417 protein-coding genes and 6 pseudogenes (2 of these 423 only partly in view) are annotated in these 458,112 nt (G+C 63.6%); 190 read left to right on the forward strand and 233 right to left on the reverse strand.

Features of this window, described 5'->3' with window-relative positions:
- Together N2602_RS26785 and N2602_RS26790 are read right to left on the reverse strand one after the other, a co-directional pair.
- Positions 1 to 797: the 5' portion of an EAL domain-containing protein gene (locus N2602_RS26785; RefSeq protein ID WP_260379940.1), read on the reverse strand. 1,603 nt of this gene lie to the left of the window's left edge; only the first 797 of its 2,400 coding nucleotides appear in the window; it begins with the start codon at positions 795 to 797; its stop codon lies beyond the left edge, outside the window.
- Between the two features lie 213 nt (positions 798 to 1,010).
- Positions 1,011 to 1,517: a ferritin-like domain-containing protein gene (locus tag N2602_RS26790; RefSeq protein ID WP_260379941.1), complete on the reverse strand. Its 507-nt coding sequence runs from the start codon at positions 1,515 to 1,517 to the stop codon at positions 1,011 to 1,013.
- A gap of 427 nt (positions 1,518 to 1,944) precedes the next feature.
- Here N2602_RS26790 and N2602_RS26795 point away from each other — a divergent pair, with 427 nt between their 5' ends.
- From N2602_RS26795 to N2602_RS26830, 8 genes are all read left to right on the forward strand, one after another.
- Positions 1,945 to 3,027 carry a YbhN family protein gene (locus N2602_RS26795; protein ID WP_172785257.1) on the forward strand — a complete coding sequence of 361 codons (1,083 nt, stop codon included), beginning with the start codon at positions 1,945 to 1,947 and terminating at the stop codon, positions 3,025 to 3,027.
- Positions 3,028 to 3,150: 123 nt separating this feature from the next.
- Positions 3,151 to 5,100 carry a hypothetical protein gene (locus N2602_RS26800; RefSeq protein ID WP_260379942.1) on the forward strand — a complete coding sequence of 650 codons (1,950 nt, stop codon included), beginning with the start codon at positions 3,151 to 3,153 and terminating at the stop codon, positions 5,098 to 5,100.
- Between the two features lie 338 nt (positions 5,101 to 5,438).
- Entirely contained in the window at positions 5,439 to 6,344 is a 906-nt protein-coding gene (locus tag N2602_RS26805) for a LysR substrate-binding domain-containing protein (RefSeq protein ID WP_172785259.1), read from the forward strand.
- Between the two features lie 123 nt (positions 6,345 to 6,467).
- The gene (gene kdgD / locus N2602_RS26810; protein WP_212260268.1) at positions 6,468 to 7,412 is read left to right on the forward strand and encodes a 5-dehydro-4-deoxyglucarate dehydratase; all 945 of its coding nucleotides are present in this window, start codon (positions 6,468 to 6,470) and stop codon (positions 7,410 to 7,412) included.
- Positions 7,413 to 7,434: 22 nt separating this feature from the next.
- Positions 7,435 to 8,793, forward strand: coding sequence for a glucarate dehydratase (gene gudD, locus N2602_RS26815; protein ID WP_260379943.1), 1,359 nt, complete (start codon positions 7,435 to 7,437; stop codon positions 8,791 to 8,793).
- 23 nt (positions 8,794 to 8,816) lie between these two features.
- The gene (locus tag N2602_RS26820; protein WP_260379944.1) at positions 8,817 to 10,265 is read left to right on the forward strand and encodes an aldehyde dehydrogenase family protein; all 1,449 of its coding nucleotides are present in this window, start codon (positions 8,817 to 8,819) and stop codon (positions 10,263 to 10,265) included.
- A 113-nt stretch (positions 10,266 to 10,378) separates the two neighbouring features.
- On the forward strand, positions 10,379 to 11,920 hold the full coding sequence (gene garD, locus N2602_RS26825; RefSeq protein ID WP_260379945.1) for a galactarate dehydratase: 1,542 nt from the start codon (positions 10,379 to 10,381) through the stop codon (positions 11,918 to 11,920).
- Positions 11,921 to 12,108: 188 nt separating this feature from the next.
- The gene (locus N2602_RS26830) at positions 12,109 to 12,378 is read left to right on the forward strand and encodes a hypothetical protein (RefSeq protein WP_246572062.1); all 270 of its coding nucleotides are present in this window, start codon (positions 12,109 to 12,111) and stop codon (positions 12,376 to 12,378) included.
- A 55-nt stretch (positions 12,379 to 12,433) separates the two neighbouring features.
- On the opposite strand, the gene N2602_RS26835 is transcribed toward N2602_RS26830, so the two are convergent.
- From N2602_RS26835 to N2602_RS26845, 3 genes are all read right to left on the reverse strand, one after another.
- Positions 12,434 to 12,787: a hypothetical protein gene (locus tag N2602_RS26835; RefSeq protein ID WP_212260264.1), complete on the reverse strand. Its 354-nt coding sequence runs from the start codon at positions 12,785 to 12,787 to the stop codon at positions 12,434 to 12,436.
- 277 nt (positions 12,788 to 13,064) lie between these two features.
- On the reverse strand, positions 13,065 to 13,658 hold the full coding sequence (locus N2602_RS26840; protein ID WP_172785265.1) for a DUF2147 domain-containing protein: 594 nt from the start codon (positions 13,656 to 13,658) through the stop codon (positions 13,065 to 13,067).
- A gap of 222 nt (positions 13,659 to 13,880) precedes the next feature.
- Positions 13,881 to 14,909, reverse strand: coding sequence for an NAD(P)/FAD-dependent oxidoreductase (locus tag N2602_RS26845; protein ID WP_172785266.1), 1,029 nt, complete (start codon positions 14,907 to 14,909; stop codon positions 13,881 to 13,883).
- 182 nt (positions 14,910 to 15,091) lie between these two features.
- Between N2602_RS26845 and N2602_RS26850 the strand changes: the two genes are divergently transcribed.
- Positions 15,092 to 15,559 carry a thioesterase family protein gene (locus N2602_RS26850; RefSeq protein ID WP_172785267.1) on the forward strand — a complete coding sequence of 156 codons (468 nt, stop codon included), beginning with the start codon at positions 15,092 to 15,094 and terminating at the stop codon, positions 15,557 to 15,559.
- Between the two features lie 28 nt (positions 15,560 to 15,587).
- Here N2602_RS26850 and N2602_RS26855 read toward each other — a convergent pair whose 3' ends face one another.
- Both N2602_RS26855 and N2602_RS26860 read right to left on the reverse strand, forming a co-directional pair.
- A complete protein-coding gene (locus N2602_RS26855; protein ID WP_008143731.1) occupies positions 15,588 to 15,908 on the reverse strand; it encodes a 2Fe-2S iron-sulfur cluster-binding protein in 321 nt (106 codons plus the stop codon).
- A 165-nt stretch (positions 15,909 to 16,073) separates the two neighbouring features.
- The gene (locus N2602_RS26860; RefSeq protein ID WP_260379946.1) at positions 16,074 to 16,448 is read right to left on the reverse strand and encodes an Hpt domain-containing protein; all 375 of its coding nucleotides are present in this window, start codon (positions 16,446 to 16,448) and stop codon (positions 16,074 to 16,076) included.
- A 396-nt stretch (positions 16,449 to 16,844) separates the two neighbouring features.
- Between N2602_RS26860 and N2602_RS26865 the strand changes: the two genes are divergently transcribed.
- Entirely contained in the window at positions 16,845 to 22,553 is a 5,709-nt protein-coding gene (locus tag N2602_RS26865; RefSeq protein WP_260379947.1) for a negative regulator of septation ring formation, read from the forward strand.
- Positions 22,554 to 22,916: 363 nt separating this feature from the next.
- On the opposite strand, the gene N2602_RS26870 is transcribed toward N2602_RS26865, so the two are convergent.
- Genes N2602_RS26870 through N2602_RS26880 form a run of 3 tightly spaced genes read right to left on the reverse strand, consistent with a single transcriptional unit; the run spans position 22,917 to position 25,725 of the window.
- Complete coding sequence (locus tag N2602_RS26870; RefSeq protein ID WP_212260255.1) at positions 22,917 to 23,789, reverse strand: MlaD family protein; 873 nt, start codon at positions 23,787 to 23,789, stop codon at positions 22,917 to 22,919.
- 29 nt (positions 23,790 to 23,818) lie between these two features.
- Entirely contained in the window at positions 23,819 to 24,589 is a 771-nt protein-coding gene (locus N2602_RS26875; RefSeq protein ID WP_172785270.1) for an ABC transporter ATP-binding protein, read from the reverse strand.
- 2 nt (positions 24,590 to 24,591) lie between these two features.
- On the reverse strand, positions 24,592 to 25,725 hold the full coding sequence (locus N2602_RS26880; RefSeq protein WP_260379948.1) for an ABC transporter permease: 1,134 nt from the start codon (positions 25,723 to 25,725) through the stop codon (positions 24,592 to 24,594).
- 131 nt (positions 25,726 to 25,856) lie between these two features.
- Here N2602_RS26880 and dgcA point away from each other — a divergent pair, with 131 nt between their 5' ends.
- A complete protein-coding gene (dgcA, locus tag N2602_RS26885) occupies positions 25,857 to 26,852 on the forward strand; it encodes an N-acetyl-D-Glu racemase DgcA (protein WP_260379949.1) in 996 nt (331 codons plus the stop codon).
- Here the strand turns inward: dgcA and N2602_RS26890 are convergent.
- Positions 26,822 to 28,018 (reverse strand): MFS transporter, encoded by a 1,197-nt coding sequence (locus tag N2602_RS26890; protein WP_212260251.1) that lies wholly within the window; start codon positions 28,016 to 28,018, stop codon positions 26,822 to 26,824. The genes dgcA and N2602_RS26890 overlap by 31 nt on opposite strands.
- A 75-nt stretch (positions 28,019 to 28,093) precedes the next feature.
- On the opposite strand from N2602_RS26890, the gene N2602_RS26895 reads away from it, so the two are divergent.
- The gene (locus N2602_RS26895) at positions 28,094 to 29,521 is read left to right on the forward strand and encodes a hypothetical protein (protein WP_260379950.1); all 1,428 of its coding nucleotides are present in this window, start codon (positions 28,094 to 28,096) and stop codon (positions 29,519 to 29,521) included.
- 125 nt (positions 29,522 to 29,646) lie between these two features.
- Here N2602_RS26895 and N2602_RS26900 read toward each other — a convergent pair whose 3' ends face one another.
- Together N2602_RS26900 and N2602_RS26905 are read right to left on the reverse strand one after the other, a co-directional pair.
- Complete coding sequence (locus tag N2602_RS26900) at positions 29,647 to 30,006, reverse strand: hypothetical protein (RefSeq protein WP_246572060.1); 360 nt, start codon at positions 30,004 to 30,006, stop codon at positions 29,647 to 29,649.
- Between the two features lie 131 nt (positions 30,007 to 30,137).
- Entirely contained in the window at positions 30,138 to 30,581 is a 444-nt protein-coding gene (locus N2602_RS26905) for an RbsD/FucU family protein (RefSeq protein ID WP_172785277.1), read from the reverse strand.
- A 166-nt stretch (positions 30,582 to 30,747) separates the two neighbouring features.
- On the opposite strand from N2602_RS26905, the gene N2602_RS26910 reads away from it, so the two are divergent.
- Complete coding sequence (locus N2602_RS26910; RefSeq protein WP_260379951.1) at positions 30,748 to 32,568, forward strand: caspase family protein; 1,821 nt, start codon at positions 30,748 to 30,750, stop codon at positions 32,566 to 32,568.
- 268 nt (positions 32,569 to 32,836) lie between these two features.
- On the opposite strand, the gene N2602_RS26915 is transcribed toward N2602_RS26910, so the two are convergent.
- The 4 genes from N2602_RS26915 to thiD form a co-directional block, all read right to left on the reverse strand.
- The gene (locus N2602_RS26915; protein ID WP_260379952.1) at positions 32,837 to 33,820 is read right to left on the reverse strand and encodes a threonine/serine dehydratase; all 984 of its coding nucleotides are present in this window, start codon (positions 33,818 to 33,820) and stop codon (positions 32,837 to 32,839) included.
- Between the two features lie 158 nt (positions 33,821 to 33,978).
- On the reverse strand, positions 33,979 to 35,022 hold the full coding sequence (locus N2602_RS26920; RefSeq protein ID WP_260379953.1) for a glycosyltransferase family 1 protein: 1,044 nt from the start codon (positions 35,020 to 35,022) through the stop codon (positions 33,979 to 33,981).
- On the reverse strand, positions 35,022 to 35,834 hold the full coding sequence (locus N2602_RS26925) for a UDP-2,3-diacylglucosamine diphosphatase (RefSeq protein WP_172785281.1): 813 nt from the start codon (positions 35,832 to 35,834) through the stop codon (positions 35,022 to 35,024). Before N2602_RS26925 ends, N2602_RS26920 begins: the two co-directional genes overlap by 1 nt.
- A 244-nt stretch (positions 35,835 to 36,078) precedes the next feature.
- Positions 36,079 to 36,879: a bifunctional hydroxymethylpyrimidine kinase/phosphomethylpyrimidine kinase gene (gene thiD, locus N2602_RS26930; protein WP_260379954.1), complete on the reverse strand. Its 801-nt coding sequence runs from the start codon at positions 36,877 to 36,879 to the stop codon at positions 36,079 to 36,081.
- Between the two features lie 319 nt (positions 36,880 to 37,198).
- Here thiD and N2602_RS26935 point away from each other — a divergent pair, with 319 nt between their 5' ends.
- Together N2602_RS26935 and N2602_RS26940 are read left to right on the forward strand one after the other, a co-directional pair.
- Positions 37,199 to 39,160 carry a PAS domain-containing sensor histidine kinase gene (locus N2602_RS26935; protein WP_260379955.1) on the forward strand — a complete coding sequence of 654 codons (1,962 nt, stop codon included), beginning with the start codon at positions 37,199 to 37,201 and terminating at the stop codon, positions 39,158 to 39,160.
- Positions 39,161 to 39,256: 96 nt separating this feature from the next.
- Positions 39,257 to 39,502 carry an Lrp/AsnC family transcriptional regulator gene (locus N2602_RS26940; RefSeq protein WP_018642903.1) on the forward strand — a complete coding sequence of 82 codons (246 nt, stop codon included), beginning with the start codon at positions 39,257 to 39,259 and terminating at the stop codon, positions 39,500 to 39,502.
- A gap of 38 nt (positions 39,503 to 39,540) precedes the next feature.
- Here the strand turns inward: N2602_RS26940 and N2602_RS26945 are convergent, their stop codons facing one another.
- Entirely contained in the window at positions 39,541 to 40,464 is a 924-nt protein-coding gene (locus N2602_RS26945) for a cytochrome c (RefSeq protein ID WP_260379956.1), read from the reverse strand.
- Positions 40,465 to 40,612: 148 nt separating this feature from the next.
- Here N2602_RS26945 and N2602_RS26950 point away from each other — a divergent pair, with 148 nt between their 5' ends.
- The gene (locus N2602_RS26950) at positions 40,613 to 41,032 is read left to right on the forward strand and encodes a CHRD domain-containing protein (RefSeq protein WP_212260236.1); all 420 of its coding nucleotides are present in this window, start codon (positions 40,613 to 40,615) and stop codon (positions 41,030 to 41,032) included.
- A gap of 87 nt (positions 41,033 to 41,119) precedes the next feature.
- On the opposite strand, the gene N2602_RS26955 is transcribed toward N2602_RS26950, so the two are convergent.
- From N2602_RS26955 to N2602_RS27005, 11 genes are all read right to left on the reverse strand, one after another.
- The gene (locus N2602_RS26955; protein ID WP_172785285.1) at positions 41,120 to 42,403 is read right to left on the reverse strand and encodes a cystathionine gamma-synthase family protein; all 1,284 of its coding nucleotides are present in this window, start codon (positions 42,401 to 42,403) and stop codon (positions 41,120 to 41,122) included.
- A gap of 241 nt (positions 42,404 to 42,644) precedes the next feature.
- Positions 42,645 to 43,094: a cytochrome c gene (locus tag N2602_RS26960; RefSeq protein ID WP_172785286.1), complete on the reverse strand. Its 450-nt coding sequence runs from the start codon at positions 43,092 to 43,094 to the stop codon at positions 42,645 to 42,647.
- A 126-nt stretch (positions 43,095 to 43,220) separates the two neighbouring features.
- The gene (locus tag N2602_RS26965) at positions 43,221 to 45,530 is read right to left on the reverse strand and encodes a xanthine dehydrogenase family protein molybdopterin-binding subunit (RefSeq protein ID WP_260379957.1); all 2,310 of its coding nucleotides are present in this window, start codon (positions 45,528 to 45,530) and stop codon (positions 43,221 to 43,223) included.
- Positions 45,531 to 45,589: 59 nt separating this feature from the next.
- A complete protein-coding gene (locus N2602_RS26970; RefSeq protein WP_172785288.1) occupies positions 45,590 to 45,889 on the reverse strand; it encodes a putative quinol monooxygenase in 300 nt (99 codons plus the stop codon).
- 116 nt (positions 45,890 to 46,005) lie between these two features.
- A complete protein-coding gene (locus N2602_RS26975) occupies positions 46,006 to 46,404 on the reverse strand; it encodes a DUF1127 domain-containing protein (RefSeq protein WP_212260230.1) in 399 nt (132 codons plus the stop codon).
- 1,015 nt (positions 46,405 to 47,419) lie between these two features.
- Entirely contained in the window at positions 47,420 to 47,872 is a 453-nt protein-coding gene (locus tag N2602_RS26980) for a DoxX family protein (RefSeq protein WP_212260229.1), read from the reverse strand.
- A gap of 114 nt (positions 47,873 to 47,986) precedes the next feature.
- Positions 47,987 to 49,516, reverse strand: a complete 1,530-nt coding sequence (gene murJ / locus N2602_RS26985) for a murein biosynthesis integral membrane protein MurJ (RefSeq protein WP_260379958.1) — start codon at positions 49,514 to 49,516, stop codon at positions 47,987 to 47,989.
- A gap of 189 nt (positions 49,517 to 49,705) precedes the next feature.
- The gene (locus N2602_RS26990) at positions 49,706 to 50,857 is read right to left on the reverse strand and encodes a DegT/DnrJ/EryC1/StrS aminotransferase family protein (protein WP_260379959.1); all 1,152 of its coding nucleotides are present in this window, start codon (positions 50,855 to 50,857) and stop codon (positions 49,706 to 49,708) included.
- A 51-nt stretch (positions 50,858 to 50,908) separates the two neighbouring features.
- The gene (locus N2602_RS26995; protein WP_212260226.1) at positions 50,909 to 51,913 is read right to left on the reverse strand and encodes a Gfo/Idh/MocA family protein; all 1,005 of its coding nucleotides are present in this window, start codon (positions 51,911 to 51,913) and stop codon (positions 50,909 to 50,911) included.
- A gap of 181 nt (positions 51,914 to 52,094) precedes the next feature.
- Entirely contained in the window at positions 52,095 to 53,507 is a 1,413-nt protein-coding gene (locus tag N2602_RS27000) for a mannose-1-phosphate guanylyltransferase/mannose-6-phosphate isomerase (RefSeq protein WP_260379960.1), read from the reverse strand.
- Positions 53,508 to 53,514: 7 nt separating this feature from the next.
- On the reverse strand, positions 53,515 to 54,504 hold the full coding sequence (locus N2602_RS27005; protein ID WP_172785294.1) for an SDR family NAD(P)-dependent oxidoreductase: 990 nt from the start codon (positions 54,502 to 54,504) through the stop codon (positions 53,515 to 53,517).
- Between the two features lie 236 nt (positions 54,505 to 54,740).
- Between N2602_RS27005 and N2602_RS27010 the strand changes: the two genes are divergently transcribed.
- Both N2602_RS27010 and N2602_RS27015 read left to right on the forward strand, forming a co-directional pair.
- Positions 54,741 to 55,700 carry a lysylphosphatidylglycerol synthase transmembrane domain-containing protein gene (locus tag N2602_RS27010; RefSeq protein WP_260379961.1) on the forward strand — a complete coding sequence of 320 codons (960 nt, stop codon included), beginning with the start codon at positions 54,741 to 54,743 and terminating at the stop codon, positions 55,698 to 55,700.
- Positions 55,697 to 56,716, forward strand: coding sequence for a glycosyltransferase family 4 protein (locus N2602_RS27015; RefSeq protein WP_260379962.1), 1,020 nt, complete (start codon positions 55,697 to 55,699; stop codon positions 56,714 to 56,716). The genes N2602_RS27010 and N2602_RS27015 overlap by 4 nt, the downstream gene beginning before the upstream one ends.
- On the opposite strand, the gene N2602_RS27020 is transcribed toward N2602_RS27015, so the two are convergent.
- From N2602_RS27020 to rfaD, 6 genes are all read right to left on the reverse strand, one after another.
- Complete coding sequence (locus tag N2602_RS27020; protein WP_212260221.1) at positions 56,704 to 57,651, reverse strand: NAD-dependent epimerase/dehydratase family protein; 948 nt, start codon at positions 57,649 to 57,651, stop codon at positions 56,704 to 56,706. The genes N2602_RS27015 and N2602_RS27020 overlap by 13 nt on opposite strands.
- Positions 57,648 to 58,880, reverse strand: a complete 1,233-nt coding sequence (locus tag N2602_RS27025) for a glycosyltransferase family 4 protein (RefSeq protein WP_260379963.1) — start codon at positions 58,878 to 58,880, stop codon at positions 57,648 to 57,650. The genes N2602_RS27020 and N2602_RS27025 overlap by 4 nt, the downstream gene beginning before the upstream one ends.
- A 2-nt stretch (positions 58,881 to 58,882) precedes the next feature.
- Positions 58,883 to 60,796, reverse strand: a complete 1,914-nt coding sequence (locus N2602_RS27030; RefSeq protein WP_172785299.1) for an SDR family NAD(P)-dependent oxidoreductase — start codon at positions 60,794 to 60,796, stop codon at positions 58,883 to 58,885.
- An 84-nt stretch (positions 60,797 to 60,880) separates the two neighbouring features.
- Positions 60,881 to 62,167 (reverse strand): O-antigen ligase, encoded by a 1,287-nt coding sequence (locus N2602_RS27035; RefSeq protein ID WP_260379964.1) that lies wholly within the window; start codon positions 62,165 to 62,167, stop codon positions 60,881 to 60,883.
- Entirely contained in the window at positions 62,164 to 63,648 is a 1,485-nt protein-coding gene (gene rfaE1, locus N2602_RS27040; protein ID WP_212260218.1) for a D-glycero-beta-D-manno-heptose-7-phosphate kinase, read from the reverse strand. The genes N2602_RS27035 and rfaE1 overlap by 4 nt, the downstream gene beginning before the upstream one ends.
- A gap of 13 nt (positions 63,649 to 63,661) precedes the next feature.
- Positions 63,662 to 64,642 (reverse strand): ADP-glyceromanno-heptose 6-epimerase, encoded by a 981-nt coding sequence (rfaD, locus tag N2602_RS27045; protein WP_212260216.1) that lies wholly within the window; start codon positions 64,640 to 64,642, stop codon positions 63,662 to 63,664.
- 158 nt (positions 64,643 to 64,800) lie between these two features.
- On the opposite strand from rfaD, the gene waaF reads away from it, so the two are divergent.
- Positions 64,801 to 65,907, forward strand: coding sequence for a lipopolysaccharide heptosyltransferase II (gene waaF / locus N2602_RS27050; protein ID WP_260379965.1), 1,107 nt, complete (start codon positions 64,801 to 64,803; stop codon positions 65,905 to 65,907).
- Between the two features lie 181 nt (positions 65,908 to 66,088).
- Here waaF and N2602_RS27055 read toward each other — a convergent pair whose 3' ends face one another.
- Positions 66,089 to 67,126: a glycosyltransferase family 4 protein gene (locus N2602_RS27055; protein WP_260379966.1), complete on the reverse strand. Its 1,038-nt coding sequence runs from the start codon at positions 67,124 to 67,126 to the stop codon at positions 66,089 to 66,091.
- A 126-nt stretch (positions 67,127 to 67,252) separates the two neighbouring features.
- Between N2602_RS27055 and galE the strand changes: the two genes are divergently transcribed.
- The 4 genes from galE to N2602_RS27075 all read left to right on the forward strand — a co-directional run bounded on the left by galE (position 67,253) and on the right by N2602_RS27075 (position 72,520).
- Complete coding sequence (galE, locus tag N2602_RS27060) at positions 67,253 to 68,266, forward strand: UDP-glucose 4-epimerase GalE (protein WP_172785305.1); 1,014 nt, start codon at positions 67,253 to 67,255, stop codon at positions 68,264 to 68,266.
- Positions 68,267 to 68,384: 118 nt separating this feature from the next.
- On the forward strand, positions 68,385 to 70,187 hold the full coding sequence (locus tag N2602_RS27065; protein ID WP_260379967.1) for an ABC transporter ATP-binding protein: 1,803 nt from the start codon (positions 68,385 to 68,387) through the stop codon (positions 70,185 to 70,187).
- Between the two features lie 35 nt (positions 70,188 to 70,222).
- Complete coding sequence (locus tag N2602_RS27070) at positions 70,223 to 70,924, forward strand: fumarylacetoacetate hydrolase family protein (RefSeq protein ID WP_212260210.1); 702 nt, start codon at positions 70,223 to 70,225, stop codon at positions 70,922 to 70,924.
- A 342-nt stretch (positions 70,925 to 71,266) separates the two neighbouring features.
- Entirely contained in the window at positions 71,267 to 72,520 is a 1,254-nt protein-coding gene (locus N2602_RS27075) for an IS110 family transposase (RefSeq protein ID WP_172789764.1), read from the forward strand.
- 202 nt (positions 72,521 to 72,722) lie between these two features.
- Here N2602_RS27075 and N2602_RS27080 read toward each other — a convergent pair whose 3' ends face one another.
- From N2602_RS27080 to N2602_RS27095, 4 genes are all read right to left on the reverse strand, one after another.
- Positions 72,723 to 73,181 carry a nuclear transport factor 2 family protein gene (locus N2602_RS27080; RefSeq protein ID WP_260379968.1) on the reverse strand — a complete coding sequence of 153 codons (459 nt, stop codon included), beginning with the start codon at positions 73,179 to 73,181 and terminating at the stop codon, positions 72,723 to 72,725.
- Between the two features lie 13 nt (positions 73,182 to 73,194).
- A complete protein-coding gene (locus N2602_RS27085; protein WP_260379969.1) occupies positions 73,195 to 74,124 on the reverse strand; it encodes an aspartyl/asparaginyl beta-hydroxylase domain-containing protein in 930 nt (309 codons plus the stop codon).
- A 141-nt stretch (positions 74,125 to 74,265) separates the two neighbouring features.
- The gene (locus N2602_RS27090) at positions 74,266 to 74,421 is read right to left on the reverse strand and encodes a hypothetical protein (protein WP_260379970.1); all 156 of its coding nucleotides are present in this window, start codon (positions 74,419 to 74,421) and stop codon (positions 74,266 to 74,268) included.
- Between the two features lie 146 nt (positions 74,422 to 74,567).
- On the reverse strand, positions 74,568 to 75,491 hold the full coding sequence (locus N2602_RS27095; RefSeq protein WP_260379971.1) for a LysR family transcriptional regulator: 924 nt from the start codon (positions 75,489 to 75,491) through the stop codon (positions 74,568 to 74,570).
- A gap of 204 nt (positions 75,492 to 75,695) precedes the next feature.
- Between N2602_RS27095 and N2602_RS27100 the strand changes: the two genes are divergently transcribed.
- The 3 genes from N2602_RS27100 to N2602_RS27110 are packed head-to-tail and all read left to right on the forward strand — an operon-like array spanning position 75,696 to position 76,866.
- Positions 75,696 to 76,406, forward strand: coding sequence for an SDR family NAD(P)-dependent oxidoreductase (locus N2602_RS27100; RefSeq protein WP_172785312.1), 711 nt, complete (start codon positions 75,696 to 75,698; stop codon positions 76,404 to 76,406).
- Between the two features lie 16 nt (positions 76,407 to 76,422).
- Complete coding sequence (locus N2602_RS27105) at positions 76,423 to 76,659, forward strand: 4-oxalocrotonate tautomerase family protein (RefSeq protein WP_260379972.1); 237 nt, start codon at positions 76,423 to 76,425, stop codon at positions 76,657 to 76,659.
- Between the two features lie 60 nt (positions 76,660 to 76,719).
- On the forward strand, positions 76,720 to 76,866 hold the full coding sequence (locus N2602_RS27110; protein ID WP_409241844.1) for a YbfB/YjiJ family MFS transporter: 147 nt from the start codon (positions 76,720 to 76,722) through the stop codon (positions 76,864 to 76,866).
- Between the two features lie 45 nt (positions 76,867 to 76,911).
- On the opposite strand, the gene N2602_RS27115 is transcribed toward N2602_RS27110, so the two are convergent.
- From N2602_RS27115 to N2602_RS27145, 7 genes are all read right to left on the reverse strand, one after another.
- A complete protein-coding gene (locus N2602_RS27115; protein ID WP_260379973.1) occupies positions 76,912 to 77,484 on the reverse strand; it encodes a phasin family protein in 573 nt (190 codons plus the stop codon).
- Positions 77,485 to 77,509: 25 nt separating this feature from the next.
- Positions 77,510 to 78,172 carry a ParA family protein gene (locus tag N2602_RS27120; protein ID WP_260379974.1) on the reverse strand — a complete coding sequence of 221 codons (663 nt, stop codon included), beginning with the start codon at positions 78,170 to 78,172 and terminating at the stop codon, positions 77,510 to 77,512.
- Positions 78,173 to 78,314: 142 nt separating this feature from the next.
- Positions 78,315 to 79,781, reverse strand: coding sequence for an NAD(P)/FAD-dependent oxidoreductase (locus tag N2602_RS27125; RefSeq protein ID WP_260379975.1), 1,467 nt, complete (start codon positions 79,779 to 79,781; stop codon positions 78,315 to 78,317).
- Between the two features lie 48 nt (positions 79,782 to 79,829).
- Positions 79,830 to 80,249 (reverse strand): nuclear transport factor 2 family protein, encoded by a 420-nt coding sequence (locus tag N2602_RS27130; RefSeq protein WP_172785317.1) that lies wholly within the window; start codon positions 80,247 to 80,249, stop codon positions 79,830 to 79,832.
- Positions 80,250 to 80,417: 168 nt separating this feature from the next.
- Positions 80,418 to 81,839, reverse strand: a complete 1,422-nt coding sequence (gene ahcY / locus N2602_RS27135; RefSeq protein WP_172785318.1) for an adenosylhomocysteinase — start codon at positions 81,837 to 81,839, stop codon at positions 80,418 to 80,420.
- A 199-nt stretch (positions 81,840 to 82,038) separates the two neighbouring features.
- Positions 82,039 to 83,235 (reverse strand): methionine adenosyltransferase, encoded by a 1,197-nt coding sequence (metK, locus tag N2602_RS27140; protein WP_172785319.1) that lies wholly within the window; start codon positions 83,233 to 83,235, stop codon positions 82,039 to 82,041.
- Between the two features lie 57 nt (positions 83,236 to 83,292).
- A complete protein-coding gene (locus tag N2602_RS27145; protein ID WP_057028724.1) occupies positions 83,293 to 84,648 on the reverse strand; it encodes a hypothetical protein in 1,356 nt (451 codons plus the stop codon).
- A gap of 164 nt (positions 84,649 to 84,812) precedes the next feature.
- Here N2602_RS27145 and N2602_RS27150 point away from each other — a divergent pair, with 164 nt between their 5' ends.
- Positions 84,813 to 86,531: a caspase family protein gene (locus N2602_RS27150; protein WP_260379976.1), complete on the forward strand. Its 1,719-nt coding sequence runs from the start codon at positions 84,813 to 84,815 to the stop codon at positions 86,529 to 86,531.
- A gap of 172 nt (positions 86,532 to 86,703) precedes the next feature.
- Here N2602_RS27150 and N2602_RS27155 read toward each other — a convergent pair whose 3' ends face one another.
- The 6 genes from N2602_RS27155 to N2602_RS27180 form a co-directional block, all read right to left on the reverse strand.
- On the reverse strand, positions 86,704 to 87,822 hold the full coding sequence (locus N2602_RS27155; protein ID WP_260379977.1) for a cobalamin-independent methionine synthase II family protein: 1,119 nt from the start codon (positions 87,820 to 87,822) through the stop codon (positions 86,704 to 86,706).
- Positions 87,823 to 87,841: 19 nt separating this feature from the next.
- On the reverse strand, positions 87,842 to 88,558 hold the full coding sequence (locus tag N2602_RS27160) for an ABC transporter ATP-binding protein (RefSeq protein ID WP_260379978.1): 717 nt from the start codon (positions 88,556 to 88,558) through the stop codon (positions 87,842 to 87,844).
- Positions 88,551 to 89,306, reverse strand: a complete 756-nt coding sequence (locus N2602_RS27165) for an ABC transporter ATP-binding protein (protein ID WP_260379979.1) — start codon at positions 89,304 to 89,306, stop codon at positions 88,551 to 88,553. The genes N2602_RS27160 and N2602_RS27165 overlap by 8 nt, the downstream gene beginning before the upstream one ends.
- Positions 89,303 to 90,331 carry a branched-chain amino acid ABC transporter permease gene (locus N2602_RS27170; RefSeq protein ID WP_260379980.1) on the reverse strand — a complete coding sequence of 343 codons (1,029 nt, stop codon included), beginning with the start codon at positions 90,329 to 90,331 and terminating at the stop codon, positions 89,303 to 89,305. The genes N2602_RS27165 and N2602_RS27170 overlap by 4 nt, the downstream gene beginning before the upstream one ends.
- Before the next feature lie 8 nt (positions 90,332 to 90,339).
- Positions 90,340 to 91,209, reverse strand: a complete 870-nt coding sequence (locus N2602_RS27175) for a branched-chain amino acid ABC transporter permease (RefSeq protein ID WP_260379981.1) — start codon at positions 91,207 to 91,209, stop codon at positions 90,340 to 90,342.
- Between the two features lie 209 nt (positions 91,210 to 91,418).
- Complete coding sequence (locus tag N2602_RS27180) at positions 91,419 to 92,597, reverse strand: ABC transporter substrate-binding protein (protein ID WP_212260194.1); 1,179 nt, start codon at positions 92,595 to 92,597, stop codon at positions 91,419 to 91,421.
- Positions 92,598 to 93,042: 445 nt separating this feature from the next.
- On the opposite strand from N2602_RS27180, the gene N2602_RS27185 reads away from it, so the two are divergent.
- Positions 93,043 to 93,336, forward strand: coding sequence for a hypothetical protein (locus N2602_RS27185; protein WP_260379982.1), 294 nt, complete (start codon positions 93,043 to 93,045; stop codon positions 93,334 to 93,336).
- Here the strand turns inward: N2602_RS27185 and purU are convergent.
- Positions 93,333 to 94,196, reverse strand: coding sequence for a formyltetrahydrofolate deformylase (gene purU / locus N2602_RS27190; RefSeq protein ID WP_172785327.1), 864 nt, complete (start codon positions 94,194 to 94,196; stop codon positions 93,333 to 93,335). The two genes, N2602_RS27185 and purU, sit on opposite strands and share 4 nt — an antisense overlap.
- Positions 94,197 to 94,338: 142 nt before the next feature.
- Here purU and N2602_RS27195 point away from each other — a divergent pair, with 142 nt between their 5' ends.
- Both N2602_RS27195 and N2602_RS27200 read left to right on the forward strand, forming a co-directional pair.
- A complete protein-coding gene (locus N2602_RS27195) occupies positions 94,339 to 95,181 on the forward strand; it encodes a uroporphyrinogen-III synthase (RefSeq protein WP_212260192.1) in 843 nt (280 codons plus the stop codon).
- 125 nt (positions 95,182 to 95,306) lie between these two features.
- On the forward strand, positions 95,307 to 96,569 hold the full coding sequence (locus N2602_RS27200; protein ID WP_260379983.1) for an MFS transporter: 1,263 nt from the start codon (positions 95,307 to 95,309) through the stop codon (positions 96,567 to 96,569).
- Positions 96,570 to 96,588: 19 nt separating this feature from the next.
- On the opposite strand, the gene N2602_RS27205 is transcribed toward N2602_RS27200, so the two are convergent.
- The 4 genes from N2602_RS27205 to N2602_RS27220 all read right to left on the reverse strand — a co-directional run bounded on the left by N2602_RS27205 (position 96,589) and on the right by N2602_RS27220 (position 98,690).
- Positions 96,589 to 96,990, reverse strand: a complete 402-nt coding sequence (locus N2602_RS27205; RefSeq protein WP_409241845.1) for a DoxX family protein — start codon at positions 96,988 to 96,990, stop codon at positions 96,589 to 96,591.
- Positions 96,991 to 96,999: 9 nt separating this feature from the next.
- A complete protein-coding gene (locus tag N2602_RS27210; RefSeq protein WP_172785331.1) occupies positions 97,000 to 97,218 on the reverse strand; it encodes a DUF4287 domain-containing protein in 219 nt (72 codons plus the stop codon).
- Between the two features lie 61 nt (positions 97,219 to 97,279).
- Entirely contained in the window at positions 97,280 to 97,894 is a 615-nt protein-coding gene (locus N2602_RS27215; protein ID WP_260379985.1) for a helix-turn-helix transcriptional regulator, read from the reverse strand.
- A 115-nt stretch (positions 97,895 to 98,009) separates the two neighbouring features.
- Positions 98,010 to 98,690 carry a Crp/Fnr family transcriptional regulator gene (locus N2602_RS27220; protein ID WP_172785333.1) on the reverse strand — a complete coding sequence of 227 codons (681 nt, stop codon included), beginning with the start codon at positions 98,688 to 98,690 and terminating at the stop codon, positions 98,010 to 98,012.
- 336 nt (positions 98,691 to 99,026) lie between these two features.
- Here N2602_RS27220 and N2602_RS27225 point away from each other — a divergent pair, with 336 nt between their 5' ends.
- From N2602_RS27225 to N2602_RS27250, 6 genes are all read left to right on the forward strand, one after another.
- Positions 99,027 to 99,848, forward strand: a complete 822-nt coding sequence (locus tag N2602_RS27225; protein ID WP_172785334.1) for an ABC transporter ATP-binding protein — start codon at positions 99,027 to 99,029, stop codon at positions 99,846 to 99,848.
- The gene (locus N2602_RS27230) at positions 99,845 to 101,776 is read left to right on the forward strand and encodes a long-chain fatty acid--CoA ligase (RefSeq protein ID WP_260379986.1); all 1,932 of its coding nucleotides are present in this window, start codon (positions 99,845 to 99,847) and stop codon (positions 101,774 to 101,776) included. Before N2602_RS27225 ends, N2602_RS27230 begins: the two co-directional genes overlap by 4 nt.
- Positions 101,777 to 101,954: 178 nt before the next feature.
- Entirely contained in the window at positions 101,955 to 102,848 is an 894-nt protein-coding gene (locus tag N2602_RS27235; RefSeq protein WP_018643253.1) for a branched-chain amino acid ABC transporter permease, read from the forward strand.
- Positions 102,849 to 102,851: 3 nt separating this feature from the next.
- A complete protein-coding gene (locus N2602_RS27240; protein WP_260379987.1) occupies positions 102,852 to 103,925 on the forward strand; it encodes a branched-chain amino acid ABC transporter permease in 1,074 nt (357 codons plus the stop codon).
- Between the two features lie 44 nt (positions 103,926 to 103,969).
- Positions 103,970 to 105,253 carry an ABC transporter substrate-binding protein gene (locus tag N2602_RS27245; RefSeq protein ID WP_172785337.1) on the forward strand — a complete coding sequence of 428 codons (1,284 nt, stop codon included), beginning with the start codon at positions 103,970 to 103,972 and terminating at the stop codon, positions 105,251 to 105,253.
- A gap of 143 nt (positions 105,254 to 105,396) precedes the next feature.
- Positions 105,397 to 106,236 carry an ABC transporter ATP-binding protein gene (locus N2602_RS27250; protein ID WP_172785338.1) on the forward strand — a complete coding sequence of 280 codons (840 nt, stop codon included), beginning with the start codon at positions 105,397 to 105,399 and terminating at the stop codon, positions 106,234 to 106,236.
- On the opposite strand, the gene N2602_RS27255 is transcribed toward N2602_RS27250, so the two are convergent.
- Positions 106,233 to 107,387 (reverse strand): AGE family epimerase/isomerase, encoded by a 1,155-nt coding sequence (locus N2602_RS27255; RefSeq protein WP_260379988.1) that lies wholly within the window; start codon positions 107,385 to 107,387, stop codon positions 106,233 to 106,235. The genes N2602_RS27250 and N2602_RS27255 overlap by 4 nt on opposite strands.
- An 86-nt stretch (positions 107,388 to 107,473) precedes the next feature.
- Between N2602_RS27255 and N2602_RS27260 the strand changes: the two genes are divergently transcribed.
- Positions 107,474 to 108,697, forward strand: coding sequence for a phenylacetate--CoA ligase family protein (locus N2602_RS27260; protein WP_260379989.1), 1,224 nt, complete (start codon positions 107,474 to 107,476; stop codon positions 108,695 to 108,697).
- Positions 108,698 to 108,953: 256 nt separating this feature from the next.
- Here N2602_RS27260 and N2602_RS27265 read toward each other — a convergent pair whose 3' ends face one another.
- Together N2602_RS27265 and N2602_RS27270 are read right to left on the reverse strand one after the other, a co-directional pair.
- Entirely contained in the window at positions 108,954 to 109,535 is a 582-nt protein-coding gene (locus tag N2602_RS27265) for a hypothetical protein (protein WP_260379990.1), read from the reverse strand.
- 2 nt (positions 109,536 to 109,537) lie between these two features.
- Positions 109,538 to 110,122, reverse strand: coding sequence for a hypothetical protein (locus N2602_RS27270; RefSeq protein ID WP_260379991.1), 585 nt, complete (start codon positions 110,120 to 110,122; stop codon positions 109,538 to 109,540).
- 739 nt (positions 110,123 to 110,861) lie between these two features.
- Between N2602_RS27270 and N2602_RS27280 the strand changes: the two genes are divergently transcribed.
- The 5 genes from N2602_RS27280 to N2602_RS27300 all read left to right on the forward strand — a co-directional run bounded on the left by N2602_RS27280 (position 110,862) and on the right by N2602_RS27300 (position 117,465).
- Positions 110,862 to 111,689, forward strand: coding sequence for a YqaJ viral recombinase family protein (locus tag N2602_RS27280; protein ID WP_260379993.1), 828 nt, complete (start codon positions 110,862 to 110,864; stop codon positions 111,687 to 111,689).
- Entirely contained in the window at positions 111,673 to 112,845 is a 1,173-nt protein-coding gene (locus tag N2602_RS27285; RefSeq protein WP_260379994.1) for an ERF family protein, read from the forward strand. The genes N2602_RS27280 and N2602_RS27285 overlap by 17 nt, the downstream gene beginning before the upstream one ends.
- A 195-nt stretch (positions 112,846 to 113,040) precedes the next feature.
- The gene (locus tag N2602_RS27290) at positions 113,041 to 113,913 is read left to right on the forward strand and encodes a recombinase family protein (protein ID WP_260379995.1); all 873 of its coding nucleotides are present in this window, start codon (positions 113,041 to 113,043) and stop codon (positions 113,911 to 113,913) included.
- Between the two features lie 150 nt (positions 113,914 to 114,063).
- Positions 114,064 to 114,693, forward strand: a complete 630-nt coding sequence (locus N2602_RS27295; RefSeq protein ID WP_260379996.1) for a hypothetical protein — start codon at positions 114,064 to 114,066, stop codon at positions 114,691 to 114,693.
- Between the two features lie 2,565 nt (positions 114,694 to 117,258).
- A complete protein-coding gene (locus N2602_RS27300) occupies positions 117,259 to 117,465 on the forward strand; it encodes a hypothetical protein (protein ID WP_260379997.1) in 207 nt (68 codons plus the stop codon).
- Positions 117,466 to 117,639: 174 nt separating this feature from the next.
- Here N2602_RS27300 and N2602_RS27305 read toward each other — a convergent pair whose 3' ends face one another.
- Both N2602_RS27305 and N2602_RS27310 read right to left on the reverse strand, forming a co-directional pair.
- Positions 117,640 to 117,849: a hypothetical protein gene (locus tag N2602_RS27305; protein ID WP_260379998.1), complete on the reverse strand. Its 210-nt coding sequence runs from the start codon at positions 117,847 to 117,849 to the stop codon at positions 117,640 to 117,642.
- Between the two features lie 874 nt (positions 117,850 to 118,723).
- Complete coding sequence (locus N2602_RS27310) at positions 118,724 to 119,260, reverse strand: HAD family hydrolase (RefSeq protein WP_260379999.1); 537 nt, start codon at positions 119,258 to 119,260, stop codon at positions 118,724 to 118,726.
- Between the two features lie 516 nt (positions 119,261 to 119,776).
- On the opposite strand from N2602_RS27310, the gene N2602_RS27315 reads away from it, so the two are divergent.
- The 4 genes from N2602_RS27315 to N2602_RS27330 all read left to right on the forward strand — a co-directional run bounded on the left by N2602_RS27315 (position 119,777) and on the right by N2602_RS27330 (position 124,078).
- Positions 119,777 to 120,376, forward strand: a complete 600-nt coding sequence (locus N2602_RS27315; RefSeq protein ID WP_260380000.1) for a TVP38/TMEM64 family protein — start codon at positions 119,777 to 119,779, stop codon at positions 120,374 to 120,376.
- A gap of 429 nt (positions 120,377 to 120,805) precedes the next feature.
- Positions 120,806 to 121,891 (forward strand): GDP-mannose 4,6-dehydratase, encoded by a 1,086-nt coding sequence (gmd, locus tag N2602_RS27320; RefSeq protein ID WP_260380001.1) that lies wholly within the window; start codon positions 120,806 to 120,808, stop codon positions 121,889 to 121,891.
- Positions 121,872 to 122,843, forward strand: a complete 972-nt coding sequence (locus tag N2602_RS27325) for a GDP-L-fucose synthase (RefSeq protein WP_311738507.1) — start codon at positions 121,872 to 121,874, stop codon at positions 122,841 to 122,843. Before gmd ends, N2602_RS27325 begins: the two co-directional genes overlap by 20 nt.
- A 23-nt stretch (positions 122,844 to 122,866) precedes the next feature.
- The gene (locus N2602_RS27330; protein ID WP_260380002.1) at positions 122,867 to 124,078 is read left to right on the forward strand and encodes a glycosyltransferase family 4 protein; all 1,212 of its coding nucleotides are present in this window, start codon (positions 122,867 to 122,869) and stop codon (positions 124,076 to 124,078) included.
- Between the two features lie 438 nt (positions 124,079 to 124,516).
- Here the strand turns inward: N2602_RS27330 and N2602_RS27335 are convergent, their stop codons facing one another.
- On the reverse strand, positions 124,517 to 125,473 hold the full coding sequence (locus N2602_RS27335) for a class I SAM-dependent methyltransferase (RefSeq protein ID WP_260380003.1): 957 nt from the start codon (positions 125,471 to 125,473) through the stop codon (positions 124,517 to 124,519).
- A 412-nt stretch (positions 125,474 to 125,885) separates the two neighbouring features.
- Here N2602_RS27335 and N2602_RS27340 point away from each other — a divergent pair, with 412 nt between their 5' ends.
- The 6 genes from N2602_RS27340 (at position 125,886) to N2602_RS27365 (ending at position 133,720) form a co-directional block, all read left to right on the forward strand.
- Positions 125,886 to 127,448, forward strand: a complete 1,563-nt coding sequence (locus N2602_RS27340) for a glycosyltransferase family 39 protein (RefSeq protein ID WP_260380004.1) — start codon at positions 125,886 to 125,888, stop codon at positions 127,446 to 127,448.
- Between the two features lie 4 nt (positions 127,449 to 127,452).
- Positions 127,453 to 128,601 carry a glycosyltransferase family 4 protein gene (locus tag N2602_RS27345; protein ID WP_260380005.1) on the forward strand — a complete coding sequence of 383 codons (1,149 nt, stop codon included), beginning with the start codon at positions 127,453 to 127,455 and terminating at the stop codon, positions 128,599 to 128,601.
- A gap of 4 nt (positions 128,602 to 128,605) precedes the next feature.
- Positions 128,606 to 129,874 carry a polysaccharide pyruvyl transferase family protein gene (locus N2602_RS27350; RefSeq protein WP_260380006.1) on the forward strand — a complete coding sequence of 423 codons (1,269 nt, stop codon included), beginning with the start codon at positions 128,606 to 128,608 and terminating at the stop codon, positions 129,872 to 129,874.
- Positions 129,874 to 131,784, forward strand: a complete 1,911-nt coding sequence (asnB, locus tag N2602_RS27355; protein ID WP_260380007.1) for an asparagine synthase (glutamine-hydrolyzing) — start codon at positions 129,874 to 129,876, stop codon at positions 131,782 to 131,784. Before N2602_RS27350 ends, asnB (N2602_RS27355) begins: the two co-directional genes overlap by 1 nt.
- Before the next feature lie 5 nt (positions 131,785 to 131,789).
- Positions 131,790 to 132,710: a class I SAM-dependent methyltransferase gene (locus N2602_RS27360; RefSeq protein ID WP_260380008.1), complete on the forward strand. Its 921-nt coding sequence runs from the start codon at positions 131,790 to 131,792 to the stop codon at positions 132,708 to 132,710.
- A 74-nt stretch (positions 132,711 to 132,784) separates the two neighbouring features.
- Complete coding sequence (locus N2602_RS27365; protein WP_260380009.1) at positions 132,785 to 133,720, forward strand: lysylphosphatidylglycerol synthase transmembrane domain-containing protein; 936 nt, start codon at positions 132,785 to 132,787, stop codon at positions 133,718 to 133,720.
- Here N2602_RS27365 and N2602_RS27370 read toward each other — a convergent pair.
- Positions 133,702 to 135,564: a hypothetical protein gene (locus N2602_RS27370; RefSeq protein WP_260380010.1), complete on the reverse strand. Its 1,863-nt coding sequence runs from the start codon at positions 135,562 to 135,564 to the stop codon at positions 133,702 to 133,704. The genes N2602_RS27365 and N2602_RS27370 overlap by 19 nt on opposite strands.
- Positions 135,565 to 135,770: 206 nt before the next feature.
- Between N2602_RS27370 and N2602_RS27375 the strand changes: the two genes are divergently transcribed.
- Positions 135,771 to 137,354: a hypothetical protein gene (locus N2602_RS27375; RefSeq protein ID WP_260380011.1), complete on the forward strand. Its 1,584-nt coding sequence runs from the start codon at positions 135,771 to 135,773 to the stop codon at positions 137,352 to 137,354.
- On the opposite strand, the gene N2602_RS27380 is transcribed toward N2602_RS27375, so the two are convergent.
- From N2602_RS27380 to N2602_RS27390, 3 genes are read right to left on the reverse strand one after another with little or no spacing between them, the layout of a single operon-like run.
- Positions 137,326 to 138,033, reverse strand: a complete 708-nt coding sequence (locus tag N2602_RS27380) for a class I SAM-dependent methyltransferase (protein WP_260380012.1) — start codon at positions 138,031 to 138,033, stop codon at positions 137,326 to 137,328. The genes N2602_RS27375 and N2602_RS27380 overlap by 29 nt on opposite strands.
- Positions 138,034 to 138,044: 11 nt before the next feature.
- Positions 138,045 to 139,922 (reverse strand): asparagine synthase (glutamine-hydrolyzing), encoded by a 1,878-nt coding sequence (asnB, locus tag N2602_RS27385; RefSeq protein WP_260380013.1) that lies wholly within the window; start codon positions 139,920 to 139,922, stop codon positions 138,045 to 138,047.
- 1 nt (position 139,923) lies between these two features.
- The gene (locus N2602_RS27390) at positions 139,924 to 140,904 is read right to left on the reverse strand and encodes a glycosyltransferase family 2 protein (RefSeq protein WP_260380014.1); all 981 of its coding nucleotides are present in this window, start codon (positions 140,902 to 140,904) and stop codon (positions 139,924 to 139,926) included.
- Positions 140,905 to 141,196: 292 nt separating this feature from the next.
- Between N2602_RS27390 and N2602_RS27395 the strand changes: the two genes are divergently transcribed.
- On the forward strand, positions 141,197 to 142,510 hold the full coding sequence (locus N2602_RS27395; protein ID WP_260380015.1) for an aminotransferase class III-fold pyridoxal phosphate-dependent enzyme: 1,314 nt from the start codon (positions 141,197 to 141,199) through the stop codon (positions 142,508 to 142,510).
- Here the strand turns inward: N2602_RS27395 and N2602_RS27400 are convergent, their stop codons facing one another.
- The 8 genes from N2602_RS27400 to neuB all read right to left on the reverse strand — a co-directional run bounded on the left by N2602_RS27400 (position 142,511) and on the right by neuB (position 149,441).
- Positions 142,511 to 143,176, reverse strand: coding sequence for a hypothetical protein (locus N2602_RS27400; protein ID WP_260380016.1), 666 nt, complete (start codon positions 143,174 to 143,176; stop codon positions 142,511 to 142,513). It lies immediately after the preceding gene.
- A gap of 4 nt (positions 143,177 to 143,180) precedes the next feature.
- Positions 143,181 to 143,957 carry an imidazole glycerol phosphate synthase cyclase subunit gene (locus tag N2602_RS27405; RefSeq protein WP_260380017.1) on the reverse strand — a complete coding sequence of 259 codons (777 nt, stop codon included), beginning with the start codon at positions 143,955 to 143,957 and terminating at the stop codon, positions 143,181 to 143,183.
- 10 nt (positions 143,958 to 143,967) lie between these two features.
- Complete coding sequence (gene hisH / locus N2602_RS27410; protein WP_260380018.1) at positions 143,968 to 144,606, reverse strand: imidazole glycerol phosphate synthase subunit HisH; 639 nt, start codon at positions 144,604 to 144,606, stop codon at positions 143,968 to 143,970.
- 48 nt (positions 144,607 to 144,654) lie between these two features.
- Positions 144,655 to 145,812, reverse strand: a complete 1,158-nt coding sequence (locus N2602_RS27415) for an N-acetyl sugar amidotransferase (protein ID WP_260380019.1) — start codon at positions 145,810 to 145,812, stop codon at positions 144,655 to 144,657.
- A gap of 61 nt (positions 145,813 to 145,873) precedes the next feature.
- The gene (locus N2602_RS27420) at positions 145,874 to 146,686 is read right to left on the reverse strand and encodes an SDR family oxidoreductase (RefSeq protein WP_260380020.1); all 813 of its coding nucleotides are present in this window, start codon (positions 146,684 to 146,686) and stop codon (positions 145,874 to 145,876) included.
- Entirely contained in the window at positions 146,683 to 147,723 is a 1,041-nt protein-coding gene (locus tag N2602_RS27425; protein ID WP_260380021.1) for a nucleotidyltransferase family protein, read from the reverse strand. The genes N2602_RS27420 and N2602_RS27425 overlap by 4 nt, the downstream gene beginning before the upstream one ends.
- 12 nt (positions 147,724 to 147,735) lie before the next feature.
- Positions 147,736 to 148,362 carry a NeuD/PglB/VioB family sugar acetyltransferase gene (locus tag N2602_RS27430; protein WP_260380022.1) on the reverse strand — a complete coding sequence of 209 codons (627 nt, stop codon included), beginning with the start codon at positions 148,360 to 148,362 and terminating at the stop codon, positions 147,736 to 147,738.
- On the reverse strand, positions 148,359 to 149,441 hold the full coding sequence (neuB, locus tag N2602_RS27435) for an N-acetylneuraminate synthase (protein WP_260380023.1): 1,083 nt from the start codon (positions 149,439 to 149,441) through the stop codon (positions 148,359 to 148,361). The genes N2602_RS27430 and neuB overlap by 4 nt, the downstream gene beginning before the upstream one ends.
- 188 nt (positions 149,442 to 149,629) lie before the next feature.
- Here neuB and N2602_RS27440 point away from each other — a divergent pair, with 188 nt between their 5' ends.
- The 3 genes from N2602_RS27440 to N2602_RS27450 all read left to right on the forward strand — a co-directional run bounded on the left by N2602_RS27440 (position 149,630) and on the right by N2602_RS27450 (position 152,810).
- Positions 149,630 to 150,376, forward strand: coding sequence for an acylneuraminate cytidylyltransferase family protein (locus N2602_RS27440; RefSeq protein ID WP_260383719.1), 747 nt, complete (start codon positions 149,630 to 149,632; stop codon positions 150,374 to 150,376).
- The gene (neuC, locus tag N2602_RS27445; RefSeq protein WP_260380024.1) at positions 150,373 to 151,566 is read left to right on the forward strand and encodes a UDP-N-acetylglucosamine 2-epimerase; all 1,194 of its coding nucleotides are present in this window, start codon (positions 150,373 to 150,375) and stop codon (positions 151,564 to 151,566) included. The genes N2602_RS27440 and neuC overlap by 4 nt, the downstream gene beginning before the upstream one ends.
- A gap of 89 nt (positions 151,567 to 151,655) precedes the next feature.
- On the forward strand, positions 151,656 to 152,810 hold the full coding sequence (locus N2602_RS27450; protein ID WP_260380025.1) for a hypothetical protein: 1,155 nt from the start codon (positions 151,656 to 151,658) through the stop codon (positions 152,808 to 152,810).
- A gap of 21 nt (positions 152,811 to 152,831) precedes the next feature.
- Here N2602_RS27450 and N2602_RS27455 read toward each other — a convergent pair whose 3' ends face one another.
- Positions 152,832 to 153,629, reverse strand: coding sequence for an FkbM family methyltransferase (locus N2602_RS27455; protein WP_260380026.1), 798 nt, complete (start codon positions 153,627 to 153,629; stop codon positions 152,832 to 152,834).
- Positions 153,630 to 153,643: 14 nt separating this feature from the next.
- Between N2602_RS27455 and N2602_RS27460 the strand changes: the two genes are divergently transcribed.
- Positions 153,644 to 154,753 carry an NAD(P)-dependent oxidoreductase gene (locus N2602_RS27460; RefSeq protein ID WP_260380027.1) on the forward strand — a complete coding sequence of 370 codons (1,110 nt, stop codon included), beginning with the start codon at positions 153,644 to 153,646 and terminating at the stop codon, positions 154,751 to 154,753.
- 1 nt (position 154,754) lies between these two features.
- On the opposite strand, the gene N2602_RS27465 is transcribed toward N2602_RS27460, so the two are convergent.
- From N2602_RS27465 to N2602_RS27495, 7 genes and pseudogenes are all read right to left on the reverse strand, one after another.
- A complete protein-coding gene (locus tag N2602_RS27465) occupies positions 154,755 to 156,320 on the reverse strand; it encodes a hypothetical protein (RefSeq protein WP_260380028.1) in 1,566 nt (521 codons plus the stop codon).
- Between the two features lie 58 nt (positions 156,321 to 156,378).
- Entirely contained in the window at positions 156,379 to 157,698 is a 1,320-nt protein-coding gene (locus N2602_RS27470; protein WP_260380029.1) for a lipopolysaccharide biosynthesis protein, read from the reverse strand.
- A 92-nt stretch (positions 157,699 to 157,790) separates the two neighbouring features.
- Entirely contained in the window at positions 157,791 to 159,179 is a 1,389-nt protein-coding gene (locus N2602_RS27475; protein ID WP_260380030.1) for an alpha-2,8-polysialyltransferase family protein, read from the reverse strand.
- Positions 159,179 to 160,393, reverse strand: coding sequence for a LegC family aminotransferase (locus tag N2602_RS27480; protein WP_260380031.1), 1,215 nt, complete (start codon positions 160,391 to 160,393; stop codon positions 159,179 to 159,181). Before N2602_RS27480 ends, N2602_RS27475 begins: the two co-directional genes overlap by 1 nt.
- 11 nt (positions 160,394 to 160,404) lie before the next feature.
- A complete protein-coding gene (locus N2602_RS27485; protein ID WP_260380032.1) occupies positions 160,405 to 161,403 on the reverse strand; it encodes an NAD-dependent 4,6-dehydratase LegB in 999 nt (332 codons plus the stop codon).
- 1,383 nt (positions 161,404 to 162,786) lie between these two features.
- Positions 162,787 to 165,184, reverse strand: a pseudogene (locus tag N2602_RS27490) (CheR family methyltransferase); the annotation flags it as partial.
- A 150-nt stretch (positions 165,185 to 165,334) separates the two neighbouring features.
- Positions 165,335 to 167,908 (reverse strand): M10 family metallopeptidase C-terminal domain-containing protein, encoded by a 2,574-nt coding sequence (locus tag N2602_RS27495; protein WP_260380033.1) that lies wholly within the window; start codon positions 167,906 to 167,908, stop codon positions 165,335 to 165,337.
- Between the two features lie 198 nt (positions 167,909 to 168,106).
- On the opposite strand from N2602_RS27495, the gene N2602_RS27500 reads away from it, so the two are divergent.
- Positions 168,107 to 168,406: a hypothetical protein gene (locus N2602_RS27500; protein ID WP_260380034.1), complete on the forward strand. Its 300-nt coding sequence runs from the start codon at positions 168,107 to 168,109 to the stop codon at positions 168,404 to 168,406.
- Positions 168,407 to 168,497: 91 nt separating this feature from the next.
- Here the strand turns inward: N2602_RS27500 and N2602_RS27505 are convergent, their stop codons facing one another.
- The gene (locus N2602_RS27505) at positions 168,498 to 169,793 is read right to left on the reverse strand and encodes a hypothetical protein (RefSeq protein WP_260380035.1); all 1,296 of its coding nucleotides are present in this window, start codon (positions 169,791 to 169,793) and stop codon (positions 168,498 to 168,500) included.
- A 1,078-nt stretch (positions 169,794 to 170,871) separates the two neighbouring features.
- Between N2602_RS27505 and N2602_RS27510 the strand changes: the two genes are divergently transcribed.
- Both N2602_RS27510 and N2602_RS27515 read left to right on the forward strand, forming a co-directional pair.
- Complete coding sequence (locus N2602_RS27510) at positions 170,872 to 172,065, forward strand: CaiB/BaiF CoA-transferase family protein (RefSeq protein WP_260380036.1); 1,194 nt, start codon at positions 170,872 to 170,874, stop codon at positions 172,063 to 172,065.
- A gap of 72 nt (positions 172,066 to 172,137) precedes the next feature.
- Positions 172,138 to 173,442 carry an O-antigen ligase gene (locus tag N2602_RS27515; RefSeq protein ID WP_260380037.1) on the forward strand — a complete coding sequence of 435 codons (1,305 nt, stop codon included), beginning with the start codon at positions 172,138 to 172,140 and terminating at the stop codon, positions 173,440 to 173,442.
- Between the two features lie 631 nt (positions 173,443 to 174,073).
- Here N2602_RS27515 and N2602_RS27520 read toward each other — a convergent pair.
- From N2602_RS27520 to N2602_RS27530, 3 genes are all read right to left on the reverse strand, one after another.
- Entirely contained in the window at positions 174,074 to 175,603 is a 1,530-nt protein-coding gene (locus N2602_RS27520; RefSeq protein ID WP_260380038.1) for a tripartite tricarboxylate transporter permease, read from the reverse strand.
- Positions 175,604 to 175,615: 12 nt separating this feature from the next.
- Positions 175,616 to 176,158 (reverse strand): tripartite tricarboxylate transporter TctB family protein, encoded by a 543-nt coding sequence (locus tag N2602_RS27525; RefSeq protein WP_260380039.1) that lies wholly within the window; start codon positions 176,156 to 176,158, stop codon positions 175,616 to 175,618.
- 183 nt (positions 176,159 to 176,341) lie between these two features.
- A complete protein-coding gene (locus N2602_RS27530) occupies positions 176,342 to 177,316 on the reverse strand; it encodes a tripartite tricarboxylate transporter substrate binding protein (RefSeq protein WP_260380040.1) in 975 nt (324 codons plus the stop codon).
- 284 nt (positions 177,317 to 177,600) lie between these two features.
- Here N2602_RS27530 and N2602_RS27535 point away from each other — a divergent pair, with 284 nt between their 5' ends.
- Both N2602_RS27535 and N2602_RS27540 read left to right on the forward strand, forming a co-directional pair.
- Positions 177,601 to 177,954, forward strand: coding sequence for a hypothetical protein (locus N2602_RS27535; RefSeq protein ID WP_260380041.1), 354 nt, complete (start codon positions 177,601 to 177,603; stop codon positions 177,952 to 177,954).
- A 42-nt stretch (positions 177,955 to 177,996) separates the two neighbouring features.
- Positions 177,997 to 178,716, forward strand: a complete 720-nt coding sequence (locus N2602_RS27540) for a hypothetical protein (RefSeq protein WP_260380042.1) — start codon at positions 177,997 to 177,999, stop codon at positions 178,714 to 178,716.
- 575 nt (positions 178,717 to 179,291) lie between these two features.
- On the opposite strand, the gene N2602_RS27545 is transcribed toward N2602_RS27540, so the two are convergent.
- The 3 genes from N2602_RS27545 to N2602_RS27555 all read right to left on the reverse strand — a co-directional run bounded on the left by N2602_RS27545 (position 179,292) and on the right by N2602_RS27555 (position 182,671).
- On the reverse strand, positions 179,292 to 180,089 hold the full coding sequence (locus tag N2602_RS27545) for an enoyl-CoA hydratase/isomerase family protein (protein WP_260380043.1): 798 nt from the start codon (positions 180,087 to 180,089) through the stop codon (positions 179,292 to 179,294).
- A 41-nt stretch (positions 180,090 to 180,130) separates the two neighbouring features.
- A complete protein-coding gene (locus N2602_RS27550; RefSeq protein WP_260380044.1) occupies positions 180,131 to 181,330 on the reverse strand; it encodes an alanine--glyoxylate aminotransferase family protein in 1,200 nt (399 codons plus the stop codon).
- Positions 181,331 to 181,468: 138 nt separating this feature from the next.
- The gene (locus tag N2602_RS27555) at positions 181,469 to 182,671 is read right to left on the reverse strand and encodes an alanine--glyoxylate aminotransferase family protein (protein ID WP_260380045.1); all 1,203 of its coding nucleotides are present in this window, start codon (positions 182,669 to 182,671) and stop codon (positions 181,469 to 181,471) included.
- A 132-nt stretch (positions 182,672 to 182,803) separates the two neighbouring features.
- Here N2602_RS27555 and N2602_RS27560 point away from each other — a divergent pair, with 132 nt between their 5' ends.
- From N2602_RS27560 to N2602_RS27570, 3 genes are all read left to right on the forward strand, one after another.
- Positions 182,804 to 183,550, forward strand: coding sequence for a GntR family transcriptional regulator (locus tag N2602_RS27560; protein ID WP_260380046.1), 747 nt, complete (start codon positions 182,804 to 182,806; stop codon positions 183,548 to 183,550).
- 103 nt (positions 183,551 to 183,653) lie between these two features.
- A complete protein-coding gene (locus tag N2602_RS27565; protein WP_260380047.1) occupies positions 183,654 to 186,629 on the forward strand; it encodes an FAD-binding and (Fe-S)-binding domain-containing protein in 2,976 nt (991 codons plus the stop codon).
- Complete coding sequence (locus N2602_RS27570) at positions 186,622 to 187,050, forward strand: heme-binding protein (RefSeq protein ID WP_260380048.1); 429 nt, start codon at positions 186,622 to 186,624, stop codon at positions 187,048 to 187,050. Before N2602_RS27565 ends, N2602_RS27570 begins: the two co-directional genes overlap by 8 nt.
- Positions 187,051 to 187,225: 175 nt before the next feature.
- Here the strand turns inward: N2602_RS27570 and N2602_RS38965 are convergent, their stop codons facing one another.
- From N2602_RS38965 to N2602_RS27580, 3 genes are all read right to left on the reverse strand, one after another.
- Positions 187,226 to 187,549 carry a DNA-binding protein gene (locus N2602_RS38965; RefSeq protein WP_409241846.1) on the reverse strand — a complete coding sequence of 108 codons (324 nt, stop codon included), beginning with the start codon at positions 187,547 to 187,549 and terminating at the stop codon, positions 187,226 to 187,228.
- A 33-nt stretch (positions 187,550 to 187,582) separates the two neighbouring features.
- Positions 187,583 to 188,359 carry an outer membrane protein gene (locus N2602_RS27575; RefSeq protein ID WP_172785403.1) on the reverse strand — a complete coding sequence of 259 codons (777 nt, stop codon included), beginning with the start codon at positions 188,357 to 188,359 and terminating at the stop codon, positions 187,583 to 187,585.
- A 1,196-nt stretch (positions 188,360 to 189,555) separates the two neighbouring features.
- Positions 189,556 to 190,338, reverse strand: a complete 783-nt coding sequence (locus N2602_RS27580; protein ID WP_260380049.1) for an enoyl-CoA hydratase/isomerase family protein — start codon at positions 190,336 to 190,338, stop codon at positions 189,556 to 189,558.
- 178 nt (positions 190,339 to 190,516) lie between these two features.
- On the opposite strand from N2602_RS27580, the gene N2602_RS27585 reads away from it, so the two are divergent.
- A complete protein-coding gene (locus N2602_RS27585) occupies positions 190,517 to 191,890 on the forward strand; it encodes a caspase family protein (protein ID WP_260380050.1) in 1,374 nt (457 codons plus the stop codon).
- Here N2602_RS27585 and N2602_RS27590 read toward each other — a convergent pair.
- From N2602_RS27590 to N2602_RS27625, 8 genes are all read right to left on the reverse strand, one after another.
- Entirely contained in the window at positions 191,863 to 193,989 is a 2,127-nt protein-coding gene (locus N2602_RS27590; protein ID WP_260380051.1) for a molybdopterin oxidoreductase family protein, read from the reverse strand. The genes N2602_RS27585 and N2602_RS27590 overlap by 28 nt on opposite strands.
- A gap of 158 nt (positions 193,990 to 194,147) precedes the next feature.
- Positions 194,148 to 194,954 (reverse strand): SDR family NAD(P)-dependent oxidoreductase, encoded by an 807-nt coding sequence (locus tag N2602_RS27595; RefSeq protein WP_172785407.1) that lies wholly within the window; start codon positions 194,952 to 194,954, stop codon positions 194,148 to 194,150.
- A gap of 22 nt (positions 194,955 to 194,976) precedes the next feature.
- On the reverse strand, positions 194,977 to 196,269 hold the full coding sequence (locus N2602_RS27600; protein ID WP_172785408.1) for a TRAP transporter large permease: 1,293 nt from the start codon (positions 196,267 to 196,269) through the stop codon (positions 194,977 to 194,979).
- Complete coding sequence (locus N2602_RS27605) at positions 196,260 to 196,811, reverse strand: TRAP transporter small permease (RefSeq protein WP_260380052.1); 552 nt, start codon at positions 196,809 to 196,811, stop codon at positions 196,260 to 196,262. The genes N2602_RS27600 and N2602_RS27605 overlap by 10 nt, the downstream gene beginning before the upstream one ends.
- Before the next feature lie 67 nt (positions 196,812 to 196,878).
- On the reverse strand, positions 196,879 to 197,850 hold the full coding sequence (locus N2602_RS27610; protein ID WP_172785410.1) for a TRAP transporter substrate-binding protein: 972 nt from the start codon (positions 197,848 to 197,850) through the stop codon (positions 196,879 to 196,881).
- Positions 197,851 to 198,142: 292 nt separating this feature from the next.
- On the reverse strand, positions 198,143 to 198,871 hold the full coding sequence (locus tag N2602_RS27615; protein ID WP_172785411.1) for a Crp/Fnr family transcriptional regulator: 729 nt from the start codon (positions 198,869 to 198,871) through the stop codon (positions 198,143 to 198,145).
- Between the two features lie 275 nt (positions 198,872 to 199,146).
- Entirely contained in the window at positions 199,147 to 199,272 is a 126-nt protein-coding gene (locus N2602_RS27620; protein ID WP_260380053.1) for a hypothetical protein, read from the reverse strand.
- Between the two features lie 95 nt (positions 199,273 to 199,367).
- Positions 199,368 to 200,081 carry a helix-turn-helix domain-containing protein gene (locus tag N2602_RS27625; protein WP_260380054.1) on the reverse strand — a complete coding sequence of 238 codons (714 nt, stop codon included), beginning with the start codon at positions 200,079 to 200,081 and terminating at the stop codon, positions 199,368 to 199,370.
- A 155-nt stretch (positions 200,082 to 200,236) separates the two neighbouring features.
- Between N2602_RS27625 and N2602_RS27630 the strand changes: the two genes are divergently transcribed.
- The gene (locus N2602_RS27630) at positions 200,237 to 200,554 is read left to right on the forward strand and encodes a cytochrome c (protein WP_260380055.1); all 318 of its coding nucleotides are present in this window, start codon (positions 200,237 to 200,239) and stop codon (positions 200,552 to 200,554) included.
- Between the two features lie 6 nt (positions 200,555 to 200,560).
- Here the strand turns inward: N2602_RS27630 and N2602_RS27635 are convergent, their stop codons facing one another.
- From N2602_RS27635 to N2602_RS27645, 3 genes are read right to left on the reverse strand one after another with little or no spacing between them, the layout of a single operon-like run.
- Positions 200,561 to 201,664 (reverse strand): ABC-type transport auxiliary lipoprotein family protein, encoded by a 1,104-nt coding sequence (locus tag N2602_RS27635; RefSeq protein WP_260380056.1) that lies wholly within the window; start codon positions 201,662 to 201,664, stop codon positions 200,561 to 200,563.
- 3 nt (positions 201,665 to 201,667) lie between these two features.
- The gene (locus N2602_RS27640) at positions 201,668 to 202,435 is read right to left on the reverse strand and encodes an ABC transporter ATP-binding protein (protein WP_172785415.1); all 768 of its coding nucleotides are present in this window, start codon (positions 202,433 to 202,435) and stop codon (positions 201,668 to 201,670) included.
- 2 nt (positions 202,436 to 202,437) lie between these two features.
- Positions 202,438 to 203,574 carry an ABC transporter permease gene (locus N2602_RS27645; RefSeq protein ID WP_260380057.1) on the reverse strand — a complete coding sequence of 379 codons (1,137 nt, stop codon included), beginning with the start codon at positions 203,572 to 203,574 and terminating at the stop codon, positions 202,438 to 202,440.
- A gap of 176 nt (positions 203,575 to 203,750) precedes the next feature.
- On the opposite strand from N2602_RS27645, the gene N2602_RS27650 reads away from it, so the two are divergent.
- Both N2602_RS27650 and N2602_RS27655 read left to right on the forward strand, forming a co-directional pair.
- Complete coding sequence (locus N2602_RS27650; RefSeq protein WP_172785417.1) at positions 203,751 to 204,026, forward strand: hypothetical protein; 276 nt, start codon at positions 203,751 to 203,753, stop codon at positions 204,024 to 204,026.
- Entirely contained in the window at positions 204,027 to 204,515 is a 489-nt protein-coding gene (locus N2602_RS27655) for a phage holin family protein (protein ID WP_172785418.1), read from the forward strand.
- 9 nt (positions 204,516 to 204,524) lie between these two features.
- Here N2602_RS27655 and N2602_RS27660 read toward each other — a convergent pair whose 3' ends face one another.
- Positions 204,525 to 207,218, reverse strand: coding sequence for a bifunctional acetate--CoA ligase family protein/GNAT family N-acetyltransferase (locus tag N2602_RS27660; protein ID WP_260380058.1), 2,694 nt, complete (start codon positions 207,216 to 207,218; stop codon positions 204,525 to 204,527).
- A gap of 63 nt (positions 207,219 to 207,281) precedes the next feature.
- Complete coding sequence (locus N2602_RS27665; protein WP_260380059.1) at positions 207,282 to 208,115, reverse strand: universal stress protein; 834 nt, start codon at positions 208,113 to 208,115, stop codon at positions 207,282 to 207,284.
- A gap of 178 nt (positions 208,116 to 208,293) precedes the next feature.
- Between N2602_RS27665 and N2602_RS27670 the strand changes: the two genes are divergently transcribed.
- Genes N2602_RS27670 through N2602_RS27680 form a run of 3 tightly spaced genes read left to right on the forward strand, consistent with a single transcriptional unit; the run spans position 208,294 to position 211,822 of the window.
- Entirely contained in the window at positions 208,294 to 209,277 is a 984-nt protein-coding gene (locus N2602_RS27670) for a zinc-dependent alcohol dehydrogenase family protein (RefSeq protein WP_260380060.1), read from the forward strand.
- A gap of 23 nt (positions 209,278 to 209,300) precedes the next feature.
- Entirely contained in the window at positions 209,301 to 210,839 is a 1,539-nt protein-coding gene (locus N2602_RS27675; protein WP_260383720.1) for a bifunctional aminoglycoside phosphotransferase/ATP-binding protein, read from the forward strand.
- The gene (locus N2602_RS27680) at positions 210,839 to 211,822 is read left to right on the forward strand and encodes a CHAD domain-containing protein (protein WP_260380061.1); all 984 of its coding nucleotides are present in this window, start codon (positions 210,839 to 210,841) and stop codon (positions 211,820 to 211,822) included. Before N2602_RS27675 ends, N2602_RS27680 begins: the two co-directional genes overlap by 1 nt.
- Here N2602_RS27680 and N2602_RS27685 read toward each other — a convergent pair.
- A complete protein-coding gene (locus tag N2602_RS27685) occupies positions 211,819 to 213,645 on the reverse strand; it encodes an alpha/beta hydrolase (protein ID WP_260380062.1) in 1,827 nt (608 codons plus the stop codon). The genes N2602_RS27680 and N2602_RS27685 overlap by 4 nt on opposite strands.
- Positions 213,646 to 213,850: 205 nt before the next feature.
- Here N2602_RS27685 and N2602_RS27690 point away from each other — a divergent pair, with 205 nt between their 5' ends.
- The gene (locus N2602_RS27690; RefSeq protein ID WP_260380063.1) at positions 213,851 to 214,579 is read left to right on the forward strand and encodes a CBS domain-containing protein; all 729 of its coding nucleotides are present in this window, start codon (positions 213,851 to 213,853) and stop codon (positions 214,577 to 214,579) included.
- A 27-nt stretch (positions 214,580 to 214,606) separates the two neighbouring features.
- Here the strand turns inward: N2602_RS27690 and N2602_RS27695 are convergent, their stop codons facing one another.
- The 3 genes from N2602_RS27695 to N2602_RS27705 all read right to left on the reverse strand — a co-directional run bounded on the left by N2602_RS27695 (position 214,607) and on the right by N2602_RS27705 (position 217,444).
- Positions 214,607 to 215,065: a RidA family protein gene (locus N2602_RS27695; protein WP_409241847.1), complete on the reverse strand. Its 459-nt coding sequence runs from the start codon at positions 215,063 to 215,065 to the stop codon at positions 214,607 to 214,609.
- 21 nt (positions 215,066 to 215,086) lie between these two features.
- Positions 215,087 to 216,778, reverse strand: coding sequence for a benzoate-CoA ligase family protein (locus tag N2602_RS27700; protein WP_260380065.1), 1,692 nt, complete (start codon positions 216,776 to 216,778; stop codon positions 215,087 to 215,089).
- A 147-nt stretch (positions 216,779 to 216,925) separates the two neighbouring features.
- Positions 216,926 to 217,444, reverse strand: coding sequence for a MarR family winged helix-turn-helix transcriptional regulator (locus N2602_RS27705; RefSeq protein WP_172785427.1), 519 nt, complete (start codon positions 217,442 to 217,444; stop codon positions 216,926 to 216,928).
- Between the two features lie 251 nt (positions 217,445 to 217,695).
- On the opposite strand from N2602_RS27705, the gene N2602_RS27710 reads away from it, so the two are divergent.
- Both N2602_RS27710 and N2602_RS27715 read left to right on the forward strand, forming a co-directional pair.
- Complete coding sequence (locus N2602_RS27710; protein WP_172785428.1) at positions 217,696 to 218,871, forward strand: ABC transporter substrate-binding protein; 1,176 nt, start codon at positions 217,696 to 217,698, stop codon at positions 218,869 to 218,871.
- Positions 218,872 to 218,977: 106 nt separating this feature from the next.
- Entirely contained in the window at positions 218,978 to 219,433 is a 456-nt protein-coding gene (locus N2602_RS27715) for a cupin domain-containing protein (RefSeq protein ID WP_018643141.1), read from the forward strand.
- Positions 219,434 to 219,442: 9 nt separating this feature from the next.
- Here the strand turns inward: N2602_RS27715 and N2602_RS27720 are convergent, their stop codons facing one another.
- The 4 genes from N2602_RS27720 to N2602_RS27735 form a co-directional block, all read right to left on the reverse strand.
- Entirely contained in the window at positions 219,443 to 220,693 is a 1,251-nt protein-coding gene (locus N2602_RS27720; RefSeq protein ID WP_260380066.1) for a flavin-dependent oxidoreductase, read from the reverse strand.
- Positions 220,694 to 220,744: 51 nt separating this feature from the next.
- Positions 220,745 to 223,096 carry a bifunctional salicylyl-CoA 5-hydroxylase/oxidoreductase gene (locus N2602_RS27725; RefSeq protein WP_260380067.1) on the reverse strand — a complete coding sequence of 784 codons (2,352 nt, stop codon included), beginning with the start codon at positions 223,094 to 223,096 and terminating at the stop codon, positions 220,745 to 220,747.
- A 102-nt stretch (positions 223,097 to 223,198) separates the two neighbouring features.
- Positions 223,199 to 224,035, reverse strand: coding sequence for an enoyl-CoA hydratase family protein (locus N2602_RS27730; RefSeq protein ID WP_260380068.1), 837 nt, complete (start codon positions 224,033 to 224,035; stop codon positions 223,199 to 223,201).
- A gap of 42 nt (positions 224,036 to 224,077) precedes the next feature.
- Positions 224,078 to 224,839: an SDR family NAD(P)-dependent oxidoreductase gene (locus N2602_RS27735; RefSeq protein WP_260380069.1), complete on the reverse strand. Its 762-nt coding sequence runs from the start codon at positions 224,837 to 224,839 to the stop codon at positions 224,078 to 224,080.
- A gap of 193 nt (positions 224,840 to 225,032) precedes the next feature.
- On the opposite strand from N2602_RS27735, the gene N2602_RS27740 reads away from it, so the two are divergent.
- From N2602_RS27740 to N2602_RS27760, 5 genes are read left to right on the forward strand one after another with little or no spacing between them, the layout of a single operon-like run.
- Complete coding sequence (locus N2602_RS27740; RefSeq protein WP_260383721.1) at positions 225,033 to 225,848, forward strand: alpha/beta fold hydrolase; 816 nt, start codon at positions 225,033 to 225,035, stop codon at positions 225,846 to 225,848.
- A 12-nt stretch (positions 225,849 to 225,860) separates the two neighbouring features.
- The gene (locus N2602_RS27745) at positions 225,861 to 227,150 is read left to right on the forward strand and encodes an acyl-CoA dehydrogenase family protein (protein ID WP_260380070.1); all 1,290 of its coding nucleotides are present in this window, start codon (positions 225,861 to 225,863) and stop codon (positions 227,148 to 227,150) included.
- 2 nt (positions 227,151 to 227,152) lie between these two features.
- Positions 227,153 to 228,688 carry a class I adenylate-forming enzyme family protein gene (locus N2602_RS27750; protein WP_260380071.1) on the forward strand — a complete coding sequence of 512 codons (1,536 nt, stop codon included), beginning with the start codon at positions 227,153 to 227,155 and terminating at the stop codon, positions 228,686 to 228,688.
- Complete coding sequence (locus N2602_RS27755; RefSeq protein ID WP_260380072.1) at positions 228,685 to 229,773, forward strand: NAD/NADP-dependent octopine/nopaline dehydrogenase family protein; 1,089 nt, start codon at positions 228,685 to 228,687, stop codon at positions 229,771 to 229,773. Before N2602_RS27750 ends, N2602_RS27755 begins: the two co-directional genes overlap by 4 nt.
- 3 nt (positions 229,774 to 229,776) lie before the next feature.
- Positions 229,777 to 230,769, forward strand: coding sequence for a 3-hydroxybutyryl-CoA dehydrogenase (locus N2602_RS27760; protein WP_260380073.1), 993 nt, complete (start codon positions 229,777 to 229,779; stop codon positions 230,767 to 230,769).
- On the opposite strand, the gene N2602_RS27765 is transcribed toward N2602_RS27760, so the two are convergent.
- The 6 genes from N2602_RS27765 to N2602_RS27790 all read right to left on the reverse strand — a co-directional run bounded on the left by N2602_RS27765 (position 230,766) and on the right by N2602_RS27790 (position 237,084).
- Complete coding sequence (locus tag N2602_RS27765) at positions 230,766 to 231,812, reverse strand: peptidase M29 (RefSeq protein WP_260380074.1); 1,047 nt, start codon at positions 231,810 to 231,812, stop codon at positions 230,766 to 230,768. The genes N2602_RS27760 and N2602_RS27765 overlap by 4 nt on opposite strands.
- A 32-nt stretch (positions 231,813 to 231,844) precedes the next feature.
- Positions 231,845 to 232,612 (reverse strand): ABC transporter permease, encoded by a 768-nt coding sequence (locus N2602_RS27770; RefSeq protein ID WP_260380075.1) that lies wholly within the window; start codon positions 232,610 to 232,612, stop codon positions 231,845 to 231,847.
- Positions 232,609 to 233,394 carry an ABC transporter permease gene (locus N2602_RS27775; protein WP_260380076.1) on the reverse strand — a complete coding sequence of 262 codons (786 nt, stop codon included), beginning with the start codon at positions 233,392 to 233,394 and terminating at the stop codon, positions 232,609 to 232,611. Before N2602_RS27775 ends, N2602_RS27770 begins: the two co-directional genes overlap by 4 nt.
- Positions 233,391 to 234,236: an ABC transporter ATP-binding protein gene (locus N2602_RS27780; RefSeq protein ID WP_260380077.1), complete on the reverse strand. Its 846-nt coding sequence runs from the start codon at positions 234,234 to 234,236 to the stop codon at positions 233,391 to 233,393. Before N2602_RS27780 ends, N2602_RS27775 begins: the two co-directional genes overlap by 4 nt.
- A 94-nt stretch (positions 234,237 to 234,330) precedes the next feature.
- Positions 234,331 to 236,025, reverse strand: coding sequence for a dihydroxy-acid dehydratase (ilvD, locus tag N2602_RS27785; RefSeq protein ID WP_260380078.1), 1,695 nt, complete (start codon positions 236,023 to 236,025; stop codon positions 234,331 to 234,333).
- Positions 236,026 to 236,100: 75 nt separating this feature from the next.
- Positions 236,101 to 237,084, reverse strand: a complete 984-nt coding sequence (locus tag N2602_RS27790) for an ABC transporter substrate-binding protein (protein WP_260380079.1) — start codon at positions 237,082 to 237,084, stop codon at positions 236,101 to 236,103.
- A gap of 163 nt (positions 237,085 to 237,247) precedes the next feature.
- Between N2602_RS27790 and N2602_RS27795 the strand changes: the two genes are divergently transcribed.
- Positions 237,248 to 238,165, forward strand: a complete 918-nt coding sequence (locus N2602_RS27795) for an NAD(P)-dependent oxidoreductase (protein WP_260380080.1) — start codon at positions 237,248 to 237,250, stop codon at positions 238,163 to 238,165.
- Positions 238,166 to 238,171: 6 nt separating this feature from the next.
- Here N2602_RS27795 and N2602_RS27800 read toward each other — a convergent pair whose 3' ends face one another.
- The 5 genes and pseudogenes from N2602_RS27800 to N2602_RS38810 all read right to left on the reverse strand — a co-directional run.
- Entirely contained in the window at positions 238,172 to 238,732 is a 561-nt protein-coding gene (locus tag N2602_RS27800; protein ID WP_260380081.1) for a flavin reductase family protein, read from the reverse strand.
- 9 nt (positions 238,733 to 238,741) lie between these two features.
- Positions 238,742 to 239,947: an acyl-CoA dehydrogenase family protein gene (locus N2602_RS27805; RefSeq protein ID WP_260380082.1), complete on the reverse strand. Its 1,206-nt coding sequence runs from the start codon at positions 239,945 to 239,947 to the stop codon at positions 238,742 to 238,744.
- Between the two features lie 89 nt (positions 239,948 to 240,036).
- On the reverse strand, positions 240,037 to 241,305 hold the full coding sequence (locus tag N2602_RS27810; protein WP_212255413.1) for a CaiB/BaiF CoA-transferase family protein: 1,269 nt from the start codon (positions 241,303 to 241,305) through the stop codon (positions 240,037 to 240,039).
- Positions 241,306 to 241,519: 214 nt separating this feature from the next.
- Positions 241,520 to 241,948: a GNAT family N-acetyltransferase gene (locus N2602_RS27815; RefSeq protein ID WP_172785669.1), complete on the reverse strand. Its 429-nt coding sequence runs from the start codon at positions 241,946 to 241,948 to the stop codon at positions 241,520 to 241,522.
- A 466-nt stretch (positions 241,949 to 242,414) separates the two neighbouring features.
- Positions 242,415 to 242,975, reverse strand: a pseudogene (locus N2602_RS38810) (phage terminase large subunit); the annotation flags it as partial.
- A 582-nt stretch (positions 242,976 to 243,557) separates the two neighbouring features.
- On the opposite strand from N2602_RS38810, the gene N2602_RS27825 reads away from it, so the two are divergent.
- The gene (locus tag N2602_RS27825) at positions 243,558 to 244,418 is read left to right on the forward strand and encodes a hypothetical protein (protein WP_260380084.1); all 861 of its coding nucleotides are present in this window, start codon (positions 243,558 to 243,560) and stop codon (positions 244,416 to 244,418) included.
- Positions 244,419 to 244,508: 90 nt separating this feature from the next.
- On the opposite strand, the gene N2602_RS27830 is transcribed toward N2602_RS27825, so the two are convergent.
- Positions 244,509 to 244,847, reverse strand: a complete 339-nt coding sequence (locus N2602_RS27830; RefSeq protein ID WP_409241925.1) for a hypothetical protein — start codon at positions 244,845 to 244,847, stop codon at positions 244,509 to 244,511.
- 498 nt (positions 244,848 to 245,345) lie between these two features.
- Between N2602_RS27830 and N2602_RS27835 the strand changes: the two genes are divergently transcribed.
- Genes N2602_RS27835 through N2602_RS27845 form a run of 3 tightly spaced genes read left to right on the forward strand, consistent with a single transcriptional unit; the run spans position 245,346 to position 247,415 of the window.
- Positions 245,346 to 245,702 carry a hypothetical protein gene (locus tag N2602_RS27835; protein WP_260380086.1) on the forward strand — a complete coding sequence of 119 codons (357 nt, stop codon included), beginning with the start codon at positions 245,346 to 245,348 and terminating at the stop codon, positions 245,700 to 245,702.
- Positions 245,699 to 245,848, forward strand: coding sequence for a hypothetical protein (locus N2602_RS27840; protein ID WP_172785449.1), 150 nt, complete (start codon positions 245,699 to 245,701; stop codon positions 245,846 to 245,848). The genes N2602_RS27835 and N2602_RS27840 overlap by 4 nt, the downstream gene beginning before the upstream one ends.
- Before the next feature lie 46 nt (positions 245,849 to 245,894).
- Positions 245,895 to 247,415 (forward strand): FAD-dependent monooxygenase, encoded by a 1,521-nt coding sequence (locus N2602_RS27845; RefSeq protein ID WP_260380087.1) that lies wholly within the window; start codon positions 245,895 to 245,897, stop codon positions 247,413 to 247,415.
- A gap of 127 nt (positions 247,416 to 247,542) precedes the next feature.
- On the opposite strand, the gene N2602_RS27850 is transcribed toward N2602_RS27845, so the two are convergent.
- From N2602_RS27850 to N2602_RS27870, 7 genes are all read right to left on the reverse strand, one after another.
- Positions 247,543 to 249,156, reverse strand: coding sequence for an AHH domain-containing protein (locus tag N2602_RS27850; protein ID WP_260380088.1), 1,614 nt, complete (start codon positions 249,154 to 249,156; stop codon positions 247,543 to 247,545).
- Between the two features lie 332 nt (positions 249,157 to 249,488).
- Positions 249,489 to 250,118, reverse strand: coding sequence for a DUF1629 domain-containing protein (locus N2602_RS27855; RefSeq protein WP_260380089.1), 630 nt, complete (start codon positions 250,116 to 250,118; stop codon positions 249,489 to 249,491).
- Between the two features lie 222 nt (positions 250,119 to 250,340).
- Entirely contained in the window at positions 250,341 to 250,727 is a 387-nt protein-coding gene (locus N2602_RS27860; protein ID WP_260380090.1) for a DUF4261 domain-containing protein, read from the reverse strand.
- A gap of 550 nt (positions 250,728 to 251,277) precedes the next feature.
- Complete coding sequence (locus N2602_RS27865; RefSeq protein ID WP_260380091.1) at positions 251,278 to 252,000, reverse strand: DUF1629 domain-containing protein; 723 nt, start codon at positions 251,998 to 252,000, stop codon at positions 251,278 to 251,280.
- A gap of 15 nt (positions 252,001 to 252,015) precedes the next feature.
- The gene (locus N2602_RS38970) at positions 252,016 to 252,294 is read right to left on the reverse strand and encodes an imm11 family protein (RefSeq protein ID WP_409241926.1); all 279 of its coding nucleotides are present in this window, start codon (positions 252,292 to 252,294) and stop codon (positions 252,016 to 252,018) included.
- Positions 252,180 to 252,554, reverse strand: a complete 375-nt coding sequence (locus N2602_RS38975; RefSeq protein WP_409241927.1) for an imm11 family protein — start codon at positions 252,552 to 252,554, stop codon at positions 252,180 to 252,182. Before N2602_RS38975 ends, N2602_RS38970 begins: the two co-directional genes overlap by 115 nt.
- Before the next feature lie 296 nt (positions 252,555 to 252,850).
- Positions 252,851 to 253,627: a DUF4261 domain-containing protein gene (locus N2602_RS27870; RefSeq protein ID WP_260380092.1), complete on the reverse strand. Its 777-nt coding sequence runs from the start codon at positions 253,625 to 253,627 to the stop codon at positions 252,851 to 252,853.
- 343 nt (positions 253,628 to 253,970) lie between these two features.
- On the opposite strand from N2602_RS27870, the gene N2602_RS27875 reads away from it, so the two are divergent.
- Positions 253,971 to 254,147, forward strand: a complete 177-nt coding sequence (locus N2602_RS27875) for a hypothetical protein (RefSeq protein ID WP_260380093.1) — start codon at positions 253,971 to 253,973, stop codon at positions 254,145 to 254,147.
- Here the strand turns inward: N2602_RS27875 and N2602_RS27880 are convergent.
- Complete coding sequence (locus N2602_RS27880) at positions 254,125 to 254,298, reverse strand: hypothetical protein (protein ID WP_260380094.1); 174 nt, start codon at positions 254,296 to 254,298, stop codon at positions 254,125 to 254,127. The genes N2602_RS27875 and N2602_RS27880 overlap by 23 nt on opposite strands.
- A 147-nt stretch (positions 254,299 to 254,445) precedes the next feature.
- Here N2602_RS27880 and N2602_RS27885 point away from each other — a divergent pair, with 147 nt between their 5' ends.
- Genes N2602_RS27885 through N2602_RS27895 form a run of 3 tightly spaced genes read left to right on the forward strand, consistent with a single transcriptional unit; the run spans position 254,446 to position 255,049 of the window.
- Positions 254,446 to 254,577, forward strand: coding sequence for a hypothetical protein (locus N2602_RS27885; protein WP_260380095.1), 132 nt, complete (start codon positions 254,446 to 254,448; stop codon positions 254,575 to 254,577).
- Positions 254,578 to 254,627: 50 nt separating this feature from the next.
- The gene (locus tag N2602_RS27890; protein WP_212255394.1) at positions 254,628 to 254,828 is read left to right on the forward strand and encodes a hypothetical protein; all 201 of its coding nucleotides are present in this window, start codon (positions 254,628 to 254,630) and stop codon (positions 254,826 to 254,828) included.
- A complete protein-coding gene (locus tag N2602_RS27895) occupies positions 254,825 to 255,049 on the forward strand; it encodes a hypothetical protein (RefSeq protein WP_172785458.1) in 225 nt (74 codons plus the stop codon). The genes N2602_RS27890 and N2602_RS27895 overlap by 4 nt, the downstream gene beginning before the upstream one ends.
- Here the strand turns inward: N2602_RS27895 and N2602_RS27900 are convergent.
- From N2602_RS27900 to N2602_RS27920, 5 genes are all read right to left on the reverse strand, one after another.
- A complete protein-coding gene (locus N2602_RS27900; RefSeq protein ID WP_260380096.1) occupies positions 255,043 to 255,312 on the reverse strand; it encodes a DUF6894 family protein in 270 nt (89 codons plus the stop codon). The two genes, N2602_RS27895 and N2602_RS27900, sit on opposite strands and share 7 nt — an antisense overlap.
- Before the next feature lie 128 nt (positions 255,313 to 255,440).
- The gene (locus N2602_RS27905; protein ID WP_172785459.1) at positions 255,441 to 255,689 is read right to left on the reverse strand and encodes a hypothetical protein; all 249 of its coding nucleotides are present in this window, start codon (positions 255,687 to 255,689) and stop codon (positions 255,441 to 255,443) included.
- Between the two features lie 332 nt (positions 255,690 to 256,021).
- The gene (locus N2602_RS27910; RefSeq protein ID WP_172785460.1) at positions 256,022 to 256,297 is read right to left on the reverse strand and encodes a hypothetical protein; all 276 of its coding nucleotides are present in this window, start codon (positions 256,295 to 256,297) and stop codon (positions 256,022 to 256,024) included.
- 133 nt (positions 256,298 to 256,430) lie between these two features.
- Positions 256,431 to 256,622, reverse strand: a complete 192-nt coding sequence (locus N2602_RS27915; RefSeq protein WP_172785461.1) for a CsbD family protein — start codon at positions 256,620 to 256,622, stop codon at positions 256,431 to 256,433.
- Between the two features lie 187 nt (positions 256,623 to 256,809).
- Complete coding sequence (locus N2602_RS27920) at positions 256,810 to 257,166, reverse strand: hypothetical protein (protein WP_260380097.1); 357 nt, start codon at positions 257,164 to 257,166, stop codon at positions 256,810 to 256,812.
- Between the two features lie 259 nt (positions 257,167 to 257,425).
- On the opposite strand from N2602_RS27920, the gene N2602_RS27925 reads away from it, so the two are divergent.
- Positions 257,426 to 257,656 (forward strand): DUF3551 domain-containing protein, encoded by a 231-nt coding sequence (locus N2602_RS27925; RefSeq protein ID WP_246570827.1) that lies wholly within the window; start codon positions 257,426 to 257,428, stop codon positions 257,654 to 257,656.
- A gap of 85 nt (positions 257,657 to 257,741) precedes the next feature.
- On the opposite strand, the gene N2602_RS27930 is transcribed toward N2602_RS27925, so the two are convergent.
- Together N2602_RS27930 and N2602_RS27935 are read right to left on the reverse strand one after the other, a co-directional pair.
- Positions 257,742 to 257,933, reverse strand: a complete 192-nt coding sequence (locus tag N2602_RS27930; RefSeq protein ID WP_260380098.1) for an SANT/Myb-like DNA-binding domain-containing protein — start codon at positions 257,931 to 257,933, stop codon at positions 257,742 to 257,744.
- A 278-nt stretch (positions 257,934 to 258,211) separates the two neighbouring features.
- Entirely contained in the window at positions 258,212 to 258,439 is a 228-nt protein-coding gene (locus N2602_RS27935) for a hypothetical protein (RefSeq protein WP_172785464.1), read from the reverse strand.
- A 39-nt stretch (positions 258,440 to 258,478) separates the two neighbouring features.
- Here N2602_RS27935 and N2602_RS27940 point away from each other — a divergent pair, with 39 nt between their 5' ends.
- The 6 genes from N2602_RS27940 (at position 258,479) to N2602_RS27965 (ending at position 263,004) form a co-directional block, all read left to right on the forward strand.
- Positions 258,479 to 258,766: a hypothetical protein gene (locus tag N2602_RS27940; RefSeq protein WP_260380099.1), complete on the forward strand. Its 288-nt coding sequence runs from the start codon at positions 258,479 to 258,481 to the stop codon at positions 258,764 to 258,766.
- Between the two features lie 140 nt (positions 258,767 to 258,906).
- On the forward strand, positions 258,907 to 259,227 hold the full coding sequence (locus tag N2602_RS27945) for a hypothetical protein (RefSeq protein ID WP_172785466.1): 321 nt from the start codon (positions 258,907 to 258,909) through the stop codon (positions 259,225 to 259,227).
- A gap of 25 nt (positions 259,228 to 259,252) precedes the next feature.
- Complete coding sequence (locus tag N2602_RS27950) at positions 259,253 to 259,879, forward strand: hypothetical protein (RefSeq protein WP_260380100.1); 627 nt, start codon at positions 259,253 to 259,255, stop codon at positions 259,877 to 259,879.
- A gap of 149 nt (positions 259,880 to 260,028) precedes the next feature.
- Positions 260,029 to 260,214: a hypothetical protein gene (locus N2602_RS27955; protein ID WP_025037635.1), complete on the forward strand. Its 186-nt coding sequence runs from the start codon at positions 260,029 to 260,031 to the stop codon at positions 260,212 to 260,214.
- Positions 260,215 to 260,360: 146 nt separating this feature from the next.
- Positions 260,361 to 261,647: an NRAMP family divalent metal transporter gene (locus N2602_RS27960; RefSeq protein WP_172785468.1), complete on the forward strand. Its 1,287-nt coding sequence runs from the start codon at positions 260,361 to 260,363 to the stop codon at positions 261,645 to 261,647.
- A gap of 142 nt (positions 261,648 to 261,789) precedes the next feature.
- Complete coding sequence (locus N2602_RS27965; protein WP_260380101.1) at positions 261,790 to 263,004, forward strand: mandelate racemase/muconate lactonizing enzyme family protein; 1,215 nt, start codon at positions 261,790 to 261,792, stop codon at positions 263,002 to 263,004.
- 114 nt (positions 263,005 to 263,118) lie between these two features.
- On the opposite strand, the gene N2602_RS27970 is transcribed toward N2602_RS27965, so the two are convergent.
- The 5 genes from N2602_RS27970 to rocF form a co-directional block, all read right to left on the reverse strand.
- On the reverse strand, positions 263,119 to 263,397 hold the full coding sequence (locus tag N2602_RS27970) for a hypothetical protein (RefSeq protein ID WP_172785470.1): 279 nt from the start codon (positions 263,395 to 263,397) through the stop codon (positions 263,119 to 263,121).
- A gap of 168 nt (positions 263,398 to 263,565) precedes the next feature.
- Entirely contained in the window at positions 263,566 to 264,075 is a 510-nt protein-coding gene (locus N2602_RS27975) for a PRC-barrel domain-containing protein (RefSeq protein WP_172785471.1), read from the reverse strand.
- Positions 264,076 to 264,301: 226 nt separating this feature from the next.
- Positions 264,302 to 264,511, reverse strand: coding sequence for a hypothetical protein (locus N2602_RS27980; RefSeq protein ID WP_260380102.1), 210 nt, complete (start codon positions 264,509 to 264,511; stop codon positions 264,302 to 264,304).
- 201 nt (positions 264,512 to 264,712) lie between these two features.
- Entirely contained in the window at positions 264,713 to 265,132 is a 420-nt protein-coding gene (locus N2602_RS27985) for a hypothetical protein (protein WP_212255383.1), read from the reverse strand.
- 123 nt (positions 265,133 to 265,255) lie between these two features.
- Entirely contained in the window at positions 265,256 to 266,233 is a 978-nt protein-coding gene (gene rocF, locus N2602_RS27990; protein WP_260380103.1) for an arginase, read from the reverse strand.
- A gap of 262 nt (positions 266,234 to 266,495) precedes the next feature.
- On the opposite strand from rocF, the gene N2602_RS27995 reads away from it, so the two are divergent.
- From N2602_RS27995 to N2602_RS28005, 3 genes are all read left to right on the forward strand, one after another.
- Complete coding sequence (locus N2602_RS27995) at positions 266,496 to 266,756, forward strand: hypothetical protein (RefSeq protein ID WP_172785475.1); 261 nt, start codon at positions 266,496 to 266,498, stop codon at positions 266,754 to 266,756.
- A 155-nt stretch (positions 266,757 to 266,911) separates the two neighbouring features.
- Positions 266,912 to 267,667: a ThuA domain-containing protein gene (locus N2602_RS28000; protein ID WP_260380104.1), complete on the forward strand. Its 756-nt coding sequence runs from the start codon at positions 266,912 to 266,914 to the stop codon at positions 267,665 to 267,667.
- A 392-nt stretch (positions 267,668 to 268,059) separates the two neighbouring features.
- A complete protein-coding gene (locus N2602_RS28005) occupies positions 268,060 to 268,806 on the forward strand; it encodes a C13 family peptidase (protein WP_210268266.1) in 747 nt (248 codons plus the stop codon).
- A 919-nt stretch (positions 268,807 to 269,725) separates the two neighbouring features.
- Here the strand turns inward: N2602_RS28005 and N2602_RS28010 are convergent.
- The gene (locus tag N2602_RS28010) at positions 269,726 to 270,388 is read right to left on the reverse strand and encodes a phytochelatin synthase family protein (protein ID WP_172785477.1); all 663 of its coding nucleotides are present in this window, start codon (positions 270,386 to 270,388) and stop codon (positions 269,726 to 269,728) included.
- A 213-nt stretch (positions 270,389 to 270,601) separates the two neighbouring features.
- Complete coding sequence (locus N2602_RS28015; RefSeq protein WP_260380105.1) at positions 270,602 to 271,105, reverse strand: isoprenylcysteine carboxylmethyltransferase family protein; 504 nt, start codon at positions 271,103 to 271,105, stop codon at positions 270,602 to 270,604.
- A gap of 380 nt (positions 271,106 to 271,485) precedes the next feature.
- Between N2602_RS28015 and N2602_RS28020 the strand changes: the two genes are divergently transcribed.
- On the forward strand, positions 271,486 to 272,490 hold the full coding sequence (locus tag N2602_RS28020; protein ID WP_260380106.1) for a hypothetical protein: 1,005 nt from the start codon (positions 271,486 to 271,488) through the stop codon (positions 272,488 to 272,490).
- Between the two features lie 190 nt (positions 272,491 to 272,680).
- Here the strand turns inward: N2602_RS28020 and N2602_RS28025 are convergent, their stop codons facing one another.
- Complete coding sequence (locus N2602_RS28025; RefSeq protein ID WP_260380107.1) at positions 272,681 to 273,874, reverse strand: serine hydrolase; 1,194 nt, start codon at positions 273,872 to 273,874, stop codon at positions 272,681 to 272,683.
- A gap of 19 nt (positions 273,875 to 273,893) precedes the next feature.
- Positions 273,894 to 275,567: an NAD(P)/FAD-dependent oxidoreductase gene (locus tag N2602_RS28030; protein WP_260380108.1), complete on the reverse strand. Its 1,674-nt coding sequence runs from the start codon at positions 275,565 to 275,567 to the stop codon at positions 273,894 to 273,896.
- A gap of 363 nt (positions 275,568 to 275,930) precedes the next feature.
- Here N2602_RS28030 and N2602_RS28035 point away from each other — a divergent pair, with 363 nt between their 5' ends.
- Entirely contained in the window at positions 275,931 to 276,818 is an 888-nt protein-coding gene (locus N2602_RS28035; protein WP_172785482.1) for a helix-turn-helix domain-containing protein, read from the forward strand.
- A gap of 673 nt (positions 276,819 to 277,491) precedes the next feature.
- On the opposite strand, the gene N2602_RS28040 is transcribed toward N2602_RS28035, so the two are convergent.
- On the reverse strand, positions 277,492 to 278,607 hold the full coding sequence (locus tag N2602_RS28040) for an alpha/beta fold hydrolase (RefSeq protein WP_260380109.1): 1,116 nt from the start codon (positions 278,605 to 278,607) through the stop codon (positions 277,492 to 277,494).
- A gap of 76 nt (positions 278,608 to 278,683) precedes the next feature.
- On the opposite strand from N2602_RS28040, the gene N2602_RS28045 reads away from it, so the two are divergent.
- Entirely contained in the window at positions 278,684 to 279,280 is a 597-nt protein-coding gene (locus N2602_RS28045; RefSeq protein ID WP_212255365.1) for a phasin family protein, read from the forward strand.
- A 2,052-nt stretch (positions 279,281 to 281,332) separates the two neighbouring features.
- Here N2602_RS28045 and N2602_RS28050 read toward each other — a convergent pair.
- Both N2602_RS28050 and N2602_RS28055 read right to left on the reverse strand, forming a co-directional pair.
- Positions 281,333 to 281,512 (reverse strand): hypothetical protein, encoded by a 180-nt coding sequence (locus N2602_RS28050; protein WP_172785485.1) that lies wholly within the window; start codon positions 281,510 to 281,512, stop codon positions 281,333 to 281,335.
- A 1,415-nt stretch (positions 281,513 to 282,927) separates the two neighbouring features.
- Complete coding sequence (locus tag N2602_RS28055; protein WP_260380110.1) at positions 282,928 to 284,493, reverse strand: winged helix-turn-helix domain-containing tetratricopeptide repeat protein; 1,566 nt, start codon at positions 284,491 to 284,493, stop codon at positions 282,928 to 282,930.
- A 145-nt stretch (positions 284,494 to 284,638) separates the two neighbouring features.
- Between N2602_RS28055 and N2602_RS28060 the strand changes: the two genes are divergently transcribed.
- A complete protein-coding gene (locus tag N2602_RS28060; protein WP_260380111.1) occupies positions 284,639 to 284,878 on the forward strand; it encodes a DUF1127 domain-containing protein in 240 nt (79 codons plus the stop codon).
- Positions 284,879 to 285,187: 309 nt separating this feature from the next.
- Here the strand turns inward: N2602_RS28060 and N2602_RS28065 are convergent.
- Positions 285,188 to 285,775 (reverse strand): annotated as a pseudogene (locus N2602_RS28065) (EAL domain-containing protein); the annotation flags it as partial.
- An 866-nt stretch (positions 285,776 to 286,641) separates the two neighbouring features.
- Between N2602_RS28065 and N2602_RS28070 the strand changes: the two are divergent.
- The 3 genes from N2602_RS28070 to N2602_RS28080 all read left to right on the forward strand — a co-directional run bounded on the left by N2602_RS28070 (position 286,642) and on the right by N2602_RS28080 (position 293,476).
- Entirely contained in the window at positions 286,642 to 290,175 is a 3,534-nt protein-coding gene (locus tag N2602_RS28070) for a DUF5801 repeats-in-toxin domain-containing protein (protein WP_260380113.1), read from the forward strand.
- 77 nt (positions 290,176 to 290,252) lie between these two features.
- Positions 290,253 to 292,169: a type I secretion system permease/ATPase gene (locus tag N2602_RS28075; protein WP_260380114.1), complete on the forward strand. Its 1,917-nt coding sequence runs from the start codon at positions 290,253 to 290,255 to the stop codon at positions 292,167 to 292,169.
- A complete protein-coding gene (locus tag N2602_RS28080; protein WP_172785491.1) occupies positions 292,166 to 293,476 on the forward strand; it encodes an HlyD family type I secretion periplasmic adaptor subunit in 1,311 nt (436 codons plus the stop codon). Before N2602_RS28075 ends, N2602_RS28080 begins: the two co-directional genes overlap by 4 nt.
- Positions 293,477 to 293,593: 117 nt before the next feature.
- Here N2602_RS28080 and N2602_RS28085 read toward each other — a convergent pair.
- The 5 genes and pseudogenes from N2602_RS28085 to N2602_RS28105 form a co-directional block, all read right to left on the reverse strand.
- A pseudogene (locus N2602_RS28085) lies at positions 293,594 to 293,839 on the reverse strand (EAL domain-containing protein); the annotation flags it as partial.
- Positions 293,840 to 294,299: 460 nt separating this feature from the next.
- Complete coding sequence (locus tag N2602_RS28090) at positions 294,300 to 295,916, reverse strand: DUF1254 domain-containing protein (RefSeq protein WP_172785675.1); 1,617 nt, start codon at positions 295,914 to 295,916, stop codon at positions 294,300 to 294,302.
- 546 nt (positions 295,917 to 296,462) lie between these two features.
- A complete protein-coding gene (locus N2602_RS28095; protein WP_260379597.1) occupies positions 296,463 to 297,908 on the reverse strand; it encodes an IS1182 family transposase in 1,446 nt (481 codons plus the stop codon).
- 191 nt (positions 297,909 to 298,099) lie between these two features.
- Entirely contained in the window at positions 298,100 to 300,841 is a 2,742-nt protein-coding gene (locus N2602_RS28100) for an EAL domain-containing protein (protein WP_172785492.1), read from the reverse strand.
- Positions 300,842 to 300,902: 61 nt separating this feature from the next.
- A complete protein-coding gene (locus tag N2602_RS28105; RefSeq protein ID WP_260380115.1) occupies positions 300,903 to 302,123 on the reverse strand; it encodes a FecR family protein in 1,221 nt (406 codons plus the stop codon).
- A 132-nt stretch (positions 302,124 to 302,255) separates the two neighbouring features.
- Between N2602_RS28105 and N2602_RS28110 the strand changes: the two genes are divergently transcribed.
- The 4 genes from N2602_RS28110 to N2602_RS28125 all read left to right on the forward strand — a co-directional run bounded on the left by N2602_RS28110 (position 302,256) and on the right by N2602_RS28125 (position 305,657).
- Complete coding sequence (locus tag N2602_RS28110; RefSeq protein WP_260380116.1) at positions 302,256 to 304,052, forward strand: ShlB/FhaC/HecB family hemolysin secretion/activation protein; 1,797 nt, start codon at positions 302,256 to 302,258, stop codon at positions 304,050 to 304,052.
- A 153-nt stretch (positions 304,053 to 304,205) separates the two neighbouring features.
- A complete protein-coding gene (locus tag N2602_RS28115; RefSeq protein ID WP_212255348.1) occupies positions 304,206 to 305,036 on the forward strand; it encodes an alpha/beta fold hydrolase in 831 nt (276 codons plus the stop codon).
- 74 nt (positions 305,037 to 305,110) lie between these two features.
- The gene (locus N2602_RS28120) at positions 305,111 to 305,302 is read left to right on the forward strand and encodes a hypothetical protein (RefSeq protein WP_260380117.1); all 192 of its coding nucleotides are present in this window, start codon (positions 305,111 to 305,113) and stop codon (positions 305,300 to 305,302) included.
- Positions 305,303 to 305,339: 37 nt separating this feature from the next.
- Positions 305,340 to 305,657, forward strand: a complete 318-nt coding sequence (locus tag N2602_RS28125) for a cytochrome c (protein WP_260380118.1) — start codon at positions 305,340 to 305,342, stop codon at positions 305,655 to 305,657.
- Positions 305,658 to 305,915: 258 nt separating this feature from the next.
- Here the strand turns inward: N2602_RS28125 and N2602_RS28130 are convergent, their stop codons facing one another.
- Both N2602_RS28130 and N2602_RS28135 read right to left on the reverse strand, forming a co-directional pair.
- Positions 305,916 to 306,257, reverse strand: a complete 342-nt coding sequence (locus N2602_RS28130) for a phasin (protein WP_036007681.1) — start codon at positions 306,255 to 306,257, stop codon at positions 305,916 to 305,918.
- A gap of 146 nt (positions 306,258 to 306,403) precedes the next feature.
- On the reverse strand, positions 306,404 to 306,589 hold the full coding sequence (locus tag N2602_RS28135) for a hypothetical protein (RefSeq protein WP_025037658.1): 186 nt from the start codon (positions 306,587 to 306,589) through the stop codon (positions 306,404 to 306,406).
- A gap of 567 nt (positions 306,590 to 307,156) precedes the next feature.
- Here N2602_RS28135 and N2602_RS28140 point away from each other — a divergent pair.
- Positions 307,157 to 307,513, forward strand: a complete 357-nt coding sequence (locus N2602_RS28140; protein WP_260380119.1) for a hypothetical protein — start codon at positions 307,157 to 307,159, stop codon at positions 307,511 to 307,513.
- Between the two features lie 44 nt (positions 307,514 to 307,557).
- On the opposite strand, the gene N2602_RS28145 is transcribed toward N2602_RS28140, so the two are convergent.
- A complete protein-coding gene (locus N2602_RS28145; protein WP_036007689.1) occupies positions 307,558 to 308,133 on the reverse strand; it encodes a hypothetical protein in 576 nt (191 codons plus the stop codon).
- 47 nt (positions 308,134 to 308,180) lie between these two features.
- Positions 308,181 to 308,717: a GcrA family cell cycle regulator gene (locus N2602_RS28150; RefSeq protein ID WP_260380120.1), complete on the reverse strand. Its 537-nt coding sequence runs from the start codon at positions 308,715 to 308,717 to the stop codon at positions 308,181 to 308,183.
- A 154-nt stretch (positions 308,718 to 308,871) separates the two neighbouring features.
- On the opposite strand from N2602_RS28150, the gene N2602_RS28155 reads away from it, so the two are divergent.
- Together N2602_RS28155 and N2602_RS28160 are read left to right on the forward strand one after the other, a co-directional pair.
- Positions 308,872 to 309,480, forward strand: coding sequence for a S24 family peptidase (locus N2602_RS28155; protein ID WP_036045323.1), 609 nt, complete (start codon positions 308,872 to 308,874; stop codon positions 309,478 to 309,480).
- A gap of 105 nt (positions 309,481 to 309,585) precedes the next feature.
- Positions 309,586 to 309,861, forward strand: a complete 276-nt coding sequence (locus tag N2602_RS28160) for a hypothetical protein (RefSeq protein WP_260380121.1) — start codon at positions 309,586 to 309,588, stop codon at positions 309,859 to 309,861.
- Positions 309,862 to 309,885: 24 nt separating this feature from the next.
- Here N2602_RS28160 and N2602_RS28165 read toward each other — a convergent pair whose 3' ends face one another.
- On the reverse strand, positions 309,886 to 310,860 hold the full coding sequence (locus tag N2602_RS28165; RefSeq protein WP_260380122.1) for a quinone oxidoreductase: 975 nt from the start codon (positions 310,858 to 310,860) through the stop codon (positions 309,886 to 309,888).
- A 224-nt stretch (positions 310,861 to 311,084) separates the two neighbouring features.
- Between N2602_RS28165 and N2602_RS28170 the strand changes: the two genes are divergently transcribed.
- From N2602_RS28170 to N2602_RS28180, 3 genes are all read left to right on the forward strand, one after another.
- Positions 311,085 to 311,285 (forward strand): hypothetical protein, encoded by a 201-nt coding sequence (locus N2602_RS28170; RefSeq protein WP_027545881.1) that lies wholly within the window; start codon positions 311,085 to 311,087, stop codon positions 311,283 to 311,285.
- Between the two features lie 146 nt (positions 311,286 to 311,431).
- Entirely contained in the window at positions 311,432 to 312,379 is a 948-nt protein-coding gene (locus tag N2602_RS28175; protein WP_260380123.1) for a MoxR family ATPase, read from the forward strand.
- Between the two features lie 5 nt (positions 312,380 to 312,384).
- The gene (locus tag N2602_RS28180; RefSeq protein ID WP_212255337.1) at positions 312,385 to 313,761 is read left to right on the forward strand and encodes a VWA domain-containing protein; all 1,377 of its coding nucleotides are present in this window, start codon (positions 312,385 to 312,387) and stop codon (positions 313,759 to 313,761) included.
- Between the two features lie 19 nt (positions 313,762 to 313,780).
- Here the strand turns inward: N2602_RS28180 and N2602_RS28185 are convergent, their stop codons facing one another.
- Positions 313,781 to 313,957, reverse strand: a complete 177-nt coding sequence (locus N2602_RS28185) for a hypothetical protein (protein ID WP_172785505.1) — start codon at positions 313,955 to 313,957, stop codon at positions 313,781 to 313,783.
- 350 nt (positions 313,958 to 314,307) lie between these two features.
- Between N2602_RS28185 and N2602_RS28190 the strand changes: the two genes are divergently transcribed.
- Positions 314,308 to 314,529 (forward strand): hypothetical protein, encoded by a 222-nt coding sequence (locus tag N2602_RS28190; protein WP_172785506.1) that lies wholly within the window; start codon positions 314,308 to 314,310, stop codon positions 314,527 to 314,529.
- An 8-nt stretch (positions 314,530 to 314,537) separates the two neighbouring features.
- Here the strand turns inward: N2602_RS28190 and N2602_RS28195 are convergent, their stop codons facing one another.
- Genes N2602_RS28195 through N2602_RS28205 form a run of 3 tightly spaced genes read right to left on the reverse strand, consistent with a single transcriptional unit; the run spans position 314,538 to position 318,474 of the window.
- Complete coding sequence (locus tag N2602_RS28195) at positions 314,538 to 315,920, reverse strand: NCS2 family permease (RefSeq protein WP_172785507.1); 1,383 nt, start codon at positions 315,918 to 315,920, stop codon at positions 314,538 to 314,540.
- A gap of 13 nt (positions 315,921 to 315,933) precedes the next feature.
- Positions 315,934 to 317,799 carry an adenine deaminase gene (locus tag N2602_RS28200; protein ID WP_172785508.1) on the reverse strand — a complete coding sequence of 622 codons (1,866 nt, stop codon included), beginning with the start codon at positions 317,797 to 317,799 and terminating at the stop codon, positions 315,934 to 315,936.
- A 12-nt stretch (positions 317,800 to 317,811) separates the two neighbouring features.
- Positions 317,812 to 318,474 carry a TetR/AcrR family transcriptional regulator gene (locus tag N2602_RS28205; protein ID WP_172785509.1) on the reverse strand — a complete coding sequence of 221 codons (663 nt, stop codon included), beginning with the start codon at positions 318,472 to 318,474 and terminating at the stop codon, positions 317,812 to 317,814.
- A 220-nt stretch (positions 318,475 to 318,694) separates the two neighbouring features.
- On the opposite strand from N2602_RS28205, the gene N2602_RS28210 reads away from it, so the two are divergent.
- Positions 318,695 to 319,708, forward strand: a complete 1,014-nt coding sequence (locus tag N2602_RS28210; protein ID WP_172785510.1) for a formamidase — start codon at positions 318,695 to 318,697, stop codon at positions 319,706 to 319,708.
- 85 nt (positions 319,709 to 319,793) lie between these two features.
- A complete protein-coding gene (locus N2602_RS28215) occupies positions 319,794 to 321,113 on the forward strand; it encodes a dicarboxylate/amino acid:cation symporter (protein WP_172785511.1) in 1,320 nt (439 codons plus the stop codon).
- 12 nt (positions 321,114 to 321,125) lie between these two features.
- Here N2602_RS28215 and N2602_RS28220 read toward each other — a convergent pair whose 3' ends face one another.
- The gene (locus N2602_RS28220) at positions 321,126 to 322,499 is read right to left on the reverse strand and encodes a hypothetical protein (RefSeq protein WP_260380124.1); all 1,374 of its coding nucleotides are present in this window, start codon (positions 322,497 to 322,499) and stop codon (positions 321,126 to 321,128) included.
- 107 nt (positions 322,500 to 322,606) lie between these two features.
- Entirely contained in the window at positions 322,607 to 323,863 is a 1,257-nt protein-coding gene (locus tag N2602_RS28225) for an allantoate amidohydrolase (protein WP_260383723.1), read from the reverse strand.
- Between the two features lie 397 nt (positions 323,864 to 324,260).
- Here N2602_RS28225 and N2602_RS28230 point away from each other — a divergent pair, with 397 nt between their 5' ends.
- Genes N2602_RS28230 through N2602_RS28255 form a run of 6 tightly spaced genes read left to right on the forward strand, consistent with a single transcriptional unit; the run spans position 324,261 to position 330,138 of the window.
- Positions 324,261 to 325,373: a BMP family ABC transporter substrate-binding protein gene (locus N2602_RS28230; RefSeq protein WP_260380125.1), complete on the forward strand. Its 1,113-nt coding sequence runs from the start codon at positions 324,261 to 324,263 to the stop codon at positions 325,371 to 325,373.
- Positions 325,370 to 326,482 (forward strand): ABC transporter permease, encoded by a 1,113-nt coding sequence (locus N2602_RS28235; RefSeq protein ID WP_260380126.1) that lies wholly within the window; start codon positions 325,370 to 325,372, stop codon positions 326,480 to 326,482. The genes N2602_RS28230 and N2602_RS28235 overlap by 4 nt, the downstream gene beginning before the upstream one ends.
- Before the next feature lies 1 nt (position 326,483).
- Positions 326,484 to 327,410, forward strand: coding sequence for an ABC transporter permease (locus N2602_RS28240; protein ID WP_025037674.1), 927 nt, complete (start codon positions 326,484 to 326,486; stop codon positions 327,408 to 327,410).
- Positions 327,411 to 327,428: 18 nt separating this feature from the next.
- A complete protein-coding gene (locus N2602_RS28245; protein WP_063688390.1) occupies positions 327,429 to 328,112 on the forward strand; it encodes a cysteine hydrolase family protein in 684 nt (227 codons plus the stop codon).
- Positions 328,109 to 329,641: an ABC transporter ATP-binding protein gene (locus tag N2602_RS28250; RefSeq protein ID WP_260380127.1), complete on the forward strand. Its 1,533-nt coding sequence runs from the start codon at positions 328,109 to 328,111 to the stop codon at positions 329,639 to 329,641. Before N2602_RS28245 ends, N2602_RS28250 begins: the two co-directional genes overlap by 4 nt.
- A gap of 11 nt (positions 329,642 to 329,652) precedes the next feature.
- Entirely contained in the window at positions 329,653 to 330,138 is a 486-nt protein-coding gene (locus tag N2602_RS28255; RefSeq protein WP_260380128.1) for a nucleoside deaminase, read from the forward strand.
- Between the two features lie 86 nt (positions 330,139 to 330,224).
- Here the strand turns inward: N2602_RS28255 and N2602_RS28260 are convergent, their stop codons facing one another.
- A complete protein-coding gene (locus tag N2602_RS28260; protein ID WP_260380129.1) occupies positions 330,225 to 331,328 on the reverse strand; it encodes a hypothetical protein in 1,104 nt (367 codons plus the stop codon).
- Positions 331,329 to 331,898: 570 nt separating this feature from the next.
- On the opposite strand from N2602_RS28260, the gene N2602_RS28265 reads away from it, so the two are divergent.
- The 4 genes from N2602_RS28265 (at position 331,899) to N2602_RS28280 (ending at position 336,602) form a co-directional block, all read left to right on the forward strand.
- Positions 331,899 to 333,470 (forward strand): ABC transporter ATP-binding protein, encoded by a 1,572-nt coding sequence (locus tag N2602_RS28265; RefSeq protein WP_260380130.1) that lies wholly within the window; start codon positions 331,899 to 331,901, stop codon positions 333,468 to 333,470.
- A complete protein-coding gene (locus tag N2602_RS28270) occupies positions 333,454 to 334,545 on the forward strand; it encodes an ABC transporter permease (protein WP_260380131.1) in 1,092 nt (363 codons plus the stop codon). The genes N2602_RS28265 and N2602_RS28270 overlap by 17 nt, the downstream gene beginning before the upstream one ends.
- On the forward strand, positions 334,532 to 335,449 hold the full coding sequence (locus tag N2602_RS28275; protein WP_212255317.1) for an ABC transporter permease: 918 nt from the start codon (positions 334,532 to 334,534) through the stop codon (positions 335,447 to 335,449). Before N2602_RS28270 ends, N2602_RS28275 begins: the two co-directional genes overlap by 14 nt.
- A gap of 76 nt (positions 335,450 to 335,525) precedes the next feature.
- Positions 335,526 to 336,602, forward strand: a complete 1,077-nt coding sequence (locus tag N2602_RS28280) for a BMP family ABC transporter substrate-binding protein (RefSeq protein WP_172785522.1) — start codon at positions 335,526 to 335,528, stop codon at positions 336,600 to 336,602.
- A 109-nt stretch (positions 336,603 to 336,711) separates the two neighbouring features.
- On the opposite strand, the gene N2602_RS28285 is transcribed toward N2602_RS28280, so the two are convergent.
- Positions 336,712 to 338,061, reverse strand: coding sequence for an 8-oxoguanine deaminase (locus tag N2602_RS28285; protein ID WP_260380132.1), 1,350 nt, complete (start codon positions 338,059 to 338,061; stop codon positions 336,712 to 336,714).
- 147 nt (positions 338,062 to 338,208) lie between these two features.
- On the opposite strand from N2602_RS28285, the gene N2602_RS28290 reads away from it, so the two are divergent.
- Together N2602_RS28290 and N2602_RS28295 are read left to right on the forward strand one after the other, a co-directional pair.
- Positions 338,209 to 339,036: an FAD binding domain-containing protein gene (locus N2602_RS28290; protein ID WP_260380133.1), complete on the forward strand. Its 828-nt coding sequence runs from the start codon at positions 338,209 to 338,211 to the stop codon at positions 339,034 to 339,036.
- Positions 339,033 to 341,759, forward strand: a complete 2,727-nt coding sequence (locus N2602_RS28295; RefSeq protein WP_260380134.1) for a molybdopterin cofactor-binding domain-containing protein — start codon at positions 339,033 to 339,035, stop codon at positions 341,757 to 341,759. Before N2602_RS28290 ends, N2602_RS28295 begins: the two co-directional genes overlap by 4 nt.
- Here the strand turns inward: N2602_RS28295 and uraD are convergent.
- From uraD to N2602_RS28320, 5 genes are all read right to left on the reverse strand, one after another.
- Complete coding sequence (uraD, locus tag N2602_RS28300) at positions 341,756 to 342,643, reverse strand: 2-oxo-4-hydroxy-4-carboxy-5-ureidoimidazoline decarboxylase (RefSeq protein WP_212255536.1); 888 nt, start codon at positions 342,641 to 342,643, stop codon at positions 341,756 to 341,758. The genes N2602_RS28295 and uraD overlap by 4 nt on opposite strands.
- 4 nt (positions 342,644 to 342,647) lie before the next feature.
- A complete protein-coding gene (gene puuE / locus N2602_RS28305; protein ID WP_260380135.1) occupies positions 342,648 to 343,583 on the reverse strand; it encodes an allantoinase PuuE in 936 nt (311 codons plus the stop codon).
- The gene (locus N2602_RS28310; protein ID WP_036045261.1) at positions 343,584 to 343,997 is read right to left on the reverse strand and encodes a DUF3830 family protein; all 414 of its coding nucleotides are present in this window, start codon (positions 343,995 to 343,997) and stop codon (positions 343,584 to 343,586) included.
- 89 nt (positions 343,998 to 344,086) lie between these two features.
- Positions 344,087 to 344,362, reverse strand: a complete 276-nt coding sequence (locus tag N2602_RS28315) for a hypothetical protein (RefSeq protein ID WP_260380136.1) — start codon at positions 344,360 to 344,362, stop codon at positions 344,087 to 344,089.
- A 1,140-nt stretch (positions 344,363 to 345,502) separates the two neighbouring features.
- The gene (locus N2602_RS28320) at positions 345,503 to 345,904 is read right to left on the reverse strand and encodes a hypothetical protein (protein WP_260380137.1); all 402 of its coding nucleotides are present in this window, start codon (positions 345,902 to 345,904) and stop codon (positions 345,503 to 345,505) included.
- 289 nt (positions 345,905 to 346,193) lie between these two features.
- Here N2602_RS28320 and N2602_RS28325 point away from each other — a divergent pair, with 289 nt between their 5' ends.
- Positions 346,194 to 346,445 carry a DUF2798 domain-containing protein gene (locus N2602_RS28325; RefSeq protein WP_172785529.1) on the forward strand — a complete coding sequence of 84 codons (252 nt, stop codon included), beginning with the start codon at positions 346,194 to 346,196 and terminating at the stop codon, positions 346,443 to 346,445.
- A gap of 6 nt (positions 346,446 to 346,451) precedes the next feature.
- Here the strand turns inward: N2602_RS28325 and N2602_RS28330 are convergent, their stop codons facing one another.
- The 3 genes and pseudogenes from N2602_RS28330 to N2602_RS28340 form a co-directional block, all read right to left on the reverse strand.
- A complete protein-coding gene (locus N2602_RS28330) occupies positions 346,452 to 348,239 on the reverse strand; it encodes a chloride channel protein (protein WP_260380138.1) in 1,788 nt (595 codons plus the stop codon).
- Between the two features lie 15 nt (positions 348,240 to 348,254).
- Positions 348,255 to 348,908, reverse strand: a complete 654-nt coding sequence (locus N2602_RS28335; protein WP_260380139.1) for an L-fuculose-phosphate aldolase — start codon at positions 348,906 to 348,908, stop codon at positions 348,255 to 348,257.
- 107 nt (positions 348,909 to 349,015) lie between these two features.
- Positions 349,016 to 349,105 (reverse strand): annotated as a pseudogene (locus N2602_RS28340) (MarC family protein); the annotation flags it as partial.
- Positions 349,106 to 349,213: 108 nt separating this feature from the next.
- Here N2602_RS28340 and N2602_RS28345 point away from each other — a divergent pair.
- The 5 genes from N2602_RS28345 (at position 349,214) to N2602_RS28365 (ending at position 353,172) form a co-directional block, all read left to right on the forward strand.
- Positions 349,214 to 349,420: a hypothetical protein gene (locus N2602_RS28345; RefSeq protein WP_172785532.1), complete on the forward strand. Its 207-nt coding sequence runs from the start codon at positions 349,214 to 349,216 to the stop codon at positions 349,418 to 349,420.
- Between the two features lie 98 nt (positions 349,421 to 349,518).
- A complete protein-coding gene (locus tag N2602_RS28350) occupies positions 349,519 to 350,085 on the forward strand; it encodes a ferritin-like domain-containing protein (RefSeq protein ID WP_172785533.1) in 567 nt (188 codons plus the stop codon).
- A gap of 155 nt (positions 350,086 to 350,240) precedes the next feature.
- Positions 350,241 to 350,624 carry an Hsp20/alpha crystallin family protein gene (locus N2602_RS28355; RefSeq protein ID WP_024342525.1) on the forward strand — a complete coding sequence of 128 codons (384 nt, stop codon included), beginning with the start codon at positions 350,241 to 350,243 and terminating at the stop codon, positions 350,622 to 350,624.
- 8 nt (positions 350,625 to 350,632) lie between these two features.
- Positions 350,633 to 353,011 carry an endopeptidase La gene (gene lon / locus N2602_RS28360; RefSeq protein WP_260380140.1) on the forward strand — a complete coding sequence of 793 codons (2,379 nt, stop codon included), beginning with the start codon at positions 350,633 to 350,635 and terminating at the stop codon, positions 353,009 to 353,011.
- Positions 353,008 to 353,172, forward strand: coding sequence for a hypothetical protein (locus N2602_RS28365; protein WP_260383832.1), 165 nt, complete (start codon positions 353,008 to 353,010; stop codon positions 353,170 to 353,172). The genes lon and N2602_RS28365 overlap by 4 nt, the downstream gene beginning before the upstream one ends.
- 70 nt (positions 353,173 to 353,242) lie before the next feature.
- Here N2602_RS28365 and N2602_RS28370 read toward each other — a convergent pair whose 3' ends face one another.
- The 4 genes from N2602_RS28370 to N2602_RS28385 all read right to left on the reverse strand — a co-directional run bounded on the left by N2602_RS28370 (position 353,243) and on the right by N2602_RS28385 (position 357,848).
- Positions 353,243 to 353,545 carry an HU family DNA-binding protein gene (locus N2602_RS28370; RefSeq protein WP_018320691.1) on the reverse strand — a complete coding sequence of 101 codons (303 nt, stop codon included), beginning with the start codon at positions 353,543 to 353,545 and terminating at the stop codon, positions 353,243 to 353,245.
- Between the two features lie 344 nt (positions 353,546 to 353,889).
- On the reverse strand, positions 353,890 to 355,122 hold the full coding sequence (locus N2602_RS28375) for an acetyl-CoA C-acetyltransferase (RefSeq protein ID WP_260380141.1): 1,233 nt from the start codon (positions 355,120 to 355,122) through the stop codon (positions 353,890 to 353,892).
- Between the two features lie 233 nt (positions 355,123 to 355,355).
- On the reverse strand, positions 355,356 to 356,819 hold the full coding sequence (locus N2602_RS28380; protein WP_260380142.1) for a GH1 family beta-glucosidase: 1,464 nt from the start codon (positions 356,817 to 356,819) through the stop codon (positions 355,356 to 355,358).
- Positions 356,820 to 356,894: 75 nt separating this feature from the next.
- The gene (locus N2602_RS28385) at positions 356,895 to 357,848 is read right to left on the reverse strand and encodes a LysR family transcriptional regulator (RefSeq protein WP_260380143.1); all 954 of its coding nucleotides are present in this window, start codon (positions 357,846 to 357,848) and stop codon (positions 356,895 to 356,897) included.
- Positions 357,849 to 357,930: 82 nt separating this feature from the next.
- On the opposite strand from N2602_RS28385, the gene N2602_RS28390 reads away from it, so the two are divergent.
- Positions 357,931 to 358,503: a nuclear transport factor 2 family protein gene (locus N2602_RS28390; RefSeq protein ID WP_260380144.1), complete on the forward strand. Its 573-nt coding sequence runs from the start codon at positions 357,931 to 357,933 to the stop codon at positions 358,501 to 358,503.
- Positions 358,504 to 358,676: 173 nt separating this feature from the next.
- On the opposite strand, the gene N2602_RS28395 is transcribed toward N2602_RS28390, so the two are convergent.
- From N2602_RS28395 to N2602_RS28410, 4 genes are all read right to left on the reverse strand, one after another.
- On the reverse strand, positions 358,677 to 359,654 hold the full coding sequence (locus tag N2602_RS28395; protein ID WP_260380145.1) for a tripartite tricarboxylate transporter substrate binding protein: 978 nt from the start codon (positions 359,652 to 359,654) through the stop codon (positions 358,677 to 358,679).
- An 85-nt stretch (positions 359,655 to 359,739) separates the two neighbouring features.
- Positions 359,740 to 360,585, reverse strand: coding sequence for a fumarylacetoacetate hydrolase family protein (locus N2602_RS28400; protein ID WP_260380146.1), 846 nt, complete (start codon positions 360,583 to 360,585; stop codon positions 359,740 to 359,742).
- Positions 360,582 to 362,198, reverse strand: coding sequence for a bifunctional 3-(3-hydroxy-phenyl)propionate/3-hydroxycinnamic acid hydroxylase (locus N2602_RS28405; RefSeq protein WP_260380147.1), 1,617 nt, complete (start codon positions 362,196 to 362,198; stop codon positions 360,582 to 360,584). The genes N2602_RS28400 and N2602_RS28405 overlap by 4 nt, the downstream gene beginning before the upstream one ends.
- Positions 362,195 to 363,094 carry a VOC family protein gene (locus N2602_RS28410; RefSeq protein ID WP_260380148.1) on the reverse strand — a complete coding sequence of 300 codons (900 nt, stop codon included), beginning with the start codon at positions 363,092 to 363,094 and terminating at the stop codon, positions 362,195 to 362,197. The genes N2602_RS28405 and N2602_RS28410 overlap by 4 nt, the downstream gene beginning before the upstream one ends.
- Positions 363,095 to 363,229: 135 nt before the next feature.
- Here N2602_RS28410 and N2602_RS28415 point away from each other — a divergent pair, with 135 nt between their 5' ends.
- A complete protein-coding gene (locus N2602_RS28415; protein WP_246570757.1) occupies positions 363,230 to 363,910 on the forward strand; it encodes a GntR family transcriptional regulator in 681 nt (226 codons plus the stop codon).
- A 73-nt stretch (positions 363,911 to 363,983) separates the two neighbouring features.
- On the opposite strand, the gene N2602_RS28420 is transcribed toward N2602_RS28415, so the two are convergent.
- The 3 genes from N2602_RS28420 to N2602_RS28430 form a co-directional block, all read right to left on the reverse strand.
- Positions 363,984 to 367,415, reverse strand: a complete 3,432-nt coding sequence (locus tag N2602_RS28420; protein ID WP_260380149.1) for a patatin-like protein — start codon at positions 367,413 to 367,415, stop codon at positions 363,984 to 363,986.
- Between the two features lie 440 nt (positions 367,416 to 367,855).
- Positions 367,856 to 368,263 (reverse strand): hypothetical protein, encoded by a 408-nt coding sequence (locus N2602_RS28425; RefSeq protein ID WP_172785546.1) that lies wholly within the window; start codon positions 368,261 to 368,263, stop codon positions 367,856 to 367,858.
- A 44-nt stretch (positions 368,264 to 368,307) separates the two neighbouring features.
- Entirely contained in the window at positions 368,308 to 368,493 is a 186-nt protein-coding gene (locus N2602_RS28430) for a hypothetical protein (protein WP_260380150.1), read from the reverse strand.
- A 309-nt stretch (positions 368,494 to 368,802) separates the two neighbouring features.
- Here N2602_RS28430 and N2602_RS28435 point away from each other — a divergent pair, with 309 nt between their 5' ends.
- The 7 genes from N2602_RS28435 (at position 368,803) to N2602_RS28465 (ending at position 376,411) form a co-directional block, all read left to right on the forward strand.
- The gene (locus N2602_RS28435; protein ID WP_260380151.1) at positions 368,803 to 369,762 is read left to right on the forward strand and encodes an AraC family transcriptional regulator; all 960 of its coding nucleotides are present in this window, start codon (positions 368,803 to 368,805) and stop codon (positions 369,760 to 369,762) included.
- A gap of 97 nt (positions 369,763 to 369,859) precedes the next feature.
- The gene (locus tag N2602_RS28440; protein WP_260380152.1) at positions 369,860 to 370,132 is read left to right on the forward strand and encodes a hypothetical protein; all 273 of its coding nucleotides are present in this window, start codon (positions 369,860 to 369,862) and stop codon (positions 370,130 to 370,132) included.
- Between the two features lie 123 nt (positions 370,133 to 370,255).
- Entirely contained in the window at positions 370,256 to 371,461 is a 1,206-nt protein-coding gene (locus N2602_RS28445; RefSeq protein ID WP_260380153.1) for an NAD(P)/FAD-dependent oxidoreductase, read from the forward strand.
- 83 nt (positions 371,462 to 371,544) lie between these two features.
- On the forward strand, positions 371,545 to 372,456 hold the full coding sequence (locus tag N2602_RS28450) for an MBL fold metallo-hydrolase (protein ID WP_260380154.1): 912 nt from the start codon (positions 371,545 to 371,547) through the stop codon (positions 372,454 to 372,456).
- 428 nt (positions 372,457 to 372,884) lie between these two features.
- The gene (locus N2602_RS28455) at positions 372,885 to 373,838 is read left to right on the forward strand and encodes a sugar-binding protein (protein WP_172785552.1); all 954 of its coding nucleotides are present in this window, start codon (positions 372,885 to 372,887) and stop codon (positions 373,836 to 373,838) included.
- Between the two features lie 33 nt (positions 373,839 to 373,871).
- Complete coding sequence (locus tag N2602_RS28460) at positions 373,872 to 375,389, forward strand: sugar ABC transporter ATP-binding protein (protein ID WP_260380155.1); 1,518 nt, start codon at positions 373,872 to 373,874, stop codon at positions 375,387 to 375,389.
- Positions 375,386 to 376,411: an ABC transporter permease gene (locus tag N2602_RS28465; RefSeq protein WP_212255287.1), complete on the forward strand. Its 1,026-nt coding sequence runs from the start codon at positions 375,386 to 375,388 to the stop codon at positions 376,409 to 376,411. Before N2602_RS28460 ends, N2602_RS28465 begins: the two co-directional genes overlap by 4 nt.
- Positions 376,412 to 376,477: 66 nt before the next feature.
- Here the strand turns inward: N2602_RS28465 and N2602_RS28470 are convergent, their stop codons facing one another.
- Entirely contained in the window at positions 376,478 to 378,949 is a 2,472-nt protein-coding gene (locus N2602_RS28470; protein WP_260380156.1) for a TonB-dependent receptor, read from the reverse strand.
- A gap of 163 nt (positions 378,950 to 379,112) precedes the next feature.
- A complete protein-coding gene (locus N2602_RS28475) occupies positions 379,113 to 380,465 on the reverse strand; it encodes a histidine kinase (protein ID WP_260380157.1) in 1,353 nt (450 codons plus the stop codon).
- 204 nt (positions 380,466 to 380,669) lie between these two features.
- Between N2602_RS28475 and N2602_RS28480 the strand changes: the two genes are divergently transcribed.
- Both N2602_RS28480 and fghA read left to right on the forward strand, forming a co-directional pair.
- Positions 380,670 to 381,290: a response regulator transcription factor gene (locus tag N2602_RS28480; protein WP_036007891.1), complete on the forward strand. Its 621-nt coding sequence runs from the start codon at positions 380,670 to 380,672 to the stop codon at positions 381,288 to 381,290.
- Positions 381,291 to 381,359: 69 nt separating this feature from the next.
- Positions 381,360 to 382,205 carry an S-formylglutathione hydrolase gene (fghA, locus tag N2602_RS28485; protein ID WP_172785557.1) on the forward strand — a complete coding sequence of 282 codons (846 nt, stop codon included), beginning with the start codon at positions 381,360 to 381,362 and terminating at the stop codon, positions 382,203 to 382,205.
- Positions 382,206 to 382,256: 51 nt separating this feature from the next.
- Here fghA and N2602_RS28490 read toward each other — a convergent pair whose 3' ends face one another.
- Positions 382,257 to 382,826: a DUF3280 domain-containing protein gene (locus N2602_RS28490; protein ID WP_172785558.1), complete on the reverse strand. Its 570-nt coding sequence runs from the start codon at positions 382,824 to 382,826 to the stop codon at positions 382,257 to 382,259.
- A gap of 60 nt (positions 382,827 to 382,886) precedes the next feature.
- Here N2602_RS28490 and N2602_RS28495 point away from each other — a divergent pair, with 60 nt between their 5' ends.
- From N2602_RS28495 to N2602_RS28520, 6 genes are all read left to right on the forward strand, one after another.
- The gene (locus N2602_RS28495; RefSeq protein ID WP_172785559.1) at positions 382,887 to 384,068 is read left to right on the forward strand and encodes an ABC transporter substrate-binding protein; all 1,182 of its coding nucleotides are present in this window, start codon (positions 382,887 to 382,889) and stop codon (positions 384,066 to 384,068) included.
- Between the two features lie 8 nt (positions 384,069 to 384,076).
- Positions 384,077 to 385,045: a YVTN family beta-propeller repeat protein gene (locus tag N2602_RS28500; protein ID WP_172785678.1), complete on the forward strand. Its 969-nt coding sequence runs from the start codon at positions 384,077 to 384,079 to the stop codon at positions 385,043 to 385,045.
- Positions 385,042 to 385,848 (forward strand): ABC transporter ATP-binding protein, encoded by an 807-nt coding sequence (locus N2602_RS28505; RefSeq protein ID WP_172785560.1) that lies wholly within the window; start codon positions 385,042 to 385,044, stop codon positions 385,846 to 385,848. The genes N2602_RS28500 and N2602_RS28505 overlap by 4 nt, the downstream gene beginning before the upstream one ends.
- Positions 385,845 to 386,693 carry an ABC transporter permease gene (locus tag N2602_RS28510; RefSeq protein ID WP_260380158.1) on the forward strand — a complete coding sequence of 283 codons (849 nt, stop codon included), beginning with the start codon at positions 385,845 to 385,847 and terminating at the stop codon, positions 386,691 to 386,693. The genes N2602_RS28505 and N2602_RS28510 overlap by 4 nt, the downstream gene beginning before the upstream one ends.
- Positions 386,690 to 387,304, forward strand: a complete 615-nt coding sequence (locus N2602_RS28515; RefSeq protein WP_172785562.1) for a hypothetical protein — start codon at positions 386,690 to 386,692, stop codon at positions 387,302 to 387,304. Before N2602_RS28510 ends, N2602_RS28515 begins: the two co-directional genes overlap by 4 nt.
- Positions 387,305 to 387,440: 136 nt before the next feature.
- The gene (locus N2602_RS28520) at positions 387,441 to 387,746 is read left to right on the forward strand and encodes a copper-binding protein (RefSeq protein ID WP_172785563.1); all 306 of its coding nucleotides are present in this window, start codon (positions 387,441 to 387,443) and stop codon (positions 387,744 to 387,746) included.
- Positions 387,747 to 387,799: 53 nt separating this feature from the next.
- Here the strand turns inward: N2602_RS28520 and N2602_RS28525 are convergent, their stop codons facing one another.
- Positions 387,800 to 388,357, reverse strand: a complete 558-nt coding sequence (locus N2602_RS28525; RefSeq protein WP_260380159.1) for a PQQ-dependent catabolism-associated CXXCW motif protein — start codon at positions 388,355 to 388,357, stop codon at positions 387,800 to 387,802.
- A complete protein-coding gene (locus N2602_RS28530; protein WP_260380160.1) occupies positions 388,354 to 389,238 on the reverse strand; it encodes a substrate-binding domain-containing protein in 885 nt (294 codons plus the stop codon). The genes N2602_RS28525 and N2602_RS28530 overlap by 4 nt, the downstream gene beginning before the upstream one ends.
- Before the next feature lie 126 nt (positions 389,239 to 389,364).
- On the opposite strand from N2602_RS28530, the gene N2602_RS28535 reads away from it, so the two are divergent.
- Entirely contained in the window at positions 389,365 to 390,288 is a 924-nt protein-coding gene (locus N2602_RS28535; RefSeq protein WP_212255277.1) for a quinoprotein relay system zinc metallohydrolase 2, read from the forward strand.
- A gap of 53 nt (positions 390,289 to 390,341) precedes the next feature.
- A complete protein-coding gene (locus N2602_RS28540) occupies positions 390,342 to 391,160 on the forward strand; it encodes a quinoprotein dehydrogenase-associated SoxYZ-like carrier (protein ID WP_260380161.1) in 819 nt (272 codons plus the stop codon).
- Between the two features lie 174 nt (positions 391,161 to 391,334).
- Here N2602_RS28540 and N2602_RS28545 read toward each other — a convergent pair whose 3' ends face one another.
- A complete protein-coding gene (locus N2602_RS28545) occupies positions 391,335 to 391,694 on the reverse strand; it encodes a hypothetical protein (protein ID WP_260380162.1) in 360 nt (119 codons plus the stop codon).
- Positions 391,695 to 391,781: 87 nt separating this feature from the next.
- Between N2602_RS28545 and N2602_RS28550 the strand changes: the two genes are divergently transcribed.
- Genes N2602_RS28550 through N2602_RS28570 form a run of 5 tightly spaced genes read left to right on the forward strand, consistent with a single transcriptional unit; the run spans position 391,782 to position 395,450 of the window.
- Positions 391,782 to 392,762, forward strand: a complete 981-nt coding sequence (locus tag N2602_RS28550) for an ABC transporter substrate-binding protein (protein ID WP_172785679.1) — start codon at positions 391,782 to 391,784, stop codon at positions 392,760 to 392,762.
- A gap of 1 nt (position 392,763) precedes the next feature.
- The gene (locus N2602_RS28555; RefSeq protein ID WP_172785569.1) at positions 392,764 to 393,501 is read left to right on the forward strand and encodes an ABC transporter permease; all 738 of its coding nucleotides are present in this window, start codon (positions 392,764 to 392,766) and stop codon (positions 393,499 to 393,501) included.
- Positions 393,491 to 394,219 (forward strand): ABC transporter ATP-binding protein, encoded by a 729-nt coding sequence (locus N2602_RS28560; protein ID WP_172785570.1) that lies wholly within the window; start codon positions 393,491 to 393,493, stop codon positions 394,217 to 394,219. Before N2602_RS28555 ends, N2602_RS28560 begins: the two co-directional genes overlap by 11 nt.
- Before the next feature lie 48 nt (positions 394,220 to 394,267).
- Positions 394,268 to 395,077, forward strand: coding sequence for a pentapeptide repeat-containing protein (locus N2602_RS28565; RefSeq protein ID WP_260380163.1), 810 nt, complete (start codon positions 394,268 to 394,270; stop codon positions 395,075 to 395,077).
- 25 nt (positions 395,078 to 395,102) lie between these two features.
- Complete coding sequence (locus N2602_RS28570) at positions 395,103 to 395,450, forward strand: hypothetical protein (protein WP_172785572.1); 348 nt, start codon at positions 395,103 to 395,105, stop codon at positions 395,448 to 395,450.
- Positions 395,451 to 395,472: 22 nt separating this feature from the next.
- Here the strand turns inward: N2602_RS28570 and N2602_RS28575 are convergent, their stop codons facing one another.
- The 5 genes from N2602_RS28575 to N2602_RS28595 all read right to left on the reverse strand — a co-directional run bounded on the left by N2602_RS28575 (position 395,473) and on the right by N2602_RS28595 (position 398,163).
- Positions 395,473 to 395,682: a hypothetical protein gene (locus N2602_RS28575; protein ID WP_172785573.1), complete on the reverse strand. Its 210-nt coding sequence runs from the start codon at positions 395,680 to 395,682 to the stop codon at positions 395,473 to 395,475.
- Positions 395,683 to 395,903: 221 nt separating this feature from the next.
- The gene (locus tag N2602_RS28580) at positions 395,904 to 396,773 is read right to left on the reverse strand and encodes a hypothetical protein (RefSeq protein ID WP_172785574.1); all 870 of its coding nucleotides are present in this window, start codon (positions 396,771 to 396,773) and stop codon (positions 395,904 to 395,906) included.
- A 227-nt stretch (positions 396,774 to 397,000) separates the two neighbouring features.
- Complete coding sequence (pqqA, locus tag N2602_RS28585) at positions 397,001 to 397,081, reverse strand: pyrroloquinoline quinone precursor peptide PqqA (protein WP_008562446.1); 81 nt, start codon at positions 397,079 to 397,081, stop codon at positions 397,001 to 397,003.
- Between the two features lie 218 nt (positions 397,082 to 397,299).
- Complete coding sequence (locus tag N2602_RS28590; RefSeq protein ID WP_246570752.1) at positions 397,300 to 397,629, reverse strand: hypothetical protein; 330 nt, start codon at positions 397,627 to 397,629, stop codon at positions 397,300 to 397,302.
- 141 nt (positions 397,630 to 397,770) lie between these two features.
- Entirely contained in the window at positions 397,771 to 398,163 is a 393-nt protein-coding gene (locus tag N2602_RS28595; protein ID WP_172785576.1) for a calcium-binding protein, read from the reverse strand.
- Between the two features lie 288 nt (positions 398,164 to 398,451).
- On the opposite strand from N2602_RS28595, the gene N2602_RS28600 reads away from it, so the two are divergent.
- From N2602_RS28600 to N2602_RS28625, 6 genes are all read left to right on the forward strand, one after another.
- Complete coding sequence (locus tag N2602_RS28600; protein WP_172785577.1) at positions 398,452 to 400,116, forward strand: methanol/ethanol family PQQ-dependent dehydrogenase; 1,665 nt, start codon at positions 398,452 to 398,454, stop codon at positions 400,114 to 400,116.
- Positions 400,117 to 400,126: 10 nt separating this feature from the next.
- A complete protein-coding gene (locus N2602_RS28605; RefSeq protein ID WP_172785578.1) occupies positions 400,127 to 400,483 on the forward strand; it encodes a cytochrome c in 357 nt (118 codons plus the stop codon).
- Positions 400,480 to 401,409: an ABC transporter substrate-binding protein gene (locus N2602_RS28610; RefSeq protein ID WP_172785579.1), complete on the forward strand. Its 930-nt coding sequence runs from the start codon at positions 400,480 to 400,482 to the stop codon at positions 401,407 to 401,409. The genes N2602_RS28605 and N2602_RS28610 overlap by 4 nt, the downstream gene beginning before the upstream one ends.
- A gap of 252 nt (positions 401,410 to 401,661) precedes the next feature.
- A complete protein-coding gene (locus tag N2602_RS28615) occupies positions 401,662 to 402,681 on the forward strand; it encodes an FUSC family protein (RefSeq protein ID WP_260380164.1) in 1,020 nt (339 codons plus the stop codon).
- Between the two features lie 111 nt (positions 402,682 to 402,792).
- Positions 402,793 to 403,782 (forward strand): tripartite tricarboxylate transporter substrate binding protein, encoded by a 990-nt coding sequence (locus N2602_RS28620; RefSeq protein WP_212255264.1) that lies wholly within the window; start codon positions 402,793 to 402,795, stop codon positions 403,780 to 403,782.
- A 124-nt stretch (positions 403,783 to 403,906) separates the two neighbouring features.
- Positions 403,907 to 404,332 (forward strand): hypothetical protein, encoded by a 426-nt coding sequence (locus N2602_RS28625; RefSeq protein WP_212255262.1) that lies wholly within the window; start codon positions 403,907 to 403,909, stop codon positions 404,330 to 404,332.
- Between the two features lie 50 nt (positions 404,333 to 404,382).
- Here the strand turns inward: N2602_RS28625 and N2602_RS28630 are convergent, their stop codons facing one another.
- The gene (locus N2602_RS28630; protein WP_172785583.1) at positions 404,383 to 405,351 is read right to left on the reverse strand and encodes a helix-turn-helix domain-containing protein; all 969 of its coding nucleotides are present in this window, start codon (positions 405,349 to 405,351) and stop codon (positions 404,383 to 404,385) included.
- A gap of 513 nt (positions 405,352 to 405,864) precedes the next feature.
- On the opposite strand from N2602_RS28630, the gene xoxF5 reads away from it, so the two are divergent.
- The 7 genes from xoxF5 (at position 405,865) to N2602_RS28665 (ending at position 413,731) form a co-directional block, all read left to right on the forward strand.
- A complete protein-coding gene (gene xoxF5 / locus N2602_RS28635) occupies positions 405,865 to 407,670 on the forward strand; it encodes a lanthanide-dependent methanol dehydrogenase XoxF5 (protein ID WP_212255260.1) in 1,806 nt (601 codons plus the stop codon).
- Between the two features lie 80 nt (positions 407,671 to 407,750).
- Positions 407,751 to 408,272, forward strand: a complete 522-nt coding sequence (locus N2602_RS28640; protein ID WP_172785585.1) for a c-type cytochrome, methanol metabolism-related — start codon at positions 407,751 to 407,753, stop codon at positions 408,270 to 408,272.
- A gap of 60 nt (positions 408,273 to 408,332) precedes the next feature.
- Positions 408,333 to 409,442: an S-(hydroxymethyl)glutathione dehydrogenase/class III alcohol dehydrogenase gene (locus N2602_RS28645; RefSeq protein WP_260380165.1), complete on the forward strand. Its 1,110-nt coding sequence runs from the start codon at positions 408,333 to 408,335 to the stop codon at positions 409,440 to 409,442.
- A 31-nt stretch (positions 409,443 to 409,473) separates the two neighbouring features.
- Positions 409,474 to 410,037 (forward strand): S-(hydroxymethyl)glutathione synthase, encoded by a 564-nt coding sequence (gfa, locus tag N2602_RS28650; protein ID WP_172785586.1) that lies wholly within the window; start codon positions 409,474 to 409,476, stop codon positions 410,035 to 410,037.
- A 614-nt stretch (positions 410,038 to 410,651) separates the two neighbouring features.
- Complete coding sequence (locus N2602_RS28655) at positions 410,652 to 411,104, forward strand: (2Fe-2S)-binding protein (RefSeq protein ID WP_025037743.1); 453 nt, start codon at positions 410,652 to 410,654, stop codon at positions 411,102 to 411,104.
- A 1-nt stretch (position 411,105) separates the two neighbouring features.
- Positions 411,106 to 413,418 carry a molybdopterin cofactor-binding domain-containing protein gene (locus tag N2602_RS28660; protein WP_260380166.1) on the forward strand — a complete coding sequence of 771 codons (2,313 nt, stop codon included), beginning with the start codon at positions 411,106 to 411,108 and terminating at the stop codon, positions 413,416 to 413,418.
- 55 nt (positions 413,419 to 413,473) lie between these two features.
- Complete coding sequence (locus N2602_RS28665) at positions 413,474 to 413,731, forward strand: hypothetical protein (RefSeq protein WP_260380167.1); 258 nt, start codon at positions 413,474 to 413,476, stop codon at positions 413,729 to 413,731.
- Between the two features lie 293 nt (positions 413,732 to 414,024).
- Here N2602_RS28665 and N2602_RS28670 read toward each other — a convergent pair whose 3' ends face one another.
- The 4 genes from N2602_RS28670 to N2602_RS28685 form a co-directional block, all read right to left on the reverse strand.
- Positions 414,025 to 415,752, reverse strand: a complete 1,728-nt coding sequence (locus N2602_RS28670; RefSeq protein ID WP_212255532.1) for a methanol/ethanol family PQQ-dependent dehydrogenase — start codon at positions 415,750 to 415,752, stop codon at positions 414,025 to 414,027.
- A gap of 131 nt (positions 415,753 to 415,883) precedes the next feature.
- Entirely contained in the window at positions 415,884 to 416,537 is a 654-nt protein-coding gene (locus N2602_RS28675; protein WP_260380168.1) for a ubiquinol-cytochrome c reductase iron-sulfur subunit, read from the reverse strand.
- Positions 416,538 to 416,782: 245 nt separating this feature from the next.
- Positions 416,783 to 417,247 (reverse strand): group III truncated hemoglobin, encoded by a 465-nt coding sequence (locus N2602_RS28680; protein ID WP_172785590.1) that lies wholly within the window; start codon positions 417,245 to 417,247, stop codon positions 416,783 to 416,785.
- A 138-nt stretch (positions 417,248 to 417,385) separates the two neighbouring features.
- Positions 417,386 to 418,237, reverse strand: coding sequence for a 3-hydroxybutyryl-CoA dehydrogenase (locus N2602_RS28685; protein WP_212255255.1), 852 nt, complete (start codon positions 418,235 to 418,237; stop codon positions 417,386 to 417,388).
- 325 nt (positions 418,238 to 418,562) lie between these two features.
- Here N2602_RS28685 and N2602_RS28690 point away from each other — a divergent pair, with 325 nt between their 5' ends.
- Entirely contained in the window at positions 418,563 to 419,261 is a 699-nt protein-coding gene (locus N2602_RS28690) for an ABC transporter permease (RefSeq protein ID WP_172785591.1), read from the forward strand.
- On the opposite strand, the gene N2602_RS28695 is transcribed toward N2602_RS28690, so the two are convergent.
- Positions 419,235 to 420,044: a substrate-binding domain-containing protein gene (locus tag N2602_RS28695; protein ID WP_260380169.1), complete on the reverse strand. Its 810-nt coding sequence runs from the start codon at positions 420,042 to 420,044 to the stop codon at positions 419,235 to 419,237. The genes N2602_RS28690 and N2602_RS28695 overlap by 27 nt on opposite strands.
- A gap of 158 nt (positions 420,045 to 420,202) precedes the next feature.
- Between N2602_RS28695 and N2602_RS28700 the strand changes: the two genes are divergently transcribed.
- From N2602_RS28700 to N2602_RS28715, 4 genes and pseudogenes are all read left to right on the forward strand, one after another.
- Positions 420,203 to 420,490 (forward strand): hypothetical protein, encoded by a 288-nt coding sequence (locus N2602_RS28700; RefSeq protein WP_260380170.1) that lies wholly within the window; start codon positions 420,203 to 420,205, stop codon positions 420,488 to 420,490.
- A 138-nt stretch (positions 420,491 to 420,628) separates the two neighbouring features.
- On the forward strand, positions 420,629 to 421,858 hold the full coding sequence (locus tag N2602_RS28705; protein WP_311738555.1) for a hypothetical protein: 1,230 nt from the start codon (positions 420,629 to 420,631) through the stop codon (positions 421,856 to 421,858).
- A gap of 63 nt (positions 421,859 to 421,921) precedes the next feature.
- Entirely contained in the window at positions 421,922 to 422,194 is a 273-nt protein-coding gene (locus N2602_RS28710) for a TonB-dependent receptor plug domain-containing protein (RefSeq protein WP_172785594.1), read from the forward strand.
- Between the two features lie 275 nt (positions 422,195 to 422,469).
- Positions 422,470 to 424,478: pseudogene (locus N2602_RS28715) on the forward strand (putative bifunctional diguanylate cyclase/phosphodiesterase).
- Positions 424,479 to 424,487: 9 nt separating this feature from the next.
- On the opposite strand, the gene hutU reads toward N2602_RS28715, so the two are convergent.
- Genes hutU through hutI form a run of 3 tightly spaced genes read right to left on the reverse strand, consistent with a single transcriptional unit; the run spans position 424,488 to position 428,939 of the window.
- A complete protein-coding gene (gene hutU, locus N2602_RS28720; protein ID WP_260380171.1) occupies positions 424,488 to 426,158 on the reverse strand; it encodes a urocanate hydratase in 1,671 nt (556 codons plus the stop codon).
- Between the two features lie 10 nt (positions 426,159 to 426,168).
- On the reverse strand, positions 426,169 to 427,728 hold the full coding sequence (hutH, locus tag N2602_RS28725) for a histidine ammonia-lyase (protein ID WP_260380172.1): 1,560 nt from the start codon (positions 427,726 to 427,728) through the stop codon (positions 426,169 to 426,171).
- A complete protein-coding gene (gene hutI / locus N2602_RS28730; RefSeq protein ID WP_260380173.1) occupies positions 427,725 to 428,939 on the reverse strand; it encodes an imidazolonepropionase in 1,215 nt (404 codons plus the stop codon). The genes hutH and hutI overlap by 4 nt, the downstream gene beginning before the upstream one ends.
- A gap of 87 nt (positions 428,940 to 429,026) precedes the next feature.
- On the opposite strand from hutI, the gene N2602_RS28735 reads away from it, so the two are divergent.
- From N2602_RS28735 to N2602_RS28765, 7 genes are all read left to right on the forward strand, one after another.
- On the forward strand, positions 429,027 to 430,385 hold the full coding sequence (locus N2602_RS28735; RefSeq protein WP_260380174.1) for a formimidoylglutamate deiminase: 1,359 nt from the start codon (positions 429,027 to 429,029) through the stop codon (positions 430,383 to 430,385).
- Complete coding sequence (gene hutC / locus N2602_RS28740; protein WP_212255242.1) at positions 430,382 to 431,107, forward strand: histidine utilization repressor; 726 nt, start codon at positions 430,382 to 430,384, stop codon at positions 431,105 to 431,107. Before N2602_RS28735 ends, hutC begins: the two co-directional genes overlap by 4 nt.
- A gap of 105 nt (positions 431,108 to 431,212) precedes the next feature.
- A complete protein-coding gene (locus N2602_RS28745) occupies positions 431,213 to 432,157 on the forward strand; it encodes an ABC transporter substrate-binding protein (RefSeq protein ID WP_260380175.1) in 945 nt (314 codons plus the stop codon).
- Between the two features lie 61 nt (positions 432,158 to 432,218).
- Positions 432,219 to 432,992, forward strand: coding sequence for an ABC transporter permease (locus tag N2602_RS28750; protein WP_172785602.1), 774 nt, complete (start codon positions 432,219 to 432,221; stop codon positions 432,990 to 432,992).
- Complete coding sequence (locus N2602_RS28755; protein ID WP_260380176.1) at positions 432,989 to 433,774, forward strand: ABC transporter ATP-binding protein; 786 nt, start codon at positions 432,989 to 432,991, stop codon at positions 433,772 to 433,774. Before N2602_RS28750 ends, N2602_RS28755 begins: the two co-directional genes overlap by 4 nt.
- The gene (locus N2602_RS28760; RefSeq protein WP_260380177.1) at positions 433,767 to 434,993 is read left to right on the forward strand and encodes a Zn-dependent hydrolase; all 1,227 of its coding nucleotides are present in this window, start codon (positions 433,767 to 433,769) and stop codon (positions 434,991 to 434,993) included. Before N2602_RS28755 ends, N2602_RS28760 begins: the two co-directional genes overlap by 8 nt.
- A gap of 467 nt (positions 434,994 to 435,460) precedes the next feature.
- Positions 435,461 to 436,612, forward strand: a complete 1,152-nt coding sequence (locus tag N2602_RS28765; protein ID WP_260380178.1) for an MFS transporter — start codon at positions 435,461 to 435,463, stop codon at positions 436,610 to 436,612.
- On the opposite strand, the gene msrA is transcribed toward N2602_RS28765, so the two are convergent.
- The 5 genes from msrA to N2602_RS28790 form a co-directional block, all read right to left on the reverse strand.
- Positions 436,609 to 437,124 (reverse strand): peptide-methionine (S)-S-oxide reductase MsrA, encoded by a 516-nt coding sequence (msrA, locus tag N2602_RS28770; protein WP_172785606.1) that lies wholly within the window; start codon positions 437,122 to 437,124, stop codon positions 436,609 to 436,611. The two genes, N2602_RS28765 and msrA, sit on opposite strands and share 4 nt — an antisense overlap.
- A 129-nt stretch (positions 437,125 to 437,253) precedes the next feature.
- The gene (locus N2602_RS28775; protein WP_172785607.1) at positions 437,254 to 437,676 is read right to left on the reverse strand and encodes an OsmC family protein; all 423 of its coding nucleotides are present in this window, start codon (positions 437,674 to 437,676) and stop codon (positions 437,254 to 437,256) included.
- A gap of 19 nt (positions 437,677 to 437,695) precedes the next feature.
- Positions 437,696 to 440,017, reverse strand: a complete 2,322-nt coding sequence (locus tag N2602_RS28780; protein ID WP_260380179.1) for a molybdopterin guanine dinucleotide-containing S/N-oxide reductase — start codon at positions 440,015 to 440,017, stop codon at positions 437,696 to 437,698.
- A 170-nt stretch (positions 440,018 to 440,187) separates the two neighbouring features.
- Positions 440,188 to 440,361: a hypothetical protein gene (locus tag N2602_RS28785; RefSeq protein WP_260380180.1), complete on the reverse strand. Its 174-nt coding sequence runs from the start codon at positions 440,359 to 440,361 to the stop codon at positions 440,188 to 440,190.
- Positions 440,362 to 440,495: 134 nt separating this feature from the next.
- Positions 440,496 to 440,690, reverse strand: coding sequence for a hypothetical protein (locus N2602_RS28790; RefSeq protein ID WP_172785609.1), 195 nt, complete (start codon positions 440,688 to 440,690; stop codon positions 440,496 to 440,498).
- Positions 440,691 to 440,777: 87 nt separating this feature from the next.
- Here N2602_RS28790 and N2602_RS28795 point away from each other — a divergent pair, with 87 nt between their 5' ends.
- Positions 440,778 to 441,293, forward strand: a complete 516-nt coding sequence (locus tag N2602_RS28795) for a ferritin-like domain-containing protein (RefSeq protein ID WP_212255231.1) — start codon at positions 440,778 to 440,780, stop codon at positions 441,291 to 441,293.
- 78 nt (positions 441,294 to 441,371) lie between these two features.
- On the opposite strand, the gene N2602_RS28800 is transcribed toward N2602_RS28795, so the two are convergent.
- The 4 genes from N2602_RS28800 to N2602_RS28815 all read right to left on the reverse strand — a co-directional run bounded on the left by N2602_RS28800 (position 441,372) and on the right by N2602_RS28815 (position 446,113).
- Positions 441,372 to 442,229, reverse strand: a complete 858-nt coding sequence (locus N2602_RS28800; RefSeq protein ID WP_172785611.1) for an SDR family oxidoreductase — start codon at positions 442,227 to 442,229, stop codon at positions 441,372 to 441,374.
- A 308-nt stretch (positions 442,230 to 442,537) separates the two neighbouring features.
- The gene (locus N2602_RS28805) at positions 442,538 to 443,509 is read right to left on the reverse strand and encodes an alpha/beta hydrolase (protein ID WP_172785612.1); all 972 of its coding nucleotides are present in this window, start codon (positions 443,507 to 443,509) and stop codon (positions 442,538 to 442,540) included.
- Positions 443,510 to 443,526: 17 nt separating this feature from the next.
- Positions 443,527 to 444,399 carry an MBL fold metallo-hydrolase gene (locus N2602_RS28810; RefSeq protein ID WP_260380181.1) on the reverse strand — a complete coding sequence of 291 codons (873 nt, stop codon included), beginning with the start codon at positions 444,397 to 444,399 and terminating at the stop codon, positions 443,527 to 443,529.
- A 43-nt stretch (positions 444,400 to 444,442) separates the two neighbouring features.
- On the reverse strand, positions 444,443 to 446,113 hold the full coding sequence (locus N2602_RS28815; RefSeq protein ID WP_260380182.1) for an MFS transporter: 1,671 nt from the start codon (positions 446,111 to 446,113) through the stop codon (positions 444,443 to 444,445).
- A 136-nt stretch (positions 446,114 to 446,249) separates the two neighbouring features.
- On the opposite strand from N2602_RS28815, the gene N2602_RS28820 reads away from it, so the two are divergent.
- Entirely contained in the window at positions 446,250 to 447,134 is an 885-nt protein-coding gene (locus N2602_RS28820; RefSeq protein WP_260380183.1) for a LysR family transcriptional regulator, read from the forward strand.
- 101 nt (positions 447,135 to 447,235) lie between these two features.
- Here N2602_RS28820 and aroQ read toward each other — a convergent pair whose 3' ends face one another.
- Genes aroQ through N2602_RS28875 form a run of 11 tightly spaced genes read right to left on the reverse strand, consistent with a single transcriptional unit; the run spans position 447,236 to position 455,509 of the window.
- On the reverse strand, positions 447,236 to 447,685 hold the full coding sequence (gene aroQ / locus N2602_RS28825; protein ID WP_260380184.1) for a type II 3-dehydroquinate dehydratase: 450 nt from the start codon (positions 447,683 to 447,685) through the stop codon (positions 447,236 to 447,238).
- A gap of 13 nt (positions 447,686 to 447,698) precedes the next feature.
- A complete protein-coding gene (locus tag N2602_RS28830; RefSeq protein WP_246570748.1) occupies positions 447,699 to 448,445 on the reverse strand; it encodes an amino acid ABC transporter ATP-binding protein in 747 nt (248 codons plus the stop codon).
- 57 nt (positions 448,446 to 448,502) lie between these two features.
- A complete protein-coding gene (locus N2602_RS28835; protein WP_172785618.1) occupies positions 448,503 to 449,330 on the reverse strand; it encodes a transporter substrate-binding domain-containing protein in 828 nt (275 codons plus the stop codon).
- A 51-nt stretch (positions 449,331 to 449,381) separates the two neighbouring features.
- A complete protein-coding gene (locus tag N2602_RS28840; RefSeq protein WP_172785619.1) occupies positions 449,382 to 450,038 on the reverse strand; it encodes an amino acid ABC transporter permease in 657 nt (218 codons plus the stop codon).
- An 11-nt stretch (positions 450,039 to 450,049) separates the two neighbouring features.
- Positions 450,050 to 450,718, reverse strand: coding sequence for an amino acid ABC transporter permease (locus N2602_RS28845; protein WP_172785620.1), 669 nt, complete (start codon positions 450,716 to 450,718; stop codon positions 450,050 to 450,052).
- Between the two features lie 51 nt (positions 450,719 to 450,769).
- Positions 450,770 to 451,624 carry a shikimate dehydrogenase gene (locus N2602_RS28850; RefSeq protein WP_172785621.1) on the reverse strand — a complete coding sequence of 285 codons (855 nt, stop codon included), beginning with the start codon at positions 451,622 to 451,624 and terminating at the stop codon, positions 450,770 to 450,772.
- A gap of 15 nt (positions 451,625 to 451,639) precedes the next feature.
- Entirely contained in the window at positions 451,640 to 452,467 is an 828-nt protein-coding gene (gene aroE / locus N2602_RS28855) for a shikimate dehydrogenase (RefSeq protein ID WP_172785622.1), read from the reverse strand.
- A 3-nt stretch (positions 452,468 to 452,470) separates the two neighbouring features.
- Positions 452,471 to 453,697 (reverse strand): CaiB/BaiF CoA-transferase family protein, encoded by a 1,227-nt coding sequence (locus tag N2602_RS28860; protein ID WP_260380186.1) that lies wholly within the window; start codon positions 453,695 to 453,697, stop codon positions 452,471 to 452,473.
- Positions 453,694 to 454,161, reverse strand: coding sequence for a MaoC/PaaZ C-terminal domain-containing protein (locus N2602_RS28865; RefSeq protein ID WP_260380187.1), 468 nt, complete (start codon positions 454,159 to 454,161; stop codon positions 453,694 to 453,696). Before N2602_RS28865 ends, N2602_RS28860 begins: the two co-directional genes overlap by 4 nt.
- Before the next feature lie 12 nt (positions 454,162 to 454,173).
- A complete protein-coding gene (locus N2602_RS28870; protein WP_260380188.1) occupies positions 454,174 to 454,560 on the reverse strand; it encodes a VOC family protein in 387 nt (128 codons plus the stop codon).
- A gap of 4 nt (positions 454,561 to 454,564) precedes the next feature.
- Positions 454,565 to 455,509, reverse strand: a complete 945-nt coding sequence (locus N2602_RS28875) for a ketopantoate reductase family protein (RefSeq protein WP_311738561.1) — start codon at positions 455,507 to 455,509, stop codon at positions 454,565 to 454,567.
- A 102-nt stretch (positions 455,510 to 455,611) separates the two neighbouring features.
- Between N2602_RS28875 and N2602_RS28880 the strand changes: the two genes are divergently transcribed.
- Entirely contained in the window at positions 455,612 to 456,592 is a 981-nt protein-coding gene (locus N2602_RS28880) for a LysR family transcriptional regulator (RefSeq protein WP_260380190.1), read from the forward strand.
- 178 nt (positions 456,593 to 456,770) lie between these two features.
- Here the strand turns inward: N2602_RS28880 and N2602_RS28885 are convergent, their stop codons facing one another.
- A protein-coding gene (locus N2602_RS28885) for an ABC transporter ATP-binding protein (protein WP_260380191.1) crosses the window boundary here: on the reverse strand, positions 456,771 to 458,112 show its 3' portion. 266 nt of this gene lie beyond the right edge of the window; 1,342 of the gene's 1,608 nt are visible here — the last part of the coding sequence; its start codon lies off the right edge, out of view; its stop codon occupies positions 456,771 to 456,773.

Genomic DNA, 458,112 nt, shown 5'->3' on the forward strand with positions numbered 1-458,112 from the left:
AACATGCACAGCCCCTGCGACATGTTCTCCAGCGCGCTGTCCAGCACGATCTGCTGACGGCCCAGTTCGCCCTTGGCGCGGCGGTCGAGCAGCGCGGCCACGAGCGCAATCGCGATGATCGCGACGGCGGCGCTAGCAGTGAGGAACGACAAGGAGGCGGGCGGGATCGAGAGCCCGCTGATCGCGAGCGTCGGGTCCGGCGTCAGCAGCACCGCGCCCATCGCGGTGAAATGATGCGCGACGATCGCGAGCGTCAACAGAGCAGTCGCGCTCAACGCATGCCGAATGTCGTCACCTCGCGCAGCGACGAACAGCGCCAGCGCTGCGAAGACGACGCCGAACAGCACCGAGGCGGCAACCGTGCTCCCGATCCAATCCACCCGTGCCGGCATCTCCAGCGCAGCCATGCCGGTGTAATGCATCGCCGCGACACCCAGGCCGACGATGGCGCCGCCGACGACGATCCACCCCTGGCGCGAGGACGCCACGGCGATGCTCAGGCCCACGAAGGTCAGGGAGATCGCAAGCATCAGCGAGAGAATGGTCACCGGGATGTTGTAGGCGCCGGCGCTCCCCGGGCCGTAGGCGAGCATCGCGATGAAATGCGTCGCCCAGATGCCGCATCCGCTGACGGCCGCATCCAGGGCGATCCAGGCCAGACGCCCGGCTCCGTGCGTCGCGCGTGCGCGCTGAAACAGGCTGATCGCCGCGGCGCTGGCGAGCAGGCACACTGCGCCCCCAAGGGCGACCAATCGCCAGTCATGTTCGTCGGTGAGACAGTAGAGAACTTGATACATTGCCAGCCCCTATCGACCCGCACTTGAGCCGACAGTGGTGGACGATCGGTAACCGGCTACAAACCTGCTCCGGAAGTGGTGAATGGAAGATGAGCGAGTTCGCTCACATTGTTGATCCTCGCGACGGCGCACCGAAGCAGCACCACGGCAGCGGGAGGCGAGCAGGCAAAAGCGCCGCGCGGAATATCGCGCGGCGCTCGTGGTTACCTATCCTCAGCTCGCCGCGCGCAGGTTCACCTTGCTCTCGGCAAGAATCGTCAGCTTCTTGTCGGTCGCCTTCTCCTCCTCGAGCGTCTTGGCGAGCACCGTCGCACAATCATTGCGGCCGAGCTGCTTGGCCCAGGCGATCAGGCTGCCGTAGCGGACGATCTCGTAATGCTCCGCGGCCTGCGCAGCATTGATCAAGGCCGCGTCCAGCACCGCCTTGTCGGCGACTTCGCCGGCGGTCTCGTCGGCTTCCTCGATGATGCCGTCGATGGCCGGGCAGTCGACCGCCTTCACCGCGACGCCGTGCATCTTGAAGACCTCCTCGAGCCGAGCAACGTGCTGCTTGGTTTCCTCGAGGTGCGTCAAAAAGCCCTGTTTCAGCTGCGGATCAGTGGCCTTGCTCGCCATCTTCGGCAGCGCCTTGGTGAGCTGCTGCTCGGCGTAATAGATGTCCTGGAGCTGATGCACGAACAGGTCGTTCATGGTCTTGATGTCTTTTGTGAACAGTCCCATCGTTCCGATCCTCTCGGGTCTTGGGAACACGGCGGCGCCGGCTTTGCACGAAAAGCCGCATATTCCGCCATGTTCGATTGCTGATGGAGCCTAACGACCACGCGGCATCGACGTTCCAAAAGGCCGATACCGCTTGCGCTGGAACAATGCGGACCGCGCCAGGATTTGACACCGTGTCGGCACAGTGAAGGCGCGCATGGAGCCGGGTTTCACGACTCATATGCTTAACGCGCCTCCGATATGAACTGCGTATGACAAAGTTGCCGGCCGCACGCAGAACCTATTGTTGTCAAGGGCTGCACAAGCCGCTGATTTTGCCTTAAATGAGCTGGATCATGCCTAGCGATCGATGCCTGCCTTTGGCCGTGATCGCACCCGACCGGCCAATGCCTGGCCCGGTCGCTCTTGCCCCCCGCCGGGAGGATGAATGCACGGACTGCTGCCCGCGCTGAAACGCGGCTTCAAGAGATGGATCGGCTGGCGACGGCTCGGAGTTGCCGCGAGCATCTTCATCATCGCCTTCGCGATCACCACGCTGGTGCGGACCCTCAAGGGCATCGATACCGGGGTCATCCTGACCGCGTTGACCGAGATTCCCCGCGGCAATATCGGCCTGGCGGCGATCTGCGTCTTCTTCGCGTTCTGTACGCTGACCTTCTACGATTTTTTTGCACTGCGAACGATCGGCAAGAAGCACGTGCCCTATCGCATCGCGGCGCTCTCCAGCTTCACGTCCTATTCGATCGGCCACAACATCGGAGCCACGGTCTTCACCGGCGGCGCGATCCGTTTCCGGATCTATTCGGACTATGGGCTGAACGCGATCGACGTCGCGAAGATCTGCTTCCTGTCGGGCCTGACCTTCTGGCTCGGTAACATCTTCGTGCTTTCGATCGGCATGGCCGTCCATCCGGATGCGGCCTCCTCGATGGATCAGCTGCCCTCGTCGCTCAACCGGTTGATCGCCCTCGGCGGACTCGCATCGATCGGGGCTTATCTCGTCTGGCTCTGCATGGGCGAGAAGCGCCGCGAGCTCGGCCAGAAGGGCTGGAAGGTGGTGCTGCCCTCGGCGCCGCTGACCTTGGTGCAGATCCTGATCGGCGTCGTCGATCTCGGCTTCTGCGCCACGGCGATGTACCTCTTGATGCCCTCCAACCCGCCAATCGACTTCATGTCGCTCGCGGTCGTGTTCATCCTGGCGACCCTGATCGGCTTTGCCAGCCACGCCCCCGGCTCGATCGGCGTGTTCGATGCGGCCATGCTGGTGGCGCTGCCCCAGTTCGGCCGCGAGGAGCTTCTGGCGACGCTGCTGGTGTTCCGCATTCTCTATTTCGTGATCCCGTTCGGCCTCGCCATCTCCATCATGGGCACGCGCGAGCTCTGGATGAATGTGGTCGCGCCGTGGCAGGAGCGGCGGCGGCTGGCGGAAGCCTGCGCGCAGGCCAACCTGCCCAAGGAGGTGACGCCGATGGAGCGCGAACGCCTGCTGCGGCAGGCCAGCAAGCGCTGAGCCGCCAAGAGCCGTCAAGAGCCGTCAAGCGCCCCCCCCCCGGAAATCATCGGGCAAAGGTTGCAGGCCGGGGCGCAATCCTCTCTTATTTCCGCCTCAACTTTGCCGTTGAAGACGCGGGCCATGATCACCTTATTCCTTCGCACCCTCTCGGCAGGCGCTGTGCTGCTTGCCGGTATCCTGACTGCTTTGCCCGAGCGGGCCGCCGCGCAGGACGCCGGCGCCATGCAGATCAGCTGGGAGGTGCGTAACCGCTTCCGCCTGTTCCGTGAGGAGCGCGACTTCCTGCTTCATGTCGAGAACGCGCGTAACCGCAGCATTCTGGCCGCCGAGCAGTCCCTGGAGCTCCAGAGCGAGGGCCGCGGCTGGGCCCGCAACATGGTCAACAGGCTCTGCATCGACCTGCAGGGCCGGGTCAACCAGCCCTGCACCCGCGACAACGTCAAAGAGAACTACATCACGCCGATCGACCATCCAGTCACGGTGCGCCTGACCGGCGCGGTGCCGGTCGGCGCCACCTGCGCCTGGTCGTTCGATGACGGCGACGGCCCGCAGGCCTCGACCTTCGACTGCGCCGAGCCGATCAATTTGCGCGTCCGCTACGGCAAGCAGACGGTTGCGACCGTCGATGTCTCCGCCGGCTCCGATCCGACCCAGCGGGTCCAGACCGAGATCCAGGTGCGCGACATCTTCATCGCAGGTCTAGGCGACAGCATCGCCTCCGGCGAAGGCAATCCGGACCGGCCGCTGGCACTGTCGGACGAAGGCTTTTGCTTCCGCTCCTATCTCGGCACCGCAGGTGCGCAGTACTATCGTCCGAGCCGCCACGGCTTCAAAGGCGGCCGCGCCTGCGAGGCGCCCGATACGCTCGCCAATTGGCAACGCTACAGCGCGCTCTGGTTCAATGCGCCCTGCCATCGCTCGCTCTACAGCTACCAGGCCCGCACCGCGCTGGCGCTCGCGGTGCGCTACACCCACATCGCCGTGACCTTCCTGCCGCTCGCCTGCACCGGCGCCAGCATCGGCGACGGGCTGCTCGGCTCCCAGCGCGCCCGCGAATGCCCGCCCGGCAAGACCGGCGTCTGCAACACCAGCGTGAACGCGCAAGTCGCCGAGCTGCGGGAAGCCGTCACCGCGGCGAAGAAGCGCCAGCCCGAGCGCACGCTCGATCTCGTGCTGCTCTCGGTCGGCGCCAACGACGTCTATTTCTCCGGCCTCGTCGCCGACGTCATCGTCGACACCGCGACCGAGCGCGCGCTGTTCCGCCGCTCCGGCGTGATGGCGAGCGTCGACGATTCCCGCGATGCGCTCCAACGCGAGCTGCCGCAGAACTTCGTCAAGCTGCGCGAGGCGCTGAAGCCGCTGGTCGGCGGCGATCTCTCGCACGTGGTCTATGTCTCCTACGCCAATCCTGCGCTCGCCGACGGCGGCGCGCCTTGCCGCGGCGGCCGAGCCGGCTTCGACATCCACCCGTCCTTCAACACCGATCCGCAGCGCCTCGCCCGCGTCTCCGCCTTCGTCGACAGCGAATTCCTGCCGCAGCTGAAGGGGCTCGCCACCTGCACCCGCGGTGCGCTGTGCCGCGATCCCGAAGCCGACCGCATGACCTTCGTCGACGCGCACCAGGCCGCGTTCGCCGAGCACGGCTTCTGCGCCCGTTCCGCCAACGATCCCGAATTCGACCGCAGCTGCTTTGCCGAGAACGGCCAGAGCTTCAATCCCGATATCGTGAGCGCGGCGAGCCAGCCGATGCTGTGCGGCCGCGGCGCCTCGGAATACCGCGCCTACCTGCCCCGCGCGCGCTGGGTCCGCGACGCCAACGACAGCTATTTCGCCGCGATGACCTATCCGCAGGGCCTGCCGGCGGCGAGCCAGCCGACCGACATCCACGACGCGACCTGGGGCGTGCTCTCCGCCGTCTACGGCGGCGCGGTGCATCCGAGCGCCGAAGGTCACGCCGCGATGGCCGATGCGGCGCTGCCGGCGGCGAGCGCCGCGCTCGGGCTCGATGCGGTGCCGCCGAACGTGACGCGCGGACTATTGCCGCAGCTGCTTCCGAGCGCGCGGCAGTAGAGCACGGCCGTCGCCAGCACCGTCCTCCTCACCTGCCGTTCCATCAATCCAAAAACGGCATCGATCGATACTGCCTTGAACTTGGACACTTCGCCGCGCGCGCCTCTAGGACTCGTGTCGGGGAAAACGGGCCGAGACTTAAGGGAAGCGCGTGATGAGCGCAGTGGTGTCCGCAGCGGACGTGAGGCGGTCTCGCATCAGGCTGTTCCTCCTGAGGGCTCCCATGGGAGCTTGACCAGGCAACTCAACGGCGGCCCACAAAGCCGCCGTCTTTGTTTTGGGGGTGATCGATGCTAGAAGTGCCGGGGAAACGCCTTATCCATCTAAGGCATGTATCGATGTTCGACCTCAACCAGCTCCGCTGTTTCGTCACGGTGGCGGAGGAATTGCATTTCGGCCGCGCCGCCGCACGGCTGAACATGACCCAGCCGCCGCTGTCCCGGCAGATCCAGGTGCTCGAGCACATCATCGATGCGCCGCTGCTGGAGCGCACCAGCCGTTCGGTGCGCCTGACGCCCGCGGGGCGCAGCTTCCTGCCGGAGGCGCGGCGCATCCTCAAGCTTGCCGAGAGCGCCTCGCAGGTCGCCCGTCGTATCGCGCTCGGCAAGACCGGCTCGCTCAAGATCGGCTTCACCGCGGCCGCGGCCTATGGCTTCCTGCCCGAGCTCGTCGCCGCATGCCGTGCCAAGCTGCCCGAGGTGGACTTCTCGCTGAAGGAGATGGTGTCGGGCGACCAGTTCGAGGCGCTGACCTCGGGTCAGATCGACGCCGGCCTGCTGCGGCCGCCGATCGCGCGGCCCGAACTTGCCAGCCGCCGCGTCGTCGCCGAGCCCCTGCTCGCCGCGATCCCGAAAAAACATCCACTGGCGAATGCCGACGGCATCACCATCAAGGATTTCGACGACCAGCCCTTCGTGATGTACTCGCCCTATGAGAGCCGTTACTTCCACGATCTGCTGGTGGCGCTGTTCACCCGCGCCGACGTGCTGCCGCGCTACGTCCAGCATCTCAGCCAGATCCACTCCATCCTCGCGATGGTGCGCGCCGGCCTCGGCCTTGCCATCGTGCCAGCGGCGGCGGCGAACCTGAAGATCTCCGACGTGCGCCTGCGGCCGCTGAAACTGCGCACCCGTGTGCCCGTCGAGCTCTTCATGGTGTGGCGGCGCGAGGACGAGAACCCGCTGCTGTCGGCGCTGGTCAAGATCGCCGGCGAATTGTCCTCCGCGGAGCCGGCCGAGGATTGATGCTCAATCCGCATCGGTCGATATAGGCTTTGGCTTGGACGCGCATCGAACGGTCTCCTAAACCACGGCGCATGGACGCGCGGCCTCTGCTTGCGTCCTCCGCAACACGACAAGGGAGCGCCCATGAGCAAGATGACCCCGCAGGAAATGGCCCAGAAGATCGGCTCGGGCCTCCTGTCCTTCCCCGTCACGCCGTTCAGGGCGGACCATTCCTTCGACGAGGCGACCTACCGCGCCAACATGGACTGGCTGTGCGGTTATGACGTAGCAGGTCTCTTCGCCGCAGGCGGCACCGGCGAGTTCTTCTCGCTGACGCCATCAGAGGTTCCGCAGGTCGTGAAGGTCGCCGTCGACGAGACCAAGGGCCGCGTGCCCGTGCTCGCCGGCACCGGTTACGGCACCGCGATCGCCCGCGAGATCGCCATCGGTGCGGAAAAGGCCGGCGCCGACGGCCTCTTGCTGCTGCCGCCCTACCTCACCCATTCCGAACAGGAAGGCCTTGCCGCGCATGTCGAGGCGGTCTGCGCCGCCGTGAAGATCGGCGTGATCGTCTACAACCGCGACAACGCGATCCTGCAGCCCGACACGCTCGCACGCCTTGCCGAGCGCTGCCCGAACCTCGTCGGCTACAAGGACGGCATCGGCGACATCGAACTGATGACCCGCGTCTACACCAAGCTCGGCGACCGCCTCACCTATGTCGGCGGCCTGCCGACCGCCGAGACCTTCGCGCTGCCCTATCTCGACATGGGCGTGACGACCTATTCCTCGGCCGTGTTCAACTTCGTGCCGGAATTCGCCACCAACTTCTACGCCGCGGTGCGCAAGCGCGACCACGCCACGATCCAGGCCGGCCTGAAGGATTTCATCCTGCCGCTGATCGCGATCCGCAACCGCAAGAAGGGTTACGCGGTCTCGATCATCAAGGCCGGCATGAAGGTGATCGGCCGCGATTCCGGCCCGGTCCGTCCGCCGCTCACCGATCTCACCGAGCAGGAGATGGCGGAGCTGACCGCGCTGGTGCAGAAGCTGCCCGCCGCACGATCGTCACAACAGGCTGCAGAATAAGGACAACAGGGAGGTGCGTGCGATGGCCCAGACTGAGATTTCCGGCGCGTCAGTCGCCGGTGCACCTGTGGTCACGGCGATGCAGGTGATCCCGGTCGCGGGCCGCGACAGCATGCTTCTCAACCTGAGCGGCGCGCATGCACCGTTCTTCACCCGCAATATCGTCATCCTCACCGACAATGCCGGTCACACCGGCGTCGGCGAGGTGCCGGGCGGGCAGAAGATCTGGCAGACCCTACAGGACGCGCGCGACCTCGTGATCGGCAAGACCGTCGGCGCGATGAACAACATCCTCGCCGACGTCCGCACCGCCTTCGCCGACCGCGACGCCGGCGGCCGCGGCAAGCAGACCTTCGACCTCCGCGTCATGATCCACGCGGTCACCGCGATCGAATCCGCGCTGCTCGACCTGCTCGGCCAGCATCTCGGACTGCCCGTCGCCGCGCTGCTCGGCGAAGGCCAGCAGCGGAGCAGCGTCGAGACGCTCGGCTATCTGTTCTTCGTCGGCGATCGCCGCAGGTCGAAGCTCGACTATGTCACCGGCGAGACCGGCAAGGCGGAATGGTTCAACCTCCGCCACCAGGAGGCGATGACGCCCGAGACCGTGGTGCGGCTGGCGGAGGCCACCCACGATCATTACGGTTTCGCCGACTTCAAGCTCAAGGGCGGCGTGCTGCGCGGCGAGCAGGAGATCGAGGCCGTCACGGCCATCGCAAAACGTTTCCCGAACGCACGCGTGACGCTCGACCCCAACGGCGCCTGGTCGCTCGATGAGGCGATCAGCCTCTGCAAGAACATGCACGGCATCCTCGCCTACGCCGAAGACCCCTGCGGCGCCGAGGCCGGCTTCTCCGGCCGCGAGATCATGGCCGAGTTCCGCCGCGCAACGGGCCTGCCGACCGCCACCAACATGATCGCCACCGACTGGCGGCAGCTCTCCCATGCGCTGCGGCTCGGGGCGGTGGACATCCCGCTGGCCGATCCCCATTTCTGGACCATGCAAGGCTCGGTGCGCGTGGCCCAGACCTGCCGTGACAACGGCCTGACCTGGGGCTCGCACTCCAACAATCATTTCGACATCTCGCTCGCCATGTTCACCCATGTCGGCGCCGCCGCTCCAGGGAAAGTCACCGCGATCGACACCCACTGGATCTGGCAGGACGGCCAGGCCCTGACCAAAGAGCCGCTCCAGATCAAGGGCGGCAAGATCGCCGTCCCGGACCGCCCGGGCCTCGGCATCGAGATCGACCCCGCCGCCATCGAGGCCGCGCACGAGCTCTACAAGAAGCATGGACTCGGCGGCCGGGATGACGCTATGGCCATGCAGGACCTGATCCCCGGCTGGACGTTTGACGACAAGCGTCCCTGTCTCGTCCGTTAAAAACGTTCCCCTGGAGGAAAAAGATGACAGCAATCCTGAAGAACTTCATCGGCGGCGAATGGGTCGACGGCTCCGGCATCACCAGGAACATCAACCCCTCCAACACCAATGATCTCGTCGGCGAATACGCCAAGGCCGACAAGGCGCAGACCGAGAAGGCCATCGCCGCCGCGAAGGCCGCCTTCCCCGCCTGGTCGCAGTCGACCCCGCAGGCGCGCTTCGACGCGCTGAACAAGATTTCGCTCGAGATCCTCGCCCGTAAGGAAGAGCTCGGCCGCCTGCTCGCGCGCGAGGAAGGCAAGACCCTGCCTGAAGGCATCGGCGAGGTCGCCCGCGCCGGCCAGATCTTCGCGTTCTTCGCCGGCGAAGCGCTGCGCCTGATTGGCGAGAAGGGCGCTTCGGTGCGTCCCGGCCTCGACGTCGAGCTCACCCGTGAGCCGGTCGGCGTCATCGGCATGATCACGCCCTGGAATTTCCCGATCGCGATCCCCGCCTGGAAGATCGCGCCGGCGCTCTGCTACGGCAACACCGTCGTGTTCAAGCCGGCCGAGCTGGTGCCCGGCTCGGGGCACGCGCTGTCCGAGATCATCACCCGCTCCGGCATTCCCGCGGGCGTGTTCAATCTCGTCGTCGGCTCCGGCTCGGTGGTCGGCCAGACCCTGCTCGAGCATCCTGACGTCGCCGCGATCTCCTTCACCGGTTCGGTGCAGACGGGACGCAAGATCGCGCAGGCCTGCGTGCTCTCGAACCCCATGAAGAAGTTCCAGCTCGAGATGGGCGGCAAGAACCCGTTGGTGGTGCTCGATGACGCCGACCTCAAGACCGCCGTCGAGGTCGCCGTCAACGGCGCCTATTTCTCCACCGGCCAGCGCTGCACCGCCTCGTCCCGCCTGATCGTCACCGAAGGCATCCATGATCGCTTCGTCGCGGCCGTGGCCGAACGCCTGAACAGCCTGTCGGTGGACGATGCGCTCAAGGCCGGTGTGCATATCGGCCCCGTGGTCGACCAGAGCCAGCTCGACCAGGACCTGCGCTACATCAAGATCGGTCAGGACGAAGGCGCCAAGCTCGCTTTCGGCGGCGAGCTGCTGAAGCGCGAGAATCCCGGCCACTACCTGCAGCCGGCGCTGTTCACCGAGGCCAACAACAACATGCGCATCGCGCGTGAGGAGATTTTTGGTCCGGTCGCCGCCGTCATTCGTGCCAAGAACTACGAGGAGGCGCTTGCCATCTCCAACGATACCGAGTTCGGCCTCGCCTCCGGCATCTGCACCACCAGCCTGAAATACGCCTCGCACTACAAGCGCAACAGCGAGTCCGGCATGGTGATGGTCAATCTGCCGACCGCCGGCGTCGACTATCACGTGCCGTTCGGCGGCCGGAAGGGCTCGAGCTACGGCGCCCGAGAGCAGGGCTCCTACGCACGCGAGTTCTACACCACGGTGAAGACGGCTTATACGTATCCGGGTTGAGATATCGTAGGGTGGGCAAAGCGAAGCGTGCCCACCGCTTACGCTCGGTGTGAAGACGGTGGGCACGGCGCGTTGCGCCTTTGCCCACCCTACGACTTCTGAGGCAAGCGCAGATGGACCAGGACGTCGCAGCGAAAGAGCAACCCCGCTACATCAAGCTCAACGAGCGCGACAATGTCGCGATCGTGGTCAATGATTTCGGGCTCCCCGCCGGCTCGCGCTTCGCCAGCGGCCTGACGCTCCGCGCCTTCGTGCCGCAGGGACACAAGACCGCGCTGGTCGACATCGCCGAAGGCGAACCGATCATCCGTTATGGCGAGATCATCGGCTACGCGCTGTCGCCGATCCTGGCCGGTGAATGGGTGGACGAGGCGCGCATCCGCATGCCGGAGGCCCCTGCCCTCGACAAGCTCGAGATCTCCACCGCCGTCCCCGCGCCGCTGCCGCCGCTCGAAGGCTTCACTTTCGAAGGCTACCGCAACCCGGACGGCTCGGTCGGCACCAAGAACATCCTCGGCATCTCCTCCTCCGTGCAATGCGTCAAGGGCACGATGGAGTATGCTGTGAAGCGCATCCGCGCCGAGCTGTTGCCGAAGTACCCCAACGTCGACGACGTCGTGCCGCTGACGCATGCCTATGGCTGCGGCGTCGCCATCACCGCGCCCGACGCTGTCGTGCCGATCCGCACCCTGCAGAACCTCGCGCTCAACCCCAATTTCGGCGGCGAGATTCTCGTCGTCGGCCTCGGCTGCGAGAAGCTCGCGCCCGAGCGCCTGGTGCCGGAAGGCGTGAATGACGCCATCGTGCGCATGCAGGACGAGGCCTTCGACGGCTTTGGCGCCATCGTCGATGCGATCATGACCCAGGCCGAGGCACGCCTGAAAGTTCTCAACACCCGCAAGCGCGAGACCTGCCCGGCCTCAGATCTCGTCATCGGCCTGCAATGCGGCGGCAGCGATGCCTTCTCCGGCGTCACCGCCAACCCCGCCGTCGGCTTCGCCGCAGACCTGCTGGTCCGCGCCGGCGCCACCGTGATGTTCTCGGAAGTCACCGAGGTGCGCGACGCCATCCAGCTGCTCACCCGCCGCGCCATCAACGAGGACGTCGGCCGCGCGCTGGTGCGCGAGATGGCCTGGTACGATTCCTATCTTGCCCGCGGCGGCGCCGACCGCAGCGCCAACACCACGCCGGGCAACAAGAAGGGCGGCCTTGCCAACATCGTCGAGAAGTCGCTGGGCTCGATCGTCAAGTCCGGCTCGAGCGCGATCGCCGGCGTGCTCTCGCCCGGCGAGAAGGCGACGCAGAAGGGCATGCTGTTCGCGGCGACGCCCGCAAGCGACTTCATCTGCGGCACGCTGCAGCTCGCCTCCGGCATGACGCTGCAAGTCTTCACCACCGGCCGCGGCACGCCCTACGGCCTTGCGGCAGCGCCGGTGATCAAGGTCGCGACGCGCAGCGAGCTCGCACGGCGCTGGAAGGACCTGATCGACTTCGACGCCGGCAAGATCGCAACCGGCGAGAAGACCATCGAGGAGACCGGCTGGGACCTGTTCCGCCTGATCCTCGACGTCGCCTCTGGCCGCACCAAGCCGTGGTCGGATCGCTGGGGCATCCACAACGACCTTACACTGTTCAATCCCGCGCCGGTGACCTGAGACCGCAAGCGCCTTTCGCGAAACCGTCCGGAAATATTGACGCGGAAAACTTCTTCCGCGTTTCGTCCCTTCGCATCAAGCAATCAATATCTGCGCCGAAGGCAACGGGATTGTTCGCGCACGAGCGAACCTGTCGCGGCACCGCGGCGACCAAACCTCCGATTGACATTTTCCACGGAGATTTTCCAATGCGCGTTCTCTCGATGATTGCCGTTGCCGGCGCCATGATTGCGAGCTCGGCCGCCGCGTTCGCCAGCGAGCTTCCCTCTTACGAAGTGACGTCGTTTCCGATCACGGCGACGCAGGTGCAGGTGCTCGGCGGCGCCGGCGTCGAGGAGCAGTCTGCAAGCCCTGCGATGACCGTCGCCGGCATGCCGGCCTCGCCGGTGCAGGTCTCCGTGCTGTCGCCGCGGATCAAGCAGCTCGCGAGCGCGGGTTCGAACAAACAGGCGCACTAAGCTCGCCTTTGTCATTCCGGGTTCGGCGCCGCGCGCCGACCGGAATGACGCGCGTCTACGTCATGCTGCCCGGCATGAAGCAGCGCACGCGCGGATGGCCGTCGACATAGTGCTTCCACACCATGGTGCGGCCGATCTTGTTCGGCACGGTGATCACGGCGCCGTCGGGCACCACGACCCACTCCTCGTCGATGCGCACGCGGTAGCGGCCGCGATCGGACTCCCAATCGACATCGGCGATGACATAGCCGTCGGCATCCGAGCAGCATTGCCCGAATTCGCTATGCAGACTCTCGAACCAGGGCTTTAAGGGCGAGTTGGCGAAGCGGCCGTCGTCGCGCGCCAGCGCCGAATGCGTCAGTACCGTCAGCCCCAGCAGCACGGCGGCACACTGTCTTGCAGGTCTCATGTGGTCTCCGCGATCGAAGTGATCACCGCGGGGCAAACGCTGCCGTCCGCCCTCCGCATGGTGCGCGGGCGTGGAGACGGCGACTCGCTCCCCCAGCAGCTTTGCCAACAGCTATGCAAATCCAGCGCCAGCGCGCATTCCGGGGAACTACTGGCAAGGTTCCGAGGCGCATTCGCCCTTCGGCGAAGGTGGTCGCACAGGCTGGAGATCCGGTGGCGGGGAAGGCCCCTACGCCAGGGCGAGAGCTATTGAGGCCGCGCAGTGCCGGCCTGCGCCCTTATTGCTTCGCCGGCGCCATTGTGGCACCGCCCTTCTTCGCCGCGGGCGCGGGTTGCTTCGCGGCTGCGGCCTGCGCCGGCAAATATTTTGCGACGATGGCAGGATCGACCTGCGCGATGTAGGCATCCGGCAGGCGCGTCCAGGTCTCGTCCTTGCCGAGCAGCGCGATGCCGAGATAGCCGCGCAGCGTCAGGGTCTGGCCGTCGGGGCTGACCCGCATGTTGGCCTTCCAGATCTGGCCGTCGCGCGGATTGAGCACGTTGCCGCCCTCGTACTTCAACCCTTCGCGCTTCATGTTGCGGACGAAGGAGATGCCGAGCACCGGCGCGTTCTTGCGATCGTCGGTGCACTTGGAGCAGACCTCGTTCGGATCGTCGGTCGGCCGCGGGAAGGTCTTGGCGATCACGCCTTCGAACACGCCATTGCGATCAATGAAGAGAAACCATCCGACCGTCTTGCCGTCTTCGACCTTCTGCCAGAGGCCCGCCGCCGTGGGCTCGGCGGTCTGCGCCGCGCACGGCCTCACCATCGCGAGTGACAATGCGAGCGCGAGGAAGGAGAGCAGCCGAGAGCTGGAAACGAGAGTCCGCATTATCATCACCTTGCTGAGCCAATCACCTTGCTGAGCCAAGACTTCGTTGAGCCAAGACTTCGTTGGGCCAAGACTTCGTTGGGCCAAGACCTTGCTAAGCCAACACTTTGCTAAGCCAAAAACCTGGCCAAGCCCACGACCGAGATGGCCGCAGACTACGGCGATTTCGCGAACGGTTCCAGCACCAGAAACATGGGGCATCGCCGCCCCGGAACGCTTCCGTCAGTTGACACCGAGCTTCTTTTGCAGGCTGGAGGACGAGGTCGTGTACTGGAACACGAGCCGCTTCTCCGGATAGACATAACGATGGGCTTTTTGCGACATCAGCGCGCCCTCGTGGAAGCCGCACAGGATCAACTTGATCTTGCCGGGATAGGTGTTGATGTCGCCGATCGCGAAGATGCCTGATACGTTGGTCTCGAACGCGGATGTCTCGACCGGCACCAGATTGTTCTCCAGCGCAATGCCCCAGTTCGCGACCGGGCCGAGCTTCATGGTCAGCCCGAAGAACGGCAGCATGGTGTCGCAGGCGATTTCGGTGATGCTGTTGTCGTTGCCCTTGACGGTCGCGCCGGCGAGCTTGCCGTCGGCGCCGGAGAGCGCGGTGACCTGGCCGAGCCGCAGATCCATCTTGCCGCCGGCAACCAGCGCGCGCATCTGCTCGACGCTGTGGGGCGCTGCGCGAAACTCGTCGCGCCGATGCAGCAGCGTGATGCGCTTCGCAATCGGATGCAGATTGAGCGTCCAGTCGAGCGCGGAATCGCCGCCGCCGACGATCAGCACGTTCTTGTCGCGGAACGTCTCCATCTTGCGCACCGCGTAGTGCACCGAAGTACCTTCATAGGCCTCGATGCCCGGCACCGGCGGACGCTTGGGCTGGAACGAGCCGCCGCCAGCCGCGATCACCACCACCTTGCATTCGAACACCTTGCCGGCATCCGTGGTACAGCGAAACAAGGGATCGCCGATCTTCTCCACGGTCTCGATCATCTCGCCGAGATGGAAGGTCGGATGAAACGGCTTGATCTGCTCCATCAGCGCGTCGGTCAGCCCCTGCCCCGACACATGCGGAATGCCGGGAATGTCGTAGATCGGCTTTTCCGGATAGAGCTCGGCACACTGGCCGCCGACCTTGTCGAGGATGTCGACGAAGTGCGCCCTCATGTCGAGAAGGCCGAGCTCGAAGGCGGCGAACAGACCGCACGGGCCGGCGCCAATAATCAGCACATCGGTTTTGATCACGTCGCTCATGTCGTCTCTTTATCGGTCGTTATCGGTTGGACGGCGCCCGTTGGGCAGAGGTGACCCTGCCTGTCTAGCCAACGGGGATGGAACAGGGAAGGCATAAAAGCGGGTTCGCCCCACAGCCGCGCCCACTTGCCGGGCCAGAATAACTGGGCTGTAACGAGCATGGATATGACGGAGATCAACCGGTGAACGCACCAGCCCGCCTCGACACGACCCCGCACCTCGAGGACTTTCCGTTTCGCCTCAGCGACAACGTCCGGTTCGGCGACTTGGACCCGAACCAGCACGTCAACAACGCGGTCTACGCCACTTATTTCGAGACCGGCCGTGTCACGCTGATGAAGCTTCCCGAATACGGGCTGACCCCGCCGGGCCTGGCCTGGATCATGGTGCGGCTCGACATGCACTTTCGCGCCGAGCTGCACTGGCCGAGCACGATCGAGCTTGGCCTCGGCGTGGTCAAGCTCGGGCGAACGTCGGTGACATTCGAGCAGGTCGTGTTCTCGAACGGCACGTGCATTGCGTCGGCGACGTCGGTCGGCGTCCTGCTCGACGAGGCCACGCGGCGACCCGCGCCGCTGACCGCAGAGGTGATCGAGAAGCTCAGACCCTGGCACAAGCGCGGCATCGAGGTCGCGCCGCCGAGCATCTAGTCTACTTGGTTAGCCTGCTTGGAGACGATCAGGCCTGGCGCTCGGGCGTCGCCACGACGAGACCGTCGAGCTCGTCGGAGACCTTGATCTGGCAAGACAGGCGCGAATTCGGGCGCACGTCGAAACCGAAGTCGAGCATGTCCTCTTCCATCGGCGTCGGGCTGCCGACCTTCTCGCGCCAGGCTTCGTCGACATAGACATGGCAGGTCGCGCAGGCGCAGGCGCCGCCGCATTCGGCCTCGATGCCGGGAATGCTGTTGCGGATCGCAGCTTCCATCACGGTTGCGCCGTTCTCGATTTCCACCGTGCGGGTTTCGCCCTTGTGGTCGACAAAGTGAATCTTGGCCATGTGTGCTCGTGCTGCCGCGGTGCTTTGAATGAAGGAGGGTCCCGGCTGTCCTATAACGGGTCGATCAGCCCGGCGCCATAGCGTTTTGTTGCGAATTGAATCCCGCTTTGCGGGAAGAAAACGCGTCAAAACAAGCGACTAGAGCCCGGCTGCGGCCGTATCGGCTCAACGCTTCAGCATCGCCGCGATGGCGGCGCGAGCCTCGGCCACCGCCTCTTTCAGCGCGGCCAAGGCATGGGGCCGGCCATGGCCGGTCCGGATCGCAGTCTCCAGGCTGGCTGCGGCATCGGCCACCGCAAAGGCGCCGATCCCGCGCGCCGAGCCCTTGAGCTTGTGCGCGAGCGCGCCGGTCTCGGCCGGCAACGCTGTCATCGCCGCGAGCAGACGGGCCGCCTGCTCCGCGAACATGGCCAGCACTTCCTGCTCCAGCTCGGCATCGCCGAGCGTCATCCGGGAGAGGTGCTCGAGGTCGAGCGGGCTGTCGATCGGCGCAAGCGGGGGCGAGGGCATCCAGTCCATCCGTTGCAGTTCAGGCGTCATGGCGCAGGCCCCGGCATCGCGCGACGGCCGCCGGTCCGGCGGTCAGGTTCCCCTCACCCAAGCATGGAAATGGTTAACGAAATGTTTGGGGAAATTGACGCAGATCCGCCGGATTATTGACGAAAAGTTGCCGCAATCCGCCGAGTCCAGTGGAGAATTGCATTGATTGCTAAGGCGTTACGGCCCGATGCTGTTAACGATGATTAAGAATGTCTTAATCGCGGGCATTTCATTCGCGACGCTCTGCCAATAGGATGTTGCAGAAATTGGCGGACAAGCCGTTCGGGTGGGGACGGCTCGGAGATCCGCGCAAGCGGCATGATCCGGTCTGTGGGCTTGCGCCGCGCGCAGGGCTCGCGGGGGGACGCGTACAAGTAACGAGGGCTCGGACTGAACATGGCGAACACTCCGAAAAAGGTCAAAGACCCTACAGAAGTTGCGCTTTCTGCGATTCAGGAAGCCCTGAACATCAGCGACACGGCGGCCGATACCAGCCGCAACGCCGCGATGCGCAACGAAACGGCGCCCCCGGCGCCGCCAGCCGCGCCACCGGTGTTCGACGATCCGAACTTCGAGCCGCGCCCCGCCGCCAACGAACGGTCGACCGTGTTCGACCCGGTCGAGGAGCCGCGCACCGCGCGCCGTCCCGCCAATGACGACCGCGAGACCATCGGTCAGTTGCTCCAGGCGCTGCAGAAGGGCCGCCCTGCCCGCAGCGTCTACACCTTCGCCACCATCTTCGCCGGCATCTGGCTCGCCGCCTGCGCGGCGCTGACCGTCGGCTTCCTGCCCTCGATCCAGGCTGCCATGGGCCAGAGCGGCGGCGTGCTCGTCATCGCCGGCCTCGTTGCGATGTTCTTCGCGCCGATCATGCTGTTCTACTTCCTCGCCAGCCTCGTCTGGCGCGGCCAGGAAATGCGCATGATCGCGCAGGCGATGGCGCAGGTCGCGATCCGCTTCTCCGAGCCGGAAGGCTCGGCCGCCGATTCCATGGTCACCGTCGGCCAGGCCATCCGCCGCGAGGTCGCGGCGATGGGCGACGGCATCGAGCGTGCGATTGCGCGCGCCGGCGAGCTCGAGACGCTGGTTGCCAACGAGGTCGCCGCGCTCGAACGCGCCTATTCCGACAACGAGGTCCGCATCCGTGCCCTGCTCCAGGACATCGCGCATCAGCGCGACAATTTGGTCGGCCAGGCCGAGCAGGTTCGCAGCGCCATTTCCGGCGTGCAGATCGACCTGCGCCACGACATCGCGCTGATCTCGGACGCGATCGCCTCCCGCGTCGACGAGGTCGCCAAGTCCATCACCGGCGCGCTGGAAGAGCGCGGCGCCCACATCACCCAGGCGCTGAGCAACGCCGGCGACAACATGATCCTGGCGCTCGGCGAGCGCGGCGGCGACCTGCTCGACCGCCTCGAGGAAGCCAGCAACGAGACCACGCGCGCCGTGCTCGACGCCAGCGAGCGGCTGACCACCAGCCTCAACTTCAAGACCGGCCACGTCCACGACGAGTTCGTCGACCTCGCCGACCGCGTCCACGAGATGCTGAACGAGCGCATCGACCGCATCACCGGCGAGTTCGAGCAGCGTTCCGCCGCGATCGTCGACGGCATCTCCGAGCGCACCGAGCAGGTGCACGACAGCCTGAAGAACTCGTCGGACTCGCTGCTGCTCGAGCTCGAGCTGCGTTCCAACGACATCTCCGCCAAGATCGACGACGCCGGCAACCGCCTCGCCGGCCAGATCATGACGAGCGGCGACAAGGCCAGCGAAGCGCTCGACGCCACCGTCAACTCCCTGGTCGCCAAGGTCGTCAGCCAGACCGAGACCGCGCACGATTCGCTGTCGCTGCAGATGAGCGCGTTCGACGAGCTGGTGAGGAACCAGGGCACCGAGCTGGTCGAGAAGTTCGCCCGCGACTCCGGCACGCTGGGCGCGCTGATCACCCGCCACATCTCCGAGTTCGACCGCACCGTGAAGACCTTCGGCGGCGAGATCGTCGACCGCATGGGCCAGCGCACGCAGGACATCGCTGAGACGCTGAAGACCTATGTCGACAATTTCGACACCCGCTTCACGTCGAACGGCGGCCAGATCACGGCGGTGCTCGACCAGCGCCTCGCGCAGTTCGAGACCACGATCGGCGAACGCGTCGGCAATATCGACGCCTCGCTGAACGGCAAGATCGCCAGCCTCGACGGCACCATCGAAGGCCACATCAGGACCTTCGACGAACAGCTCGTCGGCCGCGTCGCCGCGCTCGAGCAGTCGTTCGACGGCCGCGCGAAGTCGATGACCGAAACCATCGACGGACGCATCAACACGCTGGCGACGTCGCTGACCGACGGTGCCGCGCAGGCCATCCAGTCGATCGACTCGCGCCTCACCCACCTCACGACCTCGCTGACCGGCGGCGCGTCGCAGGCCATCGAAACGATCGATGCACGCCTCAATCACCTCACGACGTCGCTGACCGATGGTGCGTCGCAGACGATCCAGTCGATCGACACCCGCTTGACGCACCTCACGACGACGCTCACCGGCGGCGCGACGCAGGCGCTCGAATCCATCGACGCCCGTCTCACCTACCTGACCACGTCCGTGACCAACGGCGCCTCGCAGGCCGTGCAGTCGATCGACACCCGCCTGACGCTGCTGAGCTCGACGCTCACGGACGGCACCGCGCAGGCGATCGAGGCCGTCGACCGCCGCATCACTGGCGTCGCCGAGATCATCGACGGCCGCAGCACGCATCTGACCGACACGGTCACGGCACGCTTCCAGGAGATCCAGCAGGCCATCGAGACCAAGGTCGGCTCGGTCGCCAGCGACATCGACGTGCGCGTGGCGCAGTTCGAGGACCTGCTCGGCTCGCGCGTCGAGGCCGTCGCCGGCCGCATTGAAAGCAGCGGACGCCAGGCCAGCGAGGACATGATGTCCCGCGCCGAGATGATCTCGACCGCGATCCGCTCGCATGTCGAGGACGCCGAGCGCTCGCTCACCAATCTCGTCGTCAACACCAGCGAGACGATCCAGACCGGCGCGCGCACCGCCCAGCAGTCGCTGCTGACGGTCTCCTCCGACGTCAACGCCCAGCTCAAGATGACCTCCGCCGAGGTCGAGCAGGCGCTGACCGCGGTCGGCACCGGTGCGGCGAACTCGATCCTGACCAGCGCCCGCGAAGCGCAGTCGACGCTGGTCGCGGCCTCGGGCGAAGCCTCCACCCAGATCAAGGGGCTCGCGGCCGACGTCGAGCGCACGCTGTCGGCGGCGGGCTCCGCCACCGCGGCCTCGATCCTGGCCGGCGCCCGCGAGGTGCAGATCACCCTCGTCACCGCGTCGTCGGATGCGGCCAACCAGGTCAAGACGCTCACCGCCGACGTGCAGCGCTCGCTGTCGATGGCCGGCACCGCCACCGCGGAGTCGATCACCGCCGGTGCCCGCGATGCGCAGAGCACGCTGATCGCGGCCTCGACCGAGACCGCCAACCAGATCAAGGCGCTGTCCTCGGACGTGCAGCGTTCGCTGACGATGGCGGGCACCTCGACGGCCGAGACCATCATGAGCGGCGCCCGCGAGGCCCAGAGCACGCTGGTGACGGCGTCCTCGGACGCGGCGAGCCAGGTCAAGTCGCTCGCGGCCGAAGTGCATCGCTCGCTCTCGCAGGTCGGCCAGTCCACCGCCGAGACGATCACCACCAGCGCCCGCGACGCCCAGAGCACCCTGCTCGCGGTCTCGGCCGAGCAGACCAGCCAGGTCCGTTCGCTCGCGGCCGAGATGCAGCGCGCGCTGGCGACCGCCGGCGGCGCCACCATCGAGGCGCTCACCAGCGGCGTTCGCGAGGCCCAGGGCACGCTGATCTCCGCCTCGACCGACGCGGCGAGCCAGATCAAGTCGCTGACGACGGATATCGAGCGCACGCTGACCGCGGTCGGCGCCGACACCGCCTCGACCATCCTCAACAGCGCGCGTGAGGCCCAGATCTCGCTGACCTCGACCTCGGCCGACGCCGCGAGCCAGATCCGCACGATCTCGACCGAGATCGAGCGCACGCTGAGCGCGGCCACCGCCAACGCCACCAACGACATCCAGACCAGCGCGCTCAACGCCCAGAACGCGCTGATCTCCGCCTCCAACGAGGCGAGCTCGCGCGTCAAGTCGAGCTCGGCCGACGTCGAGCGTTCGGTCCTCGCCGCCAGCTCCAGCTTCGGCCAGGCCATGACCGGCAAGACCGACGAGATCGTCACCTATGTGCAGCAGCAGGCCGACCGTCTGTCGAACATGATCGACGCCAAGCGCGGTGCGCTGGTCGACGCGATCGGCACGAAGACGAGCCAGCTCACGCTCGACATCGACCGCGTCACCTCCGACGCGCTGAAGTCGATCGAGACGCGCGGCCAGGCCTTCTCGCAGACCATGATGGGCAACGGCTCGGAAGTCGCCCGCACCATCAACGCCGCGAGCGAGGTCGCCACCAGTGCGGTCAGCAAGTCGCTCAAGGATCTCGAGCAGTCGTCGCGTTCCGCGATCGACCAGTCGCGCCAGGTCTCGATTGCGGCCGTCACCGAGATGCAGGAGACCAGCAAGATCCTGCGCACCGACACGGTCGCCCTGTTCGAGCGCCTGCGCGAAGGCAACATCCTGCTTCAGGAGGTGCTGACCGGTGCGCACGACAACCTCAACTCGCTCGAGCGGGCGCTGGTGACCCGCGTCGCCGACTTCGTCTCGGCGATGAACGACGTCACTTCGCGCAACGGCGCGGCGACGCAGAACCTGGAAGAGCAGCTCAACGTCTTCAACAGCAAGACCACGAAGGCGCTGCAGGATCTCGGCGAGCTGTCGACCCAGTTCGACAAGCACGGCCAGGCGCTGGTCGAGGCCGCCCAGGTCGTAGAGCAGAGCAACAAGAACACCACCGCCTCGCTCGCCGAGCGCAAGCAGGCGCTGGAATCGCTCGTCACCACGATCGACCTGCGCACGGCCGATCTCGACCAGCGGCTGTCGCGCTTCACCGGCCTGCTCGATGAATCGCTGGCGGCTGCCGAAGAGCGCGCCCGCGACATCGCCCGCGTCGTCGCCGAGACCGCCGGCGCCGGCTCGGCTGCGATCACCCGCCAGTTCGAGGCGGTGCGCGCGGCATCCGAAGAGGAGCACCGGCAGACCATCGAGGCCATGCACGACATCTACCGCCAGACCACCGATGAGGCGGATGCGATGTTCAAGCAGTCGACCGAGAAGTTCACCAACCTCGTCGCCAGCATGAAGCAGATGGCTTTCGAGATGCACAACGAGCTCGAAGCCACCCGCAACGAGCTGCGCCGCGGCGTGCTCGAGATGCCGCAGGAGGCCGCCGAGAGCACGGCGCAGATGCGCAAGGTGATCGTCGACCAGATCGAGGCGCTCGCCGAGCTCAACCGCATCGTGGCCCAGCACGGCCGCGGGCTCGACGTCACCACGGCGGGCCGCGCCAGCGTGCAGCGCCAGGAAGAGCCGGTGCTGGCCGCCGTCGGCAGCCGCGCGCCGGAGACCCGCATGCGCGACATCGGCAGCGCTTCGACGCTGCCGCCGCCGGACCTCGGCATGCCGGCCGCGCGCCGCACCGAAGCGCCGCCGGTCGCGCCCGGCAACAACGACCAGAACCGTGACGGCTGGCTGTCGGACCTGCTCAACCGCACGGACGCCAACCAGGGCGCTCCGAACGGCCGTGAGGCTCCCCGTGGCCGTGCTGCTGCCCCTGCACCGCAGCCGCAGGCCCCGCAGGCGAGCAGCAATCCGCTGGAATCGCTGTCGCTCGACATCGGCCGGCTGATGGACCGCAACCTCGCCGCCGAGATGTGGGACCGCTACCAGCGCGGCGAGAACAAGGCCTTCACCAAGCGCCTCTACACGCCCGCCGGCCAGAAGGCCTTCGACGAGGTCGCCCGCAAGTACCGCGCCGACCGCAACTTCAAGGGCACGGTCGACCGCTACGTAGCCGAGTTCGAGCGCCTGCTCGACGAAGTCGCCCGCGACGGCCGCGGCCCGCAGGAGCTGCGCAGCCACCTGATCTCGGAGACGGGCCTGGTGTACACGCTGCTAGCGCACGCGGCGGGCCGCCTGGGGTAAGCGGCCGATAGCAACGAACAGCGAAAGAAAACGGAGGCCTCTCGGCCTCCGTTTTTGTTTGAGTGCGTCATCCGCGCTCTCGTGCCCCGGACGCAGCGCAGCGCTTCTTTAGCGGTGCGCTGCAGAGCCGGGGCCCACGCGGCATCGTACGGTGTGGCTTTCTGGGTCCCGGCTCTGCGCAGCAACGCCAAGAGCGTTGCAGCGCGTCCGGGACACGGGTCGCAAGCTCGTCATTGCGAGGAGCGAAGCGACGAAGCAATCCAGACTGCCGCCGCAGAGACAGTCTGGATTGCTTCGCTTCGCTCGCAATGACGGCGGAGAGAGCATGCGCCCTCTCTCATCTCGTGCGAACGCTCCCGCCACCTACCGCCTGCCGCTCGCGGCGGGCGCCGGCTTGGGCGGCTCGGGCGGCGGGGCGGGTTGCGATGAATTGCTGGCGCCGAACAGGACGCGGGTCGGGTTGCGGTCGAAATTGTTCACGGCACGGCTGATGTCGCCGAGGGTGCGGCGGCCGTCGGCCATCAATGCGCCGGAGCGCTTGTCGAAATCGTCGGCCAGCTCGCGGATCGACTTCACCGCCTGGAACAGCTCGCCGCCGTCCTTGCCGCCGGCCAGCGTGTTGAGGCCGAGCATGAGGTTGTCGGCCTTGAGCATGACGCCGTCGACCTTCGCCATCACGCCGTCGATCTTCTCGGAATTGCGCGCCAGCGAGTTGGTGAAGGTCTCGAGGTTCTTCAGCGAGTTCTTCACCGAGTCCTGATTGTCGGCGACGATCTTGTTGATGTTCTGCAGCGTGGCGCGGATCGCCTCGGTGACGTCCTGCAGCTTGTTGGGGTCGGCGGTCAGCGTCGGGATGCCGTCCTGGTCGAGCGGCGGCGGGGCTGCAGCCTCTTCGCCGCCCTTGAGCGAGATCGCGGCGACACCAGTGAGGCCCTGGAATTCGAGGCCGACCAGCGTGTCCTTGCGGATCGGAGCGTTGTTTTCGATCATCGCGAGTGCGACAACCCGCCGCGGGTTGTCGAGCTTCACGGAGACCACCTCGCCCACCCTGATACCGTTGAAATTGACGCTGCCGCCGTTGCGCAGGCCCGCCGCGGGCCCCTCGAACACGACGCGCAGCGGGCTGCGCTGCTTGGTGGTGTGCAGCGACTGAAACCACAGCACGAAGCCGACCGCGGCGGCGATCACCGCCAGCGTGAACGAGCCGATCAATATGTAATTCGCCCGCGTTTCCATCAGGTGCTCCGGCTACTCAACCCAGCTACTCAACCCATGACCGCGCGGGCGCGCTTGCCATGGAAATACTGCCTCAGCCAGGGATGCTGCGAGGCCTGCATGTCGGCGATCGACCCTGCCGCAATGATCTTACCGTTCCCTAAAACGGCGATGCGGTCACATGCGGTGTAAAGGCTGTCGAGGTCGTGGGTTACCATGAAAACGGTCAGCCCCAAAGTGCGCTGGAGGGTCCGGACCAGCTCGTCGAAGTCGCCGGCGCCGATCGGGTCGAGGCCGGAGGTCGGCTCGTCCAGGAAGACGAGGTCGGGATCGAGCGACAGCGCGCGCGCCAGGGCCACGCGCTTGATCATGCCGCCGGAGAGCTCCGACGGGAAACGCTCGGCGACCTCGGGCTTGAGGCCGACCATGGTGAGCTTGGCCATGGTGATCTCGTCCATCAGCCGCTGCGAGACGCGCAAATATTCGCGCATCGGAAACTGGATGTTCTGCCGCACGGTCAGCGAGGAGAACAGCGCGCCCTGCTGGAACAGGACGCCCCAGCGCCGCTCGACGTTGCGCCGCTGCGACGTGCTCGAGGAATCCAGGTCGACGCCGAACACTTCGATGGAGCCTGCGACCTTCGGCACCAGGCCGATGATGGTGCGCGTCAGCACCGACTTGCCCGCGCCGGAGGGACCGACGAAGCCCAGGATCTCGCCGCGCTTGACGTCGAGGTTGAGCCCGTCGAGCACGCGCGTCGCGCCGAACTGCACGGTGATGTCGCGGACGCGGATGATCGGATCCTGTATCTCGCCTGCCATCGTCACATCCCGATCGAGGCGAAGAAGATGGCGAAGATGCCGTCCATGACGATGACGAAGAAGATACCCTTCACCACCGACGCGGTGGTGTGCTGACCCAGCGATTCCGCGCTGCCCTGCACGGCCAGCCCTTCGACGCAGGCGACGATGCCGATCACGGCCGCCATGACCGGCGCCTTGACGATGCCGACGATGAAATGATCGATCGAGATGGCGTCGCGCAGGCGCAACAGGAACGCCTCCGGCTGAACGCCGCCATAGAGCCAGGCCACCAGACCGCCGCCATAGAGCGCGGCCATGGCGCCGAGGAATGCCAGGATCGGCAGCGCCAGCACCAGCGCCATCATGCGCGGCAGCACCAGCACCTCGATCGGATCGAACCCCATGGTGCGCAGCGCGTCGATCTCCTCGCGCATCTTCATCGAGCCGAGCTCGGCGGTGTAGGCGCTCCCCGAACGGCCCGCGACCATGATCGCGACCAGCAGCACGCCGATCTCGCGCAGCACCAGGACGCCGAGCATGTCGACGACGAAGATGTCGGCGCCGAAACGGCGGAAATGGAAGATACCTTGCTGCGCGATGATGCAGCCGATCAGGAAGGTGATCAGCACGATGATCGGCACCGCGCGCCAGCAGACCTGCTCCATGTGATGCACGGTCGAGGTCAGGCGGAACGAGCGCGGATGACTCAGGACGCGAAACCACGCCGCGAGCACGGCGCCGAGCATGTCGACGAGGCCCGCCACCGTGCCGGCGACGCCGGCCACGGCCCGGCCGATCTGCTCCAGCATGCCGGAGATGGTGATCGGGTTGCTGTCGACCACGGCCGCCGCCCTGACCCGCCGCACCTCGTCCACGAGGCTGGAATAATTGGCGGACAGACCCGCAATCTGCGCCTCGACAGGTCCCTTGGTCAGGCTGCGGCGCAGCCGCTCGATCAGCCAGGCGCCGAACGTGTCGAGCTTGGCGATTTCGGAGACGTCGATGAAGATGCTTTGCGGAGTGCCTGCGAGCTTCTCGGCCTCAGTCACCATCCGCTCCAGGACCGGCGCAAAGCTTGCGGTCCAGGTCCCGGTGGCGCACAGCGCCAGCGCGTTGCCCTTGGCAATCCGTTCCAGCTTCGGATCGCCACTCATGTCCGCTCCCGTGCCGGGGCGGAGAAAATCAGATGGTTGCGCACGCGCCCTTACCCAGAGAAGGTATCCCCAAGTGGTTAATGTTAGTTGCTAGAGGTAACTAGCAGGTTCAGATTTCGCCAGAGTTCAAAATGACTTCCATGAAATTTGCAGCTTTGGCGACGCGAATCGAGCGCTTCCCGATCGCCGGCAGCTTTACCATCAGCCGGGGCGCCAAAACCGAGGCCGTCACCGTCGTGGCGGAGGTCAGCCGGGACGGCCTGACCGGCCGCGGCGAGTGCGTGCCCTATCCCCGCTATGGCGAGACGCCGGAGGCGACACTGGCCGCGATTGAGGCCATGCAGGAGGCCGTCGCGGGCGGGCTGACGCGAGAGGCCCTCCAGGCCGCCATGCCGCCCGGTGCGGCCCGCAACGCCCTGGATTGCGCCCTGATCGACCTCGAGGCCAAGGCGGCCGGCTTGCGCGCCTGGAACCTGCTCGACCGCCCGGCCCCGGGGGAGCGCACCACGGCCTACACGATCTCGTTAGGGACCCCCGAGGCCATGGCCGCGGCGACCGCCAAGGCGGCGCACCGGCCGCTGCTCAAGATCAAGCTCGGCGGCGACGGCGATCCGGAGCGCATCTCGGCCGTGCGCAAGGCCGCCCCCGAAGCCGAGCTGATCGTGGATGCCAACGAGGCCTGGACCGAGGCCAATCTCGAACACAATCTCGCTGCCTGCGCCGTGGCCGGCGTTACCCTGGTGGAGCAGCCGCTGCCGGCAGGCAGAGACGAGGCGCTGGCGCGGATCAGGCGCCCGCTGGCGGTCTGCGCCGACGAGAGCGTGCACGACCGCTCTTCGCTCGCGCCCTTGCGCGACCGCTACGATGCCGTGAACATCAAGCTCGACAAGACCGGCGGCCTCACCGAGGCACTGGCCATGGCCGATGCCGCCCAGGCGCTCGGCTTCGAGATCATGATCGGCTGCATGGTCGCAACCTCGCTGTCGATGGCGCCAGCGATGCTGGTGACGCCGCAGGCGCGCTTCGTCGATCTCGACGGCCCGCTGCTGCTCGCGCACGACCGCGACCACGGCCTGCGTTATGACGACAGCCTGGTCTACCCGCCGGACGCTTCGCTCTGGGGCTGAGCCGTGAGGCGATGCCGCGCCGACCAGATCAGGATCGCGCCGGCAGCGGCCATCGCGGCCATGACGCAATAGACACCGTCGCCGATGCGGGCATAGATCGCGCCCGATGCGATCGACGTCGCCGCGCCCAGGAGTCCGTTGCAGGCGGCGTAATAGCCCTGCCCGCGCGCGATCTGATGCGACGGCACGCGCTGCACCAAGAGGTTCATGGTGCCGAGGATGGTCATGCCAAAGCTGAAGCCGTGGCCGAGCTGGGCGATCGCGAGCAGCACGAGCGGCGGCTCGCTGGCGGTGACGATCCAGCGCAGCACGGCGATCACGCCGCCGATCGCCATCAGCGTGGACGGATGCAGCGAGAAGCGCGGCGACAGCGCGAACACCACGATCTCGGCCATCACGCCCAGCGTCCACAGCACCGCGATGGTGAGCCCGCTGATGCCATGGAGCTGCCAGTCGATGGCCGAGAAGGTGTAGAAAGCGATGTGGCTGCTCTGGATCAGCGCGGCCGATGCGATCACCGCCCAGAAGCCGGCATCACGCAGCAGCGGCTTGCCGGCGGGCCGCTCCGGCGTCCTCCGCCTGAGATCGTCGAGCGGCTGGAGCAGCAGGCTGGCGAGAACAGCGACGACAGCCCAGGCCACGATGACCCAGATCAGCTCGCGCGGAGCAATGACGTCGACCAGATAGCCGCAGGCGAGCGAGCCGGCGGCGAAAGCCGCCGAGCCCCACAGCCGCAAGGGTCCGTAGTCGAGCCCGTAGCGGGCGACACCGCGCAGCGCATAGGCATCGGTCAGCGGCATCGTCGGCGTCCACATCATGCAGGTCAGCGCATAGATCACGAACAGCGCCAGCGGCTGCTGCTGCAGGCCGACGACCGAAAATCCGATCGCCGTCGCCAGCGCCGACACCATGATGGCGGCGCGGATGGCATGCCGCTTTTCGGCAAAGGCCGTGACCTGCGGCAGCGTGGTGAAACGTGTGATCGCCGGCAGCGCGTTGATGATGCCGATCCAGGCCGCGTCGACGCCGATCGCCTTCAGCCAGACCGGGAAGAACGGCATATGCGTGCCCAGAACCGCAAAGAAGGCCGAATAGAACACGGCGAGGCTCACGGCGAATCGCCGCTTCGTCGCTGCCGCGATGGGGATTTGTGATTCGGACTGCATCAAACCAATTGCGATTCGGTCGATATCGTGGTGATCGTTACAGTAACGCGCACTGATTTGCGCGACGAGATTGTCATGGCCAACGAAGCATTCGCCCTCTCGCCCATGTCTGCCCGCGCCGCGGAGCCGAACGAGCAGGATTACGAAGCGATCCGCGAAGCCTTCATGGAGACCGCGCGCGGCCGCTGGTTCCTCGGCGAATATGCCAAGCGCAACCGCAATGCCGACACAAGCATGGTGCTGGATGCGGTCGCTCGAATCGAGGAAACCCTTGCGGCAGAGCGGCAACCGGTCGTCGAGGACCGCCTGCCCGAGGCGCTGGTCGAAATCCGCCGCGCCATCCGCGAGGCGGAGACGATCGCACTCGCCGCGTTCGATCCCGCCGCGATCGAGGCGAGCCTCGCACCGATCCCGCGCGGGGTGCGCATCATCAAGGAGATCTCCTGGCGCTGGCGCGAGATCGGCGCCGACGGGCGAATCTGCGACCTCATTGATTCGCAGCTGGCCTCGATCGAGGCCGCCTGCGGGCAGATCTCGACGCTCGATCCCCGCGTCGAGCTCAAGGCCGCGTTCGATTTGTTGAAGGATCGGGTCGAGCAGCTCGACGGCGGCGCATCGCCGCAGGCGGCTCCGGCTCCGGCGCAGGAGGTGCCGTCATCCGCTGCGGAAGCCTCGCCCGTCGAGGCGGCGCCGGCGGCGATGGCCGGCGAAGCCGTGGCTTTTACGGAGACGCGCGAAGAGATCGCCGCAGCTCCGGAAGCCGAGGCGGCGGCTGTCGAAGCAACGGCCGTCGCTGAGACCTGCGTCATCGCCGAGCAGGCCATGGACGCGGCTGCTGCACAGGAGATCGCGGCCGACAGCCAGATCCCTGCTGAAAGCGCGGTGCTCGGAAACGTCGTGCCTGATGATGCCGAGCTCGAAGCCGTCGCGTTTGAAGAGCCGGCCGCTGAGCCCGAGGCATCGACGGAAGCAAGCGAGGAGTTCTCGCTCGATGCCGCCGCCGAGGCCGAGGACGAAGCCATTCTCGAAGCCATCGCGCTGGAGATGGCCGCGCCCGATCCTGAGTTCGACGAGATCATCGAGCCGGTCGAGATGGCCGCCGCAACACCGGAGCCGGTGCCCTCGGATGTCGCAGCGCCCATTGCCACCGCGCATCCGCAGCCGGTCGCCGAGCCGGTCGTCGCAGCCGTCGCCGAAGAGCCCGCCGCGGACGCGCCGATCGCGCTGGACTCGCTCGCGCGCCTCACCGACGCCATCGCGGAAGCCGCCGCCGAAGTGATGGAGCAGCAGGCGCCGGCCATGGCAGCGGCAGCATCGTTCGCCGCAGCACCGGCCGCAACGCTGCCGATGCCCTCGCCCCTGCCTGCGTCCATGCCCGAGGCCTCGCTCGGCGCCACCATCCTCGCCAGTGGCATCCTGCAAAAGCCGCGCGCACCAGCCAACGACCCGCTCGCGCCGATCCGCCGCATGACCCAGGCCGAGAAGATCGCGTTCTTTTCGTAAGCGACGACGCGCACTCCCCACGCCGTCATTGCGAGCGCAGCGAAGCAATCCAGAGTGTCTCCGCGGCGGCAGTCTGGATTGCTTCGCTGCGCTCGCAATGACGCGTAGGCGCAGTCAGCGCCTCATCACCCGCAATTCCACACCGCCCCGATCGGAGTGCGCGTCCAGCACGGGCCAAAGCTGCCGCCATTGTAGCGACCGCCGTTGAACCCGGGGCGGCCGAAATAGTGCCACTCGCCGTCCCAGCGATAATATTGCGGAACCGGATCGATGTACCAATGGCGACGTTCAGTCCGCGCGAGGCGCCGCATGGCGTCTTTCTGCTTGTAGAGCGGGATGCTGTTGCTGAGCGGCTGCCGATAGCCCGGCAGAAACCCATAGCCCTTCCAGACCGGCTTGGGACGCTTTTGCACGGGCTCGGCGGACGCGACAGCGGGCAGCAACGACAGGATGACAGCAACGAAGAGACACAGAAGGCGAGACATGGATCGACGATAGACGCTCGCCTGGCGGAAGACCATTCAAATTCGAGTGCTGGCAGATGGTCGCGTGGGAGCATCGCACACGATGTCGCATCCGCTTCGATCACGCGGTGCGTCGATCGAACGCAGCCGCGCTAACCGATCACGCCCTTGCGGATCAGGAAGCAGCCATAGCCCCTGCTGTCACCGACCTGCACGACGCCAAAGCCTGCCGCCGCCGCGCGATAAAAATCCGGACGGGAGAGCTTGCCGGGTGCAACGGCGCGGCCAACAGCGCGCTCGATCTCGGCGAGCACGGCGCGCTGCACCTCGGGCACGCGGTCGGGATCGTCGACCGGCATCATCACACGCACCGGATCGGGATCGAAATCGTCGAGCGGATAGACCGACATGATGGCGCGGACGGCGACCTCCATCGTCATGCCCGGCAATTGGATCAAGCGTTGCGACGAGGTGCTCTGCGCGATGCGGGTGGCCGGGTGATTGGCATCGACGAAAACGAGGTCGTCGCCGTGGCCCATGGAGGCGAGCAGCCAGAGCAGGTCTGGCGTCAGGATCGGATCGATCGATTTCAGCATGTGACGGCGGTTCCTCCCAATTGATCGCTAACCATAACAGGTTCCGAGCGTGATTCAGATCACGGAGGCCGCCATGGTGACAGGGATCACGGACCGCAGGGCTCGAACGCGGCCAAGCTTGCGCGCAACCAATCTCGCATCGAGATGAGTGCCAAAGGAGCACGCCATGTTCCGCCTAAAGCCCTTTTTCATGACAGCGAGCCTGTTGGGAAGCCTGTTCGGCTTCGCCTGCGGGCCCGTTTCCGCGCAGGTCGCCCCGGTGCAGCCTGCCCCCACCGCGCTGCAAGGCCCGGAGCAGCGGGTGGCGCTGGTGATCGGCAATGCGAACTACAAGAACGCGCCGCAGCTTGCGAATCCCGACGATGACGCCCAGTCGATGGCGCAGTTCCTGAACTCCGCCGGGTTCGAAGTGGTCGCAGCGACCGACCTGACCCAAAACGACATGCTCCGCGTCGTCCAGGACTTTTCCGCCAAGGTCGCCTCGCGCGGTCCGAACACGGTGGCAATGGTCTATTACGCCGGTCACGGTGTGCAGCTCGCCGGCGAGAACTATCTCGTTCCGGTCGATGCCAAGGTCTCCAACCCCACCGAGCTCGTCAACAATTCGGTGCGCCTCGTCGACGTGATGTCGACGCTGGAGACGATCCCGAGCCGTATGCGCATCGTCATCCTCGATGCCTGCCGCAACAACCCGTTCCCTGAAGTCAACGACGCCGGCCGCGGCCTCGCCATCGTCGATGCGCCGAACGGTTCGATCGTCGGCTACTCGACCGCGCCGGGCACTGAGGCGCTCGACGGCACCAATGGTCACAGCCCCTACACGCAGGCGTTCCTGAACGTCGCGCGCGAGCCCAACGTGCCGATCGAGCAGCTGTTCAAGCGCGTGCGCCTGCAGGTCAACCAGACCACCAGCGGCGCGCAGATCCCCTGGGAGAGCTCGTCGCTGACGAGCGACTTTACGTTCTTCGGCGACACTGCGGTTGCCGCCAACCGCGCGCCGGTGAATACGCCGGTCGTGCAGATGGCCTCCAATTTGCCGAGCCGCTCGACGCGTCAGGCCTATGACTACGTCGTGTCCGAGGGCCGTCCGGAATATTATCAGGAGTTCATCCAGATGTATCCGCACGATCCGCTGTGCGACCACATCCGCTGGCTGCTCAAGAACCTGCTGATCTCGCAGGCCTGGCACAAGGCGGTGCTTGCCAACTCCCCGCTTGCCTACAAGAGCTTCTACGACAGCTACGGCAACAGCCCCTATGCGCAGGTCGCGCTGAAGCTGCAGGCGCAGCCGAAGCAGATCCCCTTGATGCAGGCGACCAAGTTCCTGGCGCCGCAGAACTTTGCCCCGACCATCAAGATCGGCAATCTCGGCCAGCCCAAATACATGCCGCTGATGCAGCAGGGCAATGGCGTGCAGGTGAACGGCAATCTGCCGGTCGTGCAGAAGCCGGTCGACGGCAACGTCGTCGGCAAGCTCGGCAATGGCGGCCAGATCGTCACCCTGCCTGCGGGCAACAACCAGCCGAACCCGCAGAACGGCACGCCGTCGCAGACCCCGAGCAAGATCGTCACCCTACCCGCACCGACCCACACGACCAATGGCAAGGTCGGCATCGGCAAGATCGTGACCCTGCCTGCGACCAACAATCCGCAGAACGGCGGCAACAATGCCGGCACGACCAACGGCTCGTCTGGCAAGACCGTAAACGTGCCGGTGAATCCCGGCACGAAGATCGACGTGAAGCCGGTCAACCTTCAGACGCAGAACCAGCCGATCCGCGTCAACAACGGCAACACCGGCATCGTGAAGCCCAACACTATCCCCGTGAACAAGGTGCAGGTGCAGACCAACGTGCAGACCAACCGTCCGCAGCTCAACACGATGCCGAACCGCATGGTCAGCAGCAACAACAACTTCCGGCAGTCGATGAACCAGGCGCCGAGCATGAATAATGGCGGCAACCGTCGCGGCGGCTTCATGCACTGATTGCGCAGGAAGTCGGTCTGCTCCCTCCCCCGCTTGCGGGGGAGGGCTGGGGAGAGGGTCTCACCACAACGGGACAATCCCCAAGAGGAAGAAGCCCTCACCCGGCACTGCGTGCCGACCTCTCCCGCAAGCGGGAGAGGTTGCACTGAGCAAGCGGAAAGTTCGATCCTCAAGATCGACAGAAACACAGAAGGGGCAGAGCGGCGACGCTCTGCCCCTTCTTCATATTAGTTCCTCTCATTCCCGGATGGCCGTGAGGAGGAGCCGACTAGGCCACCAGCTCGGCGAACAGATCCGCGTCGACATTGCCGCCGGACAGCACGATCACCACGTTCTTCCCCGTGACGTCCAGGCGTCCGGCGAGCAGCGCGGCAAGACCCACCGCGCCGCCGGGCTCCACCACGAGCTTCAGCTCGCGATAGGCGAAAGCCACCGCTGCGCCGACTTCCTTGTCCGAGGCCGTGACGCCGCGCGCGAGCAGCTTGCTGTTGATCGCAAACGTCATCTCGCCCGGCATCAGCGCCATCAGCGCATCGCAGATGGTGCGGCCAGCCGGCGGATGCGGCTCGCGATGGCCGGCGCTGAGTGAAATGCCGTGGTCGTCGAAGGCCTCGGGCTCGGCGACCACGATCTCGGCTTGCGGATAGCGCGCCTTCACGGCCGTCGCGACGCCCGCGATCAGGCCGCCGCCGGAGGCCGGCGCCACCACGATGTCGGGGCTGAGGCCGAGCGTTGCCATGTCCTCCGCGATCTCGCGGCCGGCGGTGCCCTGCCCTGCGATCACGAAGGGATCGTCGTAGGGTTTGACCAGCGTCGCGCCGCGCTTCTCGGCGATGCCGCGCGAGATCGCCTCGCGGTCGTCCTTGTCGCGGTCGTACAGCACGACTTCGGCGCCGTAGGATTTGGTGCGCTCGCGCTTCGACAGCGGGGCATCCGCCGGCATCACGATGGTCGCCTGCATGTCGAGGATCTTTGCCGCCGCCGCCACGCCCTGCGCGTGGTTGCCGGAGGAGAACGCGACGACCCCGCCGGCGCGCTTGTCCTGCGGGATCGAGAACACCTTGTTGAAGGCACCGCGGAACTTGAACGAGCCGGTGCGCTGGAGCATCTCGGGCTTCAGGAACACTTTCGCACCGACACGCTCGTTGAGCACGGGAAAGGACAATAGCGGGGTGCGGATGGCGTAAGGCGCGATCACGCGCGCCGCGGCATCGATGTCGGCAGGGCCGACCGGAAGGAGCTGTTCGGTCATGGCGGAATGTTATCGCGGCCGATCAGGCCCGGGCAAGACACCTCCGCGCGATGATTTTCCCCATAGCGCTTTAGAGCGAAGTGGCTACCGGTTCGCGTAAAGAAAACGCGTCAAAACAAGAATCTAGAGCCATTTCGATCCATCGGATCGAGATCGCTCTAGGCCACGAACCGCGGCTGTTCCGCGCCGGCCCTGCCGGGCAGCACCGCCCCGACCGCCAAAATGCTGTCGATGAAGACCCGCGCCGAGGCTTCCCAGGTGTAATTGGCGGCAAACGCGACGCAGTCCTGGCGGGAGATGTCGAGCGCGGCGAAGCAGGCACTGCGCAGGTCGTGATCGAGCGCGCCGACAGGCGCATCGCCGATCACGTCGCGGGGTCCCTTCACCGGGAAAGCCGCGACCGGCAGACCACTCGCCAGCGCCTCCAGCAGGACCAGGCCGAAGGTGTCGGTCTTGCTCGGGAACACGAACACGTCGGCGGCCGCGTAGATATCCGCCAGTTCCTCACCGTGCTTCTCGCCGAGGAAGATCGCATCGGGATAGGCCTCTTCCAGCGAGGCGCGCGCCGGGCCGTCGCCGACGACCACCTTGGTGCCGGGCAGGTCGAGCTCCAGGAACGCCTCGAGATTCTTCTCCACGGCCACCCGGCCGACCGACAGGAATACGGGGGCCGGCAGGCAGAGATCGATGACGCGGGGGTGGAACAGGCCCGTGTCGACGCCGCGCGGCCACAGCACGACATTGTCGAAGCCGCGCTCGGTCAGTTCGCGCGCGAGCGCAGGCGTCGCCGCCATCACGGCGCGGCTGGGGCTGTGGAATCGCCGCAGCGCCCGCCAGATCAGCGAGCCAGGGACTGGCACGCGGGCGCGGACATATTCAGGGAAGCGGGTGTGGAAGCTGGTCGTGAACGGCAGCTTGCGCTGGCGGCAATAGCGGCGAACCATCAGGCCGATCGGCCCTTCGGTCGCGATGTGGATGCTGTCGGGCCGCGCCTCCTCGATCAGCCTTGCGATCCGGGCCGGGCGCGGCATGGCGAGGCGCACGTCGCGATAGCTCGGCATGGCGAAGGTGCGGAACGATTGTGGCGTCAGGAACGTGAACTCGACGCCGAGCTTTTTGGCGGCGTCAGCGAGCTTGGTCAGCGTCCGAACCACACCGTTGACTTGCGGGTGCCAGGCATCGGTCGCGACCAGGATGCGCATCAGGCCGCCCTTGCCGCGACCTGTGGCACCTGCGCGGGCTTCTGCAACTGATCCGCCCAGGTGATGATCTCGAAATGGCCGTCGTCATGCTCGACCAGGGCGGTGCAGCTCTCCACCCAGTCGCCGCAATTCATGTAGCGGATGCCGGCCTCGTCGCGGATCACGGCGTAGTGGATGTGGCCGCAGATCACGCCGTCGGCCTCGTGACGCCGTGCCTCGGCGGCGAGCGCCTGCTCGAACGCGCCGATATAGTTGACGGCGTTCTTGACCTTCTGCTTGGCCCATTGCGACAGCGACCAATAGGGCACGCCGAACAGACGGCGGAAGAAGTTGACGAAGCGATTCATCTGGATCGCGAAGTCGTAGGCCTTGTCGCCGAGATGGGCGAGCCAGCGCGCGTTCTGCACCACGAGATCGAAGATGTCGCCGTGAATGACGAGATAGCGCTTGCCGTCCACGCCGGTGTGGACGGTGTTCTCGACCACGTCGATGCCGCCGAAATGCGTGCCGTAATAGTTGCGCAGGAACTCGTCGTGATTGCCGGGAATGTAGATGACCTTGGCGCCCTTGCGCGCCTTGCGCAAAAGCTTCTGGACGAGGTCGTTATGCGATTGCGGCCAGTGCCAGCTCGATTTCAGCGCCCAGCCGTCGACGATGTCGCCGACGAGATAGATCGTGTCGGCATCATGGTAGCGCAGGAAGTCGAGCAGAAGATCGGCTTGTGAACCGCGGGCTCCGAGATGGACGTCGGAGATGAACAACGTGCGAAAGCGCCGCTCCGGGCTCTCGTCACTCACATCGTAACTTCCCATGCGCCAGCCTGTAACAATGTCCCGTGACAGGGGGATGACCGATTGAACCCTCGAGGCACCTTGAAATACGAATCACGCCTTGCCTCGCCCTCCCCGCGAATATCAGTCGCATGCGACAATCAGGCGACATGGCGCCGCAGGGGGCTCTGGAGATCAGATCCCGGCCGGAAGCCACGAGATAGGTGTGCTCCCTCCCCCGCTTGCGGGGAGGGCTGGGGAGAGGGTGTTTCCCCGGCAGCCCGCCTCAGTAGAACTTGTGGAAATGATGGATCGGCCCGTGGCCGTGGCCGACGCTGAAGCGGTCGGCGGCGGCGATCGCGGCAGTGATCCAGGCCTTGGCGTTGCGCACGGCGGCCTCGAGGTCCTCGCCCTTGGCCAGCCCCGCCGCGATGGCGGAGGACAGCGAGCAGCCGGTGCCATGGGTGTTGCGGGTGGCCACGCGCGGCGCGGCGAGCGCGATCGTGGTCGCGGCAGTGACGAGATAGTCGGTGCTCTCGGCACCCTCTCCGTGCCCGCCCTTGATCAGGACGGCGCGGCAGCCCAGCGCCAGCAGGCGGCGTCCCTGGCTTTCGATCTCGGCCTCGCTCGCCGCCACCGGCTCATCGAGCAGGGCCGCGGCCTCCGGCAGGTTCGGCGTGATCACGGCGGCCAGCCGCATCAGCCTGGTGCGCAAGGCGTCGACGGCTTCAGCGGCGAGCAGGCGATCGCCGGAGGTCGCCACCATGACGGGATCGAGCACGACGTGCCGCGGCGCCCAGCGCGACAGCGCGGCCGCGATGGCGTCGATGCTGGCGGCCTGGGCCACCATGCCGATCTTCACCGCACCGATGTCGAGGTCGGAGAACACCGCGTCGATCTGCTCGGTGACGAACCCGGCCGGCACCGCGTGAATGCCGGTCACGCCGCGCGTGTTCTGCGCCGTTAGCGCCGTGATCACGGAGGCGCCGTAGACGCCGAGCGCGGCAAAGGTCTTCAGGTCCGCCTGGATGCCGGCGCCGCCGCTCGAATCGGAACCGGCGATGGTGAGTGCGACCGGGGTCGTCATCGCGGGGGACATGTGCTTGAGGACGCCGCCATGGCCTGTCCTAGCGCGACCGCTGAACGCCAGCAAGCGCGCCGAATCGCCGCCGAGCGTGATTCGCGAATCAATTGCGCGCCTTGCGAATCAGTCGGACACGGCGCGGTCAAAGGCCCGCAATGATGCGGGCTTGAAAATGCAACGGCGCCGGACCCTTGGTATAGTCGTGTACCTTAGCGTGCTTCGCCGATGACGAGGTACGTCAGGTGGTGGAACCGTCCAGCGACCCGATGTTGCAGGCCGCCCCGGCCCGCAAGCCATCTGAAAAGACTCTTGGGGTGGAACGATGTGGGCCTTCTTCGAACGTCTCCTCGACTCGTCCATGCTGTCGCCGCACGGCATCTGCCTGTTGTGGGAGCCTGAGCTGATCTGGCTTCACGTCGTTTCCGACGCCTGCATTGCCGCCGCCTATTTCTCGATCCCGTTCGCCCTCGCCATCCTCGTCACCAAGCGGCGCGACCTCAAGTTCGGCTGGGTCTATTGGGCGTTCGCCATCTTCATCATGGCCTGCGGCCTGACTCACGTGCTGTCGATCTACACGCTCTGGGTCCCGATCTATGGCATCGAGGGCATGGTCAAGGCCGCCACCGCGGTCGCCTCGGTCTTCACCGCCGCCGCACTCTGGCCGTTGCTGCCGAAGATCCTGACGATCCCCTCGCCGTTCGAGCTGCGACAGGTCCAGGCCGCGCTCGAGGAGGAGGAAATCAAGAGCCGTGACGCCGCGCTGCTGCTGCAGCAGGTCCGCGACGCCCAGCGCGCGATGCGCGAGAGCGTGGCGCGCCTCACCGCGATCGTCGAGACCGCCGTCGACGGCGTCATCCTGTTCGATGCGCAGGACCGCATCCTGCTGTTCAATCCGGCCTGCGAGCGCTTGTTCGGCTACCGCGCCGACGAGGTGATGAACCGCAACGTCGGCATGCTGATGCCCGAGGCGGATGCGGCGCGGCATTTCGCGATAGGCGGCGAGGCCATCGGCCTGCGCAAGGACGGCACGACATTTGCGATGGATCTCTCGGTCGGCCAGGCGCGGCAGGACGGCGAATTGATCTTCGTCGGCATCGTCCACGACCTCACCGCGCGCAAGCTGACCGAGCAGCAGCTCCAGCAGGCGCAGAAGATGGAGATGGTCGGCCAGCTCTCCGGCGGCATCGCGCACGACTTCAACAATCTGCTGACCGTCATCATCGGCAATGCCGAGCACCTGAGCGAGCAGCTCAAGGCGAGGCCGGACCTCAAGCGCTTTGCCGAGGACATCTGCCAATCGGGCGAACAGGGCGCCGAGCTGACGCAGCGCCTGCTCGCCTTCAGCCGCCGCCAATTGCTGCGGCCCCAGACGATCGATTGCCGCAGCCTGCTCGATTCCATGTTCAAGCTGCTCAAGCGCACCTTGCGCGAAGACATCGAGATCAGGACGAGCTCCGGGCCCGGCACGGTCCTGGCCTTTGCCGACCGCGCCCAGCTCGAATCCGCCGTGCTGAATCTTGCGCTCAATGCGCAGGATGCCATGCCATCGGGAGGCCACCTCACGCTGGCCACTGAGCTGGTCACGATCGACGACGATCGCGCCCTTCACCCGGAGGTCGCGCCCGGCAGCTATGCCCTGATCTCGGTCACCGATGACGGCGAAGGCATGGCGCCCGAGATCACCGCACGCGCGTTCGAGCCGTTCTTCACCACCAAGGAGGTCGGCAAGGGCTCGGGCCTCGGCCTCAGCATGGTCTATGGCTTTGCCAAGCAATCGGGCGGCCATGTCTCGATCTACAGCGAGGCAGGCCTCGGAACCACGGTCAGGATCTACCTGCCGCGCGCGAACACCGGCGGGTCGCAGGCCGATCTTCCCGACGGCGAGGACAAGGCGCCGCGAGGCTACGAGACGATCCTGATCGTCGAGGACGATCCGTTCGTCCGCTCCTCCGTCATTCGCAGGGTGGAAGCGCTCGGATATCGCGTCGTTGCCGCGGTCAACGGCAAGGATGCCCTGCAGCAGCTGCAGGGCGATCCCGGCATCGACTTGCTGTTCACCGATATCGTGATGCCCGGTGGCATGAGCGGCTGGGACCTCGCCGATCAGGCGCGGCGGCTGCGTCCCGGCCTGCCGGTCCTGTTCACCTCGGGCTACGCGCTGGAGACCCTGGTCGCGCAGGGCCACGCGCGGCCGCAATCGATCGTGCTGACCAAGCCCTATCGCAAGGTCGAGCTCGCCCAGCGGCTCAGGGATGCATTGGCCGCAGCGGTGGTCCCATCCTAGACTTGCGAATGCGCCGCGCAGGAGCCGCAACCTGGCTTGCTAAATCCGGCCGGTTTTGGCCTATTAGCCGCCAGATCCGCTTTCGGAGTGCCCGCGATGGTTCCTTTCTTCGTCCAAATCAAATGCAAGCTCGGCCAGTCCTATACGGTGGCCAATGCGCTTGCCGAAGCCGAGATCGCCTCCGAGATCTATTCCACGGCCGGCCAATACGACCTCCTGGTGAAGTTCTACGTCGACAAGGATACCGACATCGGCCATTTCGTGAATGAGAAGGTGCAGGTGCTGCCGGGCATCCAGGACACCCTCACCATCATCACCTTCAAGGCGTTCGGCACCGGCTAGAGCATGCGCCTAACAACGGCCGAAGCGCGCCGGCAGCGCTAGCCGCCCTCCTTGCGTTTGGGCGGTGTCGGTCCCTGCACCGGCGGCAGCGACTTCAGATACGCGGCCATCGCGGCGCGGTCTTCCGCGGTCAATTGCGCCAGATTCTTGATCACCGGCCGCATCGCACCCGAAGCGCTGTCGCCCTCGGGCATGTCGCCGGTCTCGAGAAAATCCGCGATATCCTTCTCGCTCCAGCTGCCGATGCCCTGCTGCGTGATGTTGGGCACCCAGCCCTCACCTTCCGGATTGGGCCCACCGGCAAAGCGCTGGCCGGCGATGATGCCGCCGAGCGCATTGCGCGGGCTGTGGCATTCGGCGCAATGGCCGAAACCGTTCACGAGATAGGCCCCGCGATTCCATTGCGGCGAGCGCGCGGCGTCCGCGACGAACGGCGCGGTGTCCATGAACAGCAGTTTCCAGATGCCGACATTGCGGCGAATGTTGAACGGAAACGGCAGCGCGTGGTCGCGCACTCTGCCGGACACCGGCGGCAGCGTTTTCAGGTAGGCAAAGAGGTCGCGAACGTCGTCGATGCTTGCCAGATGATAGGACGTGTAGGGAAACGCGGAGAAATAGTGCGCGCCCGCGGGCGAGATGCCGCGCAACACGGCGTTGACGAAATCAGCCTCGCTCCAGCGGCCGATTCCGTCGGCCGGATCGGGGGAAATGTTGGGCGCGTAGAACGTCCCGAACGGCGAGCCCAGCGCCAGCCCGCCGCCGAGCCGCAGGCGATCGGGCTGATTGGGGATGGCGTGACAGGACGAGCAGCCGCCGGCGTTGAACAGCTCCTGCCCGTTGGCAAGATCCGGGCTCCGTGTCGGCGCCGGCAAGGCCAGCGCGGCCGGGGCGGTCAACCACCAATAGAGGCCGAACGCCGCGGCGGCGGCGATCAGGGCGGCAAGAAGCATTCGTCGCAGCATTCAATCATTCCATCGTGAGCGCGCGAACTTAAGGGTCATGCCGCGCCCGATCCAACCACGAATATTTTAGACGGTCCGGCTGTAATGCCGGAATAAACCGCATGACCAACTGTTTGAAGAGCAATCAGGCCTGAACAGGGAGAGACCCATGACCAAAGCCGTTTTTGCCACACTGGCACTCGGAGCTGCCGTTGCGTTCGCCGCCCCGGCCAGCGCGGAAAAACTGAAGGCGACGCTGGACGGCAAATCCGAAGTCCCTGCCAACACCAGCAGCGCCACCGGAACGGCCGATCTGGACTACGACGCTGCCAGCAAGAAGCTGTCCTGGACCGTCACCTATTCCGGCCTCTCGGGCCCCGCCACCGCCGCGCATTTCCACGGGCCTGCCGAAGCCGGCAAGAACGCCGGCGTCGCCGTCGCGATCCCGAATGCAGCCTCGAGCCCGGTCAAGGGCGAAGCGACGCTCACCGACGCGCAGGCCGCCGATCTGCTCGGCGGCAAGTACTACATCAACATCCACACCGCGGCGAACCCGGGCGGCGAGATCCGCGGTCAGGTGACGAAGTAAAGCGAAAACGCAGGCTTCGTCGCGGAAAGGCCGGACGCAAGGAGGGAGCGTTCGGCCTTTTCGATTCGGGGCGAGAACCTGCCTCGCTCAAGCCGCGTTCAGCGCCTGCGCGAGGTCGGCGATCAGGTCCGACGGGTTCTCGATACCGATCGAGAGCCGGATCGTGGAATCGAGCACGCCGATTTTCCGGCGGATGTCGGCGGGAACGCCGGAATGGGTCATCGTCGCCGGCAGGCTTGCGAGCGATTCCGTGCCGCCGAGACTCACCGCCAGCTTGAGAATCTGCAGCGCGTTGAGGAATTTCACCGCCGCCTCCTTGCCGCCGACGATGTCGAACGAGAAGGTCGACCCCGCGCCGAGGCATTGCCGCGCGAACACACGCCCCGATGGCGAGGCCTCTTCGTGATGACCGAGGTAATGGACCTTGGCGACCTTCGGGTGGTCGCGCAGGAAGTCCGCCACCAGCCGCGCATTCGCATCGGCTTTCTCCATCCGCAGGCTGAGCGTCTCGAGCGAGCGGTTGATCATCCAGCAGGAATGCGGATCGAGCTGGGTGCCGATGGCGCCGCGCAGCGCCTTGATGCCCTTCATGATCGCTTTCGATCCGAGCGCGGCGCCCGCGATCAGGTCGGAATGGCCACCGACATACTTGGTCAGCGAATACAGCGACAGGTCCGCGCCGTGCTCGATGGGCCGCTGAAACACCGGCCCGAGCAGCGTGTTGTCGCAGGCGATGATCGGCGTGTGTCCCTGCGCCTTGCCGATGGCATCGGCGGTGCGGCGGATCATTGCGACGTCGACGAGGCCGTTGGTCGGATTGGCGGGCGTCTCGATCAGGATCATCGAAACCCGCCCCTTGCCCATGGCCTCCTCCGAGGCCTGCTTGACCGCCGTCTCGTCGATTCCGTCGGCAAAGCCGACGGCGCCGATCGACAGGCGCGCGAGCGTGTTCGTCAGCAAGGTCTCCGTCCCGCCATAGAGCGGCTGCGAGTGCAGGATGACATCGCCGGGGCGAACGAAGGCCAGGATCGTGGTTGCGATGGCCGCCATGCCGGACGAGAACAGCGCGCAACTCTCGGTTCGCTCGTAGATCGCGAGCCTGTCCTCGACGATCTCGCTGTTGGGATGATTGAAGCGCGAATAGACCAAGCCCGCGCCCATGCCTTCCGGCGGCTCGCGCCGACCGGCGACGTAGTCGAAGAAGTCCTGCCCGTCCTCGGCGGTCTTGAACACGAAGGTGGAGGTCAGGAACACCGGCGGCTTGATGGCGCCCTCCGACAATTGCGGGTCATAGCCATAGGTCAGCATCAAGGTTTCCGGATGCAGCATATGATTGCCGATATGGGTCTTCGACGGGAACGGTTTCGCCATGGCCTGTCTCGCTGTTGACTATGGTGCTCGCCGCGCGCTGGAACTCCCTGATGTCCTGAGAGTGTCGGGAGGAGGATGCGTCGACTCGTGTGAGCGCACGGCGCGCTGCCACAAAGATAGCTGCTCTGAGAGCAATCCGTCAGGCCTTGCGGACAGAATTACTGCCTCGCTGCGGCTCGCGGCTACGCAAAAAGGCGGCTGCCTTCGCAACCGCCCCCTTCACTGCTTCCTCGTCGCCCCGTTATTTCAACTTCAACCGATAGGTTTCGTGACAATCATTGCAGCGGTCGTTGATCGCCGTGTAGGCCGCCTTCAGGCTCGCGACATTGGTGATCTTGCCTTTGACGTCGGCGATCGCCTTCTGCACCGGCGGGATCTTGGAATCGAAATCGGCCTTGTTCTGCCAGACCTTCGGCGAGGAGCCGTAGGACGCATTCACGACGTCCTGCTTGGGATTGACCTCGAAGGTCTTGGCGATCTTGGCGACGTCCGCCTCCAGGTTGGCAATCGCCTCGTCGACGGTCTTCTGGTTGTAGGGAATGTCGCCCTTGGACATCTTCTGAATGACCGAGTACAGGCTCTTTGCCTGCGAGCGCATCAGATTGTCCTGCTGGACGGCAATCTCCTGTTGCGCCATGACGGCGCCCGCGCCCAGCACGAGGACGCCCGCGACAATCATCGTCCGTTTCATTGGTTCGCTTCTCCGGCTCTCGAGACGTTCAGGGAATGAGACTTCGCCGGCTTCACGTGAAGCCGGGACCCATCATGGGTAGAACCCCGCGCGGCGCGTTTATTCCCGTGCGCGCGGAGATCGGGTTCAGAGACTGTGGCGGCGGTGGTGCTCGTTGATGGCGATCCACACCCGCTCGGGCGTTGCCGGCATGTCGATGTGGTCGATCTTGTATTCGCGCCAGAGCGCGTCGACGATGGCATTGACGACGGCCGGACAGGAGCCGATCGCGCCGGCCTCGCCGGCCCCCTTCACGCCCATGGGATTGGTCTTGCAGGGCACGTTGTGGGTTTCGAACACGAAGGCAGGCCCATCCGCCGCGCGCGGCAACGCATAGTCCATGAAGGTCGCGGTGATGAGCTGGCCGTCGGTCGGTCCATACACCACCTGCTCCATCAAGGCCTGGCCGATGCCCTGCATGGCGCCGCCATGCACCTGGCCGGCCAGGAGCAGCGGGTTGAGCGTCTTGCCGAAATCGTCGACGATCACGTAGTTGACGATTTTGATGATGCCGGTGGCTGGATCGATCTCGACCTCCGCGACATGGGTGCCGTTGGGATAGGTGCCGTCGGCGCTGGCAAAGGTCGCGCTGCCGTTCAGCTTCGACGGATCGACCCCGGGCCGCTTGGTGAGATCGGCGAACGAGATCGCACGATCGGTGCCGGCAATGCGGATGATGCCATCGGTGATCTCTAAGTCGCCGGCGCTTGCTTCGAGCGCCTGCGCCGCGATCTCCTTCAGCTTTTGCCCGAGCTCGCGCGTAGCGCGCTCGACGCTGACGCCGCCTGACGGAATCGAAGCCGACCCGCCGGTGCCGAGGCCGGTCGCGATCTCGTCGGTATCGCCCTGGCGAACATGCACACGCTCGGGCGCGACGCCGAACTGCTCGGCGACGATCTGCGCGTAGGCGGTCTGATGGCCCTGCCCGCTCGATTGCGTGCCGATCAGCACGGTGACGTCGCCGTTGGCATCGAGCCGCACATTGGCGGTCTCCTCACCCATCACGCCGCAGATCTCGACATAGCTCGCAAGCCCGATGCCGCGGATCAGGCCGCCCTTCTTGGCGAGCTTGGCGCGCTTGGGAAATTCCTTCCATTCCGCGATCTCCATCGCGCGCTTCAGATGCGCGGCGAAGTCGCCGGAATCGTAGACCTTCCCGGTCGCGGTCTTGTAGGGCAGCGCCTTCGGCGGGATGAAATTCTTGCGGCGGATGGCATCCGGCGTCATGTCGAGCTTTCGCGCGCAGGCATCGACGAGGCGCTCGATGACATAGGCGGCTTCGGGCCGGCCCGCGCCACGATAGGCATCGACAGGCACGCTGTGGGTGAAGATGGTGCGCACCCGGCAATGGAAGGCCTGGATGTCGTAAAGGCCCGGCAGCATGCCCGCGCCGCCATGCGGGATGTAGGGCCCGAAGGTCGACAGATACGCGCCCATGTCGCCCATGAGGTCGCAATCCATGGCGAGGAACTTGCCGTCTTCAGCCAGCGCCATCTTGGCGGTGGTGACGTTGTCGCGGCCCTGCGCATCGCCCATGAAATGCTCGGAGCGATCGGCTGCCCACTTCACCGCCTTCTTCAGCTTACGCGCAGCGACGGCCATCAAGGCGTATTCCCGGTACGGAAACAGCTTTGTGCCGAACCCGCCGCCGACGTCGGGACAGATCACCCGCATCTTGTCGGTGGGGATGTTGAGCACGTTCTGGCAGAGGATGTCGCGCAGGCGGTGGCTGCCCTGGCTACCGACCGTCAGCGTCAGATGGTCGCGCTTGGAATCGTATTCGCACACCGCCGCGCGCGTCTCCAAGAAGCTTGCCACCACGCGCGGATTGACGATGGAGATCTCGGCGACGGCATGCGCCTTGGCAAAGGCCGCGTCCACCGCCGCCTTGTCGCCGATCGAGACGTCGAACAGCACGTTGCCGGGCTTGTCGGGCCAGACCTGCGGTGCGCCCTTCTTCACGGCGTTGACGACGCCGGTCACGGCGGGCAGCGGCGACCATTTGACCTCGATCGCCTCGATCGCGTCGCGGGCCTGGTCGATGGTCTCGGCGACCACGAAGGCGACGGCATCGCCGACATGTCGCACCTCGTCCTGGGCGAGGATCGGGTAAGGCGGGCCGGTGAACGGATCGGTCTCGAGATTGAACAGGCAGGGCAGATTGCCGAGATCCTTGACGTCGTCAGCCGTCAGGATCAGCGCAACGCCCGGCAGGCCGCGGGCCCGGCTCGCATCGATGGTGTATTTGGCATGCGCATGCGGCGAGCGCAGCACCAGGCAGCGGAGCGCGGCCTGCGGCGCGTAATCATCGGTATAGCGGCCCTTGCCGCGGATGAGCGCGTCATCCTCCTTGCGCAGCACGCTTTGGCCAACGCCGAACTTGATGGGAGCCGCCATTTTATCTTCCCGTTCTCATGGTTGTTTTGCCGGCATATTGCCGTGGAAAAACTGGCGCGTCAAAGCCCGGCCATCCTGGCGGCGTCGTAGATCTCGATGGTCGTCGGCTCCGAGACGAGCGATTGCAGCGCACGGACAAAGTCGCGCGAGGCCGGAACCGCGAAGTGCGCGAGCAGCGCAGCGCGATCGGCCCACTGCTCGACGAACACGAATTTGAGGGGATTCTCGCAATCGACATGCACCGCATGCGAGATGCAGCCGGGCTCGGCGCGCGAGCGTTGGACGTGTTCGAGGCTTAGTCTCCGGACCTCGTCGATCGAGTCCTGCCTTGCGATTGCGCTGCCGGTCACCAGGATCATGTCGCCTCCCCGTCCGCTCAGTGGAGTGTCCCATGGACCCGGTCGGGGAGTCCAGCCGAGCGACGGGGATCACGGCAGACGCTTTCGGGTGACCGACGCCTGGAATTGGCGATCACTCACATCCCGCCCCGGCTCATCAGATAGCTCGTACGATCTCTGAGCGTATCGATCGCCCGCCCAGCTGTGAGATGGTCGATCTCGGCGCGCGTCAGGCCGATGTCCATCAGCGCCCTGTCACTCAGGTCCCGCAAGCTGACCCGCGGATGCAGGAGCCACTCCCCAAACGCACGCCAATATCGACTGGGCAGGTCCAGGAGGCTTTGCGCCGGCGCGGCTGCGGCTGCTTCCCTCCCCGACAAGGCATGGCCCGGCGGTGCAACGGACACGTTGAGGCGAGCCGCTGCCGCCAAGACCTCGTCCATGGCCTCCTTCGCCAGGGCAATGGATCGATCGAGGCGAAGCACCGCGGCATCGTGCTCGGCCTCGGATGAGATCTTCGTCAGTTGTGGTGGCATCGGACGCTCCTGCTGTGAGCCGGCAAGGAGCGTGGCCAAACAAAAGGCCCCGTCCGATGCCGGCGGGGCCTGGTGGAAAAGATGTCGTCGAGATCCTAGCGCACGACTCCTCCCACCGCCCAGCCGAAGCGGGTGATGTGGTTGCAGGAGACTTTGCGCGACGATTTGATCATGAGCAACTCCTACCACGGCAATCGCGCAAAATCAAGAGATGCATGGAGATCGATTGCATCCTGAAGGCGAACCCCCACGCCGGCCAATTCGTCTTTCCAACTAATGCGACGAAGGAGGTTAGCCGCAACAGCGCATAAGGGACCAGCCCCGCGAAGAGCGCTTGAGGCGCGCGATCGTTCAGAGCGGCGACTGACCGAGAGGCGATAGGATGACCCGTGATATGCGATATGCAACGTCCGCTCATTATGTAGGTAACTCTGTCCTATAGCTGACGTTAGGCGCCGCGCATAACGGCGGGCACGATAGCTCGTTCAATTCGCTTCCGCGACGCATGGTGAGCTAGCGCGCTTCCGAGCATTTCGGCGGCTTGCCACTTTCTGGAGGGCTTGTCGCACGGCTCCCGTTCGGCCACACTCGTCGCATTTCAAGTAATTGTTTGGAAGGGTGACCTCATGCCCGAAGCATTGGAAAGCCTTTTGTGGTGTGCCGCGCTTGCGACGTGGCTGATGCTCTTCTCCAGGATCCTGGGTGAACACCTCAAGCCCGTCTCGAAACACCTTGGCCATCTGATCGCGGTTGCTTTCAGACTCAGGACGAAGTGACGCAAAACGGCCTCGGCGCGGCTTGGCAGCTGTCAAACTGGCAGAACTGCTCGTCACGTTGTTGCTGGCGTGAAGCGAACGGACCAGGCGCGCGCATCCTGCGGCCGCAATGTTTCGTGACTCAGCGGGTACGGTGACGCTGCTAGCATGATCCGGAAGTGTGCAGCGGTTTTCCGAGAAGACCATGCTCAAACAATAACCTAAAGCGCGATGACGATTCTTCCTAATCGCATCGCCCTTTAGCGTCCCACCCTCCGGTCGAGGGAGAACCGGCCTCCTCCGGTGACCAGGATCAACAGAGCGCCTCCCATGATGGAGATGTTCTTCAAGAAGTGATTGTACTGGCCAATCTGTTGCGGACCAGCGGGATACTCCCAGTAACGATGTCCAATTGCAGTGGCCGCCAATACGAACAGAAACGTCAAAATTGCGCAGTAGCGCGTGCCGATGCCGAGTATCAAGCCAACCGATATCACGATTTCCAGCACGACGTTGATCGCCGTGAACAGCTGGGGCACCGGGAGGTTCAGCGACCGAAAATAACTCACCGAGCCACTGAAGTTGGTGAGTGCTCCATAGGCGCTTCCAACGAAGACCCATGCAAGCAGGACACGGCCGATGAGGATGAGCAGGTCGGCGTTGCTGGTGGCGAACTCGTCGATCCGCGTGGACCAGGGTGAGCGGAATGGCATGGTAGTTGCCTCGTCTCCTGAGCAGGGCACCCGAATATCGGAAAATCGTATCACGATCGGCCGACCTTATGAAGGATTCCGGTCGCCGGTCCGTGTGAGGCAGCGGTAAATGCCCTAGCCGCGCACCAGCGAGACCAGCCAGCTGCGGCCGAACAGCACGAGGATTGCGAGCGCGTAGACGATGGTACCGCCGACGGCGAGCAGGGCCAGCGTCGCTTCGTCCCGGAAGGTGTGCACGGAAGAAAGAACGACCGGGCTGAAGCGCGCGATCAGCCAGAACGCCGCGGCGAGGATCAATCCGATCAGCAGGAATTTGGCGAGCGACAACAGCCAGGCGCGGTCCAGCACGAGGAAGCCGCGCCGAACAGCGAAGAAGAGCACCAGCAGGAGATTGGTCCAGACGCCGATGGCGGTGGCGAGCGCAAGGCCGATCTGCGCGAGCGATCCCATCAACGCGACCTTGAGCGCGACGTTGACGGCGATGCCGGTCAGCGACGCCCGCACCGGCGTCGCGGTGTCCTTGCGGGCATAGAAGGTCGCAACCGCGCTGCGGATCAGCACGAAGGGGATGAGGCCGATGGCATAGGCCGCGAGCGTGGCGCCGGCGGCGGCGGCATCGGCCTTGGAGAACGCGCCGCGGGCGAACAGCGCGCGCATGATCGCGTCGGGCACGGTGAGAAACGCTGCGACGAACGGCACCGAGAACAGCAGCGTGAAATCGAAGGCGCGGCGCTGTGCCTTCAGCGCGCCGTCGTGGTCGTTCGCCGTGATCCGTCGCGACATCTCCGGCAGCAGCACCGTGCCGATAGCGATGCCGATGACGCCGATCGGCAGCTGGTTGAGCCGGTCGGCGTAATAGAGCGCCGACAGCGCGCCGGCCGGCAGGAAGGTCGCGATGATGGTGTCGGCGAACAGCGCGACCTGCGTGCCCATCGAGCCCAGCGTCGCAGGTCCCAACGCCCTAAAGAATCCGCGAACGTCCTCGACGAGCTTGAGCGGCGCAAAGCGCGGCAGGCCGCCATGGCGGGCGAGATCGCCGGCGAGCAGGAAATATTGCAGGAAGCCGGAGATCAGCACGCCCCAGGCGGCGGCATGGCCCGCGGTCGGAAACCAGACTGCAACCGCCAACGTCATCATCATCGCGACGTTGAGAAAGATCGAGGCGGCCGCGGCGCTGGCGAAGCGCTGCATCACGTTGAGCATGCCGCCATAGAGCGTCACCAGCGTGATCAGCAGGAGATAAGGAAAAGTGATCCGGGTCAGCTCGATCGCGAGCTTGCGCTGCTCGGCATCCTCGGAAAAGCCCGGCGCCAAAATGCTCATGGCCTGCGGCATGAACAGCCATGCGGCGATCAGCAGCACCACCTGCGAGGCCAGGAGCAGCGTGAAGATGCGATCGGCGAACAGCTTTGCCGCCGCTTCGCCCTTCTCGCCATGGACATGGGCATAGGCCGGCACCCAGGCGGCGTTGAAGGCGCCCTCGGCGAAGATCGCGCGGAAATGGTTGGGCAGCCGCAGCGCCACGAAAAAGGCGTCGGCCACCGGGCCGGCGCCGAGGATCGCCGCGAGCATGATGTCGCGGGCAAACCCCGTCAGCCGCGACAGCAGCGTGTAACCACCGACCGTGAAGATGCGTCCGAGCATGCGGACTCTTCTAGAGCATGTCAGGAATAGGTCTAGGTGCAAACCGCGGCGGAAGTCAGCTCCCTCCCCCGCTTGCGGGGGAGGGTTGGGGAGAGGGTGTCTCCGCAAGCGAGAGCCCCCAAGAGGAAAGAGCCCTCACCCGGCGCTACGCGCCGACCTCTCCCGCAAGCGGGAGAGGTGAAAACAAGATCAACTCGCCAGAGCGCCCTGCACGGCGGCGATGATTCGCTCCTGGTCGGCTTCGGTCAAATAGGCATGCATCGGCAGGCTGATGACGTCCTGCGACAGGCTCTCGCAACCCGGCAGGCCGCCCTCGGCGACCGGATATTGCTTGTAGGCGGTCTGCTGATGCATCGACTTGCCGTAATAGATCGCGGTCGGCACGCCCTGGGCCTTCAGCGCGGCGGCAAAGCCGTCGCGGTCGGTCCCCTTGGGCAGACGGATGGTGTACTGCGCCCAGACCGAGGTGTTGCCGGGCGCAAGGCGCGGCACGGTGACGACATTGGACAGGCCGCGCGCATAGCGCTCGGCGACCTTGTTGCGGGCGGCGATCTCGTCGTCAAAGATCTTCAGCTTCTCGATCAGGACCGCGGCCTGCATGGTGTCGAGCCGGCCGGTGAGGCCGAGACGGACATTGTCGTATTTGTCGACGCCCTGCCCGTGCACGCGGATGCTGCGCAAGGTGGCAGCGAGCTCGTCGTCATCGGTGAAGATCGCGCCACCGTCACCGAAGCAGCCGAGCGGCTTTGCCGGGAAGAAGCTGGTCGCAGTGGCGTGCCCAAGCGTTCCGAGCTTGCGGCCCTTGTAGCTTGCGCCAAAGCCTTGCGCGGCGTCGTCGAGCACGAACAGGCCTTCGGCCCTGGCGATCTCGGCAACGGCATCGTGATCGGCGGGCTGGCCGAACAAATCGACCGGAATCACCGCGACCGGCTTGAGACCAGCCTTGCGGGCGGTGGCGATGCCGCGCTTGAGCGATTCAGGGCTCATGTTGAAGGTGGTCTCGTCGACGTCGACGTAAACCGGCGTCGCGCCGGTCCGCGCCACCGGCGAGGCCGTGGCGATGAAGGTGAAGGACGGACACAGCACGGCATCGCCGGGCCCGACATTCCTGGCCATCATCACCATCAGGATCGCATCGGTGCCGCTGGCGCAGCCGATCACATGCTTGGCGCCAGCGTAGGCCGCGAGCTGCTTCTCGAGCTCGAAGACTTCAGGGCCGTTGACGAACTGGCAATGGTCCATCACGCGCTTGACGGCGGCATCGAGCGAGGCGCCGAGCCGGCGGCGCTGCGAGGCGACGTCGATGAAGGGAATGGGTTCGGAACGCAGATGCTGGTTCATGACCTGATTTTTGGCGCCTTGTGACGTTTGAGCGGTCGACATGGAAAGGAATCAGCCGGCGACGCGGCGCGGCGCCTTGCGCGCGGGTGACGTCGCCGCAGGACGCGAGGGCGTCTCCAGGCACTGCGTGGCGATCTCGAGGCTGGCGACGCCCTCGTCGCCCGTCACCGCCGGCGTCTCGCCGTTGCGCACCGCCTTGAGGAACGCGATCAGCTCGGCGCGCAGCGGCTCGTCATGGCCGACCGGCAGATGCCGCATCGAGTAGCTGCCATCAGGCTTGAAGCCGAAGCATTCGGTGACCTGGCGCGTCAGGAGATCGCCCATCACGTATTTGCCGCGCGTTGCGACTGTGACGCTGCGCGCCTTGAACGGCGTCAGCCAATTGGTGTTGATGTGGGCGAGCACGCCGCTCTCGGTGCGGAACTGCAGCAGCGCGATGTCCTCGCGCTCGGCGACCGCGCTCGACAATTGCGGCTGCACCTCGACGATGTCGGATTCGGTGAACCAGCGGATCAGATCGATGTCGTGCACGGCAAGGTCGATGACGACGCCGACATTGGACATGCGCGGCGGGAACGGGCCGACGCGGGTGATCGCGATGGAGAGAATGTCCTCGCCCGCGATCGCCTGCTTGACCGCAGCGACCGCCGGATTGAAGCGCTCGACATGGCCGACCATCAGCGTGACGCCGGCCTTCTGTGCCGCGGCGACGATCTCGCGGCCCTCTTCCACCGTGGATGCGATCGGCTTCTCGACGAGAACGTGGATGTTCTTGGCGATGCAGGCGAGCGCGATCTCGTGATGCAGATGGGTCGGCGCCGCGATGGTAACGGCATCGACGCCTTCGGCGAACAGCTGGTCGAGCGTCTCGAAGCTTTCGCAATTGGCGAGTTCGGTTGCCCGCGCGCGATGCGCCGGCGAGGGATCGACGACGCCGACGAGGCTGACGCCGGGCAGGCCGCTGAGCACGCGCGCATGGTTGCTGCCCATCACGCCGGCACCGATGACACCGACGCGCAAGCCGGCCTTTGCCGGTGCAGACCCTTTGGAACTCATGTGAGCAAACCCCGATTCAACGCAAATCCCCGGGCCGCTTCTAGCACGGGCGCCACATTTGTGGCGAATGCCGGCCTGACGGTCCGGACACGATTTGATTCAAAAAGTTACACGTTCCCCGGGCCTTAGGCCGAAAAAGATACCGCTTCTCGGCCCGGGTCGCGTGATTCGGAGTTGCTGGTTACGACCTTTGATAGTCGTCTTCAATCCGGATGATGTCGTCTTCCCCGAGATAAGAGCCGGTCTGGACCTCGATCAGCTCCAGCTGGATCTTGCCGGGATTCTCCATCCGGTGGACGGCGCCCATCGGGATGTAGATCGACTCGTTCTCGTGCACCGTCTTCACGGTCTCGTTGACGGTGACCTGGGCCGTGCCGCGGACCACGATCCAGTGCTCGGCGCGATGATGGTGCTTCTGCAGCGACAGCCGCCCGCCCGGCTTGACCACGATACGCTTGACCTGGTGGCGCTCGCCATTGTCGACGGACTGATAGCTGCCCCAGGGCCGGTGCACCTTGAGATGCTCCTCGGTGACCTTCGGCGCGACCGCCTTCAACTTCGTCACCAGGCGCTTCAGCCCGTTGGCATCCTTCTGCCGCGAGACCAGCACCGCATCCGCGGTGGCGACCACGACGAGATCGTCGACGCCTTCGAGCGCGACCAGCGCGGAATCGGTGGTGACGTTGCAATTGCGGGAATCCTCGAACACGGCGGTGCCGTGCGCGGCATTGCCCAGCGCGTCCTTCTCCGACAGCTCCCACACCGCGTGCCAGGAGCCGACGTCGGACCAGCCGCACGACACCGGCACGACGGCCGCGCGCGAGGTCTTCTCCATCACCGCATAGTCGATCGAGATCGCCTTGGCCGCGCCGAACGCCTCGGGCTCCAGCGTGACGAAGCCGAGATCGCGGCCGGCATTGTTGACCGCATTGGTGATCGCCTCGACGCTTGCCGCATCGACCCTGCGATATTCGTCGAGCAGCACGCTCGCCGGGAACATGAAGTTGCCGCTGTTCCAGAAATAGCCCGAATTGACGTAGTCGGAGGCCTTCACCGCATCCGGCTTCTCGACGAAGCGTGTAACCGCATGCACCTCGCCCGAGATCACCTCGCCCGGATTGATGTAGCCGTATTCGGTCGCCGGCCGCTCCGGCTTGACGCCGAAGGTGACGATGCGCCCGGCATTTGCGGCGGTGAGGCCTTCGCGGCAGGCGGCGACGAAGGCGGCATTATTTTGCACGACGTGATCGGCGGCGAGCGCGAGCACGATGGCCTCATTGACGCGGTTCTGCGCGAACACAGCGCCGGCGGCGATCGCAGGGCCGGAATCGCGCCGCATCGGCTCGAGGATCACGTCCGCCTCGATGCCGATCTCGGCGAGCTGCTCCAGCACCATGAAGCGATAGGACGCGTTGGTGATGACGATCGGCCGGTCGAACAGGGAGGGCTCGGACACGCGCAGCAGCGTGTCCTGGAACGTCGAGCGCGTGCCGAACAGCGGCAGGAACTGCTTGGGCCGCACCTCGCGCGAGGCGGGCCACAGCCGCGTGCCGGCGCCGCCGCACATGATCAGGGGGATTATGCGTTTGTCCATCGTGATTTCAAACCTTGAAGTAGTCGCGATACCAGGTGACGAAATGATGAACCCCATGCTCGATCGGCGTTGACGGTGCAAAGCCGGTGTCGCGCATCAGATCCTCGACATCCGCGAACGTTTCCAGCACATCTCCCGGCTGCATCGGCAGCAATTCTTTGATCGCCGTCCGGCCCAGCTCCCGCTCCAGAAGACCGACGACGTGCATCAGTTCCTCCGGATGATGATTGCCGACATTGTAGAGCTTAAACGGCGCATTTGCGGCAGCCGGATCGTCCGCGGGCACGAGATCGATCAGCTTGGACACGACGCGCGTCACATCGTCGATATAGGTGAAATCGCGGCGCATTTTGCCATGGTTGAAGATCCGGATCGGCTTGCCGGCCATGATAGCGCCCGCGAACAGAAACATGGCCATGTCGGGGCGGCCCCATGGCCCGTAGATGGTGAAGAAGCGCAGCCCGGTGACCGGCAGGCGATAGAGATGGCTGTAGGACTGCGCCATCACCTCGTTCGCCTTCTTGGTCGCGGCGTAGAAGCTGACGGGATGGTCGGTGCGGTCTGCAACCGCAAATGGCAGTTTTGTGTTGGCGCCGTAAACGGAGGATGACGAGGCGTAGACCAGATGACGGCAGCCATTGTTGCGGCAGCCCTCCAGCACGTTGAGAAAGCCGACGAGATTGGAATCGGCGTATGTCTGCGGCTGCTCGATCGAGTAGCGCACGCCGGCCTGCGCGGCGAGATGCACGACTTTGGCAAAACGATGTTGCGCAAACAGCGCCGCCATGGTCTCGCGGTCGGCGAGATCGGCCTCGACGAACGAGAAACGGGGCTCGTCCCTGAGCAGAGCAAGGCGCGCTTTCTTCAGCGCCGGATCGTAATAGCTGTTGAGATTGTCGAGTCCGACGACGGCGCGGCCTTCGCCCAGCAGTTGCCGGGCGACGTGGAAGCCGATGAAGCCGGCGGCACCCGTGACCAAAATCGCCTGATCCGTCATCCTGTTCCCTGTGGATCCCTCGCCCGCACCTGTTTAGCCGTCACCTCGGCGGGGTCGCAATAGGCTCCCCGCTCCTTCGCGAGGTCTCGTCATGGCGTCCTTAACGACGCATCCTGAACGACGCGTCCTTACGACGGCTCTTGCAAGATCGGCGCCAAAACCATACCAAAGCGGCCGAATTCGGCGCCTCGCGTCGGGTTGCTTCAATCCTCGCAAACCCTGTTCATGCGGACGAGATGCGCCGAATCCTGTTGTCGACGGCCAAAATCCTGATCTCCGTGGCGCTGCTCTATCTGGCGCTGCGCAAGGTCGACCTGTCCGAGCTGTTTTCCCGCTTCACCGTGACCAGCCTGTTCTGGATCGGTATGGCGATCGCGGTCACGTTCCTGCAGATCTTCGTCGGCGTGCTGCGCTGGCGCGAGATCAGCGCCGTCTGCGGCGCGCCGCTCGAGCTCGGCCGCGCCATGCGCTACAACGTGATCGGCTCGTTCTTCAACCAGACCCTGCCGTCGGCGATCGGCGGCGATGCGGTGCGGCTGTGGCTGGTCGCACGCGCCGGCGCCGGCTGGCGCGCGGCGACCTACTCGATCTTCGTCGACCGCGCCATCGGCCTCATCGCGCTCGCGATCGTGATCGTCGCGAGCCTGCCCTTTAGCTACACCCTCATCACCGATCCGCACGGGCGCTCGGCGCTGCTGCTCATCGACCTCCTGGCGCTGGCCGCCGGCGTCGGCTTCCTGATCTTCGGCGCGCTGAAATGGCGCTGGCTGAAGACCTGGTGGGCAACGCACCACATTCACGCCTGCGCCGTCATCGCCAATCGCGTGATCTTCAGCCGCAACCGCGGTCCCCTCATCGCGATCCTGTCGGTCCTCGTTCACGTGCTCGCCGTCGTCACCGCCTGGTGCGTCGTGCAGTCGATTGCGGCTCCGGTTCGTTTCAGCGACGTCTTTCTGCTCGTGCCGCCAGTGATGCTGATCACGATGATGCCGATCTCGATCGCCGGCTGGGGCGTGCGTGAAGCCACGATGAGCCTTGCGTTCGGCTTTGCGGGGCTTTCCGCCAACGAGGGCGTCAACGTCTCGCTGCTGTTCGGCGCCGTGTTCTTCATCGTCGGGGCCGTCGGCGGTCTGGTCTGGATCCTCAGCGCGGAGAAAGCCGCGCAAGGGTCGACCCCGATCGGAGTGCGGGAGTGAGCGCGGCTGCCGATGCGCTCGCCGGCGCGGCCCTGCTAATTGCCGTTGCCGCCGCCGCGCTGATCTCGGCGCTCGTCACCTGGACCAGCCGGCCCCTGCTGCAGCGCTACGCGCTGGCGCGACCGAATGCGCGGTCCTCGCATCGCATCCCGACCCCGCAGGGCGCGGGCATCGCGGTGATCGCCGCGACGCTGATCGTCGCCTCGCTGTGGGGGGTCTCGGCCAATGTCGCGATCCCGCCGGCGCTGGTCGCTGCGACAATCGTGATCGCCCTGGTCGGCTTCGCCGACGACATCGTGTCGCTGCCCGTGCTGGTACGACTGGTGCTGCAGGCCGCCTGCGTCGGCGCGGTGGTGTTCACCGCGCCCGATACCGCGCGCATCGTGCCGACACTGCCGCTTGCGCTGGAGCGCGGCCTCGTCGTGCTTGCCGGCGTCTGGTTCGTGAACCTCGTCAACTTCATGGACGGGCTCGACCTGATGACGGTGGCGGAGGTCGTGCCGGTCACCGCCGCGCTGCTGCTGCTGGGAATGCTCGGGTATCTCTCATGGCCGGCCGTGCTGGTCGCCACCGCGCTATGCGGAGCCATGCTCGGCTTTGCGCCCTTCAACCGTCCGGTCGCAAAAGTCTTCCTGGGCGATGTCGGCAGCCTGCCGATCGGCCTGCTGCTCGGCTGGTGCCTTTTGGAGCTCGCGTTTCGGGGAGAGCCGGCCGCGGCGCTGCTGCTGCCCGCCTACTATCTTGCAGATTCCACCATCACGCTGTTTCGGCGCATCATCCGGCGCGAGCCGTTCTGGTCGGCGCACCGCACTCACTTTTATCAGCGTGCAACCGACAACGGGTTCACGGTCAAGCGGGTCGTCGGCGAAGCATTCGCGCTCAATCTCGTGCTGGCCCTGCTCGCCGTCGCGACCGTTCGCACCGGCTCGACGGCGATCACGATCCTCGCCTTGCTTGCGGGCGCGGGTGCGGTCGCCCTCCTGCTCTGGCGCTTCTCCCGCCCTCAGGCGTCCTGAGCCGCCAGCGCCTGCCGCAGCCCCTCGTCGAGCGAGACCTGCGGCTGCCAGCCGGTCGCGAGCGCCTTGGAGACGTCGAGCTCGAGCGAGCCGATCAGGCTGTCATGCGTATCCTGCCGGCCCATCACGCTGAGCAGCGTCGCGAGCAGTCTCGGCGGCATGCCGAACAGAACCGGGTTCTTGCCGGACGCAATGGCCAGGCGCCTGATGAATTCGGGCGTCGAGACCTGTTCCCGGTCGGCCACCAGGAAGATCTCGAAATTGCTCGTGGGATCAGGATGGCTGAGCCGGCGCAGGATGAACGACGACAGGTTCTGCACGGCAAGGAAGGCGCGCTGGTTGCGGATCGCCGCAAAGGGCAGCGGCAGCCCCAGGCTCACCGCACGTGTCAGCAGCGCGAAATTGCCCTTGGCCCCGGCGCCATAGACCAGCGGCGGCCGGATCACCGTGATCTTCATGTCGCTGTCGCGCGCCAGCGTCCTCAGGCCCGCCTCGGCCGCGGCCTTGGACATGCCGTAGAGGCCGCGCGGCGTCAGCACGTCGCTTTCGCTGAACGGCGCGCGGCCTTCATTGCTGCGGCCGTGCACGAGAACGGTGCTGATGAAGACGAATTGGCGCACGCCGGCCGCCGCCGCGCAGCGCGCCAAATGCAGCGTGCCGGCGATGTTGACGTTGCGATAGAGCTGGACCGCGTGCTCCTCGTGCTTGTGGTGCACGCGCGCGGCCAGATGGATGACGGCGTCGACGCCTTCGAGCGCCGCCTGCCAGTCGGTCTCGGGACCGATCGTCTCGATCACGACCTCGCCATCGACGCCTGCCGGGCCGCGGACCGCACGGCGGACCGACCATCCCGCGCCCTCGAGCGCCGGCACGAGGTGACGGCCGACGAAGCCGCTCGCTCCCGTCACCAGCACGACCGGTCTACGTTCGCTCATCGTTGCTCCGACAGGTCCGGGTTGCGCAACAATTCGTCGATCAACGCGGCATAGGCGTTCATCGCGGTGGTCCTGTCGAACCGCGATGCTGCCTTCACCGCCCGCGCCGCGATGGCGCCGTCGTCGGAACGGAACGCGGCGCGGATCGCTTCGGCGAGCAGGTCGGCACGGCCAGGCGGCACCACCCAGCCGAGCCTGCTCTCCACCACCGTCAACGCGGCCTCGGCCTCCGGCTCGGACACCAGCACCACGGGACGGCCGACCGCCAGCAGATTGTAGAACCGGCTCGGCACCGACACGCCCGCAACGTTCTTCCGGTACGGAATGATCCAGAGATCGGCGGAGGCCAGGAACGCTTCGAGCTCGGAATCCTCGACGCGCCCGACAAAGGAGACATTGGCGAGGTTCGCCGCCGCCTGCAACTGCTTCAGCCGCTCGAAACCGATGCCCCAGCCGGACAGCAGGAAGTGAATGTCCGCCTCGTCCTTCAGAAGCCGCGCCGCTTCGAACACGATCTCGGGATCGTGGGTGAAACCGAGATTGCCCGACAGGCCGACGATGAAGCGCGCCGGAATTGCCTTGCGGAACGGATTGTCCGGCGTGACCGGCCGCGGCGCGGGCACGAGCGTGGCCCAGTTCGGGATGAAGCGGATCTTGTTCCGCCTCATCCCCGAATAGCTGAGCAGCGGCCGCTCGGCGTCGCGGCCGATGGTGATGACGGCGTTGAGGGCACGGAACATCAGGCCGTTGGCGGCGCGCATCGTCCACGTCACGACGGAGCGGGGCTTCAACAGGCCGGCCATCACCAACACGTCGGGAAACAGGTCGTGCATGATCAGCGCCGAGCGCGCGCCCTTTACCCGTGCCGCCGCCGCCACCGCATAGGGCAGCATGAAAGGCGCGGTGACCGTGAGCACGACGTCCCCTCGCCTCAGCTCCCGCACCAACGCGAGGAACGTTCGCGCTGCGAACAACAGCTCGGAGGCGGCGCGCCGCACCAGTGCCGCCTTGCCCGCCATCCTGTTCCTGATCACGACGACGCGCGGCTTGCCCGGGCCGGTCTGCGCCGCCGGCGATGCGCCCGGCGAGCCCGAGAGCACGACGACCTCGTGCTCGGCGGCGAGACGGCAGGCGATCTCGGCCATGATCGCCGCCGTCGTGCTCGGGTCAGGCGGGTAGTGCTGGCTCGCGACGACGATCTTGCCAGCGATCTTGTCTTGCGGCTGCATGGTCAGGCCGCGGTCGACCCGAATTCGGGGACGGCGTCCTTGAGAATGGTCCTGATGGTGGCGCGATCGTCGCGCGCGATCGCCTGCTCCAGCGCCGCAATCCATTTGCGCAGCGTCTGCATCGGCGGTTCGTTCGGCTGCGCGGCCATGATTCCGGCGACGCCGATCTCGCGGGTCGGCTCCTCCGAAGCGAACAGGATCTCGTGCAGGCGTTCGCCCGGGCGCATGCCGGTGAACACGATCTCGATGTCGTAGCCGGGCTGCAGTCCCGACAGGCGGATCATGCGCTCTGCGAGATCGACGATCTTCACCGGCTGGCCCATGTTGAGCACGTAGACGGAGACGTCGCCACGCTGCGTTCCGAGCGCATGCGTGGCCGCGGTGATCACGAGATCGCAGGCCTCCCGGATGGTCATGAAGTAGCGCACCATCTCGGGATGCGTGACGGTCACCGGGCCGCCGGCCTCGATCTGGGCCTTGAACTTCGGCACCACCGAGCCGTTCGAGGCCAGCACGTTGCCGAACCGCACCGAGATCAGCCGCATCGGCGGCCTGCCCCCGCGCGCGCCGGCGGCGAGGTCGTGATCCAGCGCCTGGCAGTACATCTCCGCGAAGCGCTTGGTCAGGCCGAGCATCGACACCGGCTCGATCGCCTTGTCGGTCGAGATCATCACCATCGCCTCGGCGCCGGCCGCCACGGCGGCATCGGCAACGTTGATCGAGCCGAAGATGTTGGTCTTGACGCCTTCGCTCCAGTCGCGTTCGAGGATCGGAACGTGCTTGAGCGCCGCGGCGTGGAATACGATGTCCGGCTTGAACTCCGCCATCAAGCGCATGATGCGCTCGCGATCGCGAATGTCGGCAATCCGGGCTTCGATCGCGGCCGCCGTCCCGCGGGCGGCGAGCGCTTCGGTGATCGCGTAGAGCGCCGGCTCCGAGTTCTCCACGATCAGGAGCCGCGCGGCGCCGAAGGCCACGACGCGCTCGCAGATCTCCGAGCCGATCGAGCCGCCGCCACCGGTGACGAGCACGGCCTTGCCCCTGATCAGGGCCTCGAGGCGCGCATAGTCGATCTTCTCGCTCGGCCGCAGCAGGAGGTCCTCGACCGCGACCGCCGTGAGCCGCGGCGTGTCGCCGCTCTCCAGCGAGGGCATCCGGTTGACGATGACGCCCAGCTTGCGCGCCCGCATCAGGATCGATTCCGGACGAGCTTCCGGCTCGAACGCCGACGGCGTCATGACGAGGCGCGCGATCGGCTTGTTGCGCTTGGCGAAATCGGCGATGACGTCCTCGACGTCGTCGATACCGCCCAGCACCGGCACGGTGCGGATGAACTGGCCGCGGTCGGAGCTCGACGGCGACAGCACGCCGACCGGCCAGATCCGCTTGATCGCCCCGCTCTCGATTCCGCGCAGCAGCACCTCGGCATCCGCGGCGCGGCCGATCAGCAGGGTCGGCGCAGCATCATCGGTCCTCGCATGGCGGCGCACGCGCGTATAGCGGAAGTAGCGGTAGGCCATGCGCAGCGCGCTGAGGAAGGATATCTCCAGGAACCAGTAGAGGACGATCGTCACCTTGCCGAGGAAAAAGGCGCCGCGGACATTGGGGGCGACGAAGATGTAGTCGAGCACGAGCAGGGCGACCGTCAGCACCGTCGCGACGCGGATGATGTTCAGCGCATCAGGCAGCGAAATGAAGCGCCATTTCGTCGTGGTCAGGTTGAAGATGAAAAACACCACCACGCTGAAGGCGAGGAAGTAGGGCAGGATCTGGAACAGCAGCGGCAGGCGGTCGAAGAAGCCGTCGCCGCCCTCGAATCGCAGATAGAACGCGGCAAAAAGCGCCGCCGCGGTCGCGAGCAGGTCGTGGAGCGCGATCAGAAAATTGCGCAAGGTGAGATGCGAAAAACGCGTCATCCGCCGACCGATGAAGACCCAGTTAGATACAACCTGACCGCGCTGATAGCCCATCTGGACAAGACTTGCCAGCCGCGCGGCCGCTCAGGGACCGCCTTCGCCCATCTTCGCCTCGGCCTGTTGTGCCCGGATCACCATGCCGCCGGCCACGCCGACGCCGATGACGTACATCCAGCCCTCGTGGAAGTCGAACAAATGCGAGTTGAACAGCGAGGTGAAGACGTTCTGCACCACGACCAGGAGCCCGATCCAGGTGGCAAGCCCGTCGCCCCGGAACAACAGCAGATGCAGGATCCAGATCGCGTAGAGGACTGCGACGCCGATCACGCCCCATTGCACGGCGACGTTCAGCGTCTGGTTGTGGGGGTTGCCGATCACTTCGGCGGACGCCTGGTACTGACCGGCGGGCGTCGCGACGCGCTCGAACAATCCGCGGGTGGAGCCGGTGCCGTGCCCTACGATCGGCGCCTCCGCGAAGAAGCCGAGCGACTTCCGCCAGAATTCGAGCCGCAGCCCGAGCGAGGTCGGCTCGCCTCTCTCGATGTAGCGGGTGTAGTCGTCGGAAAACCGCTCGGCGGTATGGCGCAAATACGGCGAGGCCTGCCAGGCGAGAATTGCGGCGACGAGCAAGGCGACAGAAATGAGCGCGATACTGCGCCATTTGAGATGAAGCAGTGCAAACACCCCGAACATGATCGGAACGGTGACGAGCGCGGTGCGTGACACCACTACAAACGTCATATTGATGAAGAAGCTCAGCGCCAGCGCCGTCAGCAGCCCGGCGAGCCAATAGCGCTTCTCGCGCAACAGCATCACGATCGGATAGGCAAGCGCGACGGCGCAGAGCGCGAATTCCTGGCTCTGGTCGATGTAGTTCTTGACGAAAATACCGCGCTCCAAGGGGTCGGTCTTGAGCGTGAGGCTCGGATAGAAGGCGACCAGCCAGGACATCACCGACAACAGCGCGCAGGATACCAGGAAGGCGACGAACACCCACCTGCCCCGCGGCGAGCGCTCGAAATGGTAGAGCAGGACCGGCAGCACGAGCAGCTTGACGGTCGGACTGATCGCGTGGAGGCGGACGCCCCAGGCTGCGTCCGACCACAGCGTCCCCAGCAGCGCGAGAGCGAAGAGTGCGATCGGCGCGATGCAGATCGGGCGCTTCAGCGATTGCAGGAACGCGGGAACGTCGAGAAACGGCACCATGCAGAGCAGCATCAGCGCGTTGAAGATGCCGGCAAGCGACGTCGACCAGGGCAGCGAGGCCGCGGTCAGGATCGCAAACAGATCGACGGTCTCGCGCCAGGCAGCGGGGCTGCGAAGACGACGATGCAACATTTCGCTGGTCGATTCCCGTGCGAGCGCCGTCAATTGCTCCCTCCCCGGGCGCGATGCACCAGCGCCGTCGTGCTGAAGCCTTGGAGGATGTCGACCAGCACGACCACCCCGCCCGCGGCCTCGACCACCTCGTGGCCGACGACCTGCTCGCGGGTGTAGTCACCGCCCTTCACCAGCACGCCGGGCTTGATCCTGGTGATGAGGTCGATCGGCGTGTCTTCCGCGAAGATGACGACGAGATCGACGGCCTCAAGCGCTGCGAGCACCTCGGCACGCGCGCGCTCGTCCTGGACCGGACGATCGGCCCCCTTCAGCCGCCGCACCGAGGCGTCGCTGTTGAGTCCGACGATCAGGCGGTCGCAGGCGGCGCGCGCGGCGGTCAGCACCTTGACGTGACCGGGATGGAGGATGTCGAAACAGCCATTGGTGAAGCCGACGCGAAGGCCCTGCCTTTTCCATTCGGCGAGCTGCGCGTCGAGCGCGGCCGGATCGAGCACGATCTTCTCCTCGGCCGCGAGCGTCGCATGCGGCAGGATCTTGCGTCGCAGCTCGGCCGCGCTGACGCTGGCGGTGCCCTGCTTGCCGACGGCGACGGCGGCGGCGGCATTGGCCATGCGCAGCGCCGTGTCCCAGTCCGCGCCGGCCGCGAGCGAGACCGCAAGCGTAGCGGCGACGGTGTCGCCGGCGCCGGAGACGTCGCGCACCTTTACCGGGACGGCCGGCACGTGAACCGCCCCGCCATTCCGCGGCACCAGCGTCATGCCGCGCTCGCCCTGCGTCACCAGGATCGCCTCGCAATCGGCGAGCCGCATCACGTCCTCGCTGGCCTCGACGATGCTCTGCACCGTTTCGGCGCGGCTGCGGGTCGCTTCCGAAAATTCCTTGCGGTTCGGCGTGAGCAGCGTGGCGCCGCGATAGATCGCCCAGTTCAGGCTCTTGGGATCGACGATCACGGGCTTGCCGAGCTTGCGGGCGGCATCGATGGTGTGGCGGATCACGCGCGCCGTCAGCACGCCCTTGGCGTAGTCGGACAGCAGCACGATGTCGGCGCGCGCGATCTGCGGCAGGATCGCGTCGATCAATTTGGTTTCGACGTCGTCGGACGCAGCCAGCGCCTGCTCCCAATCCGCGCGCAGCATGTGCGTGGAAAAATGCTCGGAGACGAAACGGACTTTTCGCGTGGTCGGCCGCGAGGCGTCGCGCACCAGCACGCTTTCGATGCCGGTTTGATCATCGAGCGCGGCCGCGAGCCGCGCACCGGCATCGTCCTCGCCGATGAGGCCGACGAAGATGCAGCGCGCGCCGAGCGAAGCGACGTTGCGCGCGACGTTGCCGGCGCCGCCGACGTGGATCTCGCTGCGCTGGGCGGCGATGACGGGCGCCGGCGCCTCCGGCGAGATCCGCGACACCTCGCCGTAGACGAACTCGTCCAGCATGATGTCGCCGATGCACAGCACCGTGCGGCCTGAGATGGCTTGCGCGAGGGCATCGAAATCGAGAATGGGCGTCGGCATGGTCTACAGGGCCTCAGCGAAAGCGGTCGGGCCGGTCGAGATAATCCCCGACATAGGCCTTCACCGCGTTCTCGAGCGTCGTGAAGCCGCCGTTATAGCCGGCGCGGAGCAGACGATCGACCTCGCTCTGGGTGAAATACTGGTAGCTGTCGCGGATCTGCTCGGGCATGTCGATGTATTCGATGTTGGGCCTGGCGCCGAGCGCGGCATAGGCAGCCAGCATGAGGTCCTTGAAGCTGCGCGCTTTGCCGGTGCCGACGTTGAACAGGCCGGACACCGACGGCGTCGCCAGCAGCCAAAGGACGACGCGCACGACGTCGTCGACATAGATGAAATCGCGACGCTGATCGCCGTCCTCGATGCCCTCGCGATGCGACTTGAACAGCTGCACGACGCGACCAGCCCTCACGTCGTCGAAGCGCCGCGCCAGCACGCTCATCATCGAGCCCTTGTGATATTCGTTCGGGCCGAACACGTTGAAGAATTTCAGGCCGGCCCATTGCGGCGGGAGCCGGTCGCAGCGCGCCACTCGTTCGGCAATTGCGAGATCGAACAGGTGCTTGCTCCAGCCGTAGAGATTCATCGGCCGCAATTTCTTCAGCGCCGGCAGCGAGGAATCGTCGTCGAAGCCTTCCGTGCCGTCGCCATAGGTCGCCGCCGAGGACGCGTAGATGAACGGCACCGCATTCATCGTGCACCAGTCCAGAAGGCGCATCGACAGGCGGAAATTGGTCTCGATGACGAGGTCGCCGTCGGTCGCTGTGGTTGCGGAAATCGCCCCGAGATGGATCACGGCCTCGAGCTTGCGGCCCTTCAGCCAGTCCATCAGCTCGGCGGGGGGAACGATATCCACAAGCTGCCGCTTGGCGAGGTTGCGCCATTTGCCTTCGGTTCCGAGGAAATCGCAGACCACGACGTCGCTGCGGCCGGCCTCGTTCAGCGCAGCCACGACATTCGATCCGATAAAACCGGCCCCGCCGGTCACCAGCAACATTCCACCTACCTGCCCGATTTTAAGTGCCCGATCCTGCCGTAGCGCATGATCCGCCAAAGTGTAAGCGGTTTTGGGATTGCTCTTCTGCCGGCTTTACCTGCCGGCCCGGAGCGGCTAACCGAGCCGCCATATCGGCACGTCTTCGGTCCTAATAACCAATGAACATTGATTCGCAGCTTGGTGGTGATGCAGACCGGGGCGACACGCGCCCGATCCTGATCGTTCCCTACATGTGGATCGGCGATTTCGTGCGGAATCACACCGTCGTGCGGGTCCTGAAGGAGCGCTGGCCGAACCGGCCGGTCGATCTGCTCACCACGTCCCTGTGCGCCCCGCTGGTCGATTACATGCCCGGGGTGCGCGCCGGCATCGTCTGGGACATGCCGCGCGGCCGGCTGGCCGTCGCACGCCAGTTCGGCCTGGCCAAGCTGCTTCGGGAACGGAACTACGGCACCGCCCTGGTGCTGCCCCGGACCTGGAAGGCGGCGATCGCGCCGGCGCTGGCCGGTATTCCCGAACGGGTCGGCTTCGTCGGCGAGTTCCGGTTCGGACTGCTCAACCGCTGGCGCTGGGGCGAGAAGAAGCTGCCCCGCTTCATCGACAAGAACGCCGCCCTCGCCCAGCCCGACGGCGCGCCCCTGCCGGCGGAATGGCCGGTGCCGCAACTGCGCGTTCCGGTCGAGGACATCGCCCGCTGGCGCGAGGCCAATGGCCTCAGCGCCGGCGCCGCGGTGGCGCTTGCCCCGGGCTCGGTCGGCGTTTCAAAGCGCTGGACCTATTATCCCGAAGCTGCCCGCCTGCTGGTCGAGCGCGGCCTCGAGGTCTGGGTGGTCGGCGGCCCCGCCGAAAAGGGGCTTGCCCAGGAGATCGTCGCCGCCGGCGGCCCGGGGACCGCTGGCGGCCCGGGGACCGCTGGCGGCCCGGGGGTGCGCGACCTCACCGGCACCGATCTGCGCAACGGCGTCCTCGCCATGGCCGCGGCCGGCGTTGCCATCTCCAACGATTCCGGCCTGATGCACATCGCAGCTGCGCTGGGCACGCCGACCATGGGCATTTTTGGTCCCACCAGCCCCTACCTCTGGGCCCCGCTCAACGGCCTCGCCGCGACACTGGTGCAGGACAAGGAAGCGCTGTCCTGCCAGCCCTGCCAGAGCACGGTCTGCAAGATCAACGACCACCGCTGCATGCGGAATATTGCGGCGAGCGAGGTGGTGGGGATTGCGCAGCGGGTGCTGGGGGAGACGGGGGCGAGGGTGACCAGCTGAGCCGATCGGGGCTCGCGGCAATGATGACATCCTGCCACTGTTTTGCCCGACGAGTCAAAATGCGATTCGAAAAATCCGCAATAGATTGAGCCCTCTCGCTAAGCCATTGATTTTGCTGACCCCGCCTACTGTGCATGGGGTTGTTTTCGCAGTTTTTGTTTCGCAGCCTCAGGAACTGTGCTCAGAGCAGCGGCCGATAGATCGCGCCGATCCGCGCCGCCTCGGCATCGAGGCTGAAAAGTTCGAGCACCCGCGCCCGCCCACGCTCGCCCATCGCGGTCGCCGCGGCCACATCGCGCATCAGCGGCTCGAGCGCTGCCGCAAGCGCGTCGGCATCACCAGTCGGGATCAGCACGCCGCTCACGCCGTCCTCTACCACAAGCTCGGCCGCGCCGGCGCGTGCGGCGACCAACGCGCTGCCCGCCGCCATCGCCTCGATCAGCGTCAGCCCAAAGCCTTCGTTGCGTGAGGTGAAGGCGTAGATCGTCAGCCGCTGGTACCAGCGCTGCACCGCTTCGATCGGCAGCTCGCCGGTGATGACGATGCGCGATTGCAGGCCGGCTGCCTCGATGCGCTTCTTCAGGTCATTGGCGAAGGGCGTCTGCTCCGGTGTGATCTGCCCGACGATGACAGCGGTGAAATCCGGATAGCGCGGCAGCAAGCGGCACATCGCATCGACGAACACGTCGGTGCCCTTCTGCGCGCGCACGCGGCCGAAGCAGCCGATGGCGTAGCGGCCCGGCAGCGCGGCTTCCGCGAAGGCGGCCGTGCGATCGGCCGGCGGCGCATAGACATCGGTGTCGACGCCGTGCGGAATCACCGTCGCCTTCACCTTCAGAAACGAGGCCGAGAGATCCGATGTTGCGATGATCGCGTCCATGCGCCGGATCAGCCAGCGCGTGATCCAGCTGTGATGCCGCTGCGCTGCCGAGGTGAACACGAGCTTGAGCGGCCAGCCGAGCGCGCGCAAGCCAACGCCGGCGATCATCTCGTTGTTGCGGCGTGCGTGCCAGATCAGCGGCGCCTTGCGGCGCCAGAGCTGGAGTAAATCTCCAATGCTCAGGCGCGCGATCCCTTCCGGCGCGTCGGAGCCGAACCAGGCGGCGCGGTACAGCTTTGCCAGCCGCGGCGCCACCATCCGGTTGGTCGCGGTGACGCCGGAATAGCGCCTGTGCAGATTTGGCACGATCACTTCGAGATCGCCCTGGGAATTCGCCACGTCATGCTCCGTTTCGCAAAGTCCCTATACGCAACATTAAGCATAGTGACCAGTTCAGGCGCGCCGATACCCCCTCTTCACCACGCAAGCGCTAGCTTGGCGCGTTGATCGAAGACGGGTGAGATCATGACTGTGCTAGTCACCGGCGGCGCCGGCTATATCGGAAGTCACACGGTCCTGGCGCTGGCGGAGGCCGGCGAGGACGTCGTCGTGATCGACGATCTCTCCACTGGCTTCTCGGCCTATCTGCCAGAAGGCGTGCCGCTGTTCATCGGCGATGCCGGCGACGAGAACCTGCTCGAAGGCGTGATCGCCCAGCACGACATCGAGAGCATCATCCATTTCGCCGGCTCCGTGGTCGTGCCGGATTCGATGCGCGATCCGCTCGGCTATTACCGCAACAACTTCACGACCGCGCGCAACCTGCTCAACGTCGCGGTCAAGCGCGGCATCGGCCGCTTCATCTTTTCCTCGACCGCTGCCGTCTACGGCAATCCGGACCAGGTGCCCGTGTCCGAGCACGCGCCGACGCGGCCGCTGTCGCCCTACGGCTCATCGAAGCTGATGACCGAGATCATGCTGCACGACGTCGCCGCCGCCTACGGCATGCAATACGTAACCCTGCGCTATTTCAACGTCGCCGGCGCCGATCCGCAGGCGCGCATTGGCCTTGCCACCGTCGGCGCCACGCATCTGCTCAAGATCGCGGTGGAAGCCGCCACCGGCCAGCGCGCCAAGATCGACGTGTTCGGCACCGACTATCCGACCCCCGACGGCAGCTGCATCCGCGACTTCATCCACGTCACGGACCTGTCGCAGGCGCATCGCTCGGCGCTGGCCTATTTGCGCAATGGCGGCGCCTCGACCACGCTCAATTGCGGCTATGGCCGCGGCTATTCGGTGCTGGAGACCATCGATGCGGTGCGCCGGGTTTCAGGCCGCAGCTTCGCCGTGCAATACGCCCCGCGCCGGCCCGGCGACATCATGACCATGGTCGCCGACACCAGCCGCATCCGCAGCCTGCTCGACTGGCGGCCGCAATACGACGACCTCGAGACCATCGCAGCCCATGCGCTGGCCTGGGAGGACAAGCTGTTCCGCGAGCGCCACGGCGAACTCCGCCACGCCGCCTCGGCCTAGAATCATCCCAAGCGCAAGCCCTTAATTGGGCTTGAAAAACCCGGCTTGAGCGGGCACAGAGGCCCATCGATCCCTGACGCGCGGGCAGGCTTTGTCCTGCGCCGTCAATGGACACCGGATGGCGCAGTTTCCAAAGAAAATCACCGACGATCCCTATGCGGCCATGGCCCTCGTGCGCCGGCTGATCACGGAACAGGGCATCGTCTACTGGCGGCGCTACCTCGTCGCCTTCGCTCTGATGGCCCTCGCCGCCGGTGCGACCGCTGCTGCGACCTACGTCCTCGGCCAGGTCATCAATCAGGCCTATGTCGACAAGAACATCCCGGGCATCGCGATGTTCTCTGGGATCACGGTCGCGCTGCTGTTCGTCAAGGGCGTGGCGACCTACGGCCACATGGTGATCCTGACCAAGATCAGCAACGCGATCCTCGCCACCAACCAGCGTCAGCTGTTCGCCAAGCTGATGCGCGAAAACGTCGGCTTTTTCTCCGAGCGGCACTCGTCCGAGTTCCTGGCGCGGCTGACCGCCGGCGCCAAGTCGATCACGGACGTGCTCAACATGCTGGTCAACGCCATCGGGCGCGACCTCTTGATGCTGCTCGCCATGATCGGCGTGATGGTCTGGCAGGACCCGCTGATGTCGTTCATCGGCCTCGTCGCAGTGCCACCGGCGATGCTGGTGCTGCGCAAGCTGGTCAAGCGCATCAAGGGCCTCGCCTTCAACCAGTTCACCGGCACTGCCGACATCATGGAGACCATGCAGGAATCGCTGCAGGGCATCCGCACCGTCAAGGCTTTCACGCTCGAAGAGACCATGCAGAGGCGCATCGACGAGAACATCGCGGTCGTCGAGCGCAACGCCAACAAGATGGCCCGCGTCGCCAACCGCTCCAACCCGCTGATGGAGATGCTAGGCGGCTTCGCGGTCGCCGGCTGCCTGATGTATGGCGGCTACGCCGTGGTCGCGCTCAACGCCACGCCCGGCGCGTTCTTCTCGTTCATGACCGCGTTCCTGATGGCGACCGAGCCGGCCAAGCGGCTCGCCCGCCTCAACATCGATCTCAACAGCCAGCTGGTCGGCGCCCGCATGCTGCTCGAGGTCGTCGACAGCCCCGCGAGCGAGCAGTCCGACGATGACAAGCCGGCGCTGAAGCTGACAGATGCCCGCATCGAGCTGCGCGACGTCAGCTTCTCCTATCGCTCGGGCGAGACCGTGCTCAACCGCATGAGCTTCGTCGCCGAGCCCGGCAAGGTGACTGCGCTGGTCGGCCCTTCCGGCGGCGGCAAGTCGACCGTGCTGGGGCTGCTCCTGCGCTTCTACGAGGTGACGCAAGGCGACATCGTGATCGACGGCCAGTCGATCTCGTCGGTCTCACGCAAATCGCTGCGCGCCCAGACCGCCTATGTCGGCCAGGACGTCTATCTGTTCCGCGACACGATCCGCAACAACATCGCCTTCGGCAAGCCGGGCGCCAGCGAGAACGAGATCGTTGAGGCGGCGAAGGCAGCCTGCGCGCATGACTTCATCATGGGCTTCCCGCTCGGCTACGACACGCCGGTCGGCGAGCACGGCACCCAGCTCTCGGGCGGACAGCGCCAGCGCATTGCGGTCGCGCGCGCGCTGCTCAAGAACGCGCCGATCATCCTCTTGGACGAAGCCACCGCCGCGCTCGATTCCGAATCCGAGCGGCAGGTACAGGAGGCGATCGAGCATCTGTGCCAGAACCGCACCACCATCGTGATCGCGCACCGCCTGCACACCATCATGCACGCGGACAGCATTCTGGTGGTCGAAGGCGGCGAGATCGTCGAGCAGGGCCGGCATGATGAGCTGCTCCGCCGCGGCGGCCGTTACGCCTCGTTCTTCCGCCTGCAACATCACGACGCCGGCGCTCTGGCGCCGATCAGCGCAACCGCATAAAGTTCGTTCCACCTCAAGACCAGCGAGACCGCTCCATGAACGCCGCCTCCTACGTCATCCCGCTTCCGCCCCAGGCTTCGCTTCCCGTCGTTGGCGAGAGCGGCCGTTATCCGGTTCGCCGCATCTGGTGCGTCGGCCGCAACTATCTCGAGCACATCCGCGAGATGGGCAATGACGAGCGCGCCCCGCCGTTCTTCTTCGCCAAGCACGCCGACATGCTGGTGCCCGACGGCGCCACCATTCCCTATCCGCCGCTGACCAAGGATCTGCATCACGAGGTCGAGCTCATCGTCGCGATGAAGAGCGGTGGGCTGAACATTGCCGCCGACAAGGCGCTGGACCACGTCTACGGCTACGCCGTCGGCATCGACCTCACCCGCCGCGACCTCCAGATCGCCTCGCGCAAGAAGGAGCGCCCGTGGGAGATCGGCAAGTCGTTCGACTATTCGGCGCCCTGCTCCGCGCTGCAGCCGGCCTCGAAGATCGGCCATCCCTCCCAGGGCAAGATCTGGCTGACGGTCAACGGCAAGGAAGCGCAGAAGGGCGACCTCACCGAATTGATCTGGAACGTGCCGGAGATCATCTGGCAGCTCTCCCAGCAGGTGAAGCTCGCCGCCGGCGACATCATCATGACCGGCACGCCCGCCGGCGTGTCGCAGCTGCAGCCCGGCGACAAGCTCGAATGCGGTGTCGACGGCGTCGGCACGCTGAAGGTGAGCATCGGCCAGCCGGAGTAGGGCCTCGATATTGTAGGGTGGATTAGCGAAAGCGTAATCCACCACTACAGACGCACGACAACAAAGAACGTCAATTGTTGCTCGCGCCTATTGGTGGATTACGCTTCGCTAATCCACCCTGTACCCTTGTGGGGTTCGTGGCGGCCTTCGGATGTAGACTGGCCGTCCGGGCCGATCCGCCGGGAGCAGCCTTGTCCACCTGTGCCTCGAGCACCGACGTAGGAACCGCGCCCCGGCGGAGCGACCGCGATCGAGATCCGGTAGGAGGTCGCGCCAAGAGCGCCGGTACAGGGACTGATCAGGATCGTGGTGGCCCGCCTTGCGAGCAAGGAGGTCTCAACAATGATCGAAGATGTACGCTGGTTCGTCGGGATCGACTGGGCAACGCGGAGCCATAGCGTTTGCCTGCTGGATGCCGCGGGAAGACAGGTTGCGCAGCACGAGTTCGACCATGGCGGCGCCGGGCTGACGGAGTTGCGTGACTGGCTGCTGGAGAAGACCAAGGCCGCACCGGGACAGATCGCCGTGGCGATCGAGATGCCGCACGGCCCGGTGGTGGAGATGCTGCTCGAGCACGGGTTTGCGGTGTTTGCCATCAATCCCAAGCAACTGGATCGCTTCCGCGATCGCTTCACGGTGGCCGGTGCCAAGGACGACCGCCGCGATGCTCATGTGCTCGGCGCCTCGCTGCGCACTGACCGTGCTGCTTTCCGTCGGCTTGTGGCAGACGATGCGGCGATGATTGAGCTGCGGGAGTGGTCGCGCCTGGCGGACGAACTGCAGCAGGAACGCACGCGGCTTGCCAACCGCTTGCGTCAGCAGTTGTGGCGATATTATCCCCAGGCCACCAAGTTGACCGACGATGTCGCCGACGAATGGTTCCTGGCGCTTTGGCAGAAGGTGCCGACCCCCGCCAGTGCGGTCAAGGCCAGCGAGAAGGCCATCGCAGGTGTTCTCAGGGACTATCGTATCCGCCGTCTCAATGCGGCGACGGTGCTCGGGACTTTGCGCGAGGCACCGCTGTTCGTAGCCCCCGGCACGACGGAGGCAGCCTGCGCTCACATCCGCAGCCTGGCGGCACGTCTGCACCTGGTCAATCGGCAGATCAAAGAGGCTCATCAGAACCTGGACCGGCTATGTGCCGAGTTCGAAGGAGAGGAGAAGCCGTCGGGGCAGAGCTCGGAGCAGTGCGACGTGACGATCCTACGCTCCTGGCCAGGAATCGGCAGGATCAATCTCGCCACACTGCTCGCCGAGGCCGCAGAGCCCCTGCGCAGACGAGATTACCATGCTCTGCGCGCCTTGGCAGGGGCTGCGCCGGTGACGCGGCAAAGCGGCAAACAACGCTTCGTGATCCGCCGCCTCGCCTGCAACAGGCGGCTACAGAGCGCCGTCCATCACTGGTCGCGTGTCGCCATCCAACACGACGCTGCCAGCAGGCGACGGTATGATGCCTTGCGCAGAAAAGGACACGGTCACGCGCGGGCTCTGCGCAGCGTGGGAGATCGCTTGCTTTTTGCCCTGTGCACGACGCTCAAGCGACAGACCCCATACGATGCGGACCATAACGGCACAAAGAACTCCGCGAACGGGTGAGCCCCATTCCTTTGTTCGGCCGGGCGACCATTCCTTCGTCCCGACCTGCCGAGCGCCAGAGCGCCGCCCGCAGATGCTGTCCAGGATGCCGAAGGCACCGGCAAAGCCGGCGCGCAGCGTCCTGGACTGCATCGAGCACGGCGCTACCATATTGCCCTATAAGGACGTTCCCCTTGACCAAGGGTAGGAGGTCCTACGGGAGCTACCAGGCCTTCACCGGCCGATTGGCATGGCTTACCTGCGGTACACCGCGATTGAGCGACATGTGCGAATGCACGCACAGCCAGCCATCGTCATTTTTCGAAAACACCATCGTCGCGCGGCCGGGGCGCGCAAACGTGCTGCCATCGGGATGATAGCCCGTGCTCGTCCACGGCGCGATCACGGTTGCCATCATGCCGTCCGGTGATACCAGAACGGACGTCTGATCGAGGACGAAGCGGAAGTCGGTCGTCTTCGGCCAGACGTTGTCCCATTGCGTCTTGACCCATTGATCGAGGCCGGGGATGACGTCGTTATGGGTACCGAAGGCGAGCACGTCGGGATGGAAGAGCGGCCGCGCCGAGGCGTAGTCGACCTCGCGGACATAGCCCGCGAAGGTCTCCAGCCACTCGCGGAAGAGCTGCGTGATCTCTGCGTTCGCGGTCGGCAAGCAACTCATCGCGACGCGCCGATCACCTGATCGCCGACATCACGATGAGGCCGAGAATCAGCGCCGTCAGCGAGTATTTCAGCGTGTAGTAGACGTTGCGGTTCCACTCCTTCACCTTGCGGCTGGCGAGGTGGATTTCGTAGAGCTTGCCGAACACCTTGTTGAGCACGCCGACATTCTCACCGTCGACGTTCTGGGTCGCCGACGCCTTGACGATGTGATGGCTGACCCAGCGGTTAATCGCGGTCATGAAGCCGTACTTCATCGGGCGCTCGACGTCGCAGAACAGGATGATGCGGTTGACGTCGGTCGCATTCTCGGCGCTGTGGATGAAGGTCTCGTCGAACATGAAGGCTTCGCCGTCGCGCCAGACGCATTCGACACCGTCGACGAGGATCCGGCACTTGTTCGAGTTCGGCGTGACCAGGCCGAGGTGATAGCGCAGCGAGCCCGCGAAGGGATCACGATGCGCCCCTAACTTGCCGCCTGGCGGCAGCATCGCGAACATGGCGCCATGCACGCTCGGGATCGATTTGAGCAGCTCCACCGTCTTCGGGCACAGCGTGTTGGCCGACGGCAGGAAGTCGTCGTACCATTTCAGGTAAAATCGCTTCCAGCCGCTCTTGAAGAACGAGTAGAAGCCCCAATCGTTGTTCTTCGCCGCCGCGCGGATGAAGCCTTCGTCGAACAGGCGCACGGCCTCGTCGCGGATGGTCTCCCAGTTATCGCTGAGGGGTTTGAGCTCCGGAAACTGATCGACCGAGATCACCGGCTTGTTCGGCACTGCCGAGCCGGCGTACATCAGCACGTTGTAGGGCGCGAGATAGGTCGAGTGGTCGCCGAGCTGGCGCGCGAAGCGCAGCCGCTGCTTGCCGCGGAAGTGAACGTAAATCGTCGAGGCGGCAAGCACGTACAAAATGACGAGCTGCGGCGCAAAAAGCTGTTTCAACATTTCCCCAATCCCAAGTGATCCAGCCGGGGTGTCGTGTAGCCCGACCGGGACTGAGCGGCAAGATATTCGCCGCTGGGTTGCAATCACGCCGGAGAGAGCAAGGGGACGGAACTTGGGTCAAACTGGCCGAAACGAGCCGAATCAGGCCCGCGACAGCGCCTGCAGGCCCTTGAAGGTCAGGCGCTTGGGGTCGGTGACGCCGGAGAGGTAGAGCCGGCGGATGAAGGCGATGACGGCGTCGCGGTCGCAATCGGTCAGCGCGACGACGGCGTCGACCGCTATTCTCTGGGCTTCCATTGGGCTCACCTCGGCCTTGCGAGTAACCCCGGCCGAGACAGGCTAGGACTCATCCGTTAAATCGGCGTTAACCGTTGTGGAAGCGTCGCCGATTCAGCCGCCCCGCCGTATACGCAAAACAACGCATTGCGGAGGCGTGAAGCGGCTCAGCGCGCCTTGATGCTCTGCTTCAGCAGCGCGAACTGCTTCTTCAGCCGGGGCACGGCGAAGTCGGTGAAGGCGCGCACCTTGGGCACCGAAAGCCGGCCCTGCGGACAGATCAGATGCGCAGGCATCTCCGGATCCTTGTCGCCGGCAAGCAGGATCTCGAGCTCGCCGCGCGCGACCTGCTCGGCCACCTGGTACGAATACATCCGCGCCACGCCGCGCCCGGCCACAGCGGAGGCCACTGCCGCATAGGTGCTGTTGACGACGAGCCGCGGGGCGAACTGCACGGTGCGCGGCGTCGACGAGCCCGCCTGCGGCGCAAAGGTCCAGGAATTCGGCAGGTGCGCCATCGCGACGATCTGATGTTTTGCGAGATCGCCAGGCTCCGCGATGCGCGGATGCTGTTTCAGGTAACGGGGAGCGGCCACCACGACGCGGCTGATCCCACCGACCCGCATCGCCACCATCGCCGAGTCCGCCAGCGGGCCGATGCGAAGCGCGATATCGACGCCTTCCTCGATCAGATTGACGGCACGGTCGAACAGCAGGAGTTTTGCCGACACGGTCGGATAGGCGTCGAGAAACGCGTCGAGGATCGGCCGCAGCACCATCTCTCCCGAGACCACCGGAGCGGTGATCGTGAGCAGACCACGCGGTGCCGTGAGCGGTCCGGCCGCGATGTCCTCGGCTTCCTCCAGCTCGGTGAGCACGCGGCGGCAGATCGCGACATAGCGCTCGCCCTCCTCGCTCAGCTTGATCGAGCGTGTCGTTCGGTGCAGCAGCTCGGCGCCGACCCGCTCTTCCAGAAAGGCGATGGCACGGCTGACGGCTGCCGGCGAGCGGCCGAGCTTGCGGCCCGCGGCAGCGAGGCTCCCCTCATCCACCGCGAGCACAAACACTTTCATCGCATCCAGACGATCCATGCGCTTCCCGCCGCCCCCTGGGCTTCCAGCGGGAAAGCTAGGCGTTCGTTCACGCCGCGACAACCGTCGATCCGGCATTCGTTCGCGCTGCGAAAGAGTGTCTGCCGGGCAGCGGATATTCGCAAGTAAGCCGCCGCAGCGTACCTCAACGCCCAAGCCAGCCGCCGCTGGCGCAGGTTTTCAAGCCAACAACAGGAGTCCGTCATGGGTATCGAGCAGAAGGTCGCCATCATCACCGGTGCATCGCAGGGTATCGGCGCCGCCCTGGTTCAGGGTTTTCGCGATCGCAACTACCGCGTCGTCGCAACGGCGCGCTCCGTCAAACCGTCGAGCGACGAAGACGTCCTCGCCATTGCCGGCGACATCGCCGACCGAGCCACCGCCGAGCGCGTGGTCTCGCAGGCCGTCGCCCGCTTCGGCCGCGTCGACACGCTGGTCAATAATGCCGGCATCTTCGTCGCCAAGCCGTTCACGCAGTACACGGCCGAAGACTATGCGGCCGTGATGGGCACCAACGTCGCCGGCTTCTTCCACATCACCCAGCTCGCCATCGCCGAGATGGAGAAGCAAGGGTCCGGCCATGTCGTCCAGATCACGACCACACTGGTCGATCAGGCCAATTCGAACGTGCCCTCGGTGCTGGCCTCGCTGAGCAAGGGCGGGCTGAACGCCGCGACCAAGTCGCTCGCGATCGAATACGCCAGGCGCGGCATTCGCGTGAACGCGGTGTCGCCCGGGATCATCAAGTCGCCGATGCACGCCGTCGCGACGCATGCGCAGTACGGCGCGATGCATCCCGTGGGCCACATGGGCGAGATGTCCGACATCGTCGATGCCGTGCTCTATCTCGAGGGCGCTTCCTTCGTCACCGGCGAGATCCTGCATGTCGACGGCGGCCAGAGCGCCGGCCACTGAGAGGAGGAGAACGACAATGCCCATCGTCACCATTCAGGTGACCCGTGAGGGAACGACGCCGGGTTCGGCGTCAGTTACTGCGGAGGAGAAGGCGGCGCTGATCAAGGGCTCGAGCGAGCTCCTGCGCGACGTTCTCGGCAAGCCGCTCGAGGCCACCTTCGTCGTGATCGAGGAGGTCGACACCGACAATTGGGGGTGGGGCGGCCTGCCCGTGCAGGAATTCCGGCGCCGCCGCACCAACCAGACAGGATGATCCGAGCGCCGTTGCGCGCTGGAGCCGGGATCAACGTCGCAGGCAACCTGGCGATATGCGGTGGCGGGCCTGTCCGCATCGCTGGTCGGACTCGGCCTTGCCCGCTTTTCCTACACGCCGCTGACCCCCGACCTGATCGCGGCGAAATGGTTCACGGCGGCGGGGGCGGTGGTGCTGGCACTGGCAATCGATCTCGGCCGCCCCTGATCGTCCCCCGCAGATCCTGAGCGCGATGATGGCAGGCGAGCGGCATCACCTGGCACTGGGCTTTGTCATGCTTTGAGCAAGCGACCTCAGCAACTCGGTTTGCCTCAGGACCAACTCACATTGCTTTCGCGCATGCGTGCCCGACAGCTCAACCAACTCCGCCAGCGTTCTTGCACTGCCTAGCTCCCGCGCATACTCCAAGGTCGCGCCCGCATTGATCTTCATCAGTTCGAGCACGACGGTGCGACACTCGGCTGCCGTTCCAATCGCGTCGATGAGATCACTTTCCGCGACGACGGTTCCATTGGCCTCTGAACTCACACTGGCCAGCCGTGACTTTGCGAGGTCGTTGGCGTAGTCGAGCGTAGCGCTCATGCCGTCCAAGGCGCGGGCTTGATACTCCTTGGCCATGTCCACGATGAGATCAGTGGTGGTCCTGCTCGGAGGTTCAGGTCTTGCAACGATGACGCTGGCCGCCTCTTGTACCGAAACAGTCATCGGAGCAGGCGCTTCTTGCGCGATCTGCGGCGCTTCCTGGGGGAAGACGGCGACTGGGCCCGGCGGCATGGCCAAGCCCTCGTCGACCGCACGGCTCACTTCCGCCGCCAGTTCCAGCAACGAGCGACGCCCGGTGCGTCCAACGTCAGCAGGCAGCTTTGAGCGCGCCTTTCCCATAATCGTCCGACTCCTCGGCCAAGTGCGCCGCGATCCAACCCCACAAACATACAATTTCGCCCGAAGCTTTGCCCGCAGGCCCGAACTCCGTCACGCCCAACCCTGCTCCGAGCGCATCCTGGTGATCGTTACGCTGCGCAATAAACGGGAGCGCAAGCATGCCGAGCGAGCTTAGCGATGTGGCAGCTTCGCTCAGCCGGCACCCCCGCGTCGGCGTCTGATTGAGGATGAAGGCAAATCGGCGGTTGAGCCTGCGAATGGCGATCAGTGTAGGAATTGCGGCTTCGATATCGGCCGGGCTTGGGCGCGCCGGGATGAGACAGAGATCCGCGCAGGCGATGACGCGCAGCGCCAGACTGTTGGTCGTGGCAGCTGTGTCGATGATGGCAAGCCAGACGCCTTCGGCCTTCAGGCGCGTGATCAACGGATCGATCTCGGCAGGATCCGTAACGCGCTCGACGCGGGGATAGGGATGATCGCGGCGCTCTTTCCATTTCGAGATCGTACCTTGCGCGTCCGCCTCAATGAGAGCGACGCGCTCAGCGCACTGCGTTGCTGCCACCGCCAGTCCAACGGACAGCGTACTCTTGCCGCTTCCGCCTTTTTGCGTGACCAGGGCAAGGACGTGCATGTCCCGCGCTCCCCTTAAGACGGCAACGACGCGGAACTCAGACGTTGTCGGACATAAATTTCTTGCAGCGCAAAAATACTACCGCAAGTCGCGATTCGTCTCAAGCGAACGCGAGGCTATCGCCGTATCCTACTTAGCAAGTTCAGGAATACTGCATCACGCCGTCGTCGATCCGGCCGAAGCGCAAGGAGACGATGTCGAGCGCGTAGTTCTGGTGGAGGCGCCACGGCCGCTTCGAACCCTGCTTCGGCATTTTGGCGATCGAGCGCTGCACGTAGCCTGAGGTGAAATCGAGCGAAGGCTGCGCGGTGATGGTGGAATCGTCATTGTGCGGCATGCACTGGCGGAAATTGTGCCGGTCCATGTAGTTGATGAGGCGGCAGACATATTCGCAGGTGAGGTCGCATTTCAGCGTCCAGGACGCGTTGGTGTAGCCGAAGGCGGAGGCCATGTTCGGCACATCGGCATACATCATGCCCTTGTAGGTCAGCGTGTTGGCAAAATCGACGGAGCGGCCGTCGACGCTGACCTCGAGGCCGCCGACGACCTGGAGCACAAGCCCGGTCGCCGTCACAATGATGTCGGCGGCGAGCTCGCGGCCGTCCTTGAGGCGGATGCCGTCATGCGTGAAGGTGTCGATCTCGCTGGTGACGACGCTGGCGCGCTGCTCGCGGATCGCCTTGAAGAGGTCGCCGTCGGGCACCAGGCACAGCCGCTGATCCCAAGGATTGTAGCGCGGCGTGAAATGGGTCGCGACGTCGTAGTCCGGGCCGAGCGCCATCTGCACGCCTTTGAGGATGAGGTCCTTCACCTTCGCCGGCCGGCGCCGGCTGAGCTGGAAGAAGAACATCCCCCACATCACGTTGCGCCAGCGGATCAGGTGATAGGCAAGCTGCGCCGGCAGATTGCGGCGCAGCTTGTTGGCCACGGGATCCTGCGCCGGCCGCGACACCACATAGGTCGGCGAACGCTGCAACATGGTGACCTGCGCCGCCTTCTTGGCGAGCTCCGGCACCAGCGTCACCGCTGTCGCACCCGAGCCGATCACGACGACACACTTGCCCGCGTAGTCGATGTCTTCGGTCCATTTCTGCGGATGCACGATGCGGCCGGCGAAATCAGCGGCACCCTTGAACTCCGGCGTGTAGCCCGCCTCGTATTTGTAGTAGCCCGAGCACAGAAACAGGAAATTGCAGGTGAAGCACACCAGCTCGGCCGCGCCCTCGCCCGTGATGCGCTCGGCCTCGACGGTCCAGCGCGCATCCGGCGTCGACCACGCCGCACGCTTGACGCGGTGGTGGAAGCGGATGTGCTTGTCGATGCCGTTCTCGCTGGCAGTCTCGCGCACATAGTTCAGGATCTGGGGCCCGTCGGCGATCGCCTTCGGATCGGTCCACGGCTTGAACGAATAGCCGAGCGTGAACATGTCGCTGTCCGAGCGGATGCCGGGATAGCGAAACAGGTCCCAGGTGCCGCCGATGCAGTCGCGTCCCTCGAGGATGACGTAGCTCTTGCCTGGACACTTGGTCTGCAGATGATAGCCGGCACCGATACCGGACAGGCCGGCACCGACGATCAGCACGTCGAAATGTTCTTTGGTTTCGGCCATGGCGTTTCTCCTGTCACAGGATGGCAGCGCCGCGCCAAATTGCAACCGTCAGGTCGCTGCAGCGACCACACACGCCGTATCGAAATACTCGTAGAACTCAACGGCTTTACCGTCCTTGAACCGCCAGTAATCGATCTTCGGAGTCTCGGCGGTCTTGCCCGTCTTCTTGTTGGTCCAGGCCGTCGAGCCGCGTGCGACGACTGCGTCTCCTTGCGCGATATACTCGTCGATCGTGTAGTGCTGCATGGTCCATTCGGAAAGCAGCCGGTCGAAGTATTCGCGCAATTCCTTGCTGTCGCGATACTGCTTGGCGAAATCGAGCGGCGCGACACCCCGCGGCACCGATGCAAAATTGACGTTCGGGGCGACGACGGCGTCAAACCAGTGATCGACGCTGCCCCCACGACTTTCATGCCAGAGCCGATACGCCTCTTTCAGGATGTGGACATTCGCGGCTTCATTGGACATCGCATTCCTCCATAATGCTTTCGGTATCTGACAATACGCGTACGGAAATGGCCGCCCGCTGCAAAAGTGGCAGGCTTGTTTTGGCTCTACCTGAAGGGTATCAGACAGCCGGATAATAAAAAAGGCCCCGGATTGCTCCGGGGCCCTTTATCGCAAATGCGTGCGATCTCAGTACCGGTAATGGTCCGACTTGTACGGACCTTCCTGCTTCACGCCGATATAGTCGGCCTGGTCCTTGCGCAGCTCGGTGAGCTTGACGCCGATCTTGGAGAGGTGCAGGCGGGCGACCTTCTCGTCGAGGGTCTTGGGCAGCACGTAGACCTTCTTCTCGTACTTGCCGTCCTTGTTGTTGGCGAACAGCTCGATCTGCGCCAGCGTCTGGTTGGTGAAGGACGCCGACATCACGAAGGACGGATGGCCCATCGCGTTGCCAAGGTTCACGAGGCGGCCTTCCGACAGCAGGATGATGCGGTGCTTGTCGGGGAATTCGATCTCGTCGACCTGCGGCTTGATGTTGGTCCACTTCAGATTGCGCAGAGACGCGATCTGGATCTCGTTGTCGAAGTGGCCGATGTTGCAGACGATGGCGCGATCCTTCATCGCGCGCATGTGCTCGATGGTGATGATGTCCTTGTTGCCGGTGGCGGTGACGAAGATGTCGGCGCGCGGCGCGGCGTCTTCCATGGTCACCACCTCGTAGCCTTCCATCGCGGCCTGCAGCGCGCAGATCGGATCGACTTCCGACACCATGACGCGGCAGCCGGCCTGGCGCAGCGAGGCGGCCGAGCCCTTGCCGACGTCGCCGAAGCCGGCGACCATCGCGACCTTGCCCGACAGCATCACGTCGGTGCCGCGGCGGATGCCGTCGACCAGCGATTCACGGCAGCCATAGAGGTTGTCGAACTTCGACTTGGTGACGCTGTCGTTGACGTTGATGGCCGGCCACAGCAGCGTGCCCGCCTTCTGCATGTCGTAGAGGCGATGCACGCCCGTCGTGGTCTCCTCGGACACGCCCTTGATGCTGTTGGCGATCCCGGCGAAGTAGCCCTTCGGCTTTTCCTTGAGCTGCTTCTTCAGAAGCGCGAAGAAGACTTCCTCTTCCTCGGAGCCGGGCTTGTCGAGGAAGGCGGTGTCGCCGTTCTCGGCGCGCAGACCGAGATGGACATACATGGTGGCGTCGCCGCCGTCGTCGAGGATCATGTTCGGATGACCGCCGCCGTGCCAGTCGAACAGCTTTGCGGTGTAGTCCCAGTAATCCTTCAGCGTCTCACCCTTGACGGCGAAGACGGGAATGCCGGCGGCGGCGATCGCAGCGGCAGCATGATCCTGCGTCGAATAGATGTTGCAGGAGACCCAGCGGATGTCGGCGCCGAGCGCGGCGAGCGTCTCGATCAGCACGCCGGTCTGGATCGTCATGTGCAGCGAGCCGGCGATGCGCGCGCCCTTCAGCGGCTGCTTCGGACCGTACTCCTCGCGGGTGGCCATCAGGCCGGGCATCTCGGTCTCGGCCAGCGAGAGCTCCTTGCGGCCGAACTCGGCGAGCGAAATGTCCTTGACGATGTAATCGGTGAAGCCGGGCTTCGCGTTCATGTCTGTTTCCTAATCAGTGAGGGCTGGCGTGTCAGTACCAAAGCAAGCTGAACGCTATGTGGCACCATTCTCCCTCTCCCCGTTCTTACGGGGAGAGGGCTGGGGTGAGGGGCTCTATCCAAGCACCGAGCTTGCGGAGAGTCCCCTCACCCGCCGCTTCGCGGCGACCTCTCCCCGCAAGCGGGGCGAGGTAAGGGCGCTAGAGCGCGCGCTTGAGCTGCTCGACGAGGTCGGTCTTCTCCCAGGAGAAGCCGCCCTCGTTATCGGGCGTGCGGCCGAAATGGCCGTAGGCCGAGGTGCGCGCGTAGATCGGCCGGTTGAGATCGAGATGGGTCCGGATGCCGCGCGGGGTGAGGTCCATCGCCTTGGCAGCGGCCTTCTCGAGTTGGTCTTCCGAAACCTTACCGGTGCCGTGGGTGTCGATGTAGATCGACAGCGGACGCGCCACGCCGATGGCGTAGGCAAGCTGCAGGGTGCAGCGGTCGGCAAGACCGGCGGCAACGATGTTCTTGGCGACGTAGCGCGCGGCATAGGCCGCCGAGCGGTCGACCTTGGTCGGATCCTTGCCGGAGAACGCGCCGCCGCCATGCGGGGCCGCGCCGCCATAGGTGTCGACGATGATCTTGCGGCCGGTCAGGCCGGAATCGCCGTCGGGACCGCCGATGTAGAACTTGCCGGTCGGGTTGATGTGCCAGATCGTCTTCGGGGTGATCCAGTCCTTCGGCAGCGCCTCGCGCACATAGGGCTCGACGATCTCGCGGACCTGGTTCGAGGTGAGGTCCGGGACCAGATGCTGGTGCGAGACCACGATCTCGCGCACGCCGACCGGCTTGCCGTTCTCGTACTGCACGGTGACCTGGCTCTTGGAGTCCGGACCCAGCACCTTCTCCTTGCCGGAGTGACGGGCTTCGGAGATCAGGCGCAGGATCTTGTGGGCGTAGAAGATCGGCGCCGGCATCAGATCGGGCGTCTCGTTGGTGGCGTAGCCGAACATGATGCCCTGGTCGCCCGCGCCTTCTTCCTTGACCTCGCCCGGCTGCAGCGCGTCGACGCCCTGGGCAATGTCGGCCGACTGCGGATGCAGGAGGATCTCGATGTCGCAGGTCTTCCAGTGGAAGCCTTCCTGCTCGTAGCCGATGTCCTTGATCGCGCCGCGCACGACGCTCTCGATCTGCTCGTTGGTCACCGACTTCGGGCCGCGGGTCTCACCGGCGATCACCACCTTGTTGGTGGTCGCGAGCGTCTCGCAGGCGGCGCGGATCTGCCAGGGGTCGATGCCCGCCTTCGGCCCTTCACGGTAGAACAGGTCGACGATCTCATCGGAGATCCGGTCACAGACCTTGTCCGGATGGCCCTCGGACACGGACTCGCTGGTGAAGAGATAGGACGCGCGCATCAGTAACCCCTTGTTCCGCCGCTAGGCGGGCGTTTGCGATGTTTACTTTTGGTGATGTCAATCACGCCGACGCGAGATGACGTAGGATTCGTCGAGAAACCAGAGCCCATTGTACTTTCGCAGCACGTCCCTGGCGGCATCCAGAGTGCGGCCGTTTTGAGTCATTTCTGTCAATCGGTCGTCCTCAATCTGAGCGACATACACCGCCGCATTCCACGCTGCAAAGGCCGTCGAGGTCCCGATGGTGCCGGTGACCTCGTTGGGCAGCGCTTCCATATCATACCTGAAGATCGAACGGTTATCCGCGTATGCATTAAAATTTAAGTCGCGGCCCACCGATCCAAGTTCATACTTAACTGCACGCAGTAGCTCATGACGGCTGACCGAGAAAGGATTTTCTCCAGGCCAGATCGCCTGGATCATTTCCATGCCCGGATCCTGCCCATGGGAGTGGATTCCGATCAGCCTGCCGCCCGGCCGAAGCGCCCGTGCCAGCGGTGCAATGATCCGCTTGGCCCGGAAATTGACCGATGACAGGGCCCGGTAGGGCTGGGATGCGATGACGAGGTCGAAATTGGCCTCAGTCTGGCCCGGCCGCGGAATGGTCGAATCGAGCAGGAACCTGTGGTCCTCGCGATAGAGCACGAGGACGACCGGCCGCTCGTAGAGCGGCATGGCCGTGCGTGGGCTGATCGCAGCGCGCCAGTTCTGCTCCAGAAAAGGCCTCAGCTCCGCGATCTGCTGCTCGAACTCGCCCGACGAAGCGCCGCGGAGCGGCACCTCGTGCCAGACGGTGGCCGCCGCTGCAGCAGGCGAAGCCGGCGTCAGCCAAGGCGCCTCCGCATAGAACATGTTGGTGAACACGAACACCGACGCCGGATGCTCGAAAATACGGTCCGGCACCTTCTCCAGCGTCAGGCGCAAATCCTCCAGGCTGAGCTCCTTGCCCGCGACGTAGAACGGCATGTGCGGAAAGCGCTGGTGCGTGGCGCGCAGCACCCGCGCCAGCACCGTGCCGTCGCCGACGCCGGCGTCGAACAGGCGCAGCGCCGGCGGGCGCGGATGGATCGAGGCAAGCTCCAGCGCGACGCGGTCCGCGATCACCCGCTTTTCGCTGCAGGTGTGGACGAACAGCAGGTATTTCTGGCGGTTCTCGAAGAAGCGGAAATTGCCGCGCGGATCGCGCTTCTCGGGGGGCACCTGAAGTCCCCGCGGCGGCGGCACGCCGCCGGCCATCGATGCGGCCATATAGGCCTGGATCCGCTCCAGCGTGTCGATGGTAATGCGCTTTCCCTCGCGCAGGCGATGCACCAGCTTCCCATCGTTCACCGCGCGCCGGCCGAACGTCGATTCCGCCATGTCCGCCTTGCGGCAGAAGTCGGTGATCTGGCTCAGGATTTCGTCGTTCTTCATGAGTGGGAGGTCAGTGGGCAGGAAGGTTGGGACCAGCGTCTTAGCAAATTCTGCCCACTCAGGGAATAGCGGATGCGAGAGCCCGATGCTCACCGGGTGCGGTGAACCCCTGCACCTCGCCGGGCAACAAACAAGCGCTTCTCCTCTCGCATGAGACCACCACCATGCGCCGCCTCCTCGTTACGCTCAGCCTGCTCATCCTCGCGCAATGGTCCGTGCCGGCGGTGGCCCAGCCGCGCAACCAGCTCGGCCCGCTCTGCACCACCGAGACCACGCCGGCGGGCAAGATGGTCGACGCCTGCACCAAGATCATCGCGCTGAAGGTCTTCAAGGGCGAGCAACTCGCCACCGTCCATTTCTGGCGCGCGGTGGGCTGGAACAAGAAGGGCGATTACGCCAAGGTCATCGCCGATGCGACGGAAGCGATCCGGCTGCAGCCAAGCCAGGCGGCCTACAATCTGCGGGGATCGGCCTATTACGACAAAGGCGAGTACGAGATCGCGATCAGCGATTTCGACGATGCGCTGAAGCTCGGCCCGCCCAGCGGCACCATCTTCCACAATCGGGGCAACGCCTGGCGCGGCAAGCACGATTATGCCAAGGCGATCGCCGACTACGACATGGCGATCAAGGCCGATCCGAAATCGGCGTTCTCGTTCCAGAACCGCGGCATCTCCAAGGAAGCGCTCGGAGATCTCGACGGCGCGCTCGCCGACATCAACCAGGCGATCCGGCTCGATCCCTCGCTACCGCAGCCACTGATCAACCGCACCGCGATCTGGCGCGCCAAGGGCGATCTCGATCGCGCCATCGCCGACGGCAGCGAGGCGATCCGGCTCGCCAAGGAGAAGCCTCCGGTCAACATCATGACGCCGCCCAACAGCGTGCTGATCTCCGGCTACATCCATCGCGCGCTGGCCTATGAAGCCAAGGGCGACTACGCCCGTGCCGGCGAGGACTACCAGGCGACGCTGGCGATCGTGGCATCCGACGCCGGCAGCAAGGCCAACCAGGCCACCGCGAAGGTGCGCCTGTCGCTGCTGACGGAGCCGGCCGCGCCGATCCCGCGCGATGCGCCGTCCCCGACGACGCAGCCGTCGCCATCCCCTGCTCCGCAGCAGACCGGCGCGGCACCGACACCATCGCCGGCCCCGGCCGGCCGCGGCACGCGCATGGCGCTGGTGATCGGCAACGGCGCCTATACCCACGTCAAGGCGCTGCCCAATCCACCCAACGATGCGCGGGCGGTCGCAAAGAGCCTGCGTGACATCGGCTTCAGCGTGTCGGAGGGCGTCGATCTCGATCGCGCCGCGATGCAGAAGATGACGCGCGACTTTCTTCGAGCGGCTGCCCGGGCGCAGGTGGCATTGGTCTATTATGCCGGCCATGGCGTGCAGGTCGACGGCCGCAACTATCTCATTCCGGTCGACGTCGCGCTCAAGCCGGGCGCGAGCCTGACGGAGGCGATGATCGACATGGACACGATCATGGCCGGCCTCGACGACCAGGTCCGCACCAACATCCTGATCTTCGATGCCTGCCGCAACAACCCGATGGCGCAGCAGGTCGCATCTGCCGGAAACAATCGCGGCATCGAGGGCGCCTCGGGCCTCGCCGCGCCGACGAGTCTCGGCACCGGCGCGACATTGGGGGCCGGCACGCTGATCGCATTCGCCACCGCGCCGGGCCAGGTGGCGCTCGACGGCGAAGGCGCCAACTCCCCGTTCTCCGCCGCCCTGTCGCGCCATATCGGCACGCCCGGGCTGGAGGTGCAGCAGATGCTCACGCGGGTGCGGGCCGAGGTGGTCTCGACCACGAAGAACAAGCAGGTGCCGTGGTCGAATTCGTCGCTGCTGGGTGAGGTCTATCTGGCGGAGAAGTGAGGGCGAGAATGCGACTGGTTTTGAACGCCGCGCTGTTCGCCCAACACTCAGCTGTCATCGCCCGGCTTGACCGGGCGATCCAGTACTCCGAGACAAGTGTGGGTTAGATCGATGGGCCGCGGCGTACTGGATTCCCCGCTTTCGCGGGGAATGACAGTGAGCAAGCGGAGACTTACTGTCCCCACACTTCCTTCGCGATCTCGACCGCGAGGCTGAGCTTGGCCCACTGCTCCTCCTCGGAGAGGATGTTGCCCTCTTCCGTCGAGGCAAAGCCGCATTGCGGCGACAGCGCGAGCTGCTCCAGCGGGGCGAACTTGGCGGCTTCTTCCAGACGGCGCTTGATGTCGTCCTTCTTCTCGAGCTCGCCGAACTTCGAAGTGATCACGCCGACCACGACGACCTTGTTGCCCTTGGGCAGGAAGCGCAGCGGCTCGAAGCCGCCGGCGCGATCGCTGTCGTATTCCAGGAAATAGCCGTCGTAATTGGTGCCGGCGAGCATGGTCTCGGCCACCGGCTCGTAGCCGCCCGAAGAAATCCAGGTCGAGCGGAAATTGCCGCGGCAAACATGCGTGGTCACAACCATGTCGGCCGGCTTCTCCGCCAGCGCATAGTTGATGATGCGGGCATAGATCTGCTGCAGGCCATCCGGGTTATCGCCGCGCTCGCGCGCCTTCTGCAATTCGTCCTGCGAGCAGAGATAGGCCCAGACGGTATCGTCGAACTGGAGATAGCGGCAGCCGGCGTCATAGAACGCCTTGACCGCCTTGCGGTAGGTCTTGCCGAGATCTTCGTAGAAGGCGTCGAGATCGGGATAGACGTCCTTGGAGATCGACTTGCGCCCGCCGCGGAAGTGGAGCACCGCCGGCGAAGGGATCGTCATCTTGGCGGTGACGTGGGCCTGGTCGGCGACCTTTTTCAGGAAACGGAAGTGGTCCAGCATCGGGTGGCTGTCGGGAAAGTCGAGCTTGCCGATGACGCGGACCGCATCGTGACGGGTCTGTACGCCCGTGAACTGGATGCCGGTGTCGGGGTGAAACAGCTCGCAGCCGGTGAGCTTGGCCAGGAAGTCGAAATGCCACCAGGAGCGGCGGAATTCGCCGTCGGTCGCGAGCTTCAGCCCGATCGAGGCTTGCTTGTGCACGACCTTCTCGATCTCCATGTCCTCGATCTTGCGCAGATCGTCGGCGGAGATCTCGCCCTTCTCGAGCCGGCTACGGGCTTCCTTGATCTTGGGCGGACGCAGGAGGCTGCCAACCTCGTCGGCGCGGAAGGGGGCTTTGGTTCGCTGCATGTGTCACTCCCTGGACATCTTAGTGGGCCCTCGCCCCGGCGACGCCGAGATGGCGCTCCAGGACAGAGGGGTCGGTCTTCAGCGCGGCGCTCGGAGCGTCGTGGACGATCGTTCCGCGCTCCAATATCACAACGCGGTCGGCGAGCCCCAGAATCTTTTGGGCATTCTGCTCGACGATGATCGAGCAAATACCTCCGGACCGGGTGATGGTCCCGATCGCCTTCAAGAGTTCCTCGACGATGATGGGCGCAAGGCCCTCGGTCGGCTCGTCCAGCAGCAGGACTTTCGGATTGAGGGTGAGTGCGCGGCCGATCGCCAGCATCTGCTGCTCACCGCCGGAGAGCTGGTTGCCGAAATTGCTCCGCCTCTCCTTCAGCCGCGGAAACATCTCGTAGACCTTCTCGACCGTCCAGGGACCGGGCCGCGCCACCGCGGTCATGTTCTCTTCCACCGTCAGCGAGCGGAAGATGTTGCGCTCCTGCGGCACCCAGCCGATGCCGGCGCGCGCCCGCTGGTCGGGCCGCATCACCGTGACGTCGCTGCCGGCAAGCGCGATGGAGCCGGCGAAGCGGCGCGTGACGCCGACGATGGAGTTGATCAGCGTCGTCTTGCCTGTGCCGTTGCGCCCGAGCAGCGCCAGCACCTGTCCTTCGGCGAGGCGGAGCGTCATCTTCGGTAGCACCACCGCCTCGCCGTAGCCGGCACGAAGTGAATCGATCGCGAGCAGGTCAGACATTGACCGCCTCCTCGCCGAGATAGACGGCCTTCACCTGCGGATCGCGCGCGACCTCTTCGGGCGGGCCTTCGGTCAGCAGCGCGCCCGAGACCAGCACCGAGATGCGATCCGCGAATGAGAACACGAGGTCCATGTCGTGCTCGATCAGGAGCACGGTGACATCCCGCGGCAGGCTGCCGACGACGGCGAGAATATCGTGGCGCTCGCTCTCGGGCACGCCGGCGGCGGGCTCGTCGAGCAGCAGCACGCGCGGCTTGGCCGCAATGGCGACCGCGATCTCGAGCAGCCGCTGCTTGCCGTAGGGCAGCGTCACGGTCTCTTCGTTCATGACGTCGAGCAGGTGGAAGCGGGAGAGCAGATCGGCGATCTCGCCATTGACGTCGCTGCGCGTGCCCATGCGCCGCCACCAGTCGCCGCCATGGCCGAGACGTTCGGAGACGGCAAGGCCGATGGTCTCCAAGGGCGTCAGGTCCGGGTAGAGCTGGTTGATCTGGAAGGTGCGCGACAAGCCTCGCAGCACGCGCTTGTGCACCGGCAGATCGGTGATGTCCTGGCCCTCGAGCAGGATGCGGCCCGAGTTCGGCTTCAGCACGCCGGTGAGCTGGTTGATGACCGTGGTCTTGCCGGCACCGTTCGGGCCGATCAGCGCGTGGCGGGCGCCCTGCTCGACCTTCAAGGACAGATCGCGGGTGACGCGCAGGCCCCCGAACTGCTTTTCGAGATTTTGGGTTTCGAGCGCGATGGTCATGAATCGCTCTCCGGCACGGCGACGATCGCCTTGCGGCCCGCAATCTGCCTGATGATCAGGTTCGGCACATACAGCACCCAGCGATGCAGGCGCTGGCGGCCGACCAGCACGATCACGACCAGCACGAGGCCGATCCAGAACTGCCAGTATTGCGGCGTGATGGTCGAGAACAATTCCTGGAGCATGCGGAAGATCACCGCGCCGATCAACCCGCCATAGAGATAGCCGGTGCCGCCGATGACCAGCACCAGCATCAGGTCCGCCGAGCGTTCGAAGGCGAACACGTCGAGCGAGGCGATCGCGGTCGTCTGGGTGAACAGCGCCCCCGCAATGCCGGCATAGAACGCGGCGAGCGTATAGATCGCGATCAGGCGACGGTTGACGGGAACGCCAATGGCGGCGGCCCGCAGGGGATTGTTCTTGATGGCGCGCAGCGACAGGCCGAACGGGGAATGCACGACGCGGCGCGCGAACAGGAACAGCACGAACAACACGGCGAGCGAATAGAAGAAGCCGGCCTTGCCGAACATGTCGAACGGAATTTCGCCGAAGATCGGCTGCATCTCGATGCCCTGCAGGCCATCGGTACCGCCGGTGATGTTGGAGAAGCGTTCGGCGAGCGCTTCCAGCAGCAGCGCGATGCCGAGCGTCACCATCAGGCGCGTCAGGTCGGCGCCGCGGATCACCAGAAAGCTGGTGGCGAAGCCGAGCACCATGGCGGCAAGGCCGGCGACGATCAGCGCCAGCACGGGCTCCTTGACGATGCCGTGAAGCGCCAGCAGCCCCGCGGCATAGGCGCCGACTCCGAAGAACGCCGCATGGCCCAGCGAGACGATGCCGGCATAGCCGAGGATGAGATCGAGCGACATCGCGAACAGCGCGAGGCGCAGGATGTCGGTCATGATCAGATAGCGCGACGGAAATGCGAAACCGCAGGCCAGCACGATCAGCCAGAAGGCGATCTCGCCATAGTGCCAGCGCGCCTTGCGCTGGGCATGGTAGCCGACGTCGGAAGCAGCGCTCATCGGTGAACTCAACGCGCGGCCGTGCGGCCGAACAGGCCGTTCGGTCGCCAGATCAGGATCACGATCATCATGGTGTAGATCACGAAGGGGCCCATCTTCGGCACGTAATATTTGCCGGCGACGTCCCCGATACCGAGCAGCAGCGAGGCGAGGAACGGGCCTGTTATCGAGGACGAGCCGCCGACGGTGACCACGATCAGGAAGTAGATCATGAACTTCAGCGGGAAATACGGATCGAGGCCGAGGATCTCGGCGCTGAGCGCGCCGCCGAGGCCGGCGAGCCCGCAACCGAAGGCAAAGGTGAAGGCGAACACTTGCGGCACATTGATGCCGAGACCGCTCGCCGCGCGGGGATCATCGACCGCCGCGCGCAGGCGGCTGCCGAAGCGCGTCTTCGCCAGCACCATTTGAAGCGCGATGGTCAGCAGGCCGCAGATCACGATGATCATGAGCCGGTAGCGACCGATGCCGACGCCGAACAGGTCGAACTGGCCCTGCAGCGCGGCGGGCAGATTGATGAAGACCCGCGAGGAACCCTGGATGTAATCGACGGCCGCCACCGACATGAAGGTCAGGCCGATCGTGAACAGCACCTGGTCGAGATGGCTGCGGGTGTAGAGATGACGGTACAGCGTCCGTTCGAGCGCGATGCCGATTGCAGCCGAGGAGACGAAAGCGAGCGGCAGGGCGGCAAAGAACGGCCAGCCCATCCGGTTGACCAGCACCATGCAGGTATAGCCCCCCGCCATCGCGAAGGCGCCGTGGGCGAGATTGACGAAGTTCATCAGGCCGAGCGTGACCGCGAGCCCGCAGGCGAGCACGAACAGCAGCATGCCGTAGGCGACGCCATCGAACAGGTTGGTGAGGATTGCGGTCATCAGCAGTCGAGGGTCATCTCAAATTGGCCAAGGGCCGTGCTGCACTCCCTCTCCCGCTTGCGGGAGAGGGTTGGGGAGAGGGTGCTTCAACACGAAGACTCCCCCAGAGGAGAGAGCCCTCACCCGGCGCTTTGCGCCGACCTCTCCCGCAAGCGGGAGAGGTAAGGCGAGCATGCCGAGAGAGCCCCGGGATGACGCGCTTTCGCGCGTCACTTCTTGGTCTTGCCGAGATCCTTGACGGCCTCGAAGGTCGCGAACTCGACGTTGTAGAGCTCGCCATCCACCTTCTCGACCTTGCGGATGTAGATGTTCTGAACGATGTCGCGGGTCTCGGGGTCGATCGAGATCGGACCGCGCGGGCTCTCCCACTTCTGGCCCTTCATCGCCTCGATCAGCTTGTCGCCGTTGGTGTCGCCACCGGTCTTCTTCAGCGCCTCGTAGATCAGATGGATGCCGTCGTAGCCGCTCACCGCCATGAAGCCGGGACGGTTGCCGAAGGCCTTCTTGTAGGCCGCGACGAAGTCCTTATTCATCGCGGACGGATGCGCCGCAGAGTAGAGATGCGCGGTGACCGTGCCGAGCACGGCGTCGCCCATATTGTTGAGCAAATCGTCGTCGGTGACGTCGCCGGGCCCAATCACCTTGATGCCGGCCTTGTCGAGGCCGCGCTCGGCATATTGCTTCATGAAGTTGCCGCCCTGGCCCGCCGGCACGAACACGAAGATGGCGTCGGGCTTGGCATCCTTCATGCGCTGCAGGAACGGGGCGAAGTCGGGGTTCTGCAGGGGGACCTTGACCTCTTCGACCACCTCGCCGCCGCCGGCGGTGAAGTTCTGCTTGAAGAAGTTCAGCGCGTCATTGCCCGGCGCGTAGTCCGAAGTCAGCGTCGCGACCTTCTTGATGCCGTTCTTCACCGCCCAGTCGCCGATGATGGTCGAGGACTGCGCCAGCGTGAAGCTGGTGCGCACGATATAGGGCGAACGCTCGGTGATGATGGAGGTGCCCGCCGCCATCACGACTTCCGGGATCTTGGCCTGCGTTGCGAGCGGCGCTGCGGCGAGCGCGGCCGGAGTCACGCCGAAGCCGGCGATGAAATTGACCTTGTCGTTGACGATCAGCTCCTGCGCGGCGGTCTTGGTCTTGTCCGGGATCGCAGCGTCGTCCTTCAGGATGATCTCGACCTTCTTGCCGGCGACGGTGTCGCCCTTCTGCTGCATGTAGAGCTTGATCGCGTTCTCGATCTGCTTGCCGGTCGAGGCCTGACCGCCGGTCATCGGCAGGATCAGCCCGATCTTGACCGCGTCTTCCGCCTTGGCGGGCGCGACGGCCGCAAGTCCCGCGATGGCAACGACCGCTGCGGTGCGTGAAAAAATCCTGCGTTCGAACATCAGATGTCCCTCCCCTTCATTCCTCACCTCTTGTGCGGCGGACCGAGTGCCCGGTCCTTGCCGCGCTTCACTGACGGACAAGCCATGCCGTGCGGCCACATGGCGTCCTCTGCAACCCCGTTGTCAATCGGACGTTGGGCGACCATTCGGCGCAAGCCGCACGATCTGCCTCAACGACGGCGGGATGATATTTGTACGATTGTACAAATAAACTGGTCCTGTCAACGAAAAAGCCCCTGCGCGGGTATCGAACGACAAATACGCGATGTATACCGTACCAACTGCAGCCACCCCATCAAGCGCTAAAATCGCCTACTATAATACCTTATCTGTATACAGCTTCGCCCACCCTCGAATAGGCCAATTTTACATATTGAGAGCTATGGTTCGCCGCTGACGCCTATCCAGCGCTCCTCCATCCGTGCCCGATCGGGCACGACCAGAGATGTCTATGAGTTCCCGTTCGCTTTCGATCGCCGCTGCAGTTGCCCTGTTAGCTCCCATTCTTGCAGGCTGCGGGACGGTCAATGAAAAGCTCTCCGCCGGCATGGGCGACTACGTCCCGCAATGGGCCGGCGGCCTGCCCGCCGATGCGCCGCCGCGACCCGGCACGCCGCAATACGACGCCTACATGAAGGAACGCGAGCGCAAGCGGCTGATGCCGGCGGCCGATCGCGAGAAGGAAGAGCAGGCCCAGAAGGGCGCGCCAGGGACAAATCCGGGCAACGCGGTGCGCTAATCCACGAACACCACGGTCTTGCGGCCGTTGAGGATGACGCGGTCGTCGAGATGGTAGCGAATGGCCCGCGCCAACACGCGGCGTTCGATGTCGCGCCCTTTGCGGACCAGATCTTCCGGCGTGTCGCGATGGCTGATGCGCTCGACGTCCTGGTCGATGATCGGGCCCTCGTCGAGGTCGCGCGTGACGTAGTGCGCGGTGGCGCCGATCAGCTTGACGCCGCGCTCATGGGCCTGGTGATAGGGTTTGGCGCCCTTGAAGCCCGGCAGGAACGAGTGGTGGATGTTGATGCAGCGCCCCGACAGCTTTGCCGAGAGATCGTCGGACAGGATCTGCATGTAGCGGGCGAGCACCACCAGATCGGTCTTCGTCTTGCCGACGAGGTCCATGATCTGCGCCTCCTGCTCGCGCTTGGTCTCCTTGGTGACGGGCAGGTGGTGGAAGGGGATGCCGCCGAAATCGAGCCCGGCATAGACCTCGCGTGGATGGTTGGAGACGATCGCGGTCGGAACCATCGGCAATTCGCCGGTGCGCCAGCGATAGAGGATGTCGACCAGGCAGTGGTCGGACTTCGACACCAGCAGCATCACCTTGCGATGCGCGGCGCGGTCGCGCATCTGCCACTCCATGCCGAAACGCTCGGCGATCGCGGCAAAGCCGGTCTGGAGCGCCGACAGCTCCACGGCAAGGTCGGCTGCGGTGAACACCACCCGCATGAAGAATTTCTTGGTCTCGACGTCATCGAATTGCTGGGCGTCGAGGATGTTCTGTCCGTTATGAGCAAGAAACGTCGACACCGCCGAGACGATGCCGGGGCGATCCGGGCAGGACAGGGTCAGAACATATTGATGGTCGGGCAAGGCTCGGCTCTTGATGAAGGTTTGTGCAGCGGAACGATCCAGCGATTTGCGCCCTGCTCTAGCACCGACCCCGCCCTTGCGCCAATCCCAAGCGCGGAGTCAGGATGAACGGACAATTGCGAATTCTCACCGGAGCATCCCCATGGCCGACCGCTTGAACGGCTACCGCATCCTGATCCTGGAAACGCGCGAGGAGGCGCAGTTCTCCAAGCTTCTGGCCGAGCAAGGCGCCGAGGTCGTGCAGTGCCCGATGTTCACCATCCGCGATGCACCGGATCCGGCGCCAGTCGAGGCCTGGATCCGCCGTGCCATCGACAAGCCGTTCGACGATCTCGTGCTGATGACTGGCGAAGGCCTGCGCCGCATCATGAAGCTCGCCCGCGCCCGTGGGCTCGACGCCGCCCTTATCGCTGTGCTCGCCCAAGCGCGAAAATTTACCCGCGGCCCGAAGCCGGGCAAGGCATTGCGCGAGATCGGCCTCGAGGCGCAGCAGACCACTGAGAAGCCGACCTCCGAAGGCGTGATCGAGATGCTGGCCAAGCTCGACCTGAAGGGGCGGCGCCTCGGTCTCCAGCTTTATCCCGACAAGGACCACAGCGCGCTGACCGGCGCGCTGGCCGCGCAAGGTGCCACCGTCGATACCGTGCTGCCCTACGTCTACGATTCCAAGGCGGCCGATGCCAGCATCGTCGCCGCCATTGACGACATGGCAGAGGGACGCATCGACTCGATCGCCCTCACCAATCTCGGCCAGGTCCGCCGGCTGATCGAGGCTGCCAAGGCGCACGGCAGCGAGACGAAGCTGCGCGCAGGTCTCGAACGCACATTGATCGCATCGGTCGGCCCGGCGGTTTCCGGCGAGCTCGCAGCGCATGGCTTGCGCACCGACGTCTCGCCGGCTGACGAAGCCTATTTCATGCGTCCCCTGATCTCGGCCATGGCAAGTGCGTTGGCCGACAGGAAGGCGGCAAGCCCAGCGAGGTAAGAGCCGAGCGCGGGGGCGGCCTGCGGCGGCTGCGATTGACACCGGCATCGCCAGCGTTAGGTTGCGCGACCGCAAGAAGAAACAACAAACGTTAAGGGAATCGCCGTGACACGCGTCATCGCGTCGTGAGCGCCACCGCACGACCTTCGGCGCTCGCGCCATTCCGCATCCGCAACTACCGCTTCCAGTGGCCGTCCGACCTGCTCACCTCCTGGGCCTTCGAGGTCGAGACGCTGGTGCTCGGCTGGTACATCATCGTCGAGACCGGCTCGGTGCTGCTGCTCACCGTGCTCGCTTCACTCCAGTTCGTCGGAACATTGGTCGCGCCCGTGTTCGGCATGATCGGCGACCGCATCGGCCATCGCGATCTCCTGGTCGCGATGCGTCTTGCCTATACGGCGCTCTCGTCGACCATCGTGGTCCTGGCGCTGAGCGGTCATCTGTCGCCGCTGAGCGTCATGATCATCGTCACGATCATGGGCCTGATTCGCCCCTCCGATCTCGGCGTTCGCGGCGCGCTGCTCGCCGATATCATGCCGGCCGAGCAGCTGGTGGGCGCCATCAGCGTTGCGCGCACAACCCAGGACAGCGCGCGCATTGCCGGAGCGTTGACGGGCGCCGGACTGTTCGCCGTGCTCGGTATCGGCCTTGTCTATGTGGCGGTCGCCTGCCTTTACTTCACCGCAGCGCTGCTCATGCTCTGCCTGACCCGGCCGAAAAGGACGGTCACGACGAGCGATTTTCCCGCAAACAGCCACGCCGTTTCGCGGCTGTTTGGCGACCTCAAAGAGGGGATCGTCTATGCCTGGAACGGCCCGGGAATGCGCGCGGCGCTGTGCGTCGCCTTCCTGGCCAACCTCACCGCATTTCCCTTCACGGGCGGATTGTTGCCCTACATCGCGCGGGAGATCTTTCATACCGACCAGACCGGCCTCGGTTATCTCTCGGCGAGCTTCGCCGTCGGCTCGTTGATCGGGTCCATTACGCTCAGCCTGGTCGGTGGCGTGCGCATTGCGCGGCTTCTGATCGGCGCAACGCTGGCCTGGTACGCCATGCTGCTGGTCTTCGTCGAGGTCAGGACCATGCCGGTGGCGATGGCCTGCCTCCTCCTCGCCGGCATCGCGCAGAGCATGTCGATGATCTCGGCAGCCGTCATCCTGATGCGCACCGCGAGTGCACATCTGCGCGGCCGCGTCATGGGCGTGCGCATGATGGTGATCTATGGCTTGCCGATCGGACTGCTCGCGGCTGGCAGCCTGATCGACGTCATCGGGTATTCCGCGACGGGCTCGCTCTATGCCGTCGCAGGATTCGTCGCGATGCTGGCGATCGCGATCCGCTGGCGTGCCGACCTCTGGCCGGTGCACGCGCCGGCCAATGCGCGATGACGGCGTCTGCGCAACGACGTCAGACCTTCGCCGGCGGCGATCTCAGCGGAAGCAACGCCGCCACACGCGAATCGCGCAAATAGAGACCGCCCCAGGCAAAAACGGCAAGATAGACGCCGAACAGCATATGGCTGAAGAGCGGGTTGCCGACCCGCAAGTGAACCGCCACGGTGCCGCCCATATAGGCGGTCAGCAGGATCGCACCGAGCACGGACGTTCGCGGCAGGGCGTAGAGCGCGGTGCAGGCCAGCGCCACCACGCCCAGCGCGCGCGCCAAATCGGCCGAGGGAGGATAGCCGAGCTCGGCGGACGCGTTGATCACGACGTCCAACGGGACGAGCTTCATCCCGGCATCAAACAGCATGAAGGCAATCACGAGCCCGCTCATGACGGAGCCGGCCACATGTCTCGACTTGTACATTGTCATCACCTACGATGCCTTCCCCTTGAGAAGCGCGACGATGGCCATCGCATGGCCGTGGCCAAGGCCGAACTCGTCCTTGAGCGCGGCCACGATGGCACCCGCTTTCACGCCGGCCGCCAGTCCCGTCCCGGTCGAAAAACCCCGGTCCTTGCCCCATTTGCGAAATTGGTCCGGGCTCTTGCCGGTCTTGGCCTGAATATTGTCGAGATAGGCCTTAAAACTCACCGCAGCGCTCCTCCGATGTTCGCTCCAATAGCGAGGCCGGAGCGATCCAGAGATATTGCGGTCAGGAAGTAGTCGTCTTGTACGAAAACGACAATTGCGGCCGTTCGCGCGAGAGGCGCGCAGGCGTCATGCCGATCAGTTGCCTGACCGCGCGGGTGAGATGGGCCTGATCGAAATAGCCGGCGCCCGATGTCGCGTCGAGAACGGAGCTGCCGCTCACCAGCAAGGCCGCGGCGTGACGCGCTCGCTGGATCTGTTGATGGCTGCTGAACGTCATGCCCGTAACGCGGCGAAAGTGGCGCTGAACCGAACGCCGGCTCATCCAGTCGACGTCGCCCTCGATCGCCGCATCGGTCGCGTGGCTGCGTGCGATGACACCCCCGCGGGCCATGCGGGCGACGAGACTTTCCGCATCGTCGTAGCCTGGAATGTCCCAGCTCAGACCAGAAAACAGAAAACGGCCGTTGGGCAGCACCGGCAGCTGCATGTTTTGATGGTCGATCAGTGCGCTGGTCGGTATCTGCGGCAGGTAGGTTCCCAGCCGAAACCGAATCGCGAGCCATTCGCCGTTCGCGGGACATTCGACGAGTGTCCCGCGGGTGACCGGCCCTCGGAGCGTCACCGCCATAAGCTCCGGGAGCCTGGTGACCACAAGCTCGATATTTCCCTCGGCCATCGACAGGAACGAGCCGCCACGCCGGCTCCGGCTACGCCATACCCTCTCGACGTAAGGCGAGTCCGACGCGCGATGGTCGAACTCTATGAGCACGGAAGCACCGTAAATGCGCAGATCATCGTTCCTCGCCGTAGCTCCCGAGCCGCCCGATATCGAGGATGGTGACCCCACCATATTCCAGCCGCAGCAGCCCCTCTTTCTCCAGCCGGTTCAGCGCGCGATTGGCGTTCTGGCGGGACATGCCGGACAGCGCGCCAATCTCCTCCTGGGTGATCTCCAGATGCGCGGTCGATTCAGGATAGAGAATCGGGTTGAACAGGGATGCGATGCTGCGGGCGAGGCGCGCGGTGGCATCGAGCGTGCGGTTGACCTCGAGCATGCCGATGAACTGGCCGAGCCGCTCGTTGAGCTGGCGCACCAGGAAGCGGTTGAAGCCGACGCTGTTCTCGAACAGCCACATGAAGGCGCTGCGTTCCATCAGGGCGACGCGGCTGTCGCGCAGCGCGACCACGTCGTAGCGGCGCGGCTCGTTCTTGAGCACGCTGCCCTCGCCGAACCAGGCCCCTGCCGTCAGCCCGGCAAGGCTGGTCTCCTTGCCGTCGCGCGAGACCCCGCCCATCCGGGCAAGGCCGCTCACCATGCCGGCCCAATAGGCAAAAATATCACCGCGCATGAACACACTCTCGCCGGTGCCGTAGGACCGCTCGGTGATTCCGGCACGCGCGACCTCGATCTCGGCTTGTGTGAGCTCGCGCGACCAGGCGGCAACGCGCTTCAGATGATCCTCTGAAATCATGATCTCGAAGCCAGCCGCACCGTTCTGTCACTCCATGCTTCTGTTGCACTGCAACAGAGTCGCTTCGGCTACCCATCCGACGAAAGATGAAGAGCCGCTCGGCCCGACAAACTTTGTCGCAGAATTGTCAGGCCGGAGACATTTCAAAATAGCGCTTTCCCCTATTGAGGACCACCTCGGGCGATGCGGCTTTTGATCCCTCACGGGAACGAAGGTGGGCCGGTCCGGTCGAGACCAATAGCTGCATGGTCTGGCCGGCACGACCGTACTAGGATCGCCTGACAGGAACGGACGAAGAGCGCCAATCAAGCGCCATCACCGGGAGGGATTCGTTTGGTGGCTACCAGTCTCGAAGTGCGCGGCGTGTCCTTGCGATTCGGCGGCGTTCGTGCGCTGACCGATGTCAGCTTCGCCATCAGGGAAGGCGAGCTGTTCTCGATCATCGGCCCCAACGGCGCCGGCAAGACCTCGATCGTGAACTGTATTTCCGGCCGCTACAAGCCGACCGAAGGCCAGCTGTTCTATCAGGACCGCGACATCACCGGCCTGACGCCGAATGCCCGCGCCTCGCTCGGCATCGGCCGCACCTTTCAGAATCTCGCGCTGTTCCACCACATGAGCGTGCTCGACAACATCATGGTCGGCCGCCATCACCTGCTGAAGAACAATTTCCTCACGGGCTCGCTGTACTGGCTCACCGGCGCGCGCAAGGAGGAGCTCGAGCACCGCCGCAAGGTGGAAGAGATCATCGACTTCCTCGATCTGCAGTCGGTGCGCAAGGCCACGGCCGGCACCCTCTCCTACGGCCTGCGCAAGCGCGTGGAGCTCGCCCGCGCCATGGCGCTGGAGCCGCGCCTGATCCTCCTCGACGAGCCGATGGCCGGCATGAATTTCGAGGAGAAGGAGGACATGGCCCGCTACATCGTCGATCTCAACGAGGAGTTCGGGATGACGGTGGTGATGATCGAGCACGACATGGGCGTGGTGATGGACATCTCCCACCGCGTCATGGTGCTGGATTTCGGCAAGAAGATCGCCGAGGGCGATCCGGCGACCGTGCTCGCCGATCCCCACGTCAGGCGCGCCTATCTCGGCGAAGAGGACGAGGTGCTGGTCGATCCCGACGATGCCTCTCCGGCGCAGGAGAGCGCGGCATGATGGATTATGCGGGCCGCGTCGCGCAGGCCGACACCTATCCGAAGATGCTCCGGCTCAATGCCAGGGAGCACCGCAACGAGATCGCAATGCGCGAGAAGGATCTCGGGCTCTGGCGCATCTTCACCTGGAGCGACTATCAGGCCCGCGTGCGCGATTTCGCGCTCGGTCTCGTCGAGCTCGGCCTTGGTCGCGGTGATGTCATCGGCATCATCGGCGACAACCGGCCGGACTGGGTCGCGGCAGAAGTCGCAACGCATGCCATTGGCGGCCTCAGCCTGGGGCTCTATCGCGACGTGCTGGACGAGGAGGCTTCCTATCTCCTCACCTATGGCGAGGCGCAGCTCGTCTTCGCCGAGGACGAGGAGCAGGTCGACAAGCTGCTTACCCTCGCCGAACGCGTGCCGAAGCTGAAGCACATCATCTATTCCGATCCGCGCGGGATGCGGAAATACGACGACCCGCGCCTGATGTCGGCGGAGAAGTTTGCCGAGCTCGGTCGCGCCCGCGCCGCACGCGAGCCGGAACTCTACGACAGACTGGTCGACGCCACCAAGGGCGAGGACGTCGCGATCCTCTGCACCACCTCCGGCACCACCTCGCATCCGAAGCTCGCGATGCTCGCCGCCGGCCGCGTGCTCGGCCATTGCGCGACCTATCTCGCCTTCGACCCCAAGGGCCCCGACGACGAATATGTCTCGGTGCTGCCGCTGCCGTGGATCATGGAACAGGTCTACGTGCTCGGCAAAGGTCTGCTCTGCCGGATGAAGATCAACTTCGTCGAAGAGCCCGACACGATGATGAACGATCTGCGCGAGATCGCACCGACGTTCGTGCTGTTCGCCCCCCGCGTCTGGGAATCTATTGCCGCCGATGTCCGCGCCAAGGTGATGGATGCGACGCCCTTCAAGCAGCGCCTGTTCGACATCGGCATGAAGTCGGGCCTCGCCGCGCTCGAACAGGGCAAACGCTCCGGCTTTGCCGACGCGATCCTGTTTCGCGCGCTGCGCGACCGGCTCGGCTTCACCCGGCTGCGCTCGGCCGCGACCGGCGGCGCGGCGCTCGGCCCCGACACCTTCAAGTTCTTCCAGGCCATGGGCGTGCCGTTGCGCACGCTCTACGGCCAGACCGAGCTGCTCGGGGCCTATACGCTGCACCCGGAGGGCAAGGTCGACCCTGATACCACCGGCGTGCCGATGGCCGACAGCGTCGAGATCCGTATCGACAACGCCGACGTCCATGGTGTCGGCGAGATCGTAGTGCGGCACCCCAACATGTTCCTCGGCTACTACAAGAATCCCGAGGCCAGCGTCGCCGACATCAAGGACGGCTGGATGTGCTCGGGCGATGCCGGCTATTTCAACGCCAACAACCAGCTCGTCGTGATCGACCGCATCAAGGATCTCGCCGAGACTTCCCGCGGCGAGCGCTTCTCGCCGCAATTCATCGAGAACAAGCTGAAATTCTCGCCCTATATCGCCGAAGCCGTGGTGCTTGGTGCCGGCCGCGAGGCGCTCGCGGCCATGATCTGCATCCGCTACTCCATCATTTCGAAATGGGCGGAGAAGAACCGCCTCTCCTTCACGACCTACAGCGATCTCGCCTCACGGCCGGAGGTCTATGCGCTGCTGCAGAAGGAGGTCGAGACCGTCAACGCCACGCTGCCGCCGGCGCAGCGCATCTCGCGCTTCCTGCTGCTCTATAAGGAGTTAGATGCCGACGACGGCGAGCTCACCCGGACGCGAAAGGTGCGACGCGGCGTCATCAACGAGAAATACGCCGGCATCATCGATGCCATCTACCGCGGCGATGCCAACATCCCCGTCGACACCGTGATCCGCTTCCAGGACGGCACCACGCAGCGCGTGCGAACGACGCTCCGCGTGGTAGACCTCGGCGGGCACGGGCACATGGCGGAGGCTGCGGAGTGACACAGGTGATCGTCACGCGGGGCGCCGCCCTTCGCCTCTCCCCGCTTGCGGCAGGGCTATCCCGTATGCACTCCGTCATTGCGCGCGCAGCGAAGCAATCCAGACTGTCTCAGCGGAAAGATACTGGATTGCTTCGCTGCGCTCGCAATGACGATGTGGGTGCAGCAGGAGACCATAAATGAACACCGCCTTCCTCATCCAGCTCCTGGTCAACGGCCTCGTGGTCGGCACGCTCTATGGCGTGGTCGCGATGTCGTTCGTGCTGATCTACAAGGCGACGCAGGTCGTCAACTTCGCGCAAGGCGAGCTGCTGCTGGTCGGCGCCTGGGTGTGCTGGGCCTTGCTCGCGAAATACCAGGTGCCGTTCTGGATCGGCATGCCGATCACGCTGGTGTTCATGTTCGTGTTCGGCATCGCGGTGCAGGTCCTGATCCTGCGGCCGATGATCGGCGAGCCCATCATTTCGGTGATCATGGTGACGATCGGCCTCTCCACTGTGCTGCAGGCGACGCTGAAATGGATGTTCGGCGTCAATCCGCAGCCGTTCCCGCGCGTGTTCGAGAGCCAGTCGGTCAGCCTGTTCGGCCTGCAGATCCAGACCGTCTATGTCATGAGCCTCGTCGTGTCGGTCGCCATGATGATCGGCATGGCCTGGTTCTTCCGCGCTTCGAAGTACGGCCTTGCGATGCGCGCCACCGCATTCAACCAGCAGGTCGCGCAGTCGCTCGGCATTTCCGTTAAGAGCGTGTTCGCGATGGCCTGGGCGATCTCGGCAACGGTGTCGGCCGTCGCCGGCGTCGTCGTCGCCGTGGTCAATGGCGTGTCCTCGGGCCTTGCCGCCTATGGCATCAAGGTGTTCCCGGCGGCGATCCTCGGCGGGCTCGATTCCGTCGGCGGCGCCGTGCTCGGCGGCATCATCATCGGGCTGCTGGAGAACGTCGCCCAATATGTCGACAGCGAGTATCTGCACTGGGGCAATCTCTATGAGATCGCGCCGTTCTACGTCCTCATCATCGTGCTGATGATCAAGCCCTACGGCCTGTTCGGCACCCACGACATCGAGCGGATCTGATCCATGGCCGGCCCTGCCCTCATCCCCGCTGGTGATTTCCGCACCACTTACGCCGCGGACACCACGATCTTCCCGACCACCACCAGCCGCAACTTCGCGATAGCAGGCGTCGCGATGCTCTGCCTCGCGCCGCAATTCTTCAGCGGCTACTGGCTCAGCATTTTGATCCAGATCGGCATCTTCTCGATCGCGGCGCTCGGCCTCAATATCCTGGTCGGCTTCACCGGCCAGATCTCGATCGGACACGCCGCGTTCTTCCTGCTCGGCGCCTTCACCTCGGCCTACATCTCCAACAACGCGCCGATCCCGGTGTTCTTCGCGATCCCGCTCGCGGGGCTCGTGACGGCGCTGGTCGGACTGATCTTCGGCATCCCCGCCGCGCGGCTGAAGGGGCTCTACCTCGTCATCGCGACGCTGGCCGCGCAATATATCCTGCTCGACTTCTTCTCCCGCGCCGAATGGTTCTCGGGCGGCTCGGTGCCGGCGAGCGCCGAGCCGTTCTCGATCTTCGGTTATACGCTGCGGGGAGACCGGCAGTATTTCTACGTCGTGCTCGCCTATGTGCTGTTGAGCTACATCCTCGTCACCAACCTGATGCGCACGCGGGATGGCCGCGCGCTGGTGGCGATCCGCGACCATTATTTGTCTGCGGAGATCATGGGCATCAACCTCACCAAGTACCGCACGCTGTCGTTCGGCCTTGCCGCCTTCTTCGCCGGCATCGCAGGCGCGCTCTATGCGCATTACCAGCTCGTGGTCTCGCAGGAAGGTTTCGGCATCGAGCGCTCGATCCTGTTCCTCGCCATGATCATCATCGGCGGCACCGGCTCGATTATGGGCACGCTGATGGGCACCGCCTTCGTGGTGCTGCTGCCCGAGGCGATGGAGTTCGTCAGCCACTATCTCAAGGGCGGTGCGATCGACAAGGCGCTGTCGCTCAACAACAACATCACCTTCCTGCGCGAGATCGCGATCGGGGTGATCATCATCGCATTCCTGATGTTCGAGCCTGACGGGCTCGCGCATCGCTGGCGGCAGATCAAGGCGTACTGGAAACTCTACCCGTTCTCGCATTGAGCACGGGTAACTTCACTTAAACAATAAACAGGAGGAACCGACCCATGAAGATGAAGTCCCTTTTGAGCACCGCCTCGCTCGCGCTCGCGATTGCCGCATACTCGGCAGGCGCGCAGGCGCAGATCGCGATCGGGCATCTCGCCGATTATTCCGGCGGCACCTCCGACGTCGGCACGCCGTTTGGACAGGCCGTCGCCGACACCTTCGCCTGGGTCAACAAGAACGGCGGCATCGGCGGCAAGCAGGTCAACCTCGACACCAACGATTATGGCTACCAGGTGCCCCGCGCGATCGCGCTCTACAAGAAATGGTCGGCGCCGGACGGCAAGGTCGCCGCGATCATGGGCTGGGGCACCGCCGACACCGAAGCGCTGACCGGCTTCCTCGCCCAGGACAAGATCCCCGACATGTCCGGCTCCTACGCCGCGGCGCTGACCGATCCCGAGGGCGTCAGCGGCAAGGCCAAGCCCGCCCCTTACAATTTCTTCTACGGCCCGAGTTATTCGGACGCCTTGCGCGCGATGCTGATGTGGGCGGCTGAGGACTGGAAGGCCAAGGGCAAGTCCGGCAAGCCCAAATTCGTGCACATGGGTGCCAATCATCCCTATCCGAATGCGCCGAAGGCTGCCGGCGAAGCCATGGCGCAGGAGCTCGGCTTCGAGGTGCTGCCGCCGCTGATATTCGCTCTGACGCCCGGTGACTACAGCGCACAGTGCCTCAGCCTGAAATCCTCGGGCGCCAACTACGCCTATCTCGGCAACACCGCGGCCTCCAACATCTCGGTGATGAAGGCCTGCAAGACCGCCGGCGTGGAGATCCAGTTCCTCGGCAACGTCTGGGGCATGGACGAGAACGCCGCCAAGACCGCGGGCGATGCGGCCAACGGCGTGATCTTCCCGCTGCGTACAGCGGTGAGCTGGGGCGGCGATGCGCCCGGCATGAAGACGCTGATGGAGATCTCGAAGATGTCCGACGCCAGCGGCAAGGTCTATCGTCCCGTGCACTACGTCGCGGCCGTCTGCTCGGCGCTGTACATGAAGGAAGCGCTCGACTGGGCCGCCAAGAACGGCGGCGCCACCGGCGAGAACGTCGCCAAGGGCTTCCACCAGAAGAAGGACTGGGTGCCATCAGGCATGGAGGGCGTCTGCAATCCCTCGACCTGGACCGAGAAGGACCACCGCGGCACGCTGAAGGTGGATCTCTATCGCACCAAGATCTCGGGTGCGACCGATGGCGACCTCAACGATCTCATGGCCAAGGGCACGATCAAGCTCGAGAAGGTCAAGACCGTGGAGCTGCCGCGCAAGCCGGAACTGCTGGGGTGGTGAGCCACGCCGTTCGCCAAACACAACTGTCATCCCCCGCGAAGGCGGGGGATCCAGTACGCCGCGGCTTCGCGATGAATCTCCGGCGCCTCTGGAATACTGGGTCACCCGCCTTCGCGGGTGACGACGGCGGAGAATGAAGACGCATGTCCCAAATCATTGAAGGAACCCGCTCAACTCCCACCGCTGTGGCCCCCGCCGCCCTCCTCGCCGTGCGCAACATCGAGGTCGTCTACGACGACGTCATCCTGGTGCTGCGCGGCCTCAGCCTCGACGTGCCCAAGGGCGCGATCGTGGCCCTGCTCGGGGCCAACGGCGCCGGCAAGTCGACGACGCTCAAGGCGATCTCGGGGCTGCTCAAGACCGAGGACGGCGAAGTCACGCGCGGCGAGATCCTGTTCGAAGGCGAGCGGATCAACGGCATCGATCCCGACAAGATCGTCCGCCGCGGCATCTTCCAGGTGATGGAGGGCCGACGCATCGTCGCCGACATGACGTCGCTCGAGAACCTCAAGCTCGGCGCCTTTACCCGCAGAGACCGCGAGGTCGATGCCGACCTCGACATGGTCTTCAGCTACTTCCCGCGCCTGAAGGAGCGCACCGGCCTTGCCGGCTATCTCTCCGGCGGTGAGCAGCAGATGCTCGCGATCGGCCGCGCGCTGATGGCCCGCCCCAAGATGATCCTGATGGACGAGCCCTCGATGGGCTTGTCGCCGCTGCTGGTGAAAGAGGTGTTCTCGATCATTCAGAAGATCAACCGCGATCTCGGCGTCACCATCCTCCTGGTCGAGCAGAATGCGCGCGCTGCGCTTTCCGTGGCCAGCCACGGTTACATCATGGAGCAGGGCAAGGTCGTGCTCGACGGCAGCGCCGACGAATTGCGCGACAACGAGGACGTCAAGGAATTCTACCTCGGCGGCGCCGGCGACCAGCGCAAGAGCTTCAAGAACCTCAAGAGCTTCAAGCGGCGCAAGCGCTGGCTTTAACCCTCCAGCACCTGCTCCGCTTCCGTGACCGCGCAGAGAACATGGTAGAACGACGACGCAGGAATTGTGTCGATCAGCGATTTGCCGTCGCGATCGAACTGGTCGTACCAGCCGCCCTTCACGGGATGGCTGAGATAATGCCGTTCGAGCCGCACCAGCGCCGCGCGCGCCTCGTCCGCCGCACCCGCCTCGCCGGACTCGGCCTGCGCGATCCAGGCCTTCGCGATCTCCGTCTGCGGCCACAGCCGGCGCGTGCTGCGGCGGATGTTGCCGCTCGCATCGCCCTCGTCGACGAGGCAGCCCGTCGCCTCGTCACGATAGCGCAGCGAGGTCTCCAGCAATTCCGCACGCCGCTGGCGGGTCGGGCAGCCTGTAATGCGTTCAAAACCCTTCAGCAGCCAGACCCATTCCGCCTGGTGGCCCGGCTCGACGCTGACCGGCTCGATCTTCGACCAGTCCTCCTCGAAATACTCCGACAATACGTGCTTCTGCTTGTCGTAGAGGTTGGCCAGGAACAGCGCGAAGAATTCCCCGGCACGGTTCTGGAACGACAGATCGTGGGTCGCCTCGAAGCACGCGATCATCGCCTCGAACAGGTGCATGTGCGGGTTCTGCCGGCGCGGCAGCGAGACCGGAAGGCCCTCGTGAACGCCACCATGCGGCGAGCGCAGATGGCTGTCGAGGAAGGCGAGCAGCGCATCGATCTCGGCGCGGACCTGCGCGTCCTGGTCGAGCGCATAGACGCTGGCGAGCGCGAACAGGATGAAGGCGTGGTCATAGGCATCGCGCCGGGCATCCAGCACCGATCCGTCCGGCGTCAGCCGGTGCACATAGCCGGGCCGGCCGTCGGGCGCCTTTGCTTTTGCCAGCAGGTGTTCCAGCCCCTTCAGCGCGATGGCGCGCCCGTCGGGATACCAACCCATCTGTGCCGCCTTGGCGTAGCACCAGATCTGGCGTGCCTGGACGAACACGCGCCGGGGCGCGGCCGCATCCGCCGCGCCGTCACGGTGCAACCGGTCGATGAAGCCGCCCGCGGCGTGATCCCAGCCGACCGTCGACCACAGCGGCAGCGCCTCGTCGATCATGCGGCGCTTCAGGCGTGCGACGACGTTCGACGCGTCGTCTGCCGCAATGAGTCCTTCGTCCGCCATCGGGTCCCTTTCAAGCCTCGCCAATGGCGGTCTGATAGCCATGCCGGTGGCGGTGCGCAACGGATGCCAACACGGAAAGAACAGCCATGACCGCCCATTACGACGCCCGCGAGACGCGTGAGCAAGCCGCGCGCGAGGCCGACCTGTTCGCCCGCCTTCCGGAGGTGCTGCGAGCCGCGATGGCCGCCCCGGCCTATGCCGCGCGGCTCAAAGGCTGCGATCCCGCCGCCGTGACCTCCAGGGCGGCTCTGGCGGACCTACCGGTGTTGCGCAAGTCGGAACTGCCCGCCTTGCACAGGGCCTCTGCGCCCTTCGGAGGCTTCGTGGCGGAGGCCCCGGGCTCGTTCGCCCGCCTTTTCACCTCCCCCGGCCCGATCTTCGAGCCGGAAGGGCGGCAGGCCGATCCCTGGCGCGGCGCAAGGGCGCTGTTCGCAGCTGGGTTCCGTCCCGACGATATCGTCCTCAATACCTTCAGCTACCATCTCACCCCCGGGGGGTTCATCTTCGATGCGTCGGCGCGCGCGCTCGGCTGCGCAGTGATCCCGGCCGGCCCGGGCAACACAGAACAGCAATTCGAACTGATCGAGGCCTACCGGCCGGTCGGCTACAGCGGCACGCCGGATTTCCTGAAGATCCTGCTCGATGCCGCGGCAAGTTCGGGGCGTGAAGTTTCCTCGATCAAGCGTGCGGTGGTCTCGGGCGCTGCGTTCCCGCCCTCGCTCCAGGCCGAGATTAGGGGGCGCGGCATCGACGCCTACCAGGCCTTCGGAACCGCCGATCTCGGTCTCATCGCCTTCGAGACCGAGGCACGCGAAGGCATGGTCGTGAACGAGGATCTGATCCTGGAGATCGTCAAGCCCGGCACCGGCGATCCCGTGACGCCAGGCGACGTCGGCGAGATCGTCGTGACCTCGCTCGACCCGCACCATCCCTGGATCCGGCTCGCCCTTGGCGACCTCACCGCGGCCTTGCCCGGCACGAGCCCCTGCGGGCGAACCAATATGCGCATCAAGGGCTGGATGGGCCGCGCCGACCAGACCACCAAGATCAAGGGCATGTTCGTCCGCCCCGAGCAGGTCGCAGAGATCGGCAAGCGCCACGCTTCACTCGGAAGACTGCGCCTCGTCGTCACGCGCCAAGGCGAGACCGACGCCATGACGTTGAGAGCGGAAACGGCGGCCGCGAGCGAGGCGCTGCGCGAAGAGATCGCCGGCACTTTGCGCGGCGTGACCAAGCTCGGCGGCACGGTCGAGCTGGTCAGCCCCGGCGCGCTGCCGAACGACGGCAAGGTGATCGCCGACGAGCGCTGACGCGATCCTCGCCGAGATCAAGGGTAAGCCGCTGGCACGGTGTTGAGCAAAAGCGGCTACACCCTTTGCGGCATCCCGTGACAATGCAACGCGTCGGCAGCCCCTTCCTCATCGTGCCGACGTCATCAATCCCGAGGGAGGCACGCCTCAGCAAGCCCGACAACGTTGAATTTGCAGGCAATGTTGAATTTACAGCGAAAAATTGGCTTTGTTTTGCAAAAAATTGCCATTCCTACTTAGAATTGTTACCTGATACTTACTCAACTTCGTCCCGTTGAGTCAGTTCCATTGTCCGCAGTGCGCGAAGCGCGCGGTTACGCCGGCCGATCGCACGGGATTCATAGCGCTCGAGCTTGGCCAATTCGGGCAGCGCCCGCCGGATCGCCTCAGCCACACGATCCTGAGCGTCGGCCGGCATGGTCTCCGCGGGATCGGGCGGTATCGGCAACGGCAGCCAGGTGTTGTTGTTGCGCAAGGAGGCCTTGATGTAACGCCACTCCGCCTTGGGTGAGCTGAAGATCTCTGGCGGGTCGACCGACCCAAATTCCGCAACTTGGCGGATCAGCTCGGCCTTGGCTCGGCGGACCCGAGCCAAGTCAAACTGAGCAACCGCCGCGTCTCGCGCGCATGCAAGTGCGATGCGCTCCTGACGGGAACCCGCAATCTGCTGCGCAAGCTGATCGATCATCGCAACCTCGTCTGGATTCTCTGCAAAGCTCGCAGCGAGCCCATGACGCAATGCATTGCGGCTGGTGCGTTTCTTCGCACCAGCGGATCGCGGTCCGGTGCTTTTAGCCGCATTCCGCCGGTTGGCGGCGATCTGCCGCTCGCTCGCCATGGCTACGACTTTGCTTGCGCGACCGTAGTTTCGAGCAGAAGCCGGTCCTGCGTGCGAGCCATGGCCAGCTGGACTTGGGCAGCGAAGTTTTTCCGATACTCGACGAGGCTTCGCAGCAGCTTTTCGCGCCGGGCCTGCCGCTGCGAGAGCATGCGGTCCAGCCGCTGGAGATCCTCGAAGACGTCCATCGTCGCACGCGCGACGATGGCTTCCTCGTCAAGCTTCACAGCCGCGAGCAGCTTCAACACTTGGCGCTTGGCGTGTGAATCAGTAAGCCAAGCGCGCGCCAAGGCGGCGCACTCCGCCTCGTCCAAATCGTCGGAGATTCGGGAAATCAGCTCACACAGGGCGTTCTCGATGGCGAGGTTGATCAGCAGGGTCCGAGAGCGCCCCAGCCGTTGCATCTCCCAGATATGGCCCGCCAACTCGAGGACGAAGATTTCCTCGAGAATGCCGACGGGCCTAATGTCCTGAATAAGCGCCCGCCGCAATGACAGCAGGTCATCGCGCCTCTCGGTTGGAACGAGTGGCGTATCGAAAAACGCAAGGTCGACAGCGGAATCTTTGCGGGCGTATCGTCCGACCATATTATCCTCCGGCTGATTAGAATGAGAAATAAAGCCGCGCGTAGCCTCCAGTTTGACTGGCCACGAGCGGACGCATCGGAAGAGGCGGAGGCAGTCTGCCGACCAACCAATCCCGACCTGAATTTCAAAGGAAAAAGCCGTTGTCCCAGCGGTCCGCCAAAAACAACGTCGGCCTCCGTCGGAGCCCGGTTCAACACGAGTCTGTGCCAGAAACCGTTGCCTCAGCGTTCCGCCAAGGCAAGGTGGGGTCCATCGGAGCCCACTTCAACACGAATCTCGCGCCAGTCAGATTAGCTGCGTCGCCCCTCAGAGTCACTTGGTTTTTCGTATCCGACGAAAACTACCGGCGACGGCCCCTCGCGAGCATTATCTGAACGGAGTCAACGGCTCTGCCGCGCAATCATCGTCTACCGCCTACGGAGGCTTTCGCCTTTCTTCCAAGCTACGCAATCGAACACCAGGACCGCCGCCGTTTCCGTCGATGAATTCAACCCCGGCCCCCTCCAAGGCTCGCCGAAGCGCTTGCTCATTAGCAACTGTAACCGGAAGTTCGCCGTCCAACACCTCGACTCTCCGGATTGTCGCAACGCCAACTTTTGACGCACGAGCCAAATCGAGTGCGCTCCAGCGCAACAACGCGCGGGCGGCCCGCAGCTGCGCGCTAACAATTCTATTGTCATTCGTTGATTTTTTCATATCATGTTATATAAATAATACAACAAACTCCGGAGGGTCGAAGATGCCGTCAGAATTACTAGCTGATTCAATGAGCCGCCGCTGCTTCATCGGCGGTTCCGACGCGCGGATCATTATGGGGGCAAACGAGAACAACCTGATGCGCCTCTGGAAGGAGAAGCGAGGCGAAATTTCTCCCGCAGACTTGACCGGCGATCTCCTGGTCCAAATGGGCATTGCAACTGAGAACCTCAACCTAAAATGGTACCAAATGAGCACAGGCCATCTAATTACTGACGCTCAGCGAAGAATTTTTCATCCGGTGCATCGTTGGATGGCCGCAACACTTGACGGCCGCGTCGAGCAGACGGGGGCTGTCTTCGAGTCAAAATTCATGCTCCCTTGGAATTTTTCCGAGGAAGCCGCAGCCGAAAAACACATGGCGCAGCTGCAACACAACATGTGGGTTGTCGCCGCTCGCTCTGCGGTGCTCTCAATCATCACGGGCGGAGGTCAGTGGGTCGAAATCAAGATCAACGCCGATCCGCTTTATCAGCATCTCCTCCTCACGGCTGAGAGAAAGTTCTGGCGCTGCGTGCAGAGCGGCGAACCGCCCGTTCTGTTCAACATCGACACGCCCCGTCCGCGGTTCGCGGCGGTCAAGGTCGTCGACATGTCCACGTCCAATCAATGGGCGGAGCTGGCGGCCACATATCTCCGCACCCGAGACGCACATGGCGAGCATGAGACCGCCAAGGCCGATCTGAAAAAGCTCATGCCGGAGGATGCCAAGGAGGCGACGGGCCACGGGATCAAAGCCAAGCGCTCCAAGTCTGGCGCGATCAGCTTCGAGGCGCAGGTGACGGAGGGCTCCGATGCACCAGTCAAGTGAGAGGATCGGGACTATCGCAGCCGCCCTCGCCCGCGCTCAGGCTGAACTGGTGAACCCTGAGAAGACGCTGACCGCTGTGATCCGATTGTCATTCCCGCGGGAGGAGGATCGGACCTTCCGCTACGCTTCCCTCGCGTCCGGTCTCGACATCGTCCGCAAGGCGCTGAGCCAGCAGGAGATCGCAACGATCCAGACCACCCGGATCGAGCAAGGCACGGCCCAGATCCATCTGACGACCCTGCTGGCCCACGCCTCCGGCGAATGGATCTCCTCGGACCTTCCGGTCTGCCCCAGCAAAGACGTCGAAGCGCCACACCGAATGGGCGCGGCGCTCACCTATGCCCGCCGGTATGCCCTGTTCGCGCTCGTCGGAATTGCCGGGGAAGACGATTTAGATGCGCCTGATGTCTCGACACAGCTTTCAGCTGCCATCGAGCCGCAGACTGCACTTGGATTGAAGGGAAAGTCCCCGAAAGATGTCCTGAACCGCCGTCCTGTTTTACCCGCTGAACAATCCGCGGAGCTCCTGCAGCGGCTTATCGGCGAGCTCGCTCGCCACGAGGAGGGCGACGGATTACTTGCCTGGGCCAAAACCACGCTCCCCCTCAAGAACACTCTTCGGGGGGCGGATGCTCACATTCTTGAGGCCGCCTATCAGAAGCAGTTCGAGCAAGTCGCCCTTCCTGAACTCATAGCCGACGCACCGAGCGACCTCGCCTTTCCAAAGGAGCCGCCGCGAAGGCGCAACAAGGAGCATCTGGTGTTCGTCCGCAGCCAAGCCTGCCTCGTCTGCAAGAAGAGCCCCGTTGATGCCCATCACCTGAAGTTCGCCCAGCCGCGAACGCTGGGTCGCAAGGTCAGCGACGAGTTCACCGTCCCGCTTTGTCGGTCTCACCACCAAGCCCTGCATCGGCATGGCGACGAGAGAGCTTGGTGGGCGAACATGCAGATCTCTCCTCTGCCCGTGGCGAAAGACTTGTGGGAGGCAAGTCCAATCCATTGCGATATTGTCCCACCGCTCGGCGGGGAGACCGCGCCAGATGGTGGCCTTTTTGCGAGCCGCGAAACGCGCTCGGACGCTGCCGTACCGGAGACATCGCAAGCGCTCCTCGATCAAAGCGGTGGCTTGCCAAACGGAGGCCAGCGCGGCGAGTGACTTTGCGCTGCTGGGCTCGAATATCGTTCAGAAACGTAATCTTCTTTGGTAGACGACGAGCTAGGGCGCACGTGCGCAAGGTTGTTTCGCTAGTCCAAATTGACGTTCAGCCGACGCGGTCGAACTAGCTCCTCTTGAAGGCCCGAGCGCCAAGTAGTTCTATGGCTTGGCAGTAGCGTCTGATGAGGTGAAGAAATGAGTAACGCGCTCATCGTTCACAGAGCTCATCTGCCAAAATCGATAATCAGCGTACGGGCAGCGCAATATGTCCGCATGTCAACTGACCGCCAGCAGTACTCCATTCAAAATCAGGCTGCCGTCATCGCCGCCTACGCCCACGCGCATCATTTGACGCTGGTGCGCACCTACAAGGACGAGGGCGAGAGCGGGTTGCTCATCAAGAACAGAACCGGGCTCCTCCAATTGCTGAAGGATGTCGAGAGCAACCAGGCCGACTTCGGTCATCTCCTGGTCTATAACGTAAGTCGATGGGGCCGTTTCCAGGACGTGGACGAAAGCGCGTACTACGAGTTCGTTTGTCGGCGCGCTGGCATCAAGGTCGCTTATTGCGCGGAGCAATTCGAGAACGATGGAAGCATGCTGGCGAGCATCGTCAAGAACATCAAGCGCGTGATGGCCGCCGAGTACAGCCGCGAGCTGTCAGCAAAGGTCTACGCCGGTCAATGCCGGTTTGCGCGGCTCGGCTACAAGCCTTGCGGACGTGCCGGCTATGCGCTCGTGCGGGAGCTCGTCGACGAAAAGATGCAGACGATACGAGTGATGAAACAGGGCGAGCGGAAATACCTTCTGACCGACCACATCCGCATTCGACCAGGTGACCCCATGGAAATCGCGGTCGTGAAGTGGATGTTCGAAAGATTCTTGGAGGTGAAGTCGGAGACGGTCATCGCTTGGGAGCTCAACCAAAAGGGCCTGGTCTCGAGTACTGGCGTGCCATGGACCCGCGCCGCGGTTGGAACTTCTCAGAAACGAGAGCTACATCGGAAACCTCATCTTCAACCGGAAGTCCTAAAAGCTCCGACAGACCGCGGTAATGAATCCGCCTGAGCAATGGATCAGATGCGAGGGCTGCATCGAGCCCATCATTGATCGCGAGGTCTTTTTCACCGCCAGAAGCATTATAGCGAACCGGCGCGTCGATCTTTCTGATAGGAGATGCTGGTTCGGCTGCGCAAGGCTCTTCTTAGAGAGGGCCGCTTGACGCCGACCATTATCGGTCGCACTCCGGGACTGCCCTGCTCGGCCACCTGCCAAACCCATTTTGGCAATTTTCGAAATCTATATCGATTGCTCGGCTATAGCCCGAAACGAAATTACGAATTTCTCGACGCCCGTCCTATCTGGTCCGAGCTCAGGGCCAAGCTCATCGACCAGGCCGCTGCCGCTATCAAGGCGGCAGGCGGACGCATCAGTTCAGGCGGCTGGAGCCACTGCATGCGTGTGAACGGGTCGGCCTGCCTTTCCGTGAGGGCTGCCCGTTGGACACCTCCCCAGAGACCAACCCATGCGCCCTACTGGAGCATCGAGCGCGAGGCGTGTCTTCCCGATGGCTGGATTGCCGCCATCCGCCTGGCCGAGCACAACAAGACAGTGCTCGATTACGTCTTGTTGCCGACCGACGGCAAAGTGAAACGCACGATCCGCTTTTCCGAGGCAGCGCGAGCGCGGCGAGGAATTGCGCGCTTCAAGACCGCCAATGGCCTCGTCCAAGCCATCACGAGGCGATTGACAAAAGCGGATCCTACTACCCACACGCCCCCGACGCGGCGGCGTAGGCGGGCGAAAGCGATGCGATCCAAGACCAGAAAGATCCACCGGCGACGCTGAGGCCCGACAAACCGCGTCTTGGGACCTTGTGCCCACGCTCGAGGTAAGCTTTTATGCACGCATTTGGGATGTGCTATTGTGAGCGTTAAGTCGATTGTCGCGAAAAATCCTAAGAGACGAACTCTCGTCCGTGGGCATCCTTTCACTGACCGTCCAGGAGTAGGAGAGGATCGCTGCTCGTATCTTCGCACGGATCAATGACCTTGAACTGGAGCTTGTGGCGCGTGCGTTTGCCGCCATGAGCTGTGATCACGATTGGCCCTTCGTGCTTACGCGAGGGTTCTGTTCGACGAGCAGCTGGTAAGAATTGAACGCGAGTTGAGCCATACCGATCTCCGTTGGCAAGTCGCGAAACGGAGATCAAGCCAGAGTCAAAAGAGCGCGTTGCGGAGGCTGGCAGCGGGTGGCGGCCTCCGTCTCTAGCGGCAGAGTATGCGCAGTCGATCCCCAACTGAGCTGGCCAATTAGAGTACCGCTCCCACTTAAGGGCGTATAGCCGAAGCTCTTCGTTGCGCCTTGTTAGCAACAAGGCTCTCTATCACCACTGCGTTTATCCGGCCTGCGAGCTTGGACCGATAATGAATTGTATCCACGAAGTTGGTAGGATCCCTGGTCGTCTCATCATCAGTGCGAAAGTTCAGGAAGCTACCTACCGAACGGCTCGCAATGATAGCTGCAAATGCTTCATCGCAAGCGCTGCGTGCCGCTGCAGCATGCGATCGCGGTTCAGGAAGTAAGGTATAGAAGACGGGCGGCACCACCAAGGTGACAGACGTGCTAGCCGGCAGCGTGCTTATCACTGACGCTAGCTTGTCCCTGTACTCAAATTGGTTTGCGCTAACATCTGCGATCTCTGTCTCGACTGCTGGTGGACCATCACTGGCTGTAGGTCTTTGGTCCCGGGGAAACACATCTTCATAACTCCAATGGCCGTCCGGGCGCATGGCTCTTCTAAGGCCCACCCAAATTTCCATGCGCTGAACTAACCGGCTAAGTGTATTCCAATTCCAAAGATGCTTCGCGTAGCTCCACAAACTTTCCTCGTAGAGCCAATATGGGAAAGGATCGTCGCGCTCATTGTCGGAGATTTGGGAGCACCAAGGCTCGTCAATGACGACGACAATCGCTCCAACCTGCTGATGATGTCGAGTGAAGTAATTCAGCGTAGCGATCAGACCTCTCGGACGGCCTCCGGGCACTAGGAGCTGCACAAAATGGTGTTCCGTGCCCTCTGACAATTTGCCTGGGTCGATGAGCTGCCCCGTAGAATTGCTAACCACGGCGGAATCAAACTGTGGGTCTCGCGCCCTGCTCGCATTGCCCGTAACCGTTCTATCGTCGACCCCGACAATATTCAGGAGGCCAAAGTAACCTCGATCATACGGGTCAGCCAGGACCATAAGACTGGACATGAGTAAGCTGCAAAACGCAAACGAGCCCAGTATTGCGTGCAGACACGCTCGCCACTCCTTCGTGAAGTCTGGATCTCTCATGGAAAACTCTAGGCCTGTTGGAACACCGCATCCAAGCGGCGATTGAATGATATTCCGCCGCCATCTAGATCTACCAAAAAAATCCGCTGACGTGAGATCCGGCGGGAGCTTGTTTGGGCGTTAAGACTGCGTCCCTGCCATGAGCGAGGGCGGCTCACTTGCGAGGCCGAACCAACACCGAATTTTGATACCCTCCGGTCTCAGCCTTGGGCGAATACGTGATCAGATGATACTGGGTGCGCCAGCGCTGCATCTCCCCGAGCTGATACCATCGGTGCCCCGGCGATTGCCTCCGCCACCACGACCGCCGAAGCCGCCTTCGCGTAGGCCCGCCTCCATTATCAACGCCCACACCAGTCCCCCGCTCCCGGCCTGCGCCCCGCCAATCTTACCGAGGTCGGCTCCTGCGCCGCCGTTAGCGCCATCGGTGCCGTTGCCATCCACGTCTTGCGCGGACACGCGGCCGCCACCTGGCAGATCCTGTAGGGGCAGCATTACTGCCGCCTTGCCGCTGCCGCTGTGGCCAGTTGCGATAAACTGCTGACCCGCCGCCGTTACCTCCGCCATCGCCGCTCGTGACTTCGCCTCCATGAGCCGTGATTGCAACCAGCTTTGTCGTGCTTTCTCGAGGTGTTGTTTCGGCCAGCAGCCTGGCAAGGATTGAGGCGACTTGAGCCATGCCCGACCTCCGTTGGCAATGCGAAACAGAGATCACGCCAGTATCGAAAAGAACGGCAGGGGCTGGCTGCGGGTGGGTATCTCACTATAGCCTGCTCTAACGCCAGCGTCCGTCTCGAGCCGCAGACTGTGCCTGGGTGAACTAAAAACGGGCAGTATTCCCGTGAACGCGGGCGAGCCGCTGTGCTAAGCTGAGGGGGGACTACGAAACTAGTCACAATCTCAGTTAATTCCCCGCTGGCTCTCGAGGCCGGAGGGTTTTTCTATGAGCCCAAAGGTCAAGGCGAGGCGCCAATTTAGACTAACGGCATTAACTCGGCTTTAAGACCTGTTGTATGGTGGCGCAGGGTCATATAGACAAGGCCTGTGTCAGCGTCAGTTGCGTTTGAGATCCATGATTACGTACAAGCAGTACCACATCCAGCGATTTGAGCACGGCAACGAGCGCTGGATTGCCCGCATTACGCGAGCAGATGGTCAGAACATCCGCACCATCCTACCAGCCGCTGAGCATCCATACCTTGATACCAAGCCGACCGCCTCTGCCGAGGAAGCCGAGGAACTTGCCAAAGAGGGCATCGACTTTGGCGGCATGGTTTAGGCGCTCCTTGAGAGCTTAAGCCTCTGCTGTTGCAGCGAGATCTCGCAACAACGCGTGAAGTAGTTGATCGTTCTGTGGTACGTTGCAGCCTTCATCGCGATCCGTGGCTCGCAACAGTGAGAGCCCTTCGCTTCCGCCGGCGCTAGCCTTGTTAGGAAGCAGTAGCCAGGCAGCTCACAGCATTCCCCTCTTCCCGAGCCACGCCAGCGCCGTCGAGCAAGCGGCAGAAAGCAACGCGGTCCAAAACCAGGAACGCCCACGGGCGGCGCTGATTGAGCGCAGATACAGGAAAGCTCCGAGGATCTTTCCGTAATTCCTTCGAAATTGTCCGTTCAGCTTAGCTACCTGCGGTAGATCGGATAACGGCTCGCATTCGTCGGCCATTGCGCTGGGCTCCATTTGCGGCTGAACCAGCACCCTATGAACCACTGTTTTGCCCGACGACGCAAGTTCCAATTCGGGTTTTTCGATGCCCCGCAGGTCCCCCGACCGCTAGACGCCTGGTATAGAGTAGGTCGCCAACAAAAATGCCGACCAAAGTAGCTCAGTCGCTTTATCTCAAGCTTGAATCGGGCCAGCGGGGAAGCTCATCAGCGGGCCGGGATCGACGCAAGTTCGGCCGCACCATCGCGTAGAGCAGGAAAAGGCCGATGGTGAAGGCCACCGCCAGCACGGGAAAAATGTAATTCATGCCGCCTCCAAGTCTTCGAACTAAATGCTAGCAGTGATGCATCTACCCGTCCAATCGCGATGATGTTCTCCGGCCTTGAGCCCGCACTGTTGAGTTCCCGCTTCGATACCCAGCCCAGCTTGAGGTCTCATCCATTGTTCCGCTTCATGCGTTTGAATCCTCGCTGCTGCCGCGACAGGCAGCCTTCACATACTGTTCCAAATTCAACGGATCTCTCATTTGCTTTATTGCGGCGGCGATCAGACGCAGCCCAAGAACTCGCAGGTGATCCTGGCGACTCCTGGCTTGAGCTACATCTTCAATTGCGATTTCCAAGCCCGTTCCGTTAAGCTCCCCCGCAAGGGCTGCATCGAACCCTGCTAGCCCAAAATCAGCGGCTTCGTCCCGTTGGGCCACTCCGATAAGCGTTGCGGCTCGAGGTTGCTTTCCCGGCGCTTTTGCTGGCCGGTACTCTTCGCTGCGTTTTGCCCGATTGGCTTCGATTTGTCGTTTTGATGTCTACGGATTTCGGCTAGCGATCGAACCATCGAAAAAGCGATGGCATCAATCGCCCTTTCGGCGCCGCCATCATCCGACCGTGCTCGACGCGCGGGGATCGGGAGAGCGTTCATCCAACAGGGGGGTGATGAACGCATGGAGGTTTGCCCCATCAAACAAATAGGCTGCGATGCCGACCGCTTGCGCTGCAACAAGATCGCTCTGCTTGTCGCCGATCAAGAAGCTCCCATCGACATCTACTGGATAGCGCTCAAGCAGAGCTTTGATCATCCCCGGTTGCGGCTTGCGGCAATTGCAGAGGACACGATATTGCGCAATCAGACCATCGGGGTGATGCGGGCAATATTCGAACGCATCAATATGCGCACCAATAACAGCAAGCTCATGCGACATCCATTCGTGTAAATTGCGAACGTGCCGTTCTTCATAAAATCCCCTGGCGACTCCTGATTGGTTCGTCACAACAAACGCGAAATACCCGGCGTCATTGACTGCTTTTATGGCCTGTTGAGCTCCGACCACCCACCGGATCTTGTTGGGATCGAAAGTATAGCCATCATCCTCATTGAGGACGCCATCACGATCAAAAAACACTGCCGGACGCATCGAATCTTACGGGCCCAAGTTGCATCGAGAACAGGCCAATCTTCCGACAATCTCTGCTTCTTTTCAACATGTCGCACGATTAGGCAGGATCGTGCTCTGCCAGCGTGTGCGACCGACATCGACGCGCGCCTTGCGTCCTATGGCACCTTTCGGTCCTTGGGTCCCTGCGCGCCAGCTGGTCCGGCCCCCCGGGACATGCCCGGCGGGCTTTGGGGGCCGGCGGGGCCGGCGGTCCTGGATCTCCCTTCCGCTCAGGATCCCTGCTACGAATACAAGCGCGGTAACCAATACAGTCACCGTCATCCTTTTTTGCATATAGAGGGCCGCAAGAGATTCGAAGATGCGCATTGACCCATAGACCGATCACCTTCAAATACCCAAAGCCGTCGCACGGGCCCAGGTGGCTCTGTCCAGCTTCCAGCCCAATTCCGATGCCGCACAAACCTTTTTCGCAGTGGCCGCACCTGTTAAGGAGAATCGGCGGGCCTCTGACCCTAAGCATGCAGTCTTAAAAGAATGAACTCGCCCCCTTTAGACACGATCAGTGCCTGGTTTCAAAATCTCGGCGATCTCACGCCGACTTCGGTAATGGCGGTCTGCTTCGTATTTTTGATAATGGCCTTTATCGTGCTTCCTCGCACCCCTCTCATTTGCGCCGCGGGTGCCGCCTTTGGCTGGAAAGTCGCCGTAATCATCTTGTTGAGCGGTACCGTCGGAGCTATCCTCGCTTTCCTCACTTCCCGCTACGTCGCGTCGAGCTGGTTTCGAAAAAGGCTCGAGAACAAGCCTAACTTCGGCGTCATTGCACAAGCAGTTGACGAGGAAGGCTGGCGCATCATCGCGCTGATGCGTCTGGGCGTGCCACTCCCCGGAGCAGTTCAAAACTACCTGTTCGGTCTGACGAGGATTGACATCTCAACGTACTCGATCTCGACTTTTATTTTCACTGCGCCGCAAGTGTTCCTGTATTCATTTCTGGGCGCGACCGGCCGAGCCTCGCTACTGGACGAAAATCTAGGCATCTCGCTGATCACATTGGCGCTGATCATCACAACTGTTGCCCTTATAGGATGGCGGGTAAGAGTCTTACTGTCGCGGCGGGCGCCACTCGCCTAGACGCGCGAGCTCGCTCACGCTCGAGTTCAACGGCCGCTGAGCGCGCAGCGGCGGCCCCATTGCCAAATGCTCCTCATGCTCGATCCCGGCGGAAGGGGTCTGAAACGGCGCGAACGGCCGGTCTAGTATTTCGCCGCTTATCGCAAGGTGGGCCTAACAGGAGCCACCGCTAATCCCTCAACTTAGTCCCTGGGGCGGGCTAGCGAAGACTTAGATCGCGCTGTGATGCTGCTCGTGATCCTGCTGCCAAACCGTGAGGCGGTTGCTAACCGCCCGCATCTCCCCCTTTCGTTGATAGGCAATTGCTAGGTGACCTATATCGCCTACAAACGGGTGCATTTGCTTGACAAGCGGACGATGCTGGAAAACAAGAGACAAGAAAGTGGCTAGCAGTCTCATCGATTCCAAACCGGTCGCCTGGACATCGTTATGAATGCTCAAGACTCCAAACAGCGCATCGCCTTAATCACCGGCGTGACTGGACAGGACGGTGCGTATTTGGCCGAACATCTGCTATCGCTCGGCTATGTTGTGCACGGCATCAAACGGCGCTCGTCGTCATTCAATACCGCCCGCGTCGACCATCTCTACCAGGATCCGCATGTCGGGGAGGTGCCGTTCCTGATGCACTATGGCGACATGACAGACTCGACCAACCTCATCCGACTCATGCAGCAGATTAGGCCGACCGAGATCTATAACCTAGCCGCCCAGAGCCATGTCGGCGTCAGCTTCGAAAGCCCGGAATACACTGCCAATGCCGACGCGATCGGCGTGCTGCGGCTGCTCGAGGCCATCCGCATCCTCGGCGTGGAGAAGGAGACGCGCTTCTACCAGGCCTCCACCTCCGAACTCTACGGCCTGGTGCAGGAGGTTCCGCAGAAAGAGACCACGCCGTTCTATCCGCGCTCGCCCTACGGCGTGGCAAAGCTCTACGGCTACTGGATCACCGTGAACTACCGCGAAGCCTACGGCATGTTTGCCTCGAACGGCATCCTGTTCAACCACGAGAGCCCGATCCGAGGTGAGACCTTCGTCACCCGTAAGATCACCCGCGGCGTCGCCCGCATCGAGGTCGGGATCGAGGAAACGCTCTACCTCGGAAATCTCGAGGCCAAACGCGACTGGGGACACGCCAAGGACTATGTCGAGGGCATGCACATGATCCTGCAGGCTGAGAAGCCCGACGACTTCGTGCTCGCAACCGGCGAGACCCGCTCGGTCCGAGAGATGGTCGAGCTGTCCTTTGCCGAAGTGGGCCGTCAGATCGAGTGGCGCGGTACTGGCGTCGAGGAGACCGGCATCGACGGCAAGAGCGGCAGGACGGTGGTGCGTATCGATCCGACCTATTTCCGCCCCACCGAGGTCGATCTTCTCATCGGCGACGCCAGCAAGGCCCGCAAGCAGCTTGGCTGGAAGCCGAAGCGGACATTTGCCCAGCTCGTGCAGGAGATGATGGCGAGCGATCTGGCCGAGGCCAAGCGGGAGATCGCCCATGGCAAGCACTCCGTTTGAACTGAAGGGCAAGACCGTCTACGTCGCCGGTCATCGCGGCATGGTCGGCAGCGCGCTCGTGCGCCGACTCGCGCAGGAGGATGCGAAGCTCGTCACGACAACCCGCGGCGAGGTCGACCTCTGCAACCAGGCCGCGGTATTCGACTGGTTCGCGAAGACGCGGCCGCAGGTGATCTTTCTGGCGGCAGCAAAGGTCGGCGGCATCGTAGCCAACAACACGCTGCGCGCCGAATTCATCTACGAGAACATCGCGATCGCCGCCAACGTGATCCATGCCGCGCATCAGAATGGCGCGGAGAAGCTGATGTTTCTGGGCTCGTCGTGCATCTATCCAAAGCTCGCGGCCCAGCCGCTGCGCGAGGATTCGATGCTGACGGGGCCGCTCGAGCCGACCAACGAGCCTTACGCGATCGCAAAGATCGCTGGCATCAAGATGGCGGAGGCTTATCGCAGCCAGTACGGCAGCGATTTCATTAGCGTGATGCCGACGAATCTCTACGGCCGCGGCGACAACTACAATCCCGAATACAGCCACGTCGTCGCCGCGCTGATCCGCCGGTTTCACGAGGCAAAGCTTTCAGACGCCCCCAACGTCGTCGTCTGGGGTACCGGCACGCCTCGGCGCGAATTCCTCTATGTCGACGACATGGCGGACGCCTGCGTGCACCTGATGAAGACCTATTCGAGCGCTGAGCTCGTCAATGTCGGCACCGGCGAAGACATCACCATCTCCGAATTCGCCCGCGTGGTTGCTGCCGCCGTCGGCTATCGCGGCGAGATCTCCTTCGACAACTCGCGCCCCGATGGCACGCCGCGCAAGCTGCTCGACATCAGCCGTCTTGCCAAGCTCGGCTGGCGTGCCAGGACCTCGCTGGAAGATGGCATCCGCCGCGCCTACGCGGCCTATCTGGCCGAGAGCCAGGCCAAAGGGCTCTCACAGCCCCACGCCTGACCGGCGAGGATCGTAGCTCGCACATGAATACTCCCGCAAAGCTGATCATCGCGGCCCAGTTCTATCCGCCTGATACGACTACGACGGCCGTCTATGTCGGCAAGATCGCCGACAGCCTCGCGCGCGATCGTCAGGTCGTCGTGATCTCCGCGACAACAGGCTCGGGCGCGGCGAGCCACCCCGGCAAGCCCGAGATCGTTGAGCTCAAGAGCTGGAATCCGCAAAAATCGGCGCTTCTCCGACGTGCGGTGGCCATGTGCCTGCTTGCGGCACAGATGTTCTTATCGGTCTTGCGGCGGGCAAGGCCAGGCGACATTGTATTCTGCGTCACGACGCCGTTCACCCTGCCCTATACCGTGCTCCTTGCAGCCAGATTGCGGGGCGCAAGGACCATGCTCCTGATCTACGACCTCTACCCGGAGACGCTTGAGGCCGCCGGCCTGGTCCGCTCCAACTCGCTCGCGGTCCGGCTGATCCGCTTTGCCAACACGCTGCTGTTCAGGCGCCTGGACGCGATCATCGTGATCGGCCGCGACGTGCCGCCGCTGATCGAAAAATATCGCGGGGTCAAAGCAGGCCAGCTTCACTTCATTCCGAACTGGGCGCTGATCCCGATCGGACACCGCAAGACCGATCCGGCCAGCCGCTTCCGCGCACCGGATCCCTCCAAATTCACCGTCGGCCTGTCGGGTAATCTCGGCTTCACCCACGACCCGGCTACGGTTTTCGAAGCGGCCCGCCTGCTGCGGAACGAGACGGACATTCAATTCGTCCTGTCCGGCTGGGGCGTGGGCTGGGCCGTGCTCAACGACCTCTTCGCCAAGGACAAGCTCGAGAATGTCAGGATGTTCGAGCCGGTGCCTGAAGAGGAACTCGTCGAATTCCTGTCGGCCGCCGATCTCTGGGTCATCCCCTATCGCCGGTATATCGCCGGCGTCTCGATCCCGAGCCGTCTCTACAACATCCTCGCCGTCGGCCGGCCGGTGGTCGTCACCTCGGAAGCAAATTCGGAAGGCGCGCTCGTGCTCGGAGAAGACGCGATTGGATGGGTCGTCCCGCCGGAAAATCCCGCCGAGCTCGCGCGAGCCATTCGCGACGCGGCGCGCGATCGGCGGGCCACGATGGACAAGGGTGTTCGCGCGGCAGGCGTTGCCGAGAGATATCGCGAAGATGTCGCCCTTGCCGGCTATCGCCAGGTTGTCAACCACGTTGCTCGAGGAAGGACGCGCCGCTGAGCGGCACTCGCAAGACAAGTGCCACCTCGCGGAACAGCAGGATTGACGGAGAGCGGTGGCGTGCGGCATCAAAACTGCAATTTCCACCGACTCTTTCCGCCGCTCGGCCTGACGTCGGCTAGAATGAACTTGTCAAGGCTCCAGCGATTCGAAGGCCTACTAAAGGTTGCGTTCGGCCATCCGCGGAGACGACCTCGATTTTCTCGCGAACGACCGACCTCTGGGTCATCTCTCACTGCCGCAACCCTTGGGCGTGTCTATGCCGAGCCGAGCTTTCGATCTGCTCACGGTCGGGCATCCCGTGATCATGGGATGCTTACGAAGGGGCAAAGTCGTGCCAGGCTGTCCGAAAAACACCGCGAGTCGATCCCCCTTGCGGGATACCGTTCTTGCTGGCTTGGGAGGACGGCGGAGTGACGGGACTAGTTGAAACCAGAGCTAATTAAGCGGCTTCTCATACCAGACAAAGTGCGAGAAGCCGTTCTTCGGCCAGCCGCCCGTTTCCTGCTCCAAGATCTTGAGCCCGAACAACTCCGCCAGCGTCTGCAATTCGTTCGCGTGATAGAAACGCGCGATAGGTGTCAGGAAAAAGTCGCCGAACTGCTCCCATGACGGCTCTATTGCAGGAAACTTCCACTTGCCTTGCACACAGCCCAGCGTGGCCCAGAGCGCGAGGTGATAAGGCGGAAAAACGGTGAACTTCAGAACTCGATCGCCGACTTTCTTTCCGAACAGATGCTGAACCCCCTTCAGGGGCGGGCTCAGGGCAAAATAAAGAGAGCGGTAGAGGTTGTCCCAATTGTAGACTGCGTAAAGCATCTTCCCGCCAGGCTTGAGAATGCGGACAAGCTCCATGAAGCAACGCATCGGATCCGGGGTGTGATGCGTCACTCCGTGCGAGATGACGATGTCAGCGACTTCATCCGCGATGGGAAGCCTGAGGTTCGAGCCGAGAACGCCCTCTGCATTGAGCGGCGGCCTCTGGATCTGCCGAATCGAGCCATAGGCAAGGTCAATCCCGAACGGCGTTATTCCCCGATGCTCCTTGAACGCCTGGACGATGGCTCCCTTTCCACACCCGACCTCGATGACGGTGTCAGCCCGCGCGAAGAGATAGTCGTATTTTGAATCCCGAAGCCAGCGCCCCAACGGAAGGTTGTCCAAATCCATGTAGTTGTTGCAGGGCGTCTCATCGTAGTGATCCCGAACGCGGTTGTGTATGCTGTCGGGAATGACCGCCGTCGTTCCTGCATCCGGACGGAGATCCGCAACATTGCCCATGAAGCCATAGCGCAGACCAGACGTCTCGCCGCGGAGGTGATCTCCCTCGATGACGAGAGAGCCGAGATCAACGGGGTCTCGGAGCAAGCTCAGATATTTGGGAACGAAGGACATCGCATCTCGGTAAAAGTAGAAAATTTCAGGAAAATCCGTGAGGCAGCCGGACCTTAGACTTCTCCGACTTCGTGAAGCAAGCCTGTTGTTCGGAGCTCACCCTTCATGATGTAAGTTCCATGATCGGCGTGGGTATACCCGCATCAAGGCTTCGCCCCGATGCGCATATCCGCCCTTAAGGCTTGACAACAAAGGGTAAATTCGAAACATGCTGCGATCCTGCAACCAATGCGCGCGAGCCACACCGTGACAAGCAATCCAACAAGCAATGACGTCACCGCTCGAACGAACGACGCGCGCGAGCGCCATGTCATCGTCTAACGACATAGCTATAACTGAGCGCTCCGCGCGCATTCGACTGTCGGTCGCGGATCCAGCTGATCTCCTATTCATTGCGGCCGTGGCCATCTGGTTGATCCAGGCCGTCTACATGATTGGGCATGTCGACAGTTGGCTCGACGAAGGCCTCTATCTGATTAAGTCAGGCGAATATTTCAGCGGCCGAGTCCAGCCCTACTCGCTCGAGGACGCGACCGCCTACCCGCCGCTTTATTTCTATGTGCTCGGAGCGGCGCAATGGCTGTTCGGCCACGGGCATCTGGCGGGCCGCCTCTTGTCCGTCTTTCTTTCCCTGTGCACGCTCATTCTTCTGCGCAAAAGCGCGCATCGGTGCCTGCGCGACCGGCTGACCGCCGCACTCGCAGTGCTCATTTATGCCGCAAATCCGATGGTCGTCGCTTATATGTCGACCGCGACTCCTTACGCAATCATCACCCTGCTCACCCTGGTATCGTTTCTGGTCGTCACGGAAACCAAGCCGCTCCACCCCTTGCTGCAGGCGACAAGCATGGGCGTGCTTGCCGCCGCACTCGTCCTGATCAGGCTCAATCTCGCAGCCACGCTGCCAATGTTCGCAGCGCTCCATCTGCTGGTAAGCGGACAAGCGAAGAAACGCGCCCTGGCCACGCTTGGGGGAGCGGCGCTGGTCGCAGGCGCCTGTCTCGTCGTCAGCATCATGATCTTCGGGCACGGCCTCTTCGAAACGCTCGCCTTCCTGCCCGGCCTTGCTCAAATTCTCTGGCGCTTTACCGACGTCGGCATCGAAATGCAGGACGTCCTCACCCTCACGCGTTCGCCGAACGACTTGCAGTTCAGCTGGTCCGTGGTTCGCGATGTCGCCAACCGCTTTTTCCTGCAGCTCTATCCGGCGCTGCTTCTGCCTGCAATTCCGGGCGGAGCGCTCAGCCTGGTGCACTTCCGCCGCCTACCTCTGGCAGGCTTCTGCACGCTGTATTTCGTCGTCATGACGCTCGTGCACCTTCTGGGCTCCCAGAGCTATTGCCCGCCGTGCCTGATGGCTTATGCTAACTACTTCCTGCCGTTTGCGGCCATTCCCGCCGCTCTCTGTCTCGTGACGATCGGTGCAAGGATTCCCGCCTCCGCAGGACGAACGGGGCTGATCCTGTTCATCCTTGCTACAGACTACTACGCCGCCTCGAGGAGCAGGCTTGGAATGCTGATTTCTAATTGGTGGTCGAACCCACTCGCCAACGTTCAGACTCTCGCGCAATCCCTCAAACCGCTTCTTCCTGACGGCCGCGTCCTCGTGCTCTCGGGCAAATATCAGCCCGTGCAAGCCGTCTGGCTCGCGAGGCGCTTCATAGAGCCCTACAGCGTAAGCCTTTTTCCCAACCTGCGCGAGCCTCTGGACGGTCTCAATCCCGAGACCAAGGCGAAGGCGCGCCATGCTTTGCAGATGCGCGGGTTTCGCGACGCGACCGCTCTGATCGATGATTTGAAGCGGCCGGCGGCAGCCGTCGTTCTTCAGGAAGCGCCTCCGCTGGACGACATGCTCGCCCTTTACCTCGGAAAACCCAATGCTGAGCAGGTCGAAAACACGCTTCGCGAGCGTTACAGCAAGGTGGGCGACGCATCGGAGGGCAACGTCACCGTCTCCGTCTGGCTCCCAAAGTAAGCTCATGCGCATTCTCGAAATGAACTATGAGTTTCCACCCGTCGGTGGTGGTGGCGGCAAGGCCACCGAAGACCTGGCGACGGAGCTTTCGAAGCTGGGCCACTCGATCCGCGTCCTGACAGCGCGGCAGGGTAATCTGCCGCGCCTGGAAACCAGCGCCGGATTAGAAGTCGAGCGCATCTTCGCGTTTCGTAGGCAGCGAGACCGCTGCTCCGTCTGGGAGATGATCGGCTTTATCCTGATGGCCGTCCCAGCCGGGCTGCGAACGGTCCGCACATTTCGTCCGGACGCAATCCACGTCCATTTCGCGGTACCGACCGGTTTCGCGGCGTGGCTAGTTGCCACGCTCTCGGGCACTCCATACGTCTTGACGGCGCATCTCGGCGACGTTCCGGGCGGCACGCCGGAACAGACTGACAAGTTCTTCCGCGTGATCAAACCGCTTACCAGACCAATCTGGCATGGCGCCGCCACTGTCACGGCCGTCAGCTCATTCGTTGCCCGGCTCGCGCGCGACGCCTATGGACTTGAGGCCATTGTCATTCCGAACGGCGTCGATATCGATAAATCACCGGCGGTTCCGCGCGCGCCGGAGAGCACCGTCAAGCTGATCTTCGCGGGGCGCATGGTGGCTCAAAAAAATCTTGCGTGGGGGCTGCAGCGGCTCGCGGCCGTCAATGACCGGAACTGGACGCTCGACCTGTTCGGCGATGGTCCGAGCAGAGCGGCCCTGGAACGGCACTGTGCGGTGCTCGGCCTTTCCGATCGCGTCGCGTTTCATGGTTGGGTCACACCGGCGGAAGTCGATCTTGCAATGTCCCGCTCCGATATCCTGTTTATGCCGTCGCTGAGCGAAGGGCTTTCCCTGGTCGCAATCAACGCGCTGGCGCACGGGCTCGCGCTCGCCTGCTCACGCATCGACGGCTTTGCCGACGTGCTCGTCGAGAACGAGAACGGACTGTCGGCGCCGCTCGACGATCCCAGGGGATTCGAACACGCTCTTACGCGTCTCCTGGATGACCGGGACCAGCTGTTGCGCATGAAAGTCGCAAGCAGGGCCAAGGCGGCCGCGTTCGACCGCAGATCGATCGCTGCTCGTTACGAGCAAGTCCTGCGGTCGGCCGCCTCGCAGCATACCCACGGGCGCAAGTGACACAATGCCGGCGTATCAGCAGAAATTCGTGAGCCCACGCGTCATCCGCGGCAACCGCGGCGACCTGCTCAGCCGATGGGGCATTCTGAGCGCGGTTGCGACCATGACACAGAGGCCAGTCGACGTCTTTTGCTCGCGGCAGAGGCATTTGCCGCCCATCCCTGCGACGTCGATCCCCTATGGCCGAGTCTACAATCTCTTTCCGCCGCTAAGCGGCTGGCGATCTTTGGCGAAGGCCGACGTTGTGCTATGGACCGGCGGGCTCGACCTGCAGGACGATTCATCACTCGCCAAGCTGTGCCACACCTGGCTCGTCTTCTTCATCTATCGCCTGCTCGGCCTCAAGATCGTTTGCGTCTGCCAGGGCGCGGGTCCGCTTGTTTCCCCAATCGGGCGCTTTCTTGCGCGGGCGGTGCTCAGCCAGGCCGCAGTCTTCATGGCGCGCGACAAGGGTACCTTCGATCTCGTCACTTCGCTTCGCTCGCGCGCGAGGCTGGTCCGCTCCCACGACGGCATCTTCCTGCCCGGATTTGAGTCGGTCGAACACCCCACCCCGAAGGTGTTCGCCGACCTCGAGAAGACGTCGGAAGAACATCGCGGGCCTCTCATCGCGATCAACATGCGACTGTGGTTCCACTTCACGGGCGGATTCCTCCCGTATCAGTTCGCGAAGGCATCGTTCCGCGAGCGCGCCGACGAACGGATGTCGGCGTTCGTGGATGCCTTTGTCCGGCTGATCGGCCGGCTTCGCACCGAGATGGACGCGCGCGTGGTCCTGGTTTCGATGTACGAGCCGGGCATCGAGGAATGGGAGGACGACGCGATGTGGTTAGGCCAGTTGAAAGCCCGTTTTGCCGATGACCGTGCGGTTCTAATGTGCGAAGATGACCTCTCGATCCCGGAGTTCATTACCCTGATGAAGAGATTTGACTTGGTGATCGGAACACGGCTGCACTCGACCTTGACCGCGCTGAGGCAAGGCGTGAGAGCGATCCATCTTTCCTACACAATGAAGGGCAGGGACATCTTCGACAGTCTCGGGCTGGCGGAGTTCGCGTTCGATCTGAACAGGTTCATCGAAGCCCCAGACCAGGTATTCGAGCTTGCGCGCACGACCATCGACAAAAAGGATCTGCCGGCCCGGATCGCCGGGATCACCGCGAATGCCATAGTCGAAAATCTGCAGGCGCTGGATCAGGCGCTGGTGGAGGCTTGCACTCGCGCGCGGGGTTCCGGCGGGCAGCAATCCCCCAGCCATTCGCGATCATCCTGATGTGCGGTATTGCAGGCTTCATCGGCGAGTGGGACGCAGCTCGCCTCGACGATCTGACGGATGCGCTCGCGCATCGCGGGCCGGACGGACGCGGCGTCGATTTCATGCCGTCGGGCAGCGCGATCGGTCTGTCCGCAAGCGCCGTTGGACTGGGACACCGCCGCCTCTCGATCATCGACGTAGCAGGCGGCGCGCAACCAATGTGGAATGCGGATCGCACTGTAGGCCTCGTGTTCAACGGCGAGATCTACAACTTCCGCCAGCTTCGCAAGGAGCTCGAGGCCTGCGGCCAGCACTTCTCGACGCATTCCGACACAGAGGTCATCCTTCATGGTTGGCGTGTCTGGGGCCCGAGGGTCGTCGATCGCCTGGAGGGAATGTTTGCATTTGCAGTGTGGGACACGCGCACTCGAAGCCTGTTCCTGGTGCGCGACCGGTACGGCATCAAGCCGCTCTACTATTCGATTCCGCGTCCCGGTCAGATCATATTTGCTTCCGAGATCCGGCCTCTGCTGCGTGCCGCCGACACCGCTGTGACGATCAACAGATCGGCCCTCTACGAATATCTTTTGAGGGGCTGGTCCGCACAGGAATCAACCCTTTTTTCCGGCGTTAAGCAGCTTCAGCCGGGCTGCCTCATGCGGTTCGATCCGACGAAGGGAGCTAGTGCCGCGAGGGTCGAACGATATTGGCGTATGCAGAGACCTGGCACCGCGGAGGTTGTCGCATCTGTCTCGAATGACGAAGTCGCCGACACGCTGTGCACCCTATTCGATAAGGCAGTTTCCGCGCATCTCGTGGCCGACGTCGAGGTGGGCGTGCTGCTGTCCGGCGGGCTCGATTCGTCCGCGGTGGCGGCCTCGATGGCGCGGCTGATGGACCCGTCATCGATACAGGCATTCACGATCGGATTTGGCCTTCCCGACGACGAGATTCCATTTGCGAGGTCAGCCGCGAGCCATTGCGGGATCAGATCGAAGGAGCGCCTCGTCGATCCGTCCGTGTTCTCATCGGGGTTTACCGATTGCATCGAGAGTCTGGAAGAGCCGATCGCTCACCCGGTCATGCAGACGACCTGGCAGGCGGCAAAGTTCGTTCGGCAGAACGTGAAGGTGGCCCTGCTCGGCGAAGGATCCGACGAGCTGTTCGCCGGCTATCCGCACTACCGGCTGTTAAGGCCACCCTTTTCGCTGCTGCCAGGACGGCTGATGCGCAAATACGCGCTCGATGTCATGTGCCTGATGCCGGACAGCCGCACACTACGGCGCTTGATGACACCGGGCTCCTATGAGCCAGACGCCCTCGAAGCCCTCGAGCGCAGGATTCAACCGTGGTTCGGCGGGGACGATGACGCGGACGACATGCTTCGGTTCGAGGCAGAGACCGCGCTCGTCCAGAACCAACTCATGCGCGTCGACAAGCTGACCATGGCGCATTCCGTCGAGGCGCGTGTTCCATTCCTGGACAACACGTTCGCCGAATACGCGAATGCGCTTCCCTTCGCACTCAAGACGGAGAACGGCACGGCGAAGGCGATCTTCCGCAAGGCCATGCAGTACCGACTACCGACCGATGTCCTGTATCGCCCCAAGTCCGGCAAGAAGGGTACGCAGGCCCTGCTCCCCATGATCAACGGGCTGCTGGCATCGGGCGGCCCGTTGCATCACCTGGTCGACGAAAAATCGATCGCGGCGAGGGGCTGGTTCGATCCGAAAGCGACGCGCGGCTGGATCGATGGTATGACTTCACCCGTTGTTCGCTACAACCCGATCGAAAGCCGGCGGCGTGCCAAATTCGCGCTTGCCCTCGCCGTCCTCGAACAGTGGTGCCGCCTCTACGTCGACGTCGACCGTAGGACCTCTCCGGTTGAGACCAGACAGATTTCAGAACCTTCCAGATGCCCGCCGTAGCCCCAATGTCCTCAGAGCCAGCCGCAGTTTCCTCGTTCAATTGTCTGGAGCCCACGCTGTTCAGCAGGCTGCGGCAGCAACTCTATCCGATCTATGTCAAGTCGTTCGGCCCGATCGCGGGTTCACAAAATCACCTTGAACGGATGACGGACGACAGCCTTGACGTGAAACGGTCGATTGCCCAATTGTCACTTTTCGAGAAGGAAAGCGGCCGCAGGTTGCAGGGACTGAAGCTACTCGAAGTGGGCGCCGGGCTCGGCCTGACCGTCACCACGGCCAGGCTGCGGTTCGGGGCCGAAGCATACGGCCTGGAACCGGGTGGCGAAGAGTTCAGCGGCACTTACGAACTCGGTCAGCAGCTTCTGGACGGCTGCGGGCTCGATCCTGAGCTTCTCGTCAATGGAGCCGGAGAGCACATCCCCTTCCCTGACCAGAGCTTCGATGCCGTCATATCGTCCAACGTGCTCGAGCATGTCGCCGATCCCGCAGCGGTGATGAAAGAGTGCTTTCGGGTGCTGCGACCAGGCGGCGTCTGCCACATGGTGATCCCGAATTTCGGCAGCTGGTGGGAGGGCCATTACGGCCTGCTCTGGTTGCCCCACAGCCCGCACTGGCTCGGCCGGCTTCGCGTGCGCCTCGCAGGGCGGGACCCGGCATATATCGACACGCTGCAGCTGATCACACCCGCCAAGATGAAGCGCTGGATCGCACCATTCGGCGACAGGATCGAGGTCAAGGGATGGGGCCAGGCGCTGTTCGAAGAGCGCGTGCGGTCGCTGAATTTCGAGGAGTATTCGACGCTGGGGCTCGCCAAGAACCTGTTGCGAGTATTCCACCGGCTCGGTGTCATCACAATCCTGCTTGGCATTGCACGAGTATTGCGCTGGGAGACTCCCATCGTCCTCACCTTCGTCAGGACGTCATGAAGCTTCGCCCCGGCCTGCTTCGGCAATGGACGAACGCCCCGCAGGTCTCACGGCTGGCCTGGCGCGGCTGTCAATTGCTGATCTCCGTGTCGCTGATCCTGTGGTTGCTCTCGAAGGTCGATTCTGCGACCATCAGCACGATTGCCGGTTTTCCTCCCGCAGTTCTTGCCATTTCGCTCGTCGTCTTTGCGACCAGTCAGGTGTTCGGCGCGTTACGGCTATGGGTGCTGCTGCGCGGCCAGGAGACGAGCTTTCCGCCGCTCGACGTGATGCGACTGACCTTCATCGGTTTCTTCACTAACAACTTCCTTCCCAGCACAGTCGGCGGCGACGTTTACAGGGCGGTAGCGCTCACGCGCGGCGGCCACGACCTAAACCTCGCGGTCCTGACTCTCGTCGCCGACCGTTTGCTGAGCCTGGTCGTCGTCGTGCTGATGACGGCCGCAGCCCTGCCCTCCACCAACTTCTGGGAGCTGCGGCCGAGCGTGACCGCAATCTCCGCCGCATCGCTCGCGATCTGGATCGTGCCAGCGCTTGCTGTGGTGGGGATACTGGGTGTTCTGGCGAGCCGCAGCCCCTCGTTCCGTCCGGTCGTCACGAGAATGGGCCAGAAAATGGCAGCGGCCGCCGCACGCGCACTCCGCCTCGCCGGCCTGCCGCGCGTCCTTGCGCTCGCGGTCCTGTTCTCCGTGCTAAGCTCCGCCGCGTCGATCCTGGCCCAGTTCATCATCGCGCAAGCGATCGGCATGAGGGTAGACGTCATCCAGCTCACCGCCGTCATCGGCCTCGTGACGCTGGCGGCGCTGATGCCCGTCTCCATCAACGGCATCGGGCTGCAGGAAGCCGGCCTCGTCGCGCTATTTCAGCTCTTGGGCGTTGCGCACGAGCCGGCCATAGCCTTTGCCGCCTTCAGCAGAGCGTTGATCCTTGGAACGAGCCTCATCGGCGGCCTGCTCCTGATGTTCTCGGGCCGGCCGTCGACAAGTCAGACTCACCTTCCGAAACCGTAGTTCTCTGCGGCGAGATCCGAGCCGCGGTAGAGCCAAGCCATTTCATAGCCGCGAAAGTCGAGGGTCAGGATAGGACGTGATTTCGGTTGCGGAAAGCCCTGAACGATGCGGCTCCGATTGAACAGATAATAATCGTGATCGCCCAAGGGCTCTTTTCCGACGACATTTGCGGCATCAAATATCTCGAATGACCGCGGCCGCTCCGGCAGCCATCGTCCATAATACAGGTGAAAAATTCGCCCATTTCGACAGATGTCCGGCGATCTCCCGCAGAACTCCTCGAACTTCTCACCCAGGAGCGCGCGTTCCTCGCCCCATCCCATCCAGGATGGATTCAATCGGCCGGCCTCCGCAAAATCGGCGTCCGGATAATTCAGCCAGAACGGTCGAAAAGCAGCGTACAGCGGCCGGAACGGCACCGTCTCCAGGATCAAGAACAATGCTGCCATGAAAGCAATGGCGGCAAGACCAACGCTCCTCGTTCGATTCGCCAGACCATACTTCTGGGCGCTCGACAATATGACTAGCAGAGACGCAGCGAGAATCAGGAATAAGGGCGTGTTTAGATATCGGTGGGCTAACGGCACCTGCAACAGCGCGCCGATCAAAATCAATGCCAGCGCCACAACGAAGAGAAAACCAGCGGTGGCGTCGCACGGTCTGCGCCCGGTCAGCAAGAGTATGCATGCGAGGAGCACAATGATGAACAGCGGAGTCGGAATCGCAACGATTAGGATTTCGAAGGCATAACCCAAATATGCGAGTCTGGTGATCGCGAGACTCTCGAAACCGAAATGCAGCCACACTCCATTCAACGCAAAGGATGGAGATATCGGAGTCGGATAGAACGGCGCCCAATAGGGCTGCAGAAGAGCTGCTGAGACCAGACCTGCGCCAAAGCCAAGAATCATGATGCCTGCAACGGTCGCCGGAAAATGTTGCACTGCCGACGGGAGGTTAGCGGCCTTTAATCGTTGGCTCCAGCTTCCGAGCAGCACCGTCGTCCCCAGCAAGGATCCAATGGCCATCGTCACGGCAGCCACACGGCTGGGAATTTCCCCGCCGCCTTTTCCCGACAGGACCAACAGTGGAATCCACGTCCACGAGCTCATCGCATCGACGATTCCTGGCCAGACTCCGCCCCACAGAACAGAAGGGACCCCTATGACGTACAGCAGCGTGGAGGCCACCGAGATGGACAGCGAGAGCAGAATTCCGGCAATGGTGTCGGCCACACCTGCAGTGATCGGGCGCATCGGCCATCGGATAGCAGCAAAGACTGCCGGAGCTATCAGGACTATGAACAGAATCGGAGAACCGGAGAGCTTTTCCTGCGCCGCCAGTGTTGCCACGACAATCGCTGCAGAGAAGGCCTGAACGCTCATGCGCTGGCTGCTGGCAAATGCGACGCTGACCAAGAGCAGCGCAATGACCGCGCCGAGGGAGGAAATCAGATCATAGTTGAATGTCTTGATCGTGATATTTGTCATCGGAAAGGTAAACAGGCTCGTGACCGCCAGGATGACCATTCCCGGACTGAAGGGATCAAATCCGCCCAGCTTGGCGAGTAACAGATAGACGACCAGGAGCAGACACGAACCGAGCAGCCAATGACCGATCTTCAGAATCATGCGGATGCGATCTTCTGGAAGACCCAAGCTTTCCGCCAGCCGCACGAGATGGACCGCTACAGGCAATGTGGTGCGGAACGCGCCAGATGCCAGTTGACCATGTCCTCGATTAGCCGGCTCCAGCAACAGGTTCGTCAGCCCTGTTTCATCCATCGTCATGAATTGGGTGTCCCGTTCGACTGAAAGTGTAACGGGAACGAGCATGAGGAGCATAACCGCTCCCGCGTGAAAGAGCGTTTTTCCCTTCCTTCGAGCGAAAGCCGCGAACAGCCCACACAGAATGAGAGCCGCAGCCAGCTCAATGCCATTAATTTGCACGAAATGAAATATGGGAATGGGCTGAAGCATACCTTCGTTAGACATCTAGACCAATGAATGCCACTATTGCGTGAGCTCGTTAGCGGACGCCAGCAGCAATGATGCGTTTCTTATCTCGAATCTCTCCGGCAACAACCGTTCTCGCACTTGCCCTTTTCAATATCATTGCTCTTTTGGTGATGGCGACACGGCATCTAGCTTATCTTCAAAATGACCCGTTGGCGCCCTTCTATTTGATCGATCAAGCCTATCATGGCGAGTTACTGATCGCAGATCGCCAACCATGGCTGCTTCCTTTGCTGATAGGCAAGGCCTTACATGGGCTGTCCGTCGCGGATCGTTATACGCTCATAATGCACGCGTCGACCGCGATCACGACGATTTTTGTCGGTCTGACGGCACTTCCCCTGTTCTTCCTCGTTCGCCGCTTCGGTAGTGATCGCACCGCAATGATTGCAGTCATTCTGCTGTTGGCCAACGCTCAATTCTGCATCTCCGGCCTGTATCTCAACCCGACGGCGCTACTAACCTTCCTGCTGACCTTATTCTTCGCAGTTCTGGTGTATTGGCCGCCTCGGGCTCCCCTAACACTCGCCGCCATCGCCGGTTTTTCGGTATTGATCCGCCACGAGGGCCTGATCCTTGCAGCATTCCTCCTATGGATCATCTACTGGAAGTACCGGCACGACCATTCCGGCCGGCCAGCGGCCTTGAAAGCAGTTGCCTTCCTGGCGCTGATCGTGGTCGCAAACTACACGGTCCGCCTGCTGTGGACCGCCGATGCGATAGGCTTTTTGCGCAACACCGGGACCTCCGACAAGTTCTTTTCCTTGCTCAGCTTCAGCCCGGCACGCGTGTTCAGCTATCTGATGGCCGTCCTCAACTACAAAATGGAGAAGCTCGATGTAATCGCCGCGACGCTCCCCCTGCCGCTGCTGGCTTTGGTGCCGATCGGGGCCGTCGCCTCCTTAGGAAAGCGCTCGGGAGCGGGCTTTATCATGATGTACCTCCCGCTCTACGAAGCGGTCGTCCTCATTTATCTGCTGGTCCTTCCGGTCAGCACCTATCTTCTGCAGAACTACAGCGCAGCGAATTTGCTGATCGATGTTCGCAACGTGGCGCGATACTATCAGGTATTTACACCGATGCTGTTGTTCTTTGCCGCCGTGGGGGGAGCCGAGGCCTACCACCTGATTTCAAGCAAGACTTCAGGCAAATTCGACGCTCAACTCGTCAAGGCCGCTTACGTCATTGTCGCGGTATTCTGCATCAATCAGCAGTTTCTGCTGCAGACTTCGTATCGGTTTCAATTCGTTAACGCCGAACCGCACGCTGCCGAAGCCTTCGAGACTGCCGACTGGTTCAGGGCCAGACAAATTCGAAGGACACCAATCGGAATGATCGCACCCAGTCTCCATCCAGTCCATTTTGCGATCATGTCCGGCAACAACGAAGTCAATTGCTGGGGAGGCCAAAGCGATCCCAACTGGAACTGCGAGCAGGCCGGAAGAGCCTCCGCAATCAACCTACTGCAGGCCGGCGATCAATATTTTTCTTACGCCTTAATCGAGACAAGCAGTCCTCTCACTCTCCCGGCCAGCTCATATACGGCCGTATTCACCTCCTCCGGCGGACGCTACACGATCCTGCAAAACATTAGGCCGGCCGGCGCAACACCGCATTGATGGACTGGGCGAACACCTGGCCGCGATCCGCCGAGTCCAATAGCCTTGCGACCGACGTAAGCAACCAACTCGCCGAGCGGGCCGCATGAGGGAAGCCGGGAGAATACAATAGCGATGTCGTCAGCATGCTGCCCGCCTGCAGCGTCGCATGCGCGAGGCCGCCGGCCGCTGAGAGCTCGACGATTTCGAACCCCGCGTCACGGGCGAGCTTCTCCACCCCGTAGCGGGTGAAGCGGAAGTAGTCGTGCGGCTGACCGTGAAGATAATAGAGGAACGGCACCGAGAGGATCAGGACACCGCCCGGTTTGAGCACACGTAGCAGCTCGGGAAGCGCCGTCCACGGCTGCGGCATGTGTTCCAGAACCGAGCAGCAGAAGATGGAGTCAAAGGTGCTGTCCGGGACCGGCAGCAGTCCTTGCGCGTCGGAGACGAAATCGAGATCCGGATGGGTGGGGAACGCGTCCGTTGCGAAGTAGCTGCTGGCCCTAGAGCGGATCGCGGCGCGCCAGGCCAGCCTTCCGGCACCCAAGTCCAACGCGCTACCTTTCACGTGGCGATGGATCATGGGCAGAAGCGCACCGTAGGCGGTACGGTGGTCGACCGCAAGGTCCCAAAATACGTCGGAGCCAATCGTCCGATCGCACACTTCGTTCCAGCGGCGCTGAAGCCAGCCAAGCACGGCCGATCATCCTATGGGGCTAGCCGGGGCAGGCGCGCGTCCAGGCCAAGCCAGATCCACAGCGCTCCCCGGTCGTCGCACTTTTTTGCCGCGTGGTCAGCCCAGCGCCGCGAAAGGACGCCCTGATTGAGGAAGCTCGTTCGTGGCGAGACCGGCATCGGAAGCTCCCGCAGCCATCGCGCGATCGGCGCGCCGAAGCCCTTCTTCGGTCGGTGGAGAATGTCCTCAGGCAATCGGTGGCGCAGCGAACGCTTCAGGATCCACTTGCTCACGCCCTTGCGCAACTTGACGCCAATCGGCAGGCGCCTTGCGAACTCCACGACATCATTGTCGAGAAAGGGGGCCCGGACCTCGAGCGATTCGAGCATCGAGCTGCGATCAGACTTCACCAGAATGTCGTCGGGCAGATAGAGATTGGTGAAGAATTCCAGCGTGCGGTTCGCATCATCACGGGCGTCCGATTGCTCCCATAGCGTAATTGCCTCCTCGTACAGCGTCTCGGAATCGACCTCGTCCTCGAAGAGCTCCGAGATCTCTTGGCCGCTGAGGGCTCCAAGCCAGGCCGCATTCCACATCGACGGCTTCAGGCTAAGTCCTCTCAGGCCGCGCCTGACCTTGAAGTCGAAACTCATGTTGCGTTCGGACAGGGGCAGCCGGCACGCCAGAATGGAGATCGCCCGATGGACCTTGCGCGGAACCATCGTGTGATACGTCCGGGCGAGCCCGAGAATCTTGAAGGGATCATAGCCGGCAAAGAGCTCGTCGCCTCCGTCGCCCGATAGCGCAACTTTAACACTCTCCGACGCGTATTTGCACAACATCGAGGTCGGAACGACGGAACTGTCCCCCATGGGTTCGTCGATCCGCCCGAGCAAAGCGCCGAGCTCCGAGCGCAGCCCATCTAGATCGCAAGTATTGACGTGCCAGTTGCATCCGATCTGCCTGGCGACCCGTTCGGCGTACCTAGACTCGTCGAAGCTAGGCTCAGTGAACCCGATCGAGAACGCGTCGATGGTCTTAGGGTCGCGCGTATCCGCCGCATGCGCAAGGATCGCCGACGAATCCACGCCGCCGGACAGAAACAGGCCGAGCGGCACGTCGCTTTCCAGACGCGATGATACGGATTTACCAAGAAGATGATCTAGCTCGTCGGCCCAATCATCTTCATCTCCGGGCGGGGCATTATCGGGCACAATCGAAAAGCGCCAGTAGGATCGCTCAACCGGAACCGCCAAAGAACCGCGACGACAGTGAGACACGTCGATTTCGAGCCAACTGCCCGGCCGAAGACGCTGAACGCCGGCAAGCGGTGTCCTGGCACCTGGAATGAAACTGTAGGCAAAGAGCTTCTGGATCGCCAGCCGGTCGATGCTTGTTCCTTCGAGGGAAGGATGTTTGACCAGCGCGCCGAGCTCGGATGCAAAGACAAACTCGCCGTTCTTCATTGCCCAAAACAATGGCTTCTCGCCGAACCGGTCTCGAGCCAGGAGCAAACGACCCTTAGACCTATCAAAGAGTGCGAAAGCAAACATGCCGTTGAGCTTGAGCAGGAGATCGGCGCCCCACTCAAGCCAACCATGAAGCAGCACCTCGGTGTCGCTGTGCGAGGTTTGGAAGCGATGCCCACGCGCTTCCAGCCCCGACCGGAGTTCGCGGTGATTGTAGATTTCGCCGTTAAAGATGACCGTCAGCCTGCCGTCCGGAAGAGACATCGGTTGAATGCCCCCATCAATATCCAGGATGGCCAGGCGTCGATGCGCAAAATGAACGCGTCTCATGGGGTCGGAAAAGAAGCCCTCCCCGTCGGGGCCGCGATGAGCGAGCTCATCACCCATCGCCTTTAAGGCGATTGGATTCTCCGGTCCGACAAATCCCGCAATTCCGCACATCTCAGTTGCTCTTGACGTCGAAATTGAGCCTGTACCTCACATCGTAGATGCGCTTGCTCTGCGATTCAAAATAGATTCGCACCATCAGCTCAGCGAGCAAACCCATTAGGATGCACATCGTGCCAGTTATGGCACACAGAGAGACAAGAAGCGGCAGGGGGGTCTGGATGAATGTGATGCCGTCGGCGAACTTGAGCCAAAGCGAGTAAATGCCTGCGAAAAATCCAAGAGTAAAAAATGCGACGGCGGCTCCGCCAAAAACATAGATTGGCTTTGTTTCGTAACGCGTCAGAAATTTAACCAACAAAAGATCGAGCACTACCTTGAACACGCGCTCGAGCCCGTATTTTGATTTGCCGGCTCGCCGAGCATGATGCATGACTGGCATTTCGGTCACCCGCCCGCCCTGCCAAGCCGCATAGATCGGGATGAAACGGTGCATTTCTCCATAAAGGCGAAAGCCACGTAGGAGATCGGCTCGGTACGCCTTCAGTGTGCAGCCGTAATCGTGAAGTGAGAGGCCAGACAACCAGGAGATCAGCAGGTTTGCCAGTCGAGACGGGAAGTTTCTGAAAAGGGCGTTATCCTGCCGATCCCGACGCCAACCCGACACGACGTCAAATCCCTCCTCCATCTTGGCTAGGAGGCGGGGAATGTCGGCCGGATCGTTCTGCAGGTCGCCGTCCATAGGCACGATGATATCACCTTCGGCCGCGTCAATTCCCGCCATCATCGCAGCTGTTTGGCCGCAGTTTCTGGCAAAGACAATCACTTTGAAGCGCGGATCAGAAGCTGCCAAACGCTCAAGACGCTTTCTCGATTGGTCGGTCGATCCGTCATCAACCAAGATCACTTCGACATCTCGATCCAAGGTCGAGCTTACTTTTACGAGCGTGGCGTAGAGCGGCTCAATATTGTCTTCTTCGTTGAAGATGGGAATTACGATGGATATCTTCCCCGGGCGGCGGACCGCTTCGGTCATCTCGGGAATTGACCCTACGTCCCTCATAACAGCATCCCTTCGCACCACGTGATGAGAATGACTTAGAGCATCCAGTTTTTGGCTTTGGGCACACTCCTTTCGGACCCAGAGCCCTTAAGTCTCGGATGCAGGACGACCGCCCCAGCTTTGTGCCCTCGTACTTCGAACTAGAAAGCCTAGTCAACTGTGGTTGACTAAGCTATTCAATCATCAAAGATTTTCCTAGGCTCTCCTGTCTTGCCTTCTCACGAAGTTTCCGATAACGACGACGATAATCTTTCGGCGGACGAAGATGTCGAATACTGCTCAGACGATGTACCGACGCGCGCGCAAGGTCATGCCCGGCGGGACGCAATTGCTCTCAAAGCGGCCGGAAATGTTCCTGCCGGAGCAATGGCCGACATATTTCAAGTTGGCCAAGGGCGCTGAAGTCGTCGATCTCGACGGCAAGACCTATCTCGATATGAGCTATTGCGGCATCGGCGCCACCATTTTGGGCTTTGCCGATCCCGACGTCGATGCGGCCGTGAAGACCGCGATCGACATGGGGTCGATGTCGACCCTGAACTGCGCCGAGGACATCGAGCTCGCGGAGCTGCTGGTGGAGCTGCATCCCTGGGCCGACATGGTGCGCTTCGGCCGCGCCGGCGGCGAGGCCATGGCGATCGCGGTGCGCATCGCGCGTGCGGCGACCGGTCGCGACATGGTGGCGTTCTGCGGCTATCACGGCTGGCACGACTGGTATCTCAGCGCCAACCTGGGTGAGACCACCGCGCTCGACGGCCATCTGTTGCCGGGCCTCGACACCAAGGGCGTGCCGCGCGGCCTTGCCGGGCTGATGCACCCTTTCCACTTCAACAAGCTCGACGAGATCGAGGCTATCGTCGCTGCCCATGGGGAGCGACTCGCCGCGATCGTGATGGAGCCGGTGCGCTCCAGCGAGCCCGAGCCCGCCTTCATCAAGGGCATCCGCGCGCTCGCCGACCGCTGCGGCGCCGCGCTGATCTTTGACGAGGTGACCTCTGGTTTCCGCATCAATTCCGGCGGCGCCCATCTCGCCTATGGCGTCGATCCCGACATGGCCGTATTCGCCAAGGCCATCGCCAACGGCTTTCCGATGGCCGCAATCGTCGGCCGCGCCTCGGTGATGGACGCAGCACAAGAGACTTTTGTCAGCTCGACGGCGTGGACCGAGCGCGTCGGCCCGGTCGCGGCGCTCGCCACGCTGCGCAAGCATCGCGAGCAGCACGTCGCCCGCCATTTGATGCGGATCGGCACGCGCGTCCAGAAGGGCTGGACCGAGGCGTCGCAGGTCACCGGCATGCCGCTGCATGTCTCGGGCATCTCGCCGCTCGGCCACTTTGCCTTCGACCTGCCCGACGCGCAGGAGGTGCGCACGCTGTTCACCCAGATGATGCTCGATCGCGGTATCCTCGCTACCGGCTCGTTCTACGCGATGTATTCGCACACCGACGCTCATGTCGATTGCTACCTGGAGACGGTGACGGCAGTGTTCCGAGAGTTGCGTAACGCTGTCGACCAGAAGGCCGTCAAGCAGCTACTGCGCGGCCCCGTGGCGCATTCCGGGTTCAAGCGGCTGACCTGATCAGGCCGTCACCCCAAAGATATCGCGCACCACATTGCGCGAGTTCGGCGATCGCGTCGCCTTGGGATAGATGCCGTGCAAGATGCTGTCGGCGGCAAGCGCGCCGCCGTCGATCACGATCGCGCCCGTCGACACAAAGCTGTTGTCGCCCACGGCGGTCTTGCCGATGATGCGGCTACCGCCATACATCACGATGCCGCGGCCGAACGACGGGTAGTCGTTGTAGAGGTTCGCCCCGACCGTGCAGTTGTGGTAGCAGATAAAATAGTCGGAATAGCTGGCGCGGCCGAGCACGGTGCCGACCGGATGCTGGACCGCGAAGACGTTGGGCAACTCCACCTCGTAGAACGCGTCGAGCGCATGCAACGCCTTGTTCAACGCATAGGCCTTGTCGGCGATGGGGTGGCCGGGCCGCTCGCGAAACGCCGAATTGGCGAGGTAGTAAAGGAAGATCGCGTACTGGTCTGAGTGCCAGTGCGAGAACCGCGCCTCGTCATTGGCAAAGAACCCCTTCAGCCGCACCCGCGAAAAACAATGATCGATCCGGCCAAGCGCGAGGTCAATGAATTTCGGGAGGTCGCCGAGATCGGTGCCATCAGGGAACAAGTTTTCGAACTGCTTGCGCACATAGAGGGCGAGATCGTTGCGGGCAAGCGAGAGCTGCATGGTGCTAATTCCTGCTTGAGGAGCTGGCGCGCACGTCGAGGCCGCGCGAGAACAGATGGCTGCGCAGCTTGATCGGGCTGTGGTCGGTGAACAGGAACATCGAGGAGATCGCGACCGCCGAGGCGCCGGCCTCCAGCGCGTCGATCGCATGCTGCAGCGAACCGCAGCCGCCGGAGACGATCAACGGCACGCTCAGGACGTTCGCTGCCTTGTGGATCAAGTCGAGGTCGTAGCCACTCATGGTGCCGTCGCGGTCGATCGAGCCGAGCAGCACCTCGCCGCAATGCAGATCCACGCAGCGCTGCGCCCATTCGATCGGGTCGAGCGAGACATGCTCGCGGCCGCCGTCGATGAACACGCTGGCGTGGTTGGGGCCGATCCGCTTGTAGTCAATCGACACCGTCATGCACTGGTCGCCGAAGGTGCGTGCCGCCTCGCGCAAAAAATCCGGACGCCGCACGGCTTCCGAATTCACCGACACCTTGTCTGCGCCGGCGCGCAGCAGCATGTTGACGTCGTCGAGCGTCTTGACCCCGCCACCGACGGTGAAAGGCATGAAAATCTCTGCCGACATTTGCTCAATGATGTCGACGACGCGGCCGCGCGAGGCCGCGCTCGGCACGATGTCGAGCACGATCAGCTCATCGACGCCGTAATCGTTGTAGACCTTCGCCGTCGTCACCGGATTGCCGGCGGCGCGCTCGTTCTCGAAAAAGCGGACATATTTGACGAGCCTGCCGTCGCGCAGCAGGAATTTTGGGATCAGGCGCTTCTTCAGCATCGCGAGGACTTCAGGGATTCCAGCGCAGGAAATTGCTCATCAGCTCGATCCCGGTATCCTGGCTCTTCTCCGGATGGAACTGGGTGGCGGCAATGTTGTCGCGCGCGATGATCGCGGTTACCGGCTGGCCGTATTGGGCATAGCCGACCACGTCGTTCGCATCCCTGCAGCGCATGCCGAAGGAGTGCACGAAATAGAACGCCAGATTGTTCTCGCGGATATTGGCGAGGATCGGATGGTTGCGCTCCTTCGCCACCATGTTCCAGCCCATATGCGGGATTTTCAGCGTGGGATCGTTTGGCATCAGCCGCAATACATCGGCATCGAACCAGCCGAGCCCGCGATGCGCTATGCCGAGGTCGGCATGCTCCTCGGAGTTGTTGGCGAGGAGCTGCATCCCCAGGCACACCGCGAGGAACGGCTTGCCCTTCTCGCGGACATGGCGCTCCAGCATCTCGTCGATGCCGCGGGCTCGGATGTTGCTCATGGCGTCGCCGAACGCGCCGACCCCGGGCAGGATGACGTGGGAGGCATCGGCAATGGCGTCGGCGTCATGGGTCACGACCGGATCGAAGCCGCAATATTCCACGGCGTTCTTCACTGAGCGCACATTGTTGATGCCGTAATCGACGATCGCTACGCCTGACATCGCCTGCTCCCCCGCGGCACGATCATCGCGCCGCCCATTGACCCTCGCCTAGCCTTTGCCGCCGCCGATCTCGACACCCGGATGGTTCGGCCAGGGCACCCTGGTGTTGTCCCACTTGTCCATGTCGGGCATGCGGCGGCCCGGCTCGATCGTGTTCGGCGAGAATTGCCACGGGCTGACCTCGTGCTTGATCGCGATGCCCAAAAACTGCTCCTCGGTCAGATTGAGATAGTCGAGGAACAGATCCAGGCTCGGCGGGCGCTTGCCGTCGAACTCACGCACCAGCGCCTCGCCCTGCTCGCGGGTCATGCGCTTGTTGCGGATGTCAATATTGGCGAGATGGTTGGTCCGGCCCATGCCGCGCTTGATGTATTTCAGATAGTCGCGCACGCCCTGGAAGAAGCACTCGATCTTCTCGTAGTCGTATTCCGGCGGAATACCCTCGACTTCCTGGCCCTTCCAGCCGAGCTCGCGCTTGATGATCTCGACGTGCTTCTTGGTGTCCCACTTGATGTAGCTGCCGAGGCAGATCGAGCGGCACTTGATCCGCATCAGCTCCTTGCGCGGCGGATAGACGAACGGATAGAGGTCTCGCTTCGCAACGCGGCCGCCGAGGAATTCATACATGTCGTCGGCAGTGATGCCGAGATTCATGGCGCGGTTGAAGCGCTTCTCGTCGACCTCTTCCATCTCATCGTAGGAATAGAACGACTGGTATTCTGCGAGACTCTCGCCCCAGAACAAGAGCGGCGTCTCGTAGCGGATCGCGATCTGCATCGTGTGGGCGTAAATGCCGGTGTGGCAGTGCCAGCAGAAGTCGCCGCGGCGCTTCAGCGATTCCAGCATCAGCTCGCGCACTACATGCCAGTTCGGCGTGAAGTTCAGCACGTCTACGCCGAGCTGCTTGAACACGCTGGTGTTGTTCTCTTCGATCAGCGGGCGATAGAACCAGTGGTCGAAGCGCACCACCAGCGGCTTCAGGCCGAGTTTCTTGACGACGTACCAGAGCTGGAAGACGCTGTCCTTGCCGCCCGAATAGGGCACGATGCAGTCGTACAGGCCCTTGTCGCGGTATTGCGCCACCAGCTCCATCATCTGGTCATGGCGCTCGTCCCAGTTGATCTGGGTGTCACGGACCTCGATCTGACGGCAAACGCTGCACGAACCGGCTTCGTCGAATGATGTGGCCTCCGCCGTTTCCGGCAATAAGCATTTGCTACAGCTCAACATTTCGGAGATTCTCGCGATTGCATGACCTGCTGTCGGCTTACCACGCCGTCCACCCCCCGTCGACCGCAATGCACTGTCCGGTCACGTATGCGGATAAGTCACTCGCCAGATAGGCCACAGCGCCCTTCATATCGTCCTCGCTGGCCATGCGTGCAAGCGGCGTTCGGGCCACATAGCGGCTCAAAAACGGCTCCGGCGTCGCCCTGAAGACGCCCCCCGGCGCCACCGCATTGACGCGCACCTTTGGTGCCATGGTGGTGGCCAGCCACCGCGTCATCTGGATCAGGCCGCCCTTGCTGGCGGCATAGGCGGCGGGGTTCCCGAGCGGGGTTCCCACGTAGAGCCGCCAGTCAGGCCCGGCGAGGCCGTAGATGGAGGAAATATTGATCACACTGCCATGGCCCGATTTGGCCAGGTCCTCGGCGGCGGCCTGGATCAGGACGAAGGGCGCCGTGAGGTTGACCTCGATCGCCCGCCGCCAGGTCGCATCCGACTGCTGCTCGAACGGCACGGCCCAGCCCTCGAGCCCGCTGGTGCCGACGAAGGCGGCGCAATTGACGATGATGTCGATGCCGCCAAAGGCCTCGCGGACCCGCCGCGGCAGATCCTTCACCGCATCGCCCTGCTCAAAATCGCAGTCGAACATGGCGGCCTTGACGGAGTGACTAGCGGTCAGCTTCGCTGCCGCTTCAGTGCCCGCAGATGCCGCGATATCGACCAGCGCGATGCCGGCACCGAGCTCGGCAAGGCCGGCAGCAATGGCGCGGCCGATATAGCCGGCGCCGCCCGTGATGACGGCGACCCGGCCGTCGAGCGACATCATCTCGCGGAGCGAACGTTCGCTGCTCATCCAAAGATCCTTTGGAATTCGTCGGAGGCACGTTGGAGATCGTCCAGCCGGCCAACGTCGATCCAGTATTCCCGCAAGGGGAAGACGACCGACGGCCTGCCCTTGTCGATGGTGCGCTCGATCAGCGTCGGCATATCAACGGCTTCGTTGGCGTCGAGATGATCGAGCACGGCCGGATCGAGCAGATAGACGCCGGCATTGACGAAGAATTTTTGCGTCGGCTTCTCGCGGATGCCGAGCAGGCGGTGGTCGTCGAAATCGATCACGCCGAACGGCACGGTTACCGAATGCTCGCGCACGCAGACGGTGGAGAAGGCCTGATGCTCGCGATGATACTTCAGCATCTGCTCGAAATTGACCGTCGTCAGCAGGTCGCCGTTCATGACGAAGAACGGCTGCGTCGGCCGCTCCGGCAACAGCGACAGGGCACCAGCGGTGCCGAGCCGCTCGTTCTCCTGGAGATAGTTGATCTCCACACCCCAGGCCGAGCCATCGCCAAAATAGTCGCGGATCATGTCGGCCTTGTAGTTGACCGAGATGAAGAACTTGCCGAAGCCGGCCTTGACGAAGCCGCCGAGCACGGTCTCCAGGATCGGCTTGTCGCCGACGCGGATCAGCGGTTTCGGGACGTCGTCGGTCAGCGGCTTCAGCCGCGAGCCGAGGCCGCCGGCCATCAGCACGACCCAGTGATCAGATTGCTGCGCGAGCGCGAGATCATCGATTAGCTTGACCTCGACCACCCGCCCGTCCGTGTCGACGAGCGGAAGCTGATGGATCGAGTGCTTGCGCATGAGATTGAGCGCGGCCGGATTCGAGATGCCGACCGGCGCCGTGATCGGCGTGCGGTTCATCACGAGGCTGACGGAGGCATCGAGGCTCGTGCCGGCGAGCAGCGCGCGCCGCACGTCGCCGTCGGTGACGGTGCCGACGATCTTGCCCTCGCGCTCGACGATGGCGAGTTGCAAATTGCCCTGATCGATCCGCCGCAGCGTTTCGATTAGAGGGGTATCTTCATTGACGACGAACGCGCCCTTCATGACAAACCAATCCTATTCGTTGCCGGCGAACCCGCCGGCCGCGACATCCTTTGTAACCACCGCGCCCGCGGCAACGACGGCTCCGGCGCCCACTTTGACGCCGACCAACACGACGGCACCGGCGCCGACATGGACGCTCTCGCCGATCGACACGCCCCCGCACAACACCGCCCCCGGCGCGATATGCGCGTGATCGCCGACGTTGCAATCATGCTCGACCACCGCGCGCGAATTCACCAGCACGTTTCGCCCGATCCGCGCCGCCGGCTGGATCACCGCCCCCGCCATCAGCTGCGCGCCGTCGCCGAGTTGTGCATCGGAGGCAATGACGGCGGACGCATGCGAAATGACCGGAAACTTGTAGCCCCGCTCGGCAAACCGATCGAACAGCGCGCGCCGGCCCGACAATCCCGAATCACTGCGCGAGGCGCGATTTCCGAGACCATTGGCAAGCTCGACCTCACCTGGCGTCATCTTCAAGACGTCGTCGTCCGATCCCGTGATCTTGACGCCGCCGATGGCCTCGCCGATGCGCGCGGCGTCGCGGTCGGCGACGGCTGCCGGACGGATGCCACGGCTCAGCAGCGCCTCGATGACGACGCGGGCGTGGCCGCCGGCACAGAGCACGATCAGGCTCATGGCTCCAGCGCCTCATTGGCCGCATAGTCGCGCGAGGCCGTTTTGCCGAGATAGCTCCAATATTCGATCGGGGGAACGCCGTTGCCCGGACGCTTGACGCCGAGATTGTCTTCCGTGAAGCGCTCACCGACGCGCACCGGGCGCAGCGCGATCAGGCTGCGGCGCGCCACCGCGCGGTTTGGAATCTCCTCCGGCGCCGGCACCTTGCGGCCGTCGCCGAGCGCGGCCTCGACGTCGCGAATCGAGGCAATCATCGCCGCCATCTCGTCCGGCTCGATCGAGGCGCGATGATCCGGTCCCGGCAGATTGCGGTCGAGCGTCAGATGCTTTTCGATCACGCTGGCACCAAGCGCCACCGCGGCGGATGCGATGTGAATGCCGCGGCTGTGATCGGAGAAGCCGACGGGCAGACCAAAGGCATTGCGCAGTGTCGCCATCGCACGCAAATTGATCGACTCCGGATCGGCCGGGTATTCGGTCGTACAATGCAGCAGCGTGACTTTTGCGCGCAGCTCCGCCCAAGTCGCGCGGTCCAGCAACAGGCTTGCGAAGTCGGCGGGCGACGGGCGCGCCGTTGCGTCGCGGAGATATCCGAAAGCGATGACGCCGAGCGCCTGCTCGACTTCGGTAAGCGTCCCCATCCCGGTCGAGAGGATAATCGGCAGGCGGAACCGTGCCAGATGCAAGAGCAGCGGCGCGTTGGTAAGATCACCTGAGCCGACCTTCAGCGTGGACACGCCGACGCGGCGGACCAGATGCGTGGCGCTGTCGGCGTCGAACGGGGTCGACATGTAGGTGATGCCGGAGGCCGCGCAGGCGGCGGCGATCTGCCCCTCGTCCTCAGTGCTGAGCTCGAGCGCGCGCAGCATGTCGAGCTGCGACTGCGCCTTGCCAGTGGTCACCTGCTGATAGCTCGCCTTCGCCGCCTCGGCGGTCGCGAGCTTGTCGGCGCGGAACGACTGAAACTTGACGACGTCGGCCCCAGCCTTTGCGGCCGCCTCCACCAGCGCCAGCGCGCGTGCGCGATCGCCATTGTGGTTGACGCCAGCCTCAGCAATGATCAGGGTTTCGCGATGCATGCGTTTTGTAGCCGGGGGCGAAGCGAAATCCCCGCCCATCAAGCGGTTGTCTTAGTCGAGCGCGCTGGTAAAAGCAACGCAAGCGGGCGGTTTGCAGTGTTCCCTAAAGGCGCTGAAAATAGCCCCCCGCCGGGTAACGAATCGCGCCGAATCGCCATCGGCCTGAACGCAGGATTTGTCTGGTGCCAATGACCAACTCGCCCGAGATATTGTTCCTGCTGGTCGGCCGCGGTGGATCGAAGGGCCTGCCCGGCAAGAATCTGCGCGAGATCGGCGGCCTCAGCCTGACCGGCTACAAGGCGATCGCCGCGAAACAGTCCCGCTACTGCTCGCGCCTGATCGTCTCCAGCGACAGCGCCGAGATCCGGAACGAGGCGAAGCGGTATGGCGCTGAAATGCTGTTCGAGCGGCCGGCCGAGCTTGCGACCGATACAGCCTCCTCCAATGACGTTGTGCTGCACGCCATGGATTGGATCGAGACGCATGAGAAGCGGCGCTACGACGCCATCATGCTGCTGGAACCCTCCTCGCCCTTCGCGACGCCAGAGCACTTTGACGAAGCGGTCGAGCTGTTCGCCGTGCGCAAGGCGAGCCTCGTGGTTGGCATGCGCGAGACCGAGGTCTCCTCGATTTTCGTCGGCACGCTCGGCACGGACGGCTCGATCGGCGGCATCGTCGAGAAGATGCTGACGACAAGCGCGCAGCGGCGCCAAGACCAGGCGATCGAGGTCACCATGAACGGCGCGCTCTATCTCGTTGGATGGGACGCGATGCGCAAGCACCGCAAGATCTACGCCGATCCGTCCGCGAGCTACGGCATCATGATGGACCGCATGCACTCGATCGAGATCGAGAGCGCGGCCGACCTCGCCTACGCCTCCTATGTCATCGAGCACGGCATGCTCGATGATTCGCCTTGGCGGCAGCGAGCATGAGCAAACGCCGCCGCATCGCCGTCGTTACCGGCTCGCGTGCCGATTACGGTTTGCTGCGGGGTATTTTGGCGCGGCTCAAGGCGGCCGACGACGTGGCACTGAGCGTAATTGCCTGCGGCATGCATCTGGTGCCGCGCTTCGGCGAGACCTGGAAGATCGTCGAGGCCGACGGATTTTCGATCGCAGCGAAGATCGATCTCGCGCTCGATGACGATCGCGCCGAGACGGTCGCGCGCGGCACCGGCATCGGCGTGGCGGGCTTTGCCGAGGCGCTGCCAAAGCTTGCGCCCGACGTCCTGGTCGTGCTCGGGGACCGCTACGAGGTGCTGGCCGCGGCCGTCGCGGCGACGCTTCTCAATATTCCGATCGCGCATATCCATGGCGGCGAGATCACCGCGGGCGCCTTCGACGATGCGATCCGTCATGCCATCACTAAGATGGCCTGCCTGCACTTCGTTGCGGCCGAGCCCTATCGGCAGCGCGTGATCCAGATGGGCGAGCAGCCTGATTTCGTCTTCAATGTCGGCGCGCCCGGTCTCGATCTGGCCGACAGCACGCCAAAGCTGACTCGCGCCGAGTTGTTCACAAAGCTCGGCATCAGCGGCCCCGAACGCTTCCTGCTGGTAACGCTGCATCCGACCACGGCGCAGCCCGAGGCCGACGCCGCCAATGTCACGGCCCTGCTCAGTGCGTTAGCGGAGGTCGATGACCGCAGCATCATCTTCACGGGCGTCAACGCCGATCCCGGCTATCGCGCCATCGACGATGCTATCAAGGCGTTCGTCGCGGCGCGAGGCCATCGCGCCCATCACTTCAGCTCGCTCGGCAGTGAGCGCTACTGGGCCGCGCTGCAGCTTGCAGACGCCGTGCTGGGCAATTCCTCGAGCGGCATTTTGGAGGCGCCGGCTGTCAGCGTGCCCTCGATCAATATCGGCGACCGCCAGAAAGGCCGGCTGCGCGCCGCCTCGATCATCGATTGCCCTGCCGATTCGGCGGCCATTCTGGCGAGCCTCCGGAGCATCTTCGAGGGCCGGTTCCAGCCCGATCCGGCCCACATGCCGCCCTACGGCCGCGGGGGTGCCTCCGAGGCCATCGCTGGAACCCTTCGAAGGATCGACCTCAAGGGCGCTCTCCCGAAGCATTTCCATGATTTAGCTGCCAACCGGGAGCCACCCGGAACGACCGTATAAATCCGGCCAATTGTTGCCTGCGCACCGCCCCACGCTGTATAGATCGGAGCGAGCTTGAGACGAACCGCGCTCGTTCCGGAGAACGCGACATGACGACGATCGATTCACTTTCCGACGTGACGCCGGTGGCACGCGCCGTCGAGATTGGTGAACTTCCGATTCCGCCCTATCGCGGCAACACGCTTCCCGCGATCGACTATGACGCGCATCCGGCCTATGGCGGCATGCTGCCGAAGCCGACCTTTCGCGAACGGCTCTATGCGTTGAACGTGTTCGCGCGCACCTTCGCCTTCGTTACCATCCGCCGCATCGTCGACTATGACAACATGCCGCTCCTGACCAAGGAGGCCGGCTTCAGCGGTCTCAATGCAAAAACAGCGCTGCGCTACATCTCGATGTTCGCGGGCATCCGTGCAAACCGCGCGATCGGCTGGCTGACCGGCGCGCGCCGCCCCGCGACGCCAGCGAACCCGGCGCTGCTCAACAAGATCAAATCCGACGGCATCGTCTGCCTCAACCTCACGCCCGATGAGATCGAGCAGATCCGCGGCGTGACGAATCCGGGCTTCGTCAAGCTCGACGAACGCCGCGCCAACATTCCGCCAGAGAAGCGCAAGTTCGACGACAACGTCTACTGGTGCACGCGCTCGGCCGATCCGCAGGCGTTCGCAACCGTCGAGTCCGTCTTCAAGCGCTACGGCATTATGGAAGCGGCGAGCGCCTATCTTGGCCGCCCGGCCGGCGTGAAGCACGTCAATGCGCAGATCAACGACCAGGATCTCGCATTCTGGAAGCGCGTATTCCCGGACACGCAGCTTGCCGACCCCTGGGGCAGCTATCTGCATATCGATGCCACCTACGGCATGCTGAAATGCGCGATCTACATCCATGATATCGGTCCGGACGGCGGCCCGTTCTGCTACATCCGCGGCAGCCAGAATGCGAAGATCGGCTGGTTCGAGGGCATGATCCGCCGCACCAACGATTTCTCCGGCTTCTCCGGCCGCCGGCCTGACGCGCGCAAGAAGTTCATGGCGCTGCCGGCGTTCCTGCGCAAAAAAGCCGACTTCGGCGGTGACCTGCCCGACAATTCGCCCGAGGTGGCGCGGCTGCGCGAAGGCCACTTCGCCGCAACCTCGAACTATGGCAATTGCGTGCTGTTCGACGGCAACGGCATGCATCGCGGCGGCATGGTCAACAAGGGCGAGCGCCGCTGCCTGTTCATCCTGCTCGCGGAAGTCTGATGCGAAGCTTTGCTGCCCGGCTCAACAAGCGCCGCGCAGCTTGCTCGGACGCTTGAGATATTCGGCAAGCTGCTCGGGGCTGAAATAGGCTGCCTGGCTGCGCAGCGGGCTGTCCTTGCGGATGAAGGCAAGATCGATCTGGGCGAGTGCGCCATCGAGCGAGCGCATGTGCCCTTCCAGCACGTCATAGACCGCAAAGCCGGCGTCGTCGCAGAAGCGCACGATGTCGGCGAATTGCGGGATGCCGTGCCGCATCGGCATCATGGTGGTCTCCAGGATCATGAGATCGATTTCGCTAATCCGCGTGCCCAGCCCCTTCAGCACCTCGATCTCGGCACCCTGCGTATCGACCTTGAGGAACACCGGATGCTCGAGCGTTTCGGGCAACAGCGAGTCGAGCCGCCGCATCGGCGTCTTGCGCGCCTCGCCGTCGAGCGCCTTGCCCTCGACCTGCGCGAAGATGCTGGAGCCCGAGATGTCGTCATGGACGTTGAAGGTGATCTCGCCATTCTCGGCACCTGCCGCGACCAGGAAATATTCAGCGTCAAGCCGCTGCTTGAGCTGCTCCAGCAGCGGGCGGCATTCCGCCACCGGCTCGACCAGGAAATACTTGGCGCGCGGGAACGCGTCATAGATCGGCGATGTGCCGAAGGCAATGCCGACGTCCACCACCGTCTTCACATCGAAGCCGAGCGACTTCAGATGCTTGAAGAACAGACTGAAATTCCTGACCGGCGCGTTGGTACGCATCAGGCGCAGGCCGATCGGTTCCAGGACGTTGTTGATGGCCTGAAACGCGGCAGAGACGAATGTCTTCATGAAGCGAGCGCCGGTTGGGCAGAAGCCGAGGTGGAGGATCGCGATCGCAAAATGCCTCTACGAACAATGCATTTGCCACAGTTTGCAATCGACTGGTCGGTTTGGTAGATCAGCCCGGCAAGCCGGTCAAGCGACCGCCCGTCGGCAAAGACAGCGACATCAGCATGAAAGTTCTCGTGACCGGAAGCTCCGGCTTCATCGGCCAGGCACTGGTGCGGCGGTTGCGCGCCGAACATTGCGACGTCGTGGGGCTCGACAAGGTTCCGGCCGAGACCACCGACATCGTGTGCGACATCCTCGATGCCAACGGCCTGACGAAGGCCGTGGCCGGCACCGCGCCGGACGCGGTGGTTCATCTCGCCGCACGCATCGATCTCGACGAGAAGACTGACCTTTCCGGTTACACCGCCAATATCGAGGGCGTTGCAAATCTTGTCGAGGCCGTGCGGCGCACGCCGTCCGTGCGGCGAGCGATCTGGACCTCTTCGCAGCTCGTCTGCCGCGTCGGGTATGTGCCGGCGAACGACAGCGACTATAAGGCCGACACGTTGTACGGACAGAGCAAGGTGCGCACCGAGGAGATCGTCCGCAGCGCCGATGGCGCCGGACGCGAATGGTGCCTGGCTCGCCCTACCACCGTCTGGGGCCCCGGGATGAGCGCGCACTACCAGCGCTTCCTGCACATGATCGAGCGCGGCCATTACTTCCACGTCGGGCACGGCCCGCTCTGGAAGTCCTACAGCTACATCGAGAACATCGCCTTCCAGTATTGGCGTCTCCTGAGCGTCCCAACAGACCAGATCCATCGCCGGACGTTCTATCTCGCCGACTACACGCCGATCGATCTCATCGCGTGGTGCGACGCGTTTCAGCGCAACTTCGGTGCGCGCCCGATCCCGCATCTGCCGGCCGGCGTCGCCCGCACGCTGGCGCTCTGCGGCGACGCGGTGAACGCGATCGGCTTGAAACGATTTCCCTTCAATTCGTTCCGCCTCAACAACGTGCTCGCGCAGTATCAATTTGATCTCGCGCCGACCGCGGCGGTCTGCGGCCCGCTCCCCTGCGATATGCAGCAAGGCGTCGCGGCGACAGTCGCGTGGCTGCGCAACCTGTCGGCGCGCTGAATCAGGTCGCGAGGGTGTTGACCCCGAGCTTGCCGGCGTCCTGCGGCGCCCGCGCACGCAGATTAGCTAAATCAAGCACCAGCCCGGTCGCCAGCATCGACGCCAACACCAGGGCCGAATTTGCCATGCCGAGAGGTCCCTGAACCGGGCTGAGAAGGACGCTGGCAAGCACGAACACGAGCAGCAGCAGCGGCGTCATCAGGCCGGAATGCCGGCTTCCGGCCGCGCTCCAGCCAGCCAGGCCGCCCCAGATGGCGACGTAGACGATGGCGCCTACGAGGCCGAAATCGATGAAGGCCGCGGCCCAGGCGCTCGGGAAGAAGCCATAGATCAGCGCCTCCCGCTGCTCCACCTCCATGACCGCCACTTGATCGCTACCCGGGAAAAATATCCGCAACAACGGCGAGAGCACACCGACCTCGTACACGCCCCATTGCGGCGTGAACTTGTCGCGGGCGTTCCAAACGTGATCAACCGTCCGCACACCATGGGTCAGATAGAAATAGGTGCTGAGGCCGATCATCGCGCTGCGCGGCGAAAGGTAACCGGAGTCGATTGCCGAGATGACATAGCCACGGGGTTGGACGTTCCAGGCCTCCAGCATCGCATCAAGAGCGGTTGCTATCGAATTCGACTTCTGGGGCGGCCACGGCGCCGCCTGTGCTTCGGCGAGCCGTTTGCTAAGCTCGGCCGCAGTGATCATCTGGGTCGCCTTCGGCCGGCGGGTTTGATCCACTAGGGCTCGGTTGTCGGCCCGAGACGTTAGACGTTCGTTCTTCCCCTCCTGCAATTCGGCGATTAGAGGCGACATTTGGATGCAGAAATTCTGTCTGCTGGTCCAGATCGCGCTGGAATAGACCGCGAACAGGCCCACCGCGATGGCGGTCTTGAGCACGAGATAATGGCCACGCGGCACGAGGGTTCGCCCTTGCGTGACGCGCACCAGCATCGCCATCGCGACCAGGACGAGGACGAACAGGATCGGCATCCGCCCCGAATAGAGCAGCGCATAGCCGACCGGCGAGACGATGGACAGTTGTGCCAGCGCAGCCGCCCATCCCCTGATTTCTTCGCCTTTCAGCAGAAACAGCACGATGGAGACGAATCCGAAGGAGAACATGGCGTAGCCGCCGTAGAGCAGCGGCGTTCGCCGAATCATCACAGAATCAACCAACTGAGGCGCGCAACGCAGCAACTCGGAATAGGCACTATTGTTCACCCCACTCAGCACCGTGCGATCGAAGGCCACCAGCGCAATTCCGGCGATCCCGAGCAATGACGCGGCCATGACCCCCCTATCCAGCACCCGTGCGGAAAGGTGTGACGATTTTGCCCATTGCTCGGACCAGCGATCAAAGAACAGCTTACCTACGTGACAAGAGAGCAGAAAGATCGCTAGCGCGATCACAACCACCGAGAGCACAATGGCACTCGGTTGCCCTGGATAAGCGATTGGCCCGCCGGCAACCAAGAAAAGAGTAATAGCCCAGATCACAACCATGAGAACCGCGGGGGACGCGAGGCCGCTGAGCAACGGATTGAGCCGCTGTTGCGTGTTGCCGTTCAAGGAATGCCCTCGGATTACGATTCAGAATTGCTCTGACGTCGAGATACCGACTTAGCCTTCACGGGTAGAGCATATCGGGGTCGCTGGGAAGGCCAACGGGCTGAGTTCCGCCAGGTTCCCTAAGGCTTTCCCGCATCCTGTGGCTCGCGAAGCCTACCAAGGACAGGAACAGCGTGGCGCTGGCAATCCCGCCGGCGAGGGCCGCCCCGTAGATACCGAGCCCAGGGACCAGCGCCACGTTCAACACTGTCGCCACCGCGGCCGAACCGAGATTGCAGATCAGGAGAAATTTGTCCGACCGGGCCGCGTAGAGAGCGTAGGACGGCACATCCGCCAACATGCGCAGGAAGACGCCCGGCAGCATGGCATAGAACACACCGATGCTCGCCGCATAGGATGACAGCCCGAGCAACGCCAGCATGGGCGCCATGGCAAAGGCGGACAGGATCATCGTCGCGCAGACCAGCGCCAGCATCGACCAGAAGAAGGAGCGCAGCGCCGCGCGATAGGCATCCGGACCCGCGCCATAGGCCGCGATGACTTTTGGCAGGAACTGATGCGATACCGAGCTGCCCAGCGACAACAGACCGATCAGGATCGTCGAATAGAACGTATAGATGCCGAGCGCGTCACGCCCGACGAACGCGTCGATGACGAAGCGGTCAACATAGGAAATGACCAATGCTCCCGCCGCCGTCAGCATGAACGGACGAGCGATCCAGAGGCCCTCGCGGATGTTCTTGAGATCCGGCCGGTATCCCCTCAGTTCGCGCCAGGGCAGCTCGGAGAGCGAGAACGCGGAAAAGACGATCGATGCCACGCCGCCGAGCGCCCACCAGACCAGCACGGTCTGCAGCGTCCGCGTCGACGGCGCCGCGAACATCAGCAGCGCGATCGCGTACACCCAGATTCCGCCGCGCAGGAACACGCCAATGTAGGCGCGCACCGGCCGCCAGGTGATGATCAGGATCCGCGTCGCTTCCAACGAAACATGCTCGGTGACGAGGATCAGGATGAACCACGGCGCAAGACGCGCCGGAAAGGAATCGGCGGCGATCGCACCGGCCACGATGATGCCGACAGCCACAAGCGCCGCCGTGCCAACCACCATCTGGTCCGCAATGATGCGCGCGCGCCGCTCGGGCGTCGCCGGCACCAATTCGCGCAAGGTATAGGAATAGAACTCCAGACCGACCGCGAGCAGCGCGAAAGCCAGCGCCGCGGTCAGCAGGCCGTATTGTCCCATCTCGGCCGGCGACAGCATGCGCGCCAGAAGGAGCGACAGCAGGAAGCGACTCGCAAGCGTCAGCGCACGCAGGACCAGCGCCGCGACCGTACCGGCGACCGCCGGGCGCGTCACGAGGTCAAGTAGACGCATCGCGCTGTTCCATCTCCCCCGGCCGTCGACATCGGTTGCAGGCGCGCTCCACACTGTAATGTTCGGTTGCAGGCGCGCTCCCCACTGTAATGTTAGGCCGCGGTTCTGCAGGACTTCAGGAATTTCGGCAGGTGCGCGTTCAGCGAACGCACCAGCGGCTCGACCGCGGCGCGCAAGGCCTCGTTCTCGGGATCGAACTTCCGCCAGCCGAAATAGTCGCCCTCGACGCTGATCGACGCCAGGTGCCGTATGATCGCGTGGCGGGTCGTATCGAGACTATCGGGGGATTGCCAGCGCGCCAGCCGCGCGGCGAGGCCGTCGAGCTCATCGGTATCGCGAACGTGCAGGAAGTGCTGCTGGGTCGCGTAGTACGGCTCGGTCGCGACCGAGCACAGCCCGGCCAGCGCGGCCTGGAAACCGATGGTGCCGGTAAAAGTCACCGACACCGCGCACTTCCCGATCAGCAGATTCGCCGGCACGTCATAGGGCACCAGCACCACGGACGGCAGCTTCGCTAGACGTTCGAACAGCTCGCGCTGCCGAAAACCGAACTGCAGCGGATGATCCTTGACGAAGATGCGGTAGCCGGCGCGGCCGAGCACCTCGCAATAGCGCACCACCACGTCGTCATGCGCGAGCATGCCTTGCGGCCCGAGCCAATAGTCCATCGAGGCCTCGGGGAAGAGCTGAAGCCCGAGGAGAACCCGCCGCTCCCGCGGCACGTCGACGAGCCGCTTGTCCCAGCCGTGATCGAGCAGGCCGAGCACGGCCACGTCGCGCATGCGCACCTTGTGCTTCAGCCGCTTTAGCGCGTCGAGATAGTGGCAGTTGTAGCGGTCGCGCTTGAGGAAGCGCCAGACGTTGAAGAAGGCACCGCGCAGCGCGTAGTAGCCAAAAATCCGCCAAAACTTCGCCAGCGAAAACCGCTTCGCGTCGCGGACATAGGTCGGCGCAAAATCTTCCCTGCAGAGCTGGCCGACCGCCGCATCGATGTCTTCCCTGGAGGGCTCGCGCAGCCAGACGGGCTTGCCGCGGCGCATCAGCATCACATGATCCGGGATGATAGACGTCGTCATCTCCAGGAAGTCGATGCCGCGCTGCCGTGCGATGCGCTCCATCACGTCCATGACATAGCGGTCGATGGTGAAGGTCATGACCAGATCGGGGCCGAGCTTGTTAAAAGCTTGCTCGATCGCCTGCGTCATGCCGCCGATCATCTTGAGCGCGAGATCGCGATCGATGCTCCTGAGCACGCGACAGCGCAGGATGATGTCAGCGCATCCGTCTGCGCCGAACCGGTCGAGCGCGGCGGCCGCCGCATCGCCTTTGTCAGCAAAGCGATAAAAGTCGTCGACCAGCGAAAAATCACCGTCGTCACGGAGATCGCTCAGCACGACCGCGTCGGCGAACTCCATGCGCGAGGCCAGGTACTTCCACCAGGCCGTCGTACTGTGAATGGTGAAGAAGACGATCCGGGACATCAGCTCTTGTTCGTTGGCCCGGCGAGGAAAGGACTGCTCGGCAGGTTGATGCAACGCGTGTTCATGTCTTCGGCGACGGGAAGTGCAGCGCGCGGGCAGGCGCGGTACATCGGCAAGAGGTGCATCGGCGTCCACAGCGGACGGGCGCGAATGCCGTGGCCGTGCAGGGCTTCGAGCAGGCGGTCGCGCTCGGAGGCATATTCGCGGTCGAGCACTAGCGTGTTGAGCCAGTAATTGCTCTTGGAACCCTTCGGCTCGCGATAGATGCGCGCCCAGGGGAAATCGCGGAAGGCATCGAGATAGCGCGCGGCGAGCACGCGCTTCGCCTCGACCATGTCTGCCAGCCGCTCCATCTGTGCACAGCCCAGCGCCGCGTTGATGTTGGGCAGGCGGTAGTTATAGGCGATCTCGTCATGCTCGAACGCCCAGGCGTGCGACTTCTTCGCGGTTGAGGTGAAGTGACGAGCGTGGCGGGCGTGCGCCTCGTCGTCGGTCACGATCATGCCGCCGCCGCCTGTCGTGACGATCTTGTTGCCGTTGAAACTCAGCACCGCCGAGTGCCCGAACGTGCCGCAGCCCTTGCCGTTTAGGGTTGAGCCAAGCGACTCGGTCGCATCCTCCACGATCAACAGATCATAGCGCGCGGCGACCGCACCGAGCGCAGCCATGTCGACCGGGTGTCCAAAAATGTGCACGGGAACGACGGCTCGCAGGCGGCGGCCGGTGTGCTTGTTGACCCAGGCGCCGCTCTGCCGCACCGCGACCTGATCGAGATGCGCCTCCAGCGCGCGCGGATCGAGCCCGAGCGTATCCCAGGTCGAATCGACGAAATGCGGCACGGCGCCGGCATGGCTCACGGCATTGGCAGTGGCGACGAAGGTGATCGAGGGCAAAAGCACCTCGTCATTCGCTTCGACACCTTCGAGCACGAGCGCCGCATGCAGCGCGGCAGTGCCGTTGACGACCGCAACCGCATCACGCGAGCCGGTCGCTTCGGCCACCATCTTCTCGAAGCGGGTGACGTATTTGCCGGCCGACGACACCCAGTTGGTCTCGATGCAGTCGAGCACCAGCTCGCGCTCACGATTCCCGAGACGCGGTTCGTGCAGCTCGACCGGACGCTGCGCCGTCCCGAGCGCGGCATCGACAGCATCGAGCACCGGCTTGAGGTCAAGCACGGTGGGTCGGTTCTGGCTCGCTTGCGTGGAGGACATGCTCATCTTGCTCACAACGTGTAGGCATTGGCGCGATAGCGGGCCAAGTTCTCCGTTTTGGTGAACCAGGCGATGGTCTGTTCGAGACCCTTGCGCAGGCCGTCTACGCCGCCGAAGCGCGGCGACCAGCCGAGCAGCTTTTGCGCCTTGGCGTTGGACGCCCAGAGACGCTCGACCTCGCTGCGCTCGGGGCGCACGCGAACGTCGTCATGCTCGATCTCGATTTCCGCTTCCATCAGCTCGGCGATCAGCCGCGCGGTGTCGCCGATCGAGATCTCGAAGGCGCTGCCGATGTTGATGACCTCGCCGACGCCGGCCTTGGAATCGAGCGCCGCCAGGAAGCCGGCGACGGTATCGGCGACATAGCTGAAGTCGCGCGTCGGATGGATGCTACCGAGCTTGATCTTGCGCGCGCCGGCCGCGATCTGGGTGATGATGGTCGGGATCACCGCGCGGGCCGATTGCCGCGGGCCGTAGGTGTTGAACGGACGCACCACCGTCACCGGCGTGCCGAACGATCGCTCGAACGACAGCGCGAGCTGATCGGCGCCGATCTTGGTCGCGGAATAAGGCGACTGGCCGTGCACCGGGTGCTCCTCGGTGATCGGAACGAATTGCGCGGTGCCGTACACCTCGCTAGTGGAGGTGTGGATCACCTTCTCGACGCCGAGATCGCGCGCCGCCTGCAGCACGTTGAGCGTGCCGCGGATGTTGGCTTCGACGTAGGTGTCGGGCGAATGATAGGAGTAGGGAATCGCGATCAACGCGGCGAGATGCAGGACGGCGTCGCACCCCTTCATCGCGGTGCGCACGCCGTTGGGGTCGCACACATTGCCGGCGAAGACGTCGAATTCCTTGCGGATGTCGGGCGGCGAGGAATCGAGCCAGCCGTGCGAGCCCGTGCTGTTGTAGTGCACGAAGGCGCGCACCTCGATATTGCCCCGGGCCAGCTCTTCCGCAAGGTGCGATCCGATGAAGCCGCCCGCCCCCGTCAAAAGTACTTTTCGCAAAGCTTCAGTTCCCCTCTCGGCCGGGCCACCCGACCTGGCATCCCGGCTTGTGACGGCCGCTTCTAACCACTCCGGCCGCTTGAGGCCAGTTCGAATGAGCCGCCGTCCCCTAACGGATCCGGAACCGTCGCGGGGAAATACAACTCGGGACTCCATACAAGCCTTTGAAAAACTTGGAAATATCCCCGCCCGGCTGCCCCGCCATGCAAATTGCCCGAGCTAGATCAGACTGTCATCCTGGATGGGGTGTCCGGCCAAAATTGGAAGCGACTGGATGCAGTTTGATGCCCGTTCTCGTTGAGGCATTGGCCGAAGATGTTGCTAATCGCGCATGAGGCCTGACGTAGCCCCGTTCTCCACCGACACGATGTCGGTCCGCTCATCCCGGAAAGGCAGCGGCAGAGGCCTAGCCCCAATCTTGCCCATAAAGGCGCCGCATCTCCGCGTACGCGCGCTCTTGCATCACGTGCCGAATCACCAAGTACACAATAAGCGCGGCTAGAATAGCCAAAAGACTGGCAAATAAATTGTTCGTCCAGTGCCAGCGGAGGTTCGAACCAATCACCGAGAGAAACATCGACAAGGTCGCGACTTTTCGCAGTAGCAACATTCCATTAGACTCCCTGCTGCCAAGAACCTAGCACCACCTCCGCGCATCAAGTTAGCAGACGTCGGCAACAATGCTAAGGTGGTCGAGCAAAAGTCCAATGTAAGGCTGGGCGTGGAACTCTAACCGATGAAGATCAAGTTCCGCTAGCGTAAATCTACCTGGCCAAAGTAGATCTGCAACGCCAATCGTACAGAAAAAAGAGGCCGGCGAGCACGGCAACAATGAGAGGGGGTAAATATCAAGCCCCGTACTCGATGAGCTCTCAAATTCGGTTACTGACCTAGTGCGACGCGTTGATCAAGGGCCGCATTCCTATCGTCTCTCAATTTCAGGAACTGCGTCCTAAATTCGTTTATCTGTTCTTGTGACAACTGGCTCGCGCGTTCCGTGTAGGCCAGCAGTGGCGCTGACAAAGCCCAGACGACAACCAGTCCCAGAAGTAATTCGCGCAATGCACCTGGCACTTGGTTCCATATGTCCGCAAAAACGGCAGTCAAAGGAGTCCCCAATTCGACTTAGAAAGAAGTTAGTAGTTGATAAAGGTTAACGAACCGTAAAAGGCTAAGCCAAACTCGGGTTGATCGATGCTCGATGGGACCCATTCCGAATCTGTACGGGAATAGGTCTGCTTCTTGCCAGCCTCGAACATGGTGAAGTCCGAGCAGCCCCAGTGCGCACGAGCGCTGAACGGGCTTCGGCCGACAGGGACCTCAGCGCGTTCTGCCGGCGAATGACCGGCTCCACCAGACTGCGATCGGCCGTCGACAACGGCATCAGCCAGCCACTACCGGTGTATGAATCGCGCGCTTGCTGATGGGAAAGGTAATCGTGCATTGCAGCCCCGCAGGGTCGAATGCCAGATTGGTCTGCCCCTTGAACTCGAATGCCAGCGTGCGCTCCAGAAGCTCCGTACCAAAACCCTTTCGCGGCGGCGGTTGGACCGGCGGCCCACCCCGCTCGCGCCATTCGAACACCAGCTCGGCAGGCTCCGTGCCTTCATCGGTGCGCCATGAGACTTCAATACGGCCGCTCGGCTGGCTCAAGGCGCCATATTTGAGCGCATTGGTCGCGAGCTCGTGGATTGCAAGCGCAAACGTCTCTGCGGCCTTGGGCTGGAAGCGCACTTTCGGCCCTGAAACCCGCATCTGCTCGCCTTCGCGGGCGTTGTAGGCCGAGAGCCCCTCCCTGACGAGATATTCGAGATCGACGCCGCCTTCGGGGTCGCGGGTCACCATCGCCTGGGTGCGGGCCAAGGCGTTGAGCCGGCCGTCGAGATGGGAGGCGTATTCCTCGACGGTGGTGCTCGACTCCACCGAGCGGCGGGCGATCGAGCGCACCACCCCGAGCGTATTGCGGACGCGATGCTGGAGCTCGGCCAAGAGCCAGCGCTGCCGCTCCTCGGCGTGGGTGATGGCGGTGACATCGATGAAGGTGATGACGACGCCGGCGATGAAATTGTCGACGCTGCGATAGGGCTGGATGCGCACGATGTAGCGCGTGCCGCTGTCGGGCGCGCTCAATTCGCGCTCGACGCTGGCAAGCGTGCGCAGCACCCGGCGAATGTCGTGGTAGAGCTCCTCGACCGGGATGCGCGCCTTGATGTGGGCGATCGGGCGGCCGGCGTCGGTCTCGACGAGATGCAGGATCTCGGTGATCGCTGGCGTGAAGTTCATCACGCGAAGGTCGTTATCTAGGAACACGGTCGCAATCTGCGTGCTCTCGAGGAAATTCTTCAGATCGCTGCTCGCGCGCGTCAGCTCCTGGACGCGGTGCGCCAACTCGCCGTTGACCGTGGTCAGTTCCTCGTTGACCGACTGCAGCTCCTCGCGCGAAGTCTCGAGCTCCTCGTTGGCTGATTGCAGCTCCTCGTTCAGCGACTGGTACTCCTCGTTGGAGGATTTCAGCTCTTCGTTGGTGCTCTCGAGCTCCTCGATGGTCGCCTGCACGCGCTCGCGCGTGGCGCGCAGCTCACTTTCCAGACGCTCGACATGTTCGGTGCGGACCAGCGCATTGGGATTGCTCTGGTCGGCCTCGATGGTACGCACCGGGCCGTCCCTGAACAGCACGACGAAATTGCGGTGGCCGCCGGCGCCTTCCTGGATCGGCTCGACGGTGATGTCGACGAGGACGCGGTGGCCGTTCACCCCGAGTTGCACCTGCTCGGCGTGGGCGGGTTCGTTGGCCTCGGCGGCGCGGCTGAGCGCGGTGCGCAGCTCAAGCCGGAGATCGCGGTGCACGAGCTGGAGCAGGTCGAGCGTGGCGGCGCCCGCGGTCGGCTCGATGTAGCGGCCGGTGCGCCCGGAGAAATGCAGGACCTGGAAATGGTCGTCGGTGATGACATAGGCCGGCGCATAGCGCTCCGCGATGCGCTGCGCGCGCCGCTCCAGGCCGACGTCGGGGCCGAACGTGCGTACCGACGGCACCTCCACCGGCACTCGGCCGGCCGCGGTCGTGATCGGAAATTCCGGCGGCAGCCGCGTTCCCGTCTCCAGCTTCTTGAAGATCCGAGCGCGGCGGTCGATCGGTGCAAACAGCTTGGGATGCCGCGTCACGTTCTCGGAATTGCCGAGGAACAGATATCGCTCCGGCAGCAGCGCGAAATGGAACAGCGGAATCACGCGGTTCTGCAGCTCGGCGTTGAGATAGATCAGCAGATTGCGGCAGGAGACGAGATCGAGCTTCGAGAACGGCGCATCCTTGATGACGTTGTGCTGCGAGAAGATGCACATCTCGCGCAGCTCCTTCACCACGCAATAGGTATCGCCCTCGCGCACGAACCAGCGCGCCAGCCGTTCGCTGGTCATGTCCGTCTCGATATTGGTGCGATAGCGGCCGACGCGCGCGGTCGCGAGCGCCCGTCCATCGATGTCGGTCGCGAAGATCTGGACCTGCGGCACGGAATCCATCCGCGCCATGTGCTCGCGCAAGAGAATGCCGATCGAATAGGCCTCCTCGCCGGTGGCGCAGCCGAGCACCCAGACGCGGACCTGCTGGCCCACCCCCCTTGCCCTCGAAGATCTTTGGAATGATCTGCGTCTCCACCACCTCGAACTCGCGCTTGTCGCGGAAGAATTCGGTGACGCCGATCAGGAGGTCGTTGAAGAGATTCTGGGCCTCGTCCTTGTCGTTCCGGAGGAAATCGACATAGGCGGCGATCTCGTCGATCTGGACCCGTTATACAAGCGCGTCGCGCGGTGGCCGCGGGCGATCGCGGGTCTGAAGAGCATATAGAAAACCGGCGGCACGATTAGAATGACCGAGGCTTCAGGCGGCAATTTGCCGATCTTTGTCATATCTATAAGGAGAATGACATCGAAGACTTCAAATAAGATGGAAGTGGTCCATCGGATCGACAAACCGAGCCGCAGGACCGGTATCGGCATGTTCGATTATCTCGACCGATTTCAGGACAGAAATCTCAATACTCTTTACGATCGCATCCTGCACCGCGTGAAACAACGACATGAAATCCCCAGACGCGGGCTCGACCCTGCTGATCATACCTCCTCCTTCCCGGAGCACTGCTCGAAAAGCGAAATTGTCGCCCACCGCTCCTTGACCGGTAGTGGCTGCGGCGATCGTCCCGTCTCCATTCAGATCCTGATGGAGAACGGATTCATACGATTGCAGCGTCGGACTCGTGCTTGAGACAACGGAGGTAAGGCTGGAGACGTAATTTCCGTTGCTATCGGTACTCCACACCACGTACTGGTCGGCGCTGCCGTTTTTCCAAACGACGTCGTAGCCAGATCCTGTCTGCTCCGCACCGATCGGTACATAAGACCCACACTGTCCAACGGTGATCGCCGCGCCACCAGACTTGAGTGAGGGGCCGGCGCCACCCGTGTAGAGGTAATAATTGGACCCAATCTGCGAAAGCGTGGTGGAACCCGCCGACTCGATCGCGGTGGTGGTCGGCGCTGCACCAACCGTCCCGTCCCCATTCAGATCCTGATGGAGAACGGCTTCATACGATTGTAGTGTCGCACTCGTGCCTGAAACAACGGAGGTAAGGCTGGAGACGTAAATTCCATTGCTATCGGTACTCCACACCACGTACTGGTCGGCGCTGCCGTTCTTCCAAACGACGTCATAGCCGGCCCCCGTCTGCTCCGCACCGATCGGCGCATAAGACCCGCACTGTCCGACCGTGATCGCCACACCGCCAGACTTGAGCGAGAGGCCGATGCCGCCCGTATAGAGATAATAGTTGGATCCAACCTGCGAAAGCGTGGTTGAGCCTGCCGACTCGATCGCCGTGGTGGTTGCCGTTACACCAACGGTCCCGTCGGCATTCAGATCCTGATAGAGAACGGCTTCATACGATTGTAGTGTCGCACTCGTGCCTGAAACAACGGAGGTAAGGCTGGAGACGTAATTCCCATTGCTATCGGTACTCCATACCACGTACTGGTCGGCGCTGCTGTGTTTCCAAACGACGTCGTAGCCAGATCCTGTCTGCTCCGCACCGATCGGTACATAAGACCCGCACTGTCCAACCGCGATCGCAGCACCTCCAGATTTGAGAGTTGGGCCAGTGCCGGTCGAAATAGATTCCAGATAGTAATAACCTCCCCATTGCACGAGTTCGACGGAGCCAGAAGCTTCGATCGCGACCGGGGGGCTAGAAAGCGTGGCACTCGATACCGTGCCATCGGCGAACTGGAAAAATTCCACACTCGACACGGTATCGGTGCCGTCGGGCGTGCCGGAACGCAGATCGACCAGCGTGAAAACCTGAGTGGTCGAGTTGTAGCTGATTCCGTAATTCGCCTTGTTGCCAGAGTAAACCGCGGTATCGGTGCCGGAGCCGCCGACGATGGTGTCGTTGCCGCCGCCGCCCGTGAAGGTGTCGCCGCCGCCGGCGCCGTTGAGGGCGTTCGCGATCGCGTTGCCGATGATTGTGTCGTTGCCCGAGCCCCCGGTCGCGTTGTCGATGTAGGAGCGCGCGTCGCCGTTGTAGAGATAGGCGTTGTAGACGTTGCCCGAGGCGTAATGGCCGTTGCCGAGATTGGCGAGCTGCGTCGCAGAGAACAGCGATGACGCACCGGGATTGAGGTTGATGCTCAGGTTCGTCGTGTAGTTCGACAGGTCGTAAGTATCGACGCCGCCGCCGTCCCACACCGTCTCGTAGATGCGGTTGGCCGAGCCGCCGACGCCGCCGCCCGGGGCGAGCTGGCCGACGCCGTTGATGAACTCTTGCCCCGTGGTCGGATTCCAGGTGTAGACGGTGTTGCTGCTCTGGGTCGCGTAGTCTGCACCGTACATGGTCTGGAGCGCGAGGATATCGTTGGCCATGTAGGTCTGCGAATATCCATACGCTTCGTTGGTGTAGCCGCCTGTCGTCGAGGCGTCGACATAGCTGCGATAGCTCATGACGGTGTATTCGCTGTCGTCATGCGCGCTCGGCACCGCGACGTTGGCGGGGCCGCCGGCCTCCTGGCTGTGCTTGAGGCCGACGGCGTGGCCGAGCTCGTGCAGCGCGGTGGTGAAGTAGTAATTGCCGAGCTTGGCCAGCGAGAAATTGTATTGCGTGCCGAACCAGACGTCGCCGCCCGACGCATAATTGCCCGGGTAGTAGGCGTAGGCAGTCGGATTGGCGGCCGGCGACTGCGCGACCATGATGTCGGCGCCATTCGTGCCCGCATATTGGATGTCGGCGTTGGTGTAGCTCAGAATGAGCCCGACCGCGTAATTGATCGCCGCCTGGATCTGCGTCGGCACGGATGCGAAGCCCGACGTGGTCGGCTCGCTGTTGCCGCCGCTGTAGGGACTGGAATAGTCGCTCGGCGCGTCAGGAAAGCTGTAGGTGATCGTGCCCGACCATTTGACGCCCGACAGCAGGCCGTCGATCTCGGCGTTGTTGGCGGCACTTACGTTAACAGCGGTAGCCAATTCACTCTCCAAAGCAACGCGTCGTGTGATTCGCCGCGGGGGCACATGATTTTAGCTAGAGAGTTAAACGTTTGGTTTAAATGGGGCAGCGGCGTTTGCGCTGCTCCCATAAGGCTGTGTTAGCCATTAAATACCGTAGTCATACGGAACGCGAGTATAAAGTTTCGTTCCCGGAACGCCGGTAATTTGCAGGGTTTCATGCAACGCACACTCCCGGCCGGCCTGTTTGGCGCCTTCGTTGCGCTTGCTGGACTGTCCCATCAACGTCTCGAAGGACTGCCTGTGATGGTGGAGAAGGCCAAGGCGGACAACAGCGGCACGGCGCCGCGCGCGCCCTCGATGCCGATGGCCCGGGATCCCGCCGCCGCTGTCGCAGAGGAATACAAAGCCGCCCGCCGGAAGGGAACGCGGCAGGCACTCGAGCTCTTCATCGCGCGACACGGCAATGATCCCCTGGCCGAGCAGGCGCGCGCCAAATTGAAGCGCTTGCCGGGCTGAACATATCTGTCATTTCCTGACCCGCGGCGAAACGTGGGCCGCGCCAATCCTTGTGCCCCTCGCCTGTTTTGGTTGAAAAGGGCATAGACCACTAAGCACGGTCGTCCATCGGCGGCGACTGCATGCCAGCTGGCATCCCATCAAGATCGCCGTTCGAGCCGACGGAAATACCGCGTTTAATAGCCGCTGCCGCACCACAAACGCCGATCGCTGCGGCCGCGCTCCTTGAGACCACACCTGCATGGATCTGGCTGTGATTGCTCAAGATCTCAAACCACACCACAGGGATCAGCGCTGGCCAGGCCAACGTAAAGCTCGGTCGCGGCAATCGCACCCGCAAATAGATCAGGGCAGGCACGACAATCACCATTCCCCAACTCAAGAATACTTCCTTGACGACTTTGGTCGTCGCGGCAAGTGGAACGTGCCAGACTTTGACGTCGTCGCCGGCAATTCTAAACAACGCAGTATCGATGACGTCAGTCTTGATGTCGAAAGATGGCTCGACGAGATAAGCGACGACCCATTTGGCTATCCATGTGTATCCATATGCTGCAAACCATGCCCCCACACAGACAATCGCGATCGGCGCTCCCCGGCCTCCTGCGACCAGAAAGAAGGCGATGAGCATCGGCATCCAAGGCGGGTTCACTAAGAAGTCTACAAAATTGAAGATTGAGCCGAAAACCGCCGCCAAGAGAACCATTACTAAATCCGGCGCTCCCTTTCGGACTGCCGTCACAAAAACGCTTGTACCACCGAGAATAAGGGCCGTGCTGACAGTGTGAGGCGTAACTTGCCAAAGGCGAACAAAATCGGTCATAAACAACACCGGCGCGCACAACCAAATTGTCGGAACTCTTCCGATCAGCTTGGCCGCCTCAATGCAAAAGAGCGCGGCTATTGAGATCAGTATCACTAAATTTGCGAGCTTGAGCGCCAGAATTGGCAGAGCCGACGCCAGCGGTGCGCTATAAACTCGATATCCATGCCAGTAACGGGCATATCGAATCCAGGTAACTGAAGCTGGATTGGCCGCCGCATCCTTCAGAGCGTCACACGTGTGCGGGCCCGAGATAGGACGCGTGGCCATGATGCCCGCGGCGGTGGCGCGGCCCCCAGGCTCTAAACCTATGCCCAGCGAAATACAGTCTGTAAAGCGGTCGCCACCAGTTATCCAAAAATGCTTAGAGTGAAAGCTCGTTTCGAGAATTCCCCTGTCGAACGCCTGTCGGATATTTTCCCACGTGCGCTCGTGAGAAATCACCCGGTCCAAATTCGCCATAAGAAAAAAATAGATGGGTTGCAGAGCGGCGACAGCAACGCCGGTTAACAATGCAGCCAGTAGATATCGTTTCAACACGGCCCCCAGCTCAAGTGCTGACACGCTATCATCCCATATTGTGATGATGCAACTCCACTTCCCTATTGGTTAGCACAACAGAGGCATGGTCGTGCCGGGGCTTTGCAGCATGAGTACGGATTCTTGGAGTGATGCCGCCCTTTTAAAGACAAAACCGCGTACCAAATCTGCGCCCCAGGGAGCTATCGTCGTTTCAACCTTGTAAGCCGTTCGGCCATAATCGGCACCGCAAAGCAGATCCTCTTACATGCAGACACATTCTCCTACTCCGCGGCACCTTGTAAACCAAACTAGATGGTGACACACAGACACAGACAGAGTGCGGGCGAAGACAAAACCTGCCGGATTCGACTTTGCGTCGGCCAGAATAGCGATCCTCACGCCGCCTGATCATCGGGAGAAAAAAGCGATTTGGGACCACACTAGCGGGGAGTCCCAGCCAATCAATGAACTAGCTCGTTGGGAATACTGCCACAACGGCTGAGTTGAATGAGGTCAATTGGCATTTCTCCGTACGATCCACTCGAATTGGTATGTGGCATCGGCTTCCGGAGCCCCTTTCCACGAGCAACCCGCGGTCCGTTCTGGAAGTAGTGGCGCTGCCCTGATCGACAGACGCCGCCCCATTCACTGACCAATCGGGGCACCTAGCGCCGCTTGGTTTGGCGGACAACTTCAAGTATTCTCGTGGAATGAACTGGATCGGCCTCGTCGCTGCTTTGGCCCTGGCTACCCTCGTTTTCGGGATCGTATCCGATTTCCAGATGACGCCCTGCCGCGCCGGCTCGCTGTATGCGGTTGTAGGAGCCTGCTCACCCGATCGGCAGGCTCCCGCAACCTAATCGTTTGCAAAGCGATAAGTGCGACCAGGCTAGACGGTCAAAGCTGTTCTGGTCAGGCCGCGGTCGTCTTGTTTCAGAGCAAGCGGATCGGCCCTCAAAGTCTAGGGACCGGCCCACCTTAGCATCCCGTGATCGACAATCATCGACGCTGCCGCTGCGACGTCCTTCTGCGTTCATTGCGAACCAACGCCCGGAGGGACTTTGCCGCTCTTCCGTCAGCCGATATGATAGGTTAGCAATTCTCCCCGGAGCCTTTCACGATGCCCTTCCCGCATGCCTCGGAAGCCCTGTCGCGCTTCACCGTGCTCGATCTGACCCGTGTCCGCTCGGGGCCGACCTGCGTGCGGCAGCTCGCCGACTGGGGCGCCAACGTCATCAAGATCGATGCGCTGATCGATGATGCCGCGGGCGAGCAGCCGGGCGGGCCGCGGCGTGGTTCCGACTTCCAGAATTTGCACCGCAACAAGCGGGCGATGGCGCTGAACCTGAAGGACGAGCGCGGGCTCGCGGTGTTCAAGCGCCTCGTCGCCAAGGCCGACGTCGTGGTCGAGAATTTCCGGCCTGATGTGAAGAAGAAGCTCGGCATCGACTACGACAGCCTCGCCGCGGTCAACCCGCGCATCGTCTATGGCAGCATCTCCGGCTTCGGCCAGGACGGCCCCTACCACACGCGGCCGGGCTTCGATCAGATCGCGCAGGGCATGGGCGGGCTGATGTCGATCACCGGGGCGCCGGGCGGAGGACCGATGCGAGTCGGCATTCCCGTCGCCGACCTCACCGCGGGCCTGTTCTGCGCCATGGGCATCCTCACCGCGCTGCTCGAGCGCGAGGTTTCGGGCAAGGGACAGTGGGTGCAGACCTCGCTGCTGCAGGCTCAGATCTTCATGCTCGACTTCCAGGCCGCCCGCTGGCTGATGGAGAAGGAGGTCGCCAGGCAGGCCGGCAACAACCATCCGACCAGCATCCCGACCGGCGTGTTCAAGACCTCGGACGGCTACATCAACATCGCCACCACGGGCGGGCGGATCTGGGAGCGCTGCGCGCAGGCGATCGGTGCACCGGAGCTCTATGCCCATCCCGACTATGCGACCGCCCCTGCCCGCTCCAAGAACCGCGACGCGCTCAACGCCGAGATCGAGAAGCGCACGGTGACGAAGTCGACCGAGACCTGGGTCCGCGAGCTCAACAAGGCCGGCGTGCCCTGCGGGCCGATCTATGCCATCGACCAGATGTTCGAGGACGTGCAGGTCAAGCATCTCGGCATCGCGCAGGACGTGCCGAACGACGAGGGCCGCCACATCCGCCTGGTCGGCCAGCCCGTGACGCTATCGCGGACGCCGAGCAGGATGGTGGCGCGGCCGCCGGAATTCGGCGAGCAGACGAATGAAATTCTCGAAGAATCGGGCTTCAGCGAGGACGAGATCGCCAGATTGAGAGAAGCCCGCGTCCTCTAAGGCGCTCTCCCTTTTAGTTAGAATGTTGCAGGCATCGGAAATCCGACTTGCATGCGCGCTACTTGAGGCACAATGGAAAACAAGCTTAGTAGGGTCACCGTAGACGCAAAACAGGCCAGCTTTGTACCAAATTGGCGACTCTGCCTAGCTCTACCGAGTTCGATGGCAGCGAGCGATTTCCTCGCCTGTATCACGGTAGCATCGCTGCCGTGGTCCACAACCATCACCTCAATCTTCAGCGCACTTTGGGCACTTAGTGTGTGTCCGCGAATACGTATTAAAGAGTTCGTCGACACACTTGTGCGCTCCAGAAGTGGCTTTGCCGCGGCGCTGTTTGCAGTCGCATTGGCAGGCACTCTGTGGGCAACTGACGTCTCCTGGGCGGCTCGACTGCGCGGGGTGAATCCCTCGGTCAAGTTTCTAATGATGCCGATTTTGATATACCACTTTCAGAAATCATCGCGCGCGATCTGGATACTTTACGCATTCCTTTCCTCGTGCACCGTCCTGTTGATGTTGTCTTGGATCACAGCCGTTGTGCCAAGCCTCACTTCGATTGCAAATTTGCAGCCCGGGGTTCCTGTGAAGAACTATATTGATCAAAGCCAATCATTTGCTTTATGCGCTGTAGTACTGGCGTGGCCGATCCTTGAGCTAATTCGATCTCGCAAAATCAATCTGGCGCTGCTTCTACTCGCATTGTCGGTAGCATTTCTTGTGAATCTATCGTTCGTTGCACTCGCTCGGACAGCCCTAATATATGTGCCCATAATGCTCTTCCTTTTTGGGGCGTTCTATCTACCGCGCTCATTTTTTTACGGCGCGATTGCCTGTTTCGTTTTTCTGGCCGGGACTGCTTGGCTTGCCTCTTCCACTCTACGTGATCGGACGAACAGCATCCTGCTCGAATATTCGAAATACGGGGCTAGCAATGAGATAACCTCGGCAGGAATGCGGCTAGAGTATTGGCGCAAGTCTCTCATTTTCTTCCGAGAAGCTCCAGTCCTTGGGCATGGCACAGGATCAGTTCAGACGCTGTTCGATCGCGCCGCACACGGCCAAACAGGACTTGCAGCGCAGACGATCAGCAATCCACACAATCAAACTCTTAACGTCGCCGTGCAGTGGGGCTCTGTCGGATGCGTAATCTTGTATGCAATGTGGATTGGTCAGCTTACCTTTTTTGCCGGGTCAGGATTCTATCCGTGGCTTGGGTTCATTGTCGTCGTACAGAACATTGTGAGCTCCTTGTTCAACTCTCATTTATTCGATTTTGTACCAGGTTGGCTTTACGTAATCGGTGTTAGTCTCGCAGCAGGAATGATTTTGCAGCGAGTAGATGGGATTGCTCGGCATGATGGCGGCGGTGAGCGTTGAGGCCGTCAGGCAGTGGAGCATGGCATCGATGGTGCGACCTTGGGTATCTGTGGCGCCATGCAGTCCCTCAGCTAATGCGACTTCGGCTGCGGCGCGGAGTAGGCTCTGGCAGGCCAGAACAGCAGTACAGGCCACCGTCGTTATTTAGCCAACCTGCCCGATCGAGACCAGAACACCTTCAGGCTCCCGGAGCCTCATGCACAATCAGAGGGCATCCTCCGCGCGGCTGCCGAGCACGAATCTATGCGATCGACCAGATGTTCGAGGACGCCCAGGTCAAGCATCTCGGCGTCGCACAGGACGTGCCGAACGATGAAGGCCAGCACATTCTACCTGGTCGGCCAGCAGCTATACCCGGCGTTCAATCCGGCATAGAAGCATTCCAACTCCAGACCGGATCGACGACGGGGCCTTCTCGTAGGGTTTCGATGCCAGATCAGCGGCCAGTGCGCTGCTCGCGACCATCCGATGCCGCCACAATTCCCATCACAACCTGTTTCATTGCAATGCCCGTGAAAAGGAAAGAAATCTACGGGAAGCATAAGCGCCAAGCCCGGCCAGGCTGTCGCGCAGCAGCAACGTCTGGAAACAATCAGAAGGGGTCAGACCGGGCTGTGACGACACATTAGAACTAAGGTAAGTCAGTTGCCTCGCCGTTCTGCCCCGCCGCCTTGCAGCCGACACGGGCAAGCAGGCCGTCGATCACCGGCCAGAACAGCAGCAGAATCGCCAAGGTTGTGATCGAGCCGACCAGGCCGTTCGACCAGAACACCTTCAAGGTGCCGCCGGAGCCGATCATCGACAGGCGGAAGGCATCCTCGGCACGGTTGCCGAGCACGAGCGCGAGGGTGAACGGCGCCAGCGGAATGCCGATCTTCTTGAAGACGTAGCCGACCACGCCGAAGCCGAGCATCAGCCAGATGTCGAACATCGCGTTCTGGATGGCATAGGCGCCGATCGCGCAGGACACCACGATCATCGGCGCCACCGCCGCGAACGGCACGCGCAGGATCGAGGCGAAGATCGGCACCGTGGTCAGCACCAGCACGAGGCCGACGACGTTGCCGAGATACATCGAGGCGATCAGCCCCCAGACGAAATCCTTGTGCTCGACGAACAGCAGCGGCCCCGGATTGAGCCCCCACACCATCAATCCGCCGAGCAGGATCGCGGCGGTGCCCGAGCCGGGAATGCCGAGCGCCAGCATCGGCAGCAGCGCCGAGGTGCCGGAGGCATGCGCCGCCGTCTCCGGCGCGAACACGCCCTCGATGCGGCCCTTGCCAAAACTCTCGGGCTCCTTGGCGAAGCGTTTTGCCAGATTGTAGCCCATGAAGGAGGCCGCGATCGCACCGCCCGGGGTGATGCCGAGCCAACAGCCAATGAAGGAGGAGCGCAGCAGCGTGACCCAGTATTTCGGCAGGTCCTTCCAGACGCCGAGCACGACACGCAGCGAGATGCCAGCCGCATGTCCGCGCAGCGCGAGGCGCTCCTCCATCGTCAGCAGGATCTCGCTGATGCCGAACAGGCCGATGACGGCGACCAGGAAGTTGATGCCGCGCAAGAGTTCCGGCGAGCCGAAGGTCATGCGCAGACTGCCGGAGACCGTATCCATGCCGATGCCGGCGAGCAGCAGCCCCAGCGACATCGAGATGACGGTCTTGTGCTTGGCCTCGCGCCCGAGGCCGACGAAGGAGCAGAAGGTCAGGAGATACACCGCGAAGAACTCGGGCGGGCCGAATTTCAGCGCAAAGGACGAGATCATCGGCGCCAGGAACGTGATCAGCAGCACCGCGACCAGCGAGCCGACGAAGGAGGAGGTGAACGCCGCGGTCAGCGCCTCCGCCGCCCTGCCCTGCTGCGCCATCGGATAGCCGTCGAAAGTGGTCGCGACCGACCAGGCTTCGCCCGGGATGTTGAACAGGATCGAGGTGATGGCGCCGCCGAACAAGGCGCCCCAATAGATGCAGGACAGCATCACGATGGCCGAGGTCGGGTCCATGGTGAAGGTGAGCGGCAACAGGATCGCAACGCCGTTGGGGCCGCCGAGCCCGGGCAGCACGCCGACGAAGACGCCGAGCACCAGCCCGACCATCATCAGCACGAGCGTCTTCCACGTCAGCAGGACGGCAAAGCCGTGGAGCAGGAGACCGAGAGCTTCCATCGCGCGGGGCCCCTAGCGGCCGAGGGCCGCTTCGAGCGGCCCCTTCGGCATGATGACGTCGAAGGCGACGTCGAAGGTGACGAACATGATTGCCGTGAACGCGAACGCGGTGAGCAGCGACTTCCACAGCGCGATCCGGCCGACGAGCCGCATGAAGCCGGCGATCAGGAGAAAGCTCGCGACATAGAGGCCGAGGAATTGCGTCGCCAGGCAAAACAGCAGCGTCGGCACGAACACCGCCAGCACGCGGCGGCCTTGCGCGCGCGTGACGAAGGTCCCCGACGAGACGCGCCGTGCCAGCAGCGCCCCGATCACACCGTAGAGGCTGCCGCCGGCGAGAATGACGGACAGATAGAACGGGAAATAGCCGGGCTCGGGCCCGGTCGCATCCCAGGATGCGCCGGTGCGCCAATTGTCGTAGCCGAGCGTGACCGCGAGCGCGAGCAGCAGGAGGCAGACGACGATCTCGATTGTGCCGGACGAGACGACGGAAGGGGAATCGTCTTCGGGCGCGGTGGGATCCTCGACGACGATTTCGATATCGGTTTGGGACATGGGCGAACAACAAGTCTGCGGCTGGTCCCCTCGCCCCGCTTGCGGGGCCGCGACGAGCTTCGCTCGCGCTGAGAGGGTTGGGGTGAGGGGAGTCTCCGCAGGGGCAATGAGAGTTGGACTCGCGGAGAGAGCCCCTCACCCCAGCCCTCTCCCCGCAAGAACGGGGCGAGGGAGAAGAGAAAGCTACTTCGCGACGAACCCGGCTTCCGTCATCAGCGACTTGTTCAGCGCATCGTCCTCCTCGAGGAACTGCACCATGTCCTTGCCGGTGAGGAAGATCGGCTTCAGGGCCTGCTTCTCCATGTAGTCCTTGTACTCCGCCGTCTGCGTCACCTTGTGGAACAGATCGACGTAGAACGCCTGCTGCTCCGGCGTGACCTTGCCGGGCAGGAACATCGCGCGCAGCATCAGATATTGCACGTCGACGCCCTCCTCCTTGCAGGTCGGGATGTCGGCCCAGGACTGCGTGTCGGTCACCTTGGTCGTGTAGAAAATGCGCTCCCTGTCGAACACGCAGAGCGGCCGCACCTGGCCGGCGCGCCAGACTTCGAGATTTTCGGACGGGTTGTTGACGTTGGCCTCGGTGTGGTTGCCGACCAGCTGGGTTGCGGCCTCGCCGCCGGACTTGTAGGGCAGATAGGAGAATTTCGCGCCGGTCTTCTGCTCCAGGAACACGGTGAGCACGTGGTCCTCGCGCTTGGAGCCGGTGCCGCCCATCTTGAACGGCGCGCTCGCGGCCTTCGCCGCCGCAACGAAGTCCTTCACCGTCTTGGGGCCTGCGCTGTTGTCCCACAGCACGAACTGGTCGAGCGCGACCACGGAGACCGGCGTCAGATCGCGCCAGTTGAACGGGATCTTCGCCGACAGCGGCAGCATGTAGATCAGCGAATAGGCGATCAGCACCTTGTTGGGATCGCCCTCGCTGGACTTCATGTACATCAGCGCTTCCGCACCCGAGGCGCCGCCCTTGAGCGAGACCACCATCGGCTGCTTCATCAGATTGTTCTTCTGGATCGCGGCCTGCATCATCCGGGCCATCTGGTCGGAGGCGCCACCCGCGCCCGCCGCCACCACGATCTCCACCGGTTTCGTCGGCTCCCAGCCCGCAACAGCCGGCGTGCCACAAAGCGCGGTTGCGAGCGCAATTGCGGCCTTCATTCCATGTCCCACGTGCGTCTTCCCTATCTTCTTGTTTGCATTGGAAATTCGGCGATGAATTCAGCGCCCATTGTGCTGGCGAATCCAGCCGAGTTCAAGCCATCCCGGCTCATCCCGGTTATGACTTTGGAATTAGACACGTCATGTGCAATACGAGCTACAAGGGAGCTGGTCCTATCGCGGCGAAAGAAGATCGATGGCCTTGACGGGGCCTAGAGAGCTTGGGGCCTTCAGCCGTTCGGCTTTTTCTGAGTTTGCGAAATGTATTTTGAAGTGCTGAAGTGATGCCGCGCCTGCTCTACATCAACGAGAAATTTGGCCATGACGCAACGATCATCCTCGACAGCGGCGACGCCTGTTGGGTCTCCGTTGGCAGCAGGGGTGTCTTGGTACGCTCTCACAAGCACAGCTTCTGGGGTGGATTGTTGGGAAGTCTGCTTGGTCTGAAGCTCTATCAGGAGCGGGATGTCTATCGCGCACTCAGCGTGGCTCAAGCTCTCGCCGCGACCTTTCGGCCGGTTCCACAAATTCAATGCAGCGACGTGATCCTCAAGGCATTCTGCACAGCGGTCTGGCACAGCTCTTCACCGGCACGCGTTAAGGACGTATTGAATGACCCGGCTCTGCTCGAAGGGTAACATTACTAGACGCAAGCAGGGCTCCTAACAGGCATTTCTGCTTTGTCTGTGCTTGCAATTTTGTTTTTCGATTATATTCCTGAGAATATGAGTACCAATAAAAAGCTGAGTTTGAACCACGACCACGAGCGGAAGAGAGCGCGGTGGAAAGTGAATTGGGGAGTTCCTGCGCGAGCCGCTGGCGGCACGGCTAGAGCAGCCGCGCTATCGGGTGACGAGCGACGGGAAATTGCGCGGAAGGCCGCCAAAGCCCGCTGGGCGAGACACTTGCCGCAAGCGACGCATGAAGGCGCCCTTCGATTTGGAGCCATCGAGATCGAGGTTGCGGTCCTCGACAACGGACAGCGCGTGATCACTCAGAGCGGCTTCATGGCGGGCCTAGGCCGCATTCGCCCACCCAAAGGACGCCAATATTACAGGAGCGGGGCCAATCTCCCTGCTTTTTTGACAGTGCAGAGTCTCAAGCCCTTCATCGGCGAAGACCTTGTTGCGATGGCTAACCAGATCGAATTCCGCACCAAGCATGGCATTAAGGCGTTTGGGTACTCGCCGAACTTCCTCCGTGAGGTATGTGATGTTTTTGCGCGCGCCCAGCATGCTGGAGTCCTAACAGCCACTCAGCACAACATCGCCAACCGCGCCCAAATTGTCGCCGAGCAGTTCGAACGCTCATGCACCACGCGTCTCATAGATGAAGCGACGAGTTATCAAGAAATTCGCGAGACACAGATGCGGCAAGGTATTTATCGCCGTGAGGAATGAACCTAAACTCCGCCACAGGTTCGATTTTGCGTTATCAATCTTGGACGAGACTTGTTAGCGCCGAGCCATAGCCAGCCTGATTGGGCGAGTTGGAAAGGCGAGGAGTAGCGGTAAATTTGTCATAGCGCGTCGCTAGCCGATGAGCGGCCCTGTTGAAGAAACCGCTCAATTAGATTGCCACCGCAAAAAGGACTACGCATGAGCGTTTTTCGGGGCGTCCTTGTTGTTCTGATGCTAGCCGACGTTGGTACAACCGTGTTCGCCAAGAGCGCTCCGCAGGATCCCAAACCTAAATCGCAATGCCTCGTGAATGCCTCCGAACTGCCGCCGGGAACACCAGAGGTCATTTGTCCAACTCGCAGCTCACCGGGAGGCTTTTGCGTCTGTCCCAGGTTCACCAAGGACGGAGACGCAGACGGATATTTTGTTGGGACGGTAAGATAGCCAACCGTACCCCTAAGAGACTGCGCAACGCGCAAAACGGGTATTGTCGAGATCGCGGTTGCTGGCGGCTGTCCGGTGCGCTTTGGGTGGGACTGGATACGGAGGCGTTGCAGCCGTATTGAAGGAGCGCGCTACCTGCCCTTCCAGACCGGCGCCCGCTTGTTGAGGAAGGCGTCCATGCCCTCGCGGAAATCTTCGCTCATGTAGGCTTTCAGGATCAGGTCCTCGCCTTCCTCGCGCGATAGCGTCCGGCGGATGCGGCGCACCGCTTCCTTGGTCGCTTCCAGCGTCAACGGCGCGTGGCTGGCGACGAGCTTCGCGGTCTCGTCGGCGCGGCGCTGCAGCGTCTCCACGTCAGGCACGACCTCGTTGAGCAGGCCGAGCGCCAGCGCCTCCGGCGCCTCGACCAGGCGCGCCTTGAAGATCATATCCTTGGTGCGGGCGGGACCGACCAGCGCGACGACACGGCTGATGTTCGACATCGACAGGCAATTGCCGAGCGTGCGCGCGATCGGAAAACCCATCCGCGTCGTTTCGGTACCGATGCGAAGATCGCAGCAGGCCGCAATGCCCGCGCCGCCGCCGGTGCAGGCGCCGGCGATCGCCGCGATCACGGGCACGCGGCACTGCTCCAGCGTGCCGAGCACGCGGTCGATCCGGGCCTCGTAGTCGAGCGCGTCCTGCGCGGTCTTGAACGCACGGAATTGCGAGATGTCCGTGCCGGAAGCGAACGCCTTGTCGCCCGCGCCGGTCAGGATCAGCGCCTTGATCGAGCGGTCGGCGTTGATCTCCTGGCAGATCTCAGCCATGCGGTCATACATGGCGAAGGTCATGGCGTTGCGGGCGTGCGGGCGATTGAAGGTGATCCGCGCGATGCCGTCCGAGACGGAGTAGAGCAGGTCTTCGCTAGTCGTCGTCGGTGCGTTCATCGCGCGCTCACTTTCTTCACTAAAGTTCAGTCAGGCTGCCTTTAGGCAACCTGAGCCTTGGTCATCGGCACCACGTCGCGTCCCTTCAGGACGTCCATGGCCGCGAGCACGCCGCCGCTCCGGTGCGGGATCTTTGCGAGGTCGAGGCCCATCTCCACGCCTGCGAGCGTACCCATCAGCATCAGATCGTTGAAATGGCCGATATGGCCGATGCGGAACACCTTGCCCTTGACCTTGTTCAGGCCGGTGCCGAGCGACATGTCGAAGTTTTCCAGCACCACCTTGCGGAAGGCATCGGCGTCAAAGCCCTCGGGCACGCGCACGCCGGTCAGCGCCGGAGAATGCGCGGCGGGATCGGCACATTGCGTCTCGAGGCCCCAGACCTTGACCGCAGCGCGCGTCGCGGCGCTGTGGCGCTTGTGGCGGGTCCAGACGTTCTCCAGCCCCTCCTCCTCCAGCATCTTCACCGCTTCGCGCAGGCCGTAGAGCAGGTTGGTCGCGGGCGTGTAGGGGAAGGTGCCGAGCTTGTTGAAGCCGATGACCTCCTGCCAATCCCAATAGGAGCGCATGCCCGAATTGGCCTTGGCAACCGCAAGCGCCTTTTCCGACACGGCGTTGAAGCCGAGGCCTGGCGGCAGCATCAGGCCCTTCTGCGAGCCGGCGACCGAAACGTCGATGCCCCAGGCGTCGTGCTCATATTCCATCGAGCCGAGGCCGGAGATGGTGTCGACCATCAGCAGCGCCGGATGCTTGGTGCGATCGAGAATCTTGCGCACCTCCAGCGGCGGCGTCACGCAGCCGGTCGAGGTCTCGTTGTGCACGACGCAGACCGCCTTGATGGCGTGCTGCTTGTCGGCGGCAAGGCGCTGCTCGATCTCGGCGAGATCGGCGCCATGGCGCCAATCGCTCGGGATGAAGTCGACGTCGAGCTTGAACTTGTCGGCAATGCCGCGCCACAGCACGGCGAACTGGCCGGTCTCGCACATCAGGACCTTGTCGCCGGGCGCCAACACGTTGACCATCGCCGCTTCCCAGGCGCCGGTGCCGGACGAGGGGAAGATGATCACGGGCTGCTTGGTGCGGAACACGCGCTGCATTGCCGCAAGCACGGCAAAACCGAGCTCGGCGAACTCCGGACCGCGATGGTCCAAAGTCGGCATGTCCATCGCCCGCAGCACCCGATCGGGCACGTTGGTCGGTCCTGGAATCTGTAAGAAATGCCTTCCAGTATGCACGGTCATCGGCGTCCTTCCCGGTCTTGCCCTAGATTTGATGGGCGCCGAATAGCACCATTTGACCGGCTTGTCCCCTCTCCAAAGGGCCGTTCGTGCATGGCGGGCCGGCCTGCCCCAGCCACCCCGCCTCGACCACCTTTAGGCTTAGGTGCCGACAATCTTCAGATGCGGCGCGGCATTGCCCTGCGGGCGCTGCTCCAGCAGCTTCATGGCGACGTCGACACCGCCGGAGCGGTGCGGCACGCCGGCCACCGACAGGCCCATCTCGACGCCGGTGAGCGCGCCGAGCAGCGTCAGCGCGTTGCATTCGCCGAGATGGCCGATGCGGAACACCTTGCCGGCGACCTTCGACAGGCCCGAGCCGAGCGACATATTGTAATTGTCGAGCACGACTTTCCGGAACTGATCGGCATCATGCCCCGGCGGCATCAGCACGGCCGTCAGCACCGGCGAGAACTCCGATGGCTCCTGGCAGAGCACTTCGAGACCCCAATGGTTGACCGCGGCCCGCGTCGCGGCCGCCAAGCGCTGATGCCGCGCAAAAACATTGTCGAGCCCCTCCTCGAGCAGCATCGCGATCGCCTCGCGCAGGCCGTAGAGCAAATTGGTCGCGGGCGTATAGGGGAAGAAGCCCTTGGCGTTGGGCTTGAGCATCTCCTCCCAGTCGAAATAGGAGCGCGGCATCTTGTTGGTCTTGGACGCACCCAGCGCTTTCTCCGAGATCGCGTTGAAGCCGAGACCGGGCGGCAGCATGAATCCCTTTTGCGAGCAGCTGACGCTGACATCGACCTTCCACTCGTCGTGGCGGTAGTCGACCGAGCCGAGCGAGGAGATGGTGTCGACCATCAAGAGCGCCGGATGCGACGCGCGGTCGATCGCGGCGCGGATCTCGGCGATGCGGCTGGTCGCGCCGGTCGAGGTCTCGTTGTGCACGACCATGACGGCCTTGATGGTGCGCGCGCTGTCCTCGGCGAGCTTGGCCTCGATCAATGCGGGATCGGCGCCGCGGCGCCAGTCGCCCGGGACGATATCGACCTCGATGCCGAAGCGGCCGGCCATCTGCCGCCACATCGTGGCGAAGTGGCCAGTCTCGACCATCAGCACCTTGTCGCCTGGCGACAGCGTGTTGACGATCGCAGCCTCCCAGGCGCCGGTCCCCGACGAGGGGAAGATCACCACCGGCCCCGTGGTCTGGAAGATCTTCTGGCTGCCTTCAAGCACGGTCCGGCCGAGTTCGCCGAATTCGGCGCTGCGGTGGTCGATGACCGGCATGTCCATCGCGCGCAGGACGCGCTCGGGGACCGGGCTCGGGCCCGGAATCTGCAGGAAATGGCGTCCCTGAGGCATGAAAAGCTCCTTTCGGCGGGTTATGGCCGGCTCAGTTAGCTATTTTGCATTCATTTTTTGTCCCTTCAATCGAAATCTGGTATTCGATTGCGAGCGTCGACGCGACCAATCGGGCAAATTACTGTGCTGCAAATGAAATCGACGATTCCCGACACCGGGGTTCCGATCACCCCGACCTCCGGCAATGGCGAGCGCCAGGAAAACCGTCACGAGGCCTCGCTCCATGGCGAGATCCTGCTGCGGCTGCGCGACTACGTGGTCGAAGGCAATATTCCCGAAGGCGCACGCGTTCCCGAGCGGCAGCTCTGCCAGATGCTCGGCATCTCCCGCACGCCGTTGCGCGAGGCGCTCAAGGTGCTCGCCGCCGAGGGCCTGATCGAGCTGTTGCCCAACCGCGGCGCACGCGTGCGCCAGCTCAGCCAGCGCGACCTGGAAGAACTGTTCGACGTCATGGCGGGCCTGGAAAGCCTGGCTGGGCGCCTCGCCTGCGAAGCCATCACGGATGCGGAAATCACGGCGATCGAGCAGCTGCATTACGAGATGTACGGCCATTATCTGCATCGCGACATGCACGGTTATTTCCAGGCCAATCAGCGCATCCACGAGAGCATTGTCGCGGCCGCGCGCAACGAGACGCTGAGGACCGCCTACACCAACTTTGCCGGCCGGATCCGACGCGTCCGCTACTCCGCCAATTTCGCCCGCAAGCGGCAGCGCTGGGCGGAAGCGATGCGCGAGCACGAGGCCATCCTCGATGCACTGCGCCGGCGCGCCGGTAGCGAGCTCAGCGACATCCTGTTCCAGCATCTGCGCAACAAGCGGACGGCCGCGATCGAGCACCTGACCGAGCCGCAAGAGGGCGCGCCGGCACTGCCTTGAGGGCGCCCGGCTTGCTCATTTTGCATTCACAATATAAGCGGTCAGGAACCATAATGAATAACTCAGCGAGGCTGAGCCTCGCCGGGTCAGTCCGGGATCAGGGATGACGAACGCCTCCTCGCTCGAACGGCGCCTGCGGTCGGAATTGACCGGCGACGTCCTGTTCGACGGCTTCAGCCGCGGCCGTTACGCCACCGACGCCTCGTTCTACCAGATCATGCCATCAGGCGTGGTGGTCCCCAAGACCATGGACGAGGCCTTGCGGGCGCTGGCGATCGCACGCGACGAGGGGCTGAAGGTCACCCCGCGCGGCGGTGGCACCTCGCAATGCGGCCAGACCGTCAATGACGGGCTCGTAGTCGATCTCTCCAAGCACCTCAATCAGATCCTGTCGCTCGATGTCGAAGGCCGCACCTGCGTGGTCGAGCCCGGGATCGTGCTCGACGACCTCAACCGTCAGCTCAAAAAGCACGGCCTGTGGTTTCCGGTCGACGTCTCCACGGCCTCCCGCGCCACCATCGGCGGCATGGCCGGCAACAATTCCTGCGGCGGCCGCTCGCTTCGCTACGGCACCATGCGCGACAACACGCTCTCGATGGAGGCATCGCTCGCCGACGGCACGCTGAGCCGCTTCGGCGAGGTCTCGCGCGATCTCTCCGACCTCAAGGCCGGCGACAGCACCCGCGCGCTGTTCCGCGACATGCTCGAGCTCGGCATTCGCGAGGCCGACGAGATCGCGGCGCGCTTCCCGAAGGTGCAGCGCCGCGTCGGCGGCTACAATCTCGATGCGCTGGTGCCGCGCAATGCGCCGAACAACATGGCGCATCTTCTGGTCGGCTCCGAAGGCACCCTCGCCTTCACCACCAAGGTCGAGCTGAAGCTGTGGCCCGTGATCCGCAACAAGGCGCTCGGTGTCTGCCATTTCGGCAGCTTCTACGAGGCGATGGACGCGGCCCAGCATCTGGTCAAGCTCAAGCCGATCGCAGTCGAGCTGGTCGACCGCACCATGATCGCGCTCGGCCGCGACATCGCGATGTTCGCACCCGTCATCTCCGCGGCAATCAAGGGCGATCCGGATGCCGTGCTGGTGGTCGAATTCGCCGAAGAGGACCAGGCTGATAACCTCGTGCGTCTCAAGCAGCTCGGCGAGCTGATGGGCGATCTCGGCTTCGGCTGGAACAACGACACGCGCAAATGGGGCGGCGTGGTGGAGATTACCGAGCCGGCGCTGCAGAGCGGCATCGCCGATTTCCGTGCCGCCGGCCTCAACGTCATGATGTCAATGAAGCAGGAGGGCAAGCCGGTCTCCTTCGTCGAGGACTGCGCCGTGCCGCTGCCGCACCTCGCCGACTACACCGCGCGGCTGAACGAAGTCTTCGCCAAACACGGCACTAGCGGCACGATGTACGCGCACGCCTCGGAGGGCTGCCTGCATGTGCGCCCCGTTCTGAACCTGAAGCTGGAGAAAGACGTCAAGGCGATGCGCGCCATCGCCGAGGAGGCTTTCGCGCTGGTGCGCGAGTACAAGGGCTCGCATTCCGGCGAGCATGGCGACGGCCTGGTGCGCTCCGAATTCCACGCAACGATGTTCGGCGAGCGTCTCGTCGCAGATTTCAGGGAGGTGAAGCAGCGCTTCGATCCCGCCGGCGTGCTCAATCCCGGCAAGATCGTCGATGCGCCCGAAATGGACGACCGCTCGCTGTTCCGCTTCAAGCCCGATTATCGCGTCGCTGAGCTCAAGACCAAACTCGACTGGTCGGCTTATCCCGGCGCCGGCGGCGGCTTCCAGGGCGCGGTCGAGATGTGCAACAACAACGGCGCTTGTCGCAAGCTCGAGGGCGGCGTGATGTGCCCGTCCTATCGGGCGACGCGCAATGAGAAGGACGTCACTCGCGGCCGCGCCAACACGCTGCGGCTTGCGATCTCAGGCCAGCTCGGCCCTGATGCGCTGTCGTCGGACGAAATGATGGAGACGCTCAAACTCTGCGTCTCCTGCAAGGCCTGCCGCCATGAATGCCCGACCGGTGTCGACATGGCCAAGATGAAGATCGAGGTGCTCGCGGCGCGCGCCGCCAGCCGCGGCCTGACGTTACGCGACCGGCTGGTCGGATATCTACCGCGCTATGCCGGCCTTGCGTCGCGCTTCGCGCCGCTGGCGAATTTGCGCAACAGCAGCCCGCTATTGCGAAAACTGTTCGAGCGCTTTGCCGGCATCAGCGCGCGCCGGGCGCTCCCCACCTTCCGCAGCGATGTGTTCGTACCGCCCGCCGAAAGCATTGGCCCGGAGACCGGCCGCGAGGTCGTGCTGTTCGCGGACACTTTCAATCGAATCTATGAGCGCGAGAACCTGGACGCAGCGCTGCGCGTGCTCACGGCCGGCGGCTATCGCGTGCATCTGCCCAAACCTGCGAGCGGCAGCCGTCCGCTGTGCTGCGGCCGCACGTTCCTCTCGGCCGGTCTCGTCGACGAAGCCAAAGCCGAGCTCGACCGGCTGGTCTCGACTTTCGCGCCATACGCGACGCGTGGCGTCCCGATCATCGGCCTCGAGCCGAGCTGCCTGTTAACGCTGCGCGACGAGCTCGCTTCGCTGCGCAAGGACAACGATGCCAGGGCGGTCGGCGCCCATGCGCTGACCTTCGAGGAGTTCTTGGTGCGCGAGGCCGAGGCCGGAAGGCTGCAACTGCCGCTCGGCATTGTCGCGAACAAGGCCGTCGTGCACGGCCATTGCCATCAGAAATCGTTTGGCGCGTTCAAGCCGGTCGAGCAGGTGCTGCGCCTCGTCCCGGGCCTTGAGGTCAACACCATCGAGTCCAGCTGCTGCGGCATGGCCGGCGCGTTCGGCTATGGTGCGGATACCTACGACGCCTCGATGCAAATGGCCGAGTTGTCGCTGCTGCCGGCCGTTCGACGCGCGGACCGGGATACGCTCGTCGTCGCCGATGGCACCTCATGCCGGCACCAGATCCACGACGGCACGAAGCGCGAAGCGCTTCACGTCGCGCGTGTGCTGGCCATGAGCCTCGATCGCGCCAAGTCCAACACCCCTTCTCCAGCTGCAAAGGAAACCAGCCATGGCTGACCTCACCCTCGACACCGCCCGAAAGATCCTCGACGCCGCCTTCGCGAAGGCCGGCGAGCTCACGCTGAAGCCGCTGGTCGTCACCATCCTGGACGCGCGCGGCGTGCTCAAGCTCGCGGCCGCGCAGGACGGGACCAGCCTGATGCGCGCCGAGATTGCCCATGGCAAGGCCTATGGCGCGCTCGCCATGGGCATGGGCTCACGCGCTTTGTTCCAGCGCGCGCAGGAGCAGGCCTATTTCATCGATGCCGTGAACACGATTGCCAAGGGCGCATTGGTGCCGGTCCCCGGCGGCGTGCTGATCATGGACGGCGCGACCTTGCTCGGCGCGGTCGGCGTCTCCGGCGACACGTCCGACAATGACGAGGCTTGCGCGGTGGCGGGCATCCAGGCGGCGGGCCTAAAGAGCCTCACAGGATAAATCCCGCCCAGGCTAGAAGCATGCGGAGGAATTGTGCCGTTGACGGACGGCCGGAAAATGCGCTTGAGCAACTGGGGCCTACCGACTGCGGCGTCTCGTTCTTGATCACGTACAAACCTGGCAGCTTGGGCATAGAGTAGGCGAAGCCCCGTTTGCGGGGGTGGAGCGCGCTCGTTTACTGACTAGGCGGGTTTTGGCTGCTTAGGCGGCTAGTCTCGGCCCCAGCGCGTGGAGCAACCCTGAGCTCTAGGTCCATTGCGGTCAGCACGGCCAAGACGGTCGAAAACTTCGGAATCCGTTCAGTGCCGAAAGCACGGTAGATGCTTGTACGCTGCAGCCCTGTGTTCGTTGCAATTTCTGAAACGTTGAAATCTTTGCTTGTCCGATCGCGCTGCAAATCTTGTGAGGCTCGGCTGAAGCGAATGCCTGGTTCAGCTCGTCGGCGAGCTGCGAGCGCATGACTGGCGGGTAAGTCTTCGTCATTAGAAGGCCGGCTCAAACGAGCCGGCCCTTGTTCTCGTAGTGAAGCTGCTCAGTACCGGGCGGCGACCGGAGCGCCAAAACCACCAAAACGGTAGTTCACCCGAACCAGGGCCAAGTCGACATCTTGTCCAATACGAGCAGTCCCGAAAGTAGCGCCAGCCGGTGTCGTGAAAACAGTGTCATGGTGGTCCAGGAAGATATGGTCATACTCGAAGCCAACCGACCAATTCGGAGCAAAGCCGAATTCAACGCCGGCGCCGACCGTACCGCCCCAGCGAGTTTCCCGTGCTGAAGCCAGGAGCGTACCAGCACCAAGGAAGCCCGGGGGAACGTAGCTGTCGAAGCGATTGCCAACAACTCCGGCACCGCCCTTGACGTAGAGGAGGACATTGTTCCACGCGTAGCCCACCTGGCCGGTGATCAGACCAAACGAGTCGATGCGGGTGCGATTATCGGCACCAGTGAAAAGGCCAATGTTGCTGCCGTGAAAATCGGCCCAGTTGCCCTGACCCTCAACGCCGAAGACCCAGTTTGCCGATTGCCAGCGGTATCCGATCTGGCCACCAACCGTGCCGCCGGTTGCGTCGTGGCAACCCTCAGCCACAGCCGGCACGACCGGTACAACCCCCACCGCCACGATGTCGGCGCAAGTATGGGAGGAGCCCCAGCCACCGTTGATGCCGATGTAGAAGCCGCTCCAGTCATAGATCGCAGCCACCATCGGCGGAGCCTTGGTGTACGGCCGAGCCGCCAGGTCCGCCGCACTGGCAGGAGCCGCTAGACCGAGTGCCAGAGCACCGGCCGCAGCCGCGAAAAGTTTTCTCATTCGAGTGTCTCCCCAACAATAACGAGTTCAATGAATCAGTGTCGTTCGCCCACCTGCCAAGTTATCTTAGCCCTCTCGCCTGTATGTCGCTGTAACGAGCTTGCAACAGTCGTTGCAAAGATGAGCTCGCACAACCGGAACCTTGTGCTCGTTAGCGTGCATAGGCCGGTCTCTGAGAGCCACGGGAGCCGCATGTTCGGCTCCCGAGGGTCTTTTCATTTCGCGGTTGCGATATCTCGGGCAAGAAGCTCACAGTCCGGAGCACATCAAGCGCCAGCTACTTAGCGTTGCCGTGAGTGCATGCGGTCGCGGTCGGGAGTGTCTTCCAAGCGCTTCGTGTCTTCCTAAAGGATTGCTGTTCGGAGTGGATCGACATTTGTCGATGCGCTGATGGAGCGGCTATGCTTTGAGACCGTTCCGATTATCTTGCAGTCTCCAGATTCCACCTGTTCGCCATGCCTGAGATCGAGGGAATCGCGTACGTTCAGTTTAGGAAGCGGCACTGCTCGGCGACCTCACTCCCCCGATTTGAGACCGGTTACCGAATTATTGTCGCCGGGGCTAAGCAGCCCAAGTCGACGTTCTAATTCCTCTTTCTTGATCATGAGTCTTACGCGGAGAATGTCATTGATTAGCCTGTGCAGTTGCCACAGCTCCTCCACTGACAGCTTTGAAACCGCTGCAGCTCCATGAATCCCCCGGCTCACGAACTAACTTAGCTTCGGGCCATTATACGGGGCCGCTACCTGATTGTCATTTGAGCGCAGAGTTATCTGACGGTCGACTTCGACCTGGTCTTTGGGAGGTTGGCTGACATGACCTTCACGCAGCGCGCCGCACCTGGCTGCGTCAATAGATGCCGTAGGACGCTCAATTCAACAATCCGCAGGGCTGTACCGTCTCACGGTCCTTACGATGCTCTCGGTTCACCATGGCTCGGTCTGGGTCTCAATCCTTGAGCACGAGCCGAAGCCGTCTTCCGGATTGCGTGCGTTAGGTCATTTGCGAGCGCCGCCTGCTGGTTCGCCACTTCCGTCGTGATCTGCGCGCGCTCATCGCGAAGGAGCAGCCGACAGCCCGCATGGTCACCCAAGTACTCATGAGCCGCAAACACAGCTCACATGCTTCAGCCGGCCACGTCGCGGGGCATGACAGTCGTGGCGAGGGTGCGTGCGCCGTTCCTAGGCAGCTTCCCCCTACCTCCCCGTCCAGACCGGCTTCCGCTTCTCGCTGAACGCCTTCAGGCCCTCCTTGGCGTCCTCGGTCATCGCGAGCAGCGCGATCTGGCTTTCGGTGTAGGCAATGCTCTCGTCGAACGACATCGAGGCGATCGCGCGCATGGCGTATTTGCCGCGGCGGATCGCGGTCGGTGATTTGTCGACGATGCGGCCGATCAGCCAGTCGACCTTGGCGTCGAGCTCGGCGGCAGGCACGACATAGTTGAGCAGGCCTGCGGCCTGCGCGGCCTTGGTGTCGAACGGCTCGCCCGTGAGCGCCCATTCGTTGACGAGACGGGGCGGAGCGATGCGCTGGAGCAGGCTCAGCACCTGCATCGGAAACACGCCGACCTTCACCTCCGGCAGGCCGAAGACGACGTGATCGGCCGCAACCGCCATGTCGGTCATGCACAACAGACCCATGCCGCCGGCCATGCAGACGCCGGCGACCCGCGCGATGGCGGGCTTGGTGGCGTTCTGTGACAAACGTAACAGATCAGCATAATCGACATTTGGTTTAGAATGATCCATCGCGAAAGCCGCGCCGGAATTCTGCAAGTCGGCGCCCGCGCAGAACGCCTTGTCGCCCGCGCCCGTCAGCACGATGACGCGGACGTCCTTGTCGTCATGCGCATCGCGATAGGCTCTTGTGATGCCGGCGATGACCTCGCCGTTCAGCGCGTTGCGTTTCTCCGGCCGGTTGATGGTGATCCAGAACGCCTGCCCGCGCTTCTCGGTGATGACAGCTGTGGGGTCGGTCATGGCATGCTCGCTTGCTTGGTCCCGTTTTGCAGCCATTTGCGGCAGGTCGGGCCGCGCGCGCAAGGGCAATCTGCAAGGTCGCGTCACCATAGCGTGTGGGCGCAACTTCGCTTCGCGATTGAATTGGGGCTTGCGCGCGCTATCCTGACCGGAGATTTGATCACCGATGAGCCATTTCATGCGTGCCGCATTCATGTTGTTGCTGGCAGGACTGGTCGTGCTGAGCGGCGGTGCCGCATGTCCTGCGGCCGACGCCGCGAAGATCGCGCTGGTGATCGGGAACGCGAAATATCCCGACAATGAGTTCGTCCTCAGCGACGTCGCCAACGATGCCCAGGACGTCGCCGAGGAGTTGAAGCGCAGCGGCTTTGTCGTCGACAGGCAGAGCAATATCACCGGCGATGCCATGCGGCAGGTGCTGGGCCGCTTCTATGACCGCATCGAGCGCGGCGCGGTGGCGCTGATCTTTTTCGACGGCTTTGCCATCCAGTCCAATCGTCAGACCTATCTGCTGCCGGTCGACGCCCAGATCTGGACCGAGCCGGACGTCTCGCGCGACGGCTTCAGCCTCGACACCATCCTCGCCGAGATGAACACGCGCGGTGCCGCGATCAAGATCGCGCTGATCGACGCCTCCCGCCGCAACCCGTTCGAGCGGCGCTTCCGCCGCTATTCGGCCGGCCTGGCACCGGCGATCGCACCGAGCAATTCGCTGGTGCTCTACTCCGCCGCGCTCGGCGCCGTCACGGCGAGCGGCAAGACCGATCGCAGCCTGTTCATCGCCGAGCTGCTGCGCGAAATGCGCGCGCCGAACATCAGCGCCGAGCAGGCCCTGACCAACACCAAGAACGGCGTCGTTGCCGCCACCAACCGCGAGCAAGTGCCTTGGCTGGCCTCCTCGCTGACGACGGACTTCTCGTTCGCAAGCGCGGCGACGCGGCCGCGGGACGACACGGCTCCGACCAAGCCGGAGGCGCAAACACCCGAGCCGCAGAAGCCGGTCTGCGAGGTGCCCCAGGCGGAGCCCGCCCCGAATGCGGACGAGCTGGCACGAGATCCCGTCATCGCCGATCTCAGTCGCAAGATCACCGCCAACGCCAACGATGCCATCGCGCGCTACAAGCGCGGCCAGATCTACGCGATCAAGCGCGCCTATGCGCTTGCGATGCCGGATTTCGACGCGGTGCTCCGCCGCGCGCCCAAGGACGCGGAAGCCTTGAACAATCGCTGCTGGACCCGGGCTGCGACCGGTGACCTGCAAGGCGCGCTCGCCGACTGCAATCTGGCGCTCCAGATCAACCCGGGCTTGAGCGATGCACTCGACAGCCGCGGGCTCGTCAACCTCAAGCTCGGGCGCACCGCCGAGGCGATCAAGGATTATACCGACGCGATCCAGCGCAACCCGCGCTCCTCATCATCGCTGTACGGCCGCGGCATCGCCGCGCGCAGAAGCGGCGGCGACGGCGCCACCGACATCGCGCAGGCGAAGTCGATGAACCCGAACATCGCGAAGGAATTCGCAGGCTACGGCGTGACGGAATGCGCGCCCTGAGCTGAGGCCGCCTTCCTGATCCAGACCTTGTTGTCGTGGAACGCCGCGCCGCCGATCGGCGCGATGGTGTCCGCGCCCGTCAGCATGTTGATGCCGCGGCCGCCGATGTGGTTGCTGTTGGGATGAACGGATTCGGCGATCAGGACGCCGCGCCGCACGCCCTCGAACAGCGTCGCGATCAGCGTGGTCTCGCCGCGGCCGTTGCCGAGCGTCACCGCATCACCATCGGCGATGCCGAGCGCGGCCGCGTCGAACGGGTGGATCATCACGCTGGCCCTGCCCTCGCGTGCTTGCGAGGACGGCGTCTCGTTGAAGGTGGTGTTGAGGAAGCTGCGCGACGGGCTGGTCGCGAGCCGGAACGGATGGGCCTGGTCGGTGTGCTCGATCACCGCCCAATGATCCGGCAGATCGGGCATCTTGTCGACATCGCCCATGAGCTGGCCGAACGGCGGATGCGTCCAGTCGGCTTTGAAATGGAATTTACCGTCGGCGTGAGCGAAGCCGTCGAGATAATGCGAGGTGCGGAAATCCGGCTGCAGATCGCGCCAGAGGTCGGATTCGAGGCCGGCGAGGTCGCCGTGATTGCTCAGCTGCAGCGTGGCGTCGATCAATTCGCGCGGGGTCATCTCGAAGCCCGGATGCCGGGCGCCGAGCCGCGGCGCCAGCGCCTGGAGCACCTCGTGATTGGAGCGGCATTCACCGGGCGGGTCGATCAGCTTCGGCCCGACCGAGATGTGCTGGTGGCCGCCGCCGTAATAGAGGTCGTCATGCTCCATGAACATGGTCGCCGGCAGCACGATGTCGGCCATCTGCGCCGTCTCGGTCATGAACTGCTCGTGCACCGCCACGAACAGATCCTCGCGCGCAAAGCCCTGCCGGACCAGCGCCTGCTCCGGCGCCACCGTCATCGGATTGGTGTTCTGGATCAGCATCGCCTTGACCGGGCCCTTGCCCTGCAGAGCTTCGGCGTCGCCGGTAAGGATGCGTCCGATCTGCGACTGGTCGAGCGCGCGCGTCGACTTGTCGATGGCGTCGTGGCCCTCGATGATGGATTCGTTGAAGTGCCACAGCGCGTAATTGTTGAAGAAGGCGCCGCCGCCTTCATATTGCCAGGCGCCGGTCACCGCGGGAATGCAGAGCGCCGCATGCATCTGCGTGGCGCCGTTGCGCGAGCGGGTGAAGCCGTAGCCGAGGCGCAGGAAGGTCCGCTTGGTCTCGCCGACGGCCTTGGCAAACGCCTCGATCTCCGACACCGGGACGCCGCAAATGGCCGAGGCCCATTCCGGCGTGCGCGTCTTGAGATGCGCCTCGAGCTCGGCCGGGCAATCGGTGTACTTGTCCATGTAGGCGCGGTCGGCATAGCCGTCGCGGAACAAGACATGCATGACGCCGCAGGCGAAGGCGCCGTCGGTGCCGGGCCGCAGGATGATCTTGATGTCAGCCTGCTTCATGGTGTCGTTGTCGTAGATGTCGACCGCCGCGATTTTCGCGCCGCGCTCCTTGCGGGCGCGCGAGGCGTGCGTCATCACGTTGACCTGGGTGTTGACGGGATTGGTGCCCCAGATCACGACGAGATCGGACAGCGCCATCTCGCGCGGATCGACGCCGGCGATCTTTCCGGTGCCGATCGCAAAGCCGATGCGCGCGACATTGGCGCAGATGGTCTGATAGAAGCGCGAATATTTCTTCACGTGCGTGAGACGGTTGAGCCCGTCGCGCATCACGAGGCCCATCGTGCCCGCGTAGTAATAGGGCCAGATCGATTCCGCGCCGAATTCGCGCTCGGCCTGGTTGAAGCGGTGCCCGATCTCGTCCAGCGCCTCATCCCAGGAGATGCGTGCGAACTGACCTGAGCCTTTGGGGCCGGTGCGGCGCAGCGGATAGATCAGCCGCTCGGGGTGATGGATGCGCTCGGCATAGCGGGCGACCTTGGCGCAGACGACGCCGGCGGTGTAGGTCTGCTTCTTCGAGCCGCGGACGCGGCCGATGCTGCGGCCTTCGACCACCTCGACATCGAGGGCGCAGGCCGACGGGCAGTCATGCGGACAGGTCGAATGGCGGATCTCGATCTTCGTGTCGATCTTGGCGTGCTGGTTCATGTCCCAGTTCGTAACACCAAAATACCGGCCAGCCGAGCGCATTTATCCGGCAAGCCCCATGCGATTTGATCAAGGCGCGCGCCGGAGCTTCCTGCTGCGGTTGCGAAGGAAGCCCAGCCAATTGGCCGCGCTACGTACAACCCAAGCTGCGCCTTTTGCTATTTGTGCAACTGGGTGAGACCGGTCGGCGGACCGTCGACAGCGGTCCAGCCGCCGTCGACGAACAGCGTGCTGCCGCTGACATAGCTCGCGGCGTCCGAGGCGAGATAGGCGACGGCGGTCGCGACCTCGTCGGCGCTGCTCCAGCGGTTGAACACGGTGTGGCCGGCGTAGAGATTGTAGATGTCCGGGCGCTGCTTGAACGGGCCGGTCAGCGCGGTCTCGGCGATGCTCGGGGCGATCGCGTTGACGCGCACGCCGGCGTGCCCGACCTCGGAGGCAAAGCCCTTCACCAGGAGGCCGATCGCCGCCTTGGTGGAGCCGTAGACGCCGAGGCCCGGCTCGATGGTCACCGCGCGGACCGAGGAGCAGGCGATGATGCTGCCACCCTTCTGCGCGACCATGATGCGGCCGAAGGCCTGGAAGAAAAAGACCGTGCCCTTGACGTTGAGGTTGAGAACGCGGTCGAGATCCTCCTCGGTGTAGTCGAGGATGGTCTTGCGGATGTTGAGCCCCGGCGTCGTCACGGCGATGTCGAGCCGCGGAAATTTCTGCATCGCGGTTTTCGCGAGTGCGTCGACGTCCGCGGCGCTCGCGGCGTTGCAAGCCGCCGCCGCCGCCCAGCCGCCCTTGTCGCGAATGCCGGCGGCGGTCGCCTCCGCTGCGTCGAGCGCGCGATCGGCGCAGACGACGCGGGCACCGAGATCCGCAAGCGCTTCGGCCGACGACTTGCCGATGCCGGATGCGGCGCCGAGAACGAGCGCGGTCTTGCCGGTGAGATCGAAGAGCTTGCGATAGTCCGTCACTGACAATGTCTCCCTGGTGCGGCTAGCCCTTGTAGCCCATCAAGAGGCGCGGCAGCCACAGCGAGAATGCAGGGACGTAGGTCACGAACATCAGTGCTGCGATGAGCGCAGCATAGAACGGCAGGATGGTGCGCATCACCGCGCCGACCGAGATGCCGCCGATGGCGCAGCCGACGAATTGCGTGGTGCCGACCGGCGGCGTGTTGAGCCCGAGCGCGCAATTGATCAGCATCAGCATGCCGAACTGCACCGGGTCCATGCCCGCCTTCATCGCGATCGGCAGGAAGATCGGGGTGCAGATCAGGATGGTCGCCGCCATGTCCATGAACGTGCCGAGCACGAACAGGATGACGTTGATGAGCAGGAAGATCACCCAGGGCTGCGTCGACACCTTGCTCATCATCGCGCCGGCGAGATCCGCCACCTCGTAAAGTCCCATCAGGTACTGGAACATGGTGGAGACGCCGATCAGCAGCAGCACCACGCCCGTCGTCTTCACCGCCTTGGCGGCGGCGCGCAGGAAATTGCCCCAGGTCATGGTGCGGTAGATGAAGAAGGTCAGCAGGATCGTGTAGGTGACGGCGATGGCCGCCGATTCGGTTGCGGTGAAGACGCCGGACAGGATGCCGGCCAGGATAATGCCGACGATCAAGAGCCCCGGCAGCGCAGCCGCCAGCGAGCGGACGACCTCGGCCCAGCCCGGGAACTTGCCGGCCGGATAGCCGCGCCTCACCGCGACCGCGTAGGCGGCGACCAGCATGCAGACCATCAGCACCAGCGCCGGCAGGAGACCGGCGGCGATCAGCGCGCCGATCGAGACTTTGCCGCCGGCCGCCAGGGCATAGATGATCATGTTGTGGCTGGTCGGCATCAAGGCGCCCACGAGCGAGGCGTGGGTGGTGACGTTGACGGCGTAATCGGTGTCGAAGCCTTCCTTCTTCATCATCGGGATCATCACCGCGCCCATCGCCGACACGTCGGCCACGGGGGAGCCCGAAACGCCGCCGAACAGCGTGCAGGCGACCACGTTCGACATGCCGAGACCGCCGCGGATGTGCCCGACGAGGTTCTTGGCGAGCTGCACGATCTTATCGGCGACGCCGCCGTGCAGCATCAGCTCACCGCTGAAGACGAAGAACGGAATGGCGAGGAAGGAGAAGATGTTCATCCCCGACATCATCTGCTGGAAGATGACGGCGACCGGCAGCCCCTCGTAGAGGATGGTGCAGATGGCCGACAGGCCGATCGCGAAGGCGACCGGCACGCCGAGGATGAGGAAGCCGAAGAAGGTGGCGCCGAGGATGATCAGTTCCATGACGGGACGACCTCTTCGCCGCGCAGGAGCGCAATGATGTGCTCGATGGAAAATGAGACGATCAGGATGCCGGAGGCGATCAGCGGCACATAGCGGATCACCTCGGGCAGACCGAGATTGGGGATCTTCACGGTGCCGACCGACGCGCCGAGAATCCAGCCGTTATAGGCCATGGCAAGGCCGAACACGGCGACCAGAACGTGGATCACGATCTCGATCTTCTCCCGCACGGGATCCGAGAGCATGACCAGCAGGCTGTCCATGCCGATATGCCCGGCATCGCGTACGCCGACGGCGGCGCCGATCAGCGTGACGTAGAGAATCAGGACCAGTGCCAAATTCTCGGTCCAGGTCGGGCTGGAGTTGAGCACGTAACGTCCGAACACCTGGTAGAAGACGATGGCGACGATGACAAGCAGGCCGGTCACCGACAGGTACATGCCAAGGCGCGCGATGGGGGCATTGATCCGCGACAGCAAGCCGGTGGACGGGCGTGCCGCTACGGCCCCCTGCTCGTGACTTGCGACGTGTGGGTCTGTCATCCCGAGCCTCCTTCCGGGGGTCCGGTGCCACCTCGCGGCGACGCCGGACCCGATCCCCTGACTTGTCTTACTTCGTGTCCTGGATGCGCTTGACGAGGCTCTGCAGCTTCTCGTCGCCGGCGAACTTCTGGTAGACCGGCTTCATCGCATCGACGAACTCCGCCTTGTTGCCGATCGTGATCACCTGGACGCCGGCGGCCTCGACGGTCTTGCGGGCGGCCTGCTCGCGCGCGTCCCAGAGCTTGCGCATCACGGGCACCGATTCCTTGGCTGCCTTGCGGACCATCGCCTGGTCCTCCTTGCTCAGCGTGTCCCAGACCTTTTTCGAGATCACGAGAACTTCGGGCGCGAGGGAGTGCTCGGTGATGTTGTAGAACTTGGCGGCTTCGAAGTGACGGGAGGATTCGTAGGACGGCCAGTTGTTCTCGGCGGCGTCCACGAGGCCGGTCTTGAGCGCGGTATAGACCTCGCCATAGGGCATCGGCGTCGGGTTGGCTCCCAAGCTCTGGATCATACCGACCCACAGGTCGGATTGCTGGACACGGATCTTCAGGCCCTTCAGGTCGGCCAGCGATTTGACCGGCCCCTTGACGGTGTAGATCGAGCGCGCGCCGCTGTCGTAATAGGCAAGGCCGACCAGACCCGCGGGCTCCATGGCTGCCAGGATCTCATCGCCGATCGGACCGTCGAGCACGGTGCGCATGTGCTGCGTATCCCGGAAGACGAAGGGCAGGCACAAGGCGATGGTCTCGGGCACGAAATTGTTCAGCGGCGATGCGTTGATCCGCATCATGTCGAGCGCGCCGATCTTGAGTTGCTCGATCGTGTCCTTCTCCGAGCCCAGGGCGCCGTTCGGAAACACCTTCACGCCGAGCTTGCCGCCGCTCGCCGCCGCGAGCTGCTGGCCCATGAACTTGACCGCCTCGACGGTCGGATAATCGGCGGGGTGAACGTCGGCGGAGCGGAAATCGCGCGCGGTGGCCAGGGGTGCTGAGACCGCCAGTGCAACGGCTGTGATGATACCGGTGAGCGTCTTCATTTGGGCTTTCCTCCTGGGTTGATGAATTAATTATATCGTTGTCGGCCCGGCTGCAGGCCGCCTTGGGTCGCTCCGCTTCAGGTGTGAAGTCAAGCGCCAATGTCGTCCCTAGGGCGGGCGGCATTCTCTGTCCAAGCCAAATCCGGCATCGATCGATGCAAGACTTGCATCGATCGATTTCTGGCGCAATTCGCACTATGGTGGGTACGGCGGGCTGGCTCGACGTCGCTGGCCCGGGCCTCCGAGGGCTGGACCCGCCCGGTCGCCATCATCGACATTTAGGCCCGAGGGATCACTCGCCGTCGAGGCCGCTCTCGGCGAGCTCGCGCAGCGCGTCGGTATCCAGCACGACGATGGCGCCATGCTCGAGGCGGACCCAGTTTCGGCCGGCCCAGGCACGCAATTGCTTGTTGATGCTCTCGCGCGTCATCCCGACCATCTCGCTGATCTCCTGCTGCGTGATGGCGAGCGTGCCGCTGCCCGAATCGAGCTTGCGCTCTTCAGTGAGACCTAGCAGCGCACTGGCAAGCCGGCCCGGCAAATTCTGCAGGATCACCTGCTCGACCTGCTGACTGGTCCAGCGCAGACGCGCGCACAGCAGCTCGATGAATTTCATCGCCAGCGCCGGCTGGCTCTTCACGAACGGCAGGAAGTCCCGGCGATCGATGACGTAGAGCTCGCAATTGGTATTGGCGGTCGCATCCGCCGACCTGGGCGCGCCGTCGAGCACGGCGATCTCGCCAAAGATCTCTCCCGGACCGATCAGATTGAGGATCGCGTTCCGTCCGTCAGGCGAGGAGGAGGAAATCTTCACCGTGCCAGAAATCACCGCGAACAGATTGTTGCCGGGATCGCCCTTGGCGGCGATCGTCGCGCCACGCTTGACGTTGGTGTGCTTGGCGTAGCGGCAAAGCTGATCGAGCGCCTCCGGCTCCAGATCCGCGAAGATCGGGTGCTTGCGCAGGACCGATAGTTTGTTGCCCGCCTGTTGTCGGGGGTCGCCGGTCTTGTCCTGAGGCACGCCGGAGCTCCTAAGACTACGAGGCATCGAGTTCCTGCGTAGTCAACGTTACCAGGCATTTCAACCGGAAAGCACGCGCTCGATTTGAGCCAAATGCCACGAAAAGGCCAAGTAACGTCGGAAGTCAGCAGCCGAAAGCTGCGGCGATGCGTCTTCTTCGACGCAGAGTTGCGGATTACGCAAACCGCGATTGCGTCGAGACGCTGCCGAGGGCCAGCGGCCGCCTGGGCAAGTATCGGCCCTGGCGCGCTGGACTCGGACCTAGACCTGAAGCTTCAGAGCCTGGAATCCGGATCGAGCCGGCCCGCGCCGGTTTGCCGGTCGGCCCAAGCCAAAGCTACGGCGAACGCGACGAAGATCGCGACGACGATAACGGTCACCAGCAACGCGTCAGCAGGCATCATCCCCTCCCGGATTTGTCTCCGGCATTATTTTGCGGGGCATGGCCGCCGTCATTGATCGGGATCAAATTGCCGCGAGCGTCGCGGACAGGAGGTCAGGCTGCGGCGATGGCCTCGACGCGAGCGGGATCGAGCAGGCTGATGCCGCCGTGAATGATCTCGATCAAGCCGAGACGCTCCAGCTTGGTAAAGGTGCGGCTGACGGTCTCGATGGTCAGGCCGAGATAATCGGCAATGTCCTGGCGGCTCATCGGAAGCGCGACGATGTCGGACGGACCCTTGAGCGCGACCAGCCGCTCACGCCAGCCGAGCAAAAAAGTCGCGACCTTCTCGTCGGCCGAGCGGCGGCCGAGCAGAACCATATGGTCGCGCGCCTGACTCAACTCGCGAATGGCCAGCTCGTTGATGCGCCTGAGCAATTGCGGCCGCTCTTCGGTGAAGCGGCCGAATGGCCCTCTTGGGAATTGGCACACGTTCACCACGCCGATCGCATCGGCCGAAAAATTGTGCCGGCCGGACAGATTCATCCCCAGGAAATCACCGGGCAAGGCAAAGCCGACGATTTGCCGCCGGCCGTCGGGCAGCAGCTTGTAAAGCCGCATGACGCCTTCGAGGACGTTGTAGAACGAGGTCGTGATGTCCTCCTCGGAAAACACGGTCTCGCCCGAATCAAAATGGACGCGGCGGCCGAGATGCTCGAACTCCCGGAGTTCGGCTGCATCGAGCGACGAGCAGACCGCCGCTCCGCGCACGGCACAATCGCCGCAAAAATGCCCGTTCGGCTCACTCGTGACCACGGAAGGCTTCATCCACCGCTCCCCCGCGCCGGCCGCTCCCGACGTCAGGCCGAGTCCACCGCGCGGCTGCATTTTACTGCACCGAGCCGCAGCCGATTGACCCAGATCAAATTTGAGCGGCATCGCCGTCATATTCTGCTTCCACGGTTCGACGGGATGATGTTTCCATGCTGCAAAGCGCACTGCGCCACGGCCTGATTGGGCTGCTGCTGATCACGCCTGCGCTAGCGGCCCCGACCGCCGAACAACGCGGCAAGGCTTTTGCCCGAGCCAATTGCGCACGCTGTCACGCGATCGACCGTGCCTCCAAGAGCCCACTCGAGATCGCACCTCCGCTACGCAACCTGCATCGGCGCTATCCGATCAACAGCCTTGGAGAAGCGCTGGCCGAGGGGATCTCCACCGGACATTCCGACATGCCGGCCTTCGAGCTCAGCCCGGACCAGATCCACGACCTGCTGTCCTACCTGAAGACGCTGGAATAGTCGGCCTCAGACCGCCTGCACGGTCCACCCGATCAGTTCCTTCGCGATGCGAGCGAAGGCCGCATCGAATGCGGCGACTGAAGCGGCCGGATCGACCTTGTCGAGCTTTTCGCTGGTCTCGATGAGCCGCGATGCGATCACCTTGCCGTTCTTGTCGACGATCCGCGCCGACAATCCGATCTCGGCCCGAGCCTCCCCATCCGTCGCGATCCGAAAGCGCCTGATGTCGATCAGGAGCTGGTAATCCGCCGGCCCGAGATCCGTCGTGCGCAGCGGGGCGTGGGCGATGTCGTAGTTCTCGAAACTGTCGATCAGGCGCGCCTGCACCAGCTTCGGAATGCTGTCAGCCCAGAGGAAGTCCGCAAAGCCCGGCCTGTCTCCGCTGGGCGCGAACAGCATGCGCTGGGTCTGCAGCATCGCCACGGCCGTCGGCTCGGGAATTGCCAGTGAGGCGGACAGCGTCTTGCCGGCTGGCCCGAGATTCTGCGGCGTGCGCAGGTCGTAGGTGACCTTCTGCGCGGGCGTGCCGCCTCCGGTCATCTTGTCGAGGCCCGCCAGGATGCCGTCGATCTTGCCGGTGTTGCGCGCGAGGCCGTCGGAGAAGGTCTTGAAATTGGCGATGGTGTCCTTCAGCGGGCCGGAATTGTCCTGAAGCACCGTGTCGACCCGCCGCAGCGCATCCCGCGCCGCTTGCGTCATGCTCTGGCCGGCTCCGGCCTCCGCGATCAAGGTCGGCAGCTCGCCGGACCTGGCGACGATCGCGCCGCCCTCCAACGTCACCACGGGAACGCCGGTCAGGCCCTGGAATTCGAGCCCGATCTTGGTGTCGGCACGCACCGGCGTCGCCGTTGCAACCGAGATCGTGGCATTGACGAAGCGCGGGTTATCGGGCGCGAGCCCGAGCTGGGTGACCTCCCCGACCCGAATGCCGTTGAACAGCACGCCGGCGCCAACCAGGAGGCCAGGCACCGGACCCTGGAATTGCACATGATAGTTCGTGCGCGGCCCGATGCCGCCGGTGTTGTTCAGCCAATAGACGAAGCCGAACACCGCGACGATCGCGGCCAGCACGAAACTGCCGATCAGCACATAGGGAGCGCGGGTTTCCATCTCTCATCTCATCTCGTGTTGCAGCATCTGCGAGCGCTTGCCGTGGAAATAGGCGCGCACCCAGGGATGCTCGGATTGCAGCAATTCGCGCATCGGGCCGATCGCCACGATCTTGCCGTCGGCGAGCGCGGCGACGCGGTCGCAGACCGTGGTCAGGCTCGCGAGGTCATGGGTCACCATGAACACGGTGAGCTCCAGGGTCTTTTGCAGCGTCTTGATCAGCGCGTCGAACTCGCCGGCGGCGATCGGGTCGAGGCCCGAGGTCGGCTCGTCCAGGAACAGGATCGGCGGATCGAGTGCGAGCGCGCGCGCCAGCGCCACGCGCTTGGTCATGCCGCCGGACAGCTCCGCCGGATATTTGTCGGCGTCCTCGGCACGCAGACCGACCATTTCGAGCTTGGCGATCGCGATCTCGTCCATCAGCTCCTGCGACAGGACGAGATTTTCGCGCAAGGGAAACTGGACGTTCTGGCGCACCGTCAGCGAGGAGAACAGCGCGCCCTGCTGGAACAGGATGCCCCAGGCCATCGCCGCGCCTCGGCCGTGGCCGCCGGTGGGTTGTCCCATGACCTCGATGGTCCCGCTCCGGCGCGGGATGAGGCCGATGATGGTCCGCATCAAGACCGACTTGCCGCCGCCGGATGCGCCCACCAGCCCGAGAATCTCGCCGCGGCGGACGTCGAGCGACAGATGGTCGAGCACGGTCTGACGACCGAAGCCGACCACGAGATCGCGGACGCGGATCGCGAACTGATCTTGCGATTCTTCCATCGTCACATTCCGATCGAGGCAAAGAAGATAGCGAACAGGCCGTCGAGCACGATCACCAGGAAGATCGATTTCACCACCGACGTCGTGGTCTGCCGCCCCAGCGACTCCGCGCTGCCCTTGACGCGCAATCCCTCGCTGCAGGCCACGATCCCGATCACCAGCGCCATGAACGGCGCCTTCAGGATGCCCACCTCGAAATGCGCGACGGAAATGGCCTCGTGCAGCCGCGCGATGTAGATCGCCGGCCCCATATCGCCATAGAACTGCGCGACCAAGCCGCCGCCATAGAGCGCGGCAATCGATCCGATGAAGGTCAGGATGGGCAGCGCAATGACCAGGGCCGCGACGCGCGGCAGGATCAGGACGTCGATGGGATCGAGCCCCATGGTCGAGAGTGCGTCGATCTCCTCGCGCATCTTCATCGAGCCGAGCTCTGCTGTGTAGGCGCTGCCTGACCTGCCGGCGACCATGATGGCGACGATCAGCACGCCGAGCTCGCGCAGCACCAGGATGCCGACCATGTCGACCGTATACGACTCCGCGCCGAATCTGCGGAAGTGGAAGAAGCCCTGCTGCGCGATAATGGCGCCGATCAGGAAGGTGATCAGCGTGACGATGGGGATCGCCTGCCAGCCGATGCGATAGAGCTGATACACCAGGGAGGTCAGCCGCAGCGAACGCGGCCGGCGCAGCACGCCGACGACGGCCATGAACAAGGCGCCGAGCATATGAAGGAAGATCGTGATGTCTTCCCGCGCCCCGACCGTGGACTTGCCGAGCTCGCCGAGCCTCGCCAGAACCGGATTGGGCGCGACGCTTGGAGCCGGCGTGCGACGGTTGACCTGGCGCACCTCGTCCATCAGCCCGCTGAAATGATCGGCGACGCCGACGAACTCGGCCGACCTGCCTGACGATGCGGCCCTGCGCGACAGCTTCTCCAGGACCCAGGCGCCGAGCGTATCGAGCGCGCTGATCCCCGACATGTCCAGCGTTACGGCGCGCGAGCGATCGACGTCGGCCCCGACCGACCGCGACAGCGTCTCGAGCGTCACCACGTTCGCGGCGGTCCAAGGCCCCTCGGGGCGCAATTTCAGCACGTCGCCGGACGGCGTCGCGTGCAGCAGCGGTTCGTGGTTCACGCTTTCCACCTCATCGGGACAATTGGTCCCCATTCAGCCGGCATTTCTAGGCCGGCATGTGGCGGCCGGATTGACCTGTCTCAAGACCCCGAACGGGCTCCGCCTCTTGACGCAAATCAAGCGCGATCGCGCGGGCGGGTCTTAGGCTCGCTCGGATGCAATGAGGACACCAATCCATGTTCGACAGCGACAGGATGAGCGAGGAATTACGGGCGCTGAAGGTCGACGTTACGCGCCTGTTGAGCACCGCCGGCGAGGAGATGTTCGAGAGCTCGAAAGCTCGCACCGAAGCGCTCGCCGATCAGATCAGGGCCGCGCTCGCCGAGCTCGGCGAGACCGTCGAACAAGAGGGGGAGCAGCTCCAGGGCCTCGTTGCGGAGCGCCCGATCACCTCGCTCGCCTCCGCTTTCGCGCTGGGCGTGGTCGTCGGCTTCATGCTGAGGAGACACTAGGTGAATACCGAGAATGTCATCAAACATCTGCGCGTGCTGTGGCGCACCGACAGGATCATCGCGGACATCAGGCTGCGCCATTTGCTGATCGGCCTCGGTCTGCGCGCCTTCGCGGCGCTGATCGCCGCGTTCGGGCTCCTGATGCTGGAGCTGTCGGCCTATTTCGCGCTGGTGCAGATCTGGAGCGCGATTGCCGCGGCCGCCATCCTCGGCGCCGTCAATTTCGTCATCGCAGCCGCTCTCTTCCTGATCGCTGGCCGCGCCCCGTCGGGACGCGATATCGAGCTCGCCAGCGAAATTCATGACACGTCCATCGAAGCCCTCCAGCTCGAGGCACGAGCGCTCCAGGCCCAGGTGTCAGGCGCGGTGCATCATCCGCTCAGCACCATCGTGCCGGTGCTGCTGCCGCTGATCGCGGTCATCATCAAGACTCTGCGGACGACGGCCAGGACGCCAAACGACGCAAGTTCGGCCGAAGCGCAATCGTAGCTGACGCGCTCAGAGCTTCAGCCTGACCTCGCAGATTTCAGGCTCGGCCGGGTCCGGCTTGACCTCGAAGCCGAGCTGCCGGCACATGTCGAGCATCACGGTGTTCTCCTGCAGCACGTCGCCCGATATGGTCTTCAAGCCCTCCGACCGCGCGTAGTCGATGATCAGCTGCATGAGGGCCCAGCCGAGCCCCCTGCCCTTGAGGTCGGATCGCAGCAGGATCGCGTATTCGCCGGTCTCGTAGATCGAGTCGGAATGGAGCCGGACCACGCCGACCATTTCGCCGGTGGCCTCGTCGAACGCGATGAAGGCCATCGCACGCGCATAGTCGAGCTGGGTCAGGCGCGCGATGAATTCGTGGGTGAACTCCTTCATCGGGGCGAAGAAGCGCAGGCGAAGGTCGTGCGCCGTGACGTGACGCAGGAATTCGTGGATGGTCGGCTCGTCCTCGGGACGCAGGGGCCGGACCAAGATGCGCCAATCGTCCTTGAGCTTGAGGCGCCGCTCCCATTGCGACGGATAGGCGCGAACGGCGAAATTGGCAGGGCCAGAGCCGGCGAACTTCCGCTGCGGCGGCGCGACCGCGACGCGCGCATCTACCGCGGTCACGCCGGTTTCGTCCGCCAGCAACGGATTGATGTCGAATTCGCGGATCTCGGGAATGTCGGCCGCCATCTGCGCCAGCTTGACCAGCACCATGGCGACGGCATCCTGCTTGACCGCCGGCACGTCGCGATAGGCCTTTAGCAACCGCGACACACGCGTGCGATCGATCAGATCGCGAGCCAATTGCAGGTCGAGCGGCGGCAGCGCCAGCGCCTTGTCGTTGATGATCTCCACCGCCGTGCCGCCGCGGCCGAAAACGACCACCGTGCCGAAGGTCGGATCGTCGGCGAGACCCAGGATCAGCTCGCGCGCCTTTGCCTTGACGACCATGGCCTGGACGATGACGCCGCCGATGCGGGCCTCGGGCCGCAGCTTTCTGGCTCGCGCAAGAATGTCCGTGGCCGCCGCACGCACGGCCTCCGGGGTCGTCAGATTGAGCACGACGCCGCCGACATCGGATTTGTGGGTGATGTCCCGCGACAGGATCTTCAGGACGACGGTGCCGCCTTGCGCGAAGATGTCCTTTGCATAGGTCACCGCCTGCTCGACATCGGCTGCCGCATAGGTCGGCACCATCGCGATGTCGTAGGCTTCGAGCAGGTGCTTGATCTCGACAGGCTCGAGCCACTGGCGGCCATCCGCGATCGCGGCCGTGACGATCTCTCTGGCGCCCCTGGCATCCGGAACGAACGTATCGGGCATCGCGGGAGGTACCTGGCTCAGCTCCTCCACGACTTCGCGGTGCCGGACCAGATGCATGAAGCCGCGCACGGCATCGTCCTCGGTCGGATAGTTCGGCACGCCGGCGCTGGAGAGTGCCTGGACGATGTGCTGATCGGCGCCGACCCAGGCCGCCAGCACGGGCTTTGCCCATCGGCGGTGCTGCTCGCGATACTTAGCCACGAGCTCCGTCACGGTCTTGGCGATCTCGGCGGCCGATGCGATTGCCGTCTGCACGTTGAGGACGAGAACTGCGTCGTTGTCGCGGTCGGCCAGCAGTTCCTCCAGCGCCGCCGCGTAGCGCGAGGCGTCGGCGTCGCCCACGATGTCGACGGGGTTTGCACCCGACCAGGTCGGCGGCAGCGCCGCATCGAGCTTCTTGCGCGCATCAGTCGAGATGGTTGCCGGAATACCTCCGAGCTCGACCAATCGATCGACCGCAAGGACCCCGATGCCGCCACCATTGGTCAGGATGGCGAGACGCTTGCCGGTCGGCGATTCGACGCGGCCGAGTGTCTCGGCACAATCGAACAGCTCGCGCAGGTCGGACACCCGCAACACGCCCGCGCGGCGGAACGCCGCATCATAGACAGCGTCGGCACCGGCGAGCGCCCCGGTATGCGTGGCGGCGGCCTTCGCACCCTGCGCCATGCGGCCGGACTTCACCACCACGACCGGCTTCACCCGCGCGGCCGCGCGCGCAGCCGACATGAATTTGCGCGCGTCCTTGATCGCCTCGATGTAGAGCAGGATCGCGCGGGTCTTGTGATCCATCGCGAAATGATCGAGCAGATCGGCAATGTCGACGTCGATCTGATCGCCGATCGAGACGATGCCGGAGAAGCCGACGCCGCGCTGCGCGGCCCAATCCACCATGCCGGCGGCAATGGCGCCCGATTGCGAGATCAGCGCGAGGTTGCCGGCCCGCGGCATGTGCGCGGCGAAACTGGCATTCAGGCTGACGCCCGGCATCATGATGCCGAGGCAGTTCGGTCCGATCAGCCGCATGCCGTGTTTGCGCGCGGCAGCGCTGGTCGCCTCGTGCAGCGATCCCGGTCCCTGGCCGAGCCCCGCCGAGACGATCAGCGCCCCCGCAGACCCGCGGCGCCCGGCCTGGTCGACGATGCCTGGTATCTCGCCCGCGGGCGCGGTGACGACGACGAGCTCGGGCACGAAGTCCAGCCTGTCCAGGCTCTTCACCGCCGCGATGCCGCCGATCTCGGCGTGGCGCGGATTGACGAGGCCAAACCGCCCCTTGAATCCGGCCTTGCCAATGTTCTCCAGGACGGCGCGTCCCACGGACGCCGGACGCGCGCTCGCGCCGACGAGCGCGACCGAGCGCGGCGACAGCAGGTTGTTCAGACGATAAGTCGACATGAAAACAAATGCACCGCCTCGGCGGCGGTTCCGATGATTGACGATCCGGCTGGAAGAAGAGGCCTAGTGCGAGATCATAACCCAGCACGGTGGCTGGCCAATGACGGTCTTTGTCACACCGCCCCACACGATCTCGTTCAGGCGCGAATGATGATAGGCGCCCATCACGATGGCATCGATGCCATGGGAGTTCGCCCAGCTTCCCAGTACTTTGCCGGTCGAGCTGCCGCCCCCCTTCGTGGTTTCGAACGAGGCAAAGACGCCGTGTTCCCGCAAATGGTCGACGAGCGCCGCGCCGGATTGCAGGACCGCGTCAGTCTTGTCCTCCGCTACGGTCAGCACACGAACCGAGGTGGCAGCCTGAAGAATGGGCAACGCATCTCCCGCCGCACGCGCGGCCCGTGCGGAATGATCCCAGGCAATCACGACGTTCTCGACTTCGGGCCGGAGCTCGTCGGCGCGATGTTCGGGACAGAGCAGAAGCGGCCGTCCGGATTCGAACAACAACGCTTCGATGATGGCCTCCGTTCGACTGTCGTGCGGCTTCACGGGAACCAGCGTGAGGTCGCGGAAGCGAGCGTGCTCGGCCAGGATCGCTCCGATCTGATCCGCGGGCACCTTGCCCGACCGGCTCTGGGCGCGGATGTTGGCGCGGGAAGCCGCATTGGTGAAGGCATTCAGCAGCTGCTGCATGTCGCTGGCCTCGCGGCTGGCCTGCTCGGAAGCGCGATCGTCAGGCAGCATCACCTTCGGCCGCTCGAAAACGTCTTCCTCGAGCGCGAGTGCGGTGATCCTGGCGCCGAGATCGGCGGCCACACCAACGCATTTCTCGATCGCGACCAGGGCTGGCCCGCGCGGCTGGCCGACAAGGGGCAGAAACACATCCTTGATGGGCATCGGAATTCTCCTGAGCCACCATCATAGGCCGGCTGTCGTCGAGTCCCTTGATCCGCGTCAAGACCGGGGGAAACTCCGTCCGATCAACCGGGCGAACCGGCGTTGACCGACGTCAAGGACTGGCCACTCGGTCGGTCTATGGATAGTTCAATCGGAGCGGTTCGCCCCGGAGACAGACATGCGTGCGATGGTGTTGCCGGCCCCACGAGCGCGGCTCCAGATGGAGGAGCGGGCTGCCCCCCTGCCGGGCGAGGGTCAGATCCGGGTGAAGATCAGCGCCTGCGGTGTATGCCGGACCGATCTTCATCTCGTCGACGCCGAGCTGCCCGGCATCCGCTATCCGATCGTGCCTGGCCACGAGATCGTCGGCCGGGTCGACCTCATCGGTGCGAATGTGACGACACATGCGCCTGGTGAGCGGGTCGGCATTCCCTGGCTCGGCTTCACCTGCGGAACATGCCGCTTCTGCCGGGAGGGCATGGAAAACCTCTGTGACGCGCCGCTGTTCACCGGCTACACACGCGACGGCGGCTACGCGACCCACACCATCGCCGACGCACGTTACGCTTTTCCGCTCGGCGAGGCCGGCAGCGACGTCGAGATTGCGCCTCTGCTGTGCGCGGGGCTGATCGGCTGGCGCTCGCTGGTCCTGGCCGGCCCCGCCGAGAGGCTCGGCCTCTATGGCTTCGGCGCCGCCGGCCACATCATTGCGCAAGTCGCTGTTTGGCAGGGACGCTCCGTCCATGCATTCACGCGGGCAGGCGATGCCGCTGCACAAGGTCTTGCACGCCGTCTCGGCGCTGTCTGGGCGGGGTCATCTGACCAAGTGCCCGACGAGCCGCTCGACGCCGCGATCATTTATGCCCCAGCCGGCGAGTTGGTCCCGGCGGCGTTGCGTGCCGTGCGCAAAGGCGGTCGCGTCGTCTGCGCCGGCATCCACATGAGCGACATTCCAAGCTTTCCGTATGATTTGCTGTGGCAGGAGCGGCAGTTGGTCTCGGTCGCCAATTTGACCCGGCAGGATGGCCTCGATTTTCTCAAGGTCGCGCCGCAAGCCGGCGTGCGCACCGAGACGACGGCGTTTCCGCTCGATCAGGCCAACGAGGTCCTGGCCATGCTGCGGAATGGCCAGATCCTCGGCGCGGCCGTGCTGACGCCCTGATGGTGCTTCCCATGTCCGCTTCGATGAAGGATGACACGGCGGCTCAGGAGCGCATCTTTCGGATGCTGACCGATCATCCCGGCGTGAGGCGCATCGACACGCATGCCGCCTCGGTGTTCCTGGATGCAAAGCGCGCACTGAAGATCAAGCGCGCCGTCCGGTTTCCCTTCCTCGACTATTCGACGCTCGAAAAGCGCAAGGCGGCCTGCGAGGAGGAGATCCGCATCAACCGGCCCCTGGCGCCGCAGATCTATCATGGCGTCGTGGCGATCACGGAAGAGCCGGATGGATCGGTGAAGGTCGACGGCGTCGGACGACCGATCGAGTATGCTGTCGACATGTCGCGCTTCGACGAAAGCAGAACGCTGGATCATCTGGCCAAGGCCGGCCCGCTTGATGAGAAGCTTGCCGCGGCCGCCGCCGACGCGATCGCGGCTTCGCACGTGGCGGCGATACAGGCTGACGGGAAAGCGTGGGTCTCCTCCATCCCGGCCCTGATCGACGGCAACACGAATGGTCTGCGGGCCGGCGGACATTTCGGCGCAGAGGAGATCGAGCAACTCGGCAAGGCCTCGCACACGGCCTATCTGCGTATTCGCGCCCTGCTCGCAGAGCGCGGTCGCCGGGGCTTCGTGCGCCGCTGCCATGGCGATCTGCATCTGGCAAACATCGTCATGATCAATGATCGGCCCGTGCTGTTCGATGCGATCGAGTTCGACGCGCAGATGGCGACGGTCGACGTGCTCTACGATCTCGCATTCACGCTGATGGACCTGTTGCAGCACCATCAGCCGGGCGCGGCAAACATGGTGCTGAACCGCTATCTCGCCGTGACGCCGGCCGACAATCTCGACGCGCTCTCGACCCTGCCGCTGTTCATGTCCATCCGGGCGGCGATCCGCGCCCAGGTTAGCTTGGCGCGGCTCAAGCGGACGCATTCCGACGGTCCCGGCATTCTCGACCAGGCACGACGCTATTTCGAGCTCGCAGGGATGCTGATCCGTCCTTCTGCTCCGCGCCTGATTGCGGTGGGCGGACTGTCCGGCACCGGAAAGTCCGCCTTGGCGCACGCGCTCGCGCCGCTCGTCGCACCGGAGCCGGGCGCCGTCGTGCTGCGTAGTGATCTCGTCCGCAAGCAGATGTTCGGGGTCGAGGACACCCACCGCCTGCCGCCTTGGGCCTACACGCCGGAGGTCACGGCCCGCGTCTACGACACGCTGGTGCAGCATGCCCGGCGGGTGCTGGCGCAGGGCCATTCGGCGATCATCGACGGCGTCTTCGCTCGCGAGGACGAACGCGACGCAATCGCCGTGCTGGCGCGCGAGCGCAACGTGGCGTTGAACGGGCTATTCCTGGTCGCGGACCTTGCGACCCGGCAGGCGCGCATCGGCAACCGCCGGGAAGACGCATCGGATGCCACGCCGGAGGTTGCCGCGCTGCAAGAGCACTATAATATCGGCCATGTCGGCTGGGCGATCATCGATGCATCCGGGACACAAGAGCAGACGCTTCAGAACTGCCGGAACGTCATCGCTGAGGGGCAAACAAGGCAATCAGACTGATGCGGGCAAGTAAGTCGCGACCGACCACGCGCTCGACGGCAAACGCGCATGCCAAGCCGGCCACGCGGCGCAACGCGCTGCCGGCCCGACTCAGCCCCGGCATGGCCTGCGACACGGCTTTCCGGATCATCGCCCGCCGTCACCTCGACGCGGTAATGGCTCAGCACGACGGCACCTGCCGCGGCGATCCCGATGCGCTGCACCAGATCCGGATCGCACTGACGCATCTGCGGACTGCCATACGCTTCTTCTCGCCGATGGTCGACGATGCGCTGCGGCCGGATGTCTGGGCCGAACTGAAATGGCTGAACGGTCAGCTCGGCATGGTGCGGGACCTCGACGTGGCGATCGAGCGGATCGTCGCTGAGAGTGGCACCGAGCTCGCCGTGGTCGCCGAGCTTCAGCGCTGGGACGAGAAGCGCGCGGAGAGTCACCGGCTGCTGGCGCGCGCGCTGCAATCGGCGCGGTGTCGCCGCCTGGTCGAGCAAACCTCAATGTGGATCGAAAGCGGCCCCTGGTCGACCCGCCGCAGCAAGGACGCCATCCGGCTGCGCCGCCGCACCCTCGCCGACCACGCGACGGAGCGGCTGACCGAGTGGGAGACGACGCTGCTCAAGAAGGCCCGGAAGCTGAAAAAGCTCGATGTCGAGAAACGTCACAAGCTGCGCCTCCTCAACAAGCGGATGACCTATTCGGTCGAGTCGCTTGCAGATCTGTTCGCCGATGGGGCGGCGAAGCAGAAGTCCATCCTCAAGCAATTGCGCAAGGCACAACGGTCGCTCGGACAATTGAACGATGACGCACGCGGGCAAGCGTTGGCGGCATCGTTGAATGGCGCCGGCCTCGAGGCCAGCAATCGATTCCTCGATCGCAAGCGGGAAAAGAAGCTGTTGCGGAAGGCCTCGGAGGCCTACCGCAAACTGGACAAGACCAAACCGTTCGGCTCCTCGGATCTCGCGCCGAGTTCGGAGCCGGAAGCTTAGGTGTGGACGTAGTCCCCCGGCGCATCGGGCAGGCCAAGGGCGCCGCCAAGTCCGATCTGCGGGGGATCGCAGGGCGCACCGGAGCGCGCTGACAGCCAAGTGGTCCATTCCGGCCACCACGAGCCTTCGACGCGCGGGGCGAGCTTCAGCCATTCGTCCGCACCGACATAGGGCGCGTCAGCAGCCTTGGTCAGCACCTGATAGAAGTGGCCCTCCTCCTGCGGCGGCGCGACGACGCCGGCATTGTGGCCGCCGCTGGTCAACAGGAACGTCACGTCGGCATCAACCTGATAGTGGATCTTGTAGACGGATCGCCACGGCGCGACGTGATCGGCGAGCGTGCCGACCACGAACATGGGCGTGTGAATGTCCGATAGCGAGACGCTCCTGCATTCGACCCGATAGCGACCTTCCGCCAGATCGTCGTTTAGGAACAGCTGGCGCAGATACTCCGAGTGCATGCGATAGGGCAGCCGCGTGGCGTCGGCATTCCAGGCCATCAGGTCGCTCGGTGGCGAGCCGTCGCCCATCAGATAGTCACGCGAGAGCCGCGACCAGATCAGCTCGTTGGAGCGCAGCAGCTGGAACGCGCCCGCCATCTGTGTCGTGTCGAGATAGCCGCGCTGCCACATCATGTCTTCGAGGAAGGCAACTTGGCTCTCGTTAATGAATAGCGTCAATTCTCCGGCCTCGGTGAAATCGGTTTGCGCGGCGAGAAGCGTGACGGTGCCGAGACGGCTGTCGCCGTCGCGCCCCATGGCCGCCGCGGCGATCGACAGCAACGTGCCGCCAAGACAATAGCCGAGGGCATGGATCTTCCGGCCCGGCGCGATCTGGCCGATCATGTCCAGTGCGGCCATCACGCCCAGCTTGCGGTAGTCGTCGAAGGCAACATCCCGATCGTTCGCGTCCGGATTGCGCCAGGAGATTGCGAAGACGGTGAAGCCCTGAGCGGTCAGGTATTTGACCAGGGAATTCTGCGGCGACAGATCGAGGATGTAGTACTTCATGATCCAGGCCGGCACGATCAGAATCGGCTCCGGCCGCACCTGCGCAGTCGTCGGATGGTACTGGATCAGCTCGATCAGGCTGTTGCGGTAGACGACCTTGCCGGGCGAAGCCGCCACCGTCTTGCCGACGACGAACTGATCCTCGTCGGCCAGCTTCGAGCCGGAGAGCAGGCGCATCAGGTCGCTGCACCAGTTCTGCCAGCCGAACACGAAGTTCTCGCCGCCGCTCTGGAACGCTTTTTCCAGAACCTGCGGATTGGTGGCCGCAAAGTTCGACGGTGCCAGCATGTCGAGCATCTGGCGCATCGAGAACTCGACGATGGCTTCGTTCGCGTGGGACACGCCGCGTATGCCGGTCGTGGCATCGTGCCACCAACGTTCGGTGAGCAGAAACGCCTGCGCAAGCAGATTGAACGGCGCGGCTTCCCATTGCCGATCCCTGAAGCGGCGATCCCGCCCCTGCGGCCGAATGACGGACCACGGCTCCTGCGATGTCGCGCGCGCGGCGGCCTCCAGGAGGCGGCCGGAATCGCGGAAGATGTTGCGGGAGAGCTCCATCTGATGCTGAGGCGCCGCCGCAAGATGCGCGCCCCAATCGAGCCAGGCGAGCGACAAGGCCACGGGCGAGATCCCGCCCGTGAACCGCGCCAGCATGGCATGGAACGCGCGATCAAGCGGATAGGTATCCGTTGCTTGCGGGCAAGTGCAGTCAGCCGGTGTCCCTGCGACCCTTTCGGGAATCTCGGCAGCCGGCCTGGCCGCGGGAGCTTGCAGCGGCGCTTCGGCCCGTGGAAATATCTTCACGACGCTCATGGCTGATTGTTCCTGCGGGCTTCCGTTCTAGGCCTGCGGCAGGATATGGCGACGCTGCCGCCGCGCGTTGAGCTGCATCAAATCGCTGCGCGGATCACAATCGGACAATCAGGGCAAGCTTCGTCCGCTTGACCTGGGTCAAACCACACCCCGACGGATTCACTAGGCTTTGCGCATTGAAGTTGACATGCCAGCGGAGTTGTCCATGCGCGCCCACCAGATCATGACCCGATCGGTCATCTCGGTCACCCCCGACACCAGCATCGTCGAAGCGGCCAACATCATGCTGAAGCGACATGTCAGCGGCCTCACCGTAGTCGACGATACCGGCAAGCTGATCGGCGTGGTGTCGGAGGGAGATTTCATCCGCCGCAGCGAAATCGGCACCGGGCGCAAGCGCGGGCGGTGGCTGCGGTTCATCCTGGGTCCGGGCAAATCCGCCAGCGACTTTGTCCACGAGCACGGCCGCAAGGTCTCGGAAGTGATGACCGACTCGCCCGTGACCATCACGGAGGACACCGCGCTCGCGGAGATCGTCGATCTCATGGAGCGGAACAACGTCAAGCGGCTGCCGGTCGTGCGCGGCGACAAGGTCGTCGGGATCGTGTCCCGCGCCAATCTGTTGCAGGCGGTGGCGGGGCTGGCCCGCGACGTGCCGGATCCGACCGCCGATGACGATCACATTCGCAGCCGCATCATCGAGACCATGGAGAGGAACGATTGGTGCCCGTTCGGGCTGAACGTCATCGTGCGCGACGGGATCGTTCATCTCAGCGGCGTCATCACCGAAGAGCGCGCACGTCAGGCCGCGGTCGTCGCCGCGGAGAACGTCGAGGGCGTGAAGAAGGTGCACGACCATCTGTGCTGGGTCGACACCCTGTCCGGCATCTATCTCAACTCGCCCGAAGACGACGAGCTCGCCAAAGCGAGCTGACCAAAGGCAAGCTGATCGCGGCAGAGTTCAGCACGGAATGACGGCGGTGGCTTCGATCTCGACGCGCGCCGCCTTCTCGACGAGGCGGACGACCTGAACCAGGGCCATCGCCGGATAGTGCGCTCCGAAGACGTCGCGGTAGACCTTGCCGAGCTCCTTCAGGTTGGCCAGGTACTCGTCCATGTCGACGACGTACCAGGTCAGCCGCACGAGGTGCTCGGGCCGGGCACCGGCCTCGGCCAGGATCGCGGCGATGTTGTCGAGGGTCTGGCGCACCTGCGCGACGAAGCCGTCCGCAAGACGCTCCTCCGCGTCCCAGCCGATCACCCCGCCGGTGACGACGATGCGTCCCTCGGCAGCGATGCCGTTGGCATAGCCCTTCGGCAGCGGCCAGCCTGACGGCTGCAGGATCTGCGCCTTGATGCGCGTTCCATCCTCGGCTGCGGTTGGCAGCACCGCGAGTTGCGGGCTTTTCGGCGTCGTCACTGACAATTCTCTATCCTTCTCTCATTCCGCGGCGACGCCCGAGGACGTCACTGCGGCCTGCGCCAGCTGCCGCAGGGCAAAGCGCTTCAGCTTGCCGGTCTCAGTCTTCGGCAATTGCGCCACGAACTCGATGGCGCGTGGATATTTGTACGGCGCGATCTCGCGTTTGACATGCTCCTGCAACTCGGCCACCAGCTGAGCGTCAGGCGTCACGCCGGGCGCGGCAATGACATAGGCCTTCACGATCATGCCGCGGGCCTCGTCGGGCGCACCGACCACACCGCATTCGGCGACCGCCGGATGCGTGAGCAGCGCCGCTTCGACGTCAGTCCCCGCGATGTTGTAGCCGGCCGACACGATCATGTCGTCGGAGCGCGACTGGTACCAGAAATAGCCGTCGCTATCCATCAAATAGGTGTCGCCGGTGATGTTCCAGCCGTTCTGGACGTATTTCCGCTGCCGCTCGTCGGCCAGATAGCGGCAGCCGGTCGGCCCGCGCACGGCGAGACGGCCCATCGTTCCCGGCGGCACATCGCGGCCCTCATCATCGACGACCTTGGCTTCATAGCCCGGCACGGGCTTGCCGGTGGCGCCGGGGCGGATCTCGTCCTCGGTCGCGCTGATGAAGATGTGCAGCATCTCGGTCGAACCGATGCCGTCCAACAGCTTAATCCCGGTCGCCTTGAGCCAGGCATCGAATGTCGGCTTGGGAAGGGTCTCGCCCGCGGAGACGCATTTGCGGAGCGAAGAAATGTCGCGGCCCGCGAGCTTGCCGAGCATGGCGCGGTATGCGGTCGGCGCCGTGAAGCAGACCGTGGTCTTGTACTGCTCGATCGCATTCAGAATGTCGTCCGGCGTCGTCTTCTCCAGCACGACAAAGGAGGCGCCGATATGCATCGGAAACAGCACGCCGCCGAAGCCGAAGGTGAAGGCGAGCGGGGCCGAGCCGACGAAGCGATCCTTTTGCTCGGCGCGCAGGATGTTGCGTGCGTAACCGTCACAGACCGCGAGCATGTCGCGGTGGAAATGCATGGTGCCCTTGGGATCGCCGGTCGTGCCCGAGGTGAATGCGATCAGACAGATATCGTCGGCGGCGGTATCGACGGCCTTGAAGTCAGGGCTGGCATCGGCGATCAGCGCTTCGAGCGAACCCGCCGCGCCATTGCCCCAATAGACCACGTGTTTGAGGCCGGGCGCTGCGGCTTTCGCCTTCTCCATTTCCTCGGCGAGCTTTCCGTCGCACAGCGCCAGCGTGATCTCCGCCTTCTGAATCGGATAGGACAGCTCCTTGGCGCGCAACAGCGGCATCGTCGCGACGCAAATCCCGCCGGCCTTGATCACAGCGAGATAGGTCGCAACCATCATCGGGTTGTTGGCCGAGCGCAACAGCACGCGCCCGCCGGTGACGAGACCGAGCTTGCCAACCAGCACATTGGCGATGCGGTTCACCAGCGCCTGCAGCTCGCGATAGGTGTAGCTGACGGCTGGGCTGATGACGCAAGGGGCATCGCCCTGGCCCTGCTCGACCCAGCGATCGAGGAAATAGCTGACGCAGTTCAGTCGCGGTGGATAGTGCAGCTCCGGCCGCGTGAAGATGAATTCGGGCCAAAGCTCGCGCGGCGGCAGGTGTTGCCGCGCGAACGTATCGACATGGGCCGTCGCGGCGCTGCCGTCAGACGAGCCCGTTACTTGAATCTTGGCGGCGTTGGCCATCGCACGCTCCTTTCAGCATGGATTGCACCCGGCAGCACGATCTGGAAAACATTTTAGGCTTAAAACAATTTCGCGCAATAGGGGATTTTAGGCATCCCGTGCTTTTTCATGCGGGAAAGGGGTGGGCGGCCTGTCGCGCCCGCACGGTCAGGGCCGGCGGCGGGCGGCCGATTTCTGCGCGGACGCCTTGGTCTTGGCGAGGAGGCGCATCAGTTCGCGCACGTCCTTCGGCGAGAGGTCGGCGAACAGATCGGCGATCCAGGCCTCGTGCTCGGCGGCCATCCTGCGGAACTCGGCACGCCCGAGCTTGGTCAGCCGGATCACCTGGACGCGACGGTCGGTCTCCGAGGTCCGCCGGTCGAGATGACCTGATTCCACCAACCGCTCCACGAGCCCGGTCACATTGCCGTTCGACACCATCATGCGCTTGGAGACATCGGAGAGCGTCATGCCGTCAGGCGCCTTGTCGAGCTGCGCCATCAGGTCGAAGCGCGGCAGCGTGACGTCGAACCGCTGCCGCAGCCGGCCGCGCACCTCGCCCTCGATCAGCGTCGTGCAGGTCAAGAGCCGCAGCCACAGCCGAAGCTCTTCGGCATGGTCCTCCGGTGTTTCGACGGCCTTGGTCTCGGAATCGAGCATGTCGATGCAGCCACTCACGGCCGGCATTGGCGCCGGCACGGATTCCCCAACATTTTGAGCTTCAAATAAATCCGGGCCGGCTGCAAGTCCAAAGCTGCAACAATCGACCGCACGCCGATTTCTTTAGGCTTCAAATAATTGGCGCGCCGCTTGCATGCACCGCTGCCCGCAGGATGCGACGCCTCGCGCTCGGCTTGCCGCGGCGGCCGTCATCGGCATAAGCTTTGGATTGGAGTACGTGGCTTGCAGCGCAAGCCAGTCGTCACGAGGGACAGATCATGAAGACGCAAATGACCTTGGCCGCAGCCGCGATGCTGCTCGGCACCGTGGCCACCCCTGCCCTCGCCCAGGAAAAAATCAAGCTCGGTGTGATCGTGACCCTGTCGGGACCCGCCGCAGCGCTGGGCCAGCAGGTTCGCGACGGCTTCGCGCTCGCCGTGAAGGACCTCGGCAGCAAGATGGGCGGCCGCGACGTCGAGCTCGTCGTCGTCGACGACGAGCTGAAGCCGGATGCAGCGGTGACCAAGGTGAAGGGCCTTCTGGAGCGCGAGAAGGTCGACTTCGTGGTCGGGCCGATCTTCTCCAACATCCTCCAGGCCATCCACCGGCCCATCACGGAATCGAAGACGTTCCTGATCAGCCCCAATGCCGGCCCCTCGACATTCGCCGGCAAGGACTGCAACCCGTTCTTCTATGTGACGTCCTATCAGAACGATCAGGTGCACGAGATCCTCGGCAAGGTCGCGCAGGATCGCGGCTACAAGCGCATGTACCTGATGGTGCCGAACTATCAGGCCGGCAAGGATTCGGTGGCGGGCTTCAAGCTCGACTACAAGGGCGAGATCGTCGAGGAATCCTACATGCCGCTGAACACGCTGGATTTCCAGCCGGAGCTCTCCAAGATTTCCTCACAGAAGCCCGATGCACTGTTCACGTTCATGCCGGGCGGCCTCGGCGTCAATCTCGTCAAGCAGTACCGGCAGGCCGGGCTCGCCGATACCATTCCAGTGCTGTCGGCCTTCACTGTCGATGAATCGACCCTGCCGGCGCAGCAGGATGCGGCGGTCGGCATGTTCGGCGGCGCGAACTGGGCACCCAACCTCGACAATCCCCAGAACAAGAAGTTCGTTGCCGCCTACGAGGCCGCCTACAATAGCGTTCCCGGCACTTACGCCTCCCAGGCCTACGACACCGCGATGCTGATCGACAGCGCCGTCAAGGCCGTGAAGGGCGACCTTTCCAACAAGGACGCCGTTGGCGCCGCGTTGAAGAAGGCCGACTTCACCTCGCTGCGCGGGGCCTTCAAGTTCAACCACAACAATTATCCGATCCAGGATTTCTACCTGACCAAGGTCGCCAAGCGTCCGGACGGCAAGTTCCAGACCGAGATCGTGCAGAAGGTGTTCGAGAATTACGGCGACCGCTATGCCAAGGACTGCAAGGCGACGAACTGAGCATGATCGGACCCGAAGGGCCGCGGTAGCGCAAAAATGCGCAGCGGTTTTCCGAACATGATCATGCTCTAACAAGAGCCGCGCAGCGCGTTACGGGAGGACTGCAATGAAGAGCGAAATCACCGGCATCACGCGGGCCAATGAGGGAATCCAGGGCATTTCCTGGAACATCCTCGGCCAGACCTACGTGCCGAAGAGCTACGCCGAGAACAGCTTCTCCTGGCACGCGACGCTGCCGCCGGGCACCTTCGTGCCGCCGCACATTCATCCCGACCAGGATGAATATCTCTACATGCTGGAGGGAAAGCTGGATTTCGTGCTGGGCAATTCAGAAGCGCAGGCAACCGCGGGCGACCTGATCCGCCTCGGCATGGGCGTGCCGCACGGCATCTTCAACAAGTCGGAGCAGACCGCCAAGGTGCTGTTCTGGGTCTCGCCGAGCCGCAAGCTGTTCGACCTGTTCTGGGGTCTTCACAACATGAAGGAGCAGAAGCCGGAGGACGTCGTGGCGATGGCCGCCGAGTTCAACATCCACTTCCTTCCGCCGCCGCCCGGCGGCTAGCGGCGCGCGTCAGGCGCGCACCGCCGCAAGACCCGGCACCGCGGCGAAGCCTGCCTTGGTGGCATAGCCGCGCACGATGGCCTCGCGCTGGGAATAGCTCAGGACGTTGTCGACATTGTCGAAACCGTCGGGCGCGAGCTGCTCGACGGCGTCGATGACGCCCTCGGGGCCCCCGCGCCGGTTGGAGCGGACGATCTCGGCCGTCATGGGCAGGCGCTTCTTCTCGTACTCGAGCAAGGCCTGACGCGGGTGTTCGGCGCGCGCCAGCGCATCCGCAAGGCAGCGCGCGTCGAGAATGGCCTGCGAGGCGCCGTTCGACCCCACCGGATACATCGGATGCGCGGCGTCGCCGAGCAGCGTGACCCTGCCCGATGACCAATATGGCAAGGGATCGCGATCGCAGGTCGGATATTCGTAGAATTCGGGCGTTGCCGAGATCAGGCTCTTCACGTCGATATAGGGCACCGAGAAGCGCGCCACATGCGGCATCAGCTCTTCGCGGCGGCCCGGCCGCGACCAGTCTTCCTTCCGCGGCGGCGGCGCGTTGCCCTCGCCCACTTTCACCAGCACCGCCCAATTGGTCAGGCGGCTCGCCGGGCTCGATCCTTCCGCGATCGGATAGATCACCACCTTGGCGTTGAGACCGCCGGCCACGATCATCGATTTGCCGGTCAGGAACAGCGGCCAGTCACGCGCACCGCGCCACAGCATGAGGCCATTCCAGCACGGCGGCCCTTCGTTCGGAAACAGCGTCTCGCGGACGCGCGAGTGAATGCCGTCGGCACCGATCAGGATATCGCCTCGCGCGGTGTGGACATGGGCGCCGGAGCGATCGAAGAAGTAAGCGGTGACGCCGCCCTCGTCCTGCGTGAAGGCGCCGAGCCGGCAGCCGGTGTGGATCGCCTCGCGGCCCAACCGCTCCTCGACGGCGCGATGGATGACGGCCTGAAGGCGGCCGCGATGGATCGAGAATTGCGGCACGTCGTGGCCGGCGTCGATGCCGCGGGCTTCGCGCCAGACCTCCTGGCCGTGGCGATTGAGATAGTAGAGCTGGTCGGTGCGAACAGCGACGTCGTCGAGCTTCTGCAACAGGCCGAGGCCGGCCAACTCCCGCATGGCATGCGGCAGCGTGTTGATGCCGACGCCGAGCTCGCGAATGGTGTCGGCCTGCTCGAAGATCTCGCAATCCAGGCCGCGCGAGCGGAACATCAATGCCGTGGTGAGACCACCGATACCGCCACCGACGATAATCGCCTTCATCGCCCTAACTCCACTCGAAACACAGGCAATGAGTTAACGTCGCACGGGCAGTCACTCCGCCGCAAGCGGCTTTGTCGCCTCCGCCTTGAGCTCGGCCCGGGTCTTAGGCTTAGCCTTAATTCTCAGCTCCTCGAGATCCTGCCGGTCGCGCACGCTGTTGCGGAAAATCTGATCTTTTCCGGGCAGATATTGCGGGGGACAGAAGGCGTCGTTTGCCCCGTACCAGGCCGCCGCCTTCATGGTGAAGAAGGGGTCGACGAGATGGGGACGGCCGAGGGCAACGAGATCGGCCCGGCCGGCGGCCAGAATGGTGTTGGCCTGGTCCGCCGTGGTGATGTTGCCGACGCACATCGTGGCGACCCGCGCCTCGTTGCGGACCTGGTCGGAGAAGGGCGTTTGGAACATGCGTCCGTAGACCGGCTGCGAATGGCGCACGGTCTGGCCGGTCGAGACGTCGACGAGATCGACGCCGGCCTCGGCAAAAGCGCGTGCGATGGCGACCGCATCATCGCCGGTGATGCCGCCGTCCGCCCAATCGGTCGCCGAGATGCGCACCGACATCGGCTTGTGCGACGGCCAGACCGCGCGTAAAGCCTCGAAGATCTCGAGCGGGAACCGCAGACGGTTGGCGAGCGAGCCGCCATATTCGTCCGTCCGGGTGTTGGTCAGAGGGGAGATGAAGCTCGCGAGCAGATAGCCGTGGGCGCTGTGCAATTCGAGCATGTCGAAGCCGCAGCGCTCGCCGCGCTCGGCCGCCGCGACGAAAGCGTCCCTCACCGCATTCATGCCGGCGCGGTCGAGCTCGCGCGGCACCTGGCTGTCGGGGAAATAGGGCAGCGGCGATGCCGAAATGATCTCCCAGCCGCCCTCCTCCAAAGGACGGTCCATGCCGTCCCACATCAATTTGGTCGCGCCCTTGCGGCCGGCGTGGCCCAGTTGCAGGCAGATCTTTGCGGCCGAGTTGCCGTGGACGAAATCCACGATGCGACGCCAGGCGGCCTCCTGCTCGTCGTTCCACAGACCAGTGCAGCCGGGCGTGATCCGGGCCTCACGGCTAACGCAGGTCATCTCGGTGAAGATGAGGCCGGCGCCGCCGATCGCGCGCGAGCCGTAGTGCACCAGGTGGAAATCAGTCGGCACACCTTCCTTCGCCGAGTACATGCACATCGGCGACATCACGGCGCGGTTGGCGAGCTTCATCTCACGCAGGCGGAACGGCTGAAACAGCGGCACCATCGGCCGGTTGGTGTCGACATCGAAGCCGCTGCTGCGCACCTGCCTCGCAAACGACTTGTCGACCTCCGCCACGAAATCCGGCGCGCGGAGCTTGAGATTGTCATAGGTGATCGCCTTCGAGCGCGTCATCACGCCGAAGGCGAACTGAACCGGATCGAAATCCCAGAAGCGGTCGACATGCTCGAACCAGACCAGCGAAACGTCGGCGGCATGCTGCGTCTTCTCGACCTCCTCGCGGCGGCCGTGCTCATAGACCTCCAGGGCGGCCTTGATGCTGGGCGCCTTCTCCATGGCTTCGGCCAGCGCGATGGCGTCTTCCATCGCGAGCTTGGTGCCTGAGCCGATGGAGAAATGTGCGCTCGCCTTGGCGTCGCCGAGCAGCACCATGTTGTCCTTGACCCAGCGCTTGCTGCGGATCATCGGGAAGTTGCGCCACATCGAGCGGTTCGTCAGCAGCTTGTGCCCATTGAGGAACCAGCCGAAGATGTCGGCCATCCGCGCGGCGGATTGAGCCTCGTCGAGACCCGTCAGCCCGGCGCGTTCGAACGTTTCAGGGTCGGTCTCGAAAATCCAGGTCGAGTGCCCGGCCTCGTACTGATAGGCATGGGCGATGAACGGCCCCCACTCCGTCTCCTGGAAGATGAAGGTGAAGGCATCAAGCGGCCTGGTCGAACCCATCCAGGCGAACTTGTTGGCGCGCAGGTCGACCTCCGGCTGGAAATGCTCGACGTATTTCTCGCGGAAACGGCTGTTGATGCCGTCGGCGAGCAGGATGAGATCGGCATCGGCGAAGCGCGTTTCGTTGTCGATATCGACCTCGAAGTGCAAGGTGACACCCAGCTCGCGTGCACGTTCCTGGAGGATCAGAAGCAGCTTCTGCCGCGAGCAGCCGCAGAAGCCGTTGCCGCCGACGCGGTGCACGGTGCCGCGGAAGTGCACGGCGATGTCATCCCAGTAAGCGAACTCCTGGGTGATGCGGCGATAGCTCGGCAGATCGTGCTTCTCGAAATTGTCGAGCGTCGCATCCGAGAACACCACGCCGAAGCCGAAGGTGTCATCGGCCCGATTGCGCTCATAGACCGTGATGTCCGCGCCCGGACGCTGCTTCTTGAGCAGAATCGCAGCATAGAGACCCGCAGGTCCGCCACCGATGATCGCGACTTTCATGGGAGCCTCGCCACTTCACCCGGCCATGAAAACTATTTTAAGCCTAAAATAATTTCCCGCAAGTCCCCCTCGCTGGATTTGCTGCAGATAATTGCGATCGGCTCAGTCGCCCCTGAATACCGGCTTGACCTTGTTGGCGAAAGCCTCGAAGGCACGCTCGAAATCCGCGGTGGTCATGCACAGCGCTTGGGCGACGGCCTCCGCCTCGATCGCCTCCTCCACCGACATCGCCCATTCCATCGCCAGCATCCGCTTGGTCATGGTGTTGGCGAAGGTCGGGCCTTCCGCGACCTGCCTGGCCAGAACCTGCGCCTGGGGCAGCACCTGCTCCGCGGTGACGATGCGGCTGAAGAAGCCCCAGCGCTCGCCCTCTTCCGCGGCCATGAACCGGCCGGTGTAGAGCAGCTCGGAGGCGCGGGACTGCCCGATGATCCGCGGCAGGATGGCGCAAGCGCCCATGTCGCAGCCGGCCAGCCCCACCTTGTTGAACAGGAACGCCACCTTCGCCCCGCTCGCCGCAAGGCGCATGTCCGATGCCATGGCGATGATCGCCCCGGCGCCGGCGCAGATGCCCTCGACGGCGGCCACGATCGGCTGCGGACACGCCCGCATCGCCTTGACGAGATCGCCGGTCATACGCGTGAAGGCGGTCAGCCCCTTGGTGTCCATCTTCACCAGCGGGCCGATGATCTCGAACACGTCGCCGCCGGACGAGAAATTGCCGCCGGCACCCGTGACGACGATGGACTTGACCGCGTCGTCGAAGGCGCAGGCGCGGAAGAAATCGGTCAGTTCCCGATAGCTCTCGAACGTCAGCGGATTCTTTCGTTCGGGGCGATTGAGCGTGACCGTCGCAACGCCGTCAACCACGGCGAGCAGGAAGTGCTGCGGCGAGTAATCCGCAAGCGGCACGGTGACCGGATTGGCTGGTCTGCTCATGGGATCTCCTTGGCTTTTATGTTCCGGCCCTGCTTCGCCACGCTAGATTTCACCGCCGGCAACGGCGATCGCCTGCCCGGTGATCGCGCCGGCGCCCTCGCCGCAGAGCCAGAGCACCGCGTCGGCCACCTCCTGCGGAGTGATGAGTCTTCCTTGCGGATTGTGTTTCGCGAGCTCGGCGATCGCTTGCTCGCGGGTTCGGCCGGTCTTCTTCATGATATTGTCGATACTGCCGGCGACCAGATCGGTGTCCGTGAAGCCGGGACACACCGCATTCACGGTGACGCTGCTACCAGCCATCTCGAGGGCGAGCGAACGCACCAGGCCGACAACCGCGTGCTTGGCCGCCGCATACGCGCTGACATAGGCGTAGCCCTTGAGGCCGGCCGTGGACGCCACCGCGACGATGCGACCGTAGGGACGATCCTTCATGCCCGGCAGCACGGCCTGGACGGCATGTACGACGCCCATGAAATTGACATCCATCATCCGGCTGAAGAGCGCGCCGTCCGATTTCGCGAACGGCGCCGATTCAGCGCTGCCCGCATTGGCAACCAGGATGTCGATCGGCTTGCGCGCACTTGCCCCGGCGATCGCGGCTTTCAGTGATGCTTCGTTCGCGACATCAGCGACAGCCGCAAAGTGCGCGGCACCTGCATTGACCGCCTCGTCAAGAACCACCGCGTTCCGGCCAAGCACCGTTACGGTCGCACCAGCGCCTACGAGAGAGGAAGCGATCGCTCGGCCGATGCCGCGCCCGCCACCGGTGACCAGCGCGTGCGGCGAATGCGGCAATCCGGACATGCGCTGGCTCCCTCAGATCTCGTGATCGTGCTTCCGATATATTTTAACCTTCAAGTTTTTGCAACCAAAGCGGCGCGTGGCTGGCGAATGCCGCCGCATGAGAGACGGCCCGAAAATTGCTTTAAGTATAAAATTATCGCTTCCCATCCCCGAAAGGCCTGTTAGCATCAAAGGGCCAGCAGAAGGATGTCGCGTGTCGCAGCCTGTGCCAATGATAACAAAGGACGGACGCTTCGCCTACGAGGCCGCGGGTGATCCGGGCGCGATGCCGCTGATCTTCCTGCACGGCATCGGCGGCGCGGCGCGCGCCTGGCGGCGGCAGCTTGCCACATTCGGCGGCCGTTTCCGCGCGATCGCATGGGACATGCCCGGTTATGGCGGATCGGCGCCGCTTGCGAGCGTAAGTATCGCTGCCCTGGCGCAGGCGCTGCAGCAATTCATCGAGCAACTCGGCGTCAGCAGACCGGTTCTGGTCGGCCATTCCATCGGCGGCATGATTGTTCAGAAGTGGCTGGTTCAGTCCCCCAAACTGGCACGCGCGGTCGTGCTGGCGCAGACCAGCCCTGCATTCGGAAAGGCAGACGGCGACTGGCAGAAATCCTTCATCGCAGCGCGGCTGGGACCGCTCGATCGCGGGGAGACGATGAAGTCGCTGGCGCCTTCGCTGGTGAAGGAGCTCGTCGGCGACGATCCCGATCCGAACGGAATGGAGGTTGCCCGCGAATGCATGGGCAGCGTGCCCGAAGCGAGCTATCGCGCCATGATGCTGGCTCTCATCGGCTTCGATCAGCGCAGCACGCTCGGAAATATCTCCGTTCCCACACTGCTGCTGTCCGGCTCAAAGGACAGCAACGCGCCCGCGCCGATGATGGCAAAGACGGCGACCTATATCCCGTGGGCTGAATATGTCGAGCTCGCCGGCGTCGGTCATCTCGCCAATCTCGAACGCCCCGAGGCCTTCGACGAAGCTCTCGGCCGGTTCCTGAACTCGCTCGCGACCAAAGCCTAAGGTGACTGCGCGATGACCATGCAAGTCAACAAGACGATTGGCACGACCAACAAGGTCGCACTGGATGCGCCGATCTTCGATCCCGCTGCATTTCGCTTGAACGACGAGCAGGCCGGCATCATCACCCGCGCGAGGGAGATCGGCCAGACCGTGTTTGCCGCTCGCGCCGCCACTTACGATCGCGAGGCGATCTTCCCGACTGAAAATTACCGCGATCTGCATCGCGTCGGCCTGCTCGGCATCGCCGTCCCCAAGAAGCACGGCGGCCTCGGCGCCAATTACCAGACCTATGCCCTGGCGGCAGCCGAGATCGGCCGTTATTGCGGCGCCACCGCGCTGACCTGGAATATGCATGTCTGCTCGACCCTGTGGTCGGGTCCCCTCGCCGACGATCTCGACATGGATGCCGAGACCCGCGCGGAGCATGAGCGGCGGCGCGCGGTCCATTACAAGCGCATCGTCGAGGACGGTGCGATCTATTCGCAACCCTTCTCCGAAGGTGGAGCTGCCGCAGCGGGCGGCGTTGCTTTTGGCACTGAAGCGAGGCCGGTCGCGGGCGGTTGGATCGTCAACGGAAAGAAGATCTTTGCTTCGCTCTCGGGCCACGCCGACTATTACGGCGTGCTTTGCACCGAGATCGAGCAAGGCGAGAAGGCCTCGCGCCGCAACACACTTTACCTGGCGATATCAGCCAAATCAGAAGGCGTCTCTGTCGTCGGCGACTGGGATCCGCTGGGCATGCGCGGAACGGTTTCGCGGACCCTGCTGTTCAAGGACGTGTTCGTGCCGGAAGATTCAGCGCTGATGCCGCGCGGCGTCTATTTCCAGGCGGCGATGCGCTGGCCGCACATGTTCCTGACGCTGTCGCCGACCTATATGGGCCTGGCGCAAGCCGCTTACGACTTTACCGTGCGTTACTTGCGCGGCGAAGTCCCGGGCATGCCGCCGGTCAAGCGGCGGATGTACCCGACCAAGCAGATCGCGATGGCGCAGATGCAGATCAAGCTGGAGCAGATCAAGGCAATCTGGTTCCAGGCCGTGACCGAGGCGCGCGCCAATCCGACCAAGGAGCAGGTGCTGCGCGCCTATGCCGCGCAATATTCGGTAATGGAGGGCGCCAATGAGCTCGCCGCGCTCGCGATCCGCACCTGCGGCGGTCAGGCCATGCTTCGCTCGCTGCCGCTGGAGCGGATCTATCGGGACAGCCGCTGCGGCTCGTTGATGCTGCCCTGGACCGCCGAGCTCTGCCTCGACCGGATCGGGCGCGAAGCGCTGTACGAGGCCGGTGAAACGGACGACTGACCGTGGACCTCTGTAGCCTGATCGACCGCAACGCGGCGTTCGCGCCAGACAAGACGGCCATCGCCTTCGAAGGCAAGCGGCTGAGTTACGCGGCAGTCGCCGCACGGATCGAACGGACCGCGACGGCCTTGAAGCGGGAGCTCGGCATCGGCCGAGGCGATCGCGTCGCGATTCTAAGTCTGAACCGGCCGGAATATCTGGTTCTGCTGTACGCCTGTGCGCGGCTCGGCGCGATCCTGGTGCCGCTGAACTGGCGGCTGGCCGTCGCCGAGCAGCTGTTCATTCTCGGAGATGCCGGCGCCAAGGTCCTGGTGCTCGAGCAGGCGTTTTCCGGAGTGCTTGCCGAGCTGGGGCAGACCGCGGTGGGGACGTCCGTCGTCGGCCTCGATTTCACGCCGCCCCGCGGCACGACCTTCGAAGATTTGCTGGCCCGCGGTGACGGCACGAGCCGAAATCCGCACACCGACCTCTCCTGCCCGCTGCTCATCGTCTACACGTCAGGCACGACGGGACGGCCAAAGGGCGCGGTGCTGCGTCAGGAGGCGCTGTTCTGGAACGGCGTCATGAGCCAGCACATGCACAACATGACATCCGACGATCACGTGCTGACCGTGCTGCCGTTCTTCCACGTCGGGGGCCTCAACATCCAGACCACGCCCGCGCTCCAATTGGGCGCGACGGTCACGGTCCATGCGCGCTTCACGCCGGACGCCGCACTCGCGGCCATCGCAGGGGAACGGCCGACACTCACGGTGATGGTTCCTGCGATCCTCCAGGCGGTAAGCGAGCATCCTGCCTGGGCGACGGCTGATCTTTCCTCACTCAGGGCCGTTGCCACGGGCTCAACCATCGTGCCGCCGCACCTGATCGAGCGCTTCGTCGCGCGTGATGTCCCGGTGCTTCAGGTCTATGGCTCGACCGAAACCTGCCCGATCGCCGTCTACACGCGGCTTGGCGGCGATCTCTCACGCGCGGGATCGACCGGCCTCGCCGGCCTGTGTTGCGAGGCAAAGGTGATCGATCAGACCGGCAACGAACTGCCCGCGGGCACGCCGGGCGAGATCGCGGTGCGTGGTCCCAACGTATTCTTCGAATATTGGGGCAACGAGGCCGCGACGCGCGAGGCGCTGCACGACGGCTGGTATCGCACCGGCGATATCGGCCTATGCGACGCCGACGGCTACTTCTGGGTCCGCGACCGGAAGAAGAACATGATCATTTCGGGCGGAGAAAACATCTACCCGGCCGAGATCGAGCGCGTCCTGCTCGAACACCCCGATGTCAGCGAATGCGCCGTGATCGGCCGGCCGGACCCGCGCTGGGACGAGGTGCCGATCGCCTATGTCATTGCGAGACCCGGCTCCCGGCTCGAAGCGGACGAATTGAAGACACATCTTCAGGCGCAGCTCGCACGCTACAAGGTTCCGCGCGAGATCGTCTTCGTCACCGACCTGCCGCGCACGGCGCTGGGCAAGGTCCAGCATTTCCTTCTGAAGCAGCTTGATACGCAATCGCGCGCCCAAGGAGAAACGTCTTGAAGATCGCGGTTCTGGGTGGTGGAAACGGCTCTTTCGCGGCCGCGGGCGATTTTGCGCTGTCGGGCCATGAGGTGCGGCTCTGGCGCCGCGATGCCGATCAGGTCGCGGCGCATCGCGCCGCCGGCTCGCGTGTCCTGGTCAAGGATCACAACGGCCGACACGAGGTGAAACTCGCGCTGGTCACGACCGACATGGCGGCCGCCGTCGCCGGCACGGAGTTGATCCTGTGCCCGGCTCCTGCCTTCGCGCAAGCAGATATCGCTCGCCGGCTCGCGCCGCATCTGCGCGACGGCCAGATCATCTTTCTGCCACCGGCGACATTCGGCTCGATGATCTTCGCCCAAGCCGCGCGAGATGCCGGCAACCACGCCAAGGCCAGCTTTGCCGAAACGGGCACGCTTCCGTGGCTGACCCGCAAGCACGGACCGTTCGAGGTCGCAATCACCATCCGCGCCAAGCGGCTCCCGGTCGGCGTGTTCCCGTTTGACCGGGCGCCCCACGCGCTCGAAGTGATCGGACGCGCTTTCCCAGACGCGATCGAGGCGTGCGGAGACGCGCTATCGGGCGCACTGATGAACGCAGGCCCGATTATTCATCCGCCATTGATCGTAATGAACGCAGGGCCGATCGAACATTTCGAGCGCTGGGACATTCACAAGGAAGGCACGCAAGCCGCGATCCGCCGGGTTACCGACGCGCTCGACGCCGAACGCATCGCAGTGCGCGAGGCACTCGGCTACGGCGCGCCGCATTTTCCGCTCGCTCATCATTACGCGAAGGAAGGCGAGATCTGGATGTATGGCCGCGGCTCGCACGACCGACTGACCGATTCCGGTGATTGGCGCGAGCAGATCGTGCTGACCGAGCACCGCTACATGCGGGAGGATCTGCGGCTCGGGCTGTCTTTGCTGGTGTCTGTCGCCGGCCTCGCCGGCGTGGATACGCCGCTAGCCAAAGCATTTCTCTCGATCGGCGGAGCGGTCTGCGGCGAAGATTTTGCGCGCGGTGGCCGAACGCTCCAGACGCTCGGGCTCGGCGATCTCAGCAAGACTGAATTGCAGACCCTACTCCGCAATGGATTCTGATCGATGACGAATCGCGCCAATATCGCCTGTCTCGGCGCTGGCCGCATGGGCCGCGGCATCGCCGTTGCCTTCGCTTATGCAGGGCATAGCGTCACGATGATCGACATCAAGGCTCGGTCCACGGAGGACTTTGCTAAGCTCGAGGCGGACGCACTCGACGAAGTCACGAAGATCTTCGCCAGCCTGTCAAAGCTGGGGCTGCTGACCGAGGCAGATGTTGATCCGCTGATTGCGCGGGTCTCGGTGGTGCAGGCGAGCGAGAGTGGCGTAGTGTTGGCCGAAGCCGGCATGGTCTTCGAAGGCGTTCCTGAAATCGTCGAGCTCAAGCGCGAAGTGCTGGCGGCCGCCTCGAGGCAGGTCGGTCCGGATACGATCATCGCGTCGACCACCTCGACCATCCTCGTCGATGATCTCTCCGGCGCGATCGTGAGCCCGCGCCGATTTCTCAATGTGCATTGGCTCAACCCGGCCTATCTGATCCCGCTGGTCGAGATTTCGCCCGGCAAGGCGACCGACCCGGCCGTCATCGACGAGGTCAAGACGCTGCTCGAAGGCATCGGGAAGGTGCCGGTGGTCTGTGCCGCCACACCGGGCTTCATCGTCCCCCGCATCCAGGCGCTGGCGATGAACGAAGCTGCGCGCATGGTCGAAGAGGGCGTTGCCAGCGCCGAAGAGATCGACAAGGCGATCCGCTACGGCTTCGGCTTCCGCTACGCCGTGCTCGGCCTGCTCGAATTCATCGACTGGGGCGGCGGCGACATTCTCTACTACGCGAGCAGGTATCTGGAAGGCGCGCTCGGCAGCGAGCGCTACCGGGCGCCGGACGTCATTTCACGCAACATGCACGAAGGCCGGATTGGCCTGCGCACGGGCGCAGGCTTTCTCGATTATTCCGGGCTCGACGTCGACGCCTATCGCGCGAAACGGCTCCAGGCCATGGTCGACCTGCTCCGGCACTTCGGCCTGGCGCGCCCCCCGGTGCTCGACCGCAACTAGCCAAACACGTCCTGGAGCACGCCTTCGCGGACGACCGCAACGCCGTCGAGCTCGATGGTCGTTCCCATCATCGGCAGGTCGAAATGCCCCGCCGTGTAGCGCCCTGCAAATTCATTCGCGCCGGTCGAGAACAGGAAGTTGCCTGAGACGGCCCGGATTTCGGTGCCGTTGGTGTCGCGCTGGTCGTACATGGATAGCGCCTCATAGCGCGCACCGGGATTCATGCCGAAGCCGACATGCGAGACGGCATAGGCCTCGCGATCGCCCCAGGCGGCGAGATAAGCACGCATCATCGCGGCATCCGTGCCTTCGCCCTCCAGCTCGACGACATAATCGTCCTTTAGAGTCATCTTCACCGGAGACGTCAGGTATCGCTTGAAGGTCAGGTTGATGTCGCCCGGCGCCATCACCAGCGTGCCGTTGATGGTCCCGCTCTTGGGAAAGCTGACGACGATGCCACCCGGCCAATGCGCCAGCGTGCCGGGCTTGTCGGTCCAGCCCCACACACCGACCGTGGAAGCGCCGACCATGTCGACGTCGAGAGCGGTGCCTGCCTTCGAGGTGACACGCATGCGCTTGGTTCCGCGCAGCATCTTGGCCGCGGCACGAACACGCTTTTCGAGCTCGGAATCCGGCACCATGCGCTCCAGCGCTTCGGGATGCTCGTTGGAAATCACCAGGATCCGCGCGCCGGCTTTGAGGATCTCCGGCGTCTCGACCGCGTGCATCAAGCCTTCGATCGTGCAATCCACTACGAAGCCGGCCTGCTGAAGCGCGGTGATGACCGGGCCAAGCCGCTGGATCGCCTCACTCGCCCCGGTCGAGCGTACCGGGACGATATTCCGGTTACGCGGAGTTGGCATCACCACATGAAACGGACGCGCCCCCATGCGCAGCAGGGCCAGTTCCGCAAGATGCACGTTCAACGCACGCGACTGGGTTTCCGAGAGGATCGCGGCGGTATCGCCGGCTTTCACGGCGCAACGCTCGAAGATCTCGCAAAACGCGTCGATCCATTTTGCTTCGATGCGGTCAGCCAGCATGGTCCACTCCCGGTCTTCTGCATTCTTGTTTGTTACGCTTCGGGGAAGCCCCGGAGCAAGTACGAGCGCACGACCCCCAGCAGCCCGTTCAGGATCAAGCCCAGCAGCGAGATCGTGATCAGCGGCACGAACATGTCGACCGCCTGGAAGGTGCGGGCCGCAGTCACCAGCGCGTGCCCCAATCCGTCCGTCGACGTGATCATCTCGGCCAGAAACACCACGATGCAGGAAATGACAAGGCCGATCCGGCACCCGGTCAGGATGGACGGCATCGCCGCCGGCAGCACCACCTTGAAGAGAATTTCAAGGCGCGGCGTTCCCGCCGCCATGGCCGACCAGATCAGCTTCTGCTCGACGGTCGATGCACCGTAATAGGTCGAGAGCAGGATCGGGAAAAGAGCATCGGCAGCCACCAACGTAATCTTCGATCCGTGGCCAAATCCGAGCAGCAGCAGCAGTGCCGGATAGAGCGCGACCTTGGGCAAAGGCGCCAGAACGCGCACGATCGGCCGAATCACGGCGTTGATCGCCGGATTGGCGGCGGCGGCGATGCCGATGGCGACACCGAGCACGACAGCAATCGCGAAGCCGGCAAACAGCCTGATCAGAGTCGCCGCGATCTCGTGCTGGAACGTCGAAGTTACGAGTTGCTGAAGCAGCCGGCCGAAGACGAAGCCTGGCGGCGGCAGCAGAACTGCCGGCGCGAAGCCGAAGGACACCAAGCCTTGCCACAGCGCGATCACCAGTACGATCGGGGCGATCCCAAGAGCCATATTTGGGGAGAGAAACCGCGACATCATGAGAAGCTCAGCGGCATGTCGAACTGCGGCTCGGACCAGCGCACGAGCCTGGCACGAACCCTCTCGAAAATCGCATCGAGGCAGATTCCCATCGCCCCCACGATGATGATCATCGCAAAGACGGTGTCGTATTGGCCCATGTCGAGCGCGTTGAACAGGATGTTCCCGGCACCGGACTGACGGGCAATCATCTCGCTGGTGATCATCGTGATCAGCGCCAGCACCAATCCCGTACGACACCCCGTGAGGATTTCCGGCAGTGCCGCCGGCAGCACGATGCGCACCAGACGTTGCACCGGCGAGAGCCCCATCGCTGCGCCCGACCACATCATCTTCTCCTCGACGGCCTTGGCGCCTTCGAAACTGTGATAGATGACGGGCAGGCTGACGCCAAGGAAGATCACCAGCGTCTTCGTGATGTCGCCAACGCCCAGCCACAGCATGATGATCGGCATCAAGGCCGCCTTGGGCACCGGATAAATCACCATCAGCAGCGGATTGAAGAAGGCCGCGACCGCAGCGCTGCGTCCCATCAAGAGGCCAAGCGGAATCGAGACAAGCACGGCCAAGCCGAACCCGATCGCCATGCGACGCAGCGAGGCAAGGATGTTGATCAGGGATTCCTTGTCGCCAAGGATGCTCGGGATCGCCCGCATCGCCTCGATCGCCGTGGGAAAGCTGTCATTCTTGAGCGCGAGAGACGCGACCTGCCACGCCACCAGCAATCCGATGCAGGCGAGCACCGGAGCAGCGCGCTTGACCATGGCAGCCGGCGACATCATGCGGGCGCGCCAGCATCGTCGCTCTCATCGAACATGCGCTCGATGTCGACGACGTATTTTTGGTAGCGCGGATCAAGCAACAGCTCGTTACGGCGGCGCGGCCGCGGCAGATCGATGTCGATGACCTGCCGGATTCGCCCGGGCGATTTCGACATCATGACGACCTTGTCCGAGAGGAAGACGGCTTCGTCGACCGAATGGGTGACGAACAGCACCGTCTTGCGGTCACGCTCCCAGATGTTCAGAAGATCGTTCTGCAGGCGCGTCCTGGTGTGAGCGTCCAGTGCCCCGAACGGCTCGTCCATCAGCAGCACTTCGGGATGGTAGGCAAGCGTCCGCGCCAGCGCCACGCGCTGCTTCATGCCGCCCGACAACTCCTTGGGATAGAAGTTCTCGTAGCCCTTGAGGCCGACCATCTCGATCAAGGCCCGGCTCTGCGCTTCGGCCTCGGTGGCGCGAACCCCTTGCTGACGCGGCCCATACATCACGTTGCCGAGCACGGTCTTCCAGGGAAACAGCGCAAACTCCTGGAACACCGGTCCGCGATCCGGACCCGGCCCCGTGATCGCCTGCCCCTTCATCTTCGCCGCGCCGCTGGTCGGACTGACGAAGCCGCCGACGATGTAGAGCAGTGTCGACTTGCCGCAACCGGACGGGCCAAGGATGGAGACGAAAGCTCCCTCCTCAATCGTTAGCGAGATGTCCGAAAGCGCAACATGATCCTTGCGCGCGGAGGTCTGAAAGACCTGCGAGACGCGATCGATCTCGATGATTGCGGAAGCCGGGTCTTGTTGCGTCACCGGTCTCACCCATTCGCTCGATCTCGCAGATACTACCGTCATCCCGCCTTCCGTCCCACGCGCACGACAATTCAGCGGCACGAGCTTAGCAAGAAGCCTGCCAGACAGGCTGTCATTTTCGCACCCGTGCGGTGCGTCATTCGAACCACGGCCATTCTGCCGGGCCTTCATGCGTCACGGCTCCGCCCGGCGCCTGCCCGACCAGCCGCGCATATTTTGCCAGCGCACCTGCACGGTGGCGTGGCGGGCGCGGCTTCCAATCGGCTCGCCGCGCGGCGAGTTCCTGTTCCTCGAGCAGGACATCCATCCGCCGATTTGCCGCATCGATCCTGATTCTGTCACCGTCGCGAATGAGCGCCAGCGGACCGCCAACAAATGCCTCGGGAGACACGTAGCCGATGCACATCCCGCGGGTCGCGCCTGAGAACCGGCCATCGGTGATCAACGCCACTTCTTCACCCATGCCCTGCCCATAGATCAGTGCGGTGACGCCGAGCATCTCACGCATGCCGGGGCCGCCGACCGGCCCCTCATTGCGGATCACGAGAACCTCGCCCGCCTTGTAGCTGCGGTCGCGAACAGCTGCGACGCAGGCTTCTTCATCCTCGAACACACGCGCCACGCCTTCGAAGAACTGGCTCTTCAAGCCCGCGACCTTGATCACCGCCCCATCGGGACAGAGGTTACCCTTCAGCACCGCGACGCCGCCGTCAGGCATGATCGGTGCGCGAGATGCGTACACCACCTCTCCGTCGGGCGCGTTGGCCGCACCGTACTCTTCGGCAAGTGTGCGGCCGGTGATGGACAAGCAGCCGCCATCGATATGACCGCTCTGGATCAGCTCGCGAATGATGACCGCAGCGCCGCCGATATCGTAGACATCCTTCGCCGTATACTTACCTCCGGGGCGCAGATTGCCGATCAACGGCGTCCTGGCAAAGACCTCACCCACATGATCGATGCTGAATGCAATTCCGGCCTCGTTCGCGATCGCCGGCAGGTGCAGCGCGGCATTGGTCGAGCCGCCCGTGGCTGCCACGATCGCCGCTCCGTTCGCCAGGGATTTGCGCGTCACGATGTCGCGCGGCAGCGGCCCGCCGCGGTCCAGCATCTCCATGATCAGTCGGCCAGCACGTCGCGAAATCTGCGCGCGCTCGGCATAGACGCCGGGCACCATCGAGACGTTGGGAATAGTCAGCCCCATCGCCTCCGATACCATGCCCATGGTGTTCGCGGTGAATTGGCCGGCGCACGCACCGATCGTGGGCAGACACGCGCGCTCGATCCGCTCGAGGGTGGCGCCGTCGATTTCGCCGGTCATGAAGCTGCCGACCGCCTCATAGGAATCGAGCACCGTCAGCGTACGTCCATCTACGCGGCCCGGCAGCGAGCTGCCGCCATAGATGAAAATTGAGGGCACGTTGCAGCGGACCATGCCCATCATCACGCCAGGAAGCGTCTTGTCGCATCCGCCGTATCCGATCAGCGCATCGTAGGCCAGCCCATGGACCACGGCTTCGATCGAATCGGCGATCAGCTCCCGCGAGAACAGGGAGAACTTCATCCCCTCATGATTCATGCTGATGCCGTCGGACACCGAAACGGTCGAGAACTCACGCGGTGTACCGCCGGCCTCCTCGATTCCAGTCTTGGCTGCAGCTACCTGGAAGTCGTGAGTCATGTTGCAGGGCGTCTGCTCGCCCTTCATGCTGACGATGCCCACCATCGGCTTCGCAATCGCGGCGTCGTCGAGCCCCATGGCGCGCATGAATGCACGATGCGGCGCGCGGTCGAGCCCGTCCGTAGTGACCCGTGATCGCAACTTCTTCATATATGCATCTTCTTCATGCAGCGTCCCGGATGATCCGGAACGCCACGATGTTAGGTTCGGTAACGCGCCCGGCTTCTATTGCAGCGGCGCGACGATCGACGGATGCTTGAACTGTGCAACGTCCAGCTTCGGCAGCATTCCGGTCTCTGCATAGATATCCAGCATCTTCTGGATCGCCGGGAAGTTCGGCGCCGCGCCCGGATCACGGCCGAAATCATTGTCCTTGAGCAGGTAGGTCTCGAGCACCGGGATGGGGGCTTTCAGCACTTCATTGACGACCTTGAGAGTCTCCTCGCGGTTCGCCAGTGCCTTCTTCATGCCCGAGGTAATATCTCGAACATAGGCCTTGACCAGCTCGGGGTTCATGTCGACGAAATCGGCACGGCAGGCTTCCAGGATGTGCACGATGTTCGGCATGGCCTGGGAGAGCGAGAACAGCTTCCTTGTGCCGCCCTTTGCCTCCGCGCGCGCAGCAAACGGCTGGTTCATGTTGACCGCGTCGACGCGGCCTTGGCGCAGCGCGTCCTCGGAGACGGCAAAGCCGACCTCGACCAGCTTGATGTCCTTGGCCGGATCGACGCCATTCTGCTTCAAGAGCAGATTGAACGGTCCTTGCGTGCCGCCACCGATCACGGAAATGCCGACCGTCTTGCCCTTGAGATCCGCGATCGTCTTGATCGGCGAGTCATCCATGACGGCCCAATAGACCGAGAAACCGCCGGGCATCTCGAAAACGTGTTGCGCCACGATGTAAGCCTTGAGATTGCCGCCGACGACACCGTTGGAGAGCGAGAGCGGCGCCTGGGTCGCGCAGTCCAGTGCACCGGCTGCCAAAGCCTGCGTCATCGGCGCGGTGCCCTGGAATTGGGTCCATTCGATGTTGTAGGTCTTGCCGAGATTGGGAAATTCGGCCGGCCTGCGCATCATCCAGTACTTGGACTCCTCCGCAGGGATGGTCCAGCCGACGCGGATCGTCTGCTGCCCCCATGATGGGCTTGCGCCCACGCTCACGGCTGCTGCCGCCCCCAAAGCCAGGATCCACTTCGAAACGGTTCGCATCGTGCCACTCCGCTGCTCCGGCGCCCGCTGGCGCCCCCAACCCGACCGCCTCAAATGTTTCATGGTTCAAACAATCAGGCAAGCCATGCGAGCTGGGCGGTTTTGCCGGCCGATGTGCAATGTATGGTAAGGCGGCGTCCCATTGCGACAGAAGGAGCAACCTATGGCTGATGAGAGCAAGGCAAACCCGCAAGGCACCGAGAAGCTCGGCTATCTCGGCCTGGGACTCATGGGAACGCCCATGACCCGACGCCTGCTCAAGGCCGGCTATCCGGTCGCTGTCTGGAACCGCTCGGAGGGCAAGGTGGCGCCGCTCGTCGAGTCCGGCGCCAAGCGTATGGTCACGCCCCGAGATCTCCTGGCGAGCTCGGATATCGTTTTCATGTGCGTGACGGATGCGGCGGCGGTCGAGGAGGTGATCTTCGGGCCCGAAGGTCTGGCAGCAGCCCCTGGCGCGGGCAAGCTTGTGGTCGACTTCTCGTCAATCCATCCGGACGCGGCGCGCGACCTCGCAACGCGCTTGAAGGACGCGAACGGTGCGGGCTGGATCGATGCGCCGGTGTCCGGGGGCACGAAGGGCGCCGAGGAAGGCACGCTCGCCATCATGGCGGGCGGAGAAGCGGGCGACATCGAGAGGGTGCGCCCCTATATGATGGCCATGGCGCGCAGGTTCACGCACATGGGCCCGCTCGGCGCCGGCCAGACCACAAAGCTGTGCAACCAGGTGATCGTCGGATGCGCAATGGCCGTGCTCGCGGAAGCAACACGCCTTGCCGTGAACGCCGGAATTGACGCCAACCGATTGCCCGAGGCGCTCGCCGGCGGCTTTGCGGATTCCATCCCGCTCCAGCTGTTCGTGCCGCGGATGGTCAGGGGCATTCACACCCCGCCGCTCGGCCACATCGCCACGATGCTCAAGGACCTTGATACGGTGGCCGATGTTGCACAGGCGACATCGACGCCGGTACCGATGGCCGCGCTTGCCGGACAGCTTTTCAGGCTGGCGAAGGCCGCGCGAGGTGCCGACGCGGACGCGCTGGAGATCTACAAGCTTTCGGCGGCAGAGCGCAAAGCTGTCTAGGGGGCGTTACGGCACGTTCTTCTTATCGTCGGCCATGAAGCGGCCGAATGCCCCTCGCGCAAAGAGCAGCGGCTCCTTCGCATTGTAGGTGTATGCCTCGACCGCGCCGAGAAAGATCACGTGGTCACCGCCGTAATAGCGATTCACGGAGCGGCATTGAAAGTTGGCGACGCTCTCGGCGAGCACTGGCGCGTTGCCGAGGCCGGGGGTCCAGTCGACGCCGGTGAACTTGTCGTCCGACGATTTTGCGAATTTGTTCGCAAGCGCCTGTTGCGAAGCGCCGAGAACGTTGACGCTGAAATGGCTGGCGTTCTGGAAGATGGTCAGGCTGGAGGAATAGACGACGAGGCTCCACAGAACCAGCGGCGGATTCAGCGAGACCGAGGCGAAGGAATTGCAGGTCAGCCCGTACGGCTTGCCGTCAGGCGCTGCCGCCGTGATGATCGTCACGCCTGTTGCGTAGGTTCCGAGCGCGTTGCGAAAGTCGCGGGGATCGATCTGCGAACTGTCGCTCGCGAACTCGTTGGCGGGATCCGGAGCGCGGGGTTGCTTCGGCAGATCATTCATCGGCCGGCCTCACAGCGTGAGATTCTCGGAGGGCAGGCCGAGCGCCACCCGTCCGTAGTTGGTCCCGGCCGCATCGAAGTTGAATGCGAGATGTGAGTTGATCGCGTGCGCATCGCGGAACTGCCGCTGTAACACGCCGCTCGTGAACAGACCACGCGCGCCGCTGGCGGCAAACAGCATCGAGACCGCGTCCGTACACAAGTTGACGGAAAACGATCCGTCGCGGCGATATCTGGTCTTGGTCGCCATGTCAGGGATCCGGTCGCCTCGTGCGTCCTCCATGGCATCGAGACAGGCCGATCGCATGATCAGGCGCGCAGCGTCGATCTTGGCCGAGGCCTCCGCGATCTTGATCTGCGTGCTTTGAAAATCGCTCAGCTTGGCGCGGTTGTAGGTCGAAACGCGATGACGCGCGACCTCCGTGTAATCGTCGAGGCACGCCTGTGCATTCCCCAGCGCGACACCGGAGAGGACGTAAGGAAACAGTGAGAAGACCGGCAGCGCATACAAGGGATTCGGATTGACCGCGCTTCCCGGCGTCGGGCCACCTGAGAGGTCCCCTACGGCGACCGTCATATGGTCAGCCACGAAGGTATCCCTGACCTCGACGTCGCAAGATCCTGTCCCGCGCAGTCCGGCGACGTTCCAGGTGTCCAGCACCTTGTAATCGCCGCTCGGTAGCAGAAAGATTCGATACTCGATGCCGTCGGCATCGTCGTCGGAATAGACCACGCTCGCAAGCATATTCCAGTCGCAGGAGGCAACGCCCGAGGAGAATGGCCAGCTACCGTGCAACTGGTATCCGCCTTTGACCCGCGTCGCGCGTCCGGCGGGAAAGATGAACGAGGATGCGATCAAAGTATCCGGATTGCGGCCCCAGACCAGATCCTGCGCCCTTTGCTCGAACATGCCGAGCATCCAGTGATGGCTTGCCAGGTTGGCGAGATTCCAGGCGACCGACGCATCCGCCTGCCCGAGCAGCTCGGCGCAATCGACCAGAGCGACATAGTCGAGCTCAGCACCGCCAATCCGGGCCGGCTGGAGCATCCGGAACAGGCCAGCGTCGTGGAGATCCTTTTCGGTTTCCGGAGGAAGATGCCGCAGCTCCTCGGTCCGCGCCGCTCGCTCACGCAATTGCGGCAGGAGCGCCCGAGCCTTCGCGATCATTGACGCATAGACCTCTCCGCCGGCTTGCAGGCCTGCGGGCTGCGTCATGCTCGGCTCCTGGCCAGGCGCCATTCGTGTCCCTCGCTTTCACACATTTATGCGGCGGTACCTTTGCCAAATCAAGCCGAGCCAGTGCCTCAAGTCGACTTCGGAGGCTTGACCGCGCCAAAGGCGCCCTTTTCGGCAAAATCCGCGATCCGACGCTCGTCGTAGCCGAGCGTATCCTGCAGGACCTGCATCGTATGTTGACCCAACAGAGGTGCCGCGACGGGATCGACCGCGCCCGTCAAACTCATTGTGATCGGCGGCTCGATGTTGGGCACCCATTCCGCTGTCGGGTGCGGGATCCGGTTCACGCGATGACGCTCGCGAGCCTCGGGGGCGTTGAAGCCCTCCTCGACCGTCCGGAGATAGCCGACCGGGATATTGGCCAGCTTCATCTTCGCCATCCAGTTTTCGAGCGTATCGCTGGCGAAGACTTCGGCAATGGCTGCCCGCAGGCGTTCCTTGTTCTCCGAACGGGCTTTGCGCGTCGCAAACTGCGGATCGGTGATGAGATCGGGCCGATTCAGCACCTCGACCACGAGCCGACGGTAGAGCCGATCGTTGGCGCAGGCCATGTAGAGTGGTCCGTCAGAAGCTTCGTAGACGCCGACGGTGGGAGACCCGCTCGGTGAATTGCCAAACCGGCCGGGATTTTCGCCGTTGATGAGGTAGGCCATGCCATAAAATCCGGTCATCCCCATCGCGACATCGAACAGGGCGACTTCGACACGTTGGCCACGACCGAGCCGCTCCCGCGCCAGCAGCGCCAGCAGGATAGCATTGCAGGCAGACATCCCCGTCGCCATGTCGACGATGGGCGGGCCGGTGCGAACCGCCGGGCCATCGGCAAATCCGTTGAGCGACATGAAGCCGCTTTCCGCCTGCGTGATCGGATCGAAGCCCGGCCGCGAGGCAAAGGGCCCGCTGCGTCCGTAGGCGGAGATCGAGCAATAGACCAGCCGCGGGTTGAGCGGCGCGACCGACTCATAGTCGAGCCCGAATTTCTTCATGACCCCGCTCGAAAAATTCTCCACGACCACATCTGCCTTGCGGATCAGATCCAGCGCGATCTCGCGCGCCTCCGGCACGGCAAGATCGAGTGCGATGCCGCGCTTGTTGCGGTTCAGGCTGAGAAAGGCGGCGCTCTCGCCTCCAATCTCCGCGTGCTCATAGGCACGCGTGTCGTCGCCGCCATCGGGATTCTCGATCTTGATGACGTGCGCACCGTAATCGGCGAGCGTCTGGGTGCAGGCCGGACCGGCCACCACGCGTGTGAAATCGACGACCAATAGACCATCGAGCGCGGTCGGGCCTCCCGTCCCTTGCGAGGCACGTACCGGCAATTGAGGCTTGGTGGGCATCGATCGCGCTCTCCCTTACATCGGCTTATGACCGCCGAATTTCCTGCAAGAGCAAACTTAAAGCCCGGCGCCACCGACTTCGCAAGTGCCACGCCGGCATCGCTTCAATACGCAAAAAGGACCCGGCAGCCCCAGGCTGCCGGGTCCTCGGACATTCCCGACACGCGCTCGCCGTTCGACCGATAAACGGCGCCTTCCGTGCGGTGGCAAATGCTCAGTGCAGAAACTTCCGCCAATAGAGCGAATGCGTCCAGGCCCAAGGGGTCTCGGGCTCGAACAGCCGATAGCCCGCCTGGATGAAGTTGTTCGCCGATACCGGGTTGTCCGTCGTGTCAGAGACGATGCTGTCCCATCCGATACGCCGCCCCCTGGCTTCGACTACAGCCATCAATCTGCGCTGAAGGCCGCGTCCCCGATACCGTTGCAACACCCCAACTCTGGAGAAATAGCCGCCGTTTCGAACGTGCGTCGAGGGAACAACCCCGGCGAAGGCAACGGCGTCCTCGTGGTGATAAGCCAGCCACCAGGCGCCAACGTCGAACGTGGGCATCGCCGCAGCATCGAAGAACGTGAGCCGATGGAGATCGGCCAGGGTCTCGGCAACGTCGTCATCGAACGCATCGACGATACGGATTCTGTACATGAGCGACTCGTTGGGCAGCAGATCATGATCGGGCGCGGAGCGACGTCACCGCCGCCATGAAGGCTCATTTGCCCAGCACGACCTTGACACCAAGCCAGACGGCCCCCATGAGACCGGTGGCAATGACTGTGATCACCGCTTTAAAGGTGTAGGTCTGGGCCTGCTCCACGCTCTTTCGCCATCGCCGCAGGTGCTGAAAATCGGCTCGCAGCTCGCTGCCGACCCATTGCACGATCCAGATCGTGAAGGCATCCGCCGCGGCGCCGGCGCCGCCGATGTCGATGAAGGCACGGAGCGGCAGCAGCGGATCCGCGGCAACCTTCCCGATCCGACCCTGCCCGCGCGCTTCCGAGAGCAGCGAGGCAAAATAGGCGCCCGCGAAGGCGCCGGCATACGCGCCCTCCCAGATGTGATCGTAGCGCTCCGGATAAAGCTTCTGGTCGAGCAATCGCTCCTCCTCGAGCACATCAGGGAACCAGGGATTGTCGCGCCAATTGGCTTTCACCACCACGGCACCATCCGGCTGTCGCCCCCGCAGAAAATCGTCGATCGCATCGCTCTTGCGACGCGGATTCCAGCTCGCCCAGAGCTCGGAGTCCTTGGCGCGGATCGTCGGCCGCAGCAGCGCGAGGCTGCGCGCGCTCAGGGATTGCGCCTCGTCGATCCAGGCGATGCGAAACCCTTCCAGGGATTTGATCGAGTCGGCGGTGTGATCCTGAAGCCCGCGGAAGATGATCAGCCCGTCCCCGGGCGTCTCGATCTTGTCGCTGAACAACTTGAAGCCATGGCCGAGCCCGAGGCTTGCGATCTTACCTTCGATCAAGCGCTTCGACGATTGCGCCAGCGTGCGCTGCGCCTCGCGGATGCAGACCGCGAGCGTGCCGCGCTCGGCCTGGCAGGTCTCGACCAGGAGCTCGCCGAAGAAGTGCGATTTGCCCGAGCCGCGTCCACCATAGACACCCTTGTAGCGCGCAGGCTTCAGCAGCGGCTCGAAGATCTTGGCGGTCGGAATTTTCAGGATGGACACTCGATGCGCTCGCTCGCCCTAGGGCAGGCCGGTGCGCCTGCGCCACATCGCGGACCAGTCTTCGTTGTCGAAGGTGTCGGATTGGCCTTGTTGGGTTCTGGTCAAGTCGGGAGAGGCGTCGTGCTCCGAGAAAGGCGGCCAAAGTCCAAGGAGCCTCCTGAAATGGTCTTCGATAGCGGATGGACGGGGAGAATTGACGCCGCTGTAGGGCCCTGATGGGGTGAAGTGCCACGGTCCCGTATCGCATTATATGGACTTGTTGTGTGGGGCTCGAAACCCGCAATTGGGGGTAACATTCGCCGCAAGGCATCATGCCAAGACATTCCACTCTCCAATGTTTCGAAGCATAGTCTTAAGACCGGAGCGCGATAACCCGCACGATCGAGCCCTCTTGCTCAACTTGTGGCTGTTCCACTATTCTGAACGCAAAGCTGCAACATGTCGGCGAACGGCTCGACATCCCAAGCGCGGGAGCAATTCGTGGGTCCTGATGAGATGAGACGTGGCGCGTCGTTCGTGGCGATCATCGTTCTTCTGACGTCGGCAACCGATCTGTCGGCTGTTGCTCAAGAAGCATCTCCGATGACCGCCGACAAATGGCGCCCGAAGTCCGGCGTCTATGCGGAGCTCGGCAAGAATTTCCAGTCGTCTTGCGATGAAAGCGGCAATCTTACCATCGATCTTGGCGAGAAATCGGTCAGCGGTTACGAATGGGGCTGCAAAGTCAAAAAAGTCATCGATCTCGCGCCAGGCTCGCTGAAGGTTGGAATGGTCTGTGACGACTACAATCTGGCGCAGAACCTCAACCCTCGCGATCCCAATTGGGAGAACAGGCAATTCAACGAAGTCATGTTCGTCAAGCGGATCGATGATGCGACAATCTCCGTTCAGAAGCGCTTGAATGGAAAGCTCAAGGATCCACCCTGGCGTGCGGCCTACTGCCCTCTGGCGACACAGCGCGCGCTCGCCGAGGCCACACTGAGAGCCAAGGTGGAAGCAAAACAGAAGGCCGACCAGGAGCGAGCCCTCAAGGAAGCCCATCCGCGGGACGGCGTCTACGCAGCGGCAGGCGCCGATTTCGAGGAGCGCTGCGCGAAGTTCAACGACACCATCGTTGCGTTCGCCGGCAAATCGATTACGACGGCCTCCAACATCTGCAAGATCGAAAACACACGAATTCAGCTGCCCGACACCGTTAGAATCGGAGCGACGTGCACGATGCAGCCTGCTTCGGGCTGGGAGGCTTTCAGCGTGCAAGACAAGGCCACCACCCCGGATCGCGAGAATCTGATGTTCAAGAAGACCGACGACAAGAGCGTCATCCTCTGGATCATCTACAACGGGCACTTCACCGGCGACGGCCGAAAGCTGTCCTATTGCAGCGACCAAGTGCAGCGCGCCTATGCCGTGCAGCGCCGGGCTGGCAAGCAGACCAGGAATTAGTCGAAGGCATCAAACGCAAAGCCCGCGCCGGATTGCATCCGCGCGGGCAACACCAACTGATGCCATTCTGCCAGTGTTTTGCCCGACGGGTCAACCGTCAATCGAGGCGCGATTGCAGATCGGGATCTCCGTCATCTCGAGCGTCGTGACGGCATCACCGCCACTCGAACTCGGCGGATGCACGATGATGCGTTCGATCCGATGGATCAATTCCAGCATGCCGTCTTCGCCGCTCTCCACTGGCTGGGCAACCTTGCCCCAGCCGCGATCGAGGATCGCATTGGCGGCCGAGACGCGGGCGGCCGGAGATGCGTCCTCGCTGCGCATGATGCCGACGAGTACCCTGATGGCCGTTCTGGTGTGGCTGCGCGCAAGCGAGCGGATCTCGGTCAGCGTGCGCGCCCTCGACGTCTTCCCTCGCGTGGGCAAGCGGACGGGTACACGCTCAAGCTCGCATTCGATCTCTTCGCTCACGAGAACGTCTCCCACAGCACGATGGCAACGAGGCCCCCGAGGGCCAGCGATATCAGATAGGCGGTCATCGTCTCTCCTCGAAAACAATATGCGCGGCAGATCGCGCGACAAGGCGCGATCGTTTCGGGCGCGAACCCTATCTCCGGTCCCGGAGACCGCAGCGGCGCGGGGCTAACCGCGCCCGGCGCCGCGGGCCGGCACGTTCGCGCGTGCACGGCCAGCAATGGTTCGGACGACGGCGCGCCGATCGGCGCTCCCTAACGCGTTATCCAAGCGAGTGCGTGGCCGTAATGCGCCGCCGCCGTCCGATCTCGAAACCGAGACGAAAAAACCCGCGGCGGATGTCGTCCCGCGCGGGTGAACCAAACTCGTTTCGATGATGTCATTCTGCCGGTGTTTTGCCCGACGTGTCAAACCCTGTGTTGCGCGCGATTGTCGTCGCGCGAAGCGAAAATGAAAATGCCCACTGCAGATTGCTTCCCGCGCGGGCCAACTCAAACTCGTTTCGATGATGCCATTCTGCCAGTGTTTTGCCCGACGTGTCAAACGAACGAATTCGCGCAAGCCGCGTTGGACAATCAGGAGCGACCGGCCATGACCACCAAGACGAACTCACCCGGCACATCGCCAAGCAAGACGGCGCAAAATCGTCCGCCCTCAAAGCCGCGCATCGACAAGGAGCACGCCACGCAGCAAGCGATCGTCGAAGACGCCGACGAGACGGCGGACGACGATCGCGATCTCGCACATGGCGAGGGCGGCACCATGGATCTCCCCACCAAACCCGGCGATATGTCGAAGGACGATTGAGCCGCCTGACCAGCGGCGCGCATCTCGATGATGCCATTTACGAAGGTGTTTTGCCCGACGCGTCAATCGACAGCGCGCAAAACGGAAAGCCCCTCCTCCCAGCTCAATATGTGGTGCGCAAGGGGCTTGCTTCAAGCCCCCGATGATCGCGTAAGACCCCTCGACCCGAACAACCAGTCGAGGGGTCACGACATGCCTTTCCTGCTTCCGACGTCCCGGTCGCGCAACCGAACCAGCGCGGAACGCGCACCCGCCGGCCATTCGGTCATCATCGCCGGCGCCGGCCCGACCGGCCTGATGCTGGCCGCCGAGCTCGCGCTGGCGCAAATCGACGTCGCCATCGTCGAGCGGCGCGCGAGCCAGGACATCGTCGAGACGCGCGCCGGCGGGCTGCACGCGCGCAGCATCGAGATCCTCGATCAGCGCGGCATCGCGGGTCGCTTTCTGCGCGAAGGGCAGATCACCCAGCTCGCCGGCTTCGCCTGGACCAGGCTCGACATCGGCGATCTCCCCACCCGCCATCCCTACGGGCTCGCGCTGCGGCAGAACCACATCGAGCGCCTCCTCGCCGAATGGGTGGCCGAGCTCGCGGTGCCGATCTATCGAAACCGCGAGGTGACGAGCTTTGCGGAAGACGAGACCGGCCTCGACGTCACGCTGTCCGGCGGCGAGCGCCTGCGCGCGCTTTATCTGGTCGGCTGCGACGGCGGCCGCAGCCTGGTGCGCAAGCGCGCCGGCATCGACTTCCCTGGCTCAAAACCTTCGCTCAGCAACCTCATGGCCGAGGTCGAGATGCGCGAAGAGCCCCAATTCGGCCTGCGCCACGACAGGTTCGGCTTTCACGGCCTCAGCAAGACGGGAAGCGGGCGCGTGCTGGTCGTGCTGACGGAGGCAAATCTCGTGCACGATGGCGAGCCCTCTTTAAGCGATCTCAGCGCGGCGCTCGAATCCGTCTACGGCACCGATTTCGGCGTCAACAATCCCGCCTGGATCTCCCGCTTCACCGATGCGGCGCGGCAGGCCGCCTCCTATCGTAGGGGTCGCGTGCTGCTCGCCGGCGATGCCGCGCACATTCATCACTCCGTCGGCGGCCAGGGCCTCAACCTCGGTGTGCAGGACGCGGTCAATCTCGGCTGGAAGCTGGCGCAGGTGGTGGATCGCATCTCGCCCGAAAGCCTGCTCGACACCTATCACAGCGAGCGCCATCCCGTGGCCGCGCGCGTGCTGAAAAACACCATGGCGCAGATCGCCCTGCTCCGCCGCGGCGACGACGGCCGCAAGGCCGCGCGCGAGGTGATTTCCGAGCTGCTCGCCATGGACGAGCCGCGCCGGCGCCTTGGCGCGATGATGAGCGGGCTCGACATTCGCTATGACATCGGCGAAGGCCACGCGCTGCTCGGCCGGCGCATGCCCGATCTCGATCTCGCGGTGGGCGGGCGGAAGCTACGATTGTTCACGCTGCTGCACGGCGCGCGCGGCGTGCTGCTCAATTTCGGCAAGCCGGGCGGCCTGGACATCACGCCCTGGGGGAAACGGCTCGCAATCGTCGATGCCGACTACGACGGCGCCTGGCAGCTTCCGGCGATCGGAGCGGTCACCGCGCCGGGCGCCGTGCTGGTGCGGCCCGATGGCCATGTGGCCTGGGTGGGAGATGAGTGCCAACGCGGACTTACGGAGGCGCTGACGCGGTGGTTCGGGGCCGGTGGTGCGTAACGCACGAACGTTCCTTTACCGCCAAAACAAACAAGCCCGCGGTAGACCCGCGGGCTTGTTCCGAATTCTTGGATGGTGCCATTCTGCCAGTGTTTTGCCCGACGTGTCAAACGACGCTCCACAAACGTCATTCCAGCGGAAGCAAAGGCCGTATCCAGCGCGAGAACCATTCCTCACCGTCATTGCGCGGATTGACGGAGCCGTCTACTCCAAAGATGGGTGGAGGAATAAGGTAGCTCGGCTCGTCCGCAAACACGCCGATCGGCTTGCTCGGTTGCGGCTGCTGGCCGCCAGCGACCGGGGCGGTCCAACTGCCAAACCGCTCGTCGAATTCGGTAGACGGCAGATACGGGACTGGCGCACTGCCCGTCGTGAACACGTTGCCCGCGTTCGTCTCATTGACACGGGCGAGACGGCGAACGTCTTCGGGCGCGACTGATCCTGCGGCAGATGTGGGCGCGACTCGGGGATCTTTGGCGGGCATGGTGCCAGCCGGGGTAGTGGCCCATTCCCCGAAGCGATCTGCAAAAGTTGCGGGCGCCTCTGGATCAAACGGGGCAGCTACGTCCGGCTGCCGCCTGAGGTTCAACGGCGCCAAAACGCCCCTGGTGCTGGCCGCGTTGTCAACGCTCAGTCCATTGTTCGATGTGGTGTGCGCAGGCGCTCCTGTCGAGAACACTCCTCCGCGAGGAGTAGAAGCCCCCATCGTCGCGCCGGAACCTTCCTGCGCATTGGCAGCGCGCGTAACCGCCAAAATGCCTCCGATGCCGAGCAGCCAGGGGAGGAGAGAGGGAGCCGCCAAGCCGACGGCGGCCCCTCCGGCCATCCAAGGAAGTGCATTGCGCACCACAGGTGTGCCGCCCGCTAATGGATTGTCGTAATATGGATTCGCCATTCCGGAGTGCGGGTCGGATAGGAGCACCAGCGGGTCCGATGGCGCGGCCGTTGTCGGAGGCAACTCACCGAGCCGTTGTTCCTCGGGACTTAGCGATGGAAAGGCTGGCAGCACGCTCCTGAAGCGTGGATCGCTCGGCGTGAATCCCTCGTTCTCGTTTAGGTCGGGACGATCGGGTGGAGATAAGCCTCGCAGGCGAGTGTCGATCAGAGAGGGGACGAGCCCCGGCGCATCCGGGATAGGGTCGACGCCCGTGAAATGCAGCGAGATGGTGCCTTTGCCAGAGCGTCTTAATATTTCGTTCCTCTCTGCCATGCTGAGACCACTCGTCGGCGACAAAAGCGGAAAAGCCAAGGCCGCATCTCGCTGACCGGCATCGCGCAACTGGTCGACGGTTTCCTGCATCTGCCGGATTTGCTCTGCTTGGTCCGCCGCGTATGTCCCGCGGTTTTGGAACCATTCACGGTTCTTACCATTTCCTTCCTCGGTCGTTAGTCCCTCTGGAGTATTGGGGAGCAGATGACCGTTTGCTACCGCGTACTTGGCAGCGGCTACAAGCGCGTTCACTTCGGAAGCTATCTCGTCCAGCGCGCGCTCATCGCCCGCATCAGCAAGGTCGAACTTTGGAGACACCTTGAGATTTTCAAGACGCTCAAAAAAACCGTCGTGGTACGTTCCGAGATGTCCCCCCGTATGCGGGCTCGAACCAAGCTCCGTCGCCAGAGGCTGTCTGGACGGCAACGTCACCAGATTTCGAACTCCATCGATGTTAAATCGTTTTCCCAAGAGTCGGATGACCGGATGATCTGCAAATTTCTTCGGCAAAACGTGATGATCTTGAAACATGCGACGGTTACTTTCTGGCGCAGGCCGGCATTCGAGCTGCTGGTGATCGCAGCCGGCTGGTCTGATCTGAAATGCTTTGGTGGATGGCCAGCAGCGAGGGCCGGCCTCTTCGTGCGCGCTAGATACTGATGCGGTCACCGGGCCGGCATCGCGGTCGGTGCAGGGCGCCTACAAGGCCATCAGGTTAATGGTGGCAGCATTCGCATACTGCGAGGGCAACCGGGGCATCCGCCCCGGGTGTCGTGCAAATGTCTTCTGCAAAAGAGCGATTCAGACGAGCCAAGAACGGGCCAGTCAGATCTCTACCTATCTCAAGGTGCGGAAACTAGGGATCAAAGCCCTTCGTAGTTGCCGTAGGCATATCCGAAGCTTAGGCCTCGCACACCGGCAGCCTTACAGGCGCCCTTCATTACCTGATCACAAAGAATCCACTGCTCCAAAAAGCGTGGCCGGAAGATATGAGCCGAACCGATAGCCTCTTCTCGGAAGACATAGCGGGAAATTGCCGTGCCATTGTAGCGCCGGTAATCTGTCCCATCGTCCAGGACTTCGACGATCGATTTTTCTTCGTCAATGACGTCGAGTCGGCGCACGACATCGCAAAGCCAATAAACCGGCGCATCTCCCTTCAGCGACCGCGTTTCGCACTTTAGAAACGCGACCCCCTCTCGATCCACGGCTTCGAGAACGCTTTTCATTCGATCGGATACGAGCCAAAAATCGTGAAACATTTCCCAATCGACCGGCGGCCTCCCAAGCGATTTGTCAATCAGCAGCCTTGGCGTTTCGGATAGCGAAGGAAAGCCTCGCTTGCCTCTCGGCGGCCGGAGCACGCGGCCGATGCCCAAGGCGGCAAAATTCTCCAATTCCCACCCGGGGGGCTTGCTAATCCTGAAATTCAGTTTGATGCGATAGAGCCTTGGCGCCTTTCTCTTTCGACTTCCATCAGAGGGCGTAGCCATAGACGATCTCTCCGTTCGCATCGCTCATCATCTCGACGTCCATTCTGCCTGCAGAATTTCGTCTTCGTTCCTCGTGACGATGGGCGCTCAACAATAAAGCCCGCGGAATCCCGCGGGCTCGATCCTTAAATCTTTCGATGATGCCATTCTGCCGGTGTTTTGCCCGACGTGTCAATTGATGGGCTGGGGGGCGCACCAAGGGGGGCTGCATTTCTGAAAGTTTCATCGAAAAGAGTCTGCGACCTCATCCGAACATGAAAACACGGGCACCCTACTGAAGACTTGGGAATTCCGATACTGAACCGCGATCCGCTCGGTTGTGCTTGCACCGATCGTGTCGCCGTCCTTCACCACGTTTCCATGCTCGATCAGATACACGGAAAGTCCTGCCACCTTGTCGATCAGTTCGGACAGCGTCAGCTTGGCGGTCTCGAACTCGATCTCGCGACCTGCGAAGGTGGACAAGCCGTCCAGTGATCGCGCCGATCTTCCGATCCGACTGGAAGGGAAGAATGTCGACCCACAGTGTAAAGGGATAGCTGGGAAACGGTGCAAAGGAGCGGCTCGACTCTTCCAACCAAAGGCCGGACGGTCGCGCCACCCGGCCATCCCAAACCACGCCGCAACATTCCGGCATAGCGGCGATCAACGCGCCGACCACCGCGGTGGTGATGCGCGCGGCGACGAGAGGCTTCTCGTTCTTTGCCAGCGCCGAGACGACCAGGTGACCGCGATGCCGGGCGGCCACCGCCTTGCCCTCCGGCCATATCGTGGCAGCGCGCGCCCACAGACCGGCATCGTCCGGTATCGGGGTCGGCATCGGCATGACGGCAACAAGCTGGTTGCCGCAGCGAAGGAGCGGCGAGCTTGCTTTGACCTGTCGCTCGCCTGGATCGTTCGGCTCCGTCATCAAATCAGGATGTCGCGCGCGAAGGATCTTGGCGACGAGCGACATGTCGGGCGTGACCGGTCGGTCCAGCAAGACAAAACTAATAAACGAGTTACTCATGAACTGCCCCGCCGAGCGCTTCGGGCGAGACACACGCCTCGCTCACAGGTTGAAACATTCAATAGAACAAACAGGGAACAATGTCAACAAAAACATCTTGCACTCGTCCACCACCGCAGCGAGCCCAACAGCAAACGGCAAAGAGCACCTTTAAGATCTTCGGCGCGGGATCAGAGGGAGATCCGAGGCGTCTTCGAACAACATGCCCCTGAGGCCTGCCGACCTCCAGGCATCCTTCAGGGCTCCGTCACATATGACACAATCTATGGCGTACGCCATTCTAAATACATGCGCATCGCCAACCAATTCGTCATTGAACACGAGCTCGACGTCACCCCAAAAATCGTAGACTTTCTGACCGAAATCTACAGAGCCTGGATCGTCGCAAATCCCGATGTTCAACCGCGATTGCTCCTCATCCAATGCGTCCAGAACACGACGCACATCGCAGAACCAGTAGCGCGGCCCATCCCAGACCCCGTTCGAAACCTGCACGTCGCAGGCGACGAAGGAAAACGCCTCTGGGTCGACGGCCTCAAACACGGTCTTAGCGCGATCAGAGATCAGCCAGAATGCATACCAGAGCTCAGAATCCAGAGGCCGGCGCCCTCGCGGATTGAACGTGACGCATGGCGTCGGCCCAGCAAAATCTGACAAGTGCCCGGGGTCGAGGAGAGAGGGGCCATCATCAGTGATCTCGAAACCACTTGGGTTGCCTGTTCGATAGAACTCCATTCTGTAGAATTTGCGTTTCCGCAATGAGGAGCGCTTGTTCTGCTTTGCCTGCTTGCTGCTCATCGGAACACATGGCCTTTTATTCGAGGTCTCGACGGATATAGAATCGCGGCTGTTCTGTCTTCCGAACAACAGCATGGCCTGTCGCCACACTCAGATTTTCAATACGTCTCGAAACCAAATTCTCTTGAGGCCCGCGACCTTGCAGGCATCTTTGAACTCTTGATCGCATATGACAGCAGAATTCTGGCATGCCATAGGGAAAATATGAGCATTGCCGATTGCTTGCTCTCTGAAGACTAGTTTGCCTCCGAAGATTAAGAACTCGTAGTATTTCTGGCCATGGTCGAGAAGCGGATATCGTCCCGGATTCCGATGCGCAGGCGCGATTGCGATTCGTCCAGCGCGTCGAGTACGCGGACGACATCGCAGAGCCAAAATTTCGGTCCGTCATAGTGACCGCGCGTCATTCGCACATCGCACGGCACGAATACAAAGGCCTCCGGGTCAAGCTTCTCGAAGAGCGCCTTTGTCCGGTCCGAAACGAGCCACCAGGCAAAACAAACCTCGAGATCACATGGCAGTTGACCGACCGATTTATCGAAGACGTAAGGTACCGGCGGGGTGGAAGCCGGCAGACGACGGACTCGGTGCGGAGGAAGGACACTCTCGTCTTCAAGACAATAACCCAGCCCGCCTCCTAGAGCGAAATTGGGGACCTATTTCGTAGAAGCGGCGCTTGCGTGCTCGGGGTCGCTTCGCAACAGCAATCGCGTTCTGGTCCGTCATATCTGAGCCTCGTTGAACATCGCGCCTGCAACGACACCCGGCCGAGGCCACGGTGAACCACTCAAAAAATAAAGCCCGCGGCGTCGCGCGGGCTTCGTTCGGTTTCGATGATGCCATTCTGCCAGTGTTTTGCCCGACGTGTCAACGATCGCCCTCGAACAGCTTCCACACAACGCCGCAATCTGCTGACGATGCCCGCTTACGTGGGATCATCCGTACAATAAAATACCGGCAGATCTCCGAAGACATCAGAGTTCTTGTAGCGCACTGCAATCCGCTCGCTCGCACTCGCTCCCATTGTATCGCCGTCCTTCACCACGTTTCCGTGCTCGATCAGATACACGGAAAGTCCCGCCACCTTCTCGAACAACGCCGGAAGCGCAAGCTTACCGGTCACGAATTCGATCTCACGGCCGACGAAGGCGGACAATCCCATGGTGATCGCTCCGATCTTTGCACCTGACCGGAACGGAAGAATGTCAACCCATAGCCTGAAGGGATAGTCCGGATATGGTGCGAGCGACCACCGCGACGTTTCGAGCCATAGATCGGCAGCCCGCGCTACCCGCCCCGCCCACACCACGCCGCAACATTCCGGCACGGTGGCAATCAACGCACCGATGACCGCAGTCGTAAGGCGGGCGGCGACCAGCGGCCGCTCACTTTTTCCGAGCAGCGAGACGATGATGTGGCCCTGATGGTCAGTTGCCACAGCCTCGCTTTCCGGCCAGGTTCGCGCAGCGCGCGCCCAAAGCCCGGGATCCTGCGGAATGGGTGCCGGCATCGACATGACCGCAACGAGCTCGTTGCCGCAACGGATGAGCGGCGAATTCGCTTGAGCCGGTTGCGACTCTTCACCGTTTGTCGCCTCTGTTGCCAACTCCGGATGCCGGAGGTGAAGGGCTTTGGCGACTGCTGACATGTCGGGCGTCACCGGCCTGCTCAACAAGACCAGAGAAAGAAGCGAGCCACTCATCAACTAACCCCCGCAGAAAATCCCGGTGAGCCCAAACTGGGCGTGTTCGCCCAGAAGTTGAAACATAGAGGCTAACTAGAACAAATAGGGAACAATGTCAATCGGCGTTTTTCTTGCGCCGGATGAGCGCAACTTGGCGGCCCGACCGGCAGTGCGCCTCAGTGCATGGGCGGCTTCGGCAATAGCTCGCCGAGAAAGAAACTGGTCCATGCAACATAACAAGGAATACCGCGCGCCGTCGCCAGAGTCGCCGCGACGTTCGCCATGCAGCCGGGCAGCATGACCAGGAACCCGCACCCCACCGCGTTCCCTCGCCATGCACGGATCAACGGACGATCCCCTGTTGGCGCGCGCCGATGCCGCCCTCCGCGAAGCCGAGCGGCTTCGCCTCGCCCTGATCCGCGAGCGCGCGATTGCACAAGCCATCTGTCACGACGCCGCGCAAACCCGCACGCTGCAATCAGGCCTTTCGCCGGCGATCGCGATTGCGCTGACGGTCAACGCTCCTCGTTCGGCGTAGCGTCGGTGCCCGGACCGAAAGGCTCGTGCGTCCTGCGTCCCAGAAACGTATCGGGTGGCGGCTGCTTCAACAGCTCGCGGCATTCGCGCACGATTCCGCGCATGTATTCAGCCTGGTCGTGGTCGACAGGCAACGGCCGATAGACGGGCATCGCGGTGCTCCCTTGCTTTGCAGGCGGGAGCGCGCTCGGTCTCTCAGCCACCGACGCCTACGGGCAGAGCCTCGGCCGGTGATGTGACCACAACTATCACAGGTCGCTTTGGTTCAATATTGAACTTTAGGACTCGCGGGACACATAATGAGTAAACCGCTCAACATGCTCAAACTGCTCGCGAAAATTAATCCGCGCAACATATCAAATGATGTGACTCCGCTGTGCCGGAAGCGTAAGGTAAATCATCACCGCAAGGCCCGTGGCATCGATCGGTGATGAGAACGCCGATTGCGCTCCCGCCCGACCTCAAATGAGGGAGCAGCGCCATGCTGACAAGACGTCGTTTCAAACAGACCAGAACCCTGACCGAACGACTCGCGGACGAAGCCGCGCGCTGCCGCGAGGAAGCCCGCACGCTGACGCCCGGCCGCCGCCGCGACATGCTGCTGCGCCAGGCGCGGCAGGACGAGACCGCCATGCAGATCGACGCCTGGCTGCGCTCGCCCGGCCTGAGGGCGCCGACATGATGCAATATCGCGCTTATCTCATCGGCGAGGATGGCGTCTTCCGCTCCGCCGAAGCGTTCGAAGCTCCCTCGGATTCCTCCGCCCTCAGCTTTGCGCAGCGGTTCACGCGGCTCGGCAAGGTCGAGGTCTGGCAGCTCGGCCGAAAGATCGCCGTGCTGGACTCCGAGCAGTCTCGGCCGCCGTTGCACGAGCCGTCTCGGCCGACGCTGACGCGTCAATGACCGCGTGACTTCGGTCCCGACCTGAGATCCTCGATCTGGAAGTTGAACTTCACCTGCATGACAGGGCCGCTCGCATCGCGCACCTCGATCGCCATCTCCTGCCGGTCGCCGGTGAGCGGCGCGGAGAGCACCGCATCGCGCGCCAGGTCGGCAACCGACTTGGCGGCCTCGGCCTGAACTGCGCGCGCGCTGGACAACTCCAGGCCCTCCTCGTCCAGCGCAATTCCCTTGTCGTCGCGAAGGTCAAAGTAATATCGGGTCATGACCGTAATCCTCTGCCCGCTTAGTGCAGAGGACGAGCAAAGGTTTCTAAAGGGCACGATATTTCCCTTGGAACCAACGGGTTCCGGGAACACAGCAGAGACGCGCGAGCCGGGCCAGCTTGCGTCGGCTACTCCTCCGCGAGCTTGCGCTCGATATAGGCGTCCACCGTCTCGGCGAACGAGCGCTGCACGCCGACCGCGGCGTCGTGCTGGTCGAGTGCGTCGCGCTGCAGCACGCGCAGGCCGCGCCCGCGCATGCTCACAGGTGCCGTGTTCAGAAACTGGTCGATGGCGCCCTTGGCAAGCGGGATGGCCTTGGGATCGCCCCTGGCGATCAGGAGCCGTAGCAGGCTCTGGCATTCGGCCAAACCGGGCATGGCGTCTCTCACCTTTGCTGCGATTTCGGCTTCGGCCGCTCTACCTTCTGGGTGTGGGTGCCGAACAGCGCCAGCAGCAGCGCGACTTCTTCCTTCGAACCGATCTGGATCATGATTGTTCTCTCCGTTTCGCTACGTTGGTCGGAGCCGGCGGGCGCCGAGTTCAGGACGATCTGGTTTCAGCACTGTTTCAGCCGTGTTTCGTCAGCGCCCTGCACCGCGCCTTCGGCCGGCTTGTGTGCACAATTGAACGCTGATCTCTCGCTTTCGCCGATCACAACCCATTTCTCTCTTCCTCACGTCTCGCCAAAGTCCGAACATTGATGCTTGTCTTAGGCCTTCGGCGGCTTGAGGAAGCCAAAATAGAAGCAGACCAAAAATAGAATGAGATGGACAATGGAACGGCCACCGCTGACCTGCGGACTCGCGACAAAATCTGTTCCCAACAGAGGCACCGAAACGTCGGCGAGATAGAGATAAAACAAAATGCCCGACGATACGAAGAACGCGCCTGCCAAGAATTTGCGAAAGCCGACATCTCGCCAAGCGAAATAGAGGCTTCCGCCAGCCATTATGATGGCCGCACCAGCATAGAGGGCAATGATCATGCTGCCTCACCCCGGTTGCGGACGCGCCCCCAATCGACGGGCGAATGACCTGAACGGGTCTCGCGCTTGCCGTGGGCTTGACAGAAACGGAAAGCCGCCCTGAGGCGGCTAGTTTCAGACTTTCCTTTTCTGCCTATTTCTTGAGAGCGTCAGAGGCGTCCCGCGCTGCGTCCTTCACATCTCCAGCGACGTTATGGGCGGATCCCTTGGCCTTATCCAACTTGCCTTCAGCTTCCAGGTCCTTGTCGCCGGTGAGCTTGCCGGCCCCTTCTTTGATCGCGCCTTTTGCCTTGTCGGCGGCGCCCTTCACATGTTCACGGTCCATGATCGATATCCTTTCCTGTGTAGAAGACGAGCACAACGAAATCGGTGCGCTGTCGTTCCTGCGAGACGCCCGCGTGAGGCGGGCTCCTCAGGAGGAGGCCGGAATGCGTGGATGCAGGTTTCAGCACTGACGCCGATGAGCCTCCTCCTGAGGAGGCGCGTCAGTGACAACGCCCCTCCGATGGCTGCTACTCTATCGTCGCATTCACCGTCATGACCGATTTGCCAGAGCCGTATGGACCCTTTCCTTCACCATAGATGGCGAACGTATTGGTGCCCTTGTAATTGGCTGCCGCGGTGTACCTGAACGTCGTTACGTTGACTTGTCTGAGCTTCCCGTGCGCGGGCTTCCGGGACACGCCGGAGCTATGCATCGCTCCCGGAATTCGCATCGGGAAATTGCACGTTTCGCCCGACCTGACCGCGAAGTAGGCCGTCATGTCCACGCCGAACACGGATGGGTTACCGGTGACTCTGCACTCGGAGATGGCGAAGGCCGTAGCCGGCGTCAGGCTCAGCACAGCAGTGAGAGCGAATATCCGCATGCTCATCTCCTGTTAGGATCAAGCGGCATCCGGAGCCATTGATTTCCAAGGGTGGGGACAACCATTGACTTGAATCAACATTCGACCGGCGACGACCAGGCGATTGAAGAGGCGGAAGTAGCGACTTTCCTTGGTTGATGGCTGGCGGCCTGCGGATTGCCTTTTGAGGCTCCACCCCTTTCCAGGATGTTCTATAATCCGTCGGCTCTAAATGATGGAGGGTCAAATGCGACTCGCTTTGCTTATTGGGGTCCTGCTGATGGGGCTTTCTTCAGCAGCAAACGCCCGCGATTATCCCTGGTGCGTCTTCGGTGGCCATGCTGGCCCCCCTGGCGAATGCATGTATGAGACGAGGGAGCAGTGCCTGGCTTCGGCATCGGGACGGTGGACCAGCTATTGCGATATCAATCCGCGCGTGAGATTCCAGCAGCAGGCACCGCCCCCGACAGCATGTGACTCTCGCGGGCGCCGGTGCGCGCCGAGATCGTGAAGCGTTCAGCGCAAGGCCGCCGCGTCGCGGGTAAAGCAGACATCGACCCGCTGACCGAGCGTTGACTAGTCCGCACCAGCGCGCGCTATTTGCCGCGCCTCGAAGTGCCGGTGCCTAGCGCAATGCCGTGCTGCCAGGCCCGCACCCGCACCGCCGCTTCGCTCCGATTGAGCTCTGCCGCAATCTCGTCGGGCCGGCGTCCGGCTTCGGCCAGCGCTTTCAGCCGCTCATGCTCGTCCGCTGTCCACCTCTTCAGCAAGGGATAGCGTGATTGCATGGTTGGAGCTGGCTCACCCGTTCATTCAAGTGCGACGACAATCGGCCGAGGCGGACCAAGTTCCTATCCGTGGCGGACGGGCCATAGCACGGGCTTTGCGAGGTGAACTTAGCAAAAGTTAAGCCCGCGACGGATCGCTCCGCGCGGGCCTGGTTTCGAGCGCAAGGCTCGGGTGAGACCTTCGTCTCAGTGCATGTGGCCGATCAGATAGATGCCGCCGCCGAGAACGATCACGGCCGGGACGGCCCAAAGCAGAAGTACGGGCATCGCTTGCCTCCTCAGTTCGAGGTGCAGACCTTGACGGACTTCATGCCGGTCTCGGCTTCCGACCTGGTCTTGTACACGGTGTCGCCGCTGACGACCGTCGTTTCCGTGGTCGTCGGCTTCGACTCGGTGATGGTGCACTTCTTGGTCTTGACGTCCTGAACCACGTAGAACGTTTGCGCAAACGCGGGAGCCGCAACTGACGTCAGCACGGCGGCAGCAATGATTGCTTTGATATTCACGGTGTCCTCCTCCAGCAGCCCGGTCGATCCAGGCGTGTGTTGTACAAACCCGAGAAATTGCCAGTTGTTCCCGGTCATTCCCCGAACCAATTCCGCCTGATTGCGTTGGTGCGCGAACAGGAGGCTTCGATGCTCGACTTGCGGCTCGTGACGACTTCCCTGGCGGTGCTCGCTGCGCTGATCAGCGTGGCGCTGGCTGAGCCCGTCAAGGATCAGGCTCCACCGGTGGTTCAAACTGCCACCGAAGCCCGTCCCATTCGCGTGATCCTTCCGGCGCCGTGGGAGCCCACCAAGGGCCAGGCCGAGTCTGTGCAATCTTCAAAGTAGCAGGCGTCGGTCGAGCGACGGCCGCAGCTCGGTCGACATTGTCGCGGCCAAAGCGCCGCAGCAAACTCCTCCAAAACAACAGCAACCATTTCGAATCTCACCTGTTGTCGCCGGCACAATCACTTGCAGGAGACAACAACATGAAACGTCTGACAGTGCTGGCCGCAACCTTGTTGCTGCTCGGTTCGGTGCCCGCGGGCGCCCAGTCGCAGCCGGCGCAAAGCGGGCCGGGCAACAACGCGGTCAACAGCTCCGACCAGAACAACTCCAACGCACCGGTCGCGGGCCGCAACAGCTTCACCGAAGGACAGGCGAAATCGCGGATCGAGGGCGCGGGATATTCCAACGTCTCCGGCCTGCAGAAGGACGACAACGGCGTCTGGCGCGGCAAGGCCGACAAGGCCGGCACCAAGACCGACGTCAGCGTCGACTTCCAGGGCAACGTCAACCCCGCCAAGTAATCCGCGAATTTCAGGAGATCCAGACATGACGACCACCATCTCTCGCCTGTACGACAATTACGCCGATGCCGAGCGGGCCGTGGCCCGGCTCGAAAGCGCCGGCGTGCCGCATTCCAACATCAGCCTCGTCGCCAACAATTCGGACAATTGGTACGGCTCACGCTCCGGCAAGGTCGATCGTGACCGCGACGGCGTCGACGATCGCGCCGAAGGCGCCGGCACGGGTGCCGGCATCGGCGCCGGGCTCGGCGGCGCCGCCGGCCTGCTCGCGGGTCTTGGCCTGTTGGCCATCCCCGGCCTTGGCCCGGTGGTCGCGGCCGGATGGCTCGCCTCGACCGCGGCAGGCGCGGCGGCTGGCGCGGCCACCGGCGGAATCATCGGCGCGCTGACCGAGGCCGGCGTCTCCAGGGAAGACGCATCGCGTTATGCCGAGGGCGTCCGCCGCGGCGGCACGCTGGTGTCCGCGAAGGTGCCGGACCAGGACCGCGCGCGCCTTGATGCGCTCCTGCACGAGCGATCGGTCAACCTTCAAGAGCGCAGCGCCGCCTGGCAGAAGTCCGGCTGGACCGACTTCGACGCCGCCAGCCCGCCGCTGTCGCCGGAGGATATCGGCCGCGAGCGCGAACTCTACGGCGTGGGCTCGCGGCGATAGGGCCGCAAACCTCCGACACGACAAAGGCCCCGCGATGCGGGGCCTTTTAACTTTGTCTCAAATGCCGCAAAGCGGATTGGGCGAAGTGAAATCTCTTCGCCTCATGCTGGGACATGTCGCCTGGACGGGGCAAGCCGGAGAGATCTCCCATGTACTACGTCGCCGCTGCATTGCTGGTGCTGTCGGGACTGTTCTATTCCGCGAGCCGTCACGAGCTCGGCCAGTTCGGTGCGGACGTGTGCAGCTATGGCAGCACGTTCTGCAACAATCCGGTGGTGCTCTTCACCGGCGCCGCACTGGCCGCCGCCTGGGGCATGTTCGTCAGCATCAAGTAGCCGATGATGGCAATCTAGACCTGTTTTGCCCGACGGAGCAAACTCACTTAGCATTTTCGAAAATTAGCCGCCGGCGGCGGCAGCGGGAACTTATGTTCCTTGATTCGCATTTGCTATGACGACGTCCGCACCGTTCGAGCCCGTTTATGAGCGACAGCGCCCTCACCCCGACGAAATCCGCGCCAACGCTGCTGCAACGCTTGGGGCCCGGCCTCATCACCGGAGCTGCCGACGACGATCCGTCCGGCATCGCCACCTATTCGCAGGCCGGCGCCCAATTCGGCTATGGTCTGTTGTGGACGGCGTTTCTGACCACGCCGTTCATGATCGCGATCCAGCTCGTCAGCGCGCAGATCGGCCGCGTCACCGGCAAGGGCCTCGCCGCCAACGTCATGCGGGTCGCGCCGCGTTGGGCGGTGCTGGCGCTGGTCTCGATGCTGGTCGCCGCGAACACGTTCAACATCGCCGCCGACATCGCCGCGATGGCCGAGGCACTCTCGCTCGTGATCGGCGGCCTCAACCACGAGCACGCGCTGATCTTCGCGGCGGGCTCGACCCTGCTGCAGGTGTTCCTGCCCTATCGCCGCTATTCGCCGGTGTTGAAATTCCTCACACTGGCGCTGTTCGCCTACGTCGCGACCGCCTTCACGGTGCAGATTCCCTGGAGCACGGCGCTGCTCGCCGCGGTGTGGCCGAAGGTGAACGTCAGCAGCGACTATCTCCTCATGGTGGTCGCCGTGCTCGGCACCACCATCAGCCCCTATCTGTTCTTCTGGCAGGCCTCGCAGGAGGTCGAGGAGATGAACCAGGGCAAGCGCGACAAGCCGCTTCGCGAGCTCAAGCGCGGCGGCGGTCACGAGCTCGACCGCATCAAGATGGACACGGTCTCCGGCATGCTGCTCTCCAACGGCATCGCCTTCTTCATCATCCTGACCACCGCATCGGTCCTGCACGCCAACGGCGTCACCAATATCGGCTCGGCGACGGAAGCGGCCGAAGCGCTGCGGCCGCTCGCGGGCGATTTCACCTTCGCCCTGTTTGCGACCGGCATCATCGGCACGGGCCTGCTCGCGATTCCGGTGCTGGCGGGCTCGGCCGCCTACGGCGTTGCCGAGATCTTCGGCTGGCGCGCCACGCTGGAGGCCAAGCCGGACGAAGCGGCCGGCTTCTACACCATCATCGCCGCGGCGACCCTCATCGGCTTCGGCCTCGGCTTCACCGGCATCGACTCGATCCACATGCTGGTGTGGAGCGCGGTGCTCAACGGCATCGTCGCCGTCCCCATCATGGCGATGATGATGCTGATCGTCTCGAGCCGCGCGATCATGGGCCGCTTCAGGGCCCGCTCCTGGCTGATCGCGCTGGGCTGGCTCGGCACCGCGCTGATGGCGCTCGCCGTCCTCGCTTTGCTCGGTTCGTCGGTGATTGGCTGACGCAAGCGCTGCTTCGGACGCGCTGCCGCGTTGCGTCCTAGCGCCCTTCCCGCCGCCCCGCGCTTGGCCTAACAATGCGGTCCGGGCCCGGCCTGAGATCGGGTCGAAAAAAAGAAGCCCGGCCGGGCGAGTAGGGAGCGACATGACCAAATCATCAAAAGCAACAAGCCTCGAAATCCTCGCCTGCGATGCCGGCTGGAGAAACTATCATTTCGTCAAGCTGACGACCGAGGACGGCATCATCGGCTGGAGCGAATTCGACGAAGGCTTTGGCTCGCCCGGCGTCGGCGCCGCGATCCAGCGCCTCTCCGCCCGGGTCATCGGGCAAAACGTCTTCCAGCACGAGCGCATCTTTGCCGAATTGTTCGCGGCGACGCGTCCCGCGGCCGGCGGCGTGGTGGCGCAAGCGCTCGGTGCGATCGAGAACGCGCTGCTCGATGCCAAGGCGAAATCGCTCGGTGTTCCCTGCTATGAGCTGCTCGGCGGCAAGATCCGCGATCGCGTCAGGGTCTACTGGTCGCATTGCGCCACCTGGCGCATCAATCACCCGTCCTGGTACAAGCCGCCGATCGAAAGTCTCGACGGCGTCAAGGCGATGGGGCGCGAGGTGCGCGAGAAGAAGTTCACCGCGCTCAAGACCAACATTTTCTCCTATGACGAGGGCAGGCCGACCGGCTGGCGCCCCGGCTTCGGCTCACCTTTTGCACCCGAGATCAACGTCGACCGCAAGATCCTGCGCGACCTGCACATGCATCTGGAAGCGATCCGCGACGGTGCCGGCCCCGACGTCGACATCCTGCTCGACTGCAACTTCAACGCCAGGACCGAAGGCTATCTGAAGATCCTGCGCACCATTGCCGACCTCGACATGTTCTGGGTCGAGATCGACAGCTTCAATCCGGACGCGCTCGGCTATATCCGCCGGCAAAGCCCGCACCCGATCTCGTCCTGCGAGACGCTGCTCTCCTTGCGTGAATTCCTGCCCTATTTCCAGGCGCAGGCCATGGACGTCGCGATCATCGACACGCCCTGGAACGGGGTCTGGCAGTCGATGAAAATCGCTGCGGCAGCCGAAGCCTTCGAGGTCAACGTCGCCCCGCACAATTTCTACGGCCATCTCTGTTCGATGATGAACGCGCATTTCTGCGCCGCGGTGCCGAACCTGCGGATCATGGAGATCGACATCGATCGTCTATCCTGGGATCGCGAGCTGTTCACGCACGAGCCGGAGATCGAGAACGGCCACCTCGTCATCCCGAACCGGCCGGGTTGGGGCACCGAGCCGAACGAGGAAGCCTTGCGGGCCCATCCGCCGAAGACCAGTGGCGGGCTCCTCAGCTACGGTCGCAAGAGCTGAGCGGAATGGCATCAGGTCGAATCGATTGCTACGGTCTCGGTGCTCCCTCTCCCGCTTGCGGGAGAGGGAGCGCACCTCCATCATTGGAACGATCAAGCCTCATTCCATCGCGCTTTAGGGCGTCACGGGATTGACGGTCGGAGAGGTCTTCGGCCGCTGCGGCTCGATCGGCGACTTCGGATCGGTCGGGAGCACCATGGCGCCGGCGGCCCGTGCCGCTTCGCCCGTGGTCGCAAACATCGCGACATGGGCCGGCTGTGTCTTGGCCCGGCTCCACGGCCCGTGGTCGACGATCAGCATGGCCGCAATCGTCACACCCGCCACGATCAGCGCGATCACGCCGGGATGGCGGAGAGCGTTGGGGATGGAATGCGCGAGGCTAGCATTTGTCATCGAAGGATCCGCATTTTTCCTCTCGCAGGTTAATTCGGTCGAGCGCCCTCCGGTTCCCCTGCCGTGAGCAGGTTCCCGAGCCGGCACAGGGGCAGATTCATGGAGTGCGAGAGCCCAACAAAAGAGGGCCTCCATTCGGGGGCCCTCGGATCCATCAGCAATCGGTCTTTAGTTATAGTCCGAATACTTGAACTGCGGGAGCGCCTTCAGCTGCTCCTTGTTTCCGCTCATGACCGCATGGTCGGGTACCCAATCATTGGTGTTGCGGCTCGTGGCATTCGTCGATGCCGCACCGGTTGTGGTCTCGCGCGAGGCGGGCGAGTTGCTGGTCGAGCTGGTCCGGACCGGCTCTTCCATGAACTTCAGCTTGTCGATGGAGACGGCGATATCGTGCTCGCCCATCCCCAGGAAGCCGCCGATGCCGATCACCACTGCGTTGATCTTGCCGCTCTTGTCGACGAGCAGCTCGTTGATGTCGCCGAGCTTCTCATTGGCCTCGTTATAGACGTTCAGGCCCATGAGCTTCGAGGCGCGCCAATTGTCCTTCAGCATCATCTTGTCGGCCGGCCGCGCGGTGGCAGCCGGAGCCGCTTGATCAGCCGGCTGGGCGGATTGCGCCAATGCGGCGCCGCTGATCAAAGCGCTGCCGATCAGAGCTGCGGCAAAAGTGGTTTTCATCGATCGTCTCCTCCAGTGAGCCGGCATCCCGATGGATGCCCGCCCAAGAACGTCTGGATATTCCACTTGTTCCCGGCTGGGCACTCTGGGCGCAAGCTCTAAGCGTCGAACACGACGCGCAAAGCCATCACGATGATCGCTGAGATGAGAAATGAAATCGCGAGCAGGGTCCAACTCGGCCTCGTGCTCGCGCGGGCCAGGCGGACAACCAGCATCTTCAAGCACCTCAACATTCATCCCTGGGAAGTCGGTGCAGGTAGGCTATCCCGAAGCAGGCAAGCTCTTCGGTATCGCTTCGGTGCTCTTCCCATCTCCTCTGCAGATGGCGTTCCAGCAGACAACGCCGGGTGTCGTCGGCAGCGACCTCGGGATGCCGCGCCCGGTACACTGTCCAGGCGATGTCCGCGGCGTTCTTCAAGGCGATGTCGTCGACCATCCCCGCTCTCCGGAAAACCGAACCTCGTCGCGTGCCAACTCAAGGACAGCTTCCAAGGTTTCCGCTTTTTCCCGGTCTTCGACCATTTGATGATTCAGGGCGACTTGATCGGATTGCCTCTTGATCAGATTGCCTCGGCTCGGCGCGTCGCGGGCCGCGCTCGAATGGTCCGGGCCTTTCTCTTGAAGGGGGCGGTTTCGCTCACCAATCTCCGAAGAAGGGGCCGTGCCTCTCGAAAGCCAGCCGCGGTCCGGGCGCTCGTCTCGATAGCCTTGCCGAACGCTTGGCCTGCGGGCGGCTCTGCCAGGATCGACCGGCGGGCGGCTCTTGCTTGGTCTTGGCAGGAAGTGCTGCAGGCATGGCGGCCATCGCTTCGCGAATCGGCTGCGGCGGCGCTTCGAGCGGCGGCTCGGCCTGCGCGATCTGCGGAAGGTCGGCACGCGGTCGAGTGTCGAACACGATCTTCTCCGGAAGAGGTGTCGCCGATCGGATCCGGATCGTCGTTTTGGCGGGTTCGGGCGTATCGGCCCGTGCCAGCGGCGCCGGAAGATAGCGCTCCGCCGCGAAGATCAGCGCCAGGAGCAGCCCGCCGACAAAGACGAAGTATCGAATGATCGGCATGACGGCCACTCCGCGCCGCAGCGCGCGGCCTGCGAGAACCCACCAATCACGGCAAGGTTCCGAGGTATTGCCACTTTTTCCCGGAATGAGGATCGAGCTGTCAGCTGTCGCCTAGGCGCCCCTTCACTCGCCCGGCGCGATGGCATTGCTCGGCGTCGGCCGGTCTGTGATCTGCTGGCCGAACAGGCTGCCGATCAGCTCGACCGCGGTGCGCGCGGTCCGACCGCGTTCGTCCAGGAACGGATTGAGCTCGACGATGTCGACCGATCCGACCACGCCGGAATCGTGCAGCAGTTCCATGATCAGGTGCGCCTCGCGATAGGTGGTACCACCCGGCACGGTGGTGCCGACGCCCGGCGCCACGCAGGGATCGAGGAAATCGACATCGAAGCTGACATGCAGCACGCCATTGCTCGCCTTGACGCGTTCGATGACGCGCCGGATCAGGACGGCGACGCCGAACTCGTCGATCTGGCGCATGTCGACGATCCTGATCCGGCGCGAGCGCATCAGCTCCTTTTCGAGCTTGTCGATCGAACGCGCGCCGAACAGATCGAGTTTGTCCGGGAGAATCGAAGCGCGCGGATCGTCGCCGAGCAGGCCGTCAAGGCCCGGCTCGCCGCACAGGAACGCGGCTGACATGCCATGCATGTTCGCGGTGATCGTCGTCTCCGGCGTGTTGTAGTCGGCATGGGCGTCGAGCCAGAGCACGAAGAGTTCGCGGCCCTGCTCTTGCCAATGACGCGCCATGGCATTGACCGACCCCATCGACAGCGTGTGATCGCCGCCGAGAAAGATCGGCAGCGCACCACTTGTCGCGATCTCATAGCCTCTGCGGCTCAGGACGCGGGTCCAGCGCTGGATTTCGCGGTAGTGATTGGCCATTTCGGGCGGCCTGTCGGTGAGGTCCAGGACTTCGGCTACCGACAGATCGCCATAATCAACGACCTCGAAATCAAGGCTTTCCAGCAATGTCGCAAGGCCGGCGGTGCGCAGCGCCGCGGGCCCCATCAAGGTGCCGCGTTGCGAAGCCCCCATGTCGATGGGAGCACCGAGCAAGGCGATGCGCCGGGCTCGATCCGTCATGGTCCGGTCGGTCACGGCTGCCTCCTGACATCAGCAAGGTTGACCCAGCCTAACAGAGATTCGCACCCGTCGTTTCCCGGGGAGCTCGCGAGCCGCCGGCATATCGTCAGGAACAAAATTCCCTGCGCTGAATTGCCCATCCAAGGCCGGCACCCGCCGTCAATCACGGCGCCTGTCGCGGATAGCCAAAGGTCATCAAGACCCGCTGTTCAGAACGAGCGCTCGCGCGGATAGCCAAAGGTGCCGGCTTCCATCAACACGCCTGGAGGTCGCGCCCTTGAGCACGGAGATACCGCAATCCACGTCCCAGCCCGGCATGGCCGAGCGTGCCATCGATACGGCCGCGGACGTCTCCCGCACCATCGGTGAAGTCGCCGGAGGCCTGCACGCAGCGGTCGACCGCCTGACCTCCGCAGTCGAGGAATCGCGCAAGCCCGGCGGGGCACTCGCGACAGTCGCCGCGATCACGCGCGAAGCACCGCTTGCGAGCCTGTTCGTCGCTTTCCTGTTTGGCGTCGCGGTCGCGCGCCGGCGGTAGCTTTTCTGCGGCCGCCCCTTTGCGAGCGTCCTCCATCAGGACTGGCTCGGCGCTGCGGTTCGGGCCGGAGCCGATGTGCCGAAGGCACTATTCGGGCGCGCGGCGCGCTGATGTGTGTTAAGCTTTCCTGGCCGGTTAAGCGTCGGGAGAGGATTGTGACGCGACGCGAGTTCATCCCACTCGTCAGCAGCGCGGCGGCAATCCGACCGCTCGGCGCGCGCGCAGAGCGCCCGCCAGAACGTGTCCTCTATTTCACATACTCGGCCGGCTATCGGCACGACGTCATACCACTTTCCGAAGCAATCCTGACGCAGCTTGGAAGGAACTCCGGTGCCTATGAAGTCATCGCAACGGAAGACTTGTCTGAATTTTCGACCGGAAGCCTCGAGCGGTACGCCGCTGTGATGTTCTATACAAGCGGTGAAATTCCGATGAGCGGCGCCCAAAAGAAAGCACTTCTCAACTTTGTGCGCTCGGGCCGTGGCTTTCTCGGCGTTCACTCGGCCGCTGACACATTCTACACTTGGCCAGACTATCTCGATCTGATCGGCGGCTACTTCAATGGTCATCCCTGGCATCAGGGTGTGACCATCGAGCTGGCTGATGATGCAGACCCTGTGGTGGCGTTTCTGGGGAATTCGTTGCAGTTGAACGATGAAATCTACCAGATCAGCGACTTCGACTATCGCGGATCACGCGTGCTCCTGCGCCTCGACCAAAGTTCGGTGGACCTCAATAAGGCCGGTGTGCATCAACGCTTCTATGGTTGGCCGCTCGCCTGGAAACGATTTTACGGCGAGGGGCGAGTATTCTATTCGGCGCTTGGCCACGAGGCGTCGGTCTGGCAGGACCCGCGCTGCCAGAAGATCCTCACTAACGCTATCCTCTGGTCTACGAGAAGGTCGGCCTAGGGCAACCGGACTGCTATGCCGCTTGTGCCTCTACTGCAGGCAAATATTGTGGCGGCTATCGACAATGCCGCTCGCCTTGATCGAGACTGGCTGTCGCCCGGCATGTCGGATTATCGGAAGTATCCGACCCAGCAAAGAACTGAAAAGGCAAGAACATGGGCCACTGCATGCTCAATGCTGGTTCACTTCGGGTTTGAGTCAGACCTCGGCCCTCAATGTGCCGGATCGGGCTTCCGGTCCTTGCTGACAAGCTGACCTTTTTTGAGGCGCATCGAACGTCGCCGGCCATGTCCGGACCCTTGCACTTCCATTCCGAAGGATGAAAATCAGCTGGCTTTATATTTTGTGTTGAGCCGCAATTCCGAAGCGGCGATATCGAAACGAGGTTCGCGATGACCTCCAGGTACTCGATCAGGCGGCTCGGCGCGCCGCTCGTCGCCTTTTTTCTGACCATCTGGCCATTCGTTCCTCCGGTGCATGCTATTGAGGGCGCTGCAAAGGTCGGCGTGGTGTCCTTTGGCCTGTATGGGGATCAAAGCGTGTTTAGATCCGAGGCGACCGGCGCGGCTCAGGTCGTGGCCGGCCGTTTCGAGACTGGACCGATCAACGTGGAGTACAATTCCAAGAAAGGGGGAAGTGCAACGATCGAAGCTCTGACCAAGTCGTTGCAGGCGGCAGCCAACCGCTTGGATCCCGAGAAAGATGTTCTGTTTTTGATTCTCACCTCGCATGGCTCTCCTGATGGCCTTGCAATCAAGGCGGGGCGGCTGACAGAAACGCTTACGCCATCTCGTCTCCGCGACATGCTCGCGAAGACAGGTGTGCGACACAAGGTGGTGGTCATCTCGGCTTGTTATTCCGGGGTTTTTATTCCGCACCTAGCGACTCCCCATGTGCTGGTCATCACCGCGGCCGATGACAAGCATCCGTCGTTCGGCTGCCAGGACAAGGCCAAGTGGACCTATTTTGGGGACGCTTTTTTCAACGTCGCGCTCCGAAAAGCTGTCAGCCTGAAGGATGCGTTTCTCTATGCGCGCTCACTCGTCCGGAAGCGAGAATTGCGGGAACATTTCGAGCCGTCGAATCCGCTCATGGCGGGCGGTGCAGACGTGCTGCCATTGCTCGTCGGACGCCCTTAAGCAACCGGCCGTGAGCTCAGACGCTATTGCTCGCGGGTGTATCGCCGTTTCCGATCACACCCGACAAGCAAACTATTTGGCTGCCCGCTTAGACTTCGCATTCGGGCCAATAGCCGACCTTCACTCGCCTCACTCCTCTCAGGGGAGCGGAGAGGCCGCCCGCACAATGCGGTCTCCCGCGGATCGATCTATTTCGCAGGAGGTTTGTCGTAGAGAGGCTTACCTTTGTCGACGATATGCACTGTGAGAAGCTTCACGGTTTTGTCGCCGACGACCTTGAAAGCTCCGTGGGGCACTTCGCGGACGTTAACGGCAGGTATACCGGTTGCTTCCCATCGGGAAGTTCGATCGTGCCGCCCTCTCAGACGTAGAATGACTCCTCTCCGTGGTGAATGTGGAGGGTTGAGACGTCACCCGGTTTGATCTCAGAAATGCTGGTGATGACTTCCATGTTTGTGCCTGAGAGATCAGCGCGCTTCAGCTCCTTACGGAATGGAGAGTCCTGCGCCTTAGCGGGTACGGCCAAGAGAAATGCAAACAGCAGTCCGATTATCATCTTCATCGCAATTCCCCGAAAAATCGCAGATCGCGAAAATTAAGCCCGATCGACGGCCGCGACTCAAGATTGATCTTCTGTGCGCTGCACCACGTCCACTCCCTCAGGGACGCTGCATCCAGCAAACGGCTGCATTTCCGCAATGGGTCCTTCGCGTCGGCTTAGCCTTGCCGCGATGACTTCCGGTCGACCCCGGTGAACGGACATGTCCGCCGCCGCTCGGCATGTCTCAAACGGGCCACGAGCAGACCCATCGCAAGGCAGCAGCTCGCAGCCTTGTTATTCGACCGCTTGGTCACCTCCACCGCCTCGCTCGCCGTCTTCAGCTCGGGGCTATACGTGACAGACCGCAGAGATTTGCAATTACTCGATCAGCAGCAACCCGCGCTTCTTATCGCCATCGTACGTATTTACAGCTGCGAACAGCCGTTTTCGCTCGACTAGCCATGGCTGGTAGCTGGAATTGACATCGAGCACGAAAACTAGATCGTCGGCTTCCAGATAGCCGCCAATGGGCGAATGATGTCCAACACCAGCACCAAAGATTTGCGCGCGATTGAAATTCACGATGTAGCGTCGGCCTGGATCGTTGGAGCGACGCAGATGCTCCAGAAACTGGTCCTCGCTGAGATCACGCAAGACAGTGACTTTGCGGCTCGTGTTGGTCCCCGCGACCTCGGCGAGCTCGTCAAGCGTGAGACCCAGGATGCATAAGCCTGTCCAGCACCGCCCGGTGCCAGCCAACACCTTGCCCTCCGTGCTTGCCGCCTCGCCGAGCGACCTATACGCATTCGCAACAGCTGCAGGTCCGCAACGAGAGCTATTTGACTGCCAGTTAACGTTCCTGTGGAATGTAGCTGCCACTGGCAGGTGCCACGCGCGTTCCATGAGCTCCGGTGTACGTGTTACCGAGGACGCTATGGCTTCTGTCGGCACTCGTGACTGGCCACCAACAAGGGCTCCGGCACCCAGCAGGCCCGCAGTGACAACCATGCAGATAATGCTGACTGAGCGCCACCGCTTCATGGGTCTGAACCTAGCAGCAGTCCGACTGGAGGCTGGCCAGATTATATCCTTAAGCATATTGGTGGGAACAGACCCCATAAATGCCCGTCGAGGGTCCAGCGCGTCGCTACGCGTCAGCAGTGACTTCCGGTTGGTTCTGGTGGAGGGACGTGTTGAGCGCCGGCGGACGGTCTCCAGCGGGCCAAATTCGGTCCTCATAATGCAGCGATTCTTTTATGCGGCTCGCCATGGCGTCAACCGCGGAATCCAGCGTGGCACATTAGCCCGAAAGCTCTCGTACTCCGTGCCAAATGTTCGCTCGAGCGTCGGTTCTTCGTAAATCACCACAAAGACATGAAAAAAAAGCCAGAGTAGCGCGCCGTACCAGAGGAGTCGCCAATCACCAAACAAAAGGGCCTGACCAAAAATGACTGCGACGACCGCGATGTAGATGGGATTTCGCACGTGGCGATAAAGGCCAGTCACTACGAGCGTTTGTGTCGGCGCGATCGGGGCGGGCGTCCCCAGCCCCTCCAGCGCAAAACGGGCAAATGAATCCACGAGTCCGGGCACTCCGACGATGATCAATATACCGCCGAGGATGCGGGTTAGATCGACGCCGAAAAAAGCTGGTCGAAATTCCCACTGCGTGACCCACCAAGGGACGAAGCCTGCCAGCACCAACGGCGCAATGACGAAGAACAGAGCGGAGCCCAAGACGGCAATTGCTTTCGACATTGCGTGCTCCCACAACCCGACAAGAATAGCCTAGCAAATCACTTTCTACGAGCATTGAACTCAATGAAGCGGACATCCCCGCGCTCTGGATTGAAGTCAGCCGCGGGGCCACTTCCAGACATCGCCGATGGGTATAAGATCAGCCGCCACCCGGAGAACGACAAGTGGCCCGAATAACTTCCTTGGTGTTCATCCTAACGACTTTCATAATCATTGTGGTCGCCACTCCACGACGGGCTCTGGCAACACCAGAAGCGTCTGCATGCGGGTACCTCGCTGGTCTCATCGATAAGGCACCGCCAGGGCCGTTGTTCTTGCCCAGCTATCCGACCGTGAACTCGGGGCCTCTGCATGGCGCCGCATACCTCTATGACAATGCGGTGGCCGCCATCGCATTGGTCGGTTGCGGTGAGCAAGACAAGGCACGTCGCATCGGCGCGGCGATTCTCTGGGCCATCGACAACGACCGGAGCTGGCATGATGGACGGCTCCGGAACGCTTACGCCGGGGGTGTGGTGACGAATGGCCCTGTCAAGCTTCCGGGGTGGTGGGACAACACGCAGAACAAGTGGTTGGAGGATCGATATCAGGTCGGCAGCGATAACGGTAACATCGCATGGGCCATGTTGGCGTTGCTGTCGATTGATGACGTGAACACCGGTTCTCGATTCCGCGATGGTGCAGCACGGCTTGGCACCTGGGTCGCGCAATGGGCCGACAAACGCGGGACTGGCGGTTTCACGGGCGGTACGTTTGGGCACGAACCGACGCCCGAGTTGCGGACATGGAAATCGACTGAACACAATACCGACCTCGCCGCCGCGTTTGGCCTCCTTGCAGCCCGCACAGGCGATTCGCGCTGGCGTGACATGGCAACAGCTGCTGAGCGCTTCGTGGATACGATGTGGGATCCGGCATGCGGCTGTTTCGCCGCAGGCACCGCCGAAGACGGCGTCACGCGCAATCCGATTTTGGCCCTTGATGCTCAAGTCTGGCCGTTAACGGCGCTCCCCGGAGCGGCGAGGAAATTTGCATCGGCCATTGCGACCGCCGAACAGCGAATGAGAGTCGACGAGGGCTTTTCTTACGGTGAAGACCGAGATGGTATTTGGACCGAAGGGACAAGCCAAATGGCTCTCTTGCTGAAATTGCTCGGCAGGGCTGCGGAGGCAAAATCGTTGGTCGCTGTCATCGAATCCCAGAGGTCGCCGGATGGCGGGTTCTATGCCACAAGTGTCCGAGCGCTACCGACCGGGTTCATGCTGGATACCGATCCGGCCAAGCCACGACTCTATTTCCGATTGCCACATCTTGGCGCTGCTTCGTGGGCTGCTCTTGCAGAACGCGGGTTCAATCCCTTTACGGCGACAAAAGGACTGCCGTAGTTGAACCGCAGTGGCGCCCGTCCAGCTCCGAATTGGGTCAAAGGCTGCCCTCGGCGGCTCCGGCGATGGCTTCCGCTCAGCCCTCGGAAGCGGACGGTGCGAGCCTAAGAGGGGAAGTCAGCCACGGGCCAAATGCGGAACAATCGCACGCGGCCGCTGTGGCCGCGTGCGAAGGAGATCAGGCCAGTCGCTAACTTGCCATTCGCTGTTTCAGGCTCTGGTAAAATGCCGTCTCGAAATTCATGTAGCCGATAAACGACGCCGGATCACCGAAGGGAAGAATCTGTGTAGCCCAGAACCCGCCAAACCCGTTCTGGCGATCGATCCAGTAAAACAGGTTGGCAAGGCCAGCCCAACCGAGTGCGCCGGCAGGACGGCCAGTGGGAGCTTCTTCATCATTGACCATGAAGCTCAGCGCCCAAGACTTGGATTGGCCGGGGAAGAACTCGGCATCATTGCACAGCGACGGGATGACGCCCGTGATCGGCGTTACCTTCTTGTCACCCAGTTGGTTCTTTTCCGCCATGCGGACGGTCTCCGCTTTCAACACCCGGCCGTGCTCGCCCACGCCGTCATTCAGCCACATGCGGATGAAACGCATGTAGTCGCCGATCGTGCTGTAAAGGCCGTGGCCACCCATGTGCACTTCGGGCTTGGCAGGCAGTTCGAAATCCATCGGTGTGAGCGACCCGTCGGCGCCTCGCCCATGGATCCCGGCGAGCCTCTGGCGCATCGCATCGGTCAGCTCGAACGTCGTCTCCTTCATGCGTAGCGGCTCGAAAATCCGAGTCTGGAATACCTCGCCGAGCCGGCACCCCCTGATGGCCTCGACGATCTGACCGCACCAGTCAAGATTGGTTCCGTATTCCCACCGTTCGCCGGGATCGAAAAGCAGCGGAGTCATCAGGCAGGCCTTGGAAGCGGTGATGACGCTTGGCTGACCCTTTTCCTGGGCCAGACGGTTATAGGTGTGGTTGATGAAGTCGTAGCTGAGACCTGCGGTATGGACCATCAGCATGCGCATGGTGATGTCGCGTTTGGGCGCACGCAGGATCGGCTCGCCCTGGGCATCAAAACCCTCGATGACCTGGAGCTTGCCGATCTCGGGCGCGTAGCGCTTGGCGGGCGTGTCGAGATCGAGCTTGCCCTCTTCGACGAGCTGCAGGACCGCCGTGGCGGTGATTGCCTTGGTCGTGGAAAAGATGGCGAAGATGCTGTCGGTTGTCATCTCGGCCGGTCGGTCGAGACGGCGCTTGCCGGCCGCGCCTTCGTAGATGTTGCGATGGCGGTTCGTCACCATCGCGACGACACCGGGCACGCGCGGAGTGGATGTAATGACATCGTTGAGAACGGCGTCAGCCGCTGCAGTGAAATTCGTGTTCATGGTCTCCTCCCCTCTGTACCTAAATGACGTTCTCCGTGGCGGCTTCGCGAGGACTCTGCATCGCAAAGCCTTGGTAGCCATTCGCGGCGACCTCGTCGCATTTCTGGCGATAACTGCCGACACCGCCGCAATAGGACAGAACGCGGCGCGGCTTGCCTTCGACATTCGAGCCCAAGTACCAGGAATTGGTCTTGGCGATCAGCGTCGCATTGGCGATCTCATCGTGATGCGCCACCCAGCTGTCCTCGGCGTCCTTCGTCGGCTCGACGACGTCAAGGCTCTTGCTGCGCATGTACCTGATGCAACCGTCGATCCATTCGACCTGCTGCTGCAGGCATGTCGTCATGTTGCAGAGCGCCGCCGAAGGCGCGAGCGGCACGGCGGTGGTGAAGAGATTCGGGTAGCCGTGAACCTGCAGACCCATCGTCGTGCGGATGTCCCTGCTCCAGTCTTCCTTCAGCGAACGGCCCCCCCGCCCCCTGATATCGATGCGCGTCAACGCACCGGTTCCGGCGTCGAATCCGGTTGCCAGAATGATGATGTCGAGCTCGTGGATCGTTCCGTCGGCCGTCTGGATGCCCGCAGGCGTCACACGTTCGATCGGGTTGGATTTGACGCCGACGATCTCGACATTCGGACGATGGAAGGCTTCGAGAAACTTTTGCTCCAGCGGCACACGGTGCGTCCCGAAGCCATAATCGGTCGGAATTAGGGCTTCGCACAGCTTCGAATCCTTGAGCCGCTCGCGCATCTTCTCGCGCACGAATTCGGAGATCTCGGCGTTGACCTCGGGGTCAAAAAACAGCTCGGCGAAGGACGATATCCACAGCTTCAGGGAGCCGTCATCCCAGCAAGCCTGGAGTACCTCTCGGCGACGCTCCGGGGTGAGACCTGCCCAGGTGTGCTCGAAGTCGTATTCGAACCCGGTAAAGGTGTGCGGCAGGCGCTCGGTGAACGACGTGAACTTCGACTTATAGGCCTCGACATCGGCCGCGCCGTATTTCGGATTCTTCATCGGGATGATGTATTGCGGGGTGCGGATGAACACTTTGAGATGGCCGACCTCGCCGGCGATTGTCTGTATGACCTGAATGCCGGTCGCGCCGTTACCAATGACGCCGACACGCTTGCCTGCGAGGTCGACCGGCTGCTTCGGCCAGCGCGCCGTGTGAAACAACTGCCCCTTGAATGTCTCTTGACCTGGAAAGGACACGTGTGAGGCCGAGAGCATGCCGCAGCAGGTAACCAGGAACTGGGTGTCGATCACGTCACCCTTCTCGGTCGTGACCAGCCAGCGGTGGGTTGCCTCGTTGAAATGCGCGCTATTGACCGTGGTACTGAACTGGATGTCCTTGCGGAGATCCAGACGGTCGGCGACGTAGTTCAGCCAACGTTCGATTTCCGGCTGGCCCGGGAATTTCTCGCTCCAGCTCCATCCCTTGTAGAGCTCCTCGGAGAAGAGATACTGATAAATATAAGCTTCCGAATCGAAGCGCGCGCCGGGATAGCGATTCCAATACCAGGTGCCGCCGACGCCGGGGGCTGCGTCAATCGCCATCACCTTCAACCCCTGCTCGCGCAGACGGTAGAGCGCATAGAGTCCGGCGACGCCGGCTCCGATCACCACCGCATCGAAGCGCGCCGTCACATGCGCGCCGTTGCCTCCGTTGGACTTGGTCGCGTCTTCCGCCATATTTCCCTCCTTGATGTTTTCTGAGTGCGCACGGCCTTGCCCACCCGTCGCGTGGTCGGGTGGTGGTGCATCGCATCATTCTCCGTTTCGACAGATCGAAGGGGCGGTTTCACCCGTTTGCGCCGCTCTATCCGCTCATGCCTGAAACGCGAGACAGCCTACGAGCGTGCTGACGCTCGCGGCTTGAACGAAACCGACAATCCTTTGAACGACGTGGGTGGCGCCGCGCCGCGAGGGCCGCAGTTCCTGGTGCAACTCGCTTGGCAAATGACAAAACCAGCTTATGCTGCGCGGTTGCCATCCGGCCAATGAGAGAAAAAAGCGGCTAACGCTTCCCAGAATCCAGGGAGGGAGGCTTGCGCGATGGGCCAATTCATCACGGTCGAGGAGCTGCCGCGCTACGCTCCTGGCGAACTGATGTTGGACAGCTCCGCGGTGGGAAAGGCCGATTTTCGGCTACGGGTGTTCCGCTATGCACCGTCTGACATCTGGGTGCCCCCGTCCGAGAACTATCTGATCGTCCTCTACCGCGAGGGCGCGACAGCGATGAACCGCAGGGTTACCGGGGCCTGGAAGCAGGATCACGTCGGCCGCGGCATCACGACGCTGCTCACGCGCGCGGAAGGCTCGAACTGGCGATGGAGCCAGGATATCGAGGTCAGTCATTTCTACATTTCACCGGCGTTTATGGCGAAGACTGCAAGCGAGGCGTTCGATCGCGATGCGCAACACGTCGAACTCCACGACTTGCTCAAGGTCGAAGACCCAATCCTGACCTGGATTGGTGATCAGATGGTGCAGGAGGTTGCGGCGGGGGGCCCCGGTGGCCGGCTCTGCTACGATGCGCTGGCGCTTCAGGCCAGCGTGCACGTCCTGCGAAGATATGCCTCGGTGCAGTTCAAATTGCCCTGTTCACAGGGGCGTTTCAGGCCTGCCCATGCAAGACTGATCGAGGACTATATCGAACAAAACATCTCGAGAAACATTACGCTCGAGGAATTGGCCAATATCTGCAACTGCTCGCCCGTTCAGTTCGCACGCAAATTCCATGTGCATTATGGAATGCGGCCACACGCCTTTGTCTTGAGCCGCAAGGTGGAACGCGCGTGCCAGTATCTGCGCAAGGATCGCCTGGCGTTGAAAGAGATCGCGCTGCTGAGCGGATTTTCAGATCAGAGTCACCTCAATCGAATCTTCCGTCGGCAGATGAACATGACGCCGGCGGAATATCGCAGGCAATACATCGGCTAGGCCGCTTTCTCTCTCGCTGGCATTGCCTATGCGGTCGAGTAGGGCTGGCTGATGCTTCACGAAAGCGGAACTTACGCGAAGCTGCTCGCCCCCGGCGAAGATCTCCTCGCGACCGCTACGTCCGCAATGGCGTGGAATATCCCAGCCTTGCCGCCCTGCTCCGCGCGATCGAGGCCGAACAAACTTACAAGGAGACGTGATATGGAGCTGGCCCTCAGAACGTCCCTACGCTCTTCTCCATTGGCTCAGATCACACCCACGATGATCAATACTCCGAGCTCAATCAGTAGGAGCGTACCGGTTCCTGCGGAGATGAGAAACAAATCACCTAGTGACAAGTGCATGATCTGGCTCACATTTTGCCCTAGAAGCGACCCTTGCACCCCTGGAACAGGGCTGGCAGGGCGGGATGATGGGGGCCGCTTCTAGGAGGTCCTTGACGCGTTCATCCGGCGCCAAGCGGTTCTCATTCTAATCCAAATTTAAATCTCGTCCAGCATTTAATTTATTTAAAGTAGCTGATTATATATTAACATTTAAATCGAGCCACAGCTCGAGAATGCCTGGGATGGCACCATGTCGGATGCGTTGTTCGATTACTCTGAGGATCCAAGTGAGCTCAGACAGGCTGTTGAGCCGGAGGATAGGCCGACTAGACAACCCCTCCCTCCTCCTATCTCGTCATTGAATTGACGGCTTCCGCAATGGCAACGGGGTCTGCGTGCGTGACCATATGTCCGGCATTCGGAACCAGGTGAAGATCGGACCGAGGCAGCGCCTGATGTAAATCTCGAGCTTGTTTCTGTTCGATCACCTGGTCCTCTGCTCCATGGAAGATTTTCACGCGGGGGCTCATGGTCGAATAGTGGGCTTGGAACTGTGTTGCAGTTGGAATGAGGAGTGCGCTTTCCTCCGCAGCCGCTCTCAATTGTGTGGGCCTGAGAACGAGAGACGCTGGAAATTCGTTCTTGAATGTCGACGGGACGGACCGGGGCGCGAAAATCTTGCGGAAGGCTCCCGGCAACATGGCCCAGGAGATGATCGGCGCGACAGTGTAGCTGACCAAGTCGCCCAAGACCGGTATGGCCGGACCTGACATCAACCACACATCCAATCGGATGGTCGGGAAGTAGTAGCCGGACGCAAGCACAAGACCTCGGATCGGATAATCCTTCCGCATGCCGAGAGCGATCGCGACCAAGGCGCCCCAAGAATGGCCCAGCACCACAGGATCGCGGATCCCGAGTTGCTCGAGTCCCTTCACCAGCAGAGCTGCTTGAGCCGCTGCGCTCCATACTCGGAGCCGCGGCCGCTGACTATAGCCAAAGCCCGGACGGTCAAAGCACACCACGCGATTGCTGCGGGCAAGAAGATCGACCAGCCCACCGATTATGAAGTCCTGGATCATGGATCCGTTGCCATGAAGCAGCACGACACAAGGAGCCGCGGGATCGCCCCGATCGATATAGTGGAGTACCACGCCGTCGCACTCGAGAAACTTGCCGATAGGCGGATTTCTTCGCTCGGCCAGTTTGGAGAAGCCGATGTTGCCGATGACGAGAAGCGCCAACAACAAGATAACGATGAGCAGTCCGGTTTCAGCGGTGGTCATGACTGAGCCTTGAGATTGGACCAAGAAACGAGATTGGACCAAGAAACGTCTGATCCGCAGCGCGAGCAGACGAGCCAAACCAAGGAATAATTGGAAGTTGAAGTGCTCGTTCCTGCGCGCAATCGCGGAGGATTGATTAAAAGATCGCTCGGTCCGGAACGGCGCAGAATTGCTCACGTTTGCTCGCTAAGGATCGCATGTGACGAAGCGCATAGCGATCCGACCTCACCAACAAGAACGATGGAGCAACGAAATGGCCAATCCACGCCCAGAGGAAAAACCCACCCAAAGCCCTGAAGACACAATCCGCCGCGCCGGCGAGAGGACCGCCGAGCAGACCAGGCGGATCGGCTTGGCCACCGCCGAGGCGGGGGAGGAGGTGGCGCAAGCCAGCGGCCATCTCTTGCGGCAAAATACCGAGATGTTGCAAAACGCTTGGCGCTTCGGACTCGACATGGCTGCGGCCATGATGGGTCGCTCGACTGATCAGCTGGGTCGCACGTTCGGTTTGACCGGCAATGAGGCGCAGCAGGCAGCGGAACGCTCGGTCCGCAATGCCGAAGCAATCATATACTCTACGACTGCAGTCGCCAAAGGAATGAATGGTGCATCGCGTGAGTACTTCGATTTCGTTCGACAGCAGATCGAGAGGACCATGGACCGCACGAATGAACTCTGGAACTGCCGCACTCCTCACGATTTGGCCGCTGTGCAAACCGATCTGATGCGCGACACGATCAGGAGTGCGTTGGATACCAGCCGCCGGATGGCGGACTTGTCTCTGAAGGTGGCGGACGATGCCGGAAATCATATAACTCGGAGCATCGAACGCATGCGGCAGGCAGCCTAGGCGCGGCTACAATCATGGCACCGGCGCGGCGGACTCTCAGCCGCGCCTATGCCTGTCCCGCCCGGAAGATTCCGGCTTCGCCGCTTGCTTAAAGCAAGGCGGCACGGCCACACTAGGGCCCACAAGCAGACGAGAAAACTTGATTTACTGGCAGCCGTTGAAGAGCTTTAGGGGGAAGCCCACCATCCGTCGGGAAATGGCTCAAGCAACATCCAATCGATTAAGTTGTCGTTCTGAGGGACCCTGAGACCTCCTGCATTTCTGCCTGGTGGCGTGTAGCAGCGGAGGCGGACAGACAGGGCGCCGCGATCACGACCTCGGAGGCGGTGCGAAGCATGGCGTCTAGAGCGCAATGCAGGCGCACCTCGGGCGACGCGCTCTGCATCTTCGACCAGACTTCGAAGATCTTCTAGTTCTGAGAGCTGAGAGGCGAGTTCGCCAAGTTGTTGCCGATAAAGCATTGCGCGAGAGCTTCGCATAAATGTCCTCCACAGTACAAAAAACACTACTAAGACGGATCAAAGCAATCGGGATAAACTGGCAATCTACCATAGCCAAAAATCGGCTTTCAATACGTCAGGCTCATTGCCTCATACGGGGCTATCGCCGTCGAGAGTCTGTAGCAGCGAAAGGCAGCTGGGGGGTCACAAGCTGCGGTCGTGGCAAGCGCAGCCCTACGCCCGGTTTACGGGCAATAGCCGACAAGCATCGAAACTGCCGTTTAAAAGCGAGGGGTGGCCTCAGGCAGGAAGTCCACCCGTAAATTTCCCAAGTGTCGGCAATTTCGCTCGCTGGTTAACTGGTGCGGATCGAGCGCCGCATCATGAAAACTCCGAAGCCAAAACAATGGGCCGAGCAGGAGGTCCGACGGTTGATCACGCTGGCCCGACAGGGAGTTGGCGCGTCAAAGATAGCCGCCGAACTCGGCCGCCACGCCGGATCGGTGAGGCGCATGGCGCGAACGTTGGGACTGCTGTTGAAGAAGTAGTCCCCGAGCGATCTTGAGGGCAGCGCGGGCGGACCTACAGCCCAAAACCTTGGCCAACGTCCCGTATCAGCCGCAGCGCGGCGTCAGTATTGCGGCCGTAGAAGAGCGCGCGATCGAGCTGCGAAAGCATGCTCATTCCAAATAGCGCGATAGCAATGCCTCTAAACATGGTTGTGGACCGGGTTGAACGATGCAGCGAAAAGTTCAAAACGGCCCCAGCCGCAGGTTGGGAGAAACAGCCGGGGCCGGCATTCCCATTCCAATGTGCCGCGATCGGCGGTAATCGGCACGCTCCCAGCAAGCCACATGAAAGCTAACGAACTGTTTCGAAGGACCCGAATTCGAAAGCGAAGCGCCTGGTCTCACAAACGTGCACTTCGCAACGCAACATAGCGCCAAGAGCCCGTAACCCTGCGTTGGGAGCGCCCCCGGAGCGGCAGACTGGTCGCCGTGGGTGTGGATGAAACCCTGCAGCTCGCGTAGCATCGGCAAGGGTCCAACGTCTCGCCGGGATCAGGCAAATGAGCCGTTTCCTGCTGTGCTGTGTAGCCGCTACCTGCTTCGCCGGAGCTTTGGTCTTCCATTCCTCCGAAGCGAATGCCGTCTTTTGGCGCGGCATCACCGCGCCAACAAACATCGATATTCACGGGTGGCCGATCATCAAAGAGCCCCCGCCGAGTCCATGCCAGTGGATACGGGTCAGCGGTGGCTACTGGGTCCGACAGTGCGTTTACTAGGCCCCCTGTCGCGAAATGATTGGTGATGATGTCGGCGGTATCGCTGTCCACATAGGAGCGCGAGTGCGGCGCTTGCTGGTGCAAGCGAGGTTTTCGTGTCGAGCACGGTCGTGGCGGGCTGCTTCACCTTGATCGGGCTCATCTCCTGCAAGCAGATCTTTCTGCTCTTCAAGCGCAGATCGGCAACGAGCCAGAAGGCGACGCGGACCTTAGAGAGCCTTGCCCAAAGCCAGCTGGGCTAACAGTTGATCACCACAGCCAAACATCGGTCCCGGTGGCTCGCATGGGAGGTCCATCGAAACGCAGCGCTTGTCTGCTGTGGTACATTCACCCTTTTTGTTTCTCTTTTGCGCTTCTTCCATCGGAGCTTTTAGAGCGTTCTTCGAAGCGATCAGCGCCCTTCGCTAGATCGTGTCCCGTCTTGCTCTCGTTTTTCGCTTCTTCCTTAGCAGTCGCCTCGCGCAAGCCTTCAGCGGCCCGTTTCCCAGCTTTTCGTTCGTCATCCATGTGAAGCACCTTCCCTGACTATCACCACGCTTCGCCAGGAATACTCCGTGCCAATCCCAGCCAAGCCATAACACACTTCAATCAGATCGCTTGGACATTGTTCCAGTTGCAAGTGCGTATACTGGCTTAGAGCTGACCTCAGACGAGCCGCGCAGTCTTTGTCCGCCGAAAGAGAGTTCGAAGATTGCAACAGCATGTCCGCTTCGGGTCAACAGCGCCGATTGGCCGGCGGTGGGGTGCTTCCGCTTTGCCCCGACCCCGGACAACTCGCCGCTACGCGCTAATGGAAGCAATGGGCCATAAACCGTTCTTCCCTCAGGATAGGCGACCGATTCTGGAGCCTTGGAAAATCTCTCGCTGGTATCTAAACGATGCGTCTCTTTGCTCAACCTGCCATCGTATTTGGGCGGCTTCGTCGACGAGCTTCCTGCTCTCGTCAATCGCGCGTGCCCGCGCGTTCAAGGAGATCATCTTCCATCACGACGGATTACCGGTAGCTCCAAATACAAAATTCTAACATAGGTTGCATCGTAAAACCCATATGGGATAACCGGCAAGGCCGCACGCACCACGCCCAGTGAATGCCACCGCGCCAACGCCGCTCAGCAAATTTGTTAAAAATGCAATTCCGCCTGCAGGGGAAAATTTGCGTGTGTGCGCCTTGATGTGGCTCGCCGTTGCGAGCCATGGAGGCGTGTAGCGATGGGACAAACGACTCGAATTTTGAAGCGGGCAACCGTCCTGCCGGATCTCCTGAAAATGCTTCAGGAACTCGAGGATTTACGAGAGAAGGTCCGGCTGGCAGAAGCCGCTCGTGTGTTGCACTAACGTTCGCCGATTTGAGGCGATGCTCGCGGCAGAATGATGCCGTCCGGCCTCACCGGCGCGCCGACCGTTCTGAGCGGCGGGCAGAGCATTCGAATTTGCAATGCAGCATGGTCCAATCCTCTTGCCGCACCACAAATCCGCGAATAACGTCGGCCCCCTTGTTTGTAACTAGTTGGGTGGCTCGGATGAGGGATTTTCAAGCCAAGTTAGAGCGGTATGAGAGCCTTGCTGCTGAATGCGAATTGATTGCCAAGAGGGCAAATGAGAGCAATCGGGGCTTTTATTTGCGAGCGAGCGAGCACTATCGCCAATTGGCGGGCGAGGTCCGTGCTCTGATTGCGACGTTCGATCTCGCAGCCTAGGTGCCCGTCACTGCGACATGAACCTACCGCCGAACCGTCCTTCGGCACCTCCGAGGCCGCGGTTCGAAAGGTGGTGGAGACCGGCGTAGGGAAAAGGCTAGGTCCGTTTAGCCGCTAGGAGCGGACGCCGCCGAAACGCGCGAGCACGGCCGCAAAGGGCCAAAACCCGACTCATGCGCGGCGCTTGCAGGGCCGCTAGTGCATCATCTCGCCAAAATAGGACTGCTATTCGGGTAACCCCGCTTTCCGGAGCCCCTCGATCAGCAGCTTCGCGTTCGATTGCCCGCCCCGGGCTATCCACCCTGATATGTTAAAGGCGGCGTCGAGCTCAAGCAGACGTGCCGCCGCTTCGCGTGACTCCGCATCCCGTCCGAGATGGGCGTATGCGGACGCGAGGCAGCGGTAAGTTGATGAATAGGAGGCGTTCTGACGCTCGGCCTTCTTTCCTGCTTCGACGGCCTCCTCAAAGCGACCAAGCTCAATCAAGGCCATCCCTATCCCGGCCATCACCGCGTGCAGCACCGGATCTAATGGGCTCATGCGGACGGCATGTTCAAAGCTGAGGATTGCTTCCTCGGGTAACCCCGCAATCCTGTAGACGTGACCTCTGCAGACCAAGGCTTGAAATGCATTCGGGTTAAGAGCGACCGCACGGTTCGCCATTTCGATCTCGGTTTGCCCAGCGCCGATCATGATTGCCGAGATAAAGCTGGCGGATGCTAACGTGTCTGCATCACCGTCGTCGATGCTCAATGCGAGGCGAGCAAGTCGAAGTGCCTCTCGGCGCTCGAATTGAGGATCGACAGCAAAGCCGAAGACGACGTTGAGCGCGTGACAGTTACCTGCCAGGCCGGCAGCCAGACCGAGCCGAGGGTCGAGCTCCAAGGCGCGATGAGCCAGCCTTATCGCCTCGGCAAAGCTTTCGCGGGTCATCGAACGGAACTCGCCCACGGCCCGGAGGTAAAAATCATAGGCGGTGAGATTCTCCGGTCGCCGCCGCGTCGCCACTGCGATCTCCGTTTGGAGCAGCTTCGGCTGAATGGCGGAGACAACCGCTAGCGTGATTTCATCTTGGAGAACGAAGACGTCTGTCAGGTCACGTTCGTATCTGTCCGCCCAGACATGAGCCCCTGTGGCTGCATCGATCAATTGTCCTGCGATGCGAACTTTTCCTGCGGCCTTGCGCACAGACCCTTCAAGCACATAGCGCACTCCGAGCCTGCGCCCGACCTCCTTGATGTCTACAGCTCGGCCCTTGAAGGTGAAACTTGAATTTCGGGCGATAACGAACAGGGACTTGAACCGCGAAAGCGCCGTGATGATCTCCTCCACTATTCCGTCGGCAAAATACTCCTGCTCGGCATCACCGCTCATGTTCTCGAACGGCAGCACAGCAATCGAGGGCTTGTCGGGTAGTGGAAGGGGGGCTTCCGCGAATTCAATATCGCGGCTCAAGATCGCCGCCGCGCCGGAAAGCTGGTTCACCTCGCGGACCGTGCCGATGAAACGAAAACCCTTGCGCGGTAACGTCTTGATCAGGCGCTGTGCCTCACCGGAATCGCCGATCGCGCTTCGCGCGGCATTCAGGCGGGTCGTCAACGCCGCGTCAGATACGCTGCGACCATTCCAAATGGCGTTGACGAGGTCGTCCTTGCTTACAACCCGCTCCCTGTTGCGGATCAGGTACTCGAGCAGGTCAAAAACCTGCGGTGTGATCGACACCGCATCAGTGCCCCGCTGCAGCTCGCGCCGGTCGGTATCGAATGCGTATTCCTCGAAAAGATAGCGCAAGCTGCCATTCCTTCTCGGGGCCGCCTCTGTATTAGCGCATGAAGAATAAGCCGCCGGTAAGAGAAATGTAAGCCACCAGTTAAGCGCGCCGGCACCTCTTGCGGCAACTTCCGTCCTAGTGAGCAGTCCAGACAGGACACCCTCAATGAGCACGATCCACGGGTCCACCGAGCTGGGACCGGCAACAGCAAGGCGGCAGGTCTACAGTCCTCTCGAAGCATACTGGAATGCATTTCAGGAGTGGCGCAAACGCCGGAGATTACTGGCCAACTTGTGCGACTTTAGTGACAGGGAGCTTATGGATATCGGTATTACGCGCGGCGAAATCGACTACGTCGCCTCGCACCGAGATTGCGATCCGCGAGGCAACCTATCCGGTGAATGAATGCCGATGGTAACGAAGGAAGGTCGGATTGGTCACAACCAGAAGGCGTCATGGCGCAGATGCTGACCTCCGATACGGGTCAGACTGAGAAGAGCTCGGGCTGAGCAAATCTGGACGCCGGCAGGCCGTGCCGCCACTTCGCATTCGGGCCACTGGCGGTCATTCGGCACCCGGGCTTACTCTGGCAACCCCGCTTTCCGAAGGCCCTCAAGCAACAACTTCAAGTTCGACGTCCCGCCCCGCGCGATCATCGCAGATACTGTAAAGCCGGGATCAAACTCAAGCACATGGGCAGCCGCCTCACGCGCCTCAACGTCGCGTCCGAGATGAGCGAAAGCAGACGCGAGACAGCGGTACGTTGGTCCAAAGCAGGGGTTCCAGGAATTGCTTCTCGAATGCCTCGGCGGGCATCGGGCGGCCGAAGAAATATCCCTGCCCTTCCTCGCATCCCATGCTGACCAGGAAGTCGGCCGTTGCGCGGTTCTCGATGCCTTCGGCCACGACCGTGAGACCGAGCTGCTTGTTGAGGCCGATGGTCGATCCAACGATGGCAGCGTCGTCGGAGTTCGAAAGAAGACCGAAGACGAACGACCGGTCGATCTTGAGGCCGTCGAGCGGAAACTTCTTGAGATAGCTCAGGCTCGCATAGCCGGTGCCGAAATCATCGGACAGGATCCGGACGCCGAGCTCCTGAATTCTCTTGAACATTTCAAGCACGCGGCGTTCGTCATGCCGCAGGATGTCCTCGGTGACTTCGATCTCGAGCAGCGACGGCGTCAGCCCTGTCGTTTCGAGCAGTGCTGCGACCGAATGCGCGAGATCGGCGGCAAGCGCCAGCGCCCATGCTACGCATTTCCCCGAACTAATCTTGCGGTCGGCCGCCTGCATCCAGGTGGCGTTGTGAGCGAGGCATGCCGCCATAACTTGCTGAACAAGCCGAATAGTGATTGCGCGAGCACTTGAGCCGAGCAGGTCGGTTGTCGATATTGCGTGCGCGCTTGAAAGCGCGAGAAAAATGCGGTTGGCATTGCCATAATTTCGATTCCCAAGATGGCGGCGTTACAGCAGCGCAATCCGCTGATCTCGTCGGGATCTGGCGCATCGAGGTGAGACCCAATGCCGCTCTTGATAGTCGCCGTGATCACGCGCTCGAGCTTCGAGCAGTTGATCGTTTCGCATTGCGTTCGCGCCGCTTTCGTTAGAGCTGCAAGAAACCATCACAGCGCGCGAGATGTGCCGCCTTGGCTGTTGCGACGATCGCTATCTATTTAGATATATATTTGAAAATTAATGACGCTATTTACAAAAGTTAATGACGATTTTAATGTGTTGCGTTCGTCGAGCATTGGCATGCTCGATACGACGTGAATTGCGGGCCCGCCAAGGTGTTGAACGGCGTAGGCCCTCGTTGATTGAGAGAGTTTCAAAGTAGCATCTCAATTGCTGGAAAGGGCGGTCATGTTTGAGCCCTGCGCTTCCGTCAGGAAATATCCAAACGATAGGGTGTGATCGCCGCTCGAGCGGCGCGCGCATCCGACCGTGTTGTGGCTCCGATCTCTCGACTGAGAGCGACGAGATGGTTTTGTTGCGTCTGTGACGCACCTCCCGGGCGGCGGGAAATTCTTCGATGAAGATGAAAGAGAAGGAGCCTGTGATCGGCTTGCCGCCGATGATGCCGGCGTTGACGAAACTCGCGATACGCCGAAGGACGCAGGAATTTCTGATGTGCGAGCCTACCACTAGTTTTTTGTAGGAGGTTTCTCATGGCACTTTCAGTCACTCTTACCGGCACAACCGTTACCCTCGACGAAACCGCTGGCCTGCAGAACGACGACACCAACACGACGCTCCCAAGCGCGTTTTCAAGCCGGCTGACGGCACTGGGCGCTCCGGCCGCGGAGATCAACCATGCGGTCAGCAGCGGCGACGTTATCACCATCAGCGGCGTCACGGGCGCGATCGGCAACCTCGCCTTCACCGATTCGACTGGCGGCGCGCTCGACGGTGACACGAGCGGTCTCTTCACCAATGACGGCGAGGAGGTCTTCCTTTGGGCCGACCCCACGAACGACAACATCGTGGTCGGCAAGACGGAAGCTGGTGCCATCGTCTTCGCGGTCTATCTCGAGCAGACCGCGACCGGCGCCAAGATCTGGAGCGTTCAATACGAGGCGCTGGAGCATCTGGATGGCACCAACCCCGATGACTCCCTCGACCTCGGCAGCCATCTCAAGGTCGCGGTCAGCGAGCAGATCAATTTCGGCTTCGCCGGCGCGCCGTCCGGCAGCAACCTCTTCATGACCTTCGGTGATCCGAATTCCACCCAGATCGTGGTGATTGGCAAGAACCCGCTCAATCAATCCGAGGGCGGGAACATCACGACCAAGGACGTGCTCAATATCAGCCAGGCCGGCAGCACCACCTCGTTCGGCGTCAACGGCAACCAGATCAACGCTGGTGAGGGGGCGTACATCACCTATGTCACGGGCACGAACACGAACTTCCTGGTGCCGAACCTCGATCAGAACGAGGCCGACGTCGAAGCCAACATCGCCTTCCAGAACGTCTTCAACGCGACCGGCGGCTCCTTCACCGTCAACCAGACCAATCCAGGCATCGGCCCCGTCACCGTCAAGATCACGGCCTTCAGCACCGCCGCCGAGCCGGGGGTGAATTTCGTCGACGGGCTCAGCAACGACACGCAGATCGCGATCACATCGGCCTCCTTCATCAACGTCGTCAAAAAATCAGGCAATACGCAATATACTCCGGTCGCTACCGTAAACGCCGACGGAACACTGACGGTCACCGGCCTGAGCAGCGGCGACACGGTGCAGTGGACGACGAGCGCAACCCATAACCGCGTCCTGATCGAAAACATCAGCAACGCGGATACCGATCAAGACAACGACAACAACACCTTCGATATCGGCGGCTTCAGCCTTGTCAGCTCCAACGCCGCGAGCGCCGTGGTCGGCACGGCCATCCACTTCGAGGATGACGGCCCGACGGCGGCGATCGTGCAGGGCACGGCGAAGGTGGCGCATGACGAGACTGCGGGTATCGACGCGGATGCCAACGATACCACCGCGGCGGCGGTGGCGGCGCTGTTTGCGGGCCTAACGAACGTCAGCAGCGACCTCAGCCCGACCGGATACGCGCAGAATTCGACGGCTGTCGTGAGCGCGACCGGAAGTTCGTATGGCACTGACTCGTTCGGCGGGACGACGGCATTCTCGCTGGCGGTGTCCGCCGCGGGGGTGGATTCCGGCCTCGACACCACCAACGGCACCAGCATCTTCCTGTTCAAGGAAGGCGACCTGGTGGTTGGCCGCATCGGCAGTGCAGCCGGGGCGGCGGCCTTCGCGGTGGCGATCAACGGCACGAGCGGCGTCGTCAGCGTGGCGCAGTACGCCTCGCTGAAGCATCCGGGCACCACCAATCCCGATGATTCGGTGTCGATCACCGACGGTGCGCTGCTGGCGGTCGTGACGGTGACCGACGGCGATGGCGATAAGGCCACGAGCTCGACCGGCATCGGCGATGCCGTGCAGTTCCAGGACGACGGGCCGACGGCGGGAATCGCGCAGGGCACGGCGACGGTTGCGCATGACGAGACTGCGGGGGTCGACGCGGATGCCGACGACACAACCGCGGCAGGTGTTGTCGCCTTGTTCGCTGGCGTCGCCAATAAAAGCACCGATCTCAGCCCCGGCTACGCGCAGGAAGCCACCCCGATCGTGACCGCGACCGGCAGCTCTGCGGGTGCTGATAACGAGGGCGCGACGACGGCGTTCTCGCTGGCGGTGTCCTCCGCAGGGGTGGATTCCGGGCTCGACACGACCGGCGGCACGAGCATCTTCCTGTTCAAGGAAGGCGACCTGGTGGTCGGCCGCATCGGTAGTCAATCCGGTCAGGCGGCCTTCGCAGTGGAAATCAACAGCTCGACCGGTGTCGTCAGCGTGGCGCAATTCGCCTCGCTCAAACACCCGACGGGAGGTGCCAGCTACGATGAGGCGATTAACATCACCGACGGCGCTCTGCTGGCAGTGGTGGCGGTCACCGACGGCGACGGCGACACGGCAACGAGCTCGACCGGCATCGGCGATGCCGTGCAGTTCCAGGACGACGGGCCGAGCATCGGCCCCATCGCCGATGGGCAGGTGGACTTTGCTGCCGGCGCCAGCGTAACCAAGACGCTCAGCGCTTTGGTCGGAGTGGATGATCCTGCGACGTACAGCATCACGAGCTCGCCGGCGAGCCTGACGATTCTGGATGGCACGGTCTCGCAGACAACGCTGCTCCGGGACCTCTCGAGCAACAATACGGTCGCAACCTACTACAAGGACGTCGATGGCAGCGGTACACACAACGCAGGCGACATCGACTTCTTCAAGCTGACCGTGTCCGGCGGCAACTACACCTTCGATGTCCTGCAGAATCCTCCGCCTGCGGAGATCAGCTTCAGCTTTGCCGGAGCGCCCTCCGGTAGCAATCTCTTCATGACCTTCGGCAATCCGACCTCGTCTCAGATCGTGGTGATCGGGGAGAATCCGCTGAACCAGTCCCAGGGCGGCAACATCACGACCAAGGACGTCCTAAATATCAGCCAGGCCGGCAGCACCACCTCGTTCGGCGTGAACGGGAACCAGCTCAATGACAACGCCAATTACCCCACTGAAGGCGCGTACATCACCTACGTGACGGGCACGAACACGAACTTCCTCGTGCCCAATCTGGACCAGAACGAGGCCGATGTCGAAGCCAACATCAACTTCCAGGCCCTGTTCAATGCGACATCGGCGTCCTTTACCGTGAACCAGACGAACCCGGGCGTCGGACCCATCACCGTCAAGATCACGGCCTACAGCACTACCTACGAGCCGGGGACGGGGTTCGTCGACGGGCTCACCAATGACACGCACGTCGACATCACGTCGGCCACACTTACCAACTTCGTCGTCAAGTCAGGCAATACGACATATACTCCCGTCGCGACGGTCGACGACGACGGCAACTTGATCATCACGGGCCTCAGCACCGGCGACAAGGTGCAATGGACCACGGATGGAACCCACAACCGCGTGTTGATTGAAAACATCAGCGCCCATGACGGCATCGACGGCAACGACAACAACACTTTCGATATCGGCGGGTTCAGCCTGATCCAGTCGCAGCCGGCGCCCGACGAGAAGCTCGACTTCACCGTTCAGATCGCCGATGCCGACGGGGATACGGCTTCCAGCAGCTTCTCCGTCAAGATCGATGGAAACCACGACAACGTCATCAACGTCTGAACCACAAGCCGCCGGCTGCACGCCGCTATGGCGCGCAGCCGGCACCTGTTCGGTCGCACGGGCCTGGAGTAGATCCGATGCCGGATAGTGTCACTGCCTGGTGCGGCCAGCTCTCCCGGCCCGCCGCCGCCTGGTGTGGCCAGGTTCTCGGATATCCGGAGGAGCTGGCGAGCCTCACCATGCGCGTCGGCCTGTTCGCCGCGGCGGCCTTCATTTTGATCAGGCTGGTCTGGAAGCGGCGGCGCGCGGCGGCGGCGCCGCGAGAGAACGTGCCTCCTCACGCGCATCCCGTGTCCACGCCGCTGCAGGCCTGTCGCAGCGTGCTGGTCGGGCTCGGCCTGATCACCGCCATGCTGAACGTGCTTTATTTGACCGGCTCGTTCTTCATGCTCGAAGTCTACGACCGCGTGGTGCCGAGTCGCAGCGTGCCGACGCTGATCGGTCTCGCCGCGCTCGTCGGCGCCCTCTATGTGTTCCAGGCATTCCTCGACATTCTGCGCGGGCGCATCCTTGTCCGCGTCGGCGAGTGGCTCGACCGCGCATTTTCGGCGCGCGCCTACGACATCGTCGCGCGATGGCCGCTGCGTGCGCGCGCGAGCGGCGACGGGCTGCAGCCGGTGCGCGACCTCGACCAGGTGCGCAGCTATCTCTCCGGGCTCGGCCCCACCGCGCTGTTCGACCTGCCGTGGATTCCGTTCTACCTCACGATCTGCTTCCTGTTTCATCCGCTGCTCGGGCTCACGGCATCGATCGGCTCGGTGATGCTGGTTTGCCTGACGCTTCTTACCGATCGCTTGACGCGTGCGCGCACGAAGGAAATCGCGGGCCAGATCGCGCAACGCAACGCACTCGCCGAGGCGAGCCGCCGGAACGCCGAAGTATTGCAGGCCATGGGCATGCGCGGGCGCCTTGCCGCGCGCTGGGCGAGCGTCAATGACAGCTACATGTTCGCCCAGCGTCGCGCCGCAGACATCGCTGGTGGCTTCGGCTCCGCATCCAAGGTGCTGCGCATGGTGCTGCAATCGGCGGTGCTCGGCGTCGGCGGCTACCTCGTTATCATTCAAGAGGCCACCGCTGGAATCATCATCGCCGGCGCCATTCTGACCTCGCGCGCACTCGCTCCGGTTGAGCTTGCCATCGCCCACTGGAAGAGCCTGATCTCGGCCCGACAAGGTTGGAGGCGTCTGCAGCAGCACTGGGCGCAGCTCCCGGTCGAGGAGGAGAGGACGCCGTTGCCGCCACCGTGCAAAGCGCTGGCCCTCGAGGCTGTCTCCGTGACGCCTCCGGGCGAACAGAACGTCGTGGTCCATGAAGCCTCCTTCGCACTGGGCCCGGGACAGGGGCTGGGCATCGTCGGCCAGAGCGCATCGGGTAAGTCGTCGCTGGTGCGCGCCATCGTCGGCGTGTGGCGGGCGGCGCGCGGAAAGGTACGGCTGGATGGCGCCGCGCTCGAGCAATGGAGTTCGGAAGCCCTTGGTCGCCACATCGGTTATCTCCCGCAGGACGTCGAGCTGTTCGCCGGCACGGTGGCGCAGAACATCAATCGCTTCGAGCCGGTCCCCGACGCGGAGGCGATGATCGCCGCGGCCTGCGCCGCCGGCGTGCACGACATGGTGCTGCGACTGCCGGACGGCTACGACACGCCGATCGGCGAAGGCGGCTCGGCGCTCTCGGCCGGACAGCGGCAGCGCATCGCGCTCGCCCGTGCACTCTACCGCGATCCTTTCCTGGTGGTGCTCGACGAGCCCAACTCCAATCTCGACGCCGAGGGGGACCAGGCCCTGACGCGAGCCATGCTCGGGGTGCGCGAACGCGGCGGCATCGTCATCATCATCGCGCATCGCACCAGCGCGCTGGCCGCCGTAGACCAACTAATCGTGATGGCCGAGGGGCGTGTGCAGGCGTTCGGACCGAAGGACGCGCTCCTGGCCAAGATGACGCCGCCGCGTCCGGCAGTGCCGCTCAAGATCGTGACTGAGGGAGTAAGCTCATGAGCCGCGAGCCGGTGAACGTGGTTCCGCGAGCCATCCGTCAACACCTGCGCGCTGGCCTCGTCGTCGTCATCGTTCTCGCCGGCGGCGTCGGTGGGTGGGCGACGACCACGGAATTGGCCGGCGCCGTCATTGGTTCCGGCACGTTGGTGGTCGATAGCTACACCAAGAAAGTGCAGCACCCGAGCGGCGGTGTGGTCGGTGAACTCAACGTCCGTGAGGGGGCCAGAGTGAAAGCCGGCGATGTGATCGTGCGCCTCGACGAGACGGTGACTCGGGCCAACCTCCTGATCGTTATGAAGAGTCTCGACGAACAGGCGGCGCGCCGGGCGCGGCTCGAAGCTGAGCGCGATGGGCAGGACCGGCTCGACTTTCCCGCGGACCTCATTGAGCGTGCCGCCGATCCGGACGTCGATCGACTGATCGTCGGAGAGCGCAAGCTGTTCGAGTTGCGCCGCGCCGCGCGCGCCGGCAAGAAGGCGCAGCTCAACGAACGCATCGGCCAGCTCCGCGAGCAAATCCGCGGGCTCGAAGAACAGATACAAGCGAAAGACCGCGAAACAACCTTCATCGATCAGGAGCTTCTGGGCGTGCGCGAACTGTGGCGAAAGAATCTGGTCCAGATCACGCGCCTGACAACGCTAGAGCGCGACGCGGTGCGCTTGCATGGCGAACGTGGCGCTCTGGTCGCGGCAATCGCCGAAGCCAGAGGGCGGATCACCGAGACCACGCTGCAAATCATGCAGATCGACCAGGATTTGCGCACCGAAGTCGGAAAGGATCTCGCCGAGATCCGGGCCAAGACCTCGGAACTGGTAGAGAAACGAGTGGCGGCCGAGGACCAGCTCAAACGCATCGATATTCGCGCGCCGCAGGACGGCACAGTGCATCAGTTGGCGCTGCACACCATCGGCGGCGTCATCAGCGCTGGCGAGCAGATCATGCTCATCGTCCCCACGCACGACGCGCTCGTCGTGGAGGTGCGGATTCCGCCGCATGAGATCGATCGTCTGTCGGTCGGCCAGCCGGTGCTGTTGCGCTTTACAGCCTTCAACCAGCGCACCACACCCCAACTCAACGGCGAAGTGAGCCAGGTGTCCGCTGACGTGGCGGTCGACCAAAAGAGCACGACGAGCTATTATGTGGCTCGCATCGTCGTTCCGGAGACGGAGATCGCTCGCCTGGGCGACCTGAAGCTGATCGCCGGCATGCCGGTCGAAGCCTTCATTCAGACCGGCCAGCGTACGGTGATGTCGTACCTCGTCAAGCCCCTTTCCGATCAGTTGATGCGCGCCTGGCGCGAACGCTAAGCTGCGACCTCGGTCTCCTCCCCTACGTGAGCGCGATCTCTTGTTAACGGCGGCTGTCACCGGATTCAGTTGCGGTGGGCGACGTTCACTGATTCAGTCGTTGCGAGAGCAGCCCGCTCAGGCTGCGCTGACGGTGGCGAACTCCGCGGCCAGGAACTGCTTCTCGAATGCCTCGGCCGGCATCGGACGGCCGAAGAAATAGCCCTGCCCTTCCTCGCATCCCATGCTGACCAGGAAGTCGGCCGTTGCGCGGTTCTCGATGCCTTCAGCCACGACCGTGAGACCGAGCTGCTTGCTGAGGCCGATGGTCGATCCGACGATGGCAGCGTCGTCGGAATTCGAAAGCAGACCGAAGACGAACGACCCGCATCAGCTAGGTGAATACGGGTCAGACAACAACCTGTCATGCGAAGGGCTGCCAGCCAGCGGCTGGTTGGGCACGGCCAATTAACGGAGAGGGTCGACTTTGGCAGCCATGTCGGGTGCCCGGCCCACGCGGTAGCGCGCGTTACCACAGTTGAGCACCCAAACGGCATAATCAGGTCTTGAGCGCTTCGCGTCCTTCTTCGCACCAATCGCCTTGTCACAGACGAATCCCTGCAAGCGGATCTGGGCAGCTAACATACTTTGCACGTCCTCCTGGGCAGCCAGCCCAGTGGATCCGCTGAAAGCGAAAGCCGCGGCTAAGGCGGGGACGTACAGTACAGCCGACCAATTAGGTGCCATGTGCCCCTCCTCTCGATGGTTCCTAAGCGGCAATTGCCAGCCTCGCTCGTCCAGCCTGTGGCGGCAGGCGATTGGTTATGCCTGCCGCCGGCGCATGTCACTTCACCTGCTCGACTTCGCTCAGCCGCCAGCTCTTCGTGAAGAACGGCTCAAGCGGGCTGTAGAGGCGCAGGATCACGAACCAGCCTTTCTTCGGGTCGGTTTGTATCCAATTGCCGCGCTTCACTCCTGCGGGCTGTGTCGGACCGAAGTAGATGGTGGTGGAGCCGTCGGCATCCGCATCTGCAGCCGGCGACGGGTAGCTCTGGCTGCCGGCGCGGGGATAGCGCTGCGGCGTGTCGAGCATCGAGCGAGTCATGTTGTCGTAAACCGTGAACGACCAGAAGTTCTCTTCCGGGATGCCCTTGGGCAGCGTCACTTTGTAGGTCTTGGCACCGTCGAAAGCGTTCTTCTCGGCGTCGGTCATCGCGAGTAGATATTGCGAGCCGATGCCGGGCAGGCGCATCGCCATCGCAGGCGTGATGCCGGTGACTCCGTAGAAGAAGTTGGTGCGCGCATCCATGGTACGGTAGCCGGTGGTCGGGAAGGGTTTGACTCCCTCGCGCGTGATCTCCGGGATAGGCGTTTCGAACTCGTAACCGCTCACGAACAGGAAGTTGAACCACGATGAGTTCGGATAATAGAACCAGCTCGGATCGCGCGGGACCATGAACAGGGCACGCGAGGTCGCGTTGGCGAGCGCAAGCGCCTCGGTCATGATCTTCTTCATGCGTGCATCGGGTGCGAACGGCTTGCCCTTGACGATGCCGATTGCGGCGATCGGCCCCATCAGTTCTGCATCGAGCGAGGTCGCCGGCTCCTTCTGCACGACCTCGTTGAGCATGTCGTAGAAGGTCCAGTCGTTCGGCGGAAGGGTATTCATCACCTTGCCGCTGCCTTCATGGAACACCGTCGCCGGCGGTGCGGTGACCCGCCCCAGCTTGGCCTTGCCGGCCAGGAAGTCCGAAATCGGCGTGCCCACGCCGCCCGGCTCGTAAGGGTAGACCTTGGTGAACTTACGGATTGTCTCGGCGACCGGCTTCGGATCCTTGTGATCCTCCAGAAACGAGCGGCCGAACCACAGGATGGTGTTGGTGCGGGCACGGCCGATGAAGTATCCGCCGTCCGGCAGATGACCTTGGTAGTCCGGCGGCACGATCAGGTACTTGCCCCCTTCGCCACGGTCGGGGCCGGGCAGGCCGAGATCAATGATCCAGCGAAACCAGGCGTCCTGCACGGTGCCCAGAAACTTGGGCGGAGTCTCCACCACCACGGGACCCTTGCTGAGATCGAGGTAGCCCATAACGTAGATGGTGTCGGCGTTTGCCGTCAGGAACAGCGACTTGGCATCCATCAGGTCGGAGAAGACGATCACCTCGTTCTCCTTGACGCCGACGCTTCGCAGACCTTCGCGCAGCGCATGGATGCTGACGCCGCGCATGTTGTCCATGAACGCGCGATAGGCATAGGTGAAGTCGAGATTGTCGAAGAGCTTGTCGGCGGTCGCCTTGCTCGGGACCCCGTCCTTGAACTCGAGCACGCCGATGCGCGACTCGATCTTGTCGGCCGTGACCAATGATGATGGAATCGGACCTGGGGTCTGGGCGGTTGCGAAGTGCGGCAGCAGCAATACGGCGCAGCCAGCGATGGCTGCGAAGCATCTGACGGCATTCATCATCGTTGTCGCCTCCCTGTGGAATACAACGTCCCCCTAGGAATGCAGCGCCGGTGCAATTTTAACTTGTGAAGGGCTCCAGACAATTCGGCCCAAGCAGTCTTACCCGCGACCAATAGTCGTATTGCGGACGAAATCGGGCACGACACAACGCCGGGCGCTAACTGCCGAAGCCAAGCGGCCTTTAATTCATCTTTTGGCGGAGCTTCTTGATGATCTCGCGCAGATTGGCAATGTACTCCTCGATAACACGTCGAGCCTCTTCCAAGTGCGTCGGCTTGGGGGCCGCACGTTTTTCTGGCTGGAGCTCATTCATGCCTGAAGATTTGACGCGAACGGCTGCCGGCCATTGACTTAGATCAACCGTCTTTTGGCAGGGGTCTAGGTCCGCTGAGGGTCTTGGCTGTGTGCAAACGGATGGTCGGCACGCGGCCGTGGGTCGCCAATCATTGCAGGCGGCCGATGTTCTCGCGTCGGATCGTCCAATGACCGGCCAAAGTAGGTATCGCGACGCGGTATTGCGCTTTTGGACGCACTTTCCGGGCTTCAGGCGGCGCGGATGGCTGCAATCAGGCGCGGTTTGCCGACGATGTTCATCACCCGTGTGAGGTTATAGGCGAGAACATGCAGCGCCATTTCGGCGGCGACGTTCCGTAGGCGCTTCATCAGGAAGTGGGTCGCCCCCATACGGGCCTTGATCGTGCCGAAGGGATGCTCGACCGTCTCGCGCCGCCTCCGCATGGCGTCGGGGTCGGAATCGAGCCGTCTCTGGACCTCCTCGACCACATGCTCATGCTCCCAGCGTGTGATGCGGCGCTCCTTGGACGGCGTACATTGGCTCTTGATTGCGCAGCCTTGGCACGCTGCTGTCGACCAGTAACGGCGCAGCGTCATTCCATGCTCGATGTTGGTATAGCGATAGGGCAGCACCTGGCCGGACGGGCAGCGGTAGACGTCCTCGTCAGGTAGATAGGCGAAGTCCTGTTTGCCGAACCGACCCTCCGCCTTGGCGTTCGACGTCATGGGCTTGGGCAGCGTGACTGCAACGCCAGCCTCTTTGCAGGCCAATATCTCCTCTCCGTCGAAGTAGCCACGGTCGGCGACCGCCTCGAGTTTGTCCACTTCGAGCACTTCTTTGGCTTGCTTCGACATCCGAGCAAGCTGCCCACGGTCATTGCCGACGTTTATGACCTCATGCGTAACAATCAGATGGTGTTCGGTGTCCACCGCGACCTGGACATTGTAGCCGACGACACCCGATCCGCGTCCACTGGTGGCCATCGAACGGGCATCCGGATCGGTCAGCGATATCTGTTGATCCGGCGTCTTGCGCATCTGCGCATCGAGCACTTCCAGGCGGCCCATCTCCTGCTTCAGTCGAGCGATCTTTTCCTTAATCCTCGTTGTCTTGATGCTGATCGCTTCCGATGGCTCCTGCCGATCGGCGCTATCCAGTTGACGCAGATATCGCCCGACGCTTTCCTCGATCTGCGCCATCCGCCTCGCCATCTTGGCATGTGTGAAGTTGCGATCGCGGTTGTTCACTGCCTTGAACTTGCTGCCATCGATTGCGACGCTTGGGGTCTGCAACAGGCCCATTTGCCGGCATAGCGCAACGAACTTCGCACAAACCTTCCGAAGCGCCGCACCATTGTCCTTCCGGAAATCGGCGATCGTCTTATGATCGGGAGCCAGGCGGCCGATCAGCCACATCACCTCGATATTGCGGCACGCCTCACGTTCCAGGCGGCGACTGGATTGCACCCGATTGAGATAACCGTAGATGTAAAGCTTCAGAAGGACTGCCGGATGATAGGAAGGCCGGCCCGTCTCCTTGGCGATCACACGCTCAAATCCCATTCCATGCAGGTCGAGCGCCTCGACAAACACGTCGATCACATGGACCGCGTTGCCCTCGTCTACCCAATCCTCCAGACATTCCGGCAAGAGCGTCAGCTGGGATCTGTCCGCGCCTTCAACGAAGCGTCCCATCCGTATCCCCCCATTAGGAAACGGAGGAATCGTAACCGACTCGCGGCTTTTCACACAGCCAGGGTCAAAAGCTGCCTTGGCGGGCTGCTTCGCCTTGATCGTCTCATCGCCGGCAAGCAGACGTTTCCGCTCTTCGAGAGTAGCTCGGCAACGATCCACAACGGCAAGTCGCGCAGGCGAAAGCCGCCCGCTCAGGCGGCGCTGACGGTGGCGAGCTCCGCGGCCAGGAACTGCTTTTCGAATGCTTCGGCGGGCATCGGACGGCCGAAGAAATATCCCTGCCCTTCCTCGCATCCCATGCTGACCAGGAGGTCGGCCGTTGCGCGGTTCTCGATGCCTTCGGCGACGACCGTGAGACCGAGCTGCTTGCTGAGGCCGATGGTCGAGCCGACGATGGCAGCGTCGTCGGAATTCGAAAGAAGACCGAAGACGAACGACCGGTCGATCTTGAGGCCGTCGAGCGGAAACTTCTTGAGATAGCTCAGGCTCGCATAGCCGGTGCCGAAATCATCGAACAGGATCCGGACGCCGAGCTCCTGAATCCTCTTGAACATTTCGAGCACGCGGCGTTCGTCATGCAGCAGGATGTCCTCGGTGACTTCGATCTCGAGCAGCGACGGCGTCAGCCCCGTCGCTTCGAGCAGCGCCGCGACCGAATGCGCGAGATCGCCGGACTGAAGCTGCGAGGGTGACAGGTTGATCGCGACGCGCACATCGTTGCCGGACAATTCCCAGGCCCGCGCCTGACGGCAGGCGGTCTCCATCACCCAGTTCGCGATCCGCTCCGACAGCGCCGAGGTGTTGACGACAGGCATGAATTCGGCCGGCGAGACGTAGCCCCGCACCGGATGCCGCCAGCGGATCAGCGCTTCGGCTCCGACCAGGCTGCCGTCGAGCAGGCGAACCTGCGGCTGGTAGAACAGCTCGAATTCGCAGCGGTCGGCGGCAAGCGCCAGCTCGCGCTCCAGCGTCAGCCGGTTCTCGAGCTCCTGCCGGATCGTGGCTTCGAACACCACATGGCTTCCGCGCCGCGTCGTCTTCGCGCGGCTCAGCGCCAGGTGGCCATTGCTCAGGAGATCGTCGGCCTTTTGCCCGCCGTCGGGATAAACGGCGACGCCGACGCTGATCCTGACGCGATGCTGCCGGGCGCCCGCTGCGAGCGGGGTCTCGAACGCGCGCGCGATCCGCTCGGCGAACGCCGAGACCGGCTCGCCGAAGTCAGTGCAGTCGATCGCGATGGCAAATTCGTCGCCGCTGAGCCGGGCGATGATCGCCTTGCCGTCGACTTCGCTCCGGAGCCGCTCAGCGACCGCGCGCAGCACGAGATCGCCGGCCGAGTGCCCGAGCATGTTGTTGATCTCCTGGAAGCCGTCGAGCCCGAGCACGAGCAACGCGACGCCGGAAGACCGCCGCTCCGCCGCGGCGATCAGATCGGTGAGGCCCACATGCAGCATGTTCCGGTTGGCAAGTCCCGTCAGCGCGTCATGCTCGGCGAGATATCGAATCCGTTCGGCTTCACGCTTGCGGACCGAAATATCGCGCAGGATCGCTCCGTATTGAAAGCCGTCCGTTCCCTGCCAGCCCGAGAAGCTCGCCTCGACCGGGAAGGTTTCCCCGTTCTTGCGCCGGCCCTCGAATTCGACGACGACGGCGCCGCCTGGAACCAGGAGCGCCTCGCGCGCGGCATCGTGCATGGACGGTCTTGCACCGCCGTCCGCCGGCGGAGCGCACAGCGTTTCGAACGGGCGGCCGATGATCTCGGCCGGCATGTAGCCGAAGATCGCGCTGGCGCCGGGATTCCAGACCGTGATCCGGTGATCCTCGTCGGTGCAGACCAGTCCGTCGCCGAGCGACATCGCGATGCGATGAAAGCGGCTCTCGGCGATGCGTCCGAGCAGGCTGCGGAAGTCGATTTCGTCGAGCGCAATTGCCGTCAGGTAAGCGATGATCGCGATGTGGAACAGCGACGTATCGATGACCAGGGGCGATGTTGCCTGCACGAGCAGAGCGGCCAGTTCGACCGCCGCCCCGGCTGCGATCAGGATTGCGACGCGAAGTCCCGGTGCGACGCGGCGCCACGAATACATCATCAGCAGGCAGATCGCGCCCAGCCCCAGCACCATGCCGATGTCGGAGGTCCAGCGCAGCGTCCGGTTCTGAAGAATCGATTCAGCGGCGAGTGCCTGGAGGACCGGCCCCGAGACGATTCTGCCGTTCGGAACGCTGAAGCGGTCGCCGAGCTCGAGCGCCGTGGCGCCAATGATGACCTTCCTGCCTTTCAGCCTGTCGAGCGTGGCGCGATCACCGCGCAGCACGTCGACATAGGAGACGGTTGGAATTGAAGCCGCACGAATACTGAAATCGACCAGGAAGGGCGGCCGCCGATTGGCGTCCTGTCCCGCCAGCACGACGGCCATCGAAGGCATGAACGCGTCGCCGAGCTTCTCGCCGAACGGATAGCGGCGAACCAGCCCGTCGGATTCGATCGCGACATTGACGACGGCCGGCCACGACTGGTTGCCGAATGCCTTCAGCGGCCGGTTGACGTGGGCCGGGCCGCCTTTCGGCGTCGGCTGCTTGAAGGATGGCAGGATCGTCGAGCCGCCGGCGTCCCGCAACGCCTTGGCGAACGCCTCGTCCGAGGCCGGGTCCGACGGCGTGCTGAAATCGACATCGAACGCAACATCCTGCACTCCCGCCGCTTCCAGCCTTTGCAGCAGCTCGGCATGGAGATATCGCGGCCAGGGCCACACCCCGATCTTGTCGATGGATGGCGCATCGATGCCGACCACGACGATGTCGCCGCTGGCCGCACGCGTTTGCCACTTGAATCGAAGGTCGGTGAGCGCATTGCGAAGCGCAGCGTGCCAGCCCGTGGACAGCACCACCGCGAGCGCGATCACGACGAGAATATGCGGCCTGTAGCGTTTCACCCGATCCTCCCGCGCACCCGCTTGCCTGCGGGCGCGCCCCCTCTTCCCCTAGCAGACCGCCTTAATGCCGGTTGCGACCGTGACCATTGCTGCCGGAACCGCCGCCGTTCAAACCGCTGTTGCCGCTGTTGTGCCAGCCGTTGCCGGTGGCGCCGTTGTTGCCGTTATTGCCGTTGTTGCCGTTACCGCCATTGCCATTATTGCCGTTGCCGGAATTGCCGTTCCCGCCGTTGCCGTTGCCACCGCCGTTTCCGTTATTGGCTGCCGCTGCAGCTATCGCAGCGCCCGGGTTCGACGAGCTGCCAGCGCCAGGCGTTGCGGCAGTCTCATTCGCGCTGTTGGGGGCGATCGCGCTGGTCTTGTTGTCGCTCCAGACCGTCTCTCCGCTCGCGCTGGCATTCGCGTTGCGCACCTGGCCGGGTGCCACGGCGCCGTGGGCGAGCCCGCGCGTGGCCTTGTGGACATTCAGCTTGACCTCGCCGAGTGCGCTCGAGATGCGCACGACGCCGGCCTTGGCGGCGTGACCACCAGCCGCCTGCTGCGACGGCTTCGGCGCCCCGGCCGTCTTGTTGCCCTTGTCGATCGGACCGAGCGCATGGATGGCATGGCCATTGGCAGCATGACGCGGCGCCGACAGGCCCGATTTCGGCACCGGGACACGCTCGATCGTGGGCGCGCGGGGCTTGCCCTGCTCGATCGGATTGAACGTGCCCGCACCGCTCAGGCTGAGACCGGGCTTGCCGTGTTCGAAGACGGTGGCCGCTTGTCCGGGCATCACTTGTGCAATCTGCCCCGTCTTGAAATCGGAGACTTCGACCTGGCCGCGGAGCACGCCGACCTTGGTGCTGCCGGCACCGACCGTGACGCTGAACTGGGTGCCCTTGACCACGGCGGCGAGATAGGGGGTCTCGACCTCGAAATGCTTGACGTTGCGCTTCTCGACCTCGAGCAGGATCGAACCTGCCTGCTGGACGATGGTGGTCGACAGGCCGTCCTTCTTCTCGGCCGGCAGGCCCACCACCGAATTGGGAGAGATCAGGATCGTTTCCTCGCCGCGGACGAGGAGTACGCGCCCGTTGCGGCCGGTGCGAATGGTGTCGCCAGGTTTCAGCGTTCCTTCCGGGGTCAACGACACCTGCTGGGCGCCGTTCGTTGCAAGCCAGACCTCGCCCGTGGACTTGCTGACGGACCACACACCGTCGTCCGCCGCGAATGCACCGGAGGCCGTTCCCAGGATCAGCGCCGCCGCCAGGGCCCGCCGCATTCCAACCTTGCCGAACATGATGATCCTCAGCCCCGCGTTTCAAGCCAGGCCTGAGGGGTATCCGAAATCACTCAAGATAGGATTATCGGAAAGCGGCCAGCCGCGCGGCCGAATTAACCAATCGTTGACCATAAAAAACTAAGAAAAATCATGCCTCTAACGAGACCTTACCGCCCCGTCGCAGATCCTCCGTTGAACTACGGAGATAGGATCGCTGCGCGCGGTGAGAGACGGCATCTCCTTACCGCATTGGTTTCGCTGGCAGCAATTTTCGCGACAACTCCAACGGCACTCGCGCAACAGGCGAACCAGCCGGGTTTCGATCCACGCCAGCCCGAGAAATATTTTGATAACCAGACCGAGCAGGAATCGCTCGGCCGGCCGCCGGTCCGATTGCCGAGCGTCGGACAGCCCACCATCGGCGGCGATACCAAGCCGCAATTCGTGCTGCGCGGCGTCAGCGTCAGCGGCGCCCATGCCATTTCCCCCGATCGCATCGCCGCGATCTACCAGCCTTATCTCGGCCGGAAGGTCTCGCAGGCGGACTTGGTCGCGATCGCAGGCGCCATCAGCGACCTCTACCGCGCAGCCGGCTTCCATCTCAGCCGGGCCATCGTGCCACCGCAGGACATCGCGCACGGCCGAGTCCGGATTCAAGTGCTCGAAGGCGCCATTGTTCAGGCCGAGCTGAAAGGCGACGGTGCCGAGCAGTTCGGCGTCAGGCCGATGCTGGCGCCGGTTCTGGCCGAACAACCGTCGCGGCTGGCAACGCTCGAACGCCAGCTCTTTCTGATCAATGGCAGGCCCGGCGTCCGGATCACCGACACTGCGCTCGAGGAGATCGGCGGTACGACGGGCCGCTTCCGCCTGACCGTCTCCTTGAAGACCTGGCACGTCTTCTCCTCGTTCGGCCTCGACAATCTCGGATCCTCGTCGGTTGGTCCCTGGCAAACCTACGCCACCGGCGCGTTCAACTCCTACCTCACGCCCGGCGATACTCTGGCGATCAACCTGTCGACTATTGCCAACGATCCGCGCCAGCTCGGCTTCGCACGCCTGTCGTACGATGCGCCGGTCGGCGTCGACGGTATCCGCCTCGGCGCTTCCGTCCTGTACAGCGCTGTACAGCCCGGCGATATGCGCCGGCTCGACAGCGACATCACCACAACAGAAGCTTTCGAGGTGCGGGCAAGCACCGTGCCCTTCATGTCGCAATCCTCGGGGCTGACGCTTACTGTGGCAGGCACCTTCAGCAATGTGTCCGAGCACGACATTTACGGCCCCTGGTACAACGACCACATCAGGACCGCGAGCCTGACGGCCGACTACCGGCTGCAGGATCCCCTTGGCGGCACCAATCTGGCGACGCTGACCTTCCGCCAGGGCCTCGACATTTTTGGCGCCTCGCATTTCGACGACGATCTGTTGTCACGCGATGGCGCATCGTCGAACTTCTCGGTGCTGAATCTCTGGTTCACGCGCTACCAGACACTCAACGATGCCTGGTCGCTCAAGCTCGCTGCGGCGAGCCAGACGGCGTCGCGTCCACTGTTCACCTCGCAGCAATTCTATCTCGGCGGCGCTGCCTTCGGCCGCGGCTATGGCGCAGCCGAGATCAGCGGCGACAACGGCCTGGCCGGCTCGCTCGAGCTGCGCTTCGACCAGAAGCTCAATTTCCGCTACTGGACCGGCTATCAGCTCTATGCCTTTGGCGATGCCGGCGCCGTCTGGAACCACGGTTATCGCCTGAGCGACGGGCTGTCGCTGACATCGGCCGGAGCCGGTGTGCGCTTCTTCCTGCCGGACGACCTCCAGGCCGATTTCGGCGTGGCCGTCCCCCTGAGCTACCGGGCGCCGGACAACGAGCGTCGCAGCCCACGCTTCGTTTTCACGCTGTCGAGCGCACTCCGGCTCTGCCCCGAGCGCGGCAAGGCTGGCTGTCTCTAGCCACCCCGTTCTTCGGGCGATCGCCCCGGCTTGCCGGCTTTTCCCGGTCTTGCCCGCAGACTTGCCTAAATTTAATCCTCTAACCTTGCTCACGATCGCTCGACCGGGGGTTCCCGATGACCATGTTCAGGCAAAGGTGATTTGAGACAGACCATGAAGAAGGTGTTTGCCGCCCTGGCGTTTCTCTGCGTCCTTGGCATCGGGCAGTATTTCGTCGTCAGCCGGTTCGCGATCCGCCACGAGACCTTGGCCCTCTTCGACGCCTCGCGCCAGCGGCCGGTCGCGGTCGAGATCGCCGTGCGACGCGACCATGAGACCAAGGCCAATCTCGGCCTCTGGAAGCTCCCCCTCGCCGTCATCAGCAATGGCAACACCGTCAAGGCGACCGAATATTCCTTCCTTGCCAATGCGCTCGCCGCCCGAGGCTATCTGGTTGCCAGCATCCAGCAGGACCTGCCGAGCGATCCCCCGCTGATGACCCAGGTCGGTCAGCAATATGTCGGCCGGCGCGAGGTCTACATCCGCGCCGAAGCCAACATTCTCTTCGTGCTGGGCGAATTGAAGAAACAGCAGGAGAACGTCGAATACGACCACATCACCCTCGTCGGCCACTCCAACGGCGGCGATGTCTCGATGTACGTCGCTCATCAGCACCCCGAACTGGTGTCGAAGGTGATCACGCTGGATAATCTGCGGGTGCCCTTCGTGGTCAGCGACCACATGAAGATCCTGTCGTTCCGCTCGAAGGACCCGCACTTCGTGACGGACCCCGGCGTGCTTCCGACGCCGGAAGAGGCCAAGGCGCGCGGCATCGATATCATCCACACCGGCGCACAGCACACGGAGATGAGCGACCGCGGTCCCAACTCGGTCAAGGAGAAGATCCAGGAGACGCTCGACCGCTTCCTGCGTGACAGCACCAGCAGCGCGCTCGCGCCGGCGGATACGAAGAGCCCGATGATCATGAATCCGGCTGACTATTAGCGGGTCCGCTTTGCGGCAGATCAAGGCGGCTCCAAGACGGCACGGTAGAAAGCCTCATGGCGTCGGAGAGACACGTGTCGCACTATACCGAAAGTCTTGATGCGAAGGGCCTTGTTTCGAAGAGCCTTGTTTCGAATGGTCTTGGCCTGCCCGCGGCAAGAATGCCGGCCTTCATGCGGCATCTTTATCGTTCGACCCGCAGGTTGCTGCGGTCGATCGCCGCCCGCATTGATCTCTCGCAGTTTCCAGGATCCTGCTGCGGATGAGCGCGGCGGCCGCAAGCGAATGCAGAAAGAATGCCCGATGCTCCGGCATGTGAGACGAGTTTTCCTGCTGCTTGGCCTGGTCTCCGGCGTCGGCACGTCGTCCGCTCTCGGCGCTGATGCCGATCACGGTGCCGACCTCGCCAAGCGCTGGTGCGCGAGCTGCCACGTCGTGGCGAACGGACAGACCCAGGCGAGCGCCGACGTCCCCTCCTTTGCATCGGTTGCGCGCAAGCCGGACTTCAGTGCGGAAAGGCTCGCGTTCTTCCTGCTCGACCCGCACCCGAAGATGCCGAATTTTCCCCTGAGCCGGACTGAAGCCGGCGATATCGCGGCCTACATCGCATCGCTGCGCTAGATGCATGATCGGGCCGGAACGCCGGGCTCGCACAAGCCGTGCAGCGCTTTTCCCAAAATCACGCCTCAGCACATGCCAAGCTACACGAAGGGCTACAAATGCAAATCCCTGCCGGTGAACCGGCAGGGATCAGCAGAAAGGATGACGGACGGCGAATGAGATCATTCGGTGGCCCGTCATGGACCTGCGCCAGTATCGAAGCGCGGATATTCACGCCACACAAGATCAATTTGTGGGCACGTGTACACACGCCGAAAATCAGGACTTGCCCTTGCCGGGTTGCATGAGACTGCCGGTCATCTGACGCATGTGATCTCCGGCGCTGGTGAACTGACTGCGCAGGAAATCGGATTGGATCCGCATCGCCTCCTGGAGGTCGGTGGCATGCACCAGCTTGCGCGCATGCTCGAAGGCCGACTTCATGTTCTGCTCCGTGAAGGCCAGCGCCTGCTTGGACACCTCCGTCCCCGCGCCCGGAACGGACGACATCGATTTGGTCGCCGCTTCAAAGAACATGCCGAAGGCCTTTTCCGCCTGGTCGATCGTCTTCTCGGCCAAGTCACGCAGTTCGGCCGGAACTTCGATTTTCGGTTCGATCATAGTCGCACTCCTCCCTTTTTCCGTCTGAATACCACATTTGCCTGACCGCCATCCAGCCGCCAGCCTTCCGAGGAACGACGTCCGGGAGCCCTGCTCTGGCAGGAAAAGGGTCGGGAAACGGCCTGGGACCGGCGCGCAGCCGGACTTTAGGACAAGGGGTGCTCGGGTAGAGCTTCTTCGGTGGCGAGATCTTCGACCAGCTTGATCACTTCGAAACGCTGCCGCGGCGCGAGCTTCAGAAAGGCGCGGAGCAGGCGCAGACTTTCGACAGTGCTGCTTGCAGGCACACCGAGCTTGAGATGCAGCTCAGCCGCGAAATTGAGGTTTTTCATCTCGCACCTATGACAAGCATCGGCCTTCGTGATCCGCTCGAGAACCGGACGCCACGACAGACCCCTCGCGACGAATGTTCGGCCGAGGGGACCGGTCGGGTTGCACGCTGAACCGCACCAAACGACGGCCTCAACCATGCGGTTGCAACTATGCCAAGTAACAACCCTTCCGGCAAGCAGTATAGCGATGCTTGGTCTGCATCGCGCCACGGCGATTCCGGATAACAGGAATATCGATCGCCGTCACTCACCTGCGTCAAGAAGCGGCATCAGTCACGCACACAGCAACTCGTGACCGTCAATCAGGCACAGCGTTTCGTCGTGTTTCCGATGTGAATGCACGTTGGCGCGCACGAATTGGCGATTCTTCGGCAGTATACACGCATTTGTTGAATCCGGTCCCGGCGGTTGCGTTAAGCGCATGAAAGTCGATCTTGCGGCCGACCCACCGTGAACCGCCGTCCAGGCGCGAGCGACCAAGCCGTTGCGGCACGGCCACGCAGATACGGGCGCCATGGCTGAAAACTCTTCGATTTGGGCGCGCGTCAGCACCAAAAGGACGACGGCATGCTTTCTCGCTGCGATCTCATCAAGGGCGCCGCAGTCGCTCTGCTCACCCTCTCGACACAAGGCGCATGGGCGCAGGAGACCAAGATGAACCTGTTCAAGATCATCACCATCAAGGACGAAATCGTCGTCGGATTGTCGGCGGAGGAGCTTCAGGCGCTCGGCGGCACCGATGCGAGCGCCGTTGCACACGCGCTGGCACAGAAGGGCGATCTCACCGTCTGGCAATACAACGTGCATCGTGGGCCCAACGGCGAATTACAGCAGGCGCCGACAGCCAAGATCGGGCTGCTGGCCAATGCCTCGCTGCGCGTCGAGCCTTACACCACGCCCTACCAGATCGTCCCTCATCCGTAGGCAACAGGCGGGACGCCGGCGGCCGAACCGCCGGCGCCTTGCAATCATCCACGCCGGCCCCCGCGCGCCGTTCCCGTCTCCGTCGCAAAGCCGTAGATCAGCGCCAGCCGGTCCAAACATTCGCGAAAACGCCGCGCGAAGTAATCGTTCCAGCGTTGCGTCCGGACGGCACGACGCTGCCCAACCTGATCCATGGTCAGACCCAGCACCAGCACGTCGTGCACCAGCGCGGCGCCGTCGGTGCCGAGCTCTCGCTCGATCCGGTTGAGCCGCAGCACCGCCTGACGCTGGCTCTCGGTGACGGGCTCGCGCGTGCCGGTGCCATCGACATATTCGCGCGTCGTATCCACCGCCTGCGGGCCCCGCTCGGCCCGCTCCCAATCGTTCTGGAAGGCGCGCCCGCCGCGGTATTGCGCCTCGTCGATCTGGTGGTGCGCGTGCAGTCGGCCGAGCGGATCGCCGCGGACCGACCGGATCGCCAGGATCTTCTCGCCGGAATCGAGCGCGAGCGGATTGTCGACCTCCACCTCCGCGATCTCGGCGTTGAACGGCACCTCCCGCGACCGCCGGTCATAGATCTGCGCCAATTTATAGGACTTGTTGCGTCGGGCACGAGCCACTCGGATACTCCTTGCAAGACTGAGGGGTTGAACGGAGGGCGGCACCGTCAGAGCGCCGAGACCAGCTTCAGCACGACGGGGCCTGCGGCACGGGCAGCCGACGCAGCCCCGGAACGGCGCGCCAGGCGGGCATGCGGCGCGCAATAGCTGGAGCCCGGCTGGCGCGCATGGCCACAGAAGGTGATCTCCTCACCGTCCTTGTCGCCGCCATAGGGATATCGGCAGTCGGCCGGCTGGAGATCGACCAGTTGGATCAGGCGCGGTTGGATGCCGACACACCGCAACTTCACCCGCGCCGCAGGCTTCATGGCGGACTTCGGCGGCAGATTGAGGCTCGGCCACGCCACCCCGCGCGGCGAAAGCAGGCCGGGTTCACCCGGCAAGGGCGGCGCGAGCGCCGGGCTCGTCATCCATTGCGGCACGATGAGCCCGAGCCGCTTGGCGCGGCCGACCACCGCGCTGCGCGTATAAGCCGTTCCAAACCTTGCGTTTATCTGTCTTCCGATCTCCGCATAAGACATCCCTTTGAGAAAATAGTCGCGAAGCGCGTCGGAGTGCTCCGACGGCCAATGGCCCGGTTCCATGCTGCTGTCCTGTGATGCGCCTCCACCCGCGAGGCGAGACACACATTCCGTTATTCCGAATACAGAGTCAAGCTCGCATTTCTGATATTCATAATTGCATCAATTCCGAATTTCGGATTACAAGAGGCAACGGTGCGCAATCGAGGGAATCACCATGTTGGACGTAGCAATGATCGAGCGGGGCCTGGAGAAGACGGGCAAGAGCAAGGGCGGCCTGGCTGCGGCGATGGGCGTGCGACCCGGCGCGGTCTCGGAGATTCTCGGCGGCGAGCGCCTGGTGAAGGCCTCGGAGATCATTCCGATCATGGAATATCTCGAGCTCAATCTCGCGCCGATCATGGGCCGGGTCGGAGCCGGCGCGGTGATCGAGCCGGACTACGAACAGGTTCCGCCGGAAGGGCTCGGCGACGTCGCATTGCCGTTCCCGATCATGGAAGAGACGATCGCATTCGAGATCGTGGGCGATTCGATGCTGCCCAAATACGAAAGCGGCGACGTGATCGTCGTCTACAAGGACCAGCGCCATCCGTTGTCGAGCTTCTACGGCGAAGAGGCGGTGGTCCGGCTCAAGACCGGCGAGCGCTACCTGAAGACCATCGAGCGGGGCAAATCCCCATCCGTGGTCAACCTCACGAGCTTCAATGCCAAGCCGATCGTCGGCGTCAAGCTCGACTGGGTCGGGGAAATCTGCCTGTCCATGCCCAAGGGGCAGCTTGAGCGGCTGCGCGCGAAATCGGCGCGCCCGCGCAAGAAGGGCAAATGAGAGGACCCGGCGATTTCTGATTTATGGAAATCGCCGTTGACATAATTCCGATTTTCAGAAATAATCTGCCGCATCCCGGCCATCGGGGCGCGGCAGGATCGTTTCATGCAATATTTCGTCGTGATGATCGATTGTGGGCGGCGAGGCCGCGAGGCGGTCGTCGATCCGGAAATCACCAGGCGAGAGGTCATCTCCCGCCTCGCCTCGGGCGAGTATCGGAACGTCTCATTCATCCACGAGATTGTGGAGAACTCGGTCGAGGATGTCACCGAGGCCGTCCTGGCCGAGGCGGCCCTCCCGCAGATCGAGCCTGAGGACGTCGACCTCCAGGCGATCCGCCTCGATCACGTCCGCGACCTGCGCAAGCACGAGCCGACGTGACGCAGGCTTGAAGCCCGCGCTACACTACACCAGGAGAACGGTCGATCCCGTGGTCTTGCGTGCTGCAAGATCGGCATGCGCCTTGGCGGCGTCCTTCAGCGGATAGGTCTGGTGCACCTCGATCTTGACCGCGCCGGACTTGACGACGTCGAACAGTTCGCCCGCCATCGCCACCAGATTTTCGCGCTTGGCGGCATAAGTGAACAGCGTCGGACGCGTAACGTAGAGAGAGCCCTTCTGGGCGAGCAGGCCGAGATTGAGCGGCTCCACTGCGCCGGAGGACTGGCCGAACAGCGCGGCGACGCCGAGCGGCGCGAGGCAATCCAGCGATTTCAGGAACGTATCCTTGCCGACGGAATCGTAAACAACCGGCACTTTCTTGCCGCCGGTGATCTCGTCGACCCGCTTCACGAAATCTTCCCTTGTATAGATGATCACGTGGTCGCAGCCATGCGCCTTGGCGAACTTCGCCTTCTCGTCGTTGCTGACAGTGCCGATCACGGTCGCACCGAGATGCTTGGCCCACTGGCTCAAGATCAGGCCGACACCGCCAGCCGCGGCGTGGAGTAGGATGGTATCGCCAGCCTTCACCCGATAGGTCTGGCGGATCAGGTACTGCGTCGTGAGCCCCTTGAGCATCATCGCCGCCGCGGTCCTGTCGTCGACGCCGTCGGGCAATTTCAACAGCCGGTCGGCGGGGATCAGCCGTGCCTCCGAATAGGCCCCGAGCGGCGAAGCGCCATAGGCAACGCGATCGCTCGGCTTCAGATCGGTGACGCCGGGCCCAACCTCCTCGACGACTCCGGCCGCCTCGCTGCCGAGCCCGCTCGGCAGTTGCGCCGGATAAAGGCCGGAACGGTTATAGATGTCGACGAAATTGAGGCCGACGGCGGTGTGGCGGATACGCGCCTCGCCGGGCCCAGGTTTGCCGACGCTGACCTCCTCCCAGACCAGGACTTCCGGACCGCCGGTCTTGTGAAAGCGAATGGCATGCGTCATGGGCTTGCTCCCTTATCGTTGAGGTGAAGGTCCGAATACCGGATCGGCCTGTGAAATAGGCATTTGGTCCGCCCCTTACAGTATAGAAGCCGTAACAAGAATGTCACAGCGAACGACAAACGCCCGCCGTTCCGCCTCCGTTCGAAAGAGTTGATGAGGGCTCCGGGGCAACCGGCGGTAGCCTTTGTGCGGGGTTTGATGGTCGCCTGCGAAGGAGAGCCGAGATGCCAGCTTACGTTCAGCATCATCAGGACGTCGAAATCGCGCCAGTGAATTGCCCTACCTGTATGGGGTTCCTGCCGATGTATGTGCGCGAGGTCGAGCCGCATTGGAGCCTTGCCAAGATCGACTTCGTCTATGAATGCGCCGATTGCGGTGCCGAGGTCAGACAAACGATCCGCAAGCCGGAGTTGCTGCGACACTGATCGCGCCGCCGGCGAACCGCTCAACTATTTGCGCTAAACGGAAAAATCGCCGTTCGCGCGGGTCTGATGTCTCCCAAACGAGGCTTGTTCTTTGCCGGGAACGCAGGCAGAACAAGCCCCAAGCAAGACCATTGGGAGCGCCATTCGTGGCTGATCAGAAGGCCTCGACCTCGATCGAGGCAGTAGAGAGCGGCCTCGCCGCGCAGGGCTATATCGCGAGCCGGCAGATCGCGACCGCCGTCTATTTGTCGCAGCAGATCGAGAAGCCGATCCTGGTCGAAGGCCCCGCGGGCGTCGGCAAAACCGAGCTTGCCAAGGCGATCGCCGCCTGGCGCGGCATGAAGATGATCCGCCTGCAATGCTATGAGGGCCTCGACGAGGCCAAGGCGCTCTACGAGTGGAAATACGCCAAGCAGCTTCTTTACACGCAGATCCTCAAGGACAAGCTCGGCGAAGTCCTCGGCGGCGCGCAGACGCTGCATGCCGCGCTCGACCAGCTTCACGATTTCGGCGACGTATTCTTCTCCAAGGAGTTCGTCGAGCCGCGGCCGCTGCTCCAGGCGCTTGAGCAGCCTGGCGGCTGCGTGCTCCTGATCGACGAGATCGATAAGTCGGACGCTGAATTCGAATCGCTGCTGCTGGAGATTCTCTCCGATTTCCAGGTCACGATCCCCGAGCTCGGAACCGTCTCGGCGATCACGCCGCCGACGGTGATCCTCACCTCCAACAGCGAACGCGACCTGGGCGATGCGCTGAAGCGACGCTGCCTGCATCTGCATATCGGCTTCCCCGAGCAACGGCTCGAGGAGCGCATCGTTGAAAGCCGCGTGCCCGGCATCTCGCAAACGCTGCGCCGCCAGATGGTCGGCTTCATCCACGAGATCCGCTCGCTGGATCTGAAGAAGCTGCCGTCGGTCAGCGAGACCATCGACTGGGCGCGCGTGCTGGTGCTGCTCCAGGCTTCCGAACTCGATACCGAGATCGTCAAGGACACGCTCAACGTGCTCCTGAAATACGAAGCCGACATCGAGGCCGCGACGCCGCAGCTGACGACCTTCATTGCCAAGGCGGCCCGGTCCAACGTCTTCGGTTGACGCCGATGCGCGAAAATCTCCATCGCTTCTTTCGGGCGGCGCGCGGCGCCGGCGTCCACGTCTCGCCTGCCGAAAGCATCGATGCGATGCGCGCCGTCTCGCAGGTCGGCTTTTCCGACCGGACCATCCTGCGCGACGCACTGCTGTTGACGCTCGCCAAGTCGCAGGACGAGAAGCTCGCGCTCGGCGACTGCTTTGACCTGTTCTTCAGCCAGCCGGAGCCGCGACAGGATCAGCCCGAGAGCGCCGATCAGGATGCCTCGCAGGATAAGGATCAAGCGCCCTCTTCCGGCGCGGCCAGCGATGCCGGCGGCGGTTCGTCGCAGCAGGAACCGGGCTCGCTCGCTCAGATGCTGCTGTCGCAGGATCGCAATGCCATCGCGGCCGCGATCGCCAGCGCAGCTGGCGCGGCCTCCCTATCCGACATTCGCTACTCCACCCAGCGCGGCATATTCTCCAGCCGCATCCTCGACGCCATGGGCCTCCAGCGCCTGCGCGACGATCTCGACCAGCTGACCGCGACCAACCCGGCCCTGGCCGAGCGTCTGCGCGCCGCGCTCGATGCTTTGCGCGAAGCCGTGCGCGATACGGTCTCTCAGGGGCTTGCACTCTATGCCCGGGAGGAGGCCGAAAACCTCCGCAACGAGATCCTGCGCAACGCACCGCTCGCCCGCATCGAGCGGCGCCAGGTCGCCGAGATGCGCGCCCTCATCCGCCAGATCGCGCGCCGGCTGCGCGAGCGCTACTCCAAGCCGCGCAAGCGCCAGCGCCGCGGCCATCTCGACGTCCGTCGCACGCTCCGTCGCAACGCAGCCTGGGGCGGCGTGCCGTTCCTCACGGCGTGGAAGCGCAAGCATCGCGACCGGCCGAAGATCGTCGCGCTGTGCGACGTCTCGGGCTCCGTTGCGCAAGTCTCCGACTTCTTCCTGCTGCTGATCCATTCGCTGCACGAGGTGGTCGACGATGTCCGCTCGTTCGCCTTCTCTTCGCACCTGATCGAGGTCAGCGAGATCCTGGAGACGAAGTCGCCGGAGGAAGCGATGTCCGAGATCATGTCCAAAGTCGGTTTCGGCTCTTCAGATTACGGCTCCTCGCTGGTCGATTTCGAGAAGGAGTTCATGAGCACGCTGACGCCGCAGACCACAGTGATCGTGCTCGGCGATGCCCGCAGCAACAATCTCGACCCACGCGCCGACATTCTGCGCCGGATCTCCGAGCGCTCGAAGCGGCTGGTCTGGCTCAATCCCGAGGGTCGGCTCGCCTGGGGCTTTGGCGATTCCGAGATGCCGCGCTACGCAACCTTTTGCAGCGTCGTGCGCCAATGCGCGACCGCGCAACAGCTCGAGCGCGCCGTGTCCGACATTGTGGCGACTTATCAGTAATTAATAGCAGCCGCGAGCGTCAGGCGGCGTTCAGCTCGGCCTGATTGCACTCCCGAAAGTGATACGCGATTTCGGCGAGCGCGCGCTGCTCCCATTCTTCTGCCTGCGCCAGCCAGAACAGCCGGCGCTTCGAATCGAGCGCTGCGCGCTCGCGGCACAAGAATTCCTGACTGCGTATCTCAACCAGCCTGTTCATGCACTCCACTCCTGCCGCGTGAAGTCACTGCCCGCAAATCAACCTAACAGACTCCTGAACCTCGCGTCTCATGATTTCTGTGCATATCGCGACGCAGAATGGGACAACGATACTTCCCGTGCACTGCGGGAGCTCGCATCGCAGCATCAAGTGCGGATCATCAATTAGTGATCGGAGCTCGTGCGATACTCGTGCGCAAACGATCTTAACTTTTGTGATGCAACGAAGTGCCGCAATTTGTGAAGAGACGTTCTAAACAGCTGACCGAATTCCCGACTTATTGTCGTCGCACGGTCTTCATGCGGCGCCGCTAACAGAGGCACGCGAACCGGACGATCGCCTGAGGCAACATGAGCAACGATTTCGAATTCGATCTTTCAACCGACCAGTGGGAAGCACTGAAGGCGCTTCGCAATCCGGTGTCGAATGGTCGCCTTGCGAAGGCTTATGTCGTCAAGAGCCTGGTCGAACTCGGCCTTGTCTTTGTCGATGACGGTGTCCCTGCAATGACACCGGCCGGGCGAAAGGCTTTGGTGCGCGGATCTTGCAGGTTGCTGGACCTCGCGGCCTGACGCACACGTCAAAAGATCTGTGCGATCACGATGGCGTAAGCGACGAACACGGCGCCAAGTCCCCACACCATCGCTGGGATCTGCGACCGCCGACCGATGGACACTTCCAGCGCGATGTAGCTCAACGTACCCAGGGCCATTCCGTTGATGAGATTGTTGGTCAACACGGTCACCAGCAACGTCAGCACGATCGGAACCGCATTGACGAGATCCGTCATGTCGATGCGGGCAAGCCCCTGCATCATCAGCACGCCGACGAGCACCAGCGCCGGCGCGGTCGCTTGCGGCGGAATGATGACGAAGATTGGCCAGAAGAACAGCGCGAGAAAGAAGAATCCCGCAACGGTCAGCGAAGTCAGGCCGGTGCGACCGCCGGCCTGCACACCGGTGATGGATTCGATATAAGCCGTGACGACGGACGTCCCGAGCAGCGGCCCCACGATCGAAGCCGTCGCGTCGGTCGCGAAGGCCGCCGTGGCGTTCGGGATCGAGCCATCGGGCTTGCGCAAATTGGCAGCGCCCGTCACGCCGATCAGCGTGCCCAGCGTCGAAAAGAATTCGGCGCACAGGAAATAGAACAGCAGCGGCAGCGCCACAACGAAATGGCTGAAGAGATACTCGATATCGAGGGCCATGAAGGTGCTGGTCGGCCAGCGCGGCCACGACAGGATGGCCGATGGCATCGACGTCACCATCTTGCCGTTGGCGCCAGGAACGAAGAAGCCGATCGCGGTCAGCAACACGATCGACAGGATCAGCGCCGCCGGCACTCGGCGCGCCACCAGTACCGGCGTGAGCAGGAGTCCGAACAACGTCAGCAGCACCGGCGGGCTGCGCAACGATCCCATGGCGATGTAGGTCGACGGATTCTGGACGACGAATCCCGCGCCTCGCAGCGCAATGAAGACGATGAGGGTCCCGACCGCCGCCTGGATGCCGATCTTCAGCGCTTCGGGCACATCCTTCGCGACCTTCTCCCGCAGTTTCGACAGGCTGAGGATCAGGAATAGCACGCCGGTGAAGGCGACCATGGCAAGCGCGCCCTGCCAGGGCATGCCCATCTGTTTGACGATGACATAGGTGAAGATGACGTTCGAACCCATCGCCGGCGCTACGGCGAGCGGCAGATTGGCCCACAACCCCATCAGCACCGAGCCGAAGATCGCCGCCAGCGCCGTGGCGCTGACGAGATCGGCACGATCCATTCCGGCGTTGGACATGATCGCGGGGTTGACGGCGATGATATAGGCCATTGCCGCAAACGTGGTGGCTCCGGCCATCATCTCGCGCCCGACGCTCGTGCCGCGCTCGGAGAGGCGAAAGACGCGATCGAGCAGCTTCGCGGCTGCCGGCTGCGCGGAGGCGGCTTGCGGCTTCGTCATCTCGTTCATCCCTGTCCTCCCCCTACCAGACCACCGGGTGTGCTTCGCCGGTCTGCACGTTGATGAAACCGAGCGGTGCCTGCTCGCACGGCGCTACCAGCACCCAGCTCCAGGGCGCGCAGGTCAGCGTTGCAAACATCAGCCGTTCCGGGAATCCCGGATACCAGCGCGGCCGGAATGTCGGCTCGTACATCCAGTCGACCTTGCGCCCTTCTGCGTAGAGCGCCTGCATCTCGGCATCGAGCGCTTGCGCGGAGCGGCAGCTCATCAGCCCGCCGACCTCGAACCGCACGGTGGCGACGAGCTCGCCTTCGCGCACCAGCGCCCATCCGCCTTGAAGTTCGACCAGCGCGTTCACCGCCTTTGCCATCGCCGCGTCGGACGAGCCGACCACCCAGAGATTGTGCTTGTCGTGCGCCACCGAGCAGGCGAGCGCCGTCTCCGGCGTACGCGGGCCACAGCCGCGCCAGAACATCTTTGCGATGCGCCCGTCGCCGGAGAACCGGTCGACGATGGCAAATTTTGTGATGGCCTCGCTCTCGTCGCGCTGCACCGCCCCGTCGCGCACCGGCAGGTCGAGCGTGTAGAACTCAGGATGCCAATGGAAGGGGCGGATCACCGCCGCTTTCATCGTGGCGCGCCCTGACTCAGCCCGCAGCTCGAAATCCTCAGGGTTGATCGTGCGCCTGATATTGACGGTCTTGGTCGCCCATTGCGGCCATTCGATCTTGGGCACTTGGCCGAGATAGCGCATGCCCTCGGACACCTGCGCGCCGTCGGCCCACACTTCGGCGATCGTAAGCTTGGCAACATCGGACAGCAGCACGACATCGCCGAAGCGCCCCGGCGCTAGACTGCCGACGAACGGCGTGAGACGCATGTGCCGTGCCGGATTGATGGTGAGGCACTGGATCGCGATTTCCGGCGCAAGGCCGGCCTCGATCGCGACCCGCGCATTATGATCGCTCGCGCCGAGTTCGAGCGTGTGGCTGGCACTGCGGTCATCGGTGGTGAACGCAACCTGCGACCAGTCCTGCAAACCCTTCGCGAGCAACCATTTGACGATCTCGTCCATGGCGTAGACGCGCAGCTCGACAAAGAGACCGCGCGTGAGCTTGTCCCAGGTTTCCTCGGGCGTCTGCACCTCGTGGTCGGACGCGAGCCCGGCCGCGGCAAAGGCGTTGATGGACGGCAGATCCCGCAGGCCCGACGCGTGGCCCTCGACGACGCCGCGCGCAGCGAAAGTCGCCTCGATCATGCCCCAGAGCCGCTTGTAGGATGGGTTGTCGGGATTCCACACCGCCGGCCAGTCCATGACCTCGTCGAGGCCGGTGACCATCAGGCTTTCGCTCATGAAGCGCGCCTGTTCGTCGCGGCCATACCAGCCGCCGCCCCACTCATAGGCGGTCGGCGGCACAGCCGAGCCGGGTTGCGGAAAGATCTTCAGCGGCGAGCCGCGACGGCGTGCCTCGAACCAGAATTCGAGATTGCGCGCACCGTTGACGTTGGAGAATTCGTGGCTCGCCTCGCAGGTCCAGGTATTGCCGTGCGGCAGCACCAGCGCCGCTTCCCATTCGGGCGTCAGATGCGAGCTTTCGATATGCTTGTGCACCTCACCGAAGCCGGGCACAGCTGCAAGATCCGGCCGATGCATACGCTCGCGGACCTCGCCGGGATAACTGCCGGCCGGGCCCACCCACGCGATCCGCCGGCCCTTGAAGACGATCTCCTGGTCCTCGCTCCACGTGCGGCTGTGCACGTCGAGCAATTTGCCGACCCGCAACGAACGATCGGCCGGGCGACGACCGAGCGCCGTCAGCACCAGGTCCTGGCGAACGCGCACCTCGTCAGGCGCATTGATCAGGAGATCGTCGGGTATCGCGTTCATGGCTGCCTCACTCTATGCCGGTGCTTTCGCAGCCGCGGTCCGCTTCCGAGGTGGTTTGCGCCCCTTGCCGGCGCGCGCAGCAGCGGCATCGCGCTGACGCACATCCTTCAAAAGGGTCGTGAGCGCCCATTCGATCGCGTCGGCGATCTCGGAGCTCGTCATGCCGAAATCCTCGCGCATCGCGTTCCAGGCCAGCACGTTGTTGAGGTAGGACGCGAGAGCTTCGGCCTGGCGGACGTCCTTGGCGGGGAGATGGCGCACGAGCGGCGCCATCGCCTTGCGATGCTGGTCAATTAGGTGCCGTCTGAAGCCTGCACGCACCCGGCGCCCCACCCGCGTTATCGCAATGGCGCGCGCCAGATGCGGATGACGGTCGAACCGCTTGCACAGCTTGCGGAAGATCTCGGGAAGCTCGTCGGGCGAGGTGAAGGGAATGTAGCTGAAGACGTTGTTCTCGATCCACTCGCCGGCCGCGGCGAACAGCTCCGCACGGGTCTTGAAGTGCCGATAGATGGTTCGCTCGGCCACCTTCGCGCGCTTGGCCACCGCGGCCATGGAGATGTCGTCGGCCTCCTCGTCCTCGAGCGTCGCAACAAAAGCGGCAACGATGCGCTGCCGCGTCATCTCGGCATATTCGTCACGAATGCTGACGGTATGTCGCTCTGCTGTACTCATGTCATAAGTCTGACACCGGTCGATTTTGCGGGTCAAGCCGAGACTTGAGGCACGTGGCGCTGCAAGAATAGGCGCCCGCCGGCTCGGGGGAACTGGTACCCCGCGTCAGCACGACGGTCACTGCCGCCTGAAAAATGGACTTTTGCGCATCGCCAAAATCGGATTTGCTCCGCCGAGAACTGCGCGCAACGGCGCCGCGCGGATAGCAAGGGAGCTGATCATGAACGGGCTTGGCGGACTGAACAAATCGCCTGAGGGCGTCGTGATTGGGCTGGTTCAGTTGCAGCTACCGAACGTCGTCACCCGCGCCGATCTCGCCAGGCAAACCGAGCGCATCGCCTGGATGGTCGGCAAGGCCCGCCGCAATCTCTCCACCATGGATCTGGTGGTCTTCCCCGAATACTCGCTGCACGGCCTCTCGATGGACACCAATCCGGAGATCATGTGTCGGCTTGACGGACCGGAGGTCGCGGCCTTCAAGCAAGCCTGTGTCGACAACAAGATCTGGGGCTGCTTCTCCATCATGGAGTTCAACCCGCATGGCAATCCCTACAACTCGGGCCTGATCATCGACGACCACGGCGAGATCAAGCTCTACTACCGAAAGCTTCATCCCTGGATTCCGGTCGAGCCATGGGAGCCCGGTGACATCGGCATTCCCGTGATCGAGGGCCCGAAGGGCGCCAGGATCGCGCTGATCATCTGCCATGACGGCATGTTCCCGGAGATGGCACGGGAATGCGCCTACAAAGGCGCGGAGATCATGATCCGCACCGCCGGCTACACCGCGCCGATCCGCGAAGCCTGGCGCTTCACCAACCAGGCCAATTCGTTTCAGAACCTGATGGTCACCGCGAATGTCTGCATGTGCGGCTCGGACGGCTCGTTCGATTCCATGGGCGAAGGCATGATCGTCAATTTCGACGGCACCGTGCTGGCGCACGGCACGACCGGCCGCGCCGACGAGATCATCACCGCAGAGGTCCGGCCGGACCTCGTGCGCGAGGCGCGCATCAACTGGGGCGTCGAAAACAACATCTACCAGCTCTGGCACCGCGGCTATGTCGCGGTGAAGGGCGGCGCGATGGACTGCCCCTACACCTTCATGCAGGACATGGTCGCCGGCACCTTCCGACTGCCGTGGGAAGACCAGGTCAAGGTCACCGACGGCACCTCGTGCGGCTTCCCGGCCCCGACGCGGATGTTCGGCAAGACGGCGAAGGCGGCGGAGTAACCCGGTTTCTCGGGCGTGACCGCGACATTCTGGCACGGTTGTTGCTCCTCTCTGACGTCCAGGACTTGTCAAAGGGGAGTGCACCATGTCGACCATCGCCGCGGCACCCGCCGCCGAGCCGAAGCCGCTCTACACCTCGCTGTTCGTCCAGGTCTTGGCTGCGCTGGTGCTTGGCGTCATCCTGGGGATGGCCGTTCCGAACTTCGCCATCAGCCTCAAGATCCTCAGCGATGCCTTCCTGAAGCTGATCTCGATGATCGTGGCACCGATCGTGTTCTGCGTCGTCGTGCATGGCATTGCCGGCGCCGGCGATCTCAAGAAGGTCGGCCGCGTCGGCGTCAAGGCGTTGATCTATTTCGAGATCATGACGACGGTGGCCCTCGTGGTCGGCCTCTTGCTCGCCTACATCTTCGGTCCCGGCCACGGCATGAACATCGATCCCTCGACGCTGGATGCCAAGGCGCTCAACACTTATGCCGACAACGCCCACAAGCTCTCCGGCGGCGGCATCGGTGCCTTCCTGATGAATGTGATTCCGACCACCTCCTTCGATGCGCTGTCGCGTAACGACGTGCTTCAGGTGCTGTTCTTCGCGGTGCTGTTCGGCATCGGTCTCGCGCTCGTCGGCGGCGAGAAGGGCGCGCTCGTGACCTCCATGATCGACGCAGCCTCCACCGTGCTGTTCCGCGTCATGGGGCTCATTGTGCGGGTTGCGCCGCTCGGCGTGCTCGGCGCGGTCGCCTACACGGTCGGCAAATATGGCGTCGGCTCGCTGAAGCAGCTCGTGTCGCTGGTGATGCTGTTCTACGTCTCGGTCGGCATCTTCGTGCTCGGTGTGCTCGGCGGCGTGATGGCGCTCGCCGGCATCAACATCCTCAAGTTCCTCGCCTACCTGCGCGAGGAGCTGACCATCGTGCTGGCGACGGCATCCTCGGACGCGGTGCTGCCCCAGATCATGAAGAAGCTGGAGCGCATGGGCGTGAAGGATTCCGTCGTCGGTCTCGTCATTCCGACCGGCTATTCCTTCAACCTCGACGCCTTCTCGATCTACCTCACACTCGCCGTCGTCTTCATTGCGCAGGCCACCAACACGCCGTTGTCGTTCGGCGATCTGCTGCTGGTGCTCGGCGTGTCCTTGATCACGTCGAAGGGCGCACATGGCGTGCCGGGCTCGGCGATCGTCATCCTCGCCGCGACCTTGAACGCGGTGCCGAGCATCCCCGCGATCGGCCTCGTGCTGGTGCTGTCGGTCGACTGGTTCATCGGCATGGCCCGCGCGCTCGGCAACCTCGTCGGCAATTGCGTCGCAACCGTCGTGGTCGCGGCCTGGGAAGGCGATCTCGACCGCAGCAAGGCAGCCAAGGTGCTGGAGGGCGGCGAGGTGGTCGACGTGACCGCGGGATAGCGGTTCGCGGGATCAGTCATTCCACTGGAGGAGTGGCGTGCCGTACGCCCGCCTCCAAACCGACAGGAAGCGCGGAAACCACGAGTGGGCCACGGCGCCCTTATAGGCCCAGGTGCGATACTTCAGACCCTGCTCCGAGATCAGCTCCTGATAGCCGCCGTGGACCTCGGTCGCGGTGCGAATGTCCTTCAGGATTCCTTGCGCGCAGGCCCGGTAGTTCTCGCTCCCTGAGGCCTCATCAAAGTCGAGCATACGATCCGCAAACTCGACGTTGAATGTCGGCCAGGAGGAGCGCCCCTGATAGGCGGGCGCCGCTATCTTGTGGATGATCTTGTTGCGCGGATTATCCGCCGACACCAGGAAGTGGAACGTGCTGGGAATGCGAAACCGCGGTTCGGCGATGATCAGATCCGCCGTGGCCGCGAACAGCGCGCGCTCGCTCGCTTCGCTCATATTCCAGAAGCCGCGATGCACGCTGACGAAATCCAATGCGACCGACGATGCCGGTGAGCTCGCCGGGCCGTCCAGGGAATGCCTGATATAGCCGTCCTTCCCGAACAGGCGGAGCAGGTCCCTCTTGTACTGCGCGAGGTCGCGCCCGAGCAGCCGCTTCAACTCGTTCTCGCCGACAATTCCGAGCTGCACGCCCCACACGAAGGTCGTGTAGACGCAGGCATTGGTGACGAAACGCCGGCGCTCGGCGCGGGTATCCGTCGCCGCGGAGCGCGGGCCGGTGGAGTCGCACAGCAAATATCTGGTGCCGTCAGCGTCGAATGCCTCCAGCTCGCTCGCAAGCTTCAGGATCGCGCGCTTCAGGTCTCCGCCATATTCGGCCAGCAGCAAGCGGCCGGCATGCGCGCATTGCGACATCGCCAGGTAGGATGAGGCCCTCTGCTCGGCAGATAGCATCTGCTGCAGACCGGCGAGAATGCCAAGCAGCGTATCCGAGGGCCGCGAGAAATAGTTCACGCCGAGATACCGGCCGCGCCCCGCGGGGACGATGGTCGTGGTGACGACGTCGGCGCGAACTGCCTCCAGCAGCAGGCGAACGCTCTTTTCGAGCAGACGGACCCGTCGCACCGCGTCCTGCGAGTCCATGATCGTCTCGGGATCGAGCACGTCAGGATAGAACCAGGCGAAGTCGCGGGGATAATAGGCCGATGCGTGCGGTGCGCCGGTGACCAGGAAGGCCTCGGTCAGGGAAAAGGCACTGTCCATCGAGTGCCGATAGAGGTCCGCGATGGCCGACAACGAATGGGGCGATTGTCTCAGAAATCGATCACCGAGAAAATTGACCGCCTGAAGGGCGTTGGCGACGAAGGTCGCAGTCATCCCCTGATAAAACCGGTTCTCACGATGTGATGGAAAAGAGATGTCGCTGTTCATGTCCGTCAATCGGCTGATTGTCTCGTGACCCTCGCGATGATGGCCACCATTCTAAACATGACTGATTCGTATCTCTACCCGGTGACTTGCGGGTTCGTGACGCTTGCCTAAGCCGTACGCGGCCTGAAATTCTCGATCACCCTGAGCAGCACACGCGCGCCGGCGTCGGCATCGGCAAGCTCGACATGCTCGTCCGGATGATGGCTGATACCACCGCGGCAGCGGACGAAGATCATGCCGACGTGCGCGATGTCGATCATCGCCATGCCGTCGTGCCCTGCCCCGCTCGGCAGCTCGAACACGGAGAAGCCTTCGGCTTCGATCGCCTGCGCGATCTGCTGCTTCAGCCACGGTGCGCAGGGCGCGGTGCGATTCTCGTGGGTCACGTCAAGCTGGAGTCCCAATTGCCTCCGTTTTGCGATCGCCTCGATCTGGCGGACGACATCGGCCACCGCGCGCTTGCGGTGCATATCGGTCGGCGCGCGCATGTCGATGGTGAAGGATACTTCGCCCGGAATGACGTTGGTCGCGCCGGGCCTCGCCTGGATGTAGCCGACGGTGCCGACGAGGCCGCCCTCGTCGGTGCGGCAAAACTGCTCGATCGCACCGACGCATTCGGCCGCGCCGGCGAGCGCGTCGCAGCGCAGCGCCATCGGCACGGTGCCAGCATGCCCGGCCATGCCGGTGAGCCGCGCCGCAAGGCGTGTGGCGCCGGCAATCGCGGTCACGACGCCGACGGGCAGGTTCTGCGCTTCCAGCACCGGCCCCTGCTCGATGTGCAATTCGAGATAGGCAAGCAGCTCGCGCCGCGTCCGCGCGGCCGCGCCGATATGGTCGGCATCGAGGCCGAACTGAACGAGGGCCTCGCGCATCGACACGCCATTGCTGTCGCGCGTATTCAGCACGCTCTCATCGAAAGTGCCGGCCACCGCACGGCTGCCGAGCAAGGTCGAGGCAAACCGCACTCCCTCCTCGTCGGCAAAACCGATCACCTCGATCGCAAACGGCAGGCGCTTGCCGCGGCGGTTGAGATCGGCGACGCAAGAGATCGCCGTGATCACACCCAGCGGTCCATCCCATTTGCCGGCATCGCGCACGGTGTCGTAATGTGAGCCGAGCATCAGGCAGGGCGCGCCCGGCCGCTCGCCTTCGTACCGTCCGCAGACATTGCCGATCGCGTCCAGATGCGCGCTCATACCGGCCTCGCGCATCCAACCCATGATGAGGTCAGCGGCCTTGCGCAGCTCCTTGCTGAGAAAGATGCGGGTGAGTTTTTCGGGGTCTTCCGAGATCGCGCCGAGCTCGTTGATCCGGCGAGCGATCTCATTGCCGAGCGATGCATCGTGAACGGTACCAGCGCCCATCTCGGCGAGCTTTCCATCTTCTGAGGACATTGCGGTCCTGGCGACAATCGATACAAGTTCGGTGCCAGCGAACATCACCGGCGCCGCCCCACTCAGCGCGTGGTTAGCATGAATGCGCCTTGCCGGCCGACCGTCCAACGGCGGTCATACACATGCGCGAGCTGGTTCGGACTGCTCAACTCCACTGCATACAATATTTAGATATTGCCCATAAATTAATCTGCACCTTTCCTCGCCAAGTTCGACGCTCTCCTTATCTAGCATTTGTTTTCAAGTACTTATAACGAATTGCTCTCTTCATAGCCTCTGGCACGAAGCTTGCGACATCTGGTCCCGGCTCCGCCAAGCCGGCGCAGCCGCGAGATCAAGGCGGGACATCCGCCAAGGGGAGCGAGCAATGGATTATGGCAGGATTTCACGACGTCATTTGTTGCAGGGCAGCGCGGCCCTCACCCTCGGCGCGGCTGCGGGCCTCCGCCCGGCCTTCGCGGCCGAGACCACCATCGGCTTCATCTATGTCGGCTCGCGCGACGACTACGGCTACAATCAGGCCCACGCGCAGGGTGCGGCGGCGCTGAAGAAGATTCCCGGCCTCAAGGTGGTCGAGGAGGAAAAGGTGCCGGAGACCGACGCGGTCGAAAAGACGATCGAGTCCATGATCAATCTCGACGGCGCCACCCTGCTCTTCCCGACCTCGTTCGGGTACTACAATCCGCACATGATCAAGATGGCCAACAAGTACCCGAAGCTCCGCTTCGAGCATTGCGGCGGCCTCTGGAGCGACAAGGACCCCAAGAATGCCGGCAGCTATTTCGGCTATATCGACGAGGCCCAGTACATCTCGGGCATCGTCGCCGGCCTGACGTCGAAGAGCGGCAAGCTCGGCTTCGTCGCGGCCAAGCCGATCCCTCAAGTGCTGCGCAACATCAACGCCTTCACGCTTGGCGCCAAGTCCGTCAATCCAAAGGCCACCACCCAGGTGATCTTCACCGGCGACTGGTCGATGCCGGTCAAGGAAGCCGAAGCCACCAACAGCCTGATCGATCAGGGCGTCGACGTGCTCACCTGCCACGTCGATGGCCCCAAGACCATGGTCGAGAATGCCGCGCGGCGCGGCGCCTTCGTCTGCGGCTATCACACCAACCAGTCGGCGCTGGCACCCAAGGCCTATCTCACCGGCGCAGAGTGGAACTGGGAAGCGCTCTATCCGAAGTTCGTCAAGATGATCGCCTCCGGCGAAGGCATTCCGAATTTCTACCGCGGCGGCCTGAAGGAAGAGATCGTCAAGACCTCGCCCTATGGCGAAGCGGTCTCGGCCGAAGCGCGCAAGGCGGCCGACGAGGCCAAGGCAAAATTCCTGTCGGCAGAAGGCTACGCCATGTTCAAGGGTGGGCTGGTCGACAACAAGGGCAAGACGGTGATCCCCGCCGGTACCGACCGCGGCCAGAAGGATCCTGAACTAGAGAAGATGGACTACCTCGTCGAGGGCGTGCTCGGAGCCACTTCGTGACCACGGAAGCGGCGGATTCCACGGACGCGGTCGGGACAGTCGCCCCGGCCGCCGATCCCGGTTTCCTCCAACGCCACGGCGGCACGATCGAATATGTCCTGATCCCGGGCGCGGCGCTCGTCGGCGCGCTCGCGGTGTTCGGCATCTTCGTCGCGATGTTCGGCAAGAACCCGTTAGATCTCTATTTCTACATGTATTACGGCGCGTTCGGCACCTGGTTCTCCTGGCAGAACACGCTGACGCGCGCAGCGCCCCTCATCCTCACCGCGCTCTGTACCGCGCTGCCGGCGCAGCTCGGCATGGTCATCATCGGTGGCGAAGGCGCGCTGCTGATCGGCGCGTTGTCGGCAACCAGCGCCGCACTCGCGCTTCAGGGCATGCCGCCGTTCGTCGTCCAGATCGCCATGGTCTGCGCCGGCGTGATCGGCGGCGGACTGTGGATCATGCTCTCAGGCGGCTTGCGGCAGTATCGCGGCGTCAACGAGACCATCTCGAGCCTGCTGCTCGTCTACATCGCGCTCGCGATCCTCAACCATCTGGTCGAAGGGCTGATGCGCGATCCCACCAGCCTCAACAAGCCGTCTACCCGCGAGATCGGCGCCGCCAACATGATCGGCTCCATTCCCGGCACCGACGTACATTGGGGCCTTGTGTTCGGCGTGATTGCCGCGATCGCCTCTTACATCCTGATCTATCACACCGTGTTCGGCTTCGCCGCGCGCGTGGCTGGCGGCAACATCCGTGCTGCGAAGATCGTCGGCCTCGGCGTCGACAAGCTGATCCTGACCGTCTGCTTCCTTGCCGGCGGCGCGGCTGGCCTTGCCGGCATGGTCGAGGTCGCCGCCGTGCAGGGACGCACCAACGCCAACCTCGCCGCCGGCTACGGCTTCACCGGCATCCTCGTTGCCTTCCTGGCGCGGCAAAATCCGCTCGCCATCATCCCCGTCGCGATCCTGCTCGGCGGCATCAGCGCCAGCGGCGGCCTGCTGCAACGCCGCTTGGGGCTACCCGATGCGTCCGTGCTGGTGCTGCAGGGCATCATCTTCGTTTTCGTGCTCGCCAGCGATGCGCTCTACGGCCGCATCGGATTCCTGAAGGGAAAATCCTGAGATGGCAGACGGATCGATCGGACTCTGGACCGTCCCGCTCGCCGTCCTTGGCGGCGCCATTCGCGTCTCCACCCCATTCCTGTTCGTGAGCCTGGGCGAATGCATCACCGAGCGTTCGGGCCGTATCAATCTCGGCCTCGAAGGCACGCTGGTGATGGGTGCGATGAGCGCCTATGGCATCTCCTATCTCACCGGCTCTCCGTGGCTCGGCGTGCTCGCCGCGGGCATCACCGGCGCGCTGCTGGGTGCGCTGCATGCCGGCATCTGCTCGCTGCCGCGCGTCAACGACGTTGCCGTGGGTATTGCCTTGATGCTGTTCGGCACCGGCCTTGCCTTCTATCTCGGCAAGCCCTTGATCGAGCCGACCGCGCCGCGGCTGCCGGCCATCGACTTCGGCTGGTGGAGCGACATCCCGCAAGTCCGCGCCGCGCTACGCATCAACGTGCTGTTTCTGATCGGCGTGGTGCTGGCGCCAATCCTTTATTGGGCCTTCCGCACCACCCGCTGGGGCCTCCTCATCCGCACCGCCGGCGAGAGCTCGGATGCCGCACGCGCGATGGGTCATTCCGTGCTGCTGATCCGCCTGCGCGCCACCATGGTCGGCGGCTTCCTCGCCGGCATTGGCGGCTCGTTTCTGTCGCTGTTCTATCCCGGAAGCTGGAACGAGGGCCTTTCCTCGGGCCAGGGCATCACCGCCGTCGCGCTCGTGATCTTCGCGCGCTGGGATCCCCTGCTCTGCCTGTGGGCTTCGCTCGCCTTCGGCGGCGCGGCGGCGCTGGGTCCGGCGCTGCAATCGGTCGGCGTCACCTCCGGCTATCACCTCTTCAATGCTGCGCCCTACATCCTGACGCTGGCGATCATGATCATCACCTGCTCACCGAAGCGGACGCTGACCGGCGCGCCCGCCGAACTCTCGATCACACGGTAAACACGCACGAGGTCGTCCATGCCCGAGCGCTACATCAAGTCCGAGCCCTATGCCTGGCCCTACAATGGTGATCTCCGCCCGGAGAATACGGCACTGATCATCATCGACATGCAGACCGATTTCTGCGGCGTCGGCGGTTATGTCGACAAGATGGGCTATGACCTCTCGCTGACGCGGGCGCCGATCGAGCCGATCAAGCGGCTGCTCGCGGCGATGCGCAGCCAAGGCTTCCACATCATCCATACCCGCGAGGGCCACCGCCCCGATCTCTCCGACCTGCCCGCCAACAAACGCTGGCGCTCGCGCCAGATCGGCGCCGGCATCGGCGATCCCGGCCCGTGCGGCCGCATCCTGGTGCGCGGCGAGCCGGGCTGGGACATCATCGAGGAGCTGGCGCCACTGCCGGGCGAGCCGATCATCGACAAGCCCGGCAAGGGCTCGTTCTGCGCCACCGATCTGGAGCTGATCCTGCGCGTCCGCGGCATCGAGAACATCGTGCTGACCGGGATCACGACCGACGTCTGCGTCCACACCACCATGCGCGAGGCCAACGACCGCGGCTTCGAATGCGTCCTGCTGCACGATTGCTGCGGCGCGACCGACAAGAGCAACCACGACCACGCGCTGAAGATGATCAAGATGCAGGGCGGCGTGTTCGGCGCGGTCTCGACCTCTGATGCCTTCATCGGAGCGATTTCGTGATCATCGGCGAAACGCCTCCGCCCTCGGGCGCCTTCGGCGTCGATGCGATCGCCATGACCATGCGCTTCGGCGACTTCCTGGCGCTGGACAATGTCGAGCTGAAGGTGCGGCCGGGTTCGTTCCACTCCCTGCTTGGAGAGAATGGCGCCGGCAAGTCCACGCTCGTCAAATGCATCATGGGCTATTACCACGCGACCGAAGGCGACATTCTCGTCGGCGGCCGCGAGCAGGCGATCGCCAACCCGAAGGATGCCCACGCGCTCGGGCTCGGCATGGTCTATCAGCATTTTACGCTGGTGCCCGCGATGACGGTCGCCGAAAACCTCGTGCTGGCGCGCGACGACGTGCCGGCCGTGGTGAACTGGCCGAACGAGATGAAAGAGCTGGAGGCGTTCCTTGCTCGGATGCCTTTCAAGGTGCCGCTTGCCGCGAAAGTTTCGGACATCTCTGCCGGCGAACGGCAGAAGTGCGAGATCCTCAAGCAGCTTTATCTGAAGCGCCGCTTCCTGATCCTGGACGAGCCGACCTCGGTGCTGACGCCGGCGGAAGCGGACGAGGTGCTCGGCATGCTCCGCGACATGGTCGTGAAGGGCGAGCTGACCATCCTGATGATCACGCACAAGTTCCGCGAGGTCATGGCCTTCGCCGACGAAGTCACCATCCTGCGCCGCGGCAAGCTCGCTGGAGCCGGCAAGGTTTCCGAGCTGACGCCGGATGAGATGGCCCGCACCATGATCGGCGCCGAAGAGCTGACGGTGCAGCCGCCGCGCACCGGCCAAGCCGGTCAGGCCACGCTGGAGCTGCAAAAGCTCCGCGCCCTGGACGATGCGGGCGCCGTTGCCGTGCACGATGTCTCGCTCACGGTTCGCGCCGGGGAGATCGTCGGCATCGCCGGCGTTTCCGGTAACGGCCAGCGCCAGCTCGTCGAGGTTCTGGCCGGCCAGCGCGAGGCCGAGAGCGGCGATATTCGCGTCGCCGGCGATCCCTATCACGCAAGCCGCGAGGAGATGCGGCGCCACAGGATGTCTCTCCTGCCCGAGGAGCCGCTGAAGAATGCCTGCGTCGGCGGCATGAGCGTCGCCGACAACATCGCCTTCCGCGAATTCGACCGCGCACCCTTTGCCAGCGGCGGCTGGTGGCTCAATCGCGGAGCCTTCCGGAGCGACGCCAGGAAGAAGATCGGGCAATACAAGATCAAGACCCGCACGCCTGACACGCCGATCTCGGCACTGTCCGGCGGCAACGTGCAGCGCGCTGTGCTGGCCCGCGAGCTAGGCGGCGACGTCGAGGTGCTGATCGCCGCCAACCCCTGCTTCGGCCTCGATTTCGCGGCGGTGGCGCAGATCCACGCCGAGATCATGGCGGCGCGCAACCGCGGCGCCGCCGTCCTGCTCGTCAGCGAGGACCTCGACGAGCTGCTCGAACTGTCGGATAGGCTGGTGGTGATGTTCCACGGCGAATTCGTGTATGAAGCACGGACCAGCGAAGCCGATCTCACCGTGGTCGGCCGGCACATGGCAGGGCACTGAACGGAGGATCGATGGACGACGCATCAGGGCGCGACGAGCACTTCCTGCGCCTGTCCTTCGCGGTCGCCCGTCGTTCCCTCACCCATGGCAACCACCCGTTCGGCTGCATCGTCGTCGATGCCGACGGCAAGGTGCTGATCGAGACCGAGAACGGCTACATGCCGGATCGCGACGCCACCGCGCACGCCGAACGCCTCGCAGCCACCCAGGCCTGCCGCACGCTCGATCGCGAGGTGCAGGCGAAAGCCACGCTCTATTCCTCAGCCGAACCCTGCGCGATGTGTGCGGGCGCGATCTACTGGGCCGGCATCGGCCGCGTCGTCTATGGCCTCAGCGAGCATCGCCTGCGCGGCATCACCGGCAACCATCCGGAGAATCCGACCCTCGACCTGCCATGCCGCGAGGTCTTTGCCAGCGGCCAGCGGCGGACGGAGGTCGTCGGGCCCCTGCTCGAAGACGAAGCCGAAGCGCTGCACGACGGCGTTTGGACGACGTAGCAGCACATCGGCAAAGGACCAAAGAAGATGACGCCGCGGAGGTTTGACGCGGCGCCATCGTCTTTCACCTGCAAAGCATCAGGCGATCAGAACTTCACGGTGATACCGGAGTAGAGCGAGGACTCGGTGCACGCTCCGGTGCTCACCCTCGCGCCACCGACGAGCGTGGTACAGCCGACCGCGAGGTTGTGATCGAGACCAAACTTGTTCTGCCAGTAGCGGTAAGCCACCCAGACGTCCACGAAGTGCGAGTACTTGTCGCCCCAGGCCGCCTTCGACGCATCGAAGGTCAGACGGATGGGCTCCGAATTCAGCTCGACCGCGGTGTTGTAGACGCCGTTCGCCGGGCTGTAGGGAAGCGGCTCGGTGTCCGTGCCCTTCTTGCCGTACCAGCCGGCGCGGCCGCTGATCGAGAAATACTGCATGTTCGGCGGCAGGAAGCCGAGGTCCATGTAGTAATTGACCTCGACGGCCCAGGTTGGCTTGAACGACGTGTTGCCGTCCGCAAGACAGGTGACGCCGGGAACGCCCGGACCGAACAGCCCGCACTGGCTGAAGGAATTGTGGTTGGCGAACTCCCAATAGACCAGCGGCGCGACATTGACGTACCCCTTGTAGGGCAGGTCGAATGCGAACTGCAGACCGCCGACGACGTCGCGCTTGGCAGCGCCGAAATACCGGTTCTCGGTGTTGGCATCCATGCCGACTTCGAACGAGATGTTGTGCAGCGGGCCCGCGCTGAAGGCCTTGGTGTTGAAGAGCTCGTTCCAGCCGAAGGTCGAGCGGAACAGGCCGTAGATTTCGGTCGCACCCGCGCACGTCGCCGGCGCACCGAAGATCGTCCCCGCATTGGTGCACGGCCCCGCCGGGTCATTGTGATCCGACTTGAACAGGGAGATGGTGAAGAAGTTGGTGCCGTACGCCCAGAGGTCGAAATGGGTGAACGAATAGACCTGCTTGGTGGTCTTGCTGTCGATCGACCCATCTGGCCGGAATGACCACGCGCCCGGTTGCGCAGCGTTGAAGATGTATGAGAACGTGACGCGGTTATCGATCACCAGGAAGAACGGAAGGTCTGGAGCCTTCTTGGCCGCCTTGACCGGCAGGTCCGCCGCCTGAGCCAGGCCACCGATGGCCAGCGTAGCAAGTGACAGCGCCGCTGCTGCCACTGCCGTATAACGAAACGACATCCTGAATACCCCCTCGTTTGGGCAAGCAAAAATGCGCGCCCCAGGGTGCGACATTTGCGCCGATCTCCCGGACCGAGAAGCCTCAACTTTTCACATGGCGTGCCGCATGTTGCAGCAGCACGCGACGAGTGACGGAAGAATCGCAGCGCCCCGACGTGGAGCGAACACGCAACGAGAGAGGCATCGCTGCCGAACATTCCCGATTGTTTTTATTCGGATTTTCTGATTGAGCCCGAACGCAGTGCCGCATCGACGCAGCTGTTGCCGTCGCTGCACTCCTCGCGATGGACGACCGACGCGTCCATTGCTCAACATGGCGTCAGGACTGCACAGCGGGTTCCGATTTACCTTGAACCGTCACAAATTTGCAACAGAGGACCGACTCGCGGACGCGATAACCCCCACCGTCCAGGTGCCGTTTGCGGGAATTGATCGCCCGGAGTCGACGACGAGCGCTGGCCCACGGGCCTGCCGAAGCGTTGAGCAAGGGATGATGCTTTTTCACATCTTACACCGCGGTCCAAACTGGCCCAGTATTGAGGCACTTCACCCATGCAAGCGCATCAGCGAATGTTAGATCCGACGCCCAACGGCCAGCATTCCGGCAAATCCCCGCTCCTGAGGACCATCGGCCTCACCAAGCGTTACGGGGATTTCCTTGCCAACGATTGCATCGATATCGACATCTGGCCGAGGGAAATCCACGCCCTGCTGGGCGAGAACGGCGCCGGCAAGTCGACGCTGGTCAAGGCGATCTACGGACTGATCCAGCCCAGCGCCGGCGAGATTCACTGGCAGGGCGAGCGAATCGTGCTGTCCGGTCCGTCCGAAGCGCGCAGCCGCGGCATCGGCATGGTGTTCCAGCACTTCTCGCTGTTCGACAATCTCACGGTGGCCGAGAACGTCGCGCTCGGCCTCGATGGAAAGGAATCCTTCAAGGACATGTCGGCCCGGCTGGAACAGGTGTCCAAGACTTACGGTCTGCCGCTCGATCCCAGGCGCGAGGTGTGGCAACTCTCCGTCGGCGAGCGTCAGCGCATCGAGATCGTCCGCGCCTTGATGCAGAATCCGAAATTCCTGATCCTGGACGAGCCCACCGCGGTGCTGACGCCGCAGGAAGCCGACCAGCTCTTCATCGTGTTGGAGCGCCTCAAGGCCGAAGGCCGCGCCATCCTCTATATCAGCCACAAGCTGGAGGAGGTGAAACGGCTCTGCGACACCGCGACGATCCTGCGCGGCGGCAGGAAGGTCGAGACCTGCAATCCTCGGCTCGAAACCGCCGCCTCACTTGCGCGGATGATGGTCGGCGGCGAGGTCAAGGAAGTGAAGGCCGCATCCGGCCGCAAGACCACCGTGCCGCGGCTCGTCGTCAACGATCTCTCGCTCGCCCCCGCCGAGGCGCATGGCGTGCGGCTCGAGCACATCTCATTCGAGCTAAAGGGCGGCGAGATCCTCGGCATCGCCGGCGTCGCCGGCAACGGCCAGGACGAATTGTTCGCCGCGCTGTCCGGCGAGCGCCTCTCGAAGGACCCCGGAACGGTGGTGATCGAAGGCATCGCCGCCGGTCATCTTTCGATCACCCAACGGCGAAAGCTGGGCGCAGCTTTCGTTCCCGAGGAGCGGCTCGGCCACGGCACGGCGCCACGGATGAGGCTGTCGGAGAATGCGCTGCTCACCGGCCATGCCGCCAGCGGCATGGTCCATCGCGGCTTCATCGATACGGCGGCCACGCTGAGAACGGCCGACCGCGCGACCGAAACCTTCGACGTCCGCAAGGCCAAGCGCGATCCCGAGGCCGCGAGCCTGTCCGGCGGCAATCTGCAGAAGTTCATCGTGGGACGCGAGATCCTGCGCAACCCCGCGGTGCTGGTGGTGAGCCAGCCGACCTGGGGCGTCGACGCCGGCGCTGCCGCCGTCATCCGTCAGGCGCTGCTTGATCTCGCCACCGCAGGCGCCGCGGTGCTCGTGACCAGCCAGGATCTCGACGAGCTCGCCGAGATCGCCGACCGCATCGCCGTGATGTTCCACGGCAAGCTGTCGGCTCCGCTCTCGGCAGGCGAAGCAAGCCGCGAGAAGCTGGGCCTTCTGATGGGCGGCAGCAGCCTGGAGCCGAAGGAGGTCGCGCATGCAGCTGGTGCTTGAGAAGCGTGCCGAGCGCTCCAATACGATCGCGCTGGTGTCCCCCCTGATTGCGATTGGCCTTACGATCGTCACCATGGTCATCCTGTTCGCGATCCTCGGCAAGAATCCGCTGCTTGCCCTGCACGCCTATTTCATTGCGCCCCTGACCGACGGCTATTCGCTCCAGGAGATCGCGGTGAAGGCAACGCCCCTGGTGATGATCGCGATCGGCCTGTCGCTGTGCTATCTCGCCAACGCCTGGAACATCGGCGCCGAAGGGCAATTCCTGATCGGCGCCGTCGCGGGAAGCTGGATCGCGGTGAAGACGCAAGGCACTGACGCCCGCGCCTGGGTGCTGCCGGCCATGCTCGTCCTCGCCGCCGCCGCGGGCGCGGTCTATGCGCTGATCCCTGCGATCTGCAGGGTGAAGTTCGGCGCCAGCGAGATCCTGACCAGCCTGATGCTGGTCTATGTCGCCGACCTTTTCCTCGACTATCTCGTGCGCGGTCCCTGGCGCGATCCGCACGGCTTCAATTTCCCGACCACGGCCGAGTTCGATCCGGTGGCGACGGTGCCGTTGCTGATCGAGGGCGGCCGGCTCCATGTCGGCTCGATCATCGCCCTGCTCGTCGTCGCCGCAGCCGCGATCCTGCTCGGGCGCACCATCAAAGGTTTCGAGATCCGCGTGGTCGGCGCCGCGCCGCGTGCAGCGCGGTTCGGCGGCTTCAACGCCAACCAGCTGATCATCCTGACCTTCGCCGTCTCCGGGGCGCTGGCCGGGCTTGCCGGCATCATCGAGGTGGCGGGGCCGGTCGGGCATCTCCAGCCCGGCATCTCGCCCGGCTACGGCTTTACCGCGATCATCGTCGCCTTCCTCGGCCGGTTGAACCCGCTTGGAATATTAATTGCAGGCCTCTTCCTCGCGTTGACCTTTATCGGCGGCGAGCAGGCGCAGATCGCGATGAAGATTCCGCTGGATGTCACCAAGGTCTTTCAGGGCATTCTGCTGTTCTACGTGCTCGCCTGCGACTCCCTCATTCTCTACCGCTTCAAGCTGGTGTTCCCGAACCGACAGGTGGCCCGTGGTGCTGGTTGAGGCCATCATCCTGGCGGTGCTCGCCGCGTCGACGCCGCTGTTGATTGCGGCGACGGGCGAGCTCGTGGTCGAGCGTTCCGGCGTGCTCAATCTCGGCGTCGAGGGCATGATGATCGTCGGCGCGGCCTGTGGCTTTGCCGGCGCGTGGCTGACCGGATCAACCTTTATCGGCGCGCTGTTCGGCATCGTCGCGGGCACGCTGATGTCGCTCGTGTTCGCGCTGATGGCGCTCGGGCTCGCCGTCAACCAGGTCGCAACCGGCCTCGCGCTGACCATCCTCGGCGTCGGGCTCTCGGGCCTGATCGGCGCCGGCTTCGTCGGCGAGCGCATCACGCCCGCGGTGCACCTCCATATCCCTGTCCTGACCGATATTCCGCTGATCGGCCGCGTGCTGTTCGGCGAGGACGGCTTCGTCTATTTCTCGATCGCGCTGATCGTCGGCGTGTGGTGGTTCCTGTACCGCACCCGGGCGGGACTGATCTTGCGCGCCTGCGGCGACAATCACGTTTCCGCGCATGCGCTCGGCTATCCCGTACTGCGCATCCGCACCTTCGCGGTGATGTTCGGCGGCGCCTGCGCGGGTCTTGCGGGCGCCTATCTGCCGCTCGCCTATACGCCGTTCTTCATTCCAGGTATGACCGCGGGGCGCGGCTGGATCGCATTGGCGCTGGTGGTGTTTTCGTCCTGGCGGCCGGGCCGGCTCGTCGTCGGCGCCTATCTGTTCGGCGCGGTGACGATCCTGCAGCTGCACGCGCAAGGTTGGGGCGTCGGCATTCCCTCGCAATTCATGTCGGCGCTGCCTTACCTTGCGACCGTCATCGTGCTGGTCCTGCTCTCCCGCGCGCGCACGGGCGGCTCGACCGCACCGGCCGCGCTCGGCACGGTGTTCGTGCCCGACCGCTAGATTTCGTTTCCGCAGTGTGCGCGAAGGGGCGCGCATGCGGCGGATTGTGGCTTCCCCCGATGTTTGGAGATTGATGATGAGGAAATCACTTCTTGCACTGGCTGCCGGGCTCTTGCTCGCCGGAAGTGTCAGTGCGGCCTCCGCCGCCGACAAGCTGAAAGTCGGCTTCATTTATCTCGGTCCGATCGGAGACCTCGGCTGGACCTATCAGCACGACCTCGGTCGCCAGGCGCTGGTGAAGGAACTGGGCGACAAGATCGAGACCACCTATCTCGAGAACGTGCCCGAAGGCCCGGACTCCGAGCGAGCGATCGAGCAGCTCGTCCGCGCCGGCAACAAGCTGATCTTCACCACCTCGTTCGGCTACATGGATCCGACGCTGAAGGTCGCCAAGAAATACCCGAACGTGCATTTCGAGCACGCCACCGGCTACAAGCGCAACCCGAACATGTCGACCTATTCGGCGAAATGGTATCAGGGCCGCTACATTCAAGGCCTGATCGCGGCCAAGATGTCGAAGTCGGGCGTGCTCGGCTATATCGGCTCGTTCCCGATTCCGGAGGTCGTCTCCGGCATCAATGCGACGATCCTGGCGGCGCAGACCATCAACCCGAACATCAAGGTCAAGATCATCTGGGCCAACACCTGGTTCGACCCGGGCAAGGAGGCCGACGCCGCCAAGGCGCTGATCGACCAGGGCGCCGACGTGATCATGCAGCACACGGATTCGCCCGCGGCCATGCAGATCGCCAGCGAGCGCGGCAAGCTGGCCTTCGGGCAGGATTCCGAGATGATCAAGTTCGGGCCCAAGACCCAGCTGACCTCGATCCTCGACACCTGGGGCCCCTATTACATCGAGCGCGTCAAGGCCGAGCTCGCCGGCACCTGGAAGTCCGAGGACACCTGGGGCGGCCTCGACAGCCACATGTTCGCGATGGCGCCCTACACCAACATGCCTGACGATGTGAAAAAAATGGCTGAGGATGCCCAGGCCGCGATCACCGCTGGCAAGCTGCATCCGTTCAAATGCCCGATCGTTGGGCAGGACGGCAAGCCGGTCGAGTGCAAGGGCGGCGATCACCTGGATGACGGCCAGATCCTCGGCATGAATTTCTACGTGAAGGGCATCGACGACAAGCTGCCGGGCAAGTAGCACGCTTCTTGCATTGGCTAAATCACCTGCTCCTCCCGGAGGAGGTTCGGAGGGGGTGGCCAGAAGCACCCGGCACTTGTGGCTGCCCCCTTTTTTTATTTCGCCCCGACTATCCCGCCTGCATAGCCTGCGCCGCGGAACTGTGGCGACGGATGAGATCGGCGACATCGAGCCCCGGGATCGCACCGTCGATCACCGCCCATTTTCCAGCCACCATCACCCGGTCGGCGCGATGCGCCCCGCACAGCACGAGCGCGGCCAGTGGATCGCCGTGGCCGGAGAAGCGCAGCTCGTCGAGCCTGAACAGCGCAAGATCGGCGGCCTTGCCGACGGCGATGTCGCCGAGTTCCGGCCGGCCGACACACGCCGCCGAGCCCTTGGTGGCCCAGCGCAGCGCATCCTTGTGGCTGACCTTCGTCACGCCATAGCGCGCCCGCTGCAGCAGGAAAGCGGCCCGGACCTCCTGCATCAGGTTCGATCCGTCGTTGGAGGCCGAGCCGTCGACACCAATGCCGATCCCGACGCCGGCTTCTTCCATGTCGCACACCGGGCAACAGCCGGACGCGAGCAGCTGGTTGCTGCACGCACAATGGCTGACGGTCGTGCCGGCCTTGCCGAGCCGTCTCATCTCGTCCGGATTGAAGAAGATTCCATGGGCGAGCCAGGTCCGCGCGTTGAGCCAGCCGCATTGCTCGAGATAGTCGAGCGGGCGGCAGCCATACATCTGCTGGCAGAATCTGTTCTCGTCCTCGGTCTCGGCGAGATGGGTGTGCAGGCGCACGTCGACCTTGTCGGCGAGATCGGCCGTGGCGCGCATCAGCGACGTCGTCACCGAGAACGGCGAGCATGGCGCGAGCGCGATCTGCACCATCGCGTCCGCGCCGCGCTGGTGATGCTTGGCGACCACGCGGGCGCTGTCGGCGAGAATGGTGTCCTCGTCCTGCACGACGCTGTCCGGCGGCAGGCCGCCGTCGCGCTGCGACAGGTTCATCGAGCCGCGCGTCAGCAGCACGCGCACGCCGAGGCGCTTCGCCACCGCCACCTCGATATCGACGGATTCCTCGAGCCCCGCCGGGAAGACGTAATGATGATCCGTCGTAGTGGTGCAGCCGGAGAGCAACAGCTCGGACATCGCCACGGTGACGCCGAGCTCGAGCGCTTCGGGCGTCAGCCTCGCCCACACCGGATAGAGCGCCTGGAGCCAGGGGAACAGCTCGCGGTCCATAGCGGCCGGCAGCGCCCGCGTCAGCGTCTGGTAGAAATGATGATGCGTGTTGATCAAGCCCGGCAGCACGACGTGCTCGGCCGCGTCGAACACTGCGACATCCGCACTTGCCGGCACACCGCCCGCCGGCACGAGCTCCACGATCCGGCCGTCCTTGACGACAATGCCGCGCTCGGCCCCGTCGGCGAGGATGGCCAGCGGATCCCTGATCCAGGTTGGACTTGCCTCACTCATGATCCTGGTTCTCCTCACACAAGCTGACAGCGGAGCCGCAAGGCGTAGGACGACTTGCGTCCTTGCTGCGACTTGCTGTTGCCACTTGGCTCCCGTCTTGCAACACTTCTCTCGGACCATTCACCCTTGGGACGCGTTGGCGCAGCCATGGACTTGAATACCATCACAGCCGTCGCCCATCCGCAAACGCGCGCGCAGCTGCCCGTTTGGACGGCAGGTGATGCTTGGCTCGCAGGCGGCACCTGGCTGTTCTCGGAGCCGCAAACGCATCTGACACGACTGATCGATCTCACCGATCTGAAATGGCCGGCGCTGACGATCACCGAGAGCCACCTCTCGATCGCGGCCACCTGCACCATCGCAGAGCTCGATGGACTCGCCTGCCCGTCCGATTGGCTCGCGGCGCCGCTGATCAACCAATGCTGCCGGGCCTTCCTTGCCTCGTTCAAGATCTGGAAGACCGCGACCGTCGGCGGCAATCTCTGCATGTCGCTGCCGGCGGGACCGATGATCTCGCTCGCCTCGGCGCTCGACGGCGTCTGCACCATCTGGACGGCCGGCGGCGGTGAACAGAGGCTTCCCGTCGCCGAATTCGTCACCGGCAACCAATGCAATCGCCTGATGCCAGGCGACCTTCTGCGGCAGATCGACGTCCCGCTTCCCGCACTGAAGCGCCGCACAGCATTCCGCCAGATCTCGCTGGCGCCGGTCGGCCGCTCGGCAGCGCTCTTGATCGGCAGCCTCGAAGCCGACGACACGCTGACGCTCACAATCACCGCGTCGACGGTGCGGCCGATCCAGCTGCGCCTCCGCAAAGCCCCGGACTCGAGCGCGCTGCGCGCCGCGCTCATGCAGGAGATTACAGACGATCTGTACCACACGGACATCCATGGCACGCCACTTTGGCGCAAGCACATGACGCTGCGCCTTGCCGAGGAAATTCGCGGCGAACTGCTGGGAGCGACACCCGCATGAGCCTTGAGGTCAACGGCAAGGCATTTTCTCAGGAGCCGCGCGCCGGCCAGTGCCTGCGCACGTTCCTGCGGGAGCTTGGTCATTTCGGCGTGAAGAAGGGCTGCGATGCCGGCGACTGCGGCGCCTGCACCGTGCTGCTCGACGGCGAGCCCGTGCATAGCTGCCTGATCCCGGCGTTCCGGGCCGAGGGCCGCACCGTGACTACGATCGAAGGCCTTGGCGGCGATCATGGCACGCATCCGATGCAGCAGGCCTTCCTCGATGCGCAGGGCTTCCAATGCGGCTTCTGCACCGCCGGCATGATCCTGACCTGCGCCTCGCTGAACCAGGCGCAGCGCACCGACCTCGGCGCGGCGCTGAAGGGCAACATCTGCCGCTGCACCGGCTATCGCTCGATCGAGGACGCGATCATCGGCAAGACCAATGTCGAGGCGAGCGTCGAGGCCGGCGCCGCCTTCGGCCGCAGCCTGCCGGCCCCCGCAGGCCCCGACGTGGTCCGCGGCACGGCACGCTACACGTTCGACACCGCAATCGACGGCCTGCTCCACATCAAGCTGCTGCGATCGTCGCACGCCCACGCCAGGATCGTCGCGATCGACAAGTCGGACGCTCTGGGCATCCCCGGCGTGCACGCCGTGCTGACGCATGAGGATGCGCCGTCCGTCCTGATGTCGACGGCGCGGCACGAGAAGGACTGGATGGACCCGGAGGATACCCGCGTCCTCGACGACGTCGTCCGTTTCATCGGCCAGAAGGTTGCCGCCGTCGTCGCCGAGACCGAAGCCGCTGCCGAGGCGGCGTGCCGCGAGCTGAAAGTCAGTTACGAGATCCTGCCGGCGCTGATCGATCCCGAGCAGGCGATGGCACCGGGCGCGCCGGTCATTCATCCCGACCGCACCAGCGCGAACCGCGTGGCCGATGCCCAGCGCAACCTGGTCGCGGAGACGCACGGCGAGTTCGGCGATGTCGCATCGGCGCTTGCAACATCTGCCGCTACCTATGAGGCCACTTTCCACAGTCACCGTGTGCAGCACGCCGCACTGGAGACCCATGGCGGCCTCGCCTGGCTCGACTACACCGGCGTGCTCAATGTCCGCACCTCGACGCAGGTGCCGTTCCTGACCCGGCGTGCGCTGTCGGACATCTTCCAGCTCCCCATGGACAAGGTCCGCGTGTTCTGCGAACGCGTCGGCGGCGGGTTCGGCGGCAAGCAGGAGATGTTCGTCGAGGACATCCTGGCGCTCGCCGCGCTGAGGACGGGGCGGCCGGTCAAGCTGGAGCTGACACGCGAGGAGCAGTTCATCGCGACCTCGACGCGGCATCCGATGCGGATCCACGTCAAGGCCGGCGCCGACAGCGAGGGCAAGCTCACTGCGCTCCAGCTCGACGTGCTCTCCAACACCGGCGCCTACGGCAATCATGCCGGTCCGGTGATGTTCCACGCGCTGGCCGAGTCCATCGCCGTCTACAATTGCCCGAACAAGCGGGTCGACGGCGTCGCCGTCTACACCAACACCGTGCCGGCAGGGGCGTTTCGCGGCTATGGCCTGCCGCAGGCGTTGATCGCGGTGGAAGCCGCGATCGACGAACTGGCGAGGCAACTTGGCATCAACCCTTACGAGATGCGGCGGCGCAATATCGTGAGGCCCGGCGATCCCATGCTGTCGCCGCCGCCGTCCGAATACCACGACGTGCTCTACGGCTCCTATGGGCTCGACCAGTGCCTCGACCTCGTCGAGCGCGCGATGCAGGCCGATGACCCGCAGCCGGAGCTGTCGCCGGATTGGCTGATCGGCGATGGCATCGCGCTGACCATGATCGACACCGTGCCGCCGGCCGGCCACTTCGCCGATGCTGCGATCGCGCTCAACGACGACGGCGGCTTCGACCTCACCGTCGGCACGGCCGAGTTCGGCAACGGCACCAGCACCGTGCATCGCCAGATCGCGGCGACCACGCTGGCGACCACGGTCGAGAGGATCCATCTGCGCCAGTCCGACACCGCCCATGGCGGCCACGACACCGGCGCGTATGGCAGCGCCGGCACCTTCGTTGCGGGCAAGGCGACGCATGCGGCAGCCGTGCAGCTTGCGAGCGAGTTGAAGGCGGCAGCCGCCGGCGCCTGGCTGTGCGATGTGGAGACTTGCGCGCTCGATGCGGACGCTGTCGTCAGCGGCGTCCGCCGCATGCCTTTTGCGGAGCTGGCGAAGCTCGCCCGCGAGCGCGGACGGCCGTTCGCAGGCAGCGGCACGTCCGGCGGCACGCCGCGATCGGTCGGGTTCAACGTGCAGGGCTTTCGCGTCGCGGTGAACAAGGGCACCGGCGAGCTCCGGATTCTCAGGAGCGTGCACGCCGCCGACGCGGGCGTGGTCGCCAATCCCATGCAGTGCCGCGGTCAGGTCGAAGGCGGCGTGGCGCAGGCGCTCGGCGCTGCGCTCTACGAGGAGATGGTGATCGACGCGAACGGCCGCGTCATCAATCCGAAATTCCGCGACTACCACCTGCCCTCATTCGCCGACGTGCCGCGCACGGAAGTGTTCTTCGCCGACACGTCCGACACGATCGGACCGCTCGGCGCGAAATCGATGAGCGAGAGCCCGTACAATCCGGTCGCCGCCGCGCTTGGCAACGCGATTGCGGATGCCACCGGCATTCGCTTTACTGCACCACCCTTCAAGCCGGACCGGCTGTTTCCGGCGCTGCTCGACAGGTTTGGGGGCTAGCTGCCGCGATAGGTCGAGTAGCTCCAGGGCGTGACCAGCAGCGGCACGTGGTAATGGCTTTCCGGCTCGCTGATCGCAAAGCGCAGCGGGATCTCGTCGAGGAACGGCGGGTCGGACAGCGGCACGTTGCGCGCGGCATAATATTTGGCAACGCTGAAGCGCAGCTCGTAGCGGCCGATCGGCAGCGGACGGCCGCCGATCAGCGGCCCGTCGGTGCGGCCATCGGCATTGGTCACCGCGCGCGCGATGATGCGGTTCTCGCCAAGGCTCGCGAGCTCCACGAGCTCAATCGGAATGCCCGGCGCGGGCTTGCCGATCTGGTTGTCCAGCACATGGGTCGAGAGCCGGCCGTGCACCTTCAGCCTGTCATCGGCGACGACGAGCTGGTCGAGCCGCAGCGCGGAGATGCGGCCGATCTCCTCGATCGCACGTCTTGTCTCGGTCTTGGCGATGTTGAGCAGCCGGGCCTCGAAGTCGCGCAGCACGGAATCCTTGGTGTGACGGCGCACGCAGACGATATAGGGGAAGCCGAACTTGTCGCGATAGGCGTTGTTGGCCCGCTCGAACGCGGAATATTCGGCATCCGATAGCCGGTCGAGGCCGGCGCTGTTCTGCTCGTCGGTCGATTCCGCGGTGAGGCCGGCGGCGCGCTGGGTCTTGTTGGCGAGATCGGGATGCGCCCGGATCAATGCCAGCTGCACGTCGGGCTCGGCACTCTGGATTGCCGCCATCAGCGCGCCGTGCAGCTCATTGATGCCGGCGAACGGCCGCTTTGCCGCGAGCTGCTCGGCGATCCACGGCGAATATTCGACGACGTTGGCGAGCACCGCGACGAAGTCGGCCGTGCTTGCAGCGTTGAGATCGCCGAGCGAAATCTGCGACATCATCTCACCCGATCTCGAATGCGTCGGCGGCAAGGTGGGCGTGCTTGTCGTGCCAGTGCTGCGCGATCTGCAGCCGCGTCGGCACCCAGACGCGCTCGTGCTTGCCGATATAGTCGAGAAAGCGGATAAGGCCCGCTGCGCGGCCGGGCCGGCCGGCGAGGCGGCAATGCAGGCCGACCGACATCATCTTCGGCGCGGTCTCACCTTCCGCGTAGAGCACGTCGAAGGCGTCCTTCAGATAGGTGAAGAACTGCTCGCCCTCGGCAAAGCCCTGCGGGTTGATGAACCGCATGTCGTTGGCATCGAGCGTATAGGGAATGATGAGCTGCTTGCCGCCCGTGCCCTTGACCCAATAGGGCAAATCGTCGGCGTAGGAGTCGCAGAGATAGAGGAAGCCGCCCTCCTCCATCAACAGACGATTGGTGTTGATCGAGGAGCGCCCGGTGTACCAGCCGAGCGGACGCGAGCCCGTCGCCTCGGTATGGACGCGGATGGACTCGGCGATCTCGGCGCGCTCCTGCGCCTCGGTCATATCCTTGTGCTCGATCCATTTCAGGCTGTGGCTGGCGATATCCCAGCCCGCCTCCTTCATGGCAGCAACGATCTCGGGATTGCGCTTCAGCGCGGTGGCGACACCGAACACCGTGGTCGGCCACTTCCGCTCGTTGAACATCCGCCACAGCCGCCAGAAGCCGGCGCGCGAGCCATATTCGAACATGGATTCGATGTTGGCGTGGCGCTGGCCGGGCCAGGGCTGCGCGCCGAGTACGTCGGACAGGAAGGCTTCCGAGGCGCGGTCGCCGTGCAGGATGTTGTTCTCGCCGCCCTCTTCGAAATTGACGACGAACTGCACCGCGACCCGCGCGTCACCGGGCCATTGCGGATGCGGCGGGTTGCGGCCGTAACCGCGGAGATCGCGCGGGTAGCGGGGCTCAGTCACTCAGACTTCCTCAAAGCGGATCGGCAGCGCGCCCTTCCACAGCACGCTCTTGCCCAGCGTCGCCAGATTCTCCAGGCCCGAGGTCAGCGTGATGAAATGGTTGCCGGCGAGCTGGCCCATCTTGCTCGCGAAATGCACGCCGCCATAGGCCAGCAGGATCTCGGTCTCGCTGATGCCGCCGGGATAGAGGATGATCTGGCCGGGCGCCGGATAGCTGGTGTGGTTCTCGTAGCCGACGCCGAAGTCGAGGTCGCCGAGCGGCATCCACACGCCCTCGCCGCTCCAGCGCACATGGATGATGTGGCTTTCGAACGGCAGCGCCTTGCGGAAAGCGGCGACGGTCTTGGGCGCCGCTTGCTCCTCGAAACGGGCATCGAAGGTGAAATCGCCGGCGCGGATAACGAGTTTGCTCATCTCATCTCTCTGGATCGGGGGCGATGCGCCCCGCGGGAACTTTCAGCAAAAAGCACTCCATCGGGCTTCGCGCAAGGGGCGAAGCCACATCACCTGCGGTCGTAGGACCAGCCGAATATGCCGCTCCGCCTGACCTCCGGCTCCGGCTCGGCCGCGGCCGGCGCCTCCTTCAGTTCCGCCTGCGGCGGCGGTGCGGGCGGCCCCGGCAGGTTCTCGCATTTCATGGAATAGACCAGCTTGCCGTCCGCGGTCCGCCCGATCGGTGCGCAGGGGTCGGGACGCGCCGCCGCGCTCTTCGGCGTGGGCTTGATCTGCGCCGCCGCCGGCGCGGCAACCAAGAGAAGGACCAGCAGATATTTCGACATCGTTGTCGCCTGGAAGCTCAATGTCCCATTGAACCGGATTGCGCAGGCTGAGTCCATATGTGAGGCGGCAATCGTGCTCACGAACGTGTCCCGGACAAGCTGCAACGCTTTGAGCGTGGCAGCGCAGAGCCGGGACCCAGAGCGATACGGCACGATGCCGCGACGTGGGCCCCGGCTCTGCAGCGCATCGTCGAAGGGACGCTGCCATAGCGCGTCGAAGACGCGCGTAAACGCGTGATGGCGTCCGGGGCACGAGAGCGAAGTGTGGTGCGCACACTCTCCTCCTCGTCATTGCGAGCGCAGCGAAGCAATCCAGAGTCTTTCCACGGAGGGATTCTGGATTGCTTCGCTGCGCTCGCAATGACGGAGTATGAGGCAACTGCATTGCTCTTTCGGCTCGCATCTTGCTTGCAGACACGCCTTCGCGTCCTCGCGGCATATTCGCCCGAGCCTTGCTTGATTGCTCGACCCTCTCTAGCCAAGAGGGCGCAGGGAAGACCGGGTGCCGACTGGCACCCGCGGTCCGCTGCGCGAAAGGTAGCGCAAAAGAACCGCACAGCAGCATACAGGTGTAGCCAAACACTCGGCCTTCCCTGCGCGATGGTCGGACGGCTTATGCCGCGCTCTCCCGGGAGCCGAATTCCTTCTGGCCTCCCTCGCCCCGCGAATTGCATGATGCAGTCCGCCCGGTTGGGCTCGCTCGCACCTCCGCAGAAGCTTGACCGTAGCAACGACGGCCAGGACCACACGGTTTTGCCGTACGCACGGCCCGCCATTTCGCCGCAGTATTCCCGAGCCCTGTCGACAAAGCTGGAAACTTACAGACGAGACGAAGCCTAGCAGCGCCGTCGTCCGCACGCGGTTACGGACTCACAGGGACTACCCGCCCTGCCCGCACCTCTCGTGCCGACGCTGCCGCGCCCACCGCAAGCCCGGCTCGCGACAGTGACGACCACAAGATCGCCCCTCTTGGATGAGCCGGGACGGGCGAGACATACGATATTTCCGAATTTCGGTAAAGCGGAATGTTTTCGCGCGGGTGGGTTGACAGCCCGGCGACACACCCGGGTCCCGTAGGGGTAACGGATTTAGCTTGGACGCGCCGTGTCCGGCCGAAAGACCTGTGCTGCCGCCGACCGCTCAGTATGGTGCGTAACGATAGCCCGGATCGTAGTAGTAAGGACCGCCGCCGTAATAGCCGGGACCGCCGTAGTAGGGACGCGGGCCATAACCATAATAATAGCGGTTTTCATAGTATTCCTGGCGGCGGCTCTCGGCGATCGCGCCTCCGATCAGACCTGCGGCCATGCCCATGAAGGCGAGACCCGCGGCATTCGGCCCGCGTCGATAGTAACGCCGCCGGTGTGCGCTGAAATCGGTGACGTCGGAGGCAGCCTGACCGGCCACGGCCGCCTTGGCGGCCGGTGTCCCGGCCGAAGCCGCTGCGGACGGGGATGCGGAAGCCGCAATCAGGGCGAGGCTCGCAAGCGTGACCACGATCGTGTTGCGGCCGGCAGCGGAAATCACGGGTCCAATACTCATTTTCGTATTCCCTCTCTTCTCGCCCAAAGAAACATAAGCAAACGATCTATAATCCGCAAACCACTGAAATGGTTTCATGATCGCGGCGATCTGCCACGCTTTGAACGATTGTAAACCGAACGATCAGATCCAGCTTGAACCATCCAACCTGAGCGGATAATGAACAGCCGCGCCGTTTTTCGGTCGCCGTAAGCGTTTCACGTGAACCAACGCATCAACCGACGCCGTCGGGATCGATGCCATTTTCGGGTTCAACGTGACTGACGCGTCCTTCTCCAAGAGAAACCAGATGATCGTGGTTCGCAAACTGCCGGCGCGCTATGCGCCGATCGTGATGCCATTCGTGCTGTCCATCCTCATGACGGCCGTGGTGTCGGTCATTTCGACGCTGCGGAGCCTGGGGGCAACGCCGGCGTTCCTGGCGACCTGGCCGGGCGCCTGGGGACTGTCCTGGCTCGTCGCCTTCCCGACGCTGCTCCTGGTGCTGCCGCTGGTCCGCCGGATCGTTGCCTGGCTCGTCGCAACCCCACCCGGCCGGTAGCCGCGCCTACGACAGCGCCCCCAGCACGCCCCTCGTCGCCTTGTCGATCTCCTCGACATAGCGGCGGCGGGCGAAGTTCTCGGTGAGGAAGCCGACCACCTTGCGGCTGTCGGTGGAATCGACCACCGCCAGCATCTCCGCCTCGGCTTCGTCGAACACCGCCATCGCCGACTTCACGTTCATTTCCGGGATCAGCACGATGTCGATCAGGCGGGCGAGCTCGATCACCTGGATGTCGTCGGCGATGGTATCGAGGTCGCTGGCGAACAAATCGGGCAGCAGGACGAGGCCGATATATTCGTCCGCATTGTTGACGATGACGATTCCCGGCCGCGAGCCGAGCGCGAACTCGCGGCGCGCGGCGGCGATCGTCGTGGTCGACGGCACCTTGCCGACGTCCGAGCGCATCAGGCGCTCGACCGTGAGGTTGCGCAGCCAGCCGACGTCGTTGGCGCTGCGAATGGTCTCGCCGCGCAGATGCAGGCGCCAGGTCGAGAAGGAATGGCCGAACATGAAGCGGACGCAGATCGAGGTGACGATGCAGCCGGCCAGCACCACGGCGGTGACGTCGACATTGCGTGTCATCTCGAGCACCAGGAACGACATCGTGAGCGGGCCGCCGACGATGGCGACGCCGAGCGTCGCCATGCCGGTCAGCATCGCCACCAGGGGGTCGATCACGAAATGCGGACTGATCAGCTCCAACAGCTCGGCGAAGAACTTTCCGATCAGGCTGCCGACGAACAGCGAGGCGAAGAACAGGCCGCCGCGAAACCCCGAGGCGAGCGAGATCAGGCAGGCCGTCACCTTCAAGGCGATGATCAGCGCGATCAGGCCGATCGTCATGTCGTGGAAGAGATCGAGCACCATGGCGCCATGGCCGGCCGCGAGAACCTGCGGCGTGATGATGGCGAACCCGCCGACGATGAGGCCGCCGATCACGGGACGCAGCCAGACCGGCATCCAGGCGAACAGCCGCTCGAACACCGGCGAGGAGCGCATCACGGCGATGCCGACGCCGCTGGTGATGAGGGCGAGCCCGATCAAGGCGAGATACTGCTCGACGCCGACGGCGCTGACCTTGGGTATCTCCAGCGAATAGGGCGCGCCGCCGAGCCATTGCGCGGTCAGGGCGCCCGCCAGCGAGGCCGCCAGGATCGGCGCTGCGCTGCCGACCGAATAGACGCCGACGATCAGCTCGCAGGCGTAGAAGGCGCCGGTGATCGGCGCGCCGAACGCCGCCGCGATCGCTGCCGCCGCCCCGCAACCGACCATCAGGCGCAGATCGTTGCGACGGAGATTGAAGAACTTGCCGAGCAGCGAGGCGATGCCGGAGCCGATCTGGGTATAGCCGGCCTCGAGGCCGACCGAGGCGCCGCAGCCGTTCGAGATCAGGGTCTGGCTCGACACCACCACGCTGTCGCGCATCGACAGATTGCCGCCGCGCAGCGCGTTGGCCTCGATCGGGTCGACGGCGTTAGAGATCTTCATGCGCCGTCGCGACCATTCCATGATGCCGAGCGCGAGCCCGCCGAGTGCAGGCGCGATCAATGCCGCCCACGGACTGACGCTCGCGTGGGCCGACAGGTGGACATCAACGGGAATGCCGTAGATCACGACATGCGCGATCTGGGCGATGTGGGCCATCAGCGTCACGACGGCACCCGCGAGCGTGCCGATCACGAGCGCGAGCGGGATCAAATAGAACTCGTTGCTGCGCAACAGCGCACGCAGCCGAACCATGGTGCGGTTCGTCTTCTTGCGATCGACGAGATGCCTGATCCGCACCAACATCGTCTGGCCCGCCTCCTACCCTTCCGACAGGCCGTAACCGGCCATGCGCTGGCGGACCCGTTCGATCTCCTCGCTCGGAAGCAGCGGCGGTTGTCCGATCTGCAGACAGCCGTGATATTGCCGCGCCAACGTCTCGACCTCGACCGCGAGCCACATCGCCTTGTCCAAGGTCTTGCCGATCGCGATCATGCCGTGATGGTCGAGCAGGCAGGCCAGGCGGCCCTCCAGCGCCCGCACCGCATGCTCAGACAGCTCCGCCGTTCCGAACGTCGCGTAGGGCGCGCAGCGGATGCTGTCGCCGCCCGCCGCCGCGATCATGTAATGCACGGGCGGGATCTCCATGCCCATGATCGCCAGGATGGTGCAATAGGTCGGGTGGGCGTGCACGACGGCGTTGACGTCGGGCCGCGACTTCAGGATGTCGCGATGAAAGCGCCATTCGCTCGACGGCTTCTGGCCGGGCGCGTGCGAGCCGTCCATGGCCATGAAGACGATCTGGTCCGGACTCATGGCCTCATAGGGCACGCTGGTGGGCGTGACCAGGAGCCCGTCCGCATGCCGGACGCTGATATTGCCCGATGTGCCCTGGTTGATGCCGAGCGCGTTCATGCGCCGGCAGGCCTCGATAATGGCCTGTCTCTTGGCGAGCTCGTCCGCTGTCAGCGACATGTCGCTTTCCTGTCGAAGGGCTTGTTGGACCGGAAGTACGTCAAAGCAACGTGACAGTGCAAGCGAAAGCGTCCCGGATCCTGCCGCCAAGCCCTAGGGCAAACTGTCCGGACCGCCGCGACCCCGTTGATGACGAACTGCACGGAATAGGCGGCGAGCCTCATGCCAAGGACGCGCGAGAGCACGGCATTTCCGCAACCGCTGGCCGACCTGGTCTGACGCCGCGGGCCGCGGCCGCATGGAACGAGGCTTCGGCCGCCGACTTAGCTCAGCGTGACAGCAATGGACAATTGTGGAGACCCATCATGAGCGACAGTGGAGTTAGCATGCTCTTGGGCCACGCCTCGGCCCAGATGCTTTGGCTCTGGTTCATCGGCGCGTTCGTGCTCGGCGCGGTCCTCGTCTACGGGGTGATGAAGGCCGGCAACTTGCGCCGCAGCGAGCGCGCACGCCTTGATCGCGCAACGGAAGAGCGCCAGCGTCAGGAAGACCCTTTCAAACGGCCGACCTGAGCGCGGTTGCAGTTTGGAACTTTCGTTCTCCGACGGCTTTGATCGGCCGAGGATTGAGGAAGGCGAGGCCTTCCCGTGTCGCCTCATGAGGAGGACGTATGGCTAAACGAGCGAAGAAACGCACGACAAAGAAGACCGCGGCGCGCCGGCCGCGTCCGGCGCCGAAGATGCTCAGCGACCTGTTTCTGGAGACGCTGAAGGACATCTATTTCGCAGAGAACAAGATCATCAAGACCCTGCCCAAGATGGCCAAGGCCGCGAATTCCAAGGAGCTTGCGGCCGCCTTCAACAAGCATTTGCGCGAGACCCAGGGCCAGGTCAAACGGCTCGACCAGATCTTCAAGATGCTGGGCAAGCCGGCACGCGGCAAGCCCTGCGAAGCCATCAACGGCATTGCCGACGAGGGCGCCGAGATCATGAAGGAGTTCAAGGGCGCGCCAGCGCTCGATGCCGGACTGCTCGCGGCAGCGCAGTCGGTCGAGCACTACGAGATCTCCCGCTACGGCACGCTGCGCACCTGGGCCGAGGAGCTCGGCATGCAGGACGCAGCAAGGCTGCTCCAGGAGACGCTGGACGAGGAAGAAGCGACCGATCGGACGCTGACCGAGCTCGCCACCTCCGTGATCAACCTCGAAGCGGAAGAAGAGTACCGCGCAGCGGCCTGACCGCGCGCCCTGCCAATGAACGGAACGTCGCGGCCGCATGCCGCGGCGTTCGCTTGCCTTGATCGCACTGCGGCGCATGGCACGTGCGCGCCACCGCACTGGATTTCCTTGGAACCAGCCCCATATGCAGGCTTTCCCAGCCCCGAGCCCGCATCATGCAACCCAAAAATCCCCTCGACTGGATGCTGTCCGAAGCCCTGGACTCGCTGACCCGCGCCGATCGGCTGCGCCAGCAGTTCGGCCGCCAGGAAGCCTGCTGGGAACCGCCGATCGACGTGCTCGAAACCGAGCGTGAGCTCCTGATCCTTGTCGCGCTTCCCGGCGTCAATCCGGACAATGTCGAGACCGTCATCCATGACGGCGTTCTCGTCATCTCGGGTCAGCGCACGCTCCCGCCGGAGCTTCGCAACGCCCGCATCCATCGGCTCGAGCTGCCGCAGGGCCGCTTCGAGCGCCGCATCGCGCTTCCCCTCGGCCGCTACGCCATCAGCCGCTTCGTGATGGACGGCTGCGTCGCACTGCGCCTCGCGAAATCCTGAGGTCGATCATGGCCACCGAACAGATGAACAACGAACAGACCAATAACGACGTGAAGATCCCCGACGACGCGCTGATCATCGTCCCCGTGCGCGAGATGGTGCTGTTTCCCGGCGCCATCGCGCCGATCACGATCGGCCGGGCGAAGTCGATTGCCGCCGCGCAGCAGGCGCTGCGCGAGCAGCGGCCGATCGGCATCGTCCTGCAGCGCAGCCCCGAGACCAACGACCCCGGGCCGGACGACCTCTATAGGGTCGCAACCATTGCCAACATCGTGCGCTACATCACCGCGCCCGACGGCACCCATCACATCGTCTGCCAGGGCGTGCAGCGCGCACGCATCCTCGACTTCCTGCCCGGGACGCCGTTCCCCGCCGCGCGCTTCCAGCAGATCCCCGAGCCGACCACGACCTCGCCCGAGATCGAGGCCCGCGCGCTGAACCTGCAGCGCCAGGCCATCGAGGCGATCGAGCTGCTGCCGCAGGCGCCGCCCGAGCTCGCCGCGATGTTCCAGGGCACCAGCGCGCCCGGCGCGCTGGCGGACCTGGCGACCTCGTTCATGGACATCAAGCCGCAGGACAAGCAGGAGGTGCTGGAGACCATCGACCTCGCGCTCCGCATCGACAAGGTGTCGAAGCACCTGGCCGAGCGGCTCGAGGTGCTGCGCATTTCCAACGAGATCGGCCAGCAGACCAAGGCCTCCTTCGACGAGCGGCAGCGCGAGGCGATCCTGCGCGAGCAGATGGCGACCATCCAGCGCCAGCTCGGCGAAGGCGACGGCAAGGCCGCCGAGGTCACCGAGCTGACGGCTGCGATCGCCAAGGCCAACATGCCGCCGGAGGCGGAGGCGCATGCCAGGAAGGAGCTGCGCCGCTACGAGCGCATGCCGGAGGCTGCCGGCGAAGCCGGCATGGTCCGCACTTACCTCGACTGGCTGATCGAGCTGCCCTGGGCGCTGCCCGCGGAGAAGCCGATCGACATCAAGCAGGCGCGAGCCATCCTGGATGCCGACCATTTCGGCTTGGAAAAGATCAAGAGCCGGATCATCGAATATCTGGCGGTGCGCAAGCTCGCCCCGCAGGGCAAGGCCCCGATCCTCTGCTTCGTCGGCCCGCCCGGCGTCGGCAAGACCTCGCTCGGCCAGTCCATCGCGCGCGCGATGGATCGCCCGTTCGTGCGCGTCAGCCTGGGCGGCGTGCATGACGAGGCCGAGATCCGCGGTCACCGCCGCACCTATATCGGTGCGCTGCCCGGCAACATCATCCAGGGCATCAAGAAGGCGGGTGCGCGCAACTGTGTCATGATGCTTGACGAGATCGACAAGATGGGCCGCGGCGTCCAGGGCGATCCTTCCGCCGCCATGCTGGAGGTTCTCGACCCCGAGCAGAACGGGACGTTCCGGGACAACTATCTGGGCGTGCCCTTCGACCTGTCGCGCGTGGTGTTCATCGCGACCGCCAACATGCTGGACCAGATCCCGGGTCCGCTGCTGGACCGCATGGAGCTGATCAGCCTCGCCGGCTATACCGAGGACGAGAAGCTGGAGATCGCGCGGCGCTATCTGGTGCGGCGGCAGCTCGAGGCCAATGGCCTCTCGGCCGAGCAGGCCGAGATCGAGCCGGAGGCCTTGAAGCTGATCGTCAAGGGCTACACCCGTGAAGCCGGCGTGCGTAACCTCGAGCGCGAAATCGGCAAGGTGTTCCGCCATGCCGCGGTGCAGGTCGCCGAAGGCACGGCCACGAAGGTCGTGGTGACGGCAAACGACATCGCCACCGTGCTCGGCCAGCCGCGCTTCGAGGGCGAGATCGCACTGCGCACCAGCGTTCCGGGCGTTGCCACTGGCCTCGCCTGGACGCCGGTCGGCGGTGACATCCTGTTCATCGAGGCCACGCGCGTGCCCGGCAAGGGCGGGCTGATCCTGACCGGCCAGCTCGGCGACGTCATGCGCGAGAGCGTGCAGGCTGCGCTGACGCTGGTGAAGAGCCGGGCCTCCCAGCTCGGCATCGATCCGCAGGCGTTCGAGAAGAGCGACATCCACGTTCACGTCCCGGCGGGGGCAACCCCGAAGGACGGGCCGAGCGCGGGCGTTGCGATGTTCACGGCGCTGACGTCCCTGCTTGCCAACCGCACGGTGCGCAGCGACACCGCGATGACGGGCGAGATCTCGCTGCGCGGCCTGGTGCTGCCGGTCGGCGGCATCAAGGAGAAGGTGGTGGCGGCGGCGGCTGCCGGCCTGAAGCGGGTGATGCTGCCGGCGCGCAACAAGCGGGATTACGACGACATCCCGAAGAGCGCGCGGGACAACCTCGAATTCATCTGGCTGGAGCGCGTCGACGAAGCCATCGCCGCGGCGCTCGAACCGGCTGAAGCCAAAGAAGCGGCGGAGTGAAGGCGATGAAGAAACTGCTGGAAAGAGCGAAGCGATCGCGGAAGACGCAGCGGCTGCGCCAATTGCTCGATCGGGCGATCGACCGGATTCGCGATACGCTCGCAGGACCCGAGCCGCGGCTTCAGCCTGTTACGGTCCGGGTGAAGCGCCGCAAGGGTTGAGCCCTCCGTCTCAGGCCCTCGCGGCAGCCCCAGACAAAAGGCCCCCTCGTTCGAGGGGGCCTTTGCGTTGTTAGCCCACGGCGTCCTTGGCGGCCTTGACCGGGCGGGCGCGGACGATCTTCCGGGCCGGCTTGGCCTTGAACATCATCTCTTCACCCGTGAACGGGTTGGTGCCCTTGCGCGCCTTGGTCGCGGGCTTCTTGATGACCACGAACTTGGCGAAGCCCGGCACCAGGAACAGGCCGTTCTTCTTGAGCTCCTTGTGGCCGACGTCGGTCAACGTCTCCATGACGTTCTTGACGTCACGCTTGGAAAGCTCGGTGGCGGTCGCAATCTTTTCGATCAACTGCGATTTGGACATCTGGGTTGGCATCGTGTCTCCTCTGATTCGTTGCCGGTTGCATATTAGACCAACCGTTGAAGGCCTATAGCCTTCTGCACAGTTTTGTCGCGAAATTACGGGCTTTTCTGGCCTGCTGTGACAAAAAACCCTGCATTTTAGCACCTTCCGGAGCGGAGGAAGCCTCGGGCAGCGGTTTTTGCCTTGTTTCAAAGGCCCGCACGACATCTTGCTAGAACTGATTCGCCGCTTTCGACAAGCGACGACCGGCCTCTTTGTGAAAGCAGGCGCATGTTTCACCCTGAAAAATAAGGGTCGGATCGCAGGTCGCCGGTCTTCCTCCCCGTAAAAACGGGGAGAAAGTGAGGGGCGACTGGCTAGACGCGCTCGATGATGATGGCCGGCGCCATGCCGCCGGCGGCGCACATGGTGACGAGACCGCGCTTGAGGTCGCGCCGCTCGAGCTCGTCCAGCACCGTGCCGATCAGGATCGAGCCGGTGGCGCCGATGGGATGGCCGAGCGCGATCGAGCCGCCGTTGACGTTGACCTTGGCCCGGTCGAGCTTGAGGTCGCGGATATATTTTTCCGCCACCACGGCGAAGGCCTCGTTGATCTCGAACAGGTCGATGTCGTCGATGGTGAGGCCGGCCCTGGCCAGCACCTTGCGCGTTGCCGGTCCCGGTGCGTTCAGCATCAGGGTCGGCGAGTCCCCCATGTTGGCCATCGCGACCACGCGGGCCCGGGCTTTGAGGCCATGGGCCTTGGCGTAAGCGGGCGAGGCCAGCAGGATCGCAGCGGCGCCGTCGACGACGCCGGAGGAATTGCCGGCGTGATGCACGAAGTCGATGTCGAGATCAGGGTACTTTTGCAGGATCAGGCCGCGATAGGTCGTGCCCTTGTCGTCGAGCGCGTAGTCCGCGATCGCCGGAAACGCCGGCTTCAGGCTGCTGAGGCCTTCCATCGTGGTCTGCGGCCGCGGGTATTCTTCGTGGTCCAGCGCCAGGCTGCCGTCCTCGCGGTGGACCGGCACGAGGCTCTTCTTGAAGTGGCCGTTCGCGATCGCATGCGCGGCGCGCTTCTGGCTCTCCAGCCCGAGCGCGTCGACATCCCTTCGGGTGATGCCCTCCAGCGTCGCGATCGCATCGGCGCAGACGCCCTGATGCGACTGCGGATGCCGTGCCCGCAGGCGCAGATTGCCGCCGTCCATCATCATCGGGCCGCCGCCGCGGCGTCCCTCCATCGACATCATCTCACAGCCGCCGGCGATGACGAGGTCCTCCGCACCCGCCATGATCGAGGATGCCGCCATGTTGACGCTGGTGATGCCGCTGCCGCAGAAGCGGTCGAGCGTCACCGCGCTGGCACGCACGTCGTAGCCGGCATCGAGCGCCGACATGCGGCCGAGATCGCCGCTCTGCGTTGCCACCTGCGCGCTGCAGCCCCAGACGATGTCGTCGACATCGGCAGTGTCGATGCCGGTGCGGTCGGCGAGCGCGCGCAGCACGGTTGCCCCGAGCTGCTGCGGATGAATGCCCGACAGGGCTCCCTTGCCGGCCTTGCCGATGCCCCGCGGGGTCCGGCAGGCATCGATGATCAGCGCGTCAGCCATTGGCGTCGTCCTCTTGTTTATGGGTGTTGAAGACGGTTTTGAATAAGCGGGAGAGTGGAGTCAATGCACGGCGCCTTCTTCGCCTCTCCCCGCGTGCGGGGAGAGGCCGGATTTTACGCGCAGCGGAAAATCCGGGTGAGGGGGAGCTTCAGCAAGGACGGCGACAGATGGACTCGCGGAGAGAGCCCCTCACCCCTGCCCTCTCCCCGTAAGAACGGGGAGAGGGAGAAGAGCTACGCCCCCGCCGCGTTCCTCGCGATCACGTTGCGGTAGAAGCTGGCGCTGAGTTTTGCCGTGCGGACCTGGGTGTCGAAATTGACGTGGTACAGCCCGAAACGCTTGTTGAGGCCATACACCCACTCGAAATTGTCCATCAGGCTCCAGAGGAAATAGCCGCGCACCGGCACGCCTTCGTCGGTGGCGCGCTGGAGCTGGGCGAGATAATTGCGCAAATACATGATGCGGTCGGTGTCGTAGATCTTGCCGTCGGGCGACACCACATCGTCGCCGGAGGTGCCGTTCTCGCTGATATAGATCGCATCCGTCTTCCAGATCTTCGCCGCCAGCTTCGGCACCCAGTAGATCGTCTCGGGCCCGACGCGCAGCCAGTCCGAATTCATGTGCGGGAACGATTTCGGGATCGGCAGCGGCTTGAAGCCCGCGCCCTGGTCGGACGCCACCACGTAGTTCTGCGGCGCATAGATGTTCAGGCCGAGGAAGTCGACCGGCGACGAGATGATCTTGAGCTCCGCATCGGTGTATTTCGGCGCGTTGGTCCCGGCGTATTTCAGGAAGGCGTCGGTATAACGGCCCGTCATGATGACGTTGAGATAGCCGGCATTCATCTCGCGCAGCGCGATCTCCGCGGCGCGCACGTTTTCCGGCGTGTCGAACGCAGGCGCGCAGGCATCGATGTTCTCGGCCGGCCCCACCCTGGTGCCGCGGCGGCCAAGGGCGCGCACCGCCTGCACCGCAAGCCCGTGCGCCAGCGCGCTGTTGTGCCTGATCTGGTTGACGGCGGCTTGCGGCAGCTTCAAGCCCGGCGCGTCGATGCCGATGCCGTAACCGAAATAGACGAAGCGCCCGCTCTCGTTCAGCGTGAACACGTTCCTGACCCGGTCGGTGAGGTGCGCGGCGACATAGGCCGCGTAGTCGCCGAAGATCTTGCAGGTCTCGGTCGAACGCCAGCCGCCGAAACGGTCCTCGAGCGATTGCGGCAGATCCCAATGATAAAGGGTCAGCCACGGCTCGATGCCGTTCTTAAGGAGCTCGTCGACCAGACGGTGGTAGAAGTCGAGCCCTTTCGGATTGGGCTTGCCGTCGCCGTCGGGAAACAGCCGCGGCCAGGCCACCGAGAAGCGATAGGCCTTGCAGCCGAGCTCCTTGATGAGGGCGATGTCCTCCTTGTAGCGGTGATAGTGCTCGTTGGCGCGGTCGCCGGTGGTGCCGTCCTCGATCTTGCCGGGGATGCGGACGAACTTGTCCCAGATCGAGGCCCCTCGCCCATCCTCCTCGACCGCGCCCTCGACCTGATAGGACGAGGTCGCCGTGCCCCAGAGAAAGCCCGCAGGAAAGCCGCCTGCATTGCGCGGCGGCCGTGCCGGCTTGGCCTCGACCGCCTCAAGGGGACTCGCAATCCCGGCTGCGGACAATCCCGCCAGCGTGGCAAACCGGCGGCGCGAGACCCCATCCGTCATCGATGCTGCTCCACTTCTGTTCATTTCGGGCCGGCACAATGAACAGTTCCGGGCGATTTGAGAAGCGGGTGGATTCTAGCGTCGACTTGCTCCGATTGAACCGACCAAGACCTGCATCAGCCACTCAATGCCGGCGTCTCTCATCGCCGCCTTGGTTGCGATGGCCCGGATCGTGTCCGGTTTGCGCGCGAAAGGCAGCTCGACGAACACCAAGCCGAAACGGCGCGCGTGGTGCTCCACCAATCGGCGCGGCAAGGCTGCGATCAGGTCAGACCCGGAAAGTTGGGCAAGCGCCATCATGAAATTCGGGACCGTCAAGGCGATGCGGCGTTGGAGGCCGCGCTTAGCCAACATGTCGTCGACGAAACCGCGCGGTTCACCGCTGAGAGAGACCAGCAGATGTTGCGATTGCGCGAAGGCCGCATGGGTTGGCGCTTTTGACAAGCGATGTCCCTTGCGCATGGCCAGCACAAACTCCTCCTCATAGAGGCTGCGCGCCTCGAACCGCGGTGATACCGAAGGCAGCGGCAACATTGCGACGTCCAGCTCGCGTCTTTCCAGCATGTCGAGGCATTGCTGCCAAGGCTCTCCGATCGCGCCGTCGCGCGGCGCGGGCATCAGGTGGATCAACCCGATGTCTATGTGCGGCGCGGCAGCTGCGATCGATCGCAACAGCGGACCGGTAGCCGAGACCAGCACCGCATCGGGTGCGCCAATGGTGAACCTGCGGCTGCTCTTTTCGGGGTCGAACGGCGTAGCCGAGCCGAACAGCTGTTCGACGCGCGCGATGATCTCAGCCACCGGCTCCCCTAGCTCCAAGGCCCGTGCCGTTGGAACGACGCCCTTCGGGGTCCGCAGAAACAGCGGATCGTTCAGCAGAAGCCGGAGCCGGCCGAGCGCATGGCTGACGGCCGACGGTGTCAGGCTCAGCCGAGCGGCTGCGCGCGCCACATGGCGCTCTTCCAAAACCACGCGGAAGAGCACGAGGAGATTGAGGTCGATCCTGGATAAATCAATTTGGTTCAGCATGTTGCTGAAATCATATCGCTGGATTCATCGGGATCAAGGCTCTATGGATGAGCTCGCACGTCATTCGACCAGGAGCTGTGAAATGACCAGGAGACCGCCCGGAGCGAACAAAAGCCCAGATTCTCAGCAGATCTCGCGGCGCTCGATGATGGCCGCTACGGCTGCAATTCCACTGTCCGTTCAGCTGTCGGCCGATGCGGCGGCTCAGAACGAGGCGGTAACGGCTCTCGTCGAGCGCGCTCGGCAGAAAAATGCCGCCTTCATGCGGGGCGACATGGATCGCTGGTCCAGGCTTGTTGGCATTGCGCCGGATTTCACGCTGATGCAGCCCTTCGGCGGCCCGGCAAGCCGTGGATTTGACGCCAGCCCCGAGCGCCTTGCTGCGCTATCGCGATACTTCAGGGAAGGCAAAACGGACCTCGAGGTTTTGCAGACCTATGCATCGGACGCGCTCGTCGTTCTCGTCATGGTCGAGCGCCAGCGCGCCGAGGTGGGCGGGTTGCCGGCTCAAGACTGGTCGCTGCGCGTGACCGAAGTCTACCGCAGGGACGGCACGGATTGGCAACTCGTGCACCGTCATGCGGATCCGCTGGTCCGAAGCATCACCTTGAAACAGGCGGCGATACTCGCCCGGGGCTGGCCAGAGGAAGAATGACGAAGCGCCGCAGATGAGCTGGATTCGAGCTGACGCGAGATCTTGTCCGACATGTGATGCTGCCCCCGCGATGGTTGTTGCAGCCCGTACAATGACGGGTCAGGGGAATTTGAGAAGCAGTGGGGCAGAAGTTGACGATGCAAAAATGCCGAAGAGCGCCCCTGCCCCAGGCGCTATTCAGGCTCGATGCCGAGCCCCTGGATGATCTTGCCGGACGAGACGAGCTGGTCGTCGAGGAAGCGCTTGGCGCCTGCCGCCGTCACGGCATCGCCGACACGGACATCGAAGCCGAGGGTCGGCGCGCGCTCGCGCACATCGGACGATTCCAGGGCGCGCGCAATCTCGGCGCTCAGTTTCGCGACGATGTCAGCGGGAGTACCGGCCGGGGCCATGAACATGAACCAGCCCTGGAGATCGACGCTTTGCAGCATCTCCGCAATCGCGGGAACGTCCGGCAGGGAGTCGATCCGTTTGGAACCTGCAACGGCAACAGGTCGCAGCGTACCCGCCTTGATGAAGGCCTCGGCGATCGATGCCGACTGGATCGTCACCTGGATACGTCCTGAAATGGCGTCCTGCACCGCATTCGTGGTCGTGTTGTAGGGGATGAGGACAAAACCGGTCCCGGCGCTCTTGTTGATGGCTTGAGCGATCAGGCCCGAGAGGTTGCGCGCACCGTCGACGGCGAGGCTTAGCGAACCCGGTGCCGATTTTTCCAGCTTGATCAATTCCGGCAGCGTATTGGCCTTCACCTCGGGATTGACGAGAAGGACGTGATTGCTTTTGGCCACCATCGCGACCGGGATGAAGTCTTTCACGGGATCATAGGGGAGCTTCTTGAACGTGTAGGGGTTGGTGACGAGCGCCGCCGATGTGGCGAACAGGAACGTGTAGCCATCCGGAGCCGCACGGGCGACCGCCTGTGTGCCGACGAGGTTTGCGGCACCCGGACGATTCTCGACGACGAACTGCTGCCCGAAGGTCCGCGAGAGCTTTTCGGTGATGAGGCGACACATCACGTCGGGGCTGTTGCCCGCCGGCTGAGGCACGACGACGGTCACGGGCCGCTGCGGCCACGACTGCGCGAAGGCCGGAAGAGAGCAGCAAAGCGCAACGCCGGCGAGCAGCAGACGACGGGATAATCCGGACATGGGGTGTTCCTCCCTGGAGATCCCGCTTTGCGGGCCATTTTTGGTCGTTCGCACGCCGCAGCCGTCGGCGGCAGCAATCGCTCGATCAGGTTTCGTCTGTGACGACATTCCTGAGCACGCCGAGGCGTTCGACCTCGATCTCGACGACATCGCCAGGCTTCATCCAGAGCGGCGGCTCGCGCCGCGCACCGACACCCCCCGGCGTTCCGCTGACGATGACGTCCCCGGGCTCGAGGCGCGTAAACGTGGAGCAGTATTCGATCTGACGCGGGATATCGAAGATCATCTGCTTGATCAGCGCTTCCTGCATGACTTGCCCGTTGAGGCGGGTCTGGAGCTTGAGCTCTCCGAGCGGGCCGAGCTCGTCCGGCGTCATCATCCAGGGCCCGAACGCGCCGGTATCCGGAAAATTCTTGCCTGGCGTGAATTGATGGGTGTGACGCTGGAAATCGCGGATGCTGCCGTCATTGTAGCAGGAGTATCCCGCGACATGATCCATGGCATCCGCGCGGGAGATGTAACGTCCCGCCTTGCCGATGATGACCGCGAGTTCGCCTTCGAAATCGAGATCAGTCGAGACGCGCGGCCGCACGATGGGCTGCAAATGTCCGGTCTGGCTGTTGGCATAGCGCGAGAAAATGGTGGGGTGATCGACCTCAGCGCGGCCGGTCTCCTTGCGGTGGGTCTCGTAGTTCAGGCCCACGCACAGGATCTTGTCCGGGTTCGGGATGACCGGCAGCCAGGTGACCGTTGAGATCGGAACGCCGGCGACGGAGGGCTTTGCATCCGCAACGCCGGCGAAGTCGGCGCCGATAGCGGCCTTGAGATCGGCATAGCGCGCTTTGAGTGCAGCGCCGACATCGAAAAAGGTTTCGTCCTCGACAATGCCCCAGGTGGTGCGGCCGTCGATCGCCACGGTGGCAAGCTTCACGGTATTCTCTCCATGTCAGATCGGGAATCTTGTCTTGCTCGGACGTCGCGACGACGCAACTCGATCTCGCGCAGGAGATCGCCTAGCTCGGAGGCATTGCGCACGGTTCCGAAAACGTAATGGTCTGGTCGCACGATCGCAGCGACGACACCGTGGCGGTCGAACCAGTTCGCGAGCACGCCCTCGGTCTCTTCAAGCGCATTTGGCAGACCCGCGCCGGCAGGCGCGACTGCCGCCGCCGACACGTCCGGGCGCGTGGCACAGAGCGAGAGCATGGAAGCGGCATCATCGCTGCGGCCGTCGATCAACACGCGCCAGCCGGTCCCGGTCACATCGTCCAGCAAGCGAGCGGTAGGGCCGCTCGCGATGCGCGGCTGCGGAAACAGAGTGCCACGTGCGGGCATCTCGTGCTGTGACAGGCATCCCGCGCGGAGCGGCGGAATGATTTCCTGCCGCGTCAGCAGCAGCGGCTTGCCGCCGCCGTCGGCGAGGATTTGCGCATCCCGCCGCCGGGCCGCTGCCGCATCGCGTTCGCAGATCGACTGGCCGATCGCCTTGATCTTGCCGGTCAGCTCGATGACGTGCTGCTTGCGTTCGACCGTGTAGCTGTCGAGCAGACTGTCGGAGGAGACGCCCTTGAGCACATGATCCAGCTTCCAGACCAGGTTCGTGGCGTCGCGCAAGCCCTGGCACATACCCTGGCCGATGAAGGGAGGCTGCTGATGCGCAGCATCGCCGGCGATCAGGATCCTGCCGTTGCGCCACTCGGCGGCGACGAGGGCGTGGAAACGATAGGAGGCGGCCCGCCACAATTCTCCGTCATGCGGCGTGAGCCATGGCGCGAGCAGCTTCCAGACATTGTCGGGCCGCTCCATCTGCCGCGCGTCTTCGCCTGGCAGCAGCATGATCTCCCAGCGGCGGTGGTTCTTCGGGCCGATCAGGAAGCTCACAGGGCGCGCCGGATTGCAGAACTGCGCGGAACATTGCGGCAGTCGGGCAAGCGCGTCTTCGTTCACGCGGATGTCGACCACCAGCCAGGGTTCATCGAAGATGAGGTCCTCAAGCGCGAGATCTGCGATCTGACGCACGGTGCTCGATGCGCCGTCGCAGCCGACTACGTAGCGCGCCGTCACGGAGCGGTGCTGTCCATCGCTGTTCTTCAGGCATGCTTCGACGCGATCGGGCGTTTGCACGAGACCGAGCAGCTCGACCCCGAGCTCTACCCGCACGTTGGAAAAACTGGTCGCGTGGCAGCGCAGTTCGGCCTCGACCGCGGGCTGGCTGAACACCATGCTCGGCGTGTACCCAAGCGGATAGGGCTTTGCGACCATGTCGATTCGCCGGATCAGCTGGCCGTCGACGCCAAAATGCTCCGATGCGGTGAAAGGCTCGATATAGGGCGAGATTGCATCAGTGAGCCCCATATTATCAAAGTGACGGAAAATCTCGTGATCGAGCGCGATCGCGCGCGGCTTGTCGTACACGTCGGTCAGCCGGTCAATGACCAGCGTGCGATGACCAAGGCCGCCGAGCAGGCCTGCGGCAACGGCGCCGGTCGGCCCGAAGCCGACGACGAGCACGTCGTAGTCGATGGCGCCGGCCGTATCCGTCATGTGCGCGCCGTCGCGAAGGGAACGGCGATCTGCGCCGTTTTGCAGGCGTCAGACTTGGGCGGAGCGATGCCCCATTGATCGGTTCGTCCCGGAGGCCAGACCCAATCGCTCGGCCCCTTCGCGACGTAGCTGTCGTCGATCTGCAAGACTTCGGCCGTGTATTCAATGACGCTACCAGCCGGATCGACGAAATAGGCGAACACGTTGTCGCCCGGACCGTGGCGGCCAACGCCCCAGCCGATCGGATAGCCATGATCGATCATGCGGCCGGAGGCACGCATGACGGACTCGAGATCAGGCATGAGGAAAGCCACGTGATTGAGGCCGTTGCGAGGAGCCTCCGCAAGCACGACCGCGTGGTGATCGCTGTTGCAGCACAGGAACGCCATCAGCTTGGATCGATCCGACAGCCGGAATCCCAAGGTCTCCTGGTAGAAGGCCGAAAGCTTTTCAATGCCGGCGCTGTTGATGTTGACATGCGCCAGCCGCTCGGGGCGATCCGCGATCACGCGCGCCGGCTTGGTACGGTCGCCATGAACGAACTCGATGACGCATCCCTGCGCTTCGCGAACCACGAAACTTGTCCCGCCTGACGGCGCAGGCGACGGCGCGGGTGAGCTGATCACCTCACAGCCGGCCTGCCGCGCACGCCCGAACAAGTGGTGCAGATCGTCGTGCGAGCGGGTGCGGAAGCTGATCTTGCGGAGTGACGTCGTCTCGCCCGGCGTGAGCTCGAGGACGTGGAAGTCGCTGCCCGTCGCGGCAAGGTACACCGTGTCGCCCGCTTCCGCCGCGACGTCGAGGCCCCAGACCTTGCTGTAGAACTCGACCGAGCCGGCAAGCTGCGGCGTCGTGATTTCGACGCTGCGCAGGGCCGTTACCGGAAAGGCGGACATTGGGCTTCCTTACCAAGGAACGCGAACGTCTCCCTCCTTAATATGTATAAAGTTCCACGTAAAGCAAAAATTTATAAATAATTGCCGCGAGCCGTGCTAATGTACATAAGTGCTGGAGATTCTGATGGGATGCCCATGAGCACTGACGGCCAACCGGCCACGCTGGCTACCACGATCTACGCACGCCTCAAGGCCGACATCCTGACGACGCGGCTTGAGCCCGGTCGCAAACTCCAGTCGCGCTTCCTGATGGAGCAGTACAATGTCGGGCAGACCCCGCTGCGCGAGGCGCTCAACCGCCTGACCAGCGAAGAGTTCGTCGTCGGCATGGAGCAACGCGGCTTCTACGTGAAGGAGGTCAGCAAGGAGGAGTTGCAGGAGCTGACCAAGACGCGATGCTGGGTGGAAGGCCTGGCGCTCCGCGAGTCCATGCAGAATGCGACCCAGACCTGGGAAGAGGCTCTGCTGGTTGCGCATCACAGGCTTGATCGTACGGCGCGCTCGCTCAAGCACGACACGTTCGAGGACAATCCGGATTGGGAGAAGGTGCACCGTGCCTTCCACACGACGCTGATCGGTCTTTGCGGCTCACGGCCGCTGCTCGGCTTCTGCGAGCAACTCGCCGACCGGCTCTATCGGTATCGCATGATGTCGATTGCGAAGGCCTATCCGGCACGCAAGGTCGGTGCCGAGCACACCGATATCCTTCAGGCGGTTCTCGGCAGGGACAGTGAGCGGGCCGTGCATCTGCTTCAGCAGCACTATCAGCGTACGGCCGACGTCATCTATTCCGATCTCGACGGATTGCTGGCGTAGCTTCGCATCAGGGACATGGCTCCCTCGTTCAGCGCGAGCGCTTCGGCAACGGATCACGCGGCGTGTATCAGGATCATGAACCGGTCTTCGGTCTACAGAACAGATCGAAGGCTGAGCCGAACACGTTATGTCCGTCCGGACAATTGATTCCGGCGAAACCGCCATTGGCAAACGCCATCACGCCGAAGAAGATGAGCAGGCCGGCAATGACGGCAAGTCCGAGGGTGCCTCCCTTGATCAACCGCACCCACCTGGCCCACTTTTCCTGCCGAGCGATGAAGTCTCCCAGCATCGTGATCGACAGGTGAACGGCCGCCGTGATCGCCAAAGCAATCAGGCTGACATTGCGAGCACCCGACGCCCCGATCAACGCGGTAATGCCGAAGAACAGGAATTCCACAACATACAGCAGCCCCAGCCAGTAGCAGAACACGGCTCGACCAAGGCTGCCCGGCGTCGAGATCGTGAGCAGGGTCTGAACCGCGCGACCGGCCCTTGTGACCCACATCATCCAGCTTCGCTGTCCCCGACGGTGCTGTTCCGCCTGCTCGAGGATCTGTCCGGTAATGGTCAAGGCGCGTGAGCCGGTCCGCAGCGCGACCTCGGTGCTGGGCCTGCGGTTGACGCTGTAGTACTCGCGCACATAGTTGAGCATGCCCTGGTCGCCCAGCACCTCTTTCAGCGCCTGAGCGATCTGCGTGCGGCGCTGCCCGCCCGCGGTCAGCGCCAGTTTTTGCCATAAGGCATCGAAGGCGCCTTCGAGCGTTTCATTCTTCTGCTCCGCCAGCGCCTTTGTGAAGCCGTCAACCAATTGGTCGTAACTATCCGGCTTCATCTCCTCGCGTATGATCGTACATTGCGCCTCCTTGAGGAGAGCGTCTCTGATCACCTTGTCCTCGGCGGCAGGAAACAGGGTTGCCAGTATCCGCTCGCAACCGTCCAGCCGGCCCCACATGATGTCGTTGCGCCGCCACTGCTCGTCGAGAAAGGCGCCGAAGTGAAGCACGGCAACGCCGGCGAGCTTGTGTCGCAGGCCATTGCGTTCGTCGATCAGGCTGGTGGCATCCTCCGGACTGACCCTAACGATCTCGACGGTCGAAGGCTCGCCGGTGCCTGTATCGTAGTAGAGCGGGAAGCTCGCCTGATCGTACTCGTCGAACCTCATGAAATATTCGGCCAGGAATTCGCGGAGCGCCGTCCCCTCCGGGGTGTTGAGCGCATCGACGTCCCCTGGCAAGGCCACCTTGGCGACCGCGACGCGGACCTTGGGGCCGCCTTCGTCGCTCTCCTCGCAGGCATGAAGCTCCGGGTTTCCAAGCAGGGCCTGGGGAAGCGGCATCTGGCCGCGCGGCGCCATGCCGATCACCGGCGCGTAACCGTCTTTCAACGCGCGAATGTCGCCCTCGAGCGCGACCTGAAGCTGCGTCTCGACGGCCCTCGTATATTGGAGGAGCATCTTGGCGTTGGCGAAGACGTTCTCCTGAAGCGTCCGCAGCGGACTCGGAGGCGGCAGGTCGCTCGGAAGCGGCACGGGCGTACCGGACTTGGTCGTCAACGCCTTCAATTTGGGATCCGGCTTCTGGCCAAGAATCACACGAAGCGTCTGGATCAATTCTTCATGACATGCCGACCTGCACCCGTTCTCCGGGGGCTTCAACTGCCAGGTCACGCAACGGAGCTGGGCGATGGCTTCTCCGAGCCCGCCGGCGAGGCTGTTCAACGCCGCGAGGAGCGCCAGCGTGTCCATTCGCCGGTGGGACACGTGCCTGTCCCACCGTTCCATGAGATGTGTTTCAGCATCCGACCAGGCGTTCCCGGCGCCAGGCAGCTCCGGCTTGATGAAAAGACTTCGAAGCTGATGCACCTTGCGCAGGATAAACCCGGTGCGCCTGAGCCGATACTTGACGTCGTAATCGTCCAGAAAGGCGTTGACCGACTCGGTACGACCCTTGGCGTCTTTCTCGTATTCGTAGAAATTCTCCTCGCGCCAGGCTCGCGCCAACGCGCGCAACGCGTAAAATTGGTCGGAGCGGCGGTCGATGCCCCACCAGACGGCCAATCGATCGGCGATATCGTCCGTGACGGTCATCAGCCGGAGATGACGGTATGGCAGAAACGCGACGCCGTAATAATCGACCATATGGCGCATGTCGCGCGACCGCCAGGCAGGCACCTTGCCGTCCCCGTCGAGCACGATGCGCGCGAAGGGGTCATCGTTGCGCGCTTCGATGTCGACTTCGACCTGACGCACAATCCGCTCGACCCGCTCGATGCGCCTGTTGCGCGCCAACACCGCTTCGATGTCCTCGCGGATCGTCTCATCCTGCGGGATTGTCAGCATGGCCGAGAGCGCATTGGCGAGCGCATCGGGTTTTTGGCTCGCGCTTCCCTGCTCGGTCTCGGGATGAGCGGGGGTCGGCTCGACATAGATCAGCTTGCGTTCCATCGGTAGGCTGCCGAGTCGCCATGACAGCGCATCGACGACGTAGCTGAACGGCTTGTTGTCGAGATAGCCTCCGTCGCCGAACGCGCGCTTGCGCCAACCGTCACCGTCCAGGTCCGCGATCGACAGCCCCGTGAAGAACGGCTTCCAGGCGTCGAAATTCACGCTCCCGACGGTCTGGCGCGCGTCGCACAAGCGCTGCGCGTCGGATACGGACATCGGTTCGAATGCGAATGGGAAGGATGACGTGCAACGCGCCGCAAACGCAAGAAACGGGGCGAAACTTTCGGTGAAATGGTTCTCGCCCCCGGCGGCATATTGGAAGTGATAGACCTGCTTGTAGCGCTGCTCATAGACGACCTTGTCGAACAGCCGCAACGGCACGACTGCGCCTCGAATGTCCGTCGTCGTGACGTACAGATCCAGTTCGTCGACCAGTTGAGACTCGCCCCTCGCCGTCGGCGCGACCCTCCCCTCTCTCTCCTTCTCCATTTTCTCGAAGGCATCGAGAAGCTTGACGTACATCCGATCGCTGTTCAGGAGCGACTGCGGCGCAGAACCGGTCTTGGCGAACTCCAGCCCCTCGTAGGAGGCGTTGTCGTTGAGCAGACGATTGATATCGCCCTCCTCGATCCACAACGTCTTCAATGGAGCGAACTTCTGTCCGCTGACGAGAGCTTTTGCGAGGAAAATGCCGTTGATGCCGCCAGCGGAGGTGCCCGCGAGCGAATCCACCACGAAGCGTGTGCGTTGCCCAGTCGGCAGAGTGGCCATGTCGGCGAACGGGTCACGCCCGCCGATGGTCAGATGCTCGAGATAGCGGGCGCGCAAGTTCTCGTCGCGCAGCAGCCATGACGCCTTTCGGTAGACCTCGCGCGTCCCGCGAAGATTCAGGTCATCATGCTCCTTCGGCGTCGCGCACGCCATCTCGTAGAGCTCATTCGTAACTCCGTTGATGTAGATTGCGAGCGAAACGCCACCATACATCACGATGCCGAAGCGGATCTCCCGCGAATAGAGATTATCCCCCACCCTGGGGTGACAAGCCGCAGCAACTTCCATCGCCCGCCTCGTTCAAAAAATCTTCACGCAATTCGTCGAAGCGAGGCCACCCATGGCGGCTCGCGACGTTCCCGCTAATCGGTCAGCAGCTCATTGTGCCCTTGCCACGACGCCACTGAAATTGCGCCGGGCTCCTGCACGCACACCATCGAGGTCATGCCCTCGAAATCACGATCGAAACATATGGACGCAAAATCGAACCGGCGTGGCTTGATCCTCGTACGAACCTGCCACCCATCGCAACGGCTGTATTATGATCTATCGGCAACCATTGATACAAGCCTATCCAGGCCTGATTGCGACAATTTCCGCTGAACCTGCCTGAGACAATTTGCCCGACCGTTGGCACGCGGCGGTGCCGGATCGGAGTTCACGATCGTCATGGCTGGGCCGAAGAAGCAGCACGTACAATGCGGACCGGCGCGGCGGCGGCCCCTCGTTCAGCGCGAGCGCTTCGGCAATTTCGGCAGCTTGTCGGGATTGAATGCCGGCATCTGCCCTGGTGGTTCAGGTGCGGGCGGCTGTTGTTCCGTGCGGATGAGCGTTCCGTGGAGGATCATGCCCGGCGCCTGAGGTGCCGTCGCGGTGTAGGTCGCGATCCTGCCAGGGCAGCTTCCTTCGATCGTCAGCGTCAGCTCGTCATCGTTGCCGAACACGGTGGCGCGACCGTCGGTATGACGCCTCGTCGACACGATAGCAGTGAAGCGATCTCCATCGACCTGGCAGGTGCCGTGATAGGTCATCAGGCTGTCACGGCCCCAGATCTGGCCGTCTGCGACATGGACGATCCCGGTACCCTGATCGATCGGCGTCTTGTACCAAGCCGCGTAGGTGCCGTCCTTCAACATGGGAGCAGCCTCCCCTGGTATTCCCACGCCGACAATTGGCATCATTAGCGCCAACAAACGGTTAATGACCGGGCCCGTGCCAATCCGGTCTTTTCCTTGCGCAGCTCGGCCTCGAGCTCCTCGATGATGCTGTGAAGCAGATGCACGGCAAGCGGGTCGGTCACCTCGCGCTCCAGATGCCGGTATCGCGCGATCAAAAATTCCTGCTCTCTCAACTGGTGCTCTGTCATCGGACGGGCCCTCCGACACATCGACGCACAGACGATCAAGCAGTTTCGTTAAAGTTTTCAGATCATTTGCTATGGTTTCTGACCGGTTAAGAGGCCGGCGCCGCCGACCTTCGCCCGCGGGCCTGCAACGATCGCCCGCCGTCATCCAGCGTGCCTTTGTGAAACCGCGCGCTCGGCTGGAGCAGGATCAGGCAAAGCACAACCGTTTCGGGCAAGACCCGGTGCCTCGGCCCCGCATAGAACCCGCGCCAACCCGTACAAGTACGGACCCCTGATCTCAGGCAGCAGGCGATCGGAAGGAGCCACGCAATGACCGGGAGCACCGCATCCAGGCACAATCCCGCGCCCAATGGCCGGCCACCCGTCCCTGGCGCACACCCCGCCGATGTCGCGATTTCCGAGCGGCGCGCCGCCGGGTCGGAGATGGCGCGGGTGCTCCGGACCGAACCGACCCGTATGGCCTTGGACGCCTCCGGCGCCGGCATCGCGCACTGGAATCACGACCCATTGCACGACGTCGTCGAGCCCATGAGCCACCACGTGATCATGGCGTATAACGGCGTGATACAGCGCATGGAGCGCCGGACGGGAAAATCGGTTTCGATCGGGACGTTTCGCCCCGGAGTCGTGATCATCATTCCGGAAGGATCGAGCTCCCGATGGGACATTCCGAAGCCAGTCGATGTCGTTCAGCTCTACCTTCCGAATGCGACACTGAAGCGCGTCGCCGGCGAAGCCGGAATCGCAGGGGCGACCGACCTGCTGGAGCGGACGGCGCACCCTGACCCCATCACATCGAGACTGCTGTTGAGCGCAGCGGATGCACTCGAAGGCAACGGGGTCCTGGATGCGCTGTTCCGGCATCAGGTGACGGATCTTCTCGCTACCCGCGTCCTGGCGGCGCACACAGGCACGCGGGCCACGTTCCAACCGGCCATGGGCGGGCTGGCGCCGAAGGTCCTGCTCCGCGCGATCGAACGGTTGCGCTCGGACGGCGATGCGGACGTCTCGCTCGATGCGCTGGCATCCGATGCCGGCCTCTCGCGCTTCCACTTCTGCCGCGCCTTCAAGGAGAGCACCGGGCTCTCGCCCCACGCCTGGCTGCGCCAACACCGGCTCGAGCAGGCCATGCACAAGCTGCGGGAGAGCGACGAGCCGATCGTCTCGATCGCTGCCGCGCTCGGCTATTCCTCGCAGACGGCGTTCGCGGCGGCGTTCAGGAAGCTGACCGGCGAGACGCCGAGCGATTGGCGCAGGCGCATGCGCTAGCAGCAATCGCTCGATAGCGACAGCAATCGCGCTGGGGCAGCGGCACACCCGATCGGTTAGACCATCATCATGTCCAATCCCACGACGGAGACAGATGATGATCTGGAAAGATGTCGTCCAGCGGCTGGCAACCACTTCATCACGCAAGGGTCTGGCGACCGCAATCGTGTACGGCCTTTCGCTGACTGTCCGCTTCACTTCAGCCGCCGGTGACGAGGCCGACATACAACGCGCTCATCCGGCGCTGTCTGTCGTGACCGGGGACGGGCCCCGCCTTCTCCATCAGGACTGGGGCCGCAAGCCGCCCTCCATCGTCTTTCGTCAGGGCTGGCCGCGGAGCTCGCAGTCGTCCAGCTGCCCCTTCCATTAAGCGCGCGCAAGTCCGCTTCAACCCTTGGCGCCGTTGCTGACCGCAACAGAGCCTGCCGCGAACCCGTAGCCGCGGCGGCAACGCGCCGTCGTGTCCAGGAAGATCAACCAGAGGAGACCACCAATGCGACTAGTCATCATCGGCGCCGGCTTCGCCGGCATGTATGCCGCTCTATCCGCTGCCCGCCTGCGTGACATCCAGGGAGTCTCGCCCGACGAACTCGAAATCGCGCTGGTCGGGCCCGAGCCGACGCTGGTCGTCCGCCCGCGGCTATACGAACAACATCCCGAAACCTTGACGGCACCGCTGCTCGATGTGCTCAAGGCGATCGACGTCACCTATGTTCAGGGCAGCGTCGACACGGTGGAAACCCAATCCCGCATAGTGAGGATCGCCACGGCGAAGGGCACCAAGAAGATGCTCACTTACGATCGCCTCGTGGTCGCCACCGGCAGCCGGCTGTTCCGCCCGAACATTCCGGGCCTCGCCGAGCACGGCTTCAGCGTCGATTCGCTCGACGATGCGATTGCGCTCGACAGGCATCTTCATGGCCTCGCCAAGCGGCCGGCCGTGAACGGACGCGACACGGTCGTCGTCGCCGGCGGCGGCTTCACCGGCATCGAGGCGGCCACCGAAATGCCGGCGCGGCTTCGCGCCGTCCTCGGACCGGATGCAAAGACCCGCGTCATCATCGTCGAGCGCAACAGCGCGATTGCACCCGACATGGGCGAAGGTCCGAGGCCGGTCATCGAGAGCGCACTCCAGAAGCTCGGCGTGGAAACCCGCCTCGGCGCCGGGGTGGCCTCGCTCGATGCGTCCGGCGTGACCTTGTCCAACGGTGAACACATCGAAACTGAGACCGTGATCTGGGCGGCGGGGATTCGTGCGGCCCCTTTGACGAGCCAGATTCCCGCCGAGCGCGACAATTTCGGCCGGTTGCTGGTCGACCCCTGTTTGCGGGTGCCAGGCGTCGAGGGCGTCTTCGCAACCGGCGATGCGGCCCGTGCCGCCTGCGACGACGAGGGCAATTACGCGCTGATGTCGTGCCAGCACGCCACGCGGATGGGCGCCTTTGCCGGCAACAATGCCGCCGCCGAACTGCTCGGCGTTCCGACCAGGCCGTACCACCAGAGGGCCTACGTCACCTGTCTCGATCTCGGCGAAGCCGGCGCACTGTTCACGCGCGGCTGGGAGCGCAAGGTCGAGATGGTCGGCGACGTCGCCAAGAAGACCAAGCAAGAGATCAACACCGTCTGGATCTATCCGCCGAAGGCCGAACGCGCCGCCGCGCTCGCATCGGCCGATCCGGAACGCGTGACCAGCCTCTAACGCACGACGCCATGACGGCCGCGCTCCCTGGCTGCGCGGCCTGATCAACAAGATCAGCCAGCAGCATGAAACAGGAGAACAACATGAACCTCCACAACACCTCATACGCCGCGAAACCCGAAGAGCTCGTGCCGTCGCGCTACGCGCTCAAGATCGGTGAGATCGACGTGCTCGTGGTCAGCGACGGCGTTCTGCCGCTGCCGACCACCATGTTGGCGCACAACGCCGCCCCGGCCGAGCGTGCGGCCTGGCTGCGTGACATGTTCCTGCCGCCTGATGCTTTCGACTGGGCACTGAATGCGGTCATGGTGCGAAGCCGCGGCAAGACCATTCTCATTGACGCCGGCCTCGGCTCCGACCCGAACTTGCACTTGCCGCGGGCCGGGCAGTTGATCAAGCGACTGGAGGCGGCCGGCATCGATCTTTCCTCCGTGACCGATCTGGTGCTCACCCACATGCACATGGACCACATCGGCGGGTTGCTCGTCGACGGTGTGAAGCAGCGGCTGCGCCCCGACCTGCGGATCCACGTCGCGGCGGCGGAGGTCAAGTTCTGGGAAGCACCTGATTTCTCTCACACCAACATGCCTCAGGGCTTCCCCGATGCGCTGCGGGCGACCGCCAAGCAGTTCGTGAAAGCCTATGGCAGTCAGCTCAGGCCGTTCGATGAGGCGCACGAGGTTGCGCCGGGCGTCGTCGCACGGCGCACCGGCGGTCACACTCCCGGGCACAGCGTGGTTCGCATCGCGTCCGGCGGCGAGGCGCTGACGTTTGCCGGCGACGCCGTGTTCGCCGTCGGGTTCGACCAGCCCGACTGGCACAACGGTTTCGAACACGATCCCGAGGAGGCGGCGCGCGTGCGTACCCGTCTTCTGCAGGAGCTTGCCAAGACTGGCGAGATGCTGGTGGCCACGCACCTGCCGTTCCCGTCGGTCGGACGGGTCGCGGTGGATGGCGACGCCTTCCGCTGGGTGCCGGTGTTCTGGGACTACTGAGCCGAGTGGACGCTGCGCTTCCTTCTCCTCCTTTGGGAGGAGGAGGCGTCAGCGCCTGCTGCAACTCAGAACGAATGCCCTTGGCCGTGCCGGGCTGACCGAGCGCGGACCTACTTGATAACGCAGTCTGATTTTGCATGTGGTGAGCCATTGGCGAGCGCATGCCGCCTCATCTCGTGAGGCACGACATCACCTCAGCGCCGAGGTTGGCGTCCGGACCGTTGCTTCCAATTGCGCGCCCCGCGGGCTTCTGCTAGCTTGAGGTACGCGCCTCATTTCACCTCGCCGGCCGGGTCGGTGACCCGCCTCTGCCGCAACGATGCGGGTGGCGGCCGATTGCCGCGCCGCCGGGGGTGAGGCATGCGCCCAATCTGGGCTCAAGCAGAGTTGGCCATCAAAAAGGGCCGACCGCCTTAGGGGAGGATGATATGCAGCGTCTCTTGGTTGCAGGTGCGTCTATTGCCTTCGCGATTGCAGCGGGGTTCGGCTCGGCCGATGCGGCGGACAAGAAGGTTCTGGCCTTCGTCGTCAATGGCGCATCCGACTTCTGGAAGATCGCCGAGGCCGGGATGAAGAAGGCGCAGGGCGAGTTGCCCAACTACGAGCTCCAGTTCAAATATCCGGAACAGGCTGCGGCCGCCGTGCAGCAGCGCGTGATGGACGACCTCGTCGCCGCCGGTGCCGCCGGCATCATGGTCAGCGCTGTCGATCCGAAGAACCAGACCGAGCACCTCAACAAGGTTGCGTCCCAGACGGTGCTGTTCACCACCGACAGCGACGCGCCGCAATCCAAGCGCGTGGCCTATATCGGCTCTTCCAACACCGACCTCGGCAAGGAGGCAGGAAAGCTGATGGTCAAGGCGCTGCCGAACGGCGGCAAATGCGTCGGCTTCGTCGGCCTGCCCGGCGCCGACAATGCGCGCGAGCGCATCGAAGGCGTGAAGGAGACGATCAAGGGCTCGAAGGTCGAGCTCGTCGACGTTCGCGGCGACGAGATCGACCAGACCCGCGCCAAGCGCAATGTCGAGGACATCCTCGCGGCCATGCCCGATGTGAGCTGCCTCGTCGGCTTCTACTCCTACAATACGCCGCGGATCTACGAGGTGCTCAAGGAGGCCGGCAAGCTCGACAAGATCAAGATCATCGGCTTTGACGAGGATCCGATCACGCTCGGCGGCGTCAAGGAAGGCAGCATCGTCGGCACGGTGGTGCAGCAGCCGTTCGAGTGGGGCTATCAGGGCATGAAGCTGATGGCGAACTACATCGGCGGCAACAAGTCCGGCATTCCGGCCAACGGCATCATCATCGTGCCCGGCAAGGTCATCGAAAAGGCGAATGTCGACGAGTTCATGGCCTCGATGAAGCAGATGCTGAAAAAGTAGGAGATATCCGCGCTGCCCGCCGCGCAGCCTACCATGCCAGAACCGTTCCTCGAGCTGGTCGACATCAGCAAGAGCTATCCAGGCGTGGTCGCCCTCGACCACGTCGGTCTCCAGGTGTCGCCCGGCGAGGTCGTTGCGCTGATCGGCGAGAACGGCGCCGGCAAGTCGACGCTGATGCGCGTGCTCGGCGGGGTCGTCGAGCCGAGCGGCGGCGTCATCCGTGTCGACGGCGTCGCGCGAGGCTCGCTCACCGTGGCGGACGCGATCAAGGCGGGCATCGCCTTCGTCCATCAGGAACTGAACCTCTTCGACAATCTCGATGTCGCCGGCAACGTCTTCATCGGCCGCGAGCCTGTGCACGGCGGGCCCTTGCGGCTGATCGACCGCAAACGGATGTATGCCGATGTCGCGCCGTTGCTGGAGCGGCTCGGCTGCGATTTCGCGGCCGATGCGCCGCTCGCCGAACTGTCGCTGGCGCAGCGCCAACTCGTCGAGATCATGAAGGCGCTTTCGCTCGATGCTCGTCTCGTCATCATGGACGAGCCGACCTCGAGCCTGACACTCGCCGAGACGGACCGCCTGATGCGGACCGTGGCCAGCCTGAAAGCCCACGGAGTCAGCGTCATCTTCATCACGCATCGGCTCAACGAGGTGATGCAATGCGCCGACCGCGCGGTCGTGCTGCGCGACGGGCGCGTGGTCGGCGCACTGACACGTGCGGGACTCTCTCCGGCGGCGATGATTCGCCTGATGATCGGCCGCGACCTGAAATCGCTCTACGTTCCGCCGGCCGCGCCGCCTGGCGACAGCGTGCTCGATATCGTCGATGCGGTCACCGACACCTATCCCGGCCGCGCCGTGAGCCTGTCGGTCCGCCGCGGCGAGATCCTCGGACTTGCCGGTCTCGTCGGGTCCGGCCGCACGGAGCTCGCGCGCGCCCTCTTCGGCATCGACCGATTGCGCGGCGGCGCGATACGACTCGATGGCGAGCCGATCCGGATCGCAAGCCCGCGGGCCGCCATCGAGCAAGGCATCTATCTTGTTCCGGAGGACCGCAAGGGCGCGGGCCTGCTGCTCGACGTCTCGATCACCGAAAACATCTCGCTGCCGGATCTGGCCTCCTATATGCGCTTCTGGCTGGTGGATAGCGCGCGCGAGAACGAGAATGCGGTGCGTCAGCGCGAGCGCCTCAAGATCCGCGCGCCCGACGTCAAGACCGTCGTCGGCTCTTTGTCGGGCGGAAACCAGCAGAAGGTCGTGCTCGCCAAATGGCTATCGATGCAGCCGAAGGTGCTGATTGTCGACGAGCCGACGCGCGGGGTCGATGTCGGAGCCAAGCAGGAGATCTACGGCATGCTGCGCCGCCTGACCGATGCCGGCGTGGCGATCCTGATGATCTCCAGCGACATGGAGGAGGTGATCGGCGTCAGCGACCGCCTCGCGGTCATGCATGAGGGCGCGATCTCGGGCTTCCTTGATCGCAGCCAGTTCAGTGAGCACAATGTGCTGCAGCTTGCCGTTGGCCACACAATCGCGGCGGAGGGACCTTGAGCAAGAAAGACCTGAGCCTTCTCGTTCTGATTCTGGTGGTCGGGACCGTCGTCGCCCTGATCAATCCGAGATTCCTGTTCGTGGGCAATCTCTCCAACACCGCCAACCAGATCGGGCTGTTCGGCATCTTCTCCATCGCGGAAGCCTTCATCATCATCATCGGCGGGATCGAGCTGTCGGTCGGTTCGGTGATCGCACTGCTGGGGGTCCTGTTCATCGACCTCATCGTCAATCACGACGTCAACTGGGTGGTAGCCCTCGCGATGATCGTCGCGGCCGGGCTCGTGATCGGCCTCGTCCATGGCACGCTGGCAACCCGGATGCGGATCCAGCCTTTCGTTGTCACGCTGTGCGGCCTCCTGATCTATCGCGGCGCGGCGCGTTATTACACCGAGGACGCGACGGCTGGCTTCGGCTTCGGCGCGAGCTTTCCGACGCTGGAATGGCTGGCCGCCGGCCGCACCAACGTGCTCGGCTTTCCGCTGCCGCACAGCGTGGTGGCGCTCGCCGTGGTGGCCGTGATCGCCTGGGTGGTGCTTCACCGCTCGGTGTTCGGCCGCTATCTCTTTGCCGTCGGCAAGAACGAGGAAGCGGCACGCTATTCCGGCATTCGCACCAACCGCGTGATCGTCTCGGCCTATGTCATCTGTGGCGGGCTGACAGCGTTTTCGGCAATCCTGATCGCGATGTATACCCGTTCGATTTCCCCCGCCGTGCACGGCTCGTTCTACGAGCTCTACGCCATCGCCGCCGCCGTGCTCGGCGGCTGCTCCTTGCGCGGCGGCGAAGGCTCGATCATCGGTGTCGTGCTCGGCACCGTGCTGCTCCAGGTGCTGCAGAATCTGGTCAACCTGCTGGGCATTCCGAGCTCGCTCAATTTCGCGGTGATGGGAACGGTCATCCTGATCGGCGTGCTCGGAGATCAGTATCTCGTGCACCGACGCCAACGCGTGGGAGTGGCCAAAGGCCGGGAGCAGGCGAGCGTCGCTGCGGCGCCGCTCGAGCGAGTGAAGGTGGAGTGAAGGCGAGGGTTTCGCGGGCCTGTCGTCGACATAGACGGCCATCCAAGAGAGGACGCTCCAAAATATCTAGAACGTCACCCGCATCCCCGCGTAGAACGCGCGCGGCCGTGCCGGGCTGAGCGAGCGCGGGTCGGTGAAGGCATTGCCGCCGTTGGTGAAGTTGGGCAAGGCCCCGGTATCGAAGAACTGCCCGTAGGTCGCGTAGCGCTTGTCGAAGATGTTGTCGACGCGGCCATAGAGCTGGATGTTCTTCGTCACCTGGTAGGAGGTGTGGAGATTGAACACCGTGTAGGACGGCAGTTTCGCGAACTGGTTCGACTCGTCGCCGACGAGATATTGGCTGGAGACGAACAGCGCGTTGCCGCCGACCTTCCAGACGTCGGTCACGGCGTAGTCGACGCCGACCTTGACGCGGTGGCGCGGGATCGCGGGGATCTGGTTGCCGGGCCTGACCTGGATGGTGTCGGTGGCAGGGTCTCTGAACGGGCTCTCCGAGCCGAGCTCGAGCGGATCAAGGAAGCGCGCATCGACGAACGCATAGCTCGCCTGGACCTGCAGCGTGGGCGACTTGATGCTGACTTCGGCTTCGAGCCCCTGCCGCCGGGTGCGGCCGACATTGGAGAAATAGCCGAAGCCGGTCCGCCCGACGACGGGCACCGCTACGATGTCGTCATAATTGGTGGCACGGAAGCCGCCGACCTTCCATCCGAGCGTGCCGATGTTCAGCTCCTTGGTGCCGCGAAAACCGGCTTCCACGGTCTTGGAGACGACCTGCTTCAACGGCGGATCCGCGACCAGAAACGCCGCGAGCAGGCAGGGCCTGGCGGGATCGGCGCAGCCGAGCTCGAGCGGCGTCGGCACGCGATTGGCCTCGGAATAGCCGGCATAGGCGGTCAGCTCGGGCGTGATCTTGTAGGTGCCGCCGATGATCGGGTTGAAGCGGGTGTAGGTGTGATCGCCGTTGAGCGCGGTGCCGAGCTGGTCCTCCAGCGAGATCCGCGCCACGTTGAAGCGACCGCCGCCCGTGATGGCGAAAGCATCCGTGACGTTGAACGTGTCCATCGCATAGAGGCCGTTGTACTGGTTGACGGTCCGCAGCGAGACGGGGCCGGCGACCGGGTTTGCCGTGGGAGTCGGGCCCAGGAAGACGCCGCTGCCGCTGACGACGTAGTTCTCTCCGATCGAGCCGATCTCGGCGGTGGCGTTGTAGCGCGTGACACTGGCATCGTAGGTGGCGCCGATCACGAAGCGGTTGTCGTGGCCGAACAGCTGATCGGTGTTGGTCGCCTGCCCCGACACGCCGAGGGTGGTCGAACGGATCGAGCCCCGGTCGATCTCGCCGAGGATGGTGCCCGGCGCGAAGGGATTGGCAAGCTGCACGCCACCCGCGCCGTTCGCGGCGGTGGTGTCATTGCCGAAGCACAGCAGCGCCGGGTCCGCACCGCACTCCTGCACGTCGGTCGGGTTGCCGTCGACCACCTTCTGCTCGTACCTGCGCACGTGGGCGGTGCCTTCGAGCGTCCAGGTCGGCGTCGCCTCGACCTTGCCGGTCAGGTTGAGATAGCCGACGCGATTGGAGGTGGTCTGCGGCGTGGTGTAGGTCGCGCCCCAATATTTGTCGAGCAGCTCGGCCGGCACGGTGGCGCTGGCGCCGAAATCGTTCCTGGCGACGCCCATATTGGCGTGGAATTCGCTGTCGCCGGCCCTGTAGCCGACGTCGCCGTAGAAGCGCCGCACCGTCGATTGGGAAAAATTGCGGAAGCCGTTGTCGCGCAGGCCTTCGAGCGCGGCATAGACGGCGTAGTTCTGGTCGACCTGCTTGCCCCATTGCGCCGAGCCCTGGACGCGGCCGAACGATCCGCCCATGAGGTCGAGCTCGGTGCCCTGAGAGGTGAAGCCGTCCTTCATTTGCAGGTTGATCGCGCCGCCGAGCGCGTTGAGGCCGAAGGCCGGGTTGTTGGTCACCAGCGTCACCGACCTGATCGCCGCGGTGGGGATCAGGTCCCAATTGACGGCATCCGAGAACGCCTCGTTGATGCGGACGCCGTTCTGATACACCGCAAGGCCTTGCGGCGTGCCGGTCACGGGCGATGCGACGAAGCCGTGGAATTCGACATCCGGCTGGAACGGATTGCCGGTGACCTCGCTGATGTTGACGCCGGCGATGTTGTCGCGCAGCGCGTCCGCGACGTTCAGCGAACCCGTGCGCCTGATCTGGTTGGCATCGACCGCATTGATCGCCGACGGGACCTTGTCGACGTCGAGACCGCGGCCGATGCCCGGCGAGGTCGGATAGACGTAGATCCGTGTCCTCGGCGCGGCGGACGACGGCGCCCCCACGCGCGCAACCGGTCGCGACGGCGCCGCGCGCCGCGTCGCCGGCGGTGGTGCGGAGACCTCGACCGGCGGCAGGTTCTGGACGTTGGTCTCCTCGTCCGGCGCGGCCCCGGCAGGGCTCGCAAACACCAAGCCCGATGCCAGCCCGGTCGACACCGAGGCCATCAACAAACCACGCTTGAACGAATCAACCTTGCCCATCCCCGCCTTCCCATCCGCGACCACCGGCTGTTTTGATTTCCGCCGATTGGTCGAGGCGAGTTTATTCGGCCGCATTGGGGACGCCAGCCACAAAAGGTCGGGTCCAATCCGCACCCGTTTTCCCGACCAAATCGGGAATTTTTCCCGATCGTTTCGGGTGCGATCAGGTTGCCGCCGTCGGCACCAGCGCTTCCACGGTCACACCACTGTCACCGGAGACCACATTGAGCGTGCCCCCCAGCGCCAGGATCCGCTCGCGCATGCCGACGAGGCCGAAGCCGAGCTTCTGGCCCGGCTCCATGCCGCGACCGTTGTCGCTGACCCGCACCCGGGCACAGCCGCGGCCGCCGGCCTGCTCCACCGGCTCGATGACGACGCTGACCGAGGTCGCGCCGGCGTGGCGGAACACATTGGTGAGCGCCTCCTGCACGATGCGGTAGATGGTGAGATCGGCGGTCTCGCCGGTTGCGCCCAGCGCCGGCGAGATCGAGGTCTCGATCGCGACGTCGGGACGCGACTCCCGCCACAGCCGCGACAGGGATTCGAGCGCCTGGCGCAGGCCGAGCTCGGCAAGGCCCACGGGCCGAAGCCGCTCCAGCACGCGGCGGTTGAACTGCTGAAGTGCATTGATCTGCTCCAGCATGGCGCTGCCGTGTTTTCGCACCGCATCCGCACTCGGCTCGCGTCCGTCCGCCTGCTTCGCCAGCGCGCTCGCATGCGCGCGGAGCGAGAACAGATAGGGCCCGAACTCGTCGTGCAGCTCGCGCGCGATCTCCTTGCGCTCGATGTCCTGCAGCGACACGGCACGCTCGGCAAGGCGCCGCTTCTCCTCGACCGCTTCACCGAGTGTCGCGGCAAGATGGTTGAGCCTGGTGCAGATCGCGGCAAGCTCCGGCGCGCCGCCCGGCGCGACACGGGCCTCGTAATGTCCGCTTTCGAGCTTGCCCATGGCCTCCGCCAGCGACTGCAGCGGTGCCAGGGCACGGCCGACCACCTTCATCATCAGGAAAAACAGCGCGAGCGCGACCACCGAGCCGACCTCGAGCTGGGTCACGATGCCGTCCCAGATCTCGGCGATCTCGTCGTCGGGGTGCGAGGTGATCACGAGCGAGCCGGGCTTGCCGCGGATCGAGACCGGCACGCTGACCGCGGTCTGCTCGGGATGAACCAGGCTGACGAACCAGGCCGGCGGGCCGCGCGCGTCGCCATCGGCGCCAAGCCGGGGCGCCGTCAGCGGGTTCCCACCGGAATCGTGCAGCGCGATGCTGACATGGCGCAGGCGGCTGAGATCGCGGGCGATCTGGTTCAGCCTGGCATCCGGATCGGGCGCCTCGTTGAGATCGGCAACGATCATCTCGATGAATTCGCGCGCGAGGCGGATTACGCTCTGGTCCTCGGCCTGCACGCGCGGGCCGGCCTCGGCGACCTGGCGGCCGATATTGACCGCGAGCCCCAGTGCCAGCAGCAACGCCAGCAAGAGATTGATGCGCCCGCGCAAGGAAAGATTTTGCCACATTGGTCTCGCTCGTGCCTCGCGAAGGGTTGGCCACGCCTGTCCGATGACGTTGACAGAGCCGAACCGCCCGATATCTAATCGGAAGCGTACAGCAATCCCGGCCGGGTTGCATGAGGCGACACGAGACGCGCGTCTTGTCCGGTCAGCCTCGTGCGGCGCAGAACAGGCAAGCTCCAGGGGACGTGGCTGTCGCGAGGAACGCCCATGCGCATTCTGATCGTCGACGATCATCCCATCGTCGCCTCCGGCTGCCGTGCCGTGCTGGCCGACGAAGGCGAGATCGAGATTCTTGAGGCCGCCGACGCCGAGGACGGCGAGTGCGTCTTCATCGTCGAACGTCCAGACCTCTGCATCATCGACATCAATCTGCCGACCGTCTCCGGATTCGAGCTCGCGCGCCGCATCCTCGAGCGTGCGCCCGAGGCTCGCATCATCATGTTCAGCATGAATGACGACCCCGCCTTCGCCGCGCGCGCGATCGAGTGCGGCGCCAAGGGCTACGTCTCCAAGACCGGCGACCCCGACGACCTCGTCGAGGCGATCCGCGCCGTCGGAAGCGGCGGCACCTACCTTCCGACCGCGATCGCGCGCAGCATCGCCTTTGCGGGGCCGACGCTGGCGCAAAACCCGCTGTCGAAGCTGAACGCGCGCGAGATGGAGATCCTGCGGCTGCTCAGCGCCGGCAAGAGCCTGTCCGAGATCGCCTGGCTGGTGCAATCGTCCTACAAGACGGTCGCCAATACCTCGTCCATCATGCGTCAGAAGCTCGGGGTGAAGACCTCGGTCGAACTGGTGCGGCTGGCGATCGACAGCGGCGTCGCCTGACGACGCCACAAATTCAGTCACACAAGCGTTGCAATCTTGATGTGGTGAGATGCCACGGAGTCTTTCGGCATGACGATTCAGACTGTCTCGACCAACAAATCCCATGGCGGCGTGCAGGGCGTCTATCGCCACGCCAGCCAGGCGACCGGAACCGACATGGTGTTCTCGGTCTATATCCCGCCACATGCGGACGGCGCCAAACTGCCCGTGGTCTGGTACCTGTCCGGGCTCACCTGCACGCATGCCAACGTCACCGAGAAGGGCGAATTCCGCAAGGCTTGCGCCGAGCTCGGCCTGATCTTCGTCGCGCCCGACACCTCACCCCGCGGGCCCGACGTGCCAGGCGATGCCAACAACGCCTATGATTTCGGCCTCGGGGCCGGCTTCTATGTCGACGCCACGCAAGAGCCGTTCGCGCGCAACTATCGCATGTGGAGCTACGTCACGGACGAGCTGCCGAAGCTCGTGGCGGAGAACTTCCCGGTCGATGCCAGGCGGCAATCGGTGATGGGGCACTCGATGGGCGGCCACGGCGCGTTGACGGTGGCGCTACGCAACCCGCACCGCTTTCGCGCAGCCAGCGCGTTTGCCCCGATCGTGGCGCCCTCGCTCGTGCCTTGGGGCATCAAGGCGCTGTCCGGCTATCTCGGGCCGAACAAGGATTCCTGGCGCAACCACGACACGGTGGCGCTGATCGAGGACGGCGCCAAGTTCTCCGGCTTCCTGGTCGACGTCGGCGAGGCCGACAATTTCCTGAAGGAGCAGCTCAAGCCGGAGCTGCTCGAGGCCGCCTGCGCCAAGGCCGGCATCCCGCTGACGCTGCGGCGCCAGGCGGGCTACGACCACAGCTATTATTTCATCTCGACCTTCATGAGCGACCACCTGCACTGGCATGCGGCAAGATTGACGGCGTGATCTTGCTCTCTCCTCCCCCTCTCCCCGTTCTTACGGGGAGAGGCGAAGACCTCATGGCTTACCGTAATTCGGCGCCAGCAGGCGGTTGCGGATGAGATAGCTCATGGTGCGCGACCAGGATTCATCCGTGTTGCCGCGCATGTCGGCGCTGGCGGCGGTGATCATGTTGCCGGTCTTCACATCGCGCAGATAGACGTTGAGATTGATGATCAGGTTCGAGACCTTTTGCACGAGGCCGGTGATCTCCAAATCGGCACCGAGCTGCCCGGCGAGCTTGAGGTCGCAGCCGCCGCAGGCCTGCAGGTTCGCGTGACGCGCGGCCTCCCGCACCGGCGCGATGTCGAGCACCTGGAACTTGCCCGACTCTGCCAATTCCTTGCGCAGCTGCTCGCTGATGCGCACGAGTCGCGCCTCTTCCGGCTTGGAGCCGTAGAACTCGCCCGGCAGGCTGGTGTCGATCAGCTCGAAATCGAACACCGCGAGTTTTGGCGGGTCGGCGAGCGCGGCCGCGCCCGTCAACAGCAAAGCCGCGATCGCCAACAATGCTCGCATGATCGTTATTCCCGGCCGTGCGCGCGCGGGGACGAAATGCGGGGTTGCATGGCCTGACAATTTGGTCATGCTTGAAGCAGAGACAATTCTTCACCGGCGGTCAAGCCGGGGAGATCGTCTGGAGGAAACATGATCCGATGGTTGGCCGGCCTGATCGGCTTTGGTCTTGCGGCGACGAGCGCGCTTGCGGCCGATCCCGTCACGGTCGGCGTCGGCTATCTCGGAATCGCCGGCACCCGATCGACGCTGTCGCTGGTCGAGCAGCCCGCCGAGAATGACGGCGTCGCCGGCGCGCGCCTTGCCATCGAGGACAACAACACCACCGGGAAATTCACCGGCCAGCGCTTCACGCTGGAGGAGCGCCGCATCAGGGAAGGCGAGGACGTGGCGCAGGCTGCGACCGCGCTCGCCGAGAAGAACGGCTTCATCATCGCCGACCTCCCCGCCGATGCGCTTCTGAAGGCCGCGGACGCCCTGCGCGACCGCGGCACGTTGCTGTTCAACGCCGGCGCGATCGACGAGCGGCTGCGCGAGGCCGATTGCCGCGCCAACGTCATCCACACCGCGCCGACGCGCGCGATGCTGGCGGACGCACTCGGCCAATATCTGGTGTGGAAGAAGTGGTCGCGCTGGCTGCTGGTGGTCGGCTCGCACGACGAGGACAGGCTGTTCGCCGATGCGCTCCGGCGAACCGCGGCGCGGTTCGGTGCCAAGATCGTGCAGGAGCGGACCTTCGAGGACAAGGGCGGCGCGCGGCGCACCGATAGCGGCGTGACGCAGATCCAGCGCCAGATTCCTGTCTTCACGCAACAGGCGCCGGCCTATGACGTGCTGGTCGCCGCCGACGAGAGTGAGGTGTTCGGCGCCTATCTGCCCTATCGCACCTGGGATCCGCGTCCGGTCGCCGGCTCGGCCGGCCTCGTGCCGCGCAGCTGGGACGCATCGCAGGACCAATGGGGCGCGATCCAGATGCAGAACCGCTTCATCAAGCTGAATTCGCGGCGGATGACCGCGCTCGACATGCAGGCCTGGACCGCGGTGCGCATGATCGGCGAAGCCACCTCGCGCACCAATTCCGGCGAGGTCAAGAAGGTCACCGATTTCATCAAGGGCCCGGATTTCTCCGTCGCCGCCTTCAAGGGCACGCGGCTGACCTTGCGCGACTGGAATTGGCAGCTGCGCCAGCCGATCCTCCTGGTCGACGGCCGCATGGTGGTATCGGTGTCGCCGCAGGAAGGATTCCTGCACCAGGTCTCCGAGCTCGACACGCTCGGCTACGATCGCCCGGAGAGCAAATGCAAGCTGAAATGAGGACGCAGATGTTGCGCATGTGGCGTGTGGGGCTTCTGTCCGGGCTGGCGTTCGCCGCGGCGCCCGCGCATGCTTTCATCGCCTATGTCTCGAACGAGAAGAGCAACACGGTCTCGGTGATCGATACCGACAGCTGGACCGTGACCAAGACCATCAAGGTCGGCCAGCGTCCGCGCGGCATCGATTTCACCCGCGACGGCAAGTTCGTGATGGTCGCGGTCGGTGACGACGACACCATCCAGGTGATCGACACCAAGACGCAAAGCGTGGTGGACAGCCTGCCCTCCGGACCCGACCCCGAGCTGTTCGCGCAGGATGCGGCCGGCAAGATCCTCTATGTCGCCAACGAGAACGACAACACGGTGACGGTGATCGACCTCGAGAAGCGCACCCGGCTCGGCGATATCCAGGTCGGCGTCGAGCCCGAGGGCATGACCATCAGCCCGGACGGCAAGACGCTGATCAACACGTCCGAGACAACCAACATGGCGCATTTCATCGACACGTCGTCGCGCCAGATCGTCGCCAACGTGCTGGTCGACGCGCGGCCGCGCTTTGCCGAGTACAAGCACGATTCTTCGGAGGTCTGGGTGTCCTCGGAGATCGGCGGCACCGTCTCGATCATCGACCCCAAAAAGCACGAGGTGATCGGCAAGGTCACGTTCGAGATCCCGGGCCTGCGGAAGGAGGCGATCCAGCCGGTCGGGATCGGCATGACCAAGGACGACAAGACCGCCTTCGTCGCGCTCGGCCCCGCCAACCGCATCGCCGTGGTCGACGTCGCCTCGCGCAAGGTGACGAAATATCTCCTGGTCGGGCAGCGGGTCTGGCACATGGCGTTCACGCCGGACGAGAAATATTTGCTCACCACCAACGGCGTGTCGAACGATGTCTCCGTCATCGACGTTGCCGCGCAAAAAGTGATCAAGACCATTCAGGTGGGCGAACTGCCCTGGGGCATTGCGATCGCGCCATGACCAGCCCTGCCCCGATCGCCGAACCGCAGCAGACGCCGAGACCGGGAGCGGCCACGGTGCCGGCGTTGTCGATCGAGGGCGTCAGCCATGCCTATGGTCTGCGGCGCGCCTTGACGGACGTGTCCTTCAATGTGCAGCCCGCGAGCTTCACGGCGCTGCTGGGACTCAACGGCGCCGGCAAGAGCACGCTGTTCTCGCTGATCACGCGCCTGTTCGGCATCCAGTCCGGCCGCGTCGGCATTTTCGGGCACGACGTCAGCAAGAGCCCCGGCGAGGCGCTGCGGCTGCTCGGGGTCGTGTTCCAGCCGCGCACGCTCGATCTCGACCTGTCGCTGACGCAGAACCTGCTCTATCACGCCGCGCTGCATGGCATCGGCCGCCGCGACGCCTCGGCGCGCAGCGCCGAGCTGCTCGGGCGCATCGGCCTTGCCGATCGCGCCGCGAGCAAGGTGCGCGACCTCTCGGGCGGACAGATGCGGCGGCTGGAGATCGCGCGGGCGCTGCTGCATCGGCCGCGCCTCTTGCTGCTCGACGAGCCGACCGTCGGTCTCGACGTCAAGGCGCGCGCCGACATCATCAGCCACGTCCGCCAGCTCGTGACCGAGCAAGGCATCGGCGTGCTCTGGGCCACGCACCTGTTCGACGAGATCATGCCCAGCGACGATCTCGTGGTGCTGCACCAGGGAAAGGTGCTGGCGCAGGGGCCGATGAGCCGCGTCGTCGCGGAGGCCGGTGCGCAGGACGTCAACACCGCCTTCATGCGCCTGACCGGCGCGCAAACCATGCCTGGAGGCGGCGCATGAGCAGCATCACAACGCGCGAGGCGCCGCGGGGATTTTCGCTCTCCGAGTACATGACCTGCCTCACTGGCATCGTCTGGCGCGAGGGGCTGCGCTTCCTGCATCAGCGCGAGCGCTTCGTCTCGGCACTGGTGCGTCCCCTGGTGTGGCTGTTCATCTTTGCCGCCGGCTTCCGCCAGGTGCTCGGCATCTCCATCATCCCGCCCTACGAGACCTACATCCTCTACGAGGTCTATATCGCCCCCGGGCTGATGGCGATGATCCAGCTCTTCAACGGCATGCAGTCCTCGCTGTCGATGGTCTATGACCGCGAGATGGGCAACATGCGAACGCTCCTGGTGAGCCCATTGCCGCGGGGCTTCCTGTTGTTCTGCAAGCTGCTCGCGGGCACCGCGGTATCGCTGCTCCAGGTTTATGCGTTCCTGCTGATCGCCTGGCTCTGGGACATCACCCCATCGCCCCAGGGCTATCTCACCGTGCTGCCGGCGCTGATCCTCTCGGGGCTGATGCTGGGCTCGCTCGGCATGCTGATCTCGTCGGGCATCAAGCAGCTGGAGAACTTCGCCGGTGTCATGAACTTCGTGATCTTCCCGATGTTCTTCGCCTCCTCCGCGCTCTACCCGCTCTGGCGGGTGCAGGAGGGCAGCCCCTATCTCTACTTACTGTGCGAGGCCAATCCGTTCACCCACGCGGTTGAGCTGATCCGCTTCGCGCTGTATGGCCAGGTCAACTGGATCTCGCTGGCGGTGGTCGCGACCTGCACAATCGCCTTCATGATCGGCGCGATCCTGGCCTATGATCCCTCGCGCGGGCTGGCGCGACGCGGGCCTGCGGGAGGCGAAGGATGATTGTTCGAGTTCTGGCCAGTGCTGTCCTGGTGCTCGCTGTTGCGAGCACGGCGGCGCACGCCGCCGATCCCCGCTATCCGGACTGGCCGTGCACCCAGGCCAAGGTGCCGGAGATCTCGCTGGCCGCCGTGTGGGCCGGTCCGCCGCTCGACGACGTCCAGAACAGATGGAAGGACGACGCCAGGATCAGCGCACTCGTCGCAAAGCTGGCGGCGCGCAAGACGCCGCTGGATGAGGCGGAAAAGCTGGTGAAGGAGTTTCTCGCAGGTTCCGCCGCCGACAAGAGTGCGAACGCCAGGCTGCTGTTCGCCGGCCTGTTCGACACGCTCAACGCCCAGCGCTCCCAGGTCATGAACGGGCTCGAACGCGTCAGCCGCAAGCAGCGCGATGCCGCCGACAAGATCCGCGAAGAGACGATTCAGCTCCAGGCCCTGCAAGGGGCCACACCGCGTGACGAGGCGAAGGTCGAGGCGCTCAGCAACGAGCTGATCTGGAAGACCCGGATCTTCGAGGACCGCCACAAGGTGGTGCGCTTCGTCTGCGAGGTTCCAACCTCGATCGACCAGCGCCTGTTCGCGCTCGGACGCGTGATCCAGCAGGAAATGGAATAGCGTCAGTTGGGCTGACGGCTCACGGAAAGTTCCCGCAATCGCCTCAGCAACGTTAACCTTTCGCCGCGCTATCTGCCGGAACCAAATCGATTTATGATGGCTTGTCGAAGTGAACTCCAGACGTCGGGAGGCCTCGATGGGAACCACAAGATTCATGTTCGCGGGCGCCGCGGTCCTCGGCATGCTCGCAACCAGCGCCTTCGCTGACGACATGACCGGGATGATCACGCGGATCGATCGGCTCAACGGCACGATCTCGATCCAGCAGACGCAGAAGGGCACGGTCGGCGCCAGCACCGGCAGCGCCGGCGCGCTGCAGGAGTACAAGGCCAAGGATGCCGCGATGCTGGACGCCGTCCATGCCGGCGACAGGGTGAGCTATTCTGCGACCGAGACCAACGGTACGGGCACGTTGACGAAGTTGCAGAAGCAGAAGCCGTAACACCGTCTTTCGTCTCCCGCTTGCAGGGACAGGCAGAGCACTTCGCCCAACCGCTACTGGTCCGGGCGCGGTTCCGGCTGCGCTTCCTCGGTCGGAAGTTTTGCTCCCTCCCAGCCGTCGGTGCCGTCGGGATACCAGGCGATGTTGGAATAGCCGTAAGCCAATGCGCGCCTGGCTGCGTTCCAGGACATCCAGCAATCGGCGAGGCAATAGATCACCAGCAGCGCGGCCTTGTCGCCGCGCGAGGCGCGCGCAAGGCCACGCTGGAGATAATCGTCCATGGCGCGCGGCAGATTGCCGTAGCCGGTGTCCGGCAGCCAGAGGCTGCCCGGAATGTTCCTGCGCGGCGCATCACGCCACACCGTGCCCGCAGGCAGGTTCTTCGGCTTCGGCGGGCGCGGCATCACATCGACGAAAGCGCCGCTGCTCGCGCGCCAGATCGCCTCCGCCTCTCCGGTCGTGAGCACGCGCGCGCCAGCGAGCGTCGCCGGCACCGGCGCGCGATAATTGTCGGTGCGATAGCCCTCGGGCTCGAACGGCTCCTGCTGCTGCGCCAACGCCGGGACCACGAGCAGGGCAACGACGAACGCCGCAGCAAGCGGCCGGCTCATGGCGCCTTCTTGGCAGTCTCCGCGCCGAGCGGCCGATTGCTCTCGTCCAGCAGCGGCACGCCGAAATCGAGCAGGATCTTGTTGATCTCGCCCTGGTTCTCCTGGATGACCCGGTTGAGCTGCCGCTTCCAGTTCTGGTCGGCGGGACGCACGCCCATGCCGATGCGATAGACCAGCTTCGGCCCGGTGGTCTCCTTCACCAGCGGCGTGACGTGCAGCGAGGCGCCGGCCTTCTTCGCATAATAGCCGGCCATCGGTCCCCAGAGGACGCCGGCGTCGATCTTGCCGGCAGTGAGGTCCTCGATCATCGCCTGCGCCGAATTGTCGAAGCGCGTGTCGATCATCAGCGGATAGGGTTTGGCGTCGCCCATCAGGCCTGCCAACGCCATATTCGTCGCCGGCGGCGTGCCGGCGACGATACCGATATGCTTGCCCTTCAGGCGTGCGTCCTCCAGCGTGTCGACGTCCTCGAGCCCGCTGCCGGTCTTCGCGACCAGCGCATAGGTCGTGCGATAATAGGGATTGGTGCCCTGCACGAGGTCGTCGCCCTGCGGGAAGCCCATGATGACGTCGCAGCGATGTGCGCCCAGCGTCATTCGCACGAAACCGGTCGCTTGCGGAAAGAAGACGTAGTCGAGCTTCTTCTGCAGCTTGTCCGCCAGGAACTCGGCGAGCTTGTTCTCGAACCCCTCGCCCTTCTCGTTGGAGAAAGGCAGGTTGCGCGGGTCGGCGCAGACGCGCAGCACCTTCGGGTCGACCAGCTCGAATGAGAGATCGCCGGTCTCGTTGGTCTGCGCAATGGCGATATCGCCGAACGCACCGGATGCGATCACGATGCAGAGTGAAAACCACCAGCGACGATGTCGTCCGGCCTGCGTCATCGCGCTTCCTCCTCGTTTTGTTTGAATGTTATCCATGCAACGCATGACGCGCCACGTGTGCCAACTTTTGCTGGCTTTGCTTTGTTGCAGTGCAATGAGGCCGATCCTTTGAACTGAGGCGGAAAAGTGTCTCGCATCGCTCTCGTGATCGCAGCCTTGTCCCTGGTAGTAGCGACGCTAGCACGCGCCGGAGCGGCCGAATTGCCTGTGAGCGAAGTCGCGCCGGGAATCTTCCTACACTCCGGGACCATCGCGCTGATGAGCCGCGAGAATGAGGGCGACATCGCCAATGTCGGCTTCATCGTGGGAGATGACGCGGTGGCCGTGATCGACACCGGCGGCAGCCTGCGCGAAGGCGAGGCGCTGCTGGCGGCGGTGCGCGCGCGCACGCAGAAGCCGATCCGCTATGTCATCAACACCCATGGCCATCCCGACCACGTCTTCGGCAATGCTGCCTTCGTGGCGGAGGGAGCCAGCTTCGTCGGCCACAGCAAGCTGCCGCAGGCGCTGGCGAGCCGCGGGCCGTTCTATCTCGACAATTTCAGACGCATCATGGGCGCCGAGTTGATCGATCCCGTGAAGATCGTGCCACCGACCCTGCTCGTGACGGACACGCTGACGCTCGATCTCGGATCGCGCCGCTTGACCCTGAGGGCATGGCCGGCCGGGCACAGCGACAACGATCTGACCGTGTTCGACGAGACCACCAAGACCCTGCTTGCCGGCGATCTCGTCTTTCTCCGCCACATTCCGGTGATGGACGGCAGCATTCGCGGCTGGCTCGCTACGCTGAAGGAGTTGGAGACGATCCCGGCGCTGCGCGTTGTTCCCGGTCACGGCCCCGTGAGCGACTGGCCTGCGGCGCTGAGCGATCAACGGCGTTACCTGTCAACGCTGCTGTCCGACGTCCGCGCCCTGAACAAGAAGGGCGCGCCGATCCGCGCCGCTGCGGACAAGGCGGCCACGGAAGAGCGGCCGCACTGGCAGCTGTTCGAGGACTACAACGCCCGCAACGCAACTGCAGCATTTTCGGAAATTGAATGGGAGTAGCGGGCGCGCTACCCTGGCAGAGATCAGCTTCGCTTGATCCAAGGAGCATGACCATGACGGGATGCACACGCCGCCTGCCCCTGATCGCCCTGCTCCTCGGCATCGCCTTCGCCGTGCCGACGCAAGCGGAAGAGGCCTACGATCCCTGGCCGGGCCTGGTGCAGGACATCTTCAGCAACCGGCCGATGAACGACGGCGCCGAGGTGATCGGCATCGAGATGCCCTATCGCGCCGAGGATGCGGCCATCGTGCCGGTGACGCTGCGCAGCAAGCTGTCGCCCGCAGATAGCCGCCGCATCCGTTCGATCACGCTGGTGATCGACCGCAACCCCGCGCCGATGGCAGCGAAGTTCGAGCTCGGCCCGGACGCCAATGTCACGGAAATCTCCACCCGCGTGCGCGTCAACAATTACACCGACGTGCACGCCGTGGCCGAGCTCAGCGACGGCCAGCTCTACGTCTCGAAAGTCTATGTGAAGGCCTCCGGCGGCTGCTCGGCCCCGGCAGCAAAGAACGTGGAAGAAGCCAAGAACCGGCTCGGCCAGATGCGCTACCGGCAATTCGCCCGTGAGGACGGTCCGGCCAGCCGGTTGCGCGAAGCGCAGATCATGATCGGCCATCCCAACAATTCCGGATTGCAGATGGACCAGGTCACGCAGCTCTATATCCCCGCCTTCTTCATCAACCAGCTCAAGCTGACGCAGGACGACAGCCCCGTGCTGTCGATGGAAGGCGGCATCTCGATCTCGGAAGATCCCAACCTGCGCTTCACCTATGTCTCCAACGGCGCCAAGCGTTTCCGCGCGGAAGCGAAGGACACGGACGGGCACGTGTTCCGCAATGAATGGGACGTGGAGAAGCCGGGGACGTGAGACTTTCTTACCCTCTCCCCCTGTGGGAGAGGGTGGCTCGCTGCGTAAGCAGCGAGACGGGTGAGGGGTATGTCTCCACAGATGAGCGCGCGGTGACATACCCCTCATCCGGCGCTTCGCGCCACCTTCTCCCACAAGGGGAGAAGGAAGATCGCACCGTCTATGCCGCAATAGCTAGAAGCACCTCACCTCGGCTTCCGCCTGCGCCCGGCGCAGATCGTTGACCGCCGAGTTCGCCTGCTCCGAGGTGCGAAACTGCACGCCGAGATTGCCACGGACCTGGGACATGCTGAGCGCGGTCTCTGCGGTCACATAGCGCGCGTAGGGCATGATCGAGGCGACCACATCGATCGAGCAGGAACATTGCTCGATGGACTGCCGGCTCTCGCCATTGGCCTTCATGCAGCCATAGACATACTCCGCGCGCGCCGACGTCGGATAGTCATTGGCCTCCTCGGCCCGCGCCACGCACGCGGTCGCCGCCAATACCGCCAATGCGGCGACAATCGGTCGTAGCCGTCCGGCCAGATTCATGCGCGTCCTCCCGCTGGTTGCGAGCCAAGCTATGCTATGCGTATTGTGCTGAAAAGCACTCTGTCAGAGGAAACGGCTCACAAGGTGATGAGAGTTTTGGCACGAATATTGGCGCTCGCAACGGCGCTGGCGCTGACGCTGGTCGCACCGGCCGGCGCCGCGGACACGATCCGCCTTGCGGTGCAGAAGACCGGAACATTCTCGTGGGAGCTGGCCGCGATCCGCAGCGCCGGCCTCGACAAGGAGGCCGGCCTGTCGCTGGAGGTCACCGAGCTCGCGAGCACCGAGGCCGGCAAGATCGCGATGCGCGCCGGCAGCGCCGACATCATCCTGTCGGATTGGCTGTGGGTGTCACGCGAGCGCGCGCTCGGTGCCAAGCTCGCCTTCTATCCCTATTCCAGTGCGCTCGGCGCCGTGATGGTGCCGGCCAATTCGCCGATCAAGACGCTTGCCGACCTCAAGGGCCGCAAGCTCGCGGTCGCCGGCGGGGCGATCGACAAGAGCTGGCTGCTGCTGCAGGCGCGCATGAAGCAGGACGGCATCGACCTGAAGTCGGAAGCAACCATCGTCTATGGCGCCCCGCCCTTGATCGCCGCCAAGTCGCTGGACGGCGAGATGGATGCGAGCCTCAACTTCTGGAATTTCTGCGCCCAGCTCGAAGCCAAGGGTTTTCGCCGCCTCGCCGGGATCGAGGAGATCTTGCCGAAGCTGGGCGCCAAAGGCGCGGTCGCCGCAGTCGGCTATGTCTTCGACGAGAGCTGGGCCGCGAGCCATAAGGAGGCGGTCGCGCGGTTCATCGCGATGACCCGCAAGGCCAAGGAGCTGCTGACGACCTCGGATGCGGCCTGGGACAAGGTCGCGCCGCTCACCGGCACGACCGATCCTGCCCTGCTCAAGACCTACCGCGACCGCTACCGCGACGGCATTCCGCGCCGGAGCATTGATGATGAGGAAACGGACGCGCGCGTGCTGTACCGCGTGCTGGCCGAGATCGGCGGACGCGAGCTCGTCGGCCCCGCAGCCGAGCTCGACCCCGGCACCTTCTATCACGCGGTCCCCGGAGACTGAGGTGCTGCGCCTGCTCTCGTTCGCCCTGTTCCTCGCGATCTGGTGGATTGCCGCGCTCCTCGTCGGCGGCGCAAAGCTGCCCTCCCCGCCGGCGGTGCTTCAGGTGATGATAGCGGAAGCATCGAGCGGCGCGTTGTTCCTGCATCTCGGCGCCACGCTGGCGCGCGTCGCGCTCGCCTTCACGCTGGCAATGTCGCTCGGCAGCGCGATCGGCTATTTGATGGGCCGGGTCAAGCTCGCCGACCGGCTCGGCGATCCCTGGCTGATCCTGCTGCTCAACCTGCCCGCATTGGTCGTGATCGTGCTGGCCTATATCTGGGCTGGCCTCACCGAGGCCGCCGCGATCGCGGCGATCGCCATCAACAAGCTGCCGACCGCCATCGTCACCTTGCGCGAGGGCACGCGCGCTCTCGACCGTTCGCTCGACGAGATGGCGAGCGTGTTCGCGATGCCGCGCTGGCGCGCCTTCCGCCACGTCGTGCTGCCGCAGCTTGCGCCCTATATCGCGGCCTCTGCCCGCTCCGGCCTGTCGCTGGTGTGGAAGATCGTGCTGGTCGCCGAGCTGCTGGGACGGCCGAACGGTGTCGGCTTCGAGATCGGCGTCGCCTTCCAGCTGTTCGACACGCCGCGGCTGCTGGCCTATTCCCTGACATTCGCCGCCGTCGTGCTCGTCATCGAAACCTTGCTGGTGCAGCCGTTCGAAGCCCGCGCAAACAGGTGGCGCCCCCGTGCGGCTTGAGGTCGACATCACGGGCAAGACCTTCCGGAGTGCCGCGGGCGGAACGCACGAGGTGCTGGCACCGGTCAAATTCGCGCTGCAATCCGGTGAGGTCGGCGTGCTGATCGGCCCGTCCGGCTGCGGCAAGAGCACGATGCTGCGCATCATCCTCGGACTGGACCACGACTTTGCAGGCCACGTCGCGCGACCGCCGCAGGCGCGGATCGGCATGGTGTTCCAGGAGCCGCGCCTGTTGCCGTGGCGCTCGGTCGAGCAGAATGTAAGGCTTGCGGCACCCGGTGTCGCCGATGCCAAGCTCGCCGAGCTGTTCAAAATCCTGGAGCTGGAAGCGCATCGCAACCATTATCCCGGTGAACTCTCGTTGGGTTTGGCCAGGCGCGTGGCGCTCGCCCGCGCCTTTGCCGTCGAGCCGGATATTCTCGTGCTCGACGAACCGCTGGCATCGCTCGATGACGCTCTCGCCGGACGGCTGCGCGATGAGATTGCAACGCTCGTCGCGAGCCGGCCAGTGATGACGCTTTTGGTGACACACAGCCTGGACGATGCAGTGCGCCTGGGCGACCGGCTGTTCTTCCTGTCGCCGCGACCGGCGCGGATCGTGGCCGAGGTGCCTATCGGCATCCCGCGTGGCACACGCGGCGAGGCCGAGATTGCGGCGATCAAGGCCAGCCTCGCCCAACGAACTCAAGGCGACCGCACTGAGCGAGATGCCTCATAGCCGCTCGCCTGGCGGACGTGCTAGATTAGGCCGGCGGCGGAGCTGATGATGACACGGACAGTCGCCTTCGCAACGCTTGGTCTTGCAGCGCTTAGCCTCGCACTGGTTGCGATGTCGGCGGGCGCGCAGGACATGATGCGTGGCGTCGACCTCACCTCCCCCGCGATGGTCTCGGCTGAAATGACGAGGCCGGAGGTCGAGGCCATGTTGGCCAAAGCGAGCCCAAAGCAGCCTGCCGATTTCACTGGCAAGCGCCTGTCGGGTCTCGATCTCTCCGGGCTGGACCTGTCCAACACGGTTCTCCGCGCCGCGCGGCTCAACAAGACAATACTTCGAGACGCCAGGCTGGACGGTGCGATCCTCGATCAGGCGTGGCTGCTGGATGCGGATCTTACCGGCGCAAGCCTGAAGGGCGCCAATCTGTTCGCCTCGCAAATGGCCCGCGCGCGTCTCGACGGCGCGAACCTGTCAGGAGCGCGCATCGCTGCCGACCTCACCGGCGCAAGCCTGGTCGGCGCCTCGATCGCGGACGCGCATCTTGGCGCCGATATGCGCAACCAGTCGATGGGGCTGATGCGCGCGGTGCTGAGATCCGCCAAGCTGGAACGGCTGAACGCGCGCAACGCCGATTTGTCGCGCGTCGACCTCGAATTCGCAGTCCTCAGGGGCGCCGATCTGAGCGGCGCATCACTGAAAAACGCCCAACTCGGCGGAGCCGATCTGACCGGTGCCATCGTCATCGACGCCGATTTCGACGGCGCCGACCTCGTCTCGGCGAAGCTGATCGCACCGAACGGCCTTGACCGCGCCAAGAATTTCGACAAGGCAAAGAACCGCGAGCGCCTGATCAGGGAATGACGGCGCCCTTTGGGAGGACTGGCTGATGCGTGGGGTTCTTGCTTTGATCGCGTTGTTGACGCTTGCCGGCGAAGCCGCCGCGCAGACCAAGAGCAAGGGCATAAGGCTCTGGAATCTCACGACGGAGACGATCTCCGGCTTCCAGCTCTCGCCCGCTGGCAGGACCGACTGGGGTCCGAACCAGTGCCTGAATGACAAGGATAAGGAGGTCGACCACGACGAGCGGCTGCGCATCACCGGCATCGAGCCCGGCCGCTACGACGCTAAGGTCAGCTATCCCAATGCACGGCAGTGCATCGTCCGCGACATCGAGATCAAGGCCGACGCGGTGTTCTCGATTGCCGACAAGGATTTGAAGGACTGCAGCAAGTAGCGCTTGAATCGATTCTTGCAGCTCACGCCTTGTCGTTCGGGTGCGGATATTCGCAGCGCCACCGCACGGCCTGCCATTTCGGATGCTCGCCGATCCATTGCGCGATATAGGGCGGCGCGGCCATGACGCATTGGCGGGGCGACCCGGAATAGTTGAACACCAGATGCTGCTCTTCGCAGGTCGCAGGCGAGAGCACCGCACACACAGTCACCACCAGGTCAATCGGGTTCATGCCGGGATCCTCTCGCAAGGGGCGATGCAGAGATTAGCACATGGAGCTACGCCCCAAGGAGGGGGAAGTTTCAAAGCGCCGAAGCCTCATCATGGCCGGGCTTGTCCCGGCCATCCACGCCTTGCCTCGTGGAACAAAGAACGTCGATGCCCGGGCCTTCGCCTCGCCGAAGCGGCTTCGGCGCGCAGGCGGGACAAGCCCGGGCATGACGACCTTCTGCGCTAGAAATTCACGCCGAACACCAATCGCGCCTGATGCCGCTCGAAATTGACGAGATCGAGATTGCCGCCTGAGCCGGCCGGGCGCCCCCAGGCCTGCATGCTCCAGCTCATGGTGAGCCGGGAGCGCTCGGAGAGCTGGAAATAGGCGGTGGGGCCGACGAAAAGAGCCTGGCCCGAGAACTCGCCGAGGCCGATGCCCTCATATTGCCGGAAGTACCGCATCTCGCCGCCGAGCAGCACATCGGGGCGCACCCGCACCAGGCCGGCAAACGCGGCGCCGATCGTCGAGCTCTTCTCGGATGCCCCTCCAATCTCGAAGCGCGCCCATTCCGGCTGGTAGATCAGGTTGAGGGCGCCGATGGCGAAGTTCGGGATCAGTTCGCGGTCGAAGGCGAGCGTGAATTCGGTGCCGTACATCCGCCCTTTCGCGCCGCTGGTCTCGTCGATGCGGTCGCCGTGGAGCTCGGCCGCAATCGTGAGGCCGAATGGCGCGCGCTCGCGGTTGAGCAGGCGATAGCGCAGGTCGAGCGAGATGCCCTGGAAGTTGAACTGGCGGCGATCGTCGATATCAGGGACGCCGGTGATGTCGTGCAAGCTGGCGGTGCCGCCGACTTCGATACGAAAATTCGGCAGCGGCACCACCTCGATCTCGAGCTCCTGCGCGAGGGCGCGATAGGCCACCCCGCCTTTGCCGAAGCGCCCCGTCGTCTGGCTCTGGAATTCGCGCTCGCCGACATTGCCGACATCGGTGCCGATCATGAAGCCGAAGATGTGCTCGGTATCAAAGCCTTCCTCGGCGCTGGTACGTGCCGGCGCCAGCACGATCGCGCACGCGATCACCAACCAGAACTTGCAGGCTCTGCCGCCCATGCCGTGCCCCAAAGGCGCGCTCCGCTCTGATGCGGCAGCAGCGCTGACCGAGCACCAGCGTAACACACTGCCGCGGAGCATGGTCGAGATTTTGCGGGAGAGAATTGAAGCTCCTGCACATGCGGCTTGGTGTCGATCCGCAAAGCACAGAGCACGGCGAGGCGGTGATCCGACACTGCCACGGCGACGACGGCGTTCGCCATCGAAGCCGCAGCAGGTCGTCGGTCTTACTTGCGCGAAGCGCAGGCGTACATGTTGATTTCCATGCCGACCGGCACTTCCACGATCTTCGGAGCTTTCCAAGCCATTCGGGTCTCCCAAGGTATTGAGCGCGACATCGCGCGGCGAAAAACCTAGGGCTGCCTCAAAGGCAGTTCAAGCCTCGATTCGTCTGCCGAGCGCGTCTGTGCCGATTCTTCGCGGCCACATTTCTCTCTCGGACAAAGCAAGTTCCCTCTTGGTCAAGCACGACCAGCGAGACACTGCCTTGTGCAACGCACCGCGCGTCGAATCGACAAGGGTGTCGTCAGCAGCCCTTGTCGGCCATTTCCGCATTCGGCTTGGCGCCTGCGGCGCGCTGAGCCGCCGTCGGCTCGCTCTGCATTTGCCGCTGTGCATCCTCTGACGATGCCGGCGATTCACCGCTGGCACGATTCATCGTGCTGGTCGGCGGATGCTGGCTGGTATCGCTCGCCGAGCCGGAGGTGTGCGATTGTGCGGAGCCCACGGTGACCGGACCAGAACCCGCATCCTTGTCAGTGCTGGCGCTGCCGGTGTTGCACGGGCCGGCGACCGCAATCCCGGCGCTCAGCGTCAGGATTGCGCAGGCAGCAAGAATGGAACGCTTCGTGTTCATCTGCATCTCCTCTTCTCCCGCCGCGCAGCCCCGGCGACGGCAGGACATCCGGAGAAACAGGCCGAGCAGCCCGATGTTCCCGAGCGTCAGACCGGAATGGTCGCAAACATTGCGCCCGTCATGTCCGTTCCATCGCGGCGTTCACCGGAGCAATCGCACGAGCGCGCGACCGGCGCGCGAGTTCAGCTCCTTCGCGTCCAGCGTTCCGTCCTTGTCGGGGTTCGCTGCATTGAAGCGCTGCTCGACCACCGACAAATATTCGTCGAGGGTGAGGGTCCCGTCGCGGTCCGGATCGGCGGCGGCGAGTTCTTTCGCGCTCAACCGTCCACGCAATTCGCGTGCATCGAGCGTGCCGTCGTGATCGGGATCGAGCTTTGCGAACGTGGCGGCGGCGGCCTTCTTCACCTCGGGAAGATCAAGCGTGCCGTCATTGTCGGTGTCGAACATCTTGACCGCATTGGCGGAGGCCGACCAAGCCGGACCGGCGGACAGTGCAATCACAAGTGCAAGGGCAATTGAACGAGCCGAAATCATCGAGACCTCCCTGACCTAGAGCCCCCGGATCGATGGGGGCAGAGCCGACATAAATCCACAAGCCGACCTCGGTTCAAGTCCCGACCTGCAACTTGCGCGCGCCACAACCTTCGCGTCGCGGAATTTCTCAGCGTCTGCGCACAAGTTCGAGTTGTCTTTGTCAGGTTTCCGTCAGGTGACCGCCAACGATATCGGCAGGCCACGTACGACTTTCGTATTGACGCGTTTTGGTTTCCGACGGAGTGTTGCAGTCGCAGCGTCAAAAGGCGCGCATATTGGGAGGAACGGATGAAACGCTTTGCGATGGCCGCGGGCCTCGTCATGCTTGCGTCAACCTGTGCAAATGCACAAACCACCGAGCAGCTCGTCAAGGGTGCGACCGACACATCGAACGTTCTCAATTACGGGATGGGCTACAATCTGCAGCGCTTCTCGTCGCTGAAGCAGATCAACAAGGACACCGTCAAGAACCTCGTCCCGGTCTGGAACTATTCATTCAACGACGACCGCAGCGAGGAATCGCAGCCGCTGGTGTACCAGGGCGTGATCTACGTGACCTCGCACAACGCGACGATGGCGGTCGATGCCAAGACCGGCAAGCAGATCTGGAAGACCAAGGTCGAGTACCCCGCCGAGACCCCGCGCATCGTCTGCTGCGGCATCATCAACCGCGGCGCCGCGCTCTTCGACGGCAAGGTGTTCCGCACCACGCTCGACGCCCACGTGATCGCGCTCGACGCCAAGAACGGCAAGGAGCTGTGGCGGCAGAAGGCGGCCGACATCAAGGAAGGCTATTCGATGACGGTGGCCCCGCTCGTTGCCGACGGCGTCGTCATCACCGGCATCTCCGGTGCCGAATTCGGCACAAGGGGCTTCATCGACGGCTGGGATCCGGCAACGGGCAAGCACCTCTGGCGGACCCACTCGATCCCCTCGCCGGACGAGCCCGGCGGCGATACCTGGAAGGGCGACACCTGGAAGCTCGGCGGCGGCTCGACCTGGATCACGGGTTCTTATGACGCCGAGCTGAACACGGTGTATTGGGGCATCGGCAATCCCGGCCCGTTCAACTCGGCCGTGCGCCCCGGCGACAATCTCTACACCTGCTCCGTGCTGGCGATGGATCCCAAGACCGGCAAGATCAAGTGGCATTACCAATTCTCGCCGAACAACCCGTTCGACTACGACGCCGTGGCCGAGATGGTGCTCGCCGACGTGAATGTCGAGGGCAAGCCGACCAAGGCGCTGATGAATGCCAACCGCAACGGCTTCTTTTACGTGCTCGACCGCACCAACGGAAAGCTGCTCGCCGCCAATCCTTACGTGAAGGTGAATTGGGCGACCGGCATCGACATGAAGACCGGACGTCCGATCGAGACCGACGTTTCCAAGGACGCGCGCGAGGGCAAGAAGGTCACGGTCTATCCGTCGATCCTCGGCGGCAAGAATTGGGAGCCGATGTCGTTCAATCCGCAGACCGGCCTCGCCTATGCCAACACGCTCAATTTCGGCGGCAAGTACAAGGCGGAGCCCGTCACCTTCAAGCAGGGTGAATGGTATCTCGGCATGGACCTGTCCGATCCCTGGCAGTTCGACGATGGTCCGCGCGGCTACCTCAAGGCCATCGACCCCATGACCGGCAAGGCCAAGTGGGAGGCGCCGAGCGACATTCCGCGCTTCTCGGGCGTGCTGTCGACCGCCGGGGGCGTCGTGTTCTCGGGTCAGCTGACCGGCGAGTTCGAGGCCTTCGACGCCGACACCGGCAAGAAGCTCTGGCAGTTCCAGACCGGGTCCGGCATCGAGGGACAGCCGGTGACCTGGCAACAGGACGGCGTGCAATACGTCGCGGTGACCAGCGGTTATGGCGGCGTTTACTCGTTGTTCTCCGGCGACGAGCGGCTTGCCAACGTGCCGCCCGGCGGCTCGCTGTGGGTCTTTGCGGTCAAGCAGTAACCACGGCACGATGCTGATCGACGTATCACACAAGACGGTGGCGACGATCGCCACCGTCGCGGCGATGACGGTCGCGCTTGCGGCGACCGTCCGCGCCGCGGATGACGCAACCGGCAATCCCTTGCAGGCGCAGATCGACCACGGCAAGTCGACCTATGCCGAGAAATGCTCGCACTGCCACGGCCCCAACCTGATGAACTCCGGCACCATCACGCCGGACCTGCGCGCCATCCCAGACGACAAGACGCGCTTCGTGACCACCGTGAAGAACGGCAAGAACAACAAGATGCCGCCCTGGGGCGACATTCTCAGCGACGACGAGATCGGCAACCTCTGGGCCTTCGTCTCCAGCCGGAGAAAGCCATGAGGAGCCGGCGTGTTGCCTGGAGCGCGGCAGCCTTTCTGTCCACGATGGCGTCGGCCGCTCTGGCGGCCGACGATCCCCTGAAGGTCTGTCTCGACGAGGACCGGCCGCCGCTCTCGGTGCATCACCGCGGCAAGCCGGATGCCGGCTTCGACGTGCTGCTGGCGCAGGCGATCGCCGAGCGGCTGGGACGCCCGCTGAAGATCCAGTGGTTCGAGAGCAAGCTGGACGAGGATTCGAGCCCGCCGCTCGAGGCCAACGCGCTGCTCTCGGACGGGCGCTGCTCGCTCGTCGGCGGCTACGCGCTGACGCAGGATTCGCTCGTCGCCCCCGGCATGAAGACGGCGCGCTTGCCGGATTTCGCCGGAGCCACGCGCGACGATCGGCGACGTCGCGTCCCGCTCGGCGTGCTCGCGCCGAGCCAGCCCTACATCTATTCGCCGATGACGGTGGTGCTGGGGCCGAAGGCGCAGCGGCGCAAGGTCGGCGACATCGGCGATCTCGCCGGCCTTCGTCTCGTCATCGAAAGCGGGTCGCTCGGCGACGCGATCCTGATGACCTTCGACAAGGGACGCCTGATCGACAACATCACCCACCTCGTCCCCGGCCGCGACGATCTCCTCGGCGCGCTCGAGCGCGGCGACCATGACGCGACGCTGATCGATCTTGCCCGCTTCGACGCCCATCGCGCCGCACACCCGGACACGGCGATCACGGCGTCCGGCTACTATTACCCGATCGGCGCCAATCGCGGCTATGTCGGGCTCGCCAGCGACGGCGCGCTGATCGAGGCCGTCAACAAGGCGCTGACGGAGCTCACGGCTTCGGGCAGGATCGGAGAATTCGGCAAGCAGGCCGGCCTCACCTATCTGCCGCCGCGCGAGCCCGCCATCCTCGGCGATGTCTGGACGAAGATCATCCAGCGGTGACGGTAAGGGCTTTCGTGCCCGGCTGCATCCTCAGTTTTGGAGCATGCATAGCTACATCAACACCGTCGTTGCGAGCGCAGCGAAGCAATCCAGAGTCCCTCCACGGAAAGATTCTGGATTGCTTCGCTGCGCTCGCAATGACGGAGTGTGGAGTAGCGGCAGCGTACCTCTTGCGGGAGTCCGACGGCATCGACTCGCCTAGTGGCGGCCCGAACCGTATGATGCTCGCATTTCATTCGCCATCGGTGCCCCGTGAATTCCCCGGCCATCGCCAGCAACCTGCGCGACCTCCTCGCCCGCGAGATCAAGACCCGCGAGCTCTTGCGCGCGCTGATCGTTGTCGGCCCGATCGTCGCCGCCTATTTCATCGCGCGCGAAACGGCGTTGCTCAATCTCGGACTGGTCGCGGTTTCGTTGCTCATTCCGGCGCTGCGGCTGCGTCTGGCGCCAAAAATCGTTGTGTGGCACTACCTAGCCATTCTCGTCACCTTTGCCGCGCTGTTTCTGGCCGCTCCGATCAAGCCGCTCTTCGTAGCGCTGACGGCGCTCGCCGGCTTCCTTGCGGTGGCGGGGACGCGCCATGGCGAGCATTTCCGCACACTCGGCAATTGGGTGTTCATCCCCGCCGTCTATCTCGCCTGCGAGGTGCGGGAGGGTCTCAGTCCGTCCGAGGCGCTACGCCACGCCGGCGTCATCATCGTCTCCTCTCCGGTCGCGCTGGCGCTGGTCTGTGCCATCCAGATCTATGACCAGCGGCGGCGCGGCGGCACCGGGGCGGCTTCGTTCGGGCCAGCCGCCGCCGAGTGGTTTCTGCCCGCGCTCGCGACCGCCATGGCGGTGTTCGCATCAGCAGCGCTGGTCGAGATCCTCGACCTCGCGCAGGGGCAATGGGTGATGTGGTCGGCTGCAAGCGTCGTCGTCGGCGATCTCGCCGCCTCCACCGACAAGCTGAAGCAGCGCGCGATCGGCGCTTTTCTCGGCGTGCCGCTGGGCTTTGTCGCAGGCCTTGCCCTGCCGCAAAGCCGCATCGGCTATGCAGTGGCTGTTCTCGCAGCCACCCTCACGCTGATCTCGTTCTCCCGCTATGTCGTCGGCTTCGGCCTGCGCTGCTTCTTCATCGCGCTGGCGGCGTCCTTTGCCGGCGGCGCCAGCGGGATCGCCGAGGAGCGCATTGTCAACGTGCTGATCGGCGGCACGTTCGGTCTTATCGCAGTAGCCCTGACGGAGATCGTTTGGCCGCGGCTGATACGGAAGGCACGAACCTCCGGGTGATCAGCGAATAGGCACCGCGCAAGCCAATCGAATGCGCCAATCTGTCTCGCCTGCGGCGCATGGCAGCGACGGCCTGATGCAGTAGGTTCGGCAAAAATCCGGGAGAGAATCATGTCCGCCAAGCTCGATCGCCGCCACTTCATCGCCGCCGGCACCAGCGCATTCGCAATGCCTTTCGTTTCGCGCGGCGCCTCCGCGCAAGGCAGCTGGCCGGCGCGGCAGATTCGCATGGTTTGCAGCTATCCGGCCGGCGGCCAGACCGACCTGCTCGCGCGCGCCTATGGCGAGTTCATCTCCAAGCAGGTCGGCAAGACCGTCGTCATCGAGAACAAGCCCGGCGCCGCCGGCGCGATCGGCACGGCGGAGGTCGCCCGCGCCGAACCCGACGGCCACACCATCCTGTGCTCGATTTCGACCACCTACATCATGAACCGGGTGGTGATGAAGAATCCCGGCTACGACATGGACAAGGATCTGACACTCGTCAGCGTCATTCCGGGCGCGGGCCTGTTGCTGGTCGCGAACCCCAAGACCGGGGTCAAGACGCTGGAGGATTTCGTCGCCTTCGCGCGCAAGAGCGGCAAGGTGAACTTCGGCACCTACAGCGCGGGCTCGGCCCCGCACATGACGATCAACGAGCTCAACAAGCAATACGGCCTCAACATCGAGCCGGTGCACTACCGCGGCGAGGCGCCGATGTGGACGGGAATGCTGGAAGGCACCCTCGATGCCGCGATGGGCAGCTACACGGCCGCGCAGTCGGTGCTGCAAAGCGACCGCGGCACGGTGTTCGCCGTGCATTCGAAGAAGGTCGACGCGATCCCGAACGTCAAGACGCTGCCGGAACAGGGCGCGACGTCGAAATTCTTCACCGTGAGCGGGTTCACCGGCTGGGTTGTGCCCAAGGCGACGCCGCAGCCGGTGGTCGATCGCATCGCCGAGCTCTGCGTCGCCGCCAACAACGATCCGAAGGTGAAGGAGGTTCTCGCGACCTTCGTGCTCGAACCCGCGATCGGATTCAAGGAAACAAACGCGCTGTACCAGCGCGAGCTGCCGATCTGGATCGAGAGCGCGCAGGCGCTCGGCCTCGAGCCGGCCTGAACTTGGAGACATGGCCAGCACGCCGGCTGCTCCCTCCCCGACCGGAGTCCGACCAAAGCCTAGTGTCGGAGGCGCATTTTCCCGCTATGATTGTGCGCCTCTGCGGACAAGGAAGGTCGATCGCATGACACCGGATGCAGTCGCCGTCGCCGTTATGATCATCCTGCTGTTTCCGATGGGCTATTTCACGCTGGCATCGCCCGCTTTCCTGCTGGTGAGGCTCGATATTCAACCCGTCGCTCAGCTGCTGCGCGGAATGTTCAACGCCCATTTTCTGGTGATGCGCGTCGCCGGCGCCATTGGAACGGTGGCGCTGCTGCTCGACGGCCGCCTGCTTGCCGCCTTCGGCGTCGGCATGATCACGGCCCTGGCGATCTGGGGCCGCCCCTGGTTCATGCAACGGTTCGACGACCAGCTCAGCGCGCGGGACGCCGGTGACGCCGAGGCCGCGCGTCGGTTACGCCGGCTGCATTGGAGCGGAATGCTGGGGAACGCGGTGCTGCTGGTCGCGCTCGTGGCCGGCATTCCCTATGTCGCCATGCCGGCCTGACAGGCGCGACACCATGCGAGCGTTCGCGTGGAGCATTCGCTTGAGAACGTCTAATGCTCGCCCGAGCTCGCCGCGCCCTGCTGGGCCTTGTGGATCGAGGACGGCACCACGCCGAAGTATTTTCGGAACACCCGGCTGAAATGCGATGAGCTGGAGAACCCCCAGGAGAAGGCGACGTCGGTGATGGTCTTGCCGGCGTGGGCCTCGAGCTCCTGGCGGCAGTTCTGCAGCCGCGCCTGCCAGATGTAGTCGCTCACCGTGGTGCCGCGCTCGGAGAACAGCATGTGCAGATAGCGCTTGGAGCAACCGAGCTCGGCCGAGATCTGGTCGATGCACAAATCCGGGTCGCGCAAGTGTTCGCGGATGAAGAACTGCGCGCGCACATACATCGCTTCGGGCCCGACACGATCGAACATCGTGTCGGCCTCGCGCAGCGGCAGCAGCAACAGGTCGATCAGCGAATCGGCGACGCCGACCGCGCTGTTGGCCGACAGCTTTGCCGCCTCGTCGAAGGCGGCATGGACGAAATCGTGAGCGATCCGCCCGGTCCCCGTCTTCGCGGTCAATTTGCAGGCCGGCATCCGCTGCGACGGGAATCCGCGGTCGCGCAGCAGCGCCTTCGGCACGATCACCACGTCATGACGGGTAAAGGCGGGACTGATGATCGAATGCGGACAGGAGACGTCATAGGCGATGATGTCGCCGGGGTTGATCTCGATGTGCCGGCCTTCTTGTTCGAAATAAGACACGCCGTAGGTCTGGAAGTGGATTTTTATGTACGGGTGTTCATTGGCCTTGGCGCGCGCCAGCGTGTGCGCGATGCGATGCTGACTGACCTCGATCTGGCAGAGCTTCAGGCGCGAGACCGTGGTGTAATCGATGCGACCTTCGAGCGAGGACGCCTCCAGGGGATCGACGTCGAAATGCCCGCACAGGCTCGTGAGCCCGTCGATCCAGCTCTGGATCTGCCGCTTCGGCGTCATTCCGGTCGTCGAGAGCGTGTGAATGGTGTCGGACATTAATCCAGCCACTGATTTGATCCGGAGATTCGGCGCGAATCGCAACCAGCGCTGCCGGAGCCCTCAGCCGTGATTGCGTGACGTTTACCTCGCATTTGAGCGGTCTCTTGCAACGAGCGCCATCGTTCCATTGCCACTCTTGAAACTTAATCCTCCGCCTTAGTTGCAGCGCCGTCAAGGGGAACCTGAGCGCGGAGGCGGTCTCAAGGACGCACCGAAGCCGCTGAATTCGCTACTGCAAAATCAAAATCTTCACCTCCGTGCGCTGTCGAGCAAACCGCCTTCTCTCTTGGGCAAGTTTCCCGATGGCGAAGCCGTTAGGGATTGCGGCAGGAACAACAAGAACGGGCCGCTCCTGCACGTGGACCCGTGGCTCTCATCAGGAGGAGGAAACAGCACAGCATCGTTTCTGGTCCCAACGTGACCGCCCTGCACGAGCAGACGCCGGACGAGAAGCCCGGTGATTGAGCAATGCTTCGGAAACAATAAACGAGACCAACGGAGGAATAACCTATGCGCAAGGTGCTACTGGCGACCTATCTCGGCTCCGCGGCGGCTCTCGCCGTCGGCAGCGCCTCAGCCAATGACGAGCTGATCAAGATGTCGCAGAACCCCAAGGACTGGGTGATGCCGGCGGGCGACTATGCGAACACCCGCTATTCCAAGCTGAACCAGATCAACGCTCAGAACGTCGGCAAGCTTCAGGTCGCCTGGACGTTCTCGACCGGCGTGCTGCGCGGCCATGAAGGCGGCCCGCTGATCATCGGCAACGTCATGTACGTCCACACGCCATTCCCGAACAAGGTCTACGCCATTGACCTTTCCAACGAGAACAAGATCATCTGGAAGTACGAGCCGAAGCAGGATCCCAACGTCATCCCCGTGATGTGCTGCGACACCGTCAACCGCGGCCTGTCCTACGGCGACGGCAAGATCATCCTGCATCAGGCCGACACCAACCTCGTCGCACTCGACGCCAAGACCGGCCAGGTGGCCTGGTCGGCGACCAACGGCAATCCTGCGAAGGGCGAGACCGGCACGTCGGCCGCGCTGGTCGTCAAGGACAAGGTCCTGGTCGGCATCTCCGGCGGCGAGTTCGGCGTGCAGTGCCACGTCACCGCATACGACCTCAAGAGCGGCAAGCAGGTCTGGCGCGCCTATTCCGAAGGCCCGGATGACCAGATCAAGTTCGATCCGGCCAAGACCACCGCGCTCGGCAAGCCGGTCGGAGCCGACTCCAGCCTGAAGACCTGGCAGGGCGATCAGTGGAAGATCGGCGGCGGCTGCACCTGGGGCTGGATCTCCTACGATCCCGCTTTGAACATGGTCTATTACGGCTCGGGCAATCCTTCGACCTGGAATCCGAAGCAGCGTCCGGGCGACAACAAATGGTCGATGACCATCTTCGCGCGCGATGCGGACTCCGGCATGGCCAAGTGGGTCTACCAGATGACGCCCCACGACGAGTGGGACTATGACGGCGTCAACGAGATGATCCTCACGGATCAGCAGATCAACGGCCAGCCGCGCAAGCTCCTGACCCATTTCGACCGCAACGGCCTCGCCTACACGATGGATCGCGAGAACGGCGAGCTGCTGGTCGCCGAAAAATACGATCCGAAGGTGAACTGGACCTCCGGCGTCGACATGGACAAGAACTCGCCGACCTACGGCCGGCCGAAGGTGCTCGACGCGGCCTCGACCGACAAGGCCGGCGAGGACGTCAACGTGAAGGGCATCTGCCCGGCCGCGCTCGGTACCAAGGACGAGCAGCCGGCAGCCTACTCGCCGGACACGCAGCTGTTCTACGTTCCGACCAACCACGTCTGCATGGACTACGAGCCGTTCAAGGTGAGCTACACCGCGGGCCAGCCCTATGTGGGTGCGACGCTCTCGATGTATCCGCCGCAGGGTGAAAGCCACATGGGCAACTTCATCGCCTGGGACGGCAAGACCGGCAAGATCGTCTGGTCGAACAAGGAGCAGTTCTCGGTCTGGTCGGGTGCGCTCGCAACCGCCGGCGGCGTGGTGTTCTACGGCACGCTCGAAGGCTACCTGAAGGCGGTCGATGCCAAGTCCGGCAAGGAGCTCTACAAGTTCAAGACTCCCTCCGGCATCATCGGCAACGTCACCACCTATGAGAACAACGGCAAGCAGTACGTTGCCGTGCTCTCCGGCGTGGGTGGCTGGGCCGGCATCGGTCTGGCGGCAGGTCTGACCGATCCGACCGCAGGCCTCGGTGCCGTCGGCGGCTACGCGGCCCTCAGCAACTACACGGCGCTCGGCGGTACGCTGACCGTGTTCTCGCTGCCGAACTAAATCCGTCAGCATCGCTCCGGCGCGTGGATCGCTCCACGCGCCGGCTCGTCTCCACCGAATGCCGGCCGAGGGAAAAACTCTTGCGTAAAATCTGCTTTGTCATTGCTGCGACGATCTTGGTTGCGTCCGGAGGAATTGCGGTCGCGGACGGTCCGGGCGATCCGGCTGCCGTGAAGAAGGAAGACGACGGAAAGTGGCTCGATAAGGAGGGCAATCCCACCTACAAGATTTCGGCCGACGGCACCGTGGACTGGTTCACCTATTCCGGATACCGCCGCTATCACTCGGACTGTCACGTGTGCCACGGCCCCGACGGCATGGGATCGACCTACGCGCCGGCGCTGAAGGATTCCGTCAAGTCGATGAGCTACGGCGACTTCCTCGGCGTGGTCGCCTCTGGCCGCAAGAACATCTCGACCGCGCAGGAGAACGTCATGCCGGCGTTCGGCGACAACCCGAACGTCGCCTGCTACATGGACGACCTCTATGTCTATCTCCGCGCGCGCTCCACCGAAGCCTGGGGCCGGCAGCGTCCTTCGAAAAAGGAGGAGAAGACGGAGGCCTACACCAAGGCTGAAGACGCCTGCATGGGCAAGAAATGAACGTTACGAAGGCGGCCAAGACTACTTCTTGGCGTCTGATGCGAATTTGAGGAGCTACCGATGAAGACACATGCCGCCGTTGCTTTCGAAGCCAAGAAGCCGCTCGAGATCGTCGAGGTCGATCTGGAAGGCCCGAAGGCCGGCGAAGTCCTGGTCGAGATCAAGGCGACGGGCATCTGCCATACCGACGCCTACACGCTCGACGGCTTCGACAGCGAGGGAATCTTCCCGTCGATCCTGGGACATGAGGGGGCCGGCATCATCCGCGAGATCGGCCCGGGCGTGACCTCGGTGAAACCGGGCGATCACGTCATCCCGCTCTACACGCCGGAATGCCGGCAGTGCAAAAGCTGCCTCAGCCAGAAGACCAATCTCTGCACCGCGATCCGCGCGACGCAGGGCAAGGGCGTGATGCCCGACGGCACCAGCCGCTTCTCCTACAAGGGCAAGCCGATCTACCACTATATGGGCTGCTCGACCTTCTCGAACTTCACCGTGCTGCCCGAGATCGCCGTTGCCAAGATCCGCGAGGACGCGCCGTTCGACAAGAGCTGCTACATCGGTTGCGGCGTCACCACCGGCGTCGGCGCCGTCGTCAATACCGCCAAGGTCACGCCGGGCTCCAACGTGGTCGTGTTCGGCCTCGGCGGCATCGGCCTCAACGTCATCCAGGGCGCCAAGATGGCCGGCGCCGACAAGATCATCGGCGTGGACATCAACGATTCCAAGGAGGAATGGGGTCGCAGGTTCGGCATGACCGACTTCGTCAACCCGAAGAAGATCACCGGCGACATCGTTCAGCACCTCGTCGGCCTCACCGACGGGGGCGCCGACTACACCTTCGACTGCACCGGCAACACCACCGTGATGCGCCAGGCGCTGGAAGCCTGCCATCGCGGCTGGGGCACCTCGATCATCATCGGCGTCGCCGAGGCCGGCAAGGAGATCGCCACCCGCCCGTTCCAGCTCGTCACCGGCCGCAACTGGCGCGGCACGGCCTTCGGCGGCGCGCGCGGGCGCACCGACGTGCCGAAGATCGTCGACTGGTACATGAACGGAAAGATCCAGATCGATCCGATGATCACCCACGTGCTCAAGCTCGAGGAGATCAACAAGGGCTTTGACCTCATGCACGAGGGCAAATCCATCCGTTCAGTCGTCGTGTTCTAGCTCGAAAACGTCACACCAAGGAGGATCGACCATGACTGTTGCACTCCATCCCTCGATCGACAACGGCATCAAGCAAGGCAGCGGCAGCTTCGCCGGCGGCACGCTGGTCTGCAAATGCAGCGACCACCCGGTGAAGGTCGGCGTCAAGGGCGACGTCGCCCACAACCATGCCTGCGGCTGCACCAAATGCTGGAAGCCGCAGGGCGCGACCTTCTCCGTCGTCGCCGTGGTGCCGCGCCAGAACGTCACCGTGCTCGAGAACGGCGACAAGCTCCAGATCGTCGATCCCTCGGCGGTGATCCAGCGCTACGCCTGCAGGGCCTGCGGTACGCACATGTACGGCCGGATCGAGAACAAGAACCATCCGTTCTACGGCCTCGATTTCATCCATCCCGAACTGTTCCAGGAGCAGGGCTCGCAGGCGCCGCAATTCGCCGCCTTCGTCTCCTCCGTGATCGAATCGGGCGTGAAGCCCGAGCAGATGGCCGGCATCCGTTCGCGGCTGAAGGAGATCGGCCTCGAGCCCTATGACTGCCTGTCGCCGGCCCTGATGGATGCGATCGCAACCCATGTGGCGAAGGCCAAGGCCGCCTGAGAGGGCCCGAGCTGGCCGGCCGCCAGACCTCGGCCACACCATCTTCGGCTCGCTAGCGCCCGTCGCCGCCAGCGAGCCGCACCGGACCCGCGGCGCAATGCCGCCGCTTCTGCACCACGCGTGAGTAAGGGCCATCGGCTCCTCAGTCCTGGTCTCTGAATGACTGCGCAGGACCGACCGCTTCCTGCTTGAAGTTCGCGGTGTCCTGCGTTCTCCCTCCCTCGACTGAGGCCTACTGCTTCGTCCGTTCGGTCTTGCTGGCGGACGAAGCTTTTTTCGTTGCGCCCATTCGATGAGCAGGCGGCGGGATGACGCGCCCTGCTTTTGACAAACCGTCGATGCAATCTTTTCCCGGTGAGAACACCCGGCTGTGAACGCCGGGTCGGAGCGATCTCTGCTAGGGTCGTGCCGTCACGATGCCGCGCGAAGACAATCAATCAAGAAGAAAACGGGAGGTATCGAGCACATCCAGACATCGCCATCCGCGTTCCTGCCTCCCTCCGGGATTTGCCCGCGCGGGACCACGGCGGGACGTGGCGAGACGACGCACGAACCGTCGCCGACCGGCGGCGGAATTTTGAATTTGGCATGCTTATGAAGAGCGAGGCACGATCATGATCAAGGTGAAGATCAACGGCCAGGAACAGAGCTGGGACGGCGACCCGGATCTCCCGCTACTCTGGTTCCTGCGTGACGAGGCCGGACTGACCGGCACCAAATACGGCTGCGGCCAGGCGCTGTGCGGCGCCTGCACGGTCATCGTCGACAAGCAAGCGGTGCGCGCCTGCATCACGTCCGTCAACGATGTCGCCGGTCGCGAGGTCACCACGATCGAGGGTCTGCATCCGAATGGCGATCACCCGGTGCAGAAGGCGTGGCGCCAGCTCAACGTGCCCCAATGCGGCTTCTGCCAGGCTGGCCAGATCATGCAGGCTGCGGCCCTCCTGATGGATAACCCGAAACCCTCGCACGACCAGATCCGCGAAGGGATGGCCGGCAACATCTGCCGCTGCGGCTGCTACCAGCGCATCGAGAACGCCGTCCATCTCGCATCGACGGGGGTGTGACATGAACTTCATCGATAATCCCGGCAAGCTGCGCGGCTTCGAAAAGCACCTCAAGGTCGAGAAGGTCACGCGCCGAAGCATCCTGAAGGGGCTCGGCGTCACCGGCGGCTTCGTGCTCGCCGCCCCCGTGATGTCGCGCCAGGCGCTCGCCTATGAGACCGGCGCCGGCAAGATGCCGCATGGCGTCGTGGTCGATCCGCGCGTTTTCGTTTCGGTAGGCGCGGATGGCATCGTCACCATCGTCGGGCACCGTTCGGAAATGGGCACCGGCGTGCGCACCAGCCTGCCGCTGATCGTGGCCGAGGAGATGGAGGCCGACTGGTCCAGGGTCAAGGTGCAGCAGGCCCATGGCGACGAGGTCAAATTCGGCAACCAGGACACCGACGGCTCGCGCAGCACGCGGCATTATCTGATTCCGATGCGCCAGATCGGCGCCTCCGCCCGCACCATGCTGGAGCAGGCCGCAGCCAAGCGCTGGGGCGTGCCGGCGACCGAGGTCAAGGCGGTCAACCACGAGGTCGTGCACAGCGCCAGCGGGCGCAAGCTCGGCTTCGGCGAGCTTGCTGCCGACGCCGCAAAGGAATCGGTGCCGAGCATCGAGGGCCTCAAGCTGAAGGACCCCAAGAACTTCCGCTATCTCGGCAAGGGCCAGATCGGCATCGTCGATCTCCATGACATCACCACCGGCAAGGCGCGCTATGGAGCCGACGTGCGGCTGCCGGGCATGAAATATGCCGTGATCGCCCGCCCGCCGGTGACCGGCGGCAAGCTGGTCAAGTTCGAGCCGGAAGAGGCCTTGAAGATCCCCGGCGTCGAGAAGGTGATGCAGGTTCGCGGCTGGCCATGGCCGTCGAAGTTCCAGCCGCTCGGGGGCGTTGCGGTGATCGCGCGCAACACCGGCGCGGCGATCAAGGGCCGCGACGCCTTGAAGCTGGTCTGGGACGACGGCCCCAACGGCAAATACGACTCGGTCGCCTACCGCAAGGAGCTCGAAGAAGCCTCGCGCAAACCCGGCCTCGTGCTGCGCAAGGAGGGCGATGCGGACGCTGCCTTGAAGAGCGCCGACAAGGTGATCGTCGGCGAGTACTACCTCCCGCATCTCGCCCATGTCTCCATGGAGCCGCCGGTGGCGGTCGCGGACGTCAAGGGCGACAAGGCGGAGATCTGGGCGCCGGTGCAAAGCCCCGGCGGCACCCGCGAGGACGTCGCCAAGACGCTCGACATTCCCGAGGCCAACGTCACCGTCAACGTGACCCTGCTCGGCGGCGGGTTCGGACGCAAGTCGAAATGCGACTTTGCGCTCGAAGCCGCGCTGCTCTCGAAAGAGCTCGGCGCGCCGGTGAAGGTGCAATGGACGCGGGAGGACGACATCCACAACGGCTTCCTGCACACTGTCTCGGTCGAACGGATCGAGGCCGGCCTCGACAAGAGCGGCAAGGTGATCGCCTGGCGCCATCGCAGCGTGGCTCCCAGCATCGCCTCGACCTTTGCCGCCGGCACGGTGCATCAGGCGCCGTTCGAGATCGGCATGGGCCTGGTCGATATGCCGTTCGAGATCGCGAACATCTCTTGTGAGAACCCGGAAGCCGCGGCGTTCACCCGCATCGGCTGGTTCCGCTCGGTCTCGAACATCCCGCGCGCCTTTGCCGTCCAGTCGATGGTCGGCGAGATCGCGCAGGCAACAGGGCGCGACCAGAAGGACATGCTGCTCGAGCTGATCGGCTCGCCTCGCATCGTCAAGCCCAACGTGAAGGACCTCTGGAATTACGGCGAGCCCCAGGACAGCTACCCGATCGATACCGCGCGCCTGCGCAAGGTGGTCGAGCTGGTCGCCGAGAAGGGTGAATGGGGCCGAAAGGTGCCGAAGGGCCACGGTCTCGGCATCGCCGTGCACCGCAGCTTCGTCAGCTACATCGCGACCATCGTCGAGGTGGCCGTCGACGACAAGGGCAAGCTGACGGTGCCGCGGGTCGACACCGCGATCGATTGCGGCACCTACGTCAACCCCGAGCGCATCGCTTCGCAGATCGAGGGCGCGGCGATCATGGGGCTGAGCCTTGCCAAATACGGCGAGATCACCTTCAAGGACGGCAAGGTGCAGCAGAAGAATTTTGACGACTTCCAGGTCGTCAGGATGGACGACTCGCCTGTGGTGACCAACGTCTACGTCGTGCCGCCCGGACCCGACACGCCGCCGAGCGGCGTCGGCGAGCCCGGTGTTCCCCCGTTCGCGCCGGCCCTGATCAACGCGATCTTCGCGGCGACGGGAAAACGCATCCGCTCGCTTCCGATCGGCAAGCAATTGGAGGCGTAGCCGCGGAACAGAAGCGGCCTCGCGCCGTTTGCATCGATCTGACAGGAGCAGATCGATGACCAACATCTCAAAGGCGCTCGCAGTCTCGCTGTCGGGCGCCTTTCTTTTGATTGCCGCGGGCGCATTCGCCCAGAGCAGCACGACGCCGCCGACCACGGCCACGCGCCCCACCGGCCCCGACCAGAATTCGCTGCCCAACGCCAACGCCCCGCCCGCCTCCACCACCCAGACCACCGGGCAGCACAACCCCGATCCCAAGATTCGCGAGATGAACCAGAAGGAAAAGGACAAGGTCGAGCGCGAGGGGAAGTAGCTTTAGCGCCTGCGCATTGATGCGCCCTCTCCGGTTTTGTCCACCGAAGCCTTGGCGAAGGCGGATGTGGGAGAGGGCAGCGACGCTGGTCGATGCGCACTCACTTGGGTGAGGGGTCTGCCTCTGCGCGACAATCTCCCGATGAATGCGCGCGGATAGAACCCCTCATCCGGCGCTTCGCGCCACCTTCTCCCACAAGGGGAGAAGGAAGAGCCACAAAATGCGGCGGACGTTGCCGTCCGCCGCATTCGCCACCCCCCTGCTGCTCCGCTTCTGTCGATCCGCCCGCGGAGCTATTTCTTCAGCGCGAAGACCCAGATGACGCCGCCCTGCGGCACGTTGGCTTCGATGCCGATGTTGTTGGTCACGAGCGCATCCTGGATGCGCTGCGCGTCGACGCCCCATCCCGACTGGATCGCGATGTATTGCGTGCCGTCGATCTCGTAGGACACCGGCATGCCGACGATGCCGGAGTTGGTCTTCTGCTCCCACAACAATTCGCCCGTCTTGGCGTGGAAGGCGCGGAAATAGCGGTCGTTGGTCCCTCCGACGAAGACGAGATCGCCCGCGGTCGCCGTGACCGATCCGAACAGTTGCGACTTTGGGAAGTTGTGCTGCCAGACCTTCTTGCCGGTTGCGGGATCCCAGGCCTGGAGCTCGCCAAAATGATCCGCACCCGGCTTCGTCTTCAGGCCGATATCTTCCGGCTTGGTGCCGAGCCAGAGCTCGCCCGGCTTGAGCGGCACTTTCTCGCCGGTAAAGCCGCCGCAGAAATTCTCGTTGGCGGGCACGTAGACGAGGCCGGTCTTCTGGCTGTAGGCCGCCGACGGCCAGTCCTTGCCGCCCCACAGCGACGGGCAGAACTCCACGCGCTTGCCCATGACCGGCTTGTGCGCGGGGTCGACGATCGGCTTGCCGGTCTCGGGTTCGATGCCCTTCCAGACGTCGGTGAAGACGAACGGCCAGCCGGCGACGTAGTTGATCTTGGTCGGCGTGCGCTCGAGCACCCAGAAGATCGCGTCGCGTCCCGGATGGACCAGGCTCTTGATGTTGCGGCCATCGCGTTGCAGGTCGATCAGCATCGGTGCTTCGACCTCGTCCCAATCCCAGGAATCGTTCTGGTGATACTGGTGATAGGTCTTGATCTTGCCGGTGTTGGGATCGAGCGCGAGCACTGATGACGTGTAGAGATTGTCGCCGGGATGCGAGTCGCCCGGCCACGGCGCGGCGTTGCCGACACCCCAATAGATCGTCTTGGTCTCTTTGTCGTAATTGCCTGTCATCCAGGCCGACCCACCGCCGTTCTTCCAGTCGTCGCCTTGCCAGGTGTCGTGACCGGGCTCGCCTTCACCGGGGATGGTGTAGGTCCGCCACAGCTCCTTGCCGTCCTTGGCATCATAAGCCACGATGTAGCCACGCACGCCGAACTCGCCGCCGGAGCCGCCGACGATGACCTTACCGTCAACGATCAATGGCATCAGGGTCAGGTACTGGCCCTTCCTGTAGTCCTGCACCTTCGTGTCCCACAGCACCTTGCCGGTCTTGGCATCGAGCGCGACCACGTGGTCGTCCGTGGTGGCGAGGTAGAGCTTGTCCTCCCAGAGGCCGACGCCGCGGTTGGTCGGATGCAGCTGGAACAGATCGTCAGGAAGCTGCCGCTTGTAGCGCCAGTATTCGTCGCCGGTCTTCGCATTCAGCGCGATCACCTGCCCCATCGGGGTCGTCACGAACATCGCGCCATTGTTGACGATCGGCGGTGCCTGATGGCCTTCGACCACGCCGGTGGCGAAGGTCCAGACCGGTGTGAGGTTCTTCACGTTGGAGGTATTGATCTGGTCGAGCGGGCTAAAGCCCTGCCCGTCATAGGTGCGCCGGTAGAGCATCCAATTGCCTGGCTCCGGATTTTCGAGCCGCTGCGAAGTGACGGGCGAATAATTCTCGATCGGGCCAGCCAGCGCGGCGGTCGAAACGAGGCAGGTGAAGGCGACGAAGCCGGACAGGTAGAATTGCTTCCTGGTCATGGAGAGTTTCATGGACGTTCCCCTTTTTCATCCGCTTGAATTCTTGTTGTGAATTCTTGTCGTTCGTCCCGTCGTCCGCCGCGTCGGCGGAGGCGGCCGTTCGTGACGCGGGCTCAGCCCGCATCCGTCCATCATCCTGGCTGTGTGCCACCTACCTTTCCCATGAAATTGCCGGCGACGCTGAGCGAACCGTCAGCGAGCGCCAGCGGCAGCGCTGCAAGCCGCCGCGGTGCCGGCCCGAACACGACCTGCGCGCCCGCGCGGGGATCGAATTCGGAGTTGTGGCACATGCACTTGAACACCTCCTTGTCGCCGACATCGCTCTTCACCCAGGCAGTGACGGGACAGCCCGCATGCGAGCAGATCGCCGAATAGGCGATGATGCCGTCGACGGCCCGCGCGCGGGTCTTCTCGTCGAGGTCGGCGGGATCAAGCTTGATGATCAGGATCTCGTTGAGCCGTGAGGCGCTGCGCACCACCGCTGAGGTGGGGTCCTTCGGCCAGGCATGGACCGGCGGTCCGCCGGCCTTGAGATCGGCCGCGGTGATGAGCTTTCCCTCCTGGTCACCTTCGGAGAAGACGAGCAGGTCGCCTTTCTGCGGCCGCTCATCCGAGCCGGGCGGATCCTCACCTGCGCGGGCCTGGGTGGAACAGCCGAGGCACGCTGTCGTCGCGAGCGCACCGAGCAGCATGGATCGCCGCGTCTGCTCGGCACCCGCATCGACGTCGGGTTCCGCAGCACTCTCTGAGGATTGTGAATTAGTATCGACCGATGCGCGAACCATGCCCGTTAGCAGGCGCTGGAACTCTGCCGAAAACAAGGCGAAGACTTGGCGCCGCAGTGCATCAATGTGGCTTTGCTCGCGTTGATTGAGCAAGGCTAAATGCGTTCCAGCGCGTTTTCGCGAATTCTACATCGCATTGCGCGAACGGCATGATGATTTTGCAGATCAGATCGATGCTGCGGGAATTGGTGCGGCGCGCCATCACGCAACGCGAGCTGCACCTTTCTCAGGCAGGCATTTTGTATTCACGACCTGAGCACGTGACGCGGCGAAGCGATGCGGCCCGCAAGTGTTGCCGACGCCATTTCAAAACTGTCGGCGATGCGACGCGCCTTGTCGATGAACAGCGCAGCCGCCGCCGGCGGGCAGACCTCGCGCGCGGTCTGCTCGAACAGCTCGAGCCAGCGATCGAAATGGCCTCCGGCCAGGCTCAGCGGCAGGTGTGCCCGCATCGGCGAGCCATGATAGCGGCCACTCATCAACACGACCGACGACCAGAAATCCCTGAGCTTGGCGAGATGCTCGTCCCAGTTCTGCACGACGGCGAAGACGGGCCCGAGCAGCGTGTCCTCACGCACGCGTCCGTAGAAGCGGGTGACGAGTTCTGCGATCATCTCCTCGGTGATCCCGGTGCGCTCGATCGCATCCTGGGTCAACAGGTTCCGCCGCGCGGCCGCAGCTTCCCGCTCGGCCTTCAGTCGATCCGACATGTCCTTTGTTATCCGTTCCGTTGTTCCCGCAGGCTGCCCGTTCGACATTGTCGGGCCAATTGCGCGCGGCGTCTTTGTCGCAGCGCAAATTGCGGGGATCTGGCGGCGGACGCTAGGTGCCCGCCGCCAATGCCTTCATCAGGCGGTATAGGTGTAAAAGCCCTGCCCGGTCTTGCGGCCGAGATGGCCGGCATCGACCATCTCCTTCAGCAGCGGGGCTGGCCGATATTTAGGATCGTTGAAGCCCTTGTAAAAGACCTCCATCACCGAAAGCATGGTGTCGAGCCCGACGAGATCGGCAAGTGCGAGCGGCCCGATCGGATGGTTGCAGCCGAGCTTCATGCCGGCGTCGATTTCCTCCGCCGTCGCGATGCCCTCCTGCAGCGCGAAGATCGCCTCGTTGATCATCGGACACAGGATGCGGTTGACGGCGAAGCCCGGGCTGTTCTTGGCCGTGATCGCCACCTTGCCGACGCGCTTGGCGAAATCCAGCGCCTTCGCATGGGTGTCGTCCGAGGTCTGCAGCCCACGGATGAGTTCGAGCAGCGCCATCACCGGCACCGGATTGAAGAAGTGCATGCCGATGAAGCGGTCGGGACGGTCGGTCGCCGCCGCGAGCTTCGTGATCGAGATCGAAGAGGTGTTGGTTGCGACCAGCGTGCGCGGCGACAGCGTGGCGCAGAGATCCTTCAGGATCTTGACCTTGAGCTCCTCGTTTTCGGTGGCGGCCTCGATGACGAGGTCGCAATCCGACAGCTTCGCCCGGTCGGTGGTGCCGGTGATGCGCTTGAGCGTCGCCTCGCGGTCGGCCGCCGACATCTTCTCTTTCTTGACCAGCCGCTCGAGGCTTCCGCCGACGGTCGACAGGCCGCGGCTCACCGCCGCATCGGAAATATCGACCATCACGACCGACAGGCCCGCGGCGGCGCAGACCTGCGCGATGCCGTTCCCCATGGTCCCTGCCCCGATGATGCCAACGGTCTGGATCATTGCGTCACATCCTTCATCCTTGCGGGCGAGCCAGTTGCAGCCCGGCCCCATTGTTCCTGCATCAGGGTCTAGCACCGCCACTGGGCTGGCGCGACCCGATCCTGTTCCTTAGCGCATCCGAGGCCGGAATAAAGCCGCCCGCGGGGCGGCCAGGTGCCTCGATTGTAGGTCACTGGCCGCGTTTTCCGGTCATCCTGAGCCTTGCTCCAACCCCCGGTGGGGCTGCCCAACCGTTGGGGGCTACCGCGGGCCTTGATTATGGCAGCGGCAGCGGCGAGAACGGCGGCGCGGGGCTGCCGCGGAACAGGAGCTTGGCCCGAGACGGATGAACGATTTCGCACGATCCATCGGTGCCGCCTTTGCGCTGATCGGCGAGGCCGACACCGAGCTATTGGGCATCGTCGCCTTGTCCGTAAGGGTCAGCCTGACCGCCAGCATCCTCGCACTTCTGATCGGCGCCCCCTTTGGAGCCCTGCTTGCGATCACCCGCTTCCGGGGACGCCAAGTCATCGTCATTCTGACCAATGCGCTGCTCGGCCTTCCACCGGTCGTGGTCGGGCTCGCCCTCTATCTCCTGCTGTCGCGGTCCGGCCCGTTCGGGGCGGCGGGCTTGCTGTTCACGCCAGCCGCCATGGTGATCGCGCAGACGCTGCTGGCGACGCCCATCGTGGTGGCGCTGGTGCACCGGCCGGCAAGCCTGCTGTGGGCGGAGTATGGCGACCTGGCGCGGATCGACGGACTGTCGGCCCTGCGCAGCATGGCCCTGCTGTTCGCGCTCGGCCGGACCTCGCTGCTGACGGCCTTTCTCGCCGCGTTCGGGCGCGCCATCGCGGAAGTCGGCGCCATCATCATCGTCGGCGGCAATATCCGCGGCTTCACCCGCACGATGACGACGGCGATCGCACTGGAAACCAGCAAAGGCGACCTGCCGCTCGCGCTCGGACTCGGGCTGATCCTGCTCGCACTCAGCGTCGCGGTGTCGACCGTCGCCTTCGTCCTAGTGGGGCGCGTTGGGGAAAAATAGCTCCGCGCCGCCGACCTTGTACCCGGCGATCGCGTCCTGCCCTTGCGGCGAAATCAGCCAGTCGATGAAGGCCTGTCCCTCCTTCGCCTTCACGTTCGGATGCTTTTCAGGATTCACCAGCATGACGCCGTACTGGTTGAAGAGCCGCTTGTCCCCCTCGGTCAGGATGGCGAGTTCGCCGCGGTTCTTGAACGACAGCCAGGTGCCGCGGTCCGACAGGAGGTAGGCGTTCCACGACGAGGCCATGTTCAGCGCCGGGCCCATGCCCTGGCCGATCTCCCGATACCAAGTGTCCTTGCCGGCACTGAGGTCGACGCCGGCCTCCTTCCATAGCCTCAGCTCGGCCGCATGCGTGCCGGACTTGTCGCCGCGCGAGATGAACGGCGCTTTCGCGGTCGCAATCCTGCGCAGCGCCTCGACCACGTCCTTGCTGCCCGAGATCTGCGCTGGATCGCTCTTGGGGCCGACGATGACGAAGTCGTTGTACATGACGTCGAAGCGCTTCACGCCCTGCCCTTCGGACATGAACTTGTCCTCGGCGGGCCTGTCGTGGACGAACACCACGTCGGCATCGCCGCGCCGCCCGATATCCAGAGCCTGGCCGGTGCCGACGGCGACGACCTTCACGCCGATGCCTTCGGCCTTCGCGAACAGCGGCAGCAGATGGCCGAACAGCCCCGACTGTTCCGTCGAGGTGGTCGACGCCACGGTGATGGTGCGATCCTGTGCGGATGCGATGGTGGACCAGAGCAGAACCGCTCCGATGATGGCAAGCTTCCTCATGCGCCGTCCCCGACCAGACAATGACGGTTCTGAATAGCGGCTCGCGACGACGACGGGAACCCCAACCTTGGATCGCAACGAGAGCAAAGGCTGCCGCGCGTCGGCAGGAACGCGGTCAGCGCACGCGAGTTGACCGGATGCAAGTCACGGAGAATCCGATGAAGAAGATCATCCTGGCCTCCGCATGCGTCATGGCGCTGGCGACAGGTGGCGCTTTGGCGCAGACACAACCCGCACCCGGCGCATCCGGTCAGGGCGATGTCGGCCCCTCATCGCGAGGCCCGGCAACCAAGGGAATGACGACAGGACGTTCATCGAACATGCAGAACGAGGCCAGCGACGGCAAGGGCGCGCAGTCGCCTTCGGCCGGCGGCAGCGACACCAACAACATGAGCAGCCAGGCCGGCGGCAGTGCGGGTACCGGCGGCACCGGCTCCGGCAAGTGACCTGAGGATCCAATATCTCTAGGGATGCGAGTCAATTGAAGCAATCGCGAACGGCACTCCACTCTGCGGAGCGGCATTCGCCCCGCAGAATGGATGCGCGGATGTTCTGCAATTGGTCCTGCCTACGTTGACACGGGTGTGACGGCCGGGGCAGGTTTTCACATTGCTGACGAATCAGCGATTGCCTCACGCCGAGCACCTCTTGGACAACTCCCAGTGCTTTCGAGACTGATATCGTTGCTGCGCCGCATTCCAGCGGTGAACTGGGCGTTTTCCCGGCTTCGGCCTGTGCCGCACAGCGGCAACCTCGACGTCGCGCCGACTGCAGAGGCTTCATCTGCCATCGCCGAAGACGTTGCCAGCACTACTCCAGAGCCAATCGCCGAGATCAGCTATGATCCAGTCCACGATGAGGCTGATCTCGCCGCCACCGCTCCGGTCGCGGAGAACGATGCGGCTGTGTCGGTCGTCGCGGACATTGCGGCCGACGATACCTGCATCGGCGACTCATCTTCAGAGTTGGCAACGGCAATCGAGGCGCCTGCGGCGCCGCCAGCGACCGAGGAGGCGTTGGCTGCATCGGCCGGTGTGGAGAACGAGCCAGTTGCAGCCTCCGATCTCGCCGTCGTGGACGATGATGCATCGCCTGCTGGAATCTCTGCAGAGATCGACTCTGCCACCGCAGAAGAGATTGTGGCTTCATCAGCAGACGTCGCGACCGCTTCGGCCGATCTCCCTGCCCTCATCATCGAGGCTGCCCCCGCGCCCGACGTATCCCTCGATCTCGTACCCGATGCCGCCGAAGCAATCCCGGTCGACGTCGAGAACGTGGCGGCTGTTGTCTCTGAAGCCAGCGCCGAGATCGATCCGGCGCCCGTTGTCGCAATCGCGCCGACGCCCGCAAATGATGTTCCGCTCGCCACGGCCATTGCGGCGGTAGCCAACGAGTCATCCAGCGACGTCGCGGAAGCTGAACCAGCTCCGGCTCTCACGTCTCCTTCGCCAGAGATCCGCAGCGCACCGAAAGTTCGCGCGCGCGCCGTAGAGCCCGCCGACCGCGCCGCGCTGATCCGGCAGCGCTGGGCCGAGAGCGGAATCAGGATGTGGAATCCGCAGCTTCACGGCACCGGCGAGGCCGCGCTGAACATCCAGGGAAGCGTCGGGCTGCTGCCGCCGGCGGCCGGCGAGACAATGCCGCGCTACGACAAGCTGGAATTCAGGATGCTCGGCGGACAGATCGTCTGTGAGGGCGTCATCGTCGAGGCCCCCGTGCAGGCGGGCCATCGGAGCTTCACGCGGCTCGCCGAGCCGCGGAGCATCGAGCGGATTCGCGAGCCGGCGCGCGAGCGCCAGGCCGTTCTCGCCTGATCCTTTCGTCTGCGACCACCACGAGAATGTGCTAGGCTGATGTCCCGACATGGGAGATCCCAGATGCACGCAAGACCATTGCTCTTTGTCGTGATCGCGCTTGCTGTCTCGCAGCCGGCGCTCGCCGCGGGCAAGCGGCCGCATCACATGACTGGGCCCGCCACCGATCCGGCCGCTCCCTACAAGGCCGATCGGCTCTCCTCCTCGCGCGGCGAGTCGATCCTCGACACGCCTGGCCAGACCACCGTGCTGACGCGGCAGGTTCTCGACGACAAGAGGGCGACCAGCCTGCGGGACGCCATGCGCTCGACCGCAGGTGTGACGATCGGACGCTAGGCCGCTTGCACCGCTCTCGGTCGCCCGCACCGAGCACTCGCTGACACCCATGGCGAGCAGGGCGTAGCTGCGGCGATTTCGGACGACGTGCCTGAGACGCACGCCCCTTGCCGCCGGCTATCCTTAACGGGACCTCACCAATGCACGCGACCGGAAGATCCTGAGGCAGCGCGCAACCAGTGCTGGCCGAGCCCGGCTAGCGTCGATCTAACGGGCCCTTTACCCGTGCCGTGCAAGATTGCCCCGTTTTTCAGGGATCTGGGGCTCGTATTTCAATGCCTGTTGCCGAATTGAAATCTCGTCTTGCTGCCGCGATGCGATTGTTTCGCGTTCCCGCCGACAATCCGGATCTCACACGCGCGCAGTTCGATGCCTTCTCCAAGCAGATCCCACTGCTCTACTTCATCCTCATCAGCAACACGATTGCGGTCGCCTACACCTATGTGAACGTGGCGCCGGACTGGCTGACGACGATCGTGCCGGCCGTGCTGACGGTGCTCGCAGGCTCACGGACCTTCTGGTGGCTACGCCAGCGCCGGCTCGTTCGCAGCGATGCCGACATCCTGCGCAATCTGCGCGCCACCAATTGGCTGACCCTGCCGATCGGTGCCGGCTTCACCGCCTGGTCGTTCGCGCTGTACCCCTACGGCGATCCCTTCGCCAAGAGCCAGGTCGCCTTCTACATGGCGGTCACCGTGATCGGCTGCATCTTCTCGCTGATGCATCTGCGCTCGGCGGCGCTGATCGTGACGCTGATCGTCGACGTTCCCTATGTGTTGTTTTTCTTCGCCACGGGCGAGCCGACGCTGAAGGCGATCGCGGTCAACAACCTCCTGGTTTCCGGCGCGATGGTGACGGTGTTGTTCATCACTATCGCGACTTCGCCGATCTCGTCGCCAGCCGCAAGTCGCTGCTCGCGCAACAGGCGGCGACGCAGGCGCTCTCTGACGAGAACTTCCGCCTTGCCAATCTCGATTCACTCACCGAGCTACCGAACCGCCGCCGCTTCTTCGCCGAGCTGTCGAGCGCCTTCACCGATGCCGAACGCAGGAAAGTCCGGGTCGCAGTCGGCATCATCGATCTCGACGGCTTCAAGCCGATCAACGACAATTACGGCCACTCAGTCGGCGACCGCGTCCTGATCGAGGCCGGCCGGCGCATCCGCGAGGTCTGCGAGGGTTTTGGTCCGCACCGGGTCGAATTCGCCCGACTCGGCGGTGACGAGTTCGGCCTCGTCGTGTGCGGCGACCCCAATGATGCGGATCTGCTACGGCTGGGCCAGCGCATCGGCGACCAGGTCAAGCTTCCCTATCAGCTCGATACCGCTCATACGGGGCTGTCCTGCTCGATCGGCTTTGCGTTGTTTCCGCAATCGGCCACGACCGCGGAAGCACTGTATGAATGCGCCGATTATTCGCTCTACCATGCCAAGCGCCATCTGCGCGGCCGCACCGTGATCTTCTCGAGCGAGCTCGAGGCCGAGATCCGCAGTCGCGGGGTCATCGAGAACCTGCTGCGCACCGCTGATTTCGCCACCGAGATGGACCTGGTGTTCCAGCCGATCGTCGATGCCATGAGCGAGCACACCGCCGGCTTCGAGGTGCTGGCGCGCTGGCGCAGCGCCCGCCTCGGCCTGGTCTCTCCGGCCGATTTCATTCCGGCTGCCGAGCGCATCGGTCTGATCCGGCCGCTGACGCAAGCGCTGCTGGTGCGCGCACTCGCCGTCGCCAGGACGTGGCCCGATCACATCCGCCTCTCGTTCAACCTCTCTGCACACGACGTCTGCGCGGCGGAAGGCATCTTGCCGCTGATCGCCATCATCGAGAAGAGCGGGCTGCCGCCACAGCGGATCGATTTCGAGATCACCGAAACCGCCGTCACCTTCGACTTCGTCCGCGCGCAGCAATCGATCGCAACGCTGAAGGCAATGGGCTGCGGCATTTCGCTGGACGATTTCGGCACCGGCTATTCGTCGTTGAGCCACGTGCACCGGCTGCCGCTCGACAAGATCAAGGTCGACCGCAGCTTCGTTTCCGACATCAACGAGAATCCCGTCAGCCACAAGATCATCAAATCGCTCACCGGCCTCTGCGACGACATGGAGATCGCCTGCGTCGTCGAGGGCGTCGAGACCCGTGCTCAGCTCGACACCCTGCGCCGCCTGGGGTGCGACTTCATCCAGGGTTATTATTTCGCCAAGCCCATGCCGGCCGATGCGATTGGCGACCATCTGGCGAAGGAGAGCCGGCGCCTCGACGGCACCGAGGCCAAGGTCGTGGCCTAAGCCCCTCGTCTACTTCGCTAGGCTCGGCAGATCGAGCCCCTTGTCGCGGGCGCACTCGATCGCGATGTCGTAGCCGGCATCGGCGTGGCGCATGACGCCGCTGGCGGGATCGTTCCACAGCACGCGCTCGATCCGCTTCGCAGCCTCGGGCGTGCCGTCGGCGACGATCACCATGCCGGCATGCTGCGAATAGCCGATGCCGACGCCGCCGCCATGATGCAGCGAGACCCAGGTCGCCCCGCTGGCGCAATTGAGCAGCGCATTGAGCAGCGGCCAATCGGACACCGCATCCGATCCATCCTTCATCGCCTCGGTCTCGCGGTTGGGGCTTGCCACCGAGCCGCTGTCGAGATGATCGCGACCGATCACGATCGGCGCCTTCAATTCACCGCGCGCCACCATCTCGTTGAAGGCAAGGCCGAGGCGATGGCGATCGCCGAGGCCGACCCAGCAGATCCGCGCCGGCAGGCCCTGGAACTTGATGCGCTCCTTGGCCATATCGAGCCAATTGTGCAGATGCTTATCGTCGGGCATCAGCTCCTTGACCTTGGCGTCGGTCTTGAAGATGTCCTCGGGATCGCCCGACAGCGCGGCCCAGCGGAACGGCCCGACGCCGCGGCAGAACAGCGGGCGGATATAGGCGGGCACGAAGCCGGGGAAATCGAACGCGTTCTTCAGGCCCATGTCCTGCGCCATCTGGCGGATATTGTTGCCGTAGTCGAGCGTCGGAATGCCCTGGGCATGGAAGTCCAGCATGGCCTGGACATGCTCGACCATCGACGTCTTCGAGGCGCGCTCCACCGTCTTCGGATCGGACGCGCGCTTGGCTTCCCATTCGGCAAGCGCCCAGCCCTTCGGCAAGTAGCCGTTGATCGGATCATGCGCGCTGGTCTGGTCGGTGACGATATCAGGCTTGACGCCGCGACGAACGAGCTCCGGGAAAATCTCGGCGGCATTGCCGAGCAGGCCGACCGAGACCGCCTTCTTCGTCTTCGCGGCGTCCGCCATGATCGCGAGCGCTTCGTCGAGCGTTGCGGCCTGCCGGTCGAGATAGCCGGTCCGTAGGCGCATCTCGATGCGGCTCGGCTGGCATTCGACTGCAAGCATCGAAGCGCCGGCCATGGTCGCGGCCAGCGGCTGCGCACCGCCCATGCCTCCCAAGCCGGCCGTGAGAATCCATTTGCCGGCGAGGCTGCCGCCATAATGGCGACGGCCGACCTCGACGAAGGTTTCATAGGTGCCCTGCACGATGCCCTGGCTGCCGATATAGATCCAGGAGCCCGCCGTCATCTGGCCGTACATCATCAGGCCCTGGCGATCGAGCTCGTTGAAATGATCGAGCGTGGCCCAATGCGGCACGATATTGGAGTTCGCGATCAGCACGCGCGGCGCGTCGGCATGGGTCCGGAACACACCGACCGGCTTGCCAGATTGCACCAGCAGCGTCTGGTCGGCTTCCAGCTTGCGCAAAGCCGCAACGATCCGGTCGAAACTTTCCCAGTCGCGCGCGGCGCGGCCGATGCCGCCATAGACGACGAGCTCGCTCGGGCGCTCCGCAACGTCTGGGTCGAGATTGTTCATCAGCATGCGCAACGGCGCTTCCGTGAGCCAGCTCTTGGCGCTGATGTCGCTGCCGCGGGGAGCGCGGATGGTGCGGTCATTGTCCAGTCGGCGGTTCATGTGGACCTCTTCAGACGAGTCTCGGAAACGGATCGAAACGAAGCCGGGCGACCGCGGCAGCCGGAAGCGCATCGGCTTCGATCAATGCAGCGGCCTTGGCGAGATCGCCGGCCATGTAGCGATCGGCAGCGAGCGCAGGCACCTGCTCACGCAACGCGGCAATGACGGTGACCAGCGGCGCGCTGGTCGCATGTGGCGCGCGCAGCGTGATGCCTTGGGCGGCGACCAGAAGCTCGATGCCGAGAATGGCGGCGAGATTGTCGGCCATGTCGGACAGGCGCCGCGCGGCATGCGCGGCCATCGAGACATGGTCCTCCTGGTTGGCGCTGGTCGGAGTCGAATCGATCGAGCAGGCGAGCGCACGCTGCTTGTTCTCGGCATAGAGCGCGGCCGCCGTCACCTCGGCGATCATGAAGCCGGAATTGAGGCCGGGATCGGGGGTGAGGAACGGCGGCAGGCCGAAATTGAGCGCGGGATCGACCAGCGTCGCGATGCGCCGCTCGCTGATCGCGCCGATCTCCGACAGCGCCAGCGCGATCGCGTCGGCGGCGAAGGCCACCGGCTCGGCGTGGAAATTGCCGCCGGAGACGATCTCCCCGGTCTCGACCAGCACCAGCGGGTTGTCGGTGACCGCGTTGGCCTCGACGATCAGCGTGCGTGCGGCCTGCGTGATCAGATCGAGGGCTGCGCCTGCAACCTGTGGCTGGCAGCGCAGGCAATAAGGATCCTGGACACGCTCGTCGCCTTCGAGGTGAGAGAGGCGGATGTCGCTGCCGTCGAGCAGCGCGGTCAACGTCGCGGCCGCCGCGATCTGGCCGGCATGGCCGCGCAGCGCCTGGATTTCGGGACGGAACGGTGCCGTCGAGGCCATCGCCGCATCCACCGACAGCGCACCGGTCACGAGTGCGGCGCGGGCGAGGCGATATGCACGCAGCACGCCTGATATGGCGTAGGCCGTCGAGAATTGCGTGCCGTTGATCAGCGCGAGGCCTTCCTTCGGCCCGAGGGTCAGCGGCTTGACGCCGGCCGCCGCGAGAGCGTCGGCGCCGGATACGGTTTTCCCGTCAACGATCGCCTGCCCTTCGCCGATCATCACGGCCGTCATGTGCGCGAGCGGTGCCAGATCGCCGGAGGCGCCGACCGAGCCCTGCTGCGGCACCAGCGGACAGACGCCACGGGCCAGCATGTCCTGCAACTGCTCGATCACCGCGCGGCGCACGCCGGAGGCGCCACGTCCGAGCGAGACGATCTTCAACGCCATCATCAACCGCACGATCGGCTCCGGCGTTGCCGGGCCGACGCCGCAGCAATGCGAGACGATGAGGTTGCGCTGGAGCAGCGCGGTCTGGTCCGGCGGAATGCGCTTGGAGGCCAGCTTTCCAAAACCGGTGTTGATGCCGTAGACGGGGACGTCCGCCTGCGCAGCTCGCGTAACGATTTGCGCAGCCGCCTCGACACGCGGCCAGAACGAAGGATCGAGCACGACCGGGGCGCCTTCGAGCACGCGCGCGAGATCGTCGAGGCTCACTGTTCCCGGCTTGACGACGATCGCTGTTTCCTGCTCCGTCACTGCCCCCTCCATACCCGCTTGTGCAGCGGATTGAAGCCGATGCGGTACACCAGCTCGGCGGGCCGCTCGATCTCCCAGATCGCAAGGTCGCACCATTTGCCGGCTTCCAGCGTGCCGGTCTCATTCAGGAGACCGAGTGCCCGCGCGCCTTCACGGGTGACGCCGGCAAGGCACTCGGCCACGTTCATCCGGAACAGGGTCGCCCCCATGTTCATCGCGAGCAGCAGCGAGGTCAGCGGCGAGCTGCCGGGATTGCAGTCGGTCGCCAGCGCCATGGGAACGCCATGCTTGCGGAACGTCTCGACCGGGGGCTTCTGCGTCTCGCGAATGAAGTAGAACGCGCCGGGCAGCAGCACCGCCACCGTGCCGGCCCTCGCCATTGCGGCGGCACCGGCTTCGTCGGTGTGCTCGAGATGATCGGCCGAGAGCGCCAAAAATTTCGCGGCGAGCGCAGCGCCGCCAAGATTCGAGAGTTGGTCGGCATGGAGCTTGACCGGCAGTCCAAGTCCCCTCGCCGCTTCGAACACAAGCGCGGTCTGCTCGGCGGAGAATGCGATGCCCTCCATGAAGGCATCGACGGCATCGGCGAGGCCCGCTTTTGCGACCGCCGGCAGCATCTCCTTGCAGACCAGATTGATGTAACGATCCTTGTCGCCGTCGGCCTCGACCGGCAGCGCATGCGCGCCCAAAAACGACGTGCGGATCGCAACCGGCCGCTCGCGGCCGAGGCTGCGCGCGGCCGCCAGCTGCCGCATCTCGGTCTCGGTATCGAGACCATAGCCGGACTTGATCTCGACCGTGGTGGCGCCCTCAGCCGTCAGCGCGTCGAGCCGCGGCAGCGCGCCTGCCACGAGCTCGGCTTCGCTGGCCTTGCGCGTTGCCGCCACGGTCGAGACGATGCCGCCGCCGGCGCGCGCGATCTCCTCGTAGCTCGCCCCTTTCAGGCGCAGCTCGAATTCATGCGCGCGGTTGCCGCCATAGACCAGATGTGTGTGGCAATCGACGAGCCCGGGCGTGATCCAGCGCCCCTCGCAATCGATCCGCTCGATCGCGTCCGCATCGACGGGAAAGTCCGCTATCGCGCCTGCATAGGCGATGCGGCCGCCGCGTGCGGCGATGACACCATGCTCGATCTCGCCGAGATCGGGACGGTCGGCCCGCATCGTCGCGAGGCGGGCATTGTGCCAGATCCGGTCGAAGCGCTCTGCCATGCGGGTATCCATTCGCCCTGGGGATGCTTGACTTATATGTCTAGACATATAATCGTAAGGCGGTTCTGTCCAGCCGGCGTGTAAATCATGACCCGACTGCATTTCGCTTCCGCGCTCCTGCCTTCGGGCTGGGCCAATGACGTGCAGGTGGTCGTCACCGCCGGCGCGATCGCGGCGGTGACACCGGGCGTGGCGGCGGCCGCCGGCGACGAGCGCCACGCCATCGCGCTTCCGGGACTTGCAAGCCTGCACAGTCACGCCTTCCAGCGCGGCATGGCCGGCCTCGCGGAGCTGCGCGGCGATTCCACCGACACGTTCTGGACCTGGCGCGAGACGATGTATCGCTTCGCGCTGGCCATGACGCCCGACGACGTCGCGGCCGTTGCGACGCTGCTCTATGTCGAAATGCTCGAGCAGGGTTTTACCCGCGTCGGCGAATTCCACTATCTGCACCACGACCGCGACGGATCGCCCTACGCTGACCCCGCCGAGATGGCCGAGCGCATTGCCCAGGCGGCCGAAGCCTCCGGCATTGCGCTGACGCTGCTGCCGAGTTTCTATGCGCATGGCTCGTTTGGAGGCGCAGCGCCGCATGCCGGGCAGCGCCGCTTCATCTGCACGGTCGATCGGTTCACTGCATTGATGACGGCATCGCGCAAGGTGATCAGCGCACTGCCGGGCGCCAATATCGGCATCGCCCCGCACAGTTTGCGCGCTGTGGCGCCGGACGAGCTTGCGGCGATCATTCCGCTCGCGAACGGCGGACCGGTGCACATTCATGCCGCCGAGCAGGTGAAGGAGGTCGAGGATTGCCTCGCCTGGTCGGGCCGGCGTCCGGTGCAATGGCTGTTGGAGCACGCGCCCGTCGATCGGCGCTGGTGCGTCATTCACGCGACCCACATGACCGATGAGGAAGCGACGACGTTCGCCAGGACCGGTGCGGTGGCGGGCCTCTGTCCCATCACGGAAGCGAGCCTCGGCGACGGCATTTTTTCGGCGCGGGAGTTTGTCGCCGCCGGCGGCCTTTTCGGCGTCGGTACCGATTCCAACGTGTTGATTGGCGCAGCCGACGAATTGCGCCAGCTCGAATACGGCCAGCGGCTCAAGCACCGCCAACGAAACGTGCTCTCCGGCGGCGCAGGTCATTCCACAGGACGCTCGCTGTTCGACAGAGCGCTCGCCGGCGGCGCGCGGGCGCTGGCGCAGCCGACGGTCGGCCTCACACCCGGTGCACGCGCCGACATCGTCACGCTCGACATTGCGCATCCTTCGTTGGCAGGACGCGCGCACGATGCCGTCATCGACGGCTGGATCTTCGCCGCCGGCGGCGCCGCCATCGATTGCGTCTGGGCCGGCGGCCGCAAGGTGGTCGAGGGCGGTCAGCATGGATTGCGCCAAGCCGCACGCGAACGCTTCAACGCATCGATCCGGAGGCTCGTCGCATGAGCCTCGTCACCGATGCCGACAAGCCGACGCTCTACAAGCGTATCCGCGCCGACATCGAGAAGCGCATTCTGACCGGCGAGTGGCCGCCCGGCCACCGCATTCCCTTCGAGCACGAGCTGGTGGCGCGCTACGGCTGCTCGCGTATGACCGTGAACAAGGCGTTGTCGGAGCTCGCGCAAGCCGATCTGATCGAGCGGCGGCGGCGCGCCGGCTCGTTCGTGCGCCGGCCGCAGCATCAGTCGGCGGTGCTCAAGATCGCCGACATCCGCGCCGAGATCTCCGCGCTTGGACGCAGCTACGGCTACGAGCTGATCGGCCGCAAGCTGCGCGCGGCGACGGCCGCCGACCGCGATCGCCTCGGCGTGAAGAAGGCCGGCAAGGTGGTCGCGATCACCTGCCGGCATAGCGCCGACAACGTGCCCTTCGCAGTCGAGGACAGGCTGATCGATCTCTCGTCCGTGCCCGATGCCGCGGCCGCCGATTTCTCGCGCGAGCCGCCCGGCTCCTGGCTGCTTCACCATGTCCCATGGACCGAGGCCGAGCATACGATCAGTGCCATCGTTGCGGACGACCGCACGGCGGAAGCGCTCGACATTGCCGTCGGCGCCCCCTGCCTCGTGATCGACCGCTACACCTGGCGCAGCGCACGCACCATTACCGCGGTGCGCCTGCTCTATCCCGGTGACTCTCACCGCCTTGTCGCCCGATTCAAGGGAGGCTGAGAGGATATGTCGGCACAATTCGTGCAACGCATCGGGCAACGGTCCAGGTGGGCCGACAGTGATCAACAGGACGTCAAACCATCGATCGGCAAGAGGACGAAAATCATGCGTAGTTCGAAAGTATTTGCGACAATCATTGCCCTCGCGGTGGCCACTCCCGCGCTCGCCGACGACGTCAAGGTCGGCGTCGGCATCTCCGGCTGGACCGGATTCGCGCCGCTGACGCTGGCGAAGGAGGCGGGCATCTTCAAGAAGAACGGGCTCGACGTCACCATCAAGAAGATTCCGCAGAAGGACCGCCATCTCGCCATCGCCTCCGGCGACATCCAGTGCGCGGCGACCACGGTCGAGACCTGGATCTCCTGGAACGCCAACGGCGTTGCGACCAAGCAGATCTTCCAGCTCGACAAGAGCTATGGCGCCGACGGCATGGCCGTGCGCAACGACGTCGCCGCGATCAAGGACCTCAAGGGCAAGACCGTCGCAGCCTCCGCGCCGGGCACCTCGCCCTATTTCGCGCTGGCCTGGATGCTGAAGAAGAACGGCCTCACCACCAAGGACGTCACGATCGTCAACCTCGAGCCCGCTGCGGCCGCGCAGGCCTTCGTCTCCGGTCAGAACGATGCCGCGATGACCTATGAGCCCTATTTGTCGACGGTGCGTGCCGCGCCCGACAAGGGCAAGATCATCGCGACCACGCTCGACTATCCGATGGTGATGGACACGTTCGGCTGCACGCCGAAGTTCCTCACCGACAATCCCAAGGCCGCCAAGGCCCTCGCCGACAGCTACTTCGAGGCGATCGAGATGATCGCCAAGGACCAGGCCAAGTCCTACGAGATCATGGGCGCCGACGTGAAGCAGACCGGCGAGCAGTTCGGCAACTCGGCGAAATATCTGCGCTGGCAGGACAAGGCCGCGAACCAGATGTTCTTCGCCGGCGACTTCCTGACCTTCAACAAGGAGGCCGCCGAGCTGCTGCTCGAGATCGGCATCATCAAGGCCGCGCCGAAGGTCGAGGACCTCTACGACGCGAGCTTCATCAAGTAACGTTCTCCAAGATGCCGGTTCCGCCTCGGGCGGAGCCGGCGCACCATTCGGATACAGTTTGATGCGTCCCCTGGATCCCGTGACATCGAAGCAGCGTGCGGCGTACGGCTTGGCGTTCTTCGTGCTGTTCGTCGCCCTCTGGTCGTGGGCGACGTTCGGCGGCCATGTGTCGAAGACCTTCCTCGCCAATCCGCTGACCATGGTGCAGGAGGGCCTCGAGCTGCTCGCCAAGCACGGCTTCCTGTTCGACATCGGCATGACGATCTGGCGCGTCGTCGGCGGCTTTGCACTCGCGGCCGTCATTGCGGTGCCGCTCGGCGTGCTGATGGGCGCCTACAAGCCGGTCGAAGCCTTCCTCGAGCCGTTCGTCTCATTTGCACGTTATCTGCCCGCTTCCGCCTTCATCCCGTTGCTGATCCTGTGGGCCGGCATCGGGGAATTGCAGAAGCTGCTCGTCATCTTCATCGGTTCGGTGTTCCAGGTCATCCTGATGGTCGCGGTGACGGTCGGCGCCACGCGGCGCGATCTGGTCGAGGCCGCCTACACGCTCGGCGCCAGCGACCGCGGCATCATCCGCCGCGTGCTGCTGCCCTCCTCCGCGCCGGAGATCGCAGAAATCCTGCGGCTGGTGCTGGGCTGGGCCTGGACTTACGTCATCGTCGCCGAGCTGATCGGCTCGTCCTCGGGCATCGGTCATATGATCACCGACAGCCAGGCGCTGCTCAACACCGGCCAGATCATCTTCGGCATCATCGTGATCGGATTGATCGGCCTGATCTCGGACTTCCTGTTCAAGGCGTTCAACGCCTGGCTGTTTCCCTGGAAGCTCGCATGACTATTCTTAGGATCGACCAGGTCTCGCGCACCTTCCCCGCGCGCCACGGCAACGCGCCGACCAGGGCGCTGGAGCCGACCGACCTCACCATCGGCAACAACGACTTCGTCACCATCCTCGGCCCCTCCGGCTGCGGCAAGTCCACGCTGCTGCGCATCGTCGCGGGCCTCGACCGTCCGACCGGTGGCCGCGTCACGCTGGACGGGCGCGAGGTGACCGGCCCGGGCGCCGATCGCGGCATGGTGTTCCAGTCCTACACGCTGTTCCCCTGGCTGACGGTCCGCGAGAACATCGCCTTCGGCCTGCGCGAGCGTGGCGTGTCCGAGGCGGAGCGACACAAGATCGCGGATGCCTTCATCCGCCAGGTCGGACTGTCCGGCTTCGAAAATCACTGGCCGAAGCAGCTCTCCGGCGGCATGCAGCAGCGCACGGCGATCGCACGCGCGCTTGCCAATGACCCGAAGATCTTGTTGCTCGACGAGCCCTTCGGCGCGCTCGACAACCAGACCCGCGCCCTGATGCAGGAGATGCTGCTCGGGATCTGGGAGCGCGACCAGAAGACGGTGCTGTTCGTCACCCACGACATCGAGGAAGCCATCTTCCTCGGCAGCCGCGTCATCGTCATGAGCGCACGCCCCGGACGCATCAAGGCCGAAATCCATGTGGACCTGCCGCATCCCCGCTCCTACAAGATCAAGACCACGCCGGAATTCGTCCAGCTCAAGGAACGGCTGGTCGAGGAGATCCGCACCGAGGCGCTGAAGGTTGCCGAACATGCCTGACGCTCGTACCGAGGGACATCGCGTTCTCGCCGACCTCCATGCACTTCGCGCCATCGGCGCCTACAAGACCGGCGTGCACAAGCCGACCTTCTCCGAGCCGCACAAGCTGTCGCTGGAGTGGCTCGTTCAGAAGCTGCCCGAGGCCGATCTTTCCGCGACGATCGACGGCATCGGCAATGTCTTCGGGACGAGCACGAAGCCCGGGCCGAAGCTGCTGGCGGGATCGCACCTGGAAAGCCAGAATTATGCCGGCTGGCTCGATGGCCCGCTCGGCGTCGTCTATGCGCTCGAGGCCGCGCGCGTCCTGAACGCCGACGCTTCCGTGAACGGCGCGGTCGAGGTCGCCGCCTGGTGCGACGAGGAGGGACATTTCGGTCATTTCCTCGGCTCGCGCTCCTATGTCGGACAGGTGGCCGAGGCCGACATCGAAGCCGCCCGCGACCGCACCAGCGGCCGCACCATGCGCGATGCCCTTGCCGACATGGGGCTCGCGGGGCGTCCGCGCATCACCGCCGAGCCGGGACGGCACGTCGGTTATCTCGAGGCGCATATCGAGCAGGGCGACACGCTCGAAAGCGGGCGCCTCGCGATCGGCGTCGTGACGTCCATCGTCGGCATCTGGCAGTACCAGATCAATTTCACCGGCGAGCAGAACCACGCCGGCACCACGCGCATGGCTGTGCGCAAGGATGCCGGCCTGGCGCTGGCCAAGTTCTGCGTCGCGATCGACGAGCGCTTCCCCGCCGCCTGCGGCCCACGCACGGTCTGGACCACCGGCCGCATCACGCTCGATCCAGGCGCGCCGAGCATCATTCCCGGTGGCGCAGAGATGCTGTTCCAGATCCGCGACGACGACCCGACGGTCATCGCGCGGCTGGAGCAATTGCTCCGGACCATGGCGGACGAGGCCAGTGCCAAGGGCCCCTGCACCGTCAGCGTGACGAAGCTGCGCACCGGCGCACCCGCGATGATGAATGCGGGCTTTCAGGACGCGATCGAGGCCGCGAGCAAGGCCGTCGCCGGCGGCCGATCCATCCGCATGCCCAGCGGCGCCGGCCACGATGCGCAGATGCTGGCAACCGTCATGCCCGCCGGCATGCTGTTCGTGCCGTCGATCGGCGGCATCAGCCATCACTGGACCGAGAACACGGCGGATGCCGACATCGTGACGGGCGCAGAGGTGTTCGTCGAGGCGTGCCGGCGGATCCTCGGCGGCTAGCGCTGCGTCCGGAGCGCGACCGAGAGTTTGGCGTCTGCTCTCTCCGCCCGTCATTGCGAGGAGCTCGCGACAAAATTGCGTAGCAATTTTGCGCAGATGCGACGAAGCAATCCATAATCTATCCGCGGAAAGATTCTGGATTGCTTCGCTGCGCTCGCAATGACGGAGTATGACGCAACTACATTGCTCTTTCAGTGCCGTAGGGTGGGCAAAGGCGCATAGCGCCGTGCCCACCAACCTTGGCAGTAAGCGAGAATGGTGGGCACGCTGCGCTTTGCCCACCCTACGATATTTGAGCTTGTCACACGCAGATACGCCTCGCTCCATCCGGGCTACCGGCCACCTGCAATCGCGACAAGTTGCTCGCAGCTGGCACGAGCTGCGACAATCTGAACGCGGTGCCGACACAAAGCTGCGGCATTTCTCCGCTTTCTCCACCGTCCCGCCTGTACTTCCCCGGAGTTCCCATGTCTTCTGCCGATCGGCCGGCGACCCGTCTTGCCACTCGGCTTGCGTTCCTCGTCGCGGGCTTCGGCATCGCGTGCTGGGCACCGCTGGTGCCGTTCGCGAAGGCGCGGCTCGCCGTCGACGACGGGGTTCTCGGGCTGCTCCTGCTCAGCCTCGGCATCGGCTCGGTCGTCGCGATGCTGCTCACAGGCGTTCTCAGCGCGCGCTACGGCAGCAGGCCGGTCATCGTCGCGGGCGGGCTTGGTCTCACACTGGTGCTGCCGCTGCTGGCGATCGCAAGCTCGCCGCTGTCGCTGGCGCTGGCGCTCCTTGCGTTCGGCGCCGCGCTCGGTTCGATCGACGTCGCCATGAACATCCACGCCGTGGAGGTGGAGCGCGCCGCGAGACGCCCGCTGATGTCCGGGTTCCACGCCCTGTTCAGCATCGGCGGCTTCGCCGGATCCGCGCTGATGACGGCGCTGCTCTCGCTGCAGCTCGGGGCACTCGCCTGTACCCTGATCTGCTCCGTGCTGATGCTGATCGCGATGCTCGTAACCTGGCCGCGCCTGCTTCGCTCGGTGCAGGTGCAGGAAGGCCCATTGTTCGTGCTGCCGCACGGATCGGTGCTGCTGCTGGCGCTGCTCGGCGCCATCACCTTCCTGGTCGAAGGCGCGATGCTCGATTGGGGCGCGCTGCTCGTGATCGGCGCCGGGCTCGTCAGCGAGGCGCAAGGCGGCGTCGGCTACATCGTGTTCTCGATCGCGATGACGATCGGGCGGCTCGGCGGCGACGCGGTCGTTGCGCGCATCGGAGACCGCACGACATTGCTGTGGGGTAGCCTCATTGCGATCGCCGGCTTCGTGGTGCTGCTCACCGCCCCCGTGGCAGCGGTCGCCATCGGCGGATTCCTGCTGATCGGGCTCGGCGCCTCGAACCTCGTGCCTGTGCTGTTCCGCCGGGCGGCGCAGCAAAAGGTGATGCCCACGGGACTTGCGGTCGCGGCGATCACGACAGCAGGCTACGCAGGCGTCCTGCTCGGCCCTGCAGGCGTCGGCTTCGTCGCACAGCTCGGCGGACTGCCGATGGCATTTTGGCTGCTCACCGCCTTGATGGGTCTCGTCACGTTGACGGCGCAGATCGTCACCGCGGAGCAGCGCCCGACCGGGTTTTAGCCTCCGACCGCCGCAGCTCGCCGCGGCAGTTTCCAGCCGGGCCGGATGAAGTGGCAGGTGTAGCCGTCAGGATAACGTTCGAGATAGTCCTGATGCTCGGGCTCGGCTTCCCAGAACTCGCGCGCGGGCGCGACCTCGGTCACCACCTTGCCGGGCCACAGGCCGGACGCCTCGACGTCGGCAATGGTGTCTTCGGCAATCCGCTTCTGCTCCTCGCTGGTGTAGAAGATCGCCGAGCGATAGCTCGTGCCGATATCGTTGCCCTGACGGTTGAGCGTGGTCGGATCATGGATCTGGAAGAAGAACTCCAGCATGGTCCGGAAGCTGGTCCTTACTGGATCGAACACGATCTCGATCGCTTCGGCATGGCCATCATGATTGCGGTAGGTGGCGTTCTTGACGTGCCCACCGGTGTAACCGACGCGGGTGGAGATCACGCCCGGCTGCTTGCGGATCAGATCCTGCATGCCCCAGAAGCAGCCTCCGGCCAAAACTGCGCGTTCCGTCGTCATGTGATGTGCTCCCAATGATCGCCAAACAGCTCGTGCATCATATAGGCTTTCGGCCTCCCGGCCGAAAGCCACGCATTGACGCGGGTCCACCCGGGCCTGGACCGGACGGACCGGAAGCAAACGCTTGCCCTAGACCAGCTTGGCGTCGAGCGTGATGGCGGCGTTGAGCACCTTGGACACCGGGCAGTTCTTCTCGGCCTCGCCGGCGAACCGGGCGAAGCCGGCATCGTCGAGACCAGGCACTTTCGCCCGCAGGGTCAGCGCGGATTTGCTGATCTTGAAACCCTTGCCTTCGGGCTCGAGCGTGACAGCGGCTTCGGTCGAGAGCTCGTCAGGCGTGAAACCCGCCATCTGGAGGCCGAAGGCAAGCGCCATGGTAAAACAGCCGGCATGGGCTGCGGCGATCAACTCTTCGGGATTGGTGCCCTTCTCGTTCTCGAAGCGGGTCTTGAACGAATAGGGCGTCGCGGCAAGCACGCCGGATTCGCTCGACAGTTGGCCCGTGCCATCGCGACCAGTGCCCTTCCAGACTGCTGTTGCCTTGCGGATCATCTCAGCTCTCCTTGCTTGCCTAAACCGGATCGAACGCGCGGATCGGCGGCAGATTGCCGGTGAACTTCTCCACCTCGACGGTCGTCAACTGGCCGGTGCAGCCCTGCGCCAGGGACGAGGTGCCGACGTCGCGGGTCAGCACGTTCGGATTGCCGTGAACGCAGAGCGGCGCCTCGTCTTCGGGATCCATCGGATCATACCACGCGCCGGTCGGAAGCTGAACCACGCCGGGCGAGATGCCGTCGGTGACGTGGACCGCGGCGAGGCACGCGCCGCGCTCGTTGAACAGGCGGATGATGTCGCCGTCCTTGATGCCGCGCGCCTGTGCATCGACCAGGTTCATGCGCGCGACCTCGCGGCCGCGAAGCTTTGCGGAGAGCGAATGCCCGCCGAAATCGAGCTGGCTGTGCAGGCGCGTCACCGGCTGGTTGGCGACGAGGAAGCACGGTGCACCTCGCTTGGGAATATCGGTCTTGTCGAGCCAGACCGGATGGCCCGGACAATCCGCATCGCCGTGCGCTGCGATCTTGGCCGAGAAGATCTCGATCCGTCCGCTCGGCGTCGGCAAAGCGTGATTGACGGGGTCCTCGCGGAAGCGGCGCAGCCGGCCGCCGTCGTCGGGCTGCTGCGGCACGACCAGGCTGCCGCGCGCCCAGAACTCGTCGAAGTCAGGCGCCTCCAGGCCGCGCTTCGCCAGCGAGGCGCGGGTCGGCTCGTAGAGATGCTCCAGCCACTGCCGCGACGTGCGTCCCTCGGTGAAGGGCTCGCGCACGCCGAGACGTTCGGCGAGATCGGCAAAGATGTCGTAGTCGTCGCGCGCCAGCCCGAACGGCTCGGCGATCCGGTGCATGGCGACCATGAGCGGGTCGTTGGTGGAATAGCCGATGTCCTCGCGCTCCAGCGTCATCGTGGAAGGCAGCACGATGTCGGCGTGGCGGGCGGTGGCGGTCCAGGCGAGCTCGTGCACGACCAGCGTGTCCACCTTCGCGAACGCCTTGCGCAGGCGGTTGATGTCCTGATGGTGATGGAACGGATTGCCGCCCGCCCAGTAGACCAGACGAATGTCCGGATAGGTGCGCGTCTCGCCGTTGTAGCGATACGTGCCGCCGGGATTGAGCAGCATGTCGGCGATGCGCGCCACCGGAATGAAATCGGCAACGCCGTTGCGGCCCTGCCCCAGCGTCGGCCCCGGCACGTCGTTGACGCGGCGGCCGTAATAGCCGATCGCCCCCAGCGAATAGGCATAGCCGCCACCGGGAAGGCCGATCTGGCCGAGGGCCGCCGCCAGCACCATGCCCATCCACACCGGCTGCTCGCCATGCTCGGCGCGCTGCAGCGAATGGGAGACGGTGACGAGCGCGCGCTTTCCGGCAAGACGCCGCGCCAGCTTGCGGATCGCATCCGCCTCGACGCCGCAGATCGCGGCGGCCCATTCGGCGTGCTTGGCTTGCCCGTCGCTCTCGCCGTTGAGATAGCGCAGGAAGATTGGCCAGCCCTCGGTGTAGCGATCGAGGAAGGCCTGGTCGTGCAGGTTCTCACCGACCAGCGTATGGACGATGCCGAGCATCAACGCGGTGTCGGTGCCGGGCACGCAAGCCATCCATTCGGCGCCGGCCTCGACCGGCAGATCGTCACGCAGCGGGCTGACCAGGATGAACTCGCAGCCGCGCGCCCGCGCCGCCGCCATGGCGCCGCGCTCGACATGCTTGCTGATCGAGCCGCCGGCCACCATGGAGTTCTTCAGCGCCATGCCGCCGAACGCCAGCACGATGTCCGTCTCGGTCGCAATCTGCTCCCAGGTGACGTTGCGCTTGGTGATGTCCTCGTAGCCGGCCAGGATCTGCGGCAGCAGCACCGAGGACGCACCCGAGGAATAGGTGTTGACCGAGCGCACATAGCCGCCCATCGCGATATTGAGGAAGCGATGCACCTGGCTCTGGGCGTGATGGAAGCGCCCGGCACTCGACCAGCCATAGGAGCCGCCGAACACGGCGCCGGGGCCGCGCGCGTCGCGGATGCGGCCGAGCTCGTCGCCGAGGAGATCGAGCGCCTTGTCCCAGCTGACGGAGACGAATTCGTCGCGGCCGCGGCGATCGTCGGGGCCCGGCCCGCGCTCGAGCCAGCCGCGGCGGATTGCCGGCTGGGCGATGCGCGCCTGGTGGCGGAGCGCGCCGGGAAAATTGTCGATGATACCGTTCGGATCGGGATCGCCCGCATAGGCCCTGACCTCCAGCCCGGCCGCGCCCTGGCGCGCGGAGAACACGCCCCAATGTGAGGTGTGCGGCTTGAAGCCGTCCGACAGGTCAAGACCGGGGTCGGGGAAGCCAATCGTATCGTCCATCTCTGATCCTTGTTCCGGCGGCGTCGGCAAAGGGTGGTAATATACCGATCCGCTCCGGACGTCGTCGAGATCAGGGTTGACGGGAACGCTGACCTGCCCCGCGCAAAGCCAGCCTCAGGGCTGTTGACACTCCCGAGTGTCATCGAGCGCGTTATGGCGCCGACGCTGCATCATCCGCGTGCGCAGCAATCGACCAGCAGATTCCAGATCCGCTGCGTCTCTTCTCTCTTGTTCGCCTCCGGCACGTTCTCCGCGCTCGACCGATCAAGCGCGGCGATAGTGGGGGGTTGGCGAGGCACGATCCACCGCTCCGAAATCGGGTCGTACCATTTGCCGATATTCATCTCAGTCACGACGGTCGACTCACAAATTGACAGGCTCGGGCGATGCGCCCCGCGCGGTGCTCATTGGAGCCCGTGTGGCGCGCCACCCGATTCACCAATCAGGAGATCGCATGTTGGTTCCAGAACCCGCTGCGTCAGCCTGGCCGGGCCGGATGCAGCGTGCGCGGATGCCGCTCGTGCAGCAATCGCGCGAGCTCCTCACGCTCGGTGTCGCGGCCCTTCATCGCGGTCTCGAACAGTGCTTCCTGGATGTCGCGAGGCATGTCGCCCCACACGTCCATCGCCGCACGCCCGAGCAGGTCCGCAAAATGATCCACTCCATCGCTCATTCGGCTCTCCCGATCTGCACACGGGAATGGAACAGCGGCGGCCGCGCCGCGTTCCACTGCCATCATTGTGAAAAGGAGACGTCTTTTATGGGATTCTTCACCAAGGACATCAAATCGATGGAAGACCTGCTGCTGCACGGGCTCCAGGACATCTATTACGCAGAACAGCAGATTCTGAAAGCGCTGCCGAAGATGATCGACAAGGCGACCAACAGGGATCTCGTCGCCGGGCTGAAGGCGCATCTGGAAGAGACCAACAAGCAGGTCGAGCGCCTCGACAAGGTCTTCGCCAAGCTCGGCAAGGAGCCGAGCGGCATGCATTGTCCGGCCATCGACGGCCTGATCAAGGAAGCCGACGAGACCGCCGGGGAGATCGAGGACAAGGCCGTGCTGGACGCTGCGATCGTCGCCAACGCACAGGCGGTGGAGCACTACGAAATGTGCCGGTACGGCACGCTGATCGCCTGGGCGGAAGAGCTCGGCCACGACGACATCGTGCGCTTCCTCACCACCAATCTGAACGAAGAGAAGGCCGCCAATACCAAGCTCAACACGGTGGCCCTGCGCAAAGGCGTCAACGCCAAGGCGTCCAACGCCGCGTGATCGAGGCAGACTGAGCAAGACGATGGCGGCGCCCGCGGCGCGGCCATCCTGATCTCCGCTGCGAACAGATACCTCCGGTCAGATGAACGGCTTGCCACCGGTGACGGCCAACGTCGCCCCCGACGTGTAGCTCGAAAGCGGATCGGCCAGCATGACATAGGCCGTCGCGAGCTCGGCCGGCTGACCGGCGCGCTGCATCGGCACCTGCTTGCCGAAGTTCTTGACCCTTTCCTCCGACATGGTCGAGGGAATCAGCGGCGTCCAGATCGGCCCCGGGGCCACCGCATTGACCCGGATGCCCTTCTCGGCCAGCATCTGCGCGAGCCCGCCGGTGAAATTCTGGATGGCACCCTTCGTCGTGGCGTAAGCCAAAAGGCTCGGGTTCGGCATGTCGGAATTCACCGAGGCCGTGTTGATGATCGCGGACCCCGGCCGCATGTGGGGGACGGCAGCCTTGGCCAGATAGAACATGGCGTGGATGTTGGTCTCGAACGTCCGCCGCCATTCGTCGTCGCTGATATCTGCGATGTCCTTGAACGTCGCCTGATGGGCGGCGTTGTTGACGAGGATGTCGATGCCGCCAAGCTCTTGGACGGTGCGACGCACGATGGCGCGACAATGCTCGGGATTGCTGATATCGCCCGGGATCAGGACGGCCTTGCGTCCCTCCCGCTCCACCAGCGCCTTGACCTCGGCCGCATCCTCGTCCTCGTTCAAATAGGAGATGACGATGTCCGCGCCTTCACGCGCATAGGCGATCGCCACCGCGCGGCCGATGCCGCTGTCGCCGCCCGTGATGATGGCCTTCTTTCCAGCAAGACGGCCGGCGCCCTTGTAACTCTCTTCGCCGTGATCCGGTCGCGGCTGCATGGCCCGCGTCGAGCCCGGCATCGGCTGCTGCTGCGCAGGATAAGGCGGCTTTGGATAATCGATCATGGACAACTCCCGGCGTTTGCTGCGCTAACGGAGCGCCGCCGAAAGTGTTCCTGCCGTGCATGAGGATAGACGTGCCCCGGCTCCGCGACGTACCAGGGTTCGCCCGCAGCTTGCGTGAGGCGGGTCGTTCAGATCCGCACTCCGTCTTGCTTCCGAGCGGCCTCGACAACAGGTGAATGCCGCTCACCGATGCTTGCAAAGTTCTCATTTGTCGGCCGGTTCCGCCTCGAAGCAGACTAGCCCCAAAGTCCAAGCTTGCGAGCGCCTTGGAGAGGAAACCACCTCGCGCGTTCATCGCGGCGTGCGTCCTACGCTGGCATTCGTTCGTCAAGGAAACCGTCGACCGCAGCGAAGACCTGCCAGCGATTTTTCTCCATGAATACCGAGTGCGTGCCGTCGCCGATCTCGATCCAGCGGCGATACGGCGCTGCCGATAGCTTGCTGAACACCGTTTGCGCCATATCCATCGGGCAGTCGCGATCCAGGTCGGCATGGACGATCAGGACCGGCATCGTGAGCAAGGAAGGATCATAAAGCGGCTTGCCGGATGCCCAATATTCGCGGCTGTCCTGAACCGTTCCGTTCGGCGCCCGCAGCTTGTCCGACCCAAGTCCCGTGTTGGCAAAAGTTGCCTCCGCCCATACATCGAACCAGGCCGGCGGCAATATCGCGTTCTTCTTGTCATCGGGAACGCCGTTGAGCCAACGGCTCTTGGCCGCCGATCGCTCGACAACGCGATAGGCGCCGAGGGGTCCGCCGGAATCAGCCGCGCTCGGGGTGGTCCGGAGCCATTGCGGCGCGATCAGAACGAGCTTGTTGACGTGCGCCAGGTTCTCCGAGGCATAGCGTGACATCAGCGTCGTGCCCCACGACCACCCGATCAGGTTGATTCTGTCGACACTTCGCCGTGACCGGATGAACGCAGCAGCACTCGCAACGTCGCGCACAGCGACAGGCGTCCGCACGATCGGCTGATTGTCGGACGCCGGTTCTTCCATTTCTGACGGACGGGTCGACTTGCCGTAGCCACGGACATCGACAAGATAGACGTCATAGCCCTGCTGGGCCAGATGATCCATCCAGGACACGCCATCCAGACGAAGATCGAACGAAGTCGACGCCGGATAGGTCGATCCTGCGACGAACAACACGGTCTTCTCGACCGAAAACCGGACCAGGTCGGACCGTCGCTTGTTGCGAACGAAGAGTTCGATCCCAGAGGTGTCGCTCGGGATCATCATCTCTTCGCTGATGATGCTGTCGGCGATCGATTTTTGCATCTCGGTGTCCTCTCAGGTTACACGAACCGCCAGTCGAACCTATCGCCGCTGCGCGTGACCCGCCCGGCCGACGTGTTGGCGAAATGAGCCGTGAATACGGTCGCTCGATCTTCCGCTGCCTGCTCGAGAAGCCAGCGGCGCGATGCGCGGGCACGCTCGCCGTGCTCACAGAACGCGCTATTCCAGTCCGGACGATAGATCTGAAGCGGCTGATGCATGATATCGCCGCTGAAGAGCGCCTTCTGTCCCTGGTCGGAGAGCTGGACAGCGACGTGACCAGGGCTGTGCCCCGGGGTTGGATGGAACGTAAGACCATCTCCGATCGCGGCCTCGCCATCGACGATTTCAGCCTGTCCGCTCTGGATGACAGGAAGAACGCTGTCCTCGAATACGCCGGCGCTGAATCCTTCCTTGCCAGCCGGGCCGGACCAATGATCGTACTCGGCCTTGGAGAAGACGTACTTGGCATTCGGGAACGTCGGCACCCAGCGGCCGTTGAGGAGTCGCGTGTTCCAGCCGCAATGATCGGCGTGCAGGTGGGTACAGCAGACATAATCGACCTGTTCGGGTGAGATGCCCGCTTCCGCCAGCCGGTCGAGGAAGGGCAGATTCAGCTGATGAAAGCGCGGCAGCATCGGACGGTCCTTGTCGTTACCCGCGCAACTGTCAATCAGAATCGTGTGGTGCCGCGTCTTCAGAACCCAGGTGTGGATGCTGGCGATGAAGCGGCCCTCCGCCTCGTCGAAGCAATCCGGTATCATCAGCGCTCGGTGCGTCTCCAGAACCCACGGATCCCAATTCGGGAAGAGGAAGTCCGGGGTGAAACCCGGACCTCGCATTTCGATAACCTGACGAATGGCAACGTTGCCGATCGCGTGCACTGCGGTCATTTGAAACAGACTTTCTTGCATTGTGCAGGTTGAAACGCGACCGCTACGCCGCCGCCGTCGCGACTGACTGGACCTTGGCCGCTGCCGGCCCGGATCGAAGCCAGAACAAGCCGAGAAAGAACGAGATCGCCGAAACGACCATCACGTAGTACAGGCCAGCGTATATATCGCCGCTCGCAATCTGGAAGGCCGCGGCAATCGCCGGCAAGAGGCCACCGAAATAGCCGTTGCCCACGTGATAGCTGAACGAGACCGACGTGTAGCGCACCTGGGGCGGAAACAGATCGGTCATCGCCGATGCCAGCGGACCAAAGATCATGCCCGCGACCGTGCTCAGCGCCGCCAGCACCAGGATGATCATGCCGAAGTTCATCGCACCTGGATCGGCACGGTTCGGATATCCGGCCTCCTCGAGCGCGAGCTTCAGCTTGCCGGTGAACGCCGCGACGTCCGGAGCCTGCCCTGCCGTGGCAACCGGAATGGCCCTGGCGCCGACGAAAACCGTCGCGACCGCGCCTTTTGCTTCGGACCTGGTGGAATGAGGTGCGCCGAACCGTATCAAGGCGTTCTTGGCGATGTCGCACCCCGTGGTGAATTTCGCCGTCCCGACCGGATTGAATTGGAAGGAACACTCCGATGCATCGGCTGCAACGGTGACAGGGACGACGGCTTGCGCCGTATACAGCGCGGGGTTGGCATAGAAGGTGAGCGCCTTGTAGAGGGGAAGGTAGGTGAAGGTGCCAATGACGCAGGCAGCCAGGATGAATATCTTGGTGCCGTAGCGATCACTCAGCCAGCCGAAGAAAATCATCACCGGCAGCGTCAGCATCAGGGCCGCACCGACCAGGAGACTCGCGATCTGCGGATCGACCTTGGCCGTGCCGGTGAGAAACACCAGAGAATAGATCTGAGCACCGACCAGCAGCACGCTCTGGGGGACCACCATCGCAAACATCGCAATCAGCACGCGCTTCAGATTCGGCCACGCCCGGAGCGTGTCGGAGATCGGAGACTTGGAGAGCGTCCCCTCATTCTTCATCTTGAGGAAGAGCGGCGATTCCTGCAGCTTCAACCGAATCCAGACCGAGATCGCGAGCGGCAACACCGAGCTGATGAACAGGATGCGCCAGCCCCAGTCATTGAAGGCCTCGGGCGTCATGCTGGCGCGCATGAGATACACGGAGAGCATCGAGAGAACGAAGCCGATCGGTGCAGAGGTTTGCAGCCAGGACGTCAGCCAGCCGCGGCGACCCTGCGGGGCATGCTCTGCGATGTAGGTCGCGGCACCGCCATACTCACCGCCGAGCGCCAATCCCTGGATCATTCGCAGCAAGATCAAGATCGAGGGCGCCCACAGGCCGATCGACGCATAGCTCGGCACCAGGCCGACCGCAACGGTTGCAAATCCCATCATCAGGATCGTGGTGAGAAAGGTTTGCTTGCGTCCGATCATGTCGCCGATGCGGCCGAACACCAGCGCTCCAAACGGCCGAACGAGATACCCGGTGCCGAAGGTGAGAAGCGCGAAGACGTTGGCCCAAACCGGGTTGTCGCCCGAGAAGAAGTTGACCGAGATGGCCGAAGCCACCGAGATATACATGAAGAAATCGTACCACTCGATGACCGTACCGACGGTCGCCGCGATCATGACCCTTCGCTGCAACTCGATGGTGGGCTCTGCCGCACCAGGACCGGCGTTTGGTAGATTCCTCATCAGTACCCCCGCAGCTGTCTTGTCCGCTTTCGCGGCACATATGACCCGGCTTGCGTTGATGACCGCTGCCGTGTGATATCTGAAATCGATAGATGAGATAGGGGGTATAATCCTGATGAATATCAGGGGGCATGATATGCCGCTGCTCGTGTCGCTCACGGTGATGCTCGATGAGCGGAACATCACCCGTGCGGCAGCGCGGCTCGGCATCAGTCAACCGGCACTCTCCGCCCAGCTGGCGAGGCTGCGCGATCTATTCGAGGATCAGTTGCTGACGCCTGCCGCATCGGGGAAAGGCATGGTTCTCACCCCGCGGGCAAGCGAGCTCAGGGAGCCCCTGCGGCTCGCGCTTCAGAATGTACAAGACGTTATCGGCGTACCGTCTGGTTTCGACCCGAAGACATCGGATCGCACCTTCACGATCGGCGCGAACGACAACGCAACCGCCATTGTCGGATCGCGGCTGGTCTCATTCTCGCGGCGGGACGGCATGTCGGGCATCCGGTTCGCTTTCCGGTCGATCGATTTGACGAAATTGGCCGGCCAGCTCGAGGCGGGAGATCTGGATGTCGCACTGGTTTCCAAAAATGCAGCACCAAACGGAATGCCGTCCCAGCCGCTGCTCGAAGAACGATTCATGATGGCCCAGCGCAAGGATCATCCGCGCGGGTCGCGACGGCCCACGATGAAGGAGTATTCGCGCCTGGAGCATGTCATCGTTTCGGGAGAAGGCGGCGGCTTTCGCGGCTTCATCGACGATGTCCTGGCGAAGGACGGGTTGACGCGCCGCGTCGCTGTGTCGGTTCAGCACTACAGCGTCGTGCCGCTATTGCTGCAGTCGACCGACCTCGTCTGCACACTTCCGCAGCGCTTTCTCAGCCGCTACCAGGACGTCTTGCAATCTCTGCCCCTGCCCTTCGATACGAGGCCCTTTACGCTGCACGCCACTTGGCACGCCAGATTCGACAACGATCGCGGCCATCAATGGCTTCGGCAGCAACTCAAGGCCTGCGCCACCTGACGACGAGAACTGAACACGCCGGAGGCGAAGTCCAGGAGGATCACCGCTGTCTCTTCACCCGCTCCCATCACCGTCAGGCGGACGCGCGCCGCCATCCGATGCTAACCCTTCTTCTCATTAAGCAGCTTGGCCACACGACGCAAGCCAAGCAGATAACCCTGAGTGCCGAACCCTGCGATGACCCCATCGGCTCGTTTAGAGACGAACGAGTGGTGGCGGAATTCCTCGCGCTTGTGCACGTTGGAAATGTGCACCTCGATCACTGTCCCCTCGAACGTATTCAAGGCATCCAGGATGGCGACCGACGTATGGGTGAACGCCGCCGGATTCATCACGATACCGGCAGCCGTCTCGCGCGCCTCGTGGATCCAGTCGATCAGCTCGTACTCCCTGTTGGATTGATGGAAGCGAATCTCCAGGCCAAGCTCCCCGGCCAGCGTTCGGCAATCGCGCTCCACGTCCGCAAGCGTCTCGTGACCGTAGATGTGGGGCTGGCGCTTGCCGAGCAGGTTCAGATTTGGCCCGTTCAGGACGTAGACAAGACGACTCATGAGATAACTCCGTTCAATGATGGGCAAGGATCTCGCCGAGGAACTGCTTGGTGCGGGCATGCTGAGGATTGCGGAAGAAGGCGTCGGGCGCGCCTTCCTCGATGATCTGACCTTCAGCCATGAAGATGACGCGATCGGCAACCTGGCGGGCGAAGCCCATCTCGTGGGTGACGCAGATCATGGTCATGCCATCATTGGCCAGGCCTATCATCGTATCGAGCACCTCCTTGACCATCTCAGGGTCGAGCGCCGAGGTCGGCTCGTCAAACAGCATCACCTTCGGCTGCATGCAGAGCGCCCGCGCGATCGCGACGCGCTGTTGCTGACCGCCGGAAAGCTGAGCCGGATATTTCTCGGCCTGGTCACCGATGCGCACGCGCTCGAGGTATTTTCGCGCGGTCGCCTCCGCCTCGGTCTTGCTGATCCGGCGCGCGCGGATGGGCGCGAGCATACAGTTCTGCAACACCGTCATATGCGGAAAAAGGTTGAAGCTCTGAAAGACCATGCCGACGTCCTGACGTACGACATCGATTGCCTTGATGCTGTCGTCCAGCCGATGGCCGTTCACCACGATACTGCCTTGCTGGATCGGCTCCAGGCGGTTGATACAGCGGATCAGCGTCGACTTGCCTGAACCGGACGGACCGCAGAGCACGATCTTTTCACCTCTGCGCACGGTGAGATCGACGTCGCGGAGAGCTTGGTACCCGCCGTACCACTTCTGGACGCCCTTCATTTCAATCAGGATCTGGTCCTGCATGCTGGTCTCCGCCGTTGGGCGGCGGCCGGCGCGGATCGCCTCGGCCGCTCGCAGTGCCTATTGGACGGTGAAGGGAACGCCGGGGACAGAGTCCGGAAAGACCGGGACCGGGACCTTCATCCATTTGGCGTAGAAAGCGGCCAACTTGCCGTTCGACTTGATCTGGTCGATGAACTTGTTGGCCGTCTCGTTCCATTCCTTGTCGCCCAGGCGGGTGCAAGCGCCGTTGTACAAGGCGGTGAAGTGAAGCTTGGGCTCGAAGCCGAGTTCCGGCTTTGCGGCGTTGAGGCGCTGCGGATAAAACAGGTTCGCGCCGACTGCCTGGACCTGGCCGGAGAGCAGTGCCTGGATGGTGGCGGCATCATCGTCGAACCTGCGGATCTCGGTCCCGGACGGCGCGTTGTTGGTCACCTGAGTATCCTGCGTGGACGACCTGGGAACGCCGATGACGAACTTCCTCATGTCGGCATTGCTGTTGATCGGCGTTGCCTGGGCGGCGACCAGCGTGATCTCGTTGGCGACGTAGGGCTTGGAATACTGCACCGCTTTCGCGCGCTCGGGCAGCATGGCCATAGTTGCGAAGAGAATGTCGACGCGGCCCGTGGTCAGCGCCGGAATACGATTGGCCACCGCCAGCGGGACGAACTCGGCTTTCACGCCGAGATATTCAGCGAAGGCACGCCCCATGTCGGCATCGATGCCATCCTGCTTTCCCGAGCTATCCACATAGCCCCACGGTGGATTGTCGCCCTGAATGCCGATGACGACGACGCCCTTCTTCTTCACGTCTTCCAGAGTGCCCGCCTGCGATTCGCCTGCGACAGCGATGGCCCCCAGAGTCAAAAGCGCAACGCCGAGCCGGCGACGATTGAGTGAAAACAACATGAAATTCCTCCTCCTTGTAGTGGCTGTATTGATTGAGCAGGTGCGCCATTCCTACCTTTGACTGGCCAGGGCGAGCCTGGCTTCCATCCGGCTGCCCCACCACGAGAGTGGCCAGCAGAGGATGAAATACATTGCGCCGACCACGCCGAAGACGAGCAACGGCTGGAAGGTCTGGTTCGATACGATTTGGCCGGCGCGAGCGAGTTCGATGAAGCCGACGATGGCAGCGAGCGAGGTGCCCTTGATGAGCTGCACGAGATAGCCGATGGTCGCCGGCAGCGAGATGCGGATCGCCTGCGGCAGCACGATGTCGCGCATGCGCGACGAATAGTGCAGACCAAGCGCCATCGCTGCCTCGGTCTGGCCACGCGGCACGGCCTGGATCGCTCCGCGCCAGATCTCGCCGAGGAAGGCGGAGGCATTTACGGTAAAACCGATCGCCACCGCTACGAACGCGTCGAGCTTCAAGCCGGTCAGCGCCAATCCGTAATACACGACGAAGAGCTGCAGCAGCAGCGGCGTGCCCTGGAATATCCCGATATAGATGCGGGTCATCCACTCCACGCCCCTGTGGCCGCAGGTGCGCAGCAAAGCGATAGCGAGCCCCGCCGTGCAGCCACCCACGAACGCGACCAGCGTCAGCAGCACGGTCCATTGCAGACCACGCAGCAGGAAGCCGAACTCGGGAAGGCCAAAATGCGGTGTCATGATCGCCTCCCTCAGCGTGTCGGATATGAGAAGAAGCGGTGAGAGATGATCGCAAAGCCCAACATCAACAGCCAGGAGATCGCGAGGTAGAGGAAGGTGACGGAGAAGTAGACCTCGAAGCTGCGGAACGTGTCGCTTTCGATGCGCTGCGCAACCGACGTCAATTCGTAGGCCGATACCGCCGAACAGATCGACGAGGTCAGCGTCAGCATGATGAACTGGCCCGTAAGCGAGGGGTAGATCGCGCGAAGCGCGGGCTTGAGCACGATGAACCGGAACACCTGCCCTTTGTGCAGTCCCAGCGCGTAGCCGGCCTCGACCTGTCCCTTATGGATGGATTGCACCCCGCCGCGGATGATCTCGATGGCGTACGCGCCGCCATTGACGCCGAGCGCGATGATGGCGGTGACTGTCGGATTGAGCTTCAATCCGACGAGCGGCAGGGCAAAGAACAGAAAGAAGATCTGCACCAGAAACGGCGTATTGCGCACGATCTCGACGAAGCCGATCACGAGAGCACGCAACCAGGCCGCCTTCGAATCGCGTGCCGCGACGCCGGCGACACCGATCAACATTGCGAGTGTCATGCCGGCAAGCGCCAGGCCCAGCGTACCCACGCACCCCCACAGCAGCGCGGGCATGGCATGCCAAACCACCGAGAAATCGAGCGTATAGCCCATCTTGCGTTTCCTCTCGGGCGTTGTACGTGCCGCTCGCCCATCGGCCGGGTGTCACCCTCCCAGGGATGCAAAGGTCGCGAAGAAGACGTCCGGATCAGGTGAGATGCCCGTGAACAGGCGGAATGCTTCGGTGCCCTGGAAGATCGCCATGCCACCGCCGTCGACGGTGCGGCAGCCGAAGGCGCGCGCCGCGCGCAGCAATGCGGTTTCCAGCGGGAAATAGACGATCTCAGCGACCCATAGATCGGGACGCAGCAGGGAAGTCGGCAGCGGCGTGCCCGGATATTTGTCCATGCCGATCGGCGTCGCGTTGACAATTCCGTCTGCGGCAGCCACGGCCGCTGCAACATCCTGGCCGGCCCGCAAGCGCCCTTCTGCAAATCGCGGGGACAAGCTGTCGGCCAGGCTCTGCGCCTTGGCCACGTCGACGTCGACAATGGTCAATTCCCGCACGCCGAGCTTCATCAGCGCGAACGCGACCGCTGCGCCCGCACCGCCCGCGCCGAATTGGACGACGCGGCCGAGCGGCGCACCTTGCATGTTGCGGCGAAAGTTCTCCGCGAAGCCGAACCAATCGGTGTTGTGGCCGCTCATTCGACCGTCCCTGATGACCACGGTGTTCACGGCACCAAGAGCCTCGGCGTCCGGCGCAAGCTCGTCCAGGAGCGGGAGAATCGCCTGCTTGCAGGGATGGGTCACGTTCAGCCCGTCAAAGCCCATCCACTTTGCCGCCGTGAGCAATTCCGGCAGCGCTTCTGCACCGAGTTTCAGCTCCGTCAGGTCGATCTTCTTGTAGAGATAGCGGATGCCCGCGGCATCAGCGGCCGCTTCGTGCATCGGCGGGGTGCGGGACGCCGCGATGCCGCTGCCGATCAGGCCGACGAGGAAGCTGGATTTCGGATGCATGCTCGGCATCGCCGGTCAGCTCAGGGGGACGGTCAGTTCGGCGATGACCTGAGCCGTGCTCGGCCTGACGCCGCGCCACCAGGCAAAAGCTTCGGCCGCCTGCTCCACCAGCATGCCGACGCCGTCGGCCAGCCTGGCGACACCTTCGGCGCGGGCCGCTTGCAGAAACGGAGTCAGTCCTTTGCCATAGGCGAGTTCGTACGCCAGCTCCGCACCGCGGAAGACGTTGCCTGGAAGCGGCGGCATTTCACCGCGCAGGCTGGCCGATGTCGCGTTGACCACGACGTCATAGCCTTCGGCAAGGTCGGCCAGTTCGGCATAGCCGCTGACGATCAGGGGACCACAGCCGGCAAACTCTTCGGCCAATGCCACCGCTTTCGACAGCGTTCGGTTGACCAGAACCAGCTCGGACGGCTCCTGGCGCAGGAACGGCAGCAACGCGCCGCGCGCCGCTCCTCCGGCGCCGAGCATCAGGACGCGGCGGCCGGCGAGTTTGAGACCGAGATTGGCCGTGATGTCACGCACGAGGCCGATCCCGTCGAAATTCTCAGCAATAATCCGATCACCGACGAACTTCAGGCAGTTTGCGGCGCCAGCTCGCTCCGCGCTTTCCGAGAGCTCGTTGGCGTATTCGAAGGCATCGAGCTTGAACGGAGCGGTGATGTTCAGCCCCTTGGCGCCCTCTGTCCGGAATTGATCAACCCGTTCGGTGAAGCCATCGAGTGGTGCCTCGATCGCCTCATAGACAAGGTCCTGTCTGGTCATCCTGGCGAACGTGCCATGAATGAGGGGTGATTTGCTGAAGCCGATCGGATTGCCGATCACCGCATAACGATCGCTCATGGCTCACTCCTGCACCGCGGCTTCGTTGTAGAGAACACCGTCGCGCACCATCGCATCGACGAGCTCGGCCGACAGACCCAGCGACTCTGCGATGCGGCGATTGTCCTGGCCGAGCAGTGGTGCCGGCGTGCGCACCGTGGTGTCGCAATCGGAGAACCGGAACGGCAGGTTCGGCAACGTCACCTTGCCGAGGACAGGATGCTCCTGCTCGACCAGCATGCCGCGCGCGTGGATCTGCGGATCCTTCACGACCTCTTCGATGGTCTGCACGGGAGCCGACGGCACACCTGCTTCGTCGAGGGCCGCGAGGCAGGCATCCCGGGACGGCTGCGACAACGTCCAATTGCGCACGATGTCCATCGCTTCGGCATAATGGGCGTTCCGCGCGGCAGGCGTGGTGAAGCGTTGGTCGGATGACAAGCTGCTTCCTCCGATCAGCATCGCCAAGCGCCGCCACGCATCGTCGACTTGCGCCGCGATGACGAGATTGCCGTCCCTGGCCGGAAAGACGCCGTAGACGGTCGAGTCCGGCTGTCCGCTGCCGGTCTGCTTCGGCAGGTCGGCACCACCGGAGAGGAAATAGCGCTGCACCGCATAGTCGTGCATCGAGACCATGCAGTCGTACAGTGCGAGATCGATATGCTGGCCGCGTCCGGACGACACGCGGCCAACCAGCGCGGCATTGATGGCGGCCACGCCGTGAATACCGGTATACATGTCGGCCAGCGGCATCCGCAGCAGCGGCGGCGCTTCGCCGGGATTGCCCAGTTGTGCCAGGGCGCCCGACATCGCCTCGGCGATGAGGCCGAAGCCCGGACGGTCGGCATAGGGACCGGTGTGGCCATAGGCGGAGACCGAGCAGTAGATCAGCCCGGGATTCCGCGCCGACAGCGCCTTGTAACCGAGCCCGAGGCGCTCGAGTGCGCCGGGGCGGTAATTCTCGATGAACACATCTGCCGTGTCGATGAGCATCATCATCATGTCGAGACCGCGCTTGTCGCGCAGATCGATGCACAATCCCTGCTTCCCCATGTTCTGCTGCAGGAAATAGCCGGATTGTCCGTCCTTGAAATAGCCGTGGGCGCGGCCCGCATCGCCTGCCTTCGGACGCTCCACCTTGATGACTTCCGCGCCCATCGCGGCGAGGCAGCGGCCCATGAACGGGCCTGCCAGGAAATGGCTGTAGTCGATGACGCGGATGCCTTTGAGAGGCAGATCTTGCGCGGTCATGCCTGCTCTCCCGCGGCCTTCTTAGAGCGCATCGGAATCATCAGCCGATGCTCACCGAGCTGCACCACCTCCCCGCGCTGATTGATCAACTCCGAAGGCAGGACCACGATGCCCCACCCTTCGCGCTTGGTTGTTCGCATTGAACCGACGCGGAACTTGACGTGTACGGTGTCGCCGAGCTTGATCGGCAGCTTGAAATCCCATGTCCAGCCCAGCGACATTCCCGGGAGGAAGCGGTAGTCGGCACGGGTCTTCAAACCATCGGCCAGCGACAGACCAAACAGCCCGTGCGCGACGCGCGTACCGAATGGTGTGGTTTTGGCGTATTCCTCGTCGACGTGGACCGGCGTGAAATCACCCGTAAGCTCGGCATAGGCATTCACCATCGCCTCGGTGACCGTCACCGAGGGTGTGACGCATTCGTCACCGAGCTTGGCATCGTCCCAATAGCGCTCGACGGTCATATCGTGTCTTCCTTAGGCTCGTGGATTGATCGCAAGGGCCGCTTCCACGGCGCCTGCGCTGGCTTGCAGGATCTCGATGTTCAGGCCGCCCGGCAGCTCGAGCCAGTTTGGCCCGGCGGGCAACGCCTTGGCGCCCCACGCGGCAGCACGGGCGAGCACGCCTTCGTAATCGTCGACCATGATGCCGAGGTGGGCGAGACGCCCCTCCGGTCCGACGAAATTCGGGTCGTCGATGAGCTGCACGCTTCCGAGCACCCAGACCTGACGCGGCCGGGCACCATCGGCGGGCTGCTCGTCTCGGATAGTGAGACCAAGCACCTCACGAAAGAAGTCGACGTGACGATCAACGTCGGGCACGCGGATCGCGACATGTTCGACATAGGCCCGCGGTAGCGACATCGCCTCAGGCCTTTCCTGGATAATCGCTGCGGGCGTATTCAAGCCCCTTGACCAATGCGACGAGGGTGGAATTGACGGGGGTCGGCACGTTGAGCTTGGCGCCCCAGCGCACGACCGAGCCGTGGATGTAGTCGACCTCGGTCAGATTGCCGGACTGCAAGCTCTGCAACATCGACGTCTTGAATTCGGGCGGCAGTCCAGCGGACGCCATCGTCCAGGCACGGCGCGGATCGGCAATCGAGATCTTCACGCCGGCAGCTTGCGCGACCGCGATACCCTCCGAGATTGCAGCCAGCGCGCAATCTTCCAGAAGCGGCAGCGAATAGAGACCGCCATAGGTGAGACCGGTCACGGCGGTGATTCCTCCTCCGGCGACGTTGATGAACAACTTGTCCCACATTGTGCCCATGATGTTGTCGCTGAGCAGCGTGAGAATGCCGGCACGATTGAAGGTCTCGGAAATCCGCTGTGCGCGTTCCGTCAAGCGTCCATCAAGCTCGCCGATGATGGTTTCCTTGCCGACGACCCCGGAGCGAACATGACCGGGGCCGAGCAGCACGCCGCCAACGTAAGTCTTGCCTGCCATCACGTGGTTACGACCGACTTCCTCCGAAAGGATGTCCTCGTGGCCAAGACCGTTCTGGAGCGACATCACAACCGTCTGCGGCCCGATGATCGGCGCGGCCGATCGGATCGCATCCCGCGTGTAGTAGGATTTGACGAGGACGACGACGAGGTCCGCCACGATGCCGACCTGAGTCGCTGAGGTACAGGCGGAGACCCTCACGACGGTCTCGGCGTCACCTTCGAGCATCCGCAGACCGCTGGCGTTGATCGCGTCGACATGGGCCTGAAACGGATCGATCAGCCAAACTTCGGCACCACCGCGCGCCAGCGCGCCACCGATGGTCGAGCCCAAGGCTCCCGCTCCGATAAAGCAGATCCTCATCCGAACGCTTCTCCCTCGCCCATTTTGGCGTTGGAAGCGTGCTAGCAAGCCACTTGATATTTGGATATGCTATGATCCTTATAACCATTATTGCGAAACGCAATGAAGCACCTGGACCTCTCCGAGGCGAGCCTTTTGGAGCCGCGCCTGCTCAGGCTGTTTGACGCCCTGTTCACCACCGGCAGCGTCACCAAGGCAGCCGAGAAGCTCGGCCAAAGTCAGCCGACCATTTCGATCTGGCTCGCGCGCCTGCGGAAAGAATTGGACGATCCGCTCTTCATCCGGTCTGCGGAGGGAATGCTGCCGACGCCGCGCGCCGAGGCTCTCATCGGCACGGCCAGACAGGCGCTGGAGTTGCTGCGGCGTCTGGCGGAGCTTCGCACCGAGTTTGATCCGGCGACTGCAAAGCGCCGCTTCGTCATCTGCATGACGGATGCGAGCCACATCACGCTGCTTCCCGCCATACTCGCCCACGTTCGCCGTGCTGCGCCCGGTATCCGCATCGAGGCAGCGCAGATCGGCAGCGATACGCCACGAATGCTGCAGTCCGGCGAGGCCGATCTGGCGCTCGGTTACATCTCGGATCTCGACGCCGGACACTTCCAACAAGCACTGTTTCCGCAGGATTGGGTCTGCCTGGCAAACGCAGGACATGCCCGAATCCGCGACCGCATCTCGATGAAGGATTTCAGACGTGAGGCGCACGTCCTCATTCGCTCCGGCACCGGACATCAATTGCTCGCGGACGCGCTAAAGCAGCAGCAGATGATCCTCGATGTTGCGCTGGAGCTCCCCGGCTTTCTGGGGTTACCCGCAATCGTCGGAACGACCGACCTGATCGCCACCCTGCCAAGGCACATCGGCGAAACGTTGGCTCACTATTACGGACTGCGCGTGCTCGATTGCCCGCTGGCGATCGCCGGCTTTACGGTCAAGCAATATTGGCACGCCCGCTTCCATCACGACGCGGCGAGCCAGTGGTTGCGTGATTTATGCGGAGAGCTGTTTCAACAGCAGGACGTGCGGGGCCTGCATCGTTCCGGTCGGCCACGGAAACGAAGGCCGCGCGATGTGCAGCCGTAAGCCGCGCCTTCGTGACCGGTCCCATTTCCCCGGATTGCCCGGATCTCGTGAGAGCGATGTTGCAAGCCTCTGCTCTACGATTTCAAATCGTACTGACCCGCCATCTCCTCGCAGGTCAGAAACGAGATACCGGGGAGATCTCGTAGCCACGACAAGAGCCTGTCCCGCAAGATCCCGTTCAGCCCGAGGCGCGCTCCGCCGTCGCCCCGGCGAAATCCAGGACGGGCGCGGCCGCGAGCAGCGCTTTGGTGTAGTCATGCCGGGGGCGATCGAACACGTCGTCGCGCGAGCCCTGCTCGACGATCTTGCCGCCCTGCATCACCACGACGCGGTCGGCGACCTGCTCGACCGCGGCGAGATCATGGCTGATGAACAGGCAGGCAAAACCGTATTGCGCCTGTAGCCGGTCGAACAGCTTGAGCACCTGAGCCTGGATGGTCATGTCGAGCGCCGATACCGGCTCGTCGGCCACGACGAAGGCCGGCTCGCGCACGATGGCGCGCGCAATTGCAATGCGCTGCCGCTGACCGCCGGACAGTTCGTGCGGCCAGCGCGCAGCCAAACCGGCAAGCCCGACCTCCTCCAGCATCGTCTCGACGCGCCTGTCGCGTTCAGCCGACGTCAATTTCGGCACGTGGCGCAACGGTTCGGCGACGATCTCGCCGACGCGCATGCGTGGATCGAGCGAGGAAAAAGGATCCTGGAACACGAGCTGCGAAGCCAGGCGGAAGTCGCGATCGACGGTCGCGGTCACGTCCCTGCCCCGGAACCTGATCTCACCGCCGGAGGTCGGGATCAGCCGCAGCATGGCGCGGCCGAGCGTGGTCTTGCCCGAACCGCTGCCGCCGACGACGGCGACGGTCTCGCCCATGGCGATGTCGAGATCGACGCCATTGACGGCGGAGACGCCGGTATCGCGACCGAACAGCCGCTGCCGCCCGGCAAAGCCGACCTTGAGCCCGCGCACGCTGACGAGAGGCTCGCCGCCGCCTCGCGCCTTCGTCGTGGCGCCGCGACGCGGCAGGGCCTCGACCAGACGCTTGGTATAAGCTTCGCGCGGCGAGAACAGGATCTGCTGAGTCGTGCCTGTTTCGACCATCCTGCCCTGGCGCAGCACCAGCGCGCGCTGCGCGTAGCGCGACACGAGGCCGAGATTGTGGGTGATCAGCATCACCGAGGTGCCGTGGTCGCGGGCGAGCCCGACCATGAGGTCGAGCACCTCGCGCTGCGTCAGCGTATCCAGCGCCGTGGTCGGTTCGTCCGCAATCAGCAGCTTCGGTTTCAGCAGCATCACCGATGCCAGCATGATGCGCTGGCGCATGCCGCCGGAGAATTCGTGCGGATAGGCGTCGAAGGCCCGTTCGGGATCGCGAATCTGCACGCGCGCCAGCATGTCGAGGCAGCGGCGCTTGATCTCGCGCTTGCCGAGCCGCTCGTGCAGGCCGAGGCCTTCGGCCATCTGCGCGCCGACGCTGATGGCGGGATTGAGCGAGACCATCGGCTCCTGGAACACCATGCCG

This window comes from Bradyrhizobium sp. NC92 (assembly GCF_025200865.1).
In the GTDB taxonomy this organism is placed as follows: Bacteria; Pseudomonadota; Alphaproteobacteria; order Rhizobiales; family Xanthobacteraceae; genus Bradyrhizobium.

Bases quoted from the DNA above. Each gene is read 5' to 3' on its own strand.
- N2602_RS28025 (WP_260380107.1), bottom strand. From the start codon at position 273,874: ATGAACACGAATTTCACTGCAGCGGCTGACGCCGTTCTCAACGATGTC.
- N2602_RS27080 (WP_260379968.1), bottom strand. From the start codon at position 73,181: ATGAGTTGCTTGCCGACCGCGAACGCAGAGATCACGCAGCTCTTCCGC.
- hisH (WP_260380018.1), bottom strand. From the start codon at position 144,606: ATGTCAGGCGTAGCGATCGTCGATTACGGCATCAACAATGTGCGCTCA.
- N2602_RS28840 (WP_172785619.1), bottom strand. From the start codon at position 450,038: ATGACACCGCATTTTGGCCTTCCCGAGTTCGGCTTCCTGCTGCGTGGT.
- N2602_RS27905 (WP_172785459.1), bottom strand. From the start codon at position 255,689: ATGCCCGGTTTGGCCGAATGCCAGAGCCTGCTACGGCTCCTGATCGCC.
- aroE (WP_172785622.1), bottom strand. From the start codon at position 452,467: ATGAGCGATCGTTATGCGGTGATCGGCAATCCGATCGGCTTCAGCAAA.
- N2602_RS27195 (WP_212260192.1), top strand. From the start codon at position 94,339: ATGGCCGACCGCTTGAACGGCTACCGCATCCTGATCCTGGAAACGCGC.
- N2602_RS28850 (WP_172785621.1), bottom strand. From the start codon at position 451,624: ATGCATCCGAAATCCAGCTTCCTCGTCGGCCTGATCGGCAGCGGCATC.
- N2602_RS28780 (WP_260380179.1), bottom strand. From the start codon at position 440,017: ATGGACGATACGATTGGCTTCCCCGACCCCGGTCTTGACCTGTCGGAC.
- N2602_RS28595 (WP_172785576.1), bottom strand. From the start codon at position 398,163: ATGATTTCGGCTCGTTCAATTGCCCTTGCACTTGTGATTGCACTGTCC.
- N2602_RS27635 (WP_260380056.1), bottom strand. From the start codon at position 201,664: ATGGAAACCCGCGCTCCCTATGTGCTGATCGGCAGTTTCGTGCTGGCC.
- dgcA (WP_260379949.1), top strand. From the start codon at position 25,857: ATGACTTCCATGAAATTTGCAGCTTTGGCGACGCGAATCGAGCGCTTC.
- N2602_RS27735 (WP_260380069.1), bottom strand. From the start codon at position 224,839: ATGTCCGGATTGCCGCATTCGCCGCACGCGCTGGTCACCGGTGGCGGG.
- N2602_RS27660 (WP_260380058.1), bottom strand. From the start codon at position 207,218: ATGTCGACTTATCGTCTGAACAACCTGCTGTCGCCGCGCTCGGTCGCG.
- N2602_RS28675 (WP_260380168.1), bottom strand. From the start codon at position 416,537: ATGGTTCGCGCATCGGTCGATACTAATTCACAATCCTCAGAGAGTGCT.
- N2602_RS26990 (WP_260379959.1), bottom strand. From the start codon at position 50,857: ATGAACCAGCATCTGCGTTCCGAACCCATTCCCTTCATCGACGTCGCC.
- N2602_RS26900 (WP_246572060.1), bottom strand. From the start codon at position 30,006: ATGTCTCGCCTTCTGTGTCTCTTCGTTGCTGTCATCCTGTCGTTGCTG.
- N2602_RS27515 (WP_260380037.1), top strand. From the start codon at position 172,138: ATGGAAAACAAGCTTAGTAGGGTCACCGTAGACGCAAAACAGGCCAGC.
- N2602_RS27420 (WP_260380020.1), bottom strand. From the start codon at position 146,686: ATGAGCAGCGAACGTTCGCTCCGCGAGATGATGTCGCTCGACGGCCGG.
- N2602_RS28800 (WP_172785611.1), bottom strand. From the start codon at position 442,229: ATGATCGATTATCCAAAGCCGCCTTATCCTGCGCAGCAGCAGCCGATG.
- N2602_RS27945 (WP_172785466.1), top strand. From the start codon at position 258,907: ATGAAACGTCTGACAGTGCTGGCCGCAACCTTGTTGCTGCTCGGTTCG.
- N2602_RS27125 (WP_260379975.1), bottom strand. From the start codon at position 79,781: ATGGCCGAAACCAAAGAACATTTCGACGTGCTGATCGTCGGTGCCGGC.
- N2602_RS26835 (WP_212260264.1), bottom strand. From the start codon at position 12,787: ATGAGACCTGCAAGACAGTGTGCCGCCGTGCTGCTGGGGCTGACGGTA.
- N2602_RS27300 (WP_260379997.1), top strand. From the start codon at position 117,259: ATGATTACGTACAAGCAGTACCACATCCAGCGATTTGAGCACGGCAAC.
- N2602_RS27535 (WP_260380041.1), top strand. From the start codon at position 177,601: ATGCCGCGCCTGCTCTACATCAACGAGAAATTTGGCCATGACGCAACG.
- neuB (WP_260380023.1), bottom strand. From the start codon at position 149,441: ATGCATCGCGAAACCCTGATCATTGCTGAGGCTGGCGTCAACCACAAT.
- N2602_RS26940 (WP_018642903.1), top strand. From the start codon at position 39,257: ATGGTTCCTTTCTTCGTCCAAATCAAATGCAAGCTCGGCCAGTCCTAT.
- N2602_RS28355 (WP_024342525.1), top strand. From the start codon at position 350,241: ATGCAACCCAAAAATCCCCTCGACTGGATGCTGTCCGAAGCCCTGGAC.
- N2602_RS27245 (WP_172785337.1), top strand. From the start codon at position 103,970: ATGAAGATGAAGTCCCTTTTGAGCACCGCCTCGCTCGCGCTCGCGATT.
- hutI (WP_260380173.1), bottom strand. From the start codon at position 428,939: ATGGCAGAGCGCTTCGACCGGATCTGGCACAATGCCCGCCTCGCGACG.
- N2602_RS27800 (WP_260380081.1), bottom strand. From the start codon at position 238,732: ATGAATGATCTGCCGAAGCAACCCCGCGCTCCGGATCCCGCCAACGAG.
- N2602_RS27220 (WP_172785333.1), bottom strand. From the start codon at position 98,690: ATGATTTCAGAGGATCATCTGAAGCGCGTTGCCGCCTGGTCGCGCGAG.
- ahcY (WP_172785318.1), bottom strand. From the start codon at position 81,839: ATGAACGCGAAGCCCGGCTTCACCGATTACATCGTCAAGGACATTTCG.
- N2602_RS28645 (WP_260380165.1), top strand. From the start codon at position 408,333: ATGAAGACACATGCCGCCGTTGCTTTCGAAGCCAAGAAGCCGCTCGAG.
- N2602_RS27310 (WP_260379999.1), bottom strand. From the start codon at position 119,260: ATGCGTCCGGCAGTGTTTTTTGATCGTGATGGCGTCCTCAATGAGGAT.
- N2602_RS27010 (WP_260379961.1), top strand. From the start codon at position 54,741: ATGCGCCGAATCCTGTTGTCGACGGCCAAAATCCTGATCTCCGTGGCG.
- N2602_RS26790 (WP_260379941.1), bottom strand. From the start codon at position 1,517: ATGGGACTGTTCACAAAAGACATCAAGACCATGAACGACCTGTTCGTG.
- N2602_RS27455 (WP_260380026.1), bottom strand. From the start codon at position 153,629: ATGAAGACATTCGTCTCTGCCGCGTTTCAGGCCATCAACAACGTCCTG.
- N2602_RS28345 (WP_172785532.1), top strand. From the start codon at position 349,214: ATGAGCGACAGTGGAGTTAGCATGCTCTTGGGCCACGCCTCGGCCCAG.
- N2602_RS27185 (WP_260379982.1), top strand. From the start codon at position 93,043: ATGTCTATGAGTTCCCGTTCGCTTTCGATCGCCGCTGCAGTTGCCCTG.
- N2602_RS27150 (WP_260379976.1), top strand. From the start codon at position 84,813: ATGCGCCGCCTCCTCGTTACGCTCAGCCTGCTCATCCTCGCGCAATGG.
- N2602_RS27170 (WP_260379980.1), bottom strand. From the start codon at position 90,331: ATGAGCGCTGCTTCCGACGTCGGCTACCATGCCCAGCGCAAGGCGCGC.
- N2602_RS28230 (WP_260380125.1), top strand. From the start codon at position 324,261: ATGGATTATGGCAGGATTTCACGACGTCATTTGTTGCAGGGCAGCGCG.
- N2602_RS28515 (WP_172785562.1), top strand. From the start codon at position 386,690: ATGATTGTTCGAGTTCTGGCCAGTGCTGTCCTGGTGCTCGCTGTTGCG.
- N2602_RS27665 (WP_260380059.1), bottom strand. From the start codon at position 208,115: ATGCCCATCAAGGATGTGTTTCTGCCCCTTGTCGGCCAGCCGCGCGGG.
- N2602_RS26995 (WP_212260226.1), bottom strand. From the start codon at position 51,913: ATGAGTTCCAAAGGGTCTGCACCGGCAAAGGCCGGCTTGCGCGTCGGT.
- N2602_RS27215 (WP_260379985.1), bottom strand. From the start codon at position 97,894: ATGGCCGAGGGAAATATCGAGCTTGTGGTCACCAGGCTCCCGGAGCTT.
- N2602_RS26870 (WP_212260255.1), bottom strand. From the start codon at position 23,789: ATGGAAACGCGGGCGAATTACATATTGATCGGCTCGTTCACGCTGGCG.
- N2602_RS27720 (WP_260380066.1), bottom strand. From the start codon at position 220,693: ATGAAGGCGATTATCGTCGGTGGCGGTATCGGTGGTCTCACCACGGCA.
- N2602_RS28865 (WP_260380187.1), bottom strand. From the start codon at position 454,161: ATGACCGTCGAGCGCTATTGGGACGATGCCAAGCTCGGTGACGAATGC.
- N2602_RS28190 (WP_172785506.1), top strand. From the start codon at position 314,308: ATGAGCAACGATTTCGAATTCGATCTTTCAACCGACCAGTGGGAAGCA.
- ilvD (WP_260380078.1), bottom strand. From the start codon at position 236,025: ATGAAGAAGTTGCGATCACGGGTCACTACGGACGGGCTCGACCGCGCG.
- N2602_RS27400 (WP_260380016.1), bottom strand. From the start codon at position 143,176: ATGCAGCTCTCGCTTGCCCGCAACGATCTCGCCCTCTATGTGCGCAAG.
- N2602_RS26970 (WP_172785288.1), bottom strand. From the start codon at position 45,889: ATGATCCTGGTGACCGGCAGCGCAATCGCAAGGCAGGACTCGATCGAC.
- N2602_RS28805 (WP_172785612.1), bottom strand. From the start codon at position 443,509: ATGCAAAAATCGATCGCCGACAGCATCATCAGCGAAGAGATGATGATC.
- N2602_RS27330 (WP_260380002.1), top strand. From the start codon at position 122,867: ATGAATACTCCCGCAAAGCTGATCATCGCGGCCCAGTTCTATCCGCCT.
- N2602_RS27815 (WP_172785669.1), bottom strand. From the start codon at position 241,948: ATGTACAGAATCCGTATCGTCGATGCGTTCGATGACGACGTTGCCGAG.
- N2602_RS27530 (WP_260380040.1), bottom strand. From the start codon at position 177,316: ATGAAGGCCGCAATTGCGCTCGCAACCGCGCTTTGTGGCACGCCGGCT.
- pqqA (WP_008562446.1), bottom strand. From the start codon at position 397,081: ATGGCTTGGAAAGCTCCGAAGATCGTGGAAGTGCCGGTCGGCATGGAA.
- msrA (WP_172785606.1), bottom strand. From the start codon at position 437,124: ATGACGACGGAACGCGCAGTTTTGGCCGGAGGCTGCTTCTGGGGCATG.
- N2602_RS28505 (WP_172785560.1), top strand. From the start codon at position 385,042: ATGACCAGCCCTGCCCCGATCGCCGAACCGCAGCAGACGCCGAGACCG.
- N2602_RS27390 (WP_260380014.1), bottom strand. From the start codon at position 140,904: ATGACCGAAGCGGTCCGCCGCCCGGGGAAGATATCCATCGTAATTCCC.
- N2602_RS28075 (WP_260380114.1), top strand. From the start codon at position 290,253: ATGCCGGATAGTGTCACTGCCTGGTGCGGCCAGCTCTCCCGGCCCGCC.
- N2602_RS28600 (WP_172785577.1), top strand. From the start codon at position 398,452: ATGAAACGCTTTGCGATGGCCGCGGGCCTCGTCATGCTTGCGTCAACC.
- N2602_RS27510 (WP_260380036.1), top strand. From the start codon at position 170,872: ATGCCCTTCCCGCATGCCTCGGAAGCCCTGTCGCGCTTCACCGTGCTC.
- N2602_RS28405 (WP_260380147.1), bottom strand. From the start codon at position 362,198: ATGACGGATACGGCCGGCGCCATCGACTACGACGTGCTCGTCGTCGGC.
- N2602_RS28215 (WP_172785511.1), top strand. From the start codon at position 319,794: ATGTCGACCATCGCCGCGGCACCCGCCGCCGAGCCGAAGCCGCTCTAC.
- N2602_RS27100 (WP_172785312.1), top strand. From the start codon at position 75,696: ATGGGTATCGAGCAGAAGGTCGCCATCATCACCGGTGCATCGCAGGGT.
- uraD (WP_212255536.1), bottom strand. From the start codon at position 342,643: ATGTCGCAGATTTCGCTCGGCGATCTCAACGCTGCAAGCACGGCCGAC.
- N2602_RS28440 (WP_260380152.1), top strand. From the start codon at position 369,860: ATGATCTGGAAAGATGTCGTCCAGCGGCTGGCAACCACTTCATCACGC.
- N2602_RS28165 (WP_260380122.1), bottom strand. From the start codon at position 310,860: ATGACGCATGCCATTCGCTTTCACAAGACCGGCGGTCCGGAAGTCCTG.
- N2602_RS27555 (WP_260380045.1), bottom strand. From the start codon at position 182,671: ATGCCTCAGGGACGCCATTTCCTGCAGATTCCGGGCCCGAGCCCGGTC.
- N2602_RS28605 (WP_172785578.1), top strand. From the start codon at position 400,127: ATGCTGATCGACGTATCACACAAGACGGTGGCGACGATCGCCACCGTC.
- N2602_RS28385 (WP_260380143.1), bottom strand. From the start codon at position 357,848: ATGCTGAACCAAATTGATTTATCCAGGATCGACCTCAATCTCCTCGTG.
- N2602_RS28590 (WP_246570752.1), bottom strand. From the start codon at position 397,629: ATGAACACGAAGCGTTCCATTCTTGCTGCCTGCGCAATCCTGACGCTG.
- thiD (WP_260379954.1), bottom strand. From the start codon at position 36,879: ATGACGACCCCGGTCGCACTCACCATCGCCGGTTCCGATTCGAGCGGC.
- N2602_RS27160 (WP_260379978.1), bottom strand. From the start codon at position 88,558: ATGTCTGACCTGCTCGCGATCGATTCACTTCGTGCCGGCTACGGCGAG.
- N2602_RS28450 (WP_260380154.1), top strand. From the start codon at position 371,545: ATGAACCTCCACAACACCTCATACGCCGCGAAACCCGAAGAGCTCGTG.
- N2602_RS26875 (WP_172785270.1), bottom strand. From the start codon at position 24,589: ATGGCAGGCGAGATACAGGATCCGATCATCCGCGTCCGCGACATCACC.
- N2602_RS27700 (WP_260380065.1), bottom strand. From the start codon at position 216,778: ATGGCCAACGCCGCCAAGATTCAAGTAACGGGCTCGTCTGACGGCAGC.
- N2602_RS27480 (WP_260380031.1), bottom strand. From the start codon at position 160,393: ATGTCCTCCACGCAAGCGAGCCAGAACCGACCCACCGTGCTTGACCTC.
- N2602_RS27600 (WP_172785408.1), bottom strand. From the start codon at position 196,269: ATGGAACTGATCATCCTCGGCGCCACCTTCTTCGGCTTCCTCATCCTC.
- N2602_RS27630 (WP_260380055.1), top strand. From the start codon at position 200,237: ATGCTGCAAAGCGCACTGCGCCACGGCCTGATTGGGCTGCTGCTGATC.
- N2602_RS26975 (WP_212260230.1), bottom strand. From the start codon at position 46,404: ATGCCACCACAACTGACGAAGATCTCATCCGAGGCCGAGCACGATGCC.
- N2602_RS26880 (WP_260379948.1), bottom strand. From the start codon at position 25,725: ATGAGTGGCGATCCGAAGCTGGAACGGATTGCCAAGGGCAACGCGCTG.
- N2602_RS28015 (WP_260380105.1), bottom strand. From the start codon at position 271,105: ATGTCGAAAGCAATTGCCGTCTTGGGCTCCGCTCTGTTCTTCGTCATT.
- aroQ (WP_260380184.1), bottom strand. From the start codon at position 447,685: ATGAGTCGTCTTGTCTACGTCCTGAACGGGCCAAATCTGAACCTGCTC.
- N2602_RS27650 (WP_172785417.1), top strand. From the start codon at position 203,751: ATGTTCGACAGCGACAGGATGAGCGAGGAATTACGGGCGCTGAAGGTC.
- N2602_RS27915 (WP_172785461.1), bottom strand. From the start codon at position 256,622: ATGGACCGTGAACATGTGAAGGGCGCCGCCGACAAGGCAAAAGGCGCG.
- N2602_RS27825 (WP_260380084.1), top strand. From the start codon at position 243,558: ATGACCGCCGACAAATGGCGCCCGAAGTCCGGCGTCTATGCGGAGCTC.
- N2602_RS27580 (WP_260380049.1), bottom strand. From the start codon at position 190,338: ATGACCGACCCCACAGCTGTCATCACCGAGAAGCGCGGGCAGGCGTTC.
- N2602_RS27360 (WP_260380008.1), top strand. From the start codon at position 131,790: ATGTCCTCAGAGCCAGCCGCAGTTTCCTCGTTCAATTGTCTGGAGCCC.
- N2602_RS28810 (WP_260380181.1), bottom strand. From the start codon at position 444,399: ATGACCGCAGTGCACGCGATCGGCAACGTTGCCATTCGTCAGGTTATC.
- N2602_RS28390 (WP_260380144.1), top strand. From the start codon at position 357,931: ATGACCAGGAGACCGCCCGGAGCGAACAAAAGCCCAGATTCTCAGCAG.
- lon (WP_260380140.1), top strand. From the start codon at position 350,633: ATGGCCACCGAACAGATGAACAACGAACAGACCAATAACGACGTGAAG.
- N2602_RS27790 (WP_260380079.1), bottom strand. From the start codon at position 237,084: ATGCGAACCGTTTCGAAGTGGATCCTGGCTTTGGGGGCGGCAGCAGCC.
- N2602_RS28525 (WP_260380159.1), bottom strand. From the start codon at position 388,357: ATGAGCCGGCCGCTTGCTGCGGCGTTCGTCGTTGCCCTGCTCGTGGTC.
- N2602_RS28750 (WP_172785602.1), top strand. From the start codon at position 432,219: ATGCGTCCCCTGGATCCCGTGACATCGAAGCAGCGTGCGGCGTACGGC.
- N2602_RS26955 (WP_172785285.1), bottom strand. From the start codon at position 42,403: ATGGCGAAACCGTTCCCGTCGAAGACCCATATCGGCAATCATATGCTG.
- N2602_RS28200 (WP_172785508.1), bottom strand. From the start codon at position 317,799: ATGAACGCGATACCCGACGATCTCCTGATCAATGCGCCTGACGAGGTG.
- N2602_RS28625 (WP_212255262.1), top strand. From the start codon at position 403,907: ATGACACCGGATGCAGTCGCCGTCGCCGTTATGATCATCCTGCTGTTT.
- N2602_RS27715 (WP_018643141.1), top strand. From the start codon at position 218,978: ATGAAGAGCGAAATCACCGGCATCACGCGGGCCAATGAGGGAATCCAG.
- N2602_RS28630 (WP_172785583.1), bottom strand. From the start codon at position 405,351: ATGTCCGACACCATTCACACGCTCTCGACGACCGGAATGACGCCGAAG.
- N2602_RS27710 (WP_172785428.1), top strand. From the start codon at position 217,696: ATGAAGACGCAAATGACCTTGGCCGCAGCCGCGATGCTGCTCGGCACC.
- N2602_RS27520 (WP_260380038.1), bottom strand. From the start codon at position 175,603: ATGGAAGCTCTCGGTCTCCTGCTCCACGGCTTTGCCGTCCTGCTGACG.
- N2602_RS27685 (WP_260380062.1), bottom strand. From the start codon at position 213,645: ATGAGCGTCGTGAAGATATTTCCACGGGCCGAAGCGCCGCTGCAAGCT.
- N2602_RS27590 (WP_260380051.1), bottom strand. From the start codon at position 193,989: ATGAACCAGCACGCCAAGATCGACACGAAGATCGAGATCCGCCATTCG.
- N2602_RS28395 (WP_260380145.1), bottom strand. From the start codon at position 359,654: ATGTCCGGATTATCCCGTCGTCTGCTGCTCGCCGGCGTTGCGCTTTGC.
- N2602_RS27265 (WP_260379990.1), bottom strand. From the start codon at position 109,535: ATGGCGAGCGAGCGGCAGATCGCCGCCAACCGGCGGAATGCGGCTAAA.
- N2602_RS27020 (WP_212260221.1), bottom strand. From the start codon at position 57,651: ATGAGCGAACGTAGACCGGTCGTGCTGGTGACGGGAGCGAGCGGCTTC.
- N2602_RS27030 (WP_172785299.1), bottom strand. From the start codon at position 60,796: ATGACGCGTTTTTCGCATCTCACCTTGCGCAATTTTCTGATCGCGCTC.
- N2602_RS28310 (WP_036045261.1), bottom strand. From the start codon at position 343,997: ATGAGCAAACTCGTTATCCGCGCCGGCGATTTCACCTTCGATGCCCGT.
- N2602_RS27575 (WP_172785403.1), bottom strand. From the start codon at position 188,359: ATGAGAAAACTTTTCGCGGCTGCGGCCGGTGCTCTGGCACTCGGTCTA.
- N2602_RS28480 (WP_036007891.1), top strand. From the start codon at position 380,670: ATGCGCATTCTGATCGTCGACGATCATCCCATCGTCGCCTCCGGCTGC.
- N2602_RS27770 (WP_260380075.1), bottom strand. From the start codon at position 232,612: ATGATGTCGCGGTTTCTCTCCCCAAATATGGCTCTTGGGATCGCCCCG.
- N2602_RS27235 (WP_018643253.1), top strand. From the start codon at position 101,955: ATGAACACCGCCTTCCTCATCCAGCTCCTGGTCAACGGCCTCGTGGTC.
- N2602_RS26960 (WP_172785286.1), bottom strand. From the start codon at position 43,094: ATGAAACGGACGATGATTGTCGCGGGCGTCCTCGTGCTGGGCGCGGGC.
- N2602_RS26845 (WP_172785266.1), bottom strand. From the start codon at position 14,909: ATGAGCGACGTGATCAAAACCGATGTGCTGATTATTGGCGCCGGCCCG.
- N2602_RS28530 (WP_260380160.1), bottom strand. From the start codon at position 389,238: ATGACGCAGGCCGGACGACATCGTCGCTGGTGGTTTTCACTCTGCATC.
- N2602_RS28520 (WP_172785563.1), top strand. From the start codon at position 387,441: ATGGGAACCACAAGATTCATGTTCGCGGGCGCCGCGGTCCTCGGCATG.
- N2602_RS27965 (WP_260380101.1), top strand. From the start codon at position 261,790: ATGACCAAATCATCAAAAGCAACAAGCCTCGAAATCCTCGCCTGCGAT.
- N2602_RS27325 (WP_311738507.1), top strand. From the start codon at position 121,872: ATGGCAAGCACTCCGTTTGAACTGAAGGGCAAGACCGTCTACGTCGCC.
- N2602_RS28350 (WP_172785533.1), top strand. From the start codon at position 349,519: ATGGCTAAACGAGCGAAGAAACGCACGACAAAGAAGACCGCGGCGCGC.
- N2602_RS27145 (WP_057028724.1), bottom strand. From the start codon at position 84,648: ATGAAGAACGACGAAATCCTGAGCCAGATCACCGACTTCTGCCGCAAG.
- N2602_RS27570 (WP_260380048.1), top strand. From the start codon at position 186,622: ATGGCTGACCTCACCCTCGACACCGCCCGAAAGATCCTCGACGCCGCC.
- N2602_RS26950 (WP_212260236.1), top strand. From the start codon at position 40,613: ATGACCAAAGCCGTTTTTGCCACACTGGCACTCGGAGCTGCCGTTGCG.
- N2602_RS27550 (WP_260380044.1), bottom strand. From the start codon at position 181,330: ATGACCGTGCATACTGGAAGGCATTTCTTACAGATTCCAGGACCGACC.
- N2602_RS28005 (WP_210268266.1), top strand. From the start codon at position 268,060: ATGACCTCCAGGTACTCGATCAGGCGGCTCGGCGCGCCGCTCGTCGCC.
- N2602_RS27670 (WP_260380060.1), top strand. From the start codon at position 208,294: ATGCGTGCGATGGTGTTGCCGGCCCCACGAGCGCGGCTCCAGATGGAG.
- gudD (WP_260379943.1), top strand. From the start codon at position 7,435: ATGGCCCAGACTGAGATTTCCGGCGCGTCAGTCGCCGGTGCACCTGTG.
- N2602_RS27640 (WP_172785415.1), bottom strand. From the start codon at position 202,435: ATGGAAGAATCGCAAGATCAGTTCGCGATCCGCGTCCGCGATCTCGTG.
- N2602_RS28700 (WP_260380170.1), top strand. From the start codon at position 420,203: ATGAAGAAGATCATCCTGGCCTCCGCATGCGTCATGGCGCTGGCGACA.
- N2602_RS27270 (WP_260379991.1), bottom strand. From the start codon at position 110,122: ATGGTCGGACGATACGCCCGCAAAGATTCCGCTGTCGACCTTGCGTTT.
- N2602_RS28735 (WP_260380174.1), top strand. From the start codon at position 429,027: ATGACCCGACTGCATTTCGCTTCCGCGCTCCTGCCTTCGGGCTGGGCC.
- N2602_RS27065 (WP_260379967.1), top strand. From the start codon at position 68,385: ATGGCGCAGTTTCCAAAGAAAATCACCGACGATCCCTATGCGGCCATG.
- N2602_RS28060 (WP_260380111.1), top strand. From the start codon at position 284,639: ATGAGCACGATCCACGGGTCCACCGAGCTGGGACCGGCAACAGCAAGG.
- N2602_RS28580 (WP_172785574.1), bottom strand. From the start codon at position 396,773: ATGGGCGGCAGAGCCTGCAAGTTCTGGTTGGTGATCGCGTGCGCGATC.
- N2602_RS28415 (WP_246570757.1), top strand. From the start codon at position 363,230: ATGAGCACTGACGGCCAACCGGCCACGCTGGCTACCACGATCTACGCA.
- N2602_RS28785 (WP_260380180.1), bottom strand. From the start codon at position 440,361: ATGAATATCGGCAAATGGTACGACCCGATTTCGGAGCGGTGGATCGTG.
- N2602_RS27450 (WP_260380025.1), top strand. From the start codon at position 151,656: ATGACGACGATCGATTCACTTTCCGACGTGACGCCGGTGGCACGCGCC.
- N2602_RS27775 (WP_260380076.1), bottom strand. From the start codon at position 233,394: ATGATGTCGCCGGCTGCCATGGTCAAGCGCGCTGCTCCGGTGCTCGCC.
- N2602_RS27120 (WP_260379974.1), bottom strand. From the start codon at position 78,172: ATGCACGTCCTTGCCCTGGTCACGCAAAAAGGCGGAAGCGGCAAGAGT.
- N2602_RS27970 (WP_172785470.1), bottom strand. From the start codon at position 263,397: ATGACAAATGCTAGCCTCGCGCATTCCATCCCCAACGCTCTCCGCCAT.
- hutU (WP_260380171.1), bottom strand. From the start codon at position 426,158: ATGAACCGCCGACTGGACAATGACCGCACCATCCGCGCTCCCCGCGGC.
- N2602_RS26800 (WP_260379942.1), top strand. From the start codon at position 3,151: ATGATCACCTTATTCCTTCGCACCCTCTCGGCAGGCGCTGTGCTGCTT.
- N2602_RS28225 (WP_260383723.1), bottom strand. From the start codon at position 323,863: ATGGGCGCTGGTACCGTTCACGATGCATCGCTCGGCAATGAGATCGCT.
- N2602_RS27395 (WP_260380015.1), top strand. From the start codon at position 141,197: ATGTCGAATACTGCTCAGACGATGTACCGACGCGCGCGCAAGGTCATG.
- waaF (WP_260379965.1), top strand. From the start codon at position 64,801: ATGAACATTGATTCGCAGCTTGGTGGTGATGCAGACCGGGGCGACACG.
- N2602_RS27730 (WP_260380068.1), bottom strand. From the start codon at position 224,035: ATGAGCAGACCAGCCAATCCGGTCACCGTGCCGCTTGCGGATTACTCG.
- N2602_RS27005 (WP_172785294.1), bottom strand. From the start codon at position 54,504: ATGACGGATCAGGCGATTTTGGTCACGGGTGCCGCCGGCTTCATCGGC.
- N2602_RS27440 (WP_260383719.1), top strand. From the start codon at position 149,630: ATGACCAACTCGCCCGAGATATTGTTCCTGCTGGTCGGCCGCGGTGGA.
- N2602_RS28475 (WP_260380157.1), bottom strand. From the start codon at position 380,465: ATGTGGCAAAATCTTTCCTTGCGCGGGCGCATCAATCTCTTGCTGGCG.
- N2602_RS27430 (WP_260380022.1), bottom strand. From the start codon at position 148,362: ATGAGCCTGATCGTGCTCTGTGCCGGCGGCCACGCCCGCGTCGTCATC.
- N2602_RS28455 (WP_172785552.1), top strand. From the start codon at position 372,885: ATGCAGCGTCTCTTGGTTGCAGGTGCGTCTATTGCCTTCGCGATTGCA.
- N2602_RS27920 (WP_260380097.1), bottom strand. From the start codon at position 257,166: ATGCGGATATTCGCTCTCACTGCTGTGCTGAGCCTGACGCCGGCTACG.
- N2602_RS28500 (WP_172785678.1), top strand. From the start codon at position 384,077: ATGTTGCGCATGTGGCGTGTGGGGCTTCTGTCCGGGCTGGCGTTCGCC.
- N2602_RS26805 (WP_172785259.1), top strand. From the start codon at position 5,439: ATGTTCGACCTCAACCAGCTCCGCTGTTTCGTCACGGTGGCGGAGGAA.
- N2602_RS28540 (WP_260380161.1), top strand. From the start codon at position 390,342: ATGACGGGATGCACACGCCGCCTGCCCCTGATCGCCCTGCTCCTCGGC.
- N2602_RS28410 (WP_260380148.1), bottom strand. From the start codon at position 363,094: ATGTCCGCCTTTCCGGTAACGGCCCTGCGCAGCGTCGAAATCACGACG.
- N2602_RS27860 (WP_260380090.1), bottom strand. From the start codon at position 250,727: ATGGCCGGGTGGCGCGACCGTCCGGCCTTTGGTTGGAAGAGTCGAGCC.
- N2602_RS27985 (WP_212255383.1), bottom strand. From the start codon at position 265,132: ATGCCGATCATTCGATACTTCGTCTTTGTCGGCGGGCTGCTCCTGGCG.
- N2602_RS27805 (WP_260380082.1), bottom strand. From the start codon at position 239,947: ATGACGCAGCCCGCAGGCCTGCAAGCCGGCGGAGAGGTCTATGCGTCA.
- N2602_RS27780 (WP_260380077.1), bottom strand. From the start codon at position 234,236: ATGACGGTAGTATCTGCGAGATCGAGCGAATGGGTGAGACCGGTGACG.
- metK (WP_172785319.1), bottom strand. From the start codon at position 83,235: ATGCGCGCGTCCTATCTCTTCACCAGCGAGTCCGTGTCCGAGGGCCAT.
- N2602_RS28660 (WP_260380166.1), top strand. From the start codon at position 411,106: ATGAACTTCATCGATAATCCCGGCAAGCTGCGCGGCTTCGAAAAGCAC.
- N2602_RS28260 (WP_260380129.1), bottom strand. From the start codon at position 331,328: ATGTCGTTTCGTTATACGGCAGTGGCAGCAGCGGCGCTGTCACTTGCT.
- N2602_RS26795 (WP_172785257.1), top strand. From the start codon at position 1,945: ATGCACGGACTGCTGCCCGCGCTGAAACGCGGCTTCAAGAGATGGATC.
- N2602_RS27075 (WP_172789764.1), top strand. From the start codon at position 71,267: ATGATCGAAGATGTACGCTGGTTCGTCGGGATCGACTGGGCAACGCGG.
- N2602_RS27680 (WP_260380061.1), top strand. From the start codon at position 210,839: ATGCGGGCAAGTAAGTCGCGACCGACCACGCGCTCGACGGCAAACGCG.
- N2602_RS28050 (WP_172785485.1), bottom strand. From the start codon at position 281,512: ATGGATGACGAACGAAAAGCTGGGAAACGGGCCGCTGAAGGCTTGCGC.
- N2602_RS27425 (WP_260380021.1), bottom strand. From the start codon at position 147,723: ATGAAGGGCGCGTTCGTCGTCAATGAAGATACCCCTCTAATCGAAACG.
- N2602_RS28710 (WP_172785594.1), top strand. From the start codon at position 421,922: ATGCACGCAAGACCATTGCTCTTTGTCGTGATCGCGCTTGCTGTCTCG.
- N2602_RS26980 (WP_212260229.1), bottom strand. From the start codon at position 47,872: ATGCCATTCCGCTCACCCTGGTCCACGCGGATCGACGAGTTCGCCACC.
- N2602_RS26945 (WP_260379956.1), bottom strand. From the start codon at position 40,464: ATGCTGCGACGAATGCTTCTTGCCGCCCTGATCGCCGCCGCCGCGGCG.
- N2602_RS26840 (WP_172785265.1), bottom strand. From the start codon at position 13,658: ATGCGGACTCTCGTTTCCAGCTCTCGGCTGCTCTCCTTCCTCGCGCTC.
- N2602_RS26915 (WP_260379952.1), bottom strand. From the start codon at position 33,820: ATGACCGAACAGCTCCTTCCGGTCGGCCCTGCCGACATCGATGCCGCG.
- N2602_RS26965 (WP_260379957.1), bottom strand. From the start codon at position 45,530: ATGGCGGCTCCCATCAAGTTCGGCGTTGGCCAAAGCGTGCTGCGCAAG.
- N2602_RS28335 (WP_260380139.1), bottom strand. From the start codon at position 348,908: ATGTCGCTGACAGCGGACGAGCTCGCCAAGAGACAGGCCATTATCGAG.
- N2602_RS27620 (WP_260380053.1), bottom strand. From the start codon at position 199,272: ATGCCTGCTGACGCGTTGCTGGTGACCGTTATCGTCGTCGCGATCTTC.
- N2602_RS28285 (WP_260380132.1), bottom strand. From the start codon at position 338,061: ATGAGTGAGGCAAGTCCAACCTGGATCAGGGATCCGCTGGCCATCCTC.
- gfa (WP_172785586.1), top strand. From the start codon at position 409,474: ATGACTGTTGCACTCCATCCCTCGATCGACAACGGCATCAAGCAAGGC.
- N2602_RS27845 (WP_260380087.1), top strand. From the start codon at position 245,895: ATGCCTTTCCTGCTTCCGACGTCCCGGTCGCGCAACCGAACCAGCGCG.
- N2602_RS27285 (WP_260379994.1), top strand. From the start codon at position 111,673: ATGCACCAGTCAAGTGAGAGGATCGGGACTATCGCAGCCGCCCTCGCC.
- N2602_RS28265 (WP_260380130.1), top strand. From the start codon at position 331,899: ATGTTAGATCCGACGCCCAACGGCCAGCATTCCGGCAAATCCCCGCTC.
- N2602_RS27585 (WP_260380050.1), top strand. From the start codon at position 190,517: ATGCGTGCCGCATTCATGTTGTTGCTGGCAGGACTGGTCGTGCTGAGC.
- N2602_RS27810 (WP_212255413.1), bottom strand. From the start codon at position 241,305: ATGCCCACCAAGCCTCAATTGCCGGTACGTGCCTCGCAAGGGACGGGA.
- N2602_RS27795 (WP_260380080.1), top strand. From the start codon at position 237,248: ATGGCTGATGAGAGCAAGGCAAACCCGCAAGGCACCGAGAAGCTCGGC.
- N2602_RS27850 (WP_260380088.1), bottom strand. From the start codon at position 249,156: ATGTTTCAAGATCATCACGTTTTGCCGAAGAAATTTGCAGATCATCCG.
- N2602_RS27625 (WP_260380054.1), bottom strand. From the start codon at position 200,081: ATGAAGCCTTCCGTGGTCACGAGTGAGCCGAACGGGCATTTTTGCGGC.
- N2602_RS28370 (WP_018320691.1), bottom strand. From the start codon at position 353,545: ATGCCAACCCAGATGTCCAAATCGCAGTTGATCGAAAAGATTGCGACC.
- N2602_RS28205 (WP_172785509.1), bottom strand. From the start codon at position 318,474: ATGAGTACAGCAGAGCGACATACCGTCAGCATTCGTGACGAATATGCC.
- N2602_RS28610 (WP_172785579.1), top strand. From the start codon at position 400,480: ATGAGGAGCCGGCGTGTTGCCTGGAGCGCGGCAGCCTTTCTGTCCACG.
- N2602_RS28820 (WP_260380183.1), top strand. From the start codon at position 446,250: ATGCCGCTGCTCGTGTCGCTCACGGTGATGCTCGATGAGCGGAACATC.
- N2602_RS27370 (WP_260380010.1), bottom strand. From the start codon at position 135,564: ATGCTCCTCATGCTCGTTCCCGTTACACTTTCAGTCGAACGGGACACC.
- N2602_RS28875 (WP_311738561.1), bottom strand. From the start codon at position 455,509: ATGAGGATCTGCTTTATCGGAGCGGGAGCCTTGGGCTCGACCATCGGT.
- N2602_RS28160 (WP_260380121.1), top strand. From the start codon at position 309,586: ATGCAATATTTCGTCGTGATGATCGATTGTGGGCGGCGAGGCCGCGAG.
- N2602_RS27870 (WP_260380092.1), bottom strand. From the start codon at position 253,627: ATGAGTGGCTCGCTTCTTTCTCTGGTCTTGTTGAGCAGGCCGGTGACG.
- N2602_RS26895 (WP_260379950.1), top strand. From the start codon at position 28,094: ATGGCCAACGAAGCATTCGCCCTCTCGCCCATGTCTGCCCGCGCCGCG.
- N2602_RS27560 (WP_260380046.1), top strand. From the start codon at position 182,804: ATGAAATCGACGATTCCCGACACCGGGGTTCCGATCACCCCGACCTCC.
- N2602_RS28105 (WP_260380115.1), bottom strand. From the start codon at position 302,123: ATGTTCGGCAAGGTTGGAATGCGGCGGGCCCTGGCGGCGGCGCTGATC.
- neuC (WP_260380024.1), top strand. From the start codon at position 150,373: ATGAGCAAACGCCGCCGCATCGCCGTCGTTACCGGCTCGCGTGCCGAT.
- N2602_RS26890 (WP_212260251.1), bottom strand. From the start codon at position 28,018: ATGCAGTCCGAATCACAAATCCCCATCGCGGCAGCGACGAAGCGGCGA.
- N2602_RS27980 (WP_260380102.1), bottom strand. From the start codon at position 264,511: ATGGTCGACGACATCGCCTTGAAGAACGCCGCGGACATCGCCTGGACA.
- N2602_RS27025 (WP_260379963.1), bottom strand. From the start codon at position 58,880: ATGCAGCCGCAAGACAAGATCGCTGGCAAGATCGTCGTCGCGAGCCAG.
- N2602_RS27885 (WP_260380095.1), top strand. From the start codon at position 254,446: ATGAGTAAACCGCTCAACATGCTCAAACTGCTCGCGAAAATTAATCCG.
- N2602_RS27545 (WP_260380043.1), bottom strand. From the start codon at position 180,089: ATGAACGCACCGACGACGACTAGCGAAGACCTGCTCTACTCCGTCTCG.
- N2602_RS28870 (WP_260380188.1), bottom strand. From the start codon at position 454,560: ATGTCGCTACCGCGGGCCTATGTCGAACATGTCGCGATCCGCGTGCCC.
- N2602_RS27855 (WP_260380089.1), bottom strand. From the start codon at position 250,118: ATGGCTACGCCCTCTGATGGAAGTCGAAAGAGAAAGGCGCCAAGGCTC.
- N2602_RS28170 (WP_027545881.1), top strand. From the start codon at position 311,085: ATGCCAGCTTACGTTCAGCATCATCAGGACGTCGAAATCGCGCCAGTG.
- N2602_RS27745 (WP_260380070.1), top strand. From the start codon at position 225,861: ATGACCATGCAAGTCAACAAGACGATTGGCACGACCAACAAGGTCGCA.
- N2602_RS28690 (WP_172785591.1), top strand. From the start codon at position 418,563: ATGAACGATTTCGCACGATCCATCGGTGCCGCCTTTGCGCTGATCGGC.
- N2602_RS27180 (WP_212260194.1), bottom strand. From the start codon at position 92,597: ATGTTCGAACGCAGGATTTTTTCACGCACCGCAGCGGTCGTTGCCATC.
- N2602_RS27835 (WP_260380086.1), top strand. From the start codon at position 245,346: ATGAAAATGCCCACTGCAGATTGCTTCCCGCGCGGGCCAACTCAAACT.
- N2602_RS28035 (WP_172785482.1), top strand. From the start codon at position 275,931: ATGGGCCAATTCATCACGGTCGAGGAGCTGCCGCGCTACGCTCCTGGC.
- N2602_RS27405 (WP_260380017.1), bottom strand. From the start codon at position 143,957: ATGCTGAAGAAGCGCCTGATCCCAAAATTCCTGCTGCGCGACGGCAGG.
- N2602_RS26820 (WP_260379944.1), top strand. From the start codon at position 8,817: ATGACAGCAATCCTGAAGAACTTCATCGGCGGCGAATGGGTCGACGGC.
- N2602_RS28315 (WP_260380136.1), bottom strand. From the start codon at position 344,362: ATGTCGAAATATCTGCTGGTCCTTCTCTTGGTTGCCGCGCCGGCGGCG.
- N2602_RS28070 (WP_260380113.1), top strand. From the start codon at position 286,642: ATGGCACTTTCAGTCACTCTTACCGGCACAACCGTTACCCTCGACGAA.
- N2602_RS27705 (WP_172785427.1), bottom strand. From the start codon at position 217,444: ATGCCGGCCGTGAGTGGCTGCATCGACATGCTCGATTCCGAGACCAAG.
- N2602_RS27280 (WP_260379993.1), top strand. From the start codon at position 110,862: ATGCCGTCAGAATTACTAGCTGATTCAATGAGCCGCCGCTGCTTCATC.
- N2602_RS28550 (WP_172785679.1), top strand. From the start codon at position 391,782: ATGAGAGTTTTGGCACGAATATTGGCGCTCGCAACGGCGCTGGCGCTG.
- galE (WP_172785305.1), top strand. From the start codon at position 67,253: ATGACTGTGCTAGTCACCGGCGGCGCCGGCTATATCGGAAGTCACACG.
- N2602_RS28220 (WP_260380124.1), bottom strand. From the start codon at position 322,499: ATGAACAGCGACATCTCTTTTCCATCACATCGTGAGAACCGGTTTTAT.
- N2602_RS27930 (WP_260380098.1), bottom strand. From the start codon at position 257,933: ATGCAATCACGCTATCCCTTGCTGAAGAGGTGGACAGCGGACGAGCAT.
- N2602_RS27675 (WP_260383720.1), top strand. From the start codon at position 209,301: ATGAAGGATGACACGGCGGCTCAGGAGCGCATCTTTCGGATGCTGACC.
- N2602_RS28670 (WP_212255532.1), bottom strand. From the start codon at position 415,752: ATGACCAGGAAGCAATTCTACCTGTCCGGCTTCGTCGCCTTCACCTGC.
- N2602_RS28045 (WP_212255365.1), top strand. From the start codon at position 278,684: ATGGCCAATCCACGCCCAGAGGAAAAACCCACCCAAAGCCCTGAAGAC.
- fghA (WP_172785557.1), top strand. From the start codon at position 381,360: ATGACGATTCAGACTGTCTCGACCAACAAATCCCATGGCGGCGTGCAG.
- N2602_RS28325 (WP_172785529.1), top strand. From the start codon at position 346,194: ATGATCGTGGTTCGCAAACTGCCGGCGCGCTATGCGCCGATCGTGATG.
- N2602_RS27470 (WP_260380029.1), bottom strand. From the start codon at position 157,698: ATGCGTCTACTTGACCTCGTGACGCGCCCGGCGGTCGCCGGTACGGTC.
- N2602_RS28290 (WP_260380133.1), top strand. From the start codon at position 338,209: ATGGACTTGAATACCATCACAGCCGTCGCCCATCCGCAAACGCGCGCG.
- N2602_RS28680 (WP_172785590.1), bottom strand. From the start codon at position 417,247: ATGTCGGATCGACTGAAGGCCGAGCGGGAAGCTGCGGCCGCGCGGCGG.
- rfaE1 (WP_212260218.1), bottom strand. From the start codon at position 63,648: ATGCCGACGCCCATTCTCGATTTCGATGCCCTCGCGCAAGCCATCTCA.
- N2602_RS28795 (WP_212255231.1), top strand. From the start codon at position 440,778: ATGGGATTCTTCACCAAGGACATCAAATCGATGGAAGACCTGCTGCTG.
- N2602_RS27525 (WP_260380039.1), bottom strand. From the start codon at position 176,158: ATGTCCCAAACCGATATCGAAATCGTCGTCGAGGATCCCACCGCGCCC.
- N2602_RS27345 (WP_260380005.1), top strand. From the start codon at position 127,453: ATGCGCATTCTCGAAATGAACTATGAGTTTCCACCCGTCGGTGGTGGT.
- N2602_RS26905 (WP_172785277.1), bottom strand. From the start codon at position 30,581: ATGCTGAAATCGATCGATCCGATCCTGACGCCAGACCTGCTCTGGCTG.
- hutC (WP_212255242.1), top strand. From the start codon at position 430,382: ATGAGCCTCGTCACCGATGCCGACAAGCCGACGCTCTACAAGCGTATC.
- N2602_RS28545 (WP_260380162.1), bottom strand. From the start codon at position 391,694: ATGAATCTGGCCGGACGGCTACGACCGATTGTCGCCGCATTGGCGGTA.
- N2602_RS28815 (WP_260380182.1), bottom strand. From the start codon at position 446,113: ATGAGGAATCTACCAAACGCCGGTCCTGGTGCGGCAGAGCCCACCATC.
- N2602_RS28150 (WP_260380120.1), bottom strand. From the start codon at position 308,717: ATGGAACCGGGCCATTGGCCGTCGGAGCACTCCGACGCGCTTCGCGAC.
- N2602_RS27250 (WP_172785338.1), top strand. From the start codon at position 105,397: ATGTCCCAAATCATTGAAGGAACCCGCTCAACTCCCACCGCTGTGGCC.
- N2602_RS27070 (WP_212260210.1), top strand. From the start codon at position 70,223: ATGAACGCCGCCTCCTACGTCATCCCGCTTCCGCCCCAGGCTTCGCTT.
- N2602_RS26925 (WP_172785281.1), bottom strand. From the start codon at position 35,834: ATGGGAAGTTACGATGTGAGTGACGAGAGCCCGGAGCGGCGCTTTCGC.
- gmd (WP_260380001.1), top strand. From the start codon at position 120,806: ATGAATGCTCAAGACTCCAAACAGCGCATCGCCTTAATCACCGGCGTG.
- N2602_RS27760 (WP_260380073.1), top strand. From the start codon at position 229,777: ATGACGAATCGCGCCAATATCGCCTGTCTCGGCGCTGGCCGCATGGGC.
- N2602_RS28130 (WP_036007681.1), bottom strand. From the start codon at position 306,257: ATGATCGAACCGAAAATCGAAGTTCCGGCCGAACTGCGTGACTTGGCC.
- N2602_RS27085 (WP_260379969.1), bottom strand. From the start codon at position 74,124: ATGTTGAAACAGCTTTTTGCGCCGCAGCTCGTCATTTTGTACGTGCTT.
- N2602_RS27890 (WP_212255394.1), top strand. From the start codon at position 254,628: ATGCTGACAAGACGTCGTTTCAAACAGACCAGAACCCTGACCGAACGA.
- N2602_RS28090 (WP_172785675.1), bottom strand. From the start codon at position 295,916: ATGAATGCCGTCAGATGCTTCGCAGCCATCGCTGGCTGCGCCGTATTG.
- N2602_RS27900 (WP_260380096.1), bottom strand. From the start codon at position 255,312: ATGACCCGATATTACTTTGACCTTCGCGACGACAAGGGAATTGCGCTG.
- N2602_RS28425 (WP_172785546.1), bottom strand. From the start codon at position 368,263: ATGTTGAAGGACGGCACCTACGCGGCTTGGTACAAGACGCCGATCGAT.
- N2602_RS28185 (WP_172785505.1), bottom strand. From the start codon at position 313,957: ATGAACAGGCTGGTTGAGATACGCAGTCAGGAATTCTTGTGCCGCGAG.
- N2602_RS28240 (WP_025037674.1), top strand. From the start codon at position 326,484: ATGGCAGACGGATCGATCGGACTCTGGACCGTCCCGCTCGCCGTCCTT.
- N2602_RS27610 (WP_172785410.1), bottom strand. From the start codon at position 197,850: ATGAAGACGCTCACCGGTATCATCACAGCCGTTGCACTGGCGGTCTCA.
- N2602_RS28195 (WP_172785507.1), bottom strand. From the start codon at position 315,920: ATGAACGAGATGACGAAGCCGCAAGCCGCCTCCGCGCAGCCGGCAGCC.
- N2602_RS28420 (WP_260380149.1), bottom strand. From the start codon at position 367,415: ATGGAAGTTGCTGCGGCTTGTCACCCCAGGGTGGGGGATAATCTCTAT.
- N2602_RS27500 (WP_260380034.1), top strand. From the start codon at position 168,107: ATGCAACGCACACTCCCGGCCGGCCTGTTTGGCGCCTTCGTTGCGCTT.
- N2602_RS27690 (WP_260380063.1), top strand. From the start codon at position 213,851: ATGCGCGCCCACCAGATCATGACCCGATCGGTCATCTCGGTCACCCCC.
- N2602_RS28210 (WP_172785510.1), top strand. From the start codon at position 318,695: ATGAACGGGCTTGGCGGACTGAACAAATCGCCTGAGGGCGTCGTGATT.
- garD (WP_260379945.1), top strand. From the start codon at position 10,379: ATGGACCAGGACGTCGCAGCGAAAGAGCAACCCCGCTACATCAAGCTC.
- N2602_RS28620 (WP_212255264.1), top strand. From the start codon at position 402,793: ATGTCCGCCAAGCTCGATCGCCGCCACTTCATCGCCGCCGGCACCAGC.
- N2602_RS28435 (WP_260380151.1), top strand. From the start codon at position 368,803: ATGACCGGGAGCACCGCATCCAGGCACAATCCCGCGCCCAATGGCCGG.
- N2602_RS28765 (WP_260380178.1), top strand. From the start codon at position 435,461: ATGTCTTCTGCCGATCGGCCGGCGACCCGTCTTGCCACTCGGCTTGCG.
- N2602_RS28460 (WP_260380155.1), top strand. From the start codon at position 373,872: ATGCCAGAACCGTTCCTCGAGCTGGTCGACATCAGCAAGAGCTATCCA.
- N2602_RS28270 (WP_260380131.1), top strand. From the start codon at position 333,454: ATGCAGCTGGTGCTTGAGAAGCGTGCCGAGCGCTCCAATACGATCGCG.
- N2602_RS28665 (WP_260380167.1), top strand. From the start codon at position 413,474: ATGACCAACATCTCAAAGGCGCTCGCAGTCTCGCTGTCGGGCGCCTTT.
- N2602_RS27305 (WP_260379998.1), bottom strand. From the start codon at position 117,849: ATGGCCGACGAATGCGAGCCGTTATCCGATCTACCGCAGGTAGCTAAG.
- N2602_RS28830 (WP_246570748.1), bottom strand. From the start codon at position 448,445: ATGCAGGACCAGATCCTGATTGAAATGAAGGGCGTCCAGAAGTGGTAC.
- N2602_RS27205 (WP_409241845.1), bottom strand. From the start codon at position 96,990: ATGTACAAGTCGAGACATGTGGCCGGCTCCGTCATGAGCGGGCTCGTG.
- N2602_RS28745 (WP_260380175.1), top strand. From the start codon at position 431,213: ATGCGTAGTTCGAAAGTATTTGCGACAATCATTGCCCTCGCGGTGGCC.
- N2602_RS27375 (WP_260380011.1), top strand. From the start codon at position 135,771: ATGCGTTTCTTATCTCGAATCTCTCCGGCAACAACCGTTCTCGCACTT.
- N2602_RS27605 (WP_260380052.1), bottom strand. From the start codon at position 196,811: ATGACAGACCCACACGTCGCAAGTCACGAGCAGGGGGCCGTAGCGGCA.
- N2602_RS28685 (WP_212255255.1), bottom strand. From the start codon at position 418,237: ATGATCCAGACCGTTGGCATCATCGGGGCAGGGACCATGGGGAACGGC.
- N2602_RS28080 (WP_172785491.1), top strand. From the start codon at position 292,166: ATGAGCCGCGAGCCGGTGAACGTGGTTCCGCGAGCCATCCGTCAACAC.
- N2602_RS28375 (WP_260380141.1), bottom strand. From the start codon at position 355,122: ATGGCTGACGCGCTGATCATCGATGCCTGCCGGACCCCGCGGGGCATC.
- murJ (WP_260379958.1), bottom strand. From the start codon at position 49,516: ATGCTCGGACGCATCTTCACGGTCGGTGGTTACACGCTGCTGTCGCGG.
- N2602_RS28295 (WP_260380134.1), top strand. From the start codon at position 339,033: ATGAGCCTTGAGGTCAACGGCAAGGCATTTTCTCAGGAGCCGCGCGCC.
- N2602_RS28755 (WP_260380176.1), top strand. From the start codon at position 432,989: ATGACTATTCTTAGGATCGACCAGGTCTCGCGCACCTTCCCCGCGCGC.
- N2602_RS26865 (WP_260379947.1), top strand. From the start codon at position 16,845: ATGGCGAACACTCCGAAAAAGGTCAAAGACCCTACAGAAGTTGCGCTT.
- N2602_RS26860 (WP_260379946.1), bottom strand. From the start codon at position 16,448: ATGACGCCTGAACTGCAACGGATGGACTGGATGCCCTCGCCCCCGCTT.
- N2602_RS27895 (WP_172785458.1), top strand. From the start codon at position 254,825: ATGATGCAATATCGCGCTTATCTCATCGGCGAGGATGGCGTCTTCCGC.
- N2602_RS28445 (WP_260380153.1), top strand. From the start codon at position 370,256: ATGCGACTAGTCATCATCGGCGCCGGCTTCGCCGGCATGTATGCCGCT.
- N2602_RS27475 (WP_260380030.1), bottom strand. From the start codon at position 159,179: ATGTCCCGGATCGTCTTCTTCACCATTCACAGTACGACGGCCTGGTGG.
- N2602_RS28125 (WP_260380118.1), top strand. From the start codon at position 305,340: ATGCTCCGGCATGTGAGACGAGTTTTCCTGCTGCTTGGCCTGGTCTCC.
- N2602_RS26855 (WP_008143731.1), bottom strand. From the start codon at position 15,908: ATGGCCAAGATTCACTTTGTCGACCACAAGGGCGAAACCCGCACGGTG.
- asnB (WP_260380013.1), bottom strand. From the start codon at position 139,922: ATGTGCGGAATTGCGGGATTTGTCGGACCGGAGAATCCAATCGCCTTA.
- N2602_RS28470 (WP_260380156.1), bottom strand. From the start codon at position 378,949: ATGGGCAAGGTTGATTCGTTCAAGCGTGGTTTGTTGATGGCCTCGGTG.
- xoxF5 (WP_212255260.1), top strand. From the start codon at position 405,865: ATGCGCAAGGTGCTACTGGCGACCTATCTCGGCTCCGCGGCGGCTCTC.
- N2602_RS27095 (WP_260379971.1), bottom strand. From the start codon at position 75,491: ATGGATCGTCTGGATGCGATGAAAGTGTTTGTGCTCGCGGTGGATGAG.
- N2602_RS26920 (WP_260379953.1), bottom strand. From the start codon at position 35,022: ATGCGCATCCTGGTCGCGACCGATGCCTGGCACCCGCAAGTCAACGGT.
- N2602_RS28880 (WP_260380190.1), top strand. From the start codon at position 455,612: ATGAAGCACCTGGACCTCTCCGAGGCGAGCCTTTTGGAGCCGCGCCTG.
- N2602_RS28695 (WP_260380169.1), bottom strand. From the start codon at position 420,044: ATGAGGAAGCTTGCCATCATCGGAGCGGTTCTGCTCTGGTCCACCATC.
- N2602_RS27130 (WP_172785317.1), bottom strand. From the start codon at position 80,249: ATGTCCAATGAAGCCGCGAATGTCCACATCCTGAAAGAGGCGTATCGG.
- N2602_RS27765 (WP_260380074.1), bottom strand. From the start codon at position 231,812: ATGCTGGCTGACCGCATCGAAGCAAAATGGATCGACGCGTTTTGCGAG.
- N2602_RS28565 (WP_260380163.1), top strand. From the start codon at position 394,268: ATGACACGGACAGTCGCCTTCGCAACGCTTGGTCTTGCAGCGCTTAGC.
- N2602_RS28010 (WP_172785477.1), bottom strand. From the start codon at position 270,388: ATGAAGCGGTGGCGCTCAGTCAGCATTATCTGCATGGTTGTCACTGCG.
- N2602_RS28490 (WP_172785558.1), bottom strand. From the start codon at position 382,826: ATGACCAAATTGTCAGGCCATGCAACCCCGCATTTCGTCCCCGCGCGC.
- N2602_RS28655 (WP_025037743.1), top strand. From the start codon at position 410,652: ATGATCAAGGTGAAGATCAACGGCCAGGAACAGAGCTGGGACGGCGAC.
- N2602_RS27335 (WP_260380003.1), bottom strand. From the start codon at position 125,473: ATGTCCTTCGTTCCCAAATATCTGAGCTTGCTCCGAGACCCCGTTGAT.
- N2602_RS27240 (WP_260379987.1), top strand. From the start codon at position 102,852: ATGGCCGGCCCTGCCCTCATCCCCGCTGGTGATTTCCGCACCACTTAC.
- N2602_RS27960 (WP_172785468.1), top strand. From the start codon at position 260,361: ATGAGCGACAGCGCCCTCACCCCGACGAAATCCGCGCCAACGCTGCTG.
- N2602_RS26910 (WP_260379951.1), top strand. From the start codon at position 30,748: ATGTTCCGCCTAAAGCCCTTTTTCATGACAGCGAGCCTGTTGGGAAGC.
- N2602_RS27315 (WP_260380000.1), top strand. From the start codon at position 119,777: ATGAACTCGCCCCCTTTAGACACGATCAGTGCCTGGTTTCAAAATCTC.
- N2602_RS28320 (WP_260380137.1), bottom strand. From the start codon at position 345,904: ATGAGTATTGGACCCGTGATTTCCGCTGCCGGCCGCAACACGATCGTG.
- N2602_RS28845 (WP_172785620.1), bottom strand. From the start codon at position 450,718: ATGGGCTATACGCTCGATTTCTCGGTGGTTTGGCATGCCATGCCCGCG.
- N2602_RS28790 (WP_172785609.1), bottom strand. From the start codon at position 440,690: ATGAGCGATGGAGTGGATCATTTTGCGGACCTGCTCGGGCGTGCGGCG.
- N2602_RS27090 (WP_260379970.1), bottom strand. From the start codon at position 74,421: ATGGAAGCCCAGAGAATAGCGGTCGACGCCGTCGTCGCGCTGACCGAT.
- N2602_RS27565 (WP_260380047.1), top strand. From the start codon at position 183,654: ATGACGAACGCCTCCTCGCTCGAACGGCGCCTGCGGTCGGAATTGACC.
- N2602_RS28835 (WP_172785618.1), bottom strand. From the start codon at position 449,330: ATGTTGTTTTCACTCAATCGTCGCCGGCTCGGCGTTGCGCTTTTGACT.
- N2602_RS28570 (WP_172785572.1), top strand. From the start codon at position 395,103: ATGCGTGGGGTTCTTGCTTTGATCGCGTTGTTGACGCTTGCCGGCGAA.
- N2602_RS28775 (WP_172785607.1), bottom strand. From the start codon at position 437,676: ATGATCCGCAAGGCAACAGCAGTCTGGAAGGGCACTGGTCGCGATGGC.
- N2602_RS27350 (WP_260380006.1), top strand. From the start codon at position 128,606: ATGCCGGCGTATCAGCAGAAATTCGTGAGCCCACGCGTCATCCGCGGC.
- N2602_RS27955 (WP_025037635.1), top strand. From the start codon at position 260,029: ATGTACTACGTCGCCGCTGCATTGCTGGTGCTGTCGGGACTGTTCTAT.
- N2602_RS28760 (WP_260380177.1), top strand. From the start codon at position 433,767: ATGCCTGACGCTCGTACCGAGGGACATCGCGTTCTCGCCGACCTCCAT.
- N2602_RS27000 (WP_260379960.1), bottom strand. From the start codon at position 53,507: ATGGACAAACGCATAATCCCCCTGATCATGTGCGGCGGCGCCGGCACG.
- N2602_RS28030 (WP_260380108.1), bottom strand. From the start codon at position 275,567: ATGGCGGAAGACGCGACCAAGTCCAACGGAGGCAACGGCGCGCATGTG.
- N2602_RS27165 (WP_260379979.1), bottom strand. From the start codon at position 89,306: ATGACCATCGCGCTCGAAACCCAAAATCTCGAAAAGCAGTTCGGGGGC.
- N2602_RS28180 (WP_212255337.1), top strand. From the start codon at position 312,385: ATGCGCGAAAATCTCCATCGCTTCTTTCGGGCGGCGCGCGGCGCCGGC.
- N2602_RS27105 (WP_260379972.1), top strand. From the start codon at position 76,423: ATGCCCATCGTCACCATTCAGGTGACCCGTGAGGGAACGACGCCGGGT.
- N2602_RS28155 (WP_036045323.1), top strand. From the start codon at position 308,872: ATGTTGGACGTAGCAATGATCGAGCGGGGCCTGGAGAAGACGGGCAAG.
- N2602_RS27230 (WP_260379986.1), top strand. From the start codon at position 99,845: ATGATGGATTATGCGGGCCGCGTCGCGCAGGCCGACACCTATCCGAAG.
- N2602_RS28430 (WP_260380150.1), bottom strand. From the start codon at position 368,493: ATGACAGAGCACCAGTTGAGAGAGCAGGAATTTTTGATCGCGCGATAC.
- N2602_RS28110 (WP_260380116.1), top strand. From the start codon at position 302,256: ATGCCTCTAACGAGACCTTACCGCCCCGTCGCAGATCCTCCGTTGAAC.
- N2602_RS28095 (WP_260379597.1), bottom strand. From the start codon at position 297,908: ATGGGACGCTTCGTTGAAGGCGCGGACAGATCCCAGCTGACGCTCTTG.
- N2602_RS28255 (WP_260380128.1), top strand. From the start codon at position 329,653: ATGGACGACGCATCAGGGCGCGACGAGCACTTCCTGCGCCTGTCCTTC.
- N2602_RS27910 (WP_172785460.1), bottom strand. From the start codon at position 256,297: ATGATCATTGCCCTCTATGCTGGTGCGGCCATCATAATGGCTGGCGGA.
- N2602_RS27260 (WP_260379989.1), top strand. From the start codon at position 107,474: ATGACCGCCCATTACGACGCCCGCGAGACGCGTGAGCAAGCCGCGCGC.
- N2602_RS27925 (WP_246570827.1), top strand. From the start codon at position 257,426: ATGGGGCTTTCTTCAGCAGCAAACGCCCGCGATTATCCCTGGTGCGTC.
- N2602_RS28140 (WP_260380119.1), top strand. From the start codon at position 307,157: ATGCTTTCTCGCTGCGATCTCATCAAGGGCGCCGCAGTCGCTCTGCTC.
- N2602_RS28510 (WP_260380158.1), top strand. From the start codon at position 385,845: ATGAGCAGCATCACAACGCGCGAGGCGCCGCGGGGATTTTCGCTCTCC.
- N2602_RS28495 (WP_172785559.1), top strand. From the start codon at position 382,887: ATGATCCGATGGTTGGCCGGCCTGATCGGCTTTGGTCTTGCGGCGACG.
- N2602_RS26830 (WP_246572062.1), top strand. From the start codon at position 12,109: ATGCGCGTTCTCTCGATGATTGCCGTTGCCGGCGCCATGATTGCGAGC.
- kdgD (WP_212260268.1), top strand. From the start codon at position 6,468: ATGAGCAAGATGACCCCGCAGGAAATGGCCCAGAAGATCGGCTCGGGC.
- N2602_RS28115 (WP_212255348.1), top strand. From the start codon at position 304,206: ATGAAGAAGGTGTTTGCCGCCCTGGCGTTTCTCTGCGTCCTTGGCATC.
- N2602_RS28330 (WP_260380138.1), bottom strand. From the start codon at position 348,239: ATGTTGGTGCGGATCAGGCATCTCGTCGATCGCAAGAAGACGAACCGC.
- N2602_RS26935 (WP_260379955.1), top strand. From the start codon at position 37,199: ATGTGGGCCTTCTTCGAACGTCTCCTCGACTCGTCCATGCTGTCGCCG.
- N2602_RS27865 (WP_260380091.1), bottom strand. From the start codon at position 252,000: ATGCTGTTGTTCGGAAGACAGAACAGCCGCGATTCTATATCCGTCGAG.
- N2602_RS27950 (WP_260380100.1), top strand. From the start codon at position 259,253: ATGACGACCACCATCTCTCGCCTGTACGACAATTACGCCGATGCCGAG.
- asnB (WP_260380007.1), top strand. From the start codon at position 129,874: ATGTGCGGTATTGCAGGCTTCATCGGCGAGTGGGACGCAGCTCGCCTC.
- N2602_RS27975 (WP_172785471.1), bottom strand. From the start codon at position 264,075: ATGAAAACCACTTTTGCCGCAGCTCTGATCGGCAGCGCTTTGATCAGC.
- N2602_RS27155 (WP_260379977.1), bottom strand. From the start codon at position 87,822: ATGCAGCGAACCAAAGCCCCCTTCCGCGCCGACGAGGTTGGCAGCCTC.
- N2602_RS27290 (WP_260379995.1), top strand. From the start codon at position 113,041: ATGAGTAACGCGCTCATCGTTCACAGAGCTCATCTGCCAAAATCGATA.
- N2602_RS27255 (WP_260379988.1), bottom strand. From the start codon at position 107,387: ATGGCGGACGAAGGACTCATTGCGGCAGACGACGCGTCGAACGTCGTC.
- N2602_RS28245 (WP_063688390.1), top strand. From the start codon at position 327,429: ATGCCCGAGCGCTACATCAAGTCCGAGCCCTATGCCTGGCCCTACAAT.
- N2602_RS28860 (WP_260380186.1), bottom strand. From the start codon at position 453,697: ATGACCGCGCAAGATCTGCCTCTCAAAGGCATCCGCGTCATCGACTAC.
- N2602_RS28135 (WP_025037658.1), bottom strand. From the start codon at position 306,589: ATGAAAAACCTCAATTTCGCGGCTGAGCTGCATCTCAAGCTCGGTGTG.
- N2602_RS27880 (WP_260380094.1), bottom strand. From the start codon at position 254,298: ATGCCCGTCTATCGGCCGTTGCCTGTCGACCACGACCAGGCTGAATAC.
- N2602_RS27175 (WP_260379981.1), bottom strand. From the start codon at position 91,209: ATGACCGCAATCCTCACCAACCTGTTCGATGGCGTCGCCTACGGCATG.
- N2602_RS28280 (WP_172785522.1), top strand. From the start codon at position 335,526: ATGAGGAAATCACTTCTTGCACTGGCTGCCGGGCTCTTGCTCGCCGGA.
- rfaD (WP_212260216.1), bottom strand. From the start codon at position 64,642: ATGTTGCTGGTGACCGGCGGGGCCGGTTTTATCGGATCGAATGTCGTG.
- N2602_RS28575 (WP_172785573.1), bottom strand. From the start codon at position 395,682: ATGAACCCGATTGACCTGGTGGTGACTGTGTGTGCGGTGCTCTCGCCT.
- N2602_RS28380 (WP_260380142.1), bottom strand. From the start codon at position 356,819: ATGACGGATGGGGTCTCGCGCCGCCGGTTTGCCACGCTGGCGGGATTG.
- N2602_RS27725 (WP_260380067.1), bottom strand. From the start codon at position 223,096: ATGAAAGTCGCGATCATCGGTGGCGGACCTGCGGGTCTCTATGCTGCG.